Source organism: Marinobacter sp. NP-4(2019), assembly GCF_003994855.1.
Taxonomy (GTDB): Bacteria; Pseudomonadota; Gammaproteobacteria; order Pseudomonadales; family Oleiphilaceae; genus Marinobacter.
This window is the reverse complement of sequence record NZ_CP034142.1, coordinates 979,733-1,441,105: the sequence shown is the minus strand read 5'-3', so window position 1 is coordinate 1,441,105 and position 461,373 is coordinate 979,733. Positions and strand designations below refer to the sequence as shown.

437 protein-coding genes, 5 tRNA genes, 3 rRNA genes, 1 other RNA gene and 3 pseudogenes (2 of these 449 only partly in view) are annotated in these 461,373 nt (G+C 57.3%); 154 read left to right on the top strand and 295 right to left on the bottom strand.

The window, feature by feature from the left end:
• The 3 genes in view from EHN06_RS06660 to EHN06_RS06650 are tightly spaced (at most 46 nt apart) and all read right to left on the bottom strand, a layout consistent with a single transcriptional unit that may run on beyond the window.
• On the bottom strand, positions 1-152 hold the beginning of the coding sequence (locus tag EHN06_RS06660; protein WP_127331317.1) for a hypothetical protein. It extends 595 nt beyond the left edge of the window; 152 of the gene's 747 nt are visible here — the first part of the coding sequence; its start codon is at positions 150-152; its stop codon lies off the left edge, out of view.
• 46 nt (positions 153-198) lie between these two features.
• A complete protein-coding gene (locus EHN06_RS06655) occupies positions 199-1,557 on the bottom strand; it encodes a DUF1329 domain-containing protein (protein ID WP_127331315.1) in 1,359 nt (452 codons plus the stop codon).
• A gap of 15 nt (positions 1,558-1,572) precedes the next feature.
• A complete protein-coding gene (locus tag EHN06_RS06650) occupies positions 1,573-3,117 on the bottom strand; it encodes a DUF1302 domain-containing protein (protein WP_206075737.1) in 1,545 nt (514 codons plus the stop codon).
• A 449-nt stretch (positions 3,118-3,566) separates the two neighbouring features.
• Here EHN06_RS06650 and EHN06_RS06645 point away from each other — a divergent pair, with 449 nt between their 5' ends.
• Positions 3,567-4,253: a GntR family transcriptional regulator gene (locus EHN06_RS06645; RefSeq protein WP_127331311.1), complete on the top strand. Its 687-nt coding sequence runs from the start codon at positions 3,567-3,569 to the stop codon at positions 4,251-4,253.
• A gap of 141 nt (positions 4,254-4,394) precedes the next feature.
• Here EHN06_RS06645 and EHN06_RS06640 read toward each other — a convergent pair whose 3' ends face one another.
• The 3 genes from EHN06_RS06640 to EHN06_RS06630 form a co-directional block, all read right to left on the bottom strand.
• Positions 4,395-5,336, bottom strand: coding sequence for a VOC family protein (locus tag EHN06_RS06640; RefSeq protein ID WP_127331309.1), 942 nt, complete (start codon positions 5,334-5,336; stop codon positions 4,395-4,397).
• A gap of 73 nt (positions 5,337-5,409) precedes the next feature.
• Positions 5,410-7,158 carry an FAD-dependent monooxygenase gene (locus EHN06_RS06635; protein ID WP_127334370.1) on the bottom strand — a complete coding sequence of 583 codons (1,749 nt, stop codon included), beginning with the start codon at positions 7,156-7,158 and terminating at the stop codon, positions 5,410-5,412.
• A gap of 41 nt (positions 7,159-7,199) precedes the next feature.
• On the bottom strand, positions 7,200-8,042 hold the full coding sequence (locus EHN06_RS06630; RefSeq protein WP_127331307.1) for a fumarylacetoacetate hydrolase family protein: 843 nt from the start codon (positions 8,040-8,042) through the stop codon (positions 7,200-7,202).
• A gap of 227 nt (positions 8,043-8,269) precedes the next feature.
• On the opposite strand from EHN06_RS06630, the gene EHN06_RS06625 reads away from it, so the two are divergent.
• Positions 8,270-9,040 carry an ABC transporter ATP-binding protein gene (locus EHN06_RS06625; RefSeq protein WP_127334369.1) on the top strand — a complete coding sequence of 257 codons (771 nt, stop codon included), beginning with the start codon at positions 8,270-8,272 and terminating at the stop codon, positions 9,038-9,040.
• A gap of 13 nt (positions 9,041-9,053) precedes the next feature.
• On the opposite strand, the gene EHN06_RS06620 is transcribed toward EHN06_RS06625, so the two are convergent.
• On the bottom strand, positions 9,054-9,947 hold the full coding sequence (locus tag EHN06_RS06620) for a LysR family transcriptional regulator (protein WP_206075734.1): 894 nt from the start codon (positions 9,945-9,947) through the stop codon (positions 9,054-9,056).
• Between the two features lie 123 nt (positions 9,948-10,070).
• Here EHN06_RS06620 and EHN06_RS06615 point away from each other — a divergent pair, with 123 nt between their 5' ends.
• From EHN06_RS06615 to EHN06_RS06600, 4 genes are all read left to right on the top strand, one after another.
• Complete coding sequence (locus EHN06_RS06615) at positions 10,071-10,772, top strand: CoA transferase subunit A (protein ID WP_127331305.1); 702 nt, start codon at positions 10,071-10,073, stop codon at positions 10,770-10,772.
• 53 nt (positions 10,773-10,825) lie between these two features.
• Positions 10,826-11,482, top strand: coding sequence for a CoA transferase subunit B (locus EHN06_RS06610; RefSeq protein WP_127331303.1), 657 nt, complete (start codon positions 10,826-10,828; stop codon positions 11,480-11,482).
• A 180-nt stretch (positions 11,483-11,662) separates the two neighbouring features.
• Entirely contained in the window at positions 11,663-14,419 is a 2,757-nt protein-coding gene (locus tag EHN06_RS06605; RefSeq protein WP_127331301.1) for a cation-translocating P-type ATPase, read from the top strand.
• Between the two features lie 45 nt (positions 14,420-14,464).
• Positions 14,465-16,186 carry a cation:proton antiporter gene (locus EHN06_RS06600; protein WP_127331299.1) on the top strand — a complete coding sequence of 574 codons (1,722 nt, stop codon included), beginning with the start codon at positions 14,465-14,467 and terminating at the stop codon, positions 16,184-16,186.
• Positions 16,187-16,248: 62 nt separating this feature from the next.
• On the opposite strand, the gene EHN06_RS06595 is transcribed toward EHN06_RS06600, so the two are convergent.
• Positions 16,249-17,205 (bottom strand): helix-turn-helix transcriptional regulator, encoded by a 957-nt coding sequence (locus EHN06_RS06595; protein ID WP_127331297.1) that lies wholly within the window; start codon positions 17,203-17,205, stop codon positions 16,249-16,251.
• Positions 17,206-17,356: 151 nt separating this feature from the next.
• On the opposite strand from EHN06_RS06595, the gene EHN06_RS06590 reads away from it, so the two are divergent.
• Positions 17,357-17,992 (top strand): glutathione S-transferase family protein, encoded by a 636-nt coding sequence (locus EHN06_RS06590; protein WP_127331295.1) that lies wholly within the window; start codon positions 17,357-17,359, stop codon positions 17,990-17,992.
• A 3-nt stretch (positions 17,993-17,995) separates the two neighbouring features.
• On the opposite strand, the gene EHN06_RS06585 is transcribed toward EHN06_RS06590, so the two are convergent.
• Positions 17,996-18,913, bottom strand: coding sequence for a LysR substrate-binding domain-containing protein (locus EHN06_RS06585; RefSeq protein ID WP_127331293.1), 918 nt, complete (start codon positions 18,911-18,913; stop codon positions 17,996-17,998).
• A 121-nt stretch (positions 18,914-19,034) separates the two neighbouring features.
• Here EHN06_RS06585 and EHN06_RS06580 point away from each other — a divergent pair, with 121 nt between their 5' ends.
• Positions 19,035-19,760, top strand: coding sequence for an FMN-dependent NADH-azoreductase (locus EHN06_RS06580; RefSeq protein WP_127331291.1), 726 nt, complete (start codon positions 19,035-19,037; stop codon positions 19,758-19,760).
• 81 nt (positions 19,761-19,841) lie between these two features.
• Here the strand turns inward: EHN06_RS06580 and EHN06_RS06575 are convergent, their stop codons facing one another.
• Positions 19,842-20,729: a class I SAM-dependent methyltransferase gene (locus EHN06_RS06575; RefSeq protein ID WP_127331289.1), complete on the bottom strand. Its 888-nt coding sequence runs from the start codon at positions 20,727-20,729 to the stop codon at positions 19,842-19,844.
• Positions 20,730-21,015: 286 nt separating this feature from the next.
• Here EHN06_RS06575 and EHN06_RS06570 point away from each other — a divergent pair, with 286 nt between their 5' ends.
• Together EHN06_RS06570 and EHN06_RS06565 are read left to right on the top strand one after the other, a co-directional pair.
• Entirely contained in the window at positions 21,016-21,339 is a 324-nt protein-coding gene (locus EHN06_RS06570; protein ID WP_127331287.1) for a helix-turn-helix domain-containing protein, read from the top strand.
• Entirely contained in the window at positions 21,336-22,610 is a 1,275-nt protein-coding gene (locus EHN06_RS06565; protein WP_127331285.1) for a type II toxin-antitoxin system HipA family toxin, read from the top strand. The genes EHN06_RS06570 and EHN06_RS06565 overlap by 4 nt, the downstream gene beginning before the upstream one ends.
• Before the next feature lie 38 nt (positions 22,611-22,648).
• Here EHN06_RS06565 and EHN06_RS06560 read toward each other — a convergent pair whose 3' ends face one another.
• The 32 genes from EHN06_RS06560 to EHN06_RS06405 all read right to left on the bottom strand — a co-directional run bounded on the left by EHN06_RS06560 (position 22,649) and on the right by EHN06_RS06405 (position 53,853).
• On the bottom strand, positions 22,649-24,016 hold the full coding sequence (locus EHN06_RS06560; protein WP_127334367.1) for a fibronectin type III domain-containing protein: 1,368 nt from the start codon (positions 24,014-24,016) through the stop codon (positions 22,649-22,651).
• Between the two features lie 298 nt (positions 24,017-24,314).
• Positions 24,315-25,289 carry a tetratricopeptide repeat protein gene (locus EHN06_RS06555; RefSeq protein WP_127331283.1) on the bottom strand — a complete coding sequence of 325 codons (975 nt, stop codon included), beginning with the start codon at positions 25,287-25,289 and terminating at the stop codon, positions 24,315-24,317.
• Positions 25,290-25,318: 29 nt separating this feature from the next.
• Complete coding sequence (locus EHN06_RS06550) at positions 25,319-26,278, bottom strand: type II secretion system F family protein (RefSeq protein WP_127331281.1); 960 nt, start codon at positions 26,276-26,278, stop codon at positions 25,319-25,321.
• Between the two features lie 11 nt (positions 26,279-26,289).
• A complete protein-coding gene (locus EHN06_RS06545) occupies positions 26,290-27,273 on the bottom strand; it encodes a type II secretion system F family protein (protein WP_127331279.1) in 984 nt (327 codons plus the stop codon).
• A gap of 3 nt (positions 27,274-27,276) precedes the next feature.
• Complete coding sequence (locus tag EHN06_RS06540) at positions 27,277-28,644, bottom strand: CpaF family protein (protein WP_127331277.1); 1,368 nt, start codon at positions 28,642-28,644, stop codon at positions 27,277-27,279.
• Positions 28,645-28,654: 10 nt separating this feature from the next.
• Complete coding sequence (locus EHN06_RS06535) at positions 28,655-29,833, bottom strand: AAA family ATPase (protein WP_127331275.1); 1,179 nt, start codon at positions 29,831-29,833, stop codon at positions 28,655-28,657.
• Between the two features lie 21 nt (positions 29,834-29,854).
• Positions 29,855-30,340, bottom strand: a complete 486-nt coding sequence (locus EHN06_RS06530; RefSeq protein WP_127331273.1) for a TadE/TadG family type IV pilus assembly protein — start codon at positions 30,338-30,340, stop codon at positions 29,855-29,857.
• The gene (locus EHN06_RS06525; RefSeq protein WP_127331271.1) at positions 30,337-30,798 is read right to left on the bottom strand and encodes a TadE/TadG family type IV pilus assembly protein; all 462 of its coding nucleotides are present in this window, start codon (positions 30,796-30,798) and stop codon (positions 30,337-30,339) included. The genes EHN06_RS06530 and EHN06_RS06525 overlap by 4 nt, the downstream gene beginning before the upstream one ends.
• A 29-nt stretch (positions 30,799-30,827) precedes the next feature.
• The gene (locus tag EHN06_RS06520) at positions 30,828-31,232 is read right to left on the bottom strand and encodes a hypothetical protein (protein ID WP_127331269.1); all 405 of its coding nucleotides are present in this window, start codon (positions 31,230-31,232) and stop codon (positions 30,828-30,830) included.
• Positions 31,229-32,011: a pilus assembly protein TadG-related protein gene (locus EHN06_RS06515; protein ID WP_127331267.1), complete on the bottom strand. Its 783-nt coding sequence runs from the start codon at positions 32,009-32,011 to the stop codon at positions 31,229-31,231. The genes EHN06_RS06520 and EHN06_RS06515 overlap by 4 nt, the downstream gene beginning before the upstream one ends.
• Positions 32,012-32,026: 15 nt before the next feature.
• On the bottom strand, positions 32,027-32,314 hold the full coding sequence (locus EHN06_RS06510; protein WP_127331265.1) for a hypothetical protein: 288 nt from the start codon (positions 32,312-32,314) through the stop codon (positions 32,027-32,029).
• A gap of 10 nt (positions 32,315-32,324) precedes the next feature.
• A complete protein-coding gene (locus tag EHN06_RS06505; RefSeq protein WP_127331263.1) occupies positions 32,325-33,818 on the bottom strand; it encodes a type II and III secretion system protein family protein in 1,494 nt (497 codons plus the stop codon).
• A 72-nt stretch (positions 33,819-33,890) separates the two neighbouring features.
• Entirely contained in the window at positions 33,891-34,673 is a 783-nt protein-coding gene (gene cpaB, locus EHN06_RS06500) for a Flp pilus assembly protein CpaB (protein ID WP_127331261.1), read from the bottom strand.
• A 29-nt stretch (positions 34,674-34,702) separates the two neighbouring features.
• Positions 34,703-36,025, bottom strand: a complete 1,323-nt coding sequence (locus EHN06_RS06495) for an AAA family ATPase (protein ID WP_127331259.1) — start codon at positions 36,023-36,025, stop codon at positions 34,703-34,705.
• A 45-nt stretch (positions 36,026-36,070) separates the two neighbouring features.
• A complete protein-coding gene (locus tag EHN06_RS06490; RefSeq protein ID WP_127331257.1) occupies positions 36,071-36,583 on the bottom strand; it encodes an A24 family peptidase in 513 nt (170 codons plus the stop codon).
• A 75-nt stretch (positions 36,584-36,658) separates the two neighbouring features.
• Positions 36,659-36,853: a Flp family type IVb pilin gene (locus EHN06_RS06485; protein ID WP_127331255.1), complete on the bottom strand. Its 195-nt coding sequence runs from the start codon at positions 36,851-36,853 to the stop codon at positions 36,659-36,661.
• A 142-nt stretch (positions 36,854-36,995) separates the two neighbouring features.
• Positions 36,996-37,838: an AraC family transcriptional regulator gene (locus tag EHN06_RS06480; RefSeq protein ID WP_127331253.1), complete on the bottom strand. Its 843-nt coding sequence runs from the start codon at positions 37,836-37,838 to the stop codon at positions 36,996-36,998.
• Positions 37,839-38,084: 246 nt separating this feature from the next.
• Positions 38,085-39,080, bottom strand: coding sequence for a branched-chain amino acid ABC transporter permease (locus tag EHN06_RS06475; RefSeq protein WP_127331251.1), 996 nt, complete (start codon positions 39,078-39,080; stop codon positions 38,085-38,087).
• Between the two features lie 2 nt (positions 39,081-39,082).
• Positions 39,083-39,970, bottom strand: coding sequence for a branched-chain amino acid ABC transporter permease (locus EHN06_RS06470; RefSeq protein WP_127331249.1), 888 nt, complete (start codon positions 39,968-39,970; stop codon positions 39,083-39,085).
• A gap of 105 nt (positions 39,971-40,075) precedes the next feature.
• Positions 40,076-41,290 (bottom strand): ABC transporter substrate-binding protein, encoded by a 1,215-nt coding sequence (locus EHN06_RS06465; RefSeq protein WP_127331247.1) that lies wholly within the window; start codon positions 41,288-41,290, stop codon positions 40,076-40,078.
• Positions 41,291-41,368: 78 nt separating this feature from the next.
• Positions 41,369-42,091: an ABC transporter ATP-binding protein gene (locus EHN06_RS06460; protein ID WP_127331245.1), complete on the bottom strand. Its 723-nt coding sequence runs from the start codon at positions 42,089-42,091 to the stop codon at positions 41,369-41,371.
• Entirely contained in the window at positions 42,088-42,861 is a 774-nt protein-coding gene (locus EHN06_RS06455; protein ID WP_127331243.1) for an ABC transporter ATP-binding protein, read from the bottom strand. Before EHN06_RS06455 ends, EHN06_RS06460 begins: the two co-directional genes overlap by 4 nt.
• A gap of 79 nt (positions 42,862-42,940) precedes the next feature.
• Positions 42,941-43,744 (bottom strand): alpha/beta fold hydrolase, encoded by an 804-nt coding sequence (locus EHN06_RS06450; protein ID WP_127331241.1) that lies wholly within the window; start codon positions 43,742-43,744, stop codon positions 42,941-42,943.
• Between the two features lie 4 nt (positions 43,745-43,748).
• On the bottom strand, positions 43,749-44,165 hold the full coding sequence (locus EHN06_RS06445; protein WP_127331239.1) for a PaaI family thioesterase: 417 nt from the start codon (positions 44,163-44,165) through the stop codon (positions 43,749-43,751).
• A complete protein-coding gene (locus tag EHN06_RS06440; protein ID WP_127331237.1) occupies positions 44,162-45,811 on the bottom strand; it encodes an AMP-binding protein in 1,650 nt (549 codons plus the stop codon). Before EHN06_RS06440 ends, EHN06_RS06445 begins: the two co-directional genes overlap by 4 nt.
• A gap of 119 nt (positions 45,812-45,930) precedes the next feature.
• Positions 45,931-46,974: a proline racemase family protein gene (locus EHN06_RS06435; protein ID WP_127331235.1), complete on the bottom strand. Its 1,044-nt coding sequence runs from the start codon at positions 46,972-46,974 to the stop codon at positions 45,931-45,933.
• Positions 46,974-48,116, bottom strand: a complete 1,143-nt coding sequence (locus EHN06_RS06430; RefSeq protein ID WP_127331233.1) for a zinc-binding dehydrogenase — start codon at positions 48,114-48,116, stop codon at positions 46,974-46,976. Before EHN06_RS06430 ends, EHN06_RS06435 begins: the two co-directional genes overlap by 1 nt.
• A 132-nt stretch (positions 48,117-48,248) precedes the next feature.
• A complete protein-coding gene (mmsB, locus tag EHN06_RS06425; protein WP_127331231.1) occupies positions 48,249-49,142 on the bottom strand; it encodes a 3-hydroxyisobutyrate dehydrogenase in 894 nt (297 codons plus the stop codon).
• Positions 49,143-49,153: 11 nt separating this feature from the next.
• Positions 49,154-50,248, bottom strand: coding sequence for an enoyl-CoA hydratase/isomerase family protein (locus EHN06_RS06420; protein WP_127331229.1), 1,095 nt, complete (start codon positions 50,246-50,248; stop codon positions 49,154-49,156).
• A gap of 1 nt (position 50,249) precedes the next feature.
• Positions 50,250-51,029: an enoyl-CoA hydratase gene (locus EHN06_RS06415; RefSeq protein WP_127331227.1), complete on the bottom strand. Its 780-nt coding sequence runs from the start codon at positions 51,027-51,029 to the stop codon at positions 50,250-50,252.
• A gap of 51 nt (positions 51,030-51,080) precedes the next feature.
• Positions 51,081-52,247 carry an acyl-CoA dehydrogenase family protein gene (locus EHN06_RS06410; protein WP_127331225.1) on the bottom strand — a complete coding sequence of 389 codons (1,167 nt, stop codon included), beginning with the start codon at positions 52,245-52,247 and terminating at the stop codon, positions 51,081-51,083.
• A 106-nt stretch (positions 52,248-52,353) separates the two neighbouring features.
• Positions 52,354-53,853, bottom strand: coding sequence for a CoA-acylating methylmalonate-semialdehyde dehydrogenase (locus EHN06_RS06405; protein ID WP_228257421.1), 1,500 nt, complete (start codon positions 53,851-53,853; stop codon positions 52,354-52,356).
• 159 nt (positions 53,854-54,012) lie between these two features.
• Between EHN06_RS06405 and EHN06_RS06400 the strand changes: the two genes are divergently transcribed.
• The 4 genes from EHN06_RS06400 (at position 54,013) to EHN06_RS06385 (ending at position 57,011) form a co-directional block, all read left to right on the top strand.
• Entirely contained in the window at positions 54,013-54,885 is an 873-nt protein-coding gene (locus EHN06_RS06400; protein WP_127331223.1) for an AraC family transcriptional regulator, read from the top strand.
• Positions 54,886-55,067: 182 nt separating this feature from the next.
• Positions 55,068-55,496 (top strand): SRPBCC family protein, encoded by a 429-nt coding sequence (locus EHN06_RS06395; RefSeq protein WP_127331221.1) that lies wholly within the window; start codon positions 55,068-55,070, stop codon positions 55,494-55,496.
• Positions 55,497-55,636: 140 nt separating this feature from the next.
• Complete coding sequence (locus EHN06_RS06390; protein ID WP_127331219.1) at positions 55,637-56,437, top strand: MBL fold metallo-hydrolase; 801 nt, start codon at positions 55,637-55,639, stop codon at positions 56,435-56,437.
• A 205-nt stretch (positions 56,438-56,642) separates the two neighbouring features.
• On the top strand, positions 56,643-57,011 hold the full coding sequence (locus EHN06_RS06385; RefSeq protein ID WP_127331217.1) for a hypothetical protein: 369 nt from the start codon (positions 56,643-56,645) through the stop codon (positions 57,009-57,011).
• 75 nt (positions 57,012-57,086) lie between these two features.
• Here the strand turns inward: EHN06_RS06385 and EHN06_RS06380 are convergent, their stop codons facing one another.
• Positions 57,087-57,677, bottom strand: a complete 591-nt coding sequence (locus EHN06_RS06380; RefSeq protein ID WP_127331215.1) for a tetratricopeptide repeat protein — start codon at positions 57,675-57,677, stop codon at positions 57,087-57,089.
• A gap of 215 nt (positions 57,678-57,892) precedes the next feature.
• On the opposite strand from EHN06_RS06380, the gene EHN06_RS06375 reads away from it, so the two are divergent.
• Positions 57,893-58,615, top strand: coding sequence for a YebC/PmpR family DNA-binding transcriptional regulator (locus EHN06_RS06375; RefSeq protein WP_127331213.1), 723 nt, complete (start codon positions 57,893-57,895; stop codon positions 58,613-58,615).
• A gap of 65 nt (positions 58,616-58,680) precedes the next feature.
• Here EHN06_RS06375 and EHN06_RS06370 read toward each other — a convergent pair whose 3' ends face one another.
• On the bottom strand, positions 58,681-59,289 hold the full coding sequence (locus EHN06_RS06370; protein ID WP_127331211.1) for a CAP domain-containing protein: 609 nt from the start codon (positions 59,287-59,289) through the stop codon (positions 58,681-58,683).
• 239 nt (positions 59,290-59,528) lie between these two features.
• On the opposite strand from EHN06_RS06370, the gene EHN06_RS06365 reads away from it, so the two are divergent.
• Positions 59,529-60,269: a glutamine amidotransferase gene (locus EHN06_RS06365; RefSeq protein ID WP_127331209.1), complete on the top strand. Its 741-nt coding sequence runs from the start codon at positions 59,529-59,531 to the stop codon at positions 60,267-60,269.
• Positions 60,270-60,298: 29 nt separating this feature from the next.
• On the opposite strand, the gene EHN06_RS06360 is transcribed toward EHN06_RS06365, so the two are convergent.
• On the bottom strand, positions 60,299-61,060 hold the full coding sequence (locus EHN06_RS06360; RefSeq protein WP_127331207.1) for a PP2C family protein-serine/threonine phosphatase: 762 nt from the start codon (positions 61,058-61,060) through the stop codon (positions 60,299-60,301).
• An 88-nt stretch (positions 61,061-61,148) separates the two neighbouring features.
• Here EHN06_RS06360 and EHN06_RS06355 point away from each other — a divergent pair, with 88 nt between their 5' ends.
• The 3 genes from EHN06_RS06355 (at position 61,149) to EHN06_RS06345 (ending at position 64,143) form a co-directional block, all read left to right on the top strand.
• A complete protein-coding gene (locus EHN06_RS06355; protein WP_127331205.1) occupies positions 61,149-62,597 on the top strand; it encodes a phospholipase D family protein in 1,449 nt (482 codons plus the stop codon).
• A gap of 122 nt (positions 62,598-62,719) precedes the next feature.
• Positions 62,720-63,121, top strand: coding sequence for a PA2779 family protein (locus EHN06_RS06350; protein WP_127331203.1), 402 nt, complete (start codon positions 62,720-62,722; stop codon positions 63,119-63,121).
• A gap of 26 nt (positions 63,122-63,147) precedes the next feature.
• Entirely contained in the window at positions 63,148-64,143 is a 996-nt protein-coding gene (locus tag EHN06_RS06345) for a PA2778 family cysteine peptidase (RefSeq protein ID WP_127334365.1), read from the top strand.
• A gap of 4 nt (positions 64,144-64,147) precedes the next feature.
• On the opposite strand, the gene EHN06_RS06340 is transcribed toward EHN06_RS06345, so the two are convergent.
• Complete coding sequence (locus tag EHN06_RS06340) at positions 64,148-64,684, bottom strand: class I SAM-dependent methyltransferase (RefSeq protein WP_228257420.1); 537 nt, start codon at positions 64,682-64,684, stop codon at positions 64,148-64,150.
• Positions 64,685-64,946: 262 nt separating this feature from the next.
• On the opposite strand from EHN06_RS06340, the gene EHN06_RS06335 reads away from it, so the two are divergent.
• From EHN06_RS06335 to EHN06_RS06325, 3 genes are all read left to right on the top strand, one after another.
• Positions 64,947-65,969 (top strand): helix-turn-helix transcriptional regulator, encoded by a 1,023-nt coding sequence (locus EHN06_RS06335; RefSeq protein WP_127331199.1) that lies wholly within the window; start codon positions 64,947-64,949, stop codon positions 65,967-65,969.
• Positions 65,970-66,227: 258 nt separating this feature from the next.
• Positions 66,228-68,039, top strand: a complete 1,812-nt coding sequence (locus EHN06_RS06330) for a choice-of-anchor D domain-containing protein (protein WP_127331197.1) — start codon at positions 66,228-66,230, stop codon at positions 68,037-68,039.
• Between the two features lie 92 nt (positions 68,040-68,131).
• Entirely contained in the window at positions 68,132-68,956 is an 825-nt protein-coding gene (locus EHN06_RS06325; RefSeq protein WP_127331195.1) for a DUF6160 family protein, read from the top strand.
• On the opposite strand, the gene EHN06_RS06320 is transcribed toward EHN06_RS06325, so the two are convergent.
• From EHN06_RS06320 to EHN06_RS06300, 6 genes are all read right to left on the bottom strand, one after another.
• Complete coding sequence (locus EHN06_RS06320; protein ID WP_127331193.1) at positions 68,953-69,963, bottom strand: CobW family GTP-binding protein; 1,011 nt, start codon at positions 69,961-69,963, stop codon at positions 68,953-68,955. The two genes, EHN06_RS06325 and EHN06_RS06320, sit on opposite strands and share 4 nt — an antisense overlap.
• A gap of 80 nt (positions 69,964-70,043) precedes the next feature.
• Positions 70,044-70,535 (bottom strand): ABC transporter permease, encoded by a 492-nt coding sequence (locus EHN06_RS21605; RefSeq protein WP_265936914.1) that lies wholly within the window; start codon positions 70,533-70,535, stop codon positions 70,044-70,046.
• Positions 70,511-70,837 carry an ABC transporter permease gene (locus EHN06_RS21600; protein ID WP_265936913.1) on the bottom strand — a complete coding sequence of 109 codons (327 nt, stop codon included), beginning with the start codon at positions 70,835-70,837 and terminating at the stop codon, positions 70,511-70,513. The genes EHN06_RS21605 and EHN06_RS21600 overlap by 25 nt, the downstream gene beginning before the upstream one ends.
• Complete coding sequence (locus EHN06_RS06310) at positions 70,837-71,448, bottom strand: ABC transporter ATP-binding protein (RefSeq protein ID WP_127331191.1); 612 nt, start codon at positions 71,446-71,448, stop codon at positions 70,837-70,839. The genes EHN06_RS21600 and EHN06_RS06310 overlap by 1 nt, the downstream gene beginning before the upstream one ends.
• Before the next feature lie 35 nt (positions 71,449-71,483).
• Positions 71,484-71,897 carry an alternative ribosome rescue aminoacyl-tRNA hydrolase ArfB gene (gene arfB, locus EHN06_RS06305; RefSeq protein WP_127331189.1) on the bottom strand — a complete coding sequence of 138 codons (414 nt, stop codon included), beginning with the start codon at positions 71,895-71,897 and terminating at the stop codon, positions 71,484-71,486.
• Between the two features lie 55 nt (positions 71,898-71,952).
• Complete coding sequence (locus tag EHN06_RS06300) at positions 71,953-72,852, bottom strand: sensor domain-containing diguanylate cyclase (protein ID WP_164735587.1); 900 nt, start codon at positions 72,850-72,852, stop codon at positions 71,953-71,955.
• A 230-nt stretch (positions 72,853-73,082) separates the two neighbouring features.
• Between EHN06_RS06300 and rluF the strand changes: the two genes are divergently transcribed.
• The 5 genes from rluF to EHN06_RS06275 all read left to right on the top strand — a co-directional run bounded on the left by rluF (position 73,083) and on the right by EHN06_RS06275 (position 78,060).
• The gene (rluF, locus tag EHN06_RS06295; protein WP_127331185.1) at positions 73,083-73,988 is read left to right on the top strand and encodes a 23S rRNA pseudouridine(2604) synthase RluF; all 906 of its coding nucleotides are present in this window, start codon (positions 73,083-73,085) and stop codon (positions 73,986-73,988) included.
• Positions 73,989-74,119: 131 nt separating this feature from the next.
• Positions 74,120-75,403 (top strand): sensor histidine kinase, encoded by a 1,284-nt coding sequence (locus EHN06_RS06290; RefSeq protein ID WP_127331183.1) that lies wholly within the window; start codon positions 74,120-74,122, stop codon positions 75,401-75,403.
• Positions 75,400-75,843, top strand: coding sequence for a response regulator (locus tag EHN06_RS06285; RefSeq protein ID WP_127331181.1), 444 nt, complete (start codon positions 75,400-75,402; stop codon positions 75,841-75,843). The genes EHN06_RS06290 and EHN06_RS06285 overlap by 4 nt, the downstream gene beginning before the upstream one ends.
• Positions 75,827-77,602, top strand: a complete 1,776-nt coding sequence (locus tag EHN06_RS06280) for a putative bifunctional diguanylate cyclase/phosphodiesterase (RefSeq protein ID WP_127331179.1) — start codon at positions 75,827-75,829, stop codon at positions 77,600-77,602. The genes EHN06_RS06285 and EHN06_RS06280 overlap by 17 nt, the downstream gene beginning before the upstream one ends.
• Before the next feature lie 32 nt (positions 77,603-77,634).
• The gene (locus EHN06_RS06275) at positions 77,635-78,060 is read left to right on the top strand and encodes a hypothetical protein (RefSeq protein ID WP_127331177.1); all 426 of its coding nucleotides are present in this window, start codon (positions 77,635-77,637) and stop codon (positions 78,058-78,060) included.
• Positions 78,061-78,102: 42 nt separating this feature from the next.
• Here the strand turns inward: EHN06_RS06275 and EHN06_RS06270 are convergent, their stop codons facing one another.
• The 8 genes from EHN06_RS06270 to EHN06_RS06235 form a co-directional block, all read right to left on the bottom strand.
• Positions 78,103-78,447, bottom strand: a complete 345-nt coding sequence (locus EHN06_RS06270) for a YdbL family protein (protein WP_127331175.1) — start codon at positions 78,445-78,447, stop codon at positions 78,103-78,105.
• A gap of 29 nt (positions 78,448-78,476) precedes the next feature.
• A complete protein-coding gene (locus tag EHN06_RS06265; protein ID WP_206075733.1) occupies positions 78,477-78,692 on the bottom strand; it encodes a YnbE family lipoprotein in 216 nt (71 codons plus the stop codon).
• Entirely contained in the window at positions 78,689-80,188 is a 1,500-nt protein-coding gene (locus tag EHN06_RS06260) for a YdbH domain-containing protein (RefSeq protein WP_228257419.1), read from the bottom strand. Before EHN06_RS06260 ends, EHN06_RS06265 begins: the two co-directional genes overlap by 4 nt.
• A 52-nt stretch (positions 80,189-80,240) precedes the next feature.
• Complete coding sequence (locus EHN06_RS06255) at positions 80,241-81,809, bottom strand: bifunctional GNAT family N-acetyltransferase/carbon-nitrogen hydrolase family protein (RefSeq protein WP_127331173.1); 1,569 nt, start codon at positions 81,807-81,809, stop codon at positions 80,241-80,243.
• Between the two features lie 72 nt (positions 81,810-81,881).
• Positions 81,882-82,424 carry an RNA 2',3'-cyclic phosphodiesterase gene (gene thpR / locus EHN06_RS06250; RefSeq protein WP_127331171.1) on the bottom strand — a complete coding sequence of 181 codons (543 nt, stop codon included), beginning with the start codon at positions 82,422-82,424 and terminating at the stop codon, positions 81,882-81,884.
• Positions 82,425-82,434: 10 nt separating this feature from the next.
• Entirely contained in the window at positions 82,435-82,863 is a 429-nt protein-coding gene (locus tag EHN06_RS06245; RefSeq protein ID WP_127331169.1) for an organic hydroperoxide resistance protein, read from the bottom strand.
• Positions 82,864-82,920: 57 nt separating this feature from the next.
• The gene (locus tag EHN06_RS06240; protein ID WP_127331167.1) at positions 82,921-83,406 is read right to left on the bottom strand and encodes a MarR family winged helix-turn-helix transcriptional regulator; all 486 of its coding nucleotides are present in this window, start codon (positions 83,404-83,406) and stop codon (positions 82,921-82,923) included.
• A 74-nt stretch (positions 83,407-83,480) separates the two neighbouring features.
• Entirely contained in the window at positions 83,481-83,798 is a 318-nt protein-coding gene (locus EHN06_RS06235) for a DUF2007 domain-containing protein (RefSeq protein ID WP_127331165.1), read from the bottom strand.
• A 199-nt stretch (positions 83,799-83,997) separates the two neighbouring features.
• Between EHN06_RS06235 and EHN06_RS06230 the strand changes: the two genes are divergently transcribed.
• From EHN06_RS06230 to EHN06_RS06215, 4 genes are all read left to right on the top strand, one after another.
• A complete protein-coding gene (locus EHN06_RS06230) occupies positions 83,998-84,567 on the top strand; it encodes a DJ-1/PfpI family protein (RefSeq protein WP_127331163.1) in 570 nt (189 codons plus the stop codon).
• 51 nt (positions 84,568-84,618) lie between these two features.
• A complete protein-coding gene (locus tag EHN06_RS06225) occupies positions 84,619-84,999 on the top strand; it encodes a ribbon-helix-helix domain-containing protein (protein ID WP_127331161.1) in 381 nt (126 codons plus the stop codon).
• 183 nt (positions 85,000-85,182) lie between these two features.
• Positions 85,183-85,587: a C40 family peptidase gene (locus EHN06_RS06220; protein WP_228257418.1), complete on the top strand. Its 405-nt coding sequence runs from the start codon at positions 85,183-85,185 to the stop codon at positions 85,585-85,587.
• 18 nt (positions 85,588-85,605) lie between these two features.
• Positions 85,606-86,232, top strand: coding sequence for a hypothetical protein (locus tag EHN06_RS06215; RefSeq protein ID WP_127331159.1), 627 nt, complete (start codon positions 85,606-85,608; stop codon positions 86,230-86,232).
• A 15-nt stretch (positions 86,233-86,247) separates the two neighbouring features.
• Here the strand turns inward: EHN06_RS06215 and EHN06_RS06210 are convergent, their stop codons facing one another.
• Entirely contained in the window at positions 86,248-86,856 is a 609-nt protein-coding gene (locus EHN06_RS06210) for a LysE/ArgO family amino acid transporter (protein ID WP_127331157.1), read from the bottom strand.
• An 88-nt stretch (positions 86,857-86,944) separates the two neighbouring features.
• Between EHN06_RS06210 and EHN06_RS06205 the strand changes: the two genes are divergently transcribed.
• Positions 86,945-87,820 (top strand): LysR family transcriptional regulator ArgP, encoded by an 876-nt coding sequence (locus EHN06_RS06205; protein WP_127331155.1) that lies wholly within the window; start codon positions 86,945-86,947, stop codon positions 87,818-87,820.
• A gap of 36 nt (positions 87,821-87,856) precedes the next feature.
• Here EHN06_RS06205 and EHN06_RS06200 read toward each other — a convergent pair whose 3' ends face one another.
• Complete coding sequence (locus EHN06_RS06200; RefSeq protein WP_206075732.1) at positions 87,857-88,336, bottom strand: cupin domain-containing protein; 480 nt, start codon at positions 88,334-88,336, stop codon at positions 87,857-87,859.
• A gap of 160 nt (positions 88,337-88,496) precedes the next feature.
• Between EHN06_RS06200 and EHN06_RS06195 the strand changes: the two genes are divergently transcribed.
• From EHN06_RS06195 to EHN06_RS06180, 4 genes are read left to right on the top strand one after another with little or no spacing between them, the layout of a single operon-like run.
• Positions 88,497-89,150 (top strand): RNA polymerase sigma factor, encoded by a 654-nt coding sequence (locus EHN06_RS06195; protein WP_127331153.1) that lies wholly within the window; start codon positions 88,497-88,499, stop codon positions 89,148-89,150.
• Positions 89,147-89,383: an anti-sigma factor family protein gene (locus tag EHN06_RS06190; RefSeq protein WP_127331151.1), complete on the top strand. Its 237-nt coding sequence runs from the start codon at positions 89,147-89,149 to the stop codon at positions 89,381-89,383. Before EHN06_RS06195 ends, EHN06_RS06190 begins: the two co-directional genes overlap by 4 nt.
• Before the next feature lie 24 nt (positions 89,384-89,407).
• On the top strand, positions 89,408-90,625 hold the full coding sequence (locus EHN06_RS06185) for a methyltransferase domain-containing protein (protein WP_127331149.1): 1,218 nt from the start codon (positions 89,408-89,410) through the stop codon (positions 90,623-90,625).
• A 52-nt stretch (positions 90,626-90,677) separates the two neighbouring features.
• Positions 90,678-91,247: an NnrU family protein gene (locus EHN06_RS06180; RefSeq protein ID WP_127331147.1), complete on the top strand. Its 570-nt coding sequence runs from the start codon at positions 90,678-90,680 to the stop codon at positions 91,245-91,247.
• 28 nt (positions 91,248-91,275) lie between these two features.
• On the opposite strand, the gene EHN06_RS06175 is transcribed toward EHN06_RS06180, so the two are convergent.
• Complete coding sequence (locus EHN06_RS06175; protein WP_228257417.1) at positions 91,276-91,857, bottom strand: CPBP family intramembrane glutamic endopeptidase; 582 nt, start codon at positions 91,855-91,857, stop codon at positions 91,276-91,278.
• A gap of 104 nt (positions 91,858-91,961) precedes the next feature.
• Here EHN06_RS06175 and EHN06_RS06170 point away from each other — a divergent pair, with 104 nt between their 5' ends.
• Positions 91,962-93,530, top strand: coding sequence for a diguanylate cyclase (locus EHN06_RS06170; RefSeq protein ID WP_164735586.1), 1,569 nt, complete (start codon positions 91,962-91,964; stop codon positions 93,528-93,530).
• A gap of 41 nt (positions 93,531-93,571) precedes the next feature.
• Here the strand turns inward: EHN06_RS06170 and EHN06_RS06165 are convergent, their stop codons facing one another.
• Positions 93,572-94,426 carry a crotonase/enoyl-CoA hydratase family protein gene (locus tag EHN06_RS06165; RefSeq protein ID WP_127331143.1) on the bottom strand — a complete coding sequence of 285 codons (855 nt, stop codon included), beginning with the start codon at positions 94,424-94,426 and terminating at the stop codon, positions 93,572-93,574.
• 94 nt (positions 94,427-94,520) lie between these two features.
• Positions 94,521-94,841, bottom strand: coding sequence for an antibiotic biosynthesis monooxygenase family protein (locus tag EHN06_RS06160; protein ID WP_127331141.1), 321 nt, complete (start codon positions 94,839-94,841; stop codon positions 94,521-94,523).
• 240 nt (positions 94,842-95,081) lie between these two features.
• On the opposite strand from EHN06_RS06160, the gene EHN06_RS06155 reads away from it, so the two are divergent.
• Positions 95,082-95,288, top strand: coding sequence for a cold-shock protein (locus tag EHN06_RS06155; RefSeq protein WP_012138714.1), 207 nt, complete (start codon positions 95,082-95,084; stop codon positions 95,286-95,288).
• 80 nt (positions 95,289-95,368) lie between these two features.
• Here EHN06_RS06155 and EHN06_RS06150 read toward each other — a convergent pair whose 3' ends face one another.
• Complete coding sequence (locus tag EHN06_RS06150) at positions 95,369-96,040, bottom strand: SDR family oxidoreductase (RefSeq protein WP_127331139.1); 672 nt, start codon at positions 96,038-96,040, stop codon at positions 95,369-95,371.
• Between the two features lie 126 nt (positions 96,041-96,166).
• Between EHN06_RS06150 and EHN06_RS06145 the strand changes: the two genes are divergently transcribed.
• On the top strand, positions 96,167-97,186 hold the full coding sequence (locus tag EHN06_RS06145; RefSeq protein WP_127331137.1) for a 2-dehydropantoate 2-reductase: 1,020 nt from the start codon (positions 96,167-96,169) through the stop codon (positions 97,184-97,186).
• On the opposite strand, the gene EHN06_RS06140 is transcribed toward EHN06_RS06145, so the two are convergent.
• Positions 97,157-98,209 carry a GlxA family transcriptional regulator gene (locus tag EHN06_RS06140; protein WP_127331135.1) on the bottom strand — a complete coding sequence of 351 codons (1,053 nt, stop codon included), beginning with the start codon at positions 98,207-98,209 and terminating at the stop codon, positions 97,157-97,159. The genes EHN06_RS06145 and EHN06_RS06140 overlap by 30 nt on opposite strands.
• 159 nt (positions 98,210-98,368) lie before the next feature.
• Here EHN06_RS06140 and EHN06_RS06135 point away from each other — a divergent pair, with 159 nt between their 5' ends.
• Together EHN06_RS06135 and EHN06_RS06130 are read left to right on the top strand one after the other, a co-directional pair.
• The gene (locus EHN06_RS06135; protein WP_127331133.1) at positions 98,369-98,935 is read left to right on the top strand and encodes an OsmC family protein; all 567 of its coding nucleotides are present in this window, start codon (positions 98,369-98,371) and stop codon (positions 98,933-98,935) included.
• A gap of 98 nt (positions 98,936-99,033) precedes the next feature.
• Positions 99,034-99,903, top strand: coding sequence for a zinc-dependent peptidase (locus EHN06_RS06130; protein ID WP_127331131.1), 870 nt, complete (start codon positions 99,034-99,036; stop codon positions 99,901-99,903).
• On the opposite strand, the gene EHN06_RS06125 is transcribed toward EHN06_RS06130, so the two are convergent.
• Positions 99,875-100,765 (bottom strand): LysR family transcriptional regulator, encoded by an 891-nt coding sequence (locus tag EHN06_RS06125; protein WP_127331129.1) that lies wholly within the window; start codon positions 100,763-100,765, stop codon positions 99,875-99,877. The two genes, EHN06_RS06130 and EHN06_RS06125, sit on opposite strands and share 29 nt — an antisense overlap.
• A 111-nt stretch (positions 100,766-100,876) precedes the next feature.
• Between EHN06_RS06125 and EHN06_RS06120 the strand changes: the two genes are divergently transcribed.
• Both EHN06_RS06120 and EHN06_RS06115 read left to right on the top strand, forming a co-directional pair.
• Positions 100,877-101,317, top strand: a complete 441-nt coding sequence (locus EHN06_RS06120; protein ID WP_127331127.1) for a DoxX family protein — start codon at positions 100,877-100,879, stop codon at positions 101,315-101,317.
• A gap of 41 nt (positions 101,318-101,358) precedes the next feature.
• Positions 101,359-102,135: a dioxygenase gene (locus EHN06_RS06115; protein WP_127331125.1), complete on the top strand. Its 777-nt coding sequence runs from the start codon at positions 101,359-101,361 to the stop codon at positions 102,133-102,135.
• Between the two features lie 18 nt (positions 102,136-102,153).
• Here the strand turns inward: EHN06_RS06115 and EHN06_RS06110 are convergent, their stop codons facing one another.
• The 4 genes from EHN06_RS06110 to EHN06_RS06095 are packed head-to-tail and all read right to left on the bottom strand — an operon-like array spanning position 102,154 to position 104,164.
• Positions 102,154-102,597 carry a carboxymuconolactone decarboxylase family protein gene (locus EHN06_RS06110; protein ID WP_127331123.1) on the bottom strand — a complete coding sequence of 148 codons (444 nt, stop codon included), beginning with the start codon at positions 102,595-102,597 and terminating at the stop codon, positions 102,154-102,156.
• Positions 102,598-102,648: 51 nt separating this feature from the next.
• Positions 102,649-102,918: a helix-turn-helix domain-containing protein gene (locus tag EHN06_RS06105; protein WP_164735585.1), complete on the bottom strand. Its 270-nt coding sequence runs from the start codon at positions 102,916-102,918 to the stop codon at positions 102,649-102,651.
• Positions 102,915-103,460 (bottom strand): hypothetical protein, encoded by a 546-nt coding sequence (locus EHN06_RS06100; RefSeq protein WP_127331119.1) that lies wholly within the window; start codon positions 103,458-103,460, stop codon positions 102,915-102,917. Before EHN06_RS06100 ends, EHN06_RS06105 begins: the two co-directional genes overlap by 4 nt.
• 35 nt (positions 103,461-103,495) lie before the next feature.
• Entirely contained in the window at positions 103,496-104,164 is a 669-nt protein-coding gene (locus EHN06_RS06095; RefSeq protein ID WP_127331117.1) for a DNA-3-methyladenine glycosylase I, read from the bottom strand.
• Positions 104,165-104,249: 85 nt separating this feature from the next.
• On the opposite strand from EHN06_RS06095, the gene EHN06_RS06090 reads away from it, so the two are divergent.
• Positions 104,250-104,432, top strand: coding sequence for a DUF2897 family protein (locus EHN06_RS06090; RefSeq protein WP_127331115.1), 183 nt, complete (start codon positions 104,250-104,252; stop codon positions 104,430-104,432).
• Positions 104,433-104,443: 11 nt separating this feature from the next.
• Here the strand turns inward: EHN06_RS06090 and EHN06_RS06085 are convergent, their stop codons facing one another.
• The 6 genes from EHN06_RS06085 to EHN06_RS06060 all read right to left on the bottom strand — a co-directional run bounded on the left by EHN06_RS06085 (position 104,444) and on the right by EHN06_RS06060 (position 109,405).
• Positions 104,444-104,959, bottom strand: coding sequence for a copper chaperone PCu(A)C (locus EHN06_RS06085; protein WP_127331113.1), 516 nt, complete (start codon positions 104,957-104,959; stop codon positions 104,444-104,446).
• A 122-nt stretch (positions 104,960-105,081) separates the two neighbouring features.
• Complete coding sequence (locus tag EHN06_RS06080) at positions 105,082-106,191, bottom strand: dihydrolipoamide acetyltransferase family protein (RefSeq protein WP_127331111.1); 1,110 nt, start codon at positions 106,189-106,191, stop codon at positions 105,082-105,084.
• Between the two features lie 68 nt (positions 106,192-106,259).
• A complete protein-coding gene (locus EHN06_RS06075; protein WP_323053020.1) occupies positions 106,260-107,285 on the bottom strand; it encodes an alpha-ketoacid dehydrogenase subunit beta in 1,026 nt (341 codons plus the stop codon).
• Positions 107,282-108,376 carry a pyruvate dehydrogenase (acetyl-transferring) E1 component subunit alpha gene (gene pdhA / locus EHN06_RS06070; RefSeq protein WP_127331109.1) on the bottom strand — a complete coding sequence of 365 codons (1,095 nt, stop codon included), beginning with the start codon at positions 108,374-108,376 and terminating at the stop codon, positions 107,282-107,284. The genes EHN06_RS06075 and pdhA overlap by 4 nt, the downstream gene beginning before the upstream one ends.
• Before the next feature lie 103 nt (positions 108,377-108,479).
• A complete protein-coding gene (locus tag EHN06_RS06065; RefSeq protein ID WP_127331107.1) occupies positions 108,480-108,818 on the bottom strand; it encodes a zinc ribbon domain-containing protein YjdM in 339 nt (112 codons plus the stop codon).
• Between the two features lie 71 nt (positions 108,819-108,889).
• Positions 108,890-109,405 (bottom strand): histidine phosphatase family protein, encoded by a 516-nt coding sequence (locus EHN06_RS06060; RefSeq protein ID WP_228257416.1) that lies wholly within the window; start codon positions 109,403-109,405, stop codon positions 108,890-108,892.
• Positions 109,406-109,746: 341 nt separating this feature from the next.
• Between EHN06_RS06060 and EHN06_RS06055 the strand changes: the two genes are divergently transcribed.
• The 7 genes from EHN06_RS06055 to EHN06_RS06025 all read left to right on the top strand — a co-directional run bounded on the left by EHN06_RS06055 (position 109,747) and on the right by EHN06_RS06025 (position 118,004).
• On the top strand, positions 109,747-110,199 hold the full coding sequence (locus EHN06_RS06055; RefSeq protein WP_127331103.1) for a YaiI/YqxD family protein: 453 nt from the start codon (positions 109,747-109,749) through the stop codon (positions 110,197-110,199).
• A 71-nt stretch (positions 110,200-110,270) separates the two neighbouring features.
• Complete coding sequence (locus EHN06_RS06050) at positions 110,271-112,061, top strand: ABC transporter ATP-binding protein (protein WP_127331101.1); 1,791 nt, start codon at positions 110,271-110,273, stop codon at positions 112,059-112,061.
• Positions 112,062-112,143: 82 nt separating this feature from the next.
• Positions 112,144-112,917, top strand: a complete 774-nt coding sequence (locus EHN06_RS06045; RefSeq protein WP_127331099.1) for an ABC transporter ATP-binding protein — start codon at positions 112,144-112,146, stop codon at positions 112,915-112,917.
• Positions 112,907-113,839 (top strand): ABC transporter substrate-binding protein, encoded by a 933-nt coding sequence (locus tag EHN06_RS06040; protein ID WP_127331097.1) that lies wholly within the window; start codon positions 112,907-112,909, stop codon positions 113,837-113,839. The genes EHN06_RS06045 and EHN06_RS06040 overlap by 11 nt, the downstream gene beginning before the upstream one ends.
• Entirely contained in the window at positions 113,829-115,859 is a 2,031-nt protein-coding gene (gene fhuB, locus EHN06_RS06035; protein ID WP_127331095.1) for a Fe(3+)-hydroxamate ABC transporter permease FhuB, read from the top strand. Before EHN06_RS06040 ends, fhuB begins: the two co-directional genes overlap by 11 nt.
• Positions 115,846-116,661: a (2Fe-2S)-binding protein gene (locus EHN06_RS06030; RefSeq protein ID WP_127331093.1), complete on the top strand. Its 816-nt coding sequence runs from the start codon at positions 115,846-115,848 to the stop codon at positions 116,659-116,661. Before fhuB ends, EHN06_RS06030 begins: the two co-directional genes overlap by 14 nt.
• A gap of 233 nt (positions 116,662-116,894) precedes the next feature.
• Positions 116,895-118,004 carry a PQQ-dependent sugar dehydrogenase gene (locus EHN06_RS06025; RefSeq protein ID WP_164735647.1) on the top strand — a complete coding sequence of 370 codons (1,110 nt, stop codon included), beginning with the start codon at positions 116,895-116,897 and terminating at the stop codon, positions 118,002-118,004.
• 9 nt (positions 118,005-118,013) lie between these two features.
• Here EHN06_RS06025 and EHN06_RS06020 read toward each other — a convergent pair whose 3' ends face one another.
• On the bottom strand, positions 118,014-118,427 hold the full coding sequence (locus EHN06_RS06020; RefSeq protein WP_127334358.1) for a GFA family protein: 414 nt from the start codon (positions 118,425-118,427) through the stop codon (positions 118,014-118,016).
• 123 nt (positions 118,428-118,550) lie between these two features.
• On the opposite strand from EHN06_RS06020, the gene dkgB reads away from it, so the two are divergent.
• Positions 118,551-119,360 (top strand): 2,5-didehydrogluconate reductase DkgB, encoded by an 810-nt coding sequence (gene dkgB, locus EHN06_RS06015; RefSeq protein ID WP_127331090.1) that lies wholly within the window; start codon positions 118,551-118,553, stop codon positions 119,358-119,360.
• Here the strand turns inward: dkgB and EHN06_RS06010 are convergent.
• Positions 119,357-120,127, bottom strand: a complete 771-nt coding sequence (locus tag EHN06_RS06010) for a glutathione S-transferase N-terminal domain-containing protein (RefSeq protein ID WP_127331089.1) — start codon at positions 120,125-120,127, stop codon at positions 119,357-119,359. The two genes, dkgB and EHN06_RS06010, sit on opposite strands and share 4 nt — an antisense overlap.
• Positions 120,128-120,513: 386 nt before the next feature.
• Between EHN06_RS06010 and dacB the strand changes: the two genes are divergently transcribed.
• The 3 genes from dacB (at position 120,514) to EHN06_RS05995 (ending at position 123,394) form a co-directional block, all read left to right on the top strand.
• Entirely contained in the window at positions 120,514-121,977 is a 1,464-nt protein-coding gene (gene dacB, locus EHN06_RS06005; RefSeq protein WP_127331088.1) for a D-alanyl-D-alanine carboxypeptidase/D-alanyl-D-alanine-endopeptidase, read from the top strand.
• 205 nt (positions 121,978-122,182) lie between these two features.
• Positions 122,183-122,557 carry a DUF4398 domain-containing protein gene (locus EHN06_RS06000; RefSeq protein ID WP_127331087.1) on the top strand — a complete coding sequence of 125 codons (375 nt, stop codon included), beginning with the start codon at positions 122,183-122,185 and terminating at the stop codon, positions 122,555-122,557.
• A 24-nt stretch (positions 122,558-122,581) separates the two neighbouring features.
• Entirely contained in the window at positions 122,582-123,394 is an 813-nt protein-coding gene (locus tag EHN06_RS05995) for an OmpA family protein (protein WP_127331086.1), read from the top strand.
• Positions 123,395-123,463: 69 nt separating this feature from the next.
• Here the strand turns inward: EHN06_RS05995 and EHN06_RS05990 are convergent, their stop codons facing one another.
• The 5 genes from EHN06_RS05990 to EHN06_RS05970 form a co-directional block, all read right to left on the bottom strand.
• Positions 123,464-124,231 carry an SDR family oxidoreductase gene (locus EHN06_RS05990; protein ID WP_127331085.1) on the bottom strand — a complete coding sequence of 256 codons (768 nt, stop codon included), beginning with the start codon at positions 124,229-124,231 and terminating at the stop codon, positions 123,464-123,466.
• Positions 124,232-124,248: 17 nt separating this feature from the next.
• Positions 124,249-124,938, bottom strand: coding sequence for a histidine phosphatase family protein (locus EHN06_RS05985; RefSeq protein WP_127331084.1), 690 nt, complete (start codon positions 124,936-124,938; stop codon positions 124,249-124,251).
• Entirely contained in the window at positions 124,938-126,002 is a 1,065-nt protein-coding gene (locus tag EHN06_RS05980) for a phosphotransferase family protein (protein WP_127331083.1), read from the bottom strand. Before EHN06_RS05980 ends, EHN06_RS05985 begins: the two co-directional genes overlap by 1 nt.
• Before the next feature lie 64 nt (positions 126,003-126,066).
• Positions 126,067-126,885, bottom strand: coding sequence for an SDR family oxidoreductase (locus tag EHN06_RS05975; RefSeq protein ID WP_127331081.1), 819 nt, complete (start codon positions 126,883-126,885; stop codon positions 126,067-126,069).
• A 432-nt stretch (positions 126,886-127,317) separates the two neighbouring features.
• Positions 127,318-128,529, bottom strand: coding sequence for an acyl-CoA dehydrogenase family protein (locus EHN06_RS05970; protein WP_127331079.1), 1,212 nt, complete (start codon positions 128,527-128,529; stop codon positions 127,318-127,320).
• Between the two features lie 121 nt (positions 128,530-128,650).
• Between EHN06_RS05970 and EHN06_RS05965 the strand changes: the two genes are divergently transcribed.
• The 6 genes from EHN06_RS05965 to EHN06_RS05940 all read left to right on the top strand — a co-directional run bounded on the left by EHN06_RS05965 (position 128,651) and on the right by EHN06_RS05940 (position 134,157).
• Positions 128,651-129,544 (top strand): LysR family transcriptional regulator, encoded by an 894-nt coding sequence (locus EHN06_RS05965; RefSeq protein ID WP_127331077.1) that lies wholly within the window; start codon positions 128,651-128,653, stop codon positions 129,542-129,544.
• 138 nt (positions 129,545-129,682) lie between these two features.
• Positions 129,683-130,327 carry an ABC transporter permease gene (locus EHN06_RS05960; protein WP_127331075.1) on the top strand — a complete coding sequence of 215 codons (645 nt, stop codon included), beginning with the start codon at positions 129,683-129,685 and terminating at the stop codon, positions 130,325-130,327.
• 32 nt (positions 130,328-130,359) lie between these two features.
• Positions 130,360-131,502 carry an ABC transporter ATP-binding protein gene (locus EHN06_RS05955; RefSeq protein ID WP_127331073.1) on the top strand — a complete coding sequence of 381 codons (1,143 nt, stop codon included), beginning with the start codon at positions 130,360-130,362 and terminating at the stop codon, positions 131,500-131,502.
• Between the two features lie 17 nt (positions 131,503-131,519).
• Positions 131,520-132,251 carry an ABC transporter permease gene (locus tag EHN06_RS05950; RefSeq protein WP_127331071.1) on the top strand — a complete coding sequence of 244 codons (732 nt, stop codon included), beginning with the start codon at positions 131,520-131,522 and terminating at the stop codon, positions 132,249-132,251.
• Positions 132,252-132,340: 89 nt separating this feature from the next.
• Positions 132,341-133,231: a glycine betaine ABC transporter substrate-binding protein gene (locus EHN06_RS05945; RefSeq protein ID WP_127331069.1), complete on the top strand. Its 891-nt coding sequence runs from the start codon at positions 132,341-132,343 to the stop codon at positions 133,229-133,231.
• A gap of 89 nt (positions 133,232-133,320) precedes the next feature.
• Positions 133,321-134,157, top strand: coding sequence for a nitrilase-related carbon-nitrogen hydrolase (locus EHN06_RS05940; protein ID WP_127331067.1), 837 nt, complete (start codon positions 133,321-133,323; stop codon positions 134,155-134,157).
• Positions 134,158-134,210: 53 nt separating this feature from the next.
• Here the strand turns inward: EHN06_RS05940 and EHN06_RS05935 are convergent, their stop codons facing one another.
• Genes EHN06_RS05935 through EHN06_RS05930 form a run of 3 tightly spaced genes read right to left on the bottom strand, consistent with a single transcriptional unit; the run spans position 134,211 to position 136,041 of the window.
• Positions 134,211-135,098, bottom strand: coding sequence for an amidohydrolase family protein (locus EHN06_RS05935; RefSeq protein WP_127331065.1), 888 nt, complete (start codon positions 135,096-135,098; stop codon positions 134,211-134,213).
• A gap of 53 nt (positions 135,099-135,151) precedes the next feature.
• Complete coding sequence (locus EHN06_RS21250; RefSeq protein ID WP_206075730.1) at positions 135,152-135,430, bottom strand: alpha/beta hydrolase; 279 nt, start codon at positions 135,428-135,430, stop codon at positions 135,152-135,154.
• Positions 135,427-136,041 (bottom strand): alpha/beta hydrolase, encoded by a 615-nt coding sequence (locus tag EHN06_RS05930; protein WP_206075729.1) that lies wholly within the window; start codon positions 136,039-136,041, stop codon positions 135,427-135,429. Before EHN06_RS05930 ends, EHN06_RS21250 begins: the two co-directional genes overlap by 4 nt.
• A 182-nt stretch (positions 136,042-136,223) precedes the next feature.
• Here EHN06_RS05930 and EHN06_RS05925 point away from each other — a divergent pair, with 182 nt between their 5' ends.
• The 3 genes from EHN06_RS05925 (at position 136,224) to EHN06_RS05915 (ending at position 141,656) form a co-directional block, all read left to right on the top strand.
• Positions 136,224-137,132: a GlxA family transcriptional regulator gene (locus tag EHN06_RS05925; protein ID WP_127331063.1), complete on the top strand. Its 909-nt coding sequence runs from the start codon at positions 136,224-136,226 to the stop codon at positions 137,130-137,132.
• A 104-nt stretch (positions 137,133-137,236) separates the two neighbouring features.
• Positions 137,237-138,619, top strand: a complete 1,383-nt coding sequence (locus EHN06_RS05920; protein WP_127331061.1) for an MmgE/PrpD family protein — start codon at positions 137,237-137,239, stop codon at positions 138,617-138,619.
• Positions 138,603-141,656 carry an FAD-binding and (Fe-S)-binding domain-containing protein gene (locus EHN06_RS05915; protein WP_127331059.1) on the top strand — a complete coding sequence of 1,018 codons (3,054 nt, stop codon included), beginning with the start codon at positions 138,603-138,605 and terminating at the stop codon, positions 141,654-141,656. Before EHN06_RS05920 ends, EHN06_RS05915 begins: the two co-directional genes overlap by 17 nt.
• Here EHN06_RS05915 and EHN06_RS05910 read toward each other — a convergent pair.
• Positions 141,653-142,009, bottom strand: a complete 357-nt coding sequence (locus EHN06_RS05910; protein ID WP_164735584.1) for a hypothetical protein — start codon at positions 142,007-142,009, stop codon at positions 141,653-141,655. The two genes, EHN06_RS05915 and EHN06_RS05910, sit on opposite strands and share 4 nt — an antisense overlap.
• Positions 142,010-142,028: 19 nt before the next feature.
• On the bottom strand, positions 142,029-142,793 hold the full coding sequence (locus tag EHN06_RS05905; protein ID WP_206075766.1) for an EAL domain-containing protein: 765 nt from the start codon (positions 142,791-142,793) through the stop codon (positions 142,029-142,031).
• 184 nt (positions 142,794-142,977) lie between these two features.
• Between EHN06_RS05905 and EHN06_RS05900 the strand changes: the two genes are divergently transcribed.
• Positions 142,978-144,138, top strand: coding sequence for an isocitrate/isopropylmalate dehydrogenase family protein (locus tag EHN06_RS05900; protein WP_127331057.1), 1,161 nt, complete (start codon positions 142,978-142,980; stop codon positions 144,136-144,138).
• Positions 144,139-144,215: 77 nt separating this feature from the next.
• A complete protein-coding gene (locus tag EHN06_RS05895) occupies positions 144,216-145,475 on the top strand; it encodes an aspartate aminotransferase family protein (RefSeq protein ID WP_127331055.1) in 1,260 nt (419 codons plus the stop codon).
• 66 nt (positions 145,476-145,541) lie between these two features.
• Here the strand turns inward: EHN06_RS05895 and EHN06_RS05890 are convergent, their stop codons facing one another.
• From EHN06_RS05890 to EHN06_RS05880, 3 genes are all read right to left on the bottom strand, one after another.
• The gene (locus EHN06_RS05890) at positions 145,542-146,111 is read right to left on the bottom strand and encodes a DUF1439 domain-containing protein (RefSeq protein ID WP_127331053.1); all 570 of its coding nucleotides are present in this window, start codon (positions 146,109-146,111) and stop codon (positions 145,542-145,544) included.
• 87 nt (positions 146,112-146,198) lie between these two features.
• Positions 146,199-146,390 carry a CPXCG motif-containing cysteine-rich protein gene (locus EHN06_RS05885; RefSeq protein WP_127331051.1) on the bottom strand — a complete coding sequence of 64 codons (192 nt, stop codon included), beginning with the start codon at positions 146,388-146,390 and terminating at the stop codon, positions 146,199-146,201.
• A gap of 7 nt (positions 146,391-146,397) precedes the next feature.
• Entirely contained in the window at positions 146,398-147,624 is a 1,227-nt protein-coding gene (locus EHN06_RS05880; RefSeq protein WP_127331049.1) for a pyridoxal phosphate-dependent aminotransferase, read from the bottom strand.
• Positions 147,625-147,882: 258 nt separating this feature from the next.
• Here EHN06_RS05880 and EHN06_RS05875 point away from each other — a divergent pair, with 258 nt between their 5' ends.
• A complete protein-coding gene (locus tag EHN06_RS05875) occupies positions 147,883-148,866 on the top strand; it encodes a D-2-hydroxyacid dehydrogenase (protein ID WP_127331047.1) in 984 nt (327 codons plus the stop codon).
• Between the two features lie 244 nt (positions 148,867-149,110).
• Here EHN06_RS05875 and EHN06_RS05870 read toward each other — a convergent pair whose 3' ends face one another.
• From EHN06_RS05870 to EHN06_RS05850, 5 genes are all read right to left on the bottom strand, one after another.
• Positions 149,111-150,190: a fatty acid desaturase family protein gene (locus EHN06_RS05870; RefSeq protein WP_127331045.1), complete on the bottom strand. Its 1,080-nt coding sequence runs from the start codon at positions 150,188-150,190 to the stop codon at positions 149,111-149,113.
• Positions 150,191-150,574: 384 nt separating this feature from the next.
• Positions 150,575-151,240 (bottom strand): response regulator transcription factor, encoded by a 666-nt coding sequence (locus EHN06_RS05865; protein ID WP_127331043.1) that lies wholly within the window; start codon positions 151,238-151,240, stop codon positions 150,575-150,577.
• 44 nt (positions 151,241-151,284) lie between these two features.
• On the bottom strand, positions 151,285-153,231 hold the full coding sequence (gene acs, locus EHN06_RS05860) for an acetate--CoA ligase (protein WP_127331041.1): 1,947 nt from the start codon (positions 153,229-153,231) through the stop codon (positions 151,285-151,287).
• A 323-nt stretch (positions 153,232-153,554) separates the two neighbouring features.
• Entirely contained in the window at positions 153,555-155,090 is a 1,536-nt protein-coding gene (locus EHN06_RS05855; RefSeq protein WP_127331039.1) for a fatty acyl-CoA reductase, read from the bottom strand.
• 258 nt (positions 155,091-155,348) lie between these two features.
• The gene (locus EHN06_RS05850) at positions 155,349-156,656 is read right to left on the bottom strand and encodes a MinD/ParA family ATP-binding protein (RefSeq protein WP_127331037.1); all 1,308 of its coding nucleotides are present in this window, start codon (positions 156,654-156,656) and stop codon (positions 155,349-155,351) included.
• Between the two features lie 207 nt (positions 156,657-156,863).
• On the opposite strand from EHN06_RS05850, the gene EHN06_RS05845 reads away from it, so the two are divergent.
• From EHN06_RS05845 to EHN06_RS05830, 4 genes are all read left to right on the top strand, one after another.
• Positions 156,864-158,843 carry an HDOD domain-containing protein gene (locus EHN06_RS05845; protein ID WP_127331035.1) on the top strand — a complete coding sequence of 660 codons (1,980 nt, stop codon included), beginning with the start codon at positions 156,864-156,866 and terminating at the stop codon, positions 158,841-158,843.
• A 20-nt stretch (positions 158,844-158,863) separates the two neighbouring features.
• The gene (locus tag EHN06_RS05840; protein WP_127331033.1) at positions 158,864-161,035 is read left to right on the top strand and encodes a putative bifunctional diguanylate cyclase/phosphodiesterase; all 2,172 of its coding nucleotides are present in this window, start codon (positions 158,864-158,866) and stop codon (positions 161,033-161,035) included.
• 260 nt (positions 161,036-161,295) lie between these two features.
• Entirely contained in the window at positions 161,296-161,949 is a 654-nt protein-coding gene (locus EHN06_RS05835) for a class I SAM-dependent methyltransferase (RefSeq protein WP_127331031.1), read from the top strand.
• A gap of 52 nt (positions 161,950-162,001) precedes the next feature.
• Positions 162,002-163,009 carry a DUF2156 domain-containing protein gene (locus tag EHN06_RS05830; RefSeq protein WP_127331029.1) on the top strand — a complete coding sequence of 336 codons (1,008 nt, stop codon included), beginning with the start codon at positions 162,002-162,004 and terminating at the stop codon, positions 163,007-163,009.
• Here the strand turns inward: EHN06_RS05830 and murI are convergent.
• Together murI and nudC are read right to left on the bottom strand one after the other, a co-directional pair.
• Complete coding sequence (murI, locus tag EHN06_RS05825) at positions 162,987-163,853, bottom strand: glutamate racemase (RefSeq protein WP_127331027.1); 867 nt, start codon at positions 163,851-163,853, stop codon at positions 162,987-162,989. The genes EHN06_RS05830 and murI overlap by 23 nt on opposite strands.
• On the bottom strand, positions 163,850-164,671 hold the full coding sequence (nudC, locus tag EHN06_RS05820; RefSeq protein ID WP_127331025.1) for an NAD(+) diphosphatase: 822 nt from the start codon (positions 164,669-164,671) through the stop codon (positions 163,850-163,852). The genes murI and nudC overlap by 4 nt, the downstream gene beginning before the upstream one ends.
• Before the next feature lie 163 nt (positions 164,672-164,834).
• Here nudC and plsB point away from each other — a divergent pair, with 163 nt between their 5' ends.
• Positions 164,835-167,300, top strand: coding sequence for a glycerol-3-phosphate 1-O-acyltransferase PlsB (gene plsB / locus EHN06_RS05815; protein ID WP_127331023.1), 2,466 nt, complete (start codon positions 164,835-164,837; stop codon positions 167,298-167,300).
• A gap of 11 nt (positions 167,301-167,311) precedes the next feature.
• Here plsB and EHN06_RS05810 read toward each other — a convergent pair whose 3' ends face one another.
• The 7 genes from EHN06_RS05810 to ppc form a co-directional block, all read right to left on the bottom strand.
• Positions 167,312-168,139, bottom strand: coding sequence for a class I SAM-dependent methyltransferase (locus tag EHN06_RS05810; RefSeq protein ID WP_127331021.1), 828 nt, complete (start codon positions 168,137-168,139; stop codon positions 167,312-167,314).
• Positions 168,139-168,495, bottom strand: a complete 357-nt coding sequence (locus EHN06_RS05805; RefSeq protein WP_127331019.1) for a UDP pyrophosphate phosphatase — start codon at positions 168,493-168,495, stop codon at positions 168,139-168,141. Before EHN06_RS05805 ends, EHN06_RS05810 begins: the two co-directional genes overlap by 1 nt.
• A gap of 85 nt (positions 168,496-168,580) precedes the next feature.
• Entirely contained in the window at positions 168,581-169,378 is a 798-nt protein-coding gene (locus EHN06_RS05800) for an undecaprenyl-diphosphate phosphatase (RefSeq protein WP_127331017.1), read from the bottom strand.
• A gap of 32 nt (positions 169,379-169,410) precedes the next feature.
• Positions 169,411-170,106 carry a tRNA (adenosine(37)-N6)-threonylcarbamoyltransferase complex dimerization subunit type 1 TsaB gene (gene tsaB / locus EHN06_RS05795; protein ID WP_127331015.1) on the bottom strand — a complete coding sequence of 232 codons (696 nt, stop codon included), beginning with the start codon at positions 170,104-170,106 and terminating at the stop codon, positions 169,411-169,413.
• A gap of 31 nt (positions 170,107-170,137) precedes the next feature.
• Positions 170,138-170,791 (bottom strand): adenylate kinase, encoded by a 654-nt coding sequence (gene adk, locus EHN06_RS05790; protein ID WP_127331013.1) that lies wholly within the window; start codon positions 170,789-170,791, stop codon positions 170,138-170,140.
• 206 nt (positions 170,792-170,997) lie between these two features.
• Positions 170,998-172,368: an HDOD domain-containing protein gene (locus EHN06_RS05785; RefSeq protein ID WP_127331011.1), complete on the bottom strand. Its 1,371-nt coding sequence runs from the start codon at positions 172,366-172,368 to the stop codon at positions 170,998-171,000.
• A gap of 61 nt (positions 172,369-172,429) precedes the next feature.
• Positions 172,430-175,075: a phosphoenolpyruvate carboxylase gene (ppc, locus tag EHN06_RS05780; protein ID WP_127331009.1), complete on the bottom strand. Its 2,646-nt coding sequence runs from the start codon at positions 175,073-175,075 to the stop codon at positions 172,430-172,432.
• A gap of 83 nt (positions 175,076-175,158) precedes the next feature.
• On the opposite strand from ppc, the gene EHN06_RS05775 reads away from it, so the two are divergent.
• Complete coding sequence (locus EHN06_RS05775; protein WP_127331007.1) at positions 175,159-175,392, top strand: hypothetical protein; 234 nt, start codon at positions 175,159-175,161, stop codon at positions 175,390-175,392.
• Between the two features lie 72 nt (positions 175,393-175,464).
• Here the strand turns inward: EHN06_RS05775 and EHN06_RS05770 are convergent, their stop codons facing one another.
• From EHN06_RS05770 to cysM, 5 genes are all read right to left on the bottom strand, one after another.
• Positions 175,465-175,809, bottom strand: a complete 345-nt coding sequence (locus tag EHN06_RS05770; RefSeq protein WP_127331005.1) for a pilin assembly protein — start codon at positions 175,807-175,809, stop codon at positions 175,465-175,467.
• A 148-nt stretch (positions 175,810-175,957) separates the two neighbouring features.
• The gene (gene mazG / locus EHN06_RS05765; protein WP_127331003.1) at positions 175,958-176,800 is read right to left on the bottom strand and encodes a nucleoside triphosphate pyrophosphohydrolase; all 843 of its coding nucleotides are present in this window, start codon (positions 176,798-176,800) and stop codon (positions 175,958-175,960) included.
• Positions 176,797-179,034, bottom strand: coding sequence for a GTP diphosphokinase (gene relA, locus EHN06_RS05760; protein ID WP_127331001.1), 2,238 nt, complete (start codon positions 179,032-179,034; stop codon positions 176,797-176,799). Before relA ends, mazG begins: the two co-directional genes overlap by 4 nt.
• A gap of 58 nt (positions 179,035-179,092) precedes the next feature.
• On the bottom strand, positions 179,093-180,433 hold the full coding sequence (rlmD, locus tag EHN06_RS05755; protein WP_127330999.1) for a 23S rRNA (uracil(1939)-C(5))-methyltransferase RlmD: 1,341 nt from the start codon (positions 180,431-180,433) through the stop codon (positions 179,093-179,095).
• 21 nt (positions 180,434-180,454) lie between these two features.
• Positions 180,455-181,348, bottom strand: a complete 894-nt coding sequence (cysM, locus tag EHN06_RS05750) for a cysteine synthase CysM (protein WP_127330997.1) — start codon at positions 181,346-181,348, stop codon at positions 180,455-180,457.
• Positions 181,349-181,609: 261 nt separating this feature from the next.
• Between cysM and EHN06_RS05745 the strand changes: the two genes are divergently transcribed.
• Positions 181,610-184,510, top strand: coding sequence for an ATP-binding protein (locus EHN06_RS05745; protein ID WP_127330995.1), 2,901 nt, complete (start codon positions 181,610-181,612; stop codon positions 184,508-184,510).
• 6 nt (positions 184,511-184,516) lie between these two features.
• Here the strand turns inward: EHN06_RS05745 and pdxJ are convergent, their stop codons facing one another.
• The 13 genes from pdxJ to rpoE form a co-directional block, all read right to left on the bottom strand.
• Positions 184,517-185,257, bottom strand: coding sequence for a pyridoxine 5'-phosphate synthase (gene pdxJ / locus EHN06_RS05740; protein WP_127330993.1), 741 nt, complete (start codon positions 185,255-185,257; stop codon positions 184,517-184,519).
• Positions 185,247-185,975: a DNA repair protein RecO gene (gene recO / locus EHN06_RS05735; protein WP_127330991.1), complete on the bottom strand. Its 729-nt coding sequence runs from the start codon at positions 185,973-185,975 to the stop codon at positions 185,247-185,249. The genes pdxJ and recO overlap by 11 nt, the downstream gene beginning before the upstream one ends.
• Before the next feature lie 7 nt (positions 185,976-185,982).
• Positions 185,983-186,900 carry a GTPase Era gene (gene era, locus EHN06_RS05730; protein WP_127330989.1) on the bottom strand — a complete coding sequence of 306 codons (918 nt, stop codon included), beginning with the start codon at positions 186,898-186,900 and terminating at the stop codon, positions 185,983-185,985.
• Entirely contained in the window at positions 186,900-187,589 is a 690-nt protein-coding gene (gene rnc, locus EHN06_RS05725; protein WP_127330987.1) for a ribonuclease III, read from the bottom strand. Before rnc ends, era begins: the two co-directional genes overlap by 1 nt.
• A complete protein-coding gene (locus EHN06_RS05720) occupies positions 187,586-187,975 on the bottom strand; it encodes a DUF4845 domain-containing protein (RefSeq protein WP_127330985.1) in 390 nt (129 codons plus the stop codon). Before EHN06_RS05720 ends, rnc begins: the two co-directional genes overlap by 4 nt.
• A 21-nt stretch (positions 187,976-187,996) precedes the next feature.
• Positions 187,997-188,785, bottom strand: a complete 789-nt coding sequence (gene lepB / locus EHN06_RS05715; protein ID WP_127330983.1) for a signal peptidase I — start codon at positions 188,783-188,785, stop codon at positions 187,997-187,999.
• Between the two features lie 11 nt (positions 188,786-188,796).
• A complete protein-coding gene (lepA, locus tag EHN06_RS05710; RefSeq protein WP_127330981.1) occupies positions 188,797-190,599 on the bottom strand; it encodes a translation elongation factor 4 in 1,803 nt (600 codons plus the stop codon).
• A gap of 104 nt (positions 190,600-190,703) precedes the next feature.
• Positions 190,704-193,430: an EAL domain-containing protein gene (locus tag EHN06_RS05705; RefSeq protein WP_127330979.1), complete on the bottom strand. Its 2,727-nt coding sequence runs from the start codon at positions 193,428-193,430 to the stop codon at positions 190,704-190,706.
• Positions 193,431-193,538: 108 nt separating this feature from the next.
• Entirely contained in the window at positions 193,539-194,927 is a 1,389-nt protein-coding gene (locus tag EHN06_RS05700; RefSeq protein WP_228257464.1) for a DegQ family serine endoprotease, read from the bottom strand.
• A 146-nt stretch (positions 194,928-195,073) separates the two neighbouring features.
• Positions 195,074-195,538 carry a SoxR reducing system RseC family protein gene (locus EHN06_RS05695; RefSeq protein ID WP_127330977.1) on the bottom strand — a complete coding sequence of 155 codons (465 nt, stop codon included), beginning with the start codon at positions 195,536-195,538 and terminating at the stop codon, positions 195,074-195,076.
• A complete protein-coding gene (locus EHN06_RS05690) occupies positions 195,535-196,581 on the bottom strand; it encodes a MucB/RseB C-terminal domain-containing protein (protein ID WP_127330975.1) in 1,047 nt (348 codons plus the stop codon). The genes EHN06_RS05695 and EHN06_RS05690 overlap by 4 nt, the downstream gene beginning before the upstream one ends.
• 21 nt (positions 196,582-196,602) lie before the next feature.
• Positions 196,603-197,172: a sigma-E factor negative regulatory protein gene (locus EHN06_RS05685; protein WP_127330973.1), complete on the bottom strand. Its 570-nt coding sequence runs from the start codon at positions 197,170-197,172 to the stop codon at positions 196,603-196,605.
• Between the two features lie 15 nt (positions 197,173-197,187).
• Complete coding sequence (rpoE, locus tag EHN06_RS05680) at positions 197,188-197,874, bottom strand: RNA polymerase sigma factor RpoE (protein WP_127330971.1); 687 nt, start codon at positions 197,872-197,874, stop codon at positions 197,188-197,190.
• A 130-nt stretch (positions 197,875-198,004) separates the two neighbouring features.
• On the opposite strand from rpoE, the gene nadB reads away from it, so the two are divergent.
• The 5 genes from nadB (at position 198,005) to EHN06_RS05655 (ending at position 202,155) form a co-directional block, all read left to right on the top strand.
• Positions 198,005-199,609, top strand: coding sequence for an L-aspartate oxidase (gene nadB / locus EHN06_RS05675; RefSeq protein ID WP_206075727.1), 1,605 nt, complete (start codon positions 198,005-198,007; stop codon positions 199,607-199,609).
• Between the two features lie 29 nt (positions 199,610-199,638).
• Entirely contained in the window at positions 199,639-199,893 is a 255-nt protein-coding gene (locus EHN06_RS05670; protein ID WP_127330967.1) for a succinate dehydrogenase assembly factor 2, read from the top strand.
• Positions 199,877-200,227, top strand: a complete 351-nt coding sequence (locus EHN06_RS05665; protein WP_127330965.1) for a hypothetical protein — start codon at positions 199,877-199,879, stop codon at positions 200,225-200,227. Before EHN06_RS05670 ends, EHN06_RS05665 begins: the two co-directional genes overlap by 17 nt.
• A gap of 15 nt (positions 200,228-200,242) precedes the next feature.
• Positions 200,243-201,241, top strand: a complete 999-nt coding sequence (locus EHN06_RS05660; protein WP_127330963.1) for a YgfZ/GcvT domain-containing protein — start codon at positions 200,243-200,245, stop codon at positions 201,239-201,241.
• An 80-nt stretch (positions 201,242-201,321) separates the two neighbouring features.
• Positions 201,322-202,155: an HDOD domain-containing protein gene (locus EHN06_RS05655; protein WP_127330961.1), complete on the top strand. Its 834-nt coding sequence runs from the start codon at positions 201,322-201,324 to the stop codon at positions 202,153-202,155.
• Between the two features lie 162 nt (positions 202,156-202,317).
• On the opposite strand, the gene ung is transcribed toward EHN06_RS05655, so the two are convergent.
• The 13 genes and pseudogenes from ung to ffh all read right to left on the bottom strand — a co-directional run bounded on the left by ung (position 202,318) and on the right by ffh (position 216,028).
• Complete coding sequence (gene ung, locus EHN06_RS05650) at positions 202,318-203,058, bottom strand: uracil-DNA glycosylase (RefSeq protein WP_127330959.1); 741 nt, start codon at positions 203,056-203,058, stop codon at positions 202,318-202,320.
• 4 nt (positions 203,059-203,062) lie between these two features.
• Entirely contained in the window at positions 203,063-204,595 is a 1,533-nt protein-coding gene (gene lysS / locus EHN06_RS05645) for a lysine--tRNA ligase (protein WP_127330957.1), read from the bottom strand.
• Between the two features lie 54 nt (positions 204,596-204,649).
• Positions 204,650-205,745, bottom strand: a protein-coding gene (prfB, locus tag EHN06_RS05640; protein ID WP_127330955.1) for a peptide chain release factor 2 whose coding sequence is annotated in 2 segments (ribosomal slippage) — positions 204,650-205,672 and positions 205,674-205,745 — 1,095 coding nt in all. Because the reading frame shifts where the segments join, the coding sequence is not laid out codon by codon here.
• A 269-nt stretch (positions 205,746-206,014) separates the two neighbouring features.
• Entirely contained in the window at positions 206,015-207,751 is a 1,737-nt protein-coding gene (recJ, locus tag EHN06_RS05635) for a single-stranded-DNA-specific exonuclease RecJ (protein WP_127330953.1), read from the bottom strand.
• Between the two features lie 6 nt (positions 207,752-207,757).
• Positions 207,758-209,157: pseudogene (thrC, locus tag EHN06_RS05630) on the bottom strand (threonine synthase).
• 11 nt (positions 209,158-209,168) lie between these two features.
• Positions 209,169-210,470: a homoserine dehydrogenase gene (locus tag EHN06_RS05625; protein ID WP_127330949.1), complete on the bottom strand. Its 1,302-nt coding sequence runs from the start codon at positions 210,468-210,470 to the stop codon at positions 209,169-209,171.
• Positions 210,471-210,626: 156 nt separating this feature from the next.
• Entirely contained in the window at positions 210,627-211,364 is a 738-nt protein-coding gene (locus EHN06_RS05620) for a thioredoxin fold domain-containing protein (protein ID WP_206075726.1), read from the bottom strand.
• A gap of 136 nt (positions 211,365-211,500) precedes the next feature.
• Positions 211,501-212,433, bottom strand: coding sequence for a site-specific tyrosine recombinase XerD (xerD, locus tag EHN06_RS05615; RefSeq protein ID WP_127330947.1), 933 nt, complete (start codon positions 212,431-212,433; stop codon positions 211,501-211,503).
• A gap of 106 nt (positions 212,434-212,539) precedes the next feature.
• Positions 212,540-212,896, bottom strand: coding sequence for a 50S ribosomal protein L19 (gene rplS / locus EHN06_RS05610; protein WP_127330945.1), 357 nt, complete (start codon positions 212,894-212,896; stop codon positions 212,540-212,542).
• Positions 212,897-212,920: 24 nt separating this feature from the next.
• Entirely contained in the window at positions 212,921-213,679 is a 759-nt protein-coding gene (gene trmD, locus EHN06_RS05605; RefSeq protein WP_127330943.1) for a tRNA (guanosine(37)-N1)-methyltransferase TrmD, read from the bottom strand.
• A 2-nt stretch (positions 213,680-213,681) separates the two neighbouring features.
• On the bottom strand, positions 213,682-214,209 hold the full coding sequence (gene rimM, locus EHN06_RS05600; RefSeq protein WP_127330941.1) for a ribosome maturation factor RimM: 528 nt from the start codon (positions 214,207-214,209) through the stop codon (positions 213,682-213,684).
• Positions 214,210-214,236: 27 nt separating this feature from the next.
• Positions 214,237-214,476 carry a 30S ribosomal protein S16 gene (gene rpsP, locus EHN06_RS05595; RefSeq protein ID WP_127330939.1) on the bottom strand — a complete coding sequence of 80 codons (240 nt, stop codon included), beginning with the start codon at positions 214,474-214,476 and terminating at the stop codon, positions 214,237-214,239.
• Between the two features lie 163 nt (positions 214,477-214,639).
• Positions 214,640-216,028, bottom strand: coding sequence for a signal recognition particle protein (gene ffh / locus EHN06_RS05590; RefSeq protein WP_127330937.1), 1,389 nt, complete (start codon positions 216,026-216,028; stop codon positions 214,640-214,642).
• Positions 216,029-216,207: 179 nt separating this feature from the next.
• Between ffh and EHN06_RS05585 the strand changes: the two genes are divergently transcribed.
• The 5 genes from EHN06_RS05585 (at position 216,208) to EHN06_RS05565 (ending at position 222,231) form a co-directional block, all read left to right on the top strand.
• Complete coding sequence (locus tag EHN06_RS05585) at positions 216,208-217,008, top strand: cytochrome C assembly family protein (protein WP_127330935.1); 801 nt, start codon at positions 216,208-216,210, stop codon at positions 217,006-217,008.
• On the top strand, positions 217,005-218,282 hold the full coding sequence (locus tag EHN06_RS05580) for an HlyC/CorC family transporter (protein WP_127330933.1): 1,278 nt from the start codon (positions 217,005-217,007) through the stop codon (positions 218,280-218,282). The genes EHN06_RS05585 and EHN06_RS05580 overlap by 4 nt, the downstream gene beginning before the upstream one ends.
• Before the next feature lie 141 nt (positions 218,283-218,423).
• On the top strand, positions 218,424-219,026 hold the full coding sequence (locus EHN06_RS05575; RefSeq protein ID WP_127330931.1) for a Yip1 family protein: 603 nt from the start codon (positions 218,424-218,426) through the stop codon (positions 219,024-219,026).
• Positions 219,027-219,226: 200 nt separating this feature from the next.
• Positions 219,227-221,446: a DUF1631 domain-containing protein gene (locus EHN06_RS05570; protein WP_127330929.1), complete on the top strand. Its 2,220-nt coding sequence runs from the start codon at positions 219,227-219,229 to the stop codon at positions 221,444-221,446.
• Positions 221,447-221,484: 38 nt separating this feature from the next.
• Positions 221,485-222,231, top strand: coding sequence for a TonB family protein (locus EHN06_RS05565; protein ID WP_127330927.1), 747 nt, complete (start codon positions 221,485-221,487; stop codon positions 222,229-222,231).
• A gap of 4 nt (positions 222,232-222,235) precedes the next feature.
• Here the strand turns inward: EHN06_RS05565 and grxD are convergent, their stop codons facing one another.
• Positions 222,236-222,562, bottom strand: a complete 327-nt coding sequence (gene grxD, locus EHN06_RS05560) for a Grx4 family monothiol glutaredoxin (protein ID WP_127330925.1) — start codon at positions 222,560-222,562, stop codon at positions 222,236-222,238.
• Positions 222,563-222,845: 283 nt separating this feature from the next.
• On the opposite strand from grxD, the gene argF reads away from it, so the two are divergent.
• Both argF and EHN06_RS05550 read left to right on the top strand, forming a co-directional pair.
• Entirely contained in the window at positions 222,846-223,760 is a 915-nt protein-coding gene (gene argF, locus EHN06_RS05555; RefSeq protein WP_127330923.1) for an ornithine carbamoyltransferase, read from the top strand.
• A gap of 4 nt (positions 223,761-223,764) precedes the next feature.
• Positions 223,765-224,838, top strand: a complete 1,074-nt coding sequence (locus EHN06_RS05550) for an ABC transporter ATP-binding protein (RefSeq protein ID WP_127330921.1) — start codon at positions 223,765-223,767, stop codon at positions 224,836-224,838.
• A 12-nt stretch (positions 224,839-224,850) separates the two neighbouring features.
• On the opposite strand, the gene glpK is transcribed toward EHN06_RS05550, so the two are convergent.
• From glpK to EHN06_RS05535, 3 genes are all read right to left on the bottom strand, one after another.
• The gene (glpK, locus tag EHN06_RS05545) at positions 224,851-226,332 is read right to left on the bottom strand and encodes a glycerol kinase GlpK (RefSeq protein WP_127330919.1); all 1,482 of its coding nucleotides are present in this window, start codon (positions 226,330-226,332) and stop codon (positions 224,851-224,853) included.
• Positions 226,333-226,581: 249 nt separating this feature from the next.
• Positions 226,582-228,156: an ATP-binding protein gene (locus EHN06_RS05540; RefSeq protein ID WP_127330917.1), complete on the bottom strand. Its 1,575-nt coding sequence runs from the start codon at positions 228,154-228,156 to the stop codon at positions 226,582-226,584.
• Between the two features lie 70 nt (positions 228,157-228,226).
• Entirely contained in the window at positions 228,227-228,964 is a 738-nt protein-coding gene (locus EHN06_RS05535; RefSeq protein ID WP_127330915.1) for a response regulator, read from the bottom strand.
• Positions 228,965-229,212: 248 nt separating this feature from the next.
• On the opposite strand from EHN06_RS05535, the gene EHN06_RS05530 reads away from it, so the two are divergent.
• The gene (locus EHN06_RS05530; RefSeq protein WP_127330913.1) at positions 229,213-229,971 is read left to right on the top strand and encodes a GNAT family N-acetyltransferase; all 759 of its coding nucleotides are present in this window, start codon (positions 229,213-229,215) and stop codon (positions 229,969-229,971) included.
• 20 nt (positions 229,972-229,991) lie between these two features.
• A complete protein-coding gene (locus tag EHN06_RS05525) occupies positions 229,992-230,786 on the top strand; it encodes a lysophospholipid acyltransferase family protein (protein ID WP_228257463.1) in 795 nt (264 codons plus the stop codon).
• Between the two features lie 21 nt (positions 230,787-230,807).
• Here EHN06_RS05525 and EHN06_RS05520 read toward each other — a convergent pair whose 3' ends face one another.
• The 4 genes from EHN06_RS05520 to EHN06_RS05505 all read right to left on the bottom strand — a co-directional run bounded on the left by EHN06_RS05520 (position 230,808) and on the right by EHN06_RS05505 (position 235,188).
• Positions 230,808-231,266: an FKBP-type peptidyl-prolyl cis-trans isomerase gene (locus EHN06_RS05520; RefSeq protein WP_127330909.1), complete on the bottom strand. Its 459-nt coding sequence runs from the start codon at positions 231,264-231,266 to the stop codon at positions 230,808-230,810.
• Entirely contained in the window at positions 231,266-233,467 is a 2,202-nt protein-coding gene (locus EHN06_RS05515; RefSeq protein WP_127330907.1) for an acetyl-CoA hydrolase/transferase C-terminal domain-containing protein, read from the bottom strand. The genes EHN06_RS05520 and EHN06_RS05515 overlap by 1 nt, the downstream gene beginning before the upstream one ends.
• A 139-nt stretch (positions 233,468-233,606) precedes the next feature.
• Positions 233,607-233,924 (bottom strand): hypothetical protein, encoded by a 318-nt coding sequence (locus EHN06_RS05510; RefSeq protein ID WP_127330905.1) that lies wholly within the window; start codon positions 233,922-233,924, stop codon positions 233,607-233,609.
• A gap of 226 nt (positions 233,925-234,150) precedes the next feature.
• Entirely contained in the window at positions 234,151-235,188 is a 1,038-nt protein-coding gene (locus tag EHN06_RS05505; protein ID WP_127330903.1) for an NADP(H)-dependent aldo-keto reductase, read from the bottom strand.
• An 87-nt stretch (positions 235,189-235,275) separates the two neighbouring features.
• Here EHN06_RS05505 and EHN06_RS05500 point away from each other — a divergent pair, with 87 nt between their 5' ends.
• Both EHN06_RS05500 and EHN06_RS05495 read left to right on the top strand, forming a co-directional pair.
• The gene (locus tag EHN06_RS05500) at positions 235,276-236,523 is read left to right on the top strand and encodes a glycosyltransferase family 4 protein (RefSeq protein WP_127330901.1); all 1,248 of its coding nucleotides are present in this window, start codon (positions 235,276-235,278) and stop codon (positions 236,521-236,523) included.
• Complete coding sequence (locus tag EHN06_RS05495) at positions 236,489-237,058, top strand: phosphatase PAP2 family protein (protein WP_127330899.1); 570 nt, start codon at positions 236,489-236,491, stop codon at positions 237,056-237,058. The genes EHN06_RS05500 and EHN06_RS05495 overlap by 35 nt, the downstream gene beginning before the upstream one ends.
• Positions 237,059-237,069: 11 nt before the next feature.
• Here EHN06_RS05495 and dinB read toward each other — a convergent pair whose 3' ends face one another.
• Entirely contained in the window at positions 237,070-238,134 is a 1,065-nt protein-coding gene (dinB, locus tag EHN06_RS05490) for a DNA polymerase IV (protein WP_127330897.1), read from the bottom strand.
• Positions 238,135-238,237: 103 nt separating this feature from the next.
• Between dinB and EHN06_RS05485 the strand changes: the two genes are divergently transcribed.
• From EHN06_RS05485 to minE, 5 genes are all read left to right on the top strand, one after another.
• Positions 238,238-238,516 carry a DUF1244 domain-containing protein gene (locus EHN06_RS05485; RefSeq protein WP_127330895.1) on the top strand — a complete coding sequence of 93 codons (279 nt, stop codon included), beginning with the start codon at positions 238,238-238,240 and terminating at the stop codon, positions 238,514-238,516.
• Positions 238,516-238,905 carry a HopJ type III effector protein gene (locus EHN06_RS05480; RefSeq protein WP_127330893.1) on the top strand — a complete coding sequence of 130 codons (390 nt, stop codon included), beginning with the start codon at positions 238,516-238,518 and terminating at the stop codon, positions 238,903-238,905. Before EHN06_RS05485 ends, EHN06_RS05480 begins: the two co-directional genes overlap by 1 nt.
• Entirely contained in the window at positions 238,902-239,681 is a 780-nt protein-coding gene (minC, locus tag EHN06_RS05475; RefSeq protein WP_127330891.1) for a septum site-determining protein MinC, read from the top strand. Before EHN06_RS05480 ends, minC begins: the two co-directional genes overlap by 4 nt.
• Before the next feature lie 65 nt (positions 239,682-239,746).
• Positions 239,747-240,559 carry a septum site-determining protein MinD gene (gene minD / locus EHN06_RS05470; RefSeq protein WP_127330889.1) on the top strand — a complete coding sequence of 271 codons (813 nt, stop codon included), beginning with the start codon at positions 239,747-239,749 and terminating at the stop codon, positions 240,557-240,559.
• A 3-nt stretch (positions 240,560-240,562) separates the two neighbouring features.
• Positions 240,563-240,817 carry a cell division topological specificity factor MinE gene (minE, locus tag EHN06_RS05465; RefSeq protein ID WP_012138855.1) on the top strand — a complete coding sequence of 85 codons (255 nt, stop codon included), beginning with the start codon at positions 240,563-240,565 and terminating at the stop codon, positions 240,815-240,817.
• Between the two features lie 19 nt (positions 240,818-240,836).
• Here minE and EHN06_RS05460 read toward each other — a convergent pair whose 3' ends face one another.
• Entirely contained in the window at positions 240,837-241,844 is a 1,008-nt protein-coding gene (locus EHN06_RS05460; protein WP_127330887.1) for a DUF2804 domain-containing protein, read from the bottom strand.
• Positions 241,845-241,975: 131 nt separating this feature from the next.
• Here EHN06_RS05460 and EHN06_RS05455 point away from each other — a divergent pair, with 131 nt between their 5' ends.
• From EHN06_RS05455 to EHN06_RS05445, 3 genes are all read left to right on the top strand, one after another.
• Complete coding sequence (locus EHN06_RS05455) at positions 241,976-242,713, top strand: START domain-containing protein (protein WP_127330885.1); 738 nt, start codon at positions 241,976-241,978, stop codon at positions 242,711-242,713.
• Positions 242,714-242,773: 60 nt separating this feature from the next.
• Positions 242,774-243,256 (top strand): HPP family protein, encoded by a 483-nt coding sequence (locus tag EHN06_RS05450; protein WP_127330883.1) that lies wholly within the window; start codon positions 242,774-242,776, stop codon positions 243,254-243,256.
• A gap of 63 nt (positions 243,257-243,319) precedes the next feature.
• Positions 243,320-244,675, top strand: a complete 1,356-nt coding sequence (locus tag EHN06_RS05445; protein WP_127334353.1) for a PhoH family protein — start codon at positions 243,320-243,322, stop codon at positions 244,673-244,675.
• Positions 244,676-244,765: 90 nt separating this feature from the next.
• On the opposite strand, the gene EHN06_RS05440 is transcribed toward EHN06_RS05445, so the two are convergent.
• The 4 genes from EHN06_RS05440 to EHN06_RS05425 form a co-directional block, all read right to left on the bottom strand.
• Positions 244,766-245,875: a porin gene (locus EHN06_RS05440; protein ID WP_127330881.1), complete on the bottom strand. Its 1,110-nt coding sequence runs from the start codon at positions 245,873-245,875 to the stop codon at positions 244,766-244,768.
• Between the two features lie 77 nt (positions 245,876-245,952).
• Positions 245,953-247,479, bottom strand: a complete 1,527-nt coding sequence (locus EHN06_RS05435; RefSeq protein ID WP_127330879.1) for a tripartite tricarboxylate transporter permease — start codon at positions 247,477-247,479, stop codon at positions 245,953-245,955.
• Positions 247,479-247,925: a tripartite tricarboxylate transporter TctB family protein gene (locus EHN06_RS05430; RefSeq protein ID WP_127330877.1), complete on the bottom strand. Its 447-nt coding sequence runs from the start codon at positions 247,923-247,925 to the stop codon at positions 247,479-247,481. Before EHN06_RS05430 ends, EHN06_RS05435 begins: the two co-directional genes overlap by 1 nt.
• Positions 247,922-248,899, bottom strand: a complete 978-nt coding sequence (locus tag EHN06_RS05425) for a Bug family tripartite tricarboxylate transporter substrate binding protein (RefSeq protein ID WP_127330875.1) — start codon at positions 248,897-248,899, stop codon at positions 247,922-247,924. Before EHN06_RS05425 ends, EHN06_RS05430 begins: the two co-directional genes overlap by 4 nt.
• Positions 248,900-249,166: 267 nt before the next feature.
• On the opposite strand from EHN06_RS05425, the gene EHN06_RS05420 reads away from it, so the two are divergent.
• A complete protein-coding gene (locus EHN06_RS05420; protein ID WP_127330873.1) occupies positions 249,167-250,756 on the top strand; it encodes an ATP-binding protein in 1,590 nt (529 codons plus the stop codon).
• Positions 250,753-251,436: a response regulator gene (locus EHN06_RS05415; protein WP_127330871.1), complete on the top strand. Its 684-nt coding sequence runs from the start codon at positions 250,753-250,755 to the stop codon at positions 251,434-251,436. Before EHN06_RS05420 ends, EHN06_RS05415 begins: the two co-directional genes overlap by 4 nt.
• Positions 251,437-251,460: 24 nt before the next feature.
• Here EHN06_RS05415 and EHN06_RS05410 read toward each other — a convergent pair whose 3' ends face one another.
• Complete coding sequence (locus EHN06_RS05410) at positions 251,461-251,886, bottom strand: secondary thiamine-phosphate synthase enzyme YjbQ (RefSeq protein ID WP_127330869.1); 426 nt, start codon at positions 251,884-251,886, stop codon at positions 251,461-251,463.
• Positions 251,887-252,093: 207 nt separating this feature from the next.
• Between EHN06_RS05410 and EHN06_RS05405 the strand changes: the two genes are divergently transcribed.
• A complete protein-coding gene (locus tag EHN06_RS05405; protein ID WP_127330867.1) occupies positions 252,094-253,242 on the top strand; it encodes an HD-GYP domain-containing protein in 1,149 nt (382 codons plus the stop codon).
• Between the two features lie 35 nt (positions 253,243-253,277).
• Here EHN06_RS05405 and EHN06_RS05400 read toward each other — a convergent pair whose 3' ends face one another.
• Genes EHN06_RS05400 through EHN06_RS05380 form a run of 5 tightly spaced genes read right to left on the bottom strand, consistent with a single transcriptional unit; the run spans position 253,278 to position 257,471 of the window.
• Positions 253,278-254,342 carry a succinylglutamate desuccinylase/aspartoacylase family protein gene (locus EHN06_RS05400; RefSeq protein WP_127330865.1) on the bottom strand — a complete coding sequence of 355 codons (1,065 nt, stop codon included), beginning with the start codon at positions 254,340-254,342 and terminating at the stop codon, positions 253,278-253,280.
• Position 254,343: 1 nt separating this feature from the next.
• Complete coding sequence (rimK, locus tag EHN06_RS05395; protein ID WP_127330863.1) at positions 254,344-255,249, bottom strand: 30S ribosomal protein S6--L-glutamate ligase; 906 nt, start codon at positions 255,247-255,249, stop codon at positions 254,344-254,346.
• Positions 255,246-255,743: an ATP-dependent zinc protease gene (locus tag EHN06_RS05390; protein ID WP_127330861.1), complete on the bottom strand. Its 498-nt coding sequence runs from the start codon at positions 255,741-255,743 to the stop codon at positions 255,246-255,248. Before EHN06_RS05390 ends, rimK begins: the two co-directional genes overlap by 4 nt.
• Positions 255,724-256,611, bottom strand: coding sequence for a mechanosensitive ion channel family protein (locus tag EHN06_RS05385; protein ID WP_206075724.1), 888 nt, complete (start codon positions 256,609-256,611; stop codon positions 255,724-255,726). Before EHN06_RS05385 ends, EHN06_RS05390 begins: the two co-directional genes overlap by 20 nt.
• A 41-nt stretch (positions 256,612-256,652) precedes the next feature.
• On the bottom strand, positions 256,653-257,471 hold the full coding sequence (locus EHN06_RS05380) for a hypothetical protein (protein ID WP_127330859.1): 819 nt from the start codon (positions 257,469-257,471) through the stop codon (positions 256,653-256,655).
• A gap of 149 nt (positions 257,472-257,620) precedes the next feature.
• Between EHN06_RS05380 and phrB the strand changes: the two genes are divergently transcribed.
• Positions 257,621-259,021 carry a deoxyribodipyrimidine photo-lyase gene (phrB, locus tag EHN06_RS05375; RefSeq protein ID WP_127330857.1) on the top strand — a complete coding sequence of 467 codons (1,401 nt, stop codon included), beginning with the start codon at positions 257,621-257,623 and terminating at the stop codon, positions 259,019-259,021.
• Positions 259,022-259,167: 146 nt separating this feature from the next.
• Here phrB and EHN06_RS05370 read toward each other — a convergent pair whose 3' ends face one another.
• The 4 genes from EHN06_RS05370 to hemA are packed head-to-tail and all read right to left on the bottom strand — an operon-like array spanning position 259,168 to position 263,160.
• Positions 259,168-259,917 carry a molybdopterin-synthase adenylyltransferase MoeB gene (locus EHN06_RS05370; RefSeq protein WP_127330855.1) on the bottom strand — a complete coding sequence of 250 codons (750 nt, stop codon included), beginning with the start codon at positions 259,915-259,917 and terminating at the stop codon, positions 259,168-259,170.
• A gap of 39 nt (positions 259,918-259,956) precedes the next feature.
• Positions 259,957-260,799 carry a peptide chain release factor N(5)-glutamine methyltransferase gene (gene prmC, locus EHN06_RS05365; RefSeq protein WP_127330853.1) on the bottom strand — a complete coding sequence of 281 codons (843 nt, stop codon included), beginning with the start codon at positions 260,797-260,799 and terminating at the stop codon, positions 259,957-259,959.
• Positions 260,792-261,877, bottom strand: coding sequence for a peptide chain release factor 1 (gene prfA, locus EHN06_RS05360; RefSeq protein WP_127330851.1), 1,086 nt, complete (start codon positions 261,875-261,877; stop codon positions 260,792-260,794). Before prfA ends, prmC begins: the two co-directional genes overlap by 8 nt.
• Positions 261,874-263,160 (bottom strand): glutamyl-tRNA reductase, encoded by a 1,287-nt coding sequence (gene hemA / locus EHN06_RS05355; RefSeq protein WP_127330849.1) that lies wholly within the window; start codon positions 263,158-263,160, stop codon positions 261,874-261,876. Before hemA ends, prfA begins: the two co-directional genes overlap by 4 nt.
• Positions 263,161-263,381: 221 nt before the next feature.
• Between hemA and EHN06_RS05350 the strand changes: the two genes are divergently transcribed.
• From EHN06_RS05350 to EHN06_RS05295, 12 genes are all read left to right on the top strand, one after another.
• The gene (locus EHN06_RS05350; RefSeq protein ID WP_127330847.1) at positions 263,382-265,136 is read left to right on the top strand and encodes a tetratricopeptide repeat protein; all 1,755 of its coding nucleotides are present in this window, start codon (positions 263,382-263,384) and stop codon (positions 265,134-265,136) included.
• Entirely contained in the window at positions 265,133-265,780 is a 648-nt protein-coding gene (gene lolB, locus EHN06_RS05345; RefSeq protein WP_228257414.1) for a lipoprotein insertase outer membrane protein LolB, read from the top strand. The genes EHN06_RS05350 and lolB overlap by 4 nt, the downstream gene beginning before the upstream one ends.
• A complete protein-coding gene (gene ispE, locus EHN06_RS05340; RefSeq protein WP_127330845.1) occupies positions 265,777-266,640 on the top strand; it encodes a 4-(cytidine 5'-diphospho)-2-C-methyl-D-erythritol kinase in 864 nt (287 codons plus the stop codon). The genes lolB and ispE overlap by 4 nt, the downstream gene beginning before the upstream one ends.
• Before the next feature lie 19 nt (positions 266,641-266,659).
• Positions 266,660-266,734 (top strand) — tRNA-Gln (locus EHN06_RS05335).
• Positions 266,735-266,786: 52 nt separating this feature from the next.
• The gene (locus tag EHN06_RS05330; protein ID WP_127330843.1) at positions 266,787-267,737 is read left to right on the top strand and encodes a ribose-phosphate diphosphokinase; all 951 of its coding nucleotides are present in this window, start codon (positions 266,787-266,789) and stop codon (positions 267,735-267,737) included.
• A 191-nt stretch (positions 267,738-267,928) separates the two neighbouring features.
• Positions 267,929-268,573, top strand: a complete 645-nt coding sequence (locus EHN06_RS05325; protein WP_127330841.1) for a 50S ribosomal protein L25/general stress protein Ctc — start codon at positions 267,929-267,931, stop codon at positions 268,571-268,573.
• 30 nt (positions 268,574-268,603) lie between these two features.
• Positions 268,604-269,194 carry an aminoacyl-tRNA hydrolase gene (gene pth / locus EHN06_RS05320; protein ID WP_127330839.1) on the top strand — a complete coding sequence of 197 codons (591 nt, stop codon included), beginning with the start codon at positions 268,604-268,606 and terminating at the stop codon, positions 269,192-269,194.
• A gap of 223 nt (positions 269,195-269,417) precedes the next feature.
• The gene (gene ychF, locus EHN06_RS05315) at positions 269,418-270,509 is read left to right on the top strand and encodes a redox-regulated ATPase YchF (protein ID WP_127330837.1); all 1,092 of its coding nucleotides are present in this window, start codon (positions 269,418-269,420) and stop codon (positions 270,507-270,509) included.
• 12 nt (positions 270,510-270,521) lie between these two features.
• The gene (locus EHN06_RS05310; protein ID WP_127330835.1) at positions 270,522-271,274 is read left to right on the top strand and encodes a 4'-phosphopantetheinyl transferase family protein; all 753 of its coding nucleotides are present in this window, start codon (positions 270,522-270,524) and stop codon (positions 271,272-271,274) included.
• Between the two features lie 219 nt (positions 271,275-271,493).
• Positions 271,494-271,570, top strand: a tRNA-Met gene (locus EHN06_RS05305).
• A 110-nt stretch (positions 271,571-271,680) separates the two neighbouring features.
• Positions 271,681-272,169 (top strand): PACE efflux transporter, encoded by a 489-nt coding sequence (locus EHN06_RS05300; RefSeq protein ID WP_127330833.1) that lies wholly within the window; start codon positions 271,681-271,683, stop codon positions 272,167-272,169.
• Positions 272,166-272,498, top strand: a complete 333-nt coding sequence (locus EHN06_RS05295; RefSeq protein ID WP_127330831.1) for an SMR family transporter — start codon at positions 272,166-272,168, stop codon at positions 272,496-272,498. Before EHN06_RS05300 ends, EHN06_RS05295 begins: the two co-directional genes overlap by 4 nt.
• 59 nt (positions 272,499-272,557) lie before the next feature.
• On the opposite strand, the gene EHN06_RS05290 is transcribed toward EHN06_RS05295, so the two are convergent.
• A complete protein-coding gene (locus EHN06_RS05290; protein ID WP_127330829.1) occupies positions 272,558-273,094 on the bottom strand; it encodes a hypothetical protein in 537 nt (178 codons plus the stop codon).
• Between the two features lie 188 nt (positions 273,095-273,282).
• Between EHN06_RS05290 and EHN06_RS05285 the strand changes: the two genes are divergently transcribed.
• The 4 genes from EHN06_RS05285 (at position 273,283) to EHN06_RS05270 (ending at position 279,643) form a co-directional block, all read left to right on the top strand.
• Positions 273,283-274,560 carry an O-acetylhomoserine aminocarboxypropyltransferase/cysteine synthase family protein gene (locus tag EHN06_RS05285; RefSeq protein WP_127330827.1) on the top strand — a complete coding sequence of 426 codons (1,278 nt, stop codon included), beginning with the start codon at positions 273,283-273,285 and terminating at the stop codon, positions 274,558-274,560.
• 129 nt (positions 274,561-274,689) lie between these two features.
• Positions 274,690-275,730, top strand: coding sequence for a lipoyl synthase (gene lipA, locus EHN06_RS05280; protein WP_127330825.1), 1,041 nt, complete (start codon positions 274,690-274,692; stop codon positions 275,728-275,730).
• Between the two features lie 147 nt (positions 275,731-275,877).
• Positions 275,878-277,098, top strand: a complete 1,221-nt coding sequence (locus EHN06_RS05275) for a methyl-accepting chemotaxis protein (RefSeq protein WP_127330823.1) — start codon at positions 275,878-275,880, stop codon at positions 277,096-277,098.
• A gap of 52 nt (positions 277,099-277,150) precedes the next feature.
• Positions 277,151-279,643 carry an efflux RND transporter permease subunit gene (locus tag EHN06_RS05270; RefSeq protein WP_127330821.1) on the top strand — a complete coding sequence of 831 codons (2,493 nt, stop codon included), beginning with the start codon at positions 277,151-277,153 and terminating at the stop codon, positions 279,641-279,643.
• A gap of 434 nt (positions 279,644-280,077) precedes the next feature.
• Here EHN06_RS05270 and EHN06_RS05265 read toward each other — a convergent pair whose 3' ends face one another.
• A complete protein-coding gene (locus EHN06_RS05265; RefSeq protein WP_127330819.1) occupies positions 280,078-280,536 on the bottom strand; it encodes a Spy/CpxP family protein refolding chaperone in 459 nt (152 codons plus the stop codon).
• Positions 280,537-280,776: 240 nt separating this feature from the next.
• Between EHN06_RS05265 and ylqF the strand changes: the two are divergent.
• A pseudogene (gene ylqF / locus EHN06_RS05260) lies at positions 280,777-281,669 on the top strand (ribosome biogenesis GTPase YlqF).
• On the opposite strand, the gene EHN06_RS05255 reads toward ylqF, so the two are convergent.
• Both EHN06_RS05255 and EHN06_RS05250 read right to left on the bottom strand, forming a co-directional pair.
• Positions 281,661-282,443 carry a helix-turn-helix domain-containing protein gene (locus EHN06_RS05255; protein ID WP_127330817.1) on the bottom strand — a complete coding sequence of 261 codons (783 nt, stop codon included), beginning with the start codon at positions 282,441-282,443 and terminating at the stop codon, positions 281,661-281,663. The pseudogene ylqF and the gene EHN06_RS05255 overlap by 9 nt on opposite strands.
• 52 nt (positions 282,444-282,495) lie before the next feature.
• Positions 282,496-283,020, bottom strand: coding sequence for a DUF962 domain-containing protein (locus tag EHN06_RS05250; RefSeq protein ID WP_127330815.1), 525 nt, complete (start codon positions 283,018-283,020; stop codon positions 282,496-282,498).
• Positions 283,021-283,232: 212 nt separating this feature from the next.
• Between EHN06_RS05250 and fabB the strand changes: the two genes are divergently transcribed.
• Both fabB and fnr read left to right on the top strand, forming a co-directional pair.
• Positions 283,233-284,441 (top strand): beta-ketoacyl-ACP synthase I, encoded by a 1,209-nt coding sequence (gene fabB, locus EHN06_RS05245; RefSeq protein WP_127330813.1) that lies wholly within the window; start codon positions 283,233-283,235, stop codon positions 284,439-284,441.
• Between the two features lie 143 nt (positions 284,442-284,584).
• Positions 284,585-285,343: a fumarate/nitrate reduction transcriptional regulator Fnr gene (gene fnr, locus EHN06_RS05240; RefSeq protein ID WP_127330811.1), complete on the top strand. Its 759-nt coding sequence runs from the start codon at positions 284,585-284,587 to the stop codon at positions 285,341-285,343.
• 31 nt (positions 285,344-285,374) lie between these two features.
• Here fnr and EHN06_RS05235 read toward each other — a convergent pair whose 3' ends face one another.
• The gene (locus tag EHN06_RS05235) at positions 285,375-286,253 is read right to left on the bottom strand and encodes an SDR family oxidoreductase (protein ID WP_127330809.1); all 879 of its coding nucleotides are present in this window, start codon (positions 286,251-286,253) and stop codon (positions 285,375-285,377) included.
• A gap of 146 nt (positions 286,254-286,399) precedes the next feature.
• Here EHN06_RS05235 and EHN06_RS05230 point away from each other — a divergent pair, with 146 nt between their 5' ends.
• Entirely contained in the window at positions 286,400-286,759 is a 360-nt protein-coding gene (locus EHN06_RS05230; protein WP_127330807.1) for a hypothetical protein, read from the top strand.
• 14 nt (positions 286,760-286,773) lie between these two features.
• Here EHN06_RS05230 and alr read toward each other — a convergent pair whose 3' ends face one another.
• The 8 genes and pseudogenes from alr to rnr all read right to left on the bottom strand — a co-directional run bounded on the left by alr (position 286,774) and on the right by rnr (position 295,051).
• Positions 286,774-287,853, bottom strand: coding sequence for an alanine racemase (gene alr / locus EHN06_RS05225; RefSeq protein WP_127330805.1), 1,080 nt, complete (start codon positions 287,851-287,853; stop codon positions 286,774-286,776).
• Positions 287,853-289,259 carry a replicative DNA helicase gene (gene dnaB / locus EHN06_RS05220; protein ID WP_127330803.1) on the bottom strand — a complete coding sequence of 469 codons (1,407 nt, stop codon included), beginning with the start codon at positions 289,257-289,259 and terminating at the stop codon, positions 287,853-287,855. Before dnaB ends, alr begins: the two co-directional genes overlap by 1 nt.
• A 230-nt stretch (positions 289,260-289,489) precedes the next feature.
• Positions 289,490-289,936, bottom strand: coding sequence for a 50S ribosomal protein L9 (gene rplI / locus EHN06_RS05215; RefSeq protein WP_127330801.1), 447 nt, complete (start codon positions 289,934-289,936; stop codon positions 289,490-289,492).
• Positions 289,937-289,956: 20 nt separating this feature from the next.
• Positions 289,957-290,822: pseudogene (locus EHN06_RS05210) on the bottom strand (hypothetical protein).
• A 26-nt stretch (positions 290,823-290,848) separates the two neighbouring features.
• Positions 290,849-291,079, bottom strand: coding sequence for a 30S ribosomal protein S18 (gene rpsR, locus EHN06_RS05205; protein WP_012138917.1), 231 nt, complete (start codon positions 291,077-291,079; stop codon positions 290,849-290,851).
• A gap of 25 nt (positions 291,080-291,104) precedes the next feature.
• On the bottom strand, positions 291,105-291,524 hold the full coding sequence (gene rpsF, locus EHN06_RS05200) for a 30S ribosomal protein S6 (protein ID WP_127330799.1): 420 nt from the start codon (positions 291,522-291,524) through the stop codon (positions 291,105-291,107).
• A gap of 230 nt (positions 291,525-291,754) precedes the next feature.
• Positions 291,755-292,492 (bottom strand): 23S rRNA (guanosine(2251)-2'-O)-methyltransferase RlmB, encoded by a 738-nt coding sequence (gene rlmB / locus EHN06_RS05195; RefSeq protein WP_127330797.1) that lies wholly within the window; start codon positions 292,490-292,492, stop codon positions 291,755-291,757.
• 3 nt (positions 292,493-292,495) lie between these two features.
• The gene (rnr, locus tag EHN06_RS05190; protein ID WP_127330795.1) at positions 292,496-295,051 is read right to left on the bottom strand and encodes a ribonuclease R; all 2,556 of its coding nucleotides are present in this window, start codon (positions 295,049-295,051) and stop codon (positions 292,496-292,498) included.
• 252 nt (positions 295,052-295,303) lie between these two features.
• On the opposite strand from rnr, the gene EHN06_RS05185 reads away from it, so the two are divergent.
• Positions 295,304-295,390 (top strand) — tRNA-Leu (locus EHN06_RS05185).
• A 79-nt stretch (positions 295,391-295,469) separates the two neighbouring features.
• On the opposite strand, the gene EHN06_RS05180 is transcribed toward EHN06_RS05185, so the two are convergent.
• From EHN06_RS05180 to mpl, 4 genes are all read right to left on the bottom strand, one after another.
• Complete coding sequence (locus EHN06_RS05180; protein ID WP_127330793.1) at positions 295,470-296,228, bottom strand: hypothetical protein; 759 nt, start codon at positions 296,226-296,228, stop codon at positions 295,470-295,472.
• Positions 296,229-296,367: 139 nt separating this feature from the next.
• Positions 296,368-297,507, bottom strand: coding sequence for an acyl-CoA dehydrogenase family protein (locus EHN06_RS05175; protein WP_127330791.1), 1,140 nt, complete (start codon positions 297,505-297,507; stop codon positions 296,368-296,370).
• A 111-nt stretch (positions 297,508-297,618) separates the two neighbouring features.
• Positions 297,619-298,260, bottom strand: coding sequence for a flavin prenyltransferase UbiX (locus EHN06_RS05170; protein ID WP_127330789.1), 642 nt, complete (start codon positions 298,258-298,260; stop codon positions 297,619-297,621).
• Positions 298,257-299,654, bottom strand: a complete 1,398-nt coding sequence (gene mpl / locus EHN06_RS05165; RefSeq protein WP_127330787.1) for a UDP-N-acetylmuramate:L-alanyl-gamma-D-glutamyl-meso-diaminopimelate ligase — start codon at positions 299,652-299,654, stop codon at positions 298,257-298,259. The genes EHN06_RS05170 and mpl overlap by 4 nt, the downstream gene beginning before the upstream one ends.
• 156 nt (positions 299,655-299,810) lie before the next feature.
• On the opposite strand from mpl, the gene EHN06_RS05160 reads away from it, so the two are divergent.
• On the top strand, positions 299,811-301,073 hold the full coding sequence (locus tag EHN06_RS05160; protein ID WP_127330785.1) for a 6-phosphofructokinase: 1,263 nt from the start codon (positions 299,811-299,813) through the stop codon (positions 301,071-301,073).
• 73 nt (positions 301,074-301,146) lie between these two features.
• Here EHN06_RS05160 and EHN06_RS05155 read toward each other — a convergent pair whose 3' ends face one another.
• Both EHN06_RS05155 and EHN06_RS05150 read right to left on the bottom strand, forming a co-directional pair.
• Positions 301,147-301,398, bottom strand: a complete 252-nt coding sequence (locus EHN06_RS05155; protein ID WP_127330783.1) for a GrxA family glutaredoxin — start codon at positions 301,396-301,398, stop codon at positions 301,147-301,149.
• 171 nt (positions 301,399-301,569) lie between these two features.
• A complete protein-coding gene (locus EHN06_RS05150) occupies positions 301,570-303,696 on the bottom strand; it encodes a methyl-accepting chemotaxis protein (protein ID WP_127330781.1) in 2,127 nt (708 codons plus the stop codon).
• Between the two features lie 46 nt (positions 303,697-303,742).
• Between EHN06_RS05150 and EHN06_RS05145 the strand changes: the two genes are divergently transcribed.
• Positions 303,743-304,195 (top strand): YqaA family protein, encoded by a 453-nt coding sequence (locus tag EHN06_RS05145; protein ID WP_127330779.1) that lies wholly within the window; start codon positions 303,743-303,745, stop codon positions 304,193-304,195.
• Here EHN06_RS05145 and EHN06_RS05140 read toward each other — a convergent pair.
• Entirely contained in the window at positions 304,126-305,580 is a 1,455-nt protein-coding gene (locus tag EHN06_RS05140; RefSeq protein WP_127330777.1) for an ABC1 kinase family protein, read from the bottom strand. The genes EHN06_RS05145 and EHN06_RS05140 overlap by 70 nt on opposite strands.
• Positions 305,581-305,842: 262 nt before the next feature.
• Between EHN06_RS05140 and EHN06_RS05135 the strand changes: the two genes are divergently transcribed.
• Positions 305,843-306,934, top strand: a complete 1,092-nt coding sequence (locus EHN06_RS05135) for a GGDEF domain-containing protein (protein ID WP_127330775.1) — start codon at positions 305,843-305,845, stop codon at positions 306,932-306,934.
• A gap of 29 nt (positions 306,935-306,963) precedes the next feature.
• On the opposite strand, the gene lipB is transcribed toward EHN06_RS05135, so the two are convergent.
• The 11 genes from lipB to EHN06_RS05080 all read right to left on the bottom strand — a co-directional run bounded on the left by lipB (position 306,964) and on the right by EHN06_RS05080 (position 316,971).
• Positions 306,964-307,602: a lipoyl(octanoyl) transferase LipB gene (lipB, locus tag EHN06_RS05130; protein WP_127330773.1), complete on the bottom strand. Its 639-nt coding sequence runs from the start codon at positions 307,600-307,602 to the stop codon at positions 306,964-306,966.
• Positions 307,603-307,606: 4 nt separating this feature from the next.
• Complete coding sequence (locus tag EHN06_RS05125; RefSeq protein WP_127330771.1) at positions 307,607-307,876, bottom strand: YbeD family protein; 270 nt, start codon at positions 307,874-307,876, stop codon at positions 307,607-307,609.
• 34 nt (positions 307,877-307,910) lie between these two features.
• The gene (locus EHN06_RS05120) at positions 307,911-309,074 is read right to left on the bottom strand and encodes a D-alanyl-D-alanine carboxypeptidase family protein (RefSeq protein WP_127330769.1); all 1,164 of its coding nucleotides are present in this window, start codon (positions 309,072-309,074) and stop codon (positions 307,911-307,913) included.
• A gap of 38 nt (positions 309,075-309,112) precedes the next feature.
• A complete protein-coding gene (locus EHN06_RS05115) occupies positions 309,113-310,006 on the bottom strand; it encodes a septal ring lytic transglycosylase RlpA family protein (RefSeq protein ID WP_127330767.1) in 894 nt (297 codons plus the stop codon).
• Positions 310,006-310,974, bottom strand: coding sequence for a lytic murein transglycosylase B (gene mltB / locus EHN06_RS05110; protein WP_228257412.1), 969 nt, complete (start codon positions 310,972-310,974; stop codon positions 310,006-310,008). The genes EHN06_RS05115 and mltB overlap by 1 nt, the downstream gene beginning before the upstream one ends.
• A 171-nt stretch (positions 310,975-311,145) precedes the next feature.
• The gene (gene rodA / locus EHN06_RS05105; RefSeq protein ID WP_127330763.1) at positions 311,146-312,285 is read right to left on the bottom strand and encodes a rod shape-determining protein RodA; all 1,140 of its coding nucleotides are present in this window, start codon (positions 312,283-312,285) and stop codon (positions 311,146-311,148) included.
• Positions 312,282-314,174, bottom strand: a complete 1,893-nt coding sequence (gene mrdA / locus EHN06_RS05100; protein WP_127330761.1) for a penicillin-binding protein 2 — start codon at positions 314,172-314,174, stop codon at positions 312,282-312,284. The genes rodA and mrdA overlap by 4 nt, the downstream gene beginning before the upstream one ends.
• An 8-nt stretch (positions 314,175-314,182) precedes the next feature.
• The gene (rlmH, locus tag EHN06_RS05095) at positions 314,183-314,653 is read right to left on the bottom strand and encodes a 23S rRNA (pseudouridine(1915)-N(3))-methyltransferase RlmH (RefSeq protein ID WP_127330759.1); all 471 of its coding nucleotides are present in this window, start codon (positions 314,651-314,653) and stop codon (positions 314,183-314,185) included.
• Positions 314,654-314,655: 2 nt separating this feature from the next.
• Positions 314,656-315,006, bottom strand: a complete 351-nt coding sequence (rsfS, locus tag EHN06_RS05090) for a ribosome silencing factor (RefSeq protein ID WP_127330757.1) — start codon at positions 315,004-315,006, stop codon at positions 314,656-314,658.
• A gap of 69 nt (positions 315,007-315,075) precedes the next feature.
• Positions 315,076-315,726: a nicotinate-nucleotide adenylyltransferase gene (gene nadD, locus EHN06_RS05085; protein WP_127330755.1), complete on the bottom strand. Its 651-nt coding sequence runs from the start codon at positions 315,724-315,726 to the stop codon at positions 315,076-315,078.
• 6 nt (positions 315,727-315,732) lie between these two features.
• Complete coding sequence (locus EHN06_RS05080) at positions 315,733-316,971, bottom strand: glutamate-5-semialdehyde dehydrogenase (protein ID WP_416332549.1); 1,239 nt, start codon at positions 316,969-316,971, stop codon at positions 315,733-315,735.
• A 206-nt stretch (positions 316,972-317,177) separates the two neighbouring features.
• Between EHN06_RS05080 and EHN06_RS05075 the strand changes: the two genes are divergently transcribed.
• The 3 genes from EHN06_RS05075 to EHN06_RS05065 are packed head-to-tail and all read left to right on the top strand — an operon-like array spanning position 317,178 to position 320,643.
• Positions 317,178-318,197: a GGDEF domain-containing protein gene (locus tag EHN06_RS05075; protein ID WP_127330751.1), complete on the top strand. Its 1,020-nt coding sequence runs from the start codon at positions 317,178-317,180 to the stop codon at positions 318,195-318,197.
• Positions 318,194-319,192, top strand: a complete 999-nt coding sequence (locus EHN06_RS05070; RefSeq protein WP_127330749.1) for a GGDEF domain-containing protein — start codon at positions 318,194-318,196, stop codon at positions 319,190-319,192. Before EHN06_RS05075 ends, EHN06_RS05070 begins: the two co-directional genes overlap by 4 nt.
• The gene (locus EHN06_RS05065) at positions 319,189-320,643 is read left to right on the top strand and encodes a bifunctional DedA family/phosphatase PAP2 family protein (RefSeq protein ID WP_127330747.1); all 1,455 of its coding nucleotides are present in this window, start codon (positions 319,189-319,191) and stop codon (positions 320,641-320,643) included. Before EHN06_RS05070 ends, EHN06_RS05065 begins: the two co-directional genes overlap by 4 nt.
• A gap of 27 nt (positions 320,644-320,670) precedes the next feature.
• On the opposite strand, the gene EHN06_RS05060 is transcribed toward EHN06_RS05065, so the two are convergent.
• Positions 320,671-321,249 carry an LON peptidase substrate-binding domain-containing protein gene (locus EHN06_RS05060; RefSeq protein ID WP_127330745.1) on the bottom strand — a complete coding sequence of 193 codons (579 nt, stop codon included), beginning with the start codon at positions 321,247-321,249 and terminating at the stop codon, positions 320,671-320,673.
• 48 nt (positions 321,250-321,297) lie between these two features.
• Positions 321,298-322,554, bottom strand: coding sequence for an HDOD domain-containing protein (locus EHN06_RS05055; RefSeq protein ID WP_127330743.1), 1,257 nt, complete (start codon positions 322,552-322,554; stop codon positions 321,298-321,300).
• 174 nt (positions 322,555-322,728) lie between these two features.
• On the opposite strand from EHN06_RS05055, the gene ilvD reads away from it, so the two are divergent.
• The gene (gene ilvD / locus EHN06_RS05050) at positions 322,729-324,564 is read left to right on the top strand and encodes a dihydroxy-acid dehydratase (RefSeq protein ID WP_127330741.1); all 1,836 of its coding nucleotides are present in this window, start codon (positions 322,729-322,731) and stop codon (positions 324,562-324,564) included.
• 69 nt (positions 324,565-324,633) lie between these two features.
• On the opposite strand, the gene EHN06_RS05045 is transcribed toward ilvD, so the two are convergent.
• The gene (locus tag EHN06_RS05045; RefSeq protein ID WP_127330739.1) at positions 324,634-325,044 is read right to left on the bottom strand and encodes a peptidoglycan-binding domain-containing protein; all 411 of its coding nucleotides are present in this window, start codon (positions 325,042-325,044) and stop codon (positions 324,634-324,636) included.
• A gap of 143 nt (positions 325,045-325,187) precedes the next feature.
• A complete protein-coding gene (locus EHN06_RS05040; protein ID WP_127330737.1) occupies positions 325,188-326,264 on the bottom strand; it encodes an AI-2E family transporter in 1,077 nt (358 codons plus the stop codon).
• A 123-nt stretch (positions 326,265-326,387) separates the two neighbouring features.
• Here EHN06_RS05040 and EHN06_RS05035 point away from each other — a divergent pair, with 123 nt between their 5' ends.
• From EHN06_RS05035 to EHN06_RS05025, 3 genes are all read left to right on the top strand, one after another.
• Entirely contained in the window at positions 326,388-326,732 is a 345-nt protein-coding gene (locus EHN06_RS05035; protein WP_127330735.1) for a hypothetical protein, read from the top strand.
• Positions 326,733-326,855: 123 nt separating this feature from the next.
• Positions 326,856-327,104, top strand: a complete 249-nt coding sequence (locus EHN06_RS05030; RefSeq protein ID WP_127330733.1) for a hypothetical protein — start codon at positions 326,856-326,858, stop codon at positions 327,102-327,104.
• A 124-nt stretch (positions 327,105-327,228) separates the two neighbouring features.
• On the top strand, positions 327,229-328,128 hold the full coding sequence (locus tag EHN06_RS05025; RefSeq protein WP_127330731.1) for a haloalkane dehalogenase: 900 nt from the start codon (positions 327,229-327,231) through the stop codon (positions 328,126-328,128).
• A 25-nt stretch (positions 328,129-328,153) separates the two neighbouring features.
• On the opposite strand, the gene EHN06_RS05020 is transcribed toward EHN06_RS05025, so the two are convergent.
• The gene (locus EHN06_RS05020) at positions 328,154-328,942 is read right to left on the bottom strand and encodes an acyl-CoA thioesterase (protein WP_127330729.1); all 789 of its coding nucleotides are present in this window, start codon (positions 328,940-328,942) and stop codon (positions 328,154-328,156) included.
• A 195-nt stretch (positions 328,943-329,137) separates the two neighbouring features.
• On the opposite strand from EHN06_RS05020, the gene EHN06_RS05015 reads away from it, so the two are divergent.
• A complete protein-coding gene (locus EHN06_RS05015) occupies positions 329,138-330,673 on the top strand; it encodes a DEAD/DEAH box helicase (RefSeq protein WP_127330726.1) in 1,536 nt (511 codons plus the stop codon).
• Here the strand turns inward: EHN06_RS05015 and EHN06_RS05010 are convergent.
• The 4 genes from EHN06_RS05010 to EHN06_RS04995 all read right to left on the bottom strand — a co-directional run bounded on the left by EHN06_RS05010 (position 330,652) and on the right by EHN06_RS04995 (position 334,028).
• Positions 330,652-331,167 (bottom strand): dihydrofolate reductase, encoded by a 516-nt coding sequence (locus EHN06_RS05010; RefSeq protein WP_127330724.1) that lies wholly within the window; start codon positions 331,165-331,167, stop codon positions 330,652-330,654. The genes EHN06_RS05015 and EHN06_RS05010 overlap by 22 nt on opposite strands.
• A 428-nt stretch (positions 331,168-331,595) precedes the next feature.
• The gene (locus tag EHN06_RS05005; protein ID WP_127330722.1) at positions 331,596-332,435 is read right to left on the bottom strand and encodes a thymidylate synthase; all 840 of its coding nucleotides are present in this window, start codon (positions 332,433-332,435) and stop codon (positions 331,596-331,598) included.
• Positions 332,432-333,220, bottom strand: a complete 789-nt coding sequence (gene lgt / locus EHN06_RS05000) for a prolipoprotein diacylglyceryl transferase (RefSeq protein WP_127330720.1) — start codon at positions 333,218-333,220, stop codon at positions 332,432-332,434. Before lgt ends, EHN06_RS05005 begins: the two co-directional genes overlap by 4 nt.
• A 10-nt stretch (positions 333,221-333,230) precedes the next feature.
• Positions 333,231-334,028, bottom strand: a complete 798-nt coding sequence (locus EHN06_RS04995; protein ID WP_127330718.1) for a sulfite exporter TauE/SafE family protein — start codon at positions 334,026-334,028, stop codon at positions 333,231-333,233.
• 85 nt (positions 334,029-334,113) lie between these two features.
• On the opposite strand from EHN06_RS04995, the gene EHN06_RS04990 reads away from it, so the two are divergent.
• From EHN06_RS04990 to dxs, 4 genes are all read left to right on the top strand, one after another.
• The gene (locus tag EHN06_RS04990; protein WP_127330716.1) at positions 334,114-334,890 is read left to right on the top strand and encodes an NRDE family protein; all 777 of its coding nucleotides are present in this window, start codon (positions 334,114-334,116) and stop codon (positions 334,888-334,890) included.
• 54 nt (positions 334,891-334,944) lie between these two features.
• Positions 334,945-335,199: an exodeoxyribonuclease VII small subunit gene (locus tag EHN06_RS04985; protein WP_127330714.1), complete on the top strand. Its 255-nt coding sequence runs from the start codon at positions 334,945-334,947 to the stop codon at positions 335,197-335,199.
• On the top strand, positions 335,199-336,098 hold the full coding sequence (locus EHN06_RS04980; RefSeq protein WP_127330712.1) for a polyprenyl synthetase family protein: 900 nt from the start codon (positions 335,199-335,201) through the stop codon (positions 336,096-336,098). Before EHN06_RS04985 ends, EHN06_RS04980 begins: the two co-directional genes overlap by 1 nt.
• A gap of 110 nt (positions 336,099-336,208) precedes the next feature.
• Positions 336,209-338,140 (top strand): 1-deoxy-D-xylulose-5-phosphate synthase, encoded by a 1,932-nt coding sequence (dxs, locus tag EHN06_RS04975; protein WP_127330710.1) that lies wholly within the window; start codon positions 336,209-336,211, stop codon positions 338,138-338,140.
• 58 nt (positions 338,141-338,198) lie between these two features.
• Here the strand turns inward: dxs and ribA are convergent, their stop codons facing one another.
• The 6 genes from ribA to EHN06_RS04945 form a co-directional block, all read right to left on the bottom strand.
• The gene (gene ribA / locus EHN06_RS04970) at positions 338,199-338,813 is read right to left on the bottom strand and encodes a GTP cyclohydrolase II (protein ID WP_127330708.1); all 615 of its coding nucleotides are present in this window, start codon (positions 338,811-338,813) and stop codon (positions 338,199-338,201) included.
• Positions 338,814-338,922: 109 nt separating this feature from the next.
• On the bottom strand, positions 338,923-339,411 hold the full coding sequence (gene moaC, locus EHN06_RS04965; RefSeq protein WP_127330706.1) for a cyclic pyranopterin monophosphate synthase MoaC: 489 nt from the start codon (positions 339,409-339,411) through the stop codon (positions 338,923-338,925).
• A gap of 99 nt (positions 339,412-339,510) precedes the next feature.
• Positions 339,511-340,467, bottom strand: a complete 957-nt coding sequence (locus EHN06_RS04960; protein WP_127330704.1) for a Nudix family hydrolase — start codon at positions 340,465-340,467, stop codon at positions 339,511-339,513.
• A gap of 3 nt (positions 340,468-340,470) precedes the next feature.
• The gene (gene argJ / locus EHN06_RS04955; RefSeq protein ID WP_127330702.1) at positions 340,471-341,688 is read right to left on the bottom strand and encodes a bifunctional glutamate N-acetyltransferase/amino-acid acetyltransferase ArgJ; all 1,218 of its coding nucleotides are present in this window, start codon (positions 341,686-341,688) and stop codon (positions 340,471-340,473) included.
• Positions 341,689-341,794: 106 nt separating this feature from the next.
• Positions 341,795-344,533: a preprotein translocase subunit SecA gene (gene secA / locus EHN06_RS04950; protein ID WP_127330700.1), complete on the bottom strand. Its 2,739-nt coding sequence runs from the start codon at positions 344,531-344,533 to the stop codon at positions 341,795-341,797.
• Positions 344,534-344,726: 193 nt separating this feature from the next.
• Positions 344,727-345,686, bottom strand: coding sequence for a M23 family metallopeptidase (locus EHN06_RS04945; protein ID WP_127330698.1), 960 nt, complete (start codon positions 345,684-345,686; stop codon positions 344,727-344,729).
• Positions 345,687-345,906: 220 nt separating this feature from the next.
• On the opposite strand from EHN06_RS04945, the gene EHN06_RS04940 reads away from it, so the two are divergent.
• Positions 345,907-346,347, top strand: a complete 441-nt coding sequence (locus EHN06_RS04940; RefSeq protein WP_416332541.1) for a DciA family protein — start codon at positions 345,907-345,909, stop codon at positions 346,345-346,347.
• A gap of 11 nt (positions 346,348-346,358) precedes the next feature.
• Here the strand turns inward: EHN06_RS04940 and lpxC are convergent, their stop codons facing one another.
• From lpxC to rsmI, 18 genes are all read right to left on the bottom strand, one after another.
• Positions 346,359-347,276, bottom strand: a complete 918-nt coding sequence (gene lpxC / locus EHN06_RS04935) for a UDP-3-O-acyl-N-acetylglucosamine deacetylase (RefSeq protein ID WP_127330694.1) — start codon at positions 347,274-347,276, stop codon at positions 346,359-346,361.
• A 196-nt stretch (positions 347,277-347,472) separates the two neighbouring features.
• Positions 347,473-348,630 (bottom strand): cell division protein FtsZ, encoded by a 1,158-nt coding sequence (ftsZ, locus tag EHN06_RS04930; RefSeq protein ID WP_127330692.1) that lies wholly within the window; start codon positions 348,628-348,630, stop codon positions 347,473-347,475.
• A gap of 99 nt (positions 348,631-348,729) precedes the next feature.
• Complete coding sequence (gene ftsA, locus EHN06_RS04920; RefSeq protein WP_127330690.1) at positions 348,730-349,965, bottom strand: cell division protein FtsA; 1,236 nt, start codon at positions 349,963-349,965, stop codon at positions 348,730-348,732.
• 36 nt (positions 349,966-350,001) lie between these two features.
• The gene (locus EHN06_RS04915) at positions 350,002-350,844 is read right to left on the bottom strand and encodes a cell division protein FtsQ/DivIB (protein ID WP_127330688.1); all 843 of its coding nucleotides are present in this window, start codon (positions 350,842-350,844) and stop codon (positions 350,002-350,004) included.
• Positions 350,837-351,793 (bottom strand): D-alanine--D-alanine ligase, encoded by a 957-nt coding sequence (locus tag EHN06_RS04910; protein WP_127334350.1) that lies wholly within the window; start codon positions 351,791-351,793, stop codon positions 350,837-350,839. Before EHN06_RS04910 ends, EHN06_RS04915 begins: the two co-directional genes overlap by 8 nt.
• Before the next feature lie 10 nt (positions 351,794-351,803).
• On the bottom strand, positions 351,804-353,249 hold the full coding sequence (murC, locus tag EHN06_RS04905) for a UDP-N-acetylmuramate--L-alanine ligase (RefSeq protein ID WP_127330686.1): 1,446 nt from the start codon (positions 353,247-353,249) through the stop codon (positions 351,804-351,806).
• Positions 353,242-354,327, bottom strand: a complete 1,086-nt coding sequence (murG, locus tag EHN06_RS04900) for an undecaprenyldiphospho-muramoylpentapeptide beta-N-acetylglucosaminyltransferase (RefSeq protein ID WP_127330684.1) — start codon at positions 354,325-354,327, stop codon at positions 353,242-353,244. Before murG ends, murC begins: the two co-directional genes overlap by 8 nt.
• Complete coding sequence (gene ftsW / locus EHN06_RS04895; protein WP_127330682.1) at positions 354,320-355,519, bottom strand: putative lipid II flippase FtsW; 1,200 nt, start codon at positions 355,517-355,519, stop codon at positions 354,320-354,322. The genes murG and ftsW overlap by 8 nt, the downstream gene beginning before the upstream one ends.
• Complete coding sequence (murD, locus tag EHN06_RS04890; RefSeq protein ID WP_127330680.1) at positions 355,519-356,859, bottom strand: UDP-N-acetylmuramoyl-L-alanine--D-glutamate ligase; 1,341 nt, start codon at positions 356,857-356,859, stop codon at positions 355,519-355,521. Before murD ends, ftsW begins: the two co-directional genes overlap by 1 nt.
• Positions 356,860-356,874: 15 nt before the next feature.
• Positions 356,875-357,960 carry a phospho-N-acetylmuramoyl-pentapeptide-transferase gene (gene mraY / locus EHN06_RS04885; protein WP_127330678.1) on the bottom strand — a complete coding sequence of 362 codons (1,086 nt, stop codon included), beginning with the start codon at positions 357,958-357,960 and terminating at the stop codon, positions 356,875-356,877.
• Complete coding sequence (locus EHN06_RS04880; RefSeq protein ID WP_127330676.1) at positions 357,945-359,336, bottom strand: UDP-N-acetylmuramoyl-tripeptide--D-alanyl-D-alanine ligase; 1,392 nt, start codon at positions 359,334-359,336, stop codon at positions 357,945-357,947. The genes mraY and EHN06_RS04880 overlap by 16 nt, the downstream gene beginning before the upstream one ends.
• Entirely contained in the window at positions 359,333-360,817 is a 1,485-nt protein-coding gene (locus EHN06_RS04875; RefSeq protein ID WP_127330674.1) for a UDP-N-acetylmuramoyl-L-alanyl-D-glutamate--2,6-diaminopimelate ligase, read from the bottom strand. The genes EHN06_RS04880 and EHN06_RS04875 overlap by 4 nt, the downstream gene beginning before the upstream one ends.
• 4 nt (positions 360,818-360,821) lie before the next feature.
• Positions 360,822-362,561, bottom strand: coding sequence for a peptidoglycan D,D-transpeptidase FtsI family protein (locus EHN06_RS04870; protein ID WP_127330672.1), 1,740 nt, complete (start codon positions 362,559-362,561; stop codon positions 360,822-360,824).
• 32 nt (positions 362,562-362,593) lie between these two features.
• Positions 362,594-362,998: a cell division protein FtsL gene (ftsL, locus tag EHN06_RS04865; RefSeq protein WP_127330670.1), complete on the bottom strand. Its 405-nt coding sequence runs from the start codon at positions 362,996-362,998 to the stop codon at positions 362,594-362,596.
• A gap of 2 nt (positions 362,999-363,000) precedes the next feature.
• Entirely contained in the window at positions 363,001-363,987 is a 987-nt protein-coding gene (gene rsmH / locus EHN06_RS04860) for a 16S rRNA (cytosine(1402)-N(4))-methyltransferase RsmH (RefSeq protein ID WP_127330668.1), read from the bottom strand.
• The gene (gene mraZ, locus EHN06_RS04855) at positions 363,984-364,436 is read right to left on the bottom strand and encodes a division/cell wall cluster transcriptional repressor MraZ (protein ID WP_127330666.1); all 453 of its coding nucleotides are present in this window, start codon (positions 364,434-364,436) and stop codon (positions 363,984-363,986) included. Before mraZ ends, rsmH begins: the two co-directional genes overlap by 4 nt.
• Before the next feature lie 306 nt (positions 364,437-364,742).
• An RNA gene (gene rnpB, locus EHN06_RS04850) (RNase P RNA component class A) lies at positions 364,743-365,093 on the bottom strand.
• Between the two features lie 63 nt (positions 365,094-365,156).
• Entirely contained in the window at positions 365,157-366,029 is an 873-nt protein-coding gene (rsmI, locus tag EHN06_RS04845) for a 16S rRNA (cytidine(1402)-2'-O)-methyltransferase (protein WP_127330664.1), read from the bottom strand.
• 118 nt (positions 366,030-366,147) lie between these two features.
• Between rsmI and EHN06_RS04840 the strand changes: the two genes are divergently transcribed.
• From EHN06_RS04840 to EHN06_RS04830, 3 genes are read left to right on the top strand one after another with little or no spacing between them, the layout of a single operon-like run.
• Positions 366,148-368,046 carry a penicillin-binding protein activator gene (locus EHN06_RS04840; RefSeq protein WP_228257411.1) on the top strand — a complete coding sequence of 633 codons (1,899 nt, stop codon included), beginning with the start codon at positions 366,148-366,150 and terminating at the stop codon, positions 368,044-368,046.
• A 28-nt stretch (positions 368,047-368,074) separates the two neighbouring features.
• A complete protein-coding gene (locus EHN06_RS04835) occupies positions 368,075-368,446 on the top strand; it encodes a YraN family protein (protein ID WP_127330662.1) in 372 nt (123 codons plus the stop codon).
• Between the two features lie 2 nt (positions 368,447-368,448).
• Entirely contained in the window at positions 368,449-369,039 is a 591-nt protein-coding gene (locus EHN06_RS04830) for an SIS domain-containing protein (RefSeq protein WP_127330660.1), read from the top strand.
• Positions 369,040-369,082: 43 nt separating this feature from the next.
• On the opposite strand, the gene EHN06_RS04825 is transcribed toward EHN06_RS04830, so the two are convergent.
• From EHN06_RS04825 to EHN06_RS04715, 23 genes are all read right to left on the bottom strand, one after another.
• On the bottom strand, positions 369,083-369,496 hold the full coding sequence (locus EHN06_RS04825) for a ClpXP protease specificity-enhancing factor (RefSeq protein WP_206075761.1): 414 nt from the start codon (positions 369,494-369,496) through the stop codon (positions 369,083-369,085).
• A 63-nt stretch (positions 369,497-369,559) separates the two neighbouring features.
• Complete coding sequence (locus EHN06_RS04820) at positions 369,560-370,189, bottom strand: glutathione S-transferase N-terminal domain-containing protein (protein ID WP_012138995.1); 630 nt, start codon at positions 370,187-370,189, stop codon at positions 369,560-369,562.
• 108 nt (positions 370,190-370,297) lie between these two features.
• On the bottom strand, positions 370,298-371,053 hold the full coding sequence (locus EHN06_RS04815) for a cytochrome c1 (RefSeq protein ID WP_127330656.1): 756 nt from the start codon (positions 371,051-371,053) through the stop codon (positions 370,298-370,300).
• A complete protein-coding gene (locus EHN06_RS04810) occupies positions 371,053-372,285 on the bottom strand; it encodes a cytochrome b (RefSeq protein WP_127330654.1) in 1,233 nt (410 codons plus the stop codon). The genes EHN06_RS04815 and EHN06_RS04810 overlap by 1 nt, the downstream gene beginning before the upstream one ends.
• A complete protein-coding gene (gene petA / locus EHN06_RS04805) occupies positions 372,285-372,881 on the bottom strand; it encodes a ubiquinol-cytochrome c reductase iron-sulfur subunit (protein ID WP_127330652.1) in 597 nt (198 codons plus the stop codon). The genes EHN06_RS04810 and petA overlap by 1 nt, the downstream gene beginning before the upstream one ends.
• A 242-nt stretch (positions 372,882-373,123) precedes the next feature.
• Positions 373,124-373,516, bottom strand: a complete 393-nt coding sequence (rpsI, locus tag EHN06_RS04800; RefSeq protein ID WP_012139002.1) for a 30S ribosomal protein S9 — start codon at positions 373,514-373,516, stop codon at positions 373,124-373,126.
• Positions 373,517-373,528: 12 nt separating this feature from the next.
• Positions 373,529-373,957, bottom strand: a complete 429-nt coding sequence (gene rplM / locus EHN06_RS04795; protein ID WP_012139003.1) for a 50S ribosomal protein L13 — start codon at positions 373,955-373,957, stop codon at positions 373,529-373,531.
• Positions 373,958-374,162: 205 nt separating this feature from the next.
• On the bottom strand, positions 374,163-374,939 hold the full coding sequence (locus tag EHN06_RS04790; protein ID WP_127330650.1) for a TatD family hydrolase: 777 nt from the start codon (positions 374,937-374,939) through the stop codon (positions 374,163-374,165).
• A gap of 16 nt (positions 374,940-374,955) precedes the next feature.
• Positions 374,956-376,536, bottom strand: a complete 1,581-nt coding sequence (gene prfC / locus EHN06_RS04785) for a peptide chain release factor 3 (protein ID WP_127330648.1) — start codon at positions 376,534-376,536, stop codon at positions 374,956-374,958.
• Between the two features lie 103 nt (positions 376,537-376,639).
• Complete coding sequence (gene rimI, locus EHN06_RS04780; protein ID WP_416332540.1) at positions 376,640-377,125, bottom strand: ribosomal protein S18-alanine N-acetyltransferase; 486 nt, start codon at positions 377,123-377,125, stop codon at positions 376,640-376,642.
• Entirely contained in the window at positions 377,122-377,949 is an 828-nt protein-coding gene (locus EHN06_RS04775) for a 2-isopropylmalate synthase (RefSeq protein ID WP_127330646.1), read from the bottom strand. Before EHN06_RS04775 ends, rimI begins: the two co-directional genes overlap by 4 nt.
• A 27-nt stretch (positions 377,950-377,976) precedes the next feature.
• Positions 377,977-379,527 carry a 2-isopropylmalate synthase gene (locus EHN06_RS04770; RefSeq protein ID WP_127330644.1) on the bottom strand — a complete coding sequence of 517 codons (1,551 nt, stop codon included), beginning with the start codon at positions 379,525-379,527 and terminating at the stop codon, positions 377,977-377,979.
• Between the two features lie 85 nt (positions 379,528-379,612).
• Complete coding sequence (locus tag EHN06_RS04765; protein ID WP_127330642.1) at positions 379,613-381,322, bottom strand: bifunctional protein-serine/threonine kinase/phosphatase; 1,710 nt, start codon at positions 381,320-381,322, stop codon at positions 379,613-379,615.
• Positions 381,319-382,788, bottom strand: coding sequence for an MFS transporter (locus tag EHN06_RS04760; protein WP_127330640.1), 1,470 nt, complete (start codon positions 382,786-382,788; stop codon positions 381,319-381,321). Before EHN06_RS04760 ends, EHN06_RS04765 begins: the two co-directional genes overlap by 4 nt.
• Positions 382,789-383,156: 368 nt before the next feature.
• A 5S ribosomal RNA gene (gene rrf, locus EHN06_RS04755) occupies positions 383,157-383,271 on the bottom strand.
• An 85-nt stretch (positions 383,272-383,356) separates the two neighbouring features.
• Positions 383,357-386,249: ribosomal RNA gene (locus EHN06_RS04750) — 23S ribosomal RNA — on the bottom strand.
• Between the two features lie 317 nt (positions 386,250-386,566).
• A tRNA-Ala gene (locus EHN06_RS04745) sits at positions 386,567-386,642 on the bottom strand.
• 272 nt (positions 386,643-386,914) lie between these two features.
• Positions 386,915-386,991: transfer RNA gene (locus EHN06_RS04740), tRNA-Ile, on the bottom strand.
• A gap of 89 nt (positions 386,992-387,080) precedes the next feature.
• A 16S ribosomal RNA gene (locus EHN06_RS04735) occupies positions 387,081-388,620 on the bottom strand.
• Together the 16S, 23S and 5S rRNA genes with 2 tRNA genes alongside form the textbook arrangement of a ribosomal RNA operon.
• Positions 388,621-389,259: 639 nt before the next feature.
• A complete protein-coding gene (pssA, locus tag EHN06_RS04730) occupies positions 389,260-390,105 on the bottom strand; it encodes a CDP-diacylglycerol--serine O-phosphatidyltransferase (RefSeq protein ID WP_127330638.1) in 846 nt (281 codons plus the stop codon).
• A gap of 89 nt (positions 390,106-390,194) precedes the next feature.
• Complete coding sequence (gene ilvC, locus EHN06_RS04725; protein WP_127330636.1) at positions 390,195-391,211, bottom strand: ketol-acid reductoisomerase; 1,017 nt, start codon at positions 391,209-391,211, stop codon at positions 390,195-390,197.
• Between the two features lie 67 nt (positions 391,212-391,278).
• Positions 391,279-391,770: an acetolactate synthase small subunit gene (gene ilvN / locus EHN06_RS04720; RefSeq protein ID WP_127330634.1), complete on the bottom strand. Its 492-nt coding sequence runs from the start codon at positions 391,768-391,770 to the stop codon at positions 391,279-391,281.
• 2 nt (positions 391,771-391,772) lie between these two features.
• Positions 391,773-393,491, bottom strand: a complete 1,719-nt coding sequence (locus tag EHN06_RS04715) for an acetolactate synthase 3 large subunit (RefSeq protein ID WP_127330632.1) — start codon at positions 393,489-393,491, stop codon at positions 391,773-391,775.
• A gap of 494 nt (positions 393,492-393,985) precedes the next feature.
• Between EHN06_RS04715 and EHN06_RS04710 the strand changes: the two genes are divergently transcribed.
• A complete protein-coding gene (locus EHN06_RS04710) occupies positions 393,986-394,462 on the top strand; it encodes a DUF4124 domain-containing protein (RefSeq protein ID WP_127330630.1) in 477 nt (158 codons plus the stop codon).
• A gap of 44 nt (positions 394,463-394,506) precedes the next feature.
• Here the strand turns inward: EHN06_RS04710 and clpB are convergent, their stop codons facing one another.
• From clpB to rluD, 3 genes are all read right to left on the bottom strand, one after another.
• Complete coding sequence (gene clpB / locus EHN06_RS04705) at positions 394,507-397,083, bottom strand: ATP-dependent chaperone ClpB (protein ID WP_127330628.1); 2,577 nt, start codon at positions 397,081-397,083, stop codon at positions 394,507-394,509.
• 138 nt (positions 397,084-397,221) lie between these two features.
• Entirely contained in the window at positions 397,222-397,977 is a 756-nt protein-coding gene (pgeF, locus tag EHN06_RS04700; protein ID WP_127330626.1) for a peptidoglycan editing factor PgeF, read from the bottom strand.
• Positions 397,967-398,944, bottom strand: a complete 978-nt coding sequence (gene rluD, locus EHN06_RS04695) for a 23S rRNA pseudouridine(1911/1915/1917) synthase RluD (RefSeq protein ID WP_127330624.1) — start codon at positions 398,942-398,944, stop codon at positions 397,967-397,969. Before rluD ends, pgeF begins: the two co-directional genes overlap by 11 nt.
• Positions 398,945-399,082: 138 nt before the next feature.
• Here rluD and EHN06_RS04690 point away from each other — a divergent pair, with 138 nt between their 5' ends.
• Positions 399,083-399,916 carry an outer membrane protein assembly factor BamD gene (locus EHN06_RS04690; protein WP_127330622.1) on the top strand — a complete coding sequence of 278 codons (834 nt, stop codon included), beginning with the start codon at positions 399,083-399,085 and terminating at the stop codon, positions 399,914-399,916.
• Positions 399,917-399,944: 28 nt separating this feature from the next.
• Here EHN06_RS04690 and EHN06_RS04685 read toward each other — a convergent pair whose 3' ends face one another.
• Positions 399,945-401,609, bottom strand: coding sequence for an NAD+ synthase (locus tag EHN06_RS04685; protein ID WP_127330620.1), 1,665 nt, complete (start codon positions 401,607-401,609; stop codon positions 399,945-399,947).
• Positions 401,610-401,695: 86 nt separating this feature from the next.
• Between EHN06_RS04685 and EHN06_RS04680 the strand changes: the two genes are divergently transcribed.
• Together EHN06_RS04680 and EHN06_RS04675 are read left to right on the top strand one after the other, a co-directional pair.
• Positions 401,696-403,342, top strand: a complete 1,647-nt coding sequence (locus tag EHN06_RS04680; protein WP_127330618.1) for a sensor histidine kinase — start codon at positions 401,696-401,698, stop codon at positions 403,340-403,342.
• Between the two features lie 44 nt (positions 403,343-403,386).
• On the top strand, positions 403,387-404,772 hold the full coding sequence (locus EHN06_RS04675; protein ID WP_127330616.1) for a sigma-54-dependent transcriptional regulator: 1,386 nt from the start codon (positions 403,387-403,389) through the stop codon (positions 404,770-404,772).
• Between the two features lie 3 nt (positions 404,773-404,775).
• Here the strand turns inward: EHN06_RS04675 and EHN06_RS04670 are convergent, their stop codons facing one another.
• The 6 genes from EHN06_RS04670 to EHN06_RS04645 all read right to left on the bottom strand — a co-directional run bounded on the left by EHN06_RS04670 (position 404,776) and on the right by EHN06_RS04645 (position 412,159).
• Entirely contained in the window at positions 404,776-408,807 is a 4,032-nt protein-coding gene (locus tag EHN06_RS04670; RefSeq protein ID WP_127330614.1) for a pilus assembly protein, read from the bottom strand.
• Complete coding sequence (locus EHN06_RS04665; protein ID WP_127330612.1) at positions 408,804-409,358, bottom strand: pilus assembly PilX family protein; 555 nt, start codon at positions 409,356-409,358, stop codon at positions 408,804-408,806. Before EHN06_RS04665 ends, EHN06_RS04670 begins: the two co-directional genes overlap by 4 nt.
• A complete protein-coding gene (locus EHN06_RS04660; protein ID WP_127334347.1) occupies positions 409,358-410,455 on the bottom strand; it encodes a PilW family protein in 1,098 nt (365 codons plus the stop codon). Before EHN06_RS04660 ends, EHN06_RS04665 begins: the two co-directional genes overlap by 1 nt.
• Entirely contained in the window at positions 410,448-410,924 is a 477-nt protein-coding gene (pilV, locus tag EHN06_RS04655) for a type IV pilus modification protein PilV (RefSeq protein WP_127330610.1), read from the bottom strand. The genes EHN06_RS04660 and pilV (EHN06_RS04655) overlap by 8 nt, the downstream gene beginning before the upstream one ends.
• Positions 410,921-411,433 carry a GspH/FimT family pseudopilin gene (locus EHN06_RS04650; RefSeq protein ID WP_127334346.1) on the bottom strand — a complete coding sequence of 171 codons (513 nt, stop codon included), beginning with the start codon at positions 411,431-411,433 and terminating at the stop codon, positions 410,921-410,923. Before EHN06_RS04650 ends, pilV (EHN06_RS04655) begins: the two co-directional genes overlap by 4 nt.
• A gap of 246 nt (positions 411,434-411,679) precedes the next feature.
• Positions 411,680-412,159, bottom strand: coding sequence for a type IV pilin protein (locus EHN06_RS04645; protein WP_127330608.1), 480 nt, complete (start codon positions 412,157-412,159; stop codon positions 411,680-411,682).
• 181 nt (positions 412,160-412,340) lie between these two features.
• Between EHN06_RS04645 and EHN06_RS04640 the strand changes: the two genes are divergently transcribed.
• Positions 412,341-412,901: a GspH/FimT family protein gene (locus EHN06_RS04640; RefSeq protein ID WP_127330606.1), complete on the top strand. Its 561-nt coding sequence runs from the start codon at positions 412,341-412,343 to the stop codon at positions 412,899-412,901.
• 47 nt (positions 412,902-412,948) lie between these two features.
• Here the strand turns inward: EHN06_RS04640 and EHN06_RS04635 are convergent, their stop codons facing one another.
• The 13 genes from EHN06_RS04635 to murJ form a co-directional block, all read right to left on the bottom strand.
• The gene (locus EHN06_RS04635; protein WP_127330604.1) at positions 412,949-413,401 is read right to left on the bottom strand and encodes a type IV pilin protein; all 453 of its coding nucleotides are present in this window, start codon (positions 413,399-413,401) and stop codon (positions 412,949-412,951) included.
• A gap of 6 nt (positions 413,402-413,407) precedes the next feature.
• Positions 413,408-416,371, bottom strand: a complete 2,964-nt coding sequence (locus EHN06_RS04630; protein WP_127330602.1) for a pilus assembly protein — start codon at positions 416,369-416,371, stop codon at positions 413,408-413,410.
• Positions 416,368-416,760, bottom strand: coding sequence for a hypothetical protein (locus tag EHN06_RS04625; protein WP_127330600.1), 393 nt, complete (start codon positions 416,758-416,760; stop codon positions 416,368-416,370). Before EHN06_RS04625 ends, EHN06_RS04630 begins: the two co-directional genes overlap by 4 nt.
• A gap of 36 nt (positions 416,761-416,796) precedes the next feature.
• Positions 416,797-417,282 (bottom strand): pilus assembly PilX family protein, encoded by a 486-nt coding sequence (locus EHN06_RS04620; protein ID WP_228257410.1) that lies wholly within the window; start codon positions 417,280-417,282, stop codon positions 416,797-416,799.
• 20 nt (positions 417,283-417,302) lie between these two features.
• Positions 417,303-418,352, bottom strand: a complete 1,050-nt coding sequence (locus EHN06_RS04615) for a PilW family protein (protein ID WP_228257409.1) — start codon at positions 418,350-418,352, stop codon at positions 417,303-417,305.
• A gap of 44 nt (positions 418,353-418,396) precedes the next feature.
• Positions 418,397-418,939 (bottom strand): type IV pilus modification protein PilV, encoded by a 543-nt coding sequence (pilV, locus tag EHN06_RS04610; protein WP_127330596.1) that lies wholly within the window; start codon positions 418,937-418,939, stop codon positions 418,397-418,399.
• 14 nt (positions 418,940-418,953) lie between these two features.
• Positions 418,954-419,556, bottom strand: a complete 603-nt coding sequence (locus EHN06_RS04605) for a GspH/FimT family pseudopilin (RefSeq protein ID WP_127330594.1) — start codon at positions 419,554-419,556, stop codon at positions 418,954-418,956.
• 181 nt (positions 419,557-419,737) lie between these two features.
• Complete coding sequence (gene ispH, locus EHN06_RS04600) at positions 419,738-420,691, bottom strand: 4-hydroxy-3-methylbut-2-enyl diphosphate reductase (RefSeq protein WP_127330592.1); 954 nt, start codon at positions 420,689-420,691, stop codon at positions 419,738-419,740.
• 20 nt (positions 420,692-420,711) lie between these two features.
• Positions 420,712-421,164, bottom strand: coding sequence for an FKBP-type peptidyl-prolyl cis-trans isomerase (gene fkpB, locus EHN06_RS04595; protein ID WP_127330590.1), 453 nt, complete (start codon positions 421,162-421,164; stop codon positions 420,712-420,714).
• Complete coding sequence (gene lspA / locus EHN06_RS04590; protein ID WP_127330588.1) at positions 421,164-421,688, bottom strand: signal peptidase II; 525 nt, start codon at positions 421,686-421,688, stop codon at positions 421,164-421,166. The genes fkpB and lspA overlap by 1 nt, the downstream gene beginning before the upstream one ends.
• Positions 421,688-424,507, bottom strand: a complete 2,820-nt coding sequence (ileS, locus tag EHN06_RS04585; RefSeq protein WP_127330586.1) for an isoleucine--tRNA ligase — start codon at positions 424,505-424,507, stop codon at positions 421,688-421,690. The genes lspA and ileS overlap by 1 nt, the downstream gene beginning before the upstream one ends.
• 68 nt (positions 424,508-424,575) lie before the next feature.
• Positions 424,576-425,547 (bottom strand): bifunctional riboflavin kinase/FAD synthetase, encoded by a 972-nt coding sequence (gene ribF, locus EHN06_RS04580; protein WP_127330584.1) that lies wholly within the window; start codon positions 425,545-425,547, stop codon positions 424,576-424,578.
• An 83-nt stretch (positions 425,548-425,630) separates the two neighbouring features.
• Entirely contained in the window at positions 425,631-427,211 is a 1,581-nt protein-coding gene (gene murJ / locus EHN06_RS04575; RefSeq protein ID WP_127330582.1) for a murein biosynthesis integral membrane protein MurJ, read from the bottom strand.
• 257 nt (positions 427,212-427,468) lie between these two features.
• Here murJ and rpsT point away from each other — a divergent pair, with 257 nt between their 5' ends.
• A complete protein-coding gene (rpsT, locus tag EHN06_RS04570; RefSeq protein ID WP_127330580.1) occupies positions 427,469-427,738 on the top strand; it encodes a 30S ribosomal protein S20 in 270 nt (89 codons plus the stop codon).
• 82 nt (positions 427,739-427,820) lie between these two features.
• Here rpsT and proB read toward each other — a convergent pair whose 3' ends face one another.
• The 4 genes from proB to rplU form a co-directional block, all read right to left on the bottom strand.
• Positions 427,821-428,945: a glutamate 5-kinase gene (gene proB, locus EHN06_RS04565; RefSeq protein WP_127330578.1), complete on the bottom strand. Its 1,125-nt coding sequence runs from the start codon at positions 428,943-428,945 to the stop codon at positions 427,821-427,823.
• A gap of 35 nt (positions 428,946-428,980) precedes the next feature.
• The gene (gene cgtA, locus EHN06_RS04560) at positions 428,981-430,174 is read right to left on the bottom strand and encodes an Obg family GTPase CgtA (RefSeq protein ID WP_127330576.1); all 1,194 of its coding nucleotides are present in this window, start codon (positions 430,172-430,174) and stop codon (positions 428,981-428,983) included.
• 131 nt (positions 430,175-430,305) lie between these two features.
• Positions 430,306-430,566 (bottom strand): 50S ribosomal protein L27, encoded by a 261-nt coding sequence (gene rpmA, locus EHN06_RS04555; protein ID WP_012139697.1) that lies wholly within the window; start codon positions 430,564-430,566, stop codon positions 430,306-430,308.
• A 36-nt stretch (positions 430,567-430,602) separates the two neighbouring features.
• Complete coding sequence (gene rplU / locus EHN06_RS04550) at positions 430,603-430,914, bottom strand: 50S ribosomal protein L21 (protein ID WP_127330574.1); 312 nt, start codon at positions 430,912-430,914, stop codon at positions 430,603-430,605.
• 266 nt (positions 430,915-431,180) lie between these two features.
• On the opposite strand from rplU, the gene ispB reads away from it, so the two are divergent.
• A complete protein-coding gene (ispB, locus tag EHN06_RS04545; RefSeq protein ID WP_127330572.1) occupies positions 431,181-432,149 on the top strand; it encodes an octaprenyl diphosphate synthase in 969 nt (322 codons plus the stop codon).
• Positions 432,150-432,245: 96 nt separating this feature from the next.
• Here the strand turns inward: ispB and EHN06_RS04540 are convergent, their stop codons facing one another.
• Positions 432,246-433,232 (bottom strand): glutathione S-transferase family protein, encoded by a 987-nt coding sequence (locus EHN06_RS04540; RefSeq protein ID WP_127330570.1) that lies wholly within the window; start codon positions 433,230-433,232, stop codon positions 432,246-432,248.
• A gap of 105 nt (positions 433,233-433,337) precedes the next feature.
• Here EHN06_RS04540 and EHN06_RS04535 point away from each other — a divergent pair, with 105 nt between their 5' ends.
• Both EHN06_RS04535 and EHN06_RS04530 read left to right on the top strand, forming a co-directional pair.
• Positions 433,338-434,249 (top strand): LysR substrate-binding domain-containing protein, encoded by a 912-nt coding sequence (locus EHN06_RS04535; protein ID WP_127330568.1) that lies wholly within the window; start codon positions 433,338-433,340, stop codon positions 434,247-434,249.
• Between the two features lie 113 nt (positions 434,250-434,362).
• The gene (locus EHN06_RS04530; RefSeq protein ID WP_127330566.1) at positions 434,363-435,892 is read left to right on the top strand and encodes a WS/DGAT/MGAT family O-acyltransferase; all 1,530 of its coding nucleotides are present in this window, start codon (positions 434,363-434,365) and stop codon (positions 435,890-435,892) included.
• Between the two features lie 17 nt (positions 435,893-435,909).
• Here EHN06_RS04530 and EHN06_RS04525 read toward each other — a convergent pair whose 3' ends face one another.
• Positions 435,910-436,587: a DUF2057 family protein gene (locus EHN06_RS04525; protein WP_127330564.1), complete on the bottom strand. Its 678-nt coding sequence runs from the start codon at positions 436,585-436,587 to the stop codon at positions 435,910-435,912.
• 254 nt (positions 436,588-436,841) lie between these two features.
• Here EHN06_RS04525 and EHN06_RS04520 point away from each other — a divergent pair, with 254 nt between their 5' ends.
• Positions 436,842-437,051 (top strand): DUF6316 family protein, encoded by a 210-nt coding sequence (locus tag EHN06_RS04520; RefSeq protein ID WP_127330562.1) that lies wholly within the window; start codon positions 436,842-436,844, stop codon positions 437,049-437,051.
• A gap of 36 nt (positions 437,052-437,087) precedes the next feature.
• On the opposite strand, the gene EHN06_RS04515 is transcribed toward EHN06_RS04520, so the two are convergent.
• The 8 genes from EHN06_RS04515 to glyA all read right to left on the bottom strand — a co-directional run bounded on the left by EHN06_RS04515 (position 437,088) and on the right by glyA (position 443,727).
• Positions 437,088-437,615: a phosphatidylglycerophosphatase A gene (locus EHN06_RS04515; protein WP_127330560.1), complete on the bottom strand. Its 528-nt coding sequence runs from the start codon at positions 437,613-437,615 to the stop codon at positions 437,088-437,090.
• A complete protein-coding gene (gene thiL / locus EHN06_RS04510; protein WP_127330558.1) occupies positions 437,615-438,559 on the bottom strand; it encodes a thiamine-phosphate kinase in 945 nt (314 codons plus the stop codon). Before thiL ends, EHN06_RS04515 begins: the two co-directional genes overlap by 1 nt.
• A gap of 3 nt (positions 438,560-438,562) precedes the next feature.
• On the bottom strand, positions 438,563-439,039 hold the full coding sequence (gene nusB, locus EHN06_RS04505) for a transcription antitermination factor NusB (RefSeq protein WP_127330556.1): 477 nt from the start codon (positions 439,037-439,039) through the stop codon (positions 438,563-438,565).
• Positions 439,039-439,515 (bottom strand): 6,7-dimethyl-8-ribityllumazine synthase, encoded by a 477-nt coding sequence (ribE, locus tag EHN06_RS04500; protein WP_127330554.1) that lies wholly within the window; start codon positions 439,513-439,515, stop codon positions 439,039-439,041. The genes nusB and ribE overlap by 1 nt, the downstream gene beginning before the upstream one ends.
• A 48-nt stretch (positions 439,516-439,563) precedes the next feature.
• Positions 439,564-440,679 (bottom strand): bifunctional 3,4-dihydroxy-2-butanone-4-phosphate synthase/GTP cyclohydrolase II, encoded by a 1,116-nt coding sequence (gene ribBA, locus EHN06_RS04495; RefSeq protein WP_127330552.1) that lies wholly within the window; start codon positions 440,677-440,679, stop codon positions 439,564-439,566.
• 67 nt (positions 440,680-440,746) lie between these two features.
• Positions 440,747-441,862, bottom strand: a complete 1,116-nt coding sequence (ribD, locus tag EHN06_RS04490) for a bifunctional diaminohydroxyphosphoribosylaminopyrimidine deaminase/5-amino-6-(5-phosphoribosylamino)uracil reductase RibD (protein ID WP_127330550.1) — start codon at positions 441,860-441,862, stop codon at positions 440,747-440,749.
• Positions 441,859-442,377 carry a transcriptional regulator NrdR gene (gene nrdR, locus EHN06_RS04485; protein ID WP_127330548.1) on the bottom strand — a complete coding sequence of 173 codons (519 nt, stop codon included), beginning with the start codon at positions 442,375-442,377 and terminating at the stop codon, positions 441,859-441,861. The genes ribD and nrdR overlap by 4 nt, the downstream gene beginning before the upstream one ends.
• A 93-nt stretch (positions 442,378-442,470) precedes the next feature.
• On the bottom strand, positions 442,471-443,727 hold the full coding sequence (gene glyA, locus EHN06_RS04480; RefSeq protein WP_127330546.1) for a serine hydroxymethyltransferase: 1,257 nt from the start codon (positions 443,725-443,727) through the stop codon (positions 442,471-442,473).
• Positions 443,728-443,972: 245 nt separating this feature from the next.
• Here glyA and ettA point away from each other — a divergent pair, with 245 nt between their 5' ends.
• Both ettA and radA read left to right on the top strand, forming a co-directional pair.
• A complete protein-coding gene (ettA, locus tag EHN06_RS04475) occupies positions 443,973-445,634 on the top strand; it encodes an energy-dependent translational throttle protein EttA (RefSeq protein WP_127330544.1) in 1,662 nt (553 codons plus the stop codon).
• 176 nt (positions 445,635-445,810) lie between these two features.
• The gene (gene radA, locus EHN06_RS04470) at positions 445,811-447,187 is read left to right on the top strand and encodes a DNA repair protein RadA (protein WP_127330542.1); all 1,377 of its coding nucleotides are present in this window, start codon (positions 445,811-445,813) and stop codon (positions 447,185-447,187) included.
• 223 nt (positions 447,188-447,410) lie between these two features.
• On the opposite strand, the gene EHN06_RS04465 is transcribed toward radA, so the two are convergent.
• The 9 genes from EHN06_RS04465 to EHN06_RS04425 all read right to left on the bottom strand — a co-directional run.
• Positions 447,411-447,779: a PilZ domain-containing protein gene (locus EHN06_RS04465; RefSeq protein WP_127330540.1), complete on the bottom strand. Its 369-nt coding sequence runs from the start codon at positions 447,777-447,779 to the stop codon at positions 447,411-447,413.
• Positions 447,780-448,097: 318 nt separating this feature from the next.
• The gene (gene hemE / locus EHN06_RS04460) at positions 448,098-449,162 is read right to left on the bottom strand and encodes a uroporphyrinogen decarboxylase (RefSeq protein WP_127330538.1); all 1,065 of its coding nucleotides are present in this window, start codon (positions 449,160-449,162) and stop codon (positions 448,098-448,100) included.
• Between the two features lie 121 nt (positions 449,163-449,283).
• Positions 449,284-450,702 (bottom strand): FAD-dependent oxidoreductase, encoded by a 1,419-nt coding sequence (locus EHN06_RS04455; protein ID WP_127334344.1) that lies wholly within the window; start codon positions 450,700-450,702, stop codon positions 449,284-449,286.
• 136 nt (positions 450,703-450,838) lie between these two features.
• A complete protein-coding gene (gltB, locus tag EHN06_RS04450; protein WP_127330536.1) occupies positions 450,839-455,287 on the bottom strand; it encodes a glutamate synthase large subunit in 4,449 nt (1,482 codons plus the stop codon).
• A gap of 248 nt (positions 455,288-455,535) precedes the next feature.
• On the bottom strand, positions 455,536-457,062 hold the full coding sequence (locus EHN06_RS04445) for an AAA family ATPase (RefSeq protein ID WP_127330534.1): 1,527 nt from the start codon (positions 457,060-457,062) through the stop codon (positions 455,536-455,538).
• Positions 457,063-457,099: 37 nt separating this feature from the next.
• A complete protein-coding gene (gene aroB, locus EHN06_RS04440) occupies positions 457,100-458,200 on the bottom strand; it encodes a 3-dehydroquinate synthase (RefSeq protein ID WP_127330532.1) in 1,101 nt (366 codons plus the stop codon).
• Positions 458,193-458,759, bottom strand: a complete 567-nt coding sequence (gene aroK / locus EHN06_RS04435) for a shikimate kinase AroK (RefSeq protein ID WP_127330530.1) — start codon at positions 458,757-458,759, stop codon at positions 458,193-458,195. Before aroK ends, aroB begins: the two co-directional genes overlap by 8 nt.
• A gap of 125 nt (positions 458,760-458,884) precedes the next feature.
• Positions 458,885-460,960, bottom strand: coding sequence for a type IV pilus secretin PilQ (gene pilQ / locus EHN06_RS04430; RefSeq protein ID WP_206075723.1), 2,076 nt, complete (start codon positions 460,958-460,960; stop codon positions 458,885-458,887).
• A 67-nt stretch (positions 460,961-461,027) separates the two neighbouring features.
• Positions 461,028-461,373: the 3' portion of a pilus assembly protein PilP gene (locus EHN06_RS04425; RefSeq protein ID WP_127330526.1), read on the bottom strand. The gene runs 203 nt beyond the window's last position; the window shows 346 of its 549 coding nt (coding positions 204-549); its start codon lies off the right edge, out of view; the stop codon is at positions 461,028-461,030.

The following is a 461,373-nucleotide window of genomic DNA, read 5'->3' as shown; positions in this document are numbered from 1 at the left end:
CCCGCCCGGGCTATCGTCAGCATGACGCTGGAGTTCAATCTGTGGCTCACATAGCTTGAGGTCTCGAGCGGGTCCAGACTGCCAGTTGCTATGGCAAGCATCGGCATTAGCCCACTCAAAGCCGTTATCAACAGAGTTTTAAATACGTACATAGTGAAACCTTCAATCGCCGGGACCACCGGGTCCCGGCGTTTTCAGTTATCGAATGCCGGAACCGGCCAGTGCATCCGGCGTGAAATAGATATCCGGGCGACGACGTACCGGGCGGTACTGGACGTCTTGCTCGTTATAAAGCAGGTTGACGACCCAGGTGTCGGCGGGAAGGTTGAAAGCGGTGAACGTTGTAGTAACGACCGCCGGAATCTCAGGAGCAACAAACGGCACCGCGTGTTGCACTCTCCAAAGCTCTCCGTTCGCGTCGTATCCATCGACCAACACAACCGACCAGCTGTCTTCATCCACGTAAAAACGCTTCTTCGGAACAACATGGCGCTTGCCCTCTGCAAGCGTGGCTTCAACGACCCAGACACGATGCTTTTCCCATCGCATCTGATCTGAATTCAGGTGGTGCCCGTCAAGCACCTCATCAAATGTCTTGGTCAGAAAAGCATTGTTGTTGTAAGGGATCAGCATTTCCTGCTTCCCTAACAGGTTCCAGTCATAACGTTCCAGAGACCCGAAGAACATGAAGACTTCATCAAAGTAGTTCTGGCCGGAGGCCACGAAATCCGGGGTGTCGAAAGCGATGGTCGGTGCACGACGGACCCGGCGCTGACCTGCAAGGTACTGCCAGGCCTTGCGACCCTCGTTAACCTGATCCAGGGGATCACGGATCAGGATTGACTCACCCGCTTTAAAGGCTGGCTCTGTCTGCAACTGCCTGATCAGCAGTGCATCGCCCTGGAAGCTGTCGAGGTCGCCGTCCTCGTAGTAATAGGGCATCTGATGTTCATCTTTTGCGGCAACCGCCAGGGTGGTTTTACCATCGGAGGATCCCACGAATACCCGGAATGGCAGTTCCACAGACTCACCCTTCCAGCGCAACAAATGATTCCACATCACTTCCGCGCCCGTTTTGGGAATCGGAAACGGGGTACCACCGTACGCATTTTCGACCGAGTTCCCGTTTTCAGTCGCAACTGCACGCAGGGCATTCTGGTAAGTGTTCTCGTACACCCACTCCGGTGCCGCGGCTGTTCGGCGTGTCTCATATACGTTCAGACGGAAGGAGTCAGGGTATTTGTTGATCAACGCCTGAACGCCCTCTGACAGAAGTTCCGAGTACTCATCCACGTTATTCTTATCAACAACGTATTGGACGGCGTCATCCGCAAAATAATTCTCTCGCGGTTGGGCGGTGGCGTTGGCCACATCGGCCTCGGTTACACCTCCGGTCCAGGCCGGAATCGAACCATCAGCATTACCGGCTCTTTCTGCGCCCAAAGGCGTCAGTTCATTCTTGAGTGCCATGGCTTCTTCGGACGAAACCGCACCGAAGGTGTTGCTGCAGGCTATGAGCACTGTTGTCGCGACGAGTGTCTTGATTTTGTTGTTCATCGTTACTTTCACCTCTTAGAAAGTGGTGCGGATGTTGAGCGAGATAAAATCCCGGTCAGCGAGGGACTGACCGAAGGTCATCGTCCCGGTGTCATCGAGGAAGGGCTCTTCGTCTCCGAAATAGTGGGTATAGGAAATGCCGCCTTTAACCTTGCGCTTGTAGTCAAAGTTGAGCCCCAGACTGAAATCGCCGGCATGCTCGGTTCCGCCGTTGTATTTAAAGACGGTAGAGGAGCGTCCATAGAAGTTGTAACCGACGCCGATGGGCAGGCTGAGGTCCAGGCCTGGTGCGACCTGAAAGTATTGGGGAGTGAACAAATAACGCAGGGCCGCTGCGCTCTTTGTTGTGTTGGGGTCCAGTGCTTCCGGATTGTCGGTAATATCCATTCGCGTATTCCACGCTACCTCCCCCAGAAACTCGGCTCCGTCCCACAATGGACTTTCGGACATCAGATAGATGGCGGATAGCTGGGCATGAAGGCTTTCCCCGATGGCGTGAACCTGGTTATTGGTGCCATTGGCCCCTTCCGGGGCCGCCACCAGATCACTGACCAATGGTGCGTCCCATCGATAGGAGAGTTCACCGGCTACATTGGCATCGCCCAGCACCGTGCTAAAGCTTGCGCCGGCAGTTTTAACATCCTCGATGTAGAGATGATTAAGCTCATTGTTGGTCACATCGAGATACAACTGAGGCAGTTTGTCGTGATACTGGGCTGCATAAAGGCCGTATTCGACGCTGCCCTTGCCAGGACGGAACCGGAGCTGGGCGCCGAACTGGCCGTTATCGCTGGCCTCACCACTTCTGACAGGAATGGCACCTGGCACCAGCCACTCAGCACCAGCCCCGACAATATCCACGTCGCTCAAGTAACTACCAGAAGCCGGAAGGCGGGCTTCATCCCACTCAAACTGGTAGTAGGCACCAAACGACACCTTCGGAGTAAGCTGGATCTGTGTTGAGACTTGCCCAACCGGACGGATGATTTCTTTGAATTGAGAACCTGGAACGGAGAGCAACTTGATCAGGTCAATCGGCGCCTGGGCGTTGGCGATACCGTTAGCACCGAAGAACAGGCTTTCACCGTATACCACCGTGTGCCGCCCTGCCCGCACACTGTACGGGGTGTTGCTGTATGGGTCGTTCTTCAGAAACAGGAATGCATCCAGAATCTCGGCATCCCGCCCCATCTCATCACGTGTAGCATCAGAGAACCTTCCAGCCGGTACTGACGTGGTATTCACCGTCGCATCGCTGTCATTGTCATTACTCTGGTTGTAAACATCGTCATACCAGGCCGCCCCAGACACCCGGACGCCCATTCGATTCTTATAAACAAGGTCCAGCTCAGAAAGCAGATCGACACGGTTCGATACGAGGCCGCGATCAAAATTGCGGTTACCGTCGTCCAGAATATTCAGGAAGGTGTTGGTGAGATCACTGCTCTGACTTTTCAGGCGGTAAGCAGCGCTGTACTTGACCGTATTGTCGAAGCGAACTTTTACATCTTCAGAGCTGTGGATGTTTGCGGCATTGGCTGTGGCACAGCTAACCGCCACTGATAGTAGGACACTCCTCTTCAGCGTCCCGAGAGATCGGATTTGGGTGTACATAAGGCGCTTCTCTTGTTGATTTTATTAGCTTTATTTCTGCTGGCCGTCCTCCGCCCTATCTCGACGGAGAAGTAGCGTCAGCACCAACTAGAGATATTTATACCCTCGAAAAAACTATTTTACAAGAATTGTATATTATTTTGGTTTTGTATTTTATTGCCAGGTGAGAGGAATGAGAGGTGCTACCCTGAGAAAACAAAGCGTTATGCTGGCCGCAGTACACAGGAGCTGCTTTACTTAGCCGTTGACGCTCACTTCATCTTGCCTGATACTCGAGATAGTATATAATTATAAAAGATATATATTATTGGATTGACTATCGGCAGTTTGCTTTGGTGACCGTGGACGCAGGACGCGCCGCCAACGGCTCCGAATTTTTGTTATGAGGTACATAGATGACAGCGAACGTTACTAAATCCGCGCCCAAGAAAACGCTTGCTTCAACTGTCGAGGACAAGATCCGGGCGGACATCATCAATGGTGAGTTGGTGCCCCAGACCAAACTCCGTATCAAGAACCTGATGGAGCGCTATGACGCCAGCTCCATTCCTTTGAGGGAAGCCTTATCCAGGCTGACAGCCTTGGGTTTCATCGAGTTGGTCGATCATCAGGGATTCAGTGTTCGGAATATCACCACCAGCGAGATTTACGATATCACCCATGTACGTTGCATGATCGAATGTCAGGCGCTGGAGAACTCTATTCGAAATGCGGACCTGGAATGGGAAAGCCGCCTGCTTGGGGTCCATCATACCCTGACCAATCTCCCGCTTAAGAACCCGGACACTGGAGAGCTGTCTGATCGCTGGGAGACGGTGCACAAGGATTTCCATGATGCGCTCCTATCAAACTGCGACTCTTTCTGGCTGAAAAAAATATCCGCCACTCTCAGAGATCAGACGTCGAGGTATCGATTCTTATCACAAAAATACACTGCGGAAGGAAAACGTGACGTACCGGCTGAGCATAAAGAGATTCTGGAAGCGGTGATTTCACGGGATATAGAACGTGCAAAAGCCGTTTTGACCGCTCATTACGAAAAAACGGCGGATGCCATCGCGGCAATGATGACTGAGAAGTAGCCTCGAGAGGCCATTAAAGCAGACAAAGAGAGCCAGACACCTCACCCTCTGGCATTGAGGTATCTGACTCTCTCTGGCGACAAAGCTTTCAGACCAAAATCAGAAGCCCGGCAACCTTGAGCTAATAGTCGCCAGACCGGTTCATTCCTCCCTGAACTCATAACACTTCACAAATTCGGCAGGCACGTCTTCACCCCACAGGTAAAGGGAATCCTCCCCGTGATGGTGCCCGGCCTTCCAGTCTGATCCAGCCGGAATGTAATCGATATCAAATGAATACTCGCAGTAACTCTTCCAGGGATCTCTGACATAGTAGAAGTAATTGGATCCCAGGACGTGACGACCAACGCCCCACCCTTCTTGCCAGCCAGCATTTTTCATCTGCATGGCCCCAAGTCCGACTTCATCGATACTGCTCACGTCCCAGCTTGTGTGGTGAATCCCGATACCATCAGATTTTGCGAAAGCCAGAGTATGATGGTCCGCGCCATGAGGCGCATGCATGAACGCCACTGCGTCTTCGGCAACATCGGATAAACGCAGCCCAAGGGTCTGGTGGTAGAACTCAATGGATCGCTCCACATCAGAGACGAATATCAGAATGTGGGAAAGACGGGATGGCCTGACTTTCGGTGCATTCCTGCGATTCAGGGCGCCGCACTGACCTTCGGGCGCCGACTTATACACATGGCGTGCCTTAGCGTTCGGCGTCACTTTCTCCGCGACCCTGACACCGACCGTATTTCCATCCGGATCACAGAACCAAAAAGCATTCTGAACGGGGCACTGTGCGGGCGGATCCTTCAACGTGATCCCGGCACCAGTCACCTTATTCTTTAATGCCTCAATATCCCTCTCAAATACCCCATAACAGATATAGTTTGTTTTCTTTCTCTTCCCTTCGTAAATATATCCCCACGGGTGATTATCCCCTTGAGTCCGCAATCTGAGGCGGCCGTCTTCCTCGGACACATCCAGCCCAAACTCGGAGTAGAAATCTCGTGCGACTCCTAGATCAGGAACAATCTGAGAGAAATGATCAATCGAGTGAACGGCAACCTCGGGTCGATTATGAGTAACCATATGCCACCTGTTTTCTATGTGGTGGCTGAGAGTCAAAACCCACCCCTTCAGCCACCACTGGGTCTTGTTCTAATTATCTGAGGTCAAGAACGGATCGGATTACACCGTCCAGTTTCCTGACATTGTCATCGCTTTTATAAACCGATCGCCACGCGACAAAATGATCCGGACGGACAAGCACACAGCCATCATCATTAATCTCGCGAAGTCTCATCCAGTCGCCGTAAATATCTTCGTAATCAAGCCCATGACCGATCCTGACCACTTTGATATCAAGCCCTGTCTCGGCATTAATCCGCTCGACTTCAGTTGCCCAGTCATCGCCCCCAATGCCTGTCAAAAGCACAAACTGCCCCTGACCGGTCACATCATGAGTCGAAACAACTTCCTTGTCCCGCTCCAGCCACGCGTGTGGCAGCCGGGCGCCAGGCCAGGTTGTCGGCTGGTAATACAATTCAGGATCGCGCCTGTACTGGGGCTCAGGGGTTCCATCGGAAACCATAGCCCTGCTTTTGTAACGCTGGCCGAGCTCAACCCCATGACAGTTGAATTGATAGTTCTGGAGTTCTACGGCAGCCTTTAACTGCTTTCTGCGCTCAGCCCCCACCGGCGTATCACTGAACGTAATATCCAGCTCTCTTTGCCCTTCGGCCCGAGTCTGACCTTCCCTGAAGTTCAGGGCTTCGTTCAACGCCGCCATGTTGTGGACACTGTTGATGGCACGATCCACCACCTGCTTTCCAACTGGTTGACGCTCCTCACTGTAGGAATCAAGAAGACCCGGTCCTGCCTTGCCTTCAATGACATATTTCAGTTTCCAGGCGATATTGAAACCATCCTGCACACACGTATTCGAGCCGAGGCCATTAGCTGGCGGATGACGGTGTACGGCATCCCCCATACAGTGCACCCGCCCTTTGCTGTAGTTGGTGGCCACACAATGGTTTATGGTCCACTTACTCTTGGCTTTGATTTTAATCTGGACATCGGGATCGCCGATCAGTTTCCGGGCCCGGTCAATCAACGCTTCGTCACTGAAATCCGGCTCGCCCCTCTCCTGATCATACATAAACAGCATGATCCACTCGTTCCAGGGCTTCACGTTAATGAAGGTGCCGCCTCCCACCCAGTACTCGTTACCAGGCGTCATCATCCAGTAAAGCACCCCAGGTCGGTGGGCAACCAAATGACTCAGGTCGGCTTCCAGCCAGATATTTGCGGCATGCCCCAGCCCCATGGCACCAAGCATCTCAAGACCGAGGTTCTCCACGATCATACTTCGGCCGCCGTCGGCCCCAATCATGTAGTCAGCATGCACTTCAACCAGATCGCCCGTTTCACGACAGCGCAGTTCGGCAACGACTTCATTGCTATCTTGCTCAAAACTCACCAGTTCGTGATAAAACTTGCGCTCCGCGATGCCCAAAGAATCAATAACCCGCAGGAGAACCGGCTCAAGTTCGTGCTGCCCGATGTTGCACATTGAAGTGGGGCTGGCCGCATCATAGTCGGATTTTCGTTCCGGGCCTTGCCCCCAGGTCCGTAGCCTTGCAATCTCCTGACCGCTGAACCCGGTACTCCAGACATTGTTAGCCATCCAGTCTGAACGAGTGGCCACTTTACAGACTTCTTCTTCAACACCCAGGCTCCTGAAGACCTCCATGGAACCCTGGTTGGTAATATGTGCTCTGGGGGAGTTGGCAGTCCCCGGATACTTTGAAACAAGGACATGGGAGATACCATACCGGGAGAGAGCCAAAGACGTGGCAAGGCCGGCAGGCCCGGCCCCTACAATTAAAACTTTTGTTTGAATTTTATTCATAATACTCACCTTGTTTTTATAGTATTTATGAAACGGTTGGACTACTTCAGCTCATCCACAACCTTGTTACGAAGCGTGCCTATACCTTCGATACTCACCTCTACAATGTCGCCATGCTTGAGATAGCGTTTGGGATCCATGCCGAATCCGACCCCTGAGGGAGTACCGCTCACTATCACGTCCCCTGCTTCGAGGGTTATTGCTTCGCTGATAGTGGAGATCAATGTGGCCACATCAAAAATCATGGTGTCGGTGCTGGCTGACTGAACCACTTCACCATTGACCTTCGTCTCGAGAAGCAGCCCTTTCCCGCCTGCGGGGAGCTCGTCAGGAGTCACCAATTCCGGGCCAAATGCGCCGGTATCATCGAAGTTCTTGCCAACCGTCCACTGTGGCGATTTGAACTGATACTCCCGCACTGACGCTTCGTTAAAGACGGAATACCCGGCTACGCAATTGAGTGCATCTTCCCTGGAGATGTGGCGACCACCGCTCTTGAGTACCACCGCCATTTCTCCCTCGTAATCGAGTGAATCAGAGATTCGAGGTACAACGATCGGCTTCCCGTGAGCGGTCAGGCTGGAATTGAAACGCGGAAACAGCGTTGGGTAATCCGGCCGATCATAAGGGGACTCATCGATGTGTTCTGAATAGTTGAGGCCAACGCATATCACTTTTGTCGGGCGCTGCATTAACGTCAGATAGGCGTCTTCCGGAACAACCACTTCTTCTCCAAACCGGACAGCTCCATGGCCGAAAGATGCCAGATCAATCCCGTCCGCCAGCAGCGATTCAAGATCGCGCTCACCCACGATGTGTACGCCGGTTTCGGTCCTGACTCCCAGCACTGGCTTACCATTATGAATAAATCTCAGGTATCTCATTGTTATTAATCTCTTTTTTTCGCCAACAATAAGAGAGATCTGCGAAACGGCTCTGATTACAGGTAATCGTGTACATCTCTCTCCAGTTCACCAACACTCTAATTCCATATTATATATTTTTCAACTATTGTATATTATCGTGGAAAGCAGGACATAAGAGTGAGACGAGATAGCATGTGCAGCAGCCCGCAAAACAATGAGTTACCAGAGTGATGGAAGATAAAGTGATGATAGATATCCGCCATATTACCGCCTACCAGCAAGCTACCAAGGCGATTCAGGGCGTCTCCCTAACAATTGAGGATGGTGAACGGGTGGCTATTCTGGGTCCTAACGGATCTGGCAAGAGCACCCTGCTGAAGGTGCTTTCACGGGATATCTATCCGGTGGATACCCCCGATAGTTACGTCAGGGTATTCGACAAAGAAACCGTCATATGGGAGTTCAAATCAAAAATCGGGATCGTCTCTCAGGATCTGCAGGAGGATTACACTCCATACACGACCGCGCTTGACGTGGTTACCTCGGGCTTCTTTGGAGCTATCGGGGCCCACGATCACCTGCAACCCACAAGCAAACACAGGCAGCTCGCTGAAGAAATGTTGGACAGGGTAGGAATGGCTCCGTTGGCGCAGCGTATGTTTCAGCGCTTGTCCACTGGTCAGAAACGCCGCCTGTTGATTGCTCGTGCCCTGGTTAACCATCCAAAGGCTTTGATCCTGGACGAACCCTCGGCGGGGCTGGATATTGGCGCAAGCACGTTATTACTCAATTTATTGCGCCAATATTGCTCCGGCAACCACTCCATCATTATCGCCACACACCATATTGATGAAATCATTCCTGAGATAGAACGAGTCGTCCTGCTAAAAGAAGGACGTGTAGTGGCCGATGGTCCCAAGGAAGCAATCCTGACAGGTTCAAACCTGTCAGAGCTCTATATGACAGACCTGGAGGTGAGTGAAAGGGGCGGCTGGTATCGTTGTTGGCAGCAATGAACCGAGTCACTCTCTACGTATCTTCTCCAAGCCTTGCCCTCATTACGTTGACCAATCCCTGAGCTGCTGCGGATAAGGTACCCCGGTATCGGGCAAGGACGCCCACGCGACGGGATATAACCGGGTCTACGAGTTTGACGCAACTGGCCCCCATCTCTTCCATCTGCTGACGGCATAAAGAGGGCACAGCCGCCACGCCAAGCCCTTGAGATACCATGCGACCAACGGTCGCCAACTGATGCGCCTCAAAAGCGACATCAAGCTTCAGACCACACTCCCCCAGCTCTGTTTCCATTCGTGCACGAAGTTGCGATGGTCTTTGCAATGCAATGAAATCGGACTCCAGCAGACTACTCCAGGACATCGCCAATTGCCCAGCCCCCGGATGACTGGCAGGCAAAACCGCAATGAATTCATCGTCAAAAAGCGGGGTGAATTTCAAATCTTCGGACGCTCCGGGATCAAAGGTTATCCCCACTTCAATCTTTGATTCACGCACCATTTCCACTACGCGCTCCGCAATAACATCATGTACTTCAACCCGGATGTTGGGGTAGAGCTCGCGATATTCATAAAGGGCTCTGGGAAGCAGGGTTCCGGCAAAAGACGGCATAGCAGCCACAGCAACTTTCCCCCTCTGCAATGAAAATCGTTGCTCGAGTTCATCCTCGGTGTTGTCCCAGTCTGCGAGCAACCGCTGGCCTTTCTCAAACAACGCCTGGCCTTCCGGAGTCAAAGTGACAACCCGAGTGGTACGAATCAGCAGTGCACCTCCCAATGATTCTTCCAGTTTCTTGATCGCCAGACTCAGAGCGGGCTGAGATAAATGAACCAGATGGCTCGCTTCCGCAAAGCTCTTGGTTCGTGCCACCGCCAGAAAGGCCCGTAGTTGTTTGACCGTCATCATTTAAAATTCTTATTAATGAAAATATATTTCAAATTTAATTAATTTATAGACGTAAGGCAAACTGGTTTCAGTAGAAGCCACTGACTCGGTGGACGGCAACAACAATAAGCAGAGGAATCAGATATGGCCGGCTTCGATAAGGTCGTAAACAGCTACGCAGATGCGATGGCGGGTCTTGAGGATGGAATGACCGTAATCGCTGGTGGATTCGGACTGTGCGGCATTCCGGAAAACCTGATTGTCGAGATCCAGCGAATGGGTGTCCGGGATCTGACGATTGTTTCCAACAATTGTGGCGTCGATGGTTTTGGGCTTGGACTTCTGCTGGAAGACAGGCAGATCCGCAAAATGGTCTCGTCCTACGTGGGCGAAAACGCGCTCTTCGAAAAGCAGCTGATCGAAGGTGAGTTGGAAGTGGAACTCACGCCACAGGGTACCCTGGCCGAAAAAATCCGCGCCGGCGGAGCAGGTATTCCCGCGTTCTATACCGCAACCGGTTACGGAACCCCTATAGCCGAAGGCAAGGAAGTACGTGAGTTTAACGGTCGCCCCTGCATTCTTGAAGAAGCGATTCGAGGTGACTTCGCCATTGTTAAGGGCTGGAAGGCAGACCGTTATGGCAATGTTATGTATCGCCACACCGCACAGAACTTCAATCCCATGGCTGCCACCGCTGGACAAATCACCGTTGTCGAGGTTGAGGAGATTGTAGAGCCAGGAGAGTTGGACCCGACCCAGATCCATACCCCCGGAATCTACGTCGATCGATTGATCCAGGGTGTATTTGAAAAGCGCATCGAGAAGCGCACGGTTCGCAGTGCCTAGAGTTTCCGAACCTCAACCTCCCTGTAAACAACCGATAGCCAACGGAGAACACCATGGCGTTAACACGTGAACAGATAGCGATGCGCGTAGCACGCGAATTGAAAGACGGTTACTTTGTAAATCTGGGGATCGGAATTCCGACTCTGGTAGCAAACTACGTCCCGGAAGGATTGGAGGTCATGCTTCAATCCGAGAATGGCCTCCTTGGGATGGGGGCGTTTCCAACCGAGAGTGAGCTGGATGCAGATCTGATCAACGCCGGTAAGCAAACCGTTACCACACTGCCAGGTGCCTCGATCTTCTCATCCGCTGAATCGTTCGCAATGATCCGTGGCGGTCATGTCGATCTGACCGTACTTGGGGCCTTTGAGGTCGATGTCTATGGCAATATTGCTTCCTGGATGATCCCCGGAAAGTTGGTGAAGGGAATGGGCGGCGCCATGGATTTAGTCGCAGGTGCAGACAACATTATCGTTACCATGACCCACGCATCCAAAAACAATGAGTCCAAACTGCTTGAGCGCTGTACCCTGCCGTTAACGGGTGCCGGGTGTATCAAGAAAGTATTGACTGACCTGGCCTGGATTGAGATCAGTGACGGAGCCTTCATTCTCAAGGAACGGGCTCCAGGCGTATCGGTCGATGAGATTGTCGCGAAAACCGCTGGCCGCCTTATCGTTCCGGACCACGTACCGGAAATGACTTTCTGAGCACTTTATTCGTTTAGCTTCCCGCTGTTGTCTCTTTGCTCAACCCCAATCAGTTTGCTGGTTGGGCTTTTTTATCTGTCGAGTTGATCCTTATCAGTTCCTCCTCCCACGAGGAAGGGCCATACTTGCTTAACTTGAAGGTTTCTTCAGTTTAGTTGGTCATGGACTTAAGGCCTCGACATGAACTCCAGCTTCAACCTCGACAGTGGTCAGAACTCCTCCCGAGACTTCGACACATTACCCGAACAAGCCCAAATACAATGCTGGCACACCTGGGATGCCTCAGACGTCAGGGAACAACTCGAAGCAACAACGCCACTGAGTGCTGAAGAGGCCGCTGCACGGCTGGCGGTCTCTGGTCCCAACCGCCTGCCGGAAGGACGATCAAGCGGTCCACTCGCCAGACTCGGGCGTCAGCTCCGCAACTTCCTCATTTACATTTTGTTGGCAGCAGTCGCCATTACCGGAGTATTGGGGCATTGGGTCGACGCCGGGGTCATCATGGCGGTGGTGGTCATCCAGACACTGGTGGGCTTTATACAGGAAGGCAAGGCCGAGCAGGCCCTGTCCGCCATCCGGCATATGCTGGCCCCCAAGGCCCGGGTGGTCCGTGCGGATGGCCAACATAATGTGGATGCCGCTGACCTGGTGCCCGGAGACACGGTATTGCTGGAACCCGGCGACCGCGTGCCAGCCGATATCCGGCTGGAGAAATGCCACAATCTGAAGATCGAGGAAGCCATCCTTACCGGAGAATCCGAAGCGGTGGAGAAATCCCCGGAACCGGTGGACAAAGAGGTCGTGCTGGGTGACCAGACCGGTATGGCCTTTTCCGGAACCATGGTGTCCACGGGCACCGGCCGTGGCGTGGTGGTTCGCACCGGAACGGCGACAGAGATCGGGCGTATCTCCGGCCTGTTGGCCCGGACCACCACCCTGAAAACACCGTTGCTGGAACAGATGGACCGCTTCGCCCGTTTGCTGTCCATCATTGTGATTGTTGCCGGAGTGGCCATATTTTCCGGTGGTTTGATTTTCAGCGGGCTGCCTTTCCGGGAACTTTTCATGGCGGTGGTTGGCCTGACGGTAGCAGCGATTCCCGAAGGTCTGCCGGCAATACTAACCATTACCCTGGCCATAGGCGTGCGCCAGATGGCACGTCGCCAGGCCGTCGTCCGGCGGATGCCCGTCATTGAGTCACTGGGGGCGGTATCGGTTATCTGCTCAGACAAGACCGGCACCCTCACCCGCAACGAAATGATGGTCACCACCGCCGTGTTGGGCCAGCGGCGACTGGATGTGACCGGCGAAGGCTATGAACTGGAAGGCATGGTTCGCCAGGACAACCAGCCTGCGGATGCCACTAAGGCGCTGGAAGAGCTGGCTCGCGCAGCCGCCCTCTGCAACGATGCCCATCTGGATTTTCGGTCGGCTCCACCACGCATTCAGGGCGACCCGATGGAAGCCGCCCTGAAGGTATTTGCCCACAAGGCGTCGTTCGATATCGAAACCAGTGCCCGTGAATGGCCCCGCCAGGATGAGATCCCCTTCGACACCCAGAGCCGCTTTATGGCCACCCTCAACCATGACCACCATGGCCATGGTGTAGTGTATGTGAAAGGCGCCCCGGAGCGGATTCTCGATATGTGCGGGGCTGAGTTAACGGCAAACGGCGATAACGCCGCCCTGGATCGAACCCGCTGGAATCAGGTGATTGCTGACCTGGCCTCGGAAGGCCTGAGGGTACTGGCCCTGGCCCGCAAGCCAGTCCCCCGTGGCACCACGGACCTGGCGGTGGAAGACCTGGATACCGGCGTGGAACTGCTGGGCCTGGTGGGATTGCTGGACCCACCCCGGCAGGAGGCCATTCGGGCCATCTCGGACTGCCATGACGCGGGTATCCGCGTAAAAATGATCACCGGCGACCATGCCCTGACCGCAGGTGCCATTGCCCGCAAACTGGGGCTGCGGAACAGTGAGCGGGTATTAACCGGGAAAGAACTGGATGATCTGAGCACTGAAGCGTTACAACAACTGGCAACTGAAGTGGACGTGTTCGCCCGCACCAGCCCGGAACACAAGCTTAGGCTGGTGGAGGCCCTGCAAGCGCAGCATGGGGTTGTTGCCATGACTGGCGACGGCGTCAACGACGCACCAGCACTGAAGCGGGCCGATGTGGGCATCGCCATGGGCGTAAAAGGGTCAGAAGCTGCGCGGGAGGCCTCATCCGTCGTATTGCTGGACGATAACTTCGCCAGCATCGCCGCTGCTGTCCGTGAAGGCCGTACGGTCTACAACAACCTGAAAAAGGGCATCGCGTTCATGCTGCCCATAAACGGCGGTGAATCCATCAGCCTTATCACCGCACTACTGCTGGGATTGGCGTTGCCCATTTCGGCGCTGCAGATTCTCTGGGTCAACATGGTCAGTTCCGTTGTCCTGGCCATGACACTTGCCTTTGAACCGCCAGAGCCGGATGTTATGAAACGCCCTCCCCGGCCAAGAGAACAGTCCCTGCTGCAGGGGTTTCTGGTCTGGCGGGTGTTTCTCGTGTCGCTGCTGTTCCTGACGGGCATCTTCGCAGCTTGGTTCTGGGCCATGCACCACCATGGTGACCAGAGCATGGCCCGCACCCTGGCCGTCAATACGCTGGTGGCTATGGAGGTTTTCTACCTGTTTGCCGTGCGCTACCTGGATACAGCTTCCATCACCCTTCGCGGTGTATTGGGAACGCCAGTCGTGTTAGGTGCTGTGGCGACAGTTGTGGCCCTGCAACTACTATTCACCTACCTGCCGTGGTTCCATGACACCTTTGAAACCAGCGCGCTGTCCCTGGACATGTTGATCTTCGCGTGTCTTGCCGGGGTGACCGTGCTGGTGCTCCTGGAAATCGAGACCTGGGTTCGCAGACGCATATGGCCGGCCAGATTGAACTAGCATGAAGGGGAGCGAACCAGAGAATGTGAATCAGGAGAATAAACGTTGCTAGATTTGATCGTGCAATCCTCCTTCACTGAGGTGGCAGCCCTTCTCGTGTTGGCGGCCTTCATCGGGTTCATCGGCATATTGCTGAGACAGCCGCTCATTGTGAGTTTTATAGCTGTTGGCCTGATCGCAGGACCATCGGTTCTGGATATTGTTCATTCCCGGGAACAGATCGAGCTTCTTTCCGAGTTAGGGATTGCAGTCCTTCTGTTCCTGGTGGGTATCAAGCTGGATGTGAAACTGATTCGGTCCATTGGTGGAGTTTCCGTGCTCACGGGGCTTGGCCAGGTGGCTTTCACATCCATCCTTGGCTACTTTATCGGGCTGGCGATTGGCCTGGACCACATAACCAGCATTTATGTTGCGGTCGCCCTCACCTTTTCATCCACGATCATCATCGTCAAACTGCTCTCGGATAAGCGGGAAATTGACTCTTTGCACGGTCAGATCGCTCTGGGTTTCCTGATTGTCCAGGATCTTGTCGTTGTCATGGCAATGATTGTGCTGGCGGCGATCGGTATAGGGACGGGGCACGACCCTGCCAGTAACACGTCAGTCTGGCGTGTGGCCATTTCCGGCATTGGTTTGCTGTTGTTTGTCATCCTGTTTGTCCGGTACATCGCCAATCCACTCACCGAAAAACTGGCAAAAGCACCCGAATTGCTGGTCGTTTACGCCATCGCTCAAGCGGCATTGTTTGCAGCACTCGGCGACCTGGTGGGTCTGGGCAAGGAAGTGGGCGGCTTATTGGCCGGTGTGGCGCTGGCCTCCACGCCCTATCGCGAAAGTATCGCGGCCAGGCTGGCACCACTACGCGACTTCTTATTGCTGTTTTTCTTTATCGCACTGGGGGCACAATTGGATTTGTCGCTGCTGGGCTCTCACATCTCCGGCGCAATCTTCTTCTCGCTGTTTGTTCTTATCGGTAACCCACTGATTGTCATAATCATTATGGGAGCCATGGGGTACCGAAAAAGGACCAGCTTTCTCGCCGGCCTGACGGTCGCTCAAATCAGTGAGTTTTCGCTCATTTTCGTTGCCATGGGCATCAGCCTGGGTCATATGCAGCAGGATGTACTCGGCCTGGTCACCCTGGTCGGCATTGTCACTATCGCGGCGTCAACTTACATGATCACCTATTCACATCAACTTTACAGGCTGTTTGAGCCTTTACTCGACATATTTGAACGGTCGGGCACTCCCCGTGAACAGTCTTCAGAACAGCACTCTGGTGATCATTATCAGGTGATCATTTTTGGTCTGGGCCGCCTGGGTACAGCCATCGCCACTCGTCTCAAAGCCGCGGGCATCAGGGTGTTGGGACTGGACTTCAATCCCGCCGCCATCAAATACTGGCGGCATCTGGGATTGAATACCGAATACGGAGATGTCACGGATGCGGAGTTTGTGGCCGAGTTACCGCTCAGACACGCGAAGTGGGTTGTGTCCGCCATTCCGCATCACCAGACCGGGGTCTCCTCCGAGGACATGCGGAAAACGATTATTCAATTGACCCGGGCAGCGGGGTTCGCCGGCCAGGTGGCGACAGTGTCGCAAAGCAAAATGGAATCGGAAGAGTTGAAGCTGCTGGGCGTTGATCTTGTTCTGGAACCCTTTCAGGATGCGGCTGATCGCGCCTGCGAATTACTGCTCGAAGGGCTTGATGTCCAGTCAGGTCCACAAGACACAAGCAGAGAACAAAACGATAAACAGGTTTAAGAACACTCTATGTGTTTCCAAAGCTTGCCTTATCGTTCTTATTCAAAACAGGTCGGCCGCGCTCACTCACAACATTCCAGCAACCGTGTGGCGTGCTCCCGCAAGGCATCTTTCAAGCCGTCTGGCTTGAGGATGGTAAACCGGAACGGGAGCTGCGCCAGCCACCAGGCAAACCACTCGAAACTGTCGGTCTGTGTGGTCAATAGCAGTCCGTCATCACGACGCTCAAGCTGGTCTGCACAGGCGGAATGGACATCAAACACGGCTGCGGCGGACTTGCGATCCGTATGCAGCAACAGCGACACCTCATGGGTTCGGCCCCAGGACATCAGGCTCTCGCTCAGGAACTCCGCCGCGTCAAAACCCGGCGGCCGTTGGAAGGTGCCCTCCAACATATGGACATCGTTTATACGGTCCAGCCGGAATGAGCGCATGGCTTGCCGGAGATGGCAGAAGCCGGTGAGATACCAGCGCCCCTGGCGGAAAACCAGCCCATAGGGATCAACGTTGCGCGCCATCCCGCCGTGCTGAGGTGAGTGGTAGGTAAATCCCACGCTTCGCGACGCTTCGGAGGCAACGGTCAGAATCTGCAGGGCCCGGTCATCCAGGCTGGGTTCACCCCGGGGCAGGATCACCCGGGTAGTATCGCTGACTCCACGCACCCGCCTTTTCAGGTTGGTCGGCATCACCCGTTCCAGTTTTGCCTGCACACTGGCAATAGCCGGCGCTGCATCCGCCAGCCCAAGCTGCCGGGCGGCCAATAAGCCCAGAGACACCGCCAGTGTTTCCTCTTCGGTGAACATCATCGGCGGTAACTTGAAACCCGCCACCAGCCGGTAACCTCCGTAGCGGCCCTGCTCCGTCATTACCGGGATGCCCAAGTCCTCAAGTACCGTAATGTAACGCCGGATCGTCCGCCGATCCACGCCCAGGCGCTCCGCCAGCTCTGCCCCACCGATCTGGCCGTGGGCCTGCAATAATTCCAGTACGGTAAGCACGCGGGTTGTAGGGCCAGACATAATCGCCTTCCTCCTGGCGTCGATTTCCGATGATTATCATAAAAATTCTATTGTCCGATTTATTTAGGACAGATTCTTACCTATTTACAAACTAACCTGATCTCGCAGTACATCACTTCCTTTAAAACACTGGCAGGAAATGGAGATCGACATGTCAGAACTCACCTTTTACACGCATCCTATGTCTCGCGGGCGCGTTGTACGCTGGATGCTCGAAGAAGTCGGTATTCCCTACACGGTGGAAACAATGGATTTCGGCCCGGATATGAAAACCCCGGAGTACCTGGCCATCAACCCCATGGGCAAGGTACCGGCCATCAAACACGGCAACGCGATTGTGACCGAGGTGGCGGCCATCTGCGCCTACCTGGCGGACCAGTTCCCGGAGAAAAAGCTGGCGCCGCCACCACAGTCACCGGAACGCGGGGCCTATTACCGTTGGCTGTTCTTCATGGCAGGCCCGTTTGAGATGGCCACCAGCGCCCTTGCCTACGGCTGGAAAATCGATAGTAGCAACGTGCAGGCGGTCGGCTGCGGTCGGGTGGAAGACAGCATTAATACATTGGAAAAAGTACTGGGCCAGACCCCGTACATCTGCGGCGATCAATTCACCGCAGCGGACGTGTTGGTCAGCAGTTACCTCTGGTGGGAAATGATGCAGAAGAACATTCCGACCAACGAGGTCTTCCAGGAATATGTAAACCGCACGGAAAGCAGGCCCGCGGCCAAACGCGCCAATGAGCTGGACGATGCGCTGGCCGAGCAGATGAACGTTGCCATGGCCTGACGGTCAGACGGCGACAGCCGGCGATACTGAGCATAAACCGCCCGGCACATTCAATACCCAGTCGCGGATGGCCAGTATCGTCGGATCCTGCCGGCGGCTTTCCGGGTAAACCAGATAGAACGGTTTACCCTCCAGTTCCGGACCGAAGGGCTGCACCAACCGCCCTTCGGCCAACTCATCCTTAATCAGCGGCCGACTCATCAAAGCCACCCCCTGGCCACCCAACGCGGCGGAAATCGCGTGGGTCTCGTCTGAAAATACCAGCCCGGCACTGACATCCAGCCCCGGTATCTCCGCCCGTTTCTGCCAGCCCGCCCAGTCCACCGGCGTAACCGATGCCTGCTGGGGACGAAAGTGGATCAGCGGATGGCTCGGCAGATCCTCCACTCTGGTGAGCCCCAAAAGGGGGCTGCAGGCCGGTATGAAGGTGTTATCAAACAGCTTTTCAGCGACCAGACCTGGCCAATGACCATCCCCGTAGCGGATGGCGAGATCCGCCGTAACTCCGTCTAACGCCACCGCTTCGTGTGAGGCGTGAATACGCAGGTCAATATCTGGATGGGTATCTCGCAGCATACATACCCAGGACAACAGCCAGCGCACGGCTACAGCCGGCGTCGTCGAGAGGGTGACTGCCTGGCGCGTTGGCACTGCTTTTAACCGTTCAACGGTGTTGCTGATGTTGTCGAAGGCTAAACCCAAAACCTCCTGCAGTTCCCTCCCCTGGGGCGTCAGCACCAGCTGTCGGGGTTTGCGAACGAACAGGGCCACTCCTAGCGCTTCTTCAAGCCCGCGAACCTGATGACTAATGGCCGTTGCAGTCACCGACAGTTCCTCGGCGGCCTGTTTGGCACTCTCATGGCGGGCGGCGGCCTCAAAGGCTCGCAGGGCAGAAAGCGACGGTAGGCGGCGGGGACTCATAGATGAATTCACCTCAGTTATAAGAGCAAAAAATGATCGTTTGTGAGCCTGAAAGTATGGATTTAGGCTTAATTCGCTGTCAACAACAGATGAATTTTCTCACAACCGAATGGAGCTCGACATGACCCATATCCTGCAACTCGACGCTTCCGCCCGCCCCGGCCGCGCGGGCACCCATGAACACGGCTCCCACAGCCGCAACCTTACCCATCGGTTCGTCGGCCGGTGGCAGTCCCAACGCCCCGGAGACACCGTGACCTATCGGGATGTCGGCGGCACGCCGCCTTCCTTCATTGACCAGCAATGGATACAAGCCGCCTTCACCCCGCCCGAGCAGCATGAGCCCTGGATGGACGACACACTGGCAGAAAGTGACCGACTGATCGATGAACTGGTCGCAGCGGACATACTGGTGATTGGCGCACCGCTGTACAACTTCGGCATGCCGGCAGCCCTCAAAGCCTGGGTTGACCAGGTGGTTCGCATGGGCCGGACCGTGGAGTATGACCCGTCGACTCCCGAAGACCCATTCACACCCCTGCTCGCGGACCGCCCCCGCCACGCGGTTATTCTCTCGTCTCGCGGTGGGGCGGGGTTTGAACCGGGCGCTGAACTGGCACATATGAATCACCTTGAGCCCAGCCTGACCACGGTGCTTGAGTTCATTGGCATCACCGATGTGCACTACATTGCCGTAGAGAATCAGGAGGAAGGCGGCGACGTTCTGGCTGCTTCCGTTGCTGAAGCAGAGCAACGGGTGGATGCGCTGGCGGCCGGGTTGCAGGATACGTTAGCAACTAAGCGCACCGATGAATCGGCAGAGCAGGTGAAGCCTGAAACTGTGTGATACTCTGGCCTGGCTCTGATCACCTTCAGAGTCAGGCCAGAGGCTCGCAGGCCTTTTCAGAGCGCGGTAGCTGAGTGGCATTCAGTGGCCACTTTCCGGATTACGTGCCGAGATACACCAGGAACTGGATGGCATGACAATGCACCCGGAATCATCCTGGTAGTGAGCAAGCGCCTCTCGCAGTGCCTCTTCGATTTCCGGGCGCTGCTGCTCCGCCAGCTCTCCAGCTTCCCGAAAGACTTCTCCGGCCGGCCCGATGGCCAACTGGAAATTGATGGCATCCTGGACCGAGTTCCCCACGGTAACCGGGCCATCGAGCTGTTCGAAGTTTATGTCCCGAAACCCTGCGATCTCCAGTTGCTTTGATACCACCTCGGTACTGGCCATGGAGAAGGGCCCGGGGCCACAGGAACGGGCGCCCTCGCCCGGTTCCGGCAGGTAACGCAGGACCACCTCCTTCGCCATACCCAACCAGGGGTTATAGTCGCTGCTGCGCCAGACAATGAAGATCAGTTCACCTCCCGGCCTCAGGGCCCTGCGGATGTTCTTCATGGCCAGTACCGGGTTTTCGAAGAACATCATGCCGAAGCGTGAGAAACACAGGTCGAAACGACCATCAAAGGGGTAACGCTCGACGTCTTCGGTAATGAACTGGATGTTGTCCAGCCCTGCCTTACCGGCATCGTCCCGGGCCTTGATCAGAAACTGCTCCACACAGTCGACGCCCAGCACGTAACCGTCGGGCCCGGTCTTGCGGGCCAGTTGGATGGCGGTATCTCCCCAGCCACACCCCACATCGAGAATCCGACTACCCGAGGTAACAGTCAGGCCTTCCAGAGGCACCCGGCTGTGATAACTAAGGCCTTCCATCAGAATGTGCCGGAACCGGTCGAATTTATCGGCCAGGGTGTCGTTCCAGAACTGCACATATTCAGTGGGTTCAGTCAGTTTGGTTGCGACCTCGCTCATGGGATCCTCCCTTGTGATATCTGGTTTTTCACGGGCATGGGGCCTCCGACCAGTGCCGGTAACACCAAGCCATTCCATGTTGCTGCAAGGACGCATTGGGTGGGCACTTTGTTCCCGGAATGGTAGGAATCGCGAGCGGAAGTTGGCGACGTTGTTTTGAAACACATAAGTTGCTTTTTTGCACCCTTCCTATTAGGCGCAGGATAACGCAACATATTTGTTGCTACGCCCCAAAAAAGAAACTAATATGTTTCTATAGGATAAAAAGCAACTCAAAGGCTTCCTTATGGCCTCACTTCTGACTCAACTCAAAAAGCGCCGATTAGAAATTGGACTGAAGCAGCACGACATGATGATGCGAGTCGGCATGTCCCGCCAGCAATATCAGCGCCTGGAGTCCAGGGGAAATCCCCGGCTTGATACACTTGAACTCATTGCCAAAGGCCTAAAAAGCGAACTCGTGCTTGTTCCCCAGGAAAAATTACAAGCGGTCATGGCAATCCTGGAGGGCGAACCGTCTGACAACAAAAGCGCCAAAACCCGCCCTTCCGAAGAAAAAAAACCGCTGTCAGATGATCCCTGGCAGGGTTTGCTCGGGGATATTGAATGACTGAAACAACAGGCGAAGAGGTCAATGTACTCCAACTGACCCTTCACGGCAGACTGGTTGGCTACCTGGCGGGTTTCCGGAACGGCCGCAATGTTCTGAGCTTTGCCGATGAATTCAGGGAAGACCCGAACCGCCCGACTCTCAGCCTGATCACGCATCCCCGCTTTCCGAACTCCGAAAAGCTACTTTCAGAGCCCTGGGCACGCAACCAAAAGCTCCATCCATCGCTATCCAATCTCTTGCCAGAAGGATCACTCAGGGAGCTTATTGCACAAGGCTTGAAGGTTCATGTCGATAATGAATTTCACCTGTTTTCCTATCTTGGCGAAGACCTGCCCGGGGCATTAATTGCAACGCCTATGGAGCCTGAAGCGGTTCCGGAAAGCGTTTTGTCTACTCACGGTAAGGCGAAAGCTGTGAAATTCGACAAAACCCACCTCGAAAACAAGTTTTCACTGGCGGGCGTACAGATGAAATTCTCCATGAAAGAAAAGGATGGTCGTTATAACCTCTCAAAAGGCGGCGAGTTGGGCGACTGGATCATCAAAACACCGTCCACGAAACACAGTCACGTTCCGCTCAATGAATACACGGCGATGACCCTCGCATCCTTGGCCGGCATAGATATCCCGGACATCAAACTGGTCGATCTGAACAAGCTGGACAACCTTCCGCCCATTAACCTCCCGAACGAAAGCCAGGCATTTGCCATCAAGCGGTTTGATCGTAACGGGCACGGACGCGTTCACATGGAGGACTTTGCACAGATACTGGTGAAATACCCCCATGAAAAATACAACTCGGCAAACTACGAGCAGATAGGCAGGGTGATCTATGAGTATGCCGGCGACGGTCTGACAGACGCCCAGCAATTTGCACGACGATTGTTGGTGAACATCCTGCTCGCTAATGGGGATGCTCACCTGAAAAACTGGAGCTTGCTCTATCCTGATCAAGTTACACCCAGGCTTTCTCCCGCCTACGACATCGTCGCAACCCGTGTGTATATTGAGAACGAAAGTGAGTTCGCGCTCAATCTGGGCAAAAGCAAACAGTGGTACGCCACCACGATGACCCACTTCCGGTCCTGGGCTGAAAAATCCGGGATACCCTGGCGAGCAATCAAGCCCCACCTGGATGACACCATGGAAAAAGCCCGCACCCTGTGGCCGAAGGCGCTTGAAGACCTGCCAATGACAGATGACCACAAACGCATCCTCAGGACACACTGGCGAGAACTCAGGAACGACTTCAGAATAGAAACCACATAATGCAAAACAGACGGCTTCCCGGGCCGCCCGCCCTCTATTCAGATCTGCTTGTACACCACCTCAGAAAGCTGGCTGCGGTTGCCGTCAGTATCGAGGGTGCGAATGGCAAAATACCAGGTACCTTCACTCAGCTGGTCGACCAGCAATTCGTCAACCGAGGCGTCGCCAATGGCCAGTGACTGGTCCATCGCGTCAGTAGCGGTGCCATAGACCACCTCATAACCCGCGATTTCACCCATGCTGAGGCTGTCTCCGTTTTCCCGGGTCAGCGGCGCGGTCCAGCTTAGCAGCGCGGCATCCGCCGGGATGGCGGTACCAGTGTCACTCGTTTCCGTTGGGTCACCTGAAGTATCTGTACTGGTGTCATCTCCATTCTCAATGGTGCCATCGCTGCCAGAGGTTGTGTCGCCAGAGTCAGCGAGACTGGTATCGGACTCCTCGTAAACATCGGCTATGGTCTCGAACCTCTGTACATTGCGTTGTTCAACCACCACAAGCTGCTGGCTGATGGTGGCGGAGTCCACTGTCATCTGGAGCTCAGACGCCTGCAGTGCCGAAGCGGCGATCAAGTCTGACAGGGCAAGGCTGTCCCCATCCCCCACGATCTGAATCTGCCCGGTGGCAGCTACCTGGGTCGTCATATCATTCAGAACCTGTGAGATGGTGCTCCACTGGGGGTTATCGTTTACCAATGCCAGGAAGGCCGCATTTGCAATCGCCACCTGCAGGGCATCGGCGGAAACATCGCTCAGTTGATCCAACCGGGTCAGATCTGGCGGCGCAAGATGCAGGGCACCGGCAGACAGGCCGAACCAGTTTTCGACGGAGGTGTAGGCGCCTGCCAGCGCGTCCGGAGACAGCCCCTGACTGTTTCTTTCCGCAAGCGCCACTGCCAGATGGGTCAGTGGCGTTAAATAGACGGTTTCGGAAATCAGATCACCTGCGCCGCGCAGACTGAAACCACTGTCGAGCCCCAGGGTCTGCCCAAAGGCAACGGTGCCTCCGTCAGCCTGATCACAGCCGGGAAGCACATCGCAGACCATGCGGGTATGCTGGTCGGTGCTGAGTTCAACCAGGGCCCAGCCGTCGGCCTTGCCCCGCAATCGCAGTTCATAGCTGCCATCGTCGGCGGTTCTGACGGTTTTGGCGGCCAGCCGGTCCAGCGAGTAGGTACCGTCTTTGTCCGCGATCAGGCGATTAGCCGTTACCATTCCCTGCTGAATGATGCCTTTGACAGCCGCGCCTGCGACTGTCACTACGGGTTCACCGGTATCTCCGCTCTCCTGCGACTGCGCAGTCGCGTTGCTGTCACTACCGGAACCACCCGAACCGCAGCCCACAAGCAGGGCCACTACAGGGAAACACAGCAGTCCTTGCTTCGATAATTTTTTGCCGCGATATAACATGTTTTGCACCAGTTTATTGACTATCCGGGCAAATCATATCGCGGGGTTTTTGGGTTATTTGCGCTCTGGTTCCCTGTTTTTCACGGCCATTTCGTCAAGAAGTTGGCACTTACACTCACAAACACAATGACATCGACTGTAACCTGACAACGGACGACAGGATTGATTACAGACATTTGTTCTCAAAGGAAAAACCAGAGATTTTTGAGGGGAACTCAAGAAGAGGAAGGAGAGAGGAGGGAGAATCCCCCTCCTCTTGCATTACAAATTAAAACAGAACATTCGTCGCCCCATTCGACTACTCACGCGCAATCAACCGGCGCACCTGCTCCAGGTTCTCATTGGATGTCACGTGGTAACTGGGTGACACCTTGGCGGCTTTCTCGAAGAACGTCTCAGCCTGTGGGTAATCTTCTTCAGCCATGCGGATATAACCCATGGTATTCAAGGCATCTGCTTTACTCATCACCTTGGCGAATGCCTCCAGTGCTTCGTCATAGCGCTCCAGACGGGTATATAGCTGACCCAGGTTTCGCCAGGTACGTTCGTGGCGGGGGGCAAGGCCGAGCGCGGTCTGATACTGGCTCTCGGCCCGTTCCCAGTGACCAATAAGGTAATAGGAGTAGCCCAGGTTATTGTGAAGCTTCACATTGCGGGGTGATATGGCAAGCGCCCTGTCGTAATAACTGCGAGCATCGGCAAAGTCGCCACGCAAGTCAGCCATAATGCCCAGGGCATTCAACGCCTGCCAGCGGTTGTTGTCGGCTTCAACCGCCTGTTCCAGCATAGTCCGGGCCTGCTCGTATTCCCGCTGTTTCATCATCATCAGCCCCAGGCCTTCAAGAGCACCGGGGTGAGTGGCATCCTTCTCAAGAGCCAGACGAAAGGCAGAGGCAGCCTTGTTGTTGGCTTCTTTGTGGAGGTTGATGGCACCGATTTTGTAGAAGGTATCGGCATTGTCCGGGTCCAGTTCCAATGAGCGGATGTACTCGAACACGGCTTCATCCACCTTGCCTTTCCGGTACGCAGCATCGCCCCTGGCGATGGCTTCCTCTGCCGACTCCACGGGCATCAGTGTGGAGAAGGTCAGCTCTGATGTGCCCTCGTACAGCTCCGTGTAGCTGTTGCCGGATTTAACCGCCGGATTGCTGGCGCAGCCGGCCAGGAGTAGTGCAGTAAGGATGACACCCAGGCCTCTCCGCTTCCGCAAACAATGCCAGCCAGCAACTCGACTACCCTGATGCAATTCCTTTGTATGCTGATATGCCGTCATGGTAAATCCTCAAATTTCTATTGTGCTTGTCACCAAGCCTGGAAGTGGTCTAGCAAACCAACTACAGCAGGGCCTATGGCTACGACGAAAAATGCTGGAAACATGCACATAACCAGCGGGAACACCATTTTCGTGGAAATAGTGGCTGCCGCCTCTTCAGCGCGTTGCATGCGCTTGTCGCGAAATTCCTCTGAATAGATACGTAGGGACTCGGCAGTACTGGTACCAAACCGGAGGCTCTGGCTCAGTAGCGCTACCAGACCACTGATTTCCTCCAGACCAGTGCGATCGGCCAGGTTTTTGAGGGCATCAACCCGATCCACGCCGGCGCGCATTTCACTGTTCACCAGGGCGAGCTCTTCAGCCAGTTCCGGATGGCCAACCACCAACTCATCAGACACTCGCTGTATCGCAGGCTTCAGACCATAGCCAGCCTCAGTACACACCACCAACAGGTCCAAGGCGTCGGGGAAGCCGTTGTACAGTTTGCGTTTACGGCGCTCAACCAGTTTACCTAGTACATAGTTGGGGCCAAGCGCTCCTAGAAGCATCGCTGCTGCCGCCGCTTGTATAACTTCCAGACTGGCCAGCCCCGGCACCCATTTCAGCCCGAAAAACACTGCCAGAGGCAGACCCACGATCAACAGGGTTTTTATAGCGTAAAAATTGGACAAGGCATTCTCGTTACGAAAGCCGGCATGGGTCAGTCGCTGAGCAGTTCGGCTACGCTCCTTTTCTTTCTTTGGCAGCACATAAGGAGCAATAGCCTTGAGTAATGGTGTAAAAGAGCCACCACTCGGCGCTGCGCCAACCTCCGGGGCCACCACATTGTGTAGGCGGCTGCGCACCGGATGAAACAGGGTGGACATCAGGAACATGCCGGCCAGGGCAAGGCAAAACACGGCCACCGCCATCAACACTACAAAGACCATTTGCGCCATCTGCCGATCCTTGAGGACGCTATCAAGCATTCCGATCAGGTAATCCATGGCTCTTCTCCCTATACCTTTAGGTTAAGTATCTTCTTGATCCAGAAAACTCCGATGACGATCAGCACCAAAGCGATAAGGATAAGATCACTCCCCCGTGAGCTTTCTGTGAGCATCGGCATGTAGTCCGGATTCACCAGCGAAATCAGCACAAACAGGACAAACGGGGTCATCGTCAGCACCCAGGCCGAAATCCGCCCCTCCGCCGACAGGGTCCGGACCCTGCGCTGGAAACGGAACCGGCCACGGATAACAGAAGCTATTTTCTCCAATACTTCGGCGAGGTTACCGCCGGACTCCCGCTGAACCAGCACAGCGGTGATCAAAGCCATGATCAGCACACTGGGCACCCGTTGCAGCAATCCGAACAGTGCAGAGCGGACATCTCCCCCGTAATTGATTTCATTGAAGGTTGTCTGGAACTCTTCCTTTACCGGACTGGGCATTTCGGTGGATACCAGACGAATGGCCTCAATAAACGGGTGACCTGCCCGAAGGGCACGAATGATTACATCCACTACATCCGGCAATTGCTCTTCAATCTTTGCAATTCGTTCGCTGCGCTTTTTTTTCAAATAGATAAATGGCATGAGTGCACCAAGCGGCGCGACAATCAGCGGCGACCACCAGGCACCACTGATCGAGAAGCCAACAAACCCGGCCACCACCGCCAACAACACCGCTAACAGCAGCACCCGATAGGCCCGGGTACGATAACCACTCTGGGCAACCAACGTGACCAGCGGCTGCAAAAGGGACAGGGTCTCCAGCCGCTTCTCCAGCGGCGACAAATCCTTCAGGTAATGCTCCCGCATCAGCGATACCCGTTTCTCTGCTCCCTCTTTGGTCGTCAGGTGCTTCATGCGTTGGTTCAAACGCTTCCGGGCGCCGCGACTCTCTCCGAATACCGGAATCACCATACCCTGGGACAACAGGAACACCGCCACAAAGACAAGTGCGAGAAATATCCACAGTTTATCGCCTAATACGTCCATGGCTCAGCCCTCGAAATCCGGATCATAGAGTGACAATGGCAACGCAATGCCACGCTGCTGCAGGTGTTCCTGGAAGCGGGGCACAATACCCGTTGCCCGGTAACTGCCTTGCACCCTGCCGTGCTCGTCCCGCCCCTGGCGGCGGAAGGTAAAGATCTCGGACATGGTAATCACATCCCCTTCCATGCCGTTGATCTCCTGCACACTCACCAAACGTCGTGTGCCATCCTCCTGACGCTCAACCTGCAGGACGACATCAATGGCAGAGGCCACCTGGGAGCGGACCGCCTTGGTAGGCATGGTGGTGCCCGTCATGGACACCATGTTCTCGATCCGGGTAAGCGCATCCCGGGGGGCATTGGCGTGGAGCGTGGTCATGGAGCCATCGTGGCCGGTATTCATCGCTTGCAGCATATCCAGTGCTTCCGGCCCCCGCACCTCACCGACAATGATACGGTCGGGGCGCATCCGCAGGCTGTTGCGCACCAGATCCCGCTGGGTGACTTCGCCCTTGTTCTCGATGTTTGGTGGACGGGTTTCCAGTCTCGCCACGTGGGGCTGCTGTAGCTGCAACTCCGCGGAATCCTCAATGGTGACGATCCGCTCATCGTGGGGCACAAAACCGGACATAACGTTCAGCAAAGTGGTCTTACCGGAACCGGTTCCTCCGGAGATCAGGACATTGAGTCGGCCACGAACAATGCCTTCCAAAAGATTCGCTATAGGAGGCGTTAAGGTGCCTCTCTCCATCAAGGCTTCCATCGATAACCGGCCAATGGAAAAGCGACGAATCGACAGGAGCGGCCCGTCCACAGCCAAAGGCGGGATAATGGCGTTCACCCGGGAACCATCCTTCAGCCGGGCGTCCACCATGGGGGAAGACTCGTCAATCCGGCGCCCCACACTGGAAACAATGCGGTCGATCGTATTCAATAGATGAGTATCGCTCTGGAAGGTGACATTTTCCCTCTCAAGCTTGCCATTACGCTCCACATAGATGCAGTTGTATCCGTTGACCAGGATGTCTGAGATGGATTTGTCCGCCAACAGGGGTTCAAGAGGACCGAAACCGAGAATATCGTCCTGGATCTGCTTGAGGATACGTTGGCGAGCTGTCAGCGACAGGGGTATCGACTCCTCCGACATCAATCTCTGACCAATGTCCAGTAACTGGCGTTCAGCCTCCTCGCGACCTAACGTCCCCAGCAGTGACAGATCCAGCACTTTCATTAGCTTATGATGGATCTTCTGCTTCCAGACCCGTTCCTGCTCCTCTTCCACCCGACGAGCGGAGTCCTTGCCATTGCCTGTCGCCACCAGTGGAGGTTCCAGCTCACTCTTGCCAACGCTGTTCATTCTGCCAAGTTCCATGACGCCCTCCTCAGGCTCCTGCCAGTTTCCGCCACATCCGGCCAAGACCAGACTGCGGTGCTTCTTTCTTGCCGCTGAGGCTCTCAGCCATATGCACCATGCTTCGGCTCACCAATGAGGATGGTGCCGATTCCAGCAATGGCACTCCCAGGTTCGCGCTCTCCGCGACTTTCGCATAGTCGTTGGGAATACAGGTGAGCTCTTCTACCCCTAACGCCTGCTGTATATCAGAAGTGGTCAGGGCGAGGCGTTTATTCCAGCGGTTCACGACCACTCCGATTCGATCCGCGGGTATGCCCATATAGCGGGTAAGATAATGCAGCAGGCGGCGGGCATCCTGGATGTGGGATATGCTCTGTTGCATGACCAGCAACACCCGATCGGCATTTTCCAGGAGTGCACCGGTAACGCTGTCGATCTGCCGCGGCAGGTCAACCACGGTATGGTCGTAGCCGGAGCGCAGCAGCAACAGGAGTTTTTGTAATTGGTTATCGTCGATATCCCCTGGCACCACCAGCTGATCCGAACCGTTGCCGAGCAAATGTAATCCACTCTTATGCTTCACCATATGTCCCTCAAGCGCCAACAAGTCCATATTGTCGGCACGCAGGATGGCATCAATCAGACCACCGCTCTCTTTCAGGTCGAAAGCCGATGCCAGATGACCAAACTGCAGATCCATATCCAGCAGGGCAACCCGATCCTCAATCCGTTCAACCAGGCTATGAGCTAATGCGCCCGCGATAGTGCTGGCGCCTGAGCCGCCCTTGGCATTAATCACTGCGTACAGATTGCCGTCCTGCTTACTCGCTGGCTGAAGTTCGCGAGCAACGCGCTGCAGGGCTTCCAACAATTCCTGCTTCTGGACCGGGAACGTGAAGTAGTCACGAGCGCCGACCTGCATGGCATTGCGCATGATGGTGGTGTTTTCCGGACCGGTCACCATCGTAGGTACACGCCCGGAAACAGGTCGCTCATCCAGCGACTTCAGCTCGTTGTCCCAGGCGACGGTGGTACAGAACAGCAGTACATCAGGTAGGTCCGCTATGTTGTGAAGCGGATCGGAATGTCCATTGGTAATCAGACGCTTGCTCAGTGATAAATCAGGCTCGTTGGCAAGCATCTGTTCGAGTTCTTCCAGCTCCTGGGCGTTACGCCCTGCAATCAAAACCGTCATCTTTGCTTTCATGGCTTTTCCTTCCCTGCTCGCTCAACTGACTGTTCCGAAACAGCCGGTGCCTTCCGGCGACACGCCCAGGCTCTCCCGGGGCAGAACAGTAATAAATGGCGGTAACTCAAATTCCTGGAAAAAGAACGGAATGATCAGTTGGTGCCGAAAACCGCTGACTTCACTCCGCACAAAGGCAATATCCAGGTAGTTGGTGGTCGGGTCGGCCACCTCGCTGCCAGTCCGGTCCAGATAGTCGAGATCGATCAGACCTTCGTGCAAATCTCTCAATATTGGGCTGTTCCCCGAGGATGTTGGTTCGTCAAACATCGCTACCCGTCGAATGGCACTGTGTTCGACGGGGCAAACAACCGCTACCCGGGCCGCGCGCCGACTGGTTTCATCCAGCGTGTTCCAGACAAACAGCAGGCGACCGAACTCAATGGCGGCAAACAACAGAATGAAAAACATCGCCCCGACCAGGGCGAACTCCACGGTATGCAAACCGGACTGAGATCGGATATTCATAGCGCCCTCATCAGCACAGTACCGTTCATTTCAAAGGTCATGTCGATGGGATCCCCACCGTAGAATGCGGGGATGCGACCAACGATCGGCACATAGCTGTACCTGGCGTGGACCTCAACGTGGCTGGCATCCGGACTGGACACACTGATTTCATCCGTTGACCACCCCGGCAAAAGGGACTCACCCGCACCAACCGTGTTGCCGTACACCACCAGGTTGCTGGTCTCCTGCACCAGTGCGCTATCGAGCAAGATCAGGCCCACACTGCCATTCATAGCGTGGGACGCTACGTGTCTCGCTCCGTCCTGTGTCGCCCGGGTCATGGTGTGGTACTGGTGAAATGCCCAGCCCAACTCACTGACCGCGAACACCACCAATATCAGCAGCGGTGCTGTCAGCATGAATTCCAGTACGGCGATGCCCTGCTGTTTTCTCCCGGTCCTGGGGTATGCGTTCATGACTTCTCTCCGTGTTTTGCCAGTACCGCTCAGCTATCAAAGCTATCCGGGTCCTTGTAAAGCTGGATAATGTGGGGACCTGGTCCGGCGCCAGGATTCGGCCCAGGTGTCCCACTGCCGCCGCAATCGTCCTTGAACTGACCGTATAATACGGCCTGGCCGTGTTGGTCCATCTCGTCCACCATGTAGAAGCAGGCGAATCCAAGCAGCTCCACGCTATCCTGACCGTTGGCCAGTCCGTCACAGTTCCCGACCGGCATGGTCAGGACACGGCGACCGGGCGCACCATCCGGTGGTGGGTCCAGAGTGACGGTCTCGTATTGCGACTCGTACCAGTCCAGGTCGTAGGGAGGTATTTCCTCATTTTCGTAATGGTCTTCTGTATAGTCCTCATGCTGCGGAAACCAATCGGGGGGATAATCAGATTCCTTCATCCCCCCTTATAGATACCTAAACGAGTGTTAATTCCCTGAACAAACGGACCAACGGTGTTACCGGGTTCAGTTTCAATATCATCATCTGTAGCAAGACAGGCATCATATTTTCCGGCCGCCGCGTCCCGCACATCGTCACCACCCTGACTGCCGTCAAGTCGGATCAGATAGTAGTTCCCGGCTCCCACCTCGGAAGTGGTGCCAGAACCGATCTTCAACTGCTCCACCTCACCCCTGGAATAACCATAATTGTCCTCATCCGGCGTACCACAGGCCATCATCGGCACCACGTCGCAAACATCCTCAAGGGTCGTACTTGGACCAGCAACCGCAGTGCCAGCAGCCGTGAGATCATCGAACCCAAACACCGGCGTAAACCATTCTGCGACGTCGTAACTGGCGACACTCGCCCTCACATATTGAGGAGGCGAGGTCGCTGACACAAAGGGATTCAGAGTGGCAGAGAATTCAAAGACCAGGGTCAGGCTACCGTCACTGGCAGCTGCACCGAGACCCGCATTACCTGGTGCCGCCAGGTTGGCGGCAAACGTCGTATGACCAGCACTTTCGGCCAGGGCCGTATTGCCGGTCTGATCCAGCACCTTGGCCGCGCTGAGCGCAGCGGCATCCAGAGCATTCTGAAGCCGAGTTTTTTCAAGATGTGCATTACTCATATCCAGCGCAAGGGCTGCCATTCCCAGGATGGCTATCAGGGAAATAGCGACCATTGGCAGAATAGCCCCCCGCTGAAATGCCTGTGCCCCGTTGACTGAATTCATGATCAGCTCTCCCTGTTAGCGCGAAAGCCCAAGGCCAGCGCTACCACTCATATCCGGAGTCATTCGCGCAGGGTTGCCGGTATCCTTGCGATAGCTGTTGTATCCGGCTTCCGCTTTGCGACCGTCAAGGACAGGAAGCTCTCGCACTTCCTGATCTGGCGACACATATTTCTGGGCGGCAATCATTTGGCGCACCGAGTTACCGAACTGATCTTCGGAGCTCGGTGAAGCGCACCCGGCAATCAGCAGGCCAACCGCCAACCCTGTCACCACTGTCTTGAAATTGTGTTTGTATGCGTCCATGTCGTTCACCTCAGAGTTCATGTCCGAATTGTCCCTTTACACTGCCCTTCTGGACCGTTTTGGTTCCCGTGCCGGGCTCACGCCTGCCTTCCGTGTACCCCAGCAGGTAAAACTCCAGGTCGGACGGTTCCACAAAATAATCCGTGGGCAGGGTGAACTGATCACGGTCAACCGGCCTGGCGAAATGGGGGGTCACCAGGATGACCAGTTCTGTCTTGCCCTTGATGAACTCCTGGCTGCGGAACAGGTTGCCCAGCACTGGCAGGTCGCCTAATCCCGGAAACTTGTCGACCCGCTCCCTCAGGGTCTCGTTAATCAGCCCAGCCACCCCGATGGTCTGGCCGTTGGCCAGTTCCACCGTGGAAGAAGCGCTGCGGCTGGTCAAAGCGTTGATGAAGAAGGTGGCAGACGTATCGGGTACACCCAGGGTAATGGAGTTCTGGTTACTCAGCTCACTGACCTTGATGTTGAGCTTGAGGCTGATCATGTTGGAGTCCAGTACCGTGGGCAGGAACCCGAGACTGACCCCAAATTCCTTGAACTCGATTCTGATGCCGTCATCCTGACCGCTGCCAACCGGAATCGGGAATTCCCCTCCTGCATGGAAGGTGGCTTCCTGGCCGGTAAGCGTGGTCAATGTGGGTTCGGCCAGAACCTTGGCAAGGTTGTTTTCCTGGGCTGCGTCAATCACCAGATCAAACAAGGTGTCCCCATCCAGGAAGCTTGCAAACAGGCCGGTGCTCTCGAACGTCATGGGTTCACGCAGGATCTGGGTCGCGGGCAAACCGCCCGTTATGGTGTCAAACCCACCCCCGGGAACAAACGCGCCAGAGGGTGCCAGCGCCGTCCCGTTATTACCGGCCCCAATCGTCAGCAGGGAGTTGGCATTGATCGCCTCGAACTTGGCGCCGATGCGCTTGAGGAAATCCCTGGACACTTCGGCCACCTGGACCTCCAGCATGACCTGCTGCGCCCCCCCGACCTGCATCATGTTGAGAACCTTGCCGTCCTCACCACCCTGGTAACTGCGGGCCAGGTCCAGGGCCGCTGTCATCCGAGCGGTACTGCTGACCTCGCCACTCAGGATGATGGCATCCTGGGAGGAACGGACTTCGATCTCCTCATCGGGCAGGATCTGGTGAAGCTTGGATTTCAGGCTTTCCAGGTTATGAGTGACCTCGATACCAACCGCACTGACCACCTGGTTGTTGTTATCCCACAAGGTGACGTTGGTCGTCCCCAACTGCTTGCCAACCACATAGAGTTGCCGCGAACGCAGAATCAGGATATCGGCAATATCCGGATTACCGACGGAGATTTTCGCGACCGGCTGTTCCAGATAGAGGGTCTGGGACTGGTTAAGTGCCACTTCCACAACCTGCTTGTCCATTCCATCCGCAAGCATGACTTGCGCCTGTGTACCGCTCGGGAACACCAGCACACACATCAAAGCCAGGCCAATCAAACAGCCCTCAAGCGATACATTTCGCGCCTTTATTCTCATGGTCACTCTCCCCTGTTTCACTGCCTGTCCGGCTGCCGTAATCCACTGGCAGCCGCCACTCCATGAGTTCACTTACATGGATACCTTCGACGTGCTGACTTCCGTGCCACGTATGATCGTGACCCTGGATGAAGTGGCAACGACTCGCCGCGGCGCCGGTTTTGGCGCGGGCGGTTTCGCCACGATTTCCTCTTTTACTGGCTCTGGCTCGGGCGCCGGGCGCATGGTGTCGTCCAACGGGTTCCTAAGAGCCAGTTGTACGACCCCTTCCTGAGTCGCTTTCACCAGCTCTTCGGCTTCATCCGAGCCCAGTTCCAGAGTGACTGCCCGCACAATCACCGGCTTGTCTTTTTCCGGTGATGCGGTCTGGTCCACAGCCAGTACCTTGACGTTTTCCAGCAAGGTCCGGGATAGATATCGACGGTTTCCTTGAGGAATGGCGGAAACCACGTCTACCCTGTTACCCGGCATCAGGAAGCCCGCAACGCCAATCACGTCGTTCACCCGGACAGTCACGGCGCGCTTGTTGGGCTCAATAACAGCCGACAACGCGCTGCCCCCACCGAACGCGACCACTTTTTCCTTCAGGATCACCTCGCCAGGGTAAATGGTGGTCATCGCAACGGTACTTTCAATGGCAGCAGACTCCTCATAGGCACCACGAGGCACCATGGATCTGGGCATGTTGACCACTTTCAGGTCGCTCTTTTCCAGTTTCTTTCCAAAAGGAATCTGTAGTGCCGCCACCACCACAGGGACGCCATCGTCGGTCGTCGGTGCTGCAAAGCGGTCCACCGCCCAGCCTCGTGCCAGGTAGGCAGCGCCAAGCCCCATCAGCAGCGCAAAAGTAAGCATGAGAACTGTTCTTGACTTGAACATAGCGGTCACCCCACGTTATCCATGTGTACGAAATAGTTATTCCAGGCCCAGCGAATAGACTCCGTAGTAAGCCTGGGTGGTACCCCACGGTACCTGCAGTAATCTTTGACCAGTCCGAGCAGGTCACGGGGATGACAGGGCAGCAGAACGTTGCCCTGGCTCGGGTAGAGCTTGGTCATCATGAGCCGGGTGACCTCGGGGTCGTCTTCAATTTCCATCTCCTGGCAAACCTGTTGCCAAAGTCGCAGGTACGGCTCCGGCTCCAGCGTTTTAAAACCGATCTTGTGCCCGATACGGCGCAAAAACGCCTCGTCTGCCAGCTCGAGAGGATTGAGGTTAGTGGAGAAGATCAACAACATGTCGAACGGAACAGCAAAGTGCTGCCCTGCCCTGAGATTGAGAAAATCCCGTTTATCTTCCATAGGCACAATCCAGCGGTTCAGCAAATCCATGTGGGACATCCGCTGCCTGCCCAGATCATCAATCAGCAACATGCCGTTGCTGGCCTTGAGCTGTATCGGAGCCTGGTATTGCTTGCGTTGTTCGTCGAACTTCAGGTCCAGCATATCCAGGGTCAGCTCACCACCAGTGATGACTTCCGGACGGTGGCAAAGTACATATCGGGGATCGTGACCATTGGTGAGGTGCACCGGGTCCAGCTCCTCACCATGAACCGGGTGATGGAACTCGGGATCAAACAGGCTGATGACCGTATCGCCCACCAGAATGGAATAAGGTACGTAGACCGGCCCCGCCAGCAGCTGCACCAGTTGGCGGGATATATAACTTTTCCCACTACCTGCGGGACCGTAGATAAACATGGCCCGGCCGGAATGGACCGCGGGCCCCAGTTGGGCTAACAGACGTTCCTCTACCACGGTATCGCGGAATAAACGGTGGATAGCCTCTTCGGTAACAACGCACTTAGACACCGACTGGCGACGAACCAACGCTTCATAGTCCGCCAGTAAAACCGGAGCCGGACCGCAGTATCCATCACGAGACAGTGCATCCAATGCTGCGGCGCGTCCCCGGTCAGTCAGGGCATAGCGAAGGCCTTTGCCGGAGAGATTCTCACTGCGGCTTTCTACCTTGGCTTCCTGCCGCAGCATATTGATAACCGGCTCCAGCACGGCGCCCGGCAGCGCTACGTGGCGGGATAACTCTTGCAGCGTCTGGTTGCTCACCAGGTTAAGATGCTTGAGTAACAAATCCGCCACGAAGAAGTGATCCAGGCCGGTATCTTCAAGGGTGTGGGGCCTGGAAACCATTTTGGCGGCCAGGTAATCGGCGCCCCTGTCTTCGAAGGGTACGAGTTCGGCTTCCATTGCTCACTCCTTCTAAATCTTCTAAATTCGTCGCGGGTAGAACCGCTAAATGATTGCCAAAACAGTCCCGCAAGCGATTGCTAATGCGTAAGGAAAGCGTAAGCCCGCTGCCTCACCCGGGGCCGGAGGAATGTACGCCGGCTTTCGGGCCAGTAGTAGCCAAAACATGGAGATATAACGTCTGGCCATGGCTGGCAGCCCCCCTCTCGCAGTGATATAGACAAGGGCTAGGACCCCGCCCGCGATAACGGTCATCAGAGCGGCTATAAGAACAACTTTGGCACCCAAGACCGCACCAACTGCGGTTAGCAACTTCACATCACCAGCGCCCATGGCAGCAAAAACGTAGAGCGGTAGGAAACAGAACAGCCCGGCAAACAGTCCTGCCAGGGAGAACAGCAGACCTTCCCATTGCCCGAACCAAGTATGGAGAACCAAGGCCACGATCACCATGCCGAAAGTAACCGTATTTGGAATTCTGCGGACTGACAGATCACTGAAAACAGCAATCACCAAACCGACGGTAAGCGTTGTTACTGCCCATCCACTCTGGTCCATAAAAACCTCGTGTTACTCAGGTAATCTGACCAAAAAAGGGGGGAGGCACCCCCCTTTTTTGGAGAAGACTAATTGCTAAGCGCAACCGGCTTCCTGCCCCTGAACTGCGCAGGAAATCCCTTCAATTGCTGTTGTTATGTCTTCGCCCAAGGCGGTGAATGCAAGAACAGTACCCAACACAATCAAAGACCCAGCCACCGCATACTCCGACAGCTCCAGGCCTTCCTCATCACGAATAAACTGAACTACTTTTTCCTTGAAGTTTTTCATTTCGTCACTCCTGCAGTCGTTAGACGAGCTTCCATGGTTATACAGCGACAGTTCCGTGCGCTGTACTAACGAGGATAGGAGGAGGGGCGATTAACCGTTAGGAGAATTCTGGCGAAAAACTAGGAGGATTTTGCAGGCCCCGTCAGATCTTGACGGGGCTGCTGGCGGAGAGCTGGAACGGTATGGCGGCCACACTGCGGGCGGTCAACCACTTATGGCGATACTGGGACGGCGTCATGCCGGTGTGGCGCTGGAACATTTTGGTGAAGTGAGAGGCGTCGTGAAAACCCACCGCCCAGCACACATCAATAACAGACGCGCTGTTGTTATGAAGGAGTTCAATGGCTTTTTCGATTCGGCGCCTCACAATGTATTCCTGGAAGGTAATGCCGTACACCCGTTTGAACAGACGGCTCAGCTGGTAGCTGTTCGTGCCACAGCGTTCGGCAATGTCCGCCTGCATCAGCTTGTCGGCAAGGTGATGATCAATATAGGCTGCGGCAGTCTCTACAACCTTGTCCTCACCGCGATGCTTCTGAAAACGGGCGTCATCAGGAAGGGGGTGTTTCTGGTGGATGGTTGTGCGGGGATCACGGTTCGAAGTCTCCGTTAGAAGCCGGTCCAACCGGTTCAGAGATTCAGCAACGGTATCTTCAACAAGCGGTTTTACAAAATAATCCCATACCCGGGTCCGCAAGGCCCAGACAGCCAGTGCTTCAGAATGTTGCTCGGTAAACATCACCATCGGTACGGAAGTAAACTCCCGCTTGGCCTCACTGAGCATAGAGAGGCTGCCGATATCCGGAAAATCAAAATCAAAACAGGTAATCACTCGACTTTCGGGTGGTTGGCGCTGGTAAACTGCACCTAGATCATCCTGTTTTGAAACGACCACAAGCGGGAAACGCCGCTCAATAACCCTGACAACCGCTGGATCTGCCCCATACTGCGTGGCATCTACCAGCACAACGGTAGATTTTTCCATTCCTACAACCCCTTCTTCCTGCTGATGTGGGGTGCCTTCCTTGTTGAGCCACCAGCTCCTTCCGGACCCTGGAGAACAACATGTACGTTTGTTAATATTTTTGTGACGCGCCTCTCATAGATAGGTAACACCTCCAGTCATGTCAAGAACATCGATACAACATTTAACATTGTTTGAAATTTGAACGCATAAGGGCCACTCCTGGGAGTGGCCCTTATGGTTCCTATCGATCATCAATTGCCTGTGCTATCCCATATTCTTCTGCACAAACTTTTGTATCTCACCGACAATGCCGGACCGGAAGGCGATTACGGTAAGCACAAAGATTGCACCGAGTATCGGGTCCACCCAGTCACCTAACGGCCCCTGGGACAGCTGGTACTCCAGGTTCACCACAAAGGTGGCACCCACGACCGGACCCAGCAGTGTCCCGGTACCGCCCAGCAATGTCATCAGAATCACCTCTCCGGACATGTGCCAGTGAGCATCGTTCAGTGAGGCCAGTTGGAACACCACGGTTTTAACAGACCCTGCCAATCCTGCCAGCCCGGCGGACATAACAAAGGCCAGGATCTTGTACTGGTTCACGTTATAGCCCAGGGAGACCGCCCGCGGCTCGTTCTGCTTGATGGCTTTCAGGACCTGCCCGAAGGGTGACCCCACCACTCGCTGCACCAACAGATAACCGCCCAGGAACACGGCGAGGACGAAATAATACATCGCCAGATTGTTTTCCAGATCGATGAACCCAAAGAGATGCCCACGTGGCACGCCATGCATACCATCTTCACCACCGGTGAAAGGCGCCTGCACGAACATGAAGTACACCAGTTGGGCCAGGGCCAGGGTGATCATGGCGAAGTAAATGCCCTGCCGCCTGATCGCAACCAGCGCAAACAGTACACCCAGCACGGTGGCGGCCGCCGTGCCCACAATAATGCCCATTTCCGTGGTCAGGCCGGAATAATTGGATAACAGGTAGCCGGTGGTATAGCTGCCGGTTGCCAGGAATGCAGCGTGTCCGAAGGAGAGCAAACCGGTGAAGCCCAGTAGCAGGTTGAATGCGACGGCAAACAGGGCAAAACACAGGATCTTCATCAGGAAGACCGGATAGATCACCGCCGGCGCAATCAGCAACAATACCAACAGCACCAGGTTCAACAGGTGTTTCCGGCGATGATCCGCCTTTTGCTGGTCCAGCATCGCTTGCTGGATGTCTGTCTGGTTTACGGGATGGTCCATGATTACGCCTCCTTACCGAACAGGCCCGACGGGCGGATCAATAACACGACGACCATCACCAGGAAGATAACGGCAGAGGAAAACTCGGGGTAGAAAACCTTGGTAAAGCCTTCAATGACCCCCATCAGCAGACCGGTAATAATGGCCCCCGCGATGGAGCCCATACCGCCGATAACAACAACGGCGAATACCACGATCAGAATATTGGATCCCATCACCGGGTTTACTGAATAGATCGGTGCGGCCAGAACACCGGCAAATGCCGCGATCATGACCCCGAATCCGTATGTCAGGCTGATCAGCAATGGTACGTTAATGCCAAAGCCCTGCATCAGTTGGGCATCTTCCGTGCCGGCCCTCAGGTAGGAGCCAAGTTTGGTTTTTTCAATCATGAACCAGGTGCCGAAACACACCAGTAGTGCCACGAAGATAACCCAGGCCCGGTAGTAAGGCAGGAACATGAAATCCAGCTTGAACCCACCCTGGAAAATTTCCGGCATTGAGTAACGCAGGCCGGACACCCCGAAGATATTGGTCAGAATACCCTGGATCATCAGCGCCACACCGAAGGTGAGCAGCAGGCTGTAGATGTGGTCCTGGCCTGCAATACGGCGCAACAGGAAATACTCGATCAGCATACCGAAGCAGCCGACCACCAAAGGGGCCAGAAACAGCGCCACCCAGTAGTTGATGCCCATGGCATCAAACATCAGGACGGTGACCATGGCACCCAGCATATACATGGCGCCATGGGCAAAGTTGATTATTTTGAGCAGGCCGAAGATCACCGCCAGCCCAAGGCTCAACAACGCATAGAAAGCACCGTTGATTATCCCGAGCAGTAACTGGCCAAACAGCACTGCCGCGGGAACTCCCAGAATCATGGACATGTTGCAAACTCCAAAAGCAGTGCAAACCTCAGGATCGGTCTGCCATTCTGCAGGTTCCAGAGGTCGCCCCGCCGGGGTTGCGGGGCGAACCGTTGGTTAATTACCTCAGTTCTTGGAAACGAGTGGACACTTGCTCTCGGACAGCGGGCGATAGGCCTCGTCACCCGGGATGGTGCGTACGATCTTGTAGAGATCCCACTCGTTCTCGGACTCTTCCGGAGTTTTCACTTCCGCCAGATACATGTCATGGACCATGCGGCCGTCTTCACGAATGCGGCCATTGGTGGCAAACATGTCATTGATCGGCGTGTCCATCATCTGCTTACGGACGGTCTGGGCATCATCCGAGCCAGTCGCCTTCACCGCATTCAGGTATTGCATGGTGCTGGAATAGATACCCGCATGCACCATCGTCGGACGTACACCGGTCTCTTCCATGAAGCGGTCGGCCCATGCACGGGCGTCATCATTCATGTTCCAGTACCAACCGGTGGTCAACTGGATTCCCTGGGCGGTATTGACACCCAGTGCGTGTACATCGGTCAGGAACAACAGCAGCGCCGCCAGGGTCTGACCGGACTGGGTCAGGCCAAACTCACCGGCGGTGGTGATGGCGTTAGTGGTATCGGAACCGGCGTTCGCCAGGGCAACCACGTCCGCGCCGGACGACTGTGCTTGCAGGATGTAGGAGGAAAAATCCGATGTCGGGAATGGATGGCGAGCAGTCTTGATCACCTTACCGCCGTTTTCCTCAACTACCTTGGTGACATCCCCCTCCAGGGCGTGACCAAAGGCATAATCCGCCGTCAGAATGAACCATTCCTTGCCCCCCTCCTGAACAACGGCTTTCGCGGTGCCGTTAGCCAGGGGGTAGGTATCATAAACGTAGTGAATATGGTTCGGGGTACAGTGTTCGTTGGTAATGCTGGAGGCAGCGGAACCGGAGACAATACCCAGTCTATCGTTCTCTTCCAGAAGCTTGGTCACCGCAATAGTGACGGAAGAAGCGACCATACCGGCCACCAGGTCCACATCCTCGTTCTCCAGCCAGCGGCGCACCGTGCTGGAGGAAGAATCCGGGTTGTTCCGGTCATCGGCGCTGACCACTTCAATCTTGGCACCGTTTACAGTACCGCCGAAATCGGCGATAGCCATTTCAAGGGCTTTGAGACCATTGGGACCGGCCAGGTCACGATAGGTACCCGACATGTCCGCCAGATAACCGATTTTCACGGTGTCATCGGAAATGTCGGCCTGGGCGCTCCCTACCATCATGGCTGAGGCAATCGCTGTTGTGAGGAGCTTTTTCATAATTGTCATTGTTGTATCTCCGCTACTGTCGTTGCGTTGGTTGTATCGGGTTTTGGTTGTTGATTTTTCTCTTTTGTTCTCCGGGCCTTAAACGCCCAGATAGTTGTCCAGTACCGACTGCTTGGCCTCAAGCTCCGCGGCACTGATTTCCTCCACAATCTGGCCGTGTTCCATCACATAGTGACGGTCCGCCAGGGGTGCGGCGAAATGGAAATTCTGTTCTACCAGTACGATGGTCAGCCCCTTGTTCTTGAGCTTGACCAGCACTTCCCCCAGTTTCTCGACAATCACCGGGGCCAGGCCCTCAGTAATCTCATCCAGCAGCAACATATTCGCGCCGGTCCTGAGAATACGCGCCATGGCCAGCATCTGCTGCTCACCGCCGGAGAGCTTGGTACCCTGGCTGAATCGGCGCTCGTAGAGGTTCGGGAACATGCTGTAGATTTCTTCCAGGCTCATACCACCACTGCGCACTACAGGGGGCAGGGTCAGGTTTTCCTGGACGTTGAGGGCGGAAAAAATGCCCCGGTGTTCGGGGCAATACCCGACCCCCAACCTGGCAATGTGATGGGGTTGGCAGGTCATGGTTTCGTTGCCATTGATCATGATGGAACCGGTGCGGCGCCCGACCATGTTCATGATCGCCTTCAGCGTTGTGCTCCGCCCTGCCCCGTTGCGCCCTAGCAGGGTCACCAGCTCACCCCGGTGCACCACCATATCGATACCGTGGAGAATGTGGGATTCGCCGTAGAAGGCATGAAGCCCGGAAATTCTCAGCTGTTCGTATTCCTTGTCCGGCCCCTGACTCATTCGGCTGCCTCCTGAGTGTTGTTGGCACTGCCCATATAGACTTCCCGCACACGGGGATCCTCGGAGACTTCCTTATATTCCCCTTCAGTCAACACCGAGCCCTGGGCCAGTACAGTAATCCTGTCACACAACTTGCTGACCACCCCGAGATTATGTTCAACCATCAGCACGGTCCGCCCTTCGGCTGCCTTGCGCACCAGTTCCACCACCCGCTCCACATCTTCACCACCCATGCCCTGGGTCGGCTCATCGAGTAGCAATAATTCAGGTTCCATAGCGAGCGTGGTGGCCAGCTCCAGGGCACGCTTGCGGCCATAGGCGAGTTCAACGGTCGTGGTATTGGCAAATTCGGTCAGTCCGACAGAGTCCAGCAGCTCCATGCAGCGTTCATTCAGCTTGTTCAGGCTGTGGCCGGATTTCCAGAACTGAAAGCTGTTCCCCTCAAAACTTTGCAGTGCAACGCGGATATTCTCCAGGGCAGTCATGTGGGGGAATACGGCCGAGATCTGGAAGGAGCGGACCACGCCCCTGCGGGCAATGGCGGCGGATTTCAGTGGTGTGATGTCTTTACCATTGAAGAGAATCTTGCCCCGCGTTGGAGGAAGGAACTTGGTCAACAGGTTAAAGACAGTTGTCTTACCCGCACCGTTTGGTCCGATCAGGGCATGGATATGACCACGCTGAACCTTGAGGTTCACATCGTCGACTGCGACAAAGCCTTTGAACTCTTTTACAAGGCCACGGGTCTCAAGTACGAACTGGTCACTCATGGTGCCATTCACCTTTTGTTATTGTTGTACATGAAAACGATAGTCACAGATTAGGTTAACGTATACGTAAACGTCAATATTAATCTGTAGATTTTTTAGCATTCAGACCGCCCAGGAATTCAGACACCAGATGCACCATTTCCTCAGGATGTTCCAGGTGCGGTGAATGCCCGGTTTCCGGCAGAAAAACCGGTGTTGCCGATTCACCGATTCCCTCAACAATCGCAGTTACCTGCTCGGGCACGCCGTACTCGTCATCCTCGCCCTGAATGATCATAGACGGACATCGGATGGCGTCCAGCCAATGACTGAAATCCATGGACTGCTGGAACCCCTGATCCAGCCAGATGGTATGCCAGGCATCAAAAATGTCATCGGTGCGTTCGCCATGGTGGCGCAGCAACTTCTCGCGCAACCCTTCTTCCCGATAGCGAACCTGCATCTCCTGGATACCGGAGACGGTCAGATGATCGGCCCAGGTATGGGCCGCCATGGTGATCAACCCTTTCACCCGGCCACCAAGCGCTCCGGCGGCGATCAGCGCAATGGAACCGCCGTCACTGTGGCCGATCAGGATGACCTCCTGAAGGTCGAGCGCATCCAGCAGGCGCGGCAGCCAGACAGATCCCTCTTCCTCCTGATAGGAGTAGGGTCGCGGCAGCACTTCATCCGTGGACAGGCCGTACCCCCGACGTTCGTATACGAGAGCATCCAGCCCTGAAGCCTTGGCCAGCCGCTCCGGGAATTTGCGCCACAGGGCTATATTGCCGAGGGATTCGTGCAGAAAAACCAGAGTCGGGCCAGCGCTGACTCGATGGCGAATTCGCCGGACCTGAAGCGCCACACCGTCACCCAAAGGCACTGACGTATCACGGATATGCATGGCGTTACCGATTGGGTGGAATGGAATAGGTCATGGTGGAGTGGGCCACTGGCTCCTCGACACCTTCGGAATACACGAACACCTCACCAACCCCCATGGTGCGCCCCACCTTCAACATCGTTGCCCTGGCCCATATCGGGGCATGGGCCACCGGCTTGCGCAGGAAGTTGATATTGAGGTTTGTCGTCACCGCCAGAGGTACGAGACCGATCTTGCTGAGCAATGCAGCATACAGCGTGACGTCCGCCAACCCCATCATGGCAGGGCCCGACACCGTTCCGCCCGGGCGCAGGTGCTCTTCGTCCACTTCCAGCTTCATCTCGGCCCAGCCATCCCCGAGTTTCTGCAGGGTGCCGTAGGCGGCCCCCTGCGGAAACTGCTCATCCAGGAAGGCCTGCAGCTCTTCAAACGTAATAATCATGCGTCGGCTTCGTCCTTCGCACGGTTACGCAGAACAAACCGCTGAATCTTGCCGCTGGGCGTCTTTGGCAGCTCATCCACGAACTCGATTTCACGGGGATAGGCGTGGGTGGAGAGCCGACGGCGAACCAGTTCCTGAAGCTCGTCTTTCAGCGCTTGGTCTTCGACCGGCTCCTGGCCGCTCTTGATCACCACATAGGCCTTGATGATGGAGCCACGCTTTTCATCGGGTTTGCCAACAACACCGGATTCCGCGACTGCTGCGTGTTCCAGGAGAGTGCTTTCAACGTCTGCGGGGCCAACCCGGTATCCGGCGGTGGTGATGATATCGTCATCACGACCACTGAATGAAAAGCCGCCATCGCCATGGCATATCACCATGTCACCGGTCAGGTAGTAACCATTCACAAACGGGTCTTTCTCGCCCCAGGTATAGCCGTCGAAATGGAACAAAGGCGACGCTTTGACATCCACGGCCAACTGGCCAATCTCGCCTTCACCGACTTCTTCGTTCTTCTCGTTCAAGGCCACCACTTTATGACCGGGAGACGAATATCCCATGGAACCCTGGCGCACCGGATGCTCAAGTCCGTGGAAGTTGCAACAGGTCATACCGGTTTCCGTCTGGCCATAATGATCCTTCACCGGACAGAAATGACGGTTCTTGATCCAGTTAACCACTTCCGGGTTCAGCGGCTCACCGGCGCTGCTGGCCACCCGCAGGCCGAGGTTCTCGCCTTGCGGCAGCACGTGATCATTGGCCTTGAGCAGCCGGTACGCCGTGGGCGCCGCCGCCAGGTTGGTGATCTTGTACTTGCGGATCATGTCGTAGGTGGATTCTGGCGTGAAAGCCCCCGGATTGAAATGGGTGGCGTGGCCCATGAGCAGAGGCCCGACCACTGCGTAATAAAGGCCATAGGCCCAACCCGGATCCGCCACATTCCAGTATTTGTCATCGTCACGCAGGTCAATGGCGTACTTCATGTACACGTAAAAGGCCATCAGTGCCCGGGCCGGAACAGCCACACCCTTGGCCTTACCCACGGTTCCGGACGTAAACATCTGCAGGAACGGGTCCGTACCCTTGATCATCACGGGCTCAAACTCGGGGGATTGCTCTTCCAGGGTTTGTTCGAAATCGGGAATATCAGAGCCTGCCTGGTCGGCATCCAGGCACAGCACCGGCGGGCACTGATTGACTTCCTTCAGTTTGGGGTAGTTCGCAGGATCAGTTACCACCAGTTTGGTGCCGGCGCGCTCCAGGCGATACTCGATCGCCCCGGAGCCAAAGGCGGTAAACAGGGGCTGGTATACAGCTCCCGCACGCAGGGCACCGGCAATAACCACCAACAGCTCGGGGCTACGCGGCAGCAAACCGGCAACCCGGTCACCCTTGCCGATACCACGGGACTTCAGGTAATTCGCAAAACGGGCAGATTTTTCTTTCAGCTCCGCAAAAGTCAGGATGCCGTCGCCACCGCCGTCCTTCTCATAGTAAAGCGCCACTCTTTGCGGGTCTGCTGCCCATTTGTCGCAGATCTCGTGGCATACATTCAGCCCGGATTCCAGGCGTCCATCCAGGATCTCCGCTTCCAGAGATGCGGCATCAAAATTGTTATAAACCGTTGTGTATTCCGGAAGGCTCATTCTCAACTCCTGTTGTTTTTATCGTTGAATGCTGGGTTCTAGATTTAGCACAGGGTGCTGTTTACGTAAAGGTAAACTTTAGACGAATATTGCAGATAGACAAGCTCTCTTAGAAACGATCAGGAAGGGTGGCCGCTGGTCAGTATGTGGTGCAGCCCATCGCACTCCACCATCGGGTCCTCACAGTTCACCACAATGTCGGATCGGGCGATCACATACCCCTTGCCGGTGATGTTATTTTCCACCACCTGATGATCGCCCTGCTGCCTGACGGCGGTGAATTCGCCGATAAAGCCAGTCTCCCGGAGTGACACCGTTTCCAGGCGATCCCCGGGCTTGATGCGCCCCTCGTAATACATCAGCGCCAAGCGGGCGGACGTGCCGGTACCGGTAGTGCTGCGGCAGATCACCCCCGGGTGGACGTAGGTGGCCGAGCGCGAACGATAATACCCCCCTGCCACATGCTCCACCGGCCCCATGAAATGCAGGAACGGCAGCGGGCCGACGTCACCGAGGGTATAGTGAGAGAACCCCCGCTCCGCCTGGATAGCCTCGACAATGGCATGGGCGGTATCGGCCAGCTTACGCTCCTCGTCGAGGGTCAGATCAAAGCCGAGCTCCGCGGCATCGACCAGCGCATAGAAGCCCCCGCTGTAGGCCACACTGTAGGTCACTCGCCCAACGGCGGGCACATCAATAGTGGTGTGGTAGGTATCGATGTAACTGGGCAGGCCCTCGCAGGTGATGGCTTCCACCACACCGTTTTCCACCATGGCGTCGATATGGACCAACCCGGCCGGCGACTCCAGAACAAAGCTCTGCCGGCCTTCTTTCTTGGCAACTATGCCGCTTTCCAGTACCGCTGTGGCGGTACAGATCGTGTTGGACCCGGAATAAATCGGGTAACCCATGACTTCCATGATGATGTACCCGACAACCGCTTCCGGGTCTGATGGCGGGACCAGCAGGTTTACCGACATTTCCGGAATACCGTAGGGTTCTTCCAGTAGCAGTTTGCGAAGCCCGTCTGCATCGTCCCGCAGGTATTCCATCTGCGCGCGGACCGTGTCACCGGGTAACGCGTCAATGCCACCGGTCACAATGCGGCTGACGTCACCACCGGCATGGGTGTCCATCAGTTGAATCGTCAGTTCAGGCTTCATCAAGCGTTCTCCAGGGACCAGGGTTTACCATGCTCTTCCCACTGTGAGTCAGGAACAATCACGATTTTGCCGAGATAATTGCTACCCCGGTTCACAAAGTAACGTTCGGCCTGATGAAGATCCGAGAGTTTAAAGGCACCGTGCAGGACCGGCTTGAGCTGTCCACCACGAATCCAGGCCATAAGCTGCTCGGCTTCCTCACGGGTACCGTGGGAGACGCCGAATATCTGCACCTGGTAAAGGTAAATGCGGGTCCAGAGAATCTCGCTGATGTTGCCGCCACTGGCACCGGCGATGCTCAGGCGCGGGTATGTATCGCGGGCGTTCATGTCGAAGATCATTGTGTCGATAAACACATCGGTCATTTCACCGCCCACCAGATCCATTACCGCATCCATGGGTTTACCGCCGGTTTCCGCCTTCACGCGCGCCACAAAACTGTCCATATCAGAGCGATCCAGAACGGCTTCAGCTCCCAGTTTCAGAAGTGCGTCCGCCTTGTCCTGCTTACTCAGTGCATAGGGAATGGCTCCCATAATCCGGCAGAGCTGAATCAGTGCCGTGCCCACACCACCACTGGCGCCGGTCACCAACACCCGCTCCCCCGCCCTGATGTTGGCGGAGGTCAACATATGCATAGCGGTCTGGTAGGAGCACATGCCCATGGCCGCCACTTCGGCATCCGCCAGTTCCGGATTGGGGATAGAGTGAAACTGGTCCGAGGGCAGGACCACGTATTCTGCATAGCCACCGTCGGCACCGTGACCGTAATAATCCGGGGTCAGGTTGATGTCTCTGCGATCGTTGGCGTAGATGTTGAAATCCAGCAGGCCCCGCTCGCCAATGCGGCTGTCGGCAACGCCCTCACCTACGGCCACAACACGACCAGCAATATCCGCCCCCTGGATGCGGGGAAACACCAGCGTGGGCTTTCCGCCCATCTGGAAGGATGTCATCTCACCTTTCTTAGTGGGATACAGGCCTTCCCGGGCCTTGCGATCAGTATTGTTCTTGGCGGTGGCGGTCACCTGCACAAGCACTTCACCAGGGCCCGGCCGGGGCGTGTCAACGTCCTGATATTCGAGCTTGTCGATATCACCGTGACCGGTGAGAACCATGGCTTTCATGGTGTTCGGGATCATGGTCTGACACTCCTCCCTGTCTGCTGAATTTCAGGTATCCAATCAAGATAGGTCAGATTCCCGGGTGTGTCAGGGGACCTTTCCGCACGGTAACCGCCCCCGAATCACAGGGCCCCCGGGAACGGTTACGGATCACTTGTCTTCCGGGCGATACAACCGCAGGATGCTGGAGAAATCCAGCGCTCCATTGCCCTGCCCTGCGTGCAACTCAAACAGATTACGAGCCAGGGCCCCCATCGGAATGGCAGAGTGATTTTTCACGGCGTTATCAAAAGCCAGTCCCAGATCCTTGTTCATCAGGTTCACCAGGAAACCGCCCTCATAACCACGGGACGCAGGAACGCCCTCCATCACCCCCGGCCATGGGTTGTACACGTTCAACGCCCAGTTGCCGCCGGAACTCTGCTTCATGATTTCGGACAGAACAGCAGGATCCAGTCCGTTTTTCACGCCCAGCGCCAGCGCTTCGCTAGTGCCCGCCATCAGAATTGCCAGCATCATGTTGTTGCAGATCTTGGCCACCTGGCCGGAGCCATGATCACCGGCGTGGAAGATGTTCTTGCCCATGCCCTCGAGAATCGGCTTGGCCTTGTTAAAGGTCTCTTCCGCACCACCGCAGATGAACGTCAGGGTGCCGGCCTTGGCGCCGCCAACACCGCCGGATACAGGCGCATCAATGAACGGAATATCGCGGGCCTTGGCCTCTTCGGCCACACCGCGGGCGGTTTCCGGCGCAATGGTGGACGAATCAATCACCAGGGTGCCGGCAGGCAGATTGGCCAGCAGGCCATCGTCACCCAGGTATACCGCTTCCACGTGTTGCCCGGCGGGCAGCATGGTAATTACACATTCCGCGCCCTTGGCCGCCTCATGGGCGGTTTCTGCCGTTTTCGCACCTTCGGACACCAGTGCCGCGACGGCATCCTTGGACAGATCAAACACGGTGACGTCATGTCCGGCCTTGACCAGATTGCTGGCCATGGGGCCACCCATGTTGCCCAGTCCGATGAAAGTAATGGTTGCCATATCTATTCCCCTTATTGTTGTAATCGTGTGAAAAAGTCGTCAATCCAGGCACTGTCCATTTCCGCCAGCGAGGCATAGCGCCAGCGGGGCTGCTGGTCCTTGTCAATCAGCAGCGCGCGAATGCCTTCGGCGAACTCGCCTTTGGTCAGGCAGTTGCCCGAGATCGTCAGTTCCTGATCCAACACTTCCTTCAGGCTGAAATGCCGAACGCTTTTCAGATGTCGCCAGCACAGCGCCAGTGACGTGGGCGATGCGGTCGCCAGGGATTTGGTGGCCTTGGCCAGCCAGCCGTCGCCGCCGGACAGCTCGTTCAGTTGCGCGACGATTTCTTCCAGGGAATCGGCATCCGTCACCCGGTTGATGTCGTCGAAGTGATCGCGCACCGGCGATTCCGGTCGTGCATCGGCGCTTTGCTGCTCGAACTGCCTCAGCACGCTGCTGACCACGGCGTAACTGTCCTGATCCTGCCAGTTCCGCTGCTTCAGAGCCTCTACCACCCCGGCCTTGAGATCGTGCCGGATGAAGCGGTCCGCCAGCCCGACAAACAGCGCATCCGCGCCATTCATGCGGGCGCCGGTCAGCCCCAGGAACAGGCCGGTGCGGCCCGGCGTGCGGTTAAGGAACCAGCCCGCCGCCACGTCCGGATACAGGCCAATGCTGCTCTCGGGCATGGCCAGTTTAGAGCCCTCGGTGACCACCCGGTGGGACGCGCCCGCCATGATCCCCATACCGCCACCCATGACGATGCCATGGCCCCAGCACACAATGGGCTTGGGGAAGGTATGGATAAGGTAGTCCATCTCGTATTCTTCTTCGAAGAAGGTGGCACCCTCGCTCGCTCCTGCGCCGGCACCCCTGGGTTCAGTCATGCTACGGTACAGGGCCACGATGTCTCCCCCGGCGCAGAAGGCCTTGTCGCCCTCGGCTTCCAGCCACACCGCACAGATGCTGCTGTCCTCCGCCCAACGTTTGAGCTGCGGCGTCAGCAAGCGGATCATTTCCAGTGACAGGGAATTGAGCGCCTTCGGCATGTTCAGCCGGGCCACGGCGATGTGGCTGCCGTCGGCGGTGGGCCACTCTTCGAACACCATTGGTTGAACAGTCATATCAGCGGTTCTTCCATTCCGGTTTGCGCTTGTCCAGAAAGGCGTTCACACCTTCTTTCTGATCCTCGGTGGAGAACAACTCCACGAACAGTTCCCGCTCCATGCGCCAGCCATCGTCATGGCTGCGACCATCGCGGGCGCTCATCACCAGGGTCTTGCAACGGGCAACGGCAGACGGGCTTTGCTTGCAGGCCATTTCCGCCAGTTCCAGCGCTTTCTCCAGCCCCTGGCCGGTAGGCACCACTTCCTCAACCAGTCCGATCTGCAGGGCCTTGTCGGCCTTGACCCGTTCGCCGCATAGAATCATCCGCTTGGCCCAGCCTTCACCCACCAGCCAGGGCAGGTTCTGGGTACCGCCAGCACACGGCAGCAGGCCAACGCCCGCTTCCGGCAGAGCCATCTGGGCATGCTCTTCGGCAATGCGGATATCACAGGCCATGGCGCACTCAAGCCCGCCACCCATGGCGTAGCCATTCACGGCCGCAATCGACACGCCGCGGAAACGGCTCAGGGTCGCAAAAGCCTCACCAAACAGCTGGGCCATCTCATTGGAACGAGCCTTGTCGCCGTCCGCAAAGGTTTTCAGGTCGGCGCCGGCGGAGAAGAACTTCTCCCCCTGCCCGGTCACCACCAGGGCAAAAATGTCACGGTCTTCGTTCAGTTCACGGACGGTTGCCGTCAGCGCGTTCAGGGAATCTTTGGTCCAGGTATTGGCCGGCGGGTTGTTGATGGTTAGTACCGCAATGTGTCCGCGTTTTTCGAGCTGAATCAGATCGCTCATGGAATTCTCCTTATTAAATGGCTCCGCGCCTTATTAATAGCTTCCGCCCTGTTATTGAATGGCTTCGGCCACACCGTCATCCAGCAATCGGCGGGCGACGATCAGGCGCATGATTTCGTTGGTGCCTTCCAGAATCTGGTGTACACGCAGATCCCGCAGGTAACGCTCCAACGGATATTCACGGATATAGCCGTAGCCGCCGTGCAGTTGCAGGGCATCGTTCACCACATCAAAACAGGCATCGGTGGCAAATCGCTTGGCCATGGCACAATGCAGCGTGGCTTCGGGGTCACCGCTGTCCAGCTTGAAGGCACCCAGGCGCACCATCTGTCGCGCCGCGACCAGGTTGGTGGCCATGTCCGCCAGTTTGAACTGCAGTGCCTGGAAGGCGGCCAGGGGCTTGCCGAACTGCTCACGTTCATGCATGTAGTTGCGGGCCCTCAGCAGTGCTGCCTGAGCGCCGCCCAGTGAACAGGTGGCAATGTTCAGGCGACCGCCGTCGAGACCTTTCATGGCGATGGCAAAACCATCCCCTTCATTCCCGACCCGGTTACTGGCGGGAATGCGGACATTTTCAAGGCTGATCATGCGTGTGGGCTGACTGTGCCAGCCCATTTTCTCTTCGTTCTTGCCGTAGGAAACGCCGTCGGCATCGGCGGGAATCACAAAGGTGGATATGCCTTTTGAACCGGAATCCGCATCGCCGGTGCGGGCCATCAACACCAGGATATCGGTGCTGCCGGCTCCCGAAATAAACACCTTGCTGCCATTGAGAATATAGCTGTCGCCATCCCGGACCGCCTTGGTCCGCAGGTTGGCGGCGTCGGAGCCTGCGCCGGGCTCGGTCAGGCAGTAGGAAGCCAACCACTCGCCACTGGCGAGTTTCGGCACAATTTCCTGCTTAAGGTCATCGGAGGCAAAACTCGCCACCATCCACGTGGCCATATTATGGATGGTGATAAAAGCTGCAGTGGAAGGACAGGCCGCGGCCAGCTCTTCCACGATGACCGAGGTGTCCAGTCGTGAAAGGCCCATGCCACCCAGGGCTTCCGGGGTATACATGCCCATAAAGCCCATGTCACCAGCTTCTTTCAGTACGTCTTTCGGAAAGATATGCTCGTCGTCCCATCGGGCAGCGTGGGGCGCCATGGATTTCTCCGCGAACGCCCGGGCCGCCTCACGAAACGCCAGCTGGTCTTCAGTCAGGTTAAAGTCCATCGTTACGCTCCAGTCTGAGAAGCCTGTTGTCAGGAAGGGGTGGAACTTTCTATGTCACTGCAGGGCCGGAAACAGGTTCCGGCCCATACACCCACCTTCAACGCTGTTAACGCAGCTGGATCGAGAAGTTGGCTTCGGACGTCGCTGTCGCCTCTTTGGAGAACCAGCGAGAGGTCACGGTCTTGGTTTCGGTGTAGAAACGCACCGCCTGCTTGCCGTAGGCATGCTGGTCACCGTAGAAAGAGCCTTTCCAACCGGTGAACGAGAAGAACGGCATGGGCACCGGAATGGGAATGTTCACACCCACCTGGCCCACGTCAATCTCGTGCTGGAAGCGACGGGCACAGCCACCGGAATTGGTGAAGATGGAAACACCGTTGCCGTATGGGCTCTTGTTGATCAGCTCAATGGCCTCACCCAGGCTGTCCGTTTCCATGCAGGAAAGGACTGGACCAAAGATTTCCTCTTTGTAGATATCCATCTCGGTAGTGACACCGGAGAACAGCGTCGGGCCCACCCAGTTCCCATCTGGCAGACCATCGACAGTGCAGCCGCGACCGTCCAGCAGGAGATTGGCGCCTTGCGCTTCACCGGTAGCAATCAGGGATTCCACCCGGTCCTTGGCCTTGGCACTGATGATCGGGCCGTAGCTGGCACCGGAATCGTTCCAGGCACCCGGACGAACCTTTGCCATGGCTTCCTTCAGTTCCGGAATCCACTGCTGCGCTTCGCCCACGAACACCGCAACGGAAATCGCCATGCAACGCTGACCGGCCGCGCCAACAGAGGCGCCTACCAGGGCGTTAATCACCTGCTGCTTATCTGCATCCGGCAGGATCACCATGTGGTTCTTGGCACCGGCGAAGCTCTGTACACGCTTCATGTTGCGGGTACCGGTTTCGTAGATGTAACGACCGACAGGAACAGAACCCACGAAGGACACCGCCCTGATCACCGGATCGGTCAGCAGTACGTCGACCTGTTCCTTGCCACCATGAACTACCTGCAGGACACCCTTGGGCGCGCCAGCTTCCTCAAACAGCTCAGCCAGACGCATCGGCGTCAACGGATCCTGCTCGGAGGGCTTCAGGATAAAGGTGTTACCGCAGGCAATGGCCATGGGGAACATCCACAGCGGGATCATCGCAGGGAAATTGAATGGGGTAATACCGGCGCACACGCCCAGCGGTTGGGTCCAGGAATGGGTATCCACCTCCCGCGCCACGTTCTCGACGGTTTCGCCCATCATCAGAGAGGCAACGTTGGCTGCGTGTTCGACCACTTCAATGCCACGCCAGACATCCCCCTTGGCATCTTCAAAGGTCTTACCGGTTTCCTGGGACAGAATTTCGGCAATCTCGTCGTGGTGCTCTTTCAGCAGCGCCTGGTATCGCAGCATGACCCGGGCACGCTCGGAGACCGGCACTTCTTTCCAGGTCTTGAACATTTCGCTGGCGCTGTCGATGGCCTTGCGCATTTCCGCGTCGGTTGTGCATGGGGCCTTGGCAATGACTTCGTTGGTCGCAGGATCGGTGACATCGATCCATTCGCTGGCCTGGCTCTGAACAAATTCACCTGCAAGATACAGAGGTACGTTCTTCATCATATATTCCCTGCTTGTTGTTGTACGTGGGAGCCGCCCGGACTTCAGGTGGGCAGCCATGTTTAAACTGATGCTAGCACAGGAATTCAGACCGCACCGATTGACTAAATTTCGTTCGTGATGGATTATCTTTCGATTATGCACGAATAAATCGGAATACCCATGACTGAGACCTCCCAGTGGCCGGTACCGGCAGACAGCATTCGCTATGTGGTGCCCGCGCCAATCATACGACTATTGTCTACCTATCCCCTGACCCGGGACCTGTACCCATTGGCGTTTGGCCACTACCGCCGGGCCACCGGACATCACATGCACAGGGAACATCACCATGACAATCTTTTGATTTACTGCACCGAGGGCAAAGCCTTCCTGAATGTCGAGGGGGAACCCTATACCGTGGAAGCCGGTGATCTGCTGTTGCTACCCGCAGGCGCGTCCCACCGGTACACCGCTGACCCGGACAACCCCTGGACTATTCACTGGGTGCACTACACAGGACCGCTTGCAGAAGATTTCCGCCATTACATGGGGTTTGACGACACCCGAATCAGACATCTCGGTCGCCAGCCGCGCCTGCTAGTGGACTTCAACGGCTTGCTGTCTGTAAGGCAGACAGGATTCCGGACCCGGGGGCTGATCCACGCCGCCAACCGTTTGCGCCAACTGCTGGCAGCGGTACCTCTGAATGCCGACGAAACCAGCCACGAGCGCAAGGCGGAATTGGACACCATTCATAACTATATGAGGGAACACCTGGATGAGCGAGTATCACTGGAGCAACTGGCCGACCTTGCGGGCCTGTCTCCCGCCCACTTTGCCACACGCTATCGGGAACAGACCGGAACCTCCCCTATCCAGCACTTCCTGCACCTGAAAGTGGAGAGGGCCTGCCAGATGCTGGACACTACCAGCCTGAGTTTTGCCGATATCAGCCGGCGCCTGGGTTACGACGATTCCTATTATTTCTCCAGACTTTTCAAGAAAGTCATGGGACAGTCCCCGAGGGATTACCGGCACACCAGCCGGCACTGATGGCCGGCCGCCCCCACTGGGCGATTCAGGCCAAGGTTCGGCCCGCCGGCATCTACGACTTTTGGCATCTACGACTTTTGTTGTAGCCTCCGGAACGATAGGCTAGTGTCCATTGACAATAGTGTGCCGGATTAGACGAAGTCGTAATCCGACAGCAACCTTTTATTTATAAGAGCGACTCCATGGCCATGTATACCATTGAAATAGATGAAACCTTCGACGTCCCCCGTAACCGGGTTTTTGCACTGTTCGCCGACCACGGTCGCTTCGGTAAAATGCTGGGCGCACCCGTCAAACGCATTCAGGACAGTGACCAGGCAGACCCCAACGGAATCGGGTCCGTTCGCAAGATTGGCATCGGCCCACTGAGCCTGGAAGAGACCGTCATCGGCTTCGAACCGGACTCACTGATTGAATACACCATCACCAGTATGAGCCCGATCCGCAATCACATGGGACGCATTCGATTCGAAGACTCCGGTGAAGGCAGAACCCGGGTGAACTACACCATCACCTTCGAAGATATTGTCCCCTTTACCGGCAAGGTGGTCAGCGCCGCTCTGGAACAGGGCATTCGCAAAGGCATCAAGCGCGTACCCAAGCTGGCATGAGTAAGAATCACCGCTGAATGATTGATAAATATCACTTTATTGACCTGACGCAATAATTCGGGCTGATCATTTTTGTACTCTCCGCGCATTGCAATATCCGGCCACCCCAGGCCGGATGTTGATTTCACCCAGGAGACAAAATGAAAGCCGAACCGATCGTCCTGTTCGATAACGGGAACCACAAGTGCCTGATGTTTGATTCCCTGGTAACTGGTGAAGGCGTTCAGTCCAACCAGTTTCTGATAGTCGACGGCAAACACGAAGCACTGATCGATCCGGGCGGGGATCTGACCTATACACCGCTCTCTATCGCTGCATCCCGCTACATGAATATCCGTGATATGGACTATGTGTTTGCCTCTCACCAGGATCCAGACATCATCGGTGCCATTGATCGCTGGATCGTACATACCTCCGCAAAGATCGTAACCTCGAAGCTGTGGGCCCGGTTTCTGCCCCATCTGGTTTCCAGCTACGTCACCAATGAGCTTGCAGGATCCGTTTACGACCGGATTGTCAGCATTCCGGATGGCGGCGCCAATGTGCAATTTGGCAATTCGTTCATCCAGTGCCTGCCGGCCCACTTTATGCATTCGGTAGGCAACCTTCAGTTTTATGATCCGGTATCCGGGATCCTCTTTTCCGGTGATCTGGGCGCCTCAATGGGCGGAGCAGACGACCATCTCCCGGTACGCGACTTTGACAGGCATATTCCTGACATGATCGGTTTTCACCGGCGCTACATCGCGTCCAACAAGGTTTGCCGCCTCTGGGCCAACATGATTAGGGAGATGGATGTCACCATGATCGTGCCCCAGCACGGCAAACGCTTCGAAGGCCCCGCCATGATCGATCGATTCCTGAACTGGGTTACGGAAATGGAATGCGGTATCGATCTGATGACGCAGGATCATTACCGGTGCCCCGTCGACTATGTATAAGACGCTCCTCAAGGGCCCGACAGACAGGCGATAGGTAGTATCCGCATTGTCATATCGGGCCTCCACATCTACTTCCACTATTCTTTTCCCGCAACACCTGTGTACAGTTGTTCACACAATAGAGCGGGGCCAGGAAGGCTCCTGACAACAAAAAGCAGCCATAGGGTTTTGTTTTTGTTTTTCTCTCTTAAAAGGAGGCTCAGATATGAGCATCAATACGAATCGACTGATCGGCCTTACCCAGGAACGGGCAATGGAAATTAACACCGGCGTCACGGACCTGCACATTGGCTGGCAGAATGAATACAGTCAGCAGGAACAGCGGGATCCGGCCGGACACCTTCACAGGGCGCCGGTAGTGACCTGGAAAAAGGACGATGTCACTTATCAGTTTGTCCCCAGGCTGACGTTCCGGGTAAATGTGACCGAAACCCCCTGGATCAGACGCGTCCTCGGGTTAACAGACGACCCCGCTTACATCGTCGATGGTGCGGAACTGGCAACGGCCATTGAAAGACAGTTGCTGAGCCGGGGACGGGAGAACCACAACCGCAGTGAATCCGCCGAAGCATAAGTCCGGATGGCATAAGATGGTGGACAGCAGCCTGCTGCTGTCCACCCTAGATCAATCCTTTGAATCCTCACGTTGCTATTCTGCAACCTTTTCAAGCTTCGACAGAAACTGTCTGGCTGCTATTTCCTCACTTGCCGCCAGTCTTATCCACTCAAGCCCGGTCTCATGCTCACCGCTGTCAAACAATCGTTTGCCAATGATCCATTGCGCTTCAGCATTACCGGCTTTGGCTGACTCCAGATACCAGTGCTCGGCCAGCGCCGCATTTTTTTCCACGCCACGCCCATGCTCGTAAGCCCTGGCCGCCTCCACCATACCAATGGAATCCTCCGCTTCCGCAGCCTCCAGATACCAGCGGAAAGCCAATGAATCACTCGGTTCCGTGCCGAGGCCCTGAGAATACATGTTCGCGAGGTTCAGCATGGCCTGACGACTCCCCTTCTTCGCAAGGACCCTGTACTGCTCGAAAGCTTCATCGTATCGCCCCATCTTGTAGACGGCATAGGCGTTCAGTACACCAATCATCTCCCGGGCCACACCCAACTGCTCATCGCCCCCATACGCCCGGACCGATCCCGGGATCACGAATAACCCGACACAGAAGATAGCGAACAGCCGTTGCGAACCGGCAAGCCTTAACCGGCATTGCTTTATTTTCCTCAGCATTGCGACCACCCGTTTCTGGCATGTAATGCCGACGTTATCAACGCACTCGGACACGGTCACTGACCCGAAAGTGCCGAAACCCTACTCTGTTGGTCGGATACAGGAAAACGACAGAATTGGTATGCCCTATCTGAAGAACTGACAAGAAAGCCTGTAACCGGACCAGCTTGTTGAGTAAAATCCGGCTCTTTCCGAACGATCTATGAGGCAGCGCAATGGGCAGAGCCTACCAAAACCGTAAAGATTCCATGGCCAAAACGGCCGCGGCAAAAACCAAGGTCTACAGTAAATACGGGCGTGAGATCTACATGTGCGCCAAGTCGGGTGGCACCGACCCCGACGGCAACCTGTCCCTGCGGGGACTGATCGACCGGGCCAAGAAAGACCAGGTACCGACCCACGTCATTGACAAGGCCCTTGAAAAAGCAAAGGGCGGCGCCGGCGAGGATTACTCACCAGCCCGCTACGAAGGGTACGGCCCCGGTAACTGTATGGTGATTGTCGATTGCCTCACCGATAACCCCAACCGAACCTTCGGCGACGTCCGCCTGGCTTTCACCAAGACCAAATGCAAAATCGGTACTCCCGGCGCCGTTGCCCATATGTTTGATCACTGCGCCATCTTCGCTTTTAACGGCGACGACGAGGAAGCGGTGCTGGAAGCCCTGATGGAAGCAGACGTGGACGTCACGGACATTGAAAATGAAAACGGCCTGATCACCGTATTCACCCCGAACACCGAGTACGCCAAGGCAAAGCAGGCCCTGGTGGACGCCATCGAGGGTATTGATTTCGAAGTGGACGAGATCCAGTTCCTACCCAAGACTTCCACCCCGGTGGAAGGTGACGATGTGGCGATGTTCGAGAAATTCCTCGACATGTTGAATGAACTGGACGATGTTCAGAATGTTTACCACAACGCGGAACTGCCTGAGTAAAATCAGCTTCCAATAAAAAGGCCCCGCTGCTCAACGGAACAGCGGGGCCTTTTTATTTCTGCCTGCTACCTCGGTGTGGCAAACACCTGGGTCCAGTAATTGTCGTAATCAGCGGTACTGGTGTCCACCCGCGAAACCGCAAACTGGGTAAACCTGGAATCCATAATGTTACGGCAATGACCAGGACTATCCAGCCACGCCTCAACCACCGTATCCACATCGTCATAACCGGCGGCAATATTCTCACCCACCACGGACCACTCGTAACCGGTTGCCGTCACCCGTGCACCCACACGCAAACCGTCGGAACCGGTGTGACTGAAAAAGTTATTGGAGGCCATATCATTACTATGGTGCGTAGCGGCACCTTCAATCGGGCAGTTGTAGGCTAACGGCTCGGCTGCCGCAAACTGCTCGGAGCCACAGCTTCTTGCCGAGGCCCGGGCCGCATTCACCCTTTCAAGCATGTCCGCCTGATACTGATCTACCTCGCAACCGGCGATCACGATTGACCCGGCACTCTCATTCTCTTTTTTACTTTCCGGGGACGTCTCGGAACTGTTAGCCACAGCAGAGGAGCCGTCACTGTCGGAAGAGCTACCGCCACCACCGCCACAGGCAGTCAGGAAAATGGCCGATACCAGAAGAGCAGGGAGCGTCAAATAAACGTTCATATTTTGCCAACAATCCAGTCAATAATTTGTTGGCCCAATATACATAAAGACCGCCTCAACAAAAGCGTACGGCCTATCAAAACTACAACTCTTAACAAAGCCTTACCGAGGAGTCATAAAGGTCATTACGGAACTTACGTGCATGGCACATAATGACATGAGCATGCCGCCAGCAGGTGTTACCCGGGGCCGTTGTTGAGTATGATCACCCTTTTACATGACGAGGTGGGAGCACATTCATGCCCAATGACCAGGCAACCGGCAGAGTACCCCGGTTGGTGATACTGAAAACCGGTTCAACTTACCCCTCAATCAAGGCGGAATTCGGTGATTTCGACCATTGGTTCGTCCGGGAATTGGGCGTAGAACTAGATATATCCGTGGTTAATGTCGCCGCAGGAGAGTCCCCGGGACATCCCGAGCAATGGGACGGCATCGTCGTTACTGGCTCGCCGGCGATGGTCAGCGAGCGGGCAGACTGGAGTGAGCGGACCGCAACATGGCTTGCTGACGCCGTCGGTCTCCAGATTCCTCTGCTGGGGGTTTGTTATGGACACCAGTTGCTGGCGCACGCACTTGGCGGTGACGTAGGCTACCACCCTCAAGGCCGGGAAAGCGGTACCTTTGATGTAGAGCTATTCGATTCCGCCACCACAGACCCACTACTGGGCCCAATGCCGAAGCGCTTTCAGGCGCAATTGACCCATCGCCAATCCGTTCTCCGGCTCCCGGAAAATGCCGTACTGCTGGCAAGAAACGAATTCGAACCCCACCAGGCGTTTCGGATTGGGCGTTGCGCCTGGGGAGTCCAGTTCCACCCGGAGTTCACGGCAGACATCATGAAAGCGTACCTGGAGGTACAGTCATCGGATCTTGAAACAGAAAATCAGGACGCCCGTGCACTCATCTCATCGGTGGCCGACACCCCTGAAGCCACCAGTCTGCTCAAGCGATTTTCGGAGCTGGTACTGAACGGCTGACGCTCCGGGAAGCCAACCCCGCCGGCCGGCTATAGCCGGGTCAACAGAACAACAGAAACGTTATCCGAGGCCCGGTTATCCAAGCTGGCACCGACCAGCGCTTCCACCGCACTCTGTGAGTCCCCGCACTTATCCAGAAGATCTGGCCATAGATCATCTGGCAATGCATTGGTCAGGCCATCGGAGCACAGAAGCAGCCTGTCGCCAACACCGAGGTCGCAACGTTGATAGCTCGCATCGATTGATGACGACGTTCCCAGCGCTTTTGTCAGCACATTGCGGAACGGCATATGCGGCACATCAGCGACCGTGATACTGCCGTCATCCAACATATCCTGAACAACGGTGTCGTCACGGGTCAGGCATGTCAAACGGCGGCCACTCAGCCAATAACACCGGGAATCCCCCACGTGGGCCACATGCCCCCTGTCCTCTATAACCCATGCCACCACCAGGGTTGTTCCCATCTTATCCAGACTGGCATCTCCGGCCCGACCAGCAATGATGTGATCGTTGGCCCGAGTTACGCAGTCCTGCAGGATCTCACGCATCACGCTATCGCTCAGCCCGGAGTAGCTGGACGTCGGCTCCTGCAGCCTGGGCGCCATGGTCTCCAGCACCGCCTCCATCGCCAACTGGCTGGCGATTTCGCCACCGTGATAACCTCCCATGCCATCAGCTACCAACAACAATGCCTGATGGCCATCGTGTCCTAACTGCCAGGCCACGACATCCTGATTGGAACTTCGGACCGTGCCGATATCACTCAGGCCGGAAATGTCATAATGCATCGCGACGCCTCCTCTCCGGCAAAGACGAAAGGACCTCTCGTGCAGTATAGTCTTTACCAACTGCCTCTATGAGCCTGGAAGCTTACTCATGACATTGAAGTTGCTGCTCGCCATGTTTGCGCTGGTTATTTTCAGCACTGGCCTGTACCACACCCTCAAGCCACTGCCAGCAGGCGTCGGATATCGCGGATCGGAAGCCCCCCTGACCGGCGCAAAACTACTGACGGACATCACCACCCATGGCGCGGATGGCACTGTCCGGTTTGACCATGAGATATTTGACGAGGTGTTTCGCCTGATCGGCCAGGCCAATCGGTTCATCCTGGTCGACATGTTCCTGTTCAACGACAGCAAACCGGACGGCGTCACCCATCGCCCTCTGGCCCGACGGCTCACTGAAACCCTGATTGAGCGCAAGCTGGCCAACCCCGATATTCAGATCGTGTTGATCTCCGATCCGATCAACACCTTCTATGGGGGCACCACCTCCCCTCAGTTTTCGCAGCTGCGTAAAGCGGGCATTCAGGTAGTGGAAACCGACCTGAACAGACTCAGGGACAGCAACCCGGCCTGGTCCGCATGGTGGCGGGTGTGTTGCCAGTGGATGGGCAATTCAGCCCACTCAGGCTGGCTTCCAAACGCCCTCGGTGGCGGCCCCGCCACCGTCCGCAGCTATCTGGCGCTGCCAAACTTCAAGGCCAATCATCGTAAGCTGGTCGTGGCGGATGAGGGGGCCCAGTTACGCGGATTGGTCACCTCCGCCAATCCCCACGATGGCAGTAGCCGGCACAGCAACGTCGGATTGAGCTTCACGGGCCCGGCGGTTGCCAGCTTGCTGGAGAGCGAAAAGGCCGTCCTGGCACTGTCTGGAGCCGAAACCCGCATAGTAGAGCGAATGATCGACAACAACGGGCAGAACCAGAACCTCGCGGTGTCTCCAGATGCAGACACCCTTCAGGTGGTGACAGAATCCGCCATTTTGTCCAGTGCGCTTAATATCATTGAATCAGCACACGCCGGCGACCGCATCGACATGGCTGTTTTTTACCTGTCCCATCGCAGGGTCATTAATGCTCTCATCGAAGCCCGGCAACGTGACGTTGAGATCCGGATCCTGCTGGATGCGAACAACGATGCCTTTGGCCATAAGAAAAACGGCATTCCCAACCGCCCCGTCGCGGCAGAACTGGTCCGTTCGGGCATCCCTGTCCGTTGGTGCTACACCCGGGGCGAACAGTGCCATAGCAAACTGCTGATTAAACGAAACGGGGCCGATACCGCAGATGTCCTGCTTGGCTCAGCGAATTTCACCCGCCGAAACCTGGACGATCTGAACCTGGAAACCAGCGTTCATTTGCGCTCGAAGGCATCGTCACCTTTAGTCAAAAAGGCTGTCGATTTCTTTGAAACACACTGGTATCAGGGGCCGGACAGCCATACGATCATGAGCCTTCCCTACGAAACCTGGGCCGACGAATCAACGTTAAAGTACTGGCGCTATCGACTGATGGAAGCATCCGGGCTGTCCACTTTCTGATACCGGAGCAGCGTAATTGGTCTATAAACAAATGAGGCATATGACAAACCATTAAGTTGATCCTGATCAACGGACTGCTTATCGTTGAAAGCAGACCATAACCGAAAAAACAGGAGCGAGGGATGCAGGCAATCCGCAAGAACCTAAAACATGTATCGTTCTTTCTGGCCATCCTGATGGCCATGACAACGGTTTGGTCATCCGCCGCGACAGCCGACGTGATTGGTACCGGGGAGCTGCTGACCGAACAGCGTGCCAACCTGGACCGCGAATCCCTCCTGAACATGCTCGAGCAGCAGGAGGTCAAGGACAAACTGGCCGACATGGGTGTCAGCCAGGACGTTGTCGAAGAACGAATCCAGAACCTGACGCCATCGGAACTGGCAGAATTCGAGCAACAATTGGCGCAAGCTGAAGTGGGTGAAGGGGTTGTGGGCATTATCGTCCTGTTCCTCCTGGTGTTCATCATCACCGACATGCTGTGTGCGACCAATCTGTTCTCGTTCATTAACTGTATTCGCTAGGGGTCGCTGAAAGATAGCCAGTGACTATGTACCGCCTCAGCGGCCTGTCCGGAACCATGATCAGCCTGGCGCTGGTCATGGTTCTGGCAGGTTGTGCCAGCAGTCCCAAATGGCCGGAACGACCTGTCGCGGGCAGTCAGGCCAACATTCATCAGCGGACCCTTCTTCACTCCGTGCCTTTCTACCCCCAGGCACGGTACCAGTGTGGCCCCGCCTCCTTGGCGATGATGCTGAATGCCCGCGGCCTCAACACTCACCCGGATGTACTGAAAGAACTGGTTTATCTGCCGGAGCGAAAGGGCAGCTTACGGGTTGAGCTGGTCGCGGGCGCCAGAAGCCATGGCATGCTGGTCTACGAACTGGATGGCACGCTGGAAAGCCTGCTTTCGGAAGTCGCTGCGGGAAATCCCGTGCTGGTGATGCAAAACCTGGGATTCGACTGGTGGCCCCAATGGCATTTCGCGGTTGTCATCGGTTTTGATCCGGAAGCCCGCCACATCATCCTCCACACCGGTACCCGCGAACGCCATGAACAGAGCCTGACCGTCTTTACCAACACCTGGAACCGGGCCGAACGCTGGGCGGCGGTGGTGATGAAACCGGATCAACTGCCTGCGACCGCGAAACCACTGGATTACCTGATGGCCGCCAATGACCTGGAAACCACTGGTCGCACCCTTGCCGCCATGACAGCCTACAAGACAGCGGAAGCACAATGGCCCGACCAACCCGCGGCTCTCATGGGACAGGGTAATATTGCCTACTCGCAAGCCGACTGGACAACGGCCGTCGAACGGTACCACCGGATGACCGAGCGCTTTCCCCGGGTTGCCCCGGGCTGGTATAACCTGTCCCAGGCGCTCAGGCAGGCAGACTGCCCATCCCGGGCCAGGGAGGCCGCCGCCTGCGCAGCGACATTGCAGCCGGATCGCTTTGACACGCCATCCGGACAAAGCGGGGACGCCCATCCAGACAACACCCACTGCCCCGTTATCCACTGCCCTGAGCCAGTCGACCAGTGATTCTTCAGGGTTTGCGGAACAGGACCACGTCCTTGACTGGCACCTCCATGGTCCAACCCAGCCTGTCTGCCAGCCAGGCCATCGTCGTCTCGCGATAAAACACCACATGGGTAGGATCGCGTCGATAGTGCCAATTGGCGAATTTGCTGTCGTCGGTCTGAAAGCAGGTCATCACCCCCAGCCAGCCACCGGGCTTCAGCAGGCAGTCCAGCTCACGGAACACCTCATGGGGACGGTGCAGGTGCTCCACCACTTCCGTACAGGTGACGAAGTCGTAGCGCTGATCCAGTGCCGCTGATTCGGGATAGTAGAAAGGGTCGTAGAGGCTGACTCTCATGCCAGCCTCTTCCATCATCCGGGCCAACGCCGGTCCCGGCCCGCAGCCAAATTCCAGCCCCCGCGCTCCTTCGGGCAAACGATCCAGCAGCGGCGTTGTAAGTTTCGAGAGGAACCGCCGATAGCCGGAGTCGTCAGGGGCATTATCATGCAGATCGTAGATTTCCCTCTCCTGCTCCGGCGCCAGCCAGTGGGCAGAATCCATCACCGTCGCCTCGCATACCGGACAACGACGATAAGCGGTGCCCCTCACCCGTTGAAAAGGCCGGAGCTCCCCCTGTTTGCAGACCGGGCACACTCGGGATGGACTTCCCATTTTCTGTATCTGTGAATTCAATGGCTCCCCCTACAACCTAACCAAACTGTCATTGTCATATCCGGCCATGAAACAAAAACCGTGATCAAGCCGAAAATTCACCGGCGCAGCCCGTGCGTATACTGGCCCTTATTTTTTCAGGGACAGATCCATGGAAACTTCCAGTCACGTGGCACTTGAAGTACCCATCATTTCCGCACGTTATGCACGCCGCTTTATTCACTTCATGGAAAGCAAGGGAGTCAAGCGACAGGCCATCCTGCAGGACACCGATATTACCAGCGAACTGCTGGATAATCCGGATGCCAGCCTGTCGATGCAACAGGTCATGAACCTGCTGGGCACCGCTGAATGGCTGATGGGGGATGAACGCGCTCCCTTTCAGTTTGGCCAACTGCTCGACCTGCCCGCCCACGGCCTGCTGGGCTTTGCCGTACTGGGGCAAGAAAACCCCCGCCGGCTGATTGGCATGATTGTACAGTACCTGCGCGTCGGGTTACCGCTGATGGATATGGAACTCAGTGCCACCGGCGCGACCTTCCGGATCCGCCTGATTGATACCTGGGGACTCGGCAACCTTCGGCCCTGCCTGACCAAAATCTACATGGGCAGTATCCAGCGTGTCTCCTCCCAGGTGTGCAGCCACTTCAATATAGCCTTTGATTTCCCATCCAGGCTTGGCTCCACGCCCTGGCAACGGCTTGCCAACGATTGTGAATTCCAGTTTGATGCGGAGCACAGCGAGATCATCATGCCCCTCTCTGGCACCCCCATCCGCACCGATGACGCTGGTCTCGAATTTATTCTTGCCCGTAACTGTTCGCATCCGATGCCGGATGAAGAACCGCAGGATGAAACTGTGATGCAGGTACGCGAGATGATTATGAGTCAGCCGGGGCGCCCCTGCACCACTGAGAACATCGCCCGACGACTCGGTATCAGCCCGCGCTCCCTCCGGCAATATCTGGCGGCAGCCGGTACATCATTCAGCGAACTGCGCAACGGTATTCGCGAAAGCTTCGCCACCCTTTACCTCCGGGACACCAGCGTGTCGCTGGAGTCCATCGCCGAAAAGCTCGGGTTCAGCGACCAGGCCAGCTTTACCCGAGCCTATCGCTCCTGGACCGGACGAACGCCCGGGGAGGTCCGCCGTCAGAGTCGGGGCAACAAATAGTCCATCGACTCTGCCGACATATCCGGTTTGATCACTGTCACGAAATCAACATTCTTTACACCCATCTTCCGCTTTGAACAAAAACTTCGCCGGCGCTGGCAATGACGCAGCGGCACTATCCCCTGCCAAATAGTACCCGGCCATGCAGCGTCCGCTGCCGGCCAGGAATTCGTTGCAAGACCGATACAGCAGTCCTCATCGGTGGTGTCTGCAACCCACAAAAACAACGATGACCATAGCCTTACAGAGGACGAACTCATGAAACGCAGGAAACACAACACAACGGTCCGCAAGCTCGGGCCGGCCATCGCAGCGACGGCGCTGATGGCAGGTGGCGGTCAGGTACTCGCCGACCCCGTATCCCTTGAACTGGAATTTACCTGCCCATTTCCATTGATTGGCGACCAGCCGATCCGTGCACAAATCAGCGCGGATATTCCAAGCCAGCAAACTGTTGGCGACCCTACGCCGGAATTCACCATTGAAGCCCTTACCGTTGTCAATGAAGATTCCCGGACCGGGCTAAAGCTGGTGGGGTCCGAAACCATCGAAGGTACTGCAACCAACCAGACCATCGTCGTCACCCCCAACCGGGAGATTGACCTGACGGTACCGTTGACCATCCCGCCATCCCCCATTCCCGACGAGCCCGGCGAATTCACCATACCGGCAGAGGGTGTAGCGCCTGCAATCACCTTTAACAGTGATGACGTGGGCGAGGCACTGATTACCGTCGGCACCCTGCAACTGGATATGATCGCCCGCACCGCCAACGGCGAGATCGCCCCGGCCCCGATTGGAGAGTTCACCTCCGATTGCACCCAGAACCCCGGGCAGGAAAACGTGCTCCAGACGGTCCAGGTCATCGAAGACGTCGTGGATACCCCCCGCATCAGCGTCAACCGCGAGAACATTGCCTTTGGTAACGTCCAGGCCGGTCTGACCGCGGAAGACACGATTACCATTGCCAACACCGGTAACGCCGAGCTGGGTATCAACAACATCAGCATCAGCGGCGCCGATAACAGTGCGTTCATGCAAACCAGCAGCTGCACCACGGTTGCGCCGTCATCGAGCTGCGACGTCAACGTGACCTACATTCCCAGCGGTGAAGGCGAACAGAGCGCTGTACTGACAATTGAATCCAGCGATGTGGATAATCCCGCCGTGGACGTCCCCCTGACCGGCAAGAGTGTGCTGGCCCCGGTACCGGAAATCTCCGTCACTCCGGAGAATCTGGATCTCGGCAGCGTACTGATTGGTGAGACAGCCACCGCGCAAGTGGTCATCGGCAATGCGGGCAACGAAACACTGCTGATCAACGGCATCGGAATCGAAGGCGCTGACAGCAGCGCGTTCCAGCAAACCAACAACTGCACCACGGTTACTCCGGACCAGACCTGCACGGTGGATGTCAGCTTTACCGCCTCCTCCGAAGGCGAGCGCAATGCGGTACTGAAGATCACTTCGGACGATCCGCAACGGCCTGACATCAGCGTGAATCTGAGAGGCTATCGTGACAGCGGTGCCAGCGACATTCTCGAGCTGCTCCTGGACCTTGAAGGCTCCACGTTCATCAAGTCGTCCGACAGCATCCTGCCCCTGAACGGCAGCATCGCTACGGAACTGGAACTGTCCAGCGGCACCTTCGAAGCGGACCTGGACCTGGAGCCCACCAGCGGCCAGTTCGAAATCAAACTGCTGTTCAGCAAGCTGAAGGCAAACGCCGACGTGGAGTTCGAGCAGGCAGAGACCACCACCGGCACCCTGATCAGTGGCAAGTTGACGGCCAACTCCAGGCTGTATGTGAAGGTGCCGAAAGTGGCAATGGACCTCTTCGGCCTGCCAGTACCTGTGGGTGGCGGCAGTGACTGTCGCACGATTGAGCCGGTGAACATCACCCTTGAATCCAACGAGGGCACCACCTTCTCACCAGCCACGGGTGGTGACGTCAGCGGTGTCTACGACCTGCCACCACTCGAGAACTGTGGCCCGCTGACGGACGTCCTCAACCAGTTCCTGAGCGGTTCCGGGAATACCATTGATCTCTCACTGACCCCGGCCCCCTGAGGAAGCCACGGAGAAACCTGCGTTCTCCCGGCCTGCCAGCCCACCTGGCTGGCAGGCAGGCCATAACAACAACAGCAACAAGGAAGAACACCATGAAAAGCCTGAAGAAAACTACATTGGCAACGGCTGTGGCAATGCTGCCACTGACCGGCTACGCCGACCTGAAGCCCCTGGAAGACACCCACATGGGTAACATCACCGGCCAGGCCGGGGTGACTATTGAACTGGAAACCAAGGTCACCGTGGATGAGTTTATCTATACCGATGAAGGGTCATTGTCGGTAAAGGATATCTTTATTGGCGGTGCCAACCGCACCGATATGTTCGAGGAATTCGACGATCCCGCCATCCGCCCGCTCCTGTTCGGTGAGAGCAGCGATCTGATCGACAACATCAAGGTAGAAATCGACATCCTTGATGACGGCGATGCCCAGATCAACGTCTTCCCGCTGGTAGCCGCACCCATCGATTTCTCGATCCGTACCGGCGACTGGACATTACAGGGACATACCGACAGCACACTGATTGCTGACAACCTGTCCATCGATGGCATCCTGACCGAAATGAAAATCAACGTGGATACCGAAACCGACGTCCTGAACCTGCAGACGCTGTTCGCCATCGACGATATGGACATGGACATCCCGTTCCTCGCCATGGGCATTCGTGATCTGCGCCTGACGGGCGCCAACTACGACCCTGACAATCCCCTGATCACCCAGTTGGGTGCCAAGGTGGATATGGACGTTTACAACGGCACCAATGCTGCTGGAGGTTCATCCCTGGCGGTGGATATCAATACCTTCGAGGCCGACATGCAGATCGGCCAGGTCCTGGTAGGCGGCACCTCTATTGGTTCCGTTGCCCTGGATAATCTGGCAGTCCAGAACACAGCGATGCGTATTTACGGCCACTAGACGAAACCGGGTCCCCGAATATCCCGGGGACCCGAACTCGCCGCTCTCAGTAGCTGATCGAACTCATCGGCATCCAACGCCCGGGGGGCAATGATCTCGATCCGCGACATCTCCCTGGCCTCGGTTTCAACCACGGAAAGAGCGCCGTCCGCCATATTCACCGCACGCCAACCATCGGTGCAGTGGACCACCGCCTTGCAGCGTGACAGTCGGTCATCGAATGCCAGCGCCAGAAGGCCGTTCTCATCCAGCACCAGGTCCGGATGAATCCGCCAGCCGACACTGAAATAACCTTGTCCCTCATTACTCACCCGTTGCCAGGGCTCATCGGTAATCGACGCAGCAGGGTCAGACTTGGTCCGGTGATCGTGATGATGGTGAGCCTGTGGCTCCGTCACCTCTGGCAGGTCGGTATTGCCGTCAAGCCACTCCGGCGCCAGACGCCCAAAACTGGTGTGGCGGATTGCCCGCTTGGCGGGTTTCAGCGCCGCTGCCCAGCGATCGAAAGCAGACAGCTGCTCTGGTGAGCAGGTGTCGACCTTGTTAGCCACCAGGATATCGGCTGCCGCCACCTGATCGCGAAACTGCACATTCTCCACCACCCGGGGCTCATCCAGACGCCGCGGGTCCACCAACCCGATCACCGGCCCAAGGGCAAGGACATCCTGATAGTGTTCGCTGGTCAGGGTGTCGATGATCTGCGACGGATGCCCCAGGCCGGTGGGCTCAATCAGCAGGCGGTCCGGCCGGGCCTTGTGGATCAGTTGATTGAGACCAATCTGCATGGGCAACCCGGCCACGCAACACATGCAGCCACCGGGAATTTCGCGGACAAAGGCCCCTTCGGTTTCCAGCAGGGCGCCATCAATGCCAACCTCACCAAATTCATTGACCAGAACGGCCCAGACTTCCCCTTCCGGCCGATTATTCAGCAAATCGAGTATGGCGGTGGTTTTACCGACCCCCAGAAAGCCGAGGATCAGGTTGGTGGGGATTGGTGTCTTCATGGTGCGGCTCGCAGGGGACGTCGTGAGGGTTATTGTTATACTATAACACTATCGACGGCGAAGCGGAATGAACCGGCAGTTTATCCCGACAACCGATCAAGGCGCAGGCGTTCCCGTTCATCAAACAGACGGCGACTGCCCCATGCCACCGCCATCAAGGTCCCGAAACCGGTGCCAACGGTAATGGTGAGCATCACCAGGATCTGATATTTGACCGCCACCGCCGGTGGACTGCCTGCCAGGATTTGCCCCGTCATCATCCCGGGCAGACTGACAATGCCTGCGGCTGCCATTGCGTTGATTGAAGGCATCATGCCGCTGCGCATGGCATCCCGACGGATACCCCCTACTGCCTCCTGCCAGGTCTGCCCGAGCATCAGGCGATTCTCAATCACCGCACGCTGGCGCCAGACCGCTTCCGTTAAACGGTCCAGACTCAGGGCAACACCGGTCATGGTGTTGCCCAGCATCATACCCAGAAGTGGAATCGCGTATTGGGGGGCGTACCAGGGATTTGGTCCGATTACCACGGTCAGGGTTAGAACCGTCACAGTAAACGAAGACAGAAACATGGCACCAGTGCCAATACCAAAGGCCCAGCCCCCGTCAGCCGGTGTTGCTGCCGGGCCATGACTTCCCTGCCGGCAACCAGCAACATCACCAGAGCCATAAGAGCAATCCAGTGGAGCCCGGAAGACGCAAACAGAGCTTCCAGGACCAGGCCAATCAATGCCAGCTGGATGCCGGTACGGAGGCTGGCAATTAACAGGCTTTTAGTAACGCCCAGACGACCAATGAGGGTAAAGATCGACAGCAGCACGATCATTCCGGCCGCCATTGCCAGCTTCCACCACGCCAGGTCAATGACATCCATCAGCATGCCTCCAGCGTAAGGCCGTGAATCGTGAAATGACGGCTGGCAACCCGCCGAATCTGATCCCGATCATGGGCAACCCAGAGTACGGGCAACTGGCGCTGGCTGATTTCCCGCTTCAACCAGTGTTCCGTCAATGCGACCGAATCGGCATCCAGATTCGCCGTCGGCTCGTCCAGAAGCAGTGCCGACGGGTTCATGGCCATCGCCCTCAGCAGCGCCAAGCGCTGCTTCTCGCCAGAGGATAAACGACTCACTGACCAATCCATCACGCCTGCCTCAAGCCCCAGATCCGTGACCGGCAGAGAATCATTCCCATTCACACTGTCGACTAGAGGAAAGTGATCACCCACCCGTTCGGCCCACCACTGGCTTTCTGCTGGAACCATCACCACCTGACGCCGCCATTGGTGACCAGGAACAGCACTCTGTCTGGTATCCCCCAGACAGACGGAACCGCCATGAGCGTCCAGATCCGCCACCGCCCTCAGCAGGCGGCTCTTGCCACTGCCGGAACGACCAGACAGACACACGACCTCGCCGGCCTGCACCGTTAAGGAGACATTCTCCAGAGAACCAATGGACAAATCTTCGAGCCGAAGATCGGGCATGAACAGGGCATCCTTACATGTCGGAAAACCAGACGTCAGATATCTACTTTGCCCCTGAGTGCCTTGGTTTTTCCTTTCCGGGTTTTACTGTCAACACGGCGGCGCTGGGAGGATTTCGTGGGTCGCGTGGGGCGCCGGGCTTTCTGCTGCTTCACCGCCTCCTGGATCAGCTCTTTCAGGCGCTCCAGCGCGTCTTCCTTGTTGAGCTCCAGGGTACGGAACGACTGCGCCTTGATAACGACAATGCCGTCTTTACTGATGCGCTGATCGGACAATGCCATCAACCGTTGCTTATAGAACGGCGGCAGGGTGGAATGGAGAATATCAAAACGGAGATGTACCGCCGACGCCACCTTGTTCACATTCTGGCCGCCAGCGCCCTGAGCGCGGATCTGGGTGATCTCGATTTCCCAGTCAGCCAGTTCAACGGAGTTGGAAACTTTTAACATAGTTCAGCTCAAAGGTTGATGGCCGTTGCATCCGGCCTAGCCATCCAAATGAGCCTTACGTTAATGAATCCTGCGAGATAACACAATTGCGCCCGGCAGCTTTGCCGGCATAGAGGGCGTTGTCAGCCCTTTTCATCAGTGAATCGTACGATTTGTCTGTTGATGTAAAGGAGGCCACCCCCACGGTAATGGTGGCGTGGAAAGCAGCACCATCCAGCCTGAACTCCACATTTTCTATGCACCGGCGAATTCGCTCGGCAAAGGTAACCGCATCCTGCAGCTTTGTATTCGGCAGGATAATCGCGAATTCCTCGCCACCCACGCGACACGCCACATCCAACGGTCGGAGTTCTTCAAGAATCAGCTTACCGGTATCCACCAGCACTTTGTCTCCGCCCGCATGGCCATACTGATCGTTGATAACCTTGAAGTTATCAAAATCAAACATCACGACAGAAGCAGGCATACCAGAACGGACAAATGCAGAGAACTGGGCCTTTAGCTGGGCCTTGAAATGCTTTCTGTTATAGAAACCTGTCAACTCATCGGTCAGGGACTCCAGGGTCAGCCGCTCTTCCAGCTCCCGCTGGTAGGTGACATCCCTGACCAGGGCCATGGCCACCCGGGCTCCGTCCAACACGATCGCGTTGATCATGATATCGACCGGCACCTCTGTGCCATCGGCATGCAGCCCGGAAAATCGCTTACCTGCCCCCATCGGTCGGGCGTGGGGCCCCCTGAAATAACCCTTTACATTCCTTTTATGCGCATCCTGGTGGTGCTCCGGAATGAGCATTTTCAGGTCAGAACCTTGCAGAGCATCCACTGGGTACCCGAACATTTCCCCGGCGCGGGAGTTAACCAGTACGATCTTATGGTCTGGGTTGGCAATAATAACGGCATCAGGCAAGGATTCAATAAACGGCAACAAACCCTGAGAAGTCGTAACGAGCATGTTGGCGTTTTCCTGGACGGGCATAGTTGGGAAGACACCCTTGGGGACTATTGATGTTATGTATACATATAGTACCTGCTTAACCATGAAATATCCCACAAATTCAGGACATTTGACCATTTATAACATCCCGGTCCACGGTGCCCGTCACTGGCGCATTCAGGTCACCCTGTTATCATGCACCCAACGAAACCGGCCCCGATAATAAACGGATCTATCACAGGACACCCATGACCTCCGGAACCACCACCCGCCTCAACAAATACATCAGCGAAAGCGGCCTGTGTTCGCGCCGCGAGGCTGACCGTTACATTGAACAGGGCAATGTCCAAATCAATGGCAGGCGAGCAACGGTGGGAGATCAGGTACTACCGGGAGATACGGTCAAGGTAAACGGACAGATCATCGAGCCGCGGTCGGAGGAAGACCTGGTTTTCATCGCCCTGAACAAGCCGGTCGGGATCGTCAGTACCACCGACAGTGCTGAAAAACACAACATCCAGAGGTTCGTTGGCCACAGCGAAAGGATCTTTCCCATCGGACGACTGGACAAGGATTCCCAGGGCCTGATCTTCATGACCAGCAATGGGGATCTGGTCAACAAGATACTGCGGGCGGGAAACAATCACGAAAAGGAATATCTGGTCACCGTCGACAAACCCATTACCAGGGAATTCATCCAGCGCATGGCTGGCGGCGTACCAATACTCGGCACCGTGACGAAAAAGTGCAAGGTGACTCAGGAATCCCGCTTTGTCTTTCGCATCACTCTGGTCCAGGGGTTGAACCGGCAGATCCGCCGGATGTGTGAGCACTTCGGCTACGAAGTCACCAAGCTTGAACGCATTCGCATCATGAATGTCAGCCTTAAAGGACTTGCCGTGGGTCAGTGGCGGGATTTGACCCAGAAAGAACTGGCGGAGTTGTTTGATGCGATCCGGGATTCAACATCGGAAGCCCCCTCCACACCTCAGGCAACGAAGCGCAAGACCACTCTGCCCTCCAAACGCCCCGCAAAAAACGCCCGCGCTCCCGCCAAGCCCAACAAACCTAAAACTCCGGGAAGCAAAGAGAAGCCCAGGGCCGGTAAACGACAGAAAGGCGGCAAACAAAGACAGCGCAGCATCAAACGCTGAAACGACACAAAGATTAAATCAATAACCGATACTAGACTATAGGGGTATGATCTAACTACAAGCATCCTGCCGTATATCGGGCATCAAGATGGACGGCTGTGTAAAAGTGGATACAATAAAAGGAGCCACCAGTGAACGATCACGCCAACGGTCTGAATGAGTGGTTCGACGTCAACTTTATGGGGCACGGTCACTGCTATTTGTGGCGCCAGGACCTTGTTCTTCTACACTCTGCCTCTGACGTTCTGATAGCCGCAGCCTATTTCACGATCCCCGTTGCCCTCTACGTACTGATGCTCAAGCGGAAAGATCTTGAATATCAGTGGATGTTCGTTTTGTTTGCCATGTTCATCTTTGCCTGTGGCACCACCCACCTGCTGGCCGTGTGGAATATATGGAATGGTGACTATTATCTGTCAGGTACCGTAAAAGCGATTACCGCCATTGTGTCGATCCTCACCGCGGCACTGATATGGCCGCTGATTCCCAAGGCGCTCGCCCTGCCCCGGCCAATGGAACTCCAGAAAGCCAACACTGATTTACAGTCCGAGATCGAGTTACGAAAAGCGTCGGAAAGCAACCTCCGATCTGCCCGAAATGAACTGCAGAACCATGTAAAGGAGTTACTGGAAGCAAAGAAACAACTGGAGACGGAGATAGCCTATCGCAGGGCGGCAGAAGAGAAAGAGAAAGCCAAATCCCTTGCACTCGAACGATCAAACGAGGATCTCGAGCAGTTTGCCTTCATCGCCTCTCACGATCTGCGGGAGCCGCTGAGGAAACTGATGTCTTTTACACAACTTCTGTCCTCCGGACGCTACGGAAGTTTCGATGAAAAAGGACAACAGTTTGTCCATTACATTCGCGACGCGGCAGAGCGAATGGAAGCCCTGATCAATAGCCTCCTGGAGTATAGCCGGGTCACAACCCAGAGCCGTGACTTCGAGAATGTCTCCTTTGCCGAGCTGGCTGACGAGGCCGAAAGGGACCTTCAACTTCGAATCGATGAAAGCGGTGCCAGCATCGAAAAGGACATTCAGGGTTCCGTGCAGGGAAATCGCTCCCAACTCAGGCAAGTGGTACAGAATCTGATTGGCAATGCCTTGAAATACCGGTCACCTGACACACCTCCCGTTATCCGGATTACCGGGGGCCAGGTTGCCGATGATCTCTATCGATTAACCGTTACGGATAACGGTATTGGTTTTGACCCACAGTACAAAGACCAGATATTCGAAGTTTTCAAACGTCTTCACGGACGTGACGAGTATGAGGGCACCGGTATGGGGCTGGCCATCTGCAAAAAAATCATTGAGCGGCATGGTGGTCAGATTACTGCCACGAGTATGCTTGGGGAAGGCTCAACGTTCCGGATTGATCTGCCCATCCATAACATGGGGATATTTTCCGCATGAAACCCATCACGATTTTAATGGCCGATGATGATCCTCTTGATCGCATGCTCACCCAAGAAGCATTCCTGGAAAGCAAATCCATCAACCCCCTGTATTTTGTAGAAAATGGAGAGGAGCTTCTTAAGTATTTGAACCGGCACCCTCCCTATAATACGGAAGAGCATCCATTTCCGGACCTCATCCTGCTTGATCTGAATATGCCTAAAAAGGACGGCCGTGATTGTCTGATAGAAATCAAGAACGACCCGGAATTAAAACATATTCCGATCATCGTTCTGACAACCTCGAACCGGGAAGAGGAAGTTTTCAGAAGCTACGACCTGGGCGCAAACTCTTTTATAACGAAGCCTGTCGACTTTGAAAAACTGGTTGGCCAGATAAAAATCTTCAACAGTTACTGGTGTTCCATCGTGGAGTTGCCTGATGTCAACGAACAATGAGTTCAACGTTGTCGTTATTGAGGATGACCACGCCGACTTCATCATTCTGGAAAGTCTTCTTCAGGCGTCTCAGCGATTTCGTTTTAAACTCACCCATGTGAAAAGCTTCCAGCAAGCACAGCAGTACCTTACCGAAGCCAGCCATGACATTTTCCTGCTGGACTATTTCCTTGGTGCAGACACGGCCATCGATTTTCTGAAAGAAGCCACGCTATTACATATACCGCAACCTGTGGTCGTATTGACTGGTGCGGATTCTGGCCAAATTGACGATGAAGTCATTAATCTGGGAGCGGCCGATTTCATCCCCAAAAATGAATTATCCACTTCACTGCTTGAACGCACGATTCATCATGCGGTGGAGCATAAACGCGCGGAGATCAACCTGGAACGGCTGGCTAAACGCGACCCCCTGACCGGGTTGGGAAATCGACTATTATTCGAGGAAATGCTGGAATCCTCATTAGCACGAGCCGAGCGTAAGAACGGCAAACTGGCGGTGCTTTTTCTGGATCTTGACCGTTTCAAGGAAATCAACGACTCCCTGGGGCATCCGACCGGTGACCTGTTGCTTACCCTGATTGCTGATCGCATACGCAAAGTTATCCGCAATTCAGATTTCGCTGCCAGAATTGGCGGAGATGAATTCACGATCCTGGTCGACGAAATTCATGCCTATGAAGACGCCGTACTGGTAGCCAACAAACTGCTCGAAGCTATTGCCCCGCCAACCGCAATTCGCGGCCATGAACTGAATATATCCGCCAGTATCGGCATAGCCCTGTACCCAGAGAACGGGAAGACACCGATCAAGCTGATGCAAAAGGCGGATATTGCACTTTACGAAGCCAAACGACACGGGATAAACCGATTACAGTGTTTCACCGCCAGACTGCAAACCCAGCTGGAAAAAAGCATCAGGCTTGAAAAAGGGTTGCGCCGGGCAATGGAACACAACGAATGCGAGCTCTACCTGCAGCCCAAATGGAATCTCGGTGATCGGAAGATTATCGGCTTTGAAGCCCTGCTGCGCTGGCTCGAGGATGAAGGAGGTGTCAAACGATTCGTTTCGCCTGTCGAATTCATCCCGGTTGCGGAAAAGACCGGGCTTATCGTTCCCTTGGGAGAATGGGTCATTCACCAGGCTTGCAAGCTCCTGAAAGCCTGGGAAGCGCAGGGGATCAGTCATTACCCGATTGCCATCAATGTATCTCCGCTCCAGCTCAAGTCCGGTAATTTCGGCGCCTCTCTCAAGGCCATTCTGGATAAAGAGGGGATACCAGCTCATTTGCTTGAAATAGAGCTGACCGAAGAAACCCTGGTGGATATACATTCCGAAGATGATAACGCCCTGGCAGAGCTGGAACAGATAAGATCGACCGGCGCCAGGATTTCGATTGACGATTTCGGCACGGGCTATTCCTCACTGAAATACCTGAAGCATTTCCCCTCGGATTATCTCAAAATCGATAAGAGCTTTGTCTCTGTTGAAGGAACGGACTCGCTGGCAGAACCGGCGATTTGCCGGGCCATTGTCACCATGGCTGAATCACTGGGCATGCAAGTAATTGCAGAGGGGATTGAAACGGAAGAGCAACTTCAGGCGCTCACTGCCATCAAATGCAGTATGGGGCAAGGCTATCTGATCGCAAAGCCGATGCCTGCAGAACAGGCCCTGTTGTTTGCCCAAAGCCACAACGGTCTGGATCAGGAGCAACCAGTGCCATCGAAATCAGCGGGGGAGAACGACTGTCAATGAACATGCCCGCCAACCCAGGGAAGGATGGACGAATGGAGTCAGCATCCCATAAAAAACGGTTCAGAATCGCACTTCTCGCCTCCGCCGAAGGAGAGCGGGAGGAGCTGTCCGACGCCTTGCAAATCAACTCACTGGGACATGAACTGCTGATTTTCGAGAATCCTGACCAGCTGTTTGAAGCACTTGACACCTCATTACCCAACCTGATCATGATAGCCCTGGACGACGGCAAGTGGTCCAGCACCGATGTTCTGGCCCGCATCAAACAGACACCAATGATCAAGGCCATACCCGTTATCGTTTTCTACCGACAAAGTACTTCGCCCAACACCCCGGAACTCTACCGGCTGGGGGCAGCATCGGTTATTCGTATGCCTTTGCGGTTCGAAGGTTTAATTAAGATTGTCCAGGTCATGGAGGATTACTGGTTCAATGTAACGTCGCCTCTTTCCCTGTAGCAAAAACGCCGGTCCAGTAATCCAGATAGAAACATCACGTTTCTATTTTTTCACCCACTGTCCTTCAATCAGCACGAACTGACCGGAAGGCGTTTTATCGATCGCTTTCTTGCCCGCGACCGTTTCAACCTGGGTGACCGGAATGTCGTGTTTTTCCGCAATGCGGGTGTACTCATCCCTGCGGGCACTGTTGATGGCCTCCACTACCTCACGGGCTTCCCCGTTGGCACGAACTACATCCAGGTAACCTGTCGGCGTTTCACCCACCAGGCCCTGTTGCTTGACGGATTCCAGTTTCTGCTTGGCTTCCTCCAGCCCCATGGCGAGCGCAGGCAGACTCATAGCGATTGCAAGAATGAAGGCACCTATTTGTATCAATCGTTTCATTATCAACCCCTTGAGATATCCGTCTTCACTCAGAACAGCCCCTGTTCACTGAACAGTTCATCCACTTCCTTATCCACTTTGACGTAGATTTCGTGCTGGATTTTGACGTTCAGGTTTACAGTAATCGGTTCTTTGGGTGCGGCCATCTGTACCGTAGGTGTGCATGCATATAACGCCAGCGGCAGCATCAGTATCATCAATGCTCTCGTCGCAAGCGACCGGTACGACCGCATTACATTCGTCATGGCACTGCCTCCTCCCCAGATCGTTGCAGTCGTTCCCGAACTCGTTCGGTCACGGCTTCGTTCACCCTGCCACTTAACTGTAAGCTGGTTAACAAGGCGGGAATATCCTCCTCCAGACTGATATTGAGCACCACCGGTTGCCCGCCCCTGACTTCAGGGTTTTCCCCTTCCAGCCTGACATCAAGCACCAGCTTGCCCTTTTCATCGTAGTCTATCGTGCTATCGAGTACCGAATAGTGAAAGTTTTGCAAAGCTTCCACCACCAGGTCCATCGTCTGGTGACTGCCGAGCATGGCCCGAAGCCGATGGGCGGGGAGTTTCAGTAACCCACCCGGGGCGATGGCGGAAATCTTGCCCCTCTCAACCTCGACACCGGCGTCACTGACCTGAACCGGAATACGGCCACTGAGCACGCCGGTGCCCTCCAGGCCTTCCGCTGGATACACCTGCAGCAAGCGCGCCAGGGCCACGTCATGGACATCAACTGGCAACTGCCAGGGCTCCCTGGAGAGATCAATGGCGCCGGGTGCCACCCTCAGGCGGCCACCCAGAAAGTCGGCGGTTGCCTGCTGGATATCCAGAACTCCGGCAAGGAAGTCGGAACGAGGAGCCTCGTAGTCAGCCAGAAAGCGAACAGGGCCGATGCCGACACCGGAGTTGATCTGGCCGATCTTCACTTCGCGAAAGCGGGCGGACAGCGAGTCCTGCTCCAGACTGATCAGCAGCCGTCCGTTCAGGTCGGATACGGCGGTGCGATCCATAACCCCATCAACCCCGTCAACAGTCAGCCGGCCATCAAAAGCCAACGGCGTGTCGGGCTCCATTCGGAAATCCGCTTCAGCACGCAACGTCCCCATGCTCAGTTCAAGCAGGTCGGGCCAGTCGGTGAAGGTGCCGGCCAGGGCTTTGCCACCCTGTTCTCCATCGATCACCGTTGTCACGTGGGCAGCCAGCAGTTCCCCTGGTACGTTTTTCAGGATCACGTCAGCGACCAGACCGGAATCGGAGCGTAACTGCCCGGCAAATTCCAGATCCGACAAGGGGCCATTCACCTTGCCTTCAAAGCGCCAGCCCTGGGGTTTTATACGCGGATGATTCAGCGCCCCGATCTCAATAGCCACCTGACCGGCCACAGAGCTCCGCCCGATCAGAGGGCCATGATCCCCGAGATTCACGGTCAGGGTAACGCCCCGCAAGTCTATACGGATGTCATCCAGTTGAGCGGGCGTGTCGGCGGATTCCCTGACAATACGCGCCGCCCGCAACCGGGATCCGGGCCGGAAACGGATGGTCACACTGTGGCTGTCCGCCTCCACCCTGGTGACCACATCCGCGCGAACGCCGGTCACCGTCCAGTCTCCGGCGTGAATATCCGGCAGCGCCAGACCTACCCGCCCCTGCTGCAGCATCAGCGACCAGCCTGCGGCAAAAACCGGCTGCACCGCCAGGGCAAACACCATCAACACCGCCAGACTGGGCCATCGTTTCCATGACATCAGGCCATCAAATGGCAAAGCAATGCTCCTGTCAGTTCCGTCTATTCACCGTCTATTCACCCCGCCAGGTCACGCTGTACAGGTCGTGCCGGCGATCCTGAAGGTTCTTCACGGTACCACTGTTGCGGGCGGTGACCAGCACCTCCGGTCGCAGGTCCGCGAAGGCCACGGTTTCGACGTTCGGTTCGGTGTCGGCGGCTATACCGTCCCGGGCAAACGGGAAATCACAGGGGGTCAGAATACAGCTCTGGCCGTACTGGATTTCCATATTCGGCACGTTGGGCAGGTTACCGACATTTCCGGACAAAACCACATACACCTGATTCTCCACCGCCCGGGCCTGACAACAATAACGTACCCGCAAATAGCTCTGGCGCTCGTCCGTGCAGAAGGGTACGAAGATGAGGTAGACGCCCTGATCCACCAGGTGACGGGTCAGTTCCGGAAATTCCGCGTCGTAGCAGATCAGCACACCGATGGTGCCACAATCGGTTTCAATGGCACTGACCCGGTTACCTCCCCGCACGTTCCACCAGTAGGCCTCGTTCGGGGTCGGATGAATCTTGGGCTGGGTGAAGACCTGGCCATCCCGGAGGAACACATGGGCCATGTTGCGGATGGTGCCGTCCTCCTCACGCACTGGCGTGGAGCCGGCCACGATATTAATGTTGTAGCGTAGGGACAAGTCCCGCATCAGTTCGCGGTAGCGTTCCACGTAATGACTGACCGAGGCGAAGGTCTCCGCCGGACTGCCGCTGCGGGCTTCGATGGAGAGCAACTGAAGGGTGAAAAGCTCCGGAAACACCACGAAGTCGCCCTTGTAGGTGGACACCACATCCACAAAGTAACGGACAATTTCGCTGAATTCATCAAAGGAACCCACGGGCCGCTGCTGATACTGAACTGTACCAATACGCACGGTATCCCGCATGCGTTGTCCATACCGTTTGGGTCGTTCGTTCTGGCCGTTCCGGGGGACTTTCGGGTTATGCCAGACCAGGTGGATGCCATACCCCATGGAGTCGTGGTCGGCGTCCAGGTAATGGGGAATGATGCCGTGTACCTCGAAGCCCTGGTGCAACTGAAAGGACAGCACCGGGTCCTTCTGCTCCTTGCTCTTGATGGCTTCAACGTACGCCTCAACAGAACCAAACTTTTTCAGACGCTGTCGCAGGCTGGGCAGGCGCCCGGCAAACACCACACCCTGTAGGTTCAGTGTCTGGCATAACTGCTTGCGCTCGTTATACAGCCGCTCGCCGATGCGATATCCGCGGCACTCAGGGTCCACGCATACTTCCATGCCATACAGCCAGTCACCTTCCGGGTCGTGCCGGGAAGCGTATCCATTGCCGGTAATGGAGGTCCAGTCATGGGGCGCCAGGGCCACTTCCCCGGCAATACGGAAAGTAGCGCAGTAGCCCACCACGGTATCGCCCAGCATGGCGACGAACTGGCCATCGGGGAAGGTGTTGATCTGCCCGGTCAGCGGCCCCTTGGTGTAGCCGTACATGCCGGTGCCTTCATAGACACGACGGCTGAGCTCGATGATGCCGGGAATATCCGCCAGTGTGGCGTTGCGGACATACAGACGCAGGTCAGGATCGGAAAACGGCGGGCACATAGACACCTCGAAAAAGGCGTTGATTTGCCTTCATCTTTGGTGGCCGGATGCCATTCCGTCAAGGGAAATCGATCAGCGCGGGCCCGGCAACGGAAAGCGCTCGATGACTGTGTAGACAGAACCTCGGGACGCTTGGTTACTTTCAAACAGAGCAATATCGGAAACGGCAAAATGCCCGAAAGCCGCGTTGTCATAATCCTCCAGTAACTGCGCCACCGAACCGCGCTGTTTTTTGAATCTCGCCAGGGTGATATGAGGATGAAATACCCGGGTTTCGGGTGCAAACCCGAGATATCCCATTCGGACCCGGAGGACGTCATGCAGTGCCGCAACGGGTTCCGGCGGCTGCACACCCGCCCAGAGGTTCCTCGGGCTCCGGGGCTGGCCGAAGCAGCCGAGACCGGCGACATCAAGCTCAAAGGCTTCCACCGGGAGATCCCTGGCGGCCTCACACAGACCCGCAATCCGGCCGTGCTCAACATTTCCAAGGAACAGCAAGGTGATGTGCAACTGCTCGGGGCTTTGCCATTTGGCGCCGGATACCGGCGCATTTACCCCGAGCAACCGCTGTTTGATATCAGCCGGGATGTCCAGCCCGAAAAACAACCGGTGCATGGTCAGTGGCTCAGGCAACCCGGTTGAGCGTTACGTCGATGTTGCCACGAGTGGCATTGGAGTACGGGCATACTTTGTGGGCCTCGTCGATCAGCTGTTTTGCCTCGGCATCGTCCATGCCAGGCAGACTGATACGCAATTCGACTTCAATACCGAAGCCACCCGGAATCTGGCCAATACCGACAACACCCTCAATGGAGGCATCTTCCGGCATTTTGAGCTTGTCACGGCCAGCCACAAATTTCATGGCTCCAATAAAGCAGGCGGAGTAGCCGGCAGCAAACAATTGCTCCGGGTTGGTACCCTTGCCACCAGCGCCGCCCAGCTCCTTCGGCGTTGCCAGCTCCACATCCAGGATGCCATCGGATGAAATGGCGCGGCCGTCGCGGCCACCGGTTGCTTCTGCGTAGGCGCGGTATGCGACTTGTTCAATAGACATGGTGTTCTCCTTTTCGCTGTGGGTGGACTTCCGAGATACCACTCCGGATGAGCGGCTTCAGATTGGTCCGGATTCAAGATGACTGTGCAATCGTTGCCTGAGTGCGTTGAGCTGGCTCTTCAGATCCTCCAGTTCGGTACGGGAGCAGCCGGATGCCTCGGCCACATGCATGGGTACCGGTTGCGCCCTCTCCCTCAGGCTGTGGCCCCTGGTCGTGAGATGGATCAGCACCTGCCGCTCATCTTCCGGTGGCCGGGTGCGGGTCAGCAGTTCCTGCTTTTCCAGACGCTTGATCAATGGCGTCAGAGTGCCGTAATCAAGGTAAAGGCGCTCTTTCAGCGCCGATACCGTGATGCCGTCCTGCTCCCAAAGCACCAGCATCACCAGGTATTGGGGATAGGTCAGGCCGATGTCAGACAGCACCGGTTTATACAATTTGGTCATGGCCAGCGAGGTGGAATACAGGGCGAAGCACATCTGCCGGTCCAGCTTCAATAGCTCATTCGCCGGTTCGCATGACTGTGTTGATGTCCGTTCTTTCATAATTAACTCGCTAACGATTACCTCGTGTACGATCTATTTTAGCCCATGGATCAGTTTGCGGGGAAATTAAATTCCTAGTAAAGACTGAACAACAACAATCCAAGAACGGCCAACACCAGAAGAAACCAGCGTGCGTAAAAGTCCGGGCGGTCGTCGTCATCCTCGGCCGCGACGTATCCGTGGCCTGTGGATTCGTATTCGGCAACCAGTTGCCGTGCCCGGTACAGGTCTTCGTCTTCCACATGAACATTGCTGAACCCGGCGGCGCCGATTTCTCCCATCGCCCCCTGCAGGTAGTGGCCGCCAACGTAGGTTTCGATTCCGTTGGCTTCAAGCAGGCCGGCTACAATGTGTGCCTCGGTAATATCCCGGGCCCTGTAGGCTATCTGCAACGCCCGCCTCCTTCTGTGACCTGTCAGTACGTACGGCCCCGCAAAAAAACACCGGCACCATTTAAAGCATAGCCCGCCAGGACCGACGGGACCAACAACCCGCATAAGATAGAAGCCTGTAGTATCCCGTTAATACCCACTCACGACACCCCGCTGCTACTGTTTCCTGACCTGGCACGACAATGACAAGGAGACAGCCATGAGCGGGAAGAAGGTTCTGATGATTACCGGTGATTTCACCGAAGATTACGAAACCATGGTGCCTTTCCAGGCACTGCAGGCGGTCGGCCACACGGTTCATGCCGTCTGTCCGGACAAGAAAGCAGGTGATACCGTTGCCACCGCCATCCACGATTTCGAGGGCGACCAGACCTACACGGAGAAACCCGGCCATCGTTTTGCCCTGAACGCGGATTTCGACGGCATTAACCCGGCGGATTACGACGCACTGGTGGTTCCCGGTGGACGCGCTCCGGAATATCTGCGACTGAATGAGGATGTGAAGAATCTGGTGCGCCACTTCTTCGATGCCGGAAAACCGGTCGCCGCCATCTGCCACGGCGCCCAACTGCTGGCGGCAGCGGGGGTTCTGGAAGGCCGCCAATGTTCCGCCTATCCCGCCTGCCAGCCGGAAGTGGAACTGGCGGGAGGCCATTTTGCCAGCATCGAGGTTGATCAGGCCGTGACCGATGCTAATCTGGTAACAGCGCCCGCCTGGCCCGCCCACCCGGCCTGGCTGGCACAGTTTTTCAAACTGCTGGACCACTAAACCCTCAGGGGTCGGATTCCGGCCCCTGAACTCAGAACTTGGGAGAGCACCATGTGCAAGCTCTTCATCAATGCCGACCCGGAGCTATGGGTCAGCAAAACACATTCCCTTCGCATCGACGGCATGGTGACCAGCGTTCGCATGGAGAATGCCTTCTGGCATGTCCTCGCCGAACTGGCCGAGCGCGACGGCATGAACCTGCCGCAGATGATCACCCGCCTTTATCATGAATCCATTGATGCCGGGCATGACCTGGGGAATTTCACGTCGTTCCTGCGGGTCTGTGCGATGCGTTACCTGGAACTACAGCTAACCGGTGATGTTCCGAGGGATACCCGCGTGCCCATTGCTTCCCTGGATGCCGACCGGATCCTGAAGAAGAAGCCGGCTTCGGGGACTTTGTCCGCCCCCGGGGGTGACGCCACCCACTGATCCGGCACAGCACGCCAAACCGTAACCTGACATCCGTTCGAAGGAATAATACAGTTGGAACACAGAATAGGCGGTCTGGGTTTCAATATGCACACATCAGTTCGATATATCCTTATCCTGGTCATATCAGCCCTTGCCCTGGGCGGGTGTGCCAGCCATCAGAGCTTGCCTGGAAGGAGTGACGTGCCCCTCTCCTCGCCGACGGCTGCGGCACAGGAGCCGGGAAAAGCGCAAAAACTCTGGCAGGTGTTCGAGCGCTACCGGGGCACGCCCTATCAGTACGGCGGCACCTCCTCCAGCGGCTTCGACTGTTCCGGTTTCATCCTGACCGCCTATCAGGAGGGGCTGGAAAAACAGCTTCCCAGGACCACCTCACAGATGCTGGCCAGTGGCGACGCAGTCCCCCCCGCAGATATAGAGCCTGGCGATCTCGTCTTTTTCCGCATTGGCGGCAAGGAGCAACACGCTGGCATTTACATGGGTGAAGATCGCTTTATCCATGCCTCCACGTCGATTGGCGTAACCCAGTCGTCGATGAACGGTTACTACTGGAAAGGTCGATTTACCCAGGCCCGACGCTTTGACTGACGCTGGAGTACCGAGCCCATGACATTCACACGATCCCTTTGTCGTTATCTGGCCATTTTTTCATTGGCGATGCCGGCTACGGCGGAGGTGGAGGTCACTCCGTTTGCGGGGTTCCGCATGGGAGGAGAATTCGACACCAGAAACGACGCCGACGACTCCGAAAGCCGGGTGAAGCTGGATGACACCGTAAGCCAGGGCCTACTGGTGAACATCGACCTGCAGGAACCGGGCAAGCAGCTGGAACTGTACCTGGGCAGGCAGGAAACCACGGCCGACATCCCGCAAGGATTATTGTCGCCGCCCCGTGACCGGGTGGATATCACCCTCTACCAGTTGCAATTCGGCGGACTGTATTTCCCCGGCGGCAAGACCACTGGCGGTTTCATTTCAGGTGTTGCAGGCGTGACCCGGCTCGACCCCAAACCCTCCGGCCTGGACACCCACCATCGGGCATCATTGACACTGGGCGGCGGTTACAAGTTTCCGTTGACCGAACAGCTACTGCTGCGGCTGGACCTGCGTGGCATCTACACCGTACTCGACAGCGGCGGCTCGGTATTCTGCTCCGGCGGCTGCAACGTCCGGTTTGAGAGCAGCGGGTATCTGCAGGTTGAGGCAGGTGCCGGGCTGGCTTTCCGATTCTGACCGTCGCGTCAGAGTCTACAGGCCACCATTAAAGGCCAGGTGCAACGCAATACCCGCCATCATCAGGCCAATAACACCATCAATTACGCGCCAGGCCAGTGGCCGCGACAGAATCGGCGCCAACGCCGATCCGCTCCAGGCCAGCAATCCGAACCAGAGAATCGATGCACTGCTGGCGCCAGCAACAAAGGTGGCGGTGTCCTGCTGCTGGGCCCCGACCGCCGGTATCAGCAGCAGGGTATCGAGATACACCTGGGGGTTCAGCAGGGTCACCGCCAGCGTGGTGAACAGCACGCCCTTCAGGCTTCTTTTCGTTACTTCCCCCGCTTCCAGCGCCTCCCTGCCCCGACCAGCGCGAACGAATGCCTGTACCGCCAGCCAGCCGAGGAACACCACCCCCAGCCAACGCAGAATCTCCAAAGCCTGGGGCATCGCCATCAGCGCAGCACTGACCCCGAACATGCCCAGGGTAAACAGGGTGACATCCGCCGCCATGCACAACCCGGCCGACCACCAATGGTGCTCCCTGCGGATCGCCTGGCTCAGCACATAGGCATTCTGGGCACCGATCGCAACGATGATGCCGCCGCACACGACCAAACCGGTCAGATAACTCTCCAGCACTAGTGAATCTCCTCATCCAATGGCGCAAGATTACCGGCTTACCGCTATACTGGAAATTCATATTCGTAATGCTGCATCAGTTTTTCTTATGATTGATTACAAATTGCTGGAAGCCCTCGCCACAGTTATCGAATGTGGTGGATTTGAACGCGCTGGTGCGGCCCTCGGAATCAGTCAGTCAGCGGTTTCCCAGCGGCTGCGCACACTGGAAATCCGACTGGGCCAGCCGGTTCTGATTCGTAGCCCGGTGATCAAGGCCACGCCGGCGGGTCAGAGGTTGCTGAACCATGTCCAACAGGTGCAACTGCTGGAACGGGATCTGGCCGGTTCCATTCCGGCGCTCTCCGAGCCAACAGCAAGACTTCGTATTGCGCTGAACGCGGACAGCCTCGCAACCTGGTGGGCCGCCGCCATCGGCGAATTCTGTGCGAAGGAAGCCCTGCTGCTGGATATGGTGATCGAGGACCAAGACATCGGCCTGCGCCGCATGCGGGAAGGCGATGTCGCTGCCTGCCTGTGCAGCAGCCCACAACCGGTCGCCGGCGCCCGTTGCGTGCCTGTCGGCACGATGAACTACCTGCCACTGGCAACACCGGCCTACGTTCAGCGATATTTCTTCAGCGGCTTTACCGCAGCCAACCTTGAAACCGCCCCGGCCATAGTGTTCGGCCCCAACGACCAGCTCCAGCACCGTTTCCTCGCCCAATGTGGCTATCACGGCCCGGTTCCTCACCATCTTTGCCCATCCTCGGAGGGCTTCGTGAAGCTGGCCCTGGCGGGGATGGGGTACGGCATGATCCCCCAGGCGCAAGTACAACAGGAACTGGACAGGGGACAGCTGGTCAGCATCGCCCCCGGCCAATCCCTGGAAGTGCGGCTCTACTGGCATTTCTGGCGCCATGGCGGCGGCGTTATGGACCGCCTGACCACGGCCATCCAGTCCGCCAGCCCGCTTAACCGATAGCCGCTACGCCCTTCCCCACCCTGCTGTTGTCGTTCATCATTGACGGGGATCGTCTTCGGGATTCAGGTATTCAATGCCCCAGGGTCCGGTTCCGTGGAGCTGGATGACCGCCTCTCCCTCGGTATAGCCGTACATCGGATCCCCGGGAGACATGATCGCCAGACTGCCTTCGGGCAATTCCCTGGCGCTGGCGCGATCGAATTCCTCACCATGGGCAAAGTAGATGGTCCCGGATAATACCGTGACCCGTTCATAAGCCGGATGGATGTGGGGCGCAATCTCGTAGTCCGCGGGTAGTTTCAACCTTATGGTGAAGGGTTCCCCGGTTCCCAGATCACCCTCCAATACCGCAATCTGGGCGCCCGCGGCCATGGAGCCCACGGGCCCCCACTTCAGTTCATCCGGTGTAATCATTATGTGCCCGTCTCCCATGTAGGGTGTTTCCGCCATCACAGCGGAACTCACGCCCATGCTGAGAGCCAGGGCCGTTGCAGTGACCATTGTATTGGCAGCCATTGCATCTATCCTCCATATAAGGGTACCAACCGGGTGTAATTCCCGTCTGGCCACAAGGACGCGCGGGCACATTGATTTGTTCCCCCGTTTTCATCCAATGCTGACGGGAACTTTTCAGCCCTTTAATGCGTCCCTGTGACATCTCCGGAGGGAGAGCGTCATGGATACAACAGCACAGAAAGAAACCCCGGCCAGCTCCAGGAACGCCCGTCGGGCAATGTTTGAGCAGGAAATCCACCAATTGATGGATCGCCTCTATGGGACGGCTTTGCGTCTGTGCCGCAATCCGGACGACGCGGAAGACATTGTGGCCGAAACCGTGGCTACCGCCTGGAACAAGCTTGATCAGCTAACGGACAATAGTTGCTTTGAAGGTTGGCTGTTCCGGATACTGAACCGTACTTTTATCAGCCAATGGCGGAGGCGCCAGTGTCGTCAGGAGAAAGAGGTCACCCTTGAGGACAACACTAACGACAGTGATTTTTCACTGTTCGAAAAGCTTCATCAGCCGTTCCTGCTGTGGTGGGGCACCCCTGAGCAAGCCTTTCTGAACCAGATCCTGAATAACGACATTCGAATGGCCCTGGACCGATTACCAGACGAGTTTCGCATTGTCATGGTCCTCGTAGAGATTGAGGGATACAGCTATTACCAAACCGCAGACCTTCTCGACATTCCATTGGGCACTGTTCGTTCCCGTCTATACCGGGCCCGCACTCTGCTGCAACGCGACTTATGGCGGCAGGGAGAGGAGGCAGGTCTGGCAACAAAGAGCATCACGGGGACGGGTACAGGAAACGGAGGTGAAGCATGAGCCAGGACATCATCACCTGCGAGGAGGTCGTAGATCGGTTATTCGAGTATCTGGACAGCGAACTGGATCCTTCAACCCAGGAGGAAATCGATCGCCATCTTCGTCGTTGCCATGACTGTTTCAGCCGGAAAGAGTTTGAAAGACGCCTTAGGGAGAAAGTCACCGCCAGTGGTACTGAGAAAGCACCGGAGCGGTTAAAACAGCGGGTGGAATCACTGCTGAAAAACCATTGATGCCGTTCGTCAGGAGAACCAGCCATGGTCGCTATCCTTGGATACTCACGGGAACAGATCACCTCCGCCGTTCAGGACATGTACACCCAGGTCGCCAATGCGCCACAATCCCGCTTCCATTTTCCAGTGGGGTACCGGGCTCTCAGCGCCCTGGGTTACCCCGAAAACCAGATTGAACAGCTACCGGGCGACATCGCTGCCTCCTTTGCAGGAGTGGGCTATCCTTTCAACGGCGGCGCCATCAGAACTGGCGACACAACCCTGGACCTTGGCGCTGGTGCGGGCAACGACAGCTTTCTGGCCCTGAGCCTGACGGGGCCTACGGGTCGTGTGATTTCGCTGGACCTGACTTCAGCCATGACACGAAAGCTGAAACAACGTGCCAACGAGGAAGGGGCCTCCATAGAGGTCATCCAGGGAACAGCCGAACACCTCCCGTTTGCCAGCAACAGTCTTGACAGCATCACCAGCAACGGAGCCCTCAACCTGGTCCCTGACAAACGTCGGGCTATCAGGGAGATGTTTCGCACTCTGAAACCCGGTGGCCGACTACAATTGGCCGACGTCGTCATTGATAAACCCGTCACGGTCGACTGCGATTCAGACCCCAGGCTTTGGGTGGAATGTGTTGTCGGTGCAACGGTGGAAGAGAGTCTGCTGGCCATGCTTGAGGATGCCGGCTTTGAAGACATCAGGATCATCAGGCGCATTAACTATTTTGACCACAGCCCGAGCCACCAGACCCGCGAGATAGCAAAAAGCTTCGGCGCCCGCTCCATTGAAATAGCTGCCCGCAGGGGCAGTCAGCCCCCGGGATTTCTTCGCCAGTGGCTACGCAGAAGTCACCCAAAACGCTGGCTGACGGCACTCGGAAAACGTGGATTCCTCAGCATTGCAGCACTGGGGCTGGCACTTCTGACATGCTATGGCATACTTGCCGCAACGTTCCTTTTGGCTACACTGGGTGTTCAAGTCACCCTGGACCTTCAACTTTGGTCAGGAAGTATTGCGGTATTTACGGCATTGACCGTTCTGGCGGTCGCTACCGGTAAACGACGACATCACCAACTCGCACCCACATGGGCAGCTGTCGCTGGGGCAGGGCTGGTTTTCTTCACGTTATTTGTCACTTACCTATTTATTATCGAGCTTGTAGGATTCATTATGCTGATAGGGGCCGTTTTCTGGGATCTGATTCTTCGTCGCAAGGATGAAGCCCGCCGCCTGGGCCTCACTCGATGATAATAACCGCGCAACCTGTCACGACATCTGATTGGTAAAGGAGTTTTCAGGCATGACCACACTCATTGTTGGTCTGGTTCTGTTTCTTGGCGTTCACTCATTGTCGATCGTGAATGAGCCTTTTCGAAATCGCATGAACGCCTCTTTGGGCGAGCTCCCGTTCAAGGGCCTTTATTCCCTCGCTTCACTGATCGGACTGGTGCTGATTGTCTGGGGATATGGCGCGGCACGCATGGATCCCACGGTGCTCTATACGCCACCGGGCTGGCTCAGGCACCTGGCCATGCTGCTCCTGATACCAGTTTTTCCGCTGCTTTTTGCCACCTATTTCCCGGGCAAAATCAAAGCCAGGCTGAGGCACCCGATGCTCGTGGCCGTCAAACTATGGGCGCTCGCTCACTTGCTGGCCAACGGCATGCTCCACGACCTCCTGCTGTTCGGTTCTTTCCTGGCCTGGGCAGTGGCAGACCGGATCTCTCTGAAACGCCGATCCGAACGCCCGATCGCCACCCTCCCCGCAAGCAAAGCCAATGATGCGATTGCGGTCATCGGCGGCCTCGTGGTGTACGTCGTTTTCGTATTCTGGGCCCATCAGTGGCTGTTTGGCGTGGCACCGGTTTAATAGGGCGAGGCGTAGGAGGTGCAGGCGATCAGTCGACACCAAACCGATCCGGGTAATGCCGTAAGCAATACAATGCCACCAAATCGTATGCACCGTGCCAGACCATGGTCAGCAACAAACTCTCTGACCAGAGGTAGACCAGGCCCAGCACTACGCCCAGAAGCGTGGCGATGACGAAGTATGCAAATGACAAGACATGCACCAGGCCGAACAGAATGGCAGCCGTAACAAGAGCAAACACAGCTCCGAACCGTTCGCTAAGCCAACCCTGAATCACGCCGCGAAACAGCAGCTCCTCCCCGAAGCCCGCCAATATGGAGAGCGTCACCAGCACCGGCCAGGAGTAGCTACAGGCAAACCTGTGCAAGAAGCGCATCTGATCCCGCAACAGGCTTGAACTGGACGCCCAACCCGAAGTCAACAAAAACATCGCAATATAGGTACACAGGGCCCCCAGCCCGCCAAGTAAAATCACATGAGCAACCGGGAGTTCGTTCGTATAGACTTCCACGCCTGTTAAATAAAACGCGATAACAGCGACAATCGCGATCAGGGACTGGAACCCCAGGACCGACAACGTTGACATTCTTTTTCTGGAGATATCCGCCATCCGGTTTTTACGCTCCTTTTGATTTCGCTCAATAGACACGACTCGGCAGCGTGCCAGAGTATTCTTACCAGCACTTATTGATGATTGTCAGCTCGGAACACATTATGGTACCGAATGTCTTATCTCACCCGCTGTTTCGAGCCGTTATTGTCGGCTTACTCTATTACTCCGGGGCATGGATAGGTGTACATCAAACCATTACGCCGGAGGGTATCGCAATATTGTGGCCCCCCAATGCCGTGCTTCTTACGGCATTTCTGACATCACCTCGCAAGCAATGGCCCTTGTACGCGTTGGCCGCACTCACTGCTGAATGCCTGGCCGATATACCCGCTTTCCCCCTATGGGCAGCGCTGAGTTTCGGAACGGTCAATATCCTGGAAACACTCATTTCGACCATGCTGATTCAGCGGTTTACAGGAAATCACTTCCACTTTGACTCATTGAAGTCCGCGCTTGTGTTTTTTATCTCGGCACCTGCGATTGCTTCAGCAATCGCCGCGATTTTGGGCGCAACCGTCTATGTGCTGCTCGGGCGGTCAGACAGCAGTTTTCTTGCCATGTGGCGACTCTGGTGGTTCGGCGACGCCCTCGGCCTGATGATACTCACACCATTGCTGGTTACGTTCTGCCATGCCATTAAGTACCGGTTAATGTCCGTCAAGGCCTCAAAACTGGCAGAACTCGCCCTGCTTTGGACTGGAATGATCCTCACCGGCTCTAATGCGCTTATTGACAGCAACATTAATGAACTGCATTTCCATCTGACGCCAATGTTACTCCTGCCCTTTGTGGTGTGGGCTGCAACCCGATTTAGTACCGCTATTGCAGCCAGCACGACGGCCATCATTGCCTGGATGGCCACAGGCTATCTGGTCAACGGAATACACCCCTATGCAACCACTCTTCCTCAGTTTGCTGTCTGGCAAACTCAGGAGTATCTGGCTGTTGTCAGCGTGATTTCCATCGGGTTGTCCGCTCTGATGCACGAATTGCGTGACCAGAGGCATCGCCTGGAATCCGCGACGGTGGCTCTCAGACACCAGAACGAACAACTGGAGGAGAAAGTCCGCGAGCGGACTCAATCTCTGGAACGGGCCAATGCCGAACTGACGAGCTTAAATTCTCAACTGAAAGAATTGGCAACCACAGATTATTTAACCGGTATAGCCAACCGCAGGCAATTTCATGAAGCGGGTGAGCGGGAGTTGCACCGCCTGAAACATGGTGAGGGCAAAGCCGTGCTGATTGCCATGGACCTGGATTATTTCAAGACCATCAATGACCAATACGGGCATGAGGCGGGCGATAGTGTGCTCAGACAAACTTTACCACCGGTGAAAAACAATATCCGCCCCGCGGACCTCTTTGGCCGGATCGGTGGTGAGGAATTTTTAATACTTCTCACCGATGTGGAAGAAGCCACGGCAGTCAGAATCGCCGAGCGGATTCGGGAACAAATTGCCGCTACCGATATGGAGGTTCCTTCCGGAACCATCCGCGTAACGGCAAGTCTTGGCGTCGCAAACTGGGACCGGATCTGCGATTTAAAGACGCTCATCAATCGAGCGGATATTGCACTCTATAAGGCTAAACACGGCGGCCGCAACTGCACTCGAACCTATGTAACGGAGACAGAGGACGGAAACCAGGCGGCCCCGAGGCCGGTGTGAGCTACCGGCTCCAAATCATCAAAGGACGAGACAAGTCGTCATTAGTCGGAAAACAGGTCCTTTACGGGAAACAACCCCTCATACTCCGGCGCCTGTTTCTGGGCCTTGGCCTGGAAGGTCTTCATCATGTCGCCGGGGCGGAACATCCCTGCCTGCCATGTCGCCATGTACTTCAGACTGTCTTCCACGCTGTGATCGCGGCTGTAGTTCAGCATTTCCTTGCAGCCTGTCACCGCCAGGGGTGAGTTGGCTGCTATCTGCCGGGCCACGGCCATAACACCCTCCAGCATGGCGTCCTGACTGTCATACACTGCGTTTACGAATCCCAGTGACCTGGCCTCCTGTGCGTATAGCTTGCGACCGGTGTAAGCCAGTTCCCGCACCACTCCCTGGGGCATCAGTTTGGGGAGGCGTTGTAGTGTCCCCACATCGGCTGTCATACCCAGTTCGGTTTCCTTGATGGTGAAGTAGGCATCGTCGGTGCAGTAACGGCTATCCGCCGCACAAATAAGGTCGAGTGCACCACCAATGCAGCCTCCGTGAACAGCGGCCAGCACCGGCAGGCGAACTTTCTCGAGAGAAGTCAGCGTATCCTGCAACTGAAGCACCACGCGGCGCAGGTTCTCCGCCATGCGCCCCGGGTCACCGCTCATCGGCACGGATTTGGGATCACTGAATACGCCCAGATCCATACCTGCGGAGAAGTGCTTACCGGTTGAGGAAATCACAATCACCCGCGCGTCCGAGTTGGCCTCAATATCCAGCATGCACTGAGGCAGTTCCAGCCAGAATGCCTTATTCATGGTGTTCAGTGCTTCGGGGCGACTGAACTGCACATGGGCAATGTAATCGGACACCTCAACGGAAAAACTCTGGTAGGTCGCAAGTTCTGACACGCGGCACTCCTTTTATCGGGATCGGATTCAGGTCTGAGGCAGATTAAACCATGTTGTCGCGCCATTCACCCATCTTTGAACTCCCGGTCACACCCTACTCCGACTCGCCGGGCGGCATGACCACCCATTCGGGGTCCTCGAACTCACCCAGCGGCCGGATTTCCACAAATGGGGCCGCACTGCGGATAATGTCGGTGATTCTGGGGTCTTTGTCGGATTCCATTGCATCCCGCGCCGCCTTGCTTTCCCAGGTCGCGATGGCGATCAGCGTATCGGGATCACCAATCTTCCGATGCAACTCCGTCCCCCTGGCGCCGGGAGCCTGCTGGATCAACTCACTGGCCCGTACCCAGGCATCCGCATAGTCCTCAGCGGTATAGCCCTCCTTAATACGAACTTCAAAGATATACTTCATACAGCCCCCTTGGTTTATGCCTATAAGAAATAGCTTTGCATTCCGCCCGCGCTGGGGTACAGTGAATCCCGTTGGAAAGATAGAGCAAAGCATTTCATCAATAAGACGCATCTCTGTTGTAATAAGTAGTGCATCGTCCTGTTTTTGACCACGCCAGTCTTCTGTTTCCGCACACCGCTGATCAGCCATCATGTCGATGATTGACGGCACATAAAATGATTGAATTCAGGATAGTTAAATATGTCTACTGTTACCGGTACTGTTAAGTTCTTCAACGAAGCAAAAGGCTTTGGCTTTATTACTCGTGAAGGCGGCCCGGACGTTTTTGTTCACTACAGCGCCATTCAGGGCGGCGGCTTCAAGACTCTGGCAGAAGGCCAGCAGGTTGAGTTCACCGTCACTCAGGGCCAGAAAGGTCCTCAGGCGGAAAACGTGACTGGTCTGTAATTAACAGCCAACGCACAGAAAAAGGCAGCTTCGGCTGCCTTTTTTCGTTATTCGGCGCCGCTTCCGAGCGCGATATCCGATTACCAGGGCAATAACTCCCCGTTGCTGTGCCAGAACGAGCCGGAGTTCTCCAGATTCAGTTCCTCAATTCTCACGGCCAGGCCTTTTGCCGATTCAGCCGGCGTGATCAGCCCACCGAAATTCACCATACGGGTTTTGACATAGCCCGGGTGTAACTGGGCCACAGCAATGCCTTTTGGTTGCAGGTCCACGGCCAGGGATTTACCAAAGGCGTTCAACGCAGCCTTTGATGCACGATAACCGTAGCGGCCACCGGAATCGTTGTCGGCGATCGAGCCCATGCGGCTGGTTATATTGGCAATCTTGCCACCATAGGGAATCTGATTCATCAGCGCCTCCGCCACACGTAGCGGTGCATAGGCATTGATTTCCATCTGTGTGCGAATGGAATCAAAGTCGATGTTGCCCAGCTTCTCGTCCTGTAACAGACCGGCATTATTGATCAGCAGGTCAATGGTCTGGCCGCTCAGTTCGCTCACCAGCTTCCGGACGCCCTCTTCCGAGGTGACATCCACGCCCTCGATGACCTTGGTAGCCGCCTCCTGTAATTCCGCGGAAGCCTCACGGCATACCCCAATCACCTGGCAGCCCTTACCGGCGTAATGTCGAGCCAGTTCAAGGCCAATACCACGATTGGCCCCGGTGATAACAACCGTCTGATTCTCTGGCATACTCTGTTCCTCCTGCAGATTCATGGGTGTGTCCGGGTCCGATAGTATGGCACCGCGCAAGCAGGCAGGCCAAAATGACCGGACTCAAACGACAACAATAAACAGCACCAGCATAAGGCGTATCCTGTGACCAAAACCACTTTCCGAATTGTCATCTTTGGCGCCGGCAGCGTTGGCTGTTATCTGGGCGGCCGACTGCTGTCCGCCGATGCCGATGTCATCATGGTTGGCCGACCCGGAATGCAGGAAAGGCTGCAAACCAATCCTCTGGTGGTCACCGACTACAAGGGTTTCAACTTTCGCAGCCAGATTGCCGAAAACCGGTACGTGTGCTCTGCCGAGGCCGCCAAGGAGGCGGACCTGGTTCTGGTCACGGTGAAATCCGCAGCGACTTCAGAAGCGGGCAAACAGCTCGCCCCCTGGGTGCCGACCGGCGTGCCGGTAATCAGCCTGCAGAACGGCATCTCCAACGCATCCCAGCTTCGCGAGGCGATGCCGGAAGCGACTGTGTTGGCGGGCATGGTGCCATTCAATGTGTTACAGCAGCAGCCGGGGCATTTTCATCAGGGTACCGAAGGCCATCTGATGGCGGAACTGCACCCATCGCTCAACCCCGCCCTGCCCTGGTTTGAGAAAGCGGGATTACCCCTGAAACCGAGGACCGACATCGAATCGGTTATGTGGTCCAAACTACTACTGAACCTGAATAATCCGATCAACGCACTGTCAGGTGTTCCCTTGCTGGAGGAACTTTCGCAGCGGGACTATCGCCGCTGCCTTGCTCTCGCGCAACGTGAAACACTGCAACTTCTGAAGGCCGCCGGCATCCCCACCGTCAAACTGACCAGCCTGCCGATGAACCTGATTCCACCACTGATGTCGACGCCGGACTGGCTGTTTACCCGGCTGGCCAAACAGATGCTGACCATCGATCCCGTCGCCCGCTCCTCGATGTGGGAGGACCTTCAGGCCGGACGACCGACGGAGATAGACTGGATCAATGGTGAGGTGGTGAAACTGGCGAAACGGCTGGGTAAGGACGCACCGGTCAACCGCAAGCTGGTGGAATTGATGCATGAACGTGAGCAGAAACCTGCAACCTGGAGCGCAGGGCAACTATTGAATGCGCTGAGAGCGGTCCGGTGAGTTCTCCACGGTCAGTGGACGGAACATACGCCGATATTCCCCGGGAGTTAGCCCGGTCAGTCGTTTGAACAGCCTCCTGAAAAAGGAAACGTCCTCATATCCGGCCTCCAGGCTCACCGCTTCCACCGAAAGATCCCCCTGTTCCAGGGCCCGTTTTGCCTGTTCAATTCGAAGATTCTGCAGGTACCCCATAATCGACACCCCGGTCGCCGCCTTGAACCGTCGCTTGATCGTTCTCTCAGGCAGACCAGAGGCCCTGACCATCCGGGTCACCGCGTTCGCATCCCGATAATTTTCCCGCAGCCACTCCTCACAACGACGCACAGCCGAATCGGCGTGGTGGGTGCGGCGTACCAGGCCGGTAAAGGGTAACTGGCCTTCACCATGCCACTTCAGAAGGTAAACCTTCGCAATGCGCATGGCCTCACCAATGCCGACATAGCGGGCAATGATATGCAACGCCAAGTCGTGCCACGATGTGGTACCACCGGCGGTCACCAGACGACCACCGGGATGGGCGTAAACCAGGTTGGCTTCCGGCCGGAAACGCACCTTCGGATAACGGGTCCGGAACAGCTCCTGATAGCCCCAATGGGATGTCGCCTCACAGTGGTCCAGCAATCCGCTCTCTGCGAGCAGAACCGAGCCCGAACACGCCGAGTAGACCGTCGCACCCTCACGATACTTGCGGTTAATCCAGGCCATCAGGACATCGTACCGGCCGCCGATATCCTCATCCGGTCCAAGCCAGATTTCCGGCAGAATCAATACATCCAGCGGCGGATCCTCATCGATGGCGCACTCCGGCTCCACCGGAATGCCGTGACCACAATGAAACGGCGAACGGGTTACCGAGACTATCCCCACATCGAAGGGCCGGAATGGCACGCTGTCGCCCACAAGGGTCTGCCAGAGAGTGCCCGTTGCCATCAGCACATCCACCATGCCGTACAACGCCGAGCCCGCCGTTTCCGGCAAAGCCAGAATCAGGACCCGGGTAACCTTCGGCTGGTTCAGTACCATGATTTTTGGCCCCTGTGTGAGTTCGTGGCACAAACACCCTCTTTTTGTCAAAAATCCATCTGATCAATTGTGCTGTCAAGCCTTAATTTATCCATGGGCGCCTGGAAAGACGCCCCCGGAGTTCCCGGCAACCAATGACGATGAGAAAGGTAAAGACAGATGAATACCCAGGTAAATATCCATAGCCGTAACGGCCTTGACCTGATCCAGATGGGCCAGACCGTAGAAGCCCTGAAGAAAAATCCCGCCCTCGCCCAGTTCGAGTTCCGGGCCAATAACCAGTGGATCAACGGCGGAGAAAACCGTTCAACCATCCGCGGATTCTACGGCGCGGGCGCCGAGGATGAATCCCGTTCTGCGGACTTCACATTCACCAATGGCGAGCCTCCGGTATTGCTGGGCAACAACGAAGGCGCCAATCCCGTCGAGTTCCTGCTGCACGCACTCGCCGGCTGCGTGACCACCACCACGGTGTTGCACGCCGCCGCCCGCGGAATCACCATTCACAAGCTGTCCACCCGTTTATCCGGCAATATCAACCTGGAGGGACTGCTGGCCCTGAATGACGAAGCGACAGTGGGCTACGAAAGCATTCGGATCCTTATGGATATCGAGGCGGACTGCAGCGACGAAGAACTGGACGATCTGCTGTCGTTCGCCAAGGGTCACTCACCGGTATGCAATACCGTGTGCCGGCCGGTGCCGGTCACCCTCGAACGCGTCTGAGGCCTGTGCGGGGCGGGTCTGTCCCGCCCCGCCTCTGGCTGCCCCGGTGGAATTGTGTATGATGAGTTGTGCCCTTTCACGCCACCGCAGGAAACGGAATGTCATCAGCGCTGATCTATGCCGTCTTTGCCGTATTACTGATCGCCCTGAGCATTTTCTACCTGTTTTTCTACCGGCAATGGCGCCGCCAACGGGAACTGCAACAACCCTTTCCGGACCGGTGGCGACGGCTACTGAAGACCCAGGTGCCGTTATACTGCAAGCTCCCCCGCTCATTGCAACAACAGCTTGAACAACGGGTACAGCTGTTCCTCGCGGAAAAATCCTTCTACGGCTGTGACGGTTTCCGTATGGATGATACGGTCCGGCTCACCATTGCCGGCCACGCCTGCCTGCTGATACTGGCCCGCGACTATACCGATTTCGACGACATCCGTAGCATTCTGGTTTATCCCGACGCCTACCACGTGAGGGGTGAGGAGAACGATGGCATGGTGGTGAGTGTCAGTAACGAAATTCGTGCTGGCGAAGCCTCCAGCCGTGGCCAGGTGGTACTGGCCTGGTCGGAATGCGAGGAAGGCGCGGTCAACCCACACGGTGAGCACAATGTGATTCTCCATGAATTCGCGCACCAGCTGGACTACCTTGATGGCACCGCCGATGGTGCACCACCGCTCAGCGGCGAACAGGCCAGGCACTGGCAGAAAACCATGACCCGCGCCTACGAACACCTGCGGCACTCACTCCGGCACCACCAGCACAGCTGGCTTGATCCGTATGGTGCGACCGAGCCCGCAGAATTCTTCGCAGTATTGACGGAAACCTTCTTCCAGCAGCCACAACACCTGAGCGACGAGCAACCCGATGTGTATCAGGCCCTCTGCGGCTTCTACCGCTTTGATCCGCTCAGGGATGTGTCCGATGATCAGGCTTCGCCTGTTACAGGCCACCCGAAAACTTCTCACTGAGGAAGTCCACCAGCGCCCTGACTTTGGGTGCGACAAACTTGCGGGTGGGATAGATGGCGTAAATGCCCAACTCCGTGGAACGGTACTGCGGCATCACTTCCACCAGCGATCCGGCCGCCAGGTCTGCGCCCACCAGGAAGTCCGGTTGCAGGATAATGCCCTGATGGCTGAGTGCCACGGCACGACAGGTATCGCCGTTGTTGGTATTCAGCCAGGGTCGGATACGGACGGACACGGCGCCATCCGGCCCCTCGAATTGCCAGTCATGACGCGTGGCCAGATTGCTGTAGGCGATGATGCTGTGCTCCGCCAACTCCGAGGGGTGCTCCGGCGTGCCGTGGGTCGCCAGGTAGTGCGGCGAGGCACACAACAGTATGCGGGTGGAGGCCAGCCGGCGACTGATCAGCGTGGAACTGGGCAAGCTGGCGATACGAATAGCCAGGTCAAACCCTTCCTCGACAATATCCACAATCCGGTCGGCCAGGCCGATCTCCAACTGGACATCCGGATGCCGCTGATGAAACTCACCCCACAGCGGCCCGAGATGGCCAATGCCAAAACTCACCGGCACATTGATTCTCAGCAGGCCACGGGCATTTCCGCTGCGGGAGTCCAGCTCTGCCTCAGCTTCTTCCACACCCGCCAGCAGTTCCCTGCAACGAAAATAGAATACCTCCCCCTCATCCGTCAGTGACAGCCGACGGGTGGTACGATGAAGCAGCCTCACGCCCAGTCGCGTCTCCAGGTCGTTTACATACCGGGATGCCGCTGCTTTGGACACCCCCATCACCTCGGCTGCCCCGACAAAGCTCTTGGCATCCACCACAGATACGAAGGTCTGCATCTCCAGTAACTTGTCCATTGTTTCATTTCCCGAGACAGTTAATATCAGTTCCCCATGTTTATCCCATTTAGCATGACCAGTAAAGTTCACTCCATGGTTTAGCAACGAACCCACACAGGAGAGAACACAATGAGCACTCAATTGATCAATCGCGTTTTTGCAACCAACTCAAGCTGGGCAGCCCTGGCACTGAGGATCCCCGTCGGCATCATCTTTGTGGCCCACGGCGCCCAGAAACTGTTTGGCTGGTTTGGCGGCTACGGCCTGGAAGGCACCGGCCAGTGGATGGATTCCATCGGCCTCAGCCCCGGTTACCTGATGGCCCTGATGGCCGGTGGCGCGGAATTCTTCGGCGGCCTGGCACTGATCATCGGCCTGCTGGTGCGGCCCGCCAGTGCAGTCCTGGCCTTCGCCATGCTGATCGCGATCTTCAGCGTGCATATCGGCAACGGCCTGTTCATGAGCAACAATGGCTATGAGTTCGGACTTGCACTGCTGGCCGTGTCTGTATCGCTGGTCTTCAGCGGCGGTGGCCGGGCCTCCGTGGACACCCTGCTTGCCCGACAGTAAGACCGGACGAAACCATCATCCCGCGCCGAAAGGAGTGTGACATGAAGACATTGCCAAGCCTGTTCGTCTCTCACGGCGCGCCCACCTTTGCACTGGACCCTGGCCGCGCCGGCCAGGGTCTGGCCGCATTGGGGCGCACGCTGAGTCGGACAAAGGCCATACTCGTGGTGTCTCCCCACTGGATGACGCCCGATGTTCAGGTCAGCACTGCTATCCGGCCGGAGACCATCCACGATTTCGGGGGATTTGATCCCACCCTTTACGACATCCTGTACCCGGCTGCTGGCGCACCCCGGATCGCCAGTCGCGCCCTGGAACTGCTGTCACAGGCAGGCTGGCCGGCAACCGCCAACCAGCACCAGGGACTCGACCACGGCGCCTGGGTCCCCTTGCTGCACCTGTTCCCAAAAGCCGATGTACCGGTATTTCAGGTGTCCATGCCGATGGACCTGGATGCGGAGGCGGCCTTTGGGCTTGGTCGGGCACTGGCACCGCTTGCTGACGAAGGCGTACTGATCATCGGCTCGGGCAGTCTGACCCACAACCTCTATGAATTCCGCAACAGGCACGATGACGGCGAGTCCTACGCCATCGAGTTTTCCCAATGGATCCGACGCGCCGTTCTGGACGGGGATCATCACCGGCTCGTGCACGCTCTGGACCTGGCTCCCCACGCCCGACGCGCGCACCCGACCACGGAACACTTTTTACCGCTGCTGGTGGCGCTGGGCGCGGCAAACTCTGCCAACGAGGCGCGCGTTATCGAAGGCGGCATCCAGCACGGTGTACTGGCGATGGACTCCTTTGTGTTCGGATAGCAGAAGCCTGTCGCGGGACTAGAATCGGAAACTGATAGCCAGCCGGTTCCAGCAGTTAATTTGCAGGATGACGGCGGTCAGGTTCACTAACTCCGCTTCAGTGAAGTGATCACTGACTTCCCGATAAACCTGATCGCCGACCGGTTTGTGTGAGATGTCTGTCAGGACCTCGGCCCATGCCAGGGCAGCGCGTTCCCTGACAGAAAATTCCGACGCCTCGCGCCAGGCTGATAACACATCGAGCCGCGACTGCTGTTCTCCGTCCCTGCGGGCTTCATCACTGTGCATTCGCAGGCAGAACACACAACCGTTGAGCTGTGAAACCCGCACATTAATCAGATGAATCAACGATGGATCAAGACTGCCTGCGGCGTCCTTCCCTAACTCAAGCAAGGCCCTGGGGACGGTCGGCTGGAGTGTGTAAACCCGATCTCTGGACAGTCGTTCGGTGGCGTGTTGCATTGTGTGGCTCCTCTGACAATGAATTCCAGGGAACACACTAATGGGCCGCACTCACGGGGACTTGTATATCTGCGACAATTTTCGTGCCCGGTACTGGCCCGGCGTTTGATGGGTCACACGGGAAAACTCGCGGACAAAGTGAGGATGGTCAAAATAGTCACAAGCCTGGGCGATATGACTCAGCGACAGGTCCGGCCTGTTCCTCAACATACCGCGGGCCATCTTCACCCGCAGGATTCTGGAAAGCTGCCCCGGCGACAAACCCGTTTCCAGGCGACAGGCCCGCTCAAGCTTGCGGCGCTGAATACCACGCCCGCTCAATATATCCCTGAGTACCCGGGGTGCTCCGGGAAATGGTCAAGCCACGGCTGGATAATGGCTGGCTGTTGTTCCGCTGCCTTTGCCCGGATCAGAAAGAATCGATCCAGTGCGGCAAAGGACTGCATCGGGAAAAAACGACCGTTCCACTGATCGGAGAGTTCCTGAAGCGCAGGGTGATCCCGCGCACCCAGCGGGTATTCGAGATCGTCTGCCGGTATCCCCAATAGAGCAAATACCCCACCGGGCCGAAACCTGACAGACAAGCGCTGTCGGGGATCGGGAACGTTTGTCTGGCGTAGCTGATGGCTGCTGTTCAGGCGCATATCAACGACCTCGCCATGAAGCAGTGACAAGGACAGGGTCGTTCCGCCATCCGGGTACAGGTTAAAAACCTTATCTTCGATTGAGCCGGTGACCCGGTGGGTACTGTAGTACAGCTCAATCCACGGCTTTAGCCACGGATGTGGTATGCCCATCCGGAAATGGAGATCCGACAGGTCGGCTTGTCGGATCCCTATTGGCTCGCGGAACAGTTGGTCCATTGTTCAATCCACCATCCCTCACGCCTCATCCGTCATTAGTCACCCACCGAATAAGACAGAATCCGGGACAGATGGCTATACGGCAACCCCGTCTCCCGATGCCAGTCAGTAAATGCCTGCTGCGCCTGGACCAGAGCTTTCTTGCTTCCTGGCGTTGCGTCCAGAAGCCCCTCCCGTCGCAGCCCGGCGACCACGTCCGGTGACAGGATAAAGCCGTCCCAGCCGACCCGGCGCAGGAAGTACTGTGCGGTGTTACCCCCCAAACGAGTGCCATTGCGCTTGAGCCACAGTAACAAGCCCACCTGGTCCTCAGAGGGCCAGTTACCCAGGAACGCCCCGAAACTGCCATGGTCACGGGCGGCATCCACAATCATCCGGGCATTCTCCGGCACCGTGCGGATTTTCTGCATGTTCCGCACAATGCGCTCATCCTGCGCCAGGTCCTCCAGAACTTCGGGTGGTACCTGCTGCCAATAGAGCGGCACAAAGCCCTGGAATGCCGCCTCGAAGCCCGGCCATTTGTTCTCAATCACCCGCCAGACGAAACCTGCCTTGAACACACAGCGGGTAATCTCGGACAAATAGCGATCGTCGGCCATCGCTTGCAATTCGCCGGACCCGGCCACCTTGGGCAGGAGCGAGCGTAATGCGACCTCCCCTCCCTTGCGGGCAGCCGCCTGGTCGTAAATTCTGGAAAAAGACATGGGGTATTTTCCGGGATTCAGGTTGTCGAGCTTGAGTGTTCTGGTTCACTATAATAGAAACAGACCTCATCCGGGAGGTAAGCATATGCCAGTCACAGGTTGGATCATTCTCCTTCTCGCCCTGGCCCTGATCCTCGGCAGCCTGTTCCTGTTACGCGACAGCGCTAACTCGATGCACATCTCCGAGGAAAAGATGAAAAAGATCCAGGAGCGGAAAGCAGAAGTCGAAGCAGAGGAAAGTGCTGAAGACAGGGAAAACTGGCCCTGACAGTCACACCGTCAGTTGTGCTTGTGCCCCTCCATGTCCATTTTCTCTTGTATCATCGGTTTACTATCGCCATCCAGCGGCTGAACATTTAACTCAACGTCCATATCCTCTGCCCCCTCAAACGTCACCGTCAGCGGAATGCTCTCTCCTTCCTTTAGCGGGCCGTTGAGCTTTTCCAGCATCAGGTGGTAACCGTGGGGCTTGAGTTCAACGGTTTCGCCGGCGGGTATGATCAGGCCATTTTCCAGTGGCCGCATGCTCATTACGCCGTCGGTCATGCGACTTTCATGGATGGATACGCCATTGGCTCTGGGGGTGACGGCACGGGTAAACGTGATATCGCTGGTTCCGTTGTTGGTAATCGCCATATACCCAACGCCCATGGGCGTGCCCGGGGGTGTGGGACGGCTCCAGGGATGGTCTATTGTGACGTCCCCCTGGGTGTATTTATGGGCCATGGCAGGTGTGGTCATCAGGGCACTGCAAGCCAGCAACAGGGTACCGGCCAAATGGGTGGTTCTTTTCATGGTGTCTCGCATCGGTAGAGGTTTTGAATCAATAACGGTTATACGGCCTGAAAGTGTTGCTTTCATTTTGCCGAAAGGCAAGTGTCGGGTGAGATGTCTCATCACCTCGGGGCTGATCGGGCTCAGGGCTGCTGCAGTGCTTCCACCAGTGCTCCCAGAAAGCGGGCGGCCTCACCGCCCGTAGCCGCCCGATGATCAAAGGTGATGGACAGCGGCAGGGTGCGACGAATAGTCACATTCCCTTTATAGGGCACCACCTTATTGCGGATGGTACCGGAGCCCACAATGGCCACCTGGGGTGGAGTTACGACGGGATTTGCATACTGACCGGTCATGGTGCCGAAGTTGGAGAGGGTAATGGTCGCACCCTGCATCTCCTTCGGCGGAATCTTGCGGGTGGCAACCGCTTCACGCAGATTTTCCAGGCCCTTGCGCAGGTCTTTCAGGGAACGGTGGTTCACGTCCCTCAGTACCGGCACAAACAGGCCCTCCTGCGTATCCACGGCAATGCCCACGTGCACTTCACTCAGCAGGCGCCGGCTGAGATTGTCGCCATCAAACCAGCAGTTCATCGCCGGCGACGCCTCACAAGCGGTGGCGATCGCCTGCACCAGGCGCATGGTGATATCGGTACCCTTTTCCCAGTCACCAATATCGACATCTTCGTAGATAGACACCGGTACGACCTGGGCATGGGACAGGGCCATGTTTTTGGCCATGGTTCGACGGGTACCGCGCAGCGGCTCGGCCTCCCCCAACTGTTTCTGGTGGCTGGCCTGTCGGTGCACATCGTCGTTGGTAATCAGGCCACCCGGACCACTGCCCTTGATCCGCTCCAGGCTAACCCCCAACCGCTCCGCCAACGCCCGAACGCCGGGAGTCGCACGATGGGACCGGGCACGCTTGCTGGACGGCGCGGCGCCAACGATGAACTGATCCTGTCCGGCGCCTGGCTCGGCCTTTTTCAGCTCCCCCACTACGGTTCCACTGTCATCCCCTTCGCCCTCATAGGCCAGCAGCGGTTCGCCGGTGTGAATGATGTCGCCAGGCTCACCAAACAGTTTGGCGATGACGCCCGCTTCCGGAGACGGCACTTCCACGATGGCCTTGGCGGTTTCGACGCTGACCAGGACCTGATCCACCGCCACCGTGTCTCCGACCTTCACATGCCATTCAACGATTTCGGCTTCGGGGAGGCCTTCGCCTAAGTCCGGAAGTTTGAAGTTTTTCATGGGGCTTCAGCTCCGTTGGGCTGTCGGATTATGCCTTTGGCTAATCCGACCTACGGTGGTGTTCTTGGTTACAGGGCGATGACTTGCTCCACGGCTTCTACTATGTCCTCTACGTGAGGCAGATAGGCCTGCTCATTCCGGTAATAAGGCATGATGGTGTCGTAACCGGTTACCCGCACGATGGGTGCCTGTAAATCCAGAAAAGCGGCTTCGGCGATGGAGGCGGCAACCTCCGCCCCGACCCCACCGTTGCGACAAGCTTCGTGCACTATCACAGCCCGACCGGTCTTAGCGACGGAACACAATAGGGTTTCCCGGTCCAACGGGCTGATGGTGGCAACATCGATCACCTCGGCGGAAATGCCCTGTTCCGCGAGTTTGTCAGCGGCCTGCAGGGTTTCCAGTATGGAAGCTCCCCAGCTGATGAGGGTGATGTCATCGCCCTCCCGCAGGGTAAAACAGGTATCCAGCGGTAATGCTTCCCCGTTGTCGGCAACGCTCTGGGTCACCGCGCGGTAGATGCGTTTGGGCTCCAGGAACACCACCGGGTCCGGGTTACGGATCGCCGCCAGCAGCAGACCGTAAGCCCGTTGCGGTGAACTCGGAATCACCACCCGCAGACCGGGCACATGGGCGAACAGGGCTTCGGTGCTTTCAGAATGATGTTCTGGTGCATGGATGCCACCACCAAAGGGTGCGCGATAGACCAGCGGGCAATGCAACCGCCCCCGGGTACGATTGCGCATGCGTGCGGCGTGGCTGACTATCTGTTCCATGCCAGCATAGATAAAACCCATGAACTGGAACTCAGCAACCGGACGGAGGCCCTGTGTGGCCATCCCGATAGCCGTGCCAGCGATCAGGTTTTCCGCCAGCGGTGTGTCCATCACCCGTTTGAAGCCGAAGCGCTCCTTCAGGCCTACGGTGGCGCGGAACACACCACCATTGGTGGCAATGTCCTCCCCGAGCACCACGACGTTCTCATCATGTTCCATTTCCCAGGCGAGAGCCATGTTGACCGCCTCCACCAGGGTCACTTCCTTCACTTCGCTTGCCTTCCGTTTGTCCATGGCTTTCTGGGCGGACGCATTCATACGGCACCTCCCTGCCCACCCCGGGCACGGTACTTGTTGGCAATGCGCTCACGCTGGTCTTGCAGGGCTGCCGGCAGGGTCTCGAACAGATAATCGAACATCGCCGTGGGCGGTTCAGGTTCCGTCGCGAGGTATTCCTCAACGGCTTTATCGACCCTCTCCCTACACTCGGCCTGGAGTTGTTTTTCCTGGTCCGCGCCCCAGTGTCCGCAGCCGTGCAGATAGTTCTGCAAGCGCTTGACGCCATCCCTCTCCCAGGCCTTTTTCAATTCATCCGCACTGCGGTAGCGGGTAGCATCATCGGCGGTTGTGTGATCCCCAAGGCGGTAGGTCACTGCCTCGATGACAGAAGCTCCCTTCCCCCCGTGCGCCCGCTCCAGCGCCTGGTCGACGGCTTCAGTCACTGCAAAGTAGTCATTGCCATCCACGATATGTCCCGGCAGACCGGCACCGATGGCCTTCTGGGCAATGGTTTCGGCCCCGCACTGGATACTGCGGGGTGTGGAGATCGCCCACTGGTTGTTGATTACCATAAACACCACTGGCAGGTGCCAGGCGCCCGCCAGGTTGATGCTTTCCAGAAAATCCCCTTTTGAGCTACCGCCGTCCCCGACACAGCACACCACGGCCCGATGCTCACCGCGAATCCGGAAGGCTGAGGCCACGCCCACGGCATGGCAGCACTGGGTGGCAATAGGCACGGCAATGGGCAAGTCTTCCCGGCAGTTTTCCCAGGCACTGCCCCGTTCATCCCCACCCCAATACAGCAGCATCTCCTTCAGGCTCACTCCTCGCAGGATATGCGCGGCCTGATCCCGATAATAAGGCACCAGTACATCGGTTTTGGCCATACTCTGGCCAATGGCCGTACCCACCACCTCATGCCCGAGGACCGACGGATAAGTGCCACATTTACCGGTACGCTGCAGGGCAATTGTCTTGGAGTCGAAAGTGCGGGACAGCACCATATTTCGGTAGGCCGCCAGAGTGCGTTCGACATCCCTGGCCTGGGGCGGCAGATCGCCGAACGGCTTGCCGTGATCATCCAGATAGCGGGTGCTATCCACATGGAACTCGTGGCGCTGTTTCATCCCATCCTCCCTGCGCAGAGCACCCGACGTACTCTGCGTAATGGGCAATCAGCTTTATAGGCAGTCTGTTTAATATTTAGACGATCAGGAGGGATTGATCAATTCACGCTTTCTTAACGAACTCCGATTTGAGCTTCATGGCGCCAATACCGTCAATCTTGCAATCGATATCGTGGTCACCATCCACCAGGCGGATATTCTTGACCTTGGTACCCACCTTAACCACGGAGCTGGAGCCTTTGACTTTCAGATCCTTGATCACCGTCACGGTGTCGCCATCCTGCAGTTCATTACCGTTAGCGTCACGGACAACTGCACCGACCTCTGCTTCCGCGGCTTCTGCCTCACTCCACTCATGCCCACATTCCGGGCATACCAACTGAACCCCGTCTTCGTAAGTATATTCGGATTGGCACTTTGGGCAGGGGGGTAGCTGTGACATGGAGCGGTTCCTTAAATGATGTAAAGAGCAGGCAGTTTACCAGAAACCACCACCCCCGGAGGCGGAAGCCGCTAATCTCCAGGCGAAACCCGCGCCAACACAGACGGATTCTCCGACAACGGCAGGGCAATGATCACCCCCTCATTCGACGCCGGATACGCATCCGTGAGCCGCGTGATATTGACCTGATGAGACACCAGAACAACAGGCGCTCCCTCTCCCAAGTCATTCACCAGCGCAATGGTCTGCCTCGTCGCCATACCGCCATCCCCGCGATTGCCGAAAAACGAATTCAGGGAAGGCCACTCCGTCACCTCGCCCATATTCATTTCCCTCGCAGTCTCCGTGCACCGACACCACTGACTGCTGAAAACCCGAGCCTGCCGAATACCCTGCTTTTCCAGAAATGGCTGCCAAGCCCGGGCCTGCTCCCGCCCCTGTTCGTTCAGGTTCCGCTGGGTACTGCAGTCCTCAAGATCAAAGTTGTCCGGATCCCCGGTGCCGGGTGCGAGGGCATGACGAAGCATCAGAACCGCGTGGCCTTGCCGCAGAGCTTGCCAGGCTTCGTCATTATCGGCGTTTGTCATCAAAGGTGTACCAATAAAAATTGCGAACAAAAATCCGACTACAAATCGTCGCACCATAATATTCATCTCCTTCGAACTGTTTTGTCACACAACAAGGCCGCGGAGTTATCTGTGCTGCCTGAGGGCGCTCTTTAAGATCACTGTCCAAAAATGTCGGAGGCCATGGATGGCCGGAGATCAAGCGCACAGGGATGTGCTTGTAGCGTTTTTTGGACAGTGATCTTAAAGAGCGCCTGGCACCCAATCCCAGACCCGATAAACAATACGCGGAGCAAACCTACCAGGCCCACAACAACAAAAGGTAAACTCAACCCCAGAGCAAACCGACAAAGGAACCTACCATGCCAATCTGGGTCGACGCCGACGCCTGCCCCGTTCCCATCCGGGAAATTCTCTGCCGCGCCGCCACCCGCTGGCAGATCGACACCACTTTTATAGCCAACCATGCTATCAACCTACCTCCCAGCCCCTACATCAAACGCATGCAAGTGCCCCAGGGCTTTGACGTCGCAGACAACGAAATCATGGATCAGATGAGCTCCGGAGACCTGGTCATTACCCAGGATATCCCCCTTGCCGCTGAGGCGATCGACAAGGGTGCCGACGTCTTCAATCCCCGTGGCCAGGCGTTCACCAAAGAAAACATCCGCCAGCGCCTGGCCATGCGTAACTTTATGGAAGAAATGCGCAGCGCCGGCCAGGTCACTGGCGGGCCGGCTCCGTTCAGCCAGACCGACCGCAAGGAATTTGCCGACAAGCTGGACCGCTGGCTACAACGCAACGCCCGAAAGTGATAATGATTCTGTTTTCAAAGGTTTGAGAATCCGCTACCCTTGCCGCTTTTCTGGCGCAAGCGGAGCGGACCATGACACAGCATTTCACCAAAGCCACCAGTAGTTTTGCCGCCCTTGGTCGCTTGCTGCGCTATGCCAGAGGGTATCGGCGACAGATCATTGCGGCCACTGCCTGCTCTATCATCAATAAACTTTTCGACATCGCTCCGGAAATCCTTATTGGCATTGCCATTGATGTGGTGGTCAACAAGGAAGAGAGTTTTGTGGCTGGCCTGGGGTTCGAAACCGCCCAGGAACAGATCACCATCCTGGCCGTTCTGACCTTCTTCATCTGGGCCGGGGAATCCCTGTTCGAGTACCTGTTCCAGATTCTCTGGCGCAATCTGGCACAACGACTGCAGTCAGATTTGCGCCAGGATGCCTACGAACATGCCCAGCGCCTGGACATGAGCTTCTTTGAGGCCCGCAGTTCCGGTCAGTTGGTGGCCACCATGAACGACGATGTCAACCAACTGGAGCGCTTTCTGGACGGTGGTGCCAACGCTATGATTCAGGTGCTGGTGACCGTAGTCGCCGTCGGCGCCGTGTTCTTTGTACTGTCACCACTGATTGCCCTGCTGGCGTTTACCCCGATTCCACTGATTGTCTGGGGAGCCTTCTACTTCCAACGTAAAGCAGGGCCACTGTACGCCGATGTGAGGGAGAAGGTGGGCGACCTCTCCAGCCGTCTGGCCAACAATCTTGGCGGCATTGCCACCATCAAGAGCTTCACCGCCGAACAACGCGAAGCTGAACGCCTGAAAGCCAGCAGTGAGGCGTACGTAGAGGCCAATCGCCAGGCGATCCGCATCAGTTCCGCCTTCATTCCGGTGATTCGCATGGCGATTCTCGCCGGTTTTCTCGCCACCTTCACCGTTGGTGGCATGATGGCGCTGGCAGGGACGCTTAATGTCGGCGCCTACGGCGTACTGGTGTTCCTCACCCAGCGCCTGCTATGGCCATTGACCGGCCTGGCGGAAGTCATCGATCTGTTTGAGCGGGCCATGGCCAGTACGCGGCGGATCCTGGACCTGCTGGCCGAACCCGTCCATGTCCGCGACGATGCCGCCAAGCCCTTGCCAGAGCCAGTACGCGGCAGTGTCAGTTTCAGTAACGTGAGTTTCCATTATCCCTCCAGTGGCGCCGGTATCAGCAACATAAGCCTGGACGTACCAGCCGGAAACACCCTGGCATTGGTGGGTGCAACCGGCTCCGGGAAGTCCACTCTGATCAAGCTGTTGCTGCGCTTTTACGACCCTACCGAAGGTGCGATCCTAATTGATGGCCAACCGATACAATCGGTCAGTCTGAAATCACTGCGAAACGCCATTGGCCTGGTTAGTCAGGACGTCTACCTGTTTGAAGGCACTATTCGGGACAACCTGGCCTACGGCAAGCCCGGCGCCAGCGACGAGGACATCATTGAAGCCGCCCGTACCGCTGAAGCCTGGTCATTCATCGAAGCTCTACCCAATGGACTGGATACCGAGGTGGGTGAACGTGGTGTCCGTCTGTCCGGCGGCCAGCGCCAACGCCTTTCCCTGGCCCGCGCACTGTTGAAGAATCCACCGATTCTGGTACTGGACGAAGCCACCAGCGCGGTGGACAACGAAACCGAGGCGGCCATCCAGCGGTCCCTGAAGCGCATAGGCCATAACCGTACGGTTATTATGATCGCCCACCGACTCTCCACCATTGTAGATGCCGACACCATCGCGGTTGTGGAAAACGGCAAGGTTGTGGAAAGCGGCAGCCATCAGACACTACTGGACAAAAACGGTGCCTATGCCGCCCAGTGGCGGGTACAGACAGGTCAGGCCTGACCCGAACAAATTGTTGATAGTAATTCGCATTTAGATTATTCTGCAGGCCCTCAGAATCCATCCGATAGAATCAGGGGCCTGCATGTCTGCGTTCTTCAAAGTATCCAGCCTGAGTGTACATATTGGTGACGCCGGCATCCTGCGCAACATCAACCTTGATTTTCGTGAAGGCGAAGTCACTGCCCTGCTCGGCCACAACGGCTCCGGCAAGTCCACACTGCTAAAAGTTCTGGCCCGCCAGTTATCACCGTCTTCTGGTGAGGTCAGCGTGCTGGGTACTTCATTCAACCGTACAGGGGCCCGCGAATTTGCGCGCACCGTCGGGTACCTTCCCCAACATCCCCCTGGTACGGATGGTCTGACCGTACGCGAACTGGTCGCCCTTGGCCGCTACCCCTGGCGCGGCCCTCTGGGGCGCTATAACGATGAAGACCGCCAACTGATCGACCAGGCTATTGATGACACAGGGCTCCGCCACTTCCAGCATCGTTCCGTCGATACCCTCTCCGGAGGCGAGCGCCAACGCGCCTGGATCGCCATGCTGCTGGCCCAGCAGACCCGCTGCCTGTTACTGGACGAACCCATCTCCGCCCTGGACGTGAAGCATCAGGTGGAAACGCTACGCCTGGTACACCGCCTGGCCGAGGAACGTGAGTTAACGGTAATCGTGGTACTGCACGACGTGGATCTCGCGGCCCGCTTCTGTGATCGTCTGGTAGCGCTGAAGACCGGGGAGCTGGTTGCGGACGGCAGCCCGCGCGAGATTATGGACTCCGGAATCCTGGAATCCATCTACGGTGTACCTATGGGCGTTATGGAGCGGGCGCCTGGGCAATGGGTTTCCTATGTTCACTGACCTCCAGCCATTACGCCTTCTGACAACGGTGCTCCTGAGCCTGTTGCCCATACTGGCCAGCGCTGGCACCTGGCAACATGAACACGGCACCATCACCCTCGACGAGCCCCCCAAACGGGTAATCACCCTGAACTGGGCGGCGACCGAAACCCTGCTACTTCTGGGCGTTACCCCCGTGGGCGTGGCGGACCGGGACGGCTACTCAGTCTGGGTCAAGGAACCGGAACTCCCGGACGGCGTGTACGATATCGGCACCCGGGTAGCACCAAGCCTGGAGGCCATCGCCGAACTGAAACCGGACCTGATTGTGACCAGCTCCGAAATGGCGCCCGCCGCCAAACTCCTGGAACGGATCGCCCCCACCTATGTGATCAGCGTTTACCGGGAAAGTAGCCAACCGTTCGACAAGGCCCGGGAGATGCTGCTGACACTGGGCGAGATGCTGGATCGTGAAGAGCGCGCACAAGCCATTCTGGCGGATATAGAGCAGACTCTCGACACCCAGCGTCAACGCCTGGAAGAAGCCGGGTTGACCGACAGGCCGGTGACCCTGGTGAATTTTCTGGACGATCGACATGTACGAATCTATGCCCCGAATGGCCTCTACCAACGCGCTCTTGACGGACTTGGATTGACCAACGCCTGGTCACGCGATGGCAACTTCTGGGGATTTTCGGTAGTCGGGCTCGAGGCCATAGCCCCTTACGAAGACAGCCGCGTGGTGGTCATTTCACCGACACTACCCGGCCTGTCGGATAATCTCGCCAACAGCCCATTCTGGACCTACCTGCCGCCCGTGAAACGCGAGCAGATCTATCAGATCGATGCCACCTGGCCGTTCGGCGGCGTGTTTCCAATTAAACGGCTCGCGACGCAGCTGACTGACAGCCTTCTGGAAGGAGGGGCCGACAATGTACGCTGACACCTCCACTGTGCCGGCGGCACGCCCTGTTATTCCAGCCACTCTGCCAGTGGCGGCGGTTATTCTCTGGTTTGGCGCACTCATCGCCAGCGCCACGCCCTGGCTGAACCAGCTGAACCCTGCCGCCATACTCTCCGCATTCTGGACATTCAATCCCGATCACTACGCATCGGTGCTGGCCCATTACAGCTGGGCGCCCCGGGTGTCCATTGCCATGCTGATTGGCTGTGGACTGGGGCTGGCAGGGGCTGTCACCCAGCAGATCCTCGGCAACCCCCTGGCGTCTCCCACGACACTGGGCGTCGAAGCCGGCGGTCAGTTTGGCGTGACGGTGGCCACCCTTTTTGCGCCCGGCTTGCTTGCCTTCAGCCCGGACCTGGCCGCCCTCGGAGGCGGATTACTGGCCATAGGGCTGGTGGTCGCACTGACCTGGCGCCTGGGCTTTTCACCGGTGACGGTCATTCTCGCAGGCCTGGTCATTACCTTTTTCCTGGGCGCCATGAACATGGCCTTCCTGCTGTTAAAAGGGGAATGGCTCGGCAACCTGTTCATCTGGGGGGCAGGTTCCCTGGTCCAGAACAACTGGGGTCCATTTATGGATCTCTGGCCACGGGTGCTGGTGCTCGCACTCCTCATGTTGATGCTGATGCGACCGTTGCAATTGTTGCAACTTGGGCAGGCATCCGCCAGCTCACTGGGTGCCCGGGTAGGGTTAATACGTGTACTGGCATTGTTACTGGTGGTACTGATGAGTACCACCGTAGTCAGCCGGGTCGGAGTCGTCGCATTTGTCGGGCTCGCGGCGCCGGTGCTGGCCAGACTTCTCGGTGCACGCACCCTGCGCAGCCGCTTACTCTGGAGCACAGTGATGGGGGGAGGCCTGCTGCTGTTAGCCGATACTCTGGCCCATTGGGCCTCCACCTGGGGTGACGGCTCACTGGTACCCACGGGCACCACCACGGCGCTGATTGGTGGACCGGTCATACTGCTGGCCCTGCAAGGTTTCAGGAATACACATCATATGCCTGGCCAGGAGTCGAGCCCGGCTGGCTTTCAGCCCAAACGGCGCTCACCCGTTATGGTCGGTGGCGTGGGTATCGCCCTGCTGCTGTTCACCGTCGTGATTTCAATGGGCTGGTCTCCGGGACTGGATGGCTGGAACTGGACCGCCATCACCCAATGGCACGAGGCCTGGGTCTGGCGCGGCCCAAGACTGTTGGCAGCGACCCTTGCCGGTGTCGCCCTGGGACTTGCCGGCACACTGATCCAACGCATGACCGGCAATCCCATGGGCAGCCCGGAGATGCTGGGCATCAGTGGTGGTGCGGCTCTGGTCATGGTGATGATTGTATTGTCCGGCCTGGAAGTCGGACGTGTTGGCCAGCTGGGGGCCGCCACTCTCGGTGCCGCCGCGGCACTCGGCTTGCTGATCCTGCTGGCGCGTAAGCACCGCTTTGCCGGCAACCAGCTCCTGCTTGGAGGCCTCGCGCTTTATGTCTTCATGGATGCGGGTCTGCGGCTGGTCATGGCCTCAGGTGGTACCGTGGCCTCGCAGTTGCTGAACTGGATGTACGGCTCCACCTGGCTGATCTCCGAGAACGAGGCCTTTGGACTGATGGCATTCATTGTTCTGATTTGCGGACTTCTGTGCCTGGTCATTCGTCCACTCACCCTTCTGCCCCTCGGCGACACCTCCGCGTCCGCACTGGGGTTGCCGGTCGCCAAGGCCCGTTTTCTGCTTCTGCTGATGGCGGCGGTACTGACCGCCTCCGCCACGGTAGTGATCGGGCCACTGAGTTTCGTAGGGCTGATTGCACCTCATCTGGCCCGCGTTCTGGGTCAGCAGACGGTTGGCCGCCAGATGATTGTTGCCGCCCTGGTTGGCGGGCTTCTGCTTGCAGTCGCCGATTACCTGTCCCGAATTGTTGTTTTCCCCGGTCAGTTGCCGGCCGGATTACTCGCCGCACTGGTTGGCGGTATCTACTTCCTGTGGGGGTTAAGCCGTCATGGCCGCGCCTGAAGAGGAGCTCCGTCGTTGGCCGGAGCATTACCGTCAACTGCTCGCCGCGGCTGGACTGGACCGGGATACGGAGCTGACCGGAGCGCTGCAGCCTCAGGACATCAACCGCCCCGCGCTGTTTTCCCTGGCACAGGGCCTTCGGGAACCCGAACTATTACGCCAGCAGGTTCGCACCGATTATCCGCATGCACAGGATAAGCGCGCTGTCACCGCACAGTTATCTGTACTGCAACAGGATCTTGCGCTGAACATCATCGCGCCACTGACCTTGCGACTCTTCCTGAACGGGAACGCACCCCTGCCGGACCCCGAACGGGTCTTTCTCGGGACACTACGCCCAGGGGAACAACCATTGCCGCGCTGGTTTCTGGCGACCACTGCAGCCCCTGTCAACGTTTACGAATTTGTCAGCGGTATGGAAGCTCTGGTGAATGACTGGTATCCGGTCTTTCGGCAGGCACTCGGCATCAGCCCGGGCGCGTATTGGAGCAGTATTGGTCTGGGGCTGGGAGCTCCTTTTTCCGTAGTCTGGAATCGTGGGGAGCCGTCAGCCGTATGCCAGCTTGCACAGGCATGGCTGAAACAGTTTGAATGCGATGCCAACCGTTTTATTGACTGGATACCCGCCGAGTTCAGCGGTCAATCATGCGCCATCCCCCAGCGCAAGGGGTGTTGTCTTAAATATCTGTTACCGGAAGGCGGTTACTGTGGAACCTGTGGTATCTACCGAAAGGAACGCATGGCAACGCTCAGCCACCAAAAGCCGAGGTCAATACCAGGCCAATGGCGGCCAAGCCTATAAGCAGCCCGGAACTGGCGGCTATTTTTAATCCTTCAATCATTTCCTGCTCGGGTGTCATTCCATTTCCTCCCTGTGGTGTTTAAACCACTTTAATGCGAATAATTATTATTTGCAACTTAAGCTGACAATGGCTGGACAATAAGAAGGTCCTTCAGGTGCTATTCTGTGAGTCAGCCCCCGATAAACGCTCACAAAGGATGGTCACCATGATCAGAGTCACGAAGCTGGCAACCATGCTGGCACTGGGCGCACTCACACTATCAGGTGTCGCGCAGCCGGCCATTGGTCACACATTCACTTCCGACAAAACGGATTTCCAGCTGATTACCGTCGCCGAAGGCCTTGAACACCCCTGGAGCCTGGCTTTCCTGCCGAACGGCTCGCAGCTGGTCACCGAGCGCGAGGGCCGGCTACGCCTGATTGAGGACGGGGAGCTGCAGAAGCCCCCCATCAAAGGTCTGCCAGAACTGGTGGTATCGGGTCAGGGCGGTTTGCTGGACATCATTCTCCACCCGGACTTTGAAACCAATCGAACACTGTTCCTCAGTTACGCCCACGAAGTCAGTGGGGAAGGCATGACCACGCGCGTGGCACGGGCGGCCCTTGATGGCCATACCCTGTCCGATGTCGAGGTTATCTTTGAAGCTATGCCAAGGGGCAACACCAGCCGCCACTTTGCTGGCCGTATGGCCTTCGACCGTGATGGAAATCTGTACGTTGCCGTTGGCGACCGAGGTGAGATGGACCGCGCCCAGGACACCGGTGACGACGCCGGTGGCGTCCATCGCCTGACCACCAACGGCGATCCGGCGCCCGGCAATCCGTTTATTGACGATTCCACCGGCAACGACACCGTCTATACTTATGGCAACCGTAATATCCAGGGCATGACTACCCACCCTGCTACCGGCGAAATCTGGAGTCACGAACACGGTCCCGGGGGAGGTGATGAGATAAATATCATCCGGGCGGGCAACAATTACGGCTGGCCCAAAGTCACTTACGGCATTGACTATTCAGGCGCCATTATCTCTGACAAAACCACCATGGAAGGTATTACCGATCCCCTGCACTACTGGGATCCGTCCATTGCCCCGTCCGGCATGGCGTTCTATACCGGGGATCGGTTCCCCGAGTGGAAAGGTGACCTGTTTGTCGGTGCCCTCAAGATGCGTAAACTGGTGCGTCTGAGCATTGAAAATGAAACCGTGAAAGAGGAAGAGGATCTGCTGGAAGACCTCGGCGAACGAATCCGTGATGTGCGTATGGGGCCGGACGGCGTACTATGGTTACTGACCGATTCCGCCAATGGCAGAGTCTATCGGCTGGTGCCCCTGGAGTAACCAGTGGTCTTAGTGCGGGTCGTTGGTTCTCTCGGTTTTTTCGAACCGGGGAAGGTCATCCGTGATCTCGAACCAGTCGGATTTGGAGCCCACGAAAACATGCTGGGCCGGCCCCTTGCCAAGTGGCTCGTTGATCACGCCAACACGTAACCGAAGAATGCCGGGTATGGCATCGACACGACTGTAGAGGTGGCTGCCGCAGCGGCCACAGAAGGCGCGGTATTTACCGGGGCGTGATTCAAACTCCTGTACCCGTTCCTGGCCACTCAGAAATCGGAAACGTACTTTCTGCACCGGTGCACTGGCGGAAAAGGCGCTGCCGTGAGCACGACGGCACTGGCTGCAATGGCACAGGGCAACCGGCCCCAGAGGTCCTTCGTATTCAAAAGTAATGTCGCCACAAAGGCATCGGCCGGTCAGCATGGTTTGCCCTTTCGTTCCGCATTGCTGATTGGATGACAGGACCGCCATGATACCTGCGGGCCACTTGAAGAACCAGTGCGCGAACACCACATTACAAACACAGATTTAGCAAAGGAGGACACCATGTCATTCAGCGCACTTCCCAAAATCGGTATGGGGACCTTTCGCCTGAAAGGTAATGACGCCAGAGACGCAGTGAAAAGCGCGTTATCACTGGGCTATCGTCATATCGATACCGCCCAGGCGTATGAAAACGAAGCGGAAGTGGGCGATGGCATCGTTTCCAGCGGCATCCCCCGCCGGGAAATTTTCCTGACCACCAAGGTCTGGCACGATAAACTTCGCGCCAGTGATCTGATCAACAGTCTCCACGACAGCCTGACACGGCTGAAGACCGATCATGTTGACCTGGCACTGATTCATTGGCCTTCCCCGAACGATGAAGTCCCCATGTCCGAATACCTGGGCGCACTGCGGGATGCCCAACGCGAAGGGTTGGCCACCCACATTGGCATTTCCAATTTCACCTGCTCGCAAATGGATCAGGCGAAGGACATATTGGGAGATACCCCGATCTTTACCAATCAGGTGGAGGTTCACCCATTCCTCAACAACCGCAAGGTCATCGAGCACGCCCGGCAATTGGGCATCCCGGTCACGGGCTACATGCCGTTGGCGGTGGGCAAGGTCATGGAAGATGACACCCTGATCCGTATCGGCGCGGAGCATAATGCCTCTGCCGCACAGATAGCCCTTGCGTGGACGATCTCGAAGGGTGTAACGCCTATCCCGTCCTCTACCCGGCCCAAGCACCAGAAGGATAACCTGGATGCATTGAAGATCAGACTCAGCAAGGAAGAGATTGCCGCCATCGATCAACTGGACAGAAACGAGCGCATTGCCAACCCCGAGTTCGCACCAAGATGGGATTAACCGGCGTAAGTTGCATCCAGGTACTTCAGGATGGCGGCCGACTCAAATAGCCCCCTGCCGGTATTGGGGTCCTCCAGATACGGCACTTGCACCCGCTTGTGGACCTGATAGAACGCATCCCGCTTGCCACCCGGGCTGGGTGTATAGGGCCCTGGCTTGATGCGCTGCCTCGCCGGACCAATCTCGGTCCAGTGCTCCTTGCCAAGGTTGTGAAGGGTGTAGGGAATCTCCAACTCACACAACCTCTCCCGTACCAGACGGGAGAAGGGGCTGCCTTCAAAACTCCAGAGGTGTAACGGTTGCTCTGGAATCTTCGCGGCTGCGGCTCTCAGCCCGCGCAAGGCACTGGCAGCAGATGCCAGTGACCCAAGGGCTGGCTGATAGCCTTTGGCGCGGTAGAATCCGGGGACTGGCCTGCCGCCATATTGACGGAACAGGTACTCCACAATGGTTTCGGACTCATACATCACCTTACCCGTGTTTTCGTCTACCAATAGTGGAAACTGTTGTTTTCCACCAAGAGCCTCGGCTTCCGGCCTGAACCGACGGCCCCCTTTCGGGCACGGTCGAATCTCGGCATCCAGATTCAGCGCCGTCAGTGCCTCCCGTACCCGACGACAATACGGGCAAGCCTCCATATCGTAGAGCACCGGCGGTTTTTCAGGTTGTGGGACCTGCTTCACAACGAGGCAACCACGCCATGCTGTTAATGACGACGTGGTTACCGAGCCGAGCACATTGATGTTGTGGACGATCAAATTGGACATGGTGCAACCTCATTACCGATAAATGTTGGTCGCTATTATCACGCAACTGAGCAGATTTCCATTGGCTCATCACCCGCACACTCGGAAGGCGGCCACCCCTGAATCGACTAACCCCCTGATTCCAAAGACACCTTACAACTCGTCACAAAAGTGCAAGGCAAACAATGACACTAGTGGCATTTTTTAACGTCATGTAGAGCTTTCCCACATAGTATGATCCGCAAAATTGGGCTATTGTTGTGAAATAACACACGATGAGTCCGGTCATGTTCACATCAACAGCTCCCTTCCGACAGCCTGCTTCCCATTGCCGACGTAAATCGCAAGTAGCTCGTGTTCTCCCACGTGCGCAAAACGTCGTCCTGGCCGCGACCGCAGCGCTGGCCATGGCGTGCAGTCCGATTGCCATGGCGCAGGATGGAACAGGCAAATCCGGAACCAGGACCTGGAGCAATCAGGTCAGGGATTACGCTGTTAAGTCCCTGAATAATGAAGACGCCCTGAGCATGGCTGCCATTCCCCTGAATGGCCCCGGCATTGACCAGTACATCAACGCAGACGCGCTCATGAGCCCGGGCTCGATCATGAAGCTGGTCACCACCTACGCTGCGCTGGAAATCCTGGGTCCGACTCATCACTGGAATACGGATTTCTACACCGATGGCCAACTGGTGGGTGACACACTGGAAGGAAACTTCTACGTTAAATTCGGTGGTGACCCCAAGCTGACCCTCGAACGTTTGTGGAGCACACTGCGGGAGCTCCGCGGCATGGGCATCACCACCATCAACGGGGACCTGGTCCTTGACGGCCATTACTTCGAAATTGCCGGTGGACTGCCCAAATTCGATGACAACGGCGACAATCCCTACGCGCCATTCCTGGTGGAACCATCGGGCGTACTCACCAACCTGAACCTGATTCATTTCCAGGTTCGTGCCGATGAGCGGGGCACCCAGGCGTGGAGCGCCCCGGCCCTGGACGAAGTGGTCATCGATAACCGGGTGACCGCAGCTGCTGAAGGCCCCTGTCCGTCCCGCCGAGGTTTCATCTGGGAGCCGGTGTTCCACGCAGACCAGCGGGTCACCGTACGGGTCACTGGCGAACTGCCCCAGGGTTGCCGCACGACCGCATATTTATCACTGCTGCCACACGAACAATACACCGCTTCACTGATTCGATCCCTGCTTTCCGAGATGGGCATTACACTGGCAGGAGACAACACCACAGGCACCACCCCCGACAATGTCCGCCTGATGCTGAGAACCACGTCCCCGGACCTGGTCACCATGGTGAGGGATATCAACAAATGGAGCAGCAACGTCATGGCTCGCCAATTGTTGCTGACCATCGGTGCGGAAAACCGTCAGGATGACGAACACGATGACCGCGTTGCTGGCATCCGTATGATTTACGAGTGGCTGGAGAACAAAGGCGTCAATACCGCCGGCATGGTCATCGACAATGGTGCCGGATTGACCCGCCATGGTCGGATCAGTGCCCGCCAGGGTGCACAAATCCTTCAGCATGCCTGGAACAGCCGTTTTTCCGCCGACTTGATGGCATCCATGCCCCTGATCGCGATGGACGGCACCATGGCGAGACGACTGCGTAACGCCGGTATGGATGGCCTGGGCCGGATCAAGACCGGCTATCTGGAAAACGTACGTTCCATTGCCGGTTATACCCGGGATGAAAGCGACACTACCTGGGCCGTGGTGGGAATGGTGAATACCGACCCGGCGTGGAATGGTCAGGCTGTACTGGATCGCATCCTTTACTCGTTACACCACAAGCCCCCGGTGGGTACCACCCTTTCTCAGGCAGATAGTGGCGCCGAAATCCGCTAAGTGGGCCACTGCCCTCCTCCTGTTTCTTACCGCTTTCTTGCCAACCTTTCATGCCGGCATGAAAACTGACTGCTAATCTTACCCGTAGCAACAATAGACGTTCTGGCAAGGACGTCAGTGCTCGACTCCGGATTATCGCAGTACCTGAGTGTCGATCGTTCGGGTGGGACACCAATCCCCATCCTTCACCGGAAGGAGATAGTGCATGAACACACATAATTCGATGTTGAGGGCCGCAGGCATCCTGGGCATTACCCTCGCGCTCGGTGGCTGTGCCAGTTCCGGTGAGCGGCCGGATGCAGAGCTGCAAACCGCGGAAGCCTCTATACAGCAAGCTGTATCCGCGGACGCACGGGAATTCGAACCGGTCCTTCTCAACCAGGCGCAGAATCGAGTCGCCGACGCAGAAGCACTCCTTGATCAGGAAAAGTATGTTGAGGCCGAACGCATGCTGGAAAAAGCATCCGTGGATGCGCAACTGGCCGGTGCCCGCTCAGAAACAGCCAAGGCTCAACAGGCCGTCGCTGAGATAAACCGGAACATCGACTCTCTGAGAGAGCAAATCGATCAACGCCAGTAAAGGCCCCAACTGAAGGAGATGGGTATGAACAAGCGCAATATAGCTCTGGGCATGGCAGTTGGGGTTTCCGCGTTAATGACCGGATGCGCCAGCGCACCGCAGAACAATGCGATGGTCGATCAGGCAAGGGCGTCCTACCAGGAAATCCGCAACGATCCGGACGTTGCACGCAGCGGAGACCGGCAGCTGAGGAACGCTCGGGATCGACTGGCACGTGCTGAATCACTACTGGAAGACGGTGCAGACATCGTCGACATTGAGCATGCAGCCTACCTCGCGAACCGACATGCGGAAATAGCCGCGGAACACGGTAAACGTGCGCAGCTGCAAAGCGAAATCAGGTCCGCCGAGGAGCGCCGCAAAGAGCTGGAACTCCAGATGAGCTCCGCCGAGGCTGCCGCGGCACGACGTGAGGCAGAACTGCTTCGTGCCCGAATGGCGGAAATGGAGGCCGAGCAAACCGACCGCGGCATGGTCCTGACGCTGGGAGATGTACTGTTTGATCTTAACCGCGCTGAACTGAAGCCCGCCGGTGAGGCGACAGTCCGCCGTCTTGCGGACTTCATGTCTGAATACCAGCAGCGGCGGGTTCGTGTTGAAGGCTACACTGATAGCACCGGGGAAGCCTCATACAATCAGGGACTATCGGAGCGTCGGGCTGACTCCGTCCGTGATGCCCTGATGGGTATGGGAATCAGCGGAAACCGAATAGAAACCCGGGGCTATGGGGAGGAATATCCGGTAGCAAGTAATAGCAGCGCTGCGGGCCGCCAGCAAAACCGCCGTGTCGAGATCGTGATTTCAGATGAAGAAGGCTATATCAAACGGCGCGAGTGATGCCCCAATCCGGCCAGCTACCAACAGCCTGTAGCTGGCCTTTCGTCTTCAGCCATCGGCTGACGGTATTTAGATCGTCAGATAACCGCCATCGGCATTAATGCAGGCGCCGGTGGTGTAACTGGACGCATCCGAGACCAGGTACAGGACCGTGCCGGCCATTTCACTCGGGTCAGCCACCCGTTTCATCGGAATGTGAGCCATGGCCTGCTTCTTGATCGCGTCATTGGTGGTCAGCGCACTGGCGAACTTGGTGTCCGTCAGGCCCGGCAGCAGAGCGTTGACGCGAATCTTCTGCTGGCCCAGCTCCATGGCAAAGGATTTGGTCATGGAGATTACCGCCGCCTTGGTGACGGAGTAGATGCCCTGGAAGTGGCCGGGGTTCACGCCGTTGACGGAAGCCACGTTGACGATAGAGCCCCCGCCATTTTTCTTCATCAGCTGCGCACCGCGGGCACTCATGAAGAAATAACCGCGAATATTCACATCCACGGTTTTGTGGTACGCGCCCAGGTCGGTGTCCTCGACCGGCCCGAAATATGGGTTGGCAGCGGCATTGTTGACCAGGATATCCAGCCTGCCGTGTTCCTTACCGATATACGCCCAGATATCCTCAATCTGGTCCATCTCGCCAATATGGCATGCGTAGGCTTCGGCACTGCCGCCGGCATCACGAATACTGCTGGCCACGGCATCGCAGCCTTCGATTTTACGGCTGCTGCAGATCACGTGAGCGCCATAGTCCGCCAACGTGCGGGCGACGCTTTCACCAATGCCACGGCTCGCGCCAGTCACCAGCGCCACTTTACCTGTCAGGTCAAACAGTTCCTTGCTCATGCATTCACCTCAAATCGTTATCGGAAGGTCACCAGGGCGGGGTCTTCCGCTTCCAGGTGACTGTAATTGTTGAAAACCGCCAGGCTGCGACGAGCGCCGGAATAGAGGATGCGTGAAACGCTGGTGTTGGCGATCACGTTGTTCATTTCCAGCGCCTTGTGGTCGCTCAGGTGCAACAGGTGCTGAGCGATCACCGCTATGGGACCGCCGGAGGTTGACACCAGGGTATCGCCGCCATCGGCGTACTCGATCAGTTCATTCAGCGCCGTGATGACCCGGGCGCGGAAGGCATCCCAGGTCTCGGTGTATTCGTTATCGTGTTCACCGCCGACCCAGCGGGCCATAGCCCTCTCGAATACCTGCTGGAAGGCACGGGCGGGCTTGGGAAAGGCGGCCAGGTCCTTCGCCATACGCTGCCGGTCAGCCCATTCCGGGCGCAGGCGCTCAACCACCTGCATGTGATCAAACTCGTTCAGGCCATCCACCGCCTGCATATCCGGCAGGGCATCGCCGTAACCGCTGGCAATGGCTTCCACGGTCTCCCGGTGGCGCTCCATGTTGCCGCCGAAAACTGCATCGGGACGAACCTTGCCCGACAACCAGCGCCCGAGTACCCGGCCCTGCTCCCAGCCACGGGGCGAGAGCTGATCGTAGTTATCCTTGCCGAAACTGGCCTGTCCGTGGCGGATCAGATAGATCGTTGCCATTACAGATCACTCGCTTCAATCAGCCGCTGGCAGCGCTTCTCAAGGTAATTGGCGGCATGGCCAAAGGCGGCAAAACGCTTGTCTTTGGTCTGGCCATGGTAGAAGCGGTAATAGATCTGCTGGACAATCACCGCGAGACGAAACAGACCGTAGATCTCGTAAAAATCGAAGTTATCGACTCTGAAACCGGACTTTTCCATGTAGTATTCCACCACTTCCTGGCGGGTCAGCATGCCCGGCTGATGGGTCGGTTGCCGGCGCAGCATCTGGAACGGCCCTTCGTCATCCGCCTCAATCCAGTACGCCAGACTGTTGCCCAGGTCCATCAGCGGATCGCCGATGGTGGCCATTTCCCAATCCAGCACGCCGATCACTTCAAACGGGTTATCCGGATTCAGCACCACGTTGTCGAAGCGGAAATCGTTGTGGATGACGACCTGGGCGATATCTTCCGGCATCTTGTCGTTCAGCCAGCTCATCACCGCCTCAAAATCACCCACGTCTTCGGTGCGGGCCTTGCGGAACCGATCACTCCAGCCGCCAATCTGGCGCTGCACATAACCGGCGCCCTTACCCAGCGTGTCCAGGCCTGCCGCCTTGGCATCCACCCGGTGCAGGTCAACCAGCTTGTCAATCACGTTCAGGCACAGCTTACGGGTATCCGCTGCACTCAGCTCGAAGTCCTTCGGGAAATCCTGACGCAGGATGATGCCTTTCAGACGCTCCATCACGTAGAAGTCGCACCCCAGAACGTCGTGATCGTCACAGATAGCCACGATGTTCGGCACGTACGGATAAACTGGTTTCAGCGCATCCATCACCCTCGCCTCCCGCAGCATGTCGTGGGCGGATTTGGCGATCTTACCGAACGGCGGGCGACGCAATACGTAGGAACGGTCACCGTAATCCACCTGATAGGTCAGGTTGGAGGCACCGCCAGGATACTGGCGGATGTCGGGCTCACCTTGCAGATCCGGAATGGCCTGTTTCATAAAGCGGTCAACGGCACTGACGTCCAGCTCCTCGCCTTCGCGGATGTCCTCAGCCTGGTCAATCTGGGTCATTCAGGGCTCTCCTGTCGGTTCATCAATAAAGCGGTCTCACATCTACTTTAGGGGCCAACAGCATCTACGCCTTGCTGCCGCCCATCTTGTTCATCCAGCGCTTGCTCTCCTGGTGCATCAGCCAGTCAAAGGCCCAGGGCGCATGGCGCTTGAGCATCCACATGCGGCGCTCCCTGGTATGGGGCAGCACCCAGAAGCTCTTGTCCTTGACGGAACGGAAGATATCCTCGGCCACATCGTCCGCGGTGATACTGGAGCGTTTCATCAGCTTGTTCACATTCTGTTGGATCCCCGGAAGGTCCGAACGCATGCTGGCAGTCAGGTTTGTCTGGAAAAACGCCGGGCACACGCAACTCACATGGATCCCGGAATCCCTCAACTCCTGGCTCAGCGTCTCGGACAACGCAATGACCCCGGCCTTGGTAACATTGTAGCTGTCCATCAGCGGCGCAAGCATGAGCCCGGCCATGGAGGCCACGTTCACAAACGCCCCGGAACCCTGCTGCTTGAACTGCGGCGTAAACGCCTTGCAGCCACGGACCACGCCTAACACGTTGATATCCAGAATCCACTCCCAGTCGGCCATGGTGGTGTCTTCAATGGAGCCGGCAGAGGCAACGCCGGCGTTGTTCACCACCACATCGACACCGCCCCACTTCTTGACCAGATCGTCCCGGACCTTTTCGAAATCGGTCAGCCTGCGGACATCACACTGGACAAAATAGCCTTCGCCACCGGCCGCAGTGATCTCTTTCTCAACCTCAACGCCCTGCTCCGGGTTGATATCGCCAATACAGACCTTGGCGCCCTCTTTGGCATAACGCAGTGCAATCGCCCGGCCCAGGCCGCTGGCGCCCCCCGTGATAAATACTCGTTGTGTCATATGTGTTCTCACCGTTGTTTTTTGAGTTTGGATTTTTATGGTTTGGTGCAAGAGCTGGTGCGTGACAGGCCTTTCCAAAATACGCTATGAATACGTCCATGTACGCTGTGCTCCGCCATCCATGGCTCCGCAACATTTTGGAAAGGCCTGTCACGCACCAGCTCCCGAACCTCTGAGTTAGTTGATCCAAAGCCTTTTAGAAAACTACAACACTACCACTTGCCCAAATTGGCACCACTTCCACAGAAGGCACCCCAGACGGCAACTCCGAAAGTTAGAAGGGGCCGGCGGGGCGGTGTTTCTGAAAATTTGCGGAGCCATGGATGGCGGAGCAGAAGCGCCACAGGGATGTGCCGAAGGAGCGGTTTTCAGAAACACCGCCCCGCCGGCCCCCTGCACCACAGTCTGGACACCCGCGGGCCCAAACCTGGCTCAGGATTTATACTTGCGGAGCTCCAGGCGAGCCACCATAGCCCGATGGACCTCGTCGGGGCCATCGGCCAACCGCAATACCCGAGCATAGGCGAACAATTGTGTCAGCGGGAAATCATCGTCGCTGACACCAGCACCACCGTGAATCTGAATCGCCTGATCCACAATGGTCTGCAGCATGGACGGAATCACCGCCTTGATCATGGACACTTCCTGAAGCGCACCTGCAATACCCTTGGTATCCAGCGCCCAGGCACACTTGAGGGTCAGCAAACGGGCCTGCTCAATCGACATGCGGGCATTGGCGATAATGTCCGGGTTACCACCCAGCTTAGCGATCGGGCGGCCAAAGGCTTCACGGCTGGTCGCACGCTTGATCAGCAACTCCAGCGTGCGTTCAGCGGCACCAATGGCTCGCATGCAGTGGTGCACCCGGCCCGGTCCCAGGCGGCCCTGGGCGATTTCAAAACCACGGCCCGGGCCAGCAATGAAGGCACTCTTGGGCAGGCGAACGTTCTCGAAAGAAACCACGCCATGGCCGTAGGGCTCGTCGTATTCGCCAAACACCGGCAGCATGCGCTCGATTTTCACGCCCGGGGTATCCAGGGGCACCAGAACCATGGAGTGGCGACGGTGTTTCTGGGCGTCGGGGTCAGTCAGGCCCATGAAGATGGCGACTTTGCAGTCCGGGTGGCCGATGCCTGTACTCCACCACTTACGGCCGTTGAGCACGACTTCATCGCCCTCGACAACAGCGGTGGCTTCCATGTTAGTAGCATCGGATGAGGCTACGCCCGGTTCGGTCATGCAGAAGGCAGAGCGAATTTCGCCACGTTGCAGTCGTGGCAGCCACTCGGCTTTCTGTTCTTCCGAACCGTAGTGAATCAACACTTCCATATTGCCGGTGTCCGGCGCGTTGCAGTTGAAGATTTCCGGGGCAATGAAGCTGCGGCCGGTTTCTTCGGCAATCAGAGCGTAATCCGAGTTGAGCAGGCCACAACCGTACTTCTCGTCCGGGAAGAACATGTTCCACAGGCCTTGGGCCTTGGCCTTTTCCTTCAGCTCCTTGATGATGGGCAGCACCACCCAGCGATTGTCCAAGGAGGCCAGCTCCCGGTGGTACTGATCTTCAATCGGAAAGATCTCATCCTTCATGAATTGCTTCACGCGGTTGAGATAATCCTGGCCCTTCTCGGAAATATCGAAATCCATCGTCGTACCCTCATTGGTTGCGCACTATTCCGACAGTCTATGGTCCTATACACTATTACGCGACTGAATTATTCTTATCATTTATTATTAGCGACACTTATTCGATGGACAGGCAAAATTCATGGCATTGAACCGACTGGACCTTAACCTTCTTCACGTCTTCGACACCATCTATCGGGAAGGTAGCCTGACTCGGGCGGCCAAGGCGCTGCACCTGACACAACCGGCGGTCAGTCATTCACTGTCCCGATTGCGAGAGCATTTTGACGATCCACTGTTTACCCGTCAGGGCAACCAGATGATTCCCACCCCGCTGGCGCGGCGGTTCCTGGAATCCATGCGGCCGGGGCTGACGCAGATCCAGGGGGCGGTCAACCAGTTCCACGCCTTTGACCCTGCAACCCAACGCAAGACTTATTCCCTGGCATTGCGGGATATTCTGGAGTCCACCTTCCTGCCACAGCTCATGCAGCGGCTCGATCAGTATCCGGAACTGGAAATTGTCAGCCAGCGGATTCCCCGGAGGGATATGGAAACCCAGCTGGCTGCGGGTAAGCTGGATTTTGCGGTGGACGTGCTGTTGCCGGTGAGTAACCAGACTGCCCACGAGCTGCTGCGGCGAGACCGCTTGGTGGTAATGGCAAGAGCGGGGCATCCACTGGCCGAAGGCAAGCTGACAATGGACAAGTATATTGCCGCCCAGCACGTGCTGGTGTCCTCACGCACCGAGGGTCCGGGGATTGAGGATTTCGAGCTGTCGCGTCTGGGCGTGCAACGGCATATACGACTGCGCTGTCAACACTACTACGCTGCCTGCCGGGTCGTTGAGGAGACCGACCTGTTACTGACCATGCCGGAAACCTACGCACGGATGATCGTGGAGCGGTCGGATATACATATCCTCACGCCGCCCGCAGACCTGCCCGATCTGGATGTTCATCTATACTGGCACAAGGCTTATGAAAAGGAGCCTGCACTGATCTGGTTTCGGGAACAGTTAAACCGGATTGCGTGACAAAAAACGGCTTCTCGCGGTGTCGCTATTGTTCGCTTTGACGGCGCTTTCTTGAAAAACCACCCCCAATCGATGCGCTACCTTGGCTATTCAGTGAACTACCGGCGACTCATGACATAAAAACAAGAGGATTCCGCCTTGGAACTTATCGATTTCATACTGTCCAACCTCGGCCTCCTGGGGACATTGACCCTCGAGCATATCGGGTTGGTCATCGTTGCTGTTGGCCTGGCAACTCTCACCGGGGTACCTATCGGGATCGCCATTACCCAGAATGAACGTGCCGCTACCATGGTGCTGTACGTCGCCTCAATTCTGATTACCATCCCGTCCATCGCCCTTTTCGGGATCATGATCCCGATCCTGTCCACCATTGGGCATGGAATTGGCTATCTGCCAGCGGTCATCGCGGTACTGCTGTATTCGCAACTGCCCATTATCCGGAACACCTATACCGCCATTAATAATGTCAGCCCCGGGCTCCGGGAAGCCGCCAGAGGTATCGGGATGACCAGCAGGCAGCGCCTGCGGATGGTAGAAATCCCGCTCTCTGTCCCGGTCATCATGGCTGGTGTCAGGACTGCGGTGGTTATGAATATCGGCGTTATGGCGATTGCCGCTTACATCGGTGCCGGTGGACTTGGCGTGCTGATCAGCCGCGGCATCTCACAGAGTGATCCCCGTCAGCTCATTGTCGGAGCCATCGCAGTCAGTCTCCTGGCCATCGTTGCCGACCGTCTGTTACTGGCACTCCAGCGCAAGCTGACACCCAAGGGATTGTAAACTCTCGATAAAACAAAAATCGGAACCGGATCATGATTACACTCGATAACCTGACCAAGATTTTCGACACCGACCGCGGCGTGGTCACGGCGGCAGACCACATCAATATGGAAGTCCCCCAAGGCGAGATTTGCGTACTACTCGGTCCATCAGGGTGTGGTAAGACCACCACACTCAAAATGGTGAACCGCATTATTACGCCGACCTCGGGCCGGGTTCTGATCAACGGGGATGACACGTCAGCTCAGGACACCGTCTCGCTGCGCAGAAACATTGGCTACGTTATCCAGCAAATTGGTCTGTTTCCGAATATGACTATCGAAGAGAATATTTCGATCGTCCCCAAACTCATCGGGTGGGAAAAGGGCCGCTACCTCAAGCGTGCATCGGAACTTCTTGAGATGGTGGCGCTGGACCCATCCACTTTCCTCAAGCGTTACCCGAATGAGCTCTCCGGCGGCCAGCAGCAACGGGTCGGTGTTATCCGGGCCCTGGCAGCGGATCCCCCTGTGATGCTCATGGACGAACCTTTCGGTGCCATTGACCCCATCAACCGGGAAGTGATCCAGGACGAATTCCTGAAACTTCATCACGAACTGAAAAAGACCATCATGTTCGTCAGCCATGACATCGACGAAGCGGTCAAAATGGCTGACCGAATTGCCATCTTCAAGGATGGAAAGCTGATTCAGTACGATACACCGGACGACCTGCTGTCCCATCCGATTAACGACTTCGTCAAGGGGTTTGTGGGTCGGGACCGTGCACTGAAACGACTGAAACTGGTGACGGTTTCCGAGGTCCTGGAAACCGAGTCTTCGGTGGTGACCATGGACGATTCTCTCGCGACAGCCCTTGCGCGAATGGATGACGCTGGCTACGAGCGCGCCATTATCATGGTTGATGGGCAGAACAGACCGATCGGCTATGTGTCCCGCAGTGTCGCCAGTACCACACGCGGAACCTGCGGCAAACATCGCGCCAACCTGCATACCGTCGTCCGTACGGACGACGACCTACGGACCGTGGCATCCAAGATGTTTACCCACGACGTTACCTGGATACCCTGTGTGTCCGAACACGGCAAACTGATGGGGGTTGTTACCCAGCGCGGCATCACACATCACCTCGGCGCAACCTTTAAATCTTCGCGGGCCGATGTGGCCAGCGTCTGAACAGGTCAGGTGTGTTCATGAAACAATTACAACAATCCCGCTATTTCCAGATCCCGATGCTCATTGTCGTCTTCCTGATTGGTGTGTATCTGCAACGCTCGGGACTCATTGACGGCATGCTGTTTTACTGGGAAGACATTGTCTACCTGACCAAGCAGCACATCCAACTGACCCTGATCTCCGGCAGTATCGCGATTGCCGTCGGACTGCCACTGGGGATCATTCTGAGCCGTCCTCGCTTCCTCCATGTATCCGAGTGGGCCATGCAGGTACTGAACGTGGGGACGACCATTCCGACCCTGGCCATCCTGGCGCTCTCGATGAGCCTGCTGGGCATCGGCTTCATCCCGTCAGTGTTCGGCCTGTTCATCGCATCGTTGCTGCCAATTGTACGCAACACCTATACCGGCCTGCTGGGCATTCCGGCTCATCTCAAGGAATCCGCTTCCGGCATCGGCATGTCTCCGGCACAGATGCTGGTTCAGGTGGAAATCCCCAATGCAGCTTATGTGATCTTTGCCGGTATAAGAACCGCTCTCGCGATTAATGTCGGCACCGTACCCCTGGCGTTTCTGATCGGTGGCGGCGGTCTGGGTGAACTGATTTTTACAGGCATTGACCTGTTCGATACCGAAATGATGTTGGCGGGCGCACTGATGACGGCCTTACTGGCCATTGTCGTGGACATCATTATTGCCGCCTGCACTTTCCTAATGGTTCCACGCGGAGTCAATCCAACACGTGCCTGACGCTACTCGCTGAGTAGCCATGGCCCGGAAACCGGCCCGAAATCTGTTGGCGAGGCCACAAAACAAGAAGTCATCTGGAGCATACGATCATGAAACTAATCCGAAAAATCGCATCCGTTATCTCGCTTGCTGCCGCCGTCACCCTTGCGGGCCCCGCTGCCGCCGAGAAGATAGTCGTCGGCGGGAAAAACTTCACCGAGCAGCAACTGCTTACCTCCATGACGGCCCAGTACCTTCAGGCCAAGGGCTATGACGTTGATACCCGGGCCGGCATGGGTAGTGCCGTTCTGCGGTCCGCCCAGGAAAACGGCCAGGTAGACGTTTATTGGGAATACACCGGCACAGGGCTGATCGTTTACAACGATGTGAAGGAGAAGCTGGGTCGTCAGGAAGGTTATGAGCGGGTCCGTGAGCTGGACAAACCAAAGGGCCTGATCTGGCTGAATCCGTCGGCGGCCAACAACACCTATGCCCTCGCCATGCAGGCTGATGAAGCGGAAGAGCTGGGCATCACGACACTGAGCGATCTGGCGGATGCCGTCAACGGTGGTAAGGAACTGGTACTGGCCAGCAATGCGGAATGGTACGCCCGTGACGACGGTTACCGCCCCTTCGCCAAGGCGTATGGGTTCAAGCTTCCCCGAGACCAGATCAAACGTATGGACTCCGGCCTGACTTACACCGCGCTGAAAGAAGACGAGGTTGATATTGCGCTGGTATTTGCCACCGACGGTCGTATCCCGGCGTTTGACTTTGTGCTCCTGGAAGACGACAAGGGCTTTTTCCCGGACTATGCCATTACCCCGGTCGTTCGCGAGGAGGTCCTTGACAGCAGCCCGGAGCTGGCCGAGCAACTGAACCAACTGTCAGATCTGCTCGACAACGAAGTCATGTCTAGCCTGAACGCCAGCGTTGACGTAGAAAAACAGGACATCTCGGACGTTGCCCGCAACTTCCTGGAGAAACACGGCCTGATCTGAGACTAGGCATTGAAAGTCTGCCCTGTGCACTTCGGTGCTCAGGGCATTTGTCGTTCTGATGATCGCAAGAATGAGCTAAGGGTATCCCGATGATTACCAACCTGAACGTTGCCGTTGCCCAGATTAACTCACGGCTCCTGGACATAACCGCCAACCTCGAAATCCATGTCAGATACGCCGAGCAAGCCAAGCGGGCAGGGTCTGAACTGCTACTGTTTCCGGAACTGTCACTGACCGGCTATCAGGTTGGGCGGGAAGCGCCTGTTGTGGCCATGCGCCGCGATGCGCCGGAGTTGCTGGAACTGGCGAAGTGCGCAACCGGTATTACCCTGGTGGTCGGTTTTGTGGAGCGCGCCCGTGCCGGAGAACTCTATAACGCCATGGCCTATCTGCGCGAGGGCGAGGTGATCCATGTTCACCGCAAAATCAATCTGCCGACCTACGGTGGCCTGGAAGAGGGCAAATGGTTTCACTCGGGCAGCCGTATCCGTAACGTCGCCATTCGTGAGCACTGGGAATCCAGTTGCCTGATCTGTGCCGACCTCTGGAACCCGGCCCTCACGCATTGCGCATTCCTGAACCAGCCTGAACTTATGCTGGCACCTATCAATTCAGCATCCGGGGTGGTGAGTGAGAATTTTTCGAACGAAGACAACTGGAAAACCAACGTCAGCTTTTACGCCATGATTTACGGCACACCGGTATTGATGGCCAATCGCTACGGCCATGAAAAGGATCTGTGGTTCTGGGGTGGCAGCCGCATACTTGGCCCGAAGGGAGAAACCCTGGCGGCCGCCGGCGATGAAGAGTGCATTATCTATGCGAAGCTGGACCAGAACACAATCGACAGAGCCCGTTTCGAGATGCCAACTGTCCGGGACTCAAACACCCGCCTGATTCGCCGCTTGCTGGAAGACCATTACTAAGCCAAAAAAGAGGCGGCCAAGTGGCCGCCCAAAGTCTTCTCCCAACACCATTTTTAATCGTCAAAGCCATAGAGTCGCGCAGGGTTCTCCACCAGAATCCGGTGACGTCGGGTCTCATCCGGCACCCAAACCGCAAGATCATCCAGCAGATCACCGTCATCCGGCATGGCACCGAAAAAGTGTGGGTGTGGCCAGTCAGAGCCCCAGACACAACGCTCCGGATTGGCTGCAACAAGGGCCTGTGCCGTGGCCGTCACATCCGGATACGGATACGCCGCATGAGCAGTGACCCGGTAACTGCCCGATAATTTTACCCACGCCTGTTCACCGGTCAGCAGGGCCAGCAGGCGCTGAAACCCCGGGTTGTCAATGTCCGATCCAGTGCCCATATGCCCCATATGGTCAAAGACCACCGGTACCGGTAGTGTCTCGATCCGCTCCATGATGTCACCGCAATCGGCCACATTGATCAGGAACTGGAGATGCCAGCCGAATGCCGCAATCCGGTCCGCCAGACGGATCACATCATTCCACTGCAGTCCGCCACGAAACAGCAGGTTCATTCGAACACCGCGGAAACCGGCCTCATGTAGCTCTAGCAGGTCTTCATCACGGATGTCGGGACCCACAACACAGACACCACGGTAATCCAGCCCACGCGCACGCAACCGGCGTAGCGCCTCCAGGTGCAGGCGGTTGTCAGTGCCGTAAACACTGGGCTGAACCAGAACACCCCGCCCTATTCCGAGGGTCCGATGCAACTGGATATACTGTTCCAGCGACGCTTCGGGTGGGGTATAGGTGCGATTGGCAATAAACGGGTAGCGATCGTGGCGATCAAAAACGTGGGCGTGGGTATCACAGCTTTTTGCCGGAACCGCCACTACCGGGCGGCGCACTTCAACCCGGGCCGCTTCACAGAAAGGTATGTCGGTGGTCATTTTTCGACACTCGAAACAGAAGCGGCGGTCAGAGACCGCCACCAGAGGGAACATCAGAACGACTCGGAAATCCAGTCAGCAATCTTGGCTGCAAAGGTCTGGAACTTCGGATCTTCGTCCAGCATCCACTCAGTATGTCCGGCACCTTTCAGCAGGAACAGCTCTTTCGGGCCCGGGTAGCGGGCATAGAGCGAGCGAGCCTCGGTGACGGGATGCAAATCATTTTCCGCACCATGGGCAATCAACAGCGGAATCTGGGCAAACCGGTCATCCAGGTGAGCCTCAGGGCAGAAGCTAATCAGGGAATCTGCAAAGTCAAAGGTAGACGTCACACCGTAACCCGGTGCCTTGACCAGCTCGGTGTACACATATTCACGGCTGACCGGATCAAGCGGGTAGATCTCGAACGGATCAATGCCCTTGGGCTCTCCACCCAGCGCCAGGCGTGACCGCTCTTCCGCCATAAAGGCACGGAATTGCTTCCAGCCATGTTCCCCCTGAGAGCCTTCTGGACACGAACTGCGTCAAAGAAGCCGTTCATGACAATAAGGCCGTCAACCTGATCCTGGCAGATGCGGTAGGCATCCAGCACTAGGCCACCGCCCATTCCCCATCCCGCAAGAACAACCTTGCGACCTTCCTCAGAAGCACGCTTGTGAACCACGGCTACTGCATTGGCGATGTCGCGCACCTGCTCTTCAATCAGAACATGCTCACGTTCGCCTTCGGATTCACCAAAACCACGATAGTCGAAACCGAATACGGTAAAGCCTTTTTTGGTCAGGAAACGGGCATAACGTTCGGGGTGGATGTTCTTCTGGCCGGTAAAACCGGAGCAGACGATAACGATCGGAAGGCGGGGGTCGTCTTGCGCATCATTCTTGAAGAAGGCGCCGTCCAGGGTCAGTGAATCACTTTTAAACTTAACGTTTTGTTCTATCATGTCGGGTTCCTGCCTAAGGGCTGTGTTGTTGACTACTTCGACAGCCATCATCGGAAAAACCCGTTCGACAAGAATTTAATAAAACGCCATGATGCACTAAAAAAACGACATCTCTTATCAGGTAAGATTATGGCTGAGCCGGATATCCAGAAAATAGGCTTCCTTCCTACCCCCAGTTTTCAATGCTCTCATTCGTCTCGGCACTGGAGCCTCTGCGGGCGGCTAACCGCCTCAGCGAACAGACCTGTTACGAGTGGCATATTTTTAGTCAGGACAACCTGCCGGTGTCGGCAAGTAACGGCCTTCCAGTCGCGCCGGACCGTCAGTTTCACGAAACCGACGACATTGACCTGATGATTGTTGTGGCCGGTATCGGAACAACGCTGGTCCGGGACAAGAAGCTGTTCGAATGGCTAAGACAGCTTTCCCGCCGGGGCGTTGCGCTGGGAGCAACATCAACCGGCTCGCTGTTGCTGGCCAGGGCTCGCCTGCTCACCAATCACCGATGCACTATTCACTGGGAGAACAAGGCCAGTTTCGAAGAAGAATTTCCCGAGCTGAACATCACCGGCGAGCTTTATGAAATCGACGGCAATATCATGACCTGTTCAGGCGGCCTCGCGAGTCTGGACATGATGTGTCACAAAATTGCCCTGGAACACGGCGCCACCCTGGCAATGGACGTCGCCGAGCAGTTCATTCATCCGCAGATCCGTGCAGCCAATGAGAAACAGCGGATGGGATTGCAATTTCGCCACAACACCAATCATCCAAGGCTGCTCAAAGCGATTCAACTGATGCAGACGCAAACGGAAGAAGTGCTCAGCTGTTCGGAAATCGGTGAAAAAACGGGCCTTTCGGTTCGGCAGATGGAGCGCCTGTTCCGTGCTCACCTGAAAACCACGCCGAACGCCTTCTACATGCAACTCCGGCTTGAGCGGGCAAAGCATCTGCTGATGCAGTCCACCCTGAGCGTCACCCAGATAGCCGCCGCCTGTGGCTTCAACTCCACCTCCTATTTTTCCCGCTGCTACATCAAACAATTTGATATGACGCCACGGGAGCAGAGGCAGAAACGCGAAGGCGCCTGACGACATCTCGTCGCGTTTCTACCAATCACCGTCGTTTTTTTCGCTGCCAGACCGTCCGCAAAACTCAATCATGGGGCAACAATAATAGAACGGGATTTGCCCTCATGGCCTGCGAGTCGCTCTCATCACGGATTCTTGAACTGGATGCCTGCAACCTTCCCGACGACCTGTATCGGGTGGCAGAAACCTGCCTGCTCGATCTGTTGGGGGTCGCCATTGCCGCCGGTGAAACATCCCTGGCCGGGATCGCCCGGAAGTTTGTACTGAGCCAATTCCCGGGCGACCAGGCACTGCTCTTCGGTGAGGGCTCCGCATCGTCCATCGGTTCCGCACTCTATGGCGGTTGGCTGATTGATGCCCTTGATGGCCACGACGGTCATGTACTGACCAAGGGGCACGCCGGTGTCGCCCTGCTGCCTGCTCTCCTTGCGCTGCCGGAATGTGGACGGCTGTCCGGCCGGCGGTTCCTCGGTGAACTGGCTATCGGTTACGAAGTGGCGATCCGGGCAGGCATCTCATTGCATGCCTCAGCCTGTGATTACCACACTTCCGGTGCCTGGAACTGCCTCGGCGTAGCCGCGATGGCGGCGCGGCTAAAGCAACTGAACGCTGATCAGCTTGACCATGCGCTGGGCATTGCGGAGTTCTATGGCCCCCGCAGTCAGATGATGCGTTGCATCGACTACCCGACGATGCTGAAAGATGGCTCAGGCTGGGGTGCCATGACGGGCCTCTCTGCCGTCCTGCTGGCCCAAAGCGGGTTTACCGGAGCCCCGGCCCTGCTGCTTGGTGAAGCAGCCGGGGCGGACGAGACCGTGGCATCGGCCTGGCGGAATTTTGGTGATCAATGGCATTTCCGGCAAACCTACTTCAAGCGCTTCCCGGTATGTTACTGGGCACAGCCGGCCGTAGAAGCCACCCTGTCATTGATGGATCAGCTCACGAATCCCCGAGATATTGATCATATTGATATTACAACGTTCCACCAGGCAAAACGCCTCCACACCACCATGCCGCACAACACCGAGCAGGCCCAATACAGCCTGCCCTGGGCCGTGGCCTGTGCCCTGCATGGTCAAACCATTGACCAGCACTCCGTCACGACTGACCTGTTGAATCCGGATATTCAGCGACTGGCCCGAACCGTCACGGTGACAGAAAACGAAACGTTCAACCTTGCATTCCCGGCCCGTCGCTTCGCCCGGGTAACACTGTGCCTGAACAATGGAACAGAGCTGGTCAGCCAGGATTTTGAGGCCAGAGGAACCCCGCACCAGCCACTTTCAGAGTCCGAGATGGTGGGAAAATTCCGGCAACTGAGCCAACCGGCCATCGGGCCTCAAAGCGAAGCCATCATCAAAACGGTCAAGACGCTGCTAAACCGGCCTGCGTCTGACCTTCTGAACCTGCTGGGCCCAGTGCCCGCCACGAACCATTCCCGGACTGCCACTCAGCCCCTGGACACCAATCATGCTCCCTCGTCTTGACCGGATTACGCCAACCCAGTCCCGCTACCTTGCCTTCATGGAGAGCCTAAAACGCGCCGGATTCCGGGGGGAGTTATCTCCCGATTACGCCACCCGAACCGTTCTGGCAACGGACAACTCCATTTATCAGGTATTGCCTCAGGCGATTGTGTTCCCGAGAGACAGACAGGACCTCCAGTGCCTCACATCGCTGGCCGGCAAGCCGGACTGGAGCGACATCGTACTCAGCCCGAGAGGTGGCGGTACCGGCACCAACGGGCAATCCCTGACCGACGGGATCGTTGTTGACCTCTCGCGCCACATGAACCGGATCCTTGAAATCAACAGCGAAGAGCGATGGGCCCGGGTTGAGGCCGGAGTGGTCAAGGATCAGCTCAATGCGGCAGTTCGCTCCCGTGGACTGTTTTTCGCACCGGAACTCTCCACCAGTAACCGCGCCACAATTGGGGGCATGATCAACACCGATGCCAGCGGACAGGGCTCGGTGATGTACGGTAAAACCCGGAACCATGTGCTCGACCTGGTCACTGTTCTGATGGACGGCTCCGTACTTCACAGCCACCCCCTGTCGCCGGAAGACGAGTCTGCAGCGCTTAACACAAACGATCGCACGGGAGAGATCTATCGTAAACTTGTGGACATCTGGGACCGTCGACGGGAAGACATCCAAGCCCGCTTTCCGAAGCTGAACCGTTGCCTGACCGGTTACGACCTGGCCCACATACGTGATGATGACGGGCGTCTGAATGCCAACAGCGTTCTTTGCGGCTCCGAGGGCACACTGGGGTTCATTGCCGAGGCCCGAATAAACCTGGAACCCATCCCTGAATTTCAGGCCTTGATTGTGGTTCAGTACGACAGCTTCGACGCATCACTGAGAGATGCCCGGACACTGATGCAGGCGCAACCGGCGTCGATAGAAACGGTGGACAATAAGGTTCTGGACATGGCCAGGACAGACATCGTCTGGGAAGGCGTGGCACCATTTTTCAGGACCGGCGAAGGCCACGTGGCAGGCGTCAATCTGGTCGAATATACCGCCGCCTCGGAACAGGAACTGGAAGACGGTATCGCGAGACTGACCCGGATTCTCGATGCATCAGAACATACGGGCTCCCGGACGTACTCCATTGCCCGGGGAGCAACACCGGTCAACCGCATCTGGGCCATGCGCAAACGTGCCGTGGGGCTGCTCGGGAAGACAGCGGGTGAAGCCCGCCCCATTGCCTTTGTCGAGGACACGGTCGTTCCCCCCGAACACCTGGCGGACTTCATTATGAAGTTCAGGGCCCTGCTCGACCGTGAACAGCTGAACTACGGTATGTTCGGACATGTGGACGCCGGTGTTCTGCATGTAAGGCCTGCGCTGGACCTGAAGCAGGCGGAAACCATCGAGCGGGTCCGCAGGGTCACGGAGGAAGTCGTCAAGCTGGTCAGACAGTATGGTGGTCTGCTGTGGGGCGAGCACGGCAAGGGGTTCCGTTCGGAATTTGCTCCCGATTTCTTTGGCGACCTGTATCCGGAGCTGCAGGCCGTCAAGCGTGCCTTCGACCCGAACAACCAGCTGAACCCCGGAAAAATTGCCACTACGTCTGCCCGAATTCCGCTCACCCGGCTGGACGAGCCTGGGTTGCGGGGCCAACTCGATCGTACGATACCGGCAAAAAGTCTCGCCCATCAACAGGATGCAATGAACTGCAATGGCAATGGCGCCTGCTATAACTACGACCCTGACGACGCCATGTGCCCGTCCTGGAAAGGCACACGGGACCGGCGTCACTCGCCGAAAGGTCGGGCCTCGCTAATGAGGGAATGGTTACGGTTGCTCGGAGAGCATGACATTGATAGCGAACAGCTCGCCCACCAGACGGAGGCCGACACGGGCCTGCGAACAGCATTCCGGAAAACAGTGAACACCTTCCATCGGGCTCGTGGAGACTACGACTTCTCCAACGAGGTGTTTGACTCCATGGCCGGATGCCTCTCCTGCAAGTCATGCGCAAGCCAGTGTCCCGTTCAGGTGGATGTCCCCGAATTCCGGACTCGATTTCTCCAACTGTATTACGGACGGTACCTGAGACCGGTGAAGGACCATTTCATCGGGCAGCTTGAGCAGATGCTACCCTGGATCGCCAATCCGCTTATACGGCCCATATACAACCACCTGATGCGCCTCGGACTGATCAGGTCACTGCTCAGAAGAGCCGGGATGGTAGACAGCCCACTCCTGAGCGCACCCTCTCCTGTCGCAGCGGCAAGGGATCTGGATATTGACCTGGCGAACGAAAAAACGCTGAGTGCACTTTCAGACAAGGAACGGGCACGTGCCGTGATTATCGTTCAGGACGCATTTACCAGCTACTTCGAAACGGATACCTTTTCAGCGATTCTCAAGTGCCTGAAAAAGCTGGGGTTCAACGTTTGGCTACTGCCTTACCACGCCAATGGCAAGCCGCTGCATGTGCATGGGTTCCTGCAACGATTCCGAACCATTGCCGACAGCCACACCAAGCTTCTCAACAGGTTTGGGCGATTCGGGATACCTCTGGTCGGCATTGATCCTTCCATGACACTCGCCTATCGCTCCGAGTACAGAAAATATGTGAACGCCCGGGTACCACGGGTCAGTTTGCTGCAGGAGTTCCTGTCGGAGCACCGGGCATTCCTGGAAAGCCGCGCCACGATATTCACAGCCGGAGAGGTGTCACTGCTGGGACATTGCTCCGAGAAGACCAACGCAATGGGCAGCATGACGCAATGGCAAACCGTGTTCGAAGCACTGGGCCAGAAGCTGACAATCGAGGCATCCGGGTGCTGTGGCATGGCGGGCACCTACGGCCACGAAACCCGCAACAGAGAAACCTCAGCAACGATTTATGACCTTTCCTGGCGCGGGAAAGTGGAGTCCCTGGGTGCCGCGAATATCGTGGCCACCGGCTATTCCTGCCGGTCCCAGGTCAAACGAATTCAACAGGAGAGAATAAGGCACCCGATGGAATATTTGCTTGAGCGCGTGAATGAAGGAACAGCGACCTAGTATGCACCGACCAGGGCAAGGAAACCGAGGAACCCGGCGGTGGTGATTCCCATGGACAGAACCACGATCCCAAACCCCCACCAGATGGCTGCACTATCGGAAACAGGCACATCATGGCCCCGCAAGGTGCGGTAGAATGCCCAGGGACCTAGAATAAACGCACCTACCACAGCAAACACTAGCCCGACACTGATACCAGCAAAAGTCCAGGTAGCTAACACCGTTGCCCGGTCGGACACCTGCTCCCGAACACCGTGACGTAACAAGAATTGCTTACAGAAAAACCAGATCAGGGTGAACAGGACAATGACAAAGACCAGTCCGCCAACAATCGTGACAATACGATACAGCAAGATGTAACCTCAATGACTATTAGTCCGGAAAATAAGGCTCAGGAAGAGCCTCGAATGTTGGTCGTGCGAAAAGGTACCCCTGATACAGATTAATACCCTGCGACCGCAACCAGGCATATTCGTCTTTAGTTTCAACGCCTTCTGCCACAATATTGCCACCCAGCTTTTGCATCATGGTAATAATGCCTGCTACCACGGCCTGCTTGTTGGGTTCCTGGTGGATATTGCGTATCAGGTCCATATCCAGTTTCAGAAGATCAGGAGGGCTGAGCGTCATGATATCGTAGCGGGAATATCCGGCGCCAAAATCATCAATCGCCGTACTGAACCCCATTTCCTTGTAGTCCTCTATGATCGAGGCAAGGTGCTCTACCGATGTCAGCTTCTCGTCCTCAATAACCTCAAATATGATCTTCGAGGTATCAAAATCATATTTTTTCGCAGCCGCCAACGTAGTGCGAATGCAATATTTGGCTTCATACACAGCATTTGGCATGAAGTTAATGCTGAGCATGGCCGCCATATTGAGCCGGGAGGCAAGCTTGACCGCTTTAACCCGGCAAATCTGGTCAAACGTATACCTGTTACGCGCATTTACGTTTGCCAGAACACTCATCGCCCCCTCACCGCCAATACCCCTGACCAAAGCTTCGTAAGCAAAAACCGTTTTACTCTGCACATCAACGATGGGTTGGAAGGCAAATGAAAAGGAAAAATCCAATCCCTCGCCGCACGCACATTGCTCACATTTAGACTCATCAAACAAAACGGCAGGCCGATTCACACCCTCTCCTTGACTGCCCCCAACGAGCAAATTGAGTTTAGAATCAATAAACTTTTCCAACTATAGCCTCGAAGCCCTCCCCGGTAAAACGTCATTCACTCAAAACTCTGGCATCCCCCAACCACAGGGCTACACTGACAGCTACGGTTCTATACGATTGAAGAAACAAACAGGAGTTCGCGGAATGGCCCAGAAAACCCGAATCGCAGTCACCCCTGGCGATGGCATTGGCCCTGAAGTTGTCGCCGAGGCTGTGCGTTGCCTGGAGACACTGCGTTCCAGGCACAACCTGGACCTGGAATGGACCCGTTTTCCCTGGCCGTCCCATGCCTGGCATGAAGAGCATGGCGAGTCGATGCCGGAAGACGCCCTGGAGCAACTCAAAGCATTTGATGCCATCCTGCTGGGTGCCCTGGGCGATCCGGGGCCGGTCGACGATCCACAACGCTACCTGTTGCCAGACAGCGTTTCCCTGGCGCCGTTACTGGATATGCGCAAGGGGTTTGATCAATGGGTCTGTGAGCGCCCCGCACGGCTACTACCCGGCGCACGCCAGTACCTGGCCGATGAACGCGCCAAAGACATCGACATGCTGGTCATCCGGGAGAACAGCGAGGGCGAATATGTCAGTCAGGGCGGTCGCCTACGCAAAGGCACCCCGGACGAAGTCGCCACCCAGATAGAGGTGTTCACCCGTTACGCCACCAATCGGATCATTCGCTATGGATTTGAACAGGCACGCCTGCGCGCCGGCGAACGGATGAAACAGGGGCGCACACGTCGGTTCAAGACCCAGGACGGCCGCACTTGCGAAAGCCAGGTTTGCATTGTCACCAAGCGCAATGCCCTGCGTTACTGGGGTGATATGTACTCCGAGGCCTTTGAAGAGATCAGCAGGGAGTACCCGGATGTGGCCACTCACCACGAACTCGTGGACGCTGCCTGCATGAAGTTCGTGCAGTGTCCCTGGGCGTTTGACGTGGTGGTTGCCAGTAACCTGCAGGGTGACATCCTGACGGATCTCGCCGCTGTTTTGTCGGGGGGCATGGGGGTCGCCCCTTCCTGCAATCTGAACCCTACGGATCCGAAGATGCCGTCCATGTTCGAGCCCACCCACGGTAGTGCCCCGGATATCGCTGGCCAGGGCCTGGCGGACCCCACAGCCATGCTGTTTACCACCGCACGTATGCTGGAGTGGCTGGGACGCAAGGACCCGGCGCTGGCTGCTGCCGGCCAGAAGCTGTTTGATGCCGTGGCGGCGGATCTCGCGGAAAACGCCGGAGCACAGCGCGGCACCCATGAAGTCGGCACCGCAATCTGCCAGCGACTGAATCAGGGCAATTAATCTTTCTCATTCATTTGAAAAGCGACTTTTTGGGGCTAGGCTGCAAGAGGGACTCAATTCACTTCGGGAGGTGCACCGTGACCGACCATAAAGGCAAGTTATCACCACTGCTGAAGCAGGCGACTGGCATCACCGCAGCCAAGGGCGAGGGTGCCTATATCATTGATCCGGAAGGCCGGCGATATCTTGATTTTACCTCCGGCATCGGTGTCACCAGTACCGGTCATTGCCACCCGAAAGTTGTGGAGGCAGCGCAAAAACAGGTTGCTACCATGATTCATGCCCAGGCCACCACGGTGATGAATCCTCGGCTACCGGAACTGGCGGAAAAACTCGGCGAACTCACCCCGGACCCGTTGAATGCGTTCTTTTTCTCCAACGCCGGCACCGAGGTGGCGGAAGGCGCCATCCGTCTGGTGCGACAGGCCACCGGTCGTCCTAACATCATTGTCTTCCATGGCGGCTTTCACGGGCGCACCATGGGCTCCCTGTCGCTGACCACTTCCAGTGTCGGGCTCCGCGCCGGGGTCAGCCCGATGATGGGGGGCGTTGTCGTGGCGCCCTTCCCCCACGCTCACCACTATGGCTGGAATCTGGAGGACACCACCGATTTCTGTCTGCGCGAACTGGACCGGATCTTTGTCACCTATTCCGCCCCCAGGGAAACCGCCGCCATGCTGATCGAACCGGTACAGGGTGAAGGTGGCTATGTACCCGCCAACGCCAGGTTCCTGAAAGGTCTGCGTGAGCGCTGTGACAAACATGGCATTATGCTGGTGTTCGATGAAGTTCAGGCCGGCTTCGGTCGCAGCGGCCAGTTTTGGGCCCACCAGCATTTCGGTGTGACGCCGGACGCCATCATGATCGCCAAGGGTCTGGCCAGCGGCTTTCCGATTTCAGCGCTGGCGGCATCGGAAGAAACCATGGCCAAGGGCTGGCCCGGCTCCCAGGGTGGCACATACGGCGGCAACGCGGTCGCCGCCGCCGCTGCTATTGCAACCATTGACGTCATTCGCGAAGAAGGTCTGGTCGAGAACGCCAACAAGATGGGCCAGCGCCTCTGGGACAGTCTCCACAAACTGAAGAACGACTTTCCGGACATGGCGGACGTTCGCGGTATGGGCCTGATGGTGGGCGTGGAAATGCGCCGTGACAACGCTCCGGACGGCGAACGGGCTGGCAGGATTCTCAAGGAATGCGAAAAACGTGGCTTACTGATGTTGCGCTGTGGTCCCTATCAGGAGATCGTGCGCTGGCTGCCGCCGCTGATCGTCAATGAACAACAGATTGACGAAGCCGTGACTATTTTTGAGGAAGCTCTGAAAGCAACCGCCTGAACTGCCTGATAACGCAGATAAACGAAAAGGGGCCGCTGATTCGGCCCCTTTTACGTTCTTTCCTGCCTACTCTGACATCACAAACTCAAGCCGACCGGGGGCCACGCGGACGTCCATTGGCACCATGCCGACCATCCGCTGGGCAAGGTCCGTGTCGTCCAGACGATAGACGGGCATGGTCTCCAGCATGTGCGCCACTACCCGCATCACGTTATCGGTCACTGGCTTGAGATCACCCTTGAACAATGGTGAATCAATACTGCTCTCGAGCAGTTGCAGACGACGGATATAAACCGCTCTTTCCTCGGAATCGTAAACTGGCGCGCCCTCCACTTTCAGCGCCAGGTCCACCGGAAGCTTGGCCATCAGCGCATTGAGTGCCACCTGCCCCCTGAGATCGATAACGGCCACATCCCGGCCGTCAGGCCCCAGAGTGATGTCAGCATCGTTCAGACTCAGGCTCAGCGGTGATCCACTTTGCAGTTGTTTCCGGTCAAAGTCAGTAACGGCATCCTGGAGATGGCGCTCCAGGGTGCCTTCGGAGATGGAGTACGGCGACAGGCTGGCACAACCGCTAATCAGACTCACCGCCAAAATGAGGACGGCCGACAGAACAGATGATCGTTTGACTACCATGGATGTATCTCCGGAATGATCATGAATACGAGAGGCCAGCCTATGCTATCGCGACCATGAGGTAGGTTAAGAATTCGTTAGGAACGATCACTCGTTCTCCGCGTGAGCCTCCACATGGGGCGTCAGGTCATCACTTACGATGACCTTCAGCAGTATCGGCTGACAACAGACCTGGCAGTCCTCAACATACTCCTGCTCCTGTACTGAGGGGTCGACGCTGATTTCCAGCGTCTCCCAGCAGTACGGACATTGAATGAGAACGGAATCCAGGGCTGACATATCCACCTCAGAATTGCTGCTTCGCCATCCAGGGTATAATCCGGTCGAACGCTTCTTCCAGCTTCTCGCAGGTGGTCGAGAAACTGATCCTGACCGCGTTGGTACAGTGCTCACCAAAGGCATCGCCGGGAACCATACATACGCCGGTTTCCTTCAGCATGCGCAGAGAAAGATCGGAACCATCCACGTGAGGCGGCAGATCCGGGAACGCAAAGAATGCACCGCCTGGCTTGTAGCCGGTCAGATGAGGCGTTTGATCAATCAGCTCAACCACCTTGTCACGCCGCTCCCGATAAATGTCCACCATATCCCTGACGCACTGCTGATCCCCCGTCAATGCCGCAACCCCGGCAAACTGGGACGGCGTGTTGGCCACCGAAGTAGTGAACATGTGGTAGCGACGCAGGGACTTGATGGCCGCCTGGCTCGAAATAACCCAGCCAATCCGCAACCCCGCCATACTGTAGGTCTTGGAAAAGCTGCTGATGCACATGATGTTATCCAGGTCCATCGAGCAGTTCAGCACGCTGGCAAAGTCATCATCGTCGAAAATCAGATGGTCGTAGACCTCATCCGCATACACCTGAACACCGCGGTAAGCGCATTCTTCCAGGATCGTCTCCACCGTGCTGCGGGGATAAACCGCGCCGGTGGGGTTGTTCGGATTATTAAGGATCAGGGCAAAGGTACGGGCTCCCATGGCTCGGATGACTTCGTCCGGATCCAGTTGATGATTGTTCTCCGCGCGCGTGGGGACAAACTTGACCTCGCCACCGTTCATCCGGATCAACGGCGCATAGAGCAGGAATGACGGGTCCGTCACGATAAACTGCCGCCCCGGTGCCGATGTGGCCGAAATAGCCAGGTACATAGCCTCCGTGGCACCGCTTGTAATCAGGATATTATCCCGGGTCAAGCGCCGGTTATAACGTTTGCCGTAGTAATCACGTAACGCCACCAGCAGTTCCGGCAAGCCTGCGTCCATGGTGTAACCGGTCTGCCCCGCATTCAGGGCATCGATATAGGCATCGATAATGTGTTTTGGTGTTGGCAAGTCAGGCTGGCCAATGGACAGATGAATCACGTCCTTCATGGTGGCCGCCATATTCACCATGCGGCGAATGCCGGGAACCGGCACCGCCTGCATGGCGGGGTTCCAACTAGCCTTGCTCTTGCGATACTTCACTTTCCGCGGCTTGGTCTGGCCAATTTCGTTGTTGGCGGCTTCGGCCATAAGAATACCTCCTGCAAACAAGGCAAAAAAGAAGCTACTCATGCAGGTTAGTCAGTAAAGAAGAGGGCGACAAGGCATAACAACAGAAAGATTCAGGGTCTGGATCAACGGTGATTTTCCGGCCACTGAACACCCCCGTTTCAGCAACTCAGGTTGACCGTCCGCCACCTGCGAACCAGACTGTACAAGACTGGGTTGTAACGCCTTGCCATACGCGCCAGGCGCCCCAAACAGCGTTTTCAGGTGAGTGGAGGACAGATGACAAAACACAGCAAGCCGGTCGTAACCGTTCTGACTGCCCCGGACGAACAGGAACCGCCTGGAATGGATGCCCTCCGGGCCAGAGCCACCGTAAGGTTTGCCTGTGACGAACCCACCCTGCGAGAGACCCTGCCAGGCACAGATGTGATGATGGTGACGGACTTCCGCACCGAAGCCCTGGAAGCGGCTTGGCCTGCGGCGGACAAACTACAGTGGATACACGCCACCAGCGCAGGGGTCGATGCTCTGATGTTTCCGGCCCTGATCAAAGGCGACGTCACGGTCACCAACGCCCGGGGCATTTTCGACCGCACCATCGCGGAGTATGTGCTCTGCACCATTCTGATGTTCGCCAAGGACTTTCCCCGCTCCATTCGCCTGCAGATGGACCATAAGTGGCGGCATCGGGATACCGAACGTGCGCAAGGCAGTCAGGTGCTGGTGGTGGGCGCGGGGTCCATTGGTCGCCAGATCGCCCGCCTGGTCAGCGCCGTCGGCATGAAGCCCCACGGCATCGCCCGCAGGGCCCGTCATGACGACCCTGACTTTGTCGCGGTGCACAGCAACGACGACCTGTTCGAACAACTTGCGCTGGCGGATTACGTGGTGATCGCCGCGCCGTTGACACCCCAGACCGAAGGTCTGTTCGACCAAAAGGCGTTCAAGACCATGCGCCCGCACGCCCGGCTGATCAATATTGGCCGCGGCCCCATTGTGAAAACCGATGATCTGGTCGAGGCCCTGCGTGATGGCGAGATCTCCGGCGCCGGCCTGGATGTGTTTGAGGAAGAACCGCTGCCTGAAGATCATCCACTGTGGGACATGGAGAACGTCATCATGACGGCCCATATGGCCGGCGATTTCATCGGCTGGAAGCGTGCCCTCACCGACCAGTTCCTGGAGAACTTTGATCGCTGGCACGGTGGTGAGGAGCTGTTTAACCTGGTGGATAAGGAGCTTGGGTACGCTGGGAGCAAGTAGTCGAGTCCGGAGCGGGCGGAAGGGCCGTATTCCAAAACACGCTGTGGATACATCCCTGTACGCTCGGCTCCGCCATCCATGGCTCCGCACGGTTTTGGAATACGGCCCTTCCGCCCGCTCCTCCGAGCATTTGTCCCAGTTCGGGGCATGACGTAGGTCGGATTAGCCTCAGGCGTAATCCGACAAACATTCCGGCATCACAGCATAGGTCGGCTTAGGCCCGCAGGGCAGTAAACCGACAACATTATCTGGCCGCGTATTGTTTCTGCAATGGCAACAAATCAAACACCCGCTCCGGATTATTCGGATCCACCAGCTCTGTAGACGACTTATAAACCCTCGGCGTCGTGTATAGCAGCTTCAGCGCCGTGCTATGAGGCATGGCCATGTACCGCTCACCATGATTCTCCTCCAGCCACTTCCGCACCCGCGGCGCCATGTTGTGTCCCATTTTCGGGAAGAAATGGTGCTCCACATGGTGACTGAACCGGAAGTGCAACCGATCCAGAACCGGATGGCTCCGCAGGCTCATGGAGTTATCCAGCGGATTATTGGTAGCCGTCTGCGGACGCAGGAAATGATTGGTGAGGATATACCCCTGCCCCAGGGCGTTGGCCACCATGAACGGTATCAACACCGTAAACAGTGCCAACGGCCCGGAAATCACCGCCAGCACCGCCCAGACGGCCATGCAATAGAAAGTCTGACGAATCGCCTTGCTACGATCGAAACCCTGGAACTGCCTGCGGCGCTTGGCCTGGAACCACAGCACCAACTGCGCATGGAAGGTGAACGAATAGGTCAGGAACAGGTAGCTGTACCAGGTCCCCGAACCCGGCGCCAGCTTGGTGAACTTCTTCTGCTTGGGATCGGTCTTGTAGCGACGCAGGGTACCAAAACTGTCCGGATCCGTATCCCCGGCGTTGGTATTGCCGTGGTGCACCACATTGTGCCACTTCCGCCAGAACTCCGGCGGCACGATCAAAGGCCCGAACCCCAGCCAGCCAAAGAAATTCTGCCAGCGCTTGCTCATCCCCAGCGCCCCGTGCAATACCTCATGGGCCAACAGCGCCTGACAGCCAATGGTGTGCCCCACCACCAGCCCAAGCCCCAGATTTGCATACCACGGCAAACCCGCCAGCAGAATCGTCGCAATCCCACCCCAGATGATCAGCTGCAACGGCAGAAACCAGATCACCCGCCAGGTCTGCGCCTGAAACGTATCCGCCGGCAGCTCCTTCTTCATCCGGTCCCGAAGCTCGCGCTCATCGGGTTTTCCAAACACAGCATTTCCCATGGAATCGGGCTTTACAGCAGCGTTCATTCGTCACCTTTCATTCTGAAAACACAATGGCTCAGCACGCCTACTTGAATTTGAGCGTACAAGTGTGAGCCGAATTTACAGAAAGAAAACAACAATGACAATGGCAGTTAGATGAATATTTGGTGATTAAAATATTATTTGCGTACACGCGTATTCGCGGAAAGAGAAGCCATCACCGGAGCCGGAGGCGCTGGGCGGGTGGACCTTCCACGGGATCTCTTCGGCCATGGATGGCCGAAGCGAAGCGCACAGGGATGTGCTTGTAGCGTGCCCGTGGAAGGTCCACCCGCCCAGCGCCCCACTCCGAAGCAAAAGAGCCAAAGGAGCAAAAAAAAACGGGAGCCCCAAGGCTCCCGTTTCACATACACCAGACAAAGCTGAACGTCAGCTACCAGACAACGACTGATCCGAAGGATCAATCTCCATCTGCTGAATCGCAATCACCGCCTGAGTCCGGTTCCGAACTCCAAGCTTCCGGAACACCGCCGTAATATGTGCCTTGATGGTCGCCTCCGACACATCCAGATCATACGCAATCTGCTTGTTCAGAAGCCCCTCGGCCAACATACCCAGCACCCGGAACTGCTGCGGCGTCAGCGACGCCAGCTTCTCGGAAAAATCCGTCATATCCGAATGCATCTGCTCAATCTTGTCCGCCACACCTTCCGGCAGCCAGACATCCCCTTCCAGGACAGCCTGGATCGCCTCGGTAATGGTCGGCAGCGGCGCCGACTTCGGAATGAAGCCGGACGCCCCATAGTCGATCGAACGACGCATCACCTGCAATTCCTCCGATCCCGACACAACCACCACCGGCAACCCCGGATACTGCCCGCGCATGAACACCAGCCCGGAGAAGCCGTGGGCACCCGGCATATTGAGATCCAGCAGCACCAGATCCGCATCCGGATGCGACTCCACCGCCGCCTGCAGCGCCTTGATGCTGTCGACCTCGACTGTTTCCGCATCAGGAACCGCCTGACTGACCGCCTGCTTCAAAGCTGCACGAAACAGCGGGTGATCATCGGCGATGATAATGGTTTGTGTCATTCAACAGATTCCTCACAGGTACACGGCCTGATAACAAGCAGGCCTTACTTGTTCGCACGACCACTGATCAGGTCATCCACCACACCCGGGTCCGCCAGTGTGGAGGTATCGCCCAGCTGATCATGCTCGTTTGACGCGATTTTACGCAAAATCCGGCGCATAATCTTGCCAGAACGGGTCTTGGGCAGTCCAGGCGCCCACTGGATCACATCCGGAGACGCGATCGGACCAATCTCCTTACGCACCCACTGGACCAGCTCCTTCTTCAGCTCGTCCGATGGGTCCTCACCGTGAACCAGGGTTACGTAGACATAGATACCCTGCCCTTTGATCTCGTGAGGGTAGCCTACCACAGCCGCCTCGGCGACTTTGTCATGGGCCACCAGGGCACTTTCCACTTCGGCGGTACCGAGACGGTGACCGGAGACGTTCAGTACGTCGTCCACCCGACCCGTGATCCAGTAGTAACCATCCTCATCGCGACGAGCGCCGTCACCAGTGAAGTACATGCCCTTGTAGGTGCTGAAGTAGGTCTGCTTGAAGCGTTCGTGGTCGCCGTAGATGGTGCGCATCTGGCCGGGCCAGCTGTCCAGGATAACCAGGTTACCCTCGGCCTTGCCTTCCAGGATATTGCCGTCGTTGTCGACCAGCGCCGGTTTGACACCAAAGAACGGCACAGTGGCGGAGCCCGGTTTGAGATCAATGGCACCGGGCAGCGGCGAAATAAGGATGCCGCCGGTTTCGGTCTGCCACCAGGTATCCACGATCGGGCACCGACTGTTACCGATGACGCGATGATACCACTCCCAGGCCTCCGGGTTGATGGGCTCACCCACGGAGCCCAATAGACGCAGGCTGTCGCGGGTAGTGCCATCCATGCAGGACTCGCCTTCGGCCATCAGCGCGCGGATGGCGGTGGGGGCGGTGTACAGGATGTTCACCTTGTGCTTATCCACCACCTGGCCCATACGGGATGTGTCCGGGTAGTTGGGTACGCCCTCGAACAGCACCGTGGTAGCGCCGTTGGCGAGCGGGCCGTACAGGATATAGCTATGGCCGGTAACCCAACCGAAATCGGCGGTGCACCAGTAGATGTCACCATCGTGGTAATCAAACACATACTGATGGGTCATCGACGTATAGACCATGTAACCACCGGTGGTGTGCAGAACGCCCTTTGGCGCACCGGTAGAGCCGGAGGTGTACAGCATGAACAGCGGATCTTCCGCGTTCATCGGCTCAGCCGGGCAATCCGTTGACGCACTCTTCATAAGCTCTTCGTAGCTTACATCCCGAGCTTCATTCCAAGGCACGTCACCACCGGTACGCTTGACCACAATCACCTTGTCGACATTGGCGTTGGCGTCGTTGCTCAGCGCCGCGTCTACGTTCTTCTTCAATGGAATCTTGCGACCGCCACGGACACCCTCGTCGGCGGTTACCACAAAACGGGACTTGCCGTTGGCAATACGGGCACCGAGTGCTTCCGGAGAAAAGCCGCCAAAGACGACGGAGTGGATAGCGCCGATACGGGCGCAAGCCAGCATGGCAACGCCTGTTTCAACAATCATCGGCATGTAGATAGTGACCACATCCCCTTTTTTTACACCCTGATCTTTCAGGACGTTGGCGAACTTGCAGGTTTCTTCATACAGTTCGCGATAGGTCACATGGCGGGAATCGGCCGGGTCGTCACCCTCGAATATAATAGCGGTCTGATCGCCACGCTTTTCCAGGTGACGGTCCAGACAGTTGGCGGCGGCATTGAGCTCGCCATCCTCAAACCATTTAATGGAAAGGTTGTCGTAATCGTAGGTGGTATTCTTGACCCGGGAAAACGGTTTGATCCAATCGAGGCGCTTGCCGTGCTCCCCCCAGAACGCATCCGGATCCTGAATGGACTGGCGATACATCTCCTCGTACTGATCACGATTCAGCAGCGCGTGCTTGGCCACTTCCGGACTCACCGGATAAACGTGTTTTTCAGTCATTGTGCTCCCCCTATAGTTTAGAGTCTGTTGTCATTATCGGTTTTGTAATACAGAGAGTGTCGGGCATCTCGGCCCTGAAGACGGATAGCTGTAGTTCAACATGTGTGCCACCACACAATGAATTAGACTAACGTCCTAATGTTCCTGAACTTTTCTACGAGACAGGAGCTAAACCCATATGATAACAACGGGTAATCACGTTATTTGAGAGCCTGGATAAAAGGATAGCCCTGTCACACCGAACCGCAAGGTGTCGGAATGGGATTTCAAAAAAGGGGGGGTACCAAAGGCGCCCAGCCATAGACCAGACGCCTGACGGGCCATCAAGCAGCTTTCTTGCGCGCTTTTGCACTACGAAGACTGTACAGCTTACGCTCTTTCAGGGCGTACTGATTCAATCCCGCAAGGTGAGTCTTGCGCAAATAAAATGACCAGTCGATCCGGCGGGCATCCACCGGGAACAACGCCTGATCCTGCTCCCCCATCCTGGAGGCCAGGGCCTGCAGGGAATCATTGCGGAAAACGTAGTCTGGTGCGGTGTAGAAGCCAAAAATCGTTGCCAGGGAACGACTGGTGTCGAGGTTTCGCAACATTTTAAGTTCCCGGTTCTGACCCAGCATTCGCATAACCCGACTGGTCAGGCTTAACGGTATTCGCATTCCGCCTACCACAGCGTCGAATAGCTTACGGTTCACCGCAATGAATGGTTTGCTCGGCTGACGATAGAACAGTTGTTCATAAGCAGCGTAGTTGGCCTTGGACTCTGCCATCAGATGATCAATGAATTCGCCCAGGGAAATGGGGTTGCTGCTACCGCTGCAACACTGGTAAATCCTGCGCTGTGGTGGCTCAACCAGAGCTTCAGCAAAGGACAGAATGATAGCGTTGGCAACCAGGTCCACCGGAATCACATCAATGATACCGCTGCGCTTACCGGGGAAAAGCGTTACTTTCTCCCTGGCGTAGGCAAGGATAATGGCATCGGCCACTTTAACGCCTTCAATCCAGCCCGGGGCAGGTTCTTCCAGAGCGCTTTCAATAATGGAGGGCCTGACGATGGTCAGTGCACGCTTATCCAGAGCTTTCATCAACAGCTGCTCACCCAACCACTTGGTAAAGGTGTAGGTATCACTCCAACCGTAGTGGTTGGCCTCCTGAATCCCCAGATCAACCAGCTTCTTTTCCAGCACCTTTCCGGAATACCGGGATCGGACGTCGGCAATTTTGTCTTCCAGAAGCCGGACCAGCTCGTCTATCTCATAGTAACCTGCCGTGCTACGGGGAATGTTCTCACCGGCGGGTTTAATGACCGATTCGGTCACCTGACCGGAATTCTTGCCATTCACGTAGCAGGTGGACACCTGAATAACCGCCATCCTGTTGTTCCGCCGAGCCAGTTCCACCACGTTATTCAGACACAGGGTGTTGATGGTGAGCGCCTTATCCAGTTCTTCGCGGAAATTCACGCTTGCGGCGGAGTTGATGAACGCATCCACCTGGTTGGCAAGTGTCGCGAAGCGCTCGGGGGTCAATCCGAAACGGGGCTTCGTCACTTCACCGGTAATACAGTGCACCCGCTCTTCAATAAAGGTCTCGAAGGCCTCGTTATCCTCCTGACGCAATCTCTCGAAAACCGAAGAAGTGGCAATTTCGTGAAGGAAACGCTCACGGGCATTGGGGTGCCGTTTGTTTCCCCGGATCAGCAGATGGATCCCTCCAATGTCGGGAACCGCACGAATCAGTTTTTCCAGAACCACCTTACCCAGGAAGCCAGTTGTGCCCGTTACCAGCACATGCCTGCCGCGCAAATGTTCAAGAACGGTGGAAGATGACTCTGAAGTTTGAAGCTGTTGTACCATGCCGAGAACTCCTTCTCATAAATAGTCTGTGGCTATGAATGCTTCTTTCCTGACCGTCTACAGCCCTATGGCGAACATAAAGAAAGCACGAGGATAGCTGCTGCATTAAGCAGGCCACTATCCGAAAAAAAGAGATTAATAATTGCACGACTTCGATGACAGTGCGGTGACACAGGACAAATGTACGCTACAAACAGAAACAATCAAATGAAATAAATGTTGGGTGCGGGTATCCCGCGATAGGCGAGAAGAATGGGATCAGGAACGATCCCTGTCAGACGCTGCCAGCGACCGCAAAAGCTGGTCCAGCGAAATATCGGTGGGCTGTTCCTTCAACGCTTTAACCAACTGATCCTGCTCACCAAAACGTCCCCGGTCATAGAACGGAACTGGTGACTCTGCAATCTGTCCAGGTGCCGGCTCTCTATTATCCCGGAAGGAAGCGACCTGGTCCGCCAGCTGGCGTAGATGAGCCGCAAAATGATGGCGCTGCTCCACAGACAGATTCTCCCATTCGAAAGCCGCCAGACCGGTCTGGATAATCTCGATGGTGGTCTCATCCAACGTGCGCCCCAGCAGTGCAAACAACCCGTTGAATGCATCATATCGAAGCATCGCAGCATCCTTTTCCTGAGCCAGCAACTCACCCAGCTCCCCGACCAGCTCCAGGCTCCTTTCCTTCACACTGACAGACCGTCCACCGGCAGGTGGTTTCTTCTTCTGCGGCGGGGTCCGGCGAGAAGCCTCATACCAGTATGCGGCAATCCCCGCCTTTCGCGGGCTCACCTGACCAAGGCGCAGGTGCAACATGTCCGCGAGGGTGCGAAACTGCCGACAGGAAGGATCCGACGACGGCATCAGCGCAACGGGACGCTGATCCAGTACTGATTGCCGCAGGGTTTCGTCCCGCCATACTGCCCCCAGGTAATGAAGTGAAAGCCCCAGATGACGTTGTGCCGCGGAATCCAGGCGCTGGAACACGGAGCGGGCCTGACTGGCCCCCTGGGCCATGTTCACCAGCACACTGGGAACCCTTTTATAACCGCGCCGCTGGAGAACCTTGATCAGAGAAAAGGCGTCGGTCAACGACGCCGGATCGGGAGTGACCACAACACAGGCCAGTTCCGACGCGGCAATCATATGCAGTCCGACGGCCTGAAGACCCGCAGCGGTGTCGGTAATGACATAGTCATACCGGGTTTCCAGCCGGTGTAAGGCTTTGAGAATACTCACGCTGGCCCCGGCATCCATATCAAGGCATTCCTGAACACCGGAAGCGCCAGGGACGATATGCAGATCATGGTCCACAGCCATGATCACGTCACCCAGGGAACATTCACCGGAAATCACATTGGCCAGGGTCTTACGGGGATACCGCCCCAGCATGATGCTGACATTCGCCAGATCCGTGTCACCGTCCAGTAGAAGAACACGGCTCCCCTCCCTTGCAAGAGTCAGCGCAAGGTTCAATGCCACGGATGTTTTTCCCACGCCACCTTTACCGCCGGTAATTGCAACCGTTCGGGGCTGGTTCACTTTGTGCTTTGCTCGCGGGGTAGCCGTCATCGCCAGTGTTGAGCATCCATAATTGAAAGGAATAAAGAGCCACCGTAACCTGTCCAAATTCTACACATATCACAAACTGGATAACACAACGTTCAAAATTTCAGCAATAACAGTTTAATAAATCCACGTTATTGTCTAAGCTCTTGACGGACAAGAATAATGAACATGTCGTCAGAGCATAGCGACACAGGCGTTCACAGGTAGCCCATGCAAACAGCCCCAGACATTCAGTTACCAAGTCTTCCGGAGGTTACCCTGCGAGCGCTGGAAGCCTGTCACCAGGACGACAGCTACCGCAAGATCAGTGATATTGTTTCCACCGACACCGCATTGGCCGTCCGAGTGCTTGCGGTTGCCAATTCCGCACTTTACGGACCTGCCACCCAGTTACACTCAATTGACCAGGCCCTGTTACGCCTGGGCACCCAGCGCTTTCAAACCCTGTTATTGACAGCAGCTCTCCGCCAGATGATGCTTGAGCTGGGTGCGGATCAATGGCAGCAACTGCGGGATTTCTGGCGACTATCTCTGACCACGGCGCTAACCGCAAGGGCACTGGCCACCCTCACCCGTTACCCGGAACCCGATCAGGCATTCATGCTGGGCATGCTCCACAACATCGGAGAACTTCTTGCCCTGAAATCTCCCCCCGGCGAAGCCCGGCAATACTATCTGAACCACCAGTGCGATATTGCAGCAGAGCTGGTCCGGTCCTGGGGGCTGGGTGCCATGGCGGAAGATGCCATGCGATACCAGCAGGCTATGCCGTCAGAGATCCGGGATGCAGGACATCTGGTCAAACTGATTAGCCTCGCTACCAGATTGGCGCTGTCGGATACCGCAGGTATCGCGGCGGCGGGTACGGTGTTTGGTTTGAGCGAGGACCTGACTCTGGAGATCAACCGGCGTATCGACCGGGAAGTCACTGGCGTCGCGGAATCTCTTGGCATTCCCCTGAACGACGAATACAACCCTACTGCAGCTCAGCGTCAATTAAAGCGTGCTGTCCTTGAACAAACCCTGGCCTGCCATGCCCTTAACATGTCATCCCTGGACGGCACACCGGCAAAGGTCCTGGCGGACACCGTCAGCAGCCTGACCCTGATCACCGGCCTGCAGGCACTGTGCTTTGGTCGCACGACCGACGGCCTGACCCTGCTGTCCGGAACCATCAGTGACATCCCCAGTCTCAGCATCGCCAGCAACCCGGGCACCAGCGTCCTGACTGAAGCCTTTGTCCGGCAAAGAGCCGTTCATCTGGCGGATCGAAATCAAACGGTTCTGGACCGTCAACTGCTTTCACTACTGCGCACACCGTCACTGCTCGCCGTCCCCGTCGTCACGGAGACCGGATGCCCCGGGGTGTTTGTACTGGGCACGGATAACACCAATTCAGTTGCTGCCGAAAACATGGCCACTCTCTTTACCGCCGAACTGGCCAAATCCCTGGCCCGCGGGGAAACCGGGACATCCCACACCGACGACCAACTGGATGCGGAACTGGCGCAGCGTTCACTGCGCAGCCAGCTTCACGAAGTCAGCAATCCACTGACGATTATTCGGCAATATATTCATCAGCTTCGTCACCGCCTTGACGATACTGACATACAAAGTGATCTGGATGTGATCCGGGAAGAACTGGATCGGGCCGGGGACTTGCTGTTACGAATCAGTCGCCCGGAGGCAGTCGGAGATTCCGGCGACACCGCCAGCGCGGTGCTGAATCACGAGATCCACGTCCTGAAGGAGCTTCTGGAAGATGGCCTGTTCGCCGATGAAAGCAAACAACTGGCAATTTCCCTGTGCCAGGATGACACCGGGGTTGCAGCCTCTCCATCGACCATCCGACAGATCCTCATCAATCTGGTTCGCAATGCCGCCGAAAGTCTGGTCGAGGGGGACCAGGTGACCATCAAAACATCAGCCCCCGTCTGGCAGGATGGCCGGACCTGGGTCGAACTTGAAATTTCCGACAACGGTGGCGGCATTCCTGAAAAGATCAGGAACACCTTGTTCTCACCGGTAACAACCAGCAAGGGGAAAGGTCACAGTGGACTGGGCCTGAGCATTGTTAAACAGCTCATCGACGACATGGAGGGCAGCATCGCTTGCCGCACGGGGAATGAGGGCACGGTCTTCAGGATACTATTTCCCGCGGCAGGCAACCAGAAGAACGATAACGGTTGAAGAATAACGGGCAAACACCAATGAAACCTGCGCACTCAGAACAGCCTTTCAGCGACCAGATACCCGCAAGGATTCTCGTGGTCGATGACGAGCCGAGGCTACTGGCGAGTCTCGGTTCCCTGCTTCGCGGCCAGGAGTATGCTGTCACCGAAGCAGCAGATGGTCACAGTGCCTGTCAGTTGATTGACCGCCAGAGCTTTGACCTTGCGATGCTGGATTTACGCATGCCCGGGCTGGACGGGTTCGAGGTCATGAGGCACATCGCTTCCCGACAACCGGATTGCGGCATTGTCGTTGTCAGCGGTGAGAGTTCCTTTGACTCGGTAAGCCGCGCCCTGCGGCGCGGCGCGCTGGACTATATTCGCAAACCCTTTGATCCCGACGAGCTCCTCACCACCGTTGAAAGCGTGCTTGAAAAACGGAGTCTGTTACGCGCCCACGAGCACATGCGCGGGCGTCTCGAAAAGTCCGAGGCACTGCACCGATATATCGTCAACAGTTCGCCGGACATCGTCTTCATGCTTGATAGGGACGGCCACTTCTGCTTTGTGAACAGCAAGGTTGAAAGTATGCTGGGGTACCATCCGCAGGAACTGTGTGGTCGCCATTTCCGCCACATTATTGATGACCGGGATGTCGCCCGGGGCACCTACGCCCTCAATGCCCCCAATATCTCGGCGGATAACCCCCGCACCCTGGAAGTTCGCCTGAAAACCCGGGGCAGCCGTCGCGCCAACCGCCACTTTGAAATCACCGCCTTCCCGATAGACCCGGAAACCTGGCCACAGGCGGGTGCCGACAACCAGGGCAACGGCCGGGAAGCCCGGTACTATGGTACTGCCCGGGATGTCACTGAGCGTAAGGAAGCGGAAGCGTTTATCAACTTCCAGGCCTATCACGACCTGTTGACCCGTTTGCCGAACCGGGCCCTGTTCAAGGACCGGCTGGAACTCGCCATTACCCACGCCCAACGGGGCGACCAGAAACTCGCGGTGATGTTCCTGGACCTCGATCGCTTCAAAGTGATCAACGACACCCTGGGCCATGCCATGGGGGATCGTTTGCTGCAGGCAGTCACCCATCGACTTGAACGCTGCCTTCGCAAGGGTGACACCCTGTCGCGGTTTGGTGGCGACGAGTTCACGTTACTGCTGCCATCAATCCACAGCCACGAAGACGCCCGGCTGATTGCGAAGAAGCTGATCAAGGCTCTCCGTTCCCCGTTCCAGTTGGGCGAACACGAAGTATTCGTCGGCGTCAGTATTGGCATTTCCATTTTCCCGGAGGCCGGGAAGAGCATGGACCACCTGATCCAGAACGCGGACATCGCCATGTACCATGTCAAGGCCCGGGGCAAAGACGGCTATCGCTTCTATTCCGAAAGCATGAGCATTGACTCGGCAAACCGCCTCAGCCTCGAACGGGACCTGCGGCTGGCTCTGGAACGTGATGAGTTACGGGTCTTCTATCAACCCCAGGTCTGCGCGACGACCAATCAGGTCGTGGGACTGGAAGCCCTGGTGCGGTGGCAACACCCTGTACGGGGCCTGCTCTACCCCCGGGACTTCCTGCCCCTGGCGGAAGAAACCAGACTGATTACCCAGGTCAGCGAATGGGTCATGAACCAGGCCTTTCGGGAGGTAGGACACTGGATCCGCTCCGGCCACCAGGATCTCCGCCTGGCGGTAAACCTTTCTCCCATACAGGTAGAACACCCGAAGTTTGTGGACACTCTGATGCATCAGGTGCGAGCCAGCAATTTCCCACCACGAAACCTGGAAATTGAGATTACCGAGAACCTGATCATGAACGATCTGGAACAAATCAGCCAGAAACTGCGGGAGCTGGTCGATTTCGGCGTTCGCATTGCGATTGACGATTTTGGCACTGGCTATTCGTCTCTCAATTACATCCACCGCCTGCCGATCCACACCCTCAAAGTCGATCAGTCCTTCGTCAAAGCGATTCGCAGTGGCGAAGAAGGTGCTTGCATCGTTAACGCCATTGTCGCCATGGCACATGGGCTCAGGTTGGAGATCATAGCGGAGGGCGTTGAGACAATCGAACAGCTGAGCTACCTGAAACATCTTGGCTGCCATCAGATCCAGGGTTTCATCCATGGCGCGGCCAAGCCCGCCGAGGTCATCGAAAAATGCCTGGGCCATCTTCCTGCCCCGGCTGCCGCACTCTGACCTGCGCGTCACCCTCCTGATTGCTCTCCACGCAAAACCATTGTCGAACAATCTTATTATAAATATTGAATTGGTTTGCAAAGTGTTTCATTTCGTTATTTTGTGTATCTGGAAATGCGCGGTGCTGCACATAATTCCCTCCGTCCCTTCCCTAGAGTGAGATCCACAAGGCGTTGTCACCGGAAAGCCGACAGGCAGTCGAGCCAACAATCACAAAAACGGCGACAACATCCCCAGGATCTGGACAGGCAGCAGTGATCATGCGCGACAAGTACAAATATATCGGCCCCGTTTACGACTTCCTCAGCAACCTGTACAGCGGAAAAAATATCCATCGGTGCAAGACCGCCATGCTGGATGTGGAAACCATAGGTTCCGGATCACGCATCCTTTTCGCTGGTGTTGGCCATGGACGGGATGCGATCCGCGCCGCCGAGCTGGGTGCTGACGTAACGGTGGTTGATCTGTCGGAAACCATGTTGCGCAAATTCGGCGAAGCGCAGGAGAAAGAAGCACCTCACCTGACAATCCGCCGCATCCACAGCGACATCATGAGGGTCGAGGAATTCGGGCAATACGATATGGTCGTTGCCAATTTCTTTCTCAACGTGTTCGACGAAGACATGATGGTGCGGGTGCTGGAACACCTGATCCGGCTTGGCACAGCGGACGCCAAGGTGGTGGTGGGCGATTTCTGCTACCCCACCGGCAACATCGTCGCCCGGTTATTCAAGAAAATGTACTGGTACATGGCCGTCTTCATTTTCTGGCTCTTCGCCAACAACGCCTTTCACAAGATCTACAACTACCCCGAGCACATGCAACGCCTTGGCCTCCACGTCACCGAGAAGAAGCACTTCAAGTTGCTGAACATGAACTGCTACTGGTCGATCCTGGGTCAGAAACAGGCTTGAACAGGAACCCTCAGACACGCTCTGAACAAGAAAAAACCGGGGGAGCATGACCATGTCAGACCAGATTCTAACGCTCGATAATATCCGCTCACTGGAGGAAGGCACTTTCGGCTTTCACGAGCGGGTGGGCTACCTGAAGAAATACGGGGGCCACTCCCAATCTTTCTCCACCCTTCAGCCGGGGATGAAATATTACGACATGGCCGGCGTCGGCTACATCGCCTATATGCGCAAATGGGGAGGTACATTTGTATTGTCGGATCCGGTCTGTGCCCCGGAAAACTTCGCCCTCATTCTGGAGCGGTTCCACAATCGATTTCCGAACGCCTGCTACATTCAGGTATCCAAACCAGTCGTCGACTTCCTGCATGTGCGCTTTGGATTATTTGGCACCCAGTTCGGCAGTGAGTCCCGCATCGACCTGAAGCGCTGGACCCTGAGTGGCAAGAAAAAGCAGGTACTTCGCACTGCCCTGAACCAGGCAGAGAAGAATGGAATCACCGTGAAAGAACGGTTCAGTGACGACCATACCCGGGAAATTTCGGATGCCTGGATACGCACCCGCAAGTGCAAAAGCAAGGAAATCCGGTTCCTGATTCGTCCCATGGAAATGGATTACCGGGAAAATGAACGTCACTTTTACGCATACCAGGACGGCAAGGCGGTGGGTTTTATCTACTTTGATCCGGTTTACTGCAACAACGACATCGTCAGCTATGTGCCCAATATTTCCCGGGCCAACGCCGATTTCCGACAGGGGATTTTCTACACACTGATGGCCCACGCCATGGAGATTTTCAGATCGGAAGGTGTGCCCTATCTGGATCTCGGACTGATCCCGCTGTCACTGGCCCCGGCCACCGAGCCTCAGGAAAGCCGGCTGCTTAAACGCATACTCCACGGTCTCTACGAACACGGGAATTTCCTGTATAACTTCAAAGGACTGGAGTTCACCAAATCCCGTTTCCGTGGTGATAATTTCAAAACCTACTGCTGCCATCGCAAGACCATTCCCGCTCTGGAATTCCTGGCCATGTTCAAGCTGACCCGGCTGTTGTAACCCCTTCATCACCGGGCCAGCGGCCCCGGATCTCATCCGGGGCCAACCCTGACTGTTCCATGTAGTCCCTCAGCCCGCTGGGAACTTCCCCGGAAAACAGAGCTGCGCGCACTGAATAGTCCGGAACCACCCGTGAAGCAACTGCAGACTTGCCCAACTGCCCAAGCAGCCACTCGGTACGGCGGGCAATGGCGTCACCGGAATCCACCCAGAAACGTACGTCGGGCAGGCACGCCTGAAGCCTGTCCCGAATCAGCGGGTAGTGGGTACAGCCGAGCACAACGGTATCGACGCCCGCCTGCCGGAATGGCTGCAAAGCCTCACATAACAACGGTTGTGGAAGTTCATGGCCGGCGACGAAATCCTCAATCCACCGAACAAGCTGCGGGTGGCCGATACGTTCGATCTGACAGTCCGCCGCAAATTCCCGGATCAGCTCCTCCAGATAGGGACGGCGAATGGTTGCCGGTGTGGCCAACACGCCAATACGGCGGTTCTGACTGCAGGCCGCTGCTGGCTTCACCGCCGGCACGACACCGACCACCGGTATCGAGGTCATCGATCGCAAATCGGGCAATACCACGGTACTCGCCGTATTACAGGCCACCACAATGACATCGCAGGGAAACATTCGCAGTGCCTCGGAAATCAACCGCTGACAACGCCGGGTGACCACGGATTCGGGCTGGTCGCCGTAAGGAAAACCGGCGTTGTCCGCCACATACACCTGTTCGGCGAAAGGCAGGCGCTGCCGGATACAGGCCGATACGCTCAGGCCACCCACACCGGAGTCAAACACCAGAATACGCGGCACGGTTACACCATCCTTATTCGGCACATTCATTGATCTTCCCGCTGCTGCCTCAATTCCCGCACCATCTCCCGGATCAACCGACCGGCAATGGTGGTGATTGGGGGAACAGGCGGCAAATCTTCCGCGCCATACCAGCCTGCATCCGCCAGTTCATCCTCCTGAAGCACCAGATCACCACCAACATAGTCCGCAAAAAAACCAACCATCAGTTGGTGCGGGAAAGGCCAGGGTTGCGACGAGCGATAGCGGATATTATCCACGTCCAGACCGGTTTCTTCCTTCACTTCACGGGCAACGGCCTGCTCCAGACTTTCTCCGGGCTCCACAAAGCCGGCAATCAGGCTGTAGAAGTGGCGCTTGACCCGGGACGATCGGGCCAAAAGCATACGATTTTCCCGTCGGATCACCACGATGACACAGGGAGCAACCCGTGGATACCAGGGAATACCACACGGCTCGCACCACTTGGCGCGCTCCAGCGGATGGAGGCCGGTGACACCACCACAGCGACCACAAAAACGGTGATCCCGCCACCATTGCCAGATCTGAAAGCCGGTTCCCAGCATCTCGACGGGCGCGTCTTCCATCATCAGAATCGCATCCCTCAGGGGGATCGTTTCCACCGTGTCCGGCAAACGATCGGCGTCAAGCTCAACCACGTAAAGTGGCTGCCCACCCCACTGGCCAAGGCTTACCGGGGTGAGCCCCGTGACTGCAAGTGCCTCAGCCTGCTGCCAACGTACCAGCCAGTGGCCCTCGATTCTTGCCACACTGTTCCCGGTGAGCGCCAGCACCAGATCATCAGACCCGGGGGGAGTAGTTGACCAGCCCGGCAGCCACGACGTCATAAACGAATCCTGAATCAGAGAGTGAGTTTTGCGGGTGTCCGATGCATCCTGACAGCGGGAAATGTACCACACAGAGCACCACAGCAGAACGCCAGCACATCTTTCCGCCCCGCACACAACCAAGTAAACTTAGCGCCTGTTTTGTAAACCGGAGCAACACTTTATGCGAATTTTACAGGCCCTTCGCAGCCTGATTCTGACTTTTTTCCGCAAGATTCTGTTCCTGTGGGTCAGAACGGACGTCAGTGGTAACAGTCGCGAAGCTCTCGGACTCGATCCCGACAAGCCTGTCTGCTACGTGCTGCAATACAGCTCCATGTCCAGCCGCCTGGTCCTGGAACAGGAAGTGTTACGAAGCAACCTGCCCGGCGCTGAAGCCTCGCTGCCAGTTAAAAACGGGCCGGTGCATTCGTTTTTCTTCCTCTACCGGCGCATTGGCGGCCTGTTCCAGAAGCGACAAACCCCGGTACCAACTTCAGAATTCAAGGCGCTGGTCCGTTATGGTCTGGAACACCCGGACAAAGACGTCCAGATCATACCGGTGTCCCTGTTCTGGGGGCGATCACCGGACAAGGAAAAATCCCTGGTCAAGCTGCTGCTGTCCGACACCTGGTCCGTGGCCGGCCGCCTCCAGAAGCTCCTGATCATCATGCTTCACGGCCGTAACACATACGTCCAGTTCAATCAGCCGCTGTCCCTGAAACAGGTGATCGAGGAATATCGCCACAGCGAAGAACGCGCCAACCGCAAACTGGCCCGCATTCTCCGCACCCATTTCCGCCGCGTTCGCCAGGCCGTACTCGGCCCGGACCTGTCCCACCGACGTACCCTGGTGGAAGGGCTGGTCCGTACCCAGGCAGTAAAGGAAGCCATCCGGGAGACCGCCCGCCAGGACGATATTCCGCCGGAAAAGGTACGGGCGAAGGCCTATAAGTATGCGGACGAAATCGCTGCCAGTATGTCCATCGTCACCATCCGCTTCCTGGAAGTGGTGTTGTCCTGGCTGTGGAACCGCATTTACAACGGTATTGCCGTCAACAACATCCGCGTTGCCAAGGAAGTCGCCCAGGACAATGCCGTGGTGTATGTGCCCTGTCACCGTTCCCACATTGACTACCTGTTGCTGTCCTACGTGCTCTACAAGAACGGCCTGATGCCCCCGCATATTGCCGCCGGCATCAACCTGAACATGCCCATTGTCGGCCCTATCCTGCGCCGGGGCGGCGCCTTTTTCATGCGCCGCAGCTTCAAGGACAATCCTCTCTACGCCACGGTATTCAACGAATACATGCACGTCATGTTCACCCGGGGCTATTCGGTGGAATATTTCGTCGAAGGCGGCCGCAGCCGCACCGGCCGCATGCTCCAGCCAAGACCCGGCATGCTGGCCATGACGGTCCGCAGTTTCCTGCGCAATCACCGCAAACCCATTGTGTTTGTACCGGTGTACGTGGGCTATGAAAAGGTCATGGAGGGTCGTTCCTACCTCGGGGAACTGCGGGGCAAGAAAAAACAGAAAGAAAGCGTGTTCGGCCTGGCCAAGACCGTGCGTAAGCTCAGCAAATCCTTTGGCCGGGTCGCCGTGAATTTCGGCGAGGCCATTCCCCTTGAGGACGTCCTGAACGAAACCCACCCGAGCTGGCGCAACGAGGCGTACGACTCCGAATACCGTCCATCCTGGCTGCCGGAAGCTGTTGAAAAGCTAGCCACCCGTGTGGCGGCCAATATCAACGCCTCGGTGGCCGTGAATCCTATCGGTATGACCGCAACCGTGCTGCTGGGCACCGACCGGCTGGCCATGGACGAAAGCCAGCTCATCCGCCTGATGGATCAGTACGCCAACCTGCTGAAGGCTTTCCCCTATGCCCGCACCGTCACCATGCCCGAGGGCAGCGGCAAGGACTGGGTGACCTACTGCGAAAATATGGGGCTGGTCACTCGCCAACCCCAGCAACTGGGCGACATTATTGCCCTCGAAGGCAGCAATGCCATCCTGATGACTTACTATCGCAATAACATCCAGCACCTGTTTGCATTGCCCTCACTGATTGCCAGCCTATTCGAAAACAAGGACTCGCTCCAGCGGGAAAAAATCGTATTTCTGGCCAGCGTCGCCTACCCCTATCTTCAGTCCGAACTGTTCCTGAAATACGAACCGGATGAAGTCGAGGGCGTCATCAATCAATGGATCGACCTGATGATTGAACAGGGGCTGATCGTTGAAGAAGACGGGAGGATCTACCGGCCGGAGGAGGGCACCGATGCGATGTTGCGCCTGCGGGTATTGTCGCGGTTTATCATCCAGACCCTGGAGCGCTACCACATTGCCATCGGCATTCTGCGCAAATACGGTTCCGGCCGGATCAGCGCTGCCGAACTTGAAGAGCAAAGCACCCTGCTCGCGGAGCGTATGTCAATCCTGTTCGGGCTGAATGCCCCCGAGTTCTTCGATAAGAGCCTGTTCCGTAACTTCATTGCCAATATGCAGAAAAACGGCGTCATCACCACCGATGACAACGGTCTGCTCAGTTACACCGAAGGATTGAACGAGGTGGCGGAAGATGCCCGTCTGGTACTGAGTGTTGAGAAGCGCCAGGCCATCCAGCAGGTCACCATGCTCGGCGCGTGATCGGGGCGATATCAGGGGTGACTACCAGGTAACGCCTTGAGCGGGTAGATGTCATAGCGGCTGCTCTTGCCCTCAATGCGGGTGGCCGGTTCCGGCCCTTCAATGGATGGCGCCTTGCGGGGACGCTTGACCACCACCCGGTAGGTGGCCGCTTTCAGTCCTGCGGCCAATAGCTCCGATGCATCGTCGTCGTCCCCCACCACGGTGCGAAACACCTGCATTTCCTTTTTTACCAGTGCAGACTTGTCCCGATGGGGGAACATCGGATCCAGGTACACAATGTCCGCTGCGTCTTCCCCACCACTTTCGCCCAGACTCTCCAGCCACGCCGTGCTGCTGCCGGCCCGCAGTGTCATTCTGGCAATAATGGGGGCACAATCGGCATTCAGGGCCGCTCTGGCCAGCCCGTCTGCCAGCAGCGCGTGAATGACCGGGTTGCGCTCAAAAAGCGTGACCCGACACCCCAACCCGGCCAGCACAAACGCATCCTGCCCCAGGCCAGCCGTGGCATCCACCACATGCAGTGACGCCCGGGTCTTTTGCAGGCCAATGGCCTTGGCAACCAGCTGTCCGGTACCACCACCATGTTCACGACGATAACCGGCCTTACCAGACACGAATTCCGCTCGCACCGGTCCGGGCGCGCCTTTACCGGTCACTTGCAGACACAGCCCTTGCTCATCAAATAGCAGCAGCACGGAGAAGTCGGTCACCCGTTTGGGTTTGACGGCTCCCAGAAAAGGGATGGCCAACTGCGTCGCCAGTTCACGAGCCTGCGACGCATCACCCAACGGGCTGCAGGCAACGGCAAGTTCAGAAACGGGAAATTCCGGAGACATCAAACCAGGATATCAATACCGGCCAGACCATTCTCGCCGATATCGCCGCGAGCGGCGATATCGGTAAACGTGGCCAGGGCACGGGAAGTGGACAACGGCAATTCATCGGCGCGAAAGCGTTCCAGGCGGGCATCTTCCGCCGCCCGACGCGCCTCCACACGACGCTCCAGGGACTCGGTACTGACCTGGCGTGGAGCGGTCTCGGGGCGACCCTCAGCCAGATCACGGCGTACACCCTCGGCACTCCTGTCAGGCGAGGATGCAGGCGTCCGCGCCACATCACTACGTTCTCTGACTGGATTGCTGTTGCCAGACTGGAACGGGTAATTGCTGTTGGGGTTAACGCCGCCGATCATGAATGAAAACCGGAACAATGGGTGGAATTCGAGTATGAGATATCGTCACGCAATTTAAAAGCCTGATGAACAGTTCTTAACCAACCTACCACAGCATAACTACAAGCAGCAGCCCCAGCAGCAAGCGGTAGATCACGAACGGCATCATGCCCAGACGCTCGAGAAACTTCAGAAACAGGTGGATACAGACAACCGCACTGACAAAGGACAACAGTGTGCCCAGCAAAATAGCGGCCCAGTCAGTCGCACCGCCCTGCTCCACCAGCTCCAGGGTCTTCAGTAACCCCGCTGCCAGGATCAGGGGAATGGAAAGCAAGAAGGAAAACCTGGCGGCCGCTTCCCTTTTTAATCCCAGGAACAACGCGGCGGTGATGGTAATACCCGAACGGGAGGTTCCGGGAATCAGTGCCAGGGCCTGTGCCAGCCCGACAATTATGGCGTCCTTGATGGTCAGCGCCGGCAAATCCCTCACCCGACGACCGACGACATCGGACCACCACAACACCAACCCGAAGCCGACGGTGGAGGTCGCAATCACCAGACCGGATCTCAGTTCCGTCTCGATAAAGTCATTCAGTAACAGACCAGCCAGGCCTGCAGGCACGGTGCCCACGATCACCGCCCAGGCCAGACCGCTGTCTTCACTCAGGCGCCCACGAGCGGTATCCCCCACCCAGGCCACAGTGAGCCGATACACCTCACGGCGGAAATACCACATCACGGCCGCCAGCGTGCCGACATGCACGGCAACATCAAAGGCCAGGCCCTGATCAGGCCAACCAAGCACCTGCGAAGGCAGGATCAGGTGGGCAGAACTGCTGATCGGGAGAAATTCCGTCAGCCCCTGAATAACAGCCAGGGCAATGATATGCCACAATTCCATCGGCAAAGGTTCCGGGAACAGGTAAGGGTTGATCAGCGACCTGGCAACTTCTTCCAGGTCACTTCGTCACGAACATACACCGGCTGCGCTTCGGCAGCGGACACACCGCCACCGGCAGCCAGTTCATGGCTGGCAAGGCGTGCCACACAGCTGGCCCGCGGCACCAGAGTGTCATCGATTTGCGAGACGGCAGACACCAGGGGTTGCGGCATCTGTTCCCGTAAGTGCCAGCCCTGCCCGGCACCATACCAGCAGCCACCCAAAGCTGGCAGGCTGACAGACTCCGGAGGACAGACGCGCTCCGATGCCACCGGCACAGGCAAGCCCCCGCGGGACTGGAAACAGCCCCAGTAGACCTCCCCCATACGCGCATCGAAGGCGACAGCAAGACCATCTCCCTCGGCAACGCCGAAGTGTTCAATCGCATCCAGAGCGACCGTGGCCAGAGAGGAAACAGGAATAACCGGTATCTCCAGCCCCCACGCCAGGCCCTGAATTACGCCAGTGGCGATACGGAGCCCGGTGAAAGATCCCGGGCCACGGGCAAACGCAAGGGCATCCAGGTCCGCTGGCGCCAGTTTCTGCTCGGCCAGCAGCTCGCGGATCATCGGCATCAGCAAGCGGGTATGACCACGGGGAGCCAGATCAAAGCGCTCAGTGACGTTGCCGTTAACCAGCAACGCGGCCGAGCAGCCTTCCGATGAGGTATCCAGTGCCAGTAACTTCACAGATGCTGCGGTTGCCTCAGGGTTGTGCGGATTACTTCAGTTTCTGAAGAATCTGGTCACGAATCGCGTCCAGGCTACCAACACCTTCCACGCGCACGTATTGCGGTGCAGCACTGGCGTCCTTTTCGGCCCAATCCTGATAGTAGCCAATCAGCGGTGCTGTCTGCTCATGGTAAATGGAGAGGCGCTTGCGCACGGTTTCTTCCTTGTCGTCCTCGCGCTGAACCAGAGGCTCACCGGTTTCGTCGTCCTTGCCCTCCTGCTTGGGCGGATCGTATTTGACGTGGTAAATGCGACCGCTGCCCTCATGGACGCGACGACCGGACAAACGGCTGACGATTTCCTCATCATCCACCGCAATTTCAACCACGTAATCAATATCGATGCCCTGATCTTTCAGTGCCTCGGCCTGAGGAATGGTGCGAGGGAAACCATCCAGCAGGAAGCCATTCTTGCAGTCCGGCTGCTGGATACGCTCCTCGATCAGTGCAATGATAATATCGTCAGACACCAGACCACCGGTCGCCATTACTTCCTTGACCTGCTTGCCCAGCTCGGACTCGGCCTTAACTGCTGCCCGCAGCATATCGCCAGTAGAGATCTGGGGGATGTCGAAACGCTCGGTAATAAACTGGGCCTGTGTCCCCTTACCCGCGCCCGGCGCGCCTAACATAATGATTCGCATAGCGTTGTGCTCCCATAATATTTAGTCATTATCGTTTGAAAAGCTATTGCAAAAACCTTTGCTTTTGCGAAAACCTCTCGGCCAGGAACAGGTGCGAGCCGGAACCGGCGAAGGCGCATTATACGAAGTCAGCCGCTTCAGAGAAAGTCGACCTCCGTATCATGCACCATTAGGGGACACAGGGTACCCGGAAACACCAGAAAGGATCAGGTTGACAGGGACACCGCCAGGGCGTCCAGCTCACCGGCTACTTCGTCAATGTTGGCACCGATGGCTACGACAGCATCTTCCCCTAATCCAAGGGCACTGGCCAGTGCCGGGATGTCATCCGGGTTAAACTCGTCGCCGATACCACGCTCTTTCAGCAGCCCATTGGCCAGTTGCACCATGAGCACATAGTTCTCATGCTCACCGTGGTATCCGGCATGCTGGTGCATGCCGGCAGCCTTGATGACCGGATCCGGCAGTTGCCACAGTCGGTGCAGGATACCACCGATGGCCCCGTGGCCGACCGCCAGAACGTCCTGGCCACTCCCCGCTCCAAACACCTGTTGTTCGAGGGAATGCATACTGACATCGGGGTTCGCCTCCCGCAGTGTATTCAGTTCTTCAAATTCACTGGGGAAAAGGTGCCCCACCAGCAGCAGTCCAAAGTTGTGCAGAAGGCCACACAGATAGGCCAGGCTCCTGTCTTCGTTGCAGTGGGAAGCAATGCGCTGGCACAGGAAAGCACAATAGAGGGAATGGCGCCAGAAACTATCCATTCCCAGCATTCCCTGGCGGGGCACGTCAAAGGCCCGGACCGATGCAATACCCAGGGCGATGTGGGCCACCCTGTCGAATCCCAGGACCCGGGTCACCGCCTCCTGAACCGAGTTTATCTGCCCCGGATAGTTGAACAGGGCTGATCGCGCATAGCGCATGATCTGAGCCGTCAGGCTGGGGTCAAACTCAATCAGCTCCGCCAGCTCCCTGGCCGTGGCTTCGGTATTGGCGGTCAACTTCAGTATTTTCAGGGCCAGGGCGGGCATCGGAGGAAGTCGATAGAGCTTTTGCAACTTGTCCGCGACTTCCTCCAGAGTAAGGGCGTCCCGCTCAGCGGTAGCCCGCCCCCGGATCACCAGGTGCCCACCACGGGACCCCGCCAGCGCCAGGCGCAACGCACGCCCGTCCAGTTCAATCAGGGTATGATCGTTGCCACTGCTCATCAGGGCACGGGAATACGTCAGTACATCCTCATCGACCAGCACCGGAATATCGTAGGCTCCGCCAATCGGAGGCTGGAAACCGGGATCACAGTCCGCAAACAGGCGATTGCTTTGGCGAGCGGTCAACGGCTGCAGACGACGCCCCGTCAACTGCTGTACCGCATCCATATCGAGGGCACTGTTAAAACCGTGAACCGCCATGACCACACCGTTGATGTCAATCAGCAGGGTGGCACGGATGAAATGATCCTGTGGCTGCCCCGAGGCAATCACCGCCGCATCCAGATTCACCACCTGGTCAATGGGTTGCTCCGTATAAGGTATCCCCTTACGGGCAAGAAAGTGTTCCAGTCGCGCAGCTACAGCCACGGCGCTACTCCTGTTATCCGCACTGGCCGCCACTCAGCGGGCCATACATCATCGGGGGTGGTCATCCGGTATTGCGCATACCGGCGGCAATACCCGCCATGGTTACCTTCAGGGCCCTGCCGACCATTTCCGGAACGTCGTCCCTGCCCTCATTCTCACGGTCCCGCTTCAGCAGTTCCGCCTGCAGGTAATGCAGGGGATCAGTATACGGGTTCCGCACCCGCATGGAATGGGCAAACACCGGCTCGCCCTCCAGTAGGGTCTCCTGCCCCTTCAATTCCAGCAGCCGCTCAATACAGCCTTTCAGCCGGTCACGCAGACTTTCCCCCAATCTCTTCAGGTTGTCATCCTCGACCAGGGTTTGCTCATAGTAACTGGCAATTCGCAAATCGGATTTGGCCAACACCATTTCCAGCATGTCTATATAGGTACGGAAGAACGGCCACCCTTTCATCATTTCCCGCAGTACTGGCAGCCGGTCGCTACGGGCCGCTTCTTCGAGTGCAACATCGCTGCCGAGCCAGCTCGGCAGCATCAGTCGCATCTGGGTCCAGGCGAAGATCCACGGAATGGCCCGCAAGCTTTCCACGCCTCCCGTCGGCTTCCGACGAGCCGGGCGGCTACCCAGGGCCAGCTTGCCCAGCGCCTGCTCGGGAGTGACCTGGCGAAAGTAGGGAACAAAATCCGGGTCTTCCCGCACCACCTCCCGATAGGCCTTGAGAGAGCGCTCAGTCAACCAGTCCATGGTTTCCCGCCATTGCGGCTCCGGTTCGGGCGGAGGTGTCAGCGTCGCCTCGATGACAGCCGTGGTGTACAACGTCAGGCTCTGCTCCGCGAGCCTTGGCAACCCGAATTTGAAGCGGATCATCTCACCCTGTTCGGTGATACGGAAGCTACCATTCACCGATCCAGGAGGCTGTGACAGGATGGCCCGGTTGGCCGGACCACCACCGCGACCGACAGTGCCACCACGACCATGGAACAATGTCAGATGAACCCCGTGGACGGCAGCAACCGCCGTAAGCTTCTCCTGAGCCTGATATTGCGCCCAGGCAGCCATCAACTGACCGGCGTCCTTGGACGAATCGGAATATCCGATCATCACTTCCTGGCGTCCGCCACAATAGTCCCGATACCAGTCCACTTCGTAGAGGGCCGCCATGCTCCCCGGTGCACCCGTCAAATCATCCAGTGTCTCGAACAGCGGGACCACCCGCATTGGGAAGGTCATGCCGGATTCACGCAGCAGCAGGATCACGCTGAGAACGTCGGAGGGCTTACTGGCCATGGAAATGACATAGGACCCCAGGGCCTCGGGTGTCTGCTGCGCAATCACTTCACAGGTAGCAAGGACTTCCCGCACCTCCTCCGAGGGCTCCCAGTGCCTTGGCACCAGGGGACGACGCCCCTTCAGTTCTTTTAACAGGAACTGCTGACGCTGCTCTTCGTTCCACGACAGGTAATCGCCAAGCTCGAGATAGTCCACCATTTCGGCCACAGCCTGGGCATGCCGGGAGGCTTCCTGACGAATATCCAGGCGAATAAGTGTCAGGCCAAACGTGTGGGCACGCCGGATGGTTTCCAGCAGCGGGCCATTGGCAATACTGTCGAGACCACAGTCCACCAGCGAGCGGTAACACGTCTCCAGCGGTTCGATGAAGTCCCGGTTCTCGAACAGAATATCCGTGGCGTCCCCCACTTCCCCATTGACGTTGGCTTCTGCCCAGTCACGGGTCTTGATCAGCCGGTCCCGCAACTCCGCCAACACATGACGATAGGGCTCGCGGCTGTCGCCGGCCAGTGCCCTCAGCTCATCGCTGGCCTGCCACATCGACAACTCGGCACGCAGCGCCTGGATATCGCGCAGGTAGAGATCGGCCGCCATCCAGCGTCCCAACAGAAACACCTGGCGGGTTACCTGATGGGTGACGTTGGGATTGCCGTCCCGGTCCCCACCCATCCAGGAGGCAATACGAATGGGGGCCGCCTCCAGGGGCAATCCCTGTCCGGTTACTTCCGACAGCGACCGATCAAGGCTTCTGAGGAACCTCGGCAATGCCTCCCACAGGCTGTTCTCAATGACCGCGAACCCCCACTTGGCTTCGTCCACCGCTGTCGGTCGCTCATGCCGGATTTCATCGGTGTGCCAGGCTTCTGCAATCAACTGCGCCAGTCGGTTGACGATCTCGTCCCGTTCGGCCGGTAACAGGTCATCATGGTCCAGCCGGGCCAGACAGTCGGACATCTCATCGTATTTCATGATCAGGGTGCGGCGGGCCACCTCGGTAGGGTGTGCCGTCATCACGAACTCAATACTCAGCCCCGCGACCCGCCGGTGCAACTCATCGGTACTGATGCCGGAGGACGTGAGACGTTCGAACACCTGTTCCAGGGATTCCACCATCAGGTCCGACTGGTGATCACGCTTGCGGCGAATGCCGTGATACTGTTCCGCCAGGTTGGCCAGATTCAGAAACTGGTTGAAGGCGCGGGTAACGGGAAGCAACTCCTCATCCCCCAGCTTTCCCAACAGGTTGACCAGGCGCTGCCCCGAGCCACTCTCCTGGCGACGGTCGGCTTTGGCTGCAGCACGGATTTCCTCAATCAGGTCATAACAGTCCTGCCCCGGGTAGCGCCGGATGCTCTGGCCCAGCAATTCACCCAGCATGCGAACGTTTTCTCGAAGGTCGGGATGTAACTCGGTCACATTGAGGTCCTTTTAAATTGACGGAGGCGAAGTAAACTAACGATACTAATAACGATTAAAGCCCGTCGTCGCAAGGAGAATTCATGAAAGTTACTGATCTGCCAAAGCACTGGGAAAGCAAGAAGAAAAACGTCAAGCGGACCCACGACTACAACCTGCGACTGCCGCTGGAAGATGCCGCACGGGTCGCAGCCCTCGCCGAACTTTACCCGGACCGGTCGGAAAGCGACATACTCAATGACATGATCGGAGCCGCGCTGGATGATCTGGTCAGGCAGAGTCCGCTGAAGGATAAACTCGAAGGGAAAGAAAAGTAACGCAGAAGGACGTTCGTTCGGGGTGGCACCACCACCCCGACGGGGAAGCCAGAGTTCAGTATAGCTGCCTGATCAGGCAACCGACTCCAGCTGACGGGCTTTCAAGCGCTGGATATGCTTCTGGCTCAGGCTGACGAAGCGCGGGGTCATGCCCTGGTCCTCGTAGATCTCGAAGCCGTCCTCATCGTACGCCACCACCTTGGTTCCCTGAACGTACGGGAAACTGGTCTCCAGCTCATCAAGGGAGGCGGAAATCAGATCGCGCATCAGATCCTGGGGTGATTTCATCGGATAAAGCGCAGCGAGCTTTTCCAGTCGCTTATGATGCTGGTCAGACAACTCCATAAAATAGGCATCCCGGGTCAGACGACCCCGTGCATGCTTATCCCAGTAATTGACCAGATCTTTGATTTTCATGGTGCCTTCACTCCTGCATCTTCTTTGCGGCCTACGGCGCACCGATAAAGTGCATCCGTTTCAGGAAGTGTAGACGAAGGAACCGACTGCCGGGACTACTAATTGGTAACGGATTGTACCTACCAACTCCCTTGTGGAGCCCCGGTATTCAGCCTTTCTCGACACCTTTGACCTGCTGCCAGATGGCGTCCAGGGCCTCAAGGGTTTCATCGTCCAGATTCCGGCCTTCGTCTTCCAGGCGCTGCTCTATGGCACGGAAACGTGTCTCGAACTTGTGATTGGTCCGGTTCAACGCCTGCTCAGGATTTACCTTCATGAACCGTGCCAGGTTGACACAGACAAACAGCAGATCCCCCAGCTCGTCCTCGACGGCATCACGGGTGCCCGTACCGCTTTCGGCGTCGTGCCATGCCTCTTTGAGTTCATCAATTTCCTCATGAAGCTTGTCGAAAACCGGCTCGATATCCGGCCAGTCGAAACCATGGTTGGCGGCCCGCTTCTGCAGTTTCTCCGCACGGGCCATCGCCGGCAGGGTTCGGGCGATACCGTCCAGGCGACTGGAGTCTCTAGCTTCCGGCTTGGGCTTGAGGGCACGCTCTTCAGCCTTGATTCGCTCCCAGCTCGCCTTGATCTCAGCCTCACCGGGCCGATTGTCGGGGTCCACCCGACTTTCGAGGGTCCCCTCCGGGAAAACATGGGGATGACGGCGCACCAGCTTGCGCACCAGGTTGTCCACCACTGAGTCAAAATCAAAGTGCCCCTGCTCCCGCCCCATCTGGGTATAGAAGATCACCTGAAACAACAGGTCCCCCAATTCGTCTTCGAGATGGGGATAATCAGCCCGCTCAATGGCATCCGCCACTTCGTAGGCCTCTTCCAGGGTGTGAGGAACAATACTCTTAAAGGTCTGTTTGATATCCCAGGGGCAACCGGTTTCAGGATCCCGCAACCGGGCCATAAGGGTTTTCAGGTCCTCAATGGAGTAACTCATCCTCGCTTGCGCCTCACATCAATAATATTGGGCAGATTACGGATCTGGGCGAGCAGCTTCGCCAGCTGTTCCAGACTGGAAATCTCCACCGTCACGTTCATTGTTGCCGTGTTCTCGTCCTTGTTGCTGAGTGTGTTCAGGGACAACACATCGCTCTTCGAGGACGACAACACCTGGGTGATATCCCGCAACAACCCGGAACGATCATAAGCCTGGATTTCAATGTCCACCGGATAGACCGCCGCGGGCTGGCCACCCCAGCTCACCTCGATAATCCGGTTTGGCTCCATGTCCCGCAGATTCAGGTAGGTTATGCAGTCCTGCCGGTGCACCGTCACACCGCGCCCAACCGTTATGTAGCCTCCAATGTCATCCCCCGGCAAGGGCTTACAGCACTTTGCCACCTGGGTCTTGAGCTTGCCCACGCCAAGGATCCGGATATCGGATTCGGTGTCATAAGGGCGGCGACGCTGACCGCTGAGCTTGAGGTCCAGTTGTTGGGACTTGGGCTCCAGCATCTGTTGGGCAACGTTGGCTACGTGCGTCGGACGCAGGTCACCAGCGCCGACCGCCGCGAACATGTCCTCGGCATCGTGGTAATTCACCTTGCGGGCCAGGTCCCCGAGATCCACATCATAGAGGGAGAGGCGACGGAATTCGTCTTCGAGAATGGCTCGGCCATCGACGATGTTACGGTCCCGGTCCTGCTCTTTAAACCAGTGCGTCACTTTCGCCCGGGCCCGGGATGTCTGGATGTAGCCCAGACTCGGGTTCAGCCAGTCCCGACTCGGTGCGGGATTATTGGAGGTCAGGATAAACACCTGGTCCCCCGTTTTCAGGGGATAGGTCAGGGGTACAATCCGGCTGTTGACCCGGGCTCCACGACAGGCGTGGCCGATCTCGGTATGGACCCGGTAGGCAAAGTCCACCGGAGTGGCGCCCTGGGGCAGGTCCACCACATGCCCTTCGGGCGTGAAGACGTACACCCGGTCAGACGCCACGTCACTCTTGAGGTGATCGGCAAGCCCTGACAGGTCACCCAGCTCTTCCTGCCACTCCAGAACCTGACGCAGCCAGTTGATCTTGGCATCGTAGCCAGTGGAGCGGTTACCCGTGTCCGTACCCTTGTACAGCCAGTGAGCACACACACCCAACTCCGCCTCTTCGTGCATCTTGTGGGTGCGGATCTGCACTTCCATGACCTTGCCCTCGGGGCCGATCACGGCAGTATGCAAGGACTGGTAGCCGTTTTCCTTGGGATTGGCGATGTAGTCATCGAATTCGTTGGGAATGTGGCGCCACAGCGTATGCACGATACCCAACGCCGCGTAGCAGTCCCGCACTTCAGGCACCAGTACCCGCACCGCCCGGACATCGTAGACCTGGGAAAAATCGATGCCCTTGCGGCGCATCTTCCGCCAGATACTGTAGATGTGTTTGGCGCGCCCCGACAGCTCGCCTTCGATGCCAAAATTCTTGAGCTCGGTTTTCAGGGTGTCGAGTACCCGGCGGATATAACTTTCCCGGTCGAGACGCTTCTCGTCCAGAAGCTTGGCAATCTTCTTGTACGCGGTGCCATGGAGGTACCGGAAAGACAAATCTTCCAGTTCCCACTTGATGTGCCCGATGCCCAGGCGATGGGCCAGCGGCGCGTATATATCAAACACCTCGCGAGCGACCCGCATACGCTTTTCTTCGGGCGCGTTCTTGACTGCCCGGATGGCACAGGTCCGTTCCGCCAGCTTGATCAGCGCGACGCGAACGTCGTCAATCATGGTCACCAGCATCTTGCGGACATTGTCGAGCTGGCCTTCACTCTGGCCCAGCACATTGCCCTTAAGCGGATGATGGATCGAGGAAATAGCCGCCATCTGCTGAACACCATTGATCAGCCCGGCAACTTCATCGCCAAATTCCTTGCGGATTTCCTCCAGGGGTACCCGTTCCTCACGCACCGCACGGTAAAGTATCGCCGCGACCAGGCTGGCCTGGTCGAGATGCAGCTCCACCAGTACCTGTGCCATCTCGATGCCGGTGCGGAAACTGCTGGCGCCCTCGGCCCACAGGCGGTCTTCGCGGAAGGCCTGTAGATCGATCTCGGCCGCCTTTTCGCAGGCGCGACGAAACTGATCCACGTTCTCCAGGCGGGTCTGGGATTCGATCTGGCGCACCCAGCGCCCGATATCCACCTGTCCATCGCCGGTGATTGCGTAATCTTCGCGAACTTTTACCATATCGGTTTTGTTATTCCCGGTTATTCATCCGGCCATCCCTGACCGGCTGGTTAATCTGTTAATGATCGTCGCGCTCAAACAGCGCAATGGACTCCACATGGGTGGTATGCGGGAACATGTCCATCACACCCGCCCTCACCAGGCGATAGCCATTGCGCACCATAACGCCCGCATCCCTGGCCAGCGTGGCGGGGTTACAGGAAACGTAGACAATACGTTTTGCGCCAAACGCTGTCAGGTATTCACACACTTCCTGGGCACCCGATCGCGGCGGATCGATCAGGATCTTGTCGAACCCCTCACCTGCCCACGGCTGGGATGTGAAATCCGCCTGCAAATCGGCACCGTGGAAAGTGACATTGTTCAGGCCATTGAGTTCCGCATTTTCCCGGCCACGGACCACCATGGCGTCATCACCTTCAACGCCCACAACCTGCCCGGCCTTGCGTGCCAACGGCAGGGTAAAGTTGCCAAGACCACAGAACAGGTCCAGCACCCGCTCCTCCGGCTGAATATCCAGCCATTCCACGGCCCTGTGTACCATGGTGCCATTGATACCTGCATTGACCTGGGTAAAGTCCATGGGATGAAACTTCATGGTCAGGTCAAATTCTTCAAGACGGTAGCCCAGACGCTCTTCGCCGCCCTCGGGCCAGATCCGGTGAACGGTGTCCGGCCCTTTCGGCTGCAGGTAAATATGCAAATCGTGGACCTGGCCAAAGGCAATCAGGGCTGTCCGGTCCGAATCACTGAGCTCGTCCATGTTACGGAACACCATCACTGCGGCATCGTCGCCACAGGCGACTTCCACCTGGGCAATGCGGCTGTACGCATCCAGCTTGTAAAGCATGTCCCGCAGCGGCGTAATACGCTCGCCAATTCGCGGATCCAGCACTGCGCACCGGTCAATGTCCGTCAGAAAGCTGTTGCGCTTCTCCCGGAAACCGACCAGTACGGAATCCCGGGCCTGGACATGCCGAACGCCAAGGCGCGCTTTGCGGCGGTAGCCGAGGGTAGCCGGTGACAGCATCGGCGCCACCCACTCTTCCGGCTCAATGCCCCCGAAATGGGCAAAGTGCTCCCGCAGAGTATCCTCCTTGAACTGAATCTGGGCATCAGCCCCCATGTGCTGAAGACTGCAGCCGCCACACAGGTCCGCATACTCACAGGGTGGAGTCACCCGGGCGGGAGAGGTCTCCAGCACCTCGAGCGTTCGCAGTTCATCAAACTTGCTGCGGGACCCGACCATTTTCGCCATCACGGTTTCACCGGGCAAAGCCCCGTCAACGAACTGAGTCTTTCCGTCCTGACGGGCAATACCCCGGCCATCGTGACTCAGGGTTTCGATTACACAACGGACAGGCTCTTTGGGAAGCGCCTTCCTGCGTCTTCTGCTCATACTGAATTCTCTTGCTGCGGTTCAGGCGCCGGGAAAGACGCCGGTAGACAGGTAGCGGTCACCACGGTCACAGATAATGGCCACGATCACGGCGTTTTCAACCTGTTTTGACAGTTGCAGGGCCGCGGCAATGGATCCGCCGGAAGAAACGCCGCAGAAAATACCTTCCTCGCTGGCCAGGGCCCGCATGGTGTCTTCCGCTTCCTGCTGGCCAATATCCAGCACCTGGTCGACCCGGCTGGCCTCGTAGATTTTTGGCAGGTAGGCCTCGGGCCAGCGACGGATACCGGGAATGGATGCCCCCTCCTTCGGCTGCAAGCCAATGATACGGATATCGGGATTGCGCTCTTTCAGGTACCGGGATACGCCCATGATAGTACCGGTGGTTCCCATGGAGCTGACAAAATGGGTCACCCGTCCGCCGGTCTGCTCCCAGATTTCGGGGCCGGTGGTGCGATAATGGGCCAGCGGGTTGTCGGTATTGCTGAACTGGTCGAGTACCTTGCCTTTACCCTCCGCCTCCATTTGCAGGGCCAGGTCCCGGGCGGTTTCCATGCCCTCTTCCTTCGATACCGTGACGATTTCCGCACCATAGGCCCGCATGGACGCCCGGCGCTCCTCGCTCATGTTCTCCGGCATGATCAGTACCATGCGATAGCCCTTGATGGCCGCAGCCATGGCCAGGGCAATACCGGTGTTGCCACTGGTGGCCTCGATCAACGTGTCACCCGGACGGATCTCACCCCGGCGCTCGGCTTCCTGGATCATGCTGACGGCCGGACGGTCTTTGACCGAGCCGGCCGGGTTATTGCCTTCGAGCTTGGCGAGAATCACATTACTGGTATCGCCCGGCAGGCGCTGCAAACGCACCAGCGGTGTATGCCCGACATAATCTTCTATGGTGGGGAAATTCATAAGGGAACCTTTCTCAAGTCTGCCTTCTCCCGGCATGTCAGATAACCAAGCTGATAATAGCCTGTGGTACACTTTCGGATTCGCATGATACGCGTTATAGCCGCCGTCTCCCAATACAGCTTCTCGCTATATCCATGACCGGCAGCTATATCCGGGACAAAACCGGCCGGGCAACTCAGCGTCGGGTTTCCGGATCATCTATTCTGACAGGGAAGTAAAGCCGGAGAATCTGGCTGGTAACGATAACATCAGGAACACGATATGCGGCGTTGGGGCATTCGCAAAAAAGTACTGGTGGTGACGCTGGTCCCCACCCTTCTGACCACCCTGGTACTTGGGCTGTTCTTCACCTACAGCTGGGTCAACAATATTGAAAGTCTGCTGCAGGATCGCGGCCAGTCGTTGTCACGACAACTGGCGGCGGGTTCCGAGTACGGTCTGTTCACCGCCAACCGGAGTTTGCTGAACAGCCTCTCCAACGCCCTCCTGGAAGAACAGGATGTTCGCTCCATCACTTTTTTCAATGGTGAACGAAAGCGACTGCTGCACACCGGCCCCGGAAGCGCCGACGCCATATCCCCGGACGAACTCACGGCAGAAGGCCCCTGGCGTATATTTCGCGATGACAGCACGCTGTTTGTCACCCCCGTATTCCTTCAGGATCTGATGATCGAGAGCATGCTGGACCAGGGTGCCGGCAAACCTGTCAGCGGCGTACAGGAGCCCCTTGGCTGGGCGGCGGTTGAGATGTCCCATATCCGCACGGAAAAGGAAACCTACAAGGCCCTGCTGATCTCATTGATACTGGTATTGGGCGGCGTCATTCTCAGCCTCATCATTGCCATGCGCCTCAGCCGCGCCTTTACCGATCCGATCTTCGAACTGAACGAAGCGGTGGCCAAACTCAAGGAAGGCAAACTGGATACCCGCGTGCACACGGCTGCCGGCCCGGAATTCGAACAACTGGAGTCCGGTCTCAACGCCATGGCGGAAGAGCTGAGCAAGGCGCAGGCGGAAATGCAACAGAACGTTGATCAGGCCACCGAGGACCTGCGGGAAACCCTGGAAACCATCGAGATCCAGAACATCGAGCTGGATCTCGCTCGCAAGGAGGCCCTGGAGGCAAGCCGGATCAAATCCGAATTTCTCGCCAACATGTCACACGAGATACGCACACCCCTGAATGGCATCATCGGCTTTACCGAGTTGCTGATGAAGAGCCCACTGCCCCGTCAGCAACGGGACCACCTCAGCACCATTCGGAAATCCTCCGAAATTCTGCTGACCATCATCAATGACATCCTGGATTTCTCGAAGATCGAGGCCGGCAAACTGATCCTGGACCGGGTTCCTTTCCAGCTCAGGGACATTGTTGAAGATGTCATGGTGATGTTGGCCCCCGCTGCCCACGGTAAAAATCTGGACCTGGTACCGCTGGTCTATAACGATGTGCCCGATAACATCATGGGCGACCCCTTGCGGGTCAAGCAGGTGATTACCAACCTGGTCAACAACGCCATCAAGTTTACGCAGACCGGTGAAGTCGTCCTCCGGGCCAGCCTTGAAGATGAGGATCAGGAAAACAACAAGGTGACCCTGCGTATCAGCATCACCGATTCCGGGGTTGGCCTTTCCCGGGCCCAGCAGCAATCCCTGTTCAATGCCTTCAACCAGGCCGATGCCTCGACCGCTCGCCAGTATGGCGGAACGGGACTCGGCCTTGCTATATCCAAGCGACTGGTGGAAGAAATGGGAGGCAAAATCGGGCTGCAAAGCGAGCTTGGCAAAGGGTCCACGTTCTGGTTCACGCTGACCTCGGAGCTGTCCACCTCTGGCGACGCAGGCGCCCCCCGGGATTCGCTCCGCGGAGAACGCGTCATCTATCTGGAACACCAGAAAACCACCGGCCTGGCGGTAGAGCACATGCTAAAGGAATGGGGCATGACGGTGGATGTGGTCGCCTCCCCCGGAGCGATGCAGGAACAGGTGGAAGAAGCCCAAAGGAGCCAGGCCGGCTATGCGCTTGCTGTTATCGGCATCACCCGGCACCTGCTGAACTCCAGCCAGTACTGTGCTCTTGTACGCAACCTGGAACTGGAACGTGACTGTCGCACACTGCTACTGACACCTACGCTCGACACACACGACACTCCCCTGTCCGGCCTGGCCAGCGGGCATCTTACGAAACCTGTGTGCCGTGACGCCCTGTATGACGAGCTGCTGTTACTGGTTCATGGTATCAACACCCGGCAACAACCACTGCAGGAACAGCAGGCCATTCCCTTGTGGCAACCGACCGGAGCTGTACCAAGGGTGCTGGCCGTAGACGACAACGAGGCCAACCTGAAACTGGTCATGACCCTACTGAAAGACTGCCAGGTAACCGCGGAGAGCGCTTCCAGCGGCTTCGAGGCCATCAGCAAGGCTCGCAACAATCCCTTTGATCTGGTCTTTATGGACCTGCAGATGCCGGGCATGGATGGTGTCGAGACCACAGCGCGATTGCGTGCCATGGACAACAAGAGCCACCGCACCCCGATTATTGCACTCACGGCCCACGCGCTTGCAGACGAACAGGATCGGCTGGCTCGTCAGGGATTCGACGGTTATCTTGCCAAACCGATCAGCAGCGGCCAGCTGGTTGAAACCATTCGTGAATACACCGGCTATACCAGCGACATCTCACCGCAACCCCATCATATCCGGGTTCCGGAAATCAGAGACACAAGCAAGACCCTGCGGCCATCAACCCGCAAGCTTCAGCAACAATGCGTCAGTGTCGAGGAGAGTATTCAACTGGCGGCCGGCAAGGCGGATCTCGCCGAAGAGTTGTTCAGTATGCTTCTGGAACAGCTGTCTTCAGATGCGGACAAGGTTCAGAATTTCTGGCAAGCGGGCGACCTCGACTCGCTCCTGGACTGCGTCCACAAGCTGCACGGGGCAACCCGCTACTGTGGCGTGCCAGAATTGAGGGCGGCCGCAAACCAGTTCGAAACCGCGCTCAAGTGCTCATCATCAGACATGGCCTATCATAAGGATCAGTTGCTGGCCGCTATCGAGAGGTTGCAGATATGGGGCAACCAGACCGACTGGCAGGCGCAGTTCCGCCAGCTATCAGAAGCGGGGGCCACCGGTTCCGGGAACACCAACACCCTGAGCTGAGGCAACTTAACTGCCCAGACGTGCACTCTCGATAATGGCCTTCATGTCCCGTACGGCCTCTTTCAGGCCGGTAAAGACTGCCCGGGCAATAATGGCATGGCCGATGTTAAGCTCATTAATGCCGGGAATTGCCGCCACCCGTTCGGTGTTGTGATAATGCAGGCCATGGCCAGCATTCACCACAAGCCCCTTTTTACGGGCGTAGGCCACCGCATCCGCCAGCACCTTGAAGGCAGCCTCTGACGCTTGGGGATCATCAGCCTCGGCGTATTCTCCGGTATGCAGTTCCACCACCGGAGCACCGCAGCGAACGGCGGCATCAATCTGTACCGGATCCGGATCAATGAACAATGACACCTCGACACCGATTTTCGCCAGACGCTCGCAGGCCTTGGCCACCCGGGCCTCCTGACCATCAACATCCAGCCCGCCTTCGGTGGTGAGCTCCTCCCGCTTTTCCGGAACAAGACACGCACATTCCGGACGGACCTGTTCCGCAAACGCCAGCATGGCGTCGGTGACGGCCATCTCCAGGTTCATCTTTGTCTGCAGGGTCTCCTTGAGCATCAGTACATCGCGATCCTGAATGTGACGGCGATCCTCACGAGGATGAATGGTAATTCCGTCTGCGCCAGCCTCCTCGGCCAGCAAGGCCGCCTGTACCGGATCCGGATAGCGTGTGCCCCGAGCCTGACGGAGGGTTGCCACGTGATCGATGTTCACACCAAGTAACACTCTAGGATTCATTCGATTCTCTCCGAACATGACTGAAAAGGCTTCGGCTGTGCAGCGGCCGGCCCTGTAACAAGTAGTCCACCAACACCCGCGTAACCCGTTTGGCTACACGGCGGCATTCCGGTGATTCGAGATCACCTGACGCCAGAGCTATCAGGGTATCCCCCGACAGGTTCCGCAACCGTACGTTCTCGTCCGGACGCTGCAGGATGCCTCTCTCCGGATCATAGCAATAGCTTTGGCCCGCCTCGACCCCGACTCCGGAATCCGTCGTAACGTCCCAGGAAAAACTGTACCCCAACGCCTCAGCGAATGAATATTCAAACCGGCGCAATACCGGTTCAACATCATCCGTTTCCGAAAGTTCTGTAATTACATGGATATAGGCGGCGAACAGGGAGGGATGAGGGTCTGCTGCCGGCAGAACTCTCTGCAGCAGCTCGTTAATATACAGTCCGCTGTATAGTGCCGCCGTACGATTAAGTGAGGGCCCGCTACGGATTTCGGCCTGGGTCAGGGTTTTCAGGTTACCCCGCCCGGTCCAGTTCAGCATCAACGGTTGGAATGGCTGCAACTGGGCCTTGAGCGGACTCCTGGCGCTGTTGGCACCCCGGGCAATCAACGACACCCGCCCTGCGTTCAGGGTAAATACGTCGACCTGAAGGCTGGTTTCCCGCCAGGGACGGCGATGGAGCACATACGCCGGTTCCTGCTGTACTGTCCCGGCCATGCTGTGCTCAGAAATCGTTCATGCCCAGGCTCTTCAGGGCCCGGTCGCTATCGGCCCAGCCCCGCTTGACCTTGACCCACAGGCGGAGCATGACCTTGCTGTCGAACAACCGCTCCATGTCTGTACGGGCTTCCTGGCCAATACGGCGCATCCGCTCGCCCTTGTCGCCGATGATAATTTTCTTCTGGCCTTCCCGCTCCACCAGAATAAGTGCAGAAATATGCAGGGTCTTGCCATCACGGCGGAACTCTTCAATTTCAACCGCCACGGAATACGGCAGTTCCGCACCCAGCTGCCGGGTAATTTTCTCGCGGACCATCTCAGCTGCCATAAACCGCTCACTACGATCAGTCACCTGGTCATCCGGATAGAAATGCACGCTCTGCGGGAGATAGCGGCCAACAGCCTCTTCCAGTGGCTGCAGGTTCATCTCCTTGAGGGCTGACAGCGGAATGATCTCGGTAAACTCCCGCTTCTTCGACAGCATGTCCAGATGTGGCAACAGCGCTTCGCGCTTGTCGATCTTGTCGACCTTGTTGACTGCCAGGATCACCGGGCATTTGAGTCTGGACAGCTTTTCCAGAACCAGCTCATCCGCCGTGGTCCAGGCCATCTGGTCAACCACAAACACCACCACATCCACATCGATCAGTGCCGAGGTCGCCGCCTTGTTCATGTAGCGATTCAACGCCCTGGGCTCTTCCTCGTGCATACCTGGAGTATCCACGTAGATCGCCTGCACCGGTCCCATGGTCTTGATCCCCAGCACCTGATGGCGTGTCGTCTGGGGCTTGCGGGAAGTTATGCTCAGCTTCTGGCCAAGTATATGATTCAACAATGTGGACTTGCCCACATTCGGGCGGCCGACAATGGCAACAAAACCACACCGGCTGTCCGGGTCGTCCGGACGGGTAACATCATTCATTAGTCATTCTCCACACCCAGTTCCTTCAGGGCATTACGGGCGGCCTGCTGCTCGGCAATACGACGACTGCTGCCGACGCCGGACGTTTTACGCCCCAATGACGGCAAAGCGCAGGAAACATGGAAAGTCTGTGCATGGGCTTCTCCGTCCACCGAGATGACATCGTACCGCGGCAGCGGGAACTGACGAGACTGCAGGTATTCCTGAAGCCGGGTTTTCGGGTCTTTCTGGGTGTCCTGGAGATCCAGGTTCTTCAGCCGCCTCTCAAACCAGCGCAGCACCTGCTGCCGGCAAGTATCAAAATCGCTGTCGAGGTAGATCGCGCCGATGATGGACTCCACGGCATCGGCGAGAATCGATTCCCGGCGAAATCCGCCGCTTTTCAACTCGCCGGAACCCAGCCTGAGATATTTTCCCAGCTCAAATTCACGGCCAATTTCTGCCAGGGTCACACCTTTGACCATACGGGCACGCAAACGGCTCAACTGGCCTTCCCGGGCTTTTTCGAACTGCAGGTAAAGATGCTCGGCGATCACCATATTAACGATGGAATCCCCCAGGAACTCCAGCCGTTCATTATTCTGATTGCCGTAACTGCGGTGGGTCAGAGCCAGCAACAGGCGCTCCGGCGCCTTGAACTGATACCCTATTCGGCGTTGTAGCTGTTCCAGATCCGGTTGCGAACTCACTTGCCCTTCATCTCGTATTCGTGTTTGAAGTGAATAACGGTATCCACATTGCGGAACAGGTTATTACGCACTTCGTAGTCGACCTTGATCACCACAAATTCACCATTTTTCTCAACGCTGATCTGTTTGGCATCAAAGCCGCGGACGTTATTCACACTCAACCTTTTATTGATCAGGCTACGGACCTGAGGTGGCCCCATGGTCGAAAGACCTTCCGTGCCTTCCAGCCCTTCCAGGGCTTCCTGAATAGTAATGTCATCCAGATAGGCCGGCCCCAGTTTGATCACCAGTGTCAGCAGGCTGCCAAAAAACAGCACCATAACCAGCATGGTGAGAGCCGAAGCCCCTCCCTGACGCTTCATTGAGGAGAATTTATTCTTCTGCATTCGAACTGCACTCCTTGAGAATTAGTCAATGCCGCCGACACGATCAAAGGATGGCAGACTGGTGAGCGATTTCCAGTGCATCCAGATGGCAAATGCCTTACCTACAATCAGCTCGTCGGGCACTGTTCCCCAGTATCGACTGTCGTTACTGTTGTCACGATTGTCACCCATCACGAAGTAATGCCCTTCGGGAACTGTCCATTCCCCTTCACCGGAACCGCCGGGACGCCCCAAAGTCAGAAAGAGGTCATGCTCCGTTTCCCCCAGAGCCTCCCGGCGAAGTTCCAGCGGTGGTAGCCGCGCCACGAACTGCGACTCCACCTTGTCACCGTTAATAAACAGCTCCTTGTTACGGTAGCGAATATGATCCCCGGGCAACCCCACCACACGCTTGATGTAGTTGGTATGGCCATCCTCCGGGTAACGGAAGACCATCACGTCCCCACGCTCCGGATCATCGACTTCAAGCACCTTCGTGCCTGCTACGGGCAGTCGCAAGCCATAGGCAAACTTGTTCACCAGAATAAAATCACCAACTTCCAGAGTCGGCAGCATGGACCCTGACGGTATCTGGAAGGGCTCCACCAGGAAGGAACGCAGCACCAGGACAATTGCCAACACCGGAAAGAAGGAGCGACTCAGGTCTACCAGATAGGGCTCTTTGGGGGCTTCCGCCTCATTTTCCTGTGAACCGTCACCGGCTGGCACACCGGCCATTCTGCGCTTGCGGAGAAACAGCTTGTCAGCCAGCCAGATAAGGCCTGTTGCAAACGTCAGTACAACCAGGACCAGGGGAAAATCAATATCCATTCAGGTGCCTTTTATTTATCCACTTTCAGTACAGCAAGGAAGGCTTCCTGAGGCACCTCAACGTTGCCCAGTTGCTTCATGCGTTTTTTACCTTCTTTCTGCTTTTGCAGCAGTTTCTTCTTACGGCTCACATCACCACCGTAACACTTGGCGGTTACATTCTTGCGAAGCGCCTTCACCGTGACCCGTGACACCACGTGAGTGCCGATGGCAGCCTGAATGGCAATATCAAACATCTGGCGCGGAATCAGCTCCTTCATTTTTTCGATCAGCTGCCGGCCCTTGTAGTGAGCCTGTTCCTTATGCACGATCAACGCCAGGGCATCCACCCGCTCGCCATTGATCAACACATCAAGGCGTACCAGGTTGGCCGGCTGGAAACGGATGAAGTGGTAGTCCAGAGACGCAAAACCACGGCTTGCGGACTTGATGCGATCAAAGAAATCCATCACCACTTCCGCCATGGGCAGCTCATAGGTGAGCTGCACCTGGGTCGACATGAAATGCATATGCTTTTGAACACCCCGCTTCTCTTCGCACAGGGCGATGACATTACCAAGATGCTCCTGGGGCACCAGAATGTTGGCCTCGACGATAGGCTCTCGCATTTCCTCTATGGAACCAACATCCGGAAGCCGTGACGGGTTGTCCACCGACAGTGTCTCATTCTGCTTGGTCAGCACCTCATAGATGACCGTCGGCGCGGTGGTAATGAGGTCAATGTCGTATTCCCGCTCCAGCCGCTCCTGGATAATTTCCATGTGGAGCATGCCGAGGAAGCCACAACGGAATCCGAAGCCCAGGGCATCGGAATTTTCCGGCTCGAAAAACAGCGAGGCATCGTTCAGGGTCAGTTTCTCCAGCGCATCCCGGAAATCGTCATAATCATCCGCACTGACCGGGAACAGACCGGCGTACACCTGGGGTTTCACTTTTTTGAACCCCGGCAGCATCGGTGTCTCCTGCGAGAACTTCTGATGCACGATGGTATCCCCCACCGGCGCACCATGGATGTCCTTGATGCCCGCCACCACGAAGCCCACATCACCGGCCTCAAGAACATCGGTATCCTTTGGCTTGGGATTGAAGATGCCCACCTTGTCGGCGTTCCAGGCCTTGCCCGTGGACTTGATCACGATTTTGTCACCCTTTTTCAGGGTACCCTCGGTGACCCGCACCAGGGAGACCACGCCCAGATAGTTATCAAACCAGGAATCAATGATCAGTGCCTGCAACGGGGCCCCCCGATCACCCTTGGGCGGCGGAATCTTCCGGATCAGGTCCTCCAGTACATCCTCAACGCCCAGTCCGCTCTTGGCACTGCAACGCACGGCATCGGACGCCTCAATACCGATAATATCCTCAATCTCTGCAGCCACCCGTTCCGGCTCTGCCTGGGGCAGATCCATTTTATTGAGAACCGGTACCACTTCCAGACCCTGCTCTATGGCGGTGTAGCAATTGGCCACGGACTGGGCTTCCACGCCCTGCCCGGCATCCACCACCAGCAATGCCCCCTCACAGGCGTATAGAGAGCGCGACACCTCATAGGAGAAATCGACATGCCCCGGGGTATCGATAAAATTCAGCTTGTATTCCTGACCATCCCGGGCCTTGTAGTTGAGCGTGACGCTCTGGGCCTTGATGGTAATCCCGCGCTCACGTTCAAGATCCATGGAGTCCAGGACCTGTTCGGCCATTTCACGGTCGGTCAGGCCACCGCAAACCTGGATAAAACGGTCCGCGAGTGTGGATTTACCATGGTCGATGTGGGCGATGATGGAAAAGTTACGGATTCGGCTCAGTTCAGTCACAGACAATGAATACTCATATAAGACGAAGGATTGAGCCCGGAGGGGCCGCTACCGCAGTCCGGGAACGGCGTGATTTTACCGGTTACTCGCCGCCATTGCCATGATCAGGAAATAAGCGGTCGCTCATACTGCCGAATCAGGAAGCCGATCAGGGCATCCTCGTCCAGCGGATAGCTGAACAGATTGCCCTGACACTGGGCGCAACCGGCGGTCTTCAGGAAGCTGAGCTGTTGCGGGGTTTCCACACCCTCGGCCACAACCGTCAGGTGCAGTTTCCTGGCCAGGGCAATCACGGCGGACGCCACATCAGTAGCACTGACATTGTAGGGGATGTCGCGAATAAACCGGTGGTCGATTTTGATAACATTGAGCGGCAGTTGTTGCAGTGCCACGAGCGAGCATGATCCCGTACCGAAATCGTCGAGAATCAGGCAAACGCCCAGATCGTGCAGGGAAACCAGCAGATCCCGCAACATGCGGGGGTCCTCATTAAGCAACTCGGCCGGCATTTCCAGCTCCAGTCGCTCCGGCGACACGCCGGTTTCGGTGATCACCTGACGCACCATATCCAGGAATCCGGAGTCTGTCAGCTGGCGCACCGAGAGATTGACCGCCATCTTCAGGGACTCGAACCCGGCTCGCTCAAGCGCCTGAACCTGGATACAGGCCTGCCGCAAGGCCAGCTCGCCCAGACGCACAATCAGGCCGGTTTCTTCCGCAAGCCCTATAAACTGCTGTGCCGACACCAAACCTTTCTCCGGATGGTGCCAGCGCAAGAACGCCTCGACACCGATAACCCGTTCAGTTTCCAGATCCACCTTGGGCTGGTAGTGCAGCACAAACCGGTCTCCGTCCAGGGCCGTGGCCAACTCCTCCTGCTGCAGCAGGCGACGGGCCGCCTGGATATTCATCGCGGGAGTAAAGAACTGGTAGGTGTTCCTGCCCATCTCCTTGGCCCGGTACATGGCAAGGTCGGCGTACTTCATCAACGTGCCGGATTCCTCGCTGTCGTGCGGAATCATGGTAATACCGATACTGACCGTAATCCCCACTTCATGCTCATTCAGACGGATTCGCTGACACAGTCGCCGCAGGATGGTTTCAGCCACCTTGCCGGCAGCGTCCGGACCACTGATATGCGACAGCAGCACCACGAACTCATCACCGCCCAGGCGGGCAACAGAATCCTCCTCCCGCACACAACCCGTAAGCCACTGGGCGACCCGTTTGAGCAGCTCATCACCGGAATCGTGGCCCAGGGTGTCGTTGATCCGCTTGAAGCCATCAAGATCCAGAAACATCAGCGCCGCCGGCTCCCCACTACGACGACTGCGACGAACCACGTGATTCAGCCGGTCACGGAACAACTGACGGTTAGCCAGCCCCGTCAGAGGGTCATAAAATGCCAGGCGATGCAGCTCCGACTGGGCCGCTTTCAACTGGGTCAGATCCCGCAAGCTCAACACCACGCCGTCTACCCCCGGCACATTCAGCATAGCGGTATAGGTTCCTTCCATGTCCCGCCACTGGCCGTGGGCGTCACGGACCCGTGCACGGATAACCGGCATCTGCTTGCCCGGAGCACCAACGGATTCTTCAAACCCCGTCACCAACTGAGGCCAGTCATCACCATGGACAATCGACTCAAAATCCAGCTCCTGCAATTTTTCGGGATCAAAACCCAATATATCCTTGCTAGACGGACTGGCGTATTGAGGCTCGCCCTCACGGCTGAGCACCAGGGTGACATTGGCCGCACCCTCGGTAATGGCGCGGTATCGGCCAGCGCCTACCTGCGCCAGGATACGGGAGCGAATCAGTGTGAGGGCGGACAGGAACAGCAGGAAACTGATGACAATGCCAGCCCCTAACACAATCGGCGGGCGGGGATCGGAAGCCAGATAATCGAAGGCAGGGGTCGAGCGGGTCTGCAACAACCAGTTCCTGCCGCCGTGGCGAATCGTCTGGCTCATATCAAAGCTGAAGTCGTTATCCAGTGACCCCAGATTGGAACCATACATCAGCGTATCCCGGGAAACCTGATCACCATCGTAGATACGCACGTCGAGGAAAGGCGAAATCAGACCAACGATACCGTCAAGCAGGTTGTTCATACGAAACGCGCTGAACACGAAGCCTGCGAGCATCATTCGGCGCTCCACACGAAGCTCCGGAACGTCTCCGCCCTGATACACCGGGTAATACATCAGGAAACTGGCCTGATCTTCCGCCACCTCTTCCTGAATCAGGATAACTTTCCCGGTAACCGTTGGTTTTGCCCCATCACGGGCTTCTTCCATCGCCCTGCGGTGGATGGGATCGCTGAACGCGTCGTAACCCAGCGCCCTGCGATTACGATCGGTGCCGGGCTCCAGGTACACCATCGGATAGTAATCCGGCCCCGATCCCAGCGGTGTCACCAGATAGTTGTGAACACCTTCAGCACGAACGGATGAAATGTGATCCGCCATATTCCGGACACCGATACGCTCCACATACCCGATCCCCTGAATGCCCGGGTAGTAACGATCGATGTCGACTTTGTCCACGTACTCCCGCCATTGGTCACGGCTCACGGTTCCCGCCACAGCGAACAGGCCGGCACTGCCGGCCAGAACCTGCTCATGATTCAGCAGACGTTCTTCAATGGCGGTTTTGAGCTGGAGTGACTGGGTACGGAAACGGGCTTCGGTGCGATCCTCAACCAGGCGTATGGAAAGCTGCCACAGCAGCAAGGTGATAACAATACAAGCCGCAAGCAGGAGCCACGCGACCCAGGCATTACGGAGTTTCAGAAGTGTCCTGAGGGGAAGTTCCTTTTTGTTCATCATACGGGCAGGTCCGATCCGTGGCCGACGTTCTTGTTTATTTTTTGTAGTGTAACAAAAGCCCCGGGCTATGTCCCTGAACGAACACCCGGGGCTTCACCTCAACCTGGATCAGGGCTTCATGACAAGATAGATGGCCCGCCCCTGACGCACGACACGCACCGACACGGCACGGTCATCCGGCAGGGAAGACACAACGTCACGAAACTCCTCAACGGTCCGCACTGGTTGGCGATGAATCTCGGTAATCACATCCCTGGGACGAATACCGGCATTCAGTGCCGGCCCCCGGCCAACGTTAGTCACCAGAACACCGGCCTCCAGATCCATTGATTCAGCGAGTTCTGCGGGGAGTGGTTCAACCGCCAGCCCCAGGGGCGCCGACGATGGGCCTCCCTGATCAGCGCCGGGCGCGACTGCCTGATCATGGCCCTGCTCCGGCAGCTTGCCGATTTTTACTTCCAGCTCTATTTCCCGGCCTTCGCGGAGCACCGTCAGCGTGGCAGTTTCACCCACCGGAGTACGCCCCACCATCGGTGGCAGATCCGACGACAGCTCGACGCTATCCCCATCGTATTCAAGCACGATATCACCTGCTTCCAGGCCCGCGTCTTCAGCCGGCGAGCCGGCCATCACCTCGGCAATCAACGCCCCCCTGGGACGTTTGAGCCCGAACGATTCCGCCAGATCACGATTAACTTCCTGAATCAAGACACCCAGCCAGCCACGGGCAACGAAGCCCTTGTCGCGGATCTGGTTGAACACGTTCATGGCGTCATCGATGGGAATGGCGAAGGAAACGCCCATGAACCCGCCGGAACGAGTGTATATCTGGGAGTTGATACCAACCACTTCGCCATCAAGGTTAAACAACGGTCCGCCGGAGTTCCCCGGATTGATAGCCACATCGGTCTGGATAAACGGTACGTAGTTCTCGGTTGGCAACGAACGGCCAAGGGCACTGACTATGCCGGCGGTCACTGTATAGTCAAAGCCAAAGGGAGAGCCAATGGCCAGCACCCACTCGCCCACTTCCAGATCCCGGGAACGACCAATTTTGACGACCGGCAGGTCATCACCGTTCTCGATCTTCAGTACCGCCATATCGGAGCGGGGATCAGTACCCACCAGGGTCGCCTGCAACTCCCGGCGATCACTCAGGCGTACGACAATCTCGTCAGCACCCTCGACAACATGATTGTTGGTCAACACATAACCGTCTTTCGAAACAATAAAACCAGACCCCATGGACTGGCGGGGCTGCGCGCGCCCCGGACTGCCACCGTAAGGAGATTGAGGCCCCCGGAAAAACTCCTGGAAAAATTCCGGCAGCTGTTCCAGCTGGCGCTCATCAAATGGAACACCCGGATAGCCACCCCGTCGGGCCGGTTTACTGGTCGTACTGATATTGACCACAGCGTTGGAGTTATCCTCCACCAGCTCGGTGAAGTCCGGAAGACTGCGGGCACTGGCCCCCTGGGCCCAGAAAAAAAACACCATCAGGCACAGAACGACTACCGTGGCCGTGGACAAACCACCAGAGGTTGTGACCGGCGTTCTGTACTCTTGGTTAGTTATTAACATTTAGAACCCCCTGCTTATCAGAGCTTTACACACATTCTGAGGTCAGACCTGCAATTTTCAACTTACGAAACGGTAGGATTTGCAGACACATCACCGCCCATGCCCGGGACTATCCGGATCAGTCGGGGTTCGTAACGATGAGCGGATCGGCGCTGCAACCACCGAATCAGCATAAACCCACCCGCCAAACCGGTCAGAGCCCCAGCGATGGCAACCAAGTCCTGTCCACCGGCTCCGTGCCCCAACACGGCCCCTGTCACCATCAACAACAGTGGCACGGCATAGACCAGCAGGGACGCCCGTAACAGGGCTGCTTCATCAATCGCCAGGGTCACCTCGTCCCCCACCCTGGCATCCAGTTCGTTGGCTACCAGCACCTGGTTGGCACGCCCGCCCGTCACACCAGCCAGCGCACGCTGACCGCATCCATGCCGGGCGGCACAGCTCTGACAGGCACTGTTACGTATGGTCTGCACCCAGGCCCGTTCCCCATCAATCGCCACAACCCTGCCATTTTCAGTAATCATCGTGTGGCCGTCTCATACGCCATGGCATTATCCACCTCCACGGATTCCGCGACTTTCTTTGCTGTTGCCGGAGGGACCTCGCCCACAACTGTCACCATAAACGGGCGCCCCTCAACATCCAACTGGTTGATGTATACGGTCGTGGCCCCGATCCGGGACGCGCCCGTCGGCATGGAAATCCGCCCCGCGGGCTCAACAAATACGGAAAACGCCGCCAGACCATCTGAAAATGCAACCGCCTGACCATTGCCGGAACGGGGGGCTGCGGCAGGCATGAACCCTTCTGGTTGCCAGCGCAGTACCCAGCCATCCATCCTTGGCGCCGGGGAAGATGAGGGATCACCGCCGAGCGTACGCTCCACCTCTTTACCTTCCGTCTGCACTTCAAATTCGCTGTCCGGCAGATTGTCGGTAATTTCCAGACTGGTGAACTGGAAATGTTCCAACACCTCATCGGTATCGGAGCGGACGTGACTCTTTACCAGCAAGCCGGTCGATTTCTCAAGCCATAACCGGTGACTGTACCGGTGCTCATCCCTGGCCTTGAGAGCGATCTTGACAACGTCATAGCCGGCCACCCGGTCTTCCCCCATCAATTCCGGGCTGTACCAACGAATCACCGGCATAAGCTGGCTTGAAAACGCCTCGGCAAAGGGACCAGAGGGAATGACCTGGTCCAACTGAACCCGTCCCTGGTCCGGCAATACGCAGACTACTCGCATGCCCTTGCGAACGATTTCACCGCTACCACCATCCTGAAGCACCAAACGCTCTTCAACGACACCGTCACGGTACCGGTGAGCAATTTGCAGGGAACTGACCTGATCACCACGGGCATACACGAACACGCCGCGATAAGACGTCATATTGAGGGCTGGCCCCAAACGAGCCAGCCATTGTTCTGCGGATTGTGGAGCGTTCCCGGCCGCGGCCGCTGCCTCCCCACTGACAGCAGCGGGCCAGCTCAGGCAAAAAACCGCAACCACCAGAAAACAGAATCTGCTAACCCCCGCATCCCGGATGACTGCCAGCCAGTTATACATCAACCCTTTCACTCCTGAATACTAGTAAGCCGGCGCGGACGCACTGACCAACCGGGCATAGCCAACGGCCCCCCGACCAGCTCCAACGCTATTGTGCTGGGCATGCTCAAGCAGGTATCGGCTCAAATGATCCCACTGTTCCTCATCCAGGCCTTGCAGGGCAACTTCCTGCACCTTACTTTCCGTTTCTTCCGAAACCACAGGCTCTCCGACGCCGGCAACGCCTGCGACCGCCCCGTCGAGCTCAGATGCGTCCCAGCCAGCCCCGACACCAAAACCCACAATAAGTGCCAGGCTAACCATGGCAATGGCAGACCAGTGCCAGCGCCTGCTGGAGGGACTGACGTCCACTGGCATCCTTTCGGAACAGGTGGTGTCACTGTTTGCGAGCGCATGCCTCACACCAACACTGACATCAATCACGTCCTCCGGGACGTGGCCCTGGTGCATAATATCCCTCACCTGCTGCCAACGCTGCCACTGGGAGCGCACATCTTTCTGCTCACCATGGGACAACAGCCGTCGGACGGAGAGCTCATCCGCTTCGTCATCCATCATGGCCGACAGTGTTTCTCTGAGACGATCATCCATGGGATGCAACCTCATTCACGTCAGGGAATTATTAAGTAACGGCCCGAGCTGTCGGTCTACAGCATCCCGGGCTCTGAAAATGCGAGACCGCACAGTACCAATGGGGCACTCCAGTATGCGTGCAATATCCTCATAACTCAGGCCATCATATTCTCTGAGCAAAAAAGCGGACCGGAGTTCCTCGGGAAGGTTCGATATTGCCCGCCCCAACTCCTGTTGCAACTGTTCCCGCTGAAGCAGCTTCTCCGGCGATGCGTTATCCCGCAGCCTGGAACCATCCTCGAAGTTCTCGGCTTCGGTCACATCGGCGCTGCCCTGAGGGCGGCGCCCACGGGATTCGAGGAAGTTCTTTGCGGTATTTACTGCGATCCGGTAGAGCCAGGTATAGAACGCACTATCACCACGGAACCGGTCCATCGCCCGGAAGGCCTTCACAAAGGTCTCCTGGGTCAGGTCCAGCACCTCCTGGCTGTCGTAGACATATCGACTGATGATGGAGGCCACGCGGGACTGATACTTGACGACAAGAAGATCAAACGCCGCCCGATCACCATGACGCACTTTGCGCACGAGCTGAAGATCGGTCTGGCTGTCGGGGATCTCTCCCTTGTATTGATCACTATCCGGAGTCATGGACGGATTGCCGGGACCCTTACAGTCAATAGCCACCTGGCCTGCCTGTCTCGATTTGGTTTGCGTCATGATGCTGTCCGGCGTCCACGTCAAGAACGGGAATCGACCCTTTCAGGCCTGCCCGCGTCAGGGCAAATAGACAGCAAGCGTAAAGTTTAGTTCAATACACGTCCACATTATGGCCCGCGATAACGACCCAATGCCACAATCTCATGAATACGATGTCCTGATTATCGGCAGCGGTGCTGCCGGACTGACCGTTGCCCTTAACCTGCCGGAACATCTCAATGTCTGTGTCGTGAGCAAGGCCGACATCAGCAGTGGAGCGACGCTCTGGGCACAGGGCGGCATTGCGGCGGTACTGGACGACAACGACTCACTGGAAAACCATATTCAGGATACGCTGAACGCCGGTGGCGGCCTGTGTCACGAGGACGCCGTACGCTTCACCGTAGAGCATGGCAAGGACAGCATCAACTGGCTGATAGACTCCGGCGTGGATTTCACCCGTGACGAGCACGCCCAGTATCACCTGACTCGCGAGGGCGGCCACAGCCATCGACGCATCATTCACGCAGCGGACGCCACCGGCCACGCCGTATCAACAACTCTGGCGTCCCGGGCTCAGGCGCGCCCCAATGTCACCCTGATATCGGGGCGGGTGGCGGTGGACCTGATCACCAATCGCAAACTGTCGCTGCCGGGCAATCGCTGCGTTGGCGCCTACGTTCTTAATCTTGAAGACAACCACGTCGAACTGGTCCGGGCCCGCTTTACCGTCATTGCCACCGGTGGTGCCAGCAAGGCCTATCGCTATACCACCAACCCGGACGGCGCCTCCGGCGACGGTATCGCGATGGCCTGGCGCGCGGGCTGTCGGGTTGCCAACATGGAATTCAACCAGTTCCACCCGACGTGCCTGTACCACCCCCATGCCAAATCCTTCCTGATCACCGAGGCAGTGCGGGGAGAAGGAGGCGTACTCAAGCTTCCGGATGGTAGCCGTTTCATGGATCGGTTCGACAAGCGCGGCGAACTGGCCCCCAGGGACATTGTGGCCCGCGCCATCGACCACGAGATGAAACGTCTGGGTGCCGACCACCTGTACCTGGACATCAGCCACAAACCGGCTGATTTCATCAGGCACCACTTCCCGACGATTTACGAAAAGTGCCTGGAATTTGGCATCGATATTACCAAACAGCCTATCCCCGTGGTGCCAGCGGCACACTATACCTGCGGCGGTATCGTCAGTGATAAGCGGGCCCGCACCGATATCAACCAGCTGTATGTCGTTGGGGAAGCTGCCTTTACCGGCCTACACGGCGCCAACCGTATGGCCAGCAACTCTCTGCTGGAGTGTCTGGTCTATGGTCGCGCGGCTGCAGAAGATATTGCCCGACGGGAGGCACATATCCCGCCACCTCCTCCGGTGCCCGACTGGGATGAAAGTCAGGTACGGGATTCCGACGAAGACGTGGTAATCTCCCACAACTGGGATGAACTGCGCCACTTCATGTGGGATTACGTTGGTATTGTAAGGACCACCAAGCGCCTGCAGCGAGCCAAGCACCGCGTTGATCTGCTGTCCCGGGAAATTGGTGAGTTCTACAGCAATTACCGGGTCACCAACGATTTGCTCGAGCTGCGCAATCTGGTCACGGTATCTGACCTGATCATCTGCTCCGCGCTGCAGCGCAAGGAGAGTCGTGGTCTTCATTACACCCTGGATTATCCGGGACTGCTCAACGAACCAAGGGACACGGTACTGTTCCCCACCACGTACAGAACACTATCACCCTGACACACCCGACTTGCGGAAAGAGAAACTGAATGTCTGACAACACCGAATACAAACGCCTGTGGTGGCACAGCCGCCGAGGAATGCTCGAACTGGATGTATTGCTGATTCCCTTTGTGGAAGAGGCGTACCCCGGGCTGTCCACAGAAGACCAGGCACGGTATGAAAAGCTGCTGACCTGCGAAGACACCGACATGTTTGAATGGTTCATGCAGCGTAGCCGACCGGAAGATCCAGACCTTCAGCGCATCGTGGATATGATCCTGAACCGTGTCCAACCGGATTAATCTGCGCCTTCAGCCTTCAGCTACCCAACCATCGCTGCGAAGCATACTGCGGGCGGTCAACTCCGTTACGGAGCTTACCCTGGAACAGGGCCAGCTCCACGCCCGCTTCGCCTCAGGAATCTGCTGTCCGGTTTTCGTCGCTGGCGAAAGCCGAATCGGGCCCCGACTGACACTCTTGAAAATTCGCGCATCCGACACCAGATCTGGTTCACGCCTGGTGGTTTTGGTCAACTTCGGCCCGGGAGTTCGCAATGTCGATCCCGATGAATTCCGCCGCTTGCGGATGTGGCTGAGACTGAGCCCAAACAACCATTCCCTCGCCAGCAACACCTAAAACCGGGAGCGCTCAATGACAGACCCTTCATCCCTGGCCGCCAGCCAACCGCTGCCTGCTTCAGCGTGGACCGTGATTGAAGATCAACGCATCCTTCGCATAACCGGCCCTGGTACTGATAAGTTTCTCCAGGGCCAGTTCAGCCAGAATCTGGAGGATGTCACCCCCTCCTTTTCACCCCGCGCAGCCGCCAGTACCCCGAAAGGCAGAGCCTATTGCCTGACACGCATGGTACGTGACGGCGATGACGTGCTGCTGGCGTTGCCGGAGCAACTGGCCGATCACATCACCAACCAACTGCGCAAATACCTGATGCTGTTTCGCGGCACCTCCATGGAGGTCGTCGACAACGGTCGCATCCTGGGCATCCTGGGTGACGAACTTGTCGGGCGGCTTGAACAGGATACGGCCGATCGGCTTAATGGCCCGGGCGACAGCCTTGTCATCGGCCAACACCACCTGATCAGGACACAGGACACCGCCGAGGGCTTACCCCGGTTTGAGCTCTGGCAACTGGGCGACCTTACGCCGGAGCAGGCCGACATTTTCCAACCATCCGGACAAACGGGACAGGCTGACTGGCAGGCGTCGGAAATCGCTGCGGGCATTGCCAGACTGACGCCCGAATCCCTGGAGGCCTATGTACCTCAGATGCTGAACTGGCAGCACGTACACGGTGTCCACTTCAAGAAAGGCTGCTACACGGGCCAGGAAGTCATTGCCCGCATGCACTTCCTCGGCCAGCTCAAAAAGAGCCTGTTTCGCTTCTCCGCTACCGGCCTGGATGTCGCCCCCGCTTCCGGAACAGCCATCAAGGCCGGTGATAAAACCGTCGGCGAGGTGGTCAACAGCATTCTTCTGGCAAACCAGTCAGCACAATGCCTGGCCGTTGTCCGACACAATGCCGTGGACACGCCACTCCACCTGGACAGCCATCCGGACATCACGCTGGAGCGACTGGCACTCCCCTACGCTGTGCCGGAACAGCAACAATCGGATACGTCAGATACATAAGTTGACAGGCTTTCGGGCGAGATTTTGCTATAAAGTACGTCATATTTTGAATACTTATAGACGACGGACCTCAACTGACCATGTCGAACATCGTTGAAACCATCAAAAATGATCTGATCAGTGCGATCGAGAATGACGAGCTGGTCCTGCCGACGCTTCCGGAAGTCGCCCTGCAAGTGCGGGAGATTGCCGAGTCGGAGGACTCCGCGATTCTGGATCTGGTCAAGGTCATCAGTAACGACACGGCCTTGTCTGCCCGTATTATCCGGGTATGCAACAGCCCGCTGTTTCGTGGCAGTCGTGCCATTGAGAATCTCAACATGGCGGTCAGCCGCCTGGGTATGGCCTATACCAGTAATCTGGCGATGGGTCTGGCCATGGAGCAGATGTTCCAGGCCACCTCCGACATGATCGACAAGCGCCTGAGGGCGACCTGGCAAACCAGTACTGAGGTGGCCGGCGTGTGTCACGTGCTGGCTCAGCATTACACCCGTTTGAAGCCGGACCAGGCCACCCTGGCCGGTCTTGTGCATCTGATTGGTGTGCTGCCCATCCTGCGGTACGTTGAAGATCGCGATATCCAGATCAGCAGTATCATGCTCGACAATGTTGTTGATCAGCTGCACCCTCGTATCGGGAATCTGATCCTGAAAAAATGGGATTTCCCGGCGGAGCTCCAGTCCGTGCCACTGGAGTATGCCAATTTCCAGCGGCAGGTGCCGGCGCCGGATTATGCGGATCTGGTGATGGTGGCCAATCTGCAGCTGGTCGCTGGGTCGGATCATCCCTGGACCGAGCTGGATTGGAAAACCATTTCTGCTTTTGATCGGCTGGGTCTTGATCCCGAGGTGGACATGAGTGAGGAGGAGGACCTCAACGCTCAGATGGAAGCGGCTATGGCTTTGCTTCAGTAACCTTTAAGGAATGGTGGCTGGTCCCGGGGCGGGGGTACTTTTTCTTCGGGAAAAGAACTCGCTTCGCTCAGACACCTTTATCCTGTCAGAAAAAGTATCCCCGCCCCGGGACCGATCTGATTCTTTTCTTTGCCGCCTGAACAGCAGTCCCCTGCGTTTCGGTTAAGACTGTTTCTGGGCGTAGCGCTCAAGCAGGTCGGATTTTGTTGGTAGCGACCAGTCCACAGGCTGTAGGCCTTCCCGCTGAAGCCAGTTGTTAGCACGCGAGAAGTGCTTACAGCCGAAAAACCCCCGGTAGGCACTCAGCGGTGACGGGTGGGGACCATCCAGGACGTGATGACGGCTGCGGTCGATGTGCTGGCCTTTCTTTTTGGCGTAGCTGCCCCAGAGCAGGAACACGACGCCCTGCCGTTCCCGGTTGATGGTTTCGATGACTTTGTCGGTGAAGGCTTCCCAGCCCTTGCCCTGATGGGCGCCGGCCTGACCCTGCGCGACTGTCAGTACGCTGTTGAGCAACAACACGCCCTGCTCCGCCCAGGGTTGCAGGCAGCCGTGGTCCGGTGGCTCGATGCCCAGATCCTCGCGGATTTCCTTGAAGATGTTGACCAGCGATGGTGGCGGGGGAACGTCCGGGCGGACGGAAAAGCAGAGGCCGTGGGCCTGGCCGGGGCCGTGGTAGGGATCCTGGCCGAGGATGACCACACGGACTTTGTCCAGCGGTGTGCTGTTGAGAGCATTGAAGCAGTGATGACTGGCCGGGAACAGGGTTTTGCCGGCCTGTTCCTCGGCAGCCAGAAACTCCGCCAGCTTTTGCATGTAAGGCTGGCAAAATTCCTGTGAGAGATGGTCACTCCAGCCCCGGTCGGGCCTGAGCTGGCCGGCTAGTACCTCCACCGGGTGCATGGAGTTACCCCTCCTCTTTCCGGGCTTCTGCCTTGTGTTCCGGGCGCATGGCCGGGAACAGGATGACGTCGCGGATGGACGGCGAGTCAGTCAGCAGCATGGCCAGGCGGTCGATACCGATGCCCTCGCCTGCGGTGGGCGGCAAGCCGTATTCCAGGGCCATCACGTAGTCTTCATCGTAGAACATGGCTTCGTGGTCGCCAGCCTCTTTCTCGGCCACCTGGGCCTGGAAGCGTTCCGCCTGGTCTTCGGCATCATTCAGCTCCGAGAAACCGTTGGCGATCTCGCGGCCGCCGACGAAGAATTCGAAGCGTTCGGTGACGAACGGATCGCTATCCTTGCAGCGGGCCAACGGCGAGACTTCTTTCGGGTATTCGGTGATGAACGTCGGCTGCATCAGGCGGTGCTCGGCCGTCGCCTCGAAGATTTCGATCTGTACCTTGCCCAGGCCCCAGCCATCTTTGAGCTGGATGCCCAGATCCCGCGCAACCTGACGGGCACTGTCCTCATTCGCCAGCTGCCCGGCCTTGATATCCGGGTTGTAGCGCAGGATGGCATCCACCACTGTCAGGCGCTCGAACGGCTTGCCGAAGTCGTACTCAATGGTTTCTTCTTCGCCGTTCTTCAGGGTGCGGGTATTCACCACCGTCGTCGTGCCCAATACTTGCTGGGTGATGGTGCGCAGCATATCCTCTGTCAGATCCATCAGGTCGTTGTGATCGGCGTAGGCCTGATAGAACTCCACCATGGTGAATTCCGGGTTATGACGGGTGGAAAGCCCCTCATTGCGGAAGTTGCGGTTGATCTCGAACACCCGCTCGAAACCACCCACCACCAGGCGTTTGAGAAACAGTTCCGGCGCGATGCGCAGGTACATATCGATACCCAGGGCATTGTGATGGGTTACGAACGGACGCGCAGCAGCGCCACCGGGAATCACTTGCAGCATCGGGGTTTCCACTTCCATGAAATCCCGGTCAGTGAAGTACTGACGCATGGCACTGATGATCTTCGAGCGTGCGTAGAACACCCGGCGGCTATCCTCATTCACCATCAGGTCGACATAACGGTGACGGTATCGGGCTTCGGTGTCGGTCAGGCCCTTGTGCTTTTCCGGCAGTGGACGCAATGACTTGGTGAGCAGCGTGTATTCGTCCATGGTCACATACAGGTCACCCTTGCCTGATTTGGACAAGGTGCCACGCACACCCACGATATCCCCCAGATCCCAATGTTTGGTGTCTTTCTGGACATCCTTGGAAGCATAGATCTGGATGCGGCCGGTCATGTCCTGAACCACCTTGAATGCCTTGCGGTCAAGCATCATGCGGCCAGCGATAGCCACCTGGATTCCCATTTCCGCCAGCTCTTCCTTGCTCTTGTCACCGTATTTGGCCTGCAGCTCGGCGGCGGTAGCGTCGCGACGGAAGTCGTTGGGGAAGGCGTTGCCCTGCTCGCGCATGTCCGACAGCTTGGCGCGGCGCTCGGCAATCAGCTTGTTGTCCTCGTGCTGTGCATTCTGGGTTTGTTCAGTCATGTTGGCTCACTAAGAATCGGGGATTGTCCGGGTTAGCGTGGCGAAGGCGCTGGATTACAGCGCCATCTTCAGGCTGGCTTCGATGAACTTGTCGATGTCACCGTCCAGTACCGCCTGGGTGTTGCTGGTTTCGACTTTGGTTCGCAGGTCCTTGATACGGCTGTCATCCAGCACGTAGGAGCGGATCTGGCTGCCCCAGCCGATATCGGCCTTGGCGTCTTCAGCTTTCTGCTTTTCGGCGTTACGCATCTGCATCTCGCGTTCAAACAGCTTGGCCTTCAACTGCTTCATCGCCTGGTCTTTGTTCTGATGCTGGCTTCGCCCGGCCTGACAGGCCACGACAATCCCGGTGGGGTTGTGGGTCAGACGCACTGCGGACTCGGTCCGGTTGACGTGCTGACCACCGGCACCAGACGCACGGTATACGTCGACGCGCAAATCCGCCGGATTGATTTCGATTTCAAAGCTGTCATCCACTTCCGGCGACACAAACACGGATGAGAATGAGGTGTGGCGACGGTTACCGGAATCGAACGGTGATTTCCTCACCAGACGGTGCACACCGGTCTCGGTGCGCAACCAGCCGTAGGCGTAATCACCCTGGATGTGGATGGTGGCACTCTTGATGCCGGCCACTTCCCCTTCCTGCAGTTCGACGATTTCCGCCTTGAAGCCACGACGCTCGGCCCAGCGCAGATACATGCGCAGCAGCATGTTGCCCCAGTCCTGGGCTTCGGTACCGCCGGAGCCGGCCTGGATGTCCAGGTAGGCGTTGTTGGCGTCCATCTCACCGGAGAACATGCGGCGGAACTCGAGTTTTTCCAGTTCCTTGTCGAGGCCTTGCAGATCGGCCTCGATTTCTCCAACGGTGCCTTCATCCTCTTCCTCGGCTGCGATTTCCAGCAGGCCTTCGGCATCTTCCAGGCCGGAGGTGAGGTTGTCGATGGTGCGCACGATCAGTTCAAGATCCGAGCGTTCTTTACCCAGGGCCTGGGCGCGCTCGGGATCGTCCCACACGGTGGGCATTTCCAGTTCCCGTTCTACTTCGACCAGTCGCTCACTACGCTGATCATAGTCAAAGATACCCCCTGAGCGCTTCAGTGCGCTCACGAAGCTCTTTAATCTTCGTCACAATGGGATTAATTTCCATGGAACCCTTACTCGCTCTTGAAAATGGAGAGTAAAAACAGAGGCGGAATTCTACCGGAATTCTGTTTGTAAATCAGCCTGTGGGTTTTTCTGCTTTGGGGGCTGGTTCCGGGGAGGGGATAGCTTTTCTTTCGGGAAAAGAACTCGCTTTGCTCAGACACCTTTGTCCCTGCAGAAAAGCGACCCCCACCCCGGAACCGGCAGACTTTTGTGCCAGCCCTCTGTGCTTGTCGGATTTGCAAAGCGTAATCCGACACACCACCCACAAGATCAGGAGCTCAGCGGCTCCAGGTAATCCACCAACAACTGAAGGTTGGTACGCCCCCTGAAGGTATTGGCATCCGGCTTGTAGACTACCCTCGCCCCGGTTTTGGTGTAGTCGGGCACTTCCGGGCCGGTGTTGAACGCAATACCGTCAACAATGCCGCTGCCATCAGCGGGCTGCAACACCAGTTTCAGGTGGTTCTCGCCGACGATACGCTGGCTGACCACGCGGAATTCTCCGTCGAACAACGGCTCGGGGAAGTGCTGGCCCCAGGGACCGGCACGTTTGAGCAGGGAGGCGGTGTCCAGGCACAACTCCTGGTTGCTCAGCGGGCCGTCGGTGACGATGGCAGCTTCCAGGTCCTCCGGCTTGAGCGTATCTCGCACCGCCTTATCGAAGGCTTCACAGAAGGTATCCAGATCGCCCCTGGCCAGGGTCATGCCGGCGGCCATGGCGTGGCCACCGTATTTTTTCATCAAACCGGGATGGCGTGAATCCACGACCGCCAGGGCATCGCGGATGTGCAGGCCGGGGATGGAGCGAGCCGAGCCTTTGATGTCTTCGCCGTTGTCGTCGGCGGCAAACGCCACCGTCGGGCGGTTGGTTTGTTCGCGAATCCGGGCAGCGAGGATGCCGATGACGCCCTGATGCCACTCCGGGTCATACAGCGCAAGCCCCCAGGGTAAGCCTTCCAGGTCCAGGGACATGGACGCCAGCAGGTCCTGGGCCTGGGCTTTCATGTCTTTTTCAATGGTGCGGCGTTCGCGGTTGAAGGTGTCCAGCTCTTTCGCCAGCCGGCGGGCTTCGTCGGGACTGTCGGCCAGCAGGCAGGCGATGCCGATGCTCATGTCATCGAGCCGGCCGGCAGCGTTAAGGCGGGGGCCGACAACAAAACCAAGATCGGTGGAACTGATAGCGGTGTGATCGCGGCCAGCCACTTCCAGCAGCGCCAGAATACCCGGGCGGGCCTCACCTTGACGAATCCGGCGCAGGCCCTGTTCGACAAAAATCCGGTTGTTGTGATCCAGCGGCACCACATCGGCCACAGTGCCCAGCGCCACCAGATCCAGCAAGGTGCCCAGGTTGGGCTGCGGCTCCGGCAGCCTGCCCTGTTCCCGCAGGTGTTTGCGTAGCGCGGTGAGCACATAGAACATCACGCCGACACCGGCGGCGTTTTTGCTGAGAAACAGGCAGCCCGGCTGATTGGGGTTCACAATCGCATCCGCATTCGGCAGGGTTTCGCCCGCCAAGTGGTGGTCGGTGACAACCACCCGGATACCCAGCTCTTTCGCCGCCCGGACGCCCTCAACAGCGGAAATGCCATTGTCCACCGTAACGATCAGGTCGGGCAGCTCACCCTCATCTTTGAGCCGATGGATGATGCCGGGGGTCAGGCCATAACCGTCAGCAAACCGGCTGGGCACCCGGAAGTCGACGCTTTTCAGGCCCAGCATCGAGAGACCGAGCATAGCGACGGCAGTACTGGTCGCGCCGTCAGCGTCGAAATCACCGAGGATCATCACCCGCTGCTGGCCGGCAATCGCTTCCGACAGCAGTTCCACCGCCCGGTCGATGCCGCGCAACTCCATCGGCGAGGCCAGATGTTTCAGGGTATAACTCAGCTGTTCGTCGGAGGTAACGCCGCGCGCGGCATAAAGACGGCGAAGCAAAGGGGGCAGGTTTTGCCCCCAGCCCGAAAGAGTTTCTGGCCGGGGGCGACGCAGGATCTTTTTGGGTGTCATACCGGGTCAGGTATTCTTCCAGTTCTTGGCGATGAATTCCTGAACGCCCGCGATATTGTTTTCCAGTACCGTGTAGCGTTCCTCCCGCTCGAACAGATCCGACATGTGCGCCGGCAGTTGAGGCTTGATGGTCAGACCGGATTCGGCAATCGCATCCGGGAACTTGGCCGGGTGGGCCGTGCCCAGAGTAATCATCGGCACAGCCTTGTCGCGGCGACAGTTACGGGCGGCGCGTACGCCAATGGCGGTGTGTGGATCCAGCAGGTATTCGTTCTGCTCGTAGATCTCGCGAATGGTATCGCAGGTGGTCTTGTCATCCACTGCGTCACTGTCGAACAGTTTACGCGCGTGCTTCCAGCGATATTCCTCAATACTGACCGGCCCCTTGGCGGCATTTTCCAACAGCAGTTTGACCGCCGCTCCGTCGCGGCCGTGCAGGTCGAACAGCAGACGCTCGAAATTGCTGGACACCATGATGTCCATGCTTGGCGAGAGAGTATGTTCGAGCTTGTGCTGCTCGTATTTGTTGCCGCTCATGAAGCGATGGAGAATGTCGTTGCGGTTGGTGGCGATCACCAGTTGGGAGATTGGCAGCCCCATTTTCTTCGCCAGATAACCGGCAAAAATGTCACCAAAATTACCCGTGGGCACCGAAAACGCCATGCTGCGATCCGGGCCACCAAGAGCCAGCGACGCCTGGAAATAATAGACAATCTGGGCCATGATCCGCGCCCAATTGATGGAGTTCACCGCCGCCAGTTGGGTCTTGCCACCCAGGAACGACTGGTTACCAAAGCTTTCCTTCACCATGCGCTGACAGTCGTCGAAGTTGCCGCGCACCGCGATGTTATGGATGTTGTCACCCTTCACCGTGGTCATCTGGCGACGCTGCACCTCGGACACACGCTCATACGGATGCAGGATGAAAATATCCACGTGTTCGCAACGGCGACAGCCCTCAATCGCGGCGGAACCGGTATCACCCGAGGTTGCCCCCATGATCACCACGTGTTGCTTGCGCTTCTCCAGCACGTAATCCAGCAGCCGACCCAGCAGTTGCAGGGCGAAATCCTTGAACGCCAGGGTCGGGCCACGGAAAAGCTCCAGCACCCACTCATTGGTGTCGAGCTGAACCAGCGGAGCAACCGACTGATGGGCAAATACGCTGTAGGTTTCATCCAGCATCTTGCGGAAGTCATCTTCCGGAATGGCATCATCGACGAACGGGTACATCACGTTAAACGCCAGTTCGCTGTATGACAGGCCACGCCAGCTACGGATTTCTTCCAGACTGAAATGAGGCAGTGACTCCGGCACATATAGGCCGCCATCGGTGGCCAGCCCGGTCAGCAGAACGTCTTCAAACCCCAGGGCGGGAGCTTCCCCCGTGTACTGATGTATCTCACGTGCGTACCTGTCAGTTAAAGTTTTCGGCGCGAATGCGAACAACCTGACCATCGATGTCCGTCAGGGCTTCCAACTCCTCGATGGCGCGGTTTACCTGACGCTCCTGAACCGTGTGAGTCAGGATGATCACCGGAATTCGGCCGTCTTTCAGCTCGGACTCCTTCTGCATGATCGACTCGATGTTGATGCCATGCTCACTGAGAATCGAGGCCACCTTGGCCAGCACGCCAGGATGATCCATTGCAGTGATTCGCAGATAGTATGCCGACTGGACGTCTTCCATCGGCAGCACATCCAGGTCTTCCAGCGCGGACGGATCGAAGCCAAGGTATGGCACTCGCTGGGAGCTACCGGCCGCCACGGTGCGGGCAACGTCCACGATATCGGCAATGACCGCGGAGGCCGTTGCCTCGTCGCCGGCGCCCGGACCGTAATACATGGTCTGGCCAACGGCATCGCCATCCACCAGAACGGCGTTGAGCACGCCATCGACCTGAGCGATCAGGTGGCTCCGCGGCACCAGGGTCGGATGCACACGCAGTTCGATACCGTCATCGCGACGACGGGCAATACCAAGATGCTTGATCCGATAGCCCAGCAACTCCGCGTGCGCAATATCGTAAGGTGTAATCTGCGAGATGCCCTCGGTATAGGCTTTCTCGAACTGCAGCGGCACACCAAAACCGGCCGAGGCCAGAATGGTCAGTTTGTGTGCAGCATCGATACCCTCGACATCAAAGGTCGGATCGGCTTCGGCATACCCCAGGTCCTGGGCTTCCTTCAGAACTTCCGCAAATTCACGGCCGGCGCGCATCTCGGTCAGGATGTAGTTACCGGTGCCGTTAATGATACCGGCAATCCAGTCGATACGATTGGCCGCCATGCCCTCGCGAACCGATTTGATCACCGGAATACCACCGGCGACACCTGCCTCGTAGGCAACAATGACGTTGGCTTTTTCCGCTGCTTCAAAGATCTCGTTACCGTGAACAGCAATCAGCGCCTTGTTGGCCGTCACCACGTGCTTGCCATTCTTGATGGCCGCCAGTACCAACTCCCGGGCGGCTTCGTATCCACCAATCAACTCCACCACAACATCAATGTCGGAATCATTGATGACGTCGAAAATGTCGGTGCTGAACGGAATACCGTCCATATCAATATCTTCCCGGGGGGTGCGGCTTGCCACACGCCCAATCCGGATATTGCAACCGGCACGGCCCGCAATGAGTTTGGCGTTCCGGGTCAGTACGTTAAATGTACCGCCGCCGACGGTTCCCAATCCGCAGATTCCGACACTGACGTCTTTCAAACTTTCACCTCTGATCCCGCGTGGGGGTGCTGTTGGGTTTTCTTGGGGTTGTATCAAGGGGCCATAGTATACCGATTAAGGGCACGCTGAATAAGCCCTGCATGATCGCTACGGCTATTTCTTCAGGATGCCGGATCTGCCCCGGCACCAGTGGAGTTACAGCAGGCCAAGACCTTCAGCCAGTTTCCGGGCCGGAACGTAACCACGAACCATGTTTCCGTCCTCCAGCACGATAGCCGGCGTTCCTGTGACGCCAACCTGCCCTCCCAGACTGAACTGATCCCTGACAGGGTTTTCACAGGAGCTGGCCTCAACTGGCTTTCCGGTCTTCGCCGCAGTCATGGCTGACTGCTGATCGTCACTGCACCAGACAGAGACGTACTTCCTGAAGGACGGCGTGTTTGGCCCCGAACGGGGGAAACCATAATAGTGAACGGTTATGCCGTAGCCATTCAGCTCATCCATCTCAGCATGCAGTTTACGACAGTAGGGGCAATCGATATCGGTAAAGACGGCAATTTCCGCCTTTTCCTCTCCATCAGCGGGATAGCTGATCACCCCCCTGGCGCCAAACGCTTCCATTTGTGACTTACGGACGATGGCCCGATTCTTTTCCGACACATTGGCAATACCGCTGTCGGTCACCTGAAGCAGATCCCCGGTCAGCAGGTAGCCACCATCCGGGGTGGTATAGATAGTGTCACCATTATTGCTGTAGACCTCATACAACCCGGGGGCTTCGGATTCACGAACCTCAGTGACCTTCAAGCCCGGGATGGCCGTTGTGAGCCGCTCGGCGATCCGATCCTCGGTCTCGCCAGCCATCGTTACCTGCCCACCGACCATCATCAGGACGACTGCCAGGGTGGATTTAATCAGTTTTCTGGCCAACATAATGCCTTCCGCTTTCAGTTGTTATTCAAACCTGGAGACTTACCAGGTCCACTCGCTCAAGTTACTGCGACATCCTGACGACGCTAAAGTTCAGGCCGGATTGCGAAGCCACCAACCTTACCGGAAACCTCGGCATTCAGCCACGCGGATGATGGGATTGATGCAGGGATTGAAGACGCTGCCTGGCAACGTGGGTGTATATCTGCGTGGTCGAGAGATCGGAGTGTCCGAGCAGCATCTGGACAACCCGCAGATCGGCCCCATGGTTCAGCAGGTGTGTCGCGAATGCGTGACGCAGGGTATGCGGAGACAGGTGCTTGTTAATACCCGCACGCATGGCGTAATGACGAATCCTGTACCAGAAGGTCTGACGGGTCATCGCCACGGGACGGTTGCCAGGAAACAATGCATCCGAAGACCGACCTTTAAGCAATTCAGCACGTCCGTCCTTCATGTATTGCACCAGCCAATCCACGGCCTCTTCCCCAAGGGGCACCAATCGCTCCTTGTTCCCCTTACCCGTGATTCGGACCACGCCCTGACGGAGGTTAACCTGATCCACCCGCAGCTCCGTCAACTCCGATACACGCAGTCCGCAGCCGTAGAGAATCTCCATCATCGCCTTGTCACGTAATTCTATGGGCACGTCTGGATCGGGTTCGGCCAGCAAGACATCCACATCCTGCTCGGTCAGGGAGTCCGGCAACCGACGTGGCAGACGGGGGCTTTCAATCTGCAATGTCGGGTCTTCACCAATGACACCCTCACGCAACAGGTACCGATAAAAGCGCCGCAACCCAGACAACCGACGCGCCGCCGTGGATGTCTTGGCACCGTCCGCCAGGCCCCGGGAAATCCAGGCAAGAAGATCCACGCGCCGCACCGCGCTCAGCAATGGCCGCCCCGGCTGATCCGCCAACCACGCCGCCAAACGCTCAAGATCATTACGATAAGCCATCCGGGTTTGTTCACCCAGACCGTCTTCCAGCCAGATGGCATCGGTAAAACGAGTGATCAGCGCCTCGTCATCGGGTCTGAGTTCCGGTCGGGATCTGCGTTGGGACACCATGGTTGTTTCCGGGCAAAGAGTTAGGGCCCTTTTTATAACAGCCAGACACGAAAAAGGCAGCCCGTGGCTGCCTTTTTCTGAAGCACTCTGTTCAGCGCAATGCTGATCAGCCCAGCTTCTCCTTGATACGAGCCGCCTTGCCAGACAGGTCGCGCAGGTAGTAAAGCTTGGCCTGACGTACGTCACCGCGACGCTTCACGCTGATGCTGTCGATCAGCTTGGAGTGAGTCTGGAAAGTACGCTCAACGCCCACACCGTAAGAAATCTTACGAACGGTGAAGGAAGAGTTCATGCCACGGTTGCGTTTACCGATAACAACACCCTCGAACGCCTGCAGACGCTCACGGTTGCCTTCAGTTACGCGAACCTGGATAACCACGGTGTCACCCGGCGCAAACGCAGGGATTTCCTTGGTCATCTGTTCCGCTTCAAGTTGACTGATGATGTTGTTCTTGCCGCTCATCGTATGCTCCTGATACCCAATCTTTTAATGCCCTGATGATTCAGAGGCACCCGGTTCGTTCAAAATCTCTTCCAGCAGCTCACGCTCTTCGTCCGTCAGTACCCGCTTTTCCAGCAGGTCGGGGCGTCGCTCCCGGGTTCGCCTCAGCGACTGCTTGAGCCGCCAACGCCGGATCTGATCATGGTGACCGCCTAACAAAACATCCGGCACCGCCTGACCTTCGTATACCTCGGGCCGGGTGTAGTGCGGACAATCCAGCAAACCGTCGGCAAAGGAATCCTGCTCTGCCGACTGCGCATGACCCAGCGCTCCGGGGATGAGGCGCGTAACCGCATCAATGACAACCATGGCTGCCAGTTCGCCGCCAGACAGGACAAAATCCCCCAGCGACACTTCCCGATCGACTTCCGCCGATATCAGGCGCTCATCGACACCTTCGTAACGGCCCGCCACCAGAATCAATTGCTCTTCCGCCGCCAGGGACTCAACAACAGATTGATTCAGCGTCTCACCCTGCGGTGAGAGATAAACAACACAGGCTTTGCCGGGTGCCGATTCCCTGGCCGCATGGATCGCATCCCGCAGAGGCTGTATTTTCATCAGCATGCCAGGACCACCACCATAGGGCCGGTCATCTACCGTGCGATGACGATCATGGGTAAATTCCCGCGGGTTCCAGCTCCTGAAAGTCAAAAGACCATCACGAACTGCCCTGCCGGTAATGCCATAATCCGTTACCGCATCAAACATTTCCGGGAACAGACTGACTGCGCCAATCCACACCCTCAGAACTCCGGATCCCAGTCTACGACCATACGTTTCGCGGCCAGATCCACTTCTCGCACCACCTGGTCCGGAAGATAGGGAATCAGCCGTTCACGCTGGTCGATGGAAGCCCCAGTGGACTTCACTACCAGAACGTCATTGGAGCCTGTCTCGATCAGGTGGTCCACTGCACCGAGGCATTCGTCCTCAACAGTAAACACCTCAAGACCTTCCAACTGGTGCCAGTAGTACTCCCCCTCGGGAAGCGCCGGCAGCTCAGCAGTCGGCACCTTGACCTCAGCACCACAGTAAGTGTGCGCCAGATCACGATCATTAATACCTTTCAGCCTGACGACGATCCCCTGCCCTTGGCGGCGACCTTCCTCAAGCCTGGCCGGAATACGCTTTCCATTAAGGACCAGAGTCCAGTCCCGGTAGTTCAGTATTCCTTCCCTGGGGTCCGTATAGGAATAAACCTTAAGCCATCCCTTGACCCCAAACACCGAGGTAATCCGGCCGATCACAGTTTCCTGCGAATGCTGCGTCATGCCATCAACCCCGGCATTAAAGCGTAATTACTCAGCGCCTTTCAGCAGCTGGGCAACGCGATCGGTGGCCTGAGCACCCTGGCCCAGCCAGAAGTCAACACGATCACGATCAACGCGCAGACGCTCTTCCTGACCACGGGCAACCGGGTTGAAGAAGCCGACACGCTCAATAAAACGACCGTCGCGGGATTTGCGGCTGTCGGTGACTGTCAGGTGATAGAACGGGCGCTTCTTGGAGCCGCCGCGAGCCAAACGGATTGTTACCATTTAACCAATATCCTGTTCTGTTGTACGAACTTTGTACGATTCACACCCGCCAGACAGTGGCCGGCGTGAAGACCCATACTCGAAAGGGGCGCTATTCTATGCTAAAAAAGCGCCAATGAAAACAGGGAAACACTTTGAAACCCGGTTTTCTGTGTACGGCTTTCTACATACGGCCAAATGGCGGCATGCCACCGCCACCTCCGCCCGGCGGCATCATACCACCAAGGCCTCGCATCATATTGGCCATACCGCCTTTTTTACCGAACTTCTTCATCATTTTCTGCATCTGCTTGTGCTGCTTGAGCAGGCGATTCACATCCTGGATCTGGGTCCCGGACCCCGTCGCGATACGGCGCTTGCGAGAGTTGTTGATGACATCCGGGTAACGACGCTCTTTCGGCGTCATGGAGCAGATAATGGCCTCCATCTGCCCCATGGACTTGTCGTTCACCTGCTGCTGAGCCATCTGTGCCATCTGCCCCATACCGGGCAGCTTATCCATCAACCCGGCAACACCGCCCATGTTTTTCATCTGCTGCAACTGATCACGGAAGTCCTCAAGGTCGAACCCTTTGCCCTTCTTGATCTTCTTGGTCAGCTTCTGGGCCTTCTTCTGGTCCAGCTTGCGCTCGGCTTCTTCTATAAGGGAAAGCACATCCCCCATACCCAGAATCCGCGAGGCCACCCGATCCGGGTAGAAGGGCTCCAGGGCATCGGACTTCTCACCGACACCAAGGAACTTGATGGGCTTACCAGTAATATGACGCACGGAAAGCGCCGCACCACCCCGGGCATCACCGTCGGTCTTGGTCAGTATCACACCGGTCAGCGGCAGGGCATCATTGAAAGCCTTGGCGGTATTGGCGGCGTCCTGACCCGTCATGGCATCAACCACAAACAGGGTTTCTACTGGGTTGACTGCCTTATGCAGGCGACCGATTTCACCCATCATCTGCTCATCCACATGCAGACGACCGGCGGTATCCAGGATCACCACATCAATATGCTTTTTCCGGGCCGCTGCAATCGCGCCCTCGGCAATGTCCACCGGATCCTGATCCGATGAACTGGGGAAGAACTCTACCCCGACTTCACCCGCCAGGGTTTCCAACTGCCGAATGGCGGCTGGCCGGTAGATGTCTGCACTGACCACCATCACCGATTTTTTCTGGCGCTCCTTGAGCAGCCGGGACAGTTTGGTAACCGTTGTGGTTTTACCCGCCCCCTGCAAGCCTGCCATCATAATCACCGCAGGCGGTTGCACCGACAGGTTAAGGGACTCATTCCCCTCACCCATGACCCGCTCAAGCTCCTGCTGGACGACTTTTACGAATACCTGCCCCGGCGTAAGACTGCGCTGCACTTCCTGGCCAACGGCGCGTTGGCGAACACCCTCGATGAAGTCCTTGACCACCGGCAGGGCAACGTCCGCCTCCAGCAGCGCCATTCGCACCTCGCGCAGCGTATCCTTGATATTGTCATCGGTAAGCCGCGCCTGGCCGGAAATCTTGCGCAGGCTACCGGAAAGTCGGTCTTGGAGGTTTTCAAACATGTTGCTCTTCCGTACCCCGGATAAATTGAGTGCACAAACCACAAAGCCGGAACCCGGCTCCTTGATTCCTGTTGCATAATCGCGACATTATAACCAGACTATCGCCCTGAAACGACCAGCCCGGTCAAATCGGTGATTAACTGCACCGATCCCCAGTCAGACAGTGGTTAAAGGAAGTCATGGGAACGCTGATTCTCGCGGTCACCTCTCTTTTTCTGTACAGCATTGGTACCGCCCTGCAAGCACTCAGCTTCAGGGGGCGAGTGCATACCAATGCGGCCATCACCATGCTGATTGGACTATTGGCGCTGACAAGTCACGGCTTACTGCTTGGCCAGACAGTACACCAGGAAGATGGTTTCGATTTCGGTTTTTTCCAGAGCTCAGTGCTGATTTCCTGGCTGATCGTTTTTCTACTGCTGGGGCTGAGCCTTCGCAAACCGGTTCAAAGCCTGTTCCTGGGCGCCTACCCCCTGGCCGGGCTTACCATCATCCTGTCACTGATTACCCATACGCCTTCCCGTCTGGTACCGGAAGACAGCTACGGCATGCTATCTCACATCGCACTGTCAGTGACAGCCTACAGCCTGTTCACCCTGGCCGCCATTCAGGCGACACTGCTTTACTTCCAGAATCGCCAGCTCAAACGAAACTATAACAGCCTGCTGGTTCGTAACCTGCCGCCATTACAGACGATGGAGTCCCTGCTGTTTGAAATGGTCTGGGCCGGAGTGATCATGCTGATTCTGGCCATTATTACCGGGGCCCTGTTCGTTAAAGACCTGTTTGCCCAGGATCTTGCCCATAAAACCCTTTTCTCACTGCTGTCTCTGGTGGTGTTTGTGGCCCTGCTGATTGGCCGATACACCAAAGGGTGGCGCGGCATCACCGCCAGCCGCTGGACTCTGGCGGGCTGCGCGCTATTAATGCTGGCCTTTTATGGCAGCAAGTTTGCACTTGAGCTGGTATTCCACCGATGAATGAAACCTCTCTCACCGTACTCTTCAGTGTATTGGTTGGACTCATCGTTCTGTCGGCGTTTTTTTCAAGCTCCGAAACCGGCATGATGTCACTCAACCGCTACCGGTTGAAGCATATGGCCAAAACCGGCCACAAAGGCGCCAAGCGCGCTCAGGGACTCCTGCAGAGAACCGATCAGCTAATCGGCGTCATTCTCATCGGGAACAACTTCGTCAACATCCTGGCATCGGCCATTGCCACCGTCATCGCTATTCGTATCTGGGGCGACGCCGGGATTGCCATTGCCACCATTCTGCTGACACTGGTCATCCTGATTTTTGCCGAGGTGACCCCGAAAACGCTTGCCGCACTGTTCCCGGAGAAAATCGCCTTCCCCGCCAGCCACGTACTTGGACCACTGCTCAAGACCCTGTACCCACTGGTGTGGGCAGTCAACCTGTTTACCGGCGCCATCCTGAAAATCCTGCGCATCTCGCCCGAGGATGCTGCCAATGACCATCTGAGCCGGGAAGAGCTCCGCACCCTGGTGAACGAAGCCGGCGCCCTTATCCCCGCCAAACACAAGGACATGCTGGTCGGCATCCTCGACCTGGAAAATGTGACCGTAAACGACATCATGGTGCCCCGGAATGACGTGGTCGGTATTGACCTGGATGATGAACTGGACACCATCCTGCGACAGTTGCGCAGCAGCCAGCACACCCGCCTCCCCGTCTATAAAGGTGACATCAATAATATTCAGGGCGTCCTGCACCTTCGCAGCGCGTCAAAATTACTGCTCCAGGAGGACATCAACAAGGCCATGATCATGCAGTTGTGCCAGGAGCCCTACTTTGTTCCTGAGAGCACACCGCTAAATACCCAGTTGATCAACTTCCAGAAAGGAAAACGTCGCTTCGGGATCGTTGTGGATGAATATGGCGACGTACTGGGGCTGGCCACGCTCGAGGACATCCTTGAAGAGATTGTCGGCGAGTTCACCACCGACTACGCGGCGACCAGCCCTGACATCATTCCCCAGGACAACGGTACTTTTATTATTGACGGTGCTACCGCTCTGAGAACCATCAATAAAACCCTGGGCTGGAAGATACCCACAGACGGCCCGAAAACCCTCAATGGCCTGATCACGGAAACCCTGGAAAACATCCCCGAAACCAATGTTTGCCTGAAAGTAGCCGGCCATCGTATCGAGGTGCTGCAGATCAAGGACAATGTCGTCAAAGCCGCTATTGTCCATCCTGGCCGTCGCAAGAAGCGCTCCCTGCTCTGACCTCCCGCCCCCCTTAGATCATACCGTTATAGCTGCTACGGGGTTAGAAGATCAAAATTTAACCGACTCCTTGACCGCCACACACATTCCACCAAGACTGAAAAGGCGTGCGGCATAACAATAATCACTAGGAGTCTGTCCATGAGCCTGACACATACCGTTGGCCTGCTCACCCACCCCGACCGTGAATGGGAAGCCATTCGCCGGGATTCTGAATCCGTTAGCAAACTGTACATCGGCCACATCCTCATTCTGGCCCTGATCCCTGCTATCGCCGGCTTTGTCGGCACCACCCAGGTCGGGTGGCAAATTGGAGACGGTGCCATTACCCGCTTGACGGTTACCAGCGGCCTGCAACTGTCAGCCCTGTTTTACGCAGCCATGCTGGCGGGCATCTATGTACTCGGCAAGTTCATTGATTTCTTTGCCGCCACCTACGAAGTCAAGGATCGCACTCCCCGTGGTGTGACCCTGGCCGCCTACACGGCGACCCCGATGTTCCTGCTGGGTGTATTTGCCGCCTATCCCAATATATGGGTGAACATGGCCGTCGGACTGGTAGCCGTGGCGTACGCTGTCTATCTACTTTATGAAGGCCTCCCGATCCTGATGAAGATTCCGGAGGACAGGGGCTTCATGTTTGCATCCTCGGTATTGACCGTCGGACTGGTCATGCTGGTGGCTCTGCTCGCAATCAGTGTGGTGATCTGGAGTGTTGGCATTGGACCGGTATACGTCCACTAGGACCGGTAGCACAATGCACAATTGAAGACCTTGGAATCGGGGGCACCCTACGGGTGCCCCAACATATTTTTGTCAACGTGTGCCTGTTATCATTTAGCCATGTTATGACCCGCAAAAATGCGGTAGATTTAACCGATAAAGAGAAACTAAATTATTAAGCTCGGTCATGTATCCGGTTGAGGCGCAAACAGGAGTCGGCCATGAATAAGCAGTCCGGCATACATTATCTCCGCGAGCATAGAGCGGCGGGTAGCTCCCGCCCCGTACCGGCAGAGGTAACCAGGATCCGTGACACCGTTGTTGCCGGACTGGGGGATCTGTTACAGGGTGCCTTTGACGCGGTCGATGACTCGTTGTTCGAACTGGCCAACAACGCCCGGAGCAATAACGAGCAAAACCGGTATTTTGAGGCGATGCGCGAAATCCGCATCAAGCGCAAAGGCGTGGAACGGCATTTCCAGAACGCCGTTGCGCAGAACTTTGCCAACCCGCCCCGTACCGGCGACGTCACTACTGAAAGCGGCCAGGCCACTCAAGCCTCTGCCGACAGCCTTTCACTGGTGGGCAATGATGACCTCGAAGAGCAGGTCGCACTCAATGCCATGATCACCAAGGCCAAGGCACATTTCCAGGGCCCCCTGCTTCAACTCCAGACCCGTTTCAGCGTGGTCTATCCGGACGCAAGCGAGGAGTTTCCGGTTAACCCGATGGCTCCGGAACACCTGTGCAGCGCCTTTACCGAAGCCGTACAGGCCCTGGACATTCAGATTCGCGAACGCCTCATACTCCTGAAACAGTTTGATCGCTATGTCGTGTCCAACCTTGGCATGTTGCTGGACGAAGCCAACCGAATACTGATTCAGGCAGGGATCATCCCCAATTTCCGTTATCACGGCAAAACAGGCCAGCAACACAAGAAGCCTCAGGGCGAGACCGCTGAACAACCTTCCACAGAGAGCGAAGCCAGCGAGCCCTCCCGGGATTCCGGCCAGGCCGGTGACAGCGCGGTGTTTGAGCAAATCCGGCAAATGCTGGCATTGCAGAGGGCCAATGCCGGCATCCCTCCGCGCACCTCGGACCCCAACATTCATGTCATCGGCGGCTCAGAGCTGATCGGGTTACTCAGCGCCCTCCCACAACAGCCGGCACCTCCCAACGTCGACAACCTGAGCGCGGGAGAACCGCTGACAGTGGATTTGCGGCAGGTAGTGGAACAACTGCTGGCGCGCAATGCCAGCGAAGACGGCAAAAAGCCCGCATTGAATGAACTGGATGAGGATCTGATCAACCTCGTCTCCATGCTCTTTGAGTTCATCCTGGACGACTACAACCTGTCAGCACCGATCCAGGTACTGATCAGCCGGTTACAGATCCCGATACTGAAAGTGGTCATCAAGGACAAAAGCTTCTTCAGCAAGGCAACTCACCCGGCACGTCGACTGCTGAACTCACTGGCTCGTGCTGGCATTGGCTGGAGCGACAGCGACGAAAAAACCCGCGACAAGCTCTACGACAAGATCCACAGCATTGTGCAGCACATACTGAACGAGTTTGATGGTGATGTGTCGCTGTTTGAGCGGCTTAATGAAGAGTTTGAGCAGTATCTTGCCAGGGAAAACCGCAAGGCCTCCCTGGTGGAGCAAAGAACCCGCGAATCAGAACGGGGTCGCATCAAGTCCCAGAAGGCTCAGGAAACCGTGGACCGAGTCCTTCAGGAGAAAGTGGCCCGCTATCACCTCCCGGACTCGATTCGCAATATTCTGGTCAACGGCTGGAGCCGGGTCATGTTCCTGGCCTATCTTCGGGATGATGTAGAGCACCGCTGGCTTCAATCCGTGCGGGTGGTGGACGACCTGATCTGGTGCCTTCACCCTCATCAGGAAGACGAAGAACGGGATCAGTGGGTTCGGGTTGTACCGGGGTTGATCAAGTCACTGCGCGCCGGACTGGAGGAAGTCTCCTACAATTCCTCAAAGCTCGACGAAATGATGGGCGAACTCAAACACGAGCTGACAGAGGCTTTTCGGGCTAACGCACAGGCGGAAGCCCGCCAGGATCTGGCTGACGACTATGCCCACGAGCCGGAAAAACCACCACAAACCGCTGTGGAGCGACAACAGGAGCTGGAAGAAGCAGCCGTCGCCGAGTATGTGGCTCAGATCGACAGTATCGAAATCGGCAACTGGGTGGAGTTCAACCTGGTCAATGGCGCCAGCTTCCGCTGCAAGCTGTCAGCCATTATCGAGGAAGCGGACTGTTTTGTGTTCGTCAATCGCATGGGGCTTAAGGTTATCGAGAAAAGTCGTATCGAGCTGGCTCATGAGATGCGACGTGGGCGCCTGACAGTCCTGGAACAGGGAGCCCTCATTGATCGGGCACTGGATGCCGTTGTCGGCAACTTGCGAAACCGGGCAGGATAAGCCCTCGTCATTTTCCATTCTGGAGTGCCTGACAGACCATGCTGGACTATGGCCGCAGCACCAGCCTTCCGGCGCCGTATCGCATTGCCCTTGCCATATCCCTGGCATTGTTTCTGCACACTCTCGGCCTGTCAGCCATCCCCCTGCTGTCTGAACCAACAGAGCAACCCGCACCCACCATGACGGTGTTACTGGTTCCTCCGGGCAGCCGGGCTACCCCCAAAACCATAGCCAGCCCAGAGGACACTGAGATCCGCGCTGACGCACCCGCCGCAGCCAAGGCAACAGCGACCTCGCGTCAGACGCCACCCCGGACCAGACCCGAACCGGCTCCATCGGCTTCGCCCCCTTCTGACGAAACCGTTCCGGCTGCAGAGACCGCTCGCAAGAGCGCCCCATCGCCGTCAACCACCGCCGGCATCCCTTCCGACTCACCGGCACCCCAGGCGCGCAGTGACATTGTGCAACTGACAGAAGCTCCGGGAGAAACCGACGCCTACGTTATCAGACTCGCCGCTCGCATTGCCCGCGAACTGAAACGTAGCCGCCTTCCGGCTCTACGGACTTTAACCGCGCCGGTTGCCATGGAAATTGAACTGCATTTGATGGGTAATGGCGCCCTGACCAGGGCAAACGTGTACCGCTCAAGCGGTATGGAGGCTATCGATGGAGCGGCCTACCGGGCGGCGCTTGCAGCCAGCCCCTATCCGGAACCGCCGGGACGGGAAGAAGGACAACGCTACCGGGTTGAACTGCTGTTCTCCCCGGAGCGCCTGGAGAACTAGCGGATCAGGCTTCGGCCTGCTTGGCGGCTTCCTTGACCGCCTTGGCCAGCTCACCGCTCTCGGACATCTCAAGAACGATGTCACAACCGCCTACCAGCTCACCGTTGATATAAAGCTGTGGATAAGTCGGCCAGCTGGAGTAAACCTTCAGAGCTTCGCGCAGTTCCTGGTTATCCAGGATATTTACAAACGCAAAGCGCTCGCCGCAGGCCATCAAAGCCTGGACGGTTTTTGCCGAGAAACCGCACTGGGGAGCCTGCGGAGTACCCTTCATATACAGAATGACCGGGTTACCCTCTAGCTGGCTCTTAATGGTTTCATTAATGTCCATGAACACTCACCTCTAATTGGAAACGGGATTGCCTGGAGGCAATGTACCTGGCACTTATTGTACACGTCGCATCACGGGGTCACCAAACTCCCCGCTTGACCCAGCGCAACCACCTCGGCAGCGCCGTTGTCATCACCTGCCCGAAGGGCTAGACTTAAGCCCCTGTCTTCCAGGCAGCCAACGCAACTCCCGTCACGTTCACCCGCCGGTGCGGCTCTTCCGCAGCCTGGCGCGTTGTTGTTTTCCGGTGCGGCAAGGTTTTCGTTTGATAAAGGTCCAGAACATGGCAGCAAGACACTTTCTGACATTGAATGACATGACAGCCAGCGAGCTTGAGGGCCTGCTGGACCATGCAAGCAAGCTTCGCAATGAATGGCGCAGTGGCGCCACCCGCGATACCCTGAAAAACCGGGTACTGGCGATGATCTTCGAAAAATCATCCACCCGTACGCGGGTATCGTTTGAAGCCGGGATGACACAACTGGGGGGAGCCGCTCTTTTCCTGTCCCCCCGCGACACCCAGTTGGGTAGAGGCGAGCCGATTGAGGACTCCGCCATTGTCATTTCCAGTATGGTGGATGCGGTGATGATTCGTACCTTTGCCCACGATACGGTGGAAACATTTGCCAGCGCGTCCCGCGTCCCGGTCATCAATGCCCTGACCGACGACTTTCACCCATGCCAGCTATTGGCCGACATGCAGACTTACCGCGAACATCGCGGAAGCATTCGAGGCGCCACGGTGACCTGGGTAGGCGATGGCAATAATATGTGCCATTCCTATATCAACGCCGCAACCCAGTTCGGATTCAACCTGCGTATTGCCTGCCCCGAAGGCTATGAGCCCAACGAGTCCCTGATGCAGACACACAGTGACCGGGTGACCATCGTTCGCGACCCGGCGGAAGCGGCGCGTGGCGCACACCTGCTGGTCACCGACGTCTGGGCCTCCATGGGCCAGGAAGACGAACAGAAGGCCCGTGAGAAGGCCTTCCGAGGGTACCAGATCAGTCCCGACCTGATGTCCGTTGCGGATAAGGACGCGCTGTTCATGCACTGCCTGCCAGCACATCGGGGCGAGGAAATTTCCACCGACATGATGGAGCATGCCAGTTCGGTGGTGTGGGATGAGGCGGAAAACCGCCTGCACGCCCAGAAGGCACTGCTGGAATTCCTGATCCTCAACAAACTGGACTGACCGAATGAGCCCAAGCGCGGACCTCTCCGTTGACTGGCTGCTGGAAGTCAACAACCTGTCCTGCGGGTACGGTAATGGATCGGTGGTCAAGGACGTCAGCTTTTCACTGAGCCACGGCGACATTGGCTGCCTTCTGGGGCCCAGCGGCTGTGGCAAAAGCACCATACTCCGTGCGTTGGCCGGCTTCCTGCCACTCAATGCCGGTGAGATCCGCCTGCAGTCGCAGTCCATCAGCCTGCCCGGGCGCATGGTCGCGCCCGAAAAGCGACGCATCGGTATGGTCTTCCAGGATTACGCGCTGTTTCCGCACCTGACCATAGCGGACAACGTAGGGTTCGGTCTGCACAAGGAAAGCCGAAGCGAAAAACGCCAGAAAGTCATGGAGCTGCTGACCCTGGTGCACCTGCAGGATCTCGCGGACAGTTACCCTCACGAACTTTCCGGTGGCCAGCAACAACGGGTCGCCCTGGCGCGGGCGCTGGCACCGGAACCCACCCTGATCCTGCTGGACGAACCCTTTTCCAACCTGGACACCGACCTGCGCAGACGTCTGAGCCTTGACGTCAGGGATATTCTCAAGACCCTGGGCATCAGTGCCATTCTGGTCACCCACGACCAGCAGGAAGCCTTCGCCATGTGCGACCAGGTAGCCGTGCTCAAAGACGGCAGCATCCAGCAGTGGGACGTACCCTACAACCTCTATCACGAACCGGCCAACCGGTTTGTCGCCGGCTTCGTTGGTCAGGGGGGATTCATTCCCGGCAAGGCTCTGGGCCCGGACACCATTGAATCGGAACTGGGGATCATTCGCGGCAACCGGGCCTACAAGTGGCCCCCCGGCACGCTGGTCGACGTACTGATACGACCGGACGACATCGTCTACGACGCGAATTCAGACCTCAAACCCAAGGTGATCGAGAAAACGTTTGCCGGCACCTCTACCCTCTACCGTTTCCGCTGTTCGGAAGACACCGAATTCGAAGCCCTGTTCCGCAGCCACCTGGATTTTCACCTGGGCGAGAACGTACCGGTAAGTGTGGAAGCGGATCACCTGATTGCCTTTGAGCGGACCGCCTGAACAGACAGACGATCAGTTGTTACACACCCGCTCCACTGCATCCAGCCAGCCCGCGTATAGCGATTCCCTCAGGGCCGGCCTCATGGCCGGCTCAAACCGCCGCTCCTGTTCCCACAGCCGCGCAATCTCATCCAGACTCTTGTAAACGCCGGTGTAGAGTCCCGCCAAGTACGCAGCACCCAACGCCGTGGTCTCTGTTACCCGGGGCCGGTCGACGGTGACATTGAGGATATCCGATAGGAACTGCATGACCCAGTCGTTCACCGCCATGCCGCCGTCAACCCGCAATGCCTGCAGTCGGGCACCATCATTCTGGATGGCACGCACCAGATCCTTGGTCTGGTAACACACGGACTGGAGTCCGGCGGTCACAATCTCGGCGATTCCCGTATCCCGGGTCAGCCCCATGATCGCACCCCGGGCGTGGGGGTCCCAGTGTGGCGCCCCCAGGCCGGTAAAGGCCGGCACCAGGTACACCGGGTTATCCACCCCGACCTGCTCGGCACAGGCGGTGGATTCGCTGGCATGGCGGATCAGCTTCAGACCATCCCGTAGCCACTGCATCGCCGCGCCCGCCACAAAGATACTGCCTTCCATGGCGTAACAGGGCTCACCATTCAGCCGATACGCCATGGTGGTCAACAGCCTGTTCTCGGAACGCAGCGCCTGCTTTCCGGTATTAAGCATCAGGAAACAGCCGGTCCCGTATGTGCTTTTCGCCATACCTGGCTCAAAACAGGCCTGCCCGATCAACGCGGCATGCTGGTCGCCCGCAATCCCCGCCACCTGTACTGGTGCCCCCAGGCACGCGGCGTCTGTTGTGCCGAAGTCCGCGGCACAATCCAGAACCTCTGGCAGCAATGCCCTTGGTACGCGGAACAACCTGAGCAGTTCGTCGTCCCAGGCTTGCTCATGAATATTGAACAGCGCGGTGCGAGACGCGTTGGTGGCATCGGTCAGATGCGAACGTCCGCCGGTGAGATTCCACAGCAGCCAACTGTCAACCGTGCCGAATGCCAGCTCTCCGGCCTCGGCCCTGGCCCGCGCACCGTCGGTGTTATCCAGGATCCATGCGATCTTGGTGGCAGAAAAGTAGGGATCAATCAGTAACCCGGTGCGCTCGACAACAACATCTTCATAGCCATCCGTCTTCAGCTTGGTGCAGACTGAAGCGGTGCGACGATCCTGCCAGACAATTGCATGGTGAATGGGCCTGCCGGTGGCCCGGTCCCAGATAATGGTGGTTTCACGCTGGTTGGTAATGCCGATCCCCGCCAGGGCAGCAGCCTCTATCCCTGCCCTCTCGAGCACCTCGCGGCACACCGCCAGTGTGCTGTCCCAGATCTCAACAGCATCATGCTCGACCCAGCCATCCCGGGGAAAGTATTGATGAAACTCCTGCTGGGCAACTGCAACGCTGGTGCCGGTCTCATCGAACACGATGGCGCGGGAGCTGGTGGTTCCCTGATCAATGGCAAGAAGGTAGTGAGGCATGGGATTGGCACTCCATTGTTTTTTCATGATTCTAACAGCGGAGGGCAGGAAGAGACCAAAAACAACGGAGCAAAAAAAAGAGCCGGTAAAAACCGGCCCTCAAATGACGAATGAAACAAGGAAAGTTCGTAAGAACTACAACCTCAAAAGTCATCCCTTACGCTTCTAATTATGCGTCAACGGGAGACCACCCTTCAGTTGAGGTTATGTATGCAGATTGTTACATCAGGTGAGAGAGCGAGACGCAGTTCACACTATAGCGTCCACCGGCTTTTTTCGGGGCCATACCAGGCTGAATCTGGCACCGCCAAGAGCCTCACTGCGACTGACAAAGGCCTGCCCACCATGCCAGTACAGGATCCGGCGGACGATGGACAACCCCAGACCATAACCACCAGAGGTACGCGTGCGGCTATCATCCAGGCGCGCGAAGGCGGTAAACACCTTTTCCCAGTCTTCTTCCGGAATACCGGGGCCATCGTCCTCCACATCCACCCGGCAGTTGTCCTCATCAAAATGACAGCAAACCTCCACCGTGCCCTTGGCATACCGGCCGGCATTTCCAACCAGATTCTGGATCGCCCGGTGAATGTAGCGCGGCTCTACATCAGACATTCCCCACCGCTCTGACTCATCATCAATCCTTGCGGCGATCGTCAGTTCCGGACGAACCAGCTGCTGCTCATCCACCACCTGGCGAACAATGTCCGTCACCGAGGTTTCCTGCAGGGCAAAGACCGGGCCACCCTGCTCCAGACGGGCGTAGGTCAGTATCTCATCAATCAGTTCATCCAGCTCCTGGATATCGCCATCAATGCCATCCAATTGTTTCTGCAGGGCTTCCGGGTTAGCGGCGCCCTCAATCATCTGTACGCCAAAGCGTATGCGCGCGACCGGCGTGCGTAATTCGTGAGACACAGCATGAATCATCTCCCGCTGAACCCCGACCAGGCGCTGGATATGCTCGGCCATGCCATTGAACGCGGCCGCCAGCCGGGATACCAGTTTGCTGTCTCCGGCCTCCACCCGCGCGCCCATCTCTCCCCGGGCAATACGGACGGCAACGGATTCCACTGCCCGCAGATTATTATCCACACCCCGCAATGCCAGGTAGAGCACAAGTGCCAATACGCCACCACTTACCGCCACCAGCAGCAGGATTACGGGCCAGGCCCACGGATCAAACGGTTTCGGCATGGTGAGGTTGACCAGGGAGCCGTCCTCAAGCCGAATCAGCACACTGGCCGGATCACCGGCGTTCTGCTGATACAACGACAGGCCCCGCTCCGACACACGCCCCAGCACCTCAGAATCCGGCACGCTATCCAACCTCTCAACCCGTGACAGGGATACCCGAAAGGCCTCTTCCAACTGTGGCAGCATCCTGTCCTGGCCACCGGGACCGGCCTGATCAAGATGCTGTCGCACAATCAGTGATACGGCCTCGGCCACGTCACGATAGATATCCCGGAAACGGAGCGACAGCACAGAACCATCAGCATCCTGAATCAGGATTTGCTGACCAAGGCTGGAATTCCTGGCAACAACCTGACCATAGCCAAGGCGCTCCCGGGTAACACTGGAAAGGGACAGGTCACCGGGAGCCGACACTTGAAAGTCGTAGAGGGGCTGAAGCCAATGATACTGCAGGAGGGGGGACGGCGTTTCTGCAAGCCAGCGCATCAAAGGTTCGGGAAACCGTTCATTCCAGAACTGCGAGCGAACAGAGTTGATCCCGATAAACAGGGCCGCACACAAAACCAGAACCAAAAAGGTGAGGCCAATCAGGCGCGCGTAGAGATTGAGGAAGAACTTCAGGGGCATTGCATTAACCCTGGCAACGAACGCCGGTTGCGCCCAGGAAAGGGCACAATCGGCGCCAGAGGCTGATGGTTCAGGCTTCTTTTACAAACAGATAGCCCTTGCTGCGAACCGTCTTGATGCGGCGGGGATGTATCGGATCATCACCAATCTTCGGACGAATCCGTGACACCCGGACATCAATCGAGCGGTCCTGACCGTCATACTCAATGCCTCGCAGGGCAGTGAAGATCTCTTCGCGGCTGAGTACACGCCCGGCGTTACTGGCCAGCAACCAGAGCAGGTCGAACTCGGCACTGGTCAGCTCAATGCTTTCGTCATTCAGCCAGGCTTCCCGCATGGAGCGATCCACTACCAGGTCATTGAACTGAAGCCGGACCGGTTCTTCGCCATTGGCCTCGTCAGCCCCGCCCTGGCCACCCTCGGTAATCCGCCGCAGCATGGCGCGAATCCTCGCCAGCAGAACCCTGGGCTTCACCGGTTTGCCAATGTAGTCGTCCGCGCCCATTTCCAGACCCAGCACCTGATCAAGATCATCGGTGCGGGCAGTGAGCATAATGATCGGCCCCTGGAAAAACGGCCTCACCCGACGACAAATGGACAAGCCGTCCTCTCCCGGCAGCATCAGGTCAAGAACAACCAGGTCAGGCTGCTCGTTGCGGATGCGCTCAACGGCGCGGCCGCCATGGGTCTCCAGGGAGACGGTCAGACCGTTACTCTCCAGGTATTCCCGTGTCAGCTCTGCCAGCCGTTCATCATCCTCGACAATGAGAATTCGCCAACTTTCGTTTGTCTGTTCCACGCCGTCCATCTCTGGTTTTGTTATTCCGGTTTCAGAAGAAGCACTCAGTTCCTGACAATACAGGCAACCTGCTGTAACAGCAATTATACATGCTATTCAGAAATATACATGGAACCGTCACTCTGTTACAGCCCGTGACATGTCTCTCAACCCGATTTGTCCCAAAGGGCCTGTAACCGAGTCGTCATCCGACGGTCACTCCGCTGTCACACCGGGTTCATAGCCTTGTCTGGAAACGGCAACAATGAGACAAGGTTATGAGCGCACAATCCATACGCGTCACCCGTCCCACCCGACAGCTAAAGGCCGGAATCACCACCCAGCCAGCGACCGTAGAAGCAGCCCAGCGACTGCGTTACCGGGTGTTTTCCGAGGAATACGGCTCTGATCTCGGAGCCAGCACCCCGGGTATCGATGCGGACAGCTTCGATGCCTGGTGTGACCACCTGATCGTGACCGACCAAGCCAGCGGTGAGCTGGTCGCCACCACCCGTATCCTGCATCAGCACAATGCGGCTAAGGCCGGTGGCTTCTATTCGGAAGGGGAGTTTGACCTGAGCGCCTTCCGCCGACTCACCGGCACCGTCGCGGAACTGGGCCGAACCTGCGTCCATCCGGATTACCGCAACGGTGCCACTATTACATTGCTATGGGCCTCACTGGCGGAGTATCTGGTCAAACACCAGGTGGACTACCTGATTGGTTGCGCCAGTATCAGTATGTCCGATGGCGGACTGAAAGCCTGGAACATTGCCCGCTACCTGCAACGGGAGTTCATGGCCGATGAAGGTTTTCGGGTCACTCCGAAACGGGAGCTGCCCCACCTCGCCCATCCGGTCAGCGAAGAACGTCCAGTGGATGTCCCGGCACTGATCAAGGCATACATGCGACTTGGCGCCCGGGTCTGCGGGGAACCCTGTTGGGACCCGGAATTCCGTTGTGCCGACGTGCTGGTGGTGCTGGAAGTCAGCCGCCTGGCCTCACGCTACAGCAGGCATTTCATGGGCAAAGTCTGACGAAGGAGTTTCCTGTGGAAATGATTCGACTGGTCCTGAGACTGACGCTGTTCTCCGCTTTTCTCCTCGCGACCGCCCTGATCGCCGTAAGCTGCCTGATAGCGGAAACCGTCACCCGCCGGGCGATTGACCGGGCACCCATTGCCCGCTTCTGCTTTCATGGAGCCAGCCGTTGCCTGGGCCTGCGAATTCGTCAGCAGGGCCTACCGGCTTCTGGCCCTGTGCTTCTGGTGAGCAATCACATCTCCTGGTCCGATATACCGGTTCTCGGTGGCGCCACACCTCTTCGGTTCCTGTCCAAGGCGGAAGTCAGTCGCTGGCCTGTCATTGGCTGGCTTGCGCGACAGGCCGGCACCCTGTTCATTGTCCGTGGTGGTGGCAGGGCCCGGGAAGCCAGGCGGGAAATCACCTCCGTCCTGAGCGGGGGACAATCGGTGTTGGTCTTTCCGGAAGGCACAACCAGCTCAGGATTGTCCGTACTTCCGTTTCACAGCCGGCTGCTTCAGGCCGCGCCGGAAGCCGGTGTTGCCATTCAGGGCATCAGCATCGGTTATACTCGACAGGGAAGACCTGACCACCTGACGCCGTTTATCGGCGACGACGAGTTCCAGTCCCACTTGCCACGCCTGCTGCGTCACCCGGCAGTAGATGTGACCGTCATCTTTCACCCGCCGATCCAGGTTGACGGCAACAGACCACTGACGGAAGTGACAGAACAACTACGGGAAACGATTGCCGCTGGTGTGCAGCAAATCTATCAGGCGCGGGCCATGGAGGCCAACAAGGAGGGAGCAGAGGCAATACGTCATGCATAACACCCTACAGCCAATCCCCGCTCAGTACAGCGGGCGCCCCTGCGCCACCTCTTCTTCCGTGGCCTCCCGCCGACCGACAATTTCCAGGTCAAAGTACAGGGTAAAGCCCGCCAGTGGATGGTTGGCATCCACCTTCACCAGATTGCCGTCAATACCGACCACCTGGACGATCTGGGCGCTGTCTCCGGTGTTGGTCTGGAACTTCATACCGATCTCGAGATTTTCCACCCCCTCAAACATGGAGCGTGGCACCTTGCGAATCAGTTCCGGGTTATGTTCCCCGTATGCCATCGAGGGCGGCACGGTCACTTCCAGGCAATCCCCCACATTCCGGTCCTTTACCGCCTCCTGAATGCCGGTGATTACACCCTGGCTGCCATACAGGAAGTGCAGCGGCTCACTCCCCTCCGACGTATCAACCAGCTCCCCGATCTTGTTCTTCAGGACATAGTGAACAGTAAAAACATCAGGTTTTTGCATCAGGTCTCTTTGTTTCCCGTATTCAATGGTGTATCAAGTTTACGCAAGCCATGAATGACCAGGCGCCGATCAAGCCTGGCTCTCAGCCCCCGGGGATGTTCCAGCCCCATGCGCTGCAGCAGCGACGCGTAGCGACCGTCCTCATCCTTTTCGCGAAAGGCCTGCCACAAGGTCCCCAGTTTACCACGTCGGGTCGACGTTGCGGCCTTCAGGGTTTTCAGCGCCTTGCCCAGGGTCAGCTCTTCGTCTGTGAAGTCACGGCCAAAGGGAAATGCCGGGAACAATTGATCGCTTCCGCTGATGGCCACCGCCTTACGCACAGACTCCGGCGTGTTATTACACCAGTCAGCGGGCAGCCTGAAATCCGGCGCCACCTTGCCTGCCTTCTGGGCCTGTTTCAACAGATCCTGCTGGAAGCGGGAGTCGGCAATACGGATCAGTCTCAGATAGACCTGTTCGTCGGACTGCCCACGCAGATCGGCGATGCCATATTCGGTCACCACTATATCCCGCAGATGTCGTGGAATGGTGCAATGGCCATAGCTGAACACAATATTGGACACTGTCTCACCGCCGGATTGGCGGGTACTCCGTAACGTCAGGATCGAACGGGCAGCGGGCAGCTCATGGGCCATGGCAACAAAGTTATACTGCCCACCCACCCCGCTGACCACACGACCATCATCCAGGCCATCGGAAACAGCAGCCCCGTTGAGCGTGTACATCATGGTCGAATTGATAAACCGGCTGTGAGCCCGCTGGGCAGCTTTTAGCCGCTGATTACCGAAGGCGTGATCGTAGAGATGATTGATGTAATTTACGCTGGTCATGCAGATGCGCTCACGGTCCTCGGCGGACAAATCCCGCAAGGCCTGGTAAAACGATTCTGGCCCGACATAGAAGCCACCATGCATGACAACGCCACCGGTCAGTCGCTCACCCAGCGCCAGGTCGCGAATGGCCTCCCTGGAGTCGGCATCATCCAGGTCCGCATCCAGCGATTGCTCCCCTATCCTGAGTCGACCGCCCTTGAACTCGACCGTGCTCCTGAAAATACCGAAGCGGGTCAGCCAATGGACATCCCGCGCCCGCATGGGGGAGTCGATGAGCTTTTCCCGACGCAACACATCCAGCGTTGCCAGCGAAACCTCCTGCCCGATGTCGCCGTTATTAATGAGGGTCTGCAGGCCTGCGTGATCATAGACTTCCCGGGCCAGGACGCCAGACTTCATCAGATATATGAAACCATCGACCATCATTTCGCTGCAGCCATACAACCCCTGCTCGAAAGGGGCGGTCCCGCCGATTTCATTCACAAACGGAAACCGGTCCGCGACTTTCAAGTGGTCGAAGACCGCTTTCCAGTCAACGTTTTGCTTGTGCCTCAGGATCGTGCTGTTTACCAGGGCCGCCCCCAGGGAGCCTATACCTACCTGCAGGGTGCCACCGTCCCTGAGCAGGGTGCTGGCATAGAAACCAATCAGGTGATCTTCCGGACCGATCGCCATTTGCGGCGCGGAGAACAATGGATAATCCGAAGCCTGATGCTCCAACAGAACATCGAAGTCAGCCTCCTCAATGGCTGCATGCTGGCCCATAAACGGGAGATATTCATTGAGTTCACCGACAACCGCCACCGGCGTTCCCTCAGCCTCCCGCTCACGCATAAGAGGCAACAAGTCCAGGGAAAGATCCGGATTGGAGCTGAGGCTGACCTGCCCCGAGCCACCCCCGGGCGCCACCATCTGCCCGATCACATTCACGCCCAGAGCCATCAAATCCCGCACTGCGTGAGTGTAATTGGTACAAACGTAATTGCGCTGCTGATCCGTGTTATGGAGGAACGACCCGGCCTTGAAGAAAAATTCGGACACTTTGACGTTGTCCGGCAGGCGGTTGGCACTGACATCCCGGGCGTACTTCAGCTCCGGAATACGTCCATACAGACGCTCGGCAAACGGTCCCATAAAACGCTTTTCCAGAGAGGAACTGCCCTGAGGAGCGAGCAGGGAAAGCGCAGTAACAATGTGAAGGTTAATGGAGGGGTCGTCCTTGGCACGCTGATATAGCGCATTCACAAACCGGACGGGCTTACCCAATCCCAAGGGCAGTCCGAGGGTGATGTTTTTGCCCACCCGCGCTATAACAGCGTCCACACAGGCATTGGTATCACTCAGGCGCAATGGCGCTTCTGCCACCATATCCATACTCCTTTATAACCTTCATGAAGGGTTCCGGAGGGGATCATCACACGAGAGGTGTGTGCAGGCAATGAGCCAGGCGACTTATTCGGAGGCTATAACGGCAAATTCGGGGGAGATTACAGAGGTATCGGACCGGTCAGAAATTCCACTTCAGATTGAGGGCCGCACCCTCTTCCAGCAGGGCCACGCCGTGGTCCGCACGGGCACGATCAGATGCGTAGCGTTTGCCATCGGAGTCGGAACGAATCAGGCTGAGGCTCAACAGACGGGAACCTATTTCGGTCAGGGCGTCTTCGGAATCGTCACGCTCAAAATCGCCCGCCATCCGCTCCTGAAGTTCGTATACATCCTCGGCGACGCTTTCATCGGCAATGACTCGTTCTTCAGCTTCAGCGCGAACAACGAACGCAACCATATTGAGGGCTAACAGAGCGACAAAAATGCGGATAATCATGATACTTCTAACGACCTTTTTTATTAGAGCGGCAGTCTACGTTTGTATAAGGCTAAAGTCTAATGATTCTAGGCCAGAAAGATGTGAATCCGCACACATAATGGTCGGTTATTTGTCACCAAATGAAACTATTTATGTCAATAAAGTGTCGACCCGGGTTTCATGACGTCTCGTCGACGGAACTTTGCCCCGACACACTCCCGGAAAAGGCGTCAGGGCGGGCCACTCAGGGGCAGGGGTAAGTATACTCCTGATGAATAGCTTCAATGGCTTCAATCACTTCGTTACTCAATGTGATCCGCGCCGAACCGATGTTTTCCCTCAACTGCGCCATGGTCGTGGCCCCGATGATATTGCTGGTAACAAAGTCCCGGCTGTTCACCCAGGCCAGGGCAAGTTGCACCGGCGATAGCCCATGTGCTTGAGCCAGATTCACATAGGCGCGGGTAGCGGCTTCGCCACGACCGCCGGAATACCGGCTGAAGCGCTCAAACAGGGTCAACCGTGCCTTCGGTGGACGTTGGCCGTCCAGGTACTTGCCGGACAGCATTCCGAACGCCAGGGGCGAATACGCCAGCAGCCCGGCCTGCTCCCGGTGTGACACCTCCGCCATCCCCACTTCGTAAGAACGGTTCAGCAGGTTGTAGGGATTCTGGATACTGACCGCTCGTGGCCAGCCCTTTTCCCGGGAAAGCCTCAGATACTCCATGGCACCCCAGGGCGTTTCATTGGACAGCCCGATGTGACGAACCTTGCCCTCTTTCACCAACTCATCGAGGGCCGAAAGGGTTTCTTCAATCGGAGTCAACTGCTCCTCAGGGTTATGGACGTAACCCAGCTTGCCAAAGAAATTGGTGTTCCGATCCGGCCAGTGCACCTGGTACAGATCAATGTAATCGGTTTGCAGACGTCTCAGGCTGTCATCACAGGCCTGACGAATGTGATCTCGGGTCAGCCGGGGACCGTCCCGGAGATAGCCCAGACCATTCCCCGGCCCTGATACCTTGGACGCAATCACCAGATCATCCCGCCGACCACGGCGGGCCAGCCAGTTGCCAAGATACTGCTCGGTCCGCCCCTGGGTTTCGACTCGTGGCGGCACCGGGTACATTTCCGCCGCATCAATGAAGTTAATGCCTTCGGAAACCGCCAGGTCCAGTTGCTCAAACGCTTCCTGTTCCGTGTTCTGTTCGCCCCAGGTCATGGTACCCAGGCAAATCAGGCTGACATCGATTTCGGTGTTGCCGAGCTTGCGCGTCTGCATAGTTTCTCCGCTTCGTCTGATCAAAAGGTAAACAGATTGTCACGGGGCTGTCGCATAACTGTCACAGCGACTTCCCATAGTGGAAACATGATTCAGGGAAACACAGGACGCACCGTGACCAATTCATCTCAGGCCATCAGGCGCTGCAGTCACATTACCATTGTTTCGGAGACCTTTCCTCCAGAAATCAACGGCGTGGCGAACACCTTGAGGCACTTGTGTCAGGGCCTGCTGCAACGTGGGCACCGGGTAACCGTGGTACGCCCCCGCCAGCAACATGAAACAAAAGGACAGGTGGCCCACGCCGGCGACCAGTTGTTTTCTGCCGAACACGTGGTGACCGGCCTGCCCCTGCCCGGCTACCCGGCTCTCCGTTTCGGAGTGGCAGGGGCCCGCTCGTTGACGAAACTGTGGAAAGAGAACCGGCCGGAAGCGGTTTACGTCGCCACCCAGGGGCCACTTGGCCTGGCGGCCGTCAACGCCGCCAGGCGGTTGGGCATACCGGTCAGCTCCGGCTTTCACACCAATTTCCACGCCTACAGCCGCTATTACGGTGCAGGATTCCTGGAAAAGCTGCTCTGCGCCTACGGACGCTGGTTTCACAATCGCACCGCCGTCACCCTGGTACCCACTCGAAAAATGCAGGACACAGTTGCGAAAATGGGCATCACTCCGACGGGCCTCTGGAGCCGCGGCGTTGACTGCCACCGCTTCAGCCCGCATCAACGTGACGAGAGCTTGCGCCGACAATGGGGGCTGAAGGACAACGACCGGGCCGTGCTCTATGTGGGCCGGCTGGCCTCCGAGAAAAACCTGCAGATGGCCGTCGCCTGTTTTGAACGCCTTCGAGGACTGCATCCCCAGACCCGGTTTGTCCTGGTGGGTGACGGTCCGCTGCGCAAACAGTTGGAAGCGCGCCACCCGGAGTACATTTTCTGCGGTACCCGGCGCGGGGATGACCTGGCTCGCCACTACGCCTCCGGAGATATCTTCCTGTTCCCCAGTAAAACCGACACCTTTGGCAACGTGGTGACCGAAGCCATGGCCAGCGGCCTGGGCGTAGTGGCCTTCGACGATGCCGCTGCCAGCGAACACATTCGCCAGGAAGAGAATGGCATGAAGGCGCCATTGGATGACGATGAAAGCTTCGTGGACAACGCCCTGCGCCTGGCCGACCAACCCACGCTGCTGAACCGAATCCGCGCCCAGGCACGCCTGGACGCCCTGGAACTGAACTGGGCCAGCCAGATCGAGCAGTTTGAACAACTGGTCTTCAATCAGCCAACAAAGGCCAATTACCATGCCATCAACAACCAAAGCATCTCGCTTCTTTAATCTGGTGGACCAGCGGGAATACGCCTTTTGCCAGGCCATTAACCGCAGCCTGCGCTTTCGTCCGGTGCACAGCTACTTTCAACTGGTCAGTCGCCTGGGTGACGGCTGGCTGTGGTATATGCTGATTCTTGCCATGCCGGTCATCCGTCCCGACGATGGGCTGGCTCTTGCCCTGCTGATGGTTGCCACCGGACTTACCTGCACGGTGACCTACAAGCTGCTCAAACGCTGGTTGATCCGTGAGCGGCCGTTCATCTCATTTCCCAGCATCAATTGCGGCACACCACCGCTGGACAGATACAGCTTTCCGTCCGGCCACACCCTGCACGCCGTGTGCTTCACCACCATGATTGCGCTGCTGGCACCCAACCTGTTCTGGCCACTGTTACCATTCACCCTGAGTGTAGCGGCCTCTCGAGTCGTGCTGGGCCTGCACTACCCCAGCGATGTCGCTGCCGGGGCTTTGATCGGCGGCTGCCTTGGCGCCCTTTCGGTCTCTGCTTTGGCCGCACCGGTGTGGATACTGTTTGCCTGATAGACCGGGCGCTAGTCGAACAGCCGCAATTGCGTGACCGGAGAGTCCTCGTTGCGAAAACGCACCCCCAACCCCAGCAGCCGAACCGGACGGGCACTGTCCGTCACCAACTCATCCAGCAGGGGACCAAAGTCTTCCACTCCGGGCTCCCGGATAGGTTCCCTGACCCGTTCCAGAGTGTGGGTTGAGAAATCACTGTAGCGGATCTTGATAAACAGTTTATGGATCGGCTTGTCACGGGCCTTACGATTCAGACGCAGATTCAGGTCAGCCACCAGTGAGGCCATGACCGACTCACAAGCGGCCTTATCCGGCAGATCCTGGGAAAAGGTCCGTTCCACACTCAGGGACTTGGCAATGCGGGAGACCACCACCGGACGTTCGTCGCGGCCAAACGCCATCTCATGCAGGCGATAGCCCTGCTTGCCAAACCGGTCCACCAGCACCTCCGCGCCGATGGCCTGCAGGTCGCCACAGGTGCTCACCCCCAGGGCATGGAGCTTGCCGGCGGTGACCTGCCCCACGCCAAACAGCTTCTCCACCGGCAGTTCGGCCACAAAGCTTTCCACATCTCCGGGACGAATCACGAACAGGCCGTCCGGCTTCTTCCAGTCACTGGCGATTTTGGCAAGAAATTTATTGGGCGCCACGCCAGCGGAGATTGTAATGCCGACTTCGTCCCTCACGCGCTGGCGAAGGTACTGAGCCATCAACGTGGCACTGCCCTTGTGATCGATAACATCGCTGACGTCCAGGAACGCCTCGTCCAGGGAGAGCGGTTCCACCAGGTCGGTCAGCTCACGCAGAATCGCCATGACCTGCTGCGACACGGCCCGGTATCGCGCCATGTCCGGCGGCACCGTCACCAGCCCCGGGCACAGACGGCGGGCTTCCCCGCCCGGCATGGCAGAACGCACCCCGAACGCCCGGGCGCGGTAATTACAGGTGGTCACCACACCCCGGCCGCCTTCTCCGCCCACGGCAAGGGGAACCTCCCTCAGCGAGGGATCGTCCCGCATCTCCACGGCGGCATAAAAGCAGTCGCAATCCACATGTATGATCTTGCGCTGGGACATTGGCAGCAACTCGGGTCGATAATCTGTACATATATACAGCCTTGTATCTTAAGCTAACATACAGAGAATGTCAGGATCTCTATAGCCCAACAGGCGAGTAACCATGACAAATCCCATTCCCGAGCAGTCACAGACCGAAATCGAGGCCGCGGCCTTCCGGCGCCTGGTAAAACACCTGCGCGAGCACACCGAGGTCCAGAACCTGGACCTGATGAACCTGGCCGGGTTCTGCCGCAACTGTCTGTCCAAGTGGTATCGAGCCGAAGCCGCCGAGCGGGGCTTTGAGCTTTCCGACCCCGACGCCCGCGAGATCATCTATGGCATGCCTTATGAAGAGTGGAAATCCCGTTACCAGAAGGGCCCCAAACAGGATCATAAATAATGAACGTGAACGAGGCAGTGCGGATTCACCTGGCATCCCTGACAGCGGGCCACGCGGACTTTGACGATACCCTGGCGTTGATTGACCGCCATTTCGAGTATCAACCGACCGGATTCCATAACGGCCCACTGCTCAATGCTGCGGGCGAGAATGCAGGCTCCTGCCGGGTATTTGCCCTGGGGCAGTACTGCAGCCTCAACGAGGCCGATACCCTGCAACTGTTCGCACAACATTACCAACAGGTATTGAATGATCCCGCAGGCGACAGCCATGGTAACATTCGCCAGTTCATCAGCACCGGTTGGTCCGGCATCCGCTTTGAAGGCGAGCCACTTCGCGCCCGCCCTGCCGACACCCGGAACGATCCCAAGGAAGAGAGCCTTTCATGAGCGATACCGCCACCTCAGGGGTAAAACACTGCTTTCAACTGAAAAGCGCCAGCGTGTCCATGACCGCCCTGGAGCTTTATTTCTTCGACAACGACGAATTCGAGGATACCCTGCGGGACAAGATCAGTCAGGCGCCGGGCTTCTTCAAGGACATTCCGCTGATTATCAGCCTGGAAAAATACGAAGGCCTGAGCAGCGAACTCGATTTCTTCAAAATTATCGGCACCTGCCGCCGCCACAATATCCACGTCATTGGTGTACGCGGCGGCAACGACGACCAGCGCAGACTGGCCCGGGGGGCCGCGCTTGCCCTGCTGCCCGGGGGCAGCCAGCGTGACCGTGACGTCAGCCCTTCCAATGAAATGGCCGCGGCCGCTAACGAGCCGACCCAGGCCAGCGAACCGGAAACCGCCCCGGCTACCGAACTGCCTGCCGAGCCTGTACCGGCCCGCATCATCAATCAGCCCGTACGTTCCGGCCAGCAGGTATATGCCCCCGAGGGCGATCTGATCATTCTGGCCCCCGTTCAGGCTGGCGCGGAAGTACTGGCGGCAGGTAATATCCACGTCTACGGCCCGTTGCGTGGTCGCGCCCTCGCTGGCATACACGGCGCGCAATCCGCCCGGGTTTTCTGTCAGTCACTGGAAGCGGAGCTTGTGTCCATCGCCGGACACTATAAAATCTCTGAGGATCTTCAGGACAACGGCTGGAAAACCGCCGTTCAGATCCAGCTCAGGGACGACCTGCTGGTGGTGACGCCACTGGAGAAGGCCTGACAAGACTATAACGACCGATTTATTCGGCATAGACGACGAATCCACAGCGAAACAGGAATGCAACCTTGGCTAGAATCATTGTCGTTACCTCAGGAAAGGGTGGCGTAGGCAAAACCACCACCAGCGCCTCAATCAGTACCGGTCTGGCCAAACGCGGCCACAAGACCGTGGTCATTGATTTTGATGTGGGCCTGCGCAACCTCGATCTCATCATGAACTGCGAACGCCGGGTGGTGTATGACTTCGTCAACGTCATCCAGGGTGAGGCATCGCTGAACCAGGCACTGATCCGCGACAAGCGCGTTCAAAGCCTGTACATCCTGCCCGCCTCGCAAACCCGGGAAAAAGAAGCGCTGACCCGGGAAGGCGTTGAGAAAGTCATTAACGAACTGTCGGAGACCTTTGACTACATTGTCTGCGATTCCCCGGCAGGCATCGAACACGGTGCATTGATGGCGCTGTACTACGCAGATGAAGCGGTTGTGGTCACCAATCCGGAAGTTTCTTCGGTGCGGGATTCGGACCGCATCCTGGGCATCCTCCAGAGCAAATCCCGTCGCGCCGAAATGGGCCAGGACCCGGTCAAGGAGCACCTGTTGCTGACCCGTTACAACCCGTCACGGGTGGAAAAGGGCGAAATGCTGTCGGTGGCAGACGTAGAAGAGATTCTTGCCATTCCGCTGCTGGGCGTCATCCCGGAAAGCCAGATCGTGTTGAACGCGTCCAACCAGGGGCTGCCCGTCATTCTTGAGGAAGACAGTGACGCCGGCCAGGCCTACGACGACGCCGTTGCCCGGCTTCTTGGCGAGGAACGCGAGCATCGCTTTATGTCCTCCCAGAAAAAGGGCTTCTTCTCACGGATGTTCAAGGGGGGCTAAGGGATGAGTTTCCTCGATTATTTCAGAAGCAAAAAAAGCAACAACACCGCCAACGTTGCCAAAGAGCGACTGCAGATTATTGTTGCCCATGAACGAGGTCAGCGTGAACAGCCAGACTACCTGCCCCAGTTGCAGCAGGAATTGCTGGCAGTCATTCGCAAGTATGTACAGATCAGTGACGATATGGTTCAGGTGGAAGTGGACCGCAATGACAGTTGTTCAGTGCTGGAGTTGAACGTCACCCTGCCGGAAAGCTGATGCCCCTCCTCGCCCGCCGTTACCAGCGGGCGAAATGATCTTCCATCAATCCCCGTAGCCCTGCTATGGGGATTTTTTTACCGTCATCATCCACCACAAAGCCTTCAAACGTCCCGGCGTATTGACGGAAGTTGGACGCCAGCACCAGCGCATTCAGCCGCTCCTTGCGAACGCCCGAAGGCACAAAGTGAAGATCCACCCGGCCATCGCTGGTGGTGACCCGCCAGGGTGCGGACTGATCGTACCGAGCAAACTCGAAGCGGGACAGATCAAGCTTGATACAGCGCCCATTGAGCCACAGAGCATTCTCGGTCATTCCCGATTCGTTCACCCCGGTGGCAAGATTCAGCCCGACAGAGGTGCCGTCGTCCAATTGTCCTGCCAGACACGCCCAGTTCCAGGCGGTCTCACGGCGCATGAAGCCGCAGCTCCAATCGACGGTTCCCCGGGTATGGTCATCGCAGCGCCAGATCCGGTCTCCCCAACGAATTTCACCGGTGACCGGCAAGCCCGCGGACTTACGCGTAAAGACCCAGCCGTTGTACCCCGCAGGACACGCCAGCCTCAGGGGATCCCGGTCGTCATGCAGCGAAAACATTGCACGAATCGCCTCACCCGCCGTGACGCTGACGCTTCGCCCCTCCGGGCCCGGAATAATTCTCAGATTGACCTGTTTACTGCGGAAGCTGGCAACACCGTCCTCCGGGCGGGGTTCAATCACGGTGCCCCAGCCCAGCGGCTGCATGAAGGTCTGCTCCAGCATCTCTCCGGAAGCGAAGTCGTAAAGGTAGAAAAAACCGTTACTTACCAGCTTCAGGTCCACAATGGCCAGACCAAAGACCCAGTGTTCCGACATGACACTGACAAACTGGAACTGATTGAACCGCCATTTCCGGGCAAGCCGGGAGCGCGGCCTGTCCATCATTGTCCGCAGGTCGTAATCCAGGTAATTGATGGTTTCCACAGGGCACGAAAACACGCCGGTTTGCACCCGCCCCCTGATATCGATCAGCTGCTTTATCGTCATCGTCAATTCGGGCCAGATTCGGTGAATGGATGTGAGGGTGGATACCCAGTTCACAATCTCCGGATTCGCTACCACGCCTCCACAAACGTGCGTGATAGACTCGCTTCAATCTAATTCAGGAAGTGTACTCTATGCGCAACCCAAGAGCCCACGACAAGCCCGCCTTCAGTTCTCTGAGTGCCATTCTGGCCTTCTCCGCCCTCCTCCCGACGCTTGCCCAGGGAGCATTACCCGCTGAGACTGCCGACGGCTGGACCCTGCGCAAGGAAACCGACAATATCAGGGTCTACACCATCGATCAGGAAGACTCCAGTTTCAAGGCTTTCAAGGCGGAAGCACTGATGGATACCTCCCTGGAGAACCTCATGGCGGTCATGGTTAACCCGAAATCCTGTGTTGAGTGGGTTCACAATTGCACCAGATCCCAGGCATTTGGCGACGGGAGTTTTCACGACCGGTACGCCTACTCGGTGAACGACATGCCCTGGCCTGTGGCTGACCGGGACTACGTCCTCCGTATCCGCACCCATGGCGAACAGACCACTGGTGAGGTGGTAATGGATCTTAACGCAGTGCCTGACCGCCGCGAAGAAATTGATGGCCTGGTACGGGTCGATCGCTCCGATACGCTGTACCGTTTTATTCCCGAAGGCGACAAGACCCATATGGTCTGGATCCAGCACACCGACCCCAACGGCGCCATACCCGGCTGGCTGGTCAACTCCCTGCTGGTGGACATTCCGGTAAGATCCATGGAGCAACTGGAGCAGGTTACCCGTCAGGAGCGCTATCAGGGCCACACGCTGGTATATGACGATGAGGGCAAACTGGTTGATGTGGTGTCTCCGTCACAATCAGGGGATGACTAGCCGCACCGGACAAGCTAAGCTCTGTTGAAAAGGACCCTTTAACAGCACAGGACCCGGTAAATGACTGTTCTCGCTTACGAGATCATGACCCCAAGCATCAAGGCGGTCCCACAATCCTGGACCATGGAGAGACTGGCCCGCTTCCTGACCGACAACGAAATCACCGGCAGCCCGGTGACCGACGAACACGGCGACATTGTCGGTATTGCCACCCTGAAAGACATCACCGAGTTTCGCTGGAATGCCAACCGGAACGACAACGATGCCCGCCTGACCCCCGAGGAGGAGCAGGAAGCCCGACGCCTGCGCATGGCCATATTCGAGGAGATGGGCAAGGTTCCCGTAGAAGTACGGGACATCATGACACCGAGTATTCTATCCGTGGATGAGCAGACCCCGGTTCGCGATATCGCCAACATCATGATGCGTGAACACCTGCACCGGATTTTCGTCACGAAAGACAAGAAAATCACTGGAATAATAACCACTTACGACATGCTAAAACTGATTTCTGACAAGGAACTCACCAGCCGCTGTGCCTGAAACGACTGAGCCACCAGAGAGGTAACGCGCCCTATGCCAGGAGCATCGCAAGCTCGACGAAAGATGTATGTCCTCGACACCAACGTGCTGATTCACGATCCGAACGCCCTCCTCAACTTTGAAGAACACGATGTCATCATCCCGATGACGGTCCTCGAAGAACTCGACAGCCTCAAATCCGGTAAACAGGCGGTAGCGGCCGATTGTCGCCAGGCCATCCGCAACATCGACAAGTTGTTGGGCGATGCTGTCCCGAAAGATATCGAGAAAGGCGTGCCGATCGTTCGCGGCAAAAAAGCCGAACCCCTCGGCACACTGTCAATCCTGATGAGCACGGAACACCACAACAATCATTCGTTGCCGGAAAACCTGAACGACAACAAGATCATCAACACCCTGGCCGCCCTTCAGGACAAGCACAAATCCCGGGACATCATTCTGGTCAGCAAAGACATCAACATGCGGCTGAAAGCCCGCGGGTTTGGTGTCGAAGCACAGGATTATCACAATGACCAGTTGCTGGATGACATCGACCTGCTGCCCAAGGGTTACAAGGAGTTCCCCAATTCCTTCTGGGACAACATCGCCAAGGTGGAAACCATCCAGCGGGAAGGCATTACCGAGCATATCCTCAAACGCGAGGGCGACCTGGCAAAGCTCAATATCAACGAATTCGTGGTAGACGAACAGGGATTTGTCGGTAAGGTCGTGGACCTGTCCGATGACCAACTGGTTATGCAGGATTTGCATCAACACGACCTGATGAGCGAGGAAGTCTGGGGCCTGGTCCCCCGGGATATCTACCAGTCACTGGCCCTGAACCTGTTGTTGGATCCGGACATTCACCTGGTGAACCTGACCGGTTCAGCGGGGTCGGGGAAAACCATCCTGGCGCTGGCCGCCTGCATCGAGATGACCGTTGCCAGCAAGCTGTACAAGCGCATCATCGCCACCCGAAGCACCCAGGGCCTGGATGAGGACATCGGCTTCCTGCCGGGCACCGAAGCGGAGAAAATGGAACCCTGGCTGGGCGCCATCGTCGACAACCTCGAAGCGCTCCACGAAGACGACGAGAACATGACCGCCAGCGTGGACTACATCCTCAGCAAGGTGCCGCTGCACTTCAAATCGATGAACTACATCCGTGGGCGAAGCTTCCAGCACAGCCTGATCATCATCGATGAGTCCCAGAACCTGACACCACACCAGATCAAGACCATCATTACCCGGGCCGGTAATGGCTCCAAGGTTATCTGCCTGGGTAACCTGGCGCAGATCGATACACCGTACCTCAGCGCCCTGAGTTCCGGCCTGACCTATATGACGGAACGCTTCAAGGGCTTCCGCCACGGTGGGCACATCCACCTCCAGGGGGTACCGAGGTCGGTTCTGGCAGAATACGCCGAAGCCAATCTCTGACAGCCCTCCAGAACCAAAAAAGCCGCACTCCTGACCGGGTGCGGCGAACGTGGGCTCAATCACCCACGGACAACAACAAAGAGGCGCGTATCAAAACTTAAGCCGCCCCCCGACCAGAACTGTGTCCACATCGTCAAAGTCGGCACCCCGACGATCCAGTGAGTGGTTGTTGTAACCGGCATAGGCCTCGAACCATTTGATCGGGGTAAAGACATAACCAACGCCTACGGACTCCGCAGAATCCCCTTTCTGAGCACGGTCTTCCGTTTCGGCATAGTGAATATCAAAGGCATGCTTTCCGATCATGTATCCCACCTTAGCAAGATAGAAATCGGAATCCGGATTGGCATCGTCGTCATCGCTGCTGGTTGAGTAAGCGCCGGTCAGGTTGAGGCCACTGTCGTGCAACCATGACAATGAACCACCCAGGGTCTCAACGTCTCCGGTTTGCCCGCCAGTGTCCTTGACGGAATAACCGAGAGCACCGGAGATTTTGCCCGCGAACTGGCCAGAGAAGCGTACCCCGACCTCTGAGACGTCATCACCATCCTTGATGCCCTGGCTTATGGAAGGCTGCAGCCCGCCCAGCGATGGCAGATCGTACCTCACACGACTGTACCGACTCTCGAAATCCTGATCGCTCGTGGTCGCCCCCAGGCGGACCCGTGTATCGGTGGCATCATCCAGGAACTCCAGACCGCCACCAACCAGTCCGGGGTTGGTATACGAAATAACCTTGGTACCCGACAGGTCCCGTTCGATGTTGCCGTTCGCGGCCCCATCACCCTGACCGAGTGATAACTTGCCAAATCCACCGGAGACAAACAGGTTCAGCTGACGCTCATTGAATTCGCCACTGATCGAGCGCTCTTCGAGAGTCACCTGATTCGAGGGGTTCTGCTGATACTCCAGTTCAACGTGGGCACCCACCACCAGATCCGTATCGTTCAGGTCGCCTTTCAATTTGGCGCCGATCCGGCTCCCACTATTGTCGTTATCGACGATGAAGTGTTCACTGCCGTCACCACTATCCCCGACCAGCACGCCATAGTTCAGCTGGCCATACACGTCCGCAGAAACATTCGACACCGGCGCATCCGCTGAGAGCTTCGAGACCGTCGTCTGGGCAAACGCACCTGAAGCGGAGAAACCACAAACAACCAATGCGATGCATGAAACCAATCTTTTTTGTTTTGTCATTACATCCTTCCTTATTTACTTGTATTTATTGCTTAGTAAGCCAGACAAACGTCCGGCGGGAACACACTGGAGCCCGGTCAGTCACTGACCGGGCTTTCCTTCATGGCAGCATTCATGCGACGGCGCAGCAGGGGGCCAACCAGGTATGGCAGCGCCAGACTCAGCCCGGCGACCAGCCAGAAACTTTTGGCCAGGGTGCTGGCCCAGAGAATGCTCCAGTCACCATCCGACAGCACCAGGGCATGCCCGAGGTTCTTCTCCATTTCCGGTCCCAGCAACAGACCGAGAATGATGGGTACCACCGGAATCTCCAGCTTGCGGAGGAAGTAACCGGCAACCCCGAACGCCACCATGAAGTACAGATCGAAGGTACTGTTGCTGATGGAGTAGATGCCCACGAAGGCAACCATGGTCACAATCGGCAACAGGTACATGGGGGGAACCGACAGCAGCCGTACAAAGACCCCGACCAACGGAATGTTCAGCAACAGCAACAGCACATTCCCGATGAGAAGGGCAGCAATGACGCCCCAGACAATATCAGCGTTCTGGGTGAACATTAGCGGGCCGGGCGTGATGTTCAGCGAGATCAGCATCGCCAGCAGGACTGCCGTCGTGCCACTGCCAGGCACACCCAGGGTCAGCATGGGAACCAGAGCACCCGAGGAGGCACCGTTGTTACCCGCCTCAGGCGCAACCACACCGCGGATGTCGCCTTCGCCGAACTTGCCTTTCTTACCCAGGACCTGCTTCTCCAGCGTGTAGCTGATAAAGCTGCCCAGGGAAGCGCCCGCCCCCGGCAAAACCCCGGATATAAACCCGAGCACACCACCACGCAACTGGGTAGGAATGGTGGTGACCAGTTCGCGGAAGCTGAGCGTCAGCTTACCGACACTCACCTTTTCGCGGCCATGGCCCATGCGTGACTCGACGAAGAACAACAACTCCGAGATCGCAAACAGACCGACAATGGCGAGAATGAAGTCGATCCCCTCGTACAGCTCCAGGACGCCAAAGGTGTAGCGCTGGGTACCGGTGGAGATATCAATCCCCACGGTGGAAATCATGATCCCGAGAGTGGCGGCGATCACGGTTTTCATCGGGTTTTTACCGGTGATGCCACCGAGCGTTGCAAACGCCAGCAGGAACAGCGCGAAGTACTCCGCCGGTCCGAAGCTGAGGGCAAACTTCGCCAGCACCGGGGCCAGCATGATCAAACCAACCGTCCCGATCAGACCACCGGAGAACGAGGCTATGGCCGAGATCGCCAGCGCATCCGCCGCCCTGCCCTTGCGAGCCATGGGGTAGCCATCAAGACAGGTCATCATCGCCGGCTCGTCACCGGGGATATTGAGCAGGATGGAGGATATGCGGCCGCCATACATGGCCCCCGCGTATACCGAGGTAAGCAGAATCATGGCCGTTTCCGGCGGCAGGCCCAGGGTGAATGCCAGCGGAATAAGAATGGCCACACCATTGGCGGGGCCGAGCCCCGGCATACAACCGATCAGGGTACCGGCAAAGGCGCCGAGCAACGCAAACATCAGGTTGTACGGCGTCAGTGCCACCGCAAACCCCTCCATCAAAAAACCGAGCGTTTCCATCAGTGCACCTCCAGAAGACCGGCGGGCAGGTTCAGTGACAGGCCATAGTTGAACAGGACAAACACCACTACCGCACTGATCAGACCGGTCACGAACGCGCTTCGGGGATTAGCGCCCATGCGCCAGCTCAGAGCGCCCACCGCCAGGGTTGTCGATATAACAAACCCCAGGGGCTCAAGCAGCATGGCGTACACCACCAGAACCAGCAGGGACACCACCAGCTCCAGCGCGGACTTACCCAGCGGCCACTGGGCATCGGGGTCCGGCTTGATCATCAGGTAGATGCCACCGGCCACCAGAACGACCGCAAGGATGGTAGGGAAGGTTTCCGGCCCCACGGTTTCGGCGCCACCAAACGGTTCGGGCCACTGCTGGGCCACCCAGCCGTAGGCGACAGCCAGCACCATAAGGCCAAGACCAAGAATTCGATCACCGAAGCCAGTCATTTGAGCAGCCCTATTTCGCGAGACAGATTCTCGATGTCCTGCACCTGCTCCCGGACAAAGCTGTCAAATTCACCCGCGGGTGGATGGAAAGGGATCAGACCATTGGCCTTCATAACCTTTTTCCATTCCTCGCTGGCATAAAGGGTATCGACCGTCTTCGTCCAGTAGGTCTTTGATTCTTCAGAGGCGCCCTTCGGCATGTAGAAACCGCGCCAGTTCGGACCGACCGCATTGATGCCCTGCTCTTTTGCCGTCGGAATCTCTGCAAAGTCGCCCGGCACACGCTCATCCGCCAGTACCGCCAGCACACGGAGGTCGCCGGATTCCATAAAACCGGTGACTTCGGAGAGGTCTCCGGTAAAGGCATCAACCTGGCCGCCCACCACCTGGGTCATGGCTTCGCCGCCGTTGTTGTACGAAAGATAGGGAATTGACGGGAGCTGGTCGGCACCGGCGGCCTTGGCAGTGATCAGAACCTTGAGATGATCCCATCCGCCCCGGGCACTGCCGCCCGCGAACTTTACCGACTTGGGGTTCGCCTTGACGACATCCAGAAGCTGGTTCAGATCCTGATACTCGGAGTTATTGCCCACGGCAATCACGCCATAGTCCGCCCCCAATGCGCCAACCCAGCTCACCATATCCGCATTCAGCCCCGGGAACTGCTTCTGCGCCAGCCGCGTGGTGGTGGCAGTGGATGCGGCCACAATAAGCTTGTCATCCTCGGCCCGCTTGCTGACGGTGTGGGCAAAGGCAACCCCGCCGCCGGCTCCAGCCATGTTCACTGTCTGTACCGTGCCATCGATCAGGCCAAGCTCCCGCAGGACATTGCCGACACTGCGGCAGGTAAAATCCCAACCGCCGCCCGGATCGGAAGGCGCGATACATTCGACCTTACCGGAAGGCTGCCAGGCCAACGCGGACATGCTAAAGGTGGCGGCCGCCACGAAGGAAAGCGTTCGTTTGATAGTCATGATTGTCACCTCACTCTTGTTTTTGTGGTCTCTGCCAGGGCAGACCTCATTACTGGGTGCCGCTGGCGGGAGACTCGCAAAAACAGACTAGAGGGCAATCAACGCCGCCAGAAGTTTTTGGGCGTAAAGCCTTTAAAGAAATTAATGGGCGTTAAGTTCATAAAATTTACGGGCAATCGCAAGGCGTGTGATTTAACCTGACGGGATAACGACAACAAACCAATCGCTGCTGATAACGTGTTCCGAAAAACCAAACTTAAAACCCGAATGATCCTTTCACTCGGCCTCGTCAGTGCCCTGCAGACGACCCTGATTGGCGTATTTGCCGGCTATTACCTCAGTGACTCCCTGTTTGACGAGATCGGACAGCGGGCGCTGATGGTCGCAAAAACTGTTGCCGCCGCGCCCTCTGTGATTGAGGGGATCCGCCAGCGCGATATTGAGTCCCTTAACCTGTTGGCCAGACGTCTGGCACACACTAACGAAGCTCTGTTCATTGTGATCGGAGACCGCCAGGCCGTCCGCCTTGCTCACCCTTCCGCTGACCGGATTGGCCACTCCATGGCTGACGACGACGGTGACGACGGCCGACGCGCACTGATCGATGGTGAGTCCTACGTTGCCAGGGCCGAAGGCAGTCTGGGCGACTCCATGCGTGGCAAGGCACCAGTGATTGAACCGGATAGCGGCGAGATTATCGGCATTGTGTCCGTCGGCTATGGCGTCGATCAGGTGAACGCAACCATCGAACGGTACAGTATTGTACTTTACAGCGTTGTCGGCCTGGCGCTACTGATCAGCATACTGATCGCCATCGTGATAGCGGGGCGATTCAAACGCGCCATATTCGGGCTGGAACCGGAAGAAATTGCGCGCCTGTTCCAGGAACGGGACGCCACACTCCAGTCGGTCCGGGAGGGCATCATCGCCATCAACCGTGACGGCATCATCACCACTGTGAACCGGACCGCCCTGGAAACCCTCGGACTGGACCCGCACACACCTCTGGCAGGCCGCCCCATTCTCGATGTCCTGCCAGAGAGCGACCTGCTTTCGGTACTTGAATCCGGCACGCCGGACTTTGACCGGGAAGTGTGGCTGCGGAATCGCCAGATGATTGTGAACCGGTTACCTGTCCGCCAGGGCGCAGACATTATTGGTGTGGTCGCCAGTTTCAGGCTTCGGGACGAAGTGGACCAGGTCAGTCGGCAACTCACTCGCATACAGCAGTACGCTGACACCTTACGAAGCCAGACCCATGAATACTCCAACAAGCTCCATACCATTGCCGGCCTGATCCAGATCGAAGCCTATGAAGACGCACTGAACCTGATCGGCAGCGAAGTCAGTGATCACCAGGCGCTGATTCACCTGTTGCTGGATGCGGTGCCCGATCCCGTCATTGCCGGCTGCTTGCTGGGCAAGTACAACCGGGCGCGGGAAATGGGCCTGCACCTCCACATCGATCCGGAAAGCCGGATGACGGACATACCCGCCGACATGCCGCGAGATCAACTGGTCAGCGTGCTCGGCAACCTGATTGACAACGCCCTTGAAGCAACCCGCCTGCAGACAGGCGAAGGCGGACTGGTTCAGTTATCCATGACGGACCTGGGACACGAGCTGATTTTCGAGGTGGAAGACCAGGGGCCCGGTATTCCCGAAGACGCCCGGCAGAGGATTTTTGAGAAAGGCGTGAGCACAAAAGAAGGTGATACCCATGGCTATGGTCTGTACCTGGTACACCAGTTCCTGAACCGCTGGGGAGGATCCGTCACGGTTGAAGAACTGCCAGGGAAAGGCTCCCGTTTTACCCTTTACCTACCCAAAACCAGCAAAGGGAGGGACTGTCATTGACCACCATTCGAGTTCTGATTGTTGAAGATGATCGGAAAATTGCGGAAATTCAGCGACGATTTGTTGAACGCCTGGACGACGTCGAACTGTGTGGTATAGCCCACAGCCTCGAAGACGCACGAGACCTGATCGACGTGATGGCGCCGCACCTGATCCTGCTGGATATCTATTTCCCCGACGGCAACGGGCTTGAGCTGCTTCGGGAACTCCGGGCAAAAGACAGCAGCAGCGACGTAATTCTCATCACCGCCGCCAAGGAAGTGGAAACCCTGAGAAGCGCCCTGCGCGGCGGGGTTTTCGACTATATTCTCAAGCCACTGGTGTTCGAACGTCTTGAGGAAGCTGTCAGCCGGTACCGTGACCACCTTCGCCACCTCTCCGGCCTGGTCCAGGTCGCACAGAAAGAAGTGGATGCCCTGCTGCCCCGCAGTTCCGGCGAGGACACCCAGCCGGCCCGCGATGAACGACTACCCAAGGGCATCGACAGCATCACGCTGGATAAAATCCTTGAGGTGCTGTCATCCGGCCAGCACTGGAGTGCGGAAGAACTGGGCAATGCCATCGGCGCCTCCCGCACCACCGCCCGGCGCTATCTGGAGTTTCTGGTCGGAAGAGGCGAACTGACCGCGGAAGTAACCTACGGCAACGTTGGACGTCCGGAGAGGCGGTATCACCTTTAGTCGCTGACCAGCATTGACTAACACTCACCATCGTCCCTGCAACGTCGCCACAATGCGCCGGCCTCCGGCATGGTCGCGGTGCTCACACAGATAGATTCCCTGCCAGGTCCCCAGGGCCAGATGGCCATTGGCCACCGGGATGGTCAGTGACGGACCGATCAACACACTCTTGATATGGGCCGGCATGTCATCCGGCCCTTCGGTGGTGTGTTTGTAGTGGGGCGCATGCTCCGGCACCATGACATTGAAATGTCGCTCCAGGTCCCCGCGTACGTCCGGATCGGCGTTTTCATTGATCGCCAGCGACGCCGAAGTGTGCTGGATAAACAGGTGCAACAGCCCCATCTCACAATTCCGCAACTCCGGCGCCTGAGCCAGCACCTCGTTGGTCACCAGATGGAATCCCCTGGGCAATGGCGCCAATTCAATAAAGCTCTGATCCCAGATCATTGAATTCCCCCTTTTGAACACACTCATAAAGCTTGCTGACTCAAGACTATCTTGAGCGTAATCAATCCGCTACACAACCACTGATCATTCCGTACAGGAAATCAGTGCTAACGTCACAGGGACTGCTAATCTATAGGAATACTCCGCGCCGCTAGTTATGGACAGGTAACGTTACATCAACAATGGAGAGTTGTCCGAGGTTGCACTATGCCACACAATCACGAAGCTATGCTGCAATTGAACCAGGCAACATCGCTGGCAGAGAAACTTGTCCACCTGCACCAGGTTACCAAAGAGAAATACCCCTTCATCACGCGGATCAGCGTGGCTCTTTATGACAGCGGCACCGACCTTGTACGCACCTTCATCTACAGTGGAGAGACCTCTCCGCTGAATCACTACCAGGCCAAACTGGAGCGCTGCCACTCCCTCAAGGTTCTGGCGGAAAAAGGCACCTACCGCCTGGAGCAGGATCTGTCGGTATTCGCTGACAGCCACAAGATCCATGCCATGAAAATCTACCAGGCCGGCTACCGCGGCAGTTATACGCTACCACTGCTGTTCGAGGGAGAATTGCTGGGATTTATCTTCTTCAATACCAGCCGTGAGAACGCCTTTTTCCCGGACTGCCTGTCATACCTGGACCTGATCGGCGAACTGGTGGGGCTGCTGCTGTTCAGTTCCATCAGCACCGTCCGCACCCTGCTGTCCACGGTCAAGTCCGCTCTGGATCTGACCTTCTCCCGGGACCCGGAGACCGGCGGTCACCTGCACCGGATGTCCCGCTACGCCCGCACCATTGCCCGTGAAATGGCATCGGTTCATGAGCGGGACGATCAGTTTTCCGAGTATGTATACCTGTTTGCACCTCTACACGACATCGGCAAGATCACCATACCCGACAGCATCCTGCTCAAGCCCGGCAAGCTGACCGAGGCGGAATTCGAAAAAATGAAGGAACATGCGGAGAATGGCCGCAAGCTGGCCCAGCGGCTGATCACCAACTATGGATTGAGTGGTGTTCCCCATCTGAATATCCTGCTCAACATCGTCGGCAGTCACCATGAAGCCTGGGACGGCAGCGGATACCCGGAGGGTTTAAGCGGCGAAGATATCCCGCTTGAGGCACGCATAGTGGCCGTTTCCGATGTGTACGACGCACTCACCAGCCGCCGTCCATACAAGGAGCCCTGGACCGTTGAAGAGTCGGTGGCGGAACTGAGGAAGCTGGCCGGGAAGAAGCTGGACCCGGCCTGTGTAAATGCCCTGCTTCTGAACTTGAACGAGGTGCTGGAAATTCAGAGCAGCTTCCTGGACGATGACGATGAGCCCGCCGAGGCCACTGGCCTGGCCTAGGTGTCGTTCGGGGCTGCCCCAGCAACCCACAGTGACTACTTCTGCAATTCGTCCCACGGGTGGACCGGTACCACCGCCTCGGTCACTTCGGCCTCGTAGGTACTGCGGAAATAGTCCATGGCCTTCTCCGCTTCACCCAACACATCAAAACGGGCAATGTGATAGATGGCCTCGCCTTCATTCACCAGCGGCAGGTTGTTGACGCAGATAACGATACCCGACACCGGCGACAGCACCGCCGCCTCGGTTTCACCAAACGGGTCTGCCACCATCGCCAGCTTCTGCCCTTTACGGACCTTTTGTCCGAGATGGGCCACGGGGCGCATGATGCCATCGATATCGGCGCGCACCCAAAGGGAATTGGCGGCGGTTTCAGAACGCTTCCTGGGGGCTTTCGGACCTTTCTTGGCGGGCACCATTTCCAGTTCCCGCATCACCCGGATGACCCCTTTCACGCCACTGGTGATCACCACATCATCGAATCTCAGAGCTTCTCCACCTTCGTAGGTCACCACCGGAATATCCAGAGAATCCGCGTAGGCTCGCAAACTGCCCTCCCGCAGGCTGGCGTTGATGATGATCGGCGCCCCGAAGGCTTCCGCCATGCGAATGGTTTCCGGATTCTTCAACTCGGCGCGAATCTGCGGCAGGTTGAACCGGTGAATCGCTCCGGTGTGCAGGTCAATGATATGCGTGACATGTTCCATAATCTGGGTGCGCAACAGGTAGGCAATACGCCCCCCCAGGGAACCGCTCTCACTGCCCGGGAAACACCGGTTCAGATCCCGCCGGTCAGGCAGGTAGCGAGTACGCTGCACGAACCCGAATATATTGACAATTGGCACGGCCAGCAGGGTACCGCGCAGGTGCCGCAGGGCCGAATTGGTCAGCACCCGGCGGACAATCTCCACCCCGTTGATTTCATCCCCGTGGATAGCACCACAGACCATCAACACCGGCCCGGCCCGGCGACCATGAATCACCTCCACCGGAATGTGCAGCGGTGTGTGGGTGTACAGTTTGGCAACCGGCACTTCCACGGTTTGACGAGTGCCGGCCTTGATCTCGGTACCGGCGATAACAAAGGGCGCTCTGGCCATCTCAGCCTCTCCCTTTGGTACGGGTTTTCCAGGGTTTCTGGTTTTTCTCGATCCAGTTAACAATCATGCCCGCGACGTTCTTGCCGGTGGCATTCTCAATGCCTTCCAGTCCAGGTGACGAGTTCACCTCCATCACCAATGGTCCGCGACTGGAACGCAACAGATCCACGCCTGCCACATTCAGGCCCATGGCCTTGGCGGCCGTGATCGCGGTGCGGCGCTCTTCCGGAGTAATACGAATCAGAGAGGCAGTACCACCACGATGCAGGTTGGAACGGAACTCCCCTTCCGCCCCCTGACGCTTCATAGCCGCTATGACCTTGTCACCAATAACGAAACAACGGATATCGGCACCGCCGGCTTCCTTGATGAATTCCTGCACCAGAATGTCTGCCTTGAGGCCCATAAAAGCCTCTATCACACTTTCGGCGGCCTTGCGGGTTTCCGCCAGCACCACGCCAATGCCCTGGGTGCCCTGCAGCAGCTTGATCACCACCGGGGCGCCGCCCACCATCTTGAGCAGTTCCGGAACGTTATCGGGCTTGTTGGCAAAGCCGGTCACGGGCATGCCCACGCCTTTGCGGGCCAGCAGCTGCAACGAGCGCAGCTTGTCCCTGGACCGGGTAATGGCCACGGATTCATTGACGGGAAACACCCCCATCATCTCGAACTGCCGCAATACCGCTGTACCGTAGAAGGTAACCGAGGCACCAATCCGCGGTATCGCCACATCGAAATCCTCCAGCACCTCTTCGTGGTAGTGAATCTGGGGGTTGGACGATGTGATGTTCATGGAACAGTGCAAGCAGTCAATTACCCGTACCTCATGCCCCCGGTTAATCCCCTCCTCGACCAGCCGGCGAGTAGAGTACAGGTGGCGGTTGCGCGACAGAATCGCAATCTTCATTTGATCGTCCTTAGGGCCGGTTCACCGGCGAGATAGGAAGCTTCGGGAAATATCACGGAACGCCCCGCCATCGCGGTACGCCCCAGCAGCATCCGGAACCGCATGGAATCCCGGTTGGTTAACGTCATTTCTACGGGCCAGACCGTATCACCCAGGACCACCTGGGTATGGATCACCAGACGCAATTCGCGGTGGCCACCGGAATCCGACACCGTACGCTCATCCAGCACAGCCGCGTCACATTCCACTACGTGGTGAAGGTTGTTCTGGACCGGATGCACCCAGAAACGCACACGACGCTCACCGTGTTCGGTGTAGGGCTCGGTTCGAAACGTATGCAGACAGGAGGTGCGCGCCCCCGTATCCACCTTCGCCTTGAGCCGCGGAATGTCCAGGTCAGGCAATGCCACCCACTCCCGCCAGCCAAGGTTGATCCTGCCCTCAAGCGTTGGGTATGTGGCAGGTTTTGCGGGTTTATCCGTTTTCGTTGGCATCCGGCAGTTCCTTTTGGGTCGTTCTTTCCGGCCGCAGCAGTTCCACCCGGAAAGGGGCGGAATGGCTTCCGGCATAAATGCTGGTATGAGGAAACGGAATCTCGATTCTCTCCCGGTCCAGCGTCTTCTTGATGTCCACCATCATGTTACTGCGGCTTTCCAGTACCTGCTCTTTCGGTACCCAGAACGAAAACTGCAGATCAACGGAGGACGGTCCAAATGACGTAACCAGCACAAATGGTCGCGGCTCCTCCAGACAGGCCGGGTTCCGCTCGGCCAGCGTCAGAAGCAGCGCCTCGACCTTCTCCACATCTTCAGCGTAGGCAATACCCACCGACAGGTCGAGACGTCGAATCGGAAAGCGGGAACGGTTCACCACCCGTGTCTTGATCAGGGTTTCATTGGGAATCCGCACATACAGATTGTCGGTGGTTCTCAGCTTCACACTGAGCATATCAATGCCGACAACCTCCCCCAGCGTGGCATCCACTTCAATAAAATCACCGATTTCAAAGGGCCGTTCCACCAGCAGAAAAAGCCCGCTGATCATGTTCGAGGCCGAGGTCTGGGAAGCAAAACCTATGGCCACCGTCAGGATACCCGCGGCGCCCAACAACACATCAAGCGAGAAGCCCGCCTCCCGCAGCGCCGCCATGGCAAACACAGCGACCACAATGTAGAACACCAGACGGCGGAACATCACCGTATGGTGTCGCGATGTTCTTGCCTGCATGACGCGGGAAACGCTCCGGGACGCCAGGGACCCCAGAATAATACCCAGAATCAGCAGGAATGCAGCGCTGAGCCACTGCATCCAGGGCAAACCGCTGGCAATCTGCAACAGACTGCTTTCCATTTCCTCGATCAAACGATTGGCTCCATTGTCAGCTCCCGCACGCTATACCCGAATTACCCGAACATTCTGTCGAATGTTCGTACCAGCCGTCCGCGGTTGCCCTTTTCACGCGCCGGTGCCACCAGCTTGCAGACACCCGCCACGTTGAAAAGGGTCTGATCCACGTTCAGGCTGGCCGAGTTCATTTCAGTTTCACAGACGACCGTCACAGCGGGTGTCCACAGCTGTCCCCGTTCGTTCTGGTGCAACGACAGCAACGGTGTCGGCAGACTAAAACGCTCCAGCAACAGTGGTTCGGCACGGCGGTTCCTGATTTTTACCGGAGTAATGGCCCGCCAGGGACGCTTAGGCACCGCCTCCAGGACCAGGCGGGCAAAACTGGGCGCCGAATAGCACAACTCCCCTTCCATGGTATTCCTCCCTACCCAGGTCTGGGAGGGCTTCGACAACGCCAGTTCCGTCAGTAGCGTGCGCTGTCGACCAACACATACCTGCATCCACACCACAGTACCAACATAGATCACACACTCGCCACCGGCGGGAATGGTCAGTGGTTGATAGGGGCGAATCACGGTGGGGAGATTCGCCAATGCCGGAAGAAAGACCACCTCGTGACTGTCGTCCGGCCGCACAAAACGCTGGAGGGGAACATCACTGCCCGGCAGCACATAACTGATCTGCTCGGTCCAGCGCATCGGATCGACGTCCGCGTTCACGGTTTCCGAGCGAATCTGCCATTCAAGATCAAGCCGGGTAACCCAAAGGCGCGTCTGACTGAGTTCATGAAACTGGGTTTGCCCGGACTCCAGGCTATAGGGGTGAGCCCAGGCCCCATCGCGCGGCTGCGCGGATTCTTGGTTATTATCAGCCATTGGCATCCTGAACATTCTGGCGAAAAAACAGTTTTAACTATAATCCAATCAATGCCTTCCAGCGAATATCCTGATGATGATATTTGCTCATCCGAAGCGGTGGTAATTACCCCTATCCGCACTGCCATCCAACCTAGACAGGAAATTTGATGACCCAACTCGTCTGGTTCCGCAACGACCTCCGCCTGGCGGACAATCCGGCCCTGACCGCAGCCTGCAAGACCGAAGGTCCCGTCAAAGCCTGTTTTATCGTGACACCACAACAGTGGCAGGAACACGACTGGTCCCCGGCCCGGGTCCGCTTCGTTATTGCTCACGCCAACGCCCTGGCCAGGGAGCTTGCGAAACTGGGCATTCCCCTGACCTTCCTCGCAGCCCGCCGATTCAGTGACAGCATTGAAGCGCTGCTCAACCACTGCCGCGAGCAGGGCATCACCGCCTTACACTTCAACGAAGAATACGGCATCAACGAACGCCGACGGGACAAAACCGTCCGTCAACAACTTGCTGCCCAGGACATCAAGGTAAACAAATACCGGGACCAGACCGTGGCCCCCGTCGGCGCCATCCTGACCCAGCAGCAGGAACCCTACTCGGTATTCACCCCCTTCTCCCGCCGCTGGCGCAATTGGATCGAAGAACACCAACCGGCGGTCTTCCAGGTACCCGCACCACAGGGCGATGCGGTAAAACCGCAACAGCTCGACGCCATACCGACCGGCTTTGAAAACGCCCCACCAGCCCTGGTCAAAACCGGCGAACACGCCGCCCACGACCAAATGGATGCCTTCCTTGACGAACGCGGCGGTCACTACAAGGACCAACGGGACTTCCCCGCCCTCAACGGCACCAGCCAGCTGTCACCCTACCTCGCCAACGGCGTACTCTCCGGCCGCCAATGCCTGATTGCCGCACACCAGGCCCAAGGCGCGGGCAGCAACCAGGAAGGACTGAACACCTGGATCAACGAAATCGCCTGGCGCGACTTCTACATCCACATCCTCTACCACTACCCCCGCGTCAGCATGCACCGGGCCTTCAAACCCGAAACCGAACAGCTCGCCTGGAACACCCCGGGCGACCACCTTGAAGCCTGGAAAACCGGCCACACCGGCATCCCCATCGTCGACGCCGCCATGCGCCAACTCAACCAGACCGGCTGGATGCACAACCGCCTGCGCATGATCACCGCCATGTTCCTGACCAAAAACCTGTTCATCGACTGGCGCCTGGGTGAGGCCTACTTCATGTCCAGACTCGTCGACGGTTTCTTGGCCTCCAACAACGGCGGCTGGCAATGGAGCGCCTCCACCGGCACCGACGCTGCCCCCTACTTCCGGGTCTTCAACCCGGTGACCCAGAGCGAGCGGTTCGATCCGGAGGGGGAGTTTATTCGCAAATGGGTGCCGGAACTGCGGAAGCTGGATGACAAACGCATCCATGATCCCGGCAAGGGTGGTGTTATACCGAAGGGCTATCCACGACCGATTGTGGATCTGAAGGAAAGTAGAAAAGAGGCAATCGCAAAATTTCAGGCGTTGAAAGACTGACTCCGGAGCTGAGAGTAGCCGTCAGCCAACCACTGCCCAAAACCCTGCGGAGCCATGGATGGCGGAGCGGAGCCTACAAGGACGTATTCACGGCGTGTTTTGGGCAGTGGTTGGCTGACGGCTACGGCCTACTCCGGAATTAAAGATTATTCTCCAGAACAAACCGGGCAACCGGGATCCCGCGCCAGCTTCATCTCCCGCCATTCCATCCGCCAGGCATCCAGAATCAACAACCGCCCAACCAACGGCCTGCCAACCCCGGAAATCACCTTCACCGCCTCCATCGCCTGACTGGCCCCGATCATCCCCACCAAAGGCCCGATAACACCAGCCTCCGAACAGGACAAATCCTCATTGCCCTGCTCCGGATACAGACAGTGATAACACGGGCTCTCCGGATCGCGGGAATCATAGACCGACAACTGCCCCTCGCCGCGAATCGCGGCGCCGGATACCAGCGGCACCCTCGCGGCAACACAGGCCCGGTTAAGGGCAAACCGAGTGTTAAAGTTATCGGTGCAATCCACCACCAGGCTCGCTTCGCCCACCCGACGAACCAGCTCATTGCTCTCCAGACGATGGGCGACGACCTCCACCGACACCAGTGGATTGATCCGACGCACCCGGTCCGCCAGACTCTCAGCCTTGGCGGTCCCCATCTGATCCTGACTGAAAGCGATCTGACGCTGAAGATTGGCCAGTTCGATGGCATCATCATCCACCAGGGTAAGATGACCGACCCCGGCCGCACCCAGATAAAGCGCCACCGGACACCCCAAACCTCCGGCACCCACCACCAGTACACGGGCGGATTTCAGCCTCTCCTGACCGGCGATATCAAACGACGGCATCAGAATTTGCCGGCTGTAACGCATCAGTTCTTCATCGCTGAGCATCGCCCACCCCCATTTGGAATCCCATCACGTGACGACTATTCAGCCCGGCCATTGACCCAAGGTCAACCGGTCACGATTGCCATAATCCCTGCGGGTCTCGACTGCTACCAGTCCCGCTCGTTCAAAGAGCGCCCGAACCGCCTCGCCCTGATCGTAACCATGCTCGACCATCAGCCAGCCATTACTGTTCAGCCACCGTGGGCCGGACTCCACGATCGCCCGGATATCGTCCAGACCGTCTTCGCCGGCGACCAGCGCGGACGAGGGTTCAAAGCGCACATCGCCCTCATTGAGATGGTGATCACCGCGGGCAATGTAGGGCGGATTGGACACAATCAGGTCAAAACGCCCCGGCGGGAGCTGGTCGAACCAATGACTCAACACCACGGTCACCGGTAAGCCCAGCCGTTGGGCATTGTCAGCGGCGAGCTCGACCGCCGAGGGCACGGCATCACACGCCAGCACATGCCAACCACCGTTTTCGCTGGCCAGCGCCAGGGCAATAGCACCGGTTCCCGTACCCAGATCGAGTATTCGCGCGTTATCCGCAAGCGGCAACTCCAGCGCCGCCTCCACCAGGCACTCGGTATCCGGCCGCGGAATCAGGGTAGAGGCACTGACCTTTAGAGGAAGGGACCAGAATTCCTGCTCACCCAGAAGGTGGGCCACCGGATGTCCACTGACGCGCTGCTGGACCAGCGCCTCGAAGCGTCTCGCCTCGGTGGCGGTCACCTGCCGTTCCGGCCAGGCACGAAAACTGGTGCGGGACAGGCCGGTGACGTGACTGAGCAACAGCTCGGCATCCAGTCGCGGGGACTCTCCGGAAATCGCGATGGTCGCTTTTCGCAACAGCGACCCACAGGTCAGTGACAACTCACTCATCGGAAAGTGACGCAAGCAATTCGGCCTGGTGCTCCTGTTGTAACGGAACCACCACGGCATCAAGGTCGCCGGAAATGACTTCATCCAGCTTGTACAGGGTCAGGTTGATACGATGGTCGGTCACCCGGCCCTGGGGGAAATTGTAGGTGCGGATTCGCTCGGAGCGGTCGCCGCTACCCACCAGGCTCTTGCGGGTCTCCGCCATGGATTTCTGCTGACGTTCGGTTTCCGCATTCTGCAACCGCGACGCCAGCAGGCTCATCGCCTTGGCGCGATTCTTGTGCTGGGAGCGCTCTTCCTGGCACTCCACCACAATCCCCGTGGGCAAGTGGGTAATGCGGATGGCCGAATCGGTCTTGTTGACGTGCTGGCCACCGGCGCCGGAGGAGCGGAAAGTATCCACTCGCAGATCCGCCTTGTTGATCTCGATCGTCTCAGCCTCATCCGCCTCCGGCATCACCGCCACGGTACAAGCTGAAGTATGGATACGCCCCTGGGACTCGGTTTCCGGCACCCGCTGTACCCGGTGCGCCCCGGATTCGAACTTCAGCGCGCCATAAACCCCGGCGCCCGCTACCCGGGCAATGATCTCCTTGTAGCCACCGTGTTCGCCTTCGCTTTCGCTGATCACTTCCACCTGCCAACGATGACGCTCGGCGTATCGCGAATACATTTTGAACAGGTCGCCGGCAAAAATCGCGGCTTCGTCACCGCCGGTACCGGCACGCACTTCCAGAAACACGTTCTTGCCGTCGTTCGGGTCTTTCGGCAGCATCAACCGCTGCAGCTCTTCATCCAGCTCGTCGGTTCTCTGCTCGGCCAGCGCCAGCTCCTCCTCGGCCATCTCCCGCATATCGGCGTCGCCATCACGAGCCAGTTCACGGGCCTCCTCAATATCGGCCAGGGATTTTTTCCAGGCCTGGAAGCAATGAACAATCGGCTCGATCTCGGCAAACTCCCGGGAAAGGTCACGGAATTTGTCCTGATTGGAAATAACACTGGAATCGCTCAATAACGCACTGACTTCCTCGAAGCGATCTGACAATTGCTCGAGGCGGTTCTGGATCGATGCTTTCATAGTTTTTCCGGGGTGGTGGCGTCGTCGTCCTGGGCATCAAGCTGATGCAGTTCTCTCAGCCACTCGGTCACTTCGCTGCGACCTTCGGTTGTTGCCTTGCGAACCTGGATGGAAGGTTCGTGGAGGAATTTGTTGGTGAGGCCACGGGCAAGACTTCGCAGTACGGTTTCAGGGTCACCACCGTTGCGCAGGGCCCGTAGCGCCTTTTCGGTTTCAGTATCACGCAGCGTCTCGGCGCGCTGCCGGAACTGCTTGAGCGTGGATACGGCATCCAGTGCCCGCAGCTGGCTCAGGAAATCCTGAACACCATCAGTCACCAGGTTTTCCGCTTCCCGGGCGGCACCCTCTCGGGAACGGATGTTCTCTTCGATTACCTGGCGCAGGTCGTCCACAGTGTACAGGTAGACATCCGCAAGGGAAGCCACTTCCGGCTCAATATCCCGGGGCACGGCAATGTCTACCATGAAATAGGGCCGATGCTTGCGTTTTTTCAGGGCCCGCTCGACAGCCCCCTTACCCAGGATCGGTAACGGACTGGCCGTGGACGAAATAACAATGTCCACGTCCTGAAGGTGATCCGGGATGTCGGACAGAAGGATACCCTTGCCACCCCGGGACTCCGCCAGCGCCTGGGCACGTTCCAGTGTCCGGTTGGCCACCAGGAAGTCCCTCACCCCCGCATCGGCAAGATGGCGGGCAACCAGCTCGATGGTCTTGCCGGCGCCAATCAGCAACGCCTTGTTGCGGGACATGTCCGCAAAAATATGGTGCGCCATGCTGACAGCGGCGTAGGCAACCGATACCGGGTTTTCACCAATGGCGGTCTGGGTACGGACCCGCTTGGCGACGGAAAAGGTGTGTTCGAAGAGACGGGAGAGGAAAGTGCCTGTGGCGCCGTGCTCCCGCGAGAGTGCGTAGGCATCCTTTAGCTGCCCGAGGATTTGCGGTTCGCCCAGCACCATGGAATCGAGGCCGGCAGCAACCCGCATCATATGGCGTACGGCATCGCCGTCACGATGCAGGTAGAGCACTTCTTCCAGCTCGGCTGCGTCCAGGTCATGAAATCCGGCCAGCCAACGCAGAACCACGGGAGCACAGGTATCGTCACCGGCGAGGTACAGTTCGGTGCGATTGCAGGTGGACAGGATCGCTGCCTCACTGGCCCCGCACATTACCTTGAGCTCGGCAAAGGCCTCGGCCATGCGCTCAGGCGTGAACGCGACGCGCTCACGTAGCTCGACCGGTGCGGTGCGATGATTGATTCCCAGCGTAACCAGAGCCATTTCGGGGTTGCGTAGCCTTTTGCCAGAGTACGGACTGTTAACGACATTTTACCGACCAGCCGCCCCGGTCGCCACCCAAAACCCAAGAGAGTTCGGGAAGTGCTGACAGGTTGGGCAATATCAGATGCTTGTGCCATCATAGAGCCTCGGCACTGCATGGTCACATACCCACTTAGGGGTGGCTGTTCCAGATGCGTTGTATACAGAATACGGGATGTTGCATGCATAGATCCGCACCGTTGTTGCTTTCCTGCCTTCTTGGGCTGTCACTCACTGGCTGTGCCACACTGACCGGGACACCGGACGAATCAGCCGGTAACGAAGAACAGACATCCACAGGAAGCACCCCGGCCAGCTCCGGAGACCAGGAGATCCAGTACGCTGATTTCGAGCCGGAAGTACTCTACCTGCTTCTGTCAGGCGAGATCGCCGCCCAGCGTGGCCGCTACGACGTGACCCTGATGAATTACCTGAAGGCCGCCAAACAATCCCGTGACAAAGGGGTGATTGAGCGGGCGATGCGCATCGCACAGTCCCTTAACGGTGATAATGCCCAGCGCCAGCTCGCCAGCCTATGGCTGGAAGTGGACCCGGACAACCTACAGGCCCACCGGGTGTCCGCCATCCAGGCGGTCAGAAACAATGATCTGCCGACAGCCCTGTCCCACATGGAAAAGATCATGGACCTGGGTGGTGACGCCGATTTCGACAGCCTCGCTGCCATGGCCGGCAACCTGCCACCGGAGCAGCAGCGGGAACTGCTGACCCTTTACCAGCAGATGGCCGAACGCCACCCCGGAACTCCGGAACTGGAATACAGCACGGCACTGCTGCTGAAAGTAACCAACCAGCCCAAGCGCGCGCTGGCACGCCTCGAAACGCTATTGGAGAACGAACCGAATTTCCAGCCTGCCCTGATTCTCAAAGGCGACCTGCTTTACCAGGTGGGTGACCGGCGGGAGGCCCTTGATCACCTGCTGGTCAACACCCGGCGCTTCCCGGGCAACCGCCAGATGGGCACGCTCTACGGCCGGATGCTGATAGGTGAAGGCGAACTGCAGGCAGCCCAGGATGAATTCAGCCGCCTGATGCAACGCTTCCCCAACACCCCCAGCCTGCGTCTGTCACATGCTCTGGTGGCGCTGGAAAACGGGCAACCGGACCTGGCCAAACAGGACCTGACACAACTGATCCAGCAGGGCCATCACACCAGCGAGGCCAACTATTACCTGGGCCGGATTGCCGATGAGGAAAACAAAATCGAGCAGGCGATCGGTTATTACCGCAGTGTGGAGGAAGGCAACTACTATTTTCCCGCACTGGCCCGGGCCAGTGCGCTCCTGGCAGAACAGGGTGAACTGGACACGGCACTGACCGACATTCGCGAACTGCGTGAGACCAATCCGAATCAGGCAGAGAACTTCTGGTTGCTTGAGATCAACCTGCTGATCGACCAGAACCAGCAAGAAGCCGCCCTGGAGGCGGCCACCAACGCACTGGAATCGTTCCCGGGCAATGTCCGGATTCGCTACGCCCGCGCCATGCTGTTCGATGGCATGGGATCAACTACGCAGGCAGAAGGGGATCTGCAACAGATTGTTGAAGAAGACCCGGAAAATGCCGTGGCCCTGAACGCACTGGGTTACATCCTCACCAACCATCGTGATCGCCTGGATGAAGCCCGGGCATATATAGAACGTGCGCTGGCTCTCGACCCCGAGAACCCGGCGATCCTGGACAGCATGGGCTGGGTACTCTATCTCCAGGGACAACCGCGAGAAGCCCTGGCTTACCTGTCGGAGGCCTGGGCCGCCTACCCCGACCCCGAAGTATCTGCGCATTACGGTGAGGCCCTGTGGTCCACCGGCGCACGTGATCAGGCGCGCATCATCTGGAAAGAGGGCATAGATGCCGACCCCGATCACCCGGTCCTCATTGAGACCATTGAACGGCTGACAGGAGAACAGGCACCTTGAGATTGTTCCGCCCCAAACTGCTACTGGCAGCCACCTGCGCCCTGGCGCTGGGCGCCTGCACCTCAATCCAGCTGGAACCTCTTCCGGAAGGCATGACCGACCAACCGCCCGCAGACTGGAGCGAGCGTAGCGAGCGCCTGAAAGATTTCCATTCCTGGGAGTTGAGCGGCAAGCTCGCCGTTAAACAGCCCTCTGATAGCGGTACCGCCATTATCAACCACTGGATCCAGGAGCGAGACGCCTATGACCTGGAGCTGTCGTCATCCTTTCTCGGCATGGGCAGAACCAGCCTGCAGGGCGTCCCCGGCTTTATCTCGCTGACCCTGCCCGACGGAGAAACCTACCGTTCGGGGGACCCGGAAGCCCTGATTGCAGCAGCCACCGGCTGGCAGCTACCTATCAACAGCCTTGTGTGGTGGATTCGCGGGCTACCTGGCCCCGATGGTGATTTCCGCCTGCTGTTCAACAAAGAAAACCAACTGGCCATGATTCGACAGCAGGGCTGGGAAATCCGCTATGACCGCTGGCAGCCGTTTATAGCAGGCTACCCGGCACTGCCGGCGCGTATAACCGCGGTCAAAGAAGACAAACGGGTCAGAGTGGTTGTCACCCGCTGGAACGAAACAATGGACCCGCGCCGGTGAACGACTTTACCCTCCCCTCTCCGGCCAAGCTGAATCTCTGCCTGCATATCATCGGGCGCCGGCCAGATGGCTACCACGAGCTGCAGACGCTGTTCCAGTTCCTGGACCACGGCGACGACATCACCTTCCGGCCGGCAAGGGACGGCAGTCACGACATCCGCCTTGAGCCTTCCATGCCCGGCATCGCCGACGACGACAACCTGATCCTCCGCGCCGCACGCCTGCTGGCCGGCACCCAGCACCAGAAGCTTCCGGGCGTGATCCTGTCCGTCGACAAGCGCCTGCCCATGGGCGGCGGCCTCGGCGGTGGCAGCTCCAACGCGGCAACGGTCCTGCTGGGACTGAACCATTACTGGCAACTGGGACTGTCTCTCGATCAGCTTGCGGAACTGGGCCTGCAACTGGGCGCCGACGTCCCGGTATTTGTTCGTGGACATGCGGCCTGGGGCGAAGGCGTGGGCGAACGACTGACCCCGGCCAACCCTCCCGAAGACTGGTTTTTGGTTCTTAAACCCGCCTGCGATATAAACACTGGTAAGATTTTTTCCGAGCAAGGGTTGACAAGGAACACCCCTAGAATCAAAATAGCGCCCGCTTTTGAGGGAGACGCCTCGAGGTACCGAAACGACTGTGAGGATGTAGTTCGCAAACTGTATCCGGAGGTTAATCAGGGCCTGGAATGGCTTTCACAATTCGGACCTGCAAGATTAACCGGAACCGGGGCTTGCATATTTGGACGTTTCCCGACAGAATCCGCAGCCCGGATTATCTGGGAAAGCAAACCCTCCGGCATCACGGGGTTCGTAGCTCAAGGGGTGAACATTTCACCGCTTCACACAAAGCTGACAGAGCTAAAATGATGCCAAAAAAGCACGATACTGGGGTGTCGCCAAGTGGTAAGGCAACGGGTTTTGATCCCGTCATGCGCAGGTTCGAATCCTGCCACCCCAGCCACCTTTCTCCTGCTTCTTCTGAATCAAACGCCGATACCGTGAAGGATGCCGTCGTGTCCAAACTGATGATTTTCGCTGGCAACGCCAATCCCGACCTTGCCAAAGCTATTGCCCAGAAACTCCATATTCCCATGGGTCAGGCCACTGTAGGCCGCTTCAGCGATGGTGAAACCACCGTTGAGATCGATGAGAATGTCCGGGGCCATGATGTATTCATCATCCAGCCCACTTGTTACCCCACCAACGATAACCTGATGGAACTGATCGTGATGGCCGACGCACTTCGCCGTGCTTCCGCAACACGCATCACCGCGGTCATTCCCTATTACGGGTACGCCCGCCAGGATCGTCGCGTTCGCTCAACGCGGGTAGCCATCAGCGCCAAGGTAGTGGCAGACATGATCTCCAGCATCGGCGTGGATCGCGTACTGACCGTTGACCTGCACGCGGATCAGATCCAGGGCTTCTTCGATATCCCGGTGGACAACATCTACGCCACCCCGGTCATGCTGGAAGATATCGAGAAACAACGCTTTGAAAACTTTGTTGTTGTCTCTCCGGACGTTGGCGGTGTTGTTCGCGCCCGCGCCGTCGCCAAGCGACTGGACGACGCCGACCTCGCCATCATCGACAAGCGTCGCCCGAAGGCCAATGTTTCCCAGGTCATGCACATCATCGGTGACGTGAAAGACAAGACCTGCATCCTGGTGGATGACATCATCGACACCGCCGGCACCCTGTGCAAGGCCGCCAATGCACTGAAAGAGCATGGCGCAGCAAAAGTCGTCGCCTATATTACCCACCCGGTTCTCTCCGGCCCGGCCATTGACAACATCAATGCCTCGCAACTGGACGAACTGGTGGTCTGCGACACTATCCCACTGGGTGACAAAGCGAAGAATTGTGATAGAATCCGCACCCTCGGAATGGCCGGCCTGCTCGCGGAGTCCATTCGTCGCGTGAGCAACGAAGAGTCCATCAGCGCCATGTTCGAGAACGCCTGAGGCCGGAGACCCCGGAGTTATTCAGGCAATTCAGCTGGTTACATTACGCTGAAACAGCATTTGAGTCGGGAGCCCTGCAAGGCTCCCGACTCTTTTAGTCAGCCGAAGAAAAGTTTCAACGGCTATTCAGAAACATCACCTGCTCATACGCCTGGTCGCGGGCAGTTCAGGTGACGATTGAGGTACATATCATGTCCCAGGAATTTGTTATCGAAGCATTTCCTCGTGGCGATCAGGGGAGAGGTGCGAGCCGCCGCCTGCGTCGTGAGGAGCGTAAAATCCCGGCCATCGTTTACGGTGGCAACAAGGAAGCCACTCCGATCGCCATCTGGCACAACGAGCTGAAAAAAGCTCTGGAGAACGAAGCTTTCTTCTCTCACGTTCTGACCATCGAGCTCGACGGCAAGAAAGAGAGCGTGATTCTGAAGGATCTGCAGCGTCACCCGTACAAGCCGCTGCTGACCCACGCTGACTTCCTGCGCGTTGACAAGGATCACGAAATCCACGTTAACGTACCGCTGCACTTCATCAACGAAGACAGCGCACCGGCTATCAAGCTTCAGGGCGGTGTTGCCAACCACCAGATCACTGAAGTGGAAGTGATCTGTCTGCCGCAGAACCTGCCCGAGTTCATCGAAGTCGATATGGCTGACGTGGACATGGACAAGGTGGTTCACCTGAGCGACCTGAAACTGCCGGAAGGCGTTCGCATTGCCGCACTGCTCCAGGGTGAAGATCACGACCTGCCCGTTGTGGCCATCCACAAGCCGCGCGGCGCCAAGGTTGATGAAGCCACAGAGGGTGAAGAAGGCGAAGAAGGCGAAAGCAAGGAGTAATCACTCCTGTACTGACGAGGGCAACGGCGGATGGCACAGGATATCCTCATGGTGGTTGGTCTGGGAAATCCCGGTCCTGACTACGAGAATACCCGCCATAATGCCGGCGCCCTGTTCGTCGAAGCTCTGGCCCGCGCTGCGGGCCAGACGCTCCGTCCCGAACGCAAATACCACGGGCTTTACGCCCGCATCCAGTGGCAGGGTCTCGACCTGCACCTGCTGAATCCCACCACCTTTATGAACCGCAGCGGCCTGGCCATCAAGGCACTGGCGGATTTCTTCAAGATTCAGCCCCAACAGATCCTCGTCGCCCACGACGAACTCGATATCCCACCCGGCACCGCCAGGCTCAAGAAAGGCGGCGGACACGGTGGACATAACGGCCTGCGGGATACCATCGCCCACCTCGGCAGCAACGACTTCCTGAGACTGCGAGTCGGCATCGGTCACCCCGGCGACAGCCGCAAAGTCACCGGCTACGTACTTGGCCGCCTCGGCAAACAGGAAAGCGAAGAGCTGAGCGCCGTGATCGACGAAATCATGCGCGTCCTGCCCGACGCCGTCAGCGGCAAACTCCCCGCCGCCATGAACCGTTTGCACAGTTTCAAGCCAACCCCCTGAGCCAGCCTTGCTGGATTACGCCCACGGCTAATCCAACCTACGATTATCCATACCTTACGCAGGTCGAATTAGCAACGCGTAATCCGACACTCCTGAAGCCTGCGCAAGTCGGATTGGCCACAGACCTAATCCGACACTCGGCTCCAGATTTCCCCTTACTCGCTTACACCACCATACACCGGTATAATCCGCCCAAATTTTCCAGCACCAGCAGAGGCATTCCATGGGATTTAACTGCGGCATCGTCGGCCTTCCCAACGTCGGCAAATCCACCCTGTTCAACGCACTGACCAAATCAGGCATTGGCGCGGAAAACTTCCCGTTCTGCACCATCGAGCCCAACGCCGGCGTTGTTGCCATGCCCGACCCCCGTCTCACCAAGCTGGCTGAGATCGTGAAGCCGGAGCGGGTCGTACCCACCACCATGGAATTCGTGGACATCGCCGGCCTGGTCGCCGGTGCGTCAAAGGGGGAAGGTCTGGGTAACCAGTTCCTGGCCAACATCCGCCAGACCGACGCCATCGCCCACGTAGTGCGCTGCTTTGAAGACGGCAACGTCATCCACGTGGCCAACAAGATCGACCCCGCTTCCGACATCGACGTCATCAACACTGAACTGGCCCTGGCCGATCTGGAGACTGTCGAAAAGGCCATCAAACGCGTTCAGCGCGTGGCCAAGAGCGGCGACAAGGAAGCCAAGGCCCAACTCGAGATGTTCGAAAAGCTGCTGCCAGTGCTGAACGAAGGCAAGCCGGTGCGCAGCATGAACCTGGACAAGGACCAGATGGCCCTGATCCGCGAACTGTGCCTGCTGACCGTCAAGCCGACCATGTACATCGCCAACGTCAATGAGGATGGCTTCGAGAACAACCCGCATCTGGATACCGTCAGGGAAATCGCCGAATCGGAAAACGCAGTGGTAGTACCCATCTGCAATAAGCTGGAAGCTGAAATCTCCGAACTCGAAGACGACGAGAAAGCTATGTTCCTCGACGAGATGGGCATGGAAGAACCCGGTCTGGATCGCGTGATCCGCGCCGGCTACAGCCTCCTGGGCCTACAGACCTACTTTACCGCCGGGGTGAAGGAAGTCCGCGCCTGGACCGTCAAAATCGGCGCCACAGCCCCTCAGGCGGCCGGAGTCATCCACACCGACTTCGAACGCGGCTTCATCCGCGCCGAAGTGGTCAGCTACGACGACTTCGTGCAATACAATGGCGAAGCCGGCGCCAAAGAGGCCGGCAAGTGGCGCCTGGAAGGCAAGGATTACATCGTCCAGGACGGCGACGTTATCCACTTCCGCTTCAACGTCTGATCCGTTCTCTCCATGACCACGGTGCCCCCTCTGCCACCCTGCTGTCACCCGCAGGATGATCGCTGGCCATTGCCCCGCCCCCTGCCGGGGCTGCACCTGGTCAGCCTGGCATTTGAAGCCACCGAACTAAAGCCGGAAGATTTCCGGCGCAGTCAGGTTTCACCCCCTGCTTCAGTGGCACGGGCCGTGGCCAAACGTCAGGCCGAATACCTTGCCGGCCGCCTGTGCGCCCGCGAAGCCCTCCGGCGGGCGGCCGGACAGCCGCTGACACCAGGTCAGAATGATGACGGATCCCCCTTGTGGCCCACGGGCACCATGGGATCGATTACCCATACCCACGGCTGGGCCGCCGCAGTGGTCGGGCAACAACACGAATACGCCGGAGTTGGCCTGGATGCCGAACAGATCATGCCCGATGAGCGCGGCCACTCACTGTCACGACAGATCCTGACCGCACCAGAGCAGGAGCGTTTCCGCCAGGAACTGACCGTTCAGGCCGGAGAATTCGTCACACTGGTGTTCTCGCTCAAGGAAACCCTGTTCAAGGCGTTGTATCCGCTGGTGCATCGTCGCTTCTACTTCGAGCACGCCGAACTGGTATCCTGGCAACCTGGGGGCAATGCCCGGCTCCGCCTGCTGACCCAGCTTTCGCCCGACTGGCCAATTGGTACGGAACTGGACGCCCAGTTTGCCCGGGACGGGCAACGGCTGATCAGTCTGATTGCGGTCGGACCGACTTCGCACTCCATCCAGAGCGAGGGATAACACGTCACTTCTTTCCCAACCTGCAACGCCACTCTTTGAAGCCGATTAGAATCAGGAAGATGGGCTTTTGCAAAATTCTACACAACCAACTGATAACAAATAATTTTTCTCATAAAAACCGGGAAGGGAAACAACTTTCTGCGATGAATTCGGGCTTTCATCCTTGACAGCCGCCAAGCCCAACCATAATATACGCGCCGCTTCCATTGATGAAGCAATGGCAAGGTAGCTCAGTTGGTTAGAGCACAGCACTCATAATGCTGGGGTCGGCGGTTCGACTCCGCCCCTTGCTACCAAGATTCAAAAGGGTCACGACTCACGTCGTGACCCTTTTCTTTGTTGGGGACGACCCCACCCTTCCCGGGAATTGAACGCGGGACGACCCGCAGTAAAATTTTCCGACATCATGAGAACCACCAAAGACAGAATCCGTCAGGCCATTTCTTTTGAGGCGATTGGCCTGGTCCTCTCCGTTCCCCTGGCTGCAGTCACCTTTGGTTTCGACCTGGAAAAAACCGGTGTCCTCGGCGTTATCTGCGCAACCGTCGCAACCGTATGGAACTATCTGTTCAATATCGGGTTTGATCATGGATTGATACGGTTGACCGGATCCACCCGGAAGTCTCTTACAATGAGACTGCTGCACGCTGTGACTTTCGAGGTTGGGCTGATGATCGTCCTGCTGCCTCTGATTGCCTGGTGGATGGGCATAGGGCTGATCGAAGCGCTGATGGTCGACGTCGCTTTCGTGGTGTTTTACCTTGTGTATGCTTTCGTCTTTACCTGGGGCTATGACACGATCTTCCCGGACAAAGACGACACCAGGGACAATCTCACACGGGGCCGGCTCGGAATAAAAACGAGCCACACAAGAGACGAGTACAGAACTCTATGAAGAACTGGCTATTTCTGGGCGTGGCGATTGTTGCCGAAGTTGTCGCCACGTCTGCCCTCAAATCAAGTGACGGCTTCTCCAGGCTCATGCCCTCAATTATCGTTATTCTGGGCTATGTGCTGGCGTTCTACTTCCTGTCACTGACACTGAAGGTGATCCCTATTGGCGTAGCGTACGCCATTTGGGCCGGGCTGGGCATCGTGCTGATTGCACTGGTTTCGTGGGCGATCTATGGGCAGAAGCTCGACCTACCGGCGATCGCAGGGATGACGTTAATCGTTATGGGTGTGGCGGTTATCAACCTGTTTTCCAGAACTGCGGGGCACTGACATTCCGGGAGCCGGAGAAGGCCGGGCAACGCGTTAACCCAGCCTTCCCCCTGATCAGATCAGTCCCAGAAATTCCACCAGGCCTGGGCCTTTTCCTGTTTCTGAGCCTGTCCCTTTTCACTGCCTTTTGAAGCCGGGTCAGCCTTGCGATTTTCATTATCCCGGTTGGAGGCCTGCGTCTGCTCCCGGGCATTCTCACCCCTTTCTTCCGCCTCTTCGGCACGCTCTGCTTCGTCCTCAGCACGCTCACGATTGCGTTCAGCTTCCTCTTCGGCACGCTCGCGGTTACGCTCAGCTTCTTCCTCGGCACGCTCACGCGATCGCTCAGCCTCGTCTGCCGCGCGATCCCGTGCGTCCTCGGCGTCCTCTTCAGCGCGCTCACGCATTTCTGCTGCTTTTTCCTTGCCCTTGCTGCGGGCTTCTTGCGCTTTTTCTTTCGCTTCGTGGGCCTTGGATTTGCCTTTCTCAGACATTTCCATTGCTCGCTGGGCATTGTCCGCAGCTTCGGACTGAGCCCAAACAGGCGCCGCCGACAGGCTTCCGGCCAAAACAATGCCTGTTGCAATCACAGTGGAACGAATCATTTTCGTATTCATAGAGACTCTCTCTTCAATGAGTGAACACCGGGGTCACCCCGGCACTTCCTACGGCACCATAATCATAATGATCTGCCAGATACTGGCGGTACTCATTTCACGCCAGAAGCCCTGCTCCGGTTCCATTCGATATGGCATACTCCCTTGTCGAAACAAATAACAACCATGCAACAGCAAGGACCGTTGATATGAAACCGGAAACCCTGGCCCTTCACGCAGGCTTCAAGAGCGACCCCACAACCCGGGCCGCGACCACACCGATTTACCAGACCACCTCCTACACCTTCGATGACACCCAGCATGGCGCCGATCTGTTTGATCTGAAGGTGCAGGGCAACATCTATACCCGCATCATGAATCCCACCAACGCGGTACTGGAAGAGCGGATGGCGGAACTGGAAGGTGGTGTCGGCGCGCTGGCCGTAGCCTCCGGCATGGCAGCCATCACCTATGCACTGCAAACTATCTGCAGGGTGGGCAACAACATCGTCAGCACCGGCCAGCTTTATGGCGGTACCTACAACCTGTTTGCCCATTCCCTGCCAAACCAGGGCATTGACTGCCGGATGGTGCAACACGACGATTTCCAGGCCGTGGAAAACGCCATTGATGACAACACCCGCGCCCTGTTCTGCGAATCCATTGGCAACCCGGCCGGCAACGTCGTCGACATCCAGCGCTGGGCCGAGATAGCCCATAAACACGGTATTCCGTTGATCGTGGACAATACTGTCGCCACACCGTTCCTGTGCCGCCCCTTCGATCATGGCGCTGATATCGTGGTTCATTCACTTACCAAGTACATCGGAGGCCATGGCACTACTGTGGCGGGCGTTGTGGTGGATTCCGGAAAATTCGACTGGAAAGCCAGTGCCACCAAGTTCCCTATGCTGAACGAGCCGGACCCGTCCTATCACGGCGTGGTCTACACCGAAGCCCTCGGCGCGGCAGCCTTTATCGGTCGCTGCCGCGTGGTGCCACTGCGCAACACCGGAGCCGCGCTGGCTCCATTCAATGCATTTCTAATCATGCAAGGCCTGGAAACACTGGCTCTGCGCATGGAACGCCATTGTGAGAACGCGGAGAAAGTCGCCAACTTCCTGCAGAGCCACCCCTCCGTGGAGTGGGTAAACTACGCGGCCCTGGCCGATAGCCCTTACAAGGCTACCTGCGAGAAAATCTGCGGCGGCAAGGCTTCCGGCATCCTGAGTTTCGGTATCAAGGGTGGCCGCGAGGCAGGGGCCCGATTTATCGACGCGCTGGAACTGATCTATCGCCTGGTGAACATCGGCGACGCCAAATCCCTGGCCTGCCACCCGGCCACCACCACCCACCGCCAGCTGAACTCCGAGGAACTCAAGAGCGCGGGGGTGAGCGAGGACCTGGTGCGCCTGTCCATTGGCATTGAACACGTGGACGACATCATCGCCGACATTACCCAGGCTCTGGACAAAGCCGGCAACTGATCCCTTTAACCGGGTTCGACGAATGTCGGACCCGGTTACCCCCGTGATTATCCGTACCTGCCTTGTATCTGCCCTGCCTGCGGATTACCCTTTAAGGCTATCCAAAGCTTTAATGAGAGTCCGGTTGCAATGAGCGACAGCGCGAAGCCCCGTATTACCAGTGGTTCCAAGTTCCGCAACGAGCATGGTTTTTCTGCCATCAAGGACGGAATCAAGCAATCCGGACACAAGGATACGACGGCCGTTGAGCGCAAACCAAAGTGGCTGAGAGCCCGTATGCCTGGCGGAGAGCGTTATGAGGCCGTCCGCAAGAACGTCAGCGAACACCGCCTGAGCACCGTCTGTCAGGAGTCCCATTGCCCCAACATCGGCGAATGCTGGACCAACGGCACCGCCACCATCATGGTGATGGGCTCTGTGTGTACCCGTGCCTGTCGGTTCTGTGCGGTGGATACCGGCAACCCCAAAGGCTGGCTGGACCATGAAGAGCCGGAGAACACCGCCAAGTCGGTGGAACTGATGGGACTGCGCTATATCGTATTGACCTCCGTGGACCGGGACGACCTGGACGACGGCGGCGCGGCTCATTATGCGGCCTGTGTTTCCGCCATCAAGCAGCGCACGCCGGAAGTGGCCGTCGAGGCCCTGACTCCGGATTTTGACGCGGTGATGTCGGATGTGGAAAAGGTGGTGGATTCCGGCCTGGATGTCTTCGCCCAGAACGTGGAAACCGTCAAGCGCCTTACCAGCCGCGTGCGTGATCCCCGCGCCGGCTATGAAAAGACCCTCAGCGTTCTGGCTCATGCCAAACAATATCGCCCGGACGTCCTCACCAAGACCAGCCTGATGCTGGGGCTGGGTGAAACCGAGGAAGAGATCCTGCAAACCATGGACGACCTGCGCGCCATTGGTGTGGATATCCTCACCCTGGGCCAGTACCTGCGTCCCACCCCGAACCACCTGCCGGTGGAGCGCTATGTCACACCGGAAGAATTCAACCGCTACCGTGACATTGGCCTGGAAAAGGGCTTTATGGAAGTACCGTCTGGCCCCATGGTGCGCTCCAGCTACCGCGCGGACCGGGTGTTCGACAAGAACAACCTGGGCCTGACCGTGCCCGAGGTACCCCCCAGCAACGTTCAGCAGATTCCGGTCAAGGTCCTCGACTGAGAAATTTGTTAGCTATTGTTAAATCCTGCAGGGACCATGATCTGAAACAAGGAAACGTTCACAAGCGACTGCTATCCTTGGCGTTTTGACGCTAATCAATACCGTCCGATGCAAGGGGGTATTGGCTGAACGGAAATCGGGTTTATCATGCTGCAACTGCTCAAGAACGCACGGCTGAAATACAAGTTCTGGCTGCTGAACATTGTCGTACTGACCGTGCTCTGCCTTCTGGTGCTCTATGCCATGGGCAGTATCGCCTCTGCCACCGACCGTACCTTTGCCGACGTCTTCAGCGACACCGCCCTGGAGTTTGCCGGAATTGTTGCGATATTGATGGTTCTGGAAATGGCCGGCTCCCAGTTGCTGATTTCCTTTATTGAGCGCCATGTTAATCGTCTGAAAAGCACCATGGTGGATGTTCAGGCATCAGGCAACCTCAGCAGGCGGGCTGACGTGGACTCCACTGACGAAATCGGTGACATGGGTAACGCCTTCAACGCCATGCAGGATCGCACCATGAGCGTCGTCAGGAGCATGAAGGAAGCCATCGAGCGACTGCACAATGAGGTCCGTGAACTTACTGCCGCCGCCGAGGCCCGCCGCGATGACCTCGCCCGACAGCAATCCGGTGCCGACCGCTCCGCCGAAGTCATCGAAGCCATGCTGCAGAGCTTTGGAGGTATCGCTGAGCAGGCGAGCATTGCCAAGACCCTGTCTCACGAAGCCCGCAACGCGGCTCTGGACGGTGGTGAGCGGGTGTCCCGCAGCGCCGATTCCATTCGTCGCCTCGAAGAAGTCATTCGCAACTCGGCATCCAGTGTGGAATCCCTGGCCGGGAATGGACACGAAATTAGCCAGGCGGTCACCGAGATCAAGGGTATTGCCGAACAAACCAACCTGCTAGCCCTGAACGCCGCCATCGAGGCCGCCCGCGCCGGTGAACAGGGACGTGGCTTCGCCGTGGTCGCTGACGAAGTGCGCAACCTCGCCCAGCGGGTACAGGATTCCACCGACCAGATCCAGGACACGATTAACCGCCTGCTCACCGCCATGGACCGCGCCGTCACCCAGATGACTGAAAGCTCGGCGGATGCCAGCCGTTGTGTGGACGAGTCCGAACAAGGCCGCCAGGCTCTGGACGCCATCAATTCGGTCGTCAGCCGTATTGACGAGACTAACGAACAGATCGCCAACCTGTCCGCGAACCAGACCGCCTCCACCGATGACGTCCGCGCCAATGTGCAGGGTATTCGCGACACCACCCAGAGTATGGTCACCCAACTGGCCGAAAGCGCCGATATGACTCAACGGCTGAAAAACCTCATCGACTCCCTGGAAGTGGCCTCAAACAGGGTCACAGTTAACTGACGCTTTGTGGCACACTCTGCACTCGTTTTAGAACAGTGTGGACTATGTGCCGATGACCCTGATCCGTTCCCTCTATGACCGGTTGATTCTCCCCCACCCGGTTGGCGTTCTGATTGTATTTGCCACCATTCTCGTACTTGCCAGCATACGCCTGGACCAGTTCCGGCTGGATGCCTCGGCAGAATCACTCGTTCTGGAGAACGACCGGTCGCTGGAACAGTATCGCGAGATCAACCGGCGATTCACCACGTCGGACGACTTTCTCATCGTCACCTTCACCCCGGACGGCGAGCTGTTCAGCGAGGAAACCCTGGACACTCTCCGCCAACTCAGAAACGACCTGGAAGCGGTGGACAGTGTCAGCTCCACCAATAGCATCCTCAATGTACCACTGCTCCATAGCCCAGACCTGACCCTCGACACGGTGGATTCTGAAATCCAGACCATGGACGAGAACGATGTGGCGCCGGCAACCGCCCGCGATGCCCTGCTGGATAATCCGCTCTACCCCAACCTGCTGATCAGTGAGGATGCCAGGACAACGGCCATCCAGGTCAATCTGCCCACGCCGGACCGCTATTTCGACCTGCTGAACCAGCGCGAAGCTCTGCGCGATAAGGTTGCCAGTGATACCGCCAGCGCAGAGGACCGGAGGCAACTCGAGCAGGTCAGCAACGAATTTATCCGCTTCACCGAACAGATGGGCGAGAAACGGGACCAGACCATCAGCCGGGTTCGAAGCATTCTGGACGGCTATCGGGACAGCGCCGAAATCTATCTGGGCGGCGTCCCGATGATCGTGGCGGACATGATTCAGTTCATCAAGAGCGACCTGTCCACGTTTGGCATCGGCGTGCTGATCTTCCTGCTGCTGACCCTCGCCATCATCTTCCGCCAATGGCGTTGGGTGCTGGTTCCTATGTTGTGCTGCGGTTTCACCGTATGGCTGGTAATCGGATACCTGTCGTGGGCCCAGTGGCCGGTGACGGTGATTTCCTCCAACTTCGTGTCGCTGCTGCTGATCATGACCCTGTCCCTGACAATTCACCTGATCGTCCGCTACCGGGAGTTCCAGCACGATGAACCGGAAGCCGCCCCGCGGGACGCGCTGCGGCGCACCCTGCTGGCCATGATCAAGCCCTGCTTCTACATGGCCATAACCACGATTGTGGCCTTTGGATCACTGACCTTCAGCGGCATCCGCCCGGTGATTGACTTTGGCTGGATGATGACCATTGGTCTGTCCGTTGCGTTCCTGATCACGTTCCTGATCTTTCCGGCGTTGCTGACGCTGCTGCCACCGCCCATTGACCGTTATGTCGCATCCGACCGGATCCCGTTCACCGATGCCTTTGCCCGCTTTACCGAACACCACGGCAAGATTGTGGTTGGCGGCTCCGTGGTTATTGCAGTGCTGTGTGTGATCGGAATGAGCAGGCTCACGGTTGAGAACAGCTTTATTGACTACTTCAAGTCCACCACGGAAATCCATCAGGGGATGATCACCATAGATAATCGCCTGGGGGGCACTACGCCGCTGGATGTTGTCATCACCGATGATCCACCTCCAGAAGATGCCGGGTCCGGCGACCCCTTTGCCAGCGACTGTGATCCGTTTGTCGAGGATTGCGGCGAAGCCGAAGAGTACCGGGACACCTGGTTCACCTATCAGAAGATGGAGCGCCTGAGGCGTGTCCACAACTACCTCGACAGCCTGACGGATACCGGCAAGGTGCTGTCCATCAGTACAACGCTGGACCTGCTGGCACAGGTTAATGGTGGCGAGCAGTTGGATGCGGTGGAGTTGGCCTTTGTGCCGACGGCGGTACCGGAAGATCTCCGCGACATCCTGCTGACCCCGTACATCTCCGAGGAACACGATCAGGCCCGCTTCAGTGTTCGCATCCTGGAAACCATGCCCGACCTCCGGCGCGATCAGCTGTTGGACACCATTCACGAGCACCTGACCGGCGAACTGGGCTTTGATGATGATCAGGTGCTATTCACCGGTATGACGGTGATGTACAACAACATGCTACAGAGCCTGTTCGAATCCCAGATCAAGACGCTGGGCGTGGTGTTTCTGGCCATCATGGTGATGTTCGTGATCCTGTTCCGATCGGTACTGCTGGCACTGATTGGCATGGCACCGAACCTGATCGCCGCTGGATCGGTACTGGGCCTGATGGGCTGGCTCGCCATTCCGCTGGATATGATGACGATCACCGTGGCAGCTATCACAGTTGGCATTGCCGTGGATGATACTATCCATTACATCCACCGCTTCAAAACCGAGTTCGCCAAAGACGGCGACTACATTGCCACCATGCACCGCTGCCACCGCAGCATCGGCCGGGCGATGTTCTACACGTCCCTGACCATCATCATCGGTTTCTCGATCCTGGTGCTGTCGAACTTCATCCCGACCATCTACTTCGGCCTGTTCACCGGCTTCGCCATGTTCATGGCCCTGGCAGGCGCCCTGACCCTGCTGCCGCGGCTGATTGTTCTGATTAAGCCGTTTGGTTCGGGTACTGGGGAATAGCCTGCTCGTAGCCTGCTAATTTGGGAGGGGGCGCGTTGATAGGTGGCCCTCCCAAAAACCGCTACGAGCACGTCCATGTGCGCTTGTTTCCGGCCATCCCTGGCCTCCAACATTTTTGGGAGGGCCACCTATCAACACTCTCGCCGACTTCGCAGTTATAGCATCGCCGGGTCGAGCAGCCTTGTGGGACAACGGTCAAAATGAAAAGATTCCCCCGTTTCAAATAACTGCAAAATCTGAGGCATGGCGGGTGAAGGCCCTCGACAGAATTTCGGAGGCCAGGGATGGCCGGAGAGAAGCGCACATGGATGTGCTTGTAGCGGTTATGGCGAGGGCCTTCACCCGCCATGCCCGGCACCACAATTAGCAAGGCTAAAAAACAAAAAAGCCGCCTACGGCCAGAAACCGTGGCGGCTTTTTTTCAGGTCTGGCGCTTACTGCTGCTGCATTTGCTGCTGCATCTGACGGCGCTGTTGCATCTGCTGCTGCATCTGCTTCATGCGCTTGTCCAGCTCCGCGCGCTGCTCTTCAGTGAACACCGCATCGACCTTGGCCTGCATCAGGGTAGACAGGGCTGTCATCTCGCCAGTCAGGTCACCCAGCTTCTCGGCGTTTTCACGAATGCTGTCTTCGTCATAATCCGGCTTGATCTCGGCCTGGATCGCCTGCTGCAGTTGCTGGGCTTCCGCCTGCAGTCCCTGAATTTCACCCTGCATCTCTTCAATGATGCCGCGAATCTCTTTCTGCTGGTCATCGCTCAACCCCACCAGCTCCGCCAGTTGGTCTACCTGATCACCCTGGGGGCGCTGTTGCTGGCTCATGTCCTGAGCCATGACCGGGCCGGCCAGCCCAATAGTCAAAAGAGCGATACCGAACAGTTTTACAAGCTTCATAAATGTCTCCGTAAATTAAGCGGCAATAACGTCAAACCGCTGGTCATCATTGGTTTCTCGGTTCAGGTCCACCACCCTAAAACAAAACACCCTCTGCTTTCACCCCGATATCCCTTCTTTTTGTACACATATCTCAAATCACCCGGCGGAATCCCGCAGCACCGGCGGTTTCAATCAAATGTGAAAATTTGGTCATTCCCGTCCATAATGGCGCGATTCAGCCAATTCTGGAGTCTCAACATGGCCATCAACTGGTTTCCCGGGCATATGCACAAGGCCCGCAAGGAGATCAAAAAGGTAATGCCACAGATGGACCTTATCATTGAGGTCGTCGACGCCCGCATTCCCTTCAGCAGCGAAAACCCGCTGGTTCCCAACCTTCGGGGCGATACACCGCTGATCAAGGTACTTAACAAGCGCGACCTGGCTGATCCGGACGTTACTGCCCGCTGGCAGTCCTGGCTTGAAAAAGAAAGGGGCGTCCGTGCCATCACCCTCACCCACAATCAGCGCGGTGAGGCTATGGACATCCTCAAACTGGCTGCCGCGATGACCCCTGACCACGATCGGCAGAAAAGCGCTCTGCGAGTGATGATTCTTGGCATTCCCAATGTCGGGAAGTCCACCCTGATCAATACCCTGGCCGGACGCCCGGCGGCGAAAACCGGTAACGAGCCGGCGGTGACTCGCGCCCAACAGGCCATCAAACTGCCAGACAACATCCTGCTGTACGACACCCCGGGCTTTCTCTGGCCCAAGCTGTCGCCGGAAGCCTGCGGCTATCGCCTCGCGATTACCGGTGCCATCCGCAGTGCGGTGATTGATTTCGAGGATGTGGCGCTGTTCGAAGCGGATTACCTGCTGCAGGCGTACCCGGAACTGATCAGGAAACGTTATGGCTTCCAGGAGCTGCCGGTGGACGGCCTGGCTCTGATGGACGCCATTGCCGCCAAGCGCCGGTTCTTTGCACGGGGGGGATTCCCGACCTGCACAAAGTGTCCGAGGTGCTGCTGAACGAGTTGCGTGCCGGTACCCTGGGACGGATCTCGCTGGAGACACCGGAGATGATCGAGCAGGAAGCCCGGGAGGCGGAGGCTGCCAGGCTGGCCAGGGAGACCAACCAGTCAGGGTAACTGGCAGCGGCAGACCTTAAACCAGCCGGCAGTGACGTATTCCGAGGGCAAGGCATCGAACATGTCCCGCGCGGTTCTCACCAGGTGGGGCTGGTCATAGAAACCGGCCTCCGTGGCGAGCCGTGACACGGATTTTCCGGGCTCCCAGAAAGCCAATGCCCGGTTCATCTTCAGGTGAAGCAGGAAACGACGCAGAGGCACCCCGGTCTGCTGACGAAACAGATGGCTCAGGCGCGACGAGGACAGTCCGACGCACCCGGCCAGCAGGCTGACGTCCAATTTCTCCGGCAACTCCCTGCGCAGGATGTCACAGACCCGTGATACCCGCTCGTCCAGTGGCTCTACCGGGCGTCCGACGCTGGCCAACAGATCTTCCAGCCAGCGCTCCACCGCTTCACAGCCCGGCTCCTGAACCGATGGCACGTCAAGGTGGCCCAGATCCAGATCTGCGGAACCCACACCACCCACCAGATGACGCAAGGCACGCCAGTAACGGCTGTCGGGATCCATCTGGGCAATCCACATACTGGTATCGCCAGGATCGAGAGCCTGTATGACATCGGGCGAAACAATAGCAGCCCGGGTACGGCGCCACTGGCCGTCCACCTGTAACTGAAATGTCTGATCCAGCCCAACCAACAGTGATGCACTGATGTGTCGGTGGGGCCGGTTGGGCATCAGCCGCCCAACCACCTGCCAGTGGTCCGGCCATAAGAACAGGGTGCCCTGGGGATAGTCAGATGCGGGGGCACGCCCCGCGGAATTCCACGTCATAGAATGCGCCTGATCGGGACTCAGCTACCAAGCATACCCCAATCAGTGCCTATCAGTGACCCCGGGCTGGTTTGTTGGTGGAGTGGGAGCCCTGGGCATGAGGCACCGGAATGCCCAGTTTGGCGGCGAACTCGATGCTGACGAAGATGGGACCAATCAGCAAAAACACCAGATCCTCGACAAAAGACGGCTTTTTACCCTCCACTTTATGACCCCATACCTGCACCGCCCAGGCCAGGATCCAGACCACAAGACTGCTCCAGAACAGCGACCAACCAGCTGCAATAACGCTCTGGATTATCCAGGCCGACAACGCAAACCAGACCGCCATCAGCACAAACACCCACACGGACAGTCGCAGATACACAATGCCCGACAACACGGCCAGAATGGTGGCACCATTGATCCATTCTGCCGCAGCACCGGATAACCCCAACCAATGGCCCACCGGTATCAGCCAGAGCAAGCCAAGCGTGGAAATCAGAATGGCCGGTACGCACACAATGTGCACCCATTGATTGACGGGGTTCTGATGGCTATCGCCGTAATCGTGAAGAAACTGGGACAAACTACGCACAAAAATACCCTCTTGTTGTATTTGACGAATATCATCTTATCCATGTCATTTTGCTTTGCCTTGTACGTAACGGCTATGAAGAGTCGGCGGGGCGACGAATACCCTTACCAAGGTCAAATATCACCCGAACAGCAAAACGCCTAAACTGTGAGGAAAGGTCAGCGAACTAACAGCACTACCCGGCACCCGGGTGGGCTCGTAAGGAGGAAACTATGAGACGCGTCGTCGTCACGGGTATGGGTATTGTTTCGTGCCTGGGAAACTCGACCGATGCGGTGCTGGACAGCCTGAAACACGGCAAGTCGGGCATTCGCTTCAGTGAAACCTACAAGGACCTGGGGTTCCGCAGTCAGATTTGCGGTTCGGTGGATGTGGATACCAGTGTGATCGATCGCAAACTGCGTCGTTTCATGGGCCAGTCTGCGATGTACAGTTATCTCGCCATGCAACAGGCTGTGGAATCCTCTGGACTGACCGAGGACCTGATTTCCAATGACCGCACCGGGCTGATTGCCGGTTCCGGCGGAGCTTCCAGCGCCAGCCAGGTCGAGGCAGTGGATCTGATGCGGGAAAAAGGCGTCAAACGTATCGGGCCCTATATGGTGCCGCGGATCATGACCAGTACGGTCTCGGCCTGTCTGGCCACTGCCTTCAGGATCCGTGGGGTGAACTACTCCATGTCCTCGGCCTGCGCCACCAGCGCTCACTGTATTGGCCACGCCATGGAACAGATCCAGTCCGGCAAACAGGATATCGTTTTTGCCGGCGGCGGTGAGGAAGAAGACTGGAGCCTGACCATGCTGTTTGACGCCATGGGCGCTCTGTCCACCAAATACAATGAAGCTCCGGCAACGGCTTCCCGCCCCTTTGACAGTGGCCGCGATGGATTTGTCATTGCCGGCGGAGGCGGCATGCTGGTAATGGAAGAGCTGGAACATGCCCGTAAGCGCGGCGCCCCCATCATCGCTGAGCTGACCGGTTACGGCGCCACATCCGATGGCCATGATATGGTCGCCCCCTCCGGTGAAGGTGCCATGCGTTGCATGAAGCAGGCCCTGGCGACCGTTGACTCACCGGTGGATTACATCAACGCCCACGGCACCAGCACGCCGGTTGGTGACGTCGCTGAACTTGGCGCGGTTCGCAACGTGTTTGGTGATGACATACCACGGATCTCATCCACCAAGTCCCTGTCAGGCCATTCGCTGGGCGCGTCCGGCGTGCACGAAGCCATTTACTCCCTGCTAATGCTCCAGAACGGCTTCATTGCCGGTACGGCCAACCTGAACAATCCGGATGAGAAGGTCAGCAACATGCCGCTTGTCGGCCCCAGTGCAGTGGAGGCCGAGCTGCGCACCGTTATGTCCAACAGTTTTGGCTTTGGCGGCACCAATGCCTCTCTGATTTTCCAGAAAGTCTGATCCCGCCCGGCGGGGAGTCCAGTCACCACACGGACTCCCCGCCGTCAATTTTTATCGATGAGCACACGTATCATCATTGGCTTGGCAAGCTATCCGTATTAGGGTACAAGCTTGACAGGAATCAATATGGGTACTTTTCCGCCATGGCCCGAGAAATCAAGCTCAAACTCGCTCCTGCACTCAAGGCCTCCTGCCACACGTGCAGCCTCAGCAATCTTTGCCTTCCCCTTGCCGTTGAGGAAAACCAGTTGGACCGGCTGGAGGACATTGTGGAGCAAGGGCACATCTACAATCGCGGTGAGCACATATTCGATCAGGACACACCGTTCCGTTCGTGTCTGGCGGTCCGTAGCGGCGCCATAAAAACCTCCATCATTACCGAAAATGGCAGCGAACAGGTCACCGGCTTCTTCTTGCCCGGTGAACTGGTTGGCCTGGACAGCCTGGGCGGAGAACGCTATGCCTGCACCGCCAAGGCGCTGGAGCGCACCAGTGTGTGCAAGTTTCCGACCGAAAAGCTGGAGGAGCTGACCCGTGCTATGCCTGAACTTCAGCACCATATGTACCAGTTGATGAGCCGGGAGATCCAAGGCAGCCATCAACTGGCCATGCTGCTGAGCAAGAACAGTGCAGAGGAACGCATTGCTGCCCTGCTTTTGTCACTGTCGAGCCGGTTCCAGCGCAGACGCATGTCCGGGACGAAATTCAGCCTGCCAATGGCTCGCAGTGATATTGCCAATTTTCTGGGCCTGGCGGTTGAAACCGTCAGCCGGGTTTTCACCCGCTTCCAGAATCAGGGAATTATCAGAACTCAGGGCCGTGAAGTTGAGCTTTTGGATACGGAAGCCCTGCGTGGCGCCATCCCGGAATTCAACCGTCAAAGTTCCCGGGTCCGCCCGTAAGAATCGACCCTGCAGCTTGGCCCACTGCCTTTCAGTGGGCTGGTGTGTCTGTGGGCCGCTTGTCTCCAACGGATGACAGAGCTTCCAGCTCGTCGGACAGCCCGGAACGCCAGGGAAGCTGTTTGATACCAAACGTATTGCGGATTTTAGTGCAGATCAGGGTAGCGTTGGCTGGCTCCAGCGTGGCCCATTCCGGCATATCGTCCACCACCCGAATCCCCGTGGGGATGCCCGGTAAACCGGCAATCGCCAGCCCGAGTTCGTAGAGGGAAATTTCTTCGGCACCGGCGTATTGATAGGTGCCCCACACTTCTGCACCGCAATCCAGCTGCAGGATGACCGCTTTCATCACCCTGGCCAGATCCCGAACCGTCACTGGTTGCCCCCGGCACTTGCCGGGCAACCGTAAGGTATCTCCCTGACCGGTTCCCTGTTGCACCTTGCGAATGAAACGTCCGAGGCTCCAGCCGGTACGCAGGATAATATGGCGGGGCAACAGCGTTCTCAGGGCCTGCTCGCACTCCCATTGCCAGTTGCCCAGCTCATTGCAGGGATGGCCTGGATTGGAGGCAATATAGGCGCTCTGCTTGCGGCCATCAAAAACGTAACAGGAGGATAGCTGTAACAGGGCCATATCGCGGTCCCGGGCGAATTCCGCCAACGCTATTGGCAGGGAAAAGGCCGCCTTGCGGATACCTTCGGGGTCACGTTCCGCTGCTTCAGGATCCGTCAGCCACAGGGCATTGACGATCAGGTCCGTATCCGCCGGTATCCATTCTTCCAGGGCGGACAAATCCGCCTTGTCAGGATCGCTCACCAGCAGCGGACTGATCTGGAGCGGTGTATCCCGCAACCACTCCAGCAAAATCCTGCCCAACGGGCCGTAATCATGAACTACAACAACATGCACAAGCGTCCCACGCCTCCCGAAATATCACTTATGTGACGGTCACCTGATAACGATCAAGCCAATGGCACTGCTGGTCACCGCCATACAATACTACGCCAACAGACCCAATTCCCGAACCTGAAGAGCATACAACAACAGGAACCGACATGCTGAAACAACAAAGCCACATTGTTGCCCCCATTCCCGAGGAACTGCGTACACGCGCCCTGTTTACCGTTGAAGAACTTCGTGGACGGGGCAAGGCCGACAAGGAAGCCATCGACAAGCTCTACAATCTGATTGTGGAGATGACCGAAGAAGGACTCGATTTTTTCTTCCTTGAACCCCTGCGTCGTCTCAACGCCGGCAACATGATGATGAGCATGGCCAAAATGGGCATCGGCAGCATGCTCAAGGGCAGCAAGATGGTGATACACAAAGTCTTGAAAAAGCTCGACGACCGCAGCCTGCACTCCATTCTGGACTTTGTCGAGGAAATCATCCACGAGCCAGAAACAGCGGCCTGAATCGACTTTCCCGGCTAAAGGTACAGCCTGGGCACCCGGGCTGTAACCCCTGTCAGCAGTTCATAGGCAATGGTATCGGCATGCCTGGCAACCTCATCCACGCCGACCTGACTGCCCCATAGCTCTACCCGATCTCCGGCCTGCGCCTCTGGCGCCTCCGACAGATCCACCGCCAGCATATCCATGGACACCCGGCCAATCAGGCGGATACGTTTACCATTTACCGCAGCCGGCGTGCCTGTGCCGGCATGGCGGGGGTAACCGTCACCATAACCCACCGCCACTATCCCCATCGGGGTCTCTTTTTCCGCGACCCAGGTGGACCCATAGCCAACACTGTCACCCGCCTTGAGCACACGCCGGGCAATCAACGGAGCTTCCAGCGTCATCGCCGCCCTCAACCCCAGTTCCGGGCCAGTTACACCAATCACCGGCGAGGCACCGTAGAGCATGATCCCTGGGCGACTCCAGTCAAACAGCTCCTGTCCCGGCAAAAAATGCGCGGCAGAATTGCCAACACTTTTCTCGAGTTCCGGCCACGGCGAAACCGCAGCCTGAAAACGCCGGGTTTGTTCCCGCGTGAAGCTGCTCTCACGATCATCGGCACACGCGAAGTGGGTGACAAACCCCTTCAACGCGGACTTCGTGACAGGTGATGACAGTAATTGCTCCACCCGTCCCGCGAGGTCATCCGCCGGGAACCCCAGTCGATTCATGCCGGTGTTCACTTTCAGCCAGAAATCCGGGGTGGACTCAGCCTCCCTCAGCCATGCCAACTGGTAATCACTGTGCATGACCGGCTGAAAGCCCTGATGGGCGCAGAGGGCCACGTCCTCCGGCTCATGAGGCCCCTGAAGCATCATCACCGGCTGAGCAAGCCCTTCCTCCCGTACAGCCATCGCTTCTTCAAGGCAGGCAACGCCATATCGGGGCGCCTCACTAGCCAAGGCCCTGGCAACCTGCCGGATACCGTGACCGTAACCATCGGCCTTGATCACCGCCATGGCCCGGGCGGTACCTGCGAGCTCACAGGCCAACCGGTAGTTGTGGCGCAATGCCTCCGGGTCAATGCGGGCAACGGTACTTCGCGGCATCAGTACTCACCACCGTAATCGCCATAATCCCCATGAGCCAGGTCTTCGAATTTGGTGAATTTGCCGATAAACGCCAAGCGGATGGTCCCGATTGGGCCGTTACGCTGCTTGCCGATGATGATCTCGGCAATGCCCTTGTCCGGGGTGTCTTCGTTGTAGACCTCGTCCCGGTATACAAACATGATAACGTCCGCGTCCTGCTCGATCGCGCCGGATTCCCGCAGGTCCGAGTTTACCGGGCGCTTGTTGGGACGTTGCTCGAGACTCCGGTTCAGCTGGGACAAGGCCACCACGGGACAACTCAGCTCTTTCGCGATACCTTTCAGTGAGCGGGAAATTTCGGAAATCTCCGCCGTGCGGCCTTCGGTGTTGCCAGGGACCCGCATCAACTGAAGGTAATCCACCATGATCAGGCCAATCTTGCCATTGTTCTCACGGGCAATCCGGCGGGCCCGGGAACGCATTTCAGTGGGGCTCAGGCCCGGGGTATCATCAATATAGAGCGGTTTGTCTTTCAGCAGACTGACCGCCGAGGTCAGTCGCGGCCAGTCGTCTTCTTCCAGCTTTCCGCTCCGGACCTTGGTCTGATCAATTCGCCCAAGGGAAGACAACATACGCATGGCCAGGGCATCTGCCGGCATTTCCATACTGAATACCAGAACCGGCGTACCGGTGCTGATCAGGGCATTTTCCACAATGTTCATGGCAAAGGTGGTCTTACCCATGGACGGGCGACCCGCCACAATAATCAGGTCTGCCGGCTGCATACCGGAGGTCTGGTCGTCCAGATCACGAAACCCGGTGGTCAGGCCCGTGGTCTGCTCACCGGACTCAAACAACTCTTCAATCCGGCTCAAGGTCTTGGTCAGTATCGGGTTAATGGCCTGGGGACCGGAACCCTCTTTTACTCTCGACTCGGCAATCTGGAAGACATTGCGCTCGGCTTCGTCCAGGATCTCATTGCTGTTACGGCCCAGGGGGTTAAACGCCGAATCGGAAATCTTTCCGGACACTTCCACCAGCTGGCGCAAAATGGAACGCTCCCGGACGATGTCTGCGTATGCCCGGATATTCGCCGCACCTGGTGTTTTTTCCGCCATTTCGGCCAGATAGGACAGACCACCCGCGTCTTCGATATCGCCGGCACGTTCCAGGAACTCTGCCAGGGTAACCACGTCCAACGGCTCGTTCTCGCTGGCAAGGCGCTCCACCGCAGCAAAAATGAGCCGGTGATCCTGCCGGTAGAAGTCAGCGGCGGAAATCACCTCACTGATTTCATCAAACCGGCGATTATCCAGCATCAAACCACCAAGAACCGCCTGCTCGGCTTCGACCGAATGAGGCGGTACCTTGATACGGCTGGTTTCTATATCCGTTTTTGCGGGCTTGAGATTGGGATTGGCCATGAACACATCTTCAGTTAGGAATCATTTCCGCGACAGTTTAAGCCTATTACCTCCGTGATGGGAGGGCTGCTGCAGACAAAAGATCATATCAGAAAGCAACAGGCCCGGAACCGCTTGCGCGGAACCGGGCCTGTACAACGGCGACTCCAGACTATCCGGAGCCCCGCCTGTACCACTGGCAGTGTTGGCACTCCGGCGGCGACGCCGGATTGCCACACAGCAGTCTCCGATTACTCGGCGACAACAACCAGCTTGATATCAACTGTGACGTCAGAGTGCAGCTGCAGCTCAATGTCGTACTCGCCGGTCACGCGCAGCGGACCTTCGGGCAGACGAACTTCGCTCTTCTCGACTTCGGTACCGCCGGCAGTAACAGCGTCAGCAATGTCACGCACACCAATGGAACCGAACAGCTTGCCCTCTTCACCGGCCTTGGAGGCGATGGTGAAGGAAGCACCTTCCAGAGCTTCAGCGCGGGCCTGGGCAGCAGCCAGCTTTTCAGCGGCAACCTTTTCCAGCTCTGCGCGGCGCTCTTCAAAGGCCTTCAGGTTTTCAGCAGTGGCTGCAACGGCTTTGCCGTATGGCAGCAGAAAATTACGACCGTAACCGGCCTTTACCTTGACCTTGTCACCAAGTGAACCAAGGTTTGCTACTTTCTCGAGCAGAATAACTTCCATCTCGTTAACCTCTTCGTGCTTTATTCAGCCGGCCCGGCGGGCTTGATTCGCCCCCGGATATCCAGCCAGCTATCCACAAACGCCAGAACCACTAACAGAATCATCAGGCTTGGACCCAGAAGCACCAGTGCTATGTAAAACAACACCAGCCACTGACCATTCAGATTCTTACGACCAACCACACCATGAACAAGCGCCAGGCTCGCGACAAACAGCGGCATGCCCGCAGCCCACACCAGCAGCATCGAGTTCAGCCCCAGAAAAGGACCGACCACCATAGTGACCGCGCACAGCACAGCCACCGCAGGTGACAGCCGGAAAGCATGGAACTCCTTCCGGAAACCGCCAGGGTTATAAAGCCCGGCCTGCCAGTACCTTGCCAACATGGTCATCGCCACACCTGTTACCAGGTAGGTACCTGCCATGCTGGCATTCATGGTGTCCCGAATGACTGTCTCCAGCTCATCGCCCAGACTGCGGGCCACCTCGGCATTGTATTGTTCGTAAAAACTGACCCCGGTGCGGACCAGATCATCCAGCAACCCCGGGTACATCACAGGCAACATAAGCCCTGTGACAATGGCCAGAAAGCTCCCCCAAGAAGGGCTCTTTCCCAGGACAGGGACAGTCTGAGAATGGAGGCCATCAGCATCACTTCAAGCAACACCGCCAGTGCCGTCGGGTCCTGCCCGAACCAGCTCCAGCCAAGTGCCGGCAGCAATGCCCAGAGACCGACATTCAGCCCCTGACCGATACCCAGCCTGAGAATCACCAGGCCGATAACGGCAGCTCCAACCCAGAACAGCAGGGGTATCGCAGTAGCGACTGCAGCGACCCCGCCTGCCTGCAGGGGACCGCGCATTACAAACTGTGCCAGTGCACGCATGGTCCCAAGTCCTGTTTATCTGTTAATTAGTTGTCGTGGCTGTCCGAGTACGGCAGCAGTGCCAGGTAGCGGGCACGCTTGACAGCGGTAGCCAGCTGACGCTGATAACGTGCTTTGGTGCCGGTGATGCGGCTGGGCACGATCTTGCCGGTTTCAGTGATATAACCTTTCAGGGTGTCCAGATCCTTGTAATCGATCTCTTTAACACCTTCTGCCGTGAAGCGGCAGAACTTACGACGTCTGAAAAAACGAGCCATAACTTAACTCCTCAACTCCGGTTAATTACTCTTCTTCGTCCTGGGTCTCAGCCTTCTGACGCTCGTCAGATTCGGCCGGACGACGCGCCGGACGCTCATCTCCGCCAGAACGACGGTCCTCACGGGACTCAGCGGCTTTCATCGGAGACAGGTCGGTAACAGCCTCATCGCGACGCAGAATCAGGTCACGGATGATGGCATCGTTAAACCGGAAGTTGTGGGTCAGCTCGTCCATAGCGGCCTGTGAACATTCCGCGTTCATCAGCACGTAATGAGCCTTGTGGATCTTGTTGATCGGGTATGCCAGATGACGACGGCCCCAATCTTCCAGGCGATGTACCTTGCCGCCATCTTCAGTGATGACGTTGGTATAACGCTCGATCATCGCGGGCACCTGCTCGCTCTGATCCGGGTGTACCATAAATACGATTTCGTAGTGACGCATGAGTTCTCCCTACGGTTTAAACAGCTTCCTTTTTGACGAGGGAAAAAATACCCGCCGACGTCAAATATGAAAGCAAGGAGGTGGCAGTCGCGCTGCCGGTTTCTTTTTGCTTTATCAATAAGGCGTTACAGAAAGGCCTGATCGAAAGCGTCATGTTGCTGCCCTGAATTCAGGCAATACAACACCGCCCCTATAAAAAGGGGTGCCGTATTCTAGGCGGGTGGGGAGTTCTATGCAAGCCTTTGGCGGAGTGCTTCGTACAGACAGACACCCGTTGCCACGGAGACATTCAGGCTGTCCACGTGCCCCAACATCGGAATGTTGATCAGGGCGTCGCAATGTTCCCGGGTCAGTCGCCGCATCCCCTTGCCTTCCGCCCCCATCACCAGCGCCACCGGCCCGGTAAAATCCGCCTGGTACAGCGTGCTGTCCGCCTCTCCGGCCGTGCCGATCAGCCATATCCCTGCATCCTTCAGGGTTCGCAGACACCGCGCCAGGTTGGTCACCCGCACAAAGGGCACGGTTTCCGCCGCTCCGCAGGCGACCTTGCGGGCCACTGGCGTCAGAGTGGCCGACTTGTCCTTGGGAACAATCACCGCCTGCACGCCGACGGCATCCGCCGTTCGCATGCAGGCGCCCAGGTTATGGGGATCGGTGACACCGTCCAGCACCAACAGAAACGGCGGTTTATCAGACCCGGCCAACATGGCCATCAGGTCGTCTTCGCCCCATTCCCGGGTTTCAGACACGGCGGCCACAATGCCCTGGTGAACGCCGGACACTTTCTCATCCAGCTCCTTCCGGTGCACAACCTTCCAGCGAACTCCGAGATCATCGAGAGCAGAAGTGATGCCCTTTACCCGCTTGTCCTGACGCCCGGTCTGTATCCAGACCTGCTGCAATCGCTCCGGCTCGCGCTTGAGGACGGCCTCAACCACATGCCAACCAAATATGAATTCTCCGGACACTGATTATTTTCCTGACTTGCGGGGTTTCCGTTTTTTATCCTTGCCAAGGGCCAACTTGGCCGCCTGCGCAACCAGCTCGTCCCGGGCGGACATCGGCTCATTGCCCGAACTCTTATCCTTGGTGGCCGGCTTGCCTTTGGGCTTATCACCAGCCGCTTTGGCCGGGCGCTTTTTAGCCGACGGCTTCTCTCGGGAATCGGACCGGGATCGGGACTTACCATCCCTTCCCGCCCCCTTCGGCGCGCCCTTCCCTCGTCCTTTTGCCTTGCCGCGGGGCTCCTTGCGTGACACATCCAGCGCATCACGGTCCGCCTGGCGGTGATGAGGCTCACTGATGAGCTCCAGATCAATCTTGCGATCTTCCATACCCACACGCACTACCTTGACCCGAACCTCGTCACCCAGACGGAAACTCATGGCGGTGCGCTCACCGATCAGGCGGTGCTTGGCGGCATCGTGATGGAAGAAATCACCGCTGAGGGTCGAAACGTGCACCAATCCTTCAATATAGACGCCGGATAGCTCGACGAAGAAACCGAAAGGCACCACAGCGGCAATCACACCATCAAACTCTTCACCGACATGGTCGCTGAGGTATTCGCACTTGAGCCAGGCCATGACATCGCGGGTAGCATCATCCGCCCGCCGCTCCGCCATGGAGGTGTGCTCACCCAGCCGCTCCATACTTGCATAATCATAGGGATAGTCCGCCAGCTCCGGATCACGCTTCGAAGGCTTGACCACGTCCTTGGCTGGTTTCTCACCATGAACGATGGATTTGATGGCGCGATGGGCGATCAAATCCGGGTATCGGCGAATGGGAGAGGTAAAGTGCGCATAGCTCGCGAAGCCCAGACCAAAGTGACCGCTTTCCTCTGGACTGTAGACCGCCTGACTCAGCGATCTCAACATGACCGTCTGGATCACGTTGGCATCTGACCGATCCGCAATCTGTGACAACAGCGCCTGGTAGTCCGCGGAGGTCGGGCTGTCACCACCGCCCAACTGTAATCCCAGTTCCGCGAGGAACAACCGGACGGCGCTCAGGCGCTCTTCCGAAGGCCCATCGTGAACCCGATACAGGGCCGGCAATTTATATTTCTTGAGGAAGCGGGCCGTGGCAACGTTCGCGCACAACATGCATTCCTCAATAATCTTGTGGGCCTCATTGCGCTGTACCGGAACGATCTCTTCAATCTTCCGGTTGGCATCGAAAACAATCTTGGTTTCGGTGGTTTCGAAATCAATCGCACCACGCTCCGTGCGCGCCTTGCGCAGCAACTGGTATAGACCGTAGAGATTATGCAACTGCGGCAGCACGTGGGCGTATTGCTCACACAACCGGTAACCGGACTCAGTATCCGGCTGGGTCAGCATGTCGCTCACCTTGTTGTAGGTGAGGCGCGCATGACTGTACATGACCGCCTGATAGAAACTGTAACTGCTGATGTTGCCCGCGGCGCTGATGGTCATATCAGCCACCATGCACAGACGATCCACCCCCGGATTCAGGGAGCACAGACCGTTGGACAGCTTCTCGGGCAGCATCGGAACCACGTGATCCGGAAAGTACACCGATGTACTGCGGTTGACCGCCTCTTCGTCCAGCGGCGTCTCCGGGCGCACATAATGGGAAACATCGGCAATCGCGACCAGCAACCGGTAGCCTCCCCGGGGCCTGGGCTCGCAGTAAACCGCGTCATCGAAGTCGCGGGCGGTTTCATCATCGATGGTAACCAATCGAAGGTTGCGGATATCAACGCGGTTCGCCTTGTCCTTCTCGGCCACCTCTTCGGGAATCTTCGCAACCTGTTCGCCTACCGCGGGCGGCCAACTGTGGGGAATATCGTAGGATCGAATGGCTACGTCAATTTCCATGCCCGGCGCCATGTGTTCGCCGAGCACTTCCACCACCTTACCCAACGGCTGGGTACGCACAGTGGGCTGACGGATAATATCCACCACCACATACTGACCATGACGGGCATCACCACAATGCTCCTGGGGCACCAGCACCTCATGGTTAATGCGGGCGTTCTCCGGAACCACGAAGCTGATTCCACTCTCCTGGAAAAAGCGGCCAACGGTCTGACTGGTCCTGTGTTCCAGCACTTCTACAATCACGCCTTCCCGGCGCCCCTTGTCATCGACCCGGTCAACCCGCGCCGCAACGCGATCACCATGAAACACCTGCCGCATCTGACGGGCGGTCAGGAATAAGTCACTGCCGCCATCATCCGGGACCAGAAAACCGAAACCATCCTTGTGTCCTATTACCCGACCGGTGACCAGATCGGCTTCCTCGATCGGCAAATAGGCACCCCGACGGTTACAGATCAACTGGCCATCACGACACATGGCAATCAGCCTGCGCCGCAATGCCTCGATACCTTCCGGGGAATTCTGCCCGAGTTCCTGGCAGAGGGTTTCGTGGGTAGCCGGAGCGCCACGCTCTTTGAGATGCTCGAGAATGAACTCCCGGCTCTGGATGGGGTTGTCGTATTTTTCCGCCTCACGACTGGCGTGCGGATCGCTGTCCGTCTTTTTTCTGGAAACCATTCGGGTCCTTGTCCTGTCCGCCTTCAATTATCGCGGTTATATTGCATGTGCTCAGGAGTATAACGCCGGTTCGACCAGCCTGCCTAACCGACAGCAAAATAAAGCCATTAATTTCCCGAAATTTTCCTGAAAAAATGTTTGACAGCTTTTTCGGTAATCATTAAAGTACGCGCCATCGGTTGAGGGACACACCTCACCGCTGGCAGAAACGCCAAGTTTTCAATAAACTATAGGCGCATCTGTGAATCACCTGCCGAGGTGGTGAAATTGGTAGACACGCTAGCTTCAGGTGCTAGTGGGGGCAACCCCGTGGAGGTTCAAGTCCTCTCCTCGGCACCACTTCCTCCCCCAGGAAGTGGCAAGAAAAACTCCCAAAGCAGCTCTTCGAAACCACTCAGGCATTCGGCCTAAGTCATTATTATTCCACCTGTTCCGCCAGATAACCCGACAAACGCCGGTACTTATAGTTTACCTGCCCGAAGACACTGAACGGCACCTCCTCGAACTCCCGACTACAGCCTGCGGACGTTCCGGGGCCTGTGAGATACGCATTGGCTATCAGGTCGGGCTGGTCAGCCACGTAATGTCCGGAGCCCTCTTCCGGGTACACCATAACCCAGTCGAACCCGCCTTCCGAGGAAACGTGTTCTAGCCCGGACATCACCGGATCGGCAAATGAATGGCGCAGCAATCGGAAATGCTCATTGCGGGTATCGAACTCCAGCATCAACGCGTCAAAGCCATCCGGAGCACCAGGCGCGTTGTAGCTGTAGTCCTGCTGTGCGGAAACTACATGGCTTGCCCCCTCAACACCCTCAAGCGGAACGCACTCTTCTGGCGCTCCCGCCAGGTTCAGCACCGCCTGCTCCTCGCCATTGCTGAGTAACCGATAACCGGCGAACAACGACGTCCCATTGGCGTGATCCAACTGCAGCACACGTTCCTCGCTGTTAGAGGTGGCCGTCAGTTCCGCAACATTTCCCTCAACTGTGGTCCAGCTGTAGGTCACTTCAGGCGGCCCTCCGAATTCCGAGGTGTCGGCCAGCCCCTCCCGGCACAGGGTGGTGGTTTCGAAATAGACCCGCCGGTTCTCCCAGTCGAATGTCAGCCGCTCATCTATCCCATCGTTTTCATAGGCCACCCGGCTTTGCAGGGACAGGGAGAGAAGACATTTCATGGCAGCAACCGGTTATCCTTGTTGGAGGTTGTGCTGCTACTCTAGGGGATGTTGAAGGGGGGAACCTTGATAGGTTTGGCAATTTGTAAAGTTTGGTAACAAGCAGCTCCGGCACCTCACGGTACCGGAGCCAGCCGGATCAGAAGGAACGGGCAACAATTTCCTTCATGATTTCATTGGTACCGGCATATATGCGCTGGGCACGGGAATCTGCCCAGGCCCGGGCAATCGGGTACTCCCACATGTAACCGTAGCCACCGTGCAGCTGGACGCATTCATCGATTACCTTGCACTGAATGTCGGTGGTCCACTGCTTGAGCATGGCTGCGGTCGGAATGTCGAGCTTCTTCTCCAGGTGCAACTCCAGGCAGCGATCACAGAACACCCGGGCAGCGGTGATTTCCGACTTCATTTCCGCCAGCTTGAAACGGGTATTCTGGTAAGCGATCACTGGCTTGGAGAACGCTTTGCGCTCCTTGACGTAATCCAGAGTCCACTGCCAAGCGGCCTCGGCTGCCGCAACGGCGGTCAATGCTACCTGCAGCCGCTCGGCAGGCAGCTCCTGCATCAGCTGGAAGAACCCCTGCCCTTCCATGGATCCCAACAGGTTCTCCACCGGCACTTTTACGTCCTGGAAGAACAGCTCCGAGGTGTCCTGGGCCTTCATGCCGACTTTATTCAGGTTCTGGCCTTTCTCAAACCCTTCCCACGCGGTTTCAACGATCAGCAGGCTGGTGCCTTTGGCGCCTTCCTTGGGATCGGTCTTGGCCACGACAATGACCAGGTCCGCCAGTTGGCCGTTAGTGATAAAGGTCTTGGAACCGTTGAGAATATAGTGGTCGCCATCCTTGATCGCGGTGGTTCTTACGCCCTGAAGATCGGAGCCTGCGCCGGGCTCACTCATGGCGATGGCCCCGACCATCTCACCGGTGGCCAGTTTCGGCAGGTAACGCTCCTTCTGTTCCTGAGAACCGTAGTTGAGGATATAGGGCGCAACAATGTCGGAATGCAGCCCCCAACCAATACCGGACAGGCCGGCATAGGAAATTTCTTCCATGATCACGGCGCTGTATCGGAAATCTGCACCCACACCACCAAACTCTTCCGGCATGGTCGGACACAGGAAGCCCAACTCCCCGGCTTTGGTCCACAGTTCGCGGCTGACCTGACCGTCCTTTTCCCATTGCTCATGGTAGGGCGCCGCTTCCTGCTCCAGGAATTTGCGGACGGAATCGCGGAAGCCTTCGAGATCGGCGTCAAAGAGTGTGCGTGGAATCATGGTAAACCTCGGTGAATGACCTGTGTTGTGGTTATCGTTCACCAAGTCTCTGCGCAGAGGCGATTTTGCTCAATGGTGAAAACCATCAATCGGGCTGACCAAAACCATCGCCTAGCGTTTCCCGTTCGCGCGTTCCTCGCCCCAGCGGGGCATCAGGTCCTGGGGCAGGTCCAGGTGATCGAGAATGCGGGCGACAATGAAATCGACCAGATCACTCACCGATTGCGGGTTGTGATAGAACCCGGGGCTGGCCGGCATGATGACCGCGCCCATCCGGGTCAGCCGGAGCATGTTCTCCAGGTGCACTTCGGAATACGGCGCCTCCCGAGGCACCAGGATCAGTTGCCGACGCTCTTTCAGGGCCACATCGCCGGCTCGCTCGATCAGGTTGTTGCTGGCGCCGGTGGCCAGTGCGGACAGAGTTCCGGTGCTGCAGGGACACACCACCAGGGGAGCCTTTTCACCAGAACCAGAAGCCGGTGGCGCAAACCAGTCTTCCCGCCCGAAGACCAGCACTTGCCCCGGGACCGCACCGGCATACCCGGTTAATGCCTCTTGCATTGCCTGCGGGGAGCCCGGCAGCTTGAGGTCGGTTTCCGTGGCGATCACCACCTGAGCGGCGCGGCTAACCATGACATTCACCCTGCAGCCAGCGGCCACCAGACATTGCAGCAGGCGCAAACCGTACTGCGCGCCGGACGCACCGGTAAAGGCCAGATTTATGGTTCGTGATTGTGCCGCAGGGTCAGTCATGCCGGGTATCGTCGCTCCAGTTCGGCAATCAGCTTCTGGTGAATACCACCAAATCCGCCGTTGCTCATGATCACAATGTGGCAGGGACCGGACACATTCGCCAGTGCCTGCTCGATCAGGGCATCCACGCTCGCCTCCACATGATGCTGAACAGTCTCACCTGCACTGCACTGCCACTCGTTTACCAACGCGGGCAGCCACTCCAGTTCGTTCAGATTGGCCCATATGACATGGTCGGCAGCGACGGCACTGGGCAACAACGCCTGCTGGTGCACGCCCTGCTGCATGGTGTTGGAGCGGGGTTCGATCAGCGCGATCACCGGCTCATCCCCCACCTTGTTGCGCAGTCCTTCAAGCGTGGTGGCAATGGCGGTCGGATGGTGGGCGAAGTCGTCGTATACACTGACGCCGTTGACCTGTGCCAGCAACTCCATGCGCCGTTTGACCCCGGAAAAGCGGCACAGCGCCGCTACCGCATGATCCGGAGTGACGCCCACATGGCGGGCGGCGGCGATGGCCGCCAGGGCATTGCGGACATTGTGTAATCCAGTCTGGGCCCAGGTCACGGTAGCCACAGGCTGCTCATGATGGATCACCATGAAACGACTGCCGTCCTCCGACAGCAACTCCGCCCGCCAATCCGTGGTGTAGGCCACTTCACTGCCAATCGCGGTGGTTTGCACCCTGCTCCAGCATCCCATGTCCAGGGCGCGGTCCAGGTGCACATCGTTCGCCGGGCGAATGATCAGACCGTTGGATGGCACGGTACGAACCAGGTGGTGGAACTGACGCTCGATGGCCTCGACATTGTCGAAGATGTCGGCGTGATCGAATTCCAGGTTGTTCATGATCAGGGTGTGGGGGCGGTAATGGACGAACTTGGAGCGCTTGTCGAAAAAAGCGCTATCGTATTCATCGGCTTCGATCACAAAGAAATCACTGGAACCGACACGGGCTGACACCGGGAAATCCTTCGGCACTCCCCCCACCAGATAACCAGCGTCAAAGCCGGCCTGCTCGAGAATCCACAGCAGCATGGAGGTGGTAGTGGTCTTGCCATGGGTGCCGGCAACTGCCAGCACCCAGCGATGGCGTAATACTTCCCGCGCCAGCCATTCCGGGCCGGACATGTAATCAATGTTGCGGTTGAGGACCGCCTCCACCTCGGGATTACCGCGGGACATGGCGTTACCGATCAGCACCAGATCCGGCTTCGGCTCCAGGTTCTCCGCGCGATACCCTTCCATCAGGCCGATCCCCTGGGCTTCCAGCTGGGTGCTCATCGGCGGATACACGCCCTGATCCGAGCCTGTCACCGTGTGGCCCAGTTCCCGGGCCAACACCGCCAGGCTGCCCATGAATGTGCCACAAATTCCCAGGATATGAACGTGCATGATCGGTCTGACCTCTTGAATTGGACGTGCCAAGCCTCCCGTATACGCCGCGGGTCGTCAAGAGGTTCGTTATCCGCAATCCTGCTCATGAAAAAATCCGGCATTTGTCGTATCATCGGCGGCAATTACTGAACCAGCAGGAGGCTCCAGCCCGAGATGGCCACCAAGAACGCTTTTTACGCTCAATCCGGCGGTGTGACCGCCGTCATTAACGCCAGCGCCTGCGGGGTTATCCAGACCGCCCGCAAATACCCGGACCGCATCGGCAAGGTCTACGCCGGCCGCAACGGGATCATTGGCGCACTCAAGGAAGAACTGATTGATACCAGCCTGGAAAGCGACGAAGCCATTCAGGCGCTGATCCACACTCCCGGCGGGGCATTCGGGTCGTGCCGTCACAAGCTCAAGAACATTTCCGAGAACAAGCGCGAATACGAGCGCCTGATCGAAGTGTTCCGCGCCCATGACATTGGCTACTTCTTCTACAACGGCGGCGGTGATTCCCAGGATACAGCCTACAAAGTCTCCCAACTGGCCGAGAAGATGGGCTACCCGATTACCTGTATCGGCGTACCCAAGACCGTGGACAATGACCTCCCCTTCACCGACTGCTGCCCCGGCTTCGGCTCCGTGGCCAAGTACATTGCCACCTCGACCCTGGAAGCCAGCCTCGACATCAAATCCATGTGCGAAACCTCCACCAAGGTGTTCATCCTTGAGGTCATGGGTCGCCATGCCGGCTGGATTGCCGCTGCCGGCGGGCTGGCAGGACAGGGCGAGGACCAGCCGCCCCACATCATCCTGTTCCCGGAGATACCGTTTGACCGGGAAGCGTTCCTGGCGCGGGTGGAGTTCTGCGTGAAAGAGTACGGCTACTGCGTGATTGTTGCCTCTGAAGGCGCCCAGTACGAAGACGGCCGCTTTCTGGCCGATGCCGGAGCCAAGGATGCCTTTGGCCACACCCAGCTCGGTGGCGTAGCACCGGCGCTGGCCAACATGGTCAAGCAGGCTCTGGGTTACAAGTACCATTGGGCGGTGGCCGACTACCTGCAGCGCAGCGCGCGCCATATTGCCTCCGCCACCGACGTTGAGCAGGCCTATGCGGTGGGCAAGGCGGCAGTTGAAATGGCCGTGGCGGGCAAGCAGGCACTGATGCCGACCATTGTCCGCGAACAGTCCAGACCGTATCGCTGGCATATTGGCGAGGCACCGCTCAGCGAAGTCGCCAACCAGGAAAAGAAAATGCCCATCCATTACATTTCGGATGACGGCTTTCGCATCACCCAGGATTGCCGCGACTACCTGGAGCCACTGATCTATGGCGAGAGTTTCCCTCCGTTCGACAATGGTCTGCCCCGGGTGGCCAAACTGCAGAACAAGCTGGTGGACAAAAAGCTGAAAACCGACTTCCAGCTCTGATCTCTGGCCAGGAAATGAAAAAGGCGCTTGCGGCATAACCGCAAGCGCCTTTTTCATTTCATCGTATCGGTGATCAGTTTGCCCGGGCCTCCTGGGCACTCAAGTAACGGACAAACTCGTCAGATCCACCGATATAGTACTCACCAGCCAGGATCTGGGGCACCGTGTGCACTGGTCTGCCAATCTTTTCGGCAATGTCTGCCTTGGACATGCCCTCTTCAATCATGTCGACATAAGTGAAGGGAATGCCTTTCACTTCACAGAGTTGCCTGGCACGAACACAAAAACCGCAGGACGAGCGGCCGTAAATGGTCACATGCTCCATATCTTGCTCCTTAATCTGAACAAATCAGGCGGGGGTCACGCCGTTAGTAAATATTGACGACATGATGTCATGCCACCGCAAAAAAGAAAATTGATGGTTTGAATGGTCGTCATAGCACCAATCGATGTACAGGTTGGTGCCTGAATCCACTATCACATTCCAGAGGCTCCCTCAGGTTTTCAGGCGCCCAAGCTCAGAATCCAGCACAGTGACCTGTTCATCCAGGGTTTCTCCACTACTGCGAACCCGCTGGGCAAGAAGCCGGAGATCGCTGGCCGCATCCCCGATTTTTGTCAGGTTCCGGTTGATCTCTTCACTGACAGAGCTCTGCTCCTCGGCCGCTGTCGCTACCTGAGTCACGTGTTCCACGATGGTCCCGATACGCTCGACTACCGCCGCCAGGGAATGGTCCGCTTCACGGGTGCCATCAACCGCCGTTGTCGCCCGGTCCACACCGGAACGAATCACCGACACCGCACCGTTCACGTCACTCTGCAGACCTTCAATCATTTCACTGATCTCATCCGTGGATTCACGGGTACGGGACGCCAGGGTACGCACCTCGTCGGCCACCACCGCAAAGCCACGCCCTTGCTCACCTGCCCTGGCAGCCTCTATGGCTGCATTCAGGGCCAGCAGGTTGGTCTGCTCGGCAACGCCACGAATCACGTCCAGGATACGGTTAATATCATCGCTGCGAGTCGCCACCTGGGTGATGGCGGTACTGGCTTCGTCCATATCCGCGGACAAGGCACTGACACCATCCACCGCGGCAGTCAGCGTATCCTGGGTGAACCGGACACCATCCTGGGCCTGCCGGGCATTCTCAGCCGCTTCTCCGGCAAACCCGGCCACCTCACCTGCGGCCGCCGACATCTCGTTCATAGCCGTGACAACGCTGTCGATGTCCTGATGTTGTCGCTCGGTCTGCTCATCCGTTTCCCGCGCAATGCCGCCTACATCCGCTGCCTGTTGACGAACCTTGCCGTTCACACTCTTGAGATCGTTGATCATATTTCTCAATCGAGCCAGGAACGCATTGAATCCACCCGCCAGCTCGATCAACTCCGCGTGGGTTTCAATGGACAATTCACTGGTGAGATCCCCTTCCGCACTGGCGAGATTCTTCATTCGGTCGCGGATTTCATTCAGGGGCCGGGTTACGGAGCGAACAAGCAGCACCAGGATCAAAATGGCAATGACCGACACCATAATGCCAACCATGGTTTGACGTGCAGCCGTGGCACTGACTTCGTCGGACAATAGTGCGGTAATCTCGGACACATCGGCCAGAGCAATATCCCGCGGCAGCTCAATCAACAGCGACCATTGCGTGCCCGGCAGATCGATCTCCACCGGATAAGACACGGCAAGGGTCTCACCATCATCGTAGCTCTTCTTTTCCTGGTGCAGATTCACAAACTTGTCCGCCAACTCAGGCAAGGCTTCATTGAGGGGACGCCCCAGGTGATCATCGTAATGGCTGGATGCGGCAATCAGCCCCTTGTCACTCAACAATGTAACCCGTGACTGGCCTTCGTAAAGCTCGTTGCTGACGCTCCGAATGGTTTTCTGGAGTGTCGACAGATTGATATCAACCCCCACCACCCCGGCAAACTTGCCACCATCGAGAATCGGAACCACCAGGCTGGTCATCAGTTCGGAATAGCCTTCTGCGATCTCGTATTCATAGGGCTCCATGATGCATGGCTGTTTACTGTCCCGCGAACACAAGTACCATTCCGCTTCACGAATACCGAACTCGTTACGGTTATCCAGGTATTTGATGCCCGGGTCTTCGGTACGACTGAAAACGACTTCACCGTCGGGGGAGCGATAGAAATAGATTTCCAGAGTGCCCTCATCGCTGCTGTGCTCCTCCACACCGCCGGTGAAGTACCGGTCCTGCCCATCGTAGGCGTCCGGCTCAAACTGCGCGTACACAGAGCTGAGACTCTTCTGCTCCTCCAGCACTCTGCCAACGGTCTCCTGCAACGCGATCCGACTGATCCGGCCGGAACTGTCTGCCTGAATATTGCGGATAATCACGTTGCGAACCACTTCCGGGGTACGATAGGCCGTCGCAAACTGGCCACTGACCAGTTCGCCGTACTTGCCCGCGGTTGCACTGAGCCGTTCCATCACAATACCCTGCACAGTATCCCGGGTTTCCGTGGTGATCCGTTCTTCCATATCACCCAGTGACAATTGGGCAGTCACCACGATACTGCCACCCATCACCAGTAGCAGCGTAATGACCAGGGCGTAAAGTTTGAAGCGTAACGAAAGCTCATTCATTGCAATGAAACCTGTTCGGTTGCGGTGTTTATAGCGAGGTAACAACTTGGCATACCTGACCCTGTTCCTGACTGCCTTCGCCGCAGCCACCCTGCTCCCGGCGTATTCCGAAGTCATGCTGGGCGCGATGGTCACCCAGGACTATTCCCTGTGGTGGCTCTGGTTTTGGGCAACAGCGGGAAATACTCTGGGCTCTGTTGTTAATGGGGTTATCGGCAGGCAGGTGGATCGCTTTAAGAACAAACGCTGGTTTCCGGTAACAGAGCAGCAACTGGAAAAGGCACGGGACAGGTTTAACCGTTACGGTCAGTGGTCATTGTTATTGGGCTGGATGCCCCTGGGGGGCGACGCACTCACGCTCATTGGCGGCGTGATGCGCGTACCCTGGCTGAACTTTGTGGTACTGGTCGCCATCGGCAAGGGCGTACGTTACGGCTTCGTGCTCTGGCTGGTCCTGAATGCCGCCGGCGTCCCTTCGGAATCGGTGCCGTCGCCATAAAGGTAGGCGCGAAGCAGATCCTCGCCGTTAAACTCCGCGTTCAGTACCGCAATAAAAGTGTACACCCCGATCAGTTTGCGGTTGAGGAACACAAACTCTTTGGGGGGCACCCTGAAATAGCGGCTGATGGCTGACCTTGCCGCGTGACGGGCTACCCGTGACGGCAGATCACTCTGCTTCCAGCGGTACTCACCATTGGCGTTCACCGCGTAATCCGGCCACTGACTCCGGTCACGGGCCAGGGGTTCCAGCACCGACATGCAGACGGCACCAAACTTGTCGAGCACATCGTCTGGCCAGTCACGGCCCATGAAACGCAGCTCGACACCGCCTTCAATAACCGCCGGCAAGTCCCCTTCATAAGAGGCCCGGATCATCTGGATCACCGGATCGAGAAAGGAGGATGAGTAAGCCTGGACCGCACCAAAATCAAGCAGCACGATCTGATCGTAATCCCGATCGGAGCCTTGTTCACCGGCAATGCGGATACGGTAGTTACCGAAATTGGGGTCCGTCTGGATTTCCCCCCAGACAAACAGTTCCCGGAAGAACAGCTCCAGGGCCGCCAGCCCCAGCTCCGAACGCCGCTCCAGTGGCAGCTCCCGCACAGCCACGGAGCTGACCGAATGGCCGTGCTCGTAGGTGGAGGCAATCACGTGGGCGGTGGAGAACTCCTCCAACACTCTGGGCACCACAAACCTGGGATCGGCGACCAGCATCTTGCGGAATTTTTCGGTGGTACGGGCTTCCAGCCGGTAATCCACTTCCCGGTGCATCATCTCCCGCACCTCTTCCAGCCAGTCGTTAAACTCCGGCCCGAAAGACACCAGCCTGGCGATTTTCAGAAGGTGGGCCACAGCGTTCAGATCACTGTCTACTGCATCCGCCACACCCGGGTACTGGACCTTCAGTACCAGTTCAAGCCCATCGCTTTTGCGGCGCGCACGATGCACTTGTCCCAGTGAAGCGGCACCGATCGGGTCGGGATCAACGTCCAGCTCTGCCAGCCGCTGCTCCCCCAACTCGTCCTTCAGGACCCGTTCTATGGCGGACCATTCGAGGGAGGTGGTCTGGTCTTCCAGGGTGTGCAACGCTTCGGTCACCTCTTCCGGCAGGAAGTGTTCTCCATAGAGGGCCATAACCTGACCAATCTTGACCACACTTCCCTTGAGTTTGCCTAATTCATCCACCAGAAATTCAGCCTGACTGGACAGCATGGCGCGGTGACGCTGATCCCGCTTTTCACGGCTACTGAACCAGTTCGTCGCCATATGGGACGCCATCCGCGTGCCTGCAAACAGTCCAGCCCTGGTCAGCGTCAAACGGCGTTCGAAGCTTCCGGTCTTGATACGTGAAACGGAGGTTCCTCGCTTTTTGGACACCATTAATTATCCGTCCGGTTCAGTACATTTCAGCCCTGGGGCTACTTTCGTCATTATACGTACAGGAGTCGCATCAACCCTCACTGAGTCGCCAATCATCTGTCGGCCTTGCGGCCAATGCAACTTCACTCCCAGGCATATAGCAATGAATTCATTGCAACTCTTTACGTTTCTACACACTTTGAAGCCCGGAACCCGTCTAGTATTGAACTGCAAACCCAGCATTACAGACTCAACAATAACACCAGAACAACAAGACCTTAAAATGACTCATGCAGCCACATATCAAGCGGACACTGACCTGTCCCAGTATCAGGTGAAGGGAGAAATTCCCGTTCCCACGCTCATTGGATGGTTGACACTCGCCGCCGTACCCTTGCTGATTTTCTTTGCGTACCGGTCATCCCTGCGCGCAGATCCCACGCCCCCCATCTTACTGATTATTTTCGCGGGGCTTCTGGCCCTCAATGGTATTGCCTATCTTCTCAGTCACAACAGCACCCTGCAGCGCAGGGGCTTCATTGCCATTATCACAGCGTTGTTTACCTATCTGGCGGTACAGGCGGTGGAGGATGGTTCCGCCATTATCTGGCTGTTTGCCTACCCCCCGGTCGTGTTCTATATCAGCCAGTCCCGGGTCGGCGTTATTGCTTGTAGTGGCGGCCTCTTTGGTGTCGCCGTGCTATTCAGCCCGATTGGAGACCAGCTGTTCGACACGCCGTACACGGACAGTTTCCGTCTCACCATGATCGCCGTATTCGCTTTTGAAATATCCACTTGCTATGTCCTGGACCAGAGCCGACGGCGCAGCAAACTGGGACTGCTGAAGCTGGCCCAGGAATTTGAGTATGCCGCCAAACACGATGCGCTCACGGGTCTGGCCAATCGCAGGGAAGTGTTGGCGCAACTCGAAAACGAGTACCAGCGCTACCTGCGCAACTCGCGAACGTTTTCAGTCCTGCTGATGGACATCGACCTGTTCAAGAGCGTCAACGATAACCATGGCCATCATGTTGGCGATGAGATGATCAGGTTGGTCGCTTCAACACTGAGGGAGCAATGCCGAAAGGTCGACACCCTGGCGCGCTGGGGTGGAGAGGAATACCTGGTATTGTTACCGGAAACCAACACCGAAGAAGCCGTCAAGACCGCTCATCGGATACGTGAGGCGGTCAGCCGCAAATCTGTACACGCAGAAGGCCAGGCCATCGCAGCAACCATCAGTGTCGGTGTGGCAACCATCCGCAACGCCGAGTCCGTTGACCGACTGTTACAACGAGCCGATGAGGGTCTCTATCGGGCGAAAACCCTGGGACGCAATACCGTCTGCGATTTTGAGGGAACGTTCACGCACTAGTCAGGGCATGCGATGGAAGTAATGCGGCGTTACCAACCGGCACGATACTCGACCTGGTCATGGCCCAGCCCCGTGACCAGCTCGTCCGCCAACCTGGCAGAGAAGTCCGCCACGGTAGCGCCGCTGACAAAGTCACTGACCTGGCACATGGCCATACCCGCATAGCCACAGGGATTAATGCGACGAAACGGCTCCATATCCATATTTACGTTCAATGCCAGCCCATGGAATGAACAGCCACGACGGACGCGCAGCCCCAGCGAAGCTATTTTGGCATCCCCAACATAAACCCCGGGAGCATCCGGCCTCGGGGCCGCCGTAATACCAGAATCTGCCAACACCCGCACGATCGCCTGTTCAATCTGGTCCACCAGGGTGCGCACACCGAGCCTGGCCCGCGGCAGATTGATCAGCAGATAAATCACCAGTTGGCCAGGGCCGTGGTAGGTCACCTGCCCACCCCGGTCCACCTGGATAACAGGAATATCCCCCGGCGCCAGGATGTGTTCGGCCTTGCCCGCCTGCCCCTGGGTGTAGACCCGGGGGTGCTCCAGGCACCACAGTTCATCCGCCACGGTGTCGTCACGATCCGCAGTGAAGGTTTTCATCGCCTCCCAGGTTTCCAGGTACGGCTGTTCTCCCAGTGAGCGTACAATCAGCGGCGGCATCGACTCAAAGCACCATATGAACCCGGCCACTGGCCTTGAGGTCTTCGAACAGGGCCTTGAGCTGGTCCTCACCGGTGGCCACGATCTTTAACTGGACCGAAGAGAAACGGCCACCACGGCTCTCATTGATGGAGATATCCGTTTCGCTAATTCCCGGCGCATGCTGCTCCACAACCTCAACCACGAACTCGGTGAAATCCGGCGCTGAATTGCCAATCACTTTGATGACATAGTCACAGGGAAATTCAATTTTAGGTGCTTTCGGCTCACTCATGCCGGCATACTCCCGAAGACGTCAGGGGTCTTCACTAGAACAACTGAACAAAAAAGAGCTTGATGGCGTCCCACAGGCGCTTGAACAGCCCGCCCTCGGGCACATCGCTGAGCGCCAGCACCGGCTGGTCCACAATCACGTCATCGCCCAGTTTGACCTGCACCCGGCCAAGCTCGTCCCCCACCTTGATGGGTGCTTTAATGACAGAGTCAAGATCCACGGTCGATTCCAGTGACTCGCGGGAACCGCGGGGAATAGTGACATTGACTTCTTCAGTGACACCAACCGACAGCTCATCATCACGACCGCCCCAGATCCGCGCCTTGATCAGTTCCTGACCAGCACCAAACAGCGTCTCGCTTTCATAGTAGCGGAAGCCATAATTCAGCATTTTCTGGACTTCCTGGGCACGGGCTCCCGTGCTGTCAGTTCCCATTACCACGGCAATCAGCCGGGTACCATTGCGCTCGGCTGAAGCCACCAGACAGTATCCAGCTTCTTCAGTATGGCCCGTTTTAAGGCCATCGACACTGTCATCACGCCAAAGCAGGCTATTGCGATTGGGTTGACGAATATTGTTGTAAGTAAAGTGTTTCTCCGCGTACAACGGATAGTTCTCGGGGTAGTCATTGATGATCGCCATCGCCAGTAGCGCCAGATCACGAGCGGTGGAGAAGTGATCCGGCGAAGGTAGACCAGTGGCGTTCTCGAAGTTGGTATCCTTCATACCGAGCAGTTGAGCCTGCTGGTTCATGATATCGACAAAAGCCCCTTCACTGCCGGCAACAAACTCTGCCAGGGCAACCGAGGCATCATTGCCTGACTGGATAATCACACCCTTGAGCAGGTCTTCTACCGAGACTTCCGTCCCTTCCTGAACAAAGGTACGGGACCCTTCCGTGCGCCAGGCATTGACACTGATCGGCACCATGTCCGACATGGAGAGACGCCCTTCGTCCAGCTCACGCTCAACAATATAGGCCGTCATCATCTTAGTCAGGCTTGCCGGCGGCAAACGTTCATTACTGTTCTCATCCATGATCACCCGGCCACTCAGGGGGTCCATCAGGATATAGGAACTCGCCGCCACTTGCGGGGGCGAGGGAATCAGTACTGTCTGGGCATTGGCCGATCCCAGGGGGATCAACACCAGAAGCAGTAAAGCAGTTAGAGTGCGGAAAACAGGATTAGTCGCCATGGGTCCATTCATTCGTCGTAATGTGTGTAGATTCTTTTTTAGTGGGAATCGGTCAGTAGTATGGTCTGGCCAAATCCCCGGTTTTCAAGCCTCGCCTGGGCTTGTCGGGCTTCATCCGGGTTGCGGAAGGGGCCAACCTGCACCCGGTGGAAACGCCCGGATGCCGTATCCACCGCCCTTACTCGCATCGGGTTTTCAATCACGCCTCTGGCCTTGCCCAGCAGGACTTCTGCCGGATTACGGCTGCTGAAAGAACCCAGTTGTACGAACAGCCCCGAAGCCCCGCTACTGACGTCGGCATTATCCGCCACCTTCTCAAGCGGAACCGGCTCCCCGCCACCGGAAAATGGTCGACCGGCGAGAGTCATGGTGCCGTCCTTCTCGACCGTTATGGCCGCGACCTCCACCCGGGCGGTGCCTTTGCCCTGATAGCCCAGCTTCTTGGCGGCCGCGTAGGAAAGGTCAATCAGCCGGTCACCGTGGAAGGGCCCCCGGTCGTTCACCCGCACGATCACCGAACGGCCATTATCGAGGTTCGTTACCCGGGCGTAACCCGGAATTCTCAGGCTCTTGTGGGCTGCCGACATTTCATACATGTCAAAAACCTCGCCATTGGAGGTTTTATGGCCATGGAACTTTTCGCCGTACCAGCTGGCGGTGCCCCGCTCAACGTAGCCATGATTGCTATCCATCACGGTGTATTGCTTGCCCCACACCGTATAAGGTGACTTGTTTCCGGCAGAACGGGGAGCTTCATATTGTGGCCTTGCATCGCCAAGCCCCGACACATCAAAATCATCTTCGGGAGCACGATCCTGTGAGATCGTATACCGTGAGGAATGATCCGTCTCCGGTGGTGGCGAAGAGGCGCATCCCGATAATATCAGCGCTGCAACGATGACTAGCGGCAAGGACAATGGGAACTGGGTCATCACCGGTCAGAATTCCTGTGTTTGTTTAACTCATCAGCCAGTTGTAAAACCGCCATGGCGTACAGATGACTGTGATTGTAACGGGTTATCACAAAAAAGTTATGGTACGTCAGCCATAATTCCGGGCCATCAGCCCCTTGCAACAGGATTGCCCGGGCCGCGGCATCCTCCCCTGACACCTGTTTTGGACTCAGCCCGGCTTCGCGATAATCAGTGACCGTCAGCTGCGGCTTCAGTTCCCGCGTCAGCAAGGGACTGTCCTGCGGCAAGTGGCCATCCATGGGTTCGGCAATCGGCTCACCCTCACGCCAGTGATGGGCGCTGAAATAGTTGGCGACACTGCCAATGGCGTCTACGGGATTGGTCAGGATGTCTGCAATACTGTCGCCGTCGAAGTCGATAGCAAAGTGACGGTAACTGCTGGAGATGAACTGGCCGTAGCCCATGGCTCCGGCGTAGGATCCTTTGACATCCAGGGGATCAAAACCCTGTTCCCGGGTCATCAACAGATACTGGATCAGTTCGCTACGGAAGAAACGGCTGCGGGGCGGGTAGTCAAAGGCCAGGGTCGCCAGGGCATCGATCACACGGTAATTGCCGGTATAGTTACCGTACCAGGTTTCCACCCCAATGATCGCGGCAATAACAGTGGCAGGAACGCCAAATTCCGACTCTGCCCGTGCAAATGCCTCGTCGTGTTCTTTGAGAAAAGCCAGGCCACGCTCAACCCGCTCAGGCTTGATAAAGATCTTCCGATACTCATGCCAGGTCAGGGTTTTCTCGGCAGGGCGGCTGATCGACTCCAGTATCCTGTCGATTCGGGTCGCGTCTGCCAGCAAGGTTTCCACCTTGCCCTGGTCATACCCGTACTTTGTGACCATTTCTTCGATCAGGGCCCGCCCCTCTGGAGTGGCATCGTAGCCCCGGGCGTGGGTAACGGAAGCGAGCACCGCTAACAGAAGGGGCACAAGATGGGTAAAACCTGGGAAACGGACAGCTGTCATTACTTACCTGTAAATTGATGGCCGGGCGACAACAGTATGCCGCAATGCCAGACTCCGGCTCTTCGCCGGCTCACTGAAAACCGGAGCTACATTATCACGGAGCACAAGCGGTGAACCATTACCCGCCGTCCATAGTCAGGCGCTGATCATTCGCCGATGGGTATGAATGGACATCAGCACGCCAAAGGCTGCCATCAGGGTGACGCTCGACGTCCCCCCATAGCTGATCAGCGGTAACGGAACCCCCACGACCGGCAAGAGCCCACTGACCATCCCCACGTTGACGAATATATAGATGAAGAAAGTCATGGTCAGCGCACCCGCGAGCAACCGACTGAAAGAATCCTGGGCAATGGCGGCAATGTAGAGGCACCGAAGAATGATGAGCAGATAGACCGCCATCAAAACCAGCATGCCAATGAAACCGAACTCTTCGGCCAATACCGCCACAATGAAGTCGGTATGGCTTTCCGGCAGGAATTCGAGATGGGACTGCGTGCCCTGAAGCCAGCCCTTGCCATCCAGGCCACCGGAACCAATGGCGGTTTTCGACTGGATAATGTTCCAGCCCGCGCCGAGGGGGTCGCTCTGTGGATCCAGCAGGGTCAGCACCCGCTGCTTCTGATAGTCCCGCATAACAAAGAACCACATCAGCGGCGCGGCCACCGAGACCATGGCGGCGAAAGCGGCGATCAGTCGCCAACTCATACCCGCAAAGAAAACAACGAACAGACCGGCGGCGCCTACCAGCAATGAGGTTCCCAGGTCCGGCTGAAGGATGATCATCGACATCGGAACAAGCACGATGACCACCGCGAGAGCAACCCGGGACAATGTCGGCGGCAGGAAATGACGGGACAGGTACCAGGCCGTCATCATCGGCACCACCAGCTTCATCAACTCCGAGGGCTGGAACCGCGGCAACCCCGGGATGGCAAGCCAGCGCTGAGCACCCTTGGCCCCCACCCCGACCAACAACACCGCGGCCAGCCCCACCACTCCGGCCAGATAGAGCCACGGGGCCCAGCGCCGGAAGACGGCGGGGTCCAACTGGGCAAACACCAGCATGACCACCAGTGCGACCCCCATACGTATTCCCTGGGCTTTGACCACTTCGATGTTACGGTCGGCACCGCTGTAGAGAACCACCAGGCCACCGCCAATCAACAGCAGAAGCAAAGCCAGCAGGATCGGATCAATATGAAATACCGACCAGGGGCTACGGGAACCGGACAGCGAATGGTCAGATGTGTGCAGACCTTTGCCCAGCATCATTCTGGGCCCCCGGATTCGGTCCCGCTCACCAGTGCCTTCTCCTCTCCCGGGAAGCCCAGTAACCACGCATCAAACATCTCCCTTGCCACCGGCGCTGCGGTGCTGCTGCCACCACCACCATTTTCAACAATGATGGCAACCGCAATCTGCGGATCATCAACCGGAGCAAAACCCACGAACAAGGCGTGGTCTCGTAACCGCTCACGGACATCCTCTTCCTCATACTCTTCGTCTTCGGCGAGGCTGAACACCTGCGCCGTACCGGTCTTGCCCGCCATGCGGTAGGATGCCCCACGGGCCGCCCCCCGGGCCGTACCTTTGGTCCCGTGCATGACTTCGGCCATGGCGTCGACAACGAACTCCCAGTCATCCGGATTCTTCAGTTCCAGGGGAGAATGGTCCCCGGGCGGCAGGAACTCTTCAGCGGAGCGATCCCCCTTGATACTTTTGAGCAGCCTTGGCTCGACCCAGCGACCCCGGTTGGCGATCAGGGACGTCGCAGTCGCCAGTTGCAACGGGGTCGCCAGCATAAACCCCTGCCCGATCCCCATATTAACAGAGTCCCCTGGATACCAGGGTTCGTTTCGCACCGCTCTTTTCCAGTCACGGGAAGGCAACAGGCCACTCAGTGCACCGGAAACGTCAAGTGTGGCATCTTCGCCAAAACCGAATCTGGAGAGGTAGTCGTACATGGTGTCTACGCCCATTTCCACGGCAATTTCATAGAAATAGATGTCACAGGATTGCGCCACGGCATCGGTGAGATCCACCCAGCCGTGACCTCCACGTTTCCAGTCACGGTAACGCCGTCCCCCGGTGTTCAACTGGAAGTACCCGGGGTCCCAGATAGTCTTGTCTCTTGTCGTTGCCCCACTGTCCAGTGCAGCCACTGCCAGCATGGGTTTCAATGTAGACCCGGGAGGGTATTGCCCACGCAGTGCGCGGTTGAACAGAGGCTTGTCTATATCGGTGCTCAGGGCCCGGTAGTTCTCAACGCTGATGCCCGTCACAAACTGGTTGGTATCAAAGCCGGGCACACTGGCGAGTGCCAGCAGACCTCCGGTATCCGGTTCAATCGCGACAATAGCGCCACGTCGGCCATCGAGCAATTCATGGGCAAGCCGCTGCAACCTGAGATCAAGGTGCAACTGGATGTCCTCCCCGGGGACCGGATTCTGCCGCTCCAGCACCCTCAGGGTACGTCCACGGGCATTGGTCTCCACGTGCTGGTATCCCACCTGGCCATGCAGCAAGGCCTCATAAAAACGTTCGATACCGGACTTGCCAATATAGTTGGTACCTGCGTAGTTGACCGGGTCAATACGCTGCAGTTCTTCCCGGTTAATCCGGCCAACAAACCCCAGGGCATGGGAGGTCAGCTCACTATGGGGATAATAACGAACAAGTTCCGCCGACACCTCTACGCCGGGCAACTCATGGCGATGAACCGCCAAGCTGGCTATTTCCTCTTCGTTCAGATCGTAGCGCAGCGGAAGCGGCTGGAATGGCCGCCGGGGTTCCCGCAGGCGGCGCTGGAACCGCTCCATATCTTCTTCGGAAATATCAAGGAGCGTCTCGAGCTTGGCCAGAGTCTCCTCCATGCCATCAACGCGCTCGGGCACCAGAGTCACACCGAACACCGGCCGGTTTTCGGCCAGCAATTCATCATTGCGGTCGTAGACAAGACCCCGGGGCGGGGCAACCGACTGAACCTGAACCCGATTCTTGTCAGAGAGCGTGGTGTATACGTCGTGCTCAACAATCTGCAGATGATACATCCTGGCGACCAACAGCCCCAACATGACCACCACAACGAAAACCATGACCATCGTCCGCCTCTGGAAAAGGCGACGCTCGGCGGCCACGTCTTTGAATTCTCCCCAGGGCATGATGCGTCCTAAGCCCGATGGTACGGATGGTTGCGGGTAATCGACCAGGCACGATACAACTGTTCGGCCAACAGAATCCTCACCAGCGGATGAGGGAGCGTCAGGGGGGAAAGGGACCAGAGCTGGTCTGCCCGCTGTCGGCAGGCATCGGCAAGACCGTCCGGCCCTCCGACCAGGAAACTGACATCGCGACCGTCCTGCTGCCAGTTCTCAAGTTGGCTGGCAAGCTTCTCCGTCGACCAGGGGCGACCGCCCACTTCCAGGGCGACCACGCGATCCCTGGAGCCAGCAGCAGCCAGAATCGAATCGCTTTCTTTTTGCATCAGCCGGGCAATGTCCGGATTCTTGCCCCGATGGGCCATTGGAATTTCTACCAGTTCCAGTGGCAGCTCCGGCGGCATTCGGCGGGCGTAATCAGTGTATCCCTGGCTGACCCAGTCGGGCATTTTCTGCCCCACACAGATCAGACGCAATCGCATGGTTATTCGCTACCCGCAACACCCAGATCAGGAGCATCGCGCCACAGGCGCTCAAGATCATAGAATTCACGGGTGGCCGGCATCATCACATGGACCACAACATCCCCCAGATCGACAAGGATCCAGTCACTGACGTTGCTACCTTCCACGTTGCTGGCACGAACCCCCTGCTCTTTGGCTTCCGCGATGACGGAGTCCGCCAGCGCTTTCAGTTGACGGTTGGATGTCCCCGATGCCAGCACCATGTAATCGGTTACGCTGGTCCGGTCCCTGACATCTATCACACTCACATCCTGTGCCTTTACTTCCTCAAGTGCACTTATCACCAGATCTTTCAGTTGCTCTGCCTGCATAATCACCCTGCTGGACGGATGGCGGCGAAGGCGGCCATCCAAAAATGTTGTTCAGTTGCGATTGTAGCACTAAAAGTTCCCGTCGGGGCAGGCGCCGTAAAGCCCGAGGCAACGAATTTCCCGCCAGACCGAATCCGGCAGGAGATAACGGGGGGAACGCCCTGACACGATACGTTCGCGAATCCCCGTGGCGGAAATGTCCAGAAGTGGCGGATTCAGCTCCAGAATGTATCCGCAGGGAGCACGGTGGAGCTGATCGGCGCTTGAAACCCGGCGGTCACGCAACAATCTTGCCGGCACGCCCTGTGGATCCAGCTCCGGCCCCGGGCGCTTCACAACCACCACATGGGCCAGTTGTGGAATCCGCTCCCACTCGCGCCACCGGTCAAATCCCGCAAAGGCGTCCGTTCCCACCACCATAACCAGGGGTTCCTGAGCACCCAACTGCTCACGCAACTGACGCAATGTATCCGCGGTATAGGAGGCCCCTTTCCGGGTCAGTTCGCGGTCATCCACAACCAGCCCGATTTCTTCAGCAACCGCCAGTTTCAACAGTTTCAGGCGCTGCGCGCTGGTGGCGTCAGTCGACCCGCGATGCGGTGGAATATGACACGGCACCAGTGAAATCTCCGGTACGTCCAGACGCTCCTTCAGCTCGATAGCGAGCCTGAGATGCCCATGGTGTACCGGATCAAACGTGCCGCCATAGATAACATGCATAATCGATCAGGTCCGGATATGACCGTCACCGAACACCACATACTTCTGTGATGTCAGCCCTTCCAGCCCCACCGGCCCCCGTGCATGAATCTTGTCGGTGGAAATGCCGATTTCGGCACCCAGGCCGTACTCAAAGCCATCCGCAAAGCGGGTGGAGGCGTTGACCATTACCGAGCTTGAATCCACCTCGGTGATGAAGCGCCGCGCCCGGGTGTAGTTTTCCGTGATAATGCTGTCGGTATGCTGCGAGCTGTATCGATTGATGTGGGCAATGGCACTGTCCAGACCGTCCACGACCCTGACCGCCAGAATCGGAGCCAGGTATTCTTCCCCCCAGTCGGCCTCGGTTGCGACTGTCACCGAAGGCAGCACGGCACGGGTACGCTCGCACCCTCTGAGCTCCACGCCCTTTTCTGTAAAGGCATCCGCCAATAACGGCAGGATGTCTTCAGCAATCTCGGAATCCACCAGCAAGGTCTCCATGGTGTTGCAGGTACCATAGCGGTGGGTTTTTGCATTCACGGCCACTTTCAAGGCCTTCTCCGGGTCCGCGTGGCTGTCAATGTAGACGTGACAGACGCCGTCCAGGTGTTTGATCACCGGCACCCGGGCATCACGACTGATCCGTTCGATCAGCCCCTTGCCGCCCCGGGGCACAATGACATCCACATAGGCGGGCATGGTGATCAGCTCCCCCACCGCTGCCCGGTCCGTGGTCTTGATGACCTGCACCGAGGTTTCAGGTAACCCGGCTTCAGCCAGCCCCCTGGCCAGGCAAAGCGCAATGGCCTGGTTGGAATGGATGGATTCGGATCCGCCACGGAGAATGGTGGCGTTCCCCGACTTCAGACACAGGCTTGCGGCTTCCACGGTCACGTTGGGCCGGGATTCGTAGATGATACCGATCACACCCAGCGGTACCCGCATTTTGCCTACCTGGATTCCCGAGGGGCGGTAGGTCATATCGGTAATCGCACCAATGGGATCCGGTAACGAGGCAACCTGCCGGAGCCCCTCAATCATGGTATCGATTCGTTGAGGCGTCAGTTCCAGGCGATCCAGCATTGCGGCGTCGAGCCCATTCTCACGTCCGAGGGCCAGATCCCGGGCATTGGCTTCCGCCAGTTCGGCCCTGGAAGCGTCCAGCGCCTCTGCGGTCGCCAGCAGGGCCCGGTTCCGCACTGCCGTCGTCGAGCGCGCCACAGCTGCGGCCGCGGAACGTGCCTGCTGACCCACTTCAGCCATGTAAGCTGCAATATCCATTCGATTACCTTTGGTTTTAATAGCTGATTTCACGAATTAGACGGTAACTTTACCTTTCCCGATTCAAGTACGCATCCCAAACGATTATTATACCGCTGCCGAACGCCCTGTTCGGCATTGATTGACAGACGATAGACGCAACCTGCGTTATGCTGACAAAAACGGATGTCCGGGAGAGGATGGATACTATGGCCCAGATGGCCGAAAAATTCCTGTTGAGTCGCCTGTCGAGAGCTGGCTTCATCGTGCTGGCCATTATCGCCGCGCTTTCTGCCGTCTATGGCGCACACCTCACAACCGTTACCGCACTGACAGCCGCCGCCCTGATCTTCACCGGCAGCGCCTTTCACCCGCAACGATCCCGGGCGCCCTGGCCGACAATCAACCGCCTTGTCCTCGGCGCATTCCTGATCCTGCTGGTTGGCAGTCTGTGGACAGGCCCCTGGAGCCTGGTTCACTGGCTGTATGCAGCGCCGTTACTGGCATTTGCCCTGTTGCCGCTCTCCTGGGCCATTGTAACAACCCTGGCCTGCGCCTTCCTCGCGATGGCATCAACCTACTGGTCGGCGGGTCTGCCGGAGCGTCACCAGATGGTCAGCGCCTTCCTGCTGACCGTTATGCTGTCTGCTGTCCTGGTGTTCCTGCGCGAATACAAGTCCCGCCAACTGGCTCCATTGCGCCGTACCGACGAGCTCACTCAGGCTGCCAGCCGGGAATACCTGTCCGCTGACCTGCACAAGGAAATCCAGCGCAGTGAACGGGAAGGCACCGACATGTCCATCATCATGCTTGGTCTGGATACCCATCTGAGCGATACCGATCCCGATGCCGATATTCGTTCCATCCTGCCCCGAATTGGCCGCTACCTGCATTCACAACTGCGGGACTTCGACACCTATTATCGGGTGGCTGACCTGCAATTTCTGATTATTCTCCCCGGAATTTCCACCTCCGACGCCACCAGCCAGGCGGAAACCATCCGCAAGGGTCTTCGGGGGCTGCTGGTTTCCCACGGACTGGAATTAACCGTCAGCGCAGGCATCGCCGGCCTCAACATCGGAGACGACGCGGACAGCCTGCAGCAATCCGCGGCTAACGCCTTGCGCAGGGCACAACAACAGGGAGGCAACCGCACTCAGTCCTACAGCACCTGGTCCCACTCTTCACCGCCTGTGACGGAAACCGATGCGGAGGGGCCAATTGCATGACTGAAACGCGCCTGAGAACCTACACCCACCTGGCAGGTTATTGTCTGGCCACCCTCTTTATCGCCAGCCTTGCTCTCCAGAACCTTCGCTATGGGTTTTATAGCCTTTTCTACCTGGCCGCCGGCATGACCCTGCTGACTCTGGCCGGCGCCGGTTACACCTTCGTGTGCCGCCGCCACCAGTTATCGGCCCCGGGGCACCTGATGATACTGACCGCGCTTAACATCGGGCTGATTGTCGCCATGTATACCATGAACGCCTCAGGCATCAGTCACTGGAGCATGCCCCTCATCCTGCTCAACCTGCTCATCCTGCCGCTGCGTCAGGGACTCATTCTGTCGCTATTGCTGTTTCTGGCACTGGTAATCTTCCTGTTGATTCGCCAGCCCCTCCAGGAAACCATTACCATACTGACCGGGGCCATCGCACTGATTGCAATCGGGGCTCTGTATATCTGGCACTACAATCATATGGCTCAATCGGCGGAAGACCTGGCAATAACCGATCCCGTAACGGGTGCCCACAACGCGCGCTTCCTGGATGAAACGCTGCAAAAGGAAATCAGTCGCGCCATTGCCACCGGTCATTCACTATCGGTAATCACGCTGGCCATTGATTACGCCGACGAGGCAGAAGATCTCCATGGGAAAAACGGCATACAGACACTTTTCCGGGAAATCACCCAACACCTTTTCGGCGTGATCCGCGCCGGGGACACCCTCTATACCCTTAATGAGTCCGAGTTTTTCCTGATTCTCCCCTTCACTCCCGAGGAAGGGGTAAGAGTTATTGCCGAGCGCATCCGCAGGACCATCGCCGAACACAATTGGTCTGTGGTCGGGAAAGCGACGGTGAGTCAGGGTTGCACCACTCGTGGATCGGGGGATACACGCACGGATGCTCTTCGAAAACGCGCCCGCCTCGCTCTGGAGGAAGCCCGTAAGCACGGGGCGGATTCCATCTGGTTTCTGCCGGGAGATGCCTCCGGGTCATGAGCGGTGACTGGCTTGCCTCCCTGTCCGCCTGGCTGACCAACCACTCCGAGTGGCTTGCCATGGCGATCTTCGCAACCGCGTTTGCTGAATCCCTCGCCATCGCTGGCATAGTGATCCCGGGCGTGGCCATTATCTTTGCAGTCGCCGCCCTGGCAGGACAAATCGCCATGCCTCTGACGGAGGCACTGCTCTGGGCGGCGATGGGGGCCATCCTCGGCGACTGCATCAGTTTCGCACTCGGCCGGCTCTGCCAGGGCAAACTGGACCGGATATGGCCCCTGAGCCGATACCCGAAAGCCATTCACAAGGGCGAATACTTTTTCCACCGGTACGGCGGTGTCAGCGTGGTTATCGGTCGTTTTGTGGGCCCGATACGACCGGTGATTCCGTTGGTTGCGGGCGCCCTGATGATGCCCTGGCGCCGGTTTCTCCTGTTCAACCTCACATCGGCGGTGGGCTGGGCCCCCGTGTATGTGATTCCGGGCTACCTGGTAGGCAGCGCACTGGCCAGTGATATTCAGCCACCCGCCCATTTTTACCCGGTCATCGCAATCAGCATGGGTACGCTGATTATCATCTATCTGACGGTTTTCCGTTTTCAACTGGGCCTGGGATACAGCAGCCGACTCTATCGGTGGCTGGCCAGAAAAATGGAACAGTACGACACCACACATCGATTCTGGCGCCTCTACTCCAGTGAACGTCCCGCCCAGGCCGGTGAATTCCCCTTGCCCTCGCTGTCTCTCGCGATCGCCGCGACGGCACTGTTCCTCATATGGAGCCAGTTGGTGACGGGCACCACCCTGCTCCAGCCCCTCGACAGTGCGGCGGCATCCTGGTTCTCACAATTACGGCAACCACTGTTTGATCCGACCGCGCTCCTGTTTACCCTGGCAGGCGAGACGCCGGTACTCGTCGTCGCCGGATTGTTCCTGTCTCTCGCTCTTGTATTCCGGGGTTATTACGGCGCGGCTCTGCATATCATTGCAGCCGTAGCCCTCACCACCTTACTGGTCTGGCTATTCAAGACCTACTCCGCCATCCCCAGACCGGAACTGGTTCAGGCCCCACCCGCTTCAGGCGCTTTCCCAAGCGGACACACCACAGGCATCACAGTATTCTGCATGCTGGTTGCCAATTTCGTGGCGAGGGAGACCCGGCACCGCAAACGCTGGCGTGCCTACCTGGTGTTCAGCCTGCCCATTCCACTGGTTGCAATCAGCCGCTTATACCTCGGAGTACACTGGTTCACGGATGTGGTCGGAGGGTTCTTTCTGGGACTGGCCATTACTGGCTACATTCGCGCCAGCTACAGTCGCTATGATCGGGTACCTCTGTCCCGGGATCTTACTCTAATGACGGCAATCATAATCTGGGGAGGCTTTACCGCAGCCTATATCTGGCATCAATGGGAGCACGCATTGACGCTCTACGCACCCACCGGACTCTGACCTGACACCCGACATCAGGAACACTGCTCAGCCCTGCTCCAGCGCCTCAAGCAGGGAGTGCAACCGGCTCAGCCTTTCGATAGGGTCCTGGAGCTCCACCAACTGTTGCTTCTCCCGCTTGTCCAGAGGCAGCAGTTCGGTCAGCCTCCACCCCACATCCCGGGCATCGCTGTAGTCAACATCCATGTCCAGATCACGGATAACTGGATGGCGAAACAGGGCCTTCAACACCGCGGGCAGTTCCAGGTAGCGTTCCGGGACCTCACAACTGACTTCGTCCATCAGGCATTCAACATCACCCAGGTTCAGCCCATCAGGCTCCTGCCAACTCCGCACCACGGAAACCTTGCCCTCTCCTTCCACGGTAATGCCCAGCAAACCGTTATCCAGCTGCTGAAAATCGATGATTCGCACGTAGGTGCCTATGTCGTAAAATGCCGCCTCTTTGGCCGTCTCCAGCCCCTCACGAAGCATCACCACGACAAACCCCCGATCTTCCTTGAGACACCGTGTCAGCATGTCGATGTAGCGCGGCTCGAACAGCTGCAGGGGGATACGCCCCCTGGGCAGGACAATCGAGTTGAGAGGGAAAAGAGGCACATTCATCGGGGGCGGTCACCTGTCAGTCGAATCCGGAATCACCATCACACAACCTCAGTGAATTGACAAAAGCTGGTGAACTTCATCCACCCTGGCACGAGCCTCTGTCAGCAGTTGCAGGCTCCGGGATGCATTCAGTTCAAGTTCGCCCAGCCTGCGATAGGCAGGCACTTCATCAAATGAGGGAAGATCTGCATTCTGACTGGAACCAATCATCGAGTGCAACTGGGCAACAATCACCACATCCACCAACTGCGGTTCCGGTTTACGGCTTTCATACTCCCAGTCCTCTGCATGGCGCACCGCCTCAACAAAGGTATCGGGAAACGACCAGCTCTCCAGTACGGCGGTGCCAACGTCGCCCCTCAACTCTGTCATGGCGTGTTTCAGATTGGCCTGATCCGCAAACAGGTTGACGTGGTGTTCAGCCTGAACCAGCACAGGCACCACACCAATATCGTGTAACAACCCCGCCAACATCGCTTCTTCCGGGTTCAACCGGGTTGCACTGTCGGCCAATACCCAACACAGGGCGGCGACTTCTCTGGAATGTCGCCACAGCCGGTCCATCTCCTTCTGCAGAGAGGCCTGCCGGGTCTTGAATACCTCCCGCATGGCAAACACGGTAACCAGTTGACGGGTTGTCAGCATACCCAGCCGAACCACCGCCTCCCGCACATTGCGGACATCCCTGAATCCACGGTACAGGGGGCTGTTACTGGCCCGGACGAGCTTGGCGGCCATGGCAGGATCAGCAGACACTGCCAGCGCAACCTGCTCGGCACTGGTGTCCTCTCGCTCAACAAGTCGCCGCACCTTCCAGGCGACATCCGGCACACTCGGAAGGCTCATCTGGTTGGAGCGCAATTCCAGGTAGAACTCCATTAACAGGCGGTGTTCCTCACTTTCGCCACTACCAAAGTCCGTGCCGGACTCGATTTCCACCTGCTGGACCGGGGCGGAACGCAACATCTGATTGAGGATATCCTGTTCCACCGCGAGAAATTCGCAATGCTGAACCGCCGTCACATCGTAGATTCGCGGTTGCAGGCGGGCAATGGGGTTCAGCGCCTTCTCACTGCCTGCATCAATGGTGGATTTCCGGCCATCTGCAGACGCCAGCTCTACCGTGCCGGCAACCAGAAACAGATCCACACCATCCCGGGCACCCCGCTCGACCACCCGTTGCCCAGCGCCATGCACCCGGCGTTCCGCCCGGCTGGCGAGCAGAACCAATTGATCATCGGTTAACCGGTTCAGGGGCTGAAACTGCTTGAGACGACGCAACGACAGGCTTTCCTGTTCGGCCATAGACACACTCTCTCCTTTTACCCAATCGCCCTGTCCTCAGAGACGACCGGTTCGGCCCTATTGTTACTCATTGTAAACACGGACCCGTAAAACAACCATGCGATAAGAGTCGAATCTGGTATCCTCTGTTCTCCCAACCTTTGTCACAGGCAACAGAAGAGAGACCAGACCCCCATGCCTCAGTATCGTTCGCGGACATCCACCGCAGGCCGTAACATGGCCGGTGCCCGTGCGCTCTGGCGCGCCACCGGTATGAAAAACGAAGATTTCGGAAAGCCGATCATCGCCGTTGCCAACTCCTTTACCCAGTTCGTGCCAGGGCATGTTCACCTGAAGGATCTGGGCCAGTTGGTGTGTCGCGAAATCGAGGCTGCGGGAGGCGTTGCCAAGGAATTCAACACCATCGCCGTGGACGACGGTATCGCCATGGGCCACGACGGCATGCTGTATTCCCTGCCCTCCCGGGAAATCATCGCCGATTCCGTGGAATACATGGTCAACGCCCACTGCGCCGACGCCCTGGTGTGCATCTCCAACTGCGACAAGATCACCCCGGGCATGCTGATGGCCGCCATGCGCCTGAACATTCCCACCATTTTTGTATCCGGCGGCCCGATGGAGGCCGGCAAGACCAAGCTGTCCGAGCACAAACTGGACCTGGTGGATGCCATGGTCATCGCCGCCGACCCTACTGCGGATGATGAGAAAGTCGCCGAATACGAGCGCAGCGCCTGCCCCACGTGCGGCTCCTGCTCCGGTATGTTCACCGCCAACTCGATGAACTGCCTGACCGAAGCCATCGGCCTGGCGCTGCCGGGCAACGGGTCGATGCTGGCTACCCACGCTGACCGCGAACAGCTGTTCCTCAAGGCCGGTCGCCAGATTGTAGAGAACACACGGCGCTATTACGAAGAAGATGACGCCAGCGTGCTGCCGTTGAGCATCGCCTCCATGGCCGCCTTCGAAAACGCCATGGTGATGGACATCGCCATGGGCGGTTCCACCAATACCATCCTGCACCTGTTGGCGGCAGCACAGGAAGGTGGCGTTCCGTTCACACTGAACGAAATCGACCAGCTTTCACGCCGGGTTCCGCAGCTGTGCAAGGTGGCGCCCAACTCACCCAAATACCACATGGAAGACGTCCACCGTGCCGGCGGCATTATGGGCATCCTTGGTGAACTTGAGCGCGGCGGACTGATCAACACCGACCTGCCGACGGTACACAGCAAAACCATGCACGAAGCCCTGGAAACCTGGGACATCATGCGCAAGCCGCCAGAGGAAGTGGTGGAATTCTACAAGGCCGGCCCTGCCGGCATTCCCACCCAGACCGCGTTCAGCCAGGCTACCCGTTGGCCGTCCCTGGACGGTGACCGGGAAACCGGCTGTATCCGCTCCGTCGAGCACGCCTACTCGTCCGAGGGTGGCCTCGCGGTACTGTACGGCAACATCGCGCAGGATGGTTGCGTGGTCAAAACCGCCGGTGTGGATGAAAGTATCTATGTCTTCGAAGGCAAGGCCCGGGTGTTCGAAAGCCAGGATTCCGCCGTCGCCGGCATCCTCAGCGACGAGGTCAAGCCTGGCGAAGTCGTCATTATCCGCTACGAAGGGCCGCGTGGCGGACCGGGCATGCAGGAAATGCTCTACCCGACCAGCTACCTGAAATCGAAAGGCCTGGGCAAGGAATGTGCCCTGCTGACTGACGGTCGTTTCTCTGGTGGCACCTCCGGACTGTCCATCGGTCACGCATCGCCGGAAGCAGCGGCAGGCGGCGCCATTGGTCTGATCGAAAACGGTGACCTTATCCGCATTGATATTCCCAACCGGAGCATCAACGTGGAAATCGATCAACGGGAACTGGACCGTCGCCGGGCCGAACGCGACAGCAAGGGCTGGAAACCCGAGCTCCCCCGAGACCGTAAGGTGTCTGCCGCACTGAAAGCCTATGCGCTGCTGGCTACGAGTGCGGACAAGGGTGCTGTCCGGGATCTCAGTAAACTCGACTGAGCCTGTTTCGGGCATAAAAAAGCCCGCTCAGGTCGCAAGCCTGGCGGGCTTTTTGTTGCGGAACCGGTATCAGAACAGAGACCATCCGCCGTCATCATCCTCCTCAACCGCGTCTTCCTGTTCCGGCTCGCTCCCTGCTTTTACGGAAACGGGGTCACTGCCGTCCGCCACAGAGGGATTATTACCAGCGGATGCCTGATTAACCGCTACTTCCATCGGCACCATACCCAGTGCCGATTTGGTAGCTTCATTCAACTCACCAGTAACTGTCAGGCCCTGGTCCTGCTGAAAGGCCCGGAGTGCGGAACGGGTATCGCTATCCATTGTGCTGTTGACGTTATCCACGTCATAACCCGCGCCATAGAGCGCGTTCTTGAGGGCCACAGTATTGTTGGCAAACGCCACGGGCGCTGCACTCAGGGCCAACGCGGCGGTGATTATAGCTGCGATCACCGGACGACGTTTCGTTGTTGTTGGCATGGAATTCTCCTGAGAATCGCCTGATATCCTCACGATATCGATTCTTCTTGTTGGATGGAGCCTATCCCCATGAACGGGGTATGTCGCCGGCAGCCTACCATAGCTCCCCACCCGTCCGATTCCATACAGATCACAGTTTCGCACTACAGGTCGGATTCCTGTTCTGAGGTCAAGACCGGCACCTCACCGAACTCACGAATGAAGATACCCCAGAACGCCATGAAAAGCGCAGCAACCAGAGGCCCCATCACGAATCCATTAATGCCAAACATGACGATGCCCCCCAGCGTTGACAGCAAGACAATATAGTCCGGAAGTTTGGTGTCACGGCCAACCAGAATGGGGCGCAAGACGTTATCGGCAAGGCCGATCACGATCGCACCAAAGGCCGTCAGCACGATGGCGGCAACAACATCGCCGGCGGCGAACAGATAGATCGCAACCGGCACCCAGACCAGAGACGCGCCAATCGCGGGAATGAGAGACACGATTGCCATCACCACACCCCATAACAGCGCCCCGGTAATCCCCAGTATCCAGAAGATCAGCCCGCCAAGGGCACCCTGGATGATAGCGATCAGCAGATTTCCTTTTACGGTTGCCCGGGTGACCTCGGCAAACTTGGCAAACAGCAGGCGTTCGCGCTCATCCCCCAGGGGCAAGGCACGAATCATCAGCTCCACCAGCTTGTTCCCGTCCCGTATCAGGAAAAAAGCGAGATACACCATCAACGCCAGCCCCAGGAAGAACTGAAAAGTATTCTGTCCAAACCCGAGCGCTTGCCTGGCCAGGAACTGACTGCCCCCCAGGAAGGCACTGACAGCACGGTCCCGGAGCTCGCTGAAGTCAATATCGAACTGGGCGAGGAAAGCTTCTATCGCCGGAAATGACTGGTTAACCTTATCAATGTATTCCCCCGGCTGGATCTCACCACTCTGTATTTTCTGATACAGCCCCAGCCCTTCCGCAATCAGGGAGGTCACCAGAATAATGACCGGTATCACCACAATCACCATGCAGATCGTCAGTGTAAGCAAGGCAACAACGTTGGGACGATCTCCCAGCCGACGCGACAGCGCCTCCCTTACCGGGTAAAAAATAAGGGCAATGGCTACGGACCAGAAAATGGGCCCAAAGAACGGCTTCATCAGCAGAATGAATGCCAGGGAGACACCCACCAGCATGGCCAGAAAAGTCCGTGTTTCCAGTTTTTCGTACATCGATTGAGTCTCTCCCATGCTGTTCCCGAAAACTGAGCCATAGCCTAACACGGCCCGTGGCCAGTGCAGGCTTTTTCAGGGTATAGTGGTTGGTTATTGATCAGTAATAAAACAGGTCAGCCCTTGGATCACGAAGAGTTCACTACCGAAACCGCACTCGATGCAGCCACCGCCCTGCACAAGGTACTGGCAGCCAGGACACACCGCAAAAAGGTCATGGGGCAGGACGTCTGGGTGCCCGGTCAACTGGGCGAGGCTTTGCAGCTCCCGCGCATCATCCGCCGCCTGCAAAGCAAACAGCAAAAGCAGCGGGATCAAGGCCTGGACGAATTTCAGGAACTGTGGCCAACCTTGTCCCCGGCCACCCGGAAGAAGGTTCTGGACCGAATCGGCTGGTACAACCCGAAAGAGCTGAACTGGGACGACAAACGCTCCAACCGTCGCCCTGTTCCAGATGCCAATAACTGAATACACCGTCTAAAATGAACATCAAGGGGTTTGTATACGTACTTCTCCTCCGTTACGCAGGGTGCCCAGGTCTTTGAAATGTCACATTGGGCCCTTATGTTGGAGATAATGAGGAGGTCTAAAATGAGTAAACAAGAGCATTATCGCGCCGTAGCGGCAAAAGGAAGTGCCGTTCCGACACTGCTGTGCGGACACTGCCATTCCACATTGCCCCGTGCCCGGATTTTCCGTAACGAAGATGAACGCTTCCAGGATTTTCACTGCCAGACTATTGGCCTTTGCTCCGCCGACGATTGCGGTGCCGTCAACTGCTGTGACGACGCTCTGACGGCGTTCGACAATCCTGAAACGCTGTTCGGTCTGGCGTCCTGATTCAATCCGGCAACGCACTGTTACCTAAACCAAACACACAAATTTTCCATCTGCTTTATCCTGACTGAAGTGAAGGCTGCGACCATTACAGCCACGCAACCACTCAGTCAGGACAGTCGATGGCATGCGTATTCTGAGAACCGATGAGGCCCGCTTCCGGGACCTCCCGGACTACCCTTTTGCACCTCATTACCTGGACGTGGAGCCAGGCCTGAGAATGCATTTCGTTGATGAAGGACCAGCAACCGCCTCGCCTGTGGTGATGCTTCATGGTGAGCCGTCATGGTCGTACCTCTACCGCCACATGATCCCGATTGTGGCTGCCGCAGGACACCGGGTTCTCGCCCCTGACCTGATCGGTTTCGGCAAGTCCGACAAACCCGCCAACGTCGCCGATTACAGTTACCAACGCCATATTGACTGGCTAACCCGTTGGCTGGAGTCTCTCGAGCTGACCAACATCACGCTGGTGTGCCAGAACTGGGGCTCACTGTTGGGACTGCGCCTGGCAGCGGAAAACCCGCATCTTTTTCAACGAATCATCGTTGGTAACGGCATGCTGCCCACGGGAGAGACCCGCATCCCCCCGGTCTTTACGCTGTGGAAAGCCTTTGCCACCCACAGCCCTTGGTTTCCGGTAGGGCGCATCGTGCAACTGGGAACGGAACGCACCCTCAGCCGGGCTGAACTGGCTGCGTACGAGGCACCGTTTCCCGGTTCCGAGTTCAAAGCCGGGGCCCGGGCATTTCCCAAACTGGTGCCGGTCTCGCCGGATGATCCGGCCAGCGAACCCAACAAGGCGGCGTGGAAAGTCCTGGAGAAATGGAGAAAGCCCTTCATTACCTGCTTTAGCAGTGGCGACCCCATCACCCGTGGTGGGGACCGGTATATGCAGCGACGCATCCCTGGAGCCTATGGCCAGCCCCACATGACCCTTCGGGGTGGTCATTTCCTGCAGGAAGACTCGCCGGAAGACTTTGCCCGCATCATTAACGATGCGTTGAAATCGGTGCAGGCGGCCTAGAAAGCCGCCAGCTCCAGCAAGACGCTCAGCCGAATACTGTGACCGTCTGACGGCTCAGGGCCACCAGCTCTCCCCTGCTGGTCCAGATGCCTGCCTGGGTATGTCCGTAACCTGCACCGGCCTGATCGATCGTCGCCTTGTATAGCAGCCAGTCTCCCGGTGCCATTGCGGGTCGTGGGTGTATGATGTCCAGAGCCCAGCTCAGCGAACTGGCCGGCACCCGTTCTTTCAGATGGGGTAGCACCGCCGGAGGCCAGGCATCAATCAGCGCAACAATATGAGCATCGGAGATTTCCTCCGGCTGCTCCCGGAACTGCATCCAGCCACCCATCTCACGGCCACCCTTGCCACTGAACGGAAAAGAACCGAAGGCCCAACGCATTTCGATATGCTGGGTGAACTCCGGCGTCATATCCTTGATATAGGGCAACCCCTGGCACTCTTCCACTGGTGTTGCATCCGGTGCCGGCAACGGGTTAACGGACACCGCCGATTCCCGATCGCCGCCGAAGCTGGCAAGGCACACCAGCCTGGTCTCACCCTCTTGCAGGATTCTGCCCTGAACCTGGCTGACGGCTTTGCCCTCGCGCAGAATTTGCGCATCAATCTCGACCGGCACCCCCGGCGTGACCGGCCCGACAAAAGATACTTGCAGGGATCGCATGGCGCGACCGGGTGCCACGACTTTTTCCATTTTGTCGAACACCAACGCCGCGATAATACCGCCGAATGTGGCACGCCCCTGCGCCCAGTCAGGCGTAAACACCAGCTCCTCTCCGGCCCTGCCGGCCGCCAGCACGTCATCAAAATTCATGAGTCATTCCTGTTAGCTTGCTATCTGAAAAATCAAAGACTGCCCAATAAAATCCGGTAGCGCAATGGGTCGCACCGGCAACTACCTACGACCCGTCAGGTATTTTGCGTATTAAAGCAACCACAAACGGGCTATAATGCGACCACATCATGCATTGCCCCGCAATGCTTTACCCTCCGAATTCCGAGTACATTAATGTCAGAATTGTCTTTTGCCGAACTTGGTCTGGATTCAGCCGTTCTCGACGCTGTCACCGCCGTCGGTTATGAAACCCCGTCTCCCATCCAGGCCCAGGCCATTCCTGCCCTGCTTGCCGGCAACCACCTTCTGGGCGTTGCCCAGACCGGTACCGGTAAAACGGCGGCGTTTGCCCTGCCCCTGCTGAGTCGGATTGACGCTTCCGTGAGTGAGCCACAGATCCTGGTACTGGCCCCCACACGGGAGCTGGCGATTCAGGTGGCGGAAGCCTTCACCACCTACGCCAGCAAATTCAGCCGCTTTCATGTGCTGCCGATCTATGGCGGCCAGGACTTCTATCCACAGCTGAAGGCCCTCAAGCGCGGTGCCCAGGTTATCGTAGGCACTCCGGGTCGCATGCTGGATCACCTGCGCCGAGGCACCCTGAAGCTGGACAGCCTGAAAGCGCTGGTGCTGGATGAAGCCGACGAGATGCTTCGCATGGGCTTCATCGACGACGTCGAGGCAATTCTCGCCAAGACGCCAGAGAACTGCCAGCGTGCGCTGTTCTCAGCCACCATGCCGCCGCAGATCAAAAAAGTCGCCCAGACCTACCTGCGTAACGCGACCGAGGTCAGAATCGAGAGCGAAACCCGCACGGTCGAGCGGATTTCCCAGTTCGTGCTGCCGGTCTACGCCGAACGCAAACTGGACGCCCTGACCCGCATCCTTGAGGTGGAGCCTTTCGACGCCTCGATCATTTTCGTGCGCACCAAGGCGGAAACCACACTGCTGGCCGAGAAGCTGTCTGCCCGTGGGCACGCGGTAGCTCCCCTGAACGGTGACCTGAATCAGCGTCAGCGCGAACAGACGGTTGAAGATCTCAAGCGCGGCAAGAAAGACATCATCGTGGCCACGGATGTGGCGGCCCGGGGCCTGGACGTGCCGCGGATTACCCACGTTATCAACTACGATGTCCCCTACGATACCGAAGCCTATATCCACCGGGTTGGTCGTACTGGCCGCGCCGGTCGTGAAGGCAAGGCGATCCTGCTGGTGACCCCGAGGGAGCGCAGTTGGCTACGTACCCTTGAGCGTGCAACCAACTCGCCGATGGAAGCTTATGAGCTGCCTTCACCCACGGATTTGAAGAAGATGCGTGAGCAGCAGTTCGAGGCGCAGTTGTTGGGTTTTGCCGAGGACCGCAAGCTGGCAAAGTCGATGGCGCTGCTGGACGAAATCGCCGAGCGCAATGATATGGATATGGCGATGGTGGCCGGTGCCCTGGCGTGCTGGATGGAAGCGTCCCAGCCGGGCTCCATGCCTCTGGAACAGCCGGAAGCCCTACCGGTGGTGTCTGCAACACCGCCACGCCGGGATCGCAAGGGCGGTCGTCCGGGCGATGGCCGCAAGGGTGGCAAGCCCGGGTTCAAGCCGGGCTTCAAGAAGGGACCAAAAGGTCGCGGCGGCCCCGGCCCCAAGGGCAAGCCTCCTGGCAAGGGCGGCAAGCCCGCTAGTAAGCGCCCGGCCCGTCAGGCCGACGCCAAGCGCTGATAGACGACGAAACTGTAGTCGTAAGGGTTGTTGTCGGACGCGGAGAAATCCTCCCGTCCGATTTCTTCCCACTCATCCCAATTCACTTCCGGAAAGAATGCGTCTCCCTCGACTTCTGCGTGCACTTGGGTGATGTAGATCCGATCCACCATCGGCAGGGCTTCGGCGTAGATCTGCCCGCCCCCGATAATCATCACTTCGTCCCCACCCTCGATTTCTGCCTGAGCCTCGGCTTTGACCAGTGCTTCGTCCAGTGACTTTGCCGCTACGGTTCCGGCAGGTGCTTCCCATTCCGGGTTCCTGGAAATAACCACGTTCATCCGCCCGGGCAATGGCCGGCCGATAGACTCCCAGGTTTTCCGCCCCATGATAATGGGTTTCCCCATGGTGGCCTGCTTGAAGTACCGCAGGTCACCGGGCAGGTACCACGGCAGCTTGTTGTTACGGCCGATGACCCGATTGCGGGACATGGCGACTATCAGGGCTTTTCTCATGTTTTGTCCTCTTGGTTCTCAGGTCCTGGCTTTAAACTTTGGGGGCTGCGAGAGGGCGGGAAACAGTCTCCAAAAAGCGCCTCAAGACGTCCGTGTGCGGCTTCGGCTCCGCCATCCATGGCTCCGCAGATTTTTGAACACCCCTTCCCCCCCTCTTGCGACTCGACAATGGAGTCAGCCCGCTCGAACTGATTACTGAAGCACTCGTTAACTCAAACCGGAGTAAGCCATCCCAACCGTGACCGAATCTTCTTGAACAGCCAGCTCTGTCGTCAGATCGCAGGGTAGCGGGTGGGGCTTTCCGAAAATCTGCGGAGCCATGGATGGCGGAGCCGAAGCCGCGCATGGATGCCTTGAGGCGTTTTTCGGAAAGCCCCACCCGCTACCCTGCCGCCCCCAAAACAACAGGGCCGGTGCAAAAGCCCCGGTCAAATCGCGATGGGAGCCTTAATCACGGGGTAAGGGTCATACCCCTCAAACGAGAAGTCTTCCAGTTCATACCCGAAGATAGACTCCGGCTTCCGCTTGATCACCAGTTTAGGCAGAGCCCGAGGCTCACGCTTCAGCTGCTCGAACACGATGTCGTCGGTCAGGTGATTCTGGTACAGGTGGCAGTCACCGAAGGTATGCACAAATTCACCCACGTCCAGATCACATTGCTGGGCGATCATGTGGGTCAGCAAGGCGTAGGACGCAATGTTGAACGGCACGCCCAGGAACAGGTCGGCGCTGCGCTGGTAGAGCTGGCAGGAAAGCTTGCCGTCGGCGACGTAGAACTGGAACAGGCAGTGGCAAGGGGCCAGCGCCATGCGGCCTTGGCGGACGTTGTCCTGGGGGCCGATGGATTCGTCCGGGAGTTCCGCCGGGTTCCAGGCGGAGACGATCAGCCTGCGGGAGTTGGGTTTGTTGCGGATCTGGTCGATGACATCGCTGATCTGGTCAACGGTGCTGCCGTCCGGGCACTGCCAGCTGCGCCACTGTTTGCCGTAGATGGGGCCCAAATCGCCGTTTTCCAGGGCCCATTCGTTCCAGATGGAAACGTTACGCTCTTTCAGCCAGTTGTTGTCGGTGGAGCCCTTCAGGAACCACAGCAGTTCCTGGATGATGCTGCGCAGGTGGACTTTCTTGGTGGTGACCAGCGGGAAGCCCTGCTCCAGGTCAAACCGAATCTGTCGGCCAAAGACGGAGCGGGTGCCAACACCCGTACGGTCGCCACGGTCCAGACCGTTGTCCACCACGTCTTTCATCAGGTCGAGATAGGCTTTCATTCAATACCTCTGCGATATGCAATCAACATCAGGGCGGCGCCGGCGACGATCATCGGGAACGACAGCACTTGCCCCATGGTCAGCCAGTCAAAGGCCAGGTAGCCCAATTGCGGATCCGGCTGTCGTACGAATTCCACCAGGAACCGGAACACCCCGTAGCACACCAGGAACAGGCCTGACACTGCCATGCGTGGGCGGGGTTTGGCGGAGAACCACCAGAGGATGGCAAAGAACACCACCCCCTCCAGGGCAAACTGGTACAGCTGGGACGGGTGACGTGCCAAGGAGTCCGGCGCCTGGGGGAACACCATGCCCCAGGGAACGTCGGTTGGTTTGCCCCAGAGTTCGCCATTAATGAAGTTGCCGATACGGCCGGCACCGAGACCGATGGGCACCAATGGCGCGACGAAATCCGCCATGCGCCAGAAACCGGAACCCACCTTACGACCATACCACCACATGGCCAGCATCACGCCGAGCAGGCCACCGTGGAAGGACATGCCTCCTTCCCATACCCGCAGCAACCAGAGCGGGTCGGCGATGAAGGCATCGAAGTTGTAGAACACCACGTAACCGAAACGGCCGCCGAGAATGACCCCGAGGGCGATGTAGAACAGCAGGTCGCCCACCTGCTCTTCGTTCAGGGGCGACCAGGGTTTACGGGCCCGGATCCGGCCCAGCCACCAGCCGGCAATAAAACCGACCAGGTAGGTCAGTCCGTACCAGTGGATTTTCAGGGGCCCCAGGGAAATAGCCACGGGATCAAACTGCGGATGCTGCAGCATCAATAACCTCTCAGCTCAGAAGAAAGCGGATGCCGACCAGAATCAGCATGATGGCAAATATGCGTTTCAATAACCGGGCATTCAGACGGTGCGCGAGATTGGCCCCGACCCGGGCAAACAACACGCTGGTGAGGATAATACCCAAAAAAGCAGGCAGATAGATGAAACCGAAGCTCAATTCCGGCAACGCTGGCTTGTCCCACCCGGTCCAGATATTACCGACAGCACCGGCCACGGCGATTGGCAATCCGCAGGCCGCCGAGGTGCCCACCGCCTGCTGCATTTTTACATTGCACCAACTCAGGTATGGCACGGTCAGGGTTCCGCCACCAATACCGAAAATAGCCGAAGCCCAGCCGATGCCGCCGCCAGCCGCCCCAAGCCCTACGGCACCTGGTACGACCCGCCCCGGCTTCGGGTTCACCTCAAGGATCATCTTCACCCCGACCAGGATGACAAAAATACCGATCACCAGTTCCAGCGCAGACCCGCTTAGCAGGGAGGCCGTCCATGCACCCACCAGGGCACCAATGACAATCCCCCCGGTCATTGGCTTGAATATGTCCCAGCTTACAGCTCCATGCAGATGGTGAGAGCGAATGGAACTGAGGGAGGTGAACACGATGGTTGCCAGCGATGTGCCTACGGCCATATGCGCGGCGATTTCGGTGCTGATACCCTGCAACCCGAAACTGAAAATCAGCACAGGCACAATGACCAGACCGCCGCCTATGCCAAACAGCCCCGCCAGCGTCCCGGCAAAGGCGCCGAGCGCAAGGTAGAGGCCAAATACGCTTAACAGGGTCATAGCACAGCCACACGCAGTCAGGAAACAAGGCTGGTATGATACACACCGACGTCGCCGAGTTCATTATGAGAGCATCGATACCACCATGTGCCTGATCGCTTTTTCCCTGGGACAGCATCCCGATTACCCACTGGTGGTTGCCGCCAATCGCGATGAATTTTTCCGCAGGCCCACGGCTGCCATGGATTGGTGGCACGATGAAAACCAGCCACCTGTCCTGGCCGGCCGCGACCTGATGTCCGGCGGCACCTGGCTGGCGGTCAACCGGGAGGGTCAGGTCGCTGCTGTAACCAACGTTCGGGAAGGCAGTGCAGAACCCGGACGAGTCAGCCGGGGTGAGCTGCCACTACGAGCCCTGACACTGCCCGCCTCCGAGCTGGAGCAGCAACTGTCGCGACATCAGGACGACTATTCCGGGTTCAATCTGATTCATCTGGATGAGCAGTCCGGTTGGTATTTCAGTAATCGCGACGCCCACCCCGGACGTAAGGTCCATCGCGGCACCTATGGCCTCAGCAACCATTTGTTGCAGACGCCGTGGCCGAAACTCCTGAGGCTTCGTAATGCCATGTCACAGACCCTGACCGCAACGCCGGCGGATGCACCGGAACAACTCCATGATGCCCTGATCAAGCTGCTGCAGGACACCACCCCTGCTCCGGACCGGGACTTGCCCGATACCGGCGTCGGGCTTGAAACCGAGCGTTTCCTGTCGTCTCCCTTTATTGTGGGCAGTGACTACGGCACCCGTGCCACCACCATCGTGTCCGTCAGCCGCAGCGGGGAAATCCGGGTAACGGAACAGGGATGGAACCCCATGGGCGAAGCCGGCGAACGACGGCAGTTCTGCTGGCAGCGATAGCACTCAACCTTTGATATAATCCGCAAAACCCGCGAAGCAACCGGAGGGCCTACCATGGCCGGTGAACAAGGCGCAACATCCATCGCCGACTTTGAAAAATCCCTTGATGAGCTGGAAAAGCTGGTCCGCGATCTGGAACAGGGCGAGCTGTCCCTGGAGCAGTCACTGACAGCCTTTGAGCGAGGCGTCAAATTGACCCGCGAGTGTCAGCAAGCCCTGAAGACAGCAGAACAACGCGTTGAGCAACTGGTGCAGAACAATGACGGCACCCTGGAAACCCGCCCCTTCACACCGGATGAGTCCGCCTGATGACCGCACAGCCCCTGATTGCGGAAAGCTTTCTTGAAACCTCGCGGGCCCGGGTGGATGCCGCACTGGATAAACGCATCGAAGCCAACGGCCGGGCCTCCGCTCGTCTGCAGGAAGCCATGCGCTACAGCGTACTCGGTGGTGGCAAACGCATTCGCCCGGCGCTCTGCCTTGCGGCCGCCCGCGCCGTGGGCCAGGATTCAGAGCGGGCACTGGTGCCAGCGTGTACCCTGGAACTGATCCACGCCTATTCTCTGATCCATGACGACCTTCCCGCCATGGACAACGATGAATTGCGCAGAGGGCGCCCCACGGCTCACATCGCCTTCGACGAGGCGACCGCCATCCTTGCCGGTGACGCCCTGCAGGCGCTGGCCTTTGGTTGGCTGGCAGAAGCCCCTGAATTGAGCGATGCCACAAGACTGACCATGGTTCGGGAACTGGCCGCTGCCAGCGGACATCGGGGCATGGTCGGAGGCCAGGCCATTGATCTGGCCTCCGTGGGCAAAAAACTGAGCATTGGCGAACTGGAAAACATGCATCGCCACAAGACCGGCGCACTGATCGAGGCCAGCGTCCGCATCGGTGCCTTGACGGCGGACTCACTGTCGAATGAGCACCTCACCGCCCTGACGGGCTACGCCCGGGCACTCGGACTGGCATTCCAGGTCCAGGACGACCTGCTGGACATCGAGGGGGATACGTCCGTTATCGGAAAACCTCAGGGCTCCGACCTCGCCAAGGGCAAACCGACGTTCCCGGCCCTGCTTGGCAATAATGGCGCCAGGGAATTTCTGTCTCAGTTGCTCACGACCGCACTTGACCATCTGGCCGGTTTCGGTCCAGAAGCGGACCCGCTGAGAGCCATGGCGGATTATGTGGTCGCCCGGAGCCATTGATTGATCCGGGGCTGGAAGCGCACACTATCATTACCCCGTAGGTTGGATTAGCCACCGGCGTAATCCGACAACAACTGATTCGCCAAACAGATCGAGAAAGACCCTAACAGATGCAGGACACATATATTTTCAAGGAAATCCCGCCGCAGCGGCCCAACACGCCGCTCCTGGACAGGATTGATACTCCGGACCAGTTACGCGAACTGCCGGCAGAGCAGCTGACGCAACTGGCCCGCGAGTTGCGGGCGTTCCTGCTATGGTCCGTTGGTCAGAGCGGCGGCCATTTCGGCGCGGGGCTGGGCGTACTCGAACTGACCATCGCCCTGCACTATGTCTTTAACACCCCGGAGGACCGATTGGTCTGGGATGTGGGTCACCAGGCCTACCCCCACAAAATCCTGACCGGTCGCCGTGAGCAGATGGGCACCATTCGTCGCAAAGGCGGGCTTGCGGGTTTCCCAAAGCGCGCCGAGAGTGAATACGACACCTTTGGCGTGGGCCACTCCAGCACGTCAATCAGTGCCGCCCTGGGCATGGCCATGGCCGCCCGCATGCAGAACACCGGTCGCAAGAGCATCGCTGTAATCGGCGATGGGGCGATGACTGCGGGCATGGCGTTCGAAGCTCTGAACCACGCCGGTCACCTGCATGCCGATATGCTGGTCGTGCTGAACGACAACGACATGTCTATTTCCCGCAACGTAGGCGGGCTCTCCAACTACTTCGCCAAACTGCTCGCCAGCCGCACCTACAACCAGGTACGCGACAGCAGCAAGAAAGTTCTTCAGAGCGCCCCCAACCTGATGGCGCTGGCGAAAAAAACCGAAGAGCACTTCAAGGGCATGATTGCCCCCGGCACGCTGTTCGAGGAACTGGGTTTCAACTACATTGGCCCGATCGATGGGCATGACCTGCCGCTGCTGGTGGAAACCCTGGAGAACATTCGCGAGCTCGACGGCCCGCAGTTCCTTCACGTTGTCACCACCAAGGGTAAGGGCTTTGCTCCGGCCGAGGCTGACCCTATTGGCTATCACGCCATCAACAAGATTGAGCCGGTGCCCGCCAGCAAACCGGAACCGGTGAAGCCGAAGCCCGCCAAACCCAAGTACGCCAACGTATTCGGTCAGTGGCTGTGCGATGCGGCGGAACAGGATGAGCGGGTTGTCGGTATTACCCCGGCAATGTGCGAAGGATCAGACCTGCTGGCGTTCTCCAAGCGCTTCCCCGATCGCTACCACGATGTGGCCATTGCCGAACAACACTCGGTGACCCTGGCCGCCGGGCTGGCCTGTGATGGGGCCAAACCGGTGGTGGCCATCTATTCCACCTTCCTGCAACGGGCTTATGATCAGCTCATCCACGATGTTGCCATCCAGAACCTGGATGTGCTGTTTGCCATTGATCGTGCCGGACTGGTCGGCGAAGATGGACCGACCCATGCCGGGGCTTTCGACATCAGTTATCTGCGCTGCATTCCAAATATGGTGGTGATGACACCGTCCGATGAGAATGAAACCCGTCAACTGCTCCATACCGGACTGATGTTCGAAGGGCCGGCTGCAGTACGCTATCCCAGGGGAACCGGGCCCGGCGCGGAAATCATCAAGACTTTAGCGCCCCTGCCCATTGGCCGGGGCCGCGTGGTGAAAGAAGGAAGTGGCGTCGCCGTGCTTAACTTTGGCACCCTGCTGCCCCCTGCCCTGGAAGCCGCAGAGGCTCTGGGAGCAACCGTAGCGGATATGCGGTTCGTGAAGCCACTGGATGAGGAACTGATCCTGGCGCTGGCTGAACGCCACGACCTGCTGGTCACACTGGAAGAAAACACCATTGCCGGTGGCGCCGGCAGCGCTGTCACTGAATTCCTCAACGCCCGGGACGTCAGTCAGCCCGTGCTGCAGTTGGGTTTACCAGACACTTTCATCGACCATGGCAAACACGGGGAGTTGCTCAGTGACTGCGGACTGGATGCCGACGGTATCCGGCGTTCAATTGAAAGACGCCTGGAACGGCTACGCCACCAGACCCTGAAAGTGGTCAAGTAATCAACGGCCTGACCGGCGCGCTGTTATTAACAGGCGCTCCGGTTGGGCAAGTCAGCCATCATTCCTGCGGATCGTCGTCCTGGTGGGTCTCAAGCCAGTGCCCCAGCTTGCTTTGCTTGGTATCCAGATAGTGCTCGTTATGAGGATTGCGACCAACGTGCAGCGGAACCCGCTCAGTAATGTTGATACCGTAAGACGTCAAGGCATCCACCTTACGCGGATTATTGGTCATCAGCCGGAGACTCGCGATGCCCAGGTGCTCCAGCATATCCTTGCACATACTGTAGTCACGCAAGTCGGCCGCGAAGCCCAGCTTCTCATTGGCCTCTACCGTATCCGCCCCCTGATCCTGCAGGTGATAGGCGCGAATCTTGTTCAACAGGCCAATACCCCGCCCCTCCTGGCGCAGGTACATCAAAATTCCCCGACCCTCGCGGGCAATACTGCGTAACGCCTCTTCCAGTTGGTAACCGCAGTCACAGCGCATGCTGTAAAGCGCATCACCGGTCAGGCACTCGGAATGGGTACGGGCCAGCATCGGCTCGCTGCTGTTCAGATCACCCAATGTAAGGGCCACGTGCTCCTTTCCCGTGTCCGGCTCTTCGAAGCCGTGCATGTCGAAGACCCCGAACGGTGTAGGCAATCGGCAGGTCTGGATGTAACGAACAGCCACAGTCTTTCCTCGTGGTTCAATCAATCGAGCCGCGCATTCTATCACGTGGCTGCCCTCTTGGCGTAGTCTCTGCACCGTCGCCCTGTCAGACGGACAGGTTCAAGACAGTTCACGCGCCGGAGGGTGGCGCGGACCAGTGACCACTGCGACCGCCCTTCTTCTCCAGGAGGCGGACCTGGTCTATAACCATGCCGCGATCAACAGCCTTGCACATGTCATAGAGCGTCAGGGCGGCCACACTGGCGGCCGTCAGAGCCTCCATTTCGACACCCGTCTGGCCCGATAGTTTGCAGAACGTAGCAATATGAACGGATGCGCCATCCTCACCGGGCGTCAGCTCCACTTTTACCGACGTGAGATTCAGTGAATGACAAAGCGGGATCAGATCATGGGTCTTCTTGGCTGCCATGATGCCGGCAATGCGGGCAACCGCCAGCACATCCCCCTTCGGATGCTGCCCCTCCACAATCATTTCCAGAGTCTTGGGCGACATAGTTATCCTCGCCTCGGCCCGCGCTTCGCGCTCGGTCACGTCCTTGGCGGTTACGTCCACCATCCGGGCTTCGCCTTTCTCATCCAGGTGGGTCAGCTTGCTCACACTTTCTCCTGTGTCCGGTTATCCGGCGCTGCGACAGTTGGAATGAATACCAGAGTCTCTATGGTAACAGAAGCCGAGCTCCCGACGAGCTGACAACCGTCAGTTGCCTGGCCACCAAAGACTGATACCGGCAACACCTTGCGCACCGAGCCCGGCGGCAACGTCTCCGTCAGCTGGCGTAAGCCCGCCGAGGGCGTATACCGGCACGCAGGCGGAGGCTGTCAGTTGACGGAACACATCCCACCCCATAACCGGGGCGCCGGGATGAGAGGAGGTCGGCAACACCGGACCGAGCGTGACATAGTCCGCTCCAATGGCTTCGGCGTGGGCAATCTCGATCTCATTGTGGCAGGAAACACCTAGCCATTTGCCCGCCGGAACAGGACGACGACGGCACTCACTGGCTTCACGCCAAGGCAAGTGTACCCCTGCGGCCTCAGGCACCACCTCCAATCTGTCGGCGGCACCATGGAGGATGATCTCCACCCCCAAGTCACCACCCACAACCATCAGATCGCGGGCAACCGCCTGGTATTCGGCCTGGTTCAGCTCCGGAGCACGCACTATCACGAGCTCCGGTCGGGCCTTCTGTACACACGCCTGAAACTGACTCAGCATATCCTCAGGTGCATGGAACTCCCCGGTAATCGCCAGCCAGGACGGCAATTTGATCGCGCGAATTATCGGTCGGTTGGCTGCGGGGAACTCGTTATCCCTCAGTTGACTGACCGGCAACCACTGGATCATCTGTCCTTCCCGCCCTTCTGCCTCGCCAACCGCAGCTTCGGTGCGCCAGACATCAAGAAAGACCCGCTTGTCACCATAATCGTGGCGAATACCAATCACCGGGCTCAGGGACGCCATTGAGATCCGGAGGCCGGTCTCTTCCCGGATTTCCCGTACCAGCGCCTGCTGCACGGTTTCGCCAGGCTCAACCTTGCCACCGGGGAATTCCAGCAATCCCCCTTGATGTACATGGTCCAGTCGGCGGGCAATCAATACCCGGCCATCGCGGATGATCACCGCGACAGCGACATGAATTTCAGTCAGGGCCATGGTTCAGGTACGGTACTCAGCATTGATGGTGACGTAATCGTGGGAGAAGTCGCAGGTCCAGACCCGCTCCAAGACCGTGCCCCGCTTAAGGTCGATGGCGATAGTGATTTCCTCGCGATTCATCACTGCCTGCCCGCGCTCTTCGGAATAATCATCGGCGCGCCCCCCATTGCGAACGAGACAGACATCCCCGAGGTGAATTTCCAGGGCATTGAGATCCAGCCCCTCTACTCCGGCACGACCTACCGCCGCAAGTATCCGCCCCCAGTTGGGGTCAGAGGCAAACAGCGCAGTCTTGACCAGCGGCGAATGGGCGACGGTGTAGGCAACGTCCAGGGCCTCCTGCTGACTTGCCGCCCGACTGACCTCTATGGTAACGAACTTGGTGGCACCCTCGCCGTCACGCACAATGGCGTGAGCCAAATCGAGATACACCCGCTGCAACGCCTCGCGCAGCTTGGGCAGCAACGGGCTGTCCGAGGTGATTTCGGGGCCACTGTACTGACCACTGGCAATCAACATACAGGCATCGTTGGTGGAGGTATCGCCATCGATGGTGATGCGGTTGAACGACTTCTCTCCTAGCTCAGAGGCCAGTGTGGCCAGCACATCCGGGGCAATCCGGGCATCGGTGGCAATAAAACCGAGCATGGTGGCCATATTGGGGCGAATCATGCCAGCTCCTTTGCTGATGCCGGAAATCGATACGGTATGCCCATCCAGATCCACTTGACAGGATGCCCCCTTGGGACGGGTGTCGGTGGTCATGATGCCGGAAGCGGCCTCTGCCCAGCGATTCTCCGCGGTATCCCCAACGACGGCAGGCAATGCGGAAACAATCTTTGCCACCGGCAGTGGCTCTCCGATGACTCCGGTAGAAAACGGCAGCACCTCTGTGGCATCTACCCCGGCCGCATCTGCTAATGCCTGGCAGCAGGCCCGCGCATCTTTCATGCCCTGTTCACCGGTGCCGGCGTTGGCATTCCCGGTATTGATCAAAAAATACCGTGGCGCGCCCTGAGCAAGATGCTGACGGCTCAGGGTCACCGGGGCGGCACAGAACTGATTTTGGGTAAATATACCAGCTACGCGGCTTTCCGGAGCCAGCTCAAAAACCACCAGGTCCTTACGCCCTGGCTTCTTGATGCCTGCACTGCCAATGCCAAGCCTGACACCGGGAATCGGGAAAAATTCGGGCAAGGTACCGGGACCTACCGCCATGTTGCCTCTCCTAAACGTAGTCAAAATCCGTCACTGTTTAACAAAAAACCCGCTACCTGACGGTCTCAGGTGCGGGTCATCTGGTTCACTGCAATGTTACCGGGTGCTAGCTGACCTTACCGCAACACTGCTTGTACTTCTTGCCAGACCCGCAGGGACAAGGCTCATTCCGGCCCACCTTGCGCTCTTGTCGAACGAAGGTTTCCGGTGTTGCCTGCTGGTTACGGCCCTGATCGTCTTCGCCCTGCTTCTGAGCAGTGGCGCTGGTTTCGTCGTGCCTCAGCTTGGCCCGGGCCAGTTCCTGCTCCAGTTCCTGCTTGCGTCGGCGCTCAACCTCTTCCATCTCTTCACGACTCTGGACACGCACGTGGCACAGTACCCGGGTCACATCGCGCTTCATGGTCTCAAGCATGGTCTCGAACAGATTGAAGGCCTCACGCTTGTATTCCTGCTTCGGGTTCTTCTGGGCATAGCCACGCAGATGGATACCGCGACGCAGATGGTCCATGTTCGAAAGATGCTCTTTCCAGAGCGTATCCAGCACCTGCAGGAAGACTTGTTTCTCGAACTTGCGCATGGACTCGGAACCGGCCACCTCTTCCTTGGCCTTGTATTCACTCACAATGGCATCAAGAATCTTTTGGCGCAGGTTCTCTTCATACAGCTTGCTGTCTTCGTCCAGCCACTTCTGAATCGGCAGGTCGATGGCCATTTCCGACTGCAACTGCGACTCAAGGCCGGCCACATCCCACTGCTCCGGCATGCTCTGCGGCGGAATAAATTCACTGACCAACGCATCCACAACGTCTTCGCGGATGGTGTTGATCATGTCGGAAACGTCGTCCGAAGACATGACTTCGTTACGTTGTTCATAAATGACCGTACGCTGGTCATTGGCAACGTCATCGTACTCCAGCAGGGTTTTCCGCATGTCGAAGTTGCGGCCCTCTACCTTGCGCTGGGATTTTTCGATCGCATTGGTCACCATCCGATGTTCGATGGCCTCGCCCTTTTTCATCCCCATGGCCTGCATCAGGCTCTTGACCCGATCCGGCGCAAAGATACGCATCAGGTTGTCTTCCAGGGACAGGAAGAAGCGGGAGGAGCCCGGATCACCCTGACGACCGGCACGGCCGCGAAGCTGGTTGTCAATACGACGGGATTCGTGGCGTTCGGTACCAATGATATGGAGGCCGCCCGCGTCCAGCACCTGGTTATGGCGCTCAGTCCATTCTGCCTTGATGCGGGCCACTTCTTCCTCGGTCGGGTTATCCAGACCAGCGACTTCGAATTCCCAGTTACCACCCAGGACGATATCCGTACCACGACCGGCCATGTTGGTGGCAATGGTCACCGCACCCGGGCGACCAGCCTGGGCAATAATCTGGGCTTCACTCTCATGCTGTTTGGCGTTGAGAATCTTGTGATCAATGCGTGCCTTCTTGAGCAGCATGGACAACAACTCGGACGCTTCGATCGACGCGGTGCCCACCAGAATGGGGCGACCTTCCGACGTCACGTCCTTGATCTCATCAATGATCGCGTGGAATTTCTCCTCCTGCGTCAGGTAGATCAGGTCATTGTAGTCAACGCGCTGGATCGGCTTGTTGGGCGGGATAACCACCACGTCCAGGCCATAAATCTGGCGGAATTCAAAAGCTTCGGTATCAGCGGTACCGGTCATACCGGCAAGTTTTTCATACAGCCGGAAATAGTTCTGGAACGTGGTTGAGGCCAGGGTCTGGCTCTCAGCCTGGATACGCACCCCTTCCTTGGCTTCGATCGCCTGATGCAGGCCCTCGCTCCAGCGGCGGCCCGGCATGGTACGGCCGGTGTGCTCGTCCACGATGACCACCTGATCACCCTGGACGATGTAGTCGACATCTTTCTGGAACAGATGATGGGCGCGCAGAGCAGAGTGCACGTGATGCAGAAGACTCAGATTGGCGGCGGAATAGAGGCTTTCACCTTCTTTCAGAAGGCCACGCTCGAGCAGGAGCTCCTCGACCCTTTCGTGGCCGGCTTCCGTAAGTTCGACCTGACGGGACTTCTCATCAATCGTGAAGTCACCGCTTGGCTCCCCTTCCTCACTCTCTTCCCCTTTTTCCAGGTTCGGGATCAGCGTGTTGATCGCCTGATAGAGCCGGGAACTGTCCTCAGCGGCACCCGAGATGATCAGCGGAGTACGCGCCTCGTCGATCAGGATGGAATCCACCTCATCCACGATCGCATAGTGGAGACCGCGCTGGACCTTGTCCTCGGTGCTGAACGCCATGTTGTCGCGCAGGTAGTCAAAACCGAATTCGTTGTTGGTACCGTAGGTGATATCCGCCTGGTAGGCCGCGCGCTTTTCTTCCGGCGCCTGCCCGGCAACAACAACCCCGACCTGAAGGCCAAGGAAGCGGTACAGTTTGCCCATCCACTCCGCATCCCGGCGGGCCAGATAATCATTCACCGTGACCACATGAACCCCCTTGCCCGGGAGCGAGTTCAGGTACACGGAGGCGGTGGCCACCAGAGTCTTACCTTCACCGGTTTTCATTTCGGCGATATGGCCTTCGTGCAGGGTAATACCACCAATCAACTGGACATCGTAGTGACGCATGCCCATGACTCGGCGGCTGGCTTCCCGAACGGTAGCAAAGGCTTCCGGCAGTAGGGCATCAAGCTTCTCACCCTCATCAAGACGGCGACGGAATTCAGCGGTCTTGCCTTGCAACTCGGTATCGGACAAACGGCCAAACTGCTCCTCAAGCTCATTAACGCGCATGACTGTCTTGCGCATTCTCTTGATTTCTCTGGCGTTTTTACTGCCGAACATCTTCGTTGCAAGCTTTGTGAACATAGGCCAATGCTTCTTTGATTAATCGGAGGAAGCCGGCATTCTAACCTTATTTGCCGACAGTACAAAAGGCAGGGCTCACACCGGTGCGAATCGCACCCGTGAGACCGCCCTGTCCGGGAAAACGCCCTGATATTACGGAAGTGGAGCTGAAAGCGAAAGGCACGGAGCCACAGACTGGCCCCGATGTGTAAAATCAGCGACTGGCGCGCTGAATATAGGTTTCCGGATTTTCGGATTTGCCGTTACGGATAACTTCAAAGTGCACATGGGGACCGGTCGAGCGCCCCGTACTGCCCATTAACGCAACCACCTGCCCCTTCTGCACGACATCACCCACATCAACCTTGATGGACTTGGCATGGGCATAGCGGGTAACCAGGCCATCGCCGTGATCAACCTCCACCAGGTTGCCATACCCATAGCGCTCGTCGGCGTAGGTCACGACACCACCTGCGACCGCAATGATATCGCTGCCATCCTTACCGGCCAGATCAACCCCGGAGTGCCAGGTGCGCTTACCGGTGAAGGGGTCCGAACGGTACCCGTAACGGGAAGACAACCAGCCCCAGGTTATCGGGCGACCTTCTACAAACAGTTCATCTTCAAGTTTCTTGCGGGACGCCACCTGATCCAGCAAACGAAGCTGCTGCTCCCGATCATCAATAAGGCGCGACAGCTGGTCAATCATGCTGGTGAGTTCCGGGGCGGTATAGGAATCGGCGGAAAGCGCCTCACCTTCTTCCGGGCCACCCACTGCGGCCGGCTGATCAAAGTCAAACTCATCACTGGCAACCAGGCCGGACTCCACAAACCGCTGCCCCAGGGCATCCAGCCGCAGCAAACGGCCCTGCATTTCACCCAGCCGCAAGGTCAGCGCATCAATCTGCTGCTGAACATTGTGTTCTATCTGGGCGAGTTCTGTTTTCTGGTGCTTGAGCTTGGCTTGCCATTCGACCACCAGCTCCGAAGGTGAAGGCTTTGCTGCTTCCGCCTGACTGACAGCAACCCGGTAACCGGACCAGCCCGCCAATGCCAACAAAGCAAGAACAACCAACACCAGACCGGCGGCCACCGGGGCATTTACTGCGACCACTCTTGATCTTCCGTGGTGCTTGCCAACGAAAATTATATTCATATCGTCTTCTGGTTTCATAGAAGAGCCGCAACCTGATCCTGTAGTGTTGCGCCTCAGACGTTTGGCCAGGCCCGCTATCCTTAGCAACAACTACGCGTTGAAATACTCGCAGCCGCCCGTGGACATATACACATAAGACAATGTAAAAGGAGTGTAATACAGGCACTGCTTGCAAACCGTGCCGAAGTGTAACCAATCGTAACCGGAGTCGTCGAGAAAAACTGCGGCCATGAAGAAAATGAAATCTGACACAAAGATAACCCCGGACACCTTCCGCAGGGCCCCTGTACTGCGCGAACTGATGAACAAGGCCGAGCTTCATCAGCAAGCGGAAGCGGTGGTATTGGGGACACTACCCAGGCATTTGGCGACCGGTACACGCTTCGTCAGTTGCCAGGAAGGCGAACTGGTACTGTCGACCGAAACCGCCGGGACGGCGAGCCAACTCCGTTTTCGCCAACACGAAATCATGGAGCGACTCCGAAAGGAAGAGCTGTTCCGTTTCGTATGGAAACTGAAAGTGAAGGTCGCGCCACCGCGCTTCAGCGAAAAGCCGAAAGTGGAGAAAACGCCCCTCAGTAAAGAAAATGCCCGACTCCTTAGGGAAGAAGCCGGGCACACGAAGGACAAACAATTACGCGAGGTTCTCGAAAAACTCGCAAGCCACGTCCGGGATTAAAGCCTCCCGCTTTAAGCCTGGGCCGCCAGCACAGGTTTCATATAGGATATCGGGGCAGTGGCCTCGTCGTCGAAGGTCACCACTTCCCAGGCATCCTCTTCCGCCCTGAGCTTGCGCAGCAGCTTGTTATTCAGGTCGTGACCGGACTTGATTCCGCGGAACTCACCAATCAGGCTGTTGCCCAGCAAGTACAGGTCGCCGATGGCGTCCAGCACCTTGTGTTTGACGAACTCATCATCGTAACGAAGACCGTCCTCGTTCAGAATCTTGTAGTCATCAACCACAATGGCGTTATCCACACTGCCACCCAGCGCCAGGTTCATCGCACGTAGCTTTTCGATATCACGCATGAAACCAAAAGTACGGGCACGACTGACTTCCTTCACGAAAGACGTGCTGGAGAAGTCAACGGTCGCGGTCTGGGCACGCCCCTTGAACACGGGGTGATCAAAATCGATCCCGAAGCTGACCTTGAAGCCTTCAAACGGCAGGAAGGTGGCCTTCTTGTCGCCCTCTTCAATGGTCACTTCGCGCTTGATGCGGATAAAACGCTTGGCGGCTTCCTGCTCGGCAATACCGGCAGACTGCAGCAGGAACACAAAAGGACCGGCAGAGCCGTCCATGATGGGCACCTCGGCAGCACTGAGCTCCACAAAGCAGTTATCAATTCCGAGACCAGCCATGGCTGACAGCAGATGCTCTACTGTTGCCACACGGACACCGTCTTTTACCAGCGTCGTGGACAGCATGGTCTCACCCACATTCTCTGCACACGCCCGAATCTCAACCATTGGATCAAGGTCGGTGCGGCGGAAAATGATCCCTGAATCCACAGGTGCCGGCTTCAGGGTCAGATAAACTTTCTCACCCGAATGCAAGCCAACACCGGTGGCACGGATGGTGTTTTTAAGTGTCCGTTGTCTGATCATCGGTACATATTTCCGTCACAAATTTACGGTATTCTGGGCAAAATTCTGCCCGGAAGATACCAGAAAACAAGACTGAATACCATTTAACCAACCCGGGATTACCGAATTGTCATCCAACGCCTTGACTGGACCGGCAAACAGTACGCATCAGGTGGCACCACAGATTGCATACCCACCTGTTAATTGCAACAGATTATCAGTCAGCCTGACGGCGAAGGAATGCGGGAATATCGAGATAGTCGACACCCTGCTCTTCGCTTTCCTTGCTCTGGTCGATGGCTACATTACCATGAGCAACCGCGCGGCGACGTAGCACTGCGGGCCGATCAAGCTGGTTGTAATCCGTTGTGCCGTCCAGGGTACGAGTGTTATCCACCACCTTGGTCGGCTTCTCACGGTCACCGCCCAGGCCTGTTGCCACCACGGTCACCTTCAGTTCGTCGGTCATTTCCGGATCGATCACGGTGCCCACCACAACGGTGGCGGAATCCGACGCGAATTCACGCACAATGTCACCAACCTCGGAGAATTCGCCCAGGTTTAGATCCATACCGGCGGTGATATTGACCAGGATACCCTTGGCACCCTGCAGGTTGATATCTTCCAGGAGCGGGCTTCTGATCGCGGCTTCAGCCGCTTCGCGGGCACGGTTTTCGCCGGTGGCACGGGCGGTGCCCATCATCGCCATACCCATTTCGGACATCACGGTTTTGACGTCGGCAAAGTCGACGTTGATCATGCCGTTACGGGTAATCAGGTCGGCAATCCCCTGAACCGCCCCCAGCAGCACGTCGTTGGCCGCCGCAAACGCATCCAGCAGGCTGGTTTTCTTACCCATCACCGCCAACAGCTTCTCGTTGGGGATAGTGATCAGGGAGTCAACGCTCTCTTCCAGCTCCTTCAGGCCGGCTTCGGCGACACTCATTCGCTTACCACCCTCAAACTGGAACGGCTTGGTGACCACGGCTACCGTCAGAATACCCAGCTCACGCGCCACCTCGGCCACGACCGGAGCAGCACCGGTACCGGTACCGCCACCCATGCCGGCAGTAATAAAGACCATATCAGCGCCCTTGATGGCTTCCGCCACACGATCACGGTCTTCCAGGGCGGACTGACGCCCAACTTCCGGATTAGCCCCGGCGCCCAACCCTTTGGTGATGTTGCCACCAAGCTGGATGATCTGGCGGGCATCCATGTCGGTCAGGGCCTGTGCATCCGTATTGGCGCAGATAAATTCCACACCTTCAATGTCACTGTTAAGCATGTGGCGTACGGCGTTACCACCGCCTCCACCTACACCCACTACTTTAATGACAGCGTTTTGCTGGACATTATCGACGAGTTCAAACATTCCCCTACTCCTTCGTGCTGTTTTCAGCCTTTTCCAGGCTGTTTTTTCGAGATTGTGTTTTCGAGATACCTTCGTTTTCTTTACTGCCAGCCCGGTCCGTCAGAAATGACCGGTAAACCAGGCCTTCATGCGCTCAAACAGCGAGGGTGCATTTTCACCCTTGAGCACCGGTGCCCGCCCCAGATCCATCTGGCGGAAACCATGAATCAACAACCCCACGCCGGTGGCGTAGATCGGATTGTTGACCACCTCCGTCATGCCGGAGACCGCCTGAGGACAGGCCAGCCGTACCGGCATGTGGAAGATTTCTTCAGCCAGCTCCACCACACCTTCCATGGTGGAGGAACCGCCTGTAATCACGATGCCTGCGGGAATCAGGTCCTCAAATCCGGACCGGCGCAACTCCGACTGTACGAGGGTGAACAGCTCCTCGTAGCGGGGCTCAACCACTTCCGCCAACGCCTGCCGTGACAGATCCCGCGGTGCCCGATCTCCGACACTGGGCACCTTGATGGTTTCATCCGCACCGGCCAGCTGGGTCAACGCACAGGCATACTTGATCTTGATTTCTTCGGCATTCTGCGTCGGTGTGCGCAATGCCATGGCAATGTCATTGGTAACCTGATCTCCGGCGATTGGAATCACGGCGGTGTGACGAATCGCACCGCCCGTGAACACCGCGATGTCGGTGGTACCGCCGCCGATATCAACCACACAGACGCCCAATTCTTTCTCGTCTTCGGTCAGAATCGCGTGGCTCGACGCCAACTGCTCCAGGATGATGTCATCCACCTCGAGGCCGCAGCGCTTTACACACTTCTCAATGTTCTGGGCCGCATTCACCGCGCAGGTCACCAGGTGAACCTTGGCTTCCAGGCGCACACCGGACATCCCCATGGGCTCTTTGATGCCTTCCTGGCTGTCGATGACAAACTCCTGAGGCAAGATGTGAAGAATCTTCTGGTCCGCCGGAATCGCCACCGCCTGGGCGGCGTCAATCACCCGGTCAATGTCGGCCTGGGTCACTTCCCGGTCACGGATGGCGACAATGCCGTGGGAGTTCAGACTCTTGATGTGGCTGCCGGCGATACCGGCATACACCGAATGAATCCGACATCCCGCCATGAGTTCGGCCTCTTCCACAGCGCGCTGGATGGCCTGCACGGTGGTTTCGATATTGACCACCACACCACGCTTCAGCCCCCGTGAGGGGTGTGAGCCAATGCCCACCACCTCAATGGTGCCGTCCATCTTGCGCTTGCCGACAATCGCAACCACCTTCGAGGTTCCGATATCGAGGCCGACAATCATGTTTTCCGTTTCAACCGATGACATGTGTTCCACCAAACCGTAGGTCTGTATTTGACGTTGCTATGATTTTGTTCCGGAGCCGGCCACCTTGTCCGACTTCCACTTCACCGCCACACCATTGGTGTAGCGGGCATCCACCCGACTGACCTCGTCTGCACGGGATATCAGCCGGTTTTCATACACTGTAAGGAACCGCGTAAAGCGCTCCTCCACCTGATCACGCCCCAACACCACTTCAATGCCGTTGGCGAGACTGAGGGTCCAGGCCCCCCGTTGTTCCAGAGTCAGACCGGCAAAGCCAAGCCCGTGCCCGGCCAGGGTGTCACTCATGGTCCGGGCCATGCGTATCACATCCCTTACCCGCTCATCAGGCCCGGCCAGTCTGGGCAGCCGACCGGCCACTTCCGGGTTATCCGGAGAGAACAGCTCTCCGGTGCGACTCACCAGGCGGTCACTGTTCCAGTAAGCCAATGGTTTCTTCTCACGAATCTCGATCGCCAGTCGATCCGGCCAGACCCGCCGGACCGCGGCTGATTCCACCCATGGCCGCCGCTCCAGTTCGATCTTGATCTCAGACAGATCGGTGGCGAAAAAGCTCTTTCCGATCCAGTCACCTGCCTTGCGCTCAAGGTCGGTGCGATTTTCGCCCACCAGTGTGCCGGTCACATCAATGGCCAGAATCTGACGGTCCATCGCACTCAGCACCTGACTGGCCCCCCAGGGCACCATCGCCGCCGCCAGAACGATGGCCGCTCCCATGCCAACCTGTAACCAGGGCACGGCAGCCAATACAGCCTTCAATAATCCGAACCGTTGCCGCTCCGGACCCAGGGTCGTTGCCCCGCGCCGACGAGGGGGCTCGGGCGGCACCGCCCGGGTCCGGATCAGAAGACTGTCAAGCATGGTCATCCTCCAGAGTGTCCTTGAGAATCCGCACAACCAGTTCTTCGAAGCTGATGCCTGCCGCCCTGGCCGCCATCGGTACCAGACTGTGGTCCGTCATACCCGGGACGGTATTCACTTCCAGTAACCAGAAACCGCCATCGCCGTCCTGCATGATGTCCACCCGTCCCCAGCTACGGCAGCCAAGGACCCGAAACGCATCCAGAGCCAGATGCTGCAGCTCCAGCTCGGCGTCCGGGTCCAGGCCGCAGGGGATGCGGTAGTTGGTGTCATCCGCCAGGTACTTCGCCTCGTAGTCGTAGAACACGTGGTCGGTGCTCAGTCCGATGGCTGGTAACGCCTGGTTTTGTAGCAGGCTGACGGTAAATTCCGGACCTTCGATCCATTCCTCCACCAGTACCAGTGAATCCAGGGCACTGGCTTCCCGATATGCCTCGACCAGCTCTTCACGGCTGGTGACTTTGCGAATACCGATGCTCGAACCTTCACGGGAAGGCTTGACGCTCAACGGCAGTGACAGCACACGGAGGATGTCATCGGCCTCACTCTCTCCTCCCATGGCGCGGAATCGGGGTGTGGGCAGGCCACAACCTTCGAACACGTACTTGGTTCGCAGCTTGTCCATAGCAAGAGCCGACGCCAGCATTTCACTGCCGGTGTATGGAATACCGGCCTGGGACAGAATGGCCTGGAGCGTGCCGTCCTCGCCTCCGCGGCCGTGAAGCGCAATAAACACCCGATCAAATTCCGGGTTGTCCACCGTGCGCAATAGACACCCCTGGACATCAACGCCATAGGCATCCACGCCGGCAGACTGCAACGCCGCCAATACCGCGTTACCGCTTTTCAGGGAAACCTCACGCTCGGCCGAATCACCACCCATGAACACAGCCACGCGACCGAGCGCCCGAACCGTCTCCGGTGTCGCCTGATAACCCTGTGTATCCATGCGCTTTGCATCACTCACTGGCAATCACTCCTGCCGCCGCCAGGCGGGCAGCAACGCCGCCAATATCCCCTGCACCCTGGGTGATCAGCAGATCCCCATCCCGCAGGGTATTGGCCAGCAACTGTTCAATTTCGTTGTTGTCTTCCACAAACACCGGCTCCACATTCCCACGCTGACGGATGCTGCGGCACAGAGCCCGGCCATCAGCCCCCGGTATTGCCGGCTCACCGGCTGAGTACACATCCATGAGCAACAGACCATCCACCTCCGAGAGCACCCGTACGAAGTCTTCATACAAGTCCCGGGTGCGGGTAAAGCGATGGGGCTGATACAGCATGACCAGCCTTCGATCCGGCCAGGCATCATGAGCCGCGCGGATAACCGCCTCCACTTCGGTCGGGTGATGGCCGTAGTCATCCACAAGGGTGATGGTGCCGTTGGGAGTCTGGTAGTCTCCGTAGACCTGGAAACGGCGCCCAACCCCGGCGAAGCCGGCCAGCCCCCGGCAGATGGCATCGTCGTCGACGCCTTCGTCGGTGGCCACGGCAATCGCTGCCAGCGCGTTGAGCACGTTGTGACGCCCCGGCATCTTGAGCTCCACCTGCAAGTCCTTGCGCCCACCCGGTCGACGAACCAGGAAATGGGTGCGCAAGCCGTCGGAGCTGATCTGTTCCGCCCGATAATCGGCATCGGGATTTTCAATGCCGTAGGTGATAATCGCGCGCGAGATGCGTGGAATCACTTCACGCACGTAGCCATCATCCACACACATCACCGCCACACCGTAGAAAGGCAGGTTATGAAGGAAATCCACAAACGTCTGCTTCAGTCGTTCGACATCACCGCCATAGGTATCCATGTGGTCGGCTTCGATATTGGTCACCACCGAAATGACCGGGGTCAGGTGGAGGAATGACGCGTCGCTTTCGTCCGCCTCAGCCACCAGATACCGGGACCCGCCCAACTGGGCGTTAGTGCCGGCACTGTTCAACTTGCCACCGATCACAAACGTGGGATCAAGCCCGGCCTCACCCAGCACTGACGCAATCAGGCTGGTGGTGGTGGTCTTGCCGTGGGTGCCCGCGACGGCGATGCCGTGGCGATAGCGCATGATTTCCGCCAACATCTCAGCCCGGGGAACAATGGGCACCCGACGGTTGCGGGCCGATGCCACTTCCGGGTTATCCCCGGAAACTGCGGTGGACACCACTACCACATCGGCTTTGGCACTGTTCTCTTCCCGATGACCGATGTGTACTTCCACCCCCATCGCTTTGAGGCGATCCGTCACAGCACCTTCACGAATATCGGAGCCGGATACGTCGTACCCCTGGTTCTTCAGCACCTCGGCAATACCACTCATGCCGGCACCGCCAATACCCACAAAGTGAATGTGGCGGATACGGCGCATTTCGGGCACCTGATAGACCAGCGGCGGATTGATTGCGTCAGCCATTGGCGGCCTCCAGACAGTAGTTCACGACTCTCTCCGTTGCATCTGGGCGAGCCAGCGATCTCGCTGCCTTCGCCATGTTCAATACCCGGGACCGATCTCTGGCCAGGTCCCGCAGCGTCTCCGCCAGCGATTCGGGGTTCAGCTTCGACTGCGGCACCAAAACCGCAGCCTGGGCGTTTACCATCTGCTGGCCATTCATGGTCTGGTGGTCATCCACCGCATGGGGAAAGGGCACCAGGATTGCCCCCAGCCCGGCGACACAAAGTTCGGATACCGTCAGTGCTCCAGAGCGACACAGCACCAGATCCGCCCAGCGGTAGGCTTCCGCCATGTCCTTGATAAACGGCTCAACGGACGCTTCGACACCCTGTTGCTCGTACGCCTCACGAGCGGCATTCACATGCTTTTCACCACACTGATGGCGCACCACGGGCCGGTCAGTTTCTGCGAGTTTCGCCAGAGCCTCAGGCACCTGCTGATTGAAAACCTGAGCCCCCAGGCTGCCACCGACAACCAGCAGACGCAGAGGCCCTTCCCGACCCTTCATGCGCTCTTCCGGCACCGCCAGTTCGGCCAGATCCTGACGCACCGGGTTGCCGGTGCAACGAGTGACCACTTTGGCACCAAAACTGCCGGGGAATGCCTCCAGAACCGTCTCGGCAAAGCGCACCAGAATCCGGTTGGTCATTCCCGCTACGGCATTCTGTTCATGTATCACCAACGGGATCCGGTTCAGCCAGGCGGCGACACCACCCGGGCCGGTCACGAAACCACCCATACCCACCACACAGTCGGGCCGGATTCTGCGAACCACCGTGAAGGCCTCACCTAGGCCCCGCATCAGGCGGAAAGGTGCCAGCAACAGCGCCAACCTGCCTTTACCCCGCAACCCGGAGATATGAATCAGCGACAGTGGGATGTCCGTCTCCCCGATCAGGCGCTCTTCCATACCGCCGGCAGAGCCGAGCCAGAACACCTCGTGGCCCATTTCCTGCAAAGTCCGTGCGGTCGCCAGTGCCGGGAATACATGCCCCCCCGTGCCACCAGCCATCATCAGAAAACGGCGCTTGTCATTCATACACTGCGCCTCCCCTGACCCGCTTTCCGTTTTTTTCCTGCGCCAACCGCTCCCGATCAAGGCGCTCCATTTCCACACGGGCCAGAATGCCGAGAGAAATGCAGGTGATCATCAGGCTCGACCCACCATAACTGACCAGGGGTAAGGTCAGCCCCTTGGTCGGGAGCAGTCCAGTGCTAACCGCCATATTGATTCCGGCCTGCAACCCAATCAGCAAGGTGATGCCGTATGAAAAGCAGGCCGCAAACGGCATGTTGGCCAACTCGGCACGACGGGCAATCACAAAACCGGTGATCACCAGCACCGCAAACAGCATCAGCACGAGCAGCGACCCCAGTAGCCCGAACTCCTCGGCAATGATGGCGAAGATAAAGTCAGTGTGCGCCTCAGGCAGATAGAACAGTTTCTGTATCGAGTTCCCCAGCCCGACACCAGCCCACTCCCCACGCCCAAAGGCAATCAGGGACTGGGTGAGCTGATAGCCACTGTCAAACTGGTCCTTCCAGGGGTCGAGATAGCTGACAACCCGCTTGAGCCGGTAAGGCTGCGTTACGACCAGCACCACGCCCAGCCCCACCAGGATTCCGATAAGCGGCATAAACCGGGTCAGCCTGACACCGCTGAGGAAGATCATCCCCGCAGCGGCGGTCACCAGAACCACCGTTGCCCCGAAATCCGGCTGGATAACCAGTAGCATGGAGGCCACAGCCAGTACCACCAGTGGCTTGAGAAACCCTGGCCAGGTGTTGAGTAATTCCTCGCGGCGACGCACCACGTACCCCGCCAGGTAGGCAATCAGGCACAGCTTGGCCACTTCCGACACCTGAACGTTGAACAGCCCGAACGGAATCCACCGGGTAGAGCCGTTCACCGTCCGCCCCAGTGGCGTCAATACCAGGATCAGCACCAGCAAACCAACACCCAACAGCAGCCAACCGCTTCGCTCCCACCAGGACACCGGCACATTCACTGCGACCAGTGCCAGAAAACATCCAATTCCGGCAAAAATCAGCTGTCGGATAACATAGTGATAGCTGTTACCGACTGTCTCCGCGGCCATATCCATCGAGGCCGAAGAAATCATCACCACCCCCATGACCATAAGCGACACGGAGCTGATTATCAGCAACGGCAATGGCTGCAAATCGCTGAGCAGCTTCTGCCGGTTAGGGAGTGTGAGACTGGTCTGCATCACAACCCCTCCACCTGTTGCCGGAACTGGTCACCGCGATCGTTGTAATCGCGGAACATGTCAAAACTCGCGCAGGCCGGGGATAACAGGACCCGGTCTCCGGCATGGGCCAGCTCTGCCGCCCGGATAACCGCGTCCGCCATGGTCTCTGCATAGGTGACCGCGGCGGCCGTGCCAATGTTCTCGGCAATTCGGCGGGCATCCCGGCCGATCAACACGACCGCACGACAATGCAGGGTGACCGGCGTTTCAAGTGGCGCGAAGTCGGCCCCTTTGCTATCGCCACCCGCGATCAGAACAATCTTGCCGTTGGCCGGAACCAGGCTCTCGATAGCCGCAACAGTTGCTCCAACGTTGGTGCCCTTGGAGTCATTGATGTAATCCACATCGTTGACCCGGCGTATGAATTCGCAGCGGTGTGGCAGCCCGCGGAACTCCCGGACCACCGACAACATGGTATCCATCGGGAATCCAGCCGCCTGCCCCAGCGCCAGCGCGGCCATCACGTTACTGATGTTGTGGCGACCGAGAAGCTTGAGTTCTTCCGCCAACAGCAGGTTGTCGAAGCCGAAAGTAATCCAGGTGCCCTGATCATCTTCACGGGTGCTGAAGGTGTCCGGATTTACCCGGTGAAAACCAAAACACAGGAACTTCAGGTTATCCCGCGCCATAGGCGTACTCAGGGCGTCATCCAGATTCACAATGGCGTTCTTGCAGCCCCGGAATATCCGCTGCTTGGCCTGGAAATACTCCATCTTGGACGGATAGCGATCCATATGATCGTCGCTGACATTCAGCACTGTAGCCGCCAGGGCGTTCAGCTCTTCTGTGGTTTCCAACTGGAAGCTGGATAGCTCCAGAACGTACAAATCGGCATTCCGCCCCAGCAGATCCAGAGCCGGCGTGCCAATGTTGCCACCCACTTCCACCCTGCGGCCCGCCGCCCGGGCCATTTCACCCACCAGCGTGGTCACCGTGGTTTTCCCATTGGATCCGGTAATGGCAACGATGGGGGCATCGGCGGCTTGGGCAAACAGGTCGATATCCCCCCGCACCAGCGCACCTTTGGCCACCGCAGCGCGAATGGCTGGCGTTTCAACACTGACGCCCGGGCTGACGATCAGCTCGTTAAAGGTGGTAAAAAACTCACTGTCGAACGGCCCGGTATGCACGGGCACCTCCGGCCACCCGGACTTGAGCTCGTCCAGTCCGGGCGGGTTATGGCGGCTGTCCGCCACGGCGATCTCCCGCCCCTGCTCGCACAGATAGCGCACGCAGGAAAGCCCGGTTTTACCGAGCCCCACGACCAGTGTGCGACGATCTGACACGATGACACTCATAGAGACGCCATTCCCCTATCGCAGTTTAAGACTGGCAAGGCCAATCAGAACCAGAACCACGGTAACGACCCAGAAACGCACGATGACGCGCGGCTCAGGCCAGCCCTTCAATTCGAAATGATGGTGCAACGGTGCCATGCGAAAGATCCTTCGCCCGGTCAGCCGGTAAGACGCCACCTGCAGGATCACCGAGACGGTTTCCATGACAAACACACCGCCCATGATGAACAGGACAATCTCCTGGCGGACAATCACTGCCACAACGCCCAGGGCTGCCCCCAAAGCCAGGGCACCCACATCCCCCATGAAGACCTGCGCCGGATAGGTGTTAAACCAGAGAAAGCCAAGGCCAGCACCCACCAGGGCGCCACAGAACACGATCAGTTCACCGGTACCCGGCAAGTGGGGAATCAGCAGGTAATCCGCAAACTGGGCGTGGCCGGACAGGTAGGCAAACAGGCCCAACGCACCCGCCACCATCACTGTCGGCATGATCGCCAGACCATCAAGACCGTCTGTCAGGTTGACCGCATTGCTGCTGCCGACAATCACAAAATAGGTCAGCAGGATAAAGATGACCGGTCCCAGAGTCAGCGATACGTTCTTGAAAAAGGGCAAATACAACGACGTTTCCTGTGGCAGGGAAGAACTGAAGAACAGTACAACCGCGGCAGTGCCACCAATCACCGACTGCCAGAAATATTTCCAGCGAGCTGGAAGGCCGCGCGGATTGCGCTCAACAACCTTGCGGTAGTCATCCACCCAACCGATTGCCCCGAACAGCAGGGTCACCAGAATCGTCACCCAGACATAGCGATTACCGAGATCCGCCCACAACAGTGTGCTGATACCGATGGCAACCAGAATCAGTGCACCGCCCATGGTCGGTGTTCCGGCCTTGCTCAGGTGGGTCTGGGGACCATCGTCACGGACCGATTGACCGATCTGGTACTGGCTTAGCTTACGAATCATCACCGGACCAATCAGCAGCGAGATGGCCAGCGCCGTCAGGGTGCCCAGAATTCCACGCAGCGTCAGATACTGAAACACCGTCAGGGCAGTAAAATATTGCGATAGAACCTCTGTCAGCCAGAGCAGCATGAGTTATTCACCTTTTCTTTTATTCCCTCCACCACGCGATCCATGGCGGAACTGCGAGAACCCTTGACCAGAATGGTCATCGGAAACTGCGGGCCGGCTAACAGGCGGTCCACGGCATCATCGTGGGAAGCACAAACCTCGGTCGACTCCCCAAAACCCTCGATATAACCTTCACACCCCGGCCCAACGACCAACAGACGCTCGATCCCCTGCTCACGGGCACAAACGCCGACCTCACGGTGCAGCGCCAGGCTTTCGGGCCCCAGCTCTGCCATGGCACCGAATACTGCCACCCGCGTGCCAGGTCTTGCCGCGAGTACGCCAACGGCAGCCTTCATGGACGACGGGTTGGCGTTGTAGCTGTCATCAATCAGGGCCAGATCTGAAGACAATTCAATCATCTGCAAGCGGCCCTTAACGGCGGTCAGGGCCTGCAAGCCTTGCTGAATGGCCTCATCTGTCGCCCCGAGCTCACGGGTCGCGGCGATGGCCAGCAGCGCATTCGTGATGTTGTGCTCGCCGTGAAGTGCCAGGCTGACGCTACACTGCCAGTCATCAGCTCCATGTGCGATGAAACTTTGTCCATGGATATCAACGCTGACGGCCGAGGGATAATAATCCGCCGCACCGCCGGCCTTCCCGCTGACTGCAGCGATCCGCCGTTCGCCAACCCGCTGCCGCCAGACATCAAAAGCAGGATCATCACGATTCAGGACAACCAGCCCGTTGGCGCCAACACCATCAATAATTTCGCCTTTGGCCTGGACAATGTTCTCGTAACTGCCAAAACCCTCCAGGTGCGCCTGTCCTGCGTTGGTCAGGATGGCCACGTCCGGTCGGGTGATTGCGACGGTGTGGGCGATTTCTCCCAGACCGCTGGCTCCCAGTTCAATGGCGCCAAAACGGTGGCCCTTTTCCAGCCGAAACAGGGTCAGCGGAACGCCAATGTGATTGTTCAGATTACCTTCCGTCGCAAGCGTGGACCCCATCTGCGTCAGAATGGACGCGACCATCTCCCGGACCGTGGTTTTACCACTGCTGCCGGTAATGGCGACAAAACGGGCCGAGCTCTCATTCCTGTTGCCATCAGCAAGCTGCGCCAGTGCATCAACGGTGTTGCTGACAACAATCTGGGGGATATCCACTGACGTGTCTTCGACATCCACAATGGCACCAACAGCCCCCGCATCCCTGGCCTTCGCCAGAAACCGGTGACCGTCAAAGTTGTCGCCCCGCAGCGCCACAAACAAATCCCCGCGAGCTATCTTGCGGGTGTCGGTGGACACTCCGGAAAACGTTCGCTGGGCGGCATCCCCGAGGCGACACTGCCCCCCCGTCAACGCGATGGCGTCGGCCAGCGAGAAGGTGCGCATCATGCAACACCTCCATTGAGTTGCAGGATGTGCTGCACCTGCTCTGCGTCACTGAAGTGCACACGCTGACCGGCCGTTTCCTGATAGGTTTCATGCCCCTTGCCAGCGATCAGCACGATGTCACCCTCGCCGGCCTGCCGTATGGTGCGGGCAATGGCCTCGGCACGATCGTGAATGACCGCAACCTGATCCGGCTTCGCAAATCCCCTGAGAATATCCCTGGCTATGGCGTCCGGATGCTCCCCACGGGGGTTGTCGTCAGTGACAACAACGACATCGGCCGCCTTTTCTGCCTCGACGGCCATTTCCGGGCGCTTGCCACTGTCACGGTCACCACCGCACCCAAACACACAAAACAGGCGCCCGGTAACATGGGGCTTCAGCGCCGCCAGCGCATTCGCCAGTGCGTCCGGCGTGTGAGCATAATCCACCACAACCCTTACGCCATTGGCGCCAGTGAACGGTTCCAGCCGGCCGGGCGGTGGCTGTAAAGTCTCGACGGCCTTCTGTACCCGCTCCACCGGCACCCCCAGACTCAATACAGCAGCCATGGACGCCAGCACATTGCTGGCGTTGAAGCTCCCCATCAACGGCACATTGACGTCAAACGCACCCCACTCGCCATCCAGGGACGCTGAGAAGCCATGAAGCGTCGGCTCAAATCCTGTCAGCCACAGCTCGGTCTGGGCCTCGTGGAGGCTATAACGAATCCGGTCGCACTTACCCTCGAGCTGTTCATACAGCTGGCGCCCGAACGGATCATCAAAATTCACAACCGCGTAATGCAGTTCCTCGCGCTCGAAAAGCTTTGCCTTGGCCGCGCCATACGCCTCCATGGAGCCGTGGTAGTCGAGGTGGTCCCGGGTCAGGTTAGTGAACACCGCACCGGTCATGGTAAGGCGATCTACCCGCCCCTGATCCAGTGCGTGAGACGACACTTCCATCGTCGCTGCGCGACCACCCTGCTTCAATATCCGTGACAGAACGCGATTGACCTGAACCACATCCGGCGTGGTGTGGGAAGCCACCTGCAACGCCCCGGGCATACCGTAGCCAAGGGTGCCCAACAGCCCACATGGCGTTCCGGTCTGCTGCAACAGTTGCGCGATATAATGACTGACCGAGGTCTTACCGTTAGTTCCTGTCACCCCGATCAATCGCAGGCGCTGCGAAGGATGCTCGAAAAAGCGATCAGCAATCTTTCCCAGCTTATTTCGCAGCCCCACAACCGGGACAATCAGAGCACCCCGGTATTCACGACACTCCCCGGGTTCATCGGCCTCGAGGATAATGACCGTGGCTCCGGCCGCCACCGCCTCATCCACATAGTGATCCGCGGTCGTTCGACGGCCCGCCAGGGCAATGAACGCATCCCCCGACGTCACCTGCCGGCTGTCTGTCTGTAAACCGTGTATCGTCACGTCAAAGACGGACGGCACCGGCGCAATACCCTGTAACAATGTGCTGAGTGATGTGATACACATAACCCTATCCCCGCTCCCCGGGTGTTTTCGGCCCTGCTGGCACTTCACCGACTTCCAGTTCCGGTTTCACATTCAGCAGCCGCAATGCATCACTCATGACCCTGGCAAATACCGGCGCCGCCACTTCGCCACCGTAATACTCGCCGGATTGAGGTGCATCTACCGCCACCACTGTTACGATTCTTGGATGATCAATGGGCGCCATTCCGGCAAAAATGGCCTTGTATTGACTGTCTTCATAGCCGCCTTTACCCACCAGATGTACGGTGCCGGTCTTGCCGCCGGCGGAATAGAATCCCGGCTGTGCACGCTTACCGGTTCCGTTCTCGACCACCTCGCGTAGCATTTCCCGCACTTGAAATGAGACCTTTTCAGAAAGCACACGTTCCCCGACCGGACGCTCATCCAGCTTCATCAGACTCAGGGGGTAACGGATGCCACCATTGGCCAGCACCATATAGGCCTGGGCCAGTTGCAGGGCATTCACGCTCATGCCGTAGCCATAAGACAGTGTTGCTTCTTCAACCGGTCGCCACTTGGGCGGTGCCGGCAATACGCCCACCGCCTCGCCGGGAAAGCCAATCCCCGTGGGCTGCCCGATACCGAGGCGGGAGTATAGGTTCCGGATGACATCGCCGCCCAGCTCTGTCGCAATCTTGCTCATCCCCACATTACTGGACTTGGCGATGATACCGGTGACCCCAAGCACGCCGTAATTGTGACTGTCACGAATGGTAAAACGACCAAAGCGCCGGTAACCCGGCGCCGTATCGATGGTGCTGTTGAGATTGTATTTTCCCGACTCCAGGGCCGCTGCCATGGCGACCGGCTTCATGGTTGAGCCCGGTTCGAACAAATCGGTAATGGCCCGGTTTCGCAATCGGTCCGCACTTAACTGACTGCGATCATTGGGGTTATATGACCCCTGATTCACCATCGCCAACACTTCGCCAGTATCCACATCCAGCATGACCAGGGTGCCACCCCGGGCGCTGTGAGCTTCAACGACCGCCTTGAGCTCACGATAGGCAAGATATTGCAGGCGCAGGTCGATACTCAGGGCCAGATCGCGGCCAGGTCGGGCATCACGGATCAGCGTCAGATCTTTGATCACACGACCACGATTGTCCTTGAGTACCCGTTTACGACCACTCTCACCGCTCAACCACTGGTTATAAGCCAGCTCAATGCCTTCCTGGCCATTTTCATCAATGTTCGCAAACCCGACCACGTGGGAGGTGACCTCGCCTGCCGGATAATACCGGCGGTACTCCTGGCGGCTGTAGATTCCCGGAATCTCCAAAGCCAACGCCCGCTCAGCCAGGCCCGGCTGGATCTTGCGACGCAGGTAAATGAACTCACGACCTTCGTAGGTCACCAGCCGCTGCCTCAGGCGTGCCTCACTGATATCAAGCAAGCGCGCCAGATGCGACAACCGGGGCTCCTGCGGATCAAGTTCAGAGGGGTTGGCCCATACAGTCTGAACCGGTGTACTGACGGCCAGCGGCTCCCCGTGACGGTCGGTGATAACGCCCCGGTGAGCGTCAATGGATTCCACACGAATGGTGCGCACATCGCCCTGCTTGCGCAGGAACTCATTATCAACAACATGCAGGTCGACCAGGCGCCAGCCAAGGGCTCCGACCACCAACAGGAAAACACCCAGCACGGAGCCATAGCGCCAGGCTTTAAGCCCGGCGGCCAGTCGCTGCCCCCATGTTGAGTTCTTTCCCTGATCGGACAAAACAGTCACCCTGAGTTAGTTGTTATCAGTATTCAAAGGCCTGCTACCGGCGTCATCAGCGGCACCAGCACAATATCCTCTTTGCCCGGCACAACCATGCCAAAGCGCTGCGCGGCGAGATTCTCAACCCGACTATGGGCACTCAACGCACTCTGCTCCAGCAACAGCTGACTCCATTCGCGTTGGTACTGATCGCGCTCACCCTGTAGCTGCGACAAGGTATTGAACAACTCCCGATTCTGGTGAGCGCTCACTACCACGCCAATGGACGACACAATCAATAGCCCGACCAGCACAACGGAGATCAATACCTGTTTCTGCTGCAGCGACTCAAACACCTGCTGCGACACACGAACGGCGCTTGCCAATCCATCCCTGACCTTTTGCCTGTTCAACCCGCCGGTTTTAACCGTCGGCTCAATTGCCACGGCGCCCATAGTCACGCGCTCCCTTGCAAACCCTGTTTGTTATGAACACGCTCCAGCACTCGCATGACTGCACTTCGTGCCCGAACGTTATCGCTTACTTCTTCTGTGTTGGCCTTACTGGCCTTACCAATCAAACGGAACTCCGATGCCTCCTGGGCTGCCGTCACCGGCACACCTTTCGGCAATCTGGGTCCACGAGCCAGATCCCGCATAAAGCGCTTGACCACCCGATCTTCCAGCGAGTGGAAGCTGATCACCACCAGGCGTCCGCCCGGTGCAAGCCGCTCCACCGCCGACGCAAGCCCCGCTTCCAGATCTTCCAGTTCCCGGTTAATGAAAATGCGGATAGCCTGGAATGTCCGGGTGGCGGGATGCTTGTTTTTTTCCTTTTTCGGAACAGCCTGGCTGACCAGTTCAGCCAACTCCCGAGTGGTTTGTAGTGGCGCTTCCTGACGACGCTCCACCACCCGACGGGCGATACGCCGGGAAAAACGCTCCTCACCGTAGCGGTAGATCACATCCGCGATTTCTCGCTCGTCGGCTTCCGCCAGCCATTGCGCCGCACTGGGCTCCTGCTCGGGGTTCATGCGCATGTCCAGCGGACCATCGCGCATGAAACTGAACCCCCGGGTAGCGTCGTCCAACTGCGGTGAGGACACACCGAGATCCAGCAAAACGCCGTTAACGGTCTCCCAACCCTGCTCCTGAATTGCGGCATCAAGCTCCGCGAAAGAACCGTGATAACAGCAGAACCGTGCATCCTCAGAAGCAAGCTCACGGGCGACCTTGATGGCTTCCGGATCCTTGTCGATCCCCAGCAAGCGGCCATGCTCTCCCAGCTTTCCGAGTACAAGCCGACTGTGGCCACCTCGACCAAAGGTGCCATCGACATACAAACCATCGGGGTCGTTAACCAGATAATCGACCGCCGAATCCAGGAGCACGGAGCGATGCGAGTACTTCTGGCCCGCAGCCCCCCGCTTACGTTCGGAGGTCATAGGGAAAGGGCCTCCATCTCTGGCGGCATCTCATCGTCATCCGATGATTCATCCAGCCAGGCAAACCAGCGCTCCTCACTCCAGAGCTCAAGCTTTTTACCCTGCCCGATCAGCATCAGCTTTTTCTCCAGGTGCGCATAACTGCGCAACGTGGGCGGCACCAGGATTCGCCCGGCACCATCCAGCTCCATCGGCGCAGCGTTACCCAGAATCAGGCGCTGCAACCGGCGGGCTGCTTTGTTCATGTTGGGGAGCGCTTCAACCTTGGGCCTGAGAATCTCCCACTCCGGCTCCGGATACACCAGCAAGCAGCGCTCCTCATCGGCATTGGCAGTCAATACAATGCGGCCACCACAGGCTTGCGCGAGTTCTTCGCGCACCTTGGCGGGGATCGCAAGACGACCCTTCGCATCCATATTGATGGCATGACTGCCAAGAAAGTTGCTCATTTGCACCGACTCTGGGGTTCAAAAACCAAAAAAAACCACTAAAAACCACTTTTTCCCACTTGTGCACACTATAGAAACACGCAATACACAATGCAAGCGCCGCTAACGGCGTCGCACCCGTAAAAGTTCCTTTTATGACAAGAGGTTACAGGCGAGGACTCGCCAGGATGCACAAATTACGAAAAAGAAAGACAAGAAAATCAGATACCTGCAAAAAGGTCTGCAGATGAAAAATGAGGTTTAAGATTTTTTGGCTATAAAGGACGCTGTCTGAGAAGGATAATCGTCAGAGGGCCAGGATCAGAAAAATAGAGCTCGCCGATAAGCCGGGTTCTGTCGTGGACAGTCATTCATCTAGGGCCTGCGTCACCACAGGCCTCAAGCAACCTACCCGAATCCAGCGCGGGCCACGCCATTGGATTCCTATTTGGTCTTGCTCCAGGTGGGGTTTACCATCGCCGTGAACTGTTGCCAGCCACGCGGTGCGCTCTTACCGCACCATTTCACCCTTACCGGCGTCCGGAGACGCTTAGGCGGTATACTTTCTGTTGCACTTTCCGTCGGCTCACGCCGCCCAGGCGTTACCTGGCACCTTGCCCTGTGGAGCCCGGACTTTCCTCCCCCAGGCGTACTGGCGGCGACTGTCTGGCGAGCTCGGGCACGACAATACTCCTGCGATCGAGAGCGTGCAAGCGAAACTCTTCCATCTCCCCGATAATGCTATTCGGACTTTACCTCCAGTGCACGCTGGTATAACTCGTTTTTCGGGCGCCCCGTCAACTCGGCAACAATCTTGGCCACTTTTTTGACCGGCAGCTCCGCCGCCAACAATCGCAGGAGCCTGTCGGTATCCACGGCCTCGGCATCGCCTTGCTCCGGATTGCGACTCGCCCCGTGGATCATCACCACAAACTCACCACGGGCTCCATTGGGATCCGCCTCAATGGTATTGCTGACGTCACCCGCCGGCCCTGCATAGAAGGTTTCGAATGTTTTCGTGAGCTCCCGCCCCAACACCACCTCCCGATCATTTCCCATCACCTCGCTGATTTGCGCAACGGTTTCCAGGATCCGATGAGGCGACTCGTAGAACACCAGGGTAGCAGTCTCCGTAACCAGCGCCTCCAACTCGGCCCTGCGGGCACCGCGCTTGGCAGGCAGAAAGCCCGCGAACAGGAAGCGATCCGTGGGCAGCCCGGCGGCACTCAATGCCGCCACCAATGCGCACGGACCGGGGATCGGACTTACCCTGATACCCCGCTCCCTGGCCTGACGAACCAGGACATACCCCGGATCGGAAATTAACGGCGTACCCGCATCGGACACCAGCGCAACATCCTCTCCGGCCTCAAGGCGATCCAACACCTGAGCGGCGCGGTTTCGCTCGTTGTGGTCATGAAGCGCCAGCATGGGCTTCTGAATCCCGAGAAACTGCAATAGCCGCCCACTGTGACGGGTATCCTCTGCCGCAATCAGGGCAACACTGGCGAGTGTCGAGGAAGCCCGTGGAGACAGGTCCTCCAGATTACCAATAGGAGTCGCAACAATATAAAGGGTGCCCGACCTTTCCGGAGAACTGGGGTCTGATTTCACATATGCCTCTTTTTACCTTGGGACCATGACACCAACGTCATGTGAAATGGCCCGGGAGCTGTTAAACTTGCCAGCCTGAGAATGATACAGGGGGCCCGACAAATTCCGGGTTCCCCGCATGATGCCGTCGTTTACCCGGCGTCACAAGCGCAATTACCCGGAGTATCGTGAGCCTGCCATGATCAAACACTGTCTGACCCTGAGAACCCTCATCACCGTTCTGCTGTTGACAATGCTGGCCACCGGATGTGCCAGCGTCAACCTCGAGGCCCAGCCTGAAACCGCCAGCCAGGCGATTGAGGTGGCCAGCAGTCACAGTGACCGGAACGAAGCGCAAAGATACCTGCTGCGCTCGGCCGACTGGTTCCAGAGCCAGAACGACCACGAGTCCGTCCGTAGCATTCTGCAAAGCGAACCAATGGCCAAACCGGCAGGCGAACTGAAAGACCAATACCTGCTGCTTTCCATGGGCAGTGCCACGGCTCTGGAAGACAGCGCCTGGGCCAGACAACTCGCCAACCAACTGCAACCAGACCAGTTTCTCAATTACGAACGCGGCCTGATGGCCCGTGCGGCCACACTTCAGGCAGACACCCTGCAACTGGCCGACGACAATCTGTCCGCAGCAGCCACCCTCATCCTGCTTGCACAGTCCGATACCCGCCAGAACGCCCAACAGATACACGATCGAATCTGGCAGACCCTGAAAGCCACTTCCGACAAACAGCTGTCCGAGCAAGGTGGCGAGATCATCGGTTACGAAGCCCAGGGCTGGATAGAACTGACCGGGATTCTGCGGAAGCCTGACATGAACCTGGATCAACAGGGACGGGCGGTCAGACAATGGCAGAACAACTGGCCAGGGCACCCAGCAGCCGTTACCCCCCCTTCGGAGCTGCAATTGATTGCAAGCCTGGCGGAAACCCGTCCGGAGCAAATCACCCTGGCCCTTCCGCTGGAAGGACCTTTGGCCAGTGCCGGCAAAGCCATCAGAGACGGTTTCTTTGCGGCGTACTATGACGATCAGTCCGCAGACCGGAGCAAAACCAGCATCCGTGTGGTGAATACTGCCGGACAGAACTTCCGGGACCTTTACCAGGAGCTGACCAGGGAAGATCAGGACCTCATCGTTGGCCCCCTCGAGAAGGAAGCGCTGCAGAGCCTGACGGACCTGAACACCCTGCCAGTTCCCGTACTCGGCCTGAACTATCTGCCCCAGGGCACAGCAGCTCCCGGCGGGTTGTACCAGTTTGGCCTGTCTGCCGAAGACGAAGCCCGCCAGATTGCCGACCGACTGAGACAGGAAAACAACGATCAGGCACTGGCGCTGATTCCCCAGGGTGAGTGGGGAGATCGCCTGGAGACCGCCTTACTGGAACGCATGGCGGCAAATGGCAGCACTGCCCTGGATATTGAGCGCTACTTCCGGGAAGACGACTTCCGTGCGGTAGTCGCTGACTTGCTGGGCATAACCGCCTCCCGGGAACGAGCCATCGACGTAGAGCGCACCGCCGGGGTGAACGTTGAGTTTGAACCCCGGCGCCGGCAGGATGCCGATGCCGTCGTAATGGTCGCCGAACCCACCATTGCACGGCAATTCAAGCCGCTGTTTGCCTTCTATTTTGGTGGTGACCTCCCGGTGTATTCACCATCCATGGTATACGAAGGCAGCCACGATCCGTCCAGGGACCGGGACCTTAACAATGTCATCTTCACCGATATTCCCTGGGTTCTCGACGACCAGAACGAGTTCCGCAACACTGCCACCCAGGCGCTGCCGGACATGCGAGGGCAGCTCGGCCGGCTGTTCGCCATGGGAGCGGATGCCTGGAAACTGAGCAAACGCCTGCCTCTGCTGCGCCAGGTTGAGGGCGCCTCCATTGAGGGCCAGACCGGGGTGTTGACCATGGCCTCAGAAGGCAGCATTCATCGCCAGCAAATGTGGGCCCGCTTCACCAACGGCACGCCACAGCTGTTAACACCGGTATCGGGCGACATTCAGAGCGAAGAAGAATAGCCAGACCACAAACAAGCGGAGGAGCGCCATGGACGGCAAACCCGACAGCAAGGCCATTGGCAACCACAGCGAAGCCGTGGCCGCCCGCTACCTTCAGAGTCGCGGCATAACCATTGTCGAGAGAAACGTGTTTAGTCGTGGCGGCGAAATCGACCTGATTGGGCGCGATGGCGAGGTACTGGTCTTCTTTGAAGTACGCTACCGCGGGTCCGGCAGCCTGGCAGGTGGCGCTGAGTCTGTCACTCCGACGAAACAGCGCAGGTTGATCAGAGCGGCTTCTTACTACCTGCACCGGAACGGACTCTGGAACATCCCCAGCCGCATCGATGTGATTGCCATCGCACCGGGCGATGTCAAAAAATACCGGATACAATGGATCAGGAATGCAATTCAGGCGTGAACATGACCGACACTGAACAACAGATCAATCAATGGTTTGCTGCGCACATGGAGCACACAGCCCAGGCCGCCAGCACAACGGCACCCGCTATCGAAAGCGCCGTGGAGGCGTTCGTGCACACGCTACTCAGCGATGGCAAGATCATTACCTGCGCCAACGGTAATGCCAACATACTTGCCCAGTACTTCTGCACCGCCCTGCTGAACCGTTTTGAGCATGATCGCCCCGCACTCCCGGCGATCAACCTGGGCGCTGACGCCACCACCTATTCCGCGATCTGTCGCGATAACCGCTTTAACGATACATTTTCCAGACAGGTTCGTGCCATCGGCAAGGCCGACGACTTACTCTTTGTCATTGTTGACGACGGGCATAAAGCCAACTTGATTCAGGCCATCCAAGCCGCCCACGACCGGGAGATGCGTGTCGTGGTATTGAGCGCCAAGGAAAAGTCCGACATTACTTCACTTCTTCACCCGGAAGATCATGAAATCGCCCTGGACAACCTGTCCGCAACTGCAGCAACCCCCTTGTTGCTGGTCATCATCAATGCCTTGTGTGGATTGATCGACAGCAAGCTTTTCGGCGGGTAATAAAAAAGCCAGCTGAACGCTGGCTTTTTAGATTCTGGCCGCCTTATTTGACAACCTTGAGTGTCGGGCGCCCTGACGGACGTTCTCCGGAGTGCTGCCCATCCCCCCCGGAATCCTTGGTACCATCGTCATCAGGATCGGGAGAGCCAGGCTCACTGCCAAACACCATGCCCTCCCCATTCTCTTTGGCATAGATTGCCATAACCGCCTGCAACGGTATGAACACCTGCATTGGGACACCACCAAACCGGGCACTGAATTCCAACGCCCCGTTTCCAATCACCAGTCCACGCACCGCGCCCGGGCTGATATTCAGAACAATCTGACCATTGGCAACGTGCTCGGTCGGCACCTGAACCCCCTGCACACCTGCATCGACAACGATGTATGGGGTGCAGTCATTGTCCAGAATCCATTCATTGAACGCCCTGACGAGATAGGGACGACTGGATGTCATGGTAACTTTGCTATCAGGCACTGCCCTTCTCCTGACCCGCTCTTCAGGCCCTGCGTTGCTGTATTAGCTACGAATGTCTTCTTCCAGGTCCGAAAGACTCGCCTTGAATCCCTCGCGACTGAATATACTGTCCATGTACTTCTGTAACGGTTTGGCCTGCTTGTCGTCAAGCTCAATACCCAAAGCAGGAAGACGCCAGAGGATCGGAGCAATGCAACAGTCCACGATCGTAAACTCTTCAGACAGGAAGAACGGCATTTCACCGAACAACGGTGCCGTTGCCAGCAGGCTTTCCCGCAACTCCTTGCGGGCTGCGTCGGATGCCTTGGCTCCAGGCTGAGCCAGGATCTGATCCACCAACCCACACCAGTCCTTCTGAATCCGATGGATCATCAGACGACTGTTAGCCCGCGCAACCGGGTACACTGGCAGCAAAGGCGGATGCGGAAACCGCTCGTCCAGATACTCCATCATGATGTTGGGCTCGTAGAGCACAAGGTCACGATCCACCAACGTAGGCAGGGCATTGTATGGATTAAGATCGGCCAACTCCGCCGGTGGGTTATCCGGGTCAACATCGACGACATCTACCGTTACACCCTTTTCTGCCAGAACAATACGCACACGGTGACTGTAATGGCTGGCCGGGTCCGAGAAAAACGTCATTGATGACCGCTTGGTCACAACGCCCATAGAACTACCTCACGAGTAAACAAACCGAAATGATCCTGAAAAACGCAAAAATCCAGCGGGCCGGCAATTGCCCGCTGGAACTCAGGGTACGAGATTATACCTGAAATCTCAGTGTACGTCCTTCCAGTACTCCCGATTGAGCAGATAGGCGAAAACAAAGAAGATTGCCGTGAAGATCAACACAAAGATCCCCAGACGCTCCCGCTCCAGCTTCACCGGATCGCCCATATACGACAGGAAGTTGGTCAGGTCATACATTGCCCGATCAAATTCCGCTGCAGGCATGCTGCCCTCAATGGCATATTCGGGACAGACATCCGCGTTATTGACGTTGCCGCTGAGCGGATCAACGCTGGCATTGTGACCAATTTTCGGCTCAACTGCGCACAACCCCTGCAGATCCACCATAACGTGAGGCATACCAACGTTTTCAAAAACAACATTGTTCACGCCCAAGGGACGACTGTCATCCTTGTAAAAACCACGAAGGTAGGAGTATACCCAGCTCTCACCACGCAGACGGGATTCCAGCGTCAGATCGGGAGGCGGATTACCAAACCAGTCAGCGGACTGATCCTTGTTCATGGAGACCTTCATCAGCTCACCAATTTTTGCACCGGTGAAAATAAGGTTCTCTTCATAGAGATCTGCCGGGATCTCCAAATCATCGGAGACGCGCTTGTAACGGGCGAACTCCGCGGAGTGGCAGCCCATGCAGTAGTTGGTAAACAAGGCCGCGCCACGCTGCAGGGATGCCTTGTTACTATGGTCGGGCTCCATGGTATCCAAAGGCACGGAGCCCCCTGCTGCCAGGCCAAGGGCCGGCAGGATTGTGATGAAAAGACCAAAAATCAGCTTTCTCATTATCCTGTCACCCTCTCTGGAACTGGCTTGGTTCTCTCCATACGCGTATAGAACGGCATGAGAATAAAGTAGAGGAAGTAAAGCGTTGTCAGAATCTGAGCTGCCATAGTCCGACCCTCAGTCGCCGGGACAATGCCCAGGTAACCCAGAATTACAAAGCTCACCGCGAAGATTGCCAGAGCAATCTTGCTCAGCCAGCCCTTGTAACGCATGGAGCGTACCGGGCTTCGGTCAAGCCAGGGCAGGACAAACAGGATAGCAATGGCCGCGCCCATGACCACAACACCCCAGAACTTCGCATCCAGACCAAACAGGTCAACGGTGACGGCACGCAGCATTGCGTAGAACGGCGTGAAGTACCAGACCGGTGCAATGTGATCCGGCGTCTTCAGGGCGTTGGCAGGCTCAAAGTTCGGCTTTTCCAGGAACAGGCCGCCCATCTCCGGGAAGAAGAACACCACAATGAAGAAAATAAAGAAGAACACACCAACACCGAGCAGGTCGTGGACGGTGTAATACGGATGGAAAGGGATACCATCTTTGGGAATGCCATTCTCGTCCTTGTTTTTCTTGATATCGATGCCGTCAGGGTTGTTGGAGCCAACCTCATGAAGGGCAAGGATATGCAGGACAACAAGACCTAGAAGAACAATCGGCAGAGCAACTACATGAAGCGCAAAGAAGCGGTTCAGGGTAATTCCGGAGATCAGGTAGTCACCACGAATCCAGAGAGACAGGTCATCACCGATAACCGGAATAGCACCAAACAGGTTAACGATAACCTGGGCACCCCAGTAGGACATCTGGCCCCATGGCAGGAGGTAACCCATAAAGGCTTCAGCCATCAGCACCAGGTAGATCAGCATACCGAAGATCCAGATCAGTTCCCGCGGCTTCTGGTAGGAACCGTACATCAGACCACGGAACATGTGGAGATACACCACCACAAAGAAGGCCGAGGCGCCCGTGGAGTGCAGATAACGCAGCAACCAGCCCCACTCGACATCACGCATGATGTATTCCACCGACGCAAATGCGCCCTCGGCGGATGGGTTGTAGCTCATAGTCAACCAGATACCGGTAATCAGCTGATTAACCAGTACCAGCATGGCCAGTGAGCCAAAGAAGTACCACATGTTGAAGTTTTTTGGCGCGTAATACTTGCCAACGTGTTTATTCCAGGCGTCAACAATCGGAAGACGCTCATCAATCCAGGATACTAGCTTTTGCATTACGCTGTTCCCTCCGGATCAAGACCTACAGTCAGAGTGTTCTCATCATCGAAGCGATACGGAGGAATCTCCAGGTTCTGAGGTGCCGGCTGGTTTGCAAACACGCGACCGGCCAGATCATATCGGGAACCGTGACAGGCGCAGTAAAACCCACCCAGCCAGTTCTCACCAAGATCCGCCGGAGCTACTTCGGGGCGAAATTGCGGTGAGCATCCAAGGTGAGTACAGATCCCCACCAGAACCACATACTCTTCCTTTACGGCACGGTATATCCCGTCAACGTACTCAGGCTGGGCCGCGTCCTGAGATTCAGGATCTTTTACCCGATCATTCAACTTTTCGATGTTATCGAGCATTTCCGGTGTACGACGGATAACCCATACGGGCTTACCTCGCCATTCCACTGTCATTTGCTGCCCCGGTTCCAGTTTGCTGATATTAGCGGTAACCGGCGCACCAGCTGCTTCCGCCTTGGCACTGGGGTTCCAGGACGCCACGAAAGGAACTGCCGCACCGACGACGCCAACTCCACCTACCACCGACGTAGCACCGATCAGGAACCGGCGCCGGCCTTGGCTCACGTCGCCATTACTCATTATGGTTTTCTCCCATCAGGCGAGGTGCAGAGCGCCGCAATTCGGCGTCACCACACTTCATAAAGGACTTCACGACCCAAAATTATAAGCGCACAAATGGTAATGAAATTACCCTGGCCTTACAAGTCGGAAAGCCGCCATCAAGGGACCAACCCTGTCCCAAATCAATTTGGCGGCAGACCTCCAGACAATAAAAAAGCCCGGCCAAAGGACCGGGCTTTCTCGGCAGCGCTCCAGCGAAATTAACGCTTGGAGAACTGAGGACGCTTACGCGCCTTACGCAGACCCACTTTCTTACGCTCAACTTCACGCGCATCACGGGTAACGTAACCCGCCTGACGCAGCGCCGGACGCAGAGTCTCATCGTAATCCATCAGCGCTCGAGTGAGGCCGTGGCGAATTGCGCCTGCCTGACCACTGATACCACCACCCTTGACGGTGATGTTGATGTCGAAACGATCAGTAGACTCAGCAACAACCAGCGGCTGACGAACGATCATGCGCAGGGTCTCACGACCGAAGAAGTCTTCGATAGAGCGACCGTTAATAGAAATGTTACCGCTTCCCGGCTTGATGAAAACCCGAGCCGTGGATGTCTTGCGGCGACCAGTACCGTAATTTTGTGCTACAGACATATCCGCCTTCCGTTAAATGTCGAGTTCTTTGGGCTGCTGGGCTGCGTGAGGATGCTCAGCGCCGGCATAGATTTTCAGCTTCTTGAACATGGCACGGCCGAGCGGGCCACTCGGAAGCATGCCTTTGACAGACTTCTGAATGATTTGCTCAGGAGCCTTGTCGACCAGCTTCTCGAAGTTGATGGATTTGATTCCACCCGGAAAGCCAGTGTGGCTGTAGTACATCTTTGCAGATGCTTTTTTCCCGGTAACCCGGACCTGGCTCGCGTTAATAACAACGATGTAATCGCCAGTGTCTACATGAGGGGTGTACTCAGGCTTATGCTTGCCCCGCAGACGACGGGCGATTTCGGTTGACAGACGACCCAGCGTCTTGCCGGCTGCGTCTACAACGTACCAGTCACGTGTTACTGTTTCTGGTTTCGCACTCAGAGTCTTCATTGATTCCGCCTTGAACGCTATATAAGAAACGTTAAAAACCACCACCGGTAAATGCTTGGCATCCGGAGGGGTTCTGTACCTGTATTAGTTGGCAGTGACATCATTCGGGGCTGAGATGATGGCATCGCCTTGAAAAGCCAGGGCGCGAAGTATATCCGAACCATGCCGGAAAGCCAACCCCGAAGCACGGTGTTTCGTTATTCCCTTACGCCTGCCGGCCCCAGCCGTACAGTCCGGACACATTACTCAGCAACTGCTCGCTCAACTGTTCTGGCGACTCCGGACGCAACTCCGCAAGAGCGCCAAATATCGCTGGTAGCAGCTCGGGCGAATTCATCCCCTTTTGCACACCTTCGGGCGGCATGTCCGGCGCATCCGTTTCAAGCACCAATGCGTCCAGTGGCAGGCGGGACACGGTCTCCCGGGTCTTTTTCGCCCGTGGATGGGTAATGACGCCACCAATTCCGATACAGCACCCCAGATCCACCAGCTTGCGAGCTTGCTGGTAACTTCCGGAAAACCCATGCACCAATGCTTTACCGTGAAAGCCCCGGGTTTTAAGCACACTGTGGACCTCATCGTGTGTCCGTACCGAATGAATCACCAGCGGACGGTCCAATCGGGCTGCCAGGTCGACCTGCGCCTCGAACCAGGGAAGCTGTTGCGAAAGCTCGCCCCTAAGACGATCCAGCCCACACTCCCCAAGCCCTACGCAGCGACTGTCCTGGCGGGAGAGCCAATTTTCAAGAATCGCGAGATCATCTTGCCGGTGCTCCTGAACAAACCAGGGATGTATGCCAAGGCAATAAAACAGCCCCGGCAGGCTGGTCGCCGTAGTGATAACCCGCTGCCAATGCCGTCGAGAGACACCAGGTATCACCAGACGGAACACACCATGACGGCGAGCCTGGGCAAGTACTTCCTCTCGCCGGCCGTCAAATTCCGGAAAATCGAAGTGACAGTGGGCGTCTACCAGCTCCATAGCACCCCGCCTTTGATCAGTGTTCCCGGGTTTTGTGGAACTGAACGTCAGGATACCGCTCCTGGGCCAGTTGCAGGTTCACCATGGTCGGGGCGATATAAGCCAACTGGTCGCTGCCATCCAGTGCCAGATAATCATTGTTCTTGCGCTGGAACTCGTCCAGCTTGCGCTCGTCGCTGCAGGTCACCCACCGCGCGGTCGCCACGTTGATCGGTTCGTACAGCGCCTCCACCTTGTATTCACTCTTGAGGCGACTGACCACCACGTCAAACTGCAGAACACCGACCGCCCCAACGATCAGGTCGTTATTCTTCAGCGGCCGAAACACCTGCACTGCCCCTTCTTCGGACAACTGAATCAATCCTTTCTGCAATTGCTTGGATTTCAGTGGATCCTTCAGGCGAATGCGGCGGAACAACTCCGGAGCAAAGTTCGGAATACCGGTGAACTTCATGGCTTCGCCGGCAGTGAACGTATCACCCAATTGTATCGTGCCATGATTGTGCAGCCCGATGATATCTCCGGCGAAGGCCTCCTCCGCGTGCTCGCGATCACCTGCCATGAACGTCAGCGCATCGGAAAAACGCACTTCTTTGCCAATCCGGACATGACGGGCTTTCATACCCTGGCTGTAACGGCCCGACACGATACGGAGAAAGGCCACCCGATCACGGTGCTGGGGGTCCATGTTCGCCTGGATCTTGAAGACAAAGCCGGAAAACATATCTTCAGCGGGCTCAACCAGTCGCAGATCGGTTTCCCGTGGCTGAGGCGCCGGCGCCCACTCCACCAACCCGTCAAGCATGTGGTCTACGCCGAAGTTACCCAGGGCGGTCCCGAAAAAGACCGGGGTCAGCTCACCCTTGAGGAACGCGTCGTGATCAAACTCGTGGGAAGCCCCTTTGACCAGCTCGATTTCATCACGAAGGTCGGAAGCATAGGCACCCAGGACATCGTCCAACTCGGGATTGTCCAGACCGGAAATCACCCGACGTTCCTGAATGGTATGGCCCTGGCCTGACTGGTACAGAACGACTTCGTCTCGAAGCAGGTGGTACACCCCCTTGAAATTCTTGCCCATGCCAATGGGCCAAGTCACTGGGGAACAGGCGATCTTGAGGACATCCTCTACCTCGTCCATCAGCTCCACCGGATCCCTGGTATCCCGGTCCAGTTTGTTCATGAAGGTCAGGATCGGAGTATCCCGCAGGCGGGTAACTTCCATCAGCTTGATGGTCCGCTCCTCAACACCTTTGGCACTGTCGATTACCATCAGACAGGAATCGACGGCGGTCAGGGTCCGGTAGGTATCCTCGGAGAAGTCTTCGTGGCCCGGGGTGTCCAGCAGGTTCACCAAGCGGTCCTTGTAGGGAAACTGCATAACGGAGGTGGTCACCGAAATCCCCCGCTCTTTCTCCATCTCCATCCAGTCCGACTTCGCATGCTGCCCGGACTTTTTACCTTTAACGGTACCGGCTTTCTGGAGGGCCTGCCCGAACAACAGAACCTTTTCTGTAATGGTGGTCTTACCAGCGTCGGGATGCGAGATGATCGCAAATGTACGGCGCTTGGAAACTTCTTGTGAAAGGGTGGACATAATGGAGAGCAACCTGAATCAAATACACTGAAAAGGCCGCCATTATAGGGGGAATCAGGTCAAGACGCGAACAATGTAGCGGCGACCAGGTCGTGGATAGCCCCTAGGCGCTGGACAGGTTACGCGTCATCACGATAGCGTCTTCTTTCCCCTCCGGCGCAGGGTAATAGCCGGGACGTTCACCAATAATCCGGAATCCCTCCGACTGATAGAGATCGATAGCTGCCTGATTGGATACCCGGACCTCTAGAATACCCTGTTCCATCCCCTCATGAGCAGCACGCGCCAGCAGATGTCGCAGCAGTTGGCGCCCGGCCCCTTCCCTGCGGACGACTGGGGCAACACACAGATTCAGGAGATGGGCCTCGTCGTACAGATAGGCAACAATCGCGTAACCGCCAAGCACACCCCCGCAATCGTAGGCCCACAGCCTGTAATTTTCCCGGAAGCAGTCACGAAAAATCGACTCGCTCCAGGGATGGGAATACCCCTGCAACTCAATATCCATCACCGCTGGCAAATCATCGGGCACCATTGGCCGGATCACGCGATCATTCTGACGAACCTGATCGTACTGCAACCGGTTCACGCCCTGCCTCTGACCAACGGTTTAAGCCGCTCCCAAAGTGCGCGCTTGTATGAAGGGACAGCAGCCAACTCTGCCAGCGTGTACGGGAAGTCAACGGCGGGCTCTCCCAATGTGCTGCCGAGCCAGGCATCGCGATCTTCCGGTAGCTTGCCCTCCAGTACCCCGAGCAGGATGATCCGCCGGCCATCGCATTCGCCCACCAGGGATTTCAGAACCCGGGTAAAGTCAGTAAAGCTGTTGCCCGGCACCAGCGGATTGGCAAAGACCGGCCACCTCAGGCACTCCGCTTTTACCGGTTCCTCATATCCCAAGGCCTTGAGTATATTGTTGGCCAGTGAATCCTGTAGACGGGCGCTGGCATCTTCTGATACCTCTCCAAGCAACAGGACATCCCCGACTTTCCAGACCCCAAGTGCTACCCTCAAAGCAGTCTTTGAGACCGACTCCGGCACCAGTCCCTCTTGCGCATCATCGTCACCATCAGTTGACGCCGCGCCAGTCTCAGCCTCCGGCTTCGCCTCTGTCTCGGGTGCTGTCGAGGCATGGCTCCCGGAGGTGTTTTCACCCGCCATCATCGCCTGCAGACGAGCAAGGCGCTCAACCCCCTGCCCCGTCTCCGGTCCAGTGGGCTTGCGGGTGCCGGGCGCTTCCGCCCCCGCAGGGATACCGCGGGCCAACGGCTCAGCAAGTGTTGACTCGTCGGGTTCCTCGGGAAAGTCAAACTCCGGGCTTGGGGCCGCACCCGGTAACGGCTCCCGGGCATACCAGGCGCGAATACCGGCCATCCCGAGATAGAACTGTCTCTCTGCTTCCGAGTATCTCATTCAACCGCCCCGGTTATCACTGGCACATCAAACATCCGCAACCTGGGGATGCTGGCGAACACCACCTCGACTGATCAGGTTAAGGGCCTCAATATAGGCCTTGGCCGACGCAATGATAATATCGGTATCCGCTCCCACACCATTAACAATCCGTCCTCCACGCTCCAGACGAACGGTCACCTCGCCCTGGGCATCGGTACCACTGGTGATATTGTTAACGGAGTACAGCTGCAAATTACAGCCAGAGTCCACCAACGACTCGATGGCCTTGAAGGTGGCATCCACCGGCCCACTGCCTTCGGCTTCCACTTTGTGCTCCCTGCCATCCATCAGCAACGTCAGGCTGGCCCTGGGGACGACACCGGTTTCCGAACACACCTGCATACACACCAATCCGAACCGGCCCTCCTCTTCTTTCTGCCGGGTGTCACTGGCAATCGCCTGAAGATCCTCATCAAAGATCTCGTGTTTCAGGTCCGCCAGTGCCTTGAACCGGGTGAAGGCCTCGTTCAGCTCGGTTTCTGTCTCAAACTGGATGCCAAGCTCCAACAGGCGGGTGCGGAACGCATTACGCCCGGAATGTTTGCCCAGAACCAGACTGTTGGTATGCCAGCCCACGTCCTGGGCCCGCATGATCTCATAGGTTTCCCGATGCTTGAGCACACCATCCTGGTGAATGCCGGACTCATGGGCAAAGGCATTGGCGCCAACGATAGCCTTGTTGGGCTGCACCGGGAAACCGGTAATGGTTGAAACCAGCCGGGATGCGGGAACGATGTGCTGGGTGTCGATGCGGGTATCGATGGAGAACAGATCCTGACGCGTGCGCACCGCCATGACAATCTCTTCCAGTGACGCGTTCCCCGCCCGTTCACCGAGACCGTTGATCGTACATTCCACCTGCCGGGCACCCCGACACACGGCTGCCAGGGAGTTGGCCACCGCCAGGCCGAGATCGTTATGACAATGCACGGAAAAAACGGCTTTATCTGCGTTGGGAATGCGATTCAACAACTGGTGAATGGTCTCGCCGAATTGCTCCGGGATGGCGTAGCCAACGGTGTCGGGAATATTGATGGTGCGGGCACCGGCATCAATGGCCGCCTCAATAATCCGGCACAGGAAATCCAGCTCGGAACGACCGGCATCCTCGCAGGAGAATTCGACATCGTCCACATGGCCGCGGGCCCGCTTCACCGCCCGAACCGCCTGCTCTATGACCTCATCCGGCTGCATCTGCAGCTTGTGCTGCATGTGGATCGGAGAGGTGGCGATAAAGGTGTGAATACGGCCACTCTCCGCCGGCTGAATGGCTTCGGCTGCACGATCTATGTCGCCATCCGTTGCCCGCGCCAGACCGCACACGGTGGACCCCCGGATGGTTTCGGCGATCGACTTGACCGCTTCGAAGTCACCCTGGCTGGCAATGGGGAATCCCGCCTCAATCACATCGACACGCAGTTTCTCCAGGGCTTTGGCGATACGGAGTTTCTCCGCCTTGGTCATGGTGGCACCGGGGCTTTGCTCGCCATCCCTCAGGGTAGTATCAAAGATGACCAGGTGATCTTGGGCGGACATAAAAGGCTCTCCATCAGCAGGCAACGGATCATTGTCGTATGTGGAGAGAGTATATCACTGATTGCCGGCAACACCCTGAAGGAGACTATCCCCGGACCAGCAGAGCGGACAACAAAACCAGGTTCAGCAGTAATGAGAGACTCGCAATAAAACGCCAATCCCGCGTTGAAACCCGTTCCACCAGGGGGGCCCTGGAAGACGGTACCAGGGACGGGTTCGGGAACTCCAGGTCCCTCAGAAATTCCGATAACGCGGAATACCGGGCCTCCGGCTTTAAGGCCACCGCTTTCTGCAGGCAGGCATCCAGCCACACCGGTAAGTCAGGGTTGACCTCCCGGGCACTGCGGTACACCAGCTTACGACGATTGGAGGGTTTCGGGGGTTTGTCGTAGGGCAGGCGCCCGGTCAACAATTCATAGGCAATGACGCCCAGGGAGTAGCGATCAGAAGCGGCCGTGGCGAGTTCGCCCTCCAGGCACTCGGGAGCCGCGTAACTCTCGGTTCCCAGCTGCACATCGTGACCCCAGGGCACGTCAATCTGCTCTATACCACGAATCCGAACCGCGCCCAGATCAATGATCTTGAGGGTGCCCTGGCGGTCGATCACCAGGTTCTCCGGCTTCAGGTCCTGATGCACCATTTCCAGGCGATGCAGGGCACGCAACCCGGCCACTATCTGTCTGACCATGCCCCGCACCAGGGACGGTTCCGGCATGGGATTATCATTCATCCACTCCCGCAACGTCTGGCCATCGATAAACTCGGTAAGGCAGTAAAGGCACTGACGACTTTGAGGCGGATCCAGAAAACGCACCACATGGGGACTCTGAATACGTCTGGCCACCCAGGATTCGGTGAGGAAGCGGTCAATGTAAGCAGCGTCGTCAACAAAGTTCGGCGACGGCGTCTTCATGGCCACCAGATCCCCATCCTCCAGCGACTCCGCAAGATAGACCTGGGTTCGGCGGCTGGCATGGATCTCCCGCACGATCCGATAGCCATCGAGGCGCTGTCCCGGCTGCAGTGGCGGCGGGAATGGCAGGGCAATCAGACGCTCGTAATGAGCCTCGATGTCTTCCTCCGGCAACTTGTCCACCACCAGCACCTGGGCACTCAGGTTGTCCGGACTACCCTGCTCCAGGGCCGCGTCCACCAGCGCCCTGGCGGCTTCCTCGGGACAGACGTCGCGCACCTTTTCAGCCATGACACCGTCACTCAAATAGCCATGGACACCATCCGTGGTCAGTACCAGGCAGTCTCCCGGCTGCAGACTGACCCGATTCATATCTATTTCGACGTTGAGCTCAACGCCCATGGCACGTGACAAAGCGGTCTTGTCGGAGCCCAGCAGGACATGATGGTCGCGAGTCAGGCAATCCAGTCGCCCATCACGGAGCAGGTAGACGCGACTGTCTCCCACATGAAAAACATAGGCGCGATTATTCTTGATCACCACCAGGCTGCAGGTACACACCATGCCCCTGGCATCACCATGACTGCGATGCCCCTTGCCATGCAGCCAGCGATTGAGGGAGCCCAGCACCCGTCCAACCGATGTTTCCACCGACCAGGAGTCCGGCGTGCTGTAATAATCGTGCAGCACGCCCTTAACGCAAGCCTCCGCCGCCTCCCGCCCCGACTCGGACGCACTGACACCGTCGGCAATCACAGCCACAGCCCCTTTGAGAGCACGCGCTTCGCCCTCCGGGTAGCAGATACCCAGACTGTCCTCATTGGTCTCCTTGCGACCCGCTGAGCTGTGTTGACCGATTGTCAGGTGCAGTTGGGGGCTCATGTCACATCAATCATCCGCACGGAACCGTCCGGCATGACTTCACTGGTCTGCGGATTGGGCTCATCCATAAAGATCATCACCAGCGCCATGATCGCTACGGCAATACCGCCCAGCACCAGGAAGAACACCTTGGGTGTGACCATCGCCAACACTACCAAAAACACCACCCCACCGACGTTACCATAAGCACCGGCCATACCGGCCACTTGTCCGGTCAACCGACGCTTGACCAATGGAACGGAGGCATAGACCGCACCACAACCGCCTTGCACAAAAATCGAGCAGAACACAACCAGAGCCACAGCCAGAGGCAACGGCCAATGACTGTCGATTTGTGCCATCAACAGATACCCCAAGGCAATACCCGCCAACATCACCAGCGTGATGAACTTGCGACCGAAGCGATCCGCCAGGTATCCACCACCGGGACGACCAAACAGATTCATTAATGCAAAGCTGCCACCGAGCATGCCTGCCAGTAATGGCGAGATGTCAAAGGTGTCCAGGAAATACAGCGGCAACATCGAAACCACGGCAAGCTCAGAACCGAAACTGGCCATATAAACGAGGTTCAGCAGCGCCACTTGCTTGAAAGGATAGCGATCAAAAGCGGGCACCGCACGCTGGAATACATGACCGTTGATTTGCCAGATACGCACAACCTGAACCGTCAGCATCAGGAGAATAACGCCGTACAGCACGTAGGTTGTCGCCTCGCCCAACAGTCCAAGCTTGTGCGGTCCCAATTGCCAGACGATTAACCCCAAGGCCAGGAACAGCGGCAGATTCATCACCAGGTAGAGAACAAAATCTCCCCGGCTGGTTACTTCCATGGCGCCACCGCGTTTGGGCTTGAAATAGGTAGAGCCCTTGGGGGTGTCCCTGACCTGGTGGTAAAACACCGCCGCATAAAGAATGGCGATGACACCAGTCGTACCAATGGCCCAGCGCCAACCATCATCTCCACCGTACCAGAGTGCCAGCGCAGGCAAGGACAGCCCGGCAAATGCCGCACCAAAATTGCCCCAACCGCCATAGATACCTTCAGCCAACCCCAACTCCCGGGCCGGGAACCACTCACTGATCAAGCGAATACCAACGACGAAGCCCGCCCCCACAAAGCCAAGCAAGAACCGACTTAAAGCCAGCTGCTCAAAGGTGGTCGACAGAGCAAAGGCTATACACAGCACCCCGGAAATAACCAGCACCAGACTGTATACCCGGCGAGGACCAAGCCCATCTACTAACATACCAATCAGGATTCGGGCGGGTATGGTCAGCGCTACGTTAAGCAACAATAGTGTATTGACCTCCGCGGCGGTGAGACTGAACTGCTCGCGGATAGCAGACATCAGCGGCGCATGGTTAAACCACACCAGGAAGCTGATGAAAAAGGCCACCCAACTCAGGTGGAGGACTTTGGTTTTTCCGGCATAGGAAAGGAAGCGAAAAGCGGTATCCGTCATGGCTGATCCTGTCAAAACCTGGCAAATGATCCCACCGGGTTGAGCGAATCCCACAGATATCAACGGAGACAACTTACCTGAAACAGGAACAGACCTGGCCGACACCTGGGGAGTTCTAGCGACGGCGCCGTTGCCGATTGCCTGATGGGGAATTGTTCACCGGGATAACAGCAAGATATGTTCCAATGGACCTTTATCCTTAAATATCAATTAACTATGAAGGCCAGCCGAATTTGTAACAGATGACATCGCACTATTGAGAGGCGACGGAAGAACGTAGCGCACTGCTTTGTAGCAGCGACATGAACTTTCTTTCGGACAATAAAAAAACCCCAACATCGAGGATGCTGGGGTTTTTGGTATTAGGAGCCTGACGATGACCTACTCTCACATGGGCAACGCCACACTACCATCGGCGCAGGTCTGTTTCACTTCTGAGTTCGGGATGGGATCAGGTGGTTCCAGACCGCTATGGTCGTCAGGCAAAACGGTTGATCACTGGGGGACGAGAGAGAACATGTGATGTTGATTTCGTTGTTGCGTTATCCGCAATTGTCTTGGGTGTTATATAGTCAAGCCGCACGAGCAATTAGTATCGGTTAGCTCAACGCCTCGCAGCGCTTACACACCCGACCTATCAACGTCCTGGTCTTGAACGGCTCTTCAGGGACCTCGAGGGTCCAGGGAGATCTCATCTTGGAAGGGGCTTCCCGCTTAGATGCTTTCAGCGGTTATCCTGTCCGAACATAGCTACCGGGCAATGCGTCTGGCGACACAACCCGAACACCAGCGGTTCGTCCACTCCGGTCCTCTCGTACTAGGAGCAGCTTTCCTCAAATCTCCAACGTCCACGGCAGATAGGGACCGAACTGTCTCACGACGTTCTAAACCCAGCTCGCGTACCACTTTAAATGGCGAACAGCCATACCCTTGGGACCGGCTTCAGCCCCAGGATGTGATGAGCCGACATCGAGGTGCCAAACACCGCCGTCGATGTGAACTCTTGGGCGGTATCAGCCTGTTATCCCCGGAGTACCTTTTATCCGTTGAGCGATGGCCCTTCCATACAGAACCACCGGATCACTATGACCTGCTTTCGCACCTGCTCGACGTGTCTGTCTCGCAGTCAAGCGGGCTTGTGCCATTACACTAACCGCACGATGTCCGACCGTGCTTAGCCCACCTTTGTGCTCCTCCGTTACGCTTTGGGAGGAGACCGCCCCAGTCAAACTACCCACCACACAGTGTCCTCATCCCCGATCAGGGGACCAAGTTAGAACCTCAAACATGTCAGGCTGGTATTTCAAGGTTGGCTCCACGACGACTGGCGTCGCCGCTTCAAAGCCTCCCAGCTATCCTACACAAACATGCTCAAAGTTCACTGTGAAGCTATAGTAAAGGTTCACGGGGTCTTTCCGTCTAGCCGCGGATACACCGCATCTTCACGGCGATTTCAATTTCACTGAGTCTCGGGTAGAGACAGCGCCCCCATCGTTACGCCATTCGTGCAGGTCGGAACTTACCCGACAAGGAATTTCGCTACCTTAGGACCGTTATAGTTACGGCCGCCGTTTACCGGGGCTTCGATCAAGAGCTTCGCACGAATGCTAACCCCATCAATTAACCTTCCGGCACCGGGCAGGCGTCACACCGTATACGTCCACTTTCGTGTTAGCACAGTGCTGTGTTTTTAATAAACAGTCGCAGGGGCCTGGTATCTTCGACCGGCTTCCGCTCCACCCGCAGGGGCTTCACGTACACACCGGCGTGCCTTCTCCCGAAGTTACGGCACCATTTTGCCTAGTTCCTTTACCCGAGTTCTCTCAAGCGCCTTGGTATTCTCTACCTGACCACCTGTGTCGGTTTGGGGTACGGTCTCGAATCACCTGAAGCTTAGAAGATTTTCCTGGAAGCAGGGCATCAATGACTTCCCGCCCAATGGGCAGTCGTCGTCGCGTCTCAGGATTGAGGACCCGGATTTGCCTAAGTCCTCTCCCTACTCGCTTAAACCGGGACAACCGTCGCCCGGCTCACCTAGCCTTCTCCGTCTCTCCATCGCAGTGATCCAAGGTACGGGAATATTAACCCGTTTCCCATCGACTACACCTTTCGGTCTCGCCTTAGGGGCCGACTCACCCTGCGCCGATTAGCGTTGCGCAGGAACCCTTGGTCTTCCGGCGTGGGGGTTTTTCACCCCCATTGTCGTTACTCATGTCAGCATTCGCACTTCTGATACCTCCAGCATGCTTCTCAACACACCTTCGCAGGCTTACAGAACGCTCCCCTACCCCGCATACAAAGTATGCAGCCGCAGCTTCGGTGACCAGTTTGAGCCCCGTTACATCTTCCGCGCAGGCCGACTCGACTAGTGAGCTATTACGCTTTCTTTAAAGGATGGCTGCTTCTAAGCCAACCTCCTAGCTGTCTGAGCCTTCCCACATCGTTTCCCACTTAACTGGTACTTGGGGACCTTAGCTGGCGGTCTGGGTTGTTTCCCTCTTCACGACGGACGTTAGCACCCGCCGTGTGTCTCCCGGATAGTACTCACAGGTATTCGGAGTTTGCATCGGGTTGGTAAGTCGGGATGACCCCCTAGCCGAAACAGTGCTCTACCCCCTGTGGTATTCGTCCGAGGCGCTACCTAAATAGCTTTCGGGGAGAACCAGCTATCTCCGGGCTTGATTAGCCTTTCACTCCGATCCACAAGTCATCCCCTGGCTTTTCAACGACAGTGGGTTCGGTCCTCCAGTTGATGTTACTCAACCTTCAACCTGCTCATGGATAGATCGCCCGGTTTCGGGTCTATGCCCAGCGACTAAATCGCCCTATTCAGACTCGGTTTCCCTACGGCTCCCCTATACGGTTAACCTCGCCACTGAACATAAGTCGCTGACCCATTATACAAAAGGTACGCCGTCACGGAACAAGTCCGCTCCGACTGCTTGTACGCATACGGTTTCAGGATCTATTTCACTCCCCTCACAGGGGTTCTTTTCGCCTTTCCCTCACGGTACTGGTTCACTATCGGTCAGTCAGGAGTATTTAGCCTTGGAGGATGGTCCCCCCATGTTCAGACAGGATATCACGTGTCCCGTCCTACTCGATTTCACTGGACTCAGGTTTCGGATACGGGGCTATCACCCACTATGGCGGCACTTTCCAGAGCCTTCTCCTACCAGTTGTCCAGCTTAAGGGCTGGTCCCCGTTCGCTCGCCGCTACTGAGGGAATCTCGGTTGATTTCTTTTCCTTCGGGTACTTAGATGTTTCAGTTCCCCGAGTTCGCCCCTTACACCTATGGATTCAGTGCAAGGTACCGACCCGAAAGTCGGTGGGTTTCCCCATTCAGAGATGTCCGGATCACAGCTCGTTTGCCAGCTCCCCGAACCTTATCGCAGGCTTCCACGTCTTTCATCGCCTCTGACTGCCAAGGCATCCACCGTATGCGCTTAGTTGCTTGACTATATAACCCCAAGACAACTGATCACGAATCCACACCCTTCACCAGGTAACCCTGATGCGGACGCTTATTCGAGACAGCCGACTGAAGTCATACAACAACCACTTCAACGACAACACCGGATAACGCTTGAAATCGCTATCACATTGAACATTGTTCCTCGGAGATAATGAGAAACAATATTCGTGTTCTATCTCGTCCAATTTGTTAAAGAGCAAATCTGACCCAGTGATCAGAAAGAAGAACTTCGCTTAACAACCTCTGTCATTAAAACGAAACGCTTGTTTCTGCACACTGCTAACCGGAGTTAGTCAGTAATATGGTGGAGCTATGCGGGATCGAACCGCAGACCTCCTGCGTGCAAGGCAGGCGCTCTCCCAGCTGAGCTATAGCCCCGTCTGCTTGTCCAGCTTTCGTCACTCGTCGTTGCAGCATTCGTTCGCTTCAGTCATGACCCATCGAGGGTCACTCCTTCTCTCACTCACGCTGCGCCTAGATTGACAAAACCTGTCCGGCGCATCCGCGTCCGTCACCACCTTTGCGGTTTACCCACTCGGCGCACCTCTTTACAGCGAGGCATGCTCCGAAAATTGGGTTAGCCTAGGCATCGAAAGGTGTAGCGTGCGACCAGCACGTGAGCCTTTCGATAACGACGGATAACGCAATTTTGGTGGGTCTGGGTGGACTTGAACCACCGACCTCACCCTTATCAGGGGTGCGCTCTAACCACCTGAGCTACAGACCCAAAGGTACGGGCCTGCAAGACCCTTTTGCTCTCTTTATTAGCCAACCAAGTAATTCGTGTGGACTCTGACCGAAGCGTTCGGCTTCGTTTAAGGAGGTGATCCAGCCGCAGGTTCCCCTACGGCTACCTTGTTACGACTTCACCCCAGTCATGAACCACACCGTGGTGATCGTCCTCCCGAAGGTTAGACTAACCACTTCTGGTGCAATCCACTCCCATGGTGTGACGGGCGGTGTGTACAAGGCCCGGGAACGTATTCACCGTGACATTCTGATTCACGATTACTAGCGATTCCGACTTCACGGAGTCGAGTTGCAGACTCCGATCCGGACTACGACGCGTTTTGTGAGATTGGCTCCCCCTCGCGGGTTTGCAGCCCTCTGTGCGCGCCATTGTAGCACGTGTGTAGCCCTGGCCGTAAGGGCCATGATGACCTGACGTCATCCCCACCTTCCTCCGGTTTGTCACCGGCAGTCTCCCTAGAGTTCTCAGCCGAACTGCTAGCAACTAGGGATAGGGGTTGCGCTCGTTACGGGACTTAACCCAACATCTCACGACACGAGCTGACGACGGCCATGCAGCACCTGTGTCAGAGTTCCCGAAGGCACCAATCCATCTCTGGAAAGTTCTCTGCATGTCAAGGCCAGGTAAGGTTCTTCGCGTTGCGTCGAATTAAACCACATGCTCCACCGCTTGTGCGGGCCCCCGTCAATTCATTTGAGTTTTAACCTTGCGGCCGTACTCCCCAGGCGGTCAACTTAGTGCGTTAGCTGCGCCACTAAGACTTCAAGAGTCCCAACGGCTAGTTGACATCGTTTACGGCGTGGACTACCAGGGTATCTAATCCTGTTTGCTCCCCACGCTTTCGCACCTCAGTGTCAGTGTTGGTCCAGGTAGCCGCCTTCGCCACTGGTGTTCCTTCCTATATCTACGCATTTCACCGCTACACAGGAAATTCCACTACCCTCTACCACACTCTAGCCTGACAGTTCGAAATGCCGTTCCCAGGTTAAGCCCGGGGCTTTCACATCTCGCTTATCAAACCACCTACGCGCGCTTTACGCCCAGTAATTCCGATTAACGCTTGCACCCTCCGTATTACCGCGGCTGCTGGCACGGAGTTAGCCGGTGCTTCTTCTGTGAGTAACGTCAATCTGCAAGGGTATTAACCTTACAGCCTTCCTCCTCACTGAAAGTGCTTTACAACCCGAAAGCCTTCTTCACACACGCGGCATGGCTGGATCAGGGTTGCCCCCATTGTCCAATATTCCCCACTGCTGCCTCCCGTAGGAGTTCGGGCCGTGTCTCAGTCCCGATGTGGCTGATCATCCTCTCAGACCAGCTACGGATCGTCGCCTTGGTAGGCCTTTACCCCACCAACTAGCTAATCCGACTTAGGCACATCCAATAGCGCAAGGTCCGAAGAGCCCCTGCTTTCCCCCGAAGGGCGTACGCGGTATTAATCCGGGTTTCCCCGGGCTATCCCCCACTACTGGGCAGTTTCCTAAGCATTACTCACCCGTCCGCCGCTCGTCAGCGGGGAGCAAGCTCCCCCTGTTACCGCTCGACTTGCATGTGTTAAGCCTGCCGCCAGCGTTCAATCTGAGCCATGATCAAACTCTTCAGTTTAAATCATACAAGAATCCGAAGATTCTCTATTCTTGCTCAAGACAAAACTCAATTTCGACGAGTCACTGTCCTGATATTTCGTATCCGAAATACCTCGGCCAGCGCCCACACGAATTACTTGGTTAACTTTTTAAAGAGCGTTGAGCGTCTGCTCAATCAAGGTGGCGTATTCTACATCGCTTCGCCGCCTTGTCAACCGTTTATTTTTCGCTGCTTCCCGTCTCCGGAAACCGCCGAAAAACTCACCGGCTTACTGCTTGTTTCGAGGGGCGCATTCTACAGTGAACCGCCACCTTGTCAACCGCTTTCTGAAGAAATTTGAAACTCGTTTTCTTCAACACTTTCAAACAGTTGCCTTTCGATTCCGGAGCCGCCTCAGTGGCTTGCCCCTCGAAAGAGATGCGCATTCTACAGACCTGCGCGAAGGTGTCAACGAGCTTTTGAAACTATTTCAAAAGTATTTCGGTTTCCCCCTACCAAGCCGCTCAGAATACGCACAGATTGATCATAAATCCAACACCACTCCCCCTTCAACCGGCACCTGAAAACATACTGGAGGACGGATAACCTTTAAGGTTGACCAGGGAATGCAACGAAAATTCCCGGCCCTCTTATTCGGGCCGGAAGATACCCACTCGGTCAGGCGGCACTGCCTGGTTTGCGACGAGCTTTGCGCGTCAGCGCCAGAAAAGGACCGGATAACCCGTAAATCAGGAATCCGGTGAAAAGCACGGAGGCCGGGTCCAGAGCGACTACTACGAAGATCAGTACCACCAGCAATATTGCCGCGAAAGGCACCCTGCCGCGAAGATCCAGATCCTTGAAACTACGATAAAGAATATTGCTGACCATCAGCACGCCACTGCCACCCACTACGACGATGGTCATAAACGTCAGCCAAGTAGCAGGATCCACATTATGGAAACACCACACCATTCCAGCCACACACGCCGCGGCAGCCGGACTCGGCAAGCCCACAAAGAACTTCTTGTCCACGGAACCAATCTGGGTATTGAATCGAGCCAGACGCAATGCCGCCCCGGCCACGTAGATAAAGGTAATCGCCCAACCTACCTGCCCCAGCTCATTGAGCGACCAGAAGAAGGCGACAAGCCCCGGAGCCACACCAAACGCCACCATGTCAGCCAGACTGTCGTACTCCTCGCCAAACTTGCTTTGGGTGTGGGTCATTCTGGCAACCCGGCCGTCAAGCCCGTCCAGTATCATGGAGACGAACACCGCAATGGCGGCGTTGTCGAACATGCCATTGGCGGCGGACACAATTGCATAGAAGCCCGAGAATAATGACGCGGTCGTCAGCGCATTCGGCAACAGATAAATGCCTTTACGCCTCACCGGCGAGCCCTCCACAAGCTCTTCCTCTACCACCTCACCTGGTTCGAACTCCCCTGCAGCAGAGGCTTTGGACGGCTTGTCGGTGTTTTCGGTTTCTTTCGATTCCGGGATTTTTCTTTCTTTAGTCATTCCTCTCACTCCGGAAAGCATTTGTGCGGAGTATATACGAAAAACGCGGCCACCCGGGCCGCGTTTTCAGAACTTACCGGAAATCCGACTCAGTTCTTGTCCTTGTCCACGATCTTGTTCGCGGAGATCCACGGCATCATGCCTCGCAGTTGCTCACCCACGGTTTCAATCTCGTGAGCCGCATTCTGGCGACGACGCGCAGTCATGGACGGATAGTTCAGAGCCCCTTCGGAGATAAACATCTTCGCGTACTCACCACTCTGGATACGCTTCAGTGCGTTGCGCATAGCTTCACGGGACTGCTCGTTGATGATCTCCGGCCCGGTCACGTACTCACCGTACTCCGCGTTGTTGGAGATGGAGTAGTTCATGTTGGCAATGCCGCCTTCGTACATCAGGTCAACAATCAGTTTGAGTTCATGCAGACACTCGAAGTAGGCCATCTCCGGAGCATAACCGGCTTCGGTCAGGGTTTCGAAACCTGCCTTGACCAGCTCAACCGCACCACCACACAGAACGGCCTGCTCACCGAACAGATCGGTTTCAGTCTCGTCCTTGAAAGTGGTTTCGATGATACCGGTACGACCGCCGCCGATACCGCTGGCATAGGACAAAGCCAGGTTCTTGGCGTTGCCGGAGGCGTCCTGGAAAATCGCAATCAGGTCAGGGATACCACCGCCACGGGTAAACTCGGTGCGAACGGTGTGGCCCGGCGCCTTCGGCGCAACCATGATGACATCCAGATCCTTGCGCGGAACGATCTGATTGTAGTGAATGGCGAAACCGTGAGCGAAGGCCAGGGTCGCACCCTGCTTCAGGTTCGGTTCGATTTCAGTAGCGTACAGCTGCGACTGGAACTCGTCGGGAGTCAGCACCATCACCACGTCAGCGGCTGCAACGGCAGACGGTACATCGCTGGTCTTCAGGCCGTAGGCTTCGGCCTTGGCGATGGAAGAAGAGCCTGGGCGCAGACCCACGGTGACATCAACGCCGGACTCTTTAAGGTTGCACGCGTGGGCGTGACCCTGGGAACCGAAACCGATGATGGCCACTTTCTTGCCCTGGATGAGAGAAAGATCGCAATCCTTATCGTAATAAACCTGCATGGGATAACCTCTGTATTGTAACGACCCCGTTACCGGGGCCATGATTTAAAAAGGAATAGGGCGTCGGTCAGAGACTCAACACCTTTTCGCCGCGAGCGATACCGGACACCCCGGTACGAACAACCTCAAGCACGCCTGACGTACCAACCGCCTGAATGAAGCCATCCAGCTTGTCGCTGTCACCCGCCAGTTGAACCGTGTAAACCGAGCTGGTCACATCAACAATCTGACCACGAAAAATATCAACGGTGCGCTTGATCTCTGCACGCTGAGATCCCGTGGCCTTGAGCTTGACCAGCATCAACTCACGCTCAATATGAGAACCTTCGGTCAGGTCCACCAGCTTCACCACCTCGATCAGCTTGTTCAACTGCTTGGTGATCTGCTCGATGACCTTGTCCGACCCTGTGGTGGTGACAGTCAGGCGAGACAGGGTCTCGTCTTCAGTCGGGGCCACCGTCAGAGTTTCAATGTTGTAGTTACGCTGGGAAAACAGCCCCACAACACGCGACAGAGCACCCGGTTCGTTCTCAAGCAAAACAGAAATGATTCGACGCATGATCACACCCTCTCCGTCTTGCTGAGCCACATGTCTTTCATGGAACCACGGGCCACCTGCATCGGATACACGTGTTCAAACCGGTCGACGTAGATATCCACGAATACCAGCTTGTCCTTCATGGCCAATACTTCCTTGAGCTTGGATTCCAGGTCCTCCTTGCGGTCGATCCGGACTCCCACGTGGCCATAGGCCTCCGCCAGCTTGATAAAGTCCGGCAGGGATTCCATGTAGGACTGGGAATGACGGGACTCGTAATTCATGTCCTGCCACTGTTTGACCATGCCCAGAGCCTGGTTGTTGAGGTTGATGATCTTCACCGGCAGGTTGTACTGATTACAGGTGGACAGCTCCTGGATATTCATCTGGATACTGCCTTCACCGGTAATACAGAGTACTTCGTCGTCCGGGTGGGTCAGTTTCACCCCCATGGCAGCCGGCAGGCCGAAGCCCATGGTGCCGAGGCCACCGGAGTTGATCCAGCGGTTGGGCTTGTCAAATTTGTAGTACTGGGCCGCGAACATCTGGTGCTGCCCTACATCAGAGGTGACGAAAGCTTCACCCTTGGTCAGCCGGCACAACGCTTCAATCACTTCCTGCGGTTTGATCACATCCGGACTGGTTTCATAACGCATGCCGTGGAAAGCGCGCCACTCGTCAATCTGCTTCCACCAGGACGCAATGGCATCCGCGTCGGGCTTGTCCTTGCTTTCCTTGACCAGGGTGATCATCTCCTTGAGCACCGCATCAACCGGTCCCACAATGGGCACGTCCGCGTCAATGGTCTTGGAAATCGACGCCGGATCAATGTCGATGTGAACAATGCGGGCCCCCGGACAGAACTTCTCGGTGGCATTGGTTACCCGGTCATCGAAGCGCGCGCCCACACAGAGAATCAGATCCGAGTGGTGCATGGCCATATTGGACTCATAGGTACCGTGCATACCCAGCCAGCCCAGGTGCTGTTTGTCAGAGGCCGGATAGCAACCAATCCCCATCAGCGTGTTGGTGATAGGATAACCCAGCATGCGCACCAGTTCGGTCAACTGACCAGAGGCCTTGCCGAGAATAACGCCACCGCCTGCATAGATGATCGGGCGCTTGGCCGCCATCAGCATATCCACAGCCTTCTTGATCTGGCCGGCGTGGCCACGGATCGCGGGGTTGTAGGAACGCAGCTTGATCTTTTTCGGAAAGACGTATTCGTAGCGCTCGTTCGGTGTGGTCATATCCTTGGGGATATCCACCACTACCGGACCGGGGCGACCGGTCGAGGCGATGTAATAGGCCTTGCGAATCACCTCGGGGATTTCCTCGGGGTGACGTACGCTCAGGTTGTGTTTTACCACAGGGCGGGAGACACCGATCATATCGGTTTCCTGGAATGCATCCTCACCAATCAGGGTGGATGCAACCTGACCGCACAGAACCACCATGGGGATGGAATCCATGAACGCAGTGGCAATGCCGGTAATAGTGTTGGTGGCTCCAGGACCCGAGGTCACCAGTACGGTACCTGGTTTTCCGGTTGCGCGAGCATAACCATCGGCCATATGGACCGCGGCCTGTTCGTGCCGTACCAGAATATGCTTGACTTTGTCCTGCCTGAACAGCGCATCATAAATATGAAGGGCTGCACCACCCGGATAGCCGTATATGTACTCGATACCTTCATCTTGAAGGGACCGGATCAGCATATCGGCGCCAGACAATAACTCCACGATTTTCTACCCTCTTCTACGAGTGAATGAGCCGGGAAAGCTCCCGGTTGCCTGGATACCCGGCCTGCCTGCTTCTTGTGAAAGCGGCACCGGCTGCTCCTCCACACTACCTTTAAGAGGTTGTCTCCTGGCCAGCCGCCCTCCTGAGGGTTGCGGAGAACGGCCAATCGACGGGTTGCAAATAAGCAACAACCATCCCGCGACCTGTGCGCGGCGCGTTCAGTGTGGTGATTAACGGGGGATACTCGCTCGGGATTGCCTGCCGTATTGACCCCTGTCTTCAGGCAATCGGTAATTTTGACAGCGGGAAACTCCCTGTCAATAGCAGTGTACGGATTCTCTGCCCATACTGGCGAAAGGTCTGCCATACTTTATGCAGATTTTTGAACCACGCTAGAGAAAATCCAGCCATCCGATGGCATGATAAAACCACAGAAATAATATTGGGCAACCAGAGGTTGGCCCGAACCGGCTAACGCGAGACGAGTAGAGTAATGAATAAAAGAATCCTGACACTGGCCTTCATTCTGGCAGCCGCACCCCTTGCAGCCTCAGCTGCTTCCGTTTACAAGTGGACCGACGAAAACGGCGTCACCCACTTTGGCGACCGCCAACCGACAGGCCAACAAGCCGAACAGGTCAGCGTCCGCAGCGGGACCTCCTCTGGCAGCCAGGGGCAAAGCCCCCAGGAACAGCTGGAAGAGCTGGAAGCACGCCAGGCAGACGAAGCCGAAAAACGGGAAGAATCTGCCGTTGAAGAAGCCCGTCGCAAACAACGGGAAGCAAACTGCTCAACCGCCCAAAGCAATCTCAGGATTCTTGACCGCAACAGCCGGATCCGGATTGAGGAAGACGGCGAACAACGCTACCTGTCGCCGGAAGAAATTGAAGAGCAACGACAGAAATTCAAGGAGATTGCGGACGAGAATTGCGGCGCCGACAAAGACACTCAGGCAGAGCGCCAAGAGTGACAGGCAAATAAAAAGGGGCGATCAAATGGATCGCCCCTCTGTTCTCAACGCTTATCGAACACCAGCTTGTGTTCCTGTACGGTTCCGTGAATGGTATCTCCGGGAACAAATTCCCCCTGCAACAGGCGCTGTGCCAGCGGATTTTCAATCATGCGCTGGATAGCCCGCTTCAGCGGCCGGGCACCGTAAACCGGATCGTAGCCAACTTCCGCCAGCAGCTCCATGGCAGCGTCGTCCAGCTCCAGCGTCATTTCCTGATCCCGCAGACGCTTGCTCAGGGACTCGATCTGGATTCTTGCAATGCCCTGGATCTGGCTTTCCGCCAGCGGATGGAAAACCACCACTTCATCCACCCGGTTAATGAATTCGGGCCGGAAGTGAGTGCCTACGACGTCCATCACCGCATTCTTCATGGACTCATAGTTTTCCTCACCCGCTTTCTGCTGGATGATGTCCGACCCCAGGTTGGAGGTCATCACGATCACCGTATTACGGAAATCAACCGTTCGGCCCTGCCCGTCCGTCAGGCGACCGTCTTCCAGCACTTGCAGCAAGATATTGAACACATCCGGATGGGCTTTCTCCACCTCATCCAGCAACAGCACTGAATAGGGACGGCGGCGAACGGCTTCGGTCAGGTAACCGCCTTCTTCATACCCTACATAGCCGGGAGGCGCACCGATCAGTCGCGCCACCGAATGCTTCTCCATGAATTCCGACATATCAATTCGCACCATGGCCTCTTCGGTATCAAAGAGGAACGACGCCAGCGCCTTGCACAACTCGGTCTTGCCCACGCCGGTCGGCCCCAGGAACAGGAACGAGCCGTTCGGGCGGTGAGGATCCGACAGGCCGGCACGGGAACGGCGCACGGCATTTGACACCGCTTCCACCGCTTCGTCCTGACCAATCACTCGGCCATGAAGCGCTTCTTCCATGCGCATCAGCTTGTCACGCTCGCCTTCCAGCATCTTGGACACCGGAATACCGGTCCACTTGGAGACAACCTCGGCAATCTCCTCGTCCGTGACCCGGTTGCGGAGCAGTTTCATTTCCATCATTTCCGCCTGGCTGGCCATGTCCAGCTGACGTTCCAGCTCCGGTATCTTGCCGTACTGAAGCTCGGACATCCGGCCAAGATCACCGGCGCGGCGAGCGTTTTCCAGATCAATCCTGGCCTGCTCCAACTGGCTCTTGATCTTCTGGGAGCCGTGCAGCGCGGCCTTTTCAGTGTTCCACACTTCTTCCAGGTCGGCGTACTCGCGCTCAACACCAGAAATCACGTCAGACAGCTCTTCCAAACGTTTTTTCGAAGCGGCATCGGTTTCCTTTTTCAGCGCTTCACGCTCGATCTTGAGCTGAATCAAGCGACGCTCAAGGCGATCCAGCGCCTCGGGTTTGGAGTCCATCTCCATACGGATCTGGCTGGCCGCTTCATCGACCAGATCAATGGCCTTGTCCGGCAACTGACGATCGGTGATGTAGCGATGGGAGAGCTTGGCAGCGGCAATAATCGCCCCGTCGGTCACCTCGACGCCGTGGTGAACCTCGTAACGCTCCTTCAGACCACGCAGGATCGCGATGGTGTCCTCTTCGCTCGGCTCGTTGACCAGGACTTTCTGGAAACGACGCTCAAGGGCGGCGTCTTTCTCGATGTTTTCTCGATACTCGTCCAGGGTCGTGGCGCCCACACAATGCAGCTCGCCCCGAGCCAGGGCCGGCTTGAGCATGTTGCCCGCATCCATGGAGCCTTCCGCCTTGCCAGCGCCCACCATGGTGTGAATCTCATCGATAAACAGAATGATCTGACCTTCCTGCTTCGACAGCTCATTCAACACCGCCTTCAGGCGCTCCTCGAACTCACCGCGAAACTTGGCACCGGCGATCAACGCCCCCATATCCAGGGACAGCACTTTTTTGTCCTTCAGGCCGTCAGGCACCTCTCCGTTCACTATCCGCTGGGCCAGACCTTCGACAATGGCGGTCTTGCCCACACCAGGTTCCCCGATCAGCACCGGGTTGTTCTTGCGACGACGCTGCAGCACCTGAATGGTGCGGCGAATTTCATCATCACGCCCGATCACCGGATCCAGCTTGCCTGCCTCGGCCCGCTCTGTCAGATCAATGGTGTACTTGGACAGAGCCTGACGGCTTTCCTCAGCGGCCGCGTCATTGACAGGCTCGCCACCACGAACCTCATCGATAGCCTTTTCCAGGGCGGCCTTGTCCACGCCCTGCTCCCGCAAAACCCGCCCGAGGGTTCCGCGATCTTCCAGGGCCGCGAGCAGCATCAGCTCACTGGAAATAAACTGATCCTTGCGTTTCTGCGCCAGCTTGTCCGCGATATTGAACAGTCGCCCCATATCGTTGGACATGGAGACATCGCCGGCAGACCCTTTAACTTCGGGCAGTTTCTCGATCTCTCGGGCAGCGGCCTGACGCACACGCCCCGGCTCAACCCCGGCCTGCTTCAGCAGTGGCTTTATGGAACTGGCGTCCTGATCCAGCAACGCCTGCATCAGGTGCACCGGTTCAATAAAATTATGATCCTTACCCACGGCAAGGGACTGCGCATCGGCGAGCGCGGTTTGCAATCGGCTGGTGAGTTTGTCAATTCGCATAATGAGTCTTTCCCCGATTCGATGACCGGATGCCCAAGCGGTATCGCTGACATCCCGTTTGCTTTGACATTAAATGTAGGGGCAACCGGGTGGACTTCAAGCAGGGGGACGGAGAAACTGTCAGAAAATTGACGGGCGTCAGGGGTTATCGGATAACCAGATCATGCTGGCCATGCGGCCTGTCTGGCCATCGCGCCGGTAGGAAAAGAATGTTTGGGGCTCGGAAACAGTACAGCGATCGCCACCGTATACCTGGCTCACGCCGGAGGCTGCCAGGCGCTGCCGGGCAAGAAGGTAGATGTCCGCCATATAGTGACCAGCCCGTGCGCCCCGCTCCGAGAATGCATCAGCAGCGGCGGGATCATAAAGCAGAAACGCATCCCGCACCTCGGCCCCCACTTCAAACTGCTGCGGACCAATGGCGGGGCCGAGCCAGGCCATCAACTCTGCCGGATTGCCTCCCATACCACTCACCAGCTCTTCCAGGACGCCACCACACAGACTACGCCACCCCGCGTGGGCTGCCCCCACCCGCGTACCGGACACATCACAGAGCAACACCGGCAGGCAATCCGCGGTCATAATCACACAGGCGCAACCAGGCTGACCGGTATGGCTGGCGTCGGCTCGCGGCACACCCGTGACCGGCAACGACACCACGTTAGTCCCATGAACCTGATCCAGCCAGCCAACATTGCACAGTTCGATCCCGGCCAAAGCTGCCAGGCGCTGCCGGTTTTCCTGCACATGCTGTGAATCATCACCTACGTGGCTGCCCAGATTCATGGAATCCCACGGCGCCTGGCTGACCCCGCCCATTCGAGTGGTACACACCGCCCTCACATTTGCGGGGGCTGGCCAGTCTGGCGTAATCAACGACCGATCAGAAATCATGACTCTCCAGATCCTTCACATGCTGGCGCAATGCTGCCAGCAAGTGTTCCATATCCTCGGGCAAGGGAACTTCCCAGGTGAGAATCTCGCCGGTCTCCGGATGCTCCAGCGTCAGCTGGCGCGCATGGAGCGCCTGGCGCTGAAACGCTGCAAGTACCTCCCGCAATTCCTCGTTGGTGCCTTTGGGCAGACGCAGCCGGCCACCGTAGAGCGGATCACCAATCAGCGGGTGCTTTACATGGGCCATGTGAACACGGATCTGGTGGGTACGACCGCTCTCCAGCTTGCAGCGAACATGGGTATGCGCCGCGAATCGCTCCACCAACCGATAGTGTGTCACTGCCGGTTTACCGGTCGGCACTACCGCCATCTTCTTACGCTCGCGGGGATGACGACCGATCGGGGCATCCACCGTGGCGCCGCCCGTCAGGGTACCCACCACTACCGCTTCGTATTCACGCCCCATGGTTCGGGTCTGAAGCTGATCCACCAGCGATGTGTGGGCGATCAAACTGCGAGCGACCACCATGATGCCGGAGGTGTCCTTGTCGAGGCGGTGGACAATGCCCGCCCTGGGCAAATTTTCTACTTCCGGGGCGTAATTGAGCAATGCATTGACCAGGGTGCCATCGGCATGGCCAGCAGCAGGATGAACCACCAGTCCGGCCGGCTTATTGATAACCAGCAGATGCTCGTCTTCATAAACCACATCGAGGGTAATGGATTCCGCCTGCCAACTCACCTGGACTTCCGGTTCAGCATCCAGTTCCAAACGGTCATCGAGCATCACCTTGTCCCTCGGCTTGCGGTTTTCACCGTTGACGGTCAAGGCGCCGCTTTTGATCCAGCCCTGCAGACGCGAGCGGGAATGTTCCGGCATCAGTTCTGCCGCGGCCTGATCCAGGCGACGGTCACTCAGCTCCGGCGGAACGGAAAAAGCAGCGGTAATACGGTTTTCAGCAGACATTAAGCCCCCAGGGCCGATGATGTTGTGTTACGTTTCAGTCAGAAATTTTCAATCAAGTTGGCCAGCCACTGCACAACGCACAGGTTCCCCGTTACAATGACCGATCATTCGTTTTTAGTCATTATACGGGATTCCGGCATGAGATCAGTTGTTCGATTATTGCTACTGACCACCACAGCGCTGTTGATCAGTGCCTGTGCTTCCAACAAACAGGAGGAAGTGCTGCCGGAAGAAGCGTATTACGAGACGGCCCGCCAGGCCATGAACTCCGGCAATTTCAACGAGGCGGAACAGAATCTCGATTATCTGGAGACCTACTACCCGTTCGGCCGTTACGCCGAGCAGGCCCAGATGGACCTGATCTATGCCCGCTATCAGAACCTGGACCTGGAAGGTGCGCGGGCAGCCGCTGACCGTTTCCTGCGACTCAACCCGCAAAGCGAACACGCGGATTATGCGCTGTATATGAGGGGGCTGGCCTCCTACAACCTGGACATTGGCCTCGCCGCCCGCTACTTCCCGATTGACGTTTCCGCCCGCGACCCGGGCGAACAACGCCAGGCATTCCGGGACTTCTCAAACCTGCTCAACCGCTACCCTGACAGCGAGTACGCAGCGGACGCGCGACAGCGCATGATTGCCATTCGCAACCGCATGGCCGAGCTGGAAATTCACGCCGCGCGCTACTACATCAAGCGGGAAGCCTATATCGCCGCCAACAACCGGGCTCGCTACGTGATCGAGAACTTCTCCACATCACCGTCCGTGGAGGAGGCGCTGGTGATCCTGGCGGAAACCTTCCGCTTTATGGAGCTCAACAAAGCCGCCGACGACGCTATTGCCCTGCTGGCGAAAAACTACCCCGACAGCAACGCCTTCGATGACAACGGCGAGTTTGCACCCGACCTGCTGAAGCGGGAGAACCGCTCGCTGACCAGCGTGGTTACCTTCGGCCTGATGGGCGACGAGTAACCCCGCAGGGGAACGGGGGCACTCGCCCCTATTTCCCGATCCGCCATCCATTGGTGATCGGATAGCGGCGATCCTTACCAAACCCCCGCTCGGTGATACGTACCCCGATGGGCGCCTGGCGACGTTTATATTCGTTGATATCCACCAGACGAATAACCCGCTCCACATCGGTACGGTCAAACCCCTCGGCCACAATCGCATCCGCACTGAAATCCCGTTCGACATACAGATTCAGTATCTGATCCAGCACATCGTAACCTGGCAGACTGTCCTCATCCTTCTGGTCCGGCGCCAGTTCCGCCGACGGCGGACGCGTAATGACACGTTCCGGTATCACTGACGACAGGGTATTGCGATATTTGGCAAGCCTGAACACCAGAGTCTTGGGCACATCCTTCAACACATCAAAGCCACCGGCCATGTCACCGTACAGAGTGGAATAGCCAACGGCCATCTCACTCTTGTTGCCGGTGGTCAGCACCAGGGATCCGAACTTGTTGGACAGGGACATCAATAACACGCCCCTCAAGCGGGCCTGAAGGTTCTCTTCCGTGGTATCCGGTGTCGTGCCTTCAAACGGTTTCTCCAGAGTCGCCATGAAAGCATCGTACATGGGCTCAATGGAGAAAACATCGTACTGCACACCCAGGGCCGTGGCCTCCGCTTCGGCGTCCTCCAGACTCATGCCCGAGGTGTAGCGAAATGGCATCATGACAGCCCTGACCCGGTCAGATCCCAGGGCGTCCACCGCCACCGCGAGCGTGACCGCCGAATCGATGCCACCGGACAACCCCAGCACAACGGACTTGAAGCCATTCTTGTTGACATAATCCCGCACCCCGAGCACCAGGGCGTTATAAACATTCGCCTCCAGCGACGGCTCCTCGGGCAGCGGCTGTGACACTGGCTGGCATGGGTGCTCACACAGGAAATGCACCGGGAACAACCCTTCAACGAACTGCGGCGCTTCCACGTCCAGCCGGCCGGAATGGTCAAACACCATGGAGCCGCCATCGAAGATCAGCTCGTCCTGACCGCCAATCAGGTTCACGTACACAATGCTCACCCGGTTTTCCCGCGACTTGCGCTCCAGCAGTGCCTTGCGGGAGGCCTGCTTGTCGATATCGTAGGGAGACGCGTTCAGGTTCAGGATCAATTGCGCACCGGCAGCCGCTGCGTCCTCCACCGGACCATCGCTCCAGAGGTCCTCACACACGGTTATCCCGACCTGCACGCCATGGATGGGCATCACCAGCGTCTCACGCCCTTCGGCAAAATACCGCTTCTCATCGAAGACCTGGTAATTCGGTGGGAATTTCTTGAAATAGCGCCCGGTGAGCTCGCCACCTTCAATGACCACCGCCGAGTTGTATAACAGGCCGCTCTGCCGGATAGGAGCACCGATAACGATGGCCGGTTTCAGGTTCGCCGCACACAGGGTGTCCAGCGCCTCACTGACCCGCACCTCCAGGCTTGGTCGCAACAACAGGTCTTCGGGGGGATACCCCGTCAGGCACAACTCCGGAAACACCACAATATCGGCCTGGTGTTCATCATGCGCTTTCTGCGTCGCCTCAATCACCGCCCGGGTGTTGCCCGGAATATCCCCCACCAGGAAATCCAGTTGCGCCATAACCACACACAGTTTTCGCGTTGCCGTGCCAGCGGAGGACGGTTGCTGTGAGACGGACATAAAGACAGCTCCTGTAACTTATTGCCGTTAAAAGGCTATTATAACCCCTCAAAGCAACGGAATTCTCCCGGGAACCCCAACCAATTATGGTAAAAACGGCAACCACGCCCAACCAGAACTGGCCAGACAGCCCCCCGGTCACTCAGCGGGTCAAGCTGTTCCGCATCTACAATCATTATCGTGTGGTCGTCAGCCTGATGCTGGTGGCATTGCTGTTTGTGGATCCGGTGAATTTCGAGACCCGCTTCCGGATGCTGGATTACTATCAGGCCGGGGTTGTCAGCTACTTTGCACTGAACAGCTTTATTGCCCTGCTCATGCTGGCGGGCATGCAGCCCAACCAGCGGCATATAACGCTGTCAGTGCTGCTCGATATTCTCGTCATGCACGGCCTACTGCTGACCAGTACCGGCATCACCAACGGCCTTGCGAATCTGGTCATCGTGTCGGTGGCGGCAGGTAACATCCTCACCCCCAGCCGTATGGGCACCTTCTATGCCGCCCTGGCCGCCATCTGCTCGCTGGGCATTTCCAGTTGGGCAGTGCTGGCACTGGATGCGTCGGGAGATGACATTGTGCGGGCCGGATCTCTGGGTATCCTCTACTTCGCCGCGGCCTTCATACTCCAGAACATTTCCCGACGCATGGTGCGCAGTGAAGCCCTGGCCACCTCCAGAGCCCGCAGCATCGCGGAACTGGAACAGATCAACCGCCAGATCATCCAGCGTATGCGCACCGGGATACTGGTCCTCGATCGCTATGGCCAGATTCGCCTTGCGAACGCTGCGGCAGAGGAACTGCTGTTCGGTGCCCGGAGCGAACAATCTGGGGATGACAACCGGGGGCGCCACCTGCCCCAGCAACTTCGTCTGGGTCTGGAAGACTGGCTCAGGGACCCCTCCCGCAAAACAGAACCCTTCCAGGCCTCACCGACCTCTCCGCTGCTGCAGGTAAACTTCACCCAACTGGACCAGGAGCGCGGCGATCATATCCTCGTATTCATCGACGACATGAGCAAAGTCACCCAGCAGGCCCAACAGATGAAACTGGCCTCCCTCGGCCGGTTAACGGCAGGCATTGCCCATGAAATCCGTAACCCCCTGGGAGCCATAAGCCATGCGGCACAACTGATGGAGGAATCCCCACATCTTGATGAGGGTGATCACCAGATGCTCGACATCATCCGGCGCCATTCCAGACGGGTTAACGGCATTATTGAGAATGTGCTGGACCTGTCCCGCCGGCGTGTTGCCAGCAGCGAACTGCTGGATGTCGCCGCGTGGCTGCGTGAGTTCAGGGACGAATACCTGCAGACACAGGACAACGAACACCAGCCATCGACCGAGATAAAGCTCAATCTTGATGCGGCCATTCCACCGGCGAGGTTTGATAAAAGTCAGATTGAGCAGGTTCTGGTCAATCTCTGTGATAATGGACTGCGTTATAGTGAACAACAAACCGGCAAACGGACGATCGAATTGCACGCCGGCCCCACAGCGGACGGCGAACGGGCTTACCTGGATGTTCGCGATATCGGTCCGGGGATACCGCCGGAGCAGCGATCCTCGGTTTTTGAGCCGTTTTTCACAACTGATAAAAGCGGTACCGGCCTCGGGCTTTATCTGGCCCGGGAACTGTGCGAGGCTAACCAGGCCCATCTTTCCCTGGTGGAAGACGACAAACCCGGATGCTGTTTTCGCATAACCTTTGCCCACCCGGGGCGAATGATTTAATGCCGGTGAACGAAAGCAAAACAATAGGGAACCAAAACCACACAATGACCACTCACACCGCGCTGATTGTAGACGATGAACCGGACATCCGGGATCTTCTGGAAATTACCCTGACCCGCATGGGGATCAACACCCTGACCGCGCCGGACATTACCAGCGCCCGCAAGCTGCTGGAAGAACACCACCCTCATCTCTGCCTGACCGACATGAACCTGCCGGACGGCAACGGTATCGATCTGGTGCACTGGATTCAGCAACATACGCCGTGCACGCCGGTTGCCGTGATCACCGCCTACGGCAATATGGACACCGCCATTGAATCCCTGAAAGCCGGCGCCTTCGACTTTGTCTCCAAGCCAGTAGAGCTTCCACGCTTGCGGGAACTGGTTAATAGCGCACTCAAGCTCTCCGAACCCAAACCGGAGCTGGAGATCGCCCCGGACGAGCCCGGGCTGCTTCTGGGAAACTCGGCTGAAATCAAACGGCTGCGCAACCAGGTCCGCAAGCTCGCCAGAAGCCAGGCACCGGTCTTTATCAGCGGCGAGTCCGGCAGCGGTAAGGAACTGGTGGCGCGGATGATCCACTTGCAGGGGCCACGACGGGAGGGCCCTTTCATTGCGGTTAACTGTGGTGCCATTCCCTCCGAGCTAATGGAAAGTGAGTTCTTCGGTCACAAGAAAGGCAGTTTCACCGGCGCGGTGGACAACAAAGAGGGCCTCTTCCGCACCGCTGACGGCGGCACCCTGTTCCTTGACGAAGTCGCCGACCTGCCCATCGCCATGCAAGTCAAACTGCTCAGGGCGATCCAGGAAAAAGCGGTGCGGCCGGTGGGAGATACCAAAGAAGTGCCCGTGGACATCCGGGTGCTCAGTGCTACCCACAAGAACCTGCCAGAACTGGTGCAGGAGGGTACGTTCCGCCAGGATCTGTTCTACCGTATCAACGTCATTGAGCTGGCCGTGCCACCGCTGCGGGAACGCCCTGATGACATCGCGCTGCTTGCCAACCATATCCTCGAGCGTATTGCCCGTGAATATGAGTGCGAGCCCGCCACCCTGACGCCCGATGCCATAGAGCGCCTCAAGGAATACGAGTTTCCCGGCAACGTCCGTGAACTTGAAAACATACTGGAACGGGCCTTTACCCTGTGCGACAACGACCGGATCGGCGCCTCCGACCTCCACCTGGGCAACGCCCCCACGCCGCCCGGGCTGGGCGGTGCGGCAACCCGTGAAATCACCCGCAATGCCGAACAGGCCGACGTCCCCGATGGTGAGATTGACCTCGAAGGTTACCTGGAAACCATAGAGCGACAAGCCATCGAGAAGGCCCTGGAGGCTACCCGCTGGAACAAGACAGCCGCGGCCAAGCGGCTGGGGATCAGTTTCCGGGCGTTGCGGTATCGGTTGAAGAAGTTGGGGATGGAGTAGTTATCATTCGGAAATCAGTTCTCTCCATCCCAGGCGTCCGCGCAGAGTCTTGTCACCGAACTCCACGACGTTCTCATTGGTAAAGTCCTGGAGATCGCCAACACCACCAGCGGTGTTATCGAACATCACATTGCCCAGTATTCTGGACATGGACAGAACTCCACCGGTGAAATAGAAGCCGGACACCAGCGTGTCAGCATTCGTCACCCGGCCATCCCCATTGGTATCGAATACCTGCTGATCCGGATCCGTTCCGTCGAGATCCACAAACATCCGGAAACTGCCCCCATTGGATGAGCACTCGTTGGTAGGCGGGATCGTGGTATTGAACAGAATCGTGTTGCCACGCACCTGGGGGACCATGATGACCCGCTCCCCGGGAATGGTATCGAAATCAATGTACCAGCCCATGTAGGGTGTATTCTTATCGCCCCAAGTAATCTCATCATCACTGAGGTTGCGAACCACGCCCTCGTCCGTAGTGGACTCGGTAATATCGCGCTCCAGCAGTTGCCCGCTCTCCGTATCGAGATCTGACACCCCGGAATCCCAGATGCCATAAAAAGACTGTGTGGGCGTCGTATTTACGACGTCTCCCTGGTTCAGATACTGCCCGGTACCGAGCAGCACCAGGAGGTTCGGCGCTGTCTGATTGCTGGTCTCTACATAGGGGTTACGCACAACCATAGGCGCAGATGTAATCGGCTGGCCAGCCGGAACGCTAAACAATGGTATAGGCCCTGAATTTTGTCCATTTCCATTATACGCACTGGCCCATTCATCATTGTTCGCATCATACGCAAAGGCCCAGATACGCCCGTCCAGATCGCTGGTATAAATCCGATCCACCAGATTGTCTGCATCCAGGTCGATCAACCGGACATCTGAATTCATGCCACCGGCAGGACCGCTGTCTACCTCAATAAACCAGTAGTCACTGTTCTCAACCCAGGTTCCGTCCAGTCCGCCTTCCAGCCGAAGAATGAACAGTCCGGTCCGGCCACTGGGCGCATCCAGCCCGTTACCAAACACGGCTACCCACTCGTAGCCCGAGCCAAGGTCCGTCAGGATGACGTTGACCGGTTCAATCACATAGCCAAGATCGTCATTAACAAACTCCCAGAGTACGAGATCCTCAGCGTCATTCTCCCCCACGCTGTCAGGCGAAGTAATATCAAGTGCAAACAGCCCCCGCCCACCGGCACGTAAACCGCCAATCAGCAGGCTTCGCCAATTGTCGCCCGTACCATCGTCAACATCGATGTAGGCATCGACGACGGTCGGCGTCAAATCGACGTAATAGCGGTGCAGGTAACCCGGATCGGTGAGGTAATTCAGGCCTTTCCCGGCGCTGTCGCTGAATACCAGATTCGGGACGTAGGCGAACAACTCATCGCCCCCTGTCGCATCCCGGGTAGCCTCAAACGCATGGAGCATACCGTCGTTGGCACCCACATAGACCACCGGCGTGCGCCCGGAAATTGTATCGGAGTACCGGAAGTCAGAATAACGGGCTCCTTCGGCGCCATAGGGGAACTGGTCCGGCCATCCCATCCGCGGCTCATCGACATAGACTGGCGCACTGTGAACAATATCGCCCAGGCGACTGTCTCGTGCACGGAACTGACCGAAAGGAGCTTCCTCGCCGCGATTCCCCCGAAGATAGGCCAGCCGATCAACCGCCAGCTTCTCGGCCGCAGTGGCATCCAGGCTGTCGGTACCCATTAACAAGTCAGCACGCTGCGTTGTCGTCAGGCTTGACCACTGGAACGGCACTCCCTGAGCGGTCACAGGGTTGTACGTAATAATCTCCCGGGCATTCGCATTCAGGTTTCGGCTATCGAGCCGGGCGCCCGCCTCCCACACAACATCACCGATATACGAACCGGCGGCGTTCTGCACCAGACGACCATTGCTGCTGTTCAGGGCTCTTGCGGACAATTGCCCGCTCCAGCGACGACTGTTGAAAATCGCACTGAAAATCAGCGAGTCGGACTCGACCGTTGCACTGCTGAAAGTCACAGCGGCGGCAGCGCCCGACTGATTGTCGATATCTTCCAGCGCGCGGTTCAGGCCGTCTGTGATATCAGTCGGAAGACGGGCGTTATAGATCTCCCCTTTACCATTCACTGTGGCTCGGTATAAATCGTCAATCTGGAACGTTGAAATATTGGGATCATTCACATCATTGACGTCCGGCCATTCCGGCGCACTGGCATGGACATCGTCCACTGAATCGTAGAGCGTACCGTCAATCTGCTGACCATAGACACTACCTTTTGATCCCAGCAACACGCCATAGGTATTCATATGCAGGTTGGAGTTACAATCCAGTCCCGGATAGGGATCATTATCCAGGCACTGGCCCGGTATGCGGACCTGCCCCTTCGGCAGGTCTGTCCTCAAATTGGTGGAATAATAGTTCTCAGCGGTATCCGCCAGCGATGACGAGTCAACCTGGTAATCCGTGGCAAATCCGTCGGTATACATCAGTGTATAGTTGCGCTGGCACTCGTACTGAATGGGCGCATCGACGCCCGTTCGCTGATATTGAGCTCCGGCGTAGTTAAGCGCCCCTCGCAATGGCGCCTCGTTTGTCGCCGGAACGTTGTCATAAGCATGGAAAACCTTTTCCTGCAGAGCCTCGAAGTCACCGTCGCTGCCACGATCACTGGTATCCAGCATATCGGCATTCGTGGTCTGGTCGTTGACGGTCAGAAGGTCGGCGCGAACGCCACTGATCGACTGCAAGGACTCGCCCAACCCGTAACGAATGGACTGATGGCGACGACGGTGGTACTGGAACCAGTTCGAGAAGTTCTGGAGCTCTTCCACGAACGTCCGTTCATAAGCGGTTCCGGGATGGTAAACCCGCTCCTCGTTGACACTGATCTTCTCCAGGCAGCGCCCGTCAGGGGCAAGAGTACCGTCAAAAGCGCTGCCATCGGCACGCTGAAATGTCAGGTTATGTTCAAGCGACCAGTCCTCGATATAGGTTCCATAATGCCCGGGATTGGGGGAAGCGCAGTCATGGTTTTCCGAATCAAACCAGAGACTGTAGGAACCTTCATCGACCGGGACATAATAGGTGGCAGGGGTGTAGGCAACGCATTGGTAGTATACGTCCTGCACAAGATCGTCCGCGAAGTCATCAAAATTCGCGCTCAACTGTTCTGCGGTACAACCAAGCCCCATACTGGATGCATCGGTAAGGCTCATACTTCCATCAGCACTCTCCGACAGTATGGTATTGAGACTTGTCACGCCCTCGGTTGCGATCTTGAGCTGGCTTGCCAGGTTACCGGAAAAGGCAAACGGCAGAATGCGGGTCTCCGCCAGCGGATATGAGTCCTGGCAATACTCAGGTACGTCGGTGCCGAACCAGTCCGACATAAGCTCGGTGAAATCACACCAACCGTCTTCAAAAACGCTCAGAAAGCCGTCGAGAAGCTCGATACCGGCCGTCGTGGCCGCTTCGTCGAAGGTCATTCCGTAGTTTGGGTCCAGCAGCGGATTGCCCAGCACAGCATCGGTGTAAACGCCATTCTGACTCCAGGGACTATAGTCAACGGAAGGGTCATAGTATTGGTCGTTGTAAGTGCTAGAGCGCATAAACCCAAAGGCTTTGATCGGAGGCACCACCAGGTGATCCTGATTCAGTCGCTGCCCATTGTAATAGCGCACCCCGCCGGATTCGGGCGCCAGAAAGGTTTCGAACAGATAACCGTAATTCACACTTCCAATCAATGCGTCGGACCAGCCTAGATAGTCAATGCCGGATCCTTCCAGCAATTGTCCAAACCAGGTGGTCAGGGTTTCGTCATCTGCAGCCCCGGAAGGTGCCCCATCCAGCAACAACTCCAGGTCCATAAGCCTGGAATCGTCCATCACGAACATCACGTTATGCTGGGTACCGGGGCTGATGAAGAGTGGCGTCTGAGCCAGACCGCCAGTGGCAGCATATCCGGATGCCGGCAGCACCAGACAGAAAGCCACGAACACATTACGCGCAAACACTGCCAGCCGTTTATTCATAGCTCACCTGCATAATAGACCTCCACAACCCTGCGGGCGTTTCCGCTGAGTCCTTGTGACATGGCAACGATCCGGAACCCCAGCGGGCGAATATCCCCAGTCGTCATATCCTGTCTGCCAGCCATCACCACATCGGTGACCTGGCTCATTCCCTCAACATCCCCGACCAGTTCAATGTAGTACCTGGGCACCGAAAGGGACTTGGCGCCGAACTCCGCAACCCAGTCATCGTAGGTCTGCTGGGCGGTGAAGGTGTTGGCATCGCTCCAGGTGGACGAAGCATTGGCGTCTGGAGCCGAACCGGCGGCATACAGCGGACCATCCTCATCAAAGTCGGACAACACCACGAGGCCACTATCGATTCTTCGCTCCGCTTCCCGCAGAACCTCCTCGGTCAGCTCGAGCGTCATTTCACCGTCCCGCTGGGCGTTCACCATCAATTCCTGCATGGTGGTCCGCTCCATATTGCTGGAGGCCAGCAACGTCAGGATCAGCAGGATGAGCAGGGTCATCACCAGGGCCGCGCCCTTCTGCCGGCTATAAACTCTCATCAGATTCCCTCCAACGTTCGGTTGCGAATGCTGGCGGTCAATGTGTAGACCCGGTAAAGCGCGCTGTCATCGGCGGTCTGAAGGCCAGTGGCATCACTGGTGCAGTCCAGCCAGCCCGGAAAACAGAACTGCACGGCATCGTCATTCACATCGTCATCTCGGGAACGCACCAACAGACTGACTTTGACTGCCAGGGTCTGGGAAAGCACATCGGCGGCGTTCGCTGCATCTTTTGCGGGAGGGTCCTGCCAACTATCGACCGCACCATCACCGTCGGTGTCCACACCGATATGGGTGCGCATGTCGCGGATGTCGGCGACCAGCTCGACAGGGGTACCCAACTGGTTCGCAGCGCCTCCACTCCCAGCTATCAGGGCGCGTTCGACAACCAGCGAACGCCGTCCATCCGCATCCGCCTGCACCGAGTAGCGCGTCACCGACGGCCGGTATATCTTGGCGTTGTCGGAATACTTTTTTGGCATGTTCGAGCTTTCGTTGCCAGGAGAAATAGCATTTGTACCGTCAGTGCCACCGGTGTTGTGAACAACCAGGTCGTTGCCATTTTCATTAGCCTTGGTGACCTGAAAGATATTAGCGTGTTCACAGTCGCTCACCAGCAGAATGTCTCCACGCTCAAACAGTGACGCATCGCTGACATGGAGCGAGGCAGCATCTGCCGCGGGCACTTTCTCCACCGTCACTTCCGGCGCGCCACCGATACCACGCATGACAATCACGTGGGAACCATCCACAATGGCGTTGTCACTGTCGGCATCCGGGTAAATTTCCAGCCCGCGACTAAAGTCCAGCACGTCATCGGTACCGCTGGAGTTAAGGTTACTCTTCACCGAGGTCGCCTCTGTGATGCACCCCCAGTAATCGGCATTGCGAATTTCCCGCGCCAGAATCATCGCGCCTTCCCGGCCGGATTCCTGAACATTGGACAGGGCCTGACTCATAATGAAGGACTGCTTGTTGGAGACAAAAATCTGTACCAGGCCAGCAGTCAGGATCAATCCCAGGGTCATGGAGACCATCAGCTCAACCAGCGTAAAGCCCAGCTGTTGCGATATCCGGCCTGGCTTGACGTTACACATTGCCCAACCTCGCTCTTAAAACGAACTCATTGGTGCTCTGCTCGGAACCGGTACCCGCACCATCCGCATCCACAAGTTCACGGCCCTCACGCTCCTGCCAACGAATGGTGACGGTTGCCACGCCATTCGCGATCACCACCTGAGCCTCCGAAGCCGGCAGCTCTCGGGCGAGCCTCAGACACCACTGACGCCGATCAACGGCAGCCACATTGCTCGAAGACGGGGTGCCGACAACCGCGACTGCACATTCGTCCGTACCCATGTTATAAGCGTCCCACTGACTCGGATTGGCCCGCATCCGCTCCACCATGTCCGAAGCCAGCAATGTCGCCCGGGTACGGATCTCTGAATTACTGTTCATCTTGAGGGTGAACACCTGCATGCCCGCTACACCAAGCAGGCCAATGGCAAAAATCAGGGTAGCCACCAGAATCTCGATCATGCCCACGCCACGTTGCTGACGAATCATCCGCCACCCCCGCACACAGCGCTTTGGGCCCGGATCTGACCGCCACCATTGATCTCGATTTCCTGGCCATTCGTCTTGCCATCAATGCAGAGAGTCACACGGTAAGCCTGCTCCTCAATCGCGAAACCGGTTCCGCTGAAACCGAAGGGGGCCGTTGACAGGGAAGACGCCGACCCGGTAACGGAAATCGGACCGCTGCTACCTTCGACCACACGGATGATTTCCGAATCACTGCGGTTGCCATCACCATCCGCATCACGCCAGATAGCAATACCCGAAGACCAGGAAGCACCATCCAGTGGAGAGACCCAGACCCTGTCCGCCCTGCGAAGGGCTTCACTCCGGGCCTGATTGATCACGCCAAGCATCTGGTTGGAGGTGGCGGTGAGGCGGTTCTGGTTAATCAGCGAGTACATCGAGGGAATGGCCCAGCCGACAATAATCGCCAGAACCGCAATGGTCACCATCAGTTCAATTAAAGTGAACCCTTTCTGGCTTTTGAGCGTCATATTGAGAAAACTCCCGAATTCACTTCGTTACCGGGAAACCAGATTGAAACCAGATTCAACCCTTATGCAATAGACACTACACTATTAATCGGCTGTTAGGATTGGTTTCTTAGTGCTAAATCGGTGAGTTTTTTCAACAATTGACAATTTGGAACTGTTGTGACGCATTTCGCAATTGGCGGGATACAAGGAGCAACAGGAATGTCCTCCAATGACATAGACTTCACGAACCTTTAGACAACCATTTTACTTCGACCAGGACTGCTCACCGGCATCAATTGAACCCAGGTTGTCGCGATCCCAGCCACGCATACCCGAAGACATAAGCTGAAGAAAACCATCGTCGGCTTGAGTGGTGCCCGCAATTGGCACGGCTCTCAACTCGTAGCTGTTGGCCGTCAGGTTGTAGATTCTCAGGTTATAGAAAGCATTTCCATCGACCGGTGACTGGCTTCGGAACACCGATGCATCGGGAACGGTGAGCGTGTCGCTAATATCTGAACTACCACCATCGGCACCAATGTAGGTGCTATTCCGGGTATAGTAGCGCTCCATGGCATTCGCAAAGGACGCCAAATCGCCTTGCGCATCTCCACGCCTGGTACTCTTAACGTGCTCCAGGTAACTGGGATAGGCAATCGCTGCTAGGATGCCAATGATGGCAACCGCGATCATCAATTCAATCAGGGTAAAGCCGGTCTGACCTGAGGGCCGTGAACACTGCATATTTTTCCTCAATCTATGTACTGCTTAGCGGGTAAGGAATCAATATAAACGTACAAACTCAATAACCAAATTTTGAGAAACGTGCCCCTCATACCCATCAAGAGTTATCAGTTATACTCCCCGCCCGGGTCCTGACAGGAAGTCAGCACCCAGTAATTACCAACAACAAGGAGCGTTCAGAATGCTGCCTGACAAGCATCCCACAGGTTTTACCTTACTGGAATTGATTATTGTCATAGCGATTGTTGCCATCACTCTGAGTTTTGCCGTACCTGGCTGGAACATGCTGGCCAACAAGGGTCAGCATAGAGCCATTCTTGAAAATTACCACGGACTGTTTGCTTTCGCCCGCTGGAGTGCCGCAAGCCAACGCAAGCTTGTTACCGTTTGCCCTCTCTCGGACAAACAACATTGCGTGGACAACTGGGAGTTACCGGTATCGGTGTTCATAGACGAGGATAAGGATAAACAACCGGACGAAGGGCGAATCCTGAGGCAATTTTCTCACGGGAATAGCTCATTTACACTGCGCTCACGGACCGGTGGACGGGGCTACTTCCGTTTCAATGAAAACGGCATGGCCCACGGCTCGCCAGGCAGTCTGGTCCTTTGCCCCAACGAAACCGGCAGTGGCACCATGACGTATATGCCTGTGAACATGGCAGGGCGATTTCGGGTTAAATACGATAATGACGCAGACGGCATCATCAAGCTGCGCTGGGGAGCCACCATTACGTGTTAAACGGGGCACAAGAAAAGCCGGTCGTCAGACCGGCTTTGATAGAGAGTTTATTTACTCCAGGTGTTCTCCCCAGTCTCGAAAGCCTTACTGTCATCCCGATCCCATCGCCTAGCTCCGGTAGAATCCAGCTCCAGCATGCCATCCCCGGCCTGGGCTCCCTTGGGAGTGGCCCTCAGGGTATAGGTTGTGGCGTCTGCCGACTGAATCGTCAGGTCATAATATTTGTCATTTCCGTCCAGGGGTGCCTCATCCGGGTAGATGCCGGGGGATCCCGTATCAGCCCCTCCGGCCGCAGCATCTTCATAGCTGTTGTTAGACGCATAATGCCTTTCCATAGCTGCCGCCAGCCCCATCAGTGCCCCCTGGCCATCCGAGCGCTTGGTCTTGCGGACATGCTCGGTATAGCTCGGGTACGCGATGGCGGCGATGATGCCTATGATAGCTACCACAATCATCAATTCGATCAGAGTGAAGCCTTTTTGAGCCTTGTATGATCTCATCAAACCTTAATCCTCATACCAATAGGTTTCCACAACACCCTTGACCGTATTAATGGTCTTGCACTCCGTACCGATACAGATAACATCCGTATCCTCAACCCGCATCCTCTGGGGCGTTGGGGGCAGGCCAGCGGTAATTAGCTCAACATAACGATCGCTCTTGGTCAGAGCATCATCAGCCCCTGTGCCGTCGTAATTCTGAACTGCCCTGCCATCAAACGCCGACAGGTGGTATAGCCTGGAGGTACCCGTTGGCGGAAGGCAGGGGTTATCGCTGGCTTTGGGTTCATAAGTGGTCACGTAGATTTCGTTATTGACCGTCGTACTTTCGGACAGAACCTTTTCGCCGGCATTGGTCAGACGAATGAACCAACCGTGTTTGCCCGCAAGTTCAGTCGAAGCAGCAGATCGCTGGGTGTCGGTACCCTGCTGAATGAGGTTATCTGTTGCGTCATACAGATCATCTTCGGTCAGGGTTTCATAGAGTATCGTTTCTTCCTTTGAGTCTGAAGGATCGATTGGCGCCGAACTTACCGATTCAATCTTCAGCATGTAGAGCCTGTCCTTGATCGTGGTATTGAGCGGATGCGCCTGGTAGCCGGAGCCGATCACCAGGCCCAGATACCGCTTGCCACCAATCTTGATACCGAACAGGTCCGGGGTATGGTAAAAACGACGGGCCTTCTCCTCGGAGGTTTCGGTCAGGTCGGAATGGGTGACGCCCATATTGGCGATACGCCCGCCGGTGACCACCAGGGTGTTGCTCTTACTGGAATCTCCCGTATCAAAACGGAAGATCTGCCCGCCCATATCACCAACGTATATCTGGTCGGCAAGGCCATCACCATTGATGTCCAGGACTTTGGGAGAAGCCGGAATACTGTACTGCATTTCGGACAACACAAGATCAGCACTGCTGCCGGAAGGGCCGGCCCACCATAGGCGTTCGCCGGTCGTTGCGTCCACAATATACACCGCCCTGCCCTCATCATCGGCAGTATGGGTGGTTGCCGAATCCTGATCCGGGTCGTAACCGCCGCCAAAGACCAGTACGTCATAAACCTTTTTCTTGATCGACACTTTGGTCTTGACCGGTGTCGACCAGGTTTGCCCCATTTCCTCAAACCCGGCTGTGCCGCCATCGCCCCCGGTGATGGACCACATAAGGCTCGGCGACGAAGAGTTGGTCACATCCAGAGCATAATAACTTCTGCCGCCACGACGCATGCCGGAGAAGATGCGAACAAAGTCATTATCGGAGCTGACGATCTTGCCATCGTGATTATCATCATGGCTCCACTTGACCACGGAGCCGTCCATGCCATAGAGCTTGGTGGAGGAGTCCGTACTGTTCATCATCGCCTGCTGGTTCTTTAGCAACTCCCGGGGGATAAAGGCGAAGTCACTTTCCCCTGTATTGCCATCCACTGCATGGACAAAACCCTGATTATCTGCGTAGTAGATAGTAGTATCCTGGGGCGTGGTAGTGGCATCGTAGATCACCAACTGGGGCACAGAATGCAGCGGATCCGCCAGCAGTTGCCGCGCATCGGTTGTATCCGAGTCACCGTCCTCATCGTTGACATCCACGCCACGGGTCCAATTGATAATTTTCTCGAATTCCGCATCGGTCATGGTGCTGTCACCAAGGTCTGCCTTGGTGATATTGGTGTTGGTGGTGACGACCTCATTGCCCGAGTTCGTGAGATCCGAACTGGTGCCGTCCAGGTTTGAATAAACGTTGCGGCTGGATGTCGTCGTTGGCAGCTGGGATGCGGCCCCCCCGAGGCTGACGTCCGGTCCGTCAACCACAGGGCTCCACCAACTTTTTGCCGTTTCTTTGAAGAAACCGGTGGTGTTGTCGATAGCGGGATTACCATTGGAATCCACGATGACCGCAATCGAGTTACCGGCATCGTCCGTCTGAATGTCCAGCTTATAGCGCTTCAGGTTGCCGTCCCAGATGGCGCCCTTATCCGACCGGAACAGGGCATAATAGAGAGTATTCAGGTGGTTCAGCCGATCGAAGGTATTGATCGCAACGCCCGGGGATACATAGGTTGTGCCCTGAGCCCGGACTGCCTGATAGATTTTATCAAATGCGTCCTCCAAAGCGGCCTGGTCATTGGCCAGATAATAATTGCCATCGCCGGCAGCGGCTGTATCCGACAGGAGTGCCTGGTCCGAGTGGAACCCGACAGTATGGGTAATCACGTACTGGTCGCCGTCCAGGGAGGCACTCAGATCGCTATCGGCCAGAAAACCGGCCACCTCGTCGAGGCAGCTGCCATTGGAATCCGATGCGTTCCCGTCCCCGCAGGTCTGACCTATATATGTACCGATAGCCGAATCGGTATCATCCGCAGTCGGCGCACCGTCGGTCAGGAAAACCGCATAGTTCTTCTGACACTGGTAGGTGACCGGCGAAATATAGGACTCATCCGTTGAAGAAATAACCGATGAAATCGGCTGATCATCATAGTAGGGGGCATCGCCACGAAAGTAGCGAGCGGTTTCAGCCAGGGTTTCAGATAAAGGTGTGTTACCCACCGGGTAAAGGTCATCAATCAGCCCCTTCAATGTATCCGCATTGTTCACCACGTCCACGGGTGCCGACATGATGTGGCCGCCACTCTCCGTCACCCGCTTACAGTTCTCGTTATTCTCGTCACATTTGGTCTGGATGTTGAACTTCATGACGCCGACATTCACGTCCTGCATCTTGTCGATGAGGTTCTTGGTCACCGTCTGAACCACACCCATTCGGGTAGTGCCAGCGTTATCAACGGTACTACCCATGCTGCCCGAGTTATCGATGATAAACATGATATTGGGCTTTACGATCTCCGAGGTGCCCGGCGGTGTAAAGAATATCTCGGTATCATCCGCATAAACCGGTCCGCTCGCTGTGGCGCCAAACGCCATTGCCACCACTGACAGTATCAGGCGGAAATTGATGTTTGTTTTCATTGCTCGTCACCCCCAGAGGAAACAATGCCAGTGAAGGACACACGATGAGCCATACCCGTCGGCCGGTGGATGTGAATAACGCCGGGTCGGCCATCGAAAGTATCCAGCTCGCTCACCTGCACTCGCCGGCCTCCGGCCTCAACAATCAGTTCCCCAGCAGGAAGGAGAGAGGAGGAGGGACAACCAGGACAGCCTTCACCACGAACGCCGACCACATCGCCACTGGCGCTGACCACCAATTCAATCGCCCGCGCCTCCACCGCCTCATAGGGCGAGTCTATAAGCCGACCCGCCGGCTCATCGGCCAACACCAATGACGCCAGCCCCCACAGCAACACGGCAACGACAGCCTTGAGGTTGAACATACTATGTGAGTAAAATTTGCTCATGCTTGCCTCCGGGGTGCGAACTCCCCTTTCTCGATATCAATAGTATTCAATGCCCTTGAACACCCGCGCGGATGCGCCGGTATTTGTCATGTTGGCCTCACCCTCCAGTTCGTAACGAAACCCCTTTAACTGGTTGGAGCTCTCGTCAGCATCCATGGAGCTGCCGCTAGTGACAATGACCTCACCCAGGTAACGCGCCTGATAACTTCCGCTAACGCCGTTATCGGAGTCGATGGTCACATTGACTTCGGAGCTCAGGCCGGAGGCGTTCTGCATGGATTCTCGCAACAGGTCGAGGTTGTTTGCGTACACCTGATCCATCAGAGATCTCACGGTACTCTCCGCCGCCTGGAATGACCGGTTTGAATTCTGGGAATTCACCGCCATGCGCTCCTGCATCACCGAGGTGTTCATTCCGGCAATCCCGATCAGCGTCAGCACCAGCAACACAATCAGGGATACAATCAGCGTTGCCCCGTGCTCTCTCGAAACTGAAACGATTTTTGCCTGCCTGTTCATCATGGTCACCATTAGCCTGTCAATCAGTCACGGTTGCGGAGCATTACTGTGGATACGAACGTCCGGCGCAAACGCCGATCCTCCGGGTGAGTGACGGCACCACCACCGCTGGTCCCGGTGATTGTCTCGCCGGGAAGGGCGTAAGCCGCGGTATCGTTGTCATCCCGGACCGGATCAGAGTGGCTGATCAGCATGCCGATCCGCAGTGCTTTCACACTTGTCATATCTCCCACCTCGTCAGCAGGGCGGTAACGAATATTATTAGTTGCCAACACTTCGCCGTATTCGATCTGGAGGTTCTCGACGTTTTCAACGATTTCTTCCGGTGGCAGGAGTGACCCGTCCAGCTGATTTATCTGACGGTATAATGCGAAAATGTCGTTGCCTCTGGCGTCATCCCTTCCAGTATCGGCGACGAAGTATACGGAGGAGGAAAATTTCATGATCCTGGCCTCTTCGGTATAGGCCCGGCTCAAAAAGTTTGTACTGTTTACGCCACTAGCATGAGCCCAAGTGTCGGAGGAGGGCTGACTGGAGATACGGAAGAGGTCCGCCGCCTCACAATTGGAAATCATTACAATATCGTTCTGGCCAAACCGCTCTACATCGTCGCCTTTTACCTGGACATTGGCATTTTCGACATCCATTTTTCCAGAGAGCTCAATCCCCATCGTTTCGCCACGCTGCACAGAGATCACGTCACTGCCCACTTTGGCATCGGACTCAATGTCGGTATTGTCATATTCCGTGCCGTCGGCCCAGGTTCCGTCCGTCACCTCCCAGCCACGCAACGTAGTCTCAAAAAAATCATCCGTGGGCGGGTCGTCTGCGATGACATTCAAGGTCACATCATCCGGATCGGCACAGCCCTGGAACCCGACCATGCGCATATCCCGGGCCATAAGGTCAATGGCAATGCGGGCAGCTTCCTGGGTTCGCGCCAGCGCATTGCTTACCTGAGAGGTCCGGTTGGAATCCATGTACACCGTGAACACGCCGAATATCAGGGTGGCGCTGAGAGCGAGCGCCACCATCAGCTCCACCAGTGAAAGACCACCCTGGGTTTTCCTCATACTGGCAATGTTCCTTACGTCAGGAGCCTTGATCATGTCATACCTCACAATAGAAACCGCACGGTGTATGAACCGTCGCCGCTAATCGTCTCGCCCGCGTCTCCCTCACGGGCGACTTCATCCCAGGTCACGGTGATAGTGAACCTTGACGTGGCTGCATCGAATTGAATCGTCCCAACGCCTCCGGGCAACAAGACCATATCGCTGCCTACCCCCTGGATCTGACGGGTCCATTCGACCTTATCCACCGTGGCCTGGTCGGCAGGCGTACAGCCGGCAGCATCTGTAGCGCAGGCCGGCAGAGTGGTTGAAGCCCCATCTGTGCTGAAGCCGGCATAATCCGACGCCCTTTCTTTGTTGGCGCGCATTCGATCAGCCATATCGTAGGCGAGGATGCTGGCCTGTGTTCTGAGATACGCTCCCTGGTTGTTACGCATACCCTCCAGAGTAAGGCCGGCCAGACCGAGCAGGCCTATCGCCAGAATGAACACCGTCACAAGGATCTCTATGAGCGTGAAGCCACGCTGGCTTCGGGCAGAGTCGCCGGTGCGGGAAAACGGATGTTTATGAGTACACTCTTTGTTCATGTCTTGGCTCACCATCACGGACAGGTAACGTCGTTGCCTTCATGGTCGTTCAGAATGCCATTGCCATCTGTGTCCCTGGCCAAATGGGTCTGACCCGAGAAATTGATCGAGATGGCCCTCGCTTCGGCAGCTCCCCTTTCGTCACAGAGAACAAACGTACCAGCCACATTTGGCGGGACAGCAGCCGAAGCCCTGGGGAAACCCTTGTTGTCAAACTGCACGTAATTGCCGCTGTCACTGGTCATATCAATAATTCTGAGCGTATTACCGCCAGCAAGCCCTCCGCTGACCTTGAGCAGCTCATCAGTGCCACCAAATGTCGCATTCATATCATCATCGCGGAATACAATGACACCGGTTTCCCAGTTGGAGTTGCCACTGCAAGTGGCGCTGTCTGTGGACGCACATACCGTAACGACACCGGAGAGAATCTTCGACGCTTCACTGCGTGCAAAGCTGACAAGGCTGGTTGTCTCATTGATTTGTGCAGAAAGGCGGTTATTCAGCACCATCTCACGGAAAGACGGGACCGCAAACGCTGCGATGATCCCGAGGATGATAATGGTGATCAGAAGTTCAATGAGGGTAAAACCCGAATGACGCTTGATTACAGACATAGATCCTTCCCAGTTTTACTTGGGTAAAGACTATGCCAGATAAAATTAAGAGGCCAGCGTCACTCGATCAGCGGCAAATGTCGGGGGATGAGCGGCATGTAAACTTTGTTTGGTGTGACGGCCATCACATACACGGGTACTCAGATACGTCCACGGCGCACCACCCGGCCCACATGCAAAATCAGCTTACATCCACCACATCAATCCGCAACTCCTTCGGCATGGAAAACACAATGTTCTCCTCCCTGCCCGCAATCTCCTCGGGCAGGTCGCCGCCAAGCTCGCGGAGGCGGGCTATTACGTCATTCACCAGCACTTCCGGGGCGGAGGCGCCGGCGGTGACGCCGACAGATTGTTTGCCGTCCAACCATTGCGGTTCAATCTGGGCGGCTTCGTCGATCAGGTAGGCGGGGGTGCCCATGCGCTCAGCCAGTTCCCGCAGTCGGTTGGAGTTGGAACTGTTGGGCGAGCCGACCACCAGCATCAGGTCGCAGTCGCCGGCCAGCTGCTTGACGGCGTCCTGGCGGTTCTGGGTGGCGTAGCAGATATCGTCTTTCCGGGGCCCCTGGATTTCGGGGAACCTGGCGCGCAAGGCGTCAATGACGCGGGCGGTATCGTCCATCGACAGTGTGGTCTGGGTGACGTAGGACAGCTTGGAAGGGTTCTGCACCGCCAGCTTTTCAACATCCTCTTCGTTTTCAACCAGGTAGATGTCGCCGCCGTTGCTGTGATCGTACTGGCCCATGGTGCCTTCGACTTCCGGATGACCCTGGTGACCGATCAGGATGCACTCACGGCCCTCGCGGCTGTAGCGCATGACTTCCATGTGGACTTTGGTGACCAGTGGGCAGGTGGCATCAAATACTTTCAGGCCACGGCTCGCCGCTTCATTCTGCACCGCCTGGGACACGCCGTGGGCGCTGAAGATGACCAGAGTGTCGTCTGGCACTTCATGCAGCTCGTCCACGAAAATCGCGCCACGATCCCGCAGGTTGTCGACCACGAATTTGTTATGAACAACTTCGTGGCGTACGTAAATGGGCGCCCCGAACACATCCAGGGCCCGATTAACGATTTCGATGGCACGGTCGACACCGGCACAAAAGCCACGGGGGTTCGCGAGTCGGATCTGCATATCTGCGCCTGCTGCTCTGGTTAGTGGGCCGGTCCGACCGGCTCCACGTCAATAATTTCCACGTCGAAGGTCAGTGTACGCCCTGCCAGGGGATGGTTGAAGTCCACTTCCACTTCATCACCCTCGACACGGCTGACGACACCCGGCAACTCCTGCTGGCGCGCATCGGCGAAAGAAATCATCACGCCCGGCTCCAGCACCATGTCGGCACTGAATTCATGGCGCTTGAAGGTTTGTACGTTGTTCGGGTTGTGCTGACCGAACGCTTTCTCCGGGGGTACTTCCACGGATTTTTGCTCACCCGCGGTCATGCCCATCAGATAGGCTTCGAAGTTCTCGGGCAGATTCTCGTCACCAATTTCCAGGGTGGCGGGTTCTTTCTCAAAGGTGGAGTCCACCACTTCACCGTCCTGGAACTTCAACGCGAAATGCAGGGTTACACGGGTTCCCTTGTCTACAGGCAATTCTTTCATCAGTGTTTATCACTCCCGTCCGCAGCCTCTTCGGGGTGCTTGCGGAACATGTCGAGAATCATCATGCCGGCCCCGATGGTGATCGCGGTGTCGGCCAGGTTGAACGCGGGAAAATGCCAGTCCTGCCAGTAGAAATGCAGGAAATCCACCACGTATCCATGCACTACCCGGTCATAGACGTTGCCCAGTGCGCCGCCGAGAATCAGGGCGATAGCAACGGCCAGCCAGGTTTCATGGCGTTTGAGGGACCGGAGCCAAATCACCAGGGCCACGCTCACGCCAATGGCCAGCACCACGAAAAACCAGCGCTGCCAGCCATCGGCGCCTGCCAGGAAGCTGAAGGCAGCGCCGGTATTGTGCAGCAACGTCAAGTTGAAGCTGGGGATCACGGGCACCGGGTTGCCATAGGTCAGCATGGCCGTTGCCATGGCTTTGGTCGCCAGATCCAGCGCAATCACCAGAACCGCCAGCCACAGCCACTTCAGTTTGGCGCCGGGGCGTTCATCGGTCATAACGGCATCCATCAGGCGAACGAGCGGGTTTCACCCGCGCCTTCCACGTTGGTGACACAACGGCCACAGAGATCGGTGTAGGTCGCGTGCTGCCCCACATCTTCCCGGTGATGCCAGCAACGCTCACATTTGGCATGGGCCGCCGGGGTCACCTTCACCAACAATCCTTCGTGGGTGGTGGGCTCGGCATCCCCTGCTTCGGACACCGGCTTGACCGTCGCTTCCGAGGTAATCAGCACGAACCTCAGCTCTTCACCCAGGTGCTTGAGATCCGCCGCCAGTTCGCCTTCGCAGTACAGGGTGACTTCCGCACTCAGGGAACCTTTGATTTCACCGCGCCCGCGGGCTTCTTCCAGACACTTGTTCACCGCTTCCTTGACACTGTAGATTTCACGCCAGTAGTCGCGCCCCAGCTCGGCATTCTCCGGCAGCGCCGTGAGGCCCTCGTACCAGGTCTCGTAGAACACGGTGTCGCCACGCTTACCCGGCAGGGTCTGCCAGATTTCGTCAGCGGTGAAACTCAGGATCGGTGCAATCCAGCGCACCAGGGCTTCGGCCACGTGGTAGAGCGCGGTCTGGCAGGAACGACGCTCGCGGCTGTCGGCCTGGGTGGTGTACTGGCGGTCCTTGATGATATCGAGGTAAAACCCTCCCAGTGTCGCTTCGCAGAAGTTGTACACCTTCTGATAGATACGCAGGAACGCGTAGTTCTGGTAGTCCTCGTTGAGTTCATTCTGCAACTGCAGGGCACGATCCACCATCCAGCGATCCAGGGCAATCATGTCCTCCGGCGCCACCATGTGCTGGTCCGGCTCGAACCCGGTGAGGTTGCTGAGCAGGAAACGCGCGGTGTTGCGGATTCGACGGTAGCCGTCCGCGGTCTGACGGAGAATGTCCTTGGAGACTGTCATCTCGCCACTGTAATCCGTGGCAGCCACCCACAAGCGCAGGATGTCGGCGCCCAGCTCGTTCATGACTTCCTGGGGCGCAATCACGTTGCCCATGGACTTGGACATCTTGTGACCCTTGCCATCCACCGTAAAGCCGTGGGTCAGCACCTGCCTGTAGGGGGCGACTCCGTTCATGGCGATGGAGGTTTTCAGGGACGACTGGAACCAGCCACGGTGCTGATCGGAACCTTCCAGATACATGTCGGCCGGGAACTGACCCAGCTCGGAACGCGGGCGCAGGACCGAATCGTGGGTCACACCCGAGTCAAACCAGACATCCAGGGTGTCCGTAACTTTCTCATACTGGTCGGCGTCTTCACCCAGCAGCGCGTTGGTATCCATCTCATACCAGGCGTCGATACCACCAGTTTCGATCTCTTTGGCCACCGCCTCGATCAGGTTCTGGGTATCCGGGTGCAGTTCCTGGGTTTCCTTATGGATAAACAGGGTGATCGGCACCCCCCAGGTACGCTGACGGGAGATACACCAGTCCGGAGACTGCTGGAACATGGCCTCAATGCGATTCTGCCCCCAGGCCGGAACCCAGCGCACACCCTTGATGGCTTCCAGGGCATCGGCACGCAGGTTTTCCTTGTCCATGCTGATGAACCATTGCGGGGTAGCGCGGTAGATCAGCGGTGTCTTGGTGCGCCAGCAATGGGGATAGCTGTGGCGGAATTTCTCGGAGAACACCAGTTTGCCCTCACGCTCCAGCGCGGAACACACCGGCTCGTCGGCTTTATACACGTGCACGCCGGCAAACTCGCCTGCGGCGGCGGTATAAGTACCATCCGCCTGCACCAGGTTCAGGGTATCGATGCCGTAGGCCTTGCCCACTTCAAAGTCTTCCAGGCCATGGTCGGGAGCGGTGTGTACGGCGCCAGTACCCGCGTCCGTTGATACGTGATCCCCCAGGGTCACCGGCACCTGCCTGTCGTAAATCGGGTGGTGAAGCGCCAGATGCTCCAGCGCGGCACCGGAACAGGTGGCCAGCACCTCGAAGTCTTCAACGGACCAGCGCGCCATAATGCCTTCCACCATCTCGGCGGCCAGGATCATACGCTCAGGGCCCCGCCCGACGTCCAGCTGAACCAGGGCGTAGTCCAGATCGGCACTCAGAGATACCGCCTGGTTGGCGGGGATAGTCCAGGGTGTGGTGGTCCAGATCACCACGGACACATCCCCTTCCCCCTTGTCGGTGCCAAACGGTAACAGAGCCTTGGCCTGGTCCACCGCGGTAAAGCGCACGTCAATCTGGGTGGAAGTCTTGTCCTGGTACTCTACCTCGGCCTCTGCCAGTGCGGACTGACCCACCACACTCCAGTAAACCGGCTTGTAACCACGAACCAGGTGACCTTTGGCGACAATCTTGCCGAGCGCGCGAACAATACCCGCTTCCACTTTCGGGTCCATGGTGAGGTAGGGCTTATCCCACTCGCCCATCACGCCCAAACGGATAAAGTCGGCTTTCTGCCCGGCGATCTGCTTGGTGGCATAGTCACGACAAGCCTGACGGAAGGTTTTGTAATCCACCTTCACACCTGCCTTGCCGATTTCCTGCTCAACCTTGTGTTCAATGGGCAGGCCATGACAGTCCCAGCCCGGCACATAGGGCGCGTCATACCCCATGAAACTGCGGGACTTGACGATCATGTCCTTGAGGATCTTGTTGACCGCGTGACCGATGTGAATGCTGCCGTTGGCGTAAGGAGGGCCATCATGGAGGATAAACTTGTCCCGCCCTTCACGCTGTTTGCGCAGGTTGCCGTAGACGTCCAGGTCCTGCCAGCGCTTGAGCATGTCCGGCTCGCGCTTGGCCAGGTTACCGCGCATGGGAAAGGCGGTTTCAGGCAGATTCAGAGTGTGCTTGTAGTCGCTCATGGTATGTGTGCGTACTCTTTCGGTCAGTTGTCATCAGTAAAATGGAGGCCAAATCACACCGGTCGACCTCAGCGGTCACCAGCGGCAGAACCATGGTCGGCAATCCACGCCCGGGCGCTTTCAAAATCACGGGCTATTTGCGCTTTCAATTCGTCCACGGAGGAGAATTTGATCTCTTCCCGCACACCGTGACGAAACACCACTTCAATATGTTGTCCATAAAGTGTGCCAGCAAAGTCAAACAGGTGCACTTCCAGCGACGGCTGTTTGCCATCCACGGTCGGTCTGAGCCCGATATTGGCCACACCATCGTGAATGGAACCGTCTTCCAGGGTCGCACTGACAACATACACACCCTGAAGTGCGGGCATTCTCCGCAACAGGATGTTCGCCGTCGGTGCGCCAAGCTCACGACCCAATTGACGTCCGTAGACTATCCGCCCCCGTATCCGGTAAGGGTGACCGAGCAGTTGTTCTGCCTGCTCCAGGCCATCCACGTTCAGCAGGTTCCGTACCCGGGTACTGCTCACTCGCTGGCCGCCAACGGTCACGGTCCGGGTGTTCTCGACGCTGAACCCCCGCTGCAACCCGACCTGTTCCAGCAAGGCAAAGTCCCCGGCACGATCGCAGCCGAAGCGGAAATCATCACCAACCACCAGATGCCGTACCGCCAGCCCGTCGATCAGCACATCCTCAATAAACCCCATACCGGAGTAACTACGGAACTTCTCGTCAAAGCGCAGGCACAGCACAATATCGATGCCCTCGGCCAGCAACGCCTCGAACTTCTGGCGAAACGCCATCAAACGGGGTGGTGCCTCACTGCCCTGGAAAAACTCACGGGGCTGAGGTTCGAAGATCATCACCACGGACGGCACCCCGAGGACACGGGCCTTTTCCTTGACCTGGTCCAGAATGGTTTGATGACCAAGATGAACACCGTCAAAGTTGCCAATGGTGGCAACACAACCATCGGCCAGAGGTGAGTCCTCCTGCCGTGAGAGCATTTTCAGGTTGGTCAGGCCCCGGATCAGACGCATGTAATGCGAACCTTCAATTGCCAGCTGTGCATTCCACGGATGGCCGACGGTCATCCGCTGGTGAGAAAACGCGCGATTATAACCTACCTGTGGCGGAAATGTCTTACCCGGACGCCGGCAACGGCCAGCGCCGCAAAGTAAACCACTACCCCGGCCGCCACCAGAACCCCCATGTCTGCCGCCTTTTGAACCCCATCAGCCGCTAGCCATTCGGCAACCGGGGCCTGCAACCAGACAATAACACCGGCGAGTGCAACGTTGGCAAAGACAAGCTGACTCAGGAACCGGGGCCACCCCGGCTGACTTTTCCAGGCGCCCTCTTTTCGCAATCCTCGCCACAACAGGAAACCGTTCAGCCAGGCGGAAAGAGAGGTCGCCAAAGCCAGCCCTGCGTGGGCCAGCGGAAAGACCAGCATAAGGTTCAACACCATGTTGGCAACCATGGCAATCACACCGATCTTGACCGGTGTTTTGGTATCCTGCCGCGCAAAGAAACCGGGCGCCAGCACCTTGATCAGCATAAAGGCCAGCAACCCGGCGGAATAGGCTCGCAGGCTCTGCGCTGACATGGTGACATCGCGGTCGGTCACCTCACCATAATGGAACAGGGTGGCGATCAGCGGTTCGGCGAGCAGTGCCAGCGCCAACGCCGCTGGCACACCAATCAGCAGAACCGCACGCACAGCCCAATCCAGCGTGGCGGCAAACTGGTCAGCGGATTCAGCCGCGTGCTTGCGGGACAGGCTGGGCAGAATCACCGTGGCGATGGCAATACCGAACACTCCCAGAGGCAACTCGGACAAGCGGTCTGAGTAATACAGCCAGGACACACTGCCAGTCTGCAGGAATGAGGCCAGCACCGTATCCAGCAGCAGATTGATCTGACTGACCGAAACACCGAACAGCGCCGGCGCCATCAGTCTCAGAATCCGGTTTACGCCTTCATGGCGATAATCCACCCTGGGCCGGGGCAATAGCCCAAGACGCATCAGGAATGGTAACTGGAAGAACAATTGCAACGCCCCGGCAATAAACACCCCCCAGGCCAGGGCCATTATCGGGGTTTCCATCAGCGGCGTGAGGAATATCGCGGCACCGATCATCGCCAGGTTCAGCAACACCGGCGTAAAGGCCGGAATCGCAAACCGGTCATAGCTGTTGAGAATGCCGCCCGCGAAGGCGGTCAGCGAGATCAACAACAGGTACGGAAAGGTAATCCGCAGCATGTCGCTGGCCAGACCAAACTTGTAGTCGTCATCCAGAAAGCCAGGCGCAAACAGCGCCGTCAATAAAGGCGCCCCCAGCATTGCAACGATAGTCACCCCGAGCAGCACCAGCCCGAGGGAGCCGGCAACCGCGTTGACCAACCGGCGCACCTCGGCAATGTCCTCCTTTTCCCGGTAGGACGACAGCACTGGCACGAAAGCCTGGGAAAAAGCCCCCTCCGCGAACAGCCGGCGCAGAAAGTTGGGAATCTTGAAGGCGACGAAGAAGGCGTCGGCACTGGCTCCGGCCCCGAAATAGCGAGCGATCACCATGTCCCGCACCAGCCCCAGCACCCGGGAGAGCATCGTCATCACCCCAACCAATCCTGACGAGCGGAGCAGGCCCGGCGCTTTTGGTGGCTCTTTTTTCTGTGGTGTATTTTCGGCTTGGGATGACATTCGGGCCCTGACGTCTGGAGTAGATAATAAAACTCGGCAGCAGGCCGGGATTTCGGTAATTACCTGCGTACTCGCAAGTGTCGCTGCCTGCTGAGCGGCGAGTTTAGCACAGCCCTTCTGTAACACGGGATGAAATGGCTTTAAGCCTTGACATTCAGGCCCATCAGCGGCATAGTTCCGCGTCATTTATTTCGACGCGCTGGTTTTGGCGCGCCCGCGAATTTTCGAATCAATTACAGATTTTCAGGAGTTATACGGTGGCAAATTCCCCGCAAGCCAAGAAGCGCGCTCGTCAGAACGAGAAGAACCGCAAGCACAATGCCAGCCTGCGTTCCATGGCTCGTACTTACATGAAAAAGGTTCAATCCAAGATTGAATCCGGCAACTACGAAGAAGCCCAGGCTGCTTTCCAGCAGTTCCAGCCGATCATGGACAGCATGGTCAACAAGGGCATCTTCGCCAAGAACAAGGTCGCTCGTCATAAGAGCCGCCTGAGCGCCAAGATCAAAGCCCTGAAGAGCGCGTAAGCGGCTTTCCTTCAGAGCTGAAAAAACCGGCTTCCGAGCCGGTTTTTTTGTGCCCGCCCGCCAACCAAGGCGAAACGCAACCCTAGACAATCACCATGTTATCCCGGTGAATCATCTCTTCGTCCGAGATATACCCCAGCACTTCCGCGATTCTGCTACTGGAGCGCCCGGCAATGGCCCTGGCTTCGTCCGCATCGTAGTTGACCAGCCCACGGGCAATCTCTTTCCCGCTCTGATCCACACAGGAAACCATCTCCCCGCGACGGAACTGACCGGAAACACCCTTGACACCCACCGGTAACAGACTGCGACCACCCAGACACAACACCCGTACGGCGCCATCGTCCAGAACGAGCCGCCCCCGCGTTTGCAGGTGACTGGCAAGCCATTGCTTACGCGCCGCTATCCGCCCCTGCTCCGGCAACAGCAGCGTGCCAATCACATCACCGCTGCGCAGGCGCGTAATCGCATGCTCGATTCGGCCACCGACAATGACGGTAAAGGCGCCAGAGCGGGCCGCCAGGCGAGCCGCACGAACCTTGGTCTGCATCCCCCCACGCCCCAGTGCACCAGCACCGCCGCCCGCCATGGCATCCAGCTCATGATCACCCGCCTTGCGCACGGTGACCAACTGCGCATCGGCATGCTTGCGGGGATCCTTGTCAAATAACCCCAACTGATCTGTGAGAATGATCAGACCATCCGCCTCAACCAGGTTGGCCACCAGAGCACCCAGCGTATCATTGTCGCCAAAGCGGATTTCGTCGGTGACGACAGTATCGTTTTCATTAACGATCGGCACCACGCCAAAATCCAGCAACGCGCGCAGCGTGCTGCGCCCGTTCAGGTATCGCTTGCGATCTGACAGGTCGTCGTGAGTCAGCAGGATCTGGGCGGTATGGATATCGTGGCGCTTGAACTGGGCCTCCCAGGTCTGCACCAGCCCCATCTGCCCGACCGCAGCCGCAGCCTGAAGTTCATGAAGCTGTTCCGGACGGGACGTCCACCCCAGGCGACTCATGCCCTCGGCAACTGAACCCGAGGAAACGATAACCACTTCAACGCCCTCTTCGATCAGCTCGGCAATCTGATCCACCCACAAACCCAGGGCCGCGACATCCAGCCCCTTGCCATCATTGGTCAGTAGGGCGCTGCCTATTTTTACAACCAGGCGACGTGCCTGGCGCAACTGGGTGCGTTCACTCATGATTCGTCCGGGTACTCACTGAAAAATCTATCGAATTATTCCGGCGCGTATACCACTTCGACGTCATAATCATCGTCATCGAAGTCGTCGTCATCGTCGTCTTTTCGGGCAGCCCGGCGAGCCTGGCGCTCGGCCTCGATACGGGCGCGAGCCTCTTCGTCCATCTGACGGCGGCGTGCGGCCTCGCGCTCGGCAAACTCGGGATTCTGCGCTTCCTCCTCGGCCTGCTCCTCGATCCAGCGCATGACCGCCTGGGTCAATGGCTTGGTGCCCTCGCCGCTCAATGCGGAAATACGGAACACCGGCCCCTCCCATTCCAGCTCATCAATAATGGCCTGGCAGTGGGCATCCCGGTCCTCTTCCGCGACCATGTCGACCTTATTGAGAACCAGCCAACGCTCCCGGTTAGCCAGGGTTTCGCTGAACTTCTCCAGCTCATGCTCAATGGCCCGCACCGACTCGGCAGGAGAGGAGCCATCGTAGGGAGCCACGTCCACAAGATGCAAAAGCAGACGTGTCCGAACCAGATGCTTCAGGAAGCGGATACCGAGCCCGGCGCCTTCAGCAGCACCCTCGATCAGACCGGGAATGTCCGCGATAACAAAACTCTGGTGCGCCTGAACGCTGACTACGCCAAGGTTCGGCACCAGCGTGGTAAACGGATAGTCCGCGACTTTGGGTCGCGCTGCTGATACCGAACGGATAAAGGTGGACTTGCCCGCGTTGGGCATACCCAGAAGCCCTACATCCGCCAACACCTTGAGTTCCAGGCGCAGGTTGCGCAACTCGCCTTCGGAGCCCTTGGTGGTCTGACGCGGAGCGCGGTTGACCGAGGACTTGAAGCGGGTGTTGCCGAGACCATGAAAACCGCACTGGGCGACCTTCAGGCGCTGCCCGGCGTGGGTCAGGTCACCGAGCACCTCATGGGTATCCATGTCGACAACCGTGGTGCCCACCGGTACCGGCAGCACCAGATCCTCACCCTTGGTGCCGGTGCAGTTACGGCCGGAACCCGGCTCACCGTTCTGAGCCTTGTATTTGCGCTGGAAACGGTAATCAATGAGCGTATTAAGCGCCTCATCCGCCTCCAGATACACGGAACCACCATCCCCGCCATCGCCACCGTCGGGACCGCCTTTGGGAACGTACTTTTCTCGCCGGAAACTGAGACAGCCGTGACCGCCCTTGCCGGCTTCCACGATGATGGTGGCTTCGTCTACGAATTTCATGGATCAACCCTTTGCGCTGTGCGCATAAACTAAAAAGCCCCGCAGCCTCTAGGAAGCTTTGCGGGGCTCCGGATCACCCTGATGATACCACCAGAGCAATCCAAGGTTCGACAGAACCGGATCGCCGCTGCTTACGCAGCCGGAACGATGCTCACGAACTTACGGCTCTGCGGGCCTTTGACTTCGAACTTCACCTGACCGTCTGCTTTCGCAAACAGGGTGTGGTCCTTGCCAATGCCTACGTTGTTACCAGCGTGGAAACGGGTGCCGCGCTGACGAACAATGATGCTGCCTGCAGAAACAGCCTCGCCGCCGAAGCGCTTCACACCAAGTCGTTTCGACTCGGAATCGCGACCGTTACGGGTACTACCTGCTGCCTTTTTATGAGCCATTACAAGCCTCCTTATCTAAGGGGTTACTCGAGGGTCTTAGCCCTTGATACCCGTGATCTTGACTTCAGTAAACCACTGACGGTGGCCCTGACGCTTCATGGAATGCTTACGACGACGGAACTTGATGATCTGTACCTTGTCGTGACGGCCGTGGCTGAGCACTTCCGCTGTCACCTTGGCACCATCAACAACCGGCGCGCCAACCTGAACCTTGTCACCATCGGCGACCAGCAGAACGCGGTCAAACTCGACGTTACCGCCGGTTTCCACTTCCAGCTTCTCCAGCTTCAGAGTTTCACCTTCTTTTACACGGTGCTGCTTGCCACCGCTTACAATAACTGCGTACATTAACGTTCTCCGCGATTGACCCATCCCTGCTCTTATCCACCTGGTTCTAAGGGAAGCGCTTCGGCAACCCTATAGCAGGGAGCGCAGGTTGGGATGAGTTGGGCGCGTGATTGTACGAAAACCGGCCCCGCATTACAAGCCAAGTTGACACTGAAAGCCCCAGTACCTAGCATTGCCGCTTCCTGCCCGAATTATCAAAGAAAGCATCAAAAAATAGTATCGACTGAAGCATCAACGAAAACACCAGAAAGGGACCTACAAGCCGCATGACAGCCCAGCGTATCTATAACACCGTGGCGGATGATTTCAGCCGCGTGAACGACCTGATCATCAAACGGCTTTCCTCCGATGTCCCACTGGTGGAGAAAATAGCCCACTATATCATTGAAAGTGGCGGCAAAAGGCTGAGGCCCCTGCTGGTACTGCTGTCCAGCCAGGCCGCGGGGTACACCAGGGATGACCACCTGAAACTGGCCGCCGTTATCGAATTTCTGCACACCGCAACGCTGCTCCATGACGACGTGGTGGATACCTCCGACATGCGCCGGGGCCGCAGCACCGCCAACGCCCGATGGGGGAACGCCCCCAGCGTGCTGGTAGGTGATTTCCTCTATGCCCGCGCCTTCGAGATGATGGTGGAACTGCAGAGCCTGCGCATCATGGACGTGCTGTCCCACGCCACGGCAGTGATTGCCGAGGGCGAGGTAATGCAACTGATGAACGTGAAAAACCCTGATCTCAGTGAAGCGCAGTATATGGAGGTCATTCACAACAAGACCGCCATGCTGTTTGAGGCCGCTTCCCACACCGGCGCCTTGCTGGCCGGCGCTGATGAACACCAGGAAAACGCACTGAAGGACTACGGCAAACACCTGGGACTGGCGTTTCAGCTGGTGGACGACGTGCTCGATTACCGCGGCGATGCTGAGGCCATGGGCAAGAACGTGGGCGACGACCTGGCCGAGGGCAAAACCACCCTGCCCCTGATTCATGCCATGGAAAAAGGCGTAGAGGATGAGCGCCAGCTGATTCGTCAGGCCATTCGCAAGGGCGGGCTGGATGATCTGCCTGCCATTCTGCAGATTGTCGACAGTTCCGGCGCCCTGGAGTACACCATGGCGAAAGCCAGGGAGCAGGCCTCCCTGGCGGCAGATTGCCTCAATGTCCTGCCCGAATCCGACTACAAAGAGGCGCTGACTCTGCTGACGGAAGTTGCGGTTGCCCGCGTCAGCTAGTCTCCCTTGAACAGAAGTTTGTCGGATTACGGCTGCGCCTAATCCGACATTCCACGCCAAATCGAAACCTCTACTGTTAGCACCAACTTCGACGGCTCACTTCAAGATTTCTCTGCCGTGGGGCGCCTCAAAATCCAGCTGCGGCCCCACCGGAACTATCTGGGTCGGATTAATGGTTCGCTGGCTCACATAGTAGTGCTGCTTGATCTGGCCGATATCGACCGTTTCCGACACCCCCGGCACCTGGTACAGATCCCGGACATACGCGGACAGCGCCGGAAAATCCCCGATACGCTGGCGATTACACTTGAAATGGCTGTAGTACACAGCGTCGAACCGGATCAATGTCGTAAACAAACGCCAGTCCGCCTCAGTGAGCTGCGCCCCGACCAGATAACGCTGCTTTGCCAGCCGCGCATCCAACCAGTCGAGTGAGTCAAACAGCGCGCCATAGGCCTCTTCGTATTTGTCCTGGGCGGTGGCAAATCCGGCCTTGTACACACCATTGTTCACAGTGTCATACACCCGGGCATTCACCTCTTCTATCCCCCCTCGCAGTGGCTCGGGATAGAAATCCAGATCCTCACGCACACCATCAAGACCATCAAAGGCGGAATTGAACATCCGGATAATCTCGGCCGATTCGTTGCTGACAATGGTCTGCTTTTCCCGGTCCCACAGTGTTGGCACTGTCACCCGCCCGGAATAGTCCGGCGCCGCCCGGGTGTAGACCTGATGGAGGAAATCGAAATTGTGCAGATGGTCCCTGTGCCGCTCATCACCGGACCGGAACTCCCAGCCATTCTCCACCATATCCGGATGAACCACCGACACGGAGATATGGTTTTCCAGCCCCTTCAGCTTCCTGAAGATCAGGGTACGATGCGCCCAGGGGCAGGCCATGGACACATACAGGTGATATCGACCTGACTCAGCCTTGAATCCACCTTCACCCTCAGGGCCGGGCGACCCATCTTCTGTTACCCAATTGCGAAACCTGGCGGCCTCCCGCTCAAACTTGCCACCGGTCTTGCTAGTGTCGTACCACTGATCGTGCCACTTGCCATCAACCAAAAGCCCCATAATGTCTACCTCCTCAAAACCCGATAATATGTGGAGAAGAATAACGGTCAGCCTGCTACCCTCTCAAACAAGCATTTCTGGCCAACAACCTCAGATAATTCGAACATGCATACAGCCATCACCATAGACGCCCTCAAAGTCCTCGACGCCATCGATCGCAAAGGCAGTTTCGCCGGCGCGGCGGGGGAACTGTTCCGGGTACCCTCCGCGATCAGTTACACGGTGCAAAAACTCGAGGAAGACCTGAACATTGCCATCTACGACCGCAGTGGCCATCGTGCCACCCTGACGCCGGCGGGGCGCTACCTGCTGGAGGAAGGCCGAACACTTCTGGAGGCCGCCGAGAACCTGGCGCACACCACCAAACAGGTGGCCCAGGGCTGGGAAACCCGGTTGCGCATCGGCTTCAACTCCCTGTTGCCCGCCGACTGCCTGTTTCCCGCCATAAAGGCGTTCAACGACCTGGACATTCCCGTGGAAGTGCAAATCGTTGAAGAAGTGTTTGCCGGTTCCTGGGACGCATTGCAGAGTCGCCGCGTCGACCTGATTGTCGGTGCCGACCAGTTGAGCAAACCCGCCGGCACGTTCACCACCAAGGCGCTCGGCAAGATGAACTTTGTCTACGCCGTCGCTCCCGACCATCCATTGGCTTCCGCCCCCCAACCACTGGCAGAAGAGGATATTGCCCGCTACCCGGCGGCCGTTGCGGCAGACACTTCCCGCTCCCTGCCGCCGGGGCACGCAGGCATCTTCCGGCGACAGCGCACCCTCACGGTAGCCAACGTAGACCAGAAGATCGCCGTGCAGCAGGCAGGTTTGGGAGTTGGCTGGCTGCCGGAATCAAGGATTCGTTCACAACTGAGGGAAGGAAAACTTATTGCAGTTGAGGTCCAGGACGTCCGCCAACCGCTCATGCTCCACCTCGCGCGACACGCGGAGGACCAGGGCAAGGCCCTGATGTGGTTCTGGAAATACCTTAGTCAGTCTGAGGAACTGACTTCCTGGCTTGAGACTTGACCCAACCTCCGACGTGGCCGCCGGGGCGTAGGCGAAAGAGGCAAAACAGCCAACGGAATCCGGCACTACTCGTTTATACTGCCGGAAAATAAAACGCCGAACGGAGTTCAAACATGCGGCAGCTGTCGGAACTGGATGCCTCTTTTCTTTACCTGGAGTCGGAAACGGCGCCCATGCACATCGGGGGCATCTATCTGTTTGATGGTCGTGGCAGCAGCAAACCACTGGCCTTCAGCACCTTCGTGGCCTATCTTCGCAGCCGGCTCCACGTGGTTCCGCTGTTCCGCCAACGCCTGAAAGAAATCCCGTTTCGTCTTGGTCGCCCCTACTGGATTGACGACCCCGCTTTCAGCATCGAGCGCCACCTCGCCTACGTCAACCTGGGTGAGCATGGTCGCGTACAGGGCCTGATGGAGCTGGCTTCCAAGATTCTGGAGGAGCCACTGAAGCGGGACCGTCCACTCTGGCATATCACGTTTGTCGATGGCTTTCCTGCCGCGGATGATGACGACGGCCACCAGGGGTTCGCCCTGATCGTCAAACTTCACCACGCCGCCATTGATGCCTTCAGCGGTGAGGAGATCATCGGCAAGTTGCTGGAGTATACGCCAGAGGCCAGACCTATTTCCCAGCCTCGCCCCTGGTACCCCAAACCGGCGCCGTCCGAAGAACGGGTCATTGTCCAGACCGGTGCCAACTTGTTACGCAAACCCTTACAGGTGACGTCGCTGGCGCTCAGTGCCGCCGAGATAACAGCACGGGGGTTGATTCAAAGACAGATGCGGAAACTGCCGTTACCCTTCCCGGTATTCTCGGCGCCCCACAGTCCCTTCAACCGCCAGATCACCGCCAATCGTCAGATCGTGGCTGCCGATATCGAGCTGGCCCGGCTCAAGGCTATAAAGGCCAGCCTGGGCGACGTTACCCTCAATGACGTGGTGCTGGGGCTATGTGCTGAGGCACTGCGCCGATATATGGTTAATCAGGGAGGAGATCCGGACAAATCACTGGTTGCCATGACCCCGATATCCGTGCGCTCAAACAGCCTGCGCAAAGCAACCGGCAATCAGATGTCCGCCATGCTACTGGATCTGGCAACCAGTGAACCGAACCCTGCCCGCCGAATCCGCAAAATCCACCGCAATGCCGTCGCGTCGGAACCTTACCGGGAAGCCATTGCGGCAGACAGACTCACGGAGCTGCTGCCGTCCACCATGCTGGCCCTGTCTGCCCGGCTCTACTCCGAGCTCCAGATTGCGCAGCGTTATCAGCCTGTTTTCAACCTGCCGATTACTAATGTTCCCGGCCCCCAGGTTCCACTTTACCTTCAGGGCGCACGCCTGGTCAGGCAGTACAATACCGCGCCGCTGTTTGACAGCATGGGGCTGGTAATTGTGGCTGTCAGCTACGAAGGACGGCTGACCGTCAACTTCACAATCTGCCCCGATGTTGTTGCGGATGGCGAGTCTCTGAAAACGTTACTTGAAGAAAGTTTGTCCGCCATCGAAAGCTCAGCGGCTGCGTTGACCGAATCCGACGAAGAACTGGACGACAAGACAGAGAACGGTCAGAGCCTCACGGATGAGGCCCTGACGTTGCTTGAGGGCATGCTGAAAAGAACGCTTCAGCGTTTCCGGCGCTGAAGCGATTCGCCTGACCGCTACTCGAACGCCCAGCGCAGGAAGGTACGCTTTTCGTCTTCACTGGCATCCTGCCATAGCGCTTTCAACCGCTCCAGGGTGTTGCCACCTGTCGTTCCCGCCATCTCGCTTGTATCACCAGAAACGGGCGTACGCGCAGGACTCGTCGTTTTACCGTCCCACAGCTCGAAGCTCGCCACCTCTTCACCAGCCCGGTTCACAACGGCACCAGCAAAGTTTTCCCGCAGGGCCTCTGCTTCCCCCCGGGACTCCGGCCGGTCAAACTCAAAACGGTAAGTTTCACCCGCCTGAGCCACGAAGGACACAGCGTGGGGCTCCGTCTCCACCACGTGGACCTTGGACTCACCATTGCGCACAACACCGGTTTTGGCCCAGATCGTCTTGTAGCTGAATACGATCTGATTTTCCCCGGGCAACAGATCGTAGTTCAGGGCGAGGTCATCCATCAGGAAGTTACTCATACTGCGACCATTCACTCTGGCCACCTGAATCTCGCCCGGTGCCTTTAACAACGCAGGCTCATCTTCAGCCGCCTCCCCTTCCCATGTCTGTATCCGGGTCATGGATGAAGCGCACCCGGCCAACATGAAGGCTGCAAGGGCGAAAACAGACCATCGCAGAACCATGACCGGATAGTCTGATACCTTGAAAACTCGCAAAACGTGATAAATACTCATGAATCATCCTTGTGATGTGAAGAATTCAGACTGCTGGCATTCTGACGAGTGCCATTAGCCAGGGCAAGAGGGAAAGGACCAAGTCTCACGCCTCTCCCTCCCTGGCAGGCGTGGCCACGGAATGAGACCCAGGACGTACAAACAACAAAAAACGGTTGAATTCACCCGAAATTGATTTAATTTTAAACAATCGGATAAAACGTAGCCCTGAAAACAGAAAAGACGTCAGAAAACGACAGGGCACAGGAGGCACCATGGACACTCAACGCCGAACCGGGGAAGATGGGCCTATACCGTTTCGTAGCAGCCGTTTCTTCTGCGTGGGGAGCAAGTGGTACTTCACGACCAGGGAGGGGTTCGACAGCGGCCCCTTTGCTACCCGAGATCGCGCGGAGACAGGGCTGAGGCGCTTTTTGCATGTCGTCCGCCTGCTACCCGAAGAGCAGCAGCAACAGATACACTGAACCAACCAACAGATCCGGCTCACTGGAGGAGCCGGATCAGATTATGATCGGCATCAACCACAGGTCAATGGCGAACAGGCAACCCAGCGCCATAAACCCCGCGACCACATCGTCCACCATAATACCCAGCCCCCCGGGAGTGCGGCGGTCAATCCAGCCGATGGGCCAGGGTTTCACCACATCAAACAGCCGGAACAGCGCGAAGGCCATCAACACCCCATAGATGTTGTCGGGAATCAGTGCCAACGCAATCCACATGCCGACGAACTCATCCCAGACAATGCCACCATGATCATGTACTTTCAGGTCGCTGGCGGTCTTGCCACAAAGCCAGATCCCTACAACAAAGGCTATCGCCACGACTAGCCAGTAGGCAGCCACCGGCAGCCAGGCAATAGCAAGCCATAGCGGAATAGCTGCCAGACTGCCCCAGGTGCCCGGCGCCCGGGAGGCGGCACCGCTGCCAAAACCGAACGCCAACAGGTGTACCGGATCACGCAGAAAACCGGGAGGCAGCAGCGCTTCGGTCAATTCGGGTTCCTGCAGGTCATTATCACTACGCATTACTTACTCCCGAAATGATCATATCCGCCAGCCACCAGTACGCGGTCAACACCCTGAATGCCGCTTCCGGCTACTACCTTACCAATAATGCTCAATTGCGTCCGTACTGACTCTGGCAAGCCCTCCCATAAAGCCGGCGGGGTAGTAACGCAAAGCTCGTAATCGTCACCCGCCTCAAGTGCCAGCCTGAGAGCTTCCTCTCGGCCTTTCAGGCGACTTACCGCTGAAGACACAGGTACCGCCTGACTATCCAGTTCCGCTCCAACAGCGGAAGCCTCCAGAATATGCCCCAGGTCGGCCAACAGACCGTCAGAGATATCGATTGCGGCGCTGGCCACACCCTGCAACGCTATCCCCAGTTCAAGCCTGGGAACCGGTGAGTGATATCGCTTGAGCACGGTCAGTTGATCGCTTGACGGAGAAGCAGTATCGAGATAATCCAGAGCGGCCCCTGCTTCCCCAAGAGCTCCCGAGACACAGACATAGTCGCCCACAGTCGCACCGGAACGTAATATTGCGCCTCCGGCGGGCACTTCGCCATGAACCTGTAGGGTGAGCGTCAGCGGTCCCCGGGTGGTATCGCCTCCGGCCAGTTCCAGGCCAAAGGCCCGGGAGGCCCGGGCAAGCCCGCGGGAAAATCGGTCCAGCCATTGTGGCGACGCTTCCGGCAAAGTCAGGGCAAGGGTGAAACAGACAGGTTGTGCGCCCATCGCCGCCAGATCACTGGCGGCAACGGCCAGCGCTCGCCAACCCAGATGTTCGGGATTGTAACCGGCGGGAAAGTGAACACCCTCAACCAGGGTGTCCACCGAAAAAACGAGGTCGTTACCGGGGCCGACACGCTCAATGGCACAGTCATCTCCCGGGCCAAGCACCAGCGAGGCGGCGCGGCTCTGCCCGGCGAGGGGACTGAAATAACGGCGTATCAGCTCAAACTCGCCCATGCGTTACCGCGGGCGTGTCTCTGCCAGCCGCAGGCGACGGCTGAGTTTGTCGAGGATGCTGTTTACAAACTTGTGCCCTTCCGTACCCCCGAATTTTTTAGCCATTTCAATGCCTTCATTGATCACCACCTTGTAAGGCACATCCAGGCGATGCTTCAGCTCATAAGCACCAAGGCGGACAATAGCCAGTTCCACCGGATCCACTTCATTCAGCGGACGGTCGAGGAATGGCTCCAGCAGCCTGTCCAGCTCTGCCTGCTCGCGGTGAACCCCGCGCAACAAATCCCGGAAATAGAGAGTATCCACCTTGGTCATGTCGTTATCGACCAGGAACTCGGATTCAATATCCGATATCGCGCTCTTGCTGAAATGGCGCTGATAAAGTCCCTGCATGGCCAGGGCACGGGCACGACGACGATCACCGGCTTTCGGTTGCCCGGATGCGCCAGGTTGCGGGGAACTGTCTTCAGTTGCGCTCATCACTCACCCAGCTTCTTGAACAGGCTGACCATTTCCAGGGCCGTAACAGCGGCTTCTGCACCCTTGTTGCCTGCCTTGGTTCCGGAGCGCTCAATGGCCTGTTCAATGGAATCCACCGTCAGCACACCGAAGGTCACCGGCACATCGGTTTCCAGGCTGACCGCACCCAGACCGCTGGAGGCTTCGCCAGCGACATAGTCAAAATGCGGCGTGCCGCCACGGATCACCGCGCCGAGGGCAATGATCGCATCGTGATTACCGGTTTCGGCAACCCGCTTGACTGCCAGCGGCATTTCATAGGCACCGGGTACACGGACGATGGTAATGTCGGTATCGGCAATGCCGTGACGACGCAGGGTATCCACGGCACCTTCAACCAGACTTTCCACAACGAATCCGTTAAAGCGTCCAACCACCAGGGCATATCGGCCACTGCAGTGGGTAAAATCGCCTTCAATTACTTTGATATCTGCCATGAACGGCTCCTTAACGGGCAGCGCTGAATGTCAGCGCTGCCGGGTTCATCATTCGGGGGTATAGGGTACGTACTCTTCCACTTCCAGGTCGAAGCCGGAAATCGCAGAAAACTTGATGGGCGGGCTCAGCAGGCGCATTTTGCCCACACCAATGTCCTTGAGGATCTGGGAGCCGGTACCCACGGTAAAGTAAACGCCGGAACTGCCTTTCGCGGCGGCGGCCTGTTCTTCTCCGAAGAACTCGTGAATCCGGTCCTCCAGGTTGTAGCTGTCCTCGGCGCTGTTCAGCAGCACCACCACACCCTGACCTTCCTCGGCCACTTTTTCCAGGGCATGATGCAAAGGCCAGCTGCGGGAGTCGGCACGACGGGCACCCAACAGGTCGCGCAGGGTGTCGGTAATGTGTACACGCACCAGCACCGGCTCATCCGGCTTGATGTCGCCCATGACCATGGCCAGGTGTGTGGCGCCCTGGATATTGTCACGGTAGGTTCTCAGGTTGAACACACCGTATTCGGTATCCAGGTCGTACTTCTCGACACACTCGATCGTACGTTCGTTCAGGGTACGGTAGTGGATAAGGTCGGCGATGGTGCCGATCTTCAGATCATGCTGTTCCGCAAACCGTTCGAGATCTTCACGGCGGGCCATGGAGCCGTCGTCGTTCATGATTTCGCAGATCACGCCCGCCGGCTCGCAACCCGCCAGCGATGCCAGGTCACAGGACGCCTCGGTATGACCGGCACGACTGAGTACACCGCCGGGGTCAGCCATCAACGGGAAGATATGACCAGGCTGAACGAGATCGGATGCCTTGGCATTTTTCGCCACGGCGGCCTGAACGGTACGGGCCCGGTCCGCGGCGGAAATACCGGTGGTCACGCCCTCGGTCGCCTCAATGGACAGGGTGAATTTGGTCCCGAATCCGGACGCGTTACGCTGGACCATCAGTGGCAGACCCAGTTGCTCGCAACGGGTGCGTGTCATGGGCATGCAGATCAGGCCACGACCAAAGCGAGCCATGAAGTTGATGGCTTCTGGCGTGCAATGTTCAGCCGCCATCACCAGGTCGCCTTCATTCTCGCGGTCCTCGTCGTCCATCAGGATCACCATCTTGCCCTGACGGATATCTTCAATGATCTCTTCTATGCTGTTCAGTGCCATAGGTATTTTGCACCCTTTCAGTTTGCCGGAGCCAACTGCGCAACAGACAAACCGTGAATTGAAAACGTTACCGTGGCGCCAGGATCAGACGCTGATCCTCACCCACCTGACGGCGATCCAGCACCTTCCATTGTACTTTATCCGCCATGGACTCCAGTGGCAGGTGGGCTGTCGGTCGCCCCGTGCTGCCTAAAAACACCGGCGCCTGGTACAGCCAGAGCTCATCCACCAGACGCTCGTCAATAAAAGTGCCGGCCAGGGTTGGCCCGGCTTCCACCAGCAGTTCGTTAATACCGAGCTCGCCGAGGGAGTCGAGCAGCTCACCGACATCAATGCCATTATCTTTCCAGGCAACCCCGGTCAGGCTGACGCCCAACGCGGCAAGGTCCTGGGCAGGGGCAGTCGCCAGCGTGGGTGACGCACAGAACACCTGAACGTTCCCGCCCTGAAGAATTTTTGCACCGCATGGCGTACGGGCATCACGGTCCGCGATTACCCGCAGCGGCATGCGGGATGGTTCGGTAGCATCGCCGATATCTCCCAACTCCTCGCGCCGTACCGTCAGGGACGGGTCGTCGGCAAGCACCGTACCCACACCGGTCAGCACCGCATCACTGATGGCTCGCAGGCGCTGCACATCCCGACGTGCGTCCGGGCCGGTAATCCACTGGCTTTCACCCGACGCCATCGCCGTACGCCCATCCAGGCTGGCTGCCATCTTCAATCGCACAAACGGCCGACCGGAATTCATGCGCTTCATAAAACCGGGGTTAAGCCGGGCAGCTTCGTCCGCCAGTAAGCCTTCGGTCACCCGGATGCCCGACTCGCGGAGCATATCCAGCCCACGACCGGACACGGACGGGTTGGGGTCCTTGGTGGCAGCAAATACATGAGCAACACCGGCCTCGATCAATGCCTTGGCACAGGGCGGCGTACGGCCAAAATGGCTGCACGGCTCCAGGGTCACATAGGCGGTCGCACCTCGCGCAGCCGGACCTGCCTGGCTCAGGGCGCGAATTTCAGCGTGAGCCTCGCCGGCCCGCTCATGCCAGCCCTCGCCCAGGATTTTACCAGCCCGGGCAATGACACAACCCACCCGGGGGTTGGGGTGTGTCGAATAACGTCCACGCCAGGCCAGTTGCACCGCCCGCGCCATGAACGCGGTATCCTGGGCGTCTATCATGCCTTGCCCTTGGAGGAGTGGTTATCGGCCAACACCTTGGCCACATCCACCGGATCCTCGCCGGAATTGGCCGACAGCCGCTCAATCTCTTCCTTGAACTCGTTAATGTCCTGAAAGCTCCGGTACACCGACGCAAACCGGACATAGGCCACTTTATCCAGTTGGCGAAGTTCGGTCATGACCTCTTCACCAAGCTGCATGGATTTGACTTCACGCTCACCGGTGGCCCGCAAACGGAACTTGATACGATTCAACGCAGCGTCGATTTCCTCGATACTGACCGGGCGCTTTTCCAGCGCTTTCATCAGCCCCGAACGCAGCTTCTCCTCGTCAAACGGCTGGCGCGTGCCATCCTGTTTGACCACCCTCGGCATCACCAGCTCGGCCGTTTCGAAGGTCGTGAACCGCTCACGGCAGGACAGGCACTCCCTGCGGCGACGCACCTGATCCCCCTCGGCCACCAGCCGTGAGTCAATCACCTTGGTATCTGCTTCACCACAGAAGGGACAGTGCATATTCGGGAGCTCCGGAAAATAGCCGGGTTAAGAGTCACCGGTTAATGAGTAGCCGGGCCGTCGAAGGGACGACCCGGCGTGCTTGCCTGAAGTTTAGCCCGCGTACACCGGGAAGCGAGCACACACAGCTTCAACCTGTTCACGCACGCGGTTATTGACGGCATCGTCCTCCAGGTTGTCAAGGATGTCACACATCCAGCCAGCCAGGTCGCGACACTCGGTCTCACCGAATCCACGGGTGGTCACCGCCGGGGTACCGATACGCAGCCCCGAAGTGACAAACGGAGAGCGCGGATCGTTGGGAACCGCATTCTTGTTGACGGTGATGTGAGCACGCCCCAGGGCAGCGTCCGCGTCCTTACCGGTAATGTCCTGCTTGATCAGGCTGACCAGGAACAGGTGGTTTTTAGTGCCACCGGACACCACATCGTAACCGCGCTCAATAAATACCTGCGCCATGGCCGATGCGTTCGTCACAACCTGTTGCTGATATGCCTTGAAGTCATCGCTCATGGCTTCTTTGAAGCACACAGCCTTGGCAGCGATCACGTGCATCAGCGGGCCGCCCTGACCGCCTGGAAACACTGCGGAGTTCAGTTTCTTCTGCAGGTCCGCATCGTCACAGGCGAGGATCAGGCCACCGCGTGGACCACGCAGGGTCTTGTGGGTGGTGGTTGCAACCACATGGGCGTGGGGAACCGGGTCCGGGTAGACGCCAGCAGCCACCAGACCGGCAACGTGAGCCATGTCTACAAACAGGTAGGCACCCACCTTGTCCGCAATTTCGCGGAAGCGGGCAAAATCCAGCTCCTGGGAATAGGCAGAGAAGCCGGCGATGATCATCTTCGGCTTGTGCTCGACCGCCAGGGCTTCAACCTCATCGTAGTCGATCAGGCCAGTATCGTTGTTGATACCATACTGGACGGCATTGTAGATCTTGCCGGAGAAGTTGACGCTGGCACCGTGGGTCAGATGACCACCGTGGGCCAGGCTCATACCAAGAACAGTATCACCGGGCTTCAGCAGGGCCATGAACACGGCCGAGTTGGCCTGGGAGCCGGAATGTGGCTGCACATTAGCGTAGGCAGCACCGAACAGTTCCTTGGCTCGATTGATCGCCAGATCTTCGGCAATATCGACAAACTCACAGCCACCGTAATAGCGCTTACCGGGATAGCCCTCGGCGTACTTGTTGGTGAGCACGCTGCCCTGGGCTTCCATCACCCGCGGGCTGGTGTAGTTTTCCGACGCAATCAGCTCGATGTGAGCCTCCTGACGCTTTTCCTCCGCCTGCATGGCGTTCCAGAGTTCGTCGTCAAAGCCGGCGATTTTCATATCACGATTAAACATGGATGCGCTGCCCCTGTGTGCTTAGCTGCCCGAAAAATTTGGGCGGCTATTCTATCCTACAAATGGGTAAAAAATCATCCTTTATACCGCTCACTACGCCTCCGCAGAAACCGTCACACCGCAATTTTCGCCCCCATCCATCGCTTTCCCGCAATTGCCATAGCCTGCCGGTTTCGCTACCTTACGGGGCTAATCCGATCATTCCTTTTATTTACCTCCGAATACAACAGAGGATACAGCCAGTTATGGCCCAGTACGTATACACCATGAACCGCGTGGGCAAGGTGGTTCCGCCCAAGCGTGAAATCCTCAAGGACATTTCCCTGAGCTTCTTCCCGGGCGCCAAGATTGGCGTACTCGGCCTCAACGGTGCAGGTAAATCCACCCTGCTTCGCATTATGGCCGGCGTGGACCAGGATTACATCGGCGAGGCCCGCCCCCAGCCGGGCATCAACGTGGGCTACCTGCCCCAGGAGCCGGAGCTGGACGAAGACAAAACCGTCAAGGAAATCGTTGACGAGGCGGTCTCCGGCGTTCACGACGCGCTGGCGGAACTGGATCAGGTCTACGCCGCCTATGCCGAACCGGACGCGGATTTTGACGCTCTTGCCAAGAAACAGGGTGAACTGGAAGCCTTTATCCAGGCCACTGACGGTCATGACATTGAACGCAAGATGGAAGTCGCGGCGGACGCGTTGCGTCTTCCGCCCTGGGATCAGAAAGTGAAAGTACTGTCCGGTGGTGAACGCCGCCGGGTAGCGCTCTGCCGCCTGCTGCTGTCCGGTCCGGACATGTTGCTGCTGGACGAACCCACCAACCACCTGGATGCCGAATCCGTGGCTTGGCTCGAGCGCTTCCTGCACGACTACGAAGGCACTGTGGTTGCCATCACCCACGACCGCTACTTCCTCGACAATGTTGCCGGCTGGATCCTGGAACTGGACCGAGGCCAGGGCATCCCGTTCGAAGGCAACTACAGCCAGTGGCTGGAGAACAAGGAAAAGCGCCTGGAAATGGAGTCCAAACAGGAGGCCTCTCACCAGAAAGCCATCAAACAGGAACTGGAATGGGTGCGCAGCAATGCCAAGGGCCGTCAGTCCAAGAGCAAGGCCCGTCTGGCCCGCTTTGAGGAGATGAGCTCCCAGGAATTCCAGAAGCGCAACGAAACCAACGAGCTCTATATTCCGCCCGGACCACGCCTGGGCAACAAGGTGATCGAGGTGGACGGCATCAGCAAGTCCTTCGGCGACCGCCTGCTGTATGAAGACGTGTCCTTCAGCGTCCCGCCCGGCGCCATCGTGGGCATCATCGGCGGTAACGGTGCCGGTAAGTCCACTCTGTTCAAGATGATCGCGGGTTTCGACAAACCGGACTCCGGCGACATTACCGTGGGTGAAACCGTGGAACTGGCCTACGTGGACCAGATGCGCGACCTGGACGGCAGCAAGACCGTGTGGGAAGAGCTCTCTGACGGCAACGATATTATCAAGGTCGGCAACTACGAAACCCCGTCCCGGGCCTATGTGGGGCGATTTAACTTCAAGGGCAGCGACCAGCAGAAACGGGTCGGCGATCTGTCCGGTGGTGAGCGCAACCGTCTGCACCTGGCCAAGCTGCTGAAACAGGGCGGCAACGTGTTGCTGCTGGACGAACCCACCAACGACCTGGACGTGGAAACTCTGCGCGCCCTGGAAGAAGCCCTGCTCAACTTCCCTGGCTCCGCCCTGGTGATCTCGCACGATCGCTGGTTCCTGGACCGCGTAGCCAGCCATATCCTGGCGTTCGAGGATGACGGGGATGTGGTCTACTTCGAGGGCAACTTCACCGAGTACGACGAAGACTTCAAGAAGCGCAAGGGGGATTCTGCCATGCAGCCCAAGCGTATGAAGTATAAGAAGTTGGCGTAAAGGTTCTCCCCCTCTCCCCAACCCCTCTCCCGCCAAGGGAGAGGGGCTTTACACAGGCTTTGCTCTTGCTTGCAAGAGGGGCTTTACACAAACCTCGCCCCGAAGTCTCCCCTCTCCCTTGACGGGAGAGGTGCCGGGGGAGAGGGTGAACACGCAAGGAATCAACAGGACCATTTATGGCCAAGCCCAAAACCGCCTACGTCTGCACCGAATGCGGCGCTGACTACTCCAAGTGGCAAGGCCAGTGCACGGCCTGCCAAGCCTGGAACACTATCAGTGAAGTCCGCGGCGTCAGCAGCAATGCCAGGGGCGCCCGCGGTGCCCGCTTCGAGGGCTTTGCCGGCAGTTTGTCGGAAGTCCAGAGCCTGGATGACGTCAGCCTGGCCGAAAAACCCCGCATCAGCTCCGGCATGCAGGAGTTTGACCGGGTACTGGGCGGTGGCCTGGTGGAGGGTTCGGCAGTGCTGATGGGTGGCCACCCCGGTGCTGGCAAGAGCACCCTGCTGCTTCAGGCGGTTTGTCATCTGGCCGCCAGCGTCCCCGCCCTGTACGTCACCGGCGAGGAATCCCTGCAGCAGGTGGCGATGCGCGCCAAGCGTCTGGGATTGCCCACCAGTGATCTGAAAATGCTGTCGGAAACCAGTGTCGAGCGTGTGATACAGGTGGCGGAAGCCGAGAAGCCCCGCATTCTGGTGGTCGACAGTATCCAGGTGATGCATGTCGAGGATACAGAATCCGCTCCCGGCAGCGTCTCCCAGGTCCGCGAAAGCGCGGCCTACCTGACCCGCTTCGCCAAGCAGACCGGCACCATCCTGTTCCTGGTTGGCCACGTCACCAAGGACGGCAGCCTCGCCGGCCCGAAAGTGCTGGAGCACATGATCGACTGCTCCATCCTGCTAGAAGGTTCCAGCGACAGCCGTTACCGCACACTGCGGGGCATCAAGAACCGCTTTGGCGCGGTGAATGAGCTCGGCGTTTTTGCCATGCTGGAACAAGGCCTGAAGGAAGTGAAAAACCCCAGTGCGATTTTCCTTAATCGTGGCGAGGAGGCTGCGCCCGGCAGTGTGGTGATGGTGGTCTGGGAGGGCACCCGGCCGATGCTGGTGGAGATCCAGGCGCTGGTGGACATGGCCCAGGGTGGCTATCCAAGGCGCGTCGCGGTCGGTCTCGATCAGAACCGGCTGGCCATGCTGCTGGCGGTTCTACATCGCCACGGCGGCATGCATGTGTCCGATCAGGATGTCTTCGTCAACGTGGTCGGCGGCGTCAAGGTCAACGAGACCAGCGCGGACCTGGCTCTGCTGGCTGCGATCGTCTCGTCCTTCCGCGACCGCGCCCTGCCCCAGGATCTGGTGATTTTCGGGGAAGTCGGCCTGTCGGGTGAGATTCGCCCGGTGCCCAGCGGCCAGGAACGGATCTACGAGGCCTCCAAGCACGGCTTTACCCACGCACTGGTGCCCAAGGCCAACGTACCTCGCAAGCCAGTCGAGGGGATGAAGGTGATTCCGGTGACCAAGCTTAGTGAGGCGCTTTTGGCTTTGGAGGAAATTTGACTTTGGGCCCCAGCCTTCCAGTGTTGGTGCAAGGGAGGGGTTGGGACTCCTTTCCAAAAACCGCTACGAGCACATCCATGTGCGCTTCTCTCAGGCCATCCATGGCCTTCGAAATTTTTGGAAAGGAGTCCCAACCCCTCCCCTCGAATCAAGGAGATAACGCCGATAGTGCAAAGTCTGAAAACAGGATCAGCATATTGAAGAGGACAAATCAACGGACAACCTAATCAATCAAATGCGCAAACTCCCTCTCGAGCAACGCCTGATCACCCAGGTTAAGCTCAACAAGCCGCTTTAAATGAGTGGCGCTTTCCAGGTCGATGTACTGACACTTGAACCCCAACCGCTGTGACTCAACATGTCTAAGCTCTACCGCCATGACAATGGCCGTTTCATTGTCATCCAGATGAACGATCACCTCGCACGGCTCGTTTAACGGCACGTTCCACTCGTTCGGCCTTTTTACTAGAACGCCTTTCAGGGAGATATCCAGCACCTCCGTTAACCAGACGTTGTCCTGGCAGTGAAGCTCACAGGGGGCGTCGAATTCGATGCGGTGGAATCGTCGTTTCTCAGGGGGTTGAGTCGGCAAGTGGTTGCTCCTGTTTACTGCTTTTGTTCCATATGACTATAGACCCGACAGGGGGATGCATCCAGAGGAGTTTTGGGGTGGTGTTTGGTGACGGGTGTCGGATTACGGCACGCTTTGCGTGCCTAATCCGACCTACAAGTCCAACCTGTCACACGAACGGAGATATCACAGTGGCCGGATAAAGGTCGTCTGGAAGCGCCGCCCAAAAATTTCGGAGGCCATGGATGGCCGGAGAGAAGCGCACAGGGAAGTGCTTGTAGCGGTTTTTGGGCGGCGCTTCCAGACGGCCGCCCCCGCTGAAAAATCAGGCTACAAATGCTATTGGTGGTACTCCGGACTCAGCTCTACCACTGCCTCAATAAACGCCTTGGCGTGCTCCGGATCCACATCCGGGGTGATGCCGTGCCCCAGGTTGAAAATATGCCCCGGGCCGGTACCGAAGCGGCGCAGGATGTCCGCCACTTCCTGGCGAATCCGCTCTGGCGGCGCATACAACATCGCCGGATCCATGTTGCCCTGCAGAGCAACCCGCTCGCCGATGCGAGCGCGGGCGTTGCCGATGTCCGTGGTCCAGTCCAGACCCACGGCATCGGCACCTGAATCAGCAATGGATTCCAGCCACTGGCCACCATTCTTGGTGAACAGGATCACCGGAACACGACGACCTTCGCTCTCACGAATCAGACCGTCCACGATCTTCTTCATGTAACGCAGCGAGAACTCCTCGTACGCCCAACTACTCAGCACACCGCCCCAGGTATCGAAAATCTGCACCGCCTGGGCACCGGCCCTGATCTGGCCGTTGAGGTAATCGATGACACAGTCCGCCAAGTGATCCAGCAGGCGATGCATCACCTCCGGCTGGCTGTACATCAGTTTCTTGGCCTCGCGGAAATCCTTGGAAGAACCACCCTCGATCATGTAGGTGGCCAGTGTCCAGGGGCTGCCGGAGAAGCCGATCAGTGGAACACGGCCGTTGAGGGCGCCACGGATGGTGGATACCGCGTTCATCACGTAATCCAGATCCACCTCGGCTTTCATCGCGGGCAAGGCGGCAACGTCCGCCTCAGAGCGGATCGTATGCTTGAACTTGGGACCTTCACCGGTCTCGAAATACAGGCCGAGCCCCAGTGCGTCCGGAATGGTCAGAATGTCGGAAAACAGGATCGCGGCATCCAGGGGATACCGTTCCAGAGGCTGCAGGGTGACCTCACAGGCCAGCGGCGTATTCTTGCAGAGACTGAGGAAATCTCCCGCCTGGGCACGGGTCGCGCGGTACTCAGGAAGGTAACGGCCGGCCTGACGCATCATCCACACCGGTGTGCGGTCAACGGGCTGGCGCATCAGCGCGCGCAGGAAGCGGTCATTTTTCAGCTCGGTCATAGGATGTCCAGTCTGCTCTCAGTCTGTGAAATATGGGCTGCAATGATACCCCGTTTACAGCAATAAAAAAGGGCGGCTTACCCGTAGCAAGCCACCCTTCTGGTCTGAATCCGGCCCGCCCTCAGATATCCAGGTAATCCAGGATACCCTCGGCAGCCTGGCGACCTTCCCAGATAGCGGTTACGACCAGATCCGAGCCTCGGACCATGTCTCCGCCGGCAAAGATCTTCGGGTTGCTGGTCTGGAATGCAAACTCTGCTTCCTCCGGCGCGGCCACACGACCGGAATCATCGGTGCTGATGCTCTGGTCGTCAAACCAGTCCGCCGGGCTCGGGCGGAAGCCAAAGGCCACCAGAACGGCATCGGCCGGAATGACTTCTTCGCTGCCTGGAACCACTTCCGGACGGCGGCGACCGTTTTCGTCAGGCTCGCCCAGCTGGGTCTGAACCACTTTTACCCCTTCCACCTTGTCTTCACCAATAATGGCGATGGGCTGCCGGTTGAACATGAACTTGACGCCCTCTTCCTTGGCGTTTGCCACTTCCTTGCGGGAGCCCGGCATGTTCGCCTCATCCCGGCGATAGGCACAGGTGACACTTTCGGCCTGCTGGCGAATGGAGGTGCGGTTACAGTCCATCGCGGTGTCACCACCACCGAGGACCACCACACGCTTGCCCTTCATGTCGATGAAGTCGTCCGCATTCTCCTCGTAACCGAGGCGACGATTGACGTTGGAGACCAGGAACGGCAGGGCGTCGTATACGCCGGCCAGGTCTTCCCCGGGGAAGCCGCCCTTCATGTAGGTGTAGGTGCCCATGCCCATGAACACGGCATCATATTCCTTGAGGATGTCTTCCATCATCACGTCCTTGCCCACTTCCGTGGACAGGCGGAATTCCACGCCCATTTCCTCGAACACCTGACGGCGGCGGGTCATCACAGACTTTTCCAGCTTGAACTCGGGGATACCGAAGGTCAGCAGGCCACCAATTTCAGGATAGATATCGAACACCACCGGCTTAACGCCGTTGCGCACCAGAACATCGGCACAACCCAGACCCGCAGGACCGGCACCAATCACGGCGACTTTCCTATCGGTCCACTTCACGGCAGACATGTCCGGTTTCCAGCCAAGGGCGAACGCAGTATCGGTGATGTACTTCTCGACAGAACCGATGGTAACCGCACCATAACCGTCATTCAGGGTACAGGCGCCTTCGCACAGACGGTCCTGGGGGCAGACCCGGCCACAGACTTCCGGCAGGGAGTTGGTCTGGTGGCACAGCTCCACCGCCCTCATGATGTTGCCTTCGGACACCAGCTTCAGCCAGTTCGGGATGTAGTTGTGTACCGGACACTTCCATTCACAGTAGGGGTTGCCACACTCCAGGCAGCGGTGCGCCTGTGGCGCAGCTTCTTCCTGGGTGAACGGGTGGTAGATTTCCCCGAACTCCTTCTTCCGCTTCTTCGCGGGTACCTTTTTCGGGTCTACGCGCCCTACTTCGACAAACTGGAAGTCGTTATTCAGTCGTTCTTTCATCATGATGCTCTCATCAACTCGATTTCGACAGGGGCACCGCTCTGCGGCGGATACCCCAAACCCTGTTCCGTCCGGCACTTATTCCGGGCATACGGCATACGTAGGTCGGATCAGCAAAGCGTAATCCGACAGCCACTTACTCCGGACGTGCACGAGTGCTTGCCAGCAGGCTGCGCAAGTTGGCAGCCTTGGGTTTCACCAGCCAGAAACGGCCGATGTAGTCGTCGAAATCTTCAAGAATGTGCTCTGCCCACTGACTGCCGGTTTCCGAGATATGCTCACGGATAACGCCGCGCAGGTGATTACGGTAGGACTCCATGTCCTCACGGGAAATGCGCTGGATTTCCACCAGTTCGTGGTTGTACTTGTCCACGAAGGTGTTATCCATATCCAGCACGTAGGCAAAGCCACCGGTCATACCGGCACCGAAGTTATAACCGGTAGAACCGAGAACCGTCACCAACCCGCCAGTCATGTATTCACAACAGTGATCGCCGGTGCCTTCAACAACGGCGTGGGTTCCGGAGTTGCGCACCGCGAAACGCTCGCCAGCCGTACCAGCGGCAAACAACTTGCCTCCGGTTGCACCATAGAGACAGGTGTTGCCGACGATGGAGGTTTCATTGGTTTTGAAGCTGCTGCCACGGGGCGGCTTGATGACCAGCTTGCCGCCGGTCATCCCTTTGCCCACGTAATCGTTGGCGTCACCTTCCAGAATCAGGTTGAGACCACTGACGTTCCAGACGCCGAAACTCTGTCCGGCGGTACCCGTCAGGTCGAGGGTCACTGGCGCATCTGCCATACCCTGGTTGCCATGCCTCGCAGCAATTTCACCAGACAGGCGCGCACCGATTGAGCGGTCACAGTTGGTCACGCGGTAGGACCACGCACCTCCGGACTTCTCCTCAATAGCGCCGATTATATCTTTCACCATCTGTTCGGCTAGCACACCCTCATCAAACGGATGGTTGCGCTCCACCTGACAGGTCTGTGGCTTGTCCGCGGGAATGTGATCGTTAGCCAGAAGGCGGCTCAGATCCAGCTTCTTCTGACGCTCGGTATCGCCTGGCAGACGCTCAAGCAGGTCGACACGACCCACCAACTCTTCCAGGCTGCGAACACCCAGCTTGGCCATCCATTCACGGGTTTCTTCAGCCACAAAGCGGAAGAAATTCATGGCCATTTCCACGGTACCCTTGAAATGCTCTTCACGGAGATGGTCATTCTGGGTGGCCACACCGGTAGCACAGTTGTTCAGGTGGCAGATGCGCAGGTATTTACAACCCAGTGCGACCATTGGGGTGGTGCCGAAACCGAAGCTCTCGGCGCCGAGAATCGCACCTTTGACCACGTCAAGGCCGGTCTTGATACCGCCGTCGGTCTGGAGACGGATTTTGCCACGCAGATCGTTGGCACGCAGTGCCTGCTGGGTTTCCGTCAGCCCCAGCTCCCACGGCGAGCCTGCGTAACGGATAGAGGTCAGCGGGCTTGCCGCAGTACCGCCATCGTAACCAGAGACCGTGATCAGGTCAGCGTATGCCTTGGCAACACCGGCCGCAATTGTGCCCACACCCGGCTCGGAGACCAGCTTAACGGACACCAACGCCTTCGGGTTCACCTGCTTCAGGTCAAAAATCAGCTGCGCCAGGTCCTCGATCGAATAGATATCATGGTGTGGGGGTGGTGAAATCAGCGTCACACCCGGCACGGAATAACGCAGACGCGCGATCAGATCGTTAACCTTGCCACCCGGCAACTGGCCGCCCTCACCGGGCTTGGCGCCCTGGGCCACCTTGATCTGCATGACGTCGGCGCTACGTAGGTATTCGGCGGTCACACCAAAGCGGCCTGAGGCTACCTGCTTGATCTTGGAGCGCTTATTGGTGCCATAACGGACCGGGTCTTCACCACCCTCGCCGGAGTTCGAACGCCCGCCCAGGGTGTTCATCGCCACTGCCAGCGCCTCGTGTGCTTCCGGAGACAGCGCCCCCAGGGACATAGCTGCGGAATCGAAGCGCGGGAAGATATTTTCGACCGGCTCTACCTCGGAAATATCGATCGCCTTGATATCCTGACGGAAACCGAGGAGATCCCTCAGAGTCGCCACGGGGCGTTCGTTCACCAGTCCTGCGTACTCCTTGTAGTGACCATATTCACCGCTGATCACCGCTTCCTGGAGCTTGCCAACCACATCCGGATTGAAGGCATGGTATTCCTGGCCATGCACATACTTCAGCAGGCCGCCCTGGGAGACTGGCTTGCGGGGCTTCCAGGCGACTGCTGCCAGTTGCTCCTGATCCTGCTGGAAATCGAAGAAACCAGCCCCCTGGATACGGCTGGGCACACCCTTGAAGCACAGATCCACCACTTCATCCGCAAGGCCGATGGCCTCGAAGAGCTGTGCGCCACGGTAGGAGGTGATGGTGGAAATGCCCATCTTGGAGAGGATTTTCAACAGGCCTTTGTTGATGCCCTTGCGATAGTTATTCTTCGCCTCGATCGGATCCATCAGCAGCTCACCGGTACGAATCAGATCATTCAGCACCTGATACGCAAGGTATGGGTAAACCGCTGTCGCACCGAAGCCGAACAGAACAGCAAACTGATGGGGATCACGTGCCCAACCGGTTTCCACAATAATGTTGGAGTCACAGCGCAACCCCTGCGCCACGAGGTGGTGATGAACCGCGCCGGTGGCCATCAGGGCATTCACTGGCAGCTCACCCTCCTTGAGATCCTTGTCGGACAGAATCAGCAGTACCTTGCCGTTGCGGGTAGCTTCTTCCGCCTGCTCACACACCCGGCGTATGGCCTGCTCGAGTCCCATCTCCGGGCTGTAGCCCATGGAAATACGCGCCACCTCAAAGCCCGGACGATCGTTGTTGGAAATTTTCAGGAACTTGGCCGGCGACAGGACCGGTGTCGTCAGGATGATCCGGTCCGCATGCTCCGGTGTTTCCTCGAAGACATTGCGCTCGGATCCCAGACAGGTTTCAAGCGACATAACAATCGCTTCACGAAGCGGGTCGATCGCCGGGTTCGTCACCTGGGCGAACTTCTGGCGGAAGTAATCGGCCACGTGACGAACCTTGCTGGACAACACCGCCATCGGGGTATCATCGCCCATGGAACCAACGGCCTCCTGGCCGTTTTCGGCCAACGGACGCAGCACCTGATCACGTTCCTCGAAGGACACCATGAACATCTTCTGGTGTACCAGAAGCTCATCAGCGTCCATCAGGCGAAACTCCGGGGTATCCTGATTCAGCGTGCTTTCAACCCTTAGCGCGTTTTCCCGCAGCCACTGCTTGTACGGGTGAGCATTTTTGAGGCGCTCATCAATATCCGGAGTGTGGAGTACTTCGCCGGTCTGGGTATCAACAGCCAGCATTTGGCCAGGCCCTACCCGGCCTTTCGCGACAACGTCATTCGGCTCATAGCCATAAGTGCCGATTTCCGAGGCCAGCGTAATGAAGTCGTCCTTGGTGATCACCCAGCGCGCCGGACGCAGACCGTTCCGGTCCAGCATACAGACTGCATAGCGGCCGTCCGAGAACACCAGGCCGGCAGGTCCGTCCCATGGCTCCATATGCATGGAGTTGTATTCGTAGAAGGCCCGCAACTTGGAATCCATGGTGTCCACATTCTGCCACGCGGGCGGAATCATCATCCGCACCGCACGGAACAGGTCGACTCCGCCAGCCAACAGCACTTCCAGCATGTTATCCATGCTTGAGGAGTCGGAACCGGTCAGGTTTACCAGCGGCTGCAGAGTCTGCAGATCCGGGAGATCCGGTGAGCTGAACTTGGCCGCACGAGCGATGGCCCAGTTGCGGTTTCCATCGATGGTGTTGATCTCACCGTTGTGCGCCAGGAACCGGAATGGTTGGGCCAACGGCCAACGCGGCATGGTATTGGTGGAAAAGCGCTGGTGGAAGACACAAATAGCCGTCTCCAGGTCCGGATCACCAAGATCCTTGTAGAAATTCGCCAGATCGGCCGGCATCATCAGGCCTTTGTAGGCCAGCGTGCGGTGGGACAGGCTACAGATATAGAACTCGGAGTCGTCCGCCATGTCGCGCTCGGCGTAACGACGGCCAATGAACAGGCTGATCGCGAATTCTTTCTCTGCCTTGTCAGCCGGCGCCACAAACACCTGCTCGATACGAGGCAGGCAGTCCAGCGCCATCGGCCCCAGGCAACTGTTGTCCGTCGGGACTTCCCGCCAGCCCAGAATATCCAGGCCCTGCTCGGTCAGACGCTTCTCAATGGCTTCCCGCCCAGCTTTTGCCTTGGCCTCATCCGGGTTCAGGAAAACCTGACCAACGGCAAACAGGTCTCCGGGCTCCTTGCCAAATGCCGCCTTGGCGGCCTTGCGCAGGAAGGCATCGGGACTTTGAATTAGCAGGCCGCAACCATCACCGGTCTTTCCGTCTGCTGCGATACCACCGCGGTGGGTCATGCAGGTCAGTGACTCGATGGCAGTTTGCAACAACTTGTGGCTGGCATCGCCTTTCATATGGGCGATCAGTCCGAAACCACAGTTGTCCCTGAATTCTTCGGGATGATACAAACCTGTCATCATAAGCGTTCTCTCACATAGAAATGCTTTTCAATCAAAGAGTTATAAGCAAATACCGTTAAAGTCACCCTTTGACACTGAAAATGGGGGCTGGACATTCTACACACGTACAATTACGTACTCAATCCAATGTCCGTTTATTTTAGAAGTAGCGGAGCCGGAATAATCTCCTAACCCCATTGTTTTTTAAAAGCTTTTACGAAAGGGGACAAAAAGAAACCCGAAACCCCGGGGATGCACCTCAAAACACATCAAAACCCGCTTAGCGGGCGAACCCACGACTCCCGGGAGCGTAAATCCGCGGGCAACTCTCGTAGCGCAGACCGGGCCACTTCAATATCTGCAAAGTCACCATAAAATACCACAAACCAATCCCGCCCCTGTCGCGTGGATCGAGTGTACCTCAGCCCTTCAACTTCCTTGTACTGGTCCAGAAAAGAGGTCGCGGTCCGCTCCTGAAAGCCAGCGACAAACTGCGCAGTCAGACCGCTTCCGGCACGCACCTGCTCAACGGGAACAAAGCTCTCCGGTCGGGCAGGTATAAAAGCCGCAACAACTTTCGCTTGGACCGTTGATTGTGACTCCGGTTCCATTTCTGGCTCTGGCTCTGGCTCTGGCTCTGGCTCTGGCTCTGGCTCTGGCTCTGGCTCTGGCTCTGGCTCTGGCTCTGGCTCTGGCTCTGGCTCTGGCTCTGGCTCTGGCTCTGGCTCTGGCTCTGGCTCTGGCTCTGGCTCTGCAACATTATTCGCCACTACGAGGGGCTCTACCACACCATTGTCGTCCCCTGTCTCTGCGGATGGCCGGGGCTCAGGGTTTTCAGGGCCGATGGTGATACTCTTGCGCACCCGCTCGGGTGTAGCGGTCGCTTCCTGCTTTTCCTGATTTACAGATTTGTCGTACTGTTGCGCCACAATCCACCAGGAGCCGCCAAGCAGCAACAGCGCCAGTGCGGGCCAGCGAAAATTAAGCAGTGGCTTCAAGCTCACGGATGATCTGGATCCGGACGCCGGAGTAATGTCCAGCCAGACCGCAGGGGTTATTCTCTGCAAGCGCGAAAAACTGCCCTGACTGAGCTGATGTATCTGCCTTAATCTGGAGGGACTGAGCAGGTCGTCCACCCGACCACCGGCCCGATGCACACGGGGCTCCAGATACGCCCGAACTTCCTCCTCCGTCAGAGGGCGCAAGTGCACCTGGTGAACACCGGTGGAACTCTCCCCCAACTTCAACATGCTGACCAGGTCGTTCGTGCCACTGAACACGGGCACTGCCGCAGAGCCCCGGTCGGCGGCCAGAAACGCCGACAACAATAACTGCAACAGTTCGGGAGAGGCGCGGTCGGCATCATCGACCAGCAACACCATGCGCTGCCCCTTACGAACCCGGGTTTCAGACCAGCGGAAAAAACCGTAAACGGCGTCACGGGAACTCTCGGATGACTCAATACCCTTATGGGCAATTGATAAAAGCCCCCGCGCCAGCGCGTGCGTGCTTGTCAGTGCTGCTGCAGGCAACCGGTGGAAATCCAGACGGGACGACTCACTCCGAACCAGCTCCGCCAGCAAACGGGTCTTGCCAGCACCCGCCGCCCCAGTTAGCAGAAGCGCCATATCTCCGAATCCACAGAGATGGCGAAGAGTCTCCAGAGCATGATGACGCATGGCATCCGGAAAAAAGGGAGTTTCCATCTCCAACGGATTAGCCCTCAGGCCGTAACGCTCCTGCAGTCTCGGAAACAGGCCACCGCCTTCCAGGCTGTTTAATCCTGAATCGTGCACAATCACTCCCTGCCGCACTCAGCTCACATGGAATACATTAATCAGGTGACGCCTGACAGAACTCCGCCAGGGTCGCAGCCAGGTTCTCCGGGTTCGCATCGGCCGTGACATAGGCGTCTCCCAGGGATCTGAGCAAGACCAGGCGTAGCGCCCCGTCAACGTTCTTTTTATCGACCGCCATCAAATCCATGAAGTGCGCCGGGGTCATTTCCGCTGGAGGCATCAAAGGCAGACCAGCTCTGGCAACCAGCTCGCGGACGCGGGCGACGTCTTCTCCGGAAATCATACCCTCCCGCAACGACAGATCGGCAGCCATGACCATACCTGTGCCAACGGCTTCGCCATGCAACCAATTGCCATACCCGGCAAAGGTCTCAATGGCATGACCGAAGGTATGCCCAAGGTTGAGAATGGCCCGAAGCCCCCCTTCTCGTTCGTCCTGGGCAACCACGTCCGCCTTGCAGGCGCAAGATCTGTATATCGCATCGACCAGCGACTCCGGAGACAGGACCATCAAGCGGTCCATTTCTGATTCCAGCCACGCCAAAAAATCGGCATCCCGGATCAGCCCATACTTGATCACTTCGGCCAGCCCCGCAGACACCTCCCTTGGCGGTAGGGTCTTCAGAGAATTCGTGTCGATCAGGACAACTTCGGGCTGATGGAAGGCGCCAATCATGTTTTTCCCCAAAGGGTGGTTGATACCGGTTTTTCCACCCACCGAGGAGTCCACCTGCGATAACAATGTGGTTGGTATCTGGACAAACGGCACGCCACGCTGATAACTGGCAGCGGCAAACCCGGTCATATCACCAACCACGCCACCACCGAGGGCGACCAGGGTGGTCTTGCGACTGTGGCGCTTTTCCAGCAAGGCATCAAAAACCAGATTCAGCGTTTGCCAATCCTTGTACTTTTCACCGTCGGGAAGCACCACCGAATCCACAGCCTTACCCGGAAAACAGGCCTTCGCCTGCTCCAAATACAAGGGAGCAACGGTTTCATTGGTTACGATCATGACCTGACTACCCGCCACATAAGGTGTCAGATCCATGCTGCCCAGCAGTCCGTCTCCGATAAAAATGGGATAGCTTCGGTCACCCAGATCTACCTGCAACTCCCTGACGGTGTTACGCATGATTTCGCCCCTCCTTCCTTACCTGCCGACGATGACGCGGAGTTTTCGGGTTCACCCGGTTGACCAACTGACGCACCACCAGCCTCGGACTCTTCCGGTCGGTGTGCATGACAATATCCGCCAACTTTGTATAGACAGGATCCCTCAGGGCAAACAGCTTGCGCAACACAGCCTCGGGATTATCGTTCTGCAAAAGCGGACGGTTCCGATCCCGCCGCGTTCTCTCAACCTGCTGCTCTATTGAGGTTTTAAGATAGATAACGGTAGCATCGCGCTTGAGGAGCTCGTGATTCTCGGGTTTCATAACGGCGCCGCCCCCCGTAGCGAGGACGGTTTCATGCTGTTCTGATAACTCTGACAGCATGGCCGTTTCGCGTTGTCGAAATCCCTCTTCCCCCTCAACATCAAAGATCCAGGGGATATTGGCACCACATCGCTCTTCAATAATTCTGTCCGAATCCAGAAAACGATAGCCCAGCTCTCTGGCAAGCATGCGACCAATAGTGCTTTTGCCCGCGCCCATAGGGCCAACCAGGACAATTCGTTTTGGCAATGACATAACTTCAGCTCATAGACGTTCTGGCGGGTGAGAATAGCACAGGGCGCCGAAATCCATAAGTTTCGCACATGTTCGGGCACAAAAAAGCCGCCGGTGTGAGGCGGCGGCTTTTTCGATCAGGAAGCTTACTGTATCAGATCACTCTTGATGATTTTGGGCGTGATAAAGATCAACAGTTCGCTACGCTCGTCGATATGCTCCGTCCGCTTGAACAGGCGCCCAAGATACGGGATATCCCCAAGGAACGGCGTCTTGGTGGTCTGGGTTGCCACTTCGGACTGGAAGATACCACCCAGCACAACTGTCTCCCCGTTACCCACCAACACCTGGGTTGTTACCTCATTGGTGTTGATTGCCGGAATACCCGCCGTGACCTCACCACGGGAATCCTGATTGACGACCAGATCCATAATGATCTTGTCGTCTGGCGTAATCTGCGGCGTCACTTCCAGAGACAGGGCTGCTTCCTTAAACGAAACCGACGTAGCACCACTGGAAGAAGCCTCCTGATAAGGGATCTCTTCACCAGACTTGATTTTCGCGGTCTGCCGATCGGCCGTCACCACTCGAGGCTGGGAGACCACTTCCGCGCGACCATCGGTTTCCAGTGCAGACAGCTCAAGGTCCACCAGGAAGTCATCACTTCCCCAACCGATGGCAAACGAAGAGGCACCCTCACCAGTAACGCCAAGGTCGACAGCCAGCGCACCGGGGAAGGTAATCGTATTATTGTTGCCCGCCGCAGCCTGCCGCGCTTCTTCAACCGCGCCCTGGGAGCCGCCGATGGACACCACATTATCACCATTCACATCAAACGCAGCGCCACCCCAGCGAATCCCGAGATTCTCGGCAACGTTGGTTTGCGCCCGCACGATCCGGGCCTCAATGGATACCTGGCGAACCGCCACATCCCAGGTGGTCACGAGCCGGCGAATCTCTTCCAGCTTTTCAGCGGTTTCACGAACGCTGATGGTATTGGTCCTCGCATCGGAGGAGACGAAACCACGAGACGAGATAAGTTCTTCATCAGCCTGAATCAGAGCTACGATATCCGCCGCCTTGGCATAATTGACCTGAATGATATCCAGACGCACCGGAGCCAGTTCGGCAATCTGTTTACTGGTTTCCAGCTCCAGCTTTTCCCGGGCCGCAATTTCGTCGGCCGGCGCCACCAGAAGGACGTTACCAATCTGGCGCTTGTCGAGACCCTTGGTCTTCAGGATCAGATCCAGGGCCTGATCCCAGGGAACATTTTGCAAACGCAGCGTGATGCTTCCGCTCACAGTGTCACTGGCAACCAGGTTCAGGCCGGTAAAGTCCGCAATCAACTGCAGAACCGAGCGCACCTCAATATCCTGGAAGTTGAGCGACAGCTTGTCGCCCGTATACGGAAACTTTTCTTCACGACGCTCTTCAGCTTCCTGCTCGCTCAGCCGTTCGACACTCACTGTAAACTGGGAACCGGATTGATAGGCGATGTAGTCGTAGTTACCCTCCGGGCGGATTTCGACAACCGCATTACCACCCTCGGTATAGGTATCCACCCGGGTAACCGGAGTGGCGAAATCAGTGACGTCCAGACGACGACGGAGATTCTCGGGAACGGTCATTCCGTCCATTGTCAGGCGAATCTTGCCGCCAAGTTCAGAGAGATCGACTGGTGCACTTGCGCTTCCCAGGTCGACAACCACCTGCCCTTCTCCATCCTTTCCGCGACGAAAATCCACCCCGGCCAGTGCTCCGTCACGAGCGGACGTCGGCGATGACGAGACTGCACTCTGTGAGACAGAACCGCCACTGGAGGCCACGGCAGCGGCACCACCTTCCCCACCGATCGTCAGGACCAGAGCATTACCCTTACGCACCGTGTCATAGGGGGTTAACTCCACCAGGTTAAAAATCAGGCGGGTCCGGTCCTTGGTTTCCACCACCGTCATGCTCTGGGCATTTCCGGAGCCGAGTGGCAGGCTTCGGCTATCCAGCCCACTGGTCGTCCCCTTCAGGTCAACCGCAATCCTGGCAGGCCGTTCTATGGTATAACCCGTAGGCTCGGGTGGCTGACCATCGAATTTCAACGTTACTTCAAGCTGGTCGCCAGGTAACGATGAAAACGACACGTCTTCCAGCGTGACCGCATTGGCCAGGCCGGACAACAACCCAAGAGCAATCACGCCGACGTATACATTGAGTTTTCTGAACATCGCTAGCCTCGACCCCAAACTTTTTTGTTCATGCATGGTTCTTTCAGTATTCATATTTTGCCGCCCCTTAGCCTTCGTCTTCTTCAAGAGACAGGGTACGAGGACGTTCAACCCATCCACCCCGGCCATTGGGAACGATTTCAATCAGTTCAACTCGAGTTTGGCTGATTCCGACAATCCTGCCGTAATTCTGACCCATGTAATTTCCGGAACGCACCCGGTGCACACCGCCTTCGCTATCGCGAATCAACGCGAAAAGGCCACCAGAGGCATCTGTCAGGGTACCCACCATATTCAGACTTTTCAGGTCGAAGTTCTCGAGCACCTCACGCGGGCGATCGAGGTCCGGCTCAACATCACTCACCGGCTCGTTATCAACCATCGTCAACTGCACATCAATGGGGGGCTCAAAC

What these genes read in the sequence shown, in the direction of transcription:
- rimK (WP_127330863.1), bottom strand. Translation starts at nt 255,249, where the DNA reads ATGAAGATTGCGATTCTGTCGCGCAACCGCCACCTGTACTCTACTCGC.
- mazG (WP_127331003.1), bottom strand. Translation starts at nt 176,800, where the DNA reads ATGAGTTACTCCATTGAGGACCTGAAAACCCTTATGGCCCGGTTGCGG.
- EHN06_RS06565 (WP_127331285.1), top strand. Translation starts at nt 21,336, where the DNA reads ATGACTGAAACAACAGGCGAAGAGGTCAATGTACTCCAACTGACCCTT.
- rplS (WP_127330945.1), bottom strand. Translation starts at nt 212,896, where the DNA reads ATGAGCGGCAAGAACAACATCATCAGTCAACTTGAAGCGGAACAGATG.
- EHN06_RS05900 (WP_127331057.1), top strand. Translation starts at nt 142,978, where the DNA reads ATGGCCCAGAAAACCCGAATCGCAGTCACCCCTGGCGATGGCATTGGC.
- prmC (WP_127330853.1), bottom strand. Translation starts at nt 260,799, where the DNA reads ATGAGTGAGTTGTCACTGACCTGTGGGTCGCTGTTGCGAAAAGCGACC.
- EHN06_RS05865 (WP_127331043.1), bottom strand. Translation starts at nt 151,240, where the DNA reads ATGACACAAACCATTATCATCGCCGATGATCACCCGCTGTTTCGTGCA.
- EHN06_RS06560 (WP_127334367.1), bottom strand. Translation starts at nt 24,016, where the DNA reads ATGTTATATCGCGGCAAAAAATTATCGAAGCAAGGACTGCTGTGTTTC.
- EHN06_RS06025 (WP_164735647.1), top strand. Translation starts at nt 116,895, where the DNA reads ATGCTGGCACTGGGCGCACTCACACTATCAGGTGTCGCGCAGCCGGCC.
- EHN06_RS06415 (WP_127331227.1), bottom strand. Translation starts at nt 51,029, where the DNA reads ATGAGCGATCTGATTCAGCTCGAAAAACGCGGACACATTGCGGTACTA.
- EHN06_RS05925 (WP_127331063.1), top strand. Translation starts at nt 136,224, where the DNA reads ATGCTCTCATTCGTCTCGGCACTGGAGCCTCTGCGGGCGGCTAACCGC.
- EHN06_RS04980 (WP_127330712.1), top strand. Translation starts at nt 335,199, where the DNA reads ATGACCGCACAGCCCCTGATTGCGGAAAGCTTTCTTGAAACCTCGCGG.
- EHN06_RS06170 (WP_164735586.1), top strand. Translation starts at nt 91,962, where the DNA reads ATGGTACCGAATGTCTTATCTCACCCGCTGTTTCGAGCCGTTATTGTC.
- EHN06_RS05400 (WP_127330865.1), bottom strand. Translation starts at nt 254,342, where the DNA reads ATGGCCAGAGCGCCCTTTGTTATCGCCGGTACCGAGATCAAGGCCGGC.
- EHN06_RS06065 (WP_127331107.1), bottom strand. Translation starts at nt 108,818, where the DNA reads ATGTCACAGCTACCCCCCTGCCCAAAGTGCCAATCCGAATATACTTAC.
- EHN06_RS05265 (WP_127330819.1), bottom strand. Translation starts at nt 280,536, where the DNA reads ATGAAGCTTGTAAAACTGTTCGGTATCGCTCTTTTGACTATTGGGCTG.
- EHN06_RS04760 (WP_127330640.1), bottom strand. Translation starts at nt 382,788, where the DNA reads ATGACGGATACCGCTTTTCGCTTCCTTTCCTATGCCGGAAAAACCAAA.
- EHN06_RS06495 (WP_127331259.1), bottom strand. Translation starts at nt 36,025, where the DNA reads ATGGAAGCCGAACTCGTACCCTTCGAAGACAGGGGCGCCGATTACCTG.
- ileS (WP_127330586.1), bottom strand. Translation starts at nt 424,507, where the DNA reads ATGAGCGACTACAAGCACACTCTGAATCTGCCTGAAACCGCCTTTCCC.
- EHN06_RS04540 (WP_127330570.1), bottom strand. Translation starts at nt 433,232, where the DNA reads ATGGGGCTTTTGGTTGATGGCAAGTGGCACGATCAGTGGTACGACACT.
- dxs (WP_127330710.1), top strand. Translation starts at nt 336,209, where the DNA reads ATGCAGGACACATATATTTTCAAGGAAATCCCGCCGCAGCGGCCCAAC.
- thiL (WP_127330558.1), bottom strand. Translation starts at nt 438,559, where the DNA reads ATGGGCGAGTTTGAGCTGATACGCCGTTATTTCAGTCCCCTCGCCGGG.
- rplM (WP_012139003.1), bottom strand. Translation starts at nt 373,957, where the DNA reads ATGAAGACTCTGAGTGCGAAACCAGAAACAGTAACACGTGACTGGTAC.
- EHN06_RS06455 (WP_127331243.1), bottom strand. Translation starts at nt 42,861, where the DNA reads ATGAGTGACCAGTTCGTACTTGAGACCCGTGGCCTTGTAAAAGAGTTC.
- lgt (WP_127330720.1), bottom strand. Translation starts at nt 333,220, where the DNA reads ATGCTGCAGCATCCGCAGTTTGATCCCGTGGCTATTTCCCTGGGGCCC.
- EHN06_RS06635 (WP_127334370.1), bottom strand. Translation starts at nt 7,158, where the DNA reads ATGAATAAAATTCAAACAAAAGTTTTAATTGTAGGGGCCGGGCCTGCC.
- EHN06_RS05835 (WP_127331031.1), top strand. Translation starts at nt 161,296, where the DNA reads ATGCGCGACAAGTACAAATATATCGGCCCCGTTTACGACTTCCTCAGC.
- EHN06_RS04685 (WP_127330620.1), bottom strand. Translation starts at nt 401,609, where the DNA reads ATGTCCGTCTCACAGCAACCGTCCTCCGCTGGCACGGCAACGCGAAAA.
- EHN06_RS05935 (WP_127331065.1), bottom strand. Translation starts at nt 135,098, where the DNA reads ATGACCACCGACATACCTTTCTGTGAAGCGGCCCGGGTTGAAGTGCGC.
- mmsB (WP_127331231.1), bottom strand. Translation starts at nt 49,142, where the DNA reads ATGGCAACCATTACTTTCATCGGACTGGGCAACATGGGTGGCCCCATG.
- EHN06_RS06525 (WP_127331271.1), bottom strand. Translation starts at nt 30,798, where the DNA reads ATGAACGCATACCCCAGGACCGGGAGAAAACAGCAGGGCATCGCCGTA.
- EHN06_RS06445 (WP_127331239.1), bottom strand. Translation starts at nt 44,165, where the DNA reads ATGATTATTACGTTTGAAGAGCTGCAGGCCTTCCTGGATGAGCAGTTT.
- cysM (WP_127330997.1), bottom strand. Translation starts at nt 181,348, where the DNA reads ATGAATTTCCCCACCATAGAAGATTATGTCGGGCATACACCGCTGGTG.
- EHN06_RS05775 (WP_127331007.1), top strand. Translation starts at nt 175,159, where the DNA reads ATGAAAGTTACTGATCTGCCAAAGCACTGGGAAAGCAAGAAGAAAAAC.
- EHN06_RS06625 (WP_127334369.1), top strand. Translation starts at nt 8,270, where the DNA reads ATGATAGATATCCGCCATATTACCGCCTACCAGCAAGCTACCAAGGCG.
- EHN06_RS04645 (WP_127330608.1), bottom strand. Translation starts at nt 412,159, where the DNA reads ATGCAGTGTTCACGGCCCTCAGGTCAGACCGGCTTTACCCTGATTGAA.
- EHN06_RS04680 (WP_127330618.1), top strand. Translation starts at nt 401,696, where the DNA reads ATGGTAAAAACGGCAACCACGCCCAACCAGAACTGGCCAGACAGCCCC.
- rnr (WP_127330795.1), bottom strand. Translation starts at nt 295,051, where the DNA reads ATGGTTTCCAGAAAAAAGACGGACAGCGATCCGCACGCCAGTCGTGAG.
- EHN06_RS05705 (WP_127330979.1), bottom strand. Translation starts at nt 193,430, where the DNA reads ATGATGAACAAAAAGGAACTTCCCCTCAGGACACTTCTGAAACTCCGT.
- EHN06_RS06075 (WP_323053020.1), bottom strand. Translation starts at nt 107,285, where the DNA reads ATGAATGCGTCCGCCCAGAAAGCCATGGACAAACGGAAGGCAAGCGAA.
- cgtA (WP_127330576.1), bottom strand. Translation starts at nt 430,174, where the DNA reads ATGAAATTCGTAGACGAAGCCACCATCATCGTGGAAGCCGGCAAGGGC.
- EHN06_RS06510 (WP_127331265.1), bottom strand. Translation starts at nt 32,314, where the DNA reads ATGGACGCATACAAACACAATTTCAAGACAGTGGTGACAGGGTTGGCG.
- EHN06_RS06310 (WP_127331191.1), bottom strand. Translation starts at nt 71,448, where the DNA reads ATGCCCGATCTTCGGCTCGAAGATTTGTCCATTGGTTCTCTGGAGAAT.
- EHN06_RS05155 (WP_127330783.1), bottom strand. Translation starts at nt 301,398, where the DNA reads ATGGAGCATGTGACCATTTACGGCCGCTCGTCCTGCGGTTTTTGTGTT.
- lepB (WP_127330983.1), bottom strand. Translation starts at nt 188,785, where the DNA reads ATGGATATTGATTTTCCCCTGGTCCTGGTTGTACTGACGTTTGCAACA.
- glyA (WP_127330546.1), bottom strand. Translation starts at nt 443,727, where the DNA reads ATGTTTAATCGTGATATGAAAATCGCCGGCTTTGACGACGAACTCTGG.
- minE (WP_012138855.1), top strand. Translation starts at nt 240,563, where the DNA reads ATGAGTTTCCTCGATTATTTCAGAAGCAAAAAAAGCAACAACACCGCC.
- EHN06_RS04940 (WP_416332541.1), top strand. Translation starts at nt 345,907, where the DNA reads ATGAAATCTGACACAAAGATAACCCCGGACACCTTCCGCAGGGCCCCT.
- recO (WP_127330991.1), bottom strand. Translation starts at nt 185,975, where the DNA reads ATGGCCGGGACAGTACAGCAGGAACCGGCGTATGTGCTCCATCGCCGT.
- EHN06_RS06520 (WP_127331269.1), bottom strand. Translation starts at nt 31,232, where the DNA reads ATGAAGGAATCTGATTATCCCCCCGATTGGTTTCCGCAGCATGAGGAC.
- EHN06_RS05535 (WP_127330915.1), bottom strand. Translation starts at nt 228,964, where the DNA reads ATGGACGGCGTGGAACAGACAAACGAAAGTTGGCGAATTCTCATTGTC.
- EHN06_RS04790 (WP_127330650.1), bottom strand. Translation starts at nt 374,939, where the DNA reads ATGGAGCTGGTAGACGCCCACTGTCACTTCGATTTTCCGGAATTTGAC.
- rimM (WP_127330941.1), bottom strand. Translation starts at nt 214,209, where the DNA reads ATGACGCAGCATTCGCAGGAAACTGTGATCGGCCGGATTACCTCGGTG.
- EHN06_RS06185 (WP_127331149.1), top strand. Translation starts at nt 89,408, where the DNA reads ATGGTCGCTATCCTTGGATACTCACGGGAACAGATCACCTCCGCCGTT.
- EHN06_RS05055 (WP_127330743.1), bottom strand. Translation starts at nt 322,554, where the DNA reads ATGGCCGAACAGGAAAGCCTGTCGTTGCGTCGTCTCAAGCAGTTTCAG.
- EHN06_RS05410 (WP_127330869.1), bottom strand. Translation starts at nt 251,886, where the DNA reads ATGATCTGGGATCAGAGCTTTATTGAATTGGCGCCATTGCCCAGGGGA.
- EHN06_RS04960 (WP_127330704.1), bottom strand. Translation starts at nt 340,467, where the DNA reads ATGGCCCTGACTGAAATTCATGTCGCTGTCGCGGTGATCATCCGCGAT.
- EHN06_RS05350 (WP_127330847.1), top strand. Translation starts at nt 263,382, where the DNA reads ATGCATAGATCCGCACCGTTGTTGCTTTCCTGCCTTCTTGGGCTGTCA.
- EHN06_RS06325 (WP_127331195.1), top strand. Translation starts at nt 68,132, where the DNA reads ATGAAAAGCCTGAAGAAAACTACATTGGCAACGGCTGTGGCAATGCTG.
- EHN06_RS06595 (WP_127331297.1), bottom strand. Translation starts at nt 17,205, where the DNA reads ATGTCTGGCCCTACAACCCGCGTGCTTACCGTACTGGAATTATTGCAG.
- rpsP (WP_127330939.1), bottom strand. Translation starts at nt 214,476, where the DNA reads ATGGTAACAATCCGTTTGGCTCGCGGCGGCTCCAAGAAGCGCCCGTTC.
- EHN06_RS05800 (WP_127331017.1), bottom strand. Translation starts at nt 169,378, where the DNA reads ATGGAATTGTGGCATATCATTGCCCTGGCTGTTATTCAGGGGCTGACG.
- ilvC (WP_127330636.1), bottom strand. Translation starts at nt 391,211, where the DNA reads ATGCAGGTTTATTACGATAAGGATTGCGATCTTTCTCTCATCCAGGGC.
- EHN06_RS06375 (WP_127331213.1), top strand. Translation starts at nt 57,893, where the DNA reads ATGGGCAGAGCCTACCAAAACCGTAAAGATTCCATGGCCAAAACGGCC.
- alr (WP_127330805.1), bottom strand. Translation starts at nt 287,853, where the DNA reads ATGCCGCGAAGTACCGTTGCCCGCATTGACCCGGAGGCATTGCGCCAC.
- EHN06_RS06540 (WP_127331277.1), bottom strand. Translation starts at nt 28,644, where the DNA reads ATGGAACTTGGCAGAATGAACAGCGTTGGCAAGAGTGAGCTGGAACCT.
- argF (WP_127330923.1), top strand. Translation starts at nt 222,846, where the DNA reads ATGGCAGCAAGACACTTTCTGACATTGAATGACATGACAGCCAGCGAG.
- glpK (WP_127330919.1), bottom strand. Translation starts at nt 226,332, where the DNA reads ATGCCTCACTACCTTCTTGCCATTGATCAGGGAACCACCAGCTCCCGC.
- EHN06_RS05015 (WP_127330726.1), top strand. Translation starts at nt 329,138, where the DNA reads ATGTCAGAATTGTCTTTTGCCGAACTTGGTCTGGATTCAGCCGTTCTC.
- dinB (WP_127330897.1), bottom strand. Translation starts at nt 238,134, where the DNA reads ATGTCCCAGCGCAAGATCATACATGTGGATTGCGACTGCTTTTATGCC.
- EHN06_RS05025 (WP_127330731.1), top strand. Translation starts at nt 327,229, where the DNA reads ATGCGTATTCTGAGAACCGATGAGGCCCGCTTCCGGGACCTCCCGGAC.
- EHN06_RS05970 (WP_127331079.1), bottom strand. Translation starts at nt 128,529, where the DNA reads ATGGATTTCGATATTTCCGAGAAGGGCCAGGATTATCTCAACCGCGTG.
- EHN06_RS06400 (WP_127331223.1), top strand. Translation starts at nt 54,013, where the DNA reads ATGACTGAGACCTCCCAGTGGCCGGTACCGGCAGACAGCATTCGCTAT.
- aroK (WP_127330530.1), bottom strand. Translation starts at nt 458,759, where the DNA reads ATGTCATTGCCAAAACGAATTGTCCTGGTTGGCCCTATGGGCGCGGGC.
- EHN06_RS06420 (WP_127331229.1), bottom strand. Translation starts at nt 50,248, where the DNA reads ATGACTGTTCAACCAATGGTGTTCGAAGAGTGGCCCACCGCCGACGGC.
- EHN06_RS06350 (WP_127331203.1), top strand. Translation starts at nt 62,720, where the DNA reads ATGCAGGCAATCCGCAAGAACCTAAAACATGTATCGTTCTTTCTGGCC.
- EHN06_RS06630 (WP_127331307.1), bottom strand. Translation starts at nt 8,042, where the DNA reads ATGAGATACCTGAGATTTATTCATAATGGTAAGCCAGTGCTGGGAGTC.
- EHN06_RS05045 (WP_127330739.1), bottom strand. Translation starts at nt 325,044, where the DNA reads ATGCCAACAACAACGAAACGTCGTCCGGTGATCGCAGCTATAATCACC.
- phrB (WP_127330857.1), top strand. Translation starts at nt 257,621, where the DNA reads ATGACCCAACTCGTCTGGTTCCGCAACGACCTCCGCCTGGCGGACAAT.
- hemE (WP_127330538.1), bottom strand. Translation starts at nt 449,162, where the DNA reads ATGACCGAGCTGAAAAATGACCGCTTCCTGCGCGCGCTGATGCGCCAG.
- EHN06_RS06060 (WP_228257416.1), bottom strand. Translation starts at nt 109,405, where the DNA reads ATGACAAACGCCGATAATGACGAAGCCTGGCAAGCTCTGCGGCAAGGC.
- EHN06_RS05530 (WP_127330913.1), top strand. Translation starts at nt 229,213, where the DNA reads ATGAGCGCACAATCCATACGCGTCACCCGTCCCACCCGACAGCTAAAG.
- EHN06_RS06550 (WP_127331281.1), bottom strand. Translation starts at nt 26,278, where the DNA reads ATGGATTACCTGATCGGAATGCTTGATAGCGTCCTCAAGGATCGGCAG.
- EHN06_RS05285 (WP_127330827.1), top strand. Translation starts at nt 273,283, where the DNA reads ATGAAACCGGAAACCCTGGCCCTTCACGCAGGCTTCAAGAGCGACCCC.
- EHN06_RS04840 (WP_228257411.1), top strand. Translation starts at nt 366,148, where the DNA reads ATGATGCCGTCGTTTACCCGGCGTCACAAGCGCAATTACCCGGAGTAT.
- EHN06_RS04945 (WP_127330698.1), bottom strand. Translation starts at nt 345,686, where the DNA reads ATGAAACCAGAAGACGATATGAATATAATTTTCGTTGGCAAGCACCAC.
- EHN06_RS05380 (WP_127330859.1), bottom strand. Translation starts at nt 257,471, where the DNA reads ATGGCTGATAATAACCAAGAATCCGCGCAGCCGCGCGATGGGGCCTGG.
- EHN06_RS06585 (WP_127331293.1), bottom strand. Translation starts at nt 18,913, where the DNA reads ATGAGTCCCCGCCGCCTACCGTCGCTTTCTGCCCTGCGAGCCTTTGAG.
- relA (WP_127331001.1), bottom strand. Translation starts at nt 179,034, where the DNA reads ATGGTAAAAGTTCGCGAAGATTACGCAATCACCGGCGATGGACAGGTG.
- EHN06_RS06615 (WP_127331305.1), top strand. Translation starts at nt 10,071, where the DNA reads ATGGCCGGCTTCGATAAGGTCGTAAACAGCTACGCAGATGCGATGGCG.
- EHN06_RS06655 (WP_127331315.1), bottom strand. Translation starts at nt 1,557, where the DNA reads ATGAACAACAAAATCAAGACACTCGTCGCGACAACAGTGCTCATAGCC.
- ftsL (WP_127330670.1), bottom strand. Translation starts at nt 362,998, where the DNA reads ATGGGCGCCGTGGCAATTGAGCCGACGGTTAAAACCGGCGGGTTGAAC.
- EHN06_RS06530 (WP_127331273.1), bottom strand. Translation starts at nt 30,340, where the DNA reads ATGAATATCCGATCTCAGTCCGGTTTGCATACCGTGGAGTTCGCCCTG.
- EHN06_RS06215 (WP_127331159.1), top strand. Translation starts at nt 85,606, where the DNA reads ATGACATTCACACGATCCCTTTGTCGTTATCTGGCCATTTTTTCATTG.
- EHN06_RS06085 (WP_127331113.1), bottom strand. Translation starts at nt 104,959, where the DNA reads ATGAAAAGAACCACCCATTTGGCCGGTACCCTGTTGCTGGCTTGCAGT.
- EHN06_RS05870 (WP_127331045.1), bottom strand. Translation starts at nt 150,190, where the DNA reads ATGAACGCTGCTGTAAAGCCCGATTCCATGGGAAATGCTGTGTTTGGA.
- EHN06_RS05985 (WP_127331084.1), bottom strand. Translation starts at nt 124,938, where the DNA reads ATGGCAACGATCTATCTGATCCGCCACGGACAGGCCAGTTTCGGCAAG.
- EHN06_RS06435 (WP_127331235.1), bottom strand. Translation starts at nt 46,974, where the DNA reads ATGAAGCCTGAACTGACGATTCAACTGATGGACACCCATGCCGGTGGT.
- EHN06_RS06485 (WP_127331255.1), bottom strand. Translation starts at nt 36,853, where the DNA reads ATGAAAAACTTCAAGGAAAAAGTAGTTCAGTTTATTCGTGATGAGGAA.
- EHN06_RS06475 (WP_127331251.1), bottom strand. Translation starts at nt 39,080, where the DNA reads ATGGACCATCCCGTAAACCAGACAGACATCCAGCAAGCGATGCTGGAC.
- murJ (WP_127330582.1), bottom strand. Translation starts at nt 427,211, where the DNA reads ATGTCATCCCAAGCCGAAAATACACCACAGAAAAAAGAGCCACCAAAA.
- EHN06_RS05505 (WP_127330903.1), bottom strand. Translation starts at nt 235,188, where the DNA reads ATGCAGACGCGCAAGCTCGGCAACACCGAAATCGATGTCAGCCTGATT.
- ftsW (WP_127330682.1), bottom strand. Translation starts at nt 355,519, where the DNA reads ATGCAGACCAGTCTCACACTCCCTAACCGGCAGAAGCTGCTCAGCGAT.
- EHN06_RS05885 (WP_127331051.1), bottom strand. Translation starts at nt 146,390, where the DNA reads ATGTCAGCCCTGGATTCCGTTCTCATTCAATGTCCGTACTGCTGGGAG.
- EHN06_RS06095 (WP_127331117.1), bottom strand. Translation starts at nt 104,164, where the DNA reads ATGTCTTTTTCCAGAATTTACGACCAGGCGGCTGCCCGCAAGGGAGGG.
- EHN06_RS05880 (WP_127331049.1), bottom strand. Translation starts at nt 147,624, where the DNA reads ATGGCCGAAGCCGCCAACAACGAAATTGGCCAGACCAAGCCGCGGAAA.
- EHN06_RS05370 (WP_127330855.1), bottom strand. Translation starts at nt 259,917, where the DNA reads ATGCTCAGCGATGAAGAACTGATGCGTTACAGCCGGCAAATTCTGATG.
- EHN06_RS06345 (WP_127334365.1), top strand. Translation starts at nt 63,148, where the DNA reads ATGTACCGCCTCAGCGGCCTGTCCGGAACCATGATCAGCCTGGCGCTG.
- EHN06_RS06440 (WP_127331237.1), bottom strand. Translation starts at nt 45,811, where the DNA reads ATGAGCCTTCCGGAATACACAACGGTTTATAACAATTTTGATGCCGCA.
- ribBA (WP_127330552.1), bottom strand. Translation starts at nt 440,679, where the DNA reads ATGGCACTGAACAGCATAGAAGAGATCATTGAAGATATCCGTCAGGGC.
- EHN06_RS05115 (WP_127330767.1), bottom strand. Translation starts at nt 310,006, where the DNA reads ATGACCCAGTTCCCATTGTCCTTGCCGCTAGTCATCGTTGCAGCGCTG.
- EHN06_RS06360 (WP_127331207.1), bottom strand. Translation starts at nt 61,060, where the DNA reads ATGCATTATGACATTTCCGGCCTGAGTGATATCGGCACGGTCCGAAGT.
- EHN06_RS05500 (WP_127330901.1), top strand. Translation starts at nt 235,276, where the DNA reads ATGATTCAGGGAAACACAGGACGCACCGTGACCAATTCATCTCAGGCC.
- dacB (WP_127331088.1), top strand. Translation starts at nt 120,514, where the DNA reads ATGGCGTGCAGTCCGATTGCCATGGCGCAGGATGGAACAGGCAAATCC.
- EHN06_RS06395 (WP_127331221.1), top strand. Translation starts at nt 55,068, where the DNA reads ATGGCCATGTATACCATTGAAATAGATGAAACCTTCGACGTCCCCCGT.
- EHN06_RS05965 (WP_127331077.1), top strand. Translation starts at nt 128,651, where the DNA reads ATGGCATTGAACCGACTGGACCTTAACCTTCTTCACGTCTTCGACACC.
- EHN06_RS05300 (WP_127330833.1), top strand. Translation starts at nt 271,681, where the DNA reads ATGAGAACCACCAAAGACAGAATCCGTCAGGCCATTTCTTTTGAGGCG.
- EHN06_RS06515 (WP_127331267.1), bottom strand. Translation starts at nt 32,011, where the DNA reads ATGAATTCAGTCAACGGGGCACAGGCATTTCAGCGGGGGGCTATTCTG.
- nadD (WP_127330755.1), bottom strand. Translation starts at nt 315,726, where the DNA reads ATGCATGTTATCTATGGCGGCACGTTTGATCCGGTACACCATGGGCAT.
- EHN06_RS06260 (WP_228257419.1), bottom strand. Translation starts at nt 80,188, where the DNA reads ATGTCATGGAAACGATGGCCCAGTCTGGCGGTGTTGATGGTGTTTGCC.
- EHN06_RS05440 (WP_127330881.1), bottom strand. Translation starts at nt 245,875, where the DNA reads ATGACAAAACAAAAAAGATTGGTTTCATGCATCGCATTGGTTGTTTGT.
- EHN06_RS06460 (WP_127331245.1), bottom strand. Translation starts at nt 42,091, where the DNA reads ATGAGTCAGGGGCCGGACAAGGAATACGAACAGCTGAGAATTTCCGGG.
- mraY (WP_127330678.1), bottom strand. Translation starts at nt 357,960, where the DNA reads ATGCTGCTCTGGCTGACAGAGGTTCTATCGCAATATTTTACTGCCCTG.
- rsfS (WP_127330757.1), bottom strand. Translation starts at nt 315,006, where the DNA reads ATGCAGGCAGAGCAACTGAAAGATCTGGTGATAAGTGCACTTGAGGAA.
- EHN06_RS06380 (WP_127331215.1), bottom strand. Translation starts at nt 57,677, where the DNA reads ATGCTGAGGAAAATAAAGCAATGCCGGTTAAGGCTTGCCGGTTCGCAA.
- EHN06_RS05855 (WP_127331039.1), bottom strand. Translation starts at nt 155,090, where the DNA reads ATGGTACAACAGCTTCAAACTTCAGAGTCATCTTCCACCGTTCTTGAA.
- EHN06_RS05170 (WP_127330789.1), bottom strand. Translation starts at nt 298,260, where the DNA reads ATGACTGACCCTGCGGCACAATCACGAACCATAAATCTGGCCTTTACC.
- EHN06_RS05845 (WP_127331035.1), top strand. Translation starts at nt 156,864, where the DNA reads ATGCAAACAGCCCCAGACATTCAGTTACCAAGTCTTCCGGAGGTTACC.
- aroB (WP_127330532.1), bottom strand. Translation starts at nt 458,200, where the DNA reads ATGCGTAACACCGTCAGGGAGTTGCAGGTAGATCTGGGTGACCGAAGC.
- pth (WP_127330839.1), top strand. Translation starts at nt 268,604, where the DNA reads ATGGCACAGGATATCCTCATGGTGGTTGGTCTGGGAAATCCCGGTCCT.
- EHN06_RS05040 (WP_127330737.1), bottom strand. Translation starts at nt 326,264, where the DNA reads ATGTACGAAAAACTGGAAACACGGACTTTTCTGGCCATGCTGGTGGGT.
- EHN06_RS06505 (WP_127331263.1), bottom strand. Translation starts at nt 33,818, where the DNA reads ATGAGAATAAAGGCGCGAAATGTATCGCTTGAGGGCTGTTTGATTGGC.
- EHN06_RS05810 (WP_127331021.1), bottom strand. Translation starts at nt 168,139, where the DNA reads ATGTCTCCGGAATTTCCCGTTTCTGAACTTGCCGTTGCCTGCAGCCCG.
- EHN06_RS04710 (WP_127330630.1), top strand. Translation starts at nt 393,986, where the DNA reads ATGAATAAAAGAATCCTGACACTGGCCTTCATTCTGGCAGCCGCACCC.
- EHN06_RS04825 (WP_206075761.1), bottom strand. Translation starts at nt 369,496, where the DNA reads ATGACATCCAGTCGTCCCTATCTCGTCAGGGCGTTCAATGAATGGATT.
- lipB (WP_127330773.1), bottom strand. Translation starts at nt 307,602, where the DNA reads ATGCCGCCGCTGATTGTACGCTCACTGGGAGAACAGCCGTACCTGGAA.
- EHN06_RS05460 (WP_127330887.1), bottom strand. Translation starts at nt 241,844, where the DNA reads ATGACGATAAAGCAGCTGATCGATATCAGGGGGCGGGTGCAAACCGGC.
- EHN06_RS06010 (WP_127331089.1), bottom strand. Translation starts at nt 120,127, where the DNA reads ATGTCCAATTTGATCGTCCACAACATCAATGTGCTCGGCTCGGTAACC.
- ettA (WP_127330544.1), top strand. Translation starts at nt 443,973, where the DNA reads ATGGCCCAGTACGTATACACCATGAACCGCGTGGGCAAGGTGGTTCCG.
- EHN06_RS06535 (WP_127331275.1), bottom strand. Translation starts at nt 29,833, where the DNA reads ATGAAAGCAAAGATGACGGTTTTGATTGCAGGGCGTAACGCCCAGGAG.
- EHN06_RS06230 (WP_127331163.1), top strand. Translation starts at nt 83,998, where the DNA reads ATGAGCGGGAAGAAGGTTCTGATGATTACCGGTGATTTCACCGAAGAT.
- EHN06_RS06330 (WP_127331197.1), top strand. Translation starts at nt 66,228, where the DNA reads ATGAAACGCAGGAAACACAACACAACGGTCCGCAAGCTCGGGCCGGCC.
- mpl (WP_127330787.1), bottom strand. Translation starts at nt 299,654, where the DNA reads ATGCACGTTCATATCCTGGGAATTTGTGGCACATTCATGGGCAGCCTG.
- era (WP_127330989.1), bottom strand. Translation starts at nt 186,900, where the DNA reads ATGAATGATGTTACCCGTCCGGACGACCCGGACAGCCGGTGTGGTTTT.
- rodA (WP_127330763.1), bottom strand. Translation starts at nt 312,285, where the DNA reads ATGATGCTGGGCAAAGGTCTGCACACATCTGACCATTCGCTGTCCGGT.
- nusB (WP_127330556.1), bottom strand. Translation starts at nt 439,039, where the DNA reads ATGAGCGCAACTGAAGACAGTTCCCCGCAACCTGGCGCATCCGGGCAA.
- EHN06_RS05405 (WP_127330867.1), top strand. Translation starts at nt 252,094, where the DNA reads ATGCCACACAATCACGAAGCTATGCTGCAATTGAACCAGGCAACATCG.
- ffh (WP_127330937.1), bottom strand. Translation starts at nt 216,028, where the DNA reads ATGTTTGAAAACCTCCAAGACCGACTTTCCGGTAGCCTGCGCAAGATT.
- EHN06_RS06545 (WP_127331279.1), bottom strand. Translation starts at nt 27,273, where the DNA reads ATGGACGTATTAGGCGATAAACTGTGGATATTTCTCGCACTTGTCTTT.
- EHN06_RS06640 (WP_127331309.1), bottom strand. Translation starts at nt 5,336, where the DNA reads ATGGTTACTCATAATCGACCCGAGGTTGCCGTTCACTCGATTGATCAT.
- EHN06_RS05135 (WP_127330775.1), top strand. Translation starts at nt 305,843, where the DNA reads ATGACTCATGCAGCCACATATCAAGCGGACACTGACCTGTCCCAGTAT.
- EHN06_RS04605 (WP_127330594.1), bottom strand. Translation starts at nt 419,556, where the DNA reads ATGTCTGTAATCAAGCGTCATTCGGGTTTTACCCTCATTGAACTTCTG.
- EHN06_RS06645 (WP_127331311.1), top strand. Translation starts at nt 3,567, where the DNA reads ATGACAGCGAACGTTACTAAATCCGCGCCCAAGAAAACGCTTGCTTCA.
- argJ (WP_127330702.1), bottom strand. Translation starts at nt 341,688, where the DNA reads ATGGCGGTAGGTCCCGGTACCTTGCCCGAATTTTTCCCGATTCCCGGT.
- rluD (WP_127330624.1), bottom strand. Translation starts at nt 398,944, where the DNA reads ATGTCTGCTGAAAACCGTATTACCGCTGCTTTTTCCGTTCCGCCGGAG.
- ftsZ (WP_127330692.1), bottom strand. Translation starts at nt 348,630, where the DNA reads ATGTTTGAACTCGTCGATAATGTCCAGCAAAACGCTGTCATTAAAGTA.
- EHN06_RS06050 (WP_127331101.1), top strand. Translation starts at nt 110,271, where the DNA reads ATGACACAGCATTTCACCAAAGCCACCAGTAGTTTTGCCGCCCTTGGT.
- EHN06_RS04515 (WP_127330560.1), bottom strand. Translation starts at nt 437,615, where the DNA reads ATGCGTAGTGATAATGACCTGCAGGAACCCGAATTGACCGAAGCGCTG.
- cpaB (WP_127331261.1), bottom strand. Translation starts at nt 34,673, where the DNA reads ATGCTTACTTTTGCGCTGCTGATGGGGCTTGGCGCTGCCTACCTGGCA.
- EHN06_RS06120 (WP_127331127.1), top strand. Translation starts at nt 100,877, where the DNA reads ATGAGCACTCAATTGATCAATCGCGTTTTTGCAACCAACTCAAGCTGG.
- ilvD (WP_127330741.1), top strand. Translation starts at nt 322,729, where the DNA reads ATGCCTCAGTATCGTTCGCGGACATCCACCGCAGGCCGTAACATGGCC.
- EHN06_RS05120 (WP_127330769.1), bottom strand. Translation starts at nt 309,074, where the DNA reads ATGGCGACTAATCCTGTTTTCCGCACTCTAACTGCTTTACTGCTTCTG.
- EHN06_RS05585 (WP_127330935.1), top strand. Translation starts at nt 216,208, where the DNA reads ATGGGAACGCTGATTCTCGCGGTCACCTCTCTTTTTCTGTACAGCATT.
- EHN06_RS05945 (WP_127331069.1), top strand. Translation starts at nt 132,341, where the DNA reads ATGAAACTAATCCGAAAAATCGCATCCGTTATCTCGCTTGCTGCCGCC.
- EHN06_RS06140 (WP_127331135.1), bottom strand. Translation starts at nt 98,209, where the DNA reads ATGGTACTGAACCAGCCGAAGGTTACCCGGGTCCTGATTCTGGCTTTG.
- EHN06_RS05455 (WP_127330885.1), top strand. Translation starts at nt 241,976, where the DNA reads ATGCGCAACCCAAGAGCCCACGACAAGCCCGCCTTCAGTTCTCTGAGT.
- clpB (WP_127330628.1), bottom strand. Translation starts at nt 397,083, where the DNA reads ATGCGAATTGACAAACTCACCAGCCGATTGCAAACCGCGCTCGCCGAT.
- EHN06_RS04650 (WP_127334346.1), bottom strand. Translation starts at nt 411,433, where the DNA reads ATGACGCTCAAAAGCCAGAAAGGGTTCACTTTAATTGAACTGATGGTG.
- EHN06_RS06265 (WP_206075733.1), bottom strand. Translation starts at nt 78,692, where the DNA reads ATGACGAATGTAATGCGGTCGTACCGGTCGCTTGCGACGAGAGCATTG.
- EHN06_RS05150 (WP_127330781.1), bottom strand. Translation starts at nt 303,696, where the DNA reads ATGAATGAGCTTTCGTTACGCTTCAAACTTTACGCCCTGGTCATTACG.
- EHN06_RS05080 (WP_416332549.1), bottom strand. Translation starts at nt 316,971, where the DNA reads ATGGCTGAAGTGGGTCAGCAGGCACGTTCCGCGGCCGCAGCTGTGGCG.
- EHN06_RS04455 (WP_127334344.1), bottom strand. Translation starts at nt 450,702, where the DNA reads ATGAAAGAACGACTGAATAACGACTTCCAGTTTGTCGAAGTAGGGCGC.
- ung (WP_127330959.1), bottom strand. Translation starts at nt 203,058, where the DNA reads ATGCACCCGGTGGAGGTACTAGCCGGCCAGCTCAGGCCCGACCGGGGC.
- EHN06_RS05520 (WP_127330909.1), bottom strand. Translation starts at nt 231,266, where the DNA reads ATGCAAAAACCTGATGTTTTTACTGTTCACTATGTCCTGAAGAACAAG.
- rplI (WP_127330801.1), bottom strand. Translation starts at nt 289,936, where the DNA reads ATGGAAGTTATTCTGCTCGAGAAAGTAGCAAACCTTGGTTCACTTGGT.
- rplU (WP_127330574.1), bottom strand. Translation starts at nt 430,914, where the DNA reads ATGTACGCAGTTATTGTAAGCGGTGGCAAGCAGCACCGTGTAAAAGAA.
- ribE (WP_127330554.1), bottom strand. Translation starts at nt 439,515, where the DNA reads ATGGCAGATATCAAAGTAATTGAAGGCGATTTTACCCACTGCAGTGGC.
- EHN06_RS04615 (WP_228257409.1), bottom strand. Translation starts at nt 418,352, where the DNA reads ATGAGGAAAACCCAGGGTGGTCTTTCACTGGTGGAGCTGATGGTGGCG.
- EHN06_RS06320 (WP_127331193.1), bottom strand. Translation starts at nt 69,963, where the DNA reads ATGAAGACACCAATCCCCACCAACCTGATCCTCGGCTTTCTGGGGGTC.
- EHN06_RS05720 (WP_127330985.1), bottom strand. Translation starts at nt 187,975, where the DNA reads ATGCAGAAGAATAAATTCTCCTCAATGAAGCGTCAGGGAGGGGCTTCG.
- EHN06_RS05160 (WP_127330785.1), top strand. Translation starts at nt 299,811, where the DNA reads ATGGCCACCAAGAACGCTTTTTACGCTCAATCCGGCGGTGTGACCGCC.
- EHN06_RS06610 (WP_127331303.1), top strand. Translation starts at nt 10,826, where the DNA reads ATGGCGTTAACACGTGAACAGATAGCGATGCGCGTAGCACGCGAATTG.
- mrdA (WP_127330761.1), bottom strand. Translation starts at nt 314,174, where the DNA reads ATGCCCTGGGGAGAATTCAAAGACGTGGCCGCCGAGCGTCGCCTTTTC.
- EHN06_RS06410 (WP_127331225.1), bottom strand. Translation starts at nt 52,247, where the DNA reads ATGGACTTTAACCTGACTGAAGACCAGCTGGCGTTTCGTGAGGCGGCC.
- EHN06_RS06405 (WP_228257421.1), bottom strand. Translation starts at nt 53,853, where the DNA reads ATGATGAAGAACGTACCTCTGTATCTTGCAGGTGAATTTGTTCAGAGC.
- rlmH (WP_127330759.1), bottom strand. Translation starts at nt 314,653, where the DNA reads ATGCGATTGCGTCTGATCTGTGTGGGGCAGAAAATGCCCGACTGGGTC.
- EHN06_RS05390 (WP_127330861.1), bottom strand. Translation starts at nt 255,743, where the DNA reads ATGCCAACGAAAACGGATAAACCCGCAAAACCTGCCACATACCCAACG.
- EHN06_RS05270 (WP_127330821.1), top strand. Translation starts at nt 277,151, where the DNA reads ATGACCCTGATCCGTTCCCTCTATGACCGGTTGATTCTCCCCCACCCG.
- EHN06_RS06245 (WP_127331169.1), bottom strand. Translation starts at nt 82,863, where the DNA reads ATGTCTATTGAACAAGTCGCATACCGCGCCTACGCAGAAGCAACCGGT.
- EHN06_RS06090 (WP_127331115.1), top strand. Translation starts at nt 104,250, where the DNA reads ATGCCAGTCACAGGTTGGATCATTCTCCTTCTCGCCCTGGCCCTGATC.
- gltB (WP_127330536.1), bottom strand. Translation starts at nt 455,287, where the DNA reads ATGATGACAGGTTTGTATCATCCCGAAGAATTCAGGGACAACTGTGGT.
- thpR (WP_127331171.1), bottom strand. Translation starts at nt 82,424, where the DNA reads ATGCACCGGTTGTTTTTCGGGCTGGACATCCCGGCTGATATCAAACAG.
- EHN06_RS04665 (WP_127330612.1), bottom strand. Translation starts at nt 409,358, where the DNA reads ATGAGAGTTTATAGCCGGCAGAAGGGCGCGGCCCTGGTGATGACCCTG.
- EHN06_RS05495 (WP_127330899.1), top strand. Translation starts at nt 236,489, where the DNA reads ATGCCATCAACAACCAAAGCATCTCGCTTCTTTAATCTGGTGGACCAG.
- EHN06_RS06470 (WP_127331249.1), bottom strand. Translation starts at nt 39,970, where the DNA reads ATGTCCATGATTCTGGGAGTTCCCGCGGCAGTGCTGTTTGGCCAGTTA.
- ribD (WP_127330550.1), bottom strand. Translation starts at nt 441,862, where the DNA reads ATGATAGACGCCCAGGATACCGCGTTCATGGCGCGGGCGGTGCAACTG.
- EHN06_RS06100 (WP_127331119.1), bottom strand. Translation starts at nt 103,460, where the DNA reads ATGGACCAACTGTTCCGCGAGCCAATAGGGATCCGACAAGCCGACCTG.
- EHN06_RS04635 (WP_127330604.1), bottom strand. Translation starts at nt 413,401, where the DNA reads ATGAGATCATACAAGGCTCAAAAAGGCTTCACTCTGATCGAATTGATG.
- EHN06_RS05310 (WP_127330835.1), top strand. Translation starts at nt 270,522, where the DNA reads ATGACCACGGTGCCCCCTCTGCCACCCTGCTGTCACCCGCAGGATGAT.
- EHN06_RS05540 (WP_127330917.1), bottom strand. Translation starts at nt 228,156, where the DNA reads ATGCCCCTGAAGTTCTTCCTCAATCTCTACGCGCGCCTGATTGGCCTC.
- EHN06_RS05580 (WP_127330933.1), top strand. Translation starts at nt 217,005, where the DNA reads ATGAATGAAACCTCTCTCACCGTACTCTTCAGTGTATTGGTTGGACTC.
- EHN06_RS05570 (WP_127330929.1), top strand. Translation starts at nt 219,227, where the DNA reads ATGAATAAGCAGTCCGGCATACATTATCTCCGCGAGCATAGAGCGGCG.
- EHN06_RS04875 (WP_127330674.1), bottom strand. Translation starts at nt 360,817, where the DNA reads ATGTGTATCACATCACTCAGCACATTGTTACAGGGTATTGCGCCGGTG.
- EHN06_RS05655 (WP_127330961.1), top strand. Translation starts at nt 201,322, where the DNA reads ATGTCGAACATCGTTGAAACCATCAAAAATGATCTGATCAGTGCGATC.
- EHN06_RS06480 (WP_127331253.1), bottom strand. Translation starts at nt 37,838, where the DNA reads ATGGAAAAATCTACCGTTGTGCTGGTAGATGCCACGCAGTATGGGGCA.
- EHN06_RS04915 (WP_127330688.1), bottom strand. Translation starts at nt 350,844, where the DNA reads ATGCTTGACAGTCTTCTGATCCGGACCCGGGCGGTGCCGCCCGAGCCC.
- EHN06_RS04535 (WP_127330568.1), top strand. Translation starts at nt 433,338, where the DNA reads ATGCATACAGCCATCACCATAGACGCCCTCAAAGTCCTCGACGCCATC.
- EHN06_RS04620 (WP_228257410.1), bottom strand. Translation starts at nt 417,282, where the DNA reads ATGATGAACAGGCAGGCAAAAATCGTTTCAGTTTCGAGAGAGCACGGG.
- EHN06_RS05670 (WP_127330967.1), top strand. Translation starts at nt 199,639, where the DNA reads ATGTCTGACAACACCGAATACAAACGCCTGTGGTGGCACAGCCGCCGA.
- EHN06_RS04765 (WP_127330642.1), bottom strand. Translation starts at nt 381,322, where the DNA reads ATGAGCCCCCAACTGCACCTGACAATCGGTCAACACAGCTCAGCGGGT.
- EHN06_RS04820 (WP_012138995.1), bottom strand. Translation starts at nt 370,189, where the DNA reads ATGGGCGTTGTGACCAAGCGGTCATCAATGACGTTTTTCTCGGACCCG.
- nudC (WP_127331025.1), bottom strand. Translation starts at nt 164,671, where the DNA reads ATGACGTCGTGGCTGCCGGGCTGGTCAACTACTCCCCCCGGGTCTGAT.
- lysS (WP_127330957.1), bottom strand. Translation starts at nt 204,595, where the DNA reads ATGACTGAACAAACCCAGAATGCACAGCACGAGGACAACAAGCTGATT.
- EHN06_RS06190 (WP_127331151.1), top strand. Translation starts at nt 89,147, where the DNA reads ATGAGCCAGGACATCATCACCTGCGAGGAGGTCGTAGATCGGTTATTC.
- EHN06_RS05485 (WP_127330895.1), top strand. Translation starts at nt 238,238, where the DNA reads ATGACAAATCCCATTCCCGAGCAGTCACAGACCGAAATCGAGGCCGCG.
- murC (WP_127330686.1), bottom strand. Translation starts at nt 353,249, where the DNA reads ATGGCTGACGCAATCAATCCGCCGCTGGTCTATCAGGTGCCCGAAATG.
- EHN06_RS05770 (WP_127331005.1), bottom strand. Translation starts at nt 175,809, where the DNA reads ATGAAAATCAAAGATCTGGTCAATTACTGGGATAAGCATGCACGGGGT.
- EHN06_RS06160 (WP_127331141.1), bottom strand. Translation starts at nt 94,841, where the DNA reads ATGAAGTATATCTTTGAAGTTCGTATTAAGGAGGGCTATACCGCTGAG.
- EHN06_RS06300 (WP_164735587.1), bottom strand. Translation starts at nt 72,852, where the DNA reads ATGCTCGTTACGACTTCTCAGGGTTTGTTGCCGTTTATTGAATCCTTG.
- EHN06_RS05940 (WP_127331067.1), top strand. Translation starts at nt 133,321, where the DNA reads ATGATTACCAACCTGAACGTTGCCGTTGCCCAGATTAACTCACGGCTC.
- EHN06_RS05685 (WP_127330973.1), bottom strand. Translation starts at nt 197,172, where the DNA reads ATGGATGATCGTCTCAGAGAAACACTGTCGGCCATGATGGATGACGAA.
- xerD (WP_127330947.1), bottom strand. Translation starts at nt 212,433, where the DNA reads ATGGTGTCCCAACGCAGATCCCGACCGGAACTCAGACCCGATGACGAG.
- lpxC (WP_127330694.1), bottom strand. Translation starts at nt 347,276, where the DNA reads ATGATCAGACAACGGACACTTAAAAACACCATCCGTGCCACCGGTGTT.
- EHN06_RS05230 (WP_127330807.1), top strand. Translation starts at nt 286,400, where the DNA reads ATGCTGAAACAACAAAGCCACATTGTTGCCCCCATTCCCGAGGAACTG.
- rlmD (WP_127330999.1), bottom strand. Translation starts at nt 180,433, where the DNA reads ATGAGCAGAAGACGCAGGAAGGCGCTTCCCAAAGAGCCTGTCCGTTGT.
- EHN06_RS04690 (WP_127330622.1), top strand. Translation starts at nt 399,083, where the DNA reads ATGAGATCAGTTGTTCGATTATTGCTACTGACCACCACAGCGCTGTTG.
- EHN06_RS05070 (WP_127330749.1), top strand. Translation starts at nt 318,194, where the DNA reads ATGACTGAAACGCGCCTGAGAACCTACACCCACCTGGCAGGTTATTGT.
- plsB (WP_127331023.1), top strand. Translation starts at nt 164,835, where the DNA reads ATGCGAATTTTACAGGCCCTTCGCAGCCTGATTCTGACTTTTTTCCGC.
- dnaB (WP_127330803.1), bottom strand. Translation starts at nt 289,259, where the DNA reads ATGGCCAATCCCAATCTCAAGCCCGCAAAAACGGATATAGAAACCAGC.
- EHN06_RS06450 (WP_127331241.1), bottom strand. Translation starts at nt 43,744, where the DNA reads ATGCATATCCGTGATACGTCAGTGCCTTTGGGTGACGGTGTGGCGCTT.
- lipA (WP_127330825.1), top strand. Translation starts at nt 274,690, where the DNA reads ATGAGCGACAGCGCGAAGCCCCGTATTACCAGTGGTTCCAAGTTCCGC.
- EHN06_RS04525 (WP_127330564.1), bottom strand. Translation starts at nt 436,587, where the DNA reads ATGAGTATTTATCACGTTTTGCGAGTTTTCAAGGTATCAGACTATCCG.
- recJ (WP_127330953.1), bottom strand. Translation starts at nt 207,751, where the DNA reads ATGACACCCAAAAAGATCCTGCGTCGCCCCCGGCCAGAAACTCTTTCG.
- EHN06_RS06570 (WP_127331287.1), top strand. Translation starts at nt 21,016, where the DNA reads ATGGCCTCACTTCTGACTCAACTCAAAAAGCGCCGATTAGAAATTGGA.
- EHN06_RS06590 (WP_127331295.1), top strand. Translation starts at nt 17,357, where the DNA reads ATGTCAGAACTCACCTTTTACACGCATCCTATGTCTCGCGGGCGCGTT.
- EHN06_RS06390 (WP_127331219.1), top strand. Translation starts at nt 55,637, where the DNA reads ATGAAAGCCGAACCGATCGTCCTGTTCGATAACGGGAACCACAAGTGC.
- EHN06_RS04640 (WP_127330606.1), top strand. Translation starts at nt 412,341, where the DNA reads ATGCTGCCTGACAAGCATCCCACAGGTTTTACCTTACTGGAATTGATT.
- EHN06_RS04995 (WP_127330718.1), bottom strand. Translation starts at nt 334,028, where the DNA reads ATGACCCTGTTAAGCGTATTTGGCCTCTACCTTGCGCTCGGCGCCTTT.
- pilV (WP_127330610.1), bottom strand. Translation starts at nt 410,924, where the DNA reads ATGATTCGTCAGCAACGTGGCGTGGGCATGATCGAGATTCTGGTGGCT.
- EHN06_RS05510 (WP_127330905.1), bottom strand. Translation starts at nt 233,924, where the DNA reads ATGATTATCCGCATTTTTGTCGCTCTGTTAGCCCTCAATATGGTTGCG.
- mraZ (WP_127330666.1), bottom strand. Translation starts at nt 364,436, where the DNA reads ATGAGCAACTTTCTTGGCAGTCATGCCATCAATATGGATGCGAAGGGT.
- EHN06_RS05805 (WP_127331019.1), bottom strand. Translation starts at nt 168,495, where the DNA reads ATGATCGGCGGCGTTAACCCCAACAGCAATTACCCGTTCCAGTCTGGC.
- EHN06_RS05480 (WP_127330893.1), top strand. Translation starts at nt 238,516, where the DNA reads ATGAACGTGAACGAGGCAGTGCGGATTCACCTGGCATCCCTGACAGCG.
- EHN06_RS06200 (WP_206075732.1), bottom strand. Translation starts at nt 88,336, where the DNA reads ATGGCTGCCAATACAATGGTCACTGCAACGGCCCTGGCTCTCAGCATG.
- secA (WP_127330700.1), bottom strand. Translation starts at nt 344,533, where the DNA reads ATGTTCACAAAGCTTGCAACGAAGATGTTCGGCAGTAAAAACGCCAGA.
- EHN06_RS06275 (WP_127331177.1), top strand. Translation starts at nt 77,635, where the DNA reads ATGGAGTCAGCATCCCATAAAAAACGGTTCAGAATCGCACTTCTCGCC.
- EHN06_RS04835 (WP_127330662.1), top strand. Translation starts at nt 368,075, where the DNA reads ATGGACGGCAAACCCGACAGCAAGGCCATTGGCAACCACAGCGAAGCC.
- EHN06_RS05435 (WP_127330879.1), bottom strand. Translation starts at nt 247,479, where the DNA reads ATGGAAACGCTCGGTTTTTTGATGGAGGGGTTTGCGGTGGCACTGACG.
- EHN06_RS04985 (WP_127330714.1), top strand. Translation starts at nt 334,945, where the DNA reads ATGGCCGGTGAACAAGGCGCAACATCCATCGCCGACTTTGAAAAATCC.
- fnr (WP_127330811.1), top strand. Translation starts at nt 284,585, where the DNA reads ATGGCCCGAGAAATCAAGCTCAAACTCGCTCCTGCACTCAAGGCCTCC.
- EHN06_RS05175 (WP_127330791.1), bottom strand. Translation starts at nt 297,507, where the DNA reads ATGATTCCACGCACACTCTTTGACGCCGATCTCGAAGGCTTCCGCGAT.
- fkpB (WP_127330590.1), bottom strand. Translation starts at nt 421,164, where the DNA reads ATGAAAGAATTGCCTGTAGACAAGGGAACCCGTGTAACCCTGCATTTC.
- rpsI (WP_012139002.1), bottom strand. Translation starts at nt 373,516, where the DNA reads ATGTCTGTAGCACAAAATTACGGTACTGGTCGCCGCAAGACATCCACG.
- EHN06_RS05275 (WP_127330823.1), top strand. Translation starts at nt 275,878, where the DNA reads ATGCTGCAACTGCTCAAGAACGCACGGCTGAAATACAAGTTCTGGCTG.
- EHN06_RS05995 (WP_127331086.1), top strand. Translation starts at nt 122,582, where the DNA reads ATGAACAAGCGCAATATAGCTCTGGGCATGGCAGTTGGGGTTTCCGCG.
- fabB (WP_127330813.1), top strand. Translation starts at nt 283,233, where the DNA reads ATGAGACGCGTCGTCGTCACGGGTATGGGTATTGTTTCGTGCCTGGGA.
- EHN06_RS05975 (WP_127331081.1), bottom strand. Translation starts at nt 126,885, where the DNA reads ATGACACAACGAGTATTTATCACGGGGGGCGCCAGCGGCCTGGGCCGG.
- EHN06_RS06020 (WP_127334358.1), bottom strand. Translation starts at nt 118,427, where the DNA reads ATGCTGACCGGCCGATGCCTTTGTGGCGACATTACTTTTGAATACGAA.
- EHN06_RS06285 (WP_127331181.1), top strand. Translation starts at nt 75,400, where the DNA reads ATGAAACCCATCACGATTTTAATGGCCGATGATGATCCTCTTGATCGC.
- pilV (WP_127330596.1), bottom strand. Translation starts at nt 418,939, where the DNA reads ATGAACAAAGAGTGTACTCATAAACATCCGTTTTCCCGCACCGGCGAC.
- prfA (WP_127330851.1), bottom strand. Translation starts at nt 261,877, where the DNA reads ATGAAAGCATCGATCCAGAACCGCCTCGAGCAATTGTCAGATCGCTTC.
- ribF (WP_127330584.1), bottom strand. Translation starts at nt 425,547, where the DNA reads ATGCGTCTGATCCGGGGCCTGACCAACCTGAAAATGCTCTCACGGCAG.
- rpmA (WP_012139697.1), bottom strand. Translation starts at nt 430,566, where the DNA reads ATGGCTCATAAAAAGGCAGCAGGTAGTACCCGTAACGGTCGCGATTCC.
- nrdR (WP_127330548.1), bottom strand. Translation starts at nt 442,377, where the DNA reads ATGCACTGTCCCTTCTGTGGTGAAGCAGATACCAAGGTGATTGACTCA.
- EHN06_RS05660 (WP_127330963.1), top strand. Translation starts at nt 200,243, where the DNA reads ATGACAGACCCTTCATCCCTGGCCGCCAGCCAACCGCTGCCTGCTTCA.
- EHN06_RS06340 (WP_228257420.1), bottom strand. Translation starts at nt 64,684, where the DNA reads ATGGATTCTGCCCACTGGCTGGCGCCGGAGCAGGAGAGGGAAATCTAC.
- EHN06_RS06430 (WP_127331233.1), bottom strand. Translation starts at nt 48,116, where the DNA reads ATGATCCCGAACACCATGAAAGCCATGGTTCTCACCGGTCACGGTGAT.
- ftsA (WP_127330690.1), bottom strand. Translation starts at nt 349,965, where the DNA reads ATGTCATCGGTTGAAACGGAAAACATGATTGTCGGCCTCGATATCGGA.
- EHN06_RS21600 (WP_265936913.1), bottom strand. Translation starts at nt 70,837, where the DNA reads ATGGATGTCATTGACCTGGCGTGGTGGAAGCTGGCAATGGCGGCCGGA.
- EHN06_RS04775 (WP_127330646.1), bottom strand. Translation starts at nt 377,949, where the DNA reads ATGAGATACTCGGAAGCAGAGAGACAGTTCTATCTCGGGATGGCCGGT.
- EHN06_RS06580 (WP_127331291.1), top strand. Translation starts at nt 19,035, where the DNA reads ATGACCCATATCCTGCAACTCGACGCTTCCGCCCGCCCCGGCCGCGCG.
- EHN06_RS04910 (WP_127334350.1), bottom strand. Translation starts at nt 351,793, where the DNA reads ATGGATACACAGGGTTATCAGGCGACACCGGAGACGGTTCGGGCGCTC.
- EHN06_RS04830 (WP_127330660.1), top strand. Translation starts at nt 368,449, where the DNA reads ATGACCGACACTGAACAACAGATCAATCAATGGTTTGCTGCGCACATG.
- EHN06_RS06205 (WP_127331155.1), top strand. Translation starts at nt 86,945, where the DNA reads ATGATTGATTACAAATTGCTGGAAGCCCTCGCCACAGTTATCGAATGT.
- EHN06_RS05430 (WP_127330877.1), bottom strand. Translation starts at nt 247,925, where the DNA reads ATGACTGGCTTCGGTGATCGAATTCTTGGTCTTGGCCTTATGGTGCTG.
- EHN06_RS06195 (WP_127331153.1), top strand. Translation starts at nt 88,497, where the DNA reads ATGGATACAACAGCACAGAAAGAAACCCCGGCCAGCTCCAGGAACGCC.
- EHN06_RS06175 (WP_228257417.1), bottom strand. Translation starts at nt 91,857, where the DNA reads ATGGCGGATATCTCCAGAAAAAGAATGTCAACGTTGTCGGTCCTGGGG.
- EHN06_RS05060 (WP_127330745.1), bottom strand. Translation starts at nt 321,249, where the DNA reads ATGAATGTGCCTCTTTTCCCTCTCAACTCGATTGTCCTGCCCAGGGGG.
- hemA (WP_127330849.1), bottom strand. Translation starts at nt 263,160, where the DNA reads ATGGCTCTGGTTACGCTGGGAATCAATCATCGCACCGCACCGGTCGAG.
- fhuB (WP_127331095.1), top strand. Translation starts at nt 113,829, where the DNA reads ATGTACGCTGACACCTCCACTGTGCCGGCGGCACGCCCTGTTATTCCA.
- petA (WP_127330652.1), bottom strand. Translation starts at nt 372,881, where the DNA reads ATGAGTAATGGCGACGTGAGCCAAGGCCGGCGCCGGTTCCTGATCGGT.
- EHN06_RS05445 (WP_127334353.1), top strand. Translation starts at nt 243,320, where the DNA reads ATGTATGTCCTCGACACCAACGTGCTGATTCACGATCCGAACGCCCTC.
- EHN06_RS05840 (WP_127331033.1), top strand. Translation starts at nt 158,864, where the DNA reads ATGAAACCTGCGCACTCAGAACAGCCTTTCAGCGACCAGATACCCGCA.
- EHN06_RS06110 (WP_127331123.1), bottom strand. Translation starts at nt 102,597, where the DNA reads ATGCAACACGCCACCGAACGACTGTCCAGAGATCGGGTTTACACACTC.
- EHN06_RS06605 (WP_127331301.1), top strand. Translation starts at nt 11,663, where the DNA reads ATGAACTCCAGCTTCAACCTCGACAGTGGTCAGAACTCCTCCCGAGAC.
- EHN06_RS05620 (WP_206075726.1), bottom strand. Translation starts at nt 211,364, where the DNA reads ATGTTGGCCAGAAAACTGATTAAATCCACCCTGGCAGTCGTCCTGATG.
- EHN06_RS06115 (WP_127331125.1), top strand. Translation starts at nt 101,359, where the DNA reads ATGAAGACATTGCCAAGCCTGTTCGTCTCTCACGGCGCGCCCACCTTT.
- adk (WP_127331013.1), bottom strand. Translation starts at nt 170,791, where the DNA reads ATGCGAATCATTATGTTAGGCGCGCCGGGCGCGGGTAAGGGGACACAG.
- EHN06_RS04990 (WP_127330716.1), top strand. Translation starts at nt 334,114, where the DNA reads ATGTGCCTGATCGCTTTTTCCCTGGGACAGCATCCCGATTACCCACTG.
- EHN06_RS06355 (WP_127331205.1), top strand. Translation starts at nt 61,149, where the DNA reads ATGACATTGAAGTTGCTGCTCGCCATGTTTGCGCTGGTTATTTTCAGC.
- EHN06_RS05420 (WP_127330873.1), top strand. Translation starts at nt 249,167, where the DNA reads ATGATCCTTTCACTCGGCCTCGTCAGTGCCCTGCAGACGACCCTGATT.
- EHN06_RS04675 (WP_127330616.1), top strand. Translation starts at nt 403,387, where the DNA reads ATGACCACTCACACCGCGCTGATTGTAGACGATGAACCGGACATCCGG.
- EHN06_RS06225 (WP_127331161.1), top strand. Translation starts at nt 84,619, where the DNA reads ATGTGCAAGCTCTTCATCAATGCCGACCCGGAGCTATGGGTCAGCAAA.
- EHN06_RS06055 (WP_127331103.1), top strand. Translation starts at nt 109,747, where the DNA reads ATGCCAATCTGGGTCGACGCCGACGCCTGCCCCGTTCCCATCCGGGAA.
- EHN06_RS05065 (WP_127330747.1), top strand. Translation starts at nt 319,189, where the DNA reads ATGAGCGGTGACTGGCTTGCCTCCCTGTCCGCCTGGCTGACCAACCAC.
- EHN06_RS06490 (WP_127331257.1), bottom strand. Translation starts at nt 36,583, where the DNA reads ATGGACCAGAGTGGATGGGCAGTAACAACGCTTACCGTCGGTTTGGTG.
- EHN06_RS06365 (WP_127331209.1), top strand. Translation starts at nt 59,529, where the DNA reads ATGCCCAATGACCAGGCAACCGGCAGAGTACCCCGGTTGGTGATACTG.
- EHN06_RS04630 (WP_127330602.1), bottom strand. Translation starts at nt 416,371, where the DNA reads ATGAAAACAAACATCAATTTCCGCCTGATACTGTCAGTGGTGGCAATG.
- EHN06_RS06125 (WP_127331129.1), bottom strand. Translation starts at nt 100,765, where the DNA reads ATGGACAAGTTACTGGAGATGCAGACCTTCGTATCTGTGGTGGATGCC.
- EHN06_RS06575 (WP_127331289.1), bottom strand. Translation starts at nt 20,729, where the DNA reads ATGAGCGAGGTCGCAACCAAACTGACTGAACCCACTGAATATGTGCAG.
- ilvN (WP_127330634.1), bottom strand. Translation starts at nt 391,770, where the DNA reads ATGCGTCGAATCATTTCTGTTTTGCTTGAGAACGAACCGGGTGCTCTG.
- nadB (WP_206075727.1), top strand. Translation starts at nt 198,005, where the DNA reads ATGCCACAATCTCATGAATACGATGTCCTGATTATCGGCAGCGGTGCT.
- EHN06_RS05690 (WP_127330975.1), bottom strand. Translation starts at nt 196,581, where the DNA reads ATGTATAACTGGCTGGCAGTCATCCGGGATGCGGGGGTTAGCAGATTC.
- EHN06_RS05075 (WP_127330751.1), top strand. Translation starts at nt 317,178, where the DNA reads ATGGCCCAGATGGCCGAAAAATTCCTGTTGAGTCGCCTGTCGAGAGCT.
- EHN06_RS05955 (WP_127331073.1), top strand. Translation starts at nt 130,360, where the DNA reads ATGATTACACTCGATAACCTGACCAAGATTTTCGACACCGACCGCGGC.
- EHN06_RS04815 (WP_127330656.1), bottom strand. Translation starts at nt 371,053, where the DNA reads ATGAGAAAGCTGATTTTTGGTCTTTTCATCACAATCCTGCCGGCCCTT.
- EHN06_RS04660 (WP_127334347.1), bottom strand. Translation starts at nt 410,455, where the DNA reads ATGTGTAACGTCAAGCCAGGCCGGATATCGCAACAGCTGGGCTTTACG.
- EHN06_RS04770 (WP_127330644.1), bottom strand. Translation starts at nt 379,527, where the DNA reads ATGTCCGCCCAAGATCACCTGGTCATCTTTGATACTACCCTGAGGGAT.
- ychF (WP_127330837.1), top strand. Translation starts at nt 269,418, where the DNA reads ATGGGATTTAACTGCGGCATCGTCGGCCTTCCCAACGTCGGCAAATCC.
- EHN06_RS06040 (WP_127331097.1), top strand. Translation starts at nt 112,907, where the DNA reads ATGTTCACTGACCTCCAGCCATTACGCCTTCTGACAACGGTGCTCCTG.
- EHN06_RS05325 (WP_127330841.1), top strand. Translation starts at nt 267,929, where the DNA reads ATGTCCCAGGAATTTGTTATCGAAGCATTTCCTCGTGGCGATCAGGGG.
- EHN06_RS05450 (WP_127330883.1), top strand. Translation starts at nt 242,774, where the DNA reads ATGACTGTTCTCGCTTACGAGATCATGACCCCAAGCATCAAGGCGGTC.
- EHN06_RS05980 (WP_127331083.1), bottom strand. Translation starts at nt 126,002, where the DNA reads ATGACCCAGATTGACCAGGCTGAGGACATCCGCGAAGGCGAGGAGCTG.
- EHN06_RS06080 (WP_127331111.1), bottom strand. Translation starts at nt 106,191, where the DNA reads ATGAAAAACTTCAAACTTCCGGACTTAGGCGAAGGCCTCCCCGAAGCC.
- EHN06_RS05695 (WP_127330977.1), bottom strand. Translation starts at nt 195,538, where the DNA reads ATGATTACTGAAAATGGCAGGGTTGTGGCGATTGATGGGGAACGGGCC.
- acs (WP_127331041.1), bottom strand. Translation starts at nt 153,231, where the DNA reads ATGACTGAAAAACACGTTTATCCGGTGAGTCCGGAAGTGGCCAAGCAC.
- EHN06_RS05180 (WP_127330793.1), bottom strand. Translation starts at nt 296,228, where the DNA reads ATGAAATGTCTTCTCTCCCTGTCCCTGCAAAGCCGGGTGGCCTATGAA.
- minC (WP_127330891.1), top strand. Translation starts at nt 238,902, where the DNA reads ATGAGCGATACCGCCACCTCAGGGGTAAAACACTGCTTTCAACTGAAA.
- EHN06_RS05990 (WP_127331085.1), bottom strand. Translation starts at nt 124,231, where the DNA reads ATGAGCAAGGAACTGTTTGACCTGACAGGTAAAGTGGCGCTGGTGACT.
- EHN06_RS04670 (WP_127330614.1), bottom strand. Translation starts at nt 408,807, where the DNA reads ATGAATAAACGGCTGGCAGTGTTTGCGCGTAATGTGTTCGTGGCTTTC.
- EHN06_RS06370 (WP_127331211.1), bottom strand. Translation starts at nt 59,289, where the DNA reads ATGAACGTTTATTTGACGCTCCCTGCTCTTCTGGTATCGGCCATTTTC.
- pgeF (WP_127330626.1), bottom strand. Translation starts at nt 397,977, where the DNA reads ATGATTTCTGATCGGTCGTTGATTACGCCAGACTGGCCAGCCCCCGCA.
- EHN06_RS06280 (WP_127331179.1), top strand. Translation starts at nt 75,827, where the DNA reads ATGTCAACGAACAATGAGTTCAACGTTGTCGTTATTGAGGATGACCAC.
- lspA (WP_127330588.1), bottom strand. Translation starts at nt 421,688, where the DNA reads ATGGATGCCGTTATGACCGATGAACGCCCCGGCGCCAAACTGAAGTGG.
- EHN06_RS06620 (WP_206075734.1), bottom strand. Translation starts at nt 9,947, where the DNA reads ATGATGACGGTCAAACAACTACGGGCCTTTCTGGCGGTGGCACGAACC.
- EHN06_RS06385 (WP_127331217.1), top strand. Translation starts at nt 56,643, where the DNA reads ATGAGCATCAATACGAATCGACTGATCGGCCTTACCCAGGAACGGGCA.
- rpsR (WP_012138917.1), bottom strand. Translation starts at nt 291,079, where the DNA reads ATGGCTCGTTTTTTCAGACGTCGTAAGTTCTGCCGCTTCACGGCAGAA.
- EHN06_RS05525 (WP_228257463.1), top strand. Translation starts at nt 229,992, where the DNA reads ATGATTCGACTGGTCCTGAGACTGACGCTGTTCTCCGCTTTTCTCCTC.
- EHN06_RS05575 (WP_127330931.1), top strand. Translation starts at nt 218,424, where the DNA reads ATGAGCCTGACACATACCGTTGGCCTGCTCACCCACCCCGACCGTGAA.
- rpoE (WP_127330971.1), bottom strand. Translation starts at nt 197,874, where the DNA reads ATGACGCAAACCAAATCGAGACAGGCAGGCCAGGTGGCTATTGACTGT.
- EHN06_RS05930 (WP_206075729.1), bottom strand. Translation starts at nt 136,041, where the DNA reads ATGATAGAACAAAACGTTAAGTTTAAAAGTGATTCACTGACCCTGGAC.
- EHN06_RS05255 (WP_127330817.1), bottom strand. Translation starts at nt 282,443, where the DNA reads ATGACGTGGAATTCCGCGGGGCGTGCCCCCGCATCTGACTATCCCCAG.
- proB (WP_127330578.1), bottom strand. Translation starts at nt 428,945, where the DNA reads ATGAGTGAACGCACCCAGTTGCGCCAGGCACGTCGCCTGGTTGTAAAA.
- rsmH (WP_127330668.1), bottom strand. Translation starts at nt 363,987, where the DNA reads ATGACCTCCGAACGTAAGCGGGGGGCTGCGGGCCAGAAGTACTCGCAT.
- EHN06_RS06150 (WP_127331139.1), bottom strand. Translation starts at nt 96,040, where the DNA reads ATGCCAGAGAATCAGACGGTTGTTATCACCGGGGCCAATCGTGGTATT.
- EHN06_RS05020 (WP_127330729.1), bottom strand. Translation starts at nt 328,942, where the DNA reads ATGAATTTTGATGACGTGCTGGCGGCCGGCAGGGCCGGAGAGGAGCTG.
- EHN06_RS05550 (WP_127330921.1), top strand. Translation starts at nt 223,765, where the DNA reads ATGAGCCCAAGCGCGGACCTCTCCGTTGACTGGCTGCTGGAAGTCAAC.
- EHN06_RS05565 (WP_127330927.1), top strand. Translation starts at nt 221,485, where the DNA reads ATGCTGGACTATGGCCGCAGCACCAGCCTTCCGGCGCCGTATCGCATT.
- EHN06_RS05950 (WP_127331071.1), top strand. Translation starts at nt 131,520, where the DNA reads ATGAAACAATTACAACAATCCCGCTATTTCCAGATCCCGATGCTCATT.
- EHN06_RS06555 (WP_127331283.1), bottom strand. Translation starts at nt 25,289, where the DNA reads ATGACGGCATATCAGCATACAAAGGAATTGCATCAGGGTAGTCGAGTT.
- murG (WP_127330684.1), bottom strand. Translation starts at nt 354,327, where the DNA reads ATGAATGACAAGCGCCGTTTTCTGATGATGGCTGGTGGCACGGGGGGG.
- EHN06_RS06045 (WP_127331099.1), top strand. Translation starts at nt 112,144, where the DNA reads ATGTCTGCGTTCTTCAAAGTATCCAGCCTGAGTGTACATATTGGTGAC.
- EHN06_RS06180 (WP_127331147.1), top strand. Translation starts at nt 90,678, where the DNA reads ATGACCACACTCATTGTTGGTCTGGTTCTGTTTCTTGGCGTTCACTCA.
- radA (WP_127330542.1), top strand. Translation starts at nt 445,811, where the DNA reads ATGGCCAAGCCCAAAACCGCCTACGTCTGCACCGAATGCGGCGCTGAC.
- EHN06_RS05875 (WP_127331047.1), top strand. Translation starts at nt 147,883, where the DNA reads ATGACAAAACACAGCAAGCCGGTCGTAACCGTTCTGACTGCCCCGGAC.
- EHN06_RS04530 (WP_127330566.1), top strand. Translation starts at nt 434,363, where the DNA reads ATGCGGCAGCTGTCGGAACTGGATGCCTCTTTTCTTTACCTGGAGTCG.
- EHN06_RS05700 (WP_228257464.1), bottom strand. Translation starts at nt 194,927, where the DNA reads ATGGTGTTTTTTTTCTGGGCCCAGGGGGCCAGTGCCCGCAGTCTTCCG.
- pilQ (WP_206075723.1), bottom strand. Translation starts at nt 460,960, where the DNA reads ATGTTCAGAAAACTCAATGTATACGTCGGCGTGATTGCTCTTGGGTTG.
- EHN06_RS05915 (WP_127331059.1), top strand. Translation starts at nt 138,603, where the DNA reads ATGCTCCCTCGTCTTGACCGGATTACGCCAACCCAGTCCCGCTACCTT.
- EHN06_RS05515 (WP_127330907.1), bottom strand. Translation starts at nt 233,467, where the DNA reads ATGGTGGCAGAAGCGCCATTGCGCCTGAGTGATACCAATGCCTGTGTG.
- EHN06_RS06270 (WP_127331175.1), bottom strand. Translation starts at nt 78,447, where the DNA reads ATGAAACGATTGATACAAATAGGTGCCTTCATTCTTGCAATCGCTATG.
- EHN06_RS04520 (WP_127330562.1), top strand. Translation starts at nt 436,842, where the DNA reads ATGGACACTCAACGCCGAACCGGGGAAGATGGGCCTATACCGTTTCGT.
- EHN06_RS04880 (WP_127330676.1), bottom strand. Translation starts at nt 359,336, where the DNA reads ATGATGCGCACCTTCTCGCTGGCCGACGCCATCGCGTTGACGGGGGGG.
- EHN06_RS05425 (WP_127330875.1), bottom strand. Translation starts at nt 248,899, where the DNA reads ATGACTATCAAACGAACGCTTTCCTTCGTGGCGGCCGCCACCTTTAGC.
- EHN06_RS05850 (WP_127331037.1), bottom strand. Translation starts at nt 156,656, where the DNA reads ATGACGGCTACCCCGCGAGCAAAGCACAAAGTGAACCAGCCCCGAACG.
- pdhA (WP_127331109.1), bottom strand. Translation starts at nt 108,376, where the DNA reads ATGAAACAGCGCCACGAGTTCCATGTGGATAGCACCCGCTATCTGGAT.
- EHN06_RS05005 (WP_127330722.1), bottom strand. Translation starts at nt 332,435, where the DNA reads ATGAAAGCCTATCTCGACCTGATGAAAGACGTGGTGGACAACGGTCTG.
- pdxJ (WP_127330993.1), bottom strand. Translation starts at nt 185,257, where the DNA reads ATGAATCCTAGAGTGTTACTTGGTGTGAACATCGATCACGTGGCAACC.
- EHN06_RS06240 (WP_127331167.1), bottom strand. Translation starts at nt 83,406, where the DNA reads ATGAAAGAACGGACATCAACACAGTCATGCGAACCGGCGAATGAGCTA.
- murD (WP_127330680.1), bottom strand. Translation starts at nt 356,859, where the DNA reads ATGAGTGTCATCGTGTCAGATCGTCGCACACTGGTCGTGGGGCTCGGT.
- EHN06_RS06255 (WP_127331173.1), bottom strand. Translation starts at nt 81,809, where the DNA reads ATGTGCCCGCCGTTTTCCGATCCTGACCTGCGTCTGTATGTCCGCAAC.
- EHN06_RS06030 (WP_127331093.1), top strand. Translation starts at nt 115,846, where the DNA reads ATGGCCGCGCCTGAAGAGGAGCTCCGTCGTTGGCCGGAGCATTACCGT.
- ispB (WP_127330572.1), top strand. Translation starts at nt 431,181, where the DNA reads ATGACAGCCCAGCGTATCTATAACACCGTGGCGGATGATTTCAGCCGC.
- EHN06_RS05125 (WP_127330771.1), bottom strand. Translation starts at nt 307,876, where the DNA reads ATGAGTGAGCCGAAAGCACCTAAAATTGAATTTCCCTGTGACTATGTC.
- EHN06_RS05920 (WP_127331061.1), top strand. Translation starts at nt 137,237, where the DNA reads ATGGCCTGCGAGTCGCTCTCATCACGGATTCTTGAACTGGATGCCTGC.
- ispH (WP_127330592.1), bottom strand. Translation starts at nt 420,691, where the DNA reads ATGCAGATCCGACTCGCGAACCCCCGTGGCTTTTGTGCCGGTGTCGAC.
- arfB (WP_127331189.1), bottom strand. Translation starts at nt 71,897, where the DNA reads ATGTTAAAAGTTTCCAACTCCGTTGAACTGGCTGACTGGGAAATCGAG.
- EHN06_RS06335 (WP_127331199.1), top strand. Translation starts at nt 64,947, where the DNA reads ATGGAAACTTCCAGTCACGTGGCACTTGAAGTACCCATCATTTCCGCA.
- dkgB (WP_127331090.1), top strand. Translation starts at nt 118,551, where the DNA reads ATGTCATTCAGCGCACTTCCCAAAATCGGTATGGGGACCTTTCGCCTG.
- rluF (WP_127331185.1), top strand. Translation starts at nt 73,083, where the DNA reads ATGACCTCCGGAACCACCACCCGCCTCAACAAATACATCAGCGAAAGC.
- murI (WP_127331027.1), bottom strand. Translation starts at nt 163,853, where the DNA reads ATGAATGTGCCGAATAAGGATGGTGTAACCGTGCCGCGTATTCTGGTG.
- EHN06_RS06135 (WP_127331133.1), top strand. Translation starts at nt 98,369, where the DNA reads ATGAATACCCAGGTAAATATCCATAGCCGTAACGGCCTTGACCTGATC.
- EHN06_RS06465 (WP_127331247.1), bottom strand. Translation starts at nt 41,290, where the DNA reads ATGACAATTATGAAAAAGCTCCTCACAACAGCGATTGCCTCAGCCATG.
- EHN06_RS05890 (WP_127331053.1), bottom strand. Translation starts at nt 146,111, where the DNA reads ATGGTAGTCAAACGATCATCTGTTCTGTCGGCCGTCCTCATTTTGGCG.
- prfC (WP_127330648.1), bottom strand. Translation starts at nt 376,536, where the DNA reads ATGTCCACCCTTTCACAAGAAGTTTCCAAGCGCCGTACATTTGCGATC.
- EHN06_RS05140 (WP_127330777.1), bottom strand. Translation starts at nt 305,580, where the DNA reads ATGGTGTCCAAAAAGCGAGGAACCTCCGTTTCACGTATCAAGACCGGA.
- EHN06_RS06000 (WP_127331087.1), top strand. Translation starts at nt 122,183, where the DNA reads ATGAACACACATAATTCGATGTTGAGGGCCGCAGGCATCCTGGGCATT.
- EHN06_RS21605 (WP_265936914.1), bottom strand. Translation starts at nt 70,535, where the DNA reads ATGTTTCTGTCTTCGTTTACTGTGACGGTTCTAACCCTGACCGTGGTA.
- EHN06_RS04810 (WP_127330654.1), bottom strand. Translation starts at nt 372,285, where the DNA reads ATGCAAAAGCTAGTATCCTGGATTGATGAGCGTCTTCCGATTGTTGAC.
- grxD (WP_127330925.1), bottom strand. Translation starts at nt 222,562, where the DNA reads ATGGACATTAATGAAACCATTAAGAGCCAGCTAGAGGGTAACCCGGTC.
- EHN06_RS05290 (WP_127330829.1), bottom strand. Translation starts at nt 273,094, where the DNA reads ATGAATACGAAAATGATTCGTTCCACTGTGATTGCAACAGGCATTGTT.
- EHN06_RS04625 (WP_127330600.1), bottom strand. Translation starts at nt 416,760, where the DNA reads ATGAGCAAATTTTACTCACATAGTATGTTCAACCTCAAGGCTGTCGTT.
- EHN06_RS06130 (WP_127331131.1), top strand. Translation starts at nt 99,034, where the DNA reads ATGTCATCAGCGCTGATCTATGCCGTCTTTGCCGTATTACTGATCGCC.
- pssA (WP_127330638.1), bottom strand. Translation starts at nt 390,105, where the DNA reads ATGACTAAAGAAAGAAAAATCCCGGAATCGAAAGAAACCGAAAACACC.
- EHN06_RS05745 (WP_127330995.1), top strand. Translation starts at nt 181,610, where the DNA reads ATGCGGCGTTGGGGCATTCGCAAAAAAGTACTGGTGGTGACGCTGGTC.
- EHN06_RS05295 (WP_127330831.1), top strand. Translation starts at nt 272,166, where the DNA reads ATGAAGAACTGGCTATTTCTGGGCGTGGCGATTGTTGCCGAAGTTGTC.
- EHN06_RS05830 (WP_127331029.1), top strand. Translation starts at nt 162,002, where the DNA reads ATGTCAGACCAGATTCTAACGCTCGATAATATCCGCTCACTGGAGGAA.
- EHN06_RS05010 (WP_127330724.1), bottom strand. Translation starts at nt 331,167, where the DNA reads ATGAGAAAAGCCCTGATAGTCGCCATGTCCCGCAATCGGGTCATCGGC.
- EHN06_RS06155 (WP_012138714.1), top strand. Translation starts at nt 95,082, where the DNA reads ATGTCTACTGTTACCGGTACTGTTAAGTTCTTCAACGAAGCAAAAGGC.
- rpsF (WP_127330799.1), bottom strand. Translation starts at nt 291,524, where the DNA reads ATGCGTCACTACGAAATCGTATTTATGGTACACCCGGATCAGAGCGAG.
- EHN06_RS05030 (WP_127330733.1), top strand. Translation starts at nt 326,856, where the DNA reads ATGAGTAAACAAGAGCATTATCGCGCCGTAGCGGCAAAAGGAAGTGCC.